The organism is Nocardia sp. NPDC052566 (assembly GCF_044547285.1).
Classification (GTDB): domain Bacteria; phylum Actinomycetota; class Actinomycetes; order Mycobacteriales; family Mycobacteriaceae; genus Nocardia.
The window spans coordinates 170,396-620,884 of sequence record NZ_JBIUAF010000007.1; the positions used below are offsets into that span (position 1 = coordinate 170,396).

432 protein-coding genes, 5 tRNA genes, 2 pseudogenes and 1 riboswitch (1 of these 440 running past the window's edge) are annotated in these 450,489 nt (G+C 68.3%); of the genes and pseudogenes, 270 read left to right on the top strand and 169 right to left on the bottom strand.

Annotated elements, in window-relative coordinates; translation table 11 throughout:
• The 7 genes from ACIG5A_RS35480 to ACIG5A_RS35510 all read right to left on the bottom strand — a co-directional run.
• Positions 1-116 carry the 5' portion of a polysaccharide deacetylase family protein gene (locus ACIG5A_RS35480; RefSeq protein WP_397248343.1) on the bottom strand. 559 nt of this gene lie to the left of the window's left edge, so 116 of the gene's 675 nt are visible here — the first part of the coding sequence; the start codon lies at positions 114-116; its stop codon lies off the left edge, out of view.
• Between the two features lie 149 nt (positions 117-265).
• Complete coding sequence (locus ACIG5A_RS35485) at positions 266-1,084, bottom strand: ABC transporter permease (protein WP_397248345.1); 819 nt, start codon at positions 1,082-1,084, stop codon at positions 266-268.
• Positions 1,081-1,902, bottom strand: coding sequence for an ABC transporter permease (locus ACIG5A_RS35490; RefSeq protein ID WP_397248347.1), 822 nt, complete (start codon positions 1,900-1,902; stop codon positions 1,081-1,083). Before ACIG5A_RS35490 ends, ACIG5A_RS35485 begins: the two co-directional genes overlap by 4 nt.
• A complete protein-coding gene (locus tag ACIG5A_RS35495) occupies positions 1,899-2,882 on the bottom strand; it encodes an ATP-binding cassette domain-containing protein (RefSeq protein WP_397248349.1) in 984 nt (327 codons plus the stop codon). The genes ACIG5A_RS35490 and ACIG5A_RS35495 overlap by 4 nt, the downstream gene beginning before the upstream one ends.
• Positions 2,879-16,015, bottom strand: a complete 13,137-nt coding sequence (locus ACIG5A_RS35500; RefSeq protein WP_397248351.1) for an amino acid adenylation domain-containing protein — start codon at positions 16,013-16,015, stop codon at positions 2,879-2,881. The genes ACIG5A_RS35495 and ACIG5A_RS35500 overlap by 4 nt, the downstream gene beginning before the upstream one ends.
• Before the next feature lie 234 nt (positions 16,016-16,249).
• Entirely contained in the window at positions 16,250-16,705 is a 456-nt protein-coding gene (locus tag ACIG5A_RS35505; RefSeq protein ID WP_397248353.1) for an AMP-binding protein, read from the bottom strand.
• A gap of 213 nt (positions 16,706-16,918) precedes the next feature.
• On the bottom strand, positions 16,919-17,620 hold the full coding sequence (locus ACIG5A_RS35510; protein ID WP_397248355.1) for a glycosyltransferase family 2 protein: 702 nt from the start codon (positions 17,618-17,620) through the stop codon (positions 16,919-16,921).
• A 90-nt stretch (positions 17,621-17,710) separates the two neighbouring features.
• On the opposite strand from ACIG5A_RS35510, the gene ACIG5A_RS35515 reads away from it, so the two are divergent.
• The gene (locus ACIG5A_RS35515) at positions 17,711-18,925 is read left to right on the top strand and encodes a hypothetical protein (protein WP_397248357.1); all 1,215 of its coding nucleotides are present in this window, start codon (positions 17,711-17,713) and stop codon (positions 18,923-18,925) included.
• A gap of 96 nt (positions 18,926-19,021) precedes the next feature.
• Here ACIG5A_RS35515 and ACIG5A_RS35520 read toward each other — a convergent pair whose 3' ends face one another.
• Positions 19,022-20,128, bottom strand: coding sequence for an ABC transporter substrate-binding protein (locus ACIG5A_RS35520; protein WP_397248359.1), 1,107 nt, complete (start codon positions 20,126-20,128; stop codon positions 19,022-19,024).
• A 73-nt stretch (positions 20,129-20,201) separates the two neighbouring features.
• Complete coding sequence (locus ACIG5A_RS35525; RefSeq protein ID WP_397248361.1) at positions 20,202-20,993, bottom strand: VOC family protein; 792 nt, start codon at positions 20,991-20,993, stop codon at positions 20,202-20,204.
• A gap of 255 nt (positions 20,994-21,248) precedes the next feature.
• Between ACIG5A_RS35525 and ctaD the strand changes: the two genes are divergently transcribed.
• From ctaD to ACIG5A_RS35575, 10 genes are all read left to right on the top strand, one after another.
• The gene (gene ctaD, locus ACIG5A_RS35530) at positions 21,249-22,991 is read left to right on the top strand and encodes a cytochrome c oxidase subunit I (RefSeq protein ID WP_397248363.1); all 1,743 of its coding nucleotides are present in this window, start codon (positions 21,249-21,251) and stop codon (positions 22,989-22,991) included.
• Between the two features lie 147 nt (positions 22,992-23,138).
• Positions 23,139-24,362 carry a phosphoserine phosphatase SerB gene (gene serB, locus ACIG5A_RS35535; RefSeq protein ID WP_397249413.1) on the top strand — a complete coding sequence of 408 codons (1,224 nt, stop codon included), beginning with the start codon at positions 23,139-23,141 and terminating at the stop codon, positions 24,360-24,362.
• A gap of 70 nt (positions 24,363-24,432) precedes the next feature.
• Positions 24,433-24,876, top strand: coding sequence for a protease inhibitor I42 family protein (locus ACIG5A_RS35540; protein ID WP_397248365.1), 444 nt, complete (start codon positions 24,433-24,435; stop codon positions 24,874-24,876).
• Complete coding sequence (locus ACIG5A_RS35545; RefSeq protein ID WP_397248367.1) at positions 24,876-25,769, top strand: aminoacyl-tRNA hydrolase; 894 nt, start codon at positions 24,876-24,878, stop codon at positions 25,767-25,769. Before ACIG5A_RS35540 ends, ACIG5A_RS35545 begins: the two co-directional genes overlap by 1 nt.
• Before the next feature lie 202 nt (positions 25,770-25,971).
• Positions 25,972-26,169: a hypothetical protein gene (locus tag ACIG5A_RS35550; RefSeq protein WP_397248369.1), complete on the top strand. Its 198-nt coding sequence runs from the start codon at positions 25,972-25,974 to the stop codon at positions 26,167-26,169.
• Between the two features lie 62 nt (positions 26,170-26,231).
• Positions 26,232-27,062 (top strand): ABC transporter ATP-binding protein, encoded by an 831-nt coding sequence (locus ACIG5A_RS35555; RefSeq protein ID WP_397248371.1) that lies wholly within the window; start codon positions 26,232-26,234, stop codon positions 27,060-27,062.
• A 104-nt stretch (positions 27,063-27,166) separates the two neighbouring features.
• Entirely contained in the window at positions 27,167-27,937 is a 771-nt protein-coding gene (locus ACIG5A_RS35560) for an NUDIX hydrolase (protein ID WP_397249415.1), read from the top strand.
• A 112-nt stretch (positions 27,938-28,049) separates the two neighbouring features.
• Positions 28,050-28,823, top strand: a complete 774-nt coding sequence (locus ACIG5A_RS35565; protein ID WP_397248373.1) for an enoyl-CoA hydratase-related protein — start codon at positions 28,050-28,052, stop codon at positions 28,821-28,823.
• Positions 28,824-28,981: 158 nt separating this feature from the next.
• Positions 28,982-29,959: a methyltransferase domain-containing protein gene (locus ACIG5A_RS35570; RefSeq protein WP_397248375.1), complete on the top strand. Its 978-nt coding sequence runs from the start codon at positions 28,982-28,984 to the stop codon at positions 29,957-29,959.
• Between the two features lie 80 nt (positions 29,960-30,039).
• Positions 30,040-31,311 (top strand): class I SAM-dependent methyltransferase, encoded by a 1,272-nt coding sequence (locus ACIG5A_RS35575; protein WP_397249417.1) that lies wholly within the window; start codon positions 30,040-30,042, stop codon positions 31,309-31,311.
• A 275-nt stretch (positions 31,312-31,586) separates the two neighbouring features.
• On the opposite strand, the gene ACIG5A_RS35580 is transcribed toward ACIG5A_RS35575, so the two are convergent.
• Positions 31,587-32,126: a DUF1697 domain-containing protein gene (locus ACIG5A_RS35580; RefSeq protein ID WP_397248377.1), complete on the bottom strand. Its 540-nt coding sequence runs from the start codon at positions 32,124-32,126 to the stop codon at positions 31,587-31,589.
• A gap of 54 nt (positions 32,127-32,180) precedes the next feature.
• Entirely contained in the window at positions 32,181-32,930 is a 750-nt protein-coding gene (locus ACIG5A_RS35585; protein ID WP_397248379.1) for an acyltransferase, read from the bottom strand.
• A 223-nt stretch (positions 32,931-33,153) separates the two neighbouring features.
• Between ACIG5A_RS35585 and ACIG5A_RS35590 the strand changes: the two genes are divergently transcribed.
• Both ACIG5A_RS35590 and ACIG5A_RS35595 read left to right on the top strand, forming a co-directional pair.
• Positions 33,154-34,485, top strand: coding sequence for a PQQ-binding-like beta-propeller repeat protein (locus tag ACIG5A_RS35590; protein ID WP_397248381.1), 1,332 nt, complete (start codon positions 33,154-33,156; stop codon positions 34,483-34,485).
• A 71-nt stretch (positions 34,486-34,556) separates the two neighbouring features.
• Entirely contained in the window at positions 34,557-36,098 is a 1,542-nt protein-coding gene (locus tag ACIG5A_RS35595) for a protein kinase (protein WP_397248383.1), read from the top strand.
• 154 nt (positions 36,099-36,252) lie between these two features.
• Here ACIG5A_RS35595 and ACIG5A_RS35600 read toward each other — a convergent pair whose 3' ends face one another.
• From ACIG5A_RS35600 to ACIG5A_RS35610, 3 genes are read right to left on the bottom strand one after another with little or no spacing between them, the layout of a single operon-like run.
• A complete protein-coding gene (locus ACIG5A_RS35600) occupies positions 36,253-37,506 on the bottom strand; it encodes a glycosyltransferase family 4 protein (RefSeq protein WP_397248385.1) in 1,254 nt (417 codons plus the stop codon).
• Positions 37,503-39,032: a 1,4-alpha-glucan branching protein domain-containing protein gene (locus ACIG5A_RS35605; RefSeq protein ID WP_397248387.1), complete on the bottom strand. Its 1,530-nt coding sequence runs from the start codon at positions 39,030-39,032 to the stop codon at positions 37,503-37,505. The genes ACIG5A_RS35600 and ACIG5A_RS35605 overlap by 4 nt, the downstream gene beginning before the upstream one ends.
• Entirely contained in the window at positions 39,029-39,814 is a 786-nt protein-coding gene (locus tag ACIG5A_RS35610; RefSeq protein ID WP_397248389.1) for a class I SAM-dependent methyltransferase, read from the bottom strand. The genes ACIG5A_RS35605 and ACIG5A_RS35610 overlap by 4 nt, the downstream gene beginning before the upstream one ends.
• A gap of 195 nt (positions 39,815-40,009) precedes the next feature.
• On the opposite strand from ACIG5A_RS35610, the gene ACIG5A_RS35615 reads away from it, so the two are divergent.
• The 5 genes from ACIG5A_RS35615 to ACIG5A_RS35635 all read left to right on the top strand — a co-directional run bounded on the left by ACIG5A_RS35615 (position 40,010) and on the right by ACIG5A_RS35635 (position 44,317).
• A complete protein-coding gene (locus tag ACIG5A_RS35615; protein ID WP_397248391.1) occupies positions 40,010-40,795 on the top strand; it encodes an electron transfer flavoprotein subunit beta/FixA family protein in 786 nt (261 codons plus the stop codon).
• Between the two features lie 36 nt (positions 40,796-40,831).
• Positions 40,832-41,788: an electron transfer flavoprotein subunit alpha/FixB family protein gene (locus ACIG5A_RS35620; RefSeq protein WP_397248393.1), complete on the top strand. Its 957-nt coding sequence runs from the start codon at positions 40,832-40,834 to the stop codon at positions 41,786-41,788.
• A gap of 74 nt (positions 41,789-41,862) precedes the next feature.
• Complete coding sequence (locus ACIG5A_RS35625; protein ID WP_397248395.1) at positions 41,863-42,477, top strand: PadR family transcriptional regulator; 615 nt, start codon at positions 41,863-41,865, stop codon at positions 42,475-42,477.
• 56 nt (positions 42,478-42,533) lie between these two features.
• On the top strand, positions 42,534-43,559 hold the full coding sequence (locus tag ACIG5A_RS35630) for an ATP-binding cassette domain-containing protein (protein ID WP_397248397.1): 1,026 nt from the start codon (positions 42,534-42,536) through the stop codon (positions 43,557-43,559).
• Positions 43,556-44,317 carry an ABC transporter permease gene (locus ACIG5A_RS35635; RefSeq protein ID WP_397248399.1) on the top strand — a complete coding sequence of 254 codons (762 nt, stop codon included), beginning with the start codon at positions 43,556-43,558 and terminating at the stop codon, positions 44,315-44,317. Before ACIG5A_RS35630 ends, ACIG5A_RS35635 begins: the two co-directional genes overlap by 4 nt.
• 100 nt (positions 44,318-44,417) lie before the next feature.
• On the opposite strand, the gene ACIG5A_RS35640 is transcribed toward ACIG5A_RS35635, so the two are convergent.
• Positions 44,418-45,275, bottom strand: a complete 858-nt coding sequence (locus ACIG5A_RS35640) for a LysR family transcriptional regulator (protein ID WP_397248401.1) — start codon at positions 45,273-45,275, stop codon at positions 44,418-44,420.
• 111 nt (positions 45,276-45,386) lie between these two features.
• Between ACIG5A_RS35640 and ACIG5A_RS35645 the strand changes: the two genes are divergently transcribed.
• From ACIG5A_RS35645 to ACIG5A_RS35655, 3 genes are all read left to right on the top strand, one after another.
• A complete protein-coding gene (locus tag ACIG5A_RS35645; RefSeq protein WP_397248403.1) occupies positions 45,387-46,679 on the top strand; it encodes an NAD(P)/FAD-dependent oxidoreductase in 1,293 nt (430 codons plus the stop codon).
• Between the two features lie 257 nt (positions 46,680-46,936).
• Complete coding sequence (locus ACIG5A_RS35650; protein WP_397249419.1) at positions 46,937-47,791, top strand: GNAT family N-acetyltransferase; 855 nt, start codon at positions 46,937-46,939, stop codon at positions 47,789-47,791.
• Entirely contained in the window at positions 47,788-48,807 is a 1,020-nt protein-coding gene (locus ACIG5A_RS35655) for a lysophospholipid acyltransferase family protein (RefSeq protein WP_397248406.1), read from the top strand. The genes ACIG5A_RS35650 and ACIG5A_RS35655 overlap by 4 nt, the downstream gene beginning before the upstream one ends.
• Positions 48,808-48,819: 12 nt before the next feature.
• Here the strand turns inward: ACIG5A_RS35655 and ACIG5A_RS35660 are convergent, their stop codons facing one another.
• The gene (locus ACIG5A_RS35660) at positions 48,820-50,367 is read right to left on the bottom strand and encodes a GMC oxidoreductase (RefSeq protein WP_397248409.1); all 1,548 of its coding nucleotides are present in this window, start codon (positions 50,365-50,367) and stop codon (positions 48,820-48,822) included.
• Between the two features lie 264 nt (positions 50,368-50,631).
• Here ACIG5A_RS35660 and ACIG5A_RS35665 point away from each other — a divergent pair, with 264 nt between their 5' ends.
• The 9 genes from ACIG5A_RS35665 (at position 50,632) to ACIG5A_RS35705 (ending at position 61,322) form a co-directional block, all read left to right on the top strand.
• Positions 50,632-51,294: a hypothetical protein gene (locus ACIG5A_RS35665; RefSeq protein ID WP_397248411.1), complete on the top strand. Its 663-nt coding sequence runs from the start codon at positions 50,632-50,634 to the stop codon at positions 51,292-51,294.
• Positions 51,291-51,974 carry a response regulator gene (locus ACIG5A_RS35670; protein WP_397248413.1) on the top strand — a complete coding sequence of 228 codons (684 nt, stop codon included), beginning with the start codon at positions 51,291-51,293 and terminating at the stop codon, positions 51,972-51,974. Before ACIG5A_RS35665 ends, ACIG5A_RS35670 begins: the two co-directional genes overlap by 4 nt.
• A complete protein-coding gene (locus ACIG5A_RS35675; RefSeq protein WP_397248415.1) occupies positions 51,971-53,338 on the top strand; it encodes a sensor histidine kinase in 1,368 nt (455 codons plus the stop codon). The genes ACIG5A_RS35670 and ACIG5A_RS35675 overlap by 4 nt, the downstream gene beginning before the upstream one ends.
• A 335-nt stretch (positions 53,339-53,673) precedes the next feature.
• Complete coding sequence (locus tag ACIG5A_RS35680) at positions 53,674-54,903, top strand: cysteine desulfurase family protein (protein WP_397248417.1); 1,230 nt, start codon at positions 53,674-53,676, stop codon at positions 54,901-54,903.
• Positions 54,903-56,024, top strand: a complete 1,122-nt coding sequence (gene mnmA / locus ACIG5A_RS35685; protein WP_397248419.1) for a tRNA 2-thiouridine(34) synthase MnmA — start codon at positions 54,903-54,905, stop codon at positions 56,022-56,024. The genes ACIG5A_RS35680 and mnmA overlap by 1 nt, the downstream gene beginning before the upstream one ends.
• Positions 56,025-56,219: 195 nt before the next feature.
• Entirely contained in the window at positions 56,220-57,236 is a 1,017-nt protein-coding gene (locus tag ACIG5A_RS35690) for a methionine synthase (RefSeq protein WP_397249421.1), read from the top strand.
• An 89-nt stretch (positions 57,237-57,325) separates the two neighbouring features.
• Positions 57,326-59,479, top strand: a complete 2,154-nt coding sequence (gene ligA / locus ACIG5A_RS35695; RefSeq protein WP_397249423.1) for an NAD-dependent DNA ligase LigA — start codon at positions 57,326-57,328, stop codon at positions 59,477-59,479.
• A 107-nt stretch (positions 59,480-59,586) separates the two neighbouring features.
• On the top strand, positions 59,587-60,291 hold the full coding sequence (locus ACIG5A_RS35700) for an SDR family NAD(P)-dependent oxidoreductase (RefSeq protein ID WP_397248421.1): 705 nt from the start codon (positions 59,587-59,589) through the stop codon (positions 60,289-60,291).
• A 2-nt stretch (positions 60,292-60,293) separates the two neighbouring features.
• Positions 60,294-61,322 carry an S-adenosylmethionine:tRNA ribosyltransferase-isomerase gene (locus ACIG5A_RS35705; RefSeq protein WP_397249425.1) on the top strand — a complete coding sequence of 343 codons (1,029 nt, stop codon included), beginning with the start codon at positions 60,294-60,296 and terminating at the stop codon, positions 61,320-61,322.
• 1 nt (position 61,323) lies between these two features.
• Here the strand turns inward: ACIG5A_RS35705 and ACIG5A_RS35710 are convergent, their stop codons facing one another.
• Positions 61,324-61,692, bottom strand: coding sequence for a hypothetical protein (locus ACIG5A_RS35710; protein WP_397248423.1), 369 nt, complete (start codon positions 61,690-61,692; stop codon positions 61,324-61,326).
• Between the two features lie 195 nt (positions 61,693-61,887).
• Here ACIG5A_RS35710 and ACIG5A_RS35715 point away from each other — a divergent pair, with 195 nt between their 5' ends.
• The 3 genes from ACIG5A_RS35715 to ACIG5A_RS35725 are packed head-to-tail and all read left to right on the top strand — an operon-like array spanning position 61,888 to position 64,040.
• On the top strand, positions 61,888-63,132 hold the full coding sequence (locus ACIG5A_RS35715; protein WP_397248425.1) for an ATP/GTP-binding protein: 1,245 nt from the start codon (positions 61,888-61,890) through the stop codon (positions 63,130-63,132).
• A gap of 17 nt (positions 63,133-63,149) precedes the next feature.
• Positions 63,150-63,497, top strand: coding sequence for a hypothetical protein (locus tag ACIG5A_RS35720; RefSeq protein ID WP_397248427.1), 348 nt, complete (start codon positions 63,150-63,152; stop codon positions 63,495-63,497).
• Between the two features lie 36 nt (positions 63,498-63,533).
• A complete protein-coding gene (locus ACIG5A_RS35725; protein WP_397248429.1) occupies positions 63,534-64,040 on the top strand; it encodes a GNAT family N-acetyltransferase in 507 nt (168 codons plus the stop codon).
• Between the two features lie 29 nt (positions 64,041-64,069).
• Here ACIG5A_RS35725 and ACIG5A_RS35730 read toward each other — a convergent pair whose 3' ends face one another.
• Positions 64,070-64,720, bottom strand: a complete 651-nt coding sequence (locus ACIG5A_RS35730) for an amino acid-binding protein (RefSeq protein WP_397248431.1) — start codon at positions 64,718-64,720, stop codon at positions 64,070-64,072.
• Between the two features lie 287 nt (positions 64,721-65,007).
• On the opposite strand from ACIG5A_RS35730, the gene gatC reads away from it, so the two are divergent.
• Positions 65,008-65,307: an Asp-tRNA(Asn)/Glu-tRNA(Gln) amidotransferase subunit GatC gene (gatC, locus tag ACIG5A_RS35735; protein ID WP_397249427.1), complete on the top strand. Its 300-nt coding sequence runs from the start codon at positions 65,008-65,010 to the stop codon at positions 65,305-65,307.
• The gene (gatA, locus tag ACIG5A_RS35740) at positions 65,304-66,776 is read left to right on the top strand and encodes an Asp-tRNA(Asn)/Glu-tRNA(Gln) amidotransferase subunit GatA (protein ID WP_397248433.1); all 1,473 of its coding nucleotides are present in this window, start codon (positions 65,304-65,306) and stop codon (positions 66,774-66,776) included. Before gatC ends, gatA begins: the two co-directional genes overlap by 4 nt.
• Positions 66,777-66,830: 54 nt before the next feature.
• On the opposite strand, the gene ACIG5A_RS35745 is transcribed toward gatA, so the two are convergent.
• From ACIG5A_RS35745 to ACIG5A_RS35760, 4 genes are all read right to left on the bottom strand, one after another.
• Entirely contained in the window at positions 66,831-67,757 is a 927-nt protein-coding gene (locus ACIG5A_RS35745) for an SDR family NAD(P)-dependent oxidoreductase (protein ID WP_397248436.1), read from the bottom strand.
• 149 nt (positions 67,758-67,906) lie between these two features.
• The gene (locus ACIG5A_RS35750; protein WP_397248438.1) at positions 67,907-68,350 is read right to left on the bottom strand and encodes an SRPBCC family protein; all 444 of its coding nucleotides are present in this window, start codon (positions 68,348-68,350) and stop codon (positions 67,907-67,909) included.
• Positions 68,351-68,446: 96 nt separating this feature from the next.
• Positions 68,447-69,787 (bottom strand): alpha/beta-hydrolase family protein, encoded by a 1,341-nt coding sequence (locus tag ACIG5A_RS35755; RefSeq protein WP_397248440.1) that lies wholly within the window; start codon positions 69,785-69,787, stop codon positions 68,447-68,449.
• Positions 69,788-70,131: 344 nt separating this feature from the next.
• Positions 70,132-70,881, bottom strand: coding sequence for a hypothetical protein (locus tag ACIG5A_RS35760; RefSeq protein WP_397248442.1), 750 nt, complete (start codon positions 70,879-70,881; stop codon positions 70,132-70,134).
• A 168-nt stretch (positions 70,882-71,049) separates the two neighbouring features.
• Between ACIG5A_RS35760 and ACIG5A_RS35765 the strand changes: the two genes are divergently transcribed.
• Both ACIG5A_RS35765 and ACIG5A_RS35770 read left to right on the top strand, forming a co-directional pair.
• On the top strand, positions 71,050-72,597 hold the full coding sequence (locus ACIG5A_RS35765) for a histidine kinase (protein WP_397248444.1): 1,548 nt from the start codon (positions 71,050-71,052) through the stop codon (positions 72,595-72,597).
• Positions 72,598-72,679: 82 nt separating this feature from the next.
• On the top strand, positions 72,680-73,345 hold the full coding sequence (locus ACIG5A_RS35770; protein ID WP_397248446.1) for a response regulator: 666 nt from the start codon (positions 72,680-72,682) through the stop codon (positions 73,343-73,345).
• A gap of 15 nt (positions 73,346-73,360) precedes the next feature.
• Here the strand turns inward: ACIG5A_RS35770 and ACIG5A_RS35775 are convergent, their stop codons facing one another.
• A complete protein-coding gene (locus ACIG5A_RS35775; RefSeq protein WP_397248448.1) occupies positions 73,361-74,260 on the bottom strand; it encodes a hypothetical protein in 900 nt (299 codons plus the stop codon).
• Between the two features lie 348 nt (positions 74,261-74,608).
• On the opposite strand from ACIG5A_RS35775, the gene ACIG5A_RS35780 reads away from it, so the two are divergent.
• Positions 74,609-76,459 carry a serine/threonine-protein kinase gene (locus ACIG5A_RS35780; RefSeq protein ID WP_397248450.1) on the top strand — a complete coding sequence of 617 codons (1,851 nt, stop codon included), beginning with the start codon at positions 74,609-74,611 and terminating at the stop codon, positions 76,457-76,459.
• 5 nt (positions 76,460-76,464) lie between these two features.
• Here the strand turns inward: ACIG5A_RS35780 and ACIG5A_RS35785 are convergent, their stop codons facing one another.
• Genes ACIG5A_RS35785 through ACIG5A_RS35795 form a run of 3 tightly spaced genes read right to left on the bottom strand, consistent with a single transcriptional unit; the run spans position 76,465 to position 80,026 of the window.
• Positions 76,465-78,957, bottom strand: a complete 2,493-nt coding sequence (locus ACIG5A_RS35785; RefSeq protein ID WP_397248452.1) for an FtsX-like permease family protein — start codon at positions 78,955-78,957, stop codon at positions 76,465-76,467.
• A complete protein-coding gene (locus tag ACIG5A_RS35790; protein ID WP_397248454.1) occupies positions 78,954-79,679 on the bottom strand; it encodes an ABC transporter ATP-binding protein in 726 nt (241 codons plus the stop codon). Before ACIG5A_RS35790 ends, ACIG5A_RS35785 begins: the two co-directional genes overlap by 4 nt.
• 26 nt (positions 79,680-79,705) lie before the next feature.
• On the bottom strand, positions 79,706-80,026 hold the full coding sequence (locus ACIG5A_RS35795; RefSeq protein WP_397248456.1) for a hypothetical protein: 321 nt from the start codon (positions 80,024-80,026) through the stop codon (positions 79,706-79,708).
• 155 nt (positions 80,027-80,181) lie between these two features.
• Here ACIG5A_RS35795 and ACIG5A_RS35800 point away from each other — a divergent pair, with 155 nt between their 5' ends.
• The 9 genes from ACIG5A_RS35800 (at position 80,182) to gatB (ending at position 92,180) form a co-directional block, all read left to right on the top strand.
• A complete protein-coding gene (locus tag ACIG5A_RS35800; protein ID WP_397248458.1) occupies positions 80,182-81,513 on the top strand; it encodes a sensor histidine kinase in 1,332 nt (443 codons plus the stop codon).
• Positions 81,510-82,202, top strand: a complete 693-nt coding sequence (locus ACIG5A_RS35805) for a response regulator (RefSeq protein WP_397248460.1) — start codon at positions 81,510-81,512, stop codon at positions 82,200-82,202. Before ACIG5A_RS35800 ends, ACIG5A_RS35805 begins: the two co-directional genes overlap by 4 nt.
• Positions 82,203-82,256: 54 nt before the next feature.
• Positions 82,257-84,794 carry a protein kinase gene (locus ACIG5A_RS35810; protein WP_397248462.1) on the top strand — a complete coding sequence of 846 codons (2,538 nt, stop codon included), beginning with the start codon at positions 82,257-82,259 and terminating at the stop codon, positions 84,792-84,794.
• A complete protein-coding gene (locus ACIG5A_RS35815) occupies positions 84,784-85,665 on the top strand; it encodes a hypothetical protein (protein ID WP_397248464.1) in 882 nt (293 codons plus the stop codon). Before ACIG5A_RS35810 ends, ACIG5A_RS35815 begins: the two co-directional genes overlap by 11 nt.
• A 123-nt stretch (positions 85,666-85,788) precedes the next feature.
• A complete protein-coding gene (locus ACIG5A_RS35820) occupies positions 85,789-87,450 on the top strand; it encodes a protein kinase (protein ID WP_397248466.1) in 1,662 nt (553 codons plus the stop codon).
• 79 nt (positions 87,451-87,529) lie between these two features.
• Positions 87,530-88,564: an ATP-dependent 6-phosphofructokinase gene (locus ACIG5A_RS35825; protein ID WP_397248468.1), complete on the top strand. Its 1,035-nt coding sequence runs from the start codon at positions 87,530-87,532 to the stop codon at positions 88,562-88,564.
• Between the two features lie 76 nt (positions 88,565-88,640).
• Positions 88,641-89,084 carry a hypothetical protein gene (locus ACIG5A_RS35830; RefSeq protein WP_397248470.1) on the top strand — a complete coding sequence of 148 codons (444 nt, stop codon included), beginning with the start codon at positions 88,641-88,643 and terminating at the stop codon, positions 89,082-89,084.
• A gap of 88 nt (positions 89,085-89,172) precedes the next feature.
• Complete coding sequence (locus ACIG5A_RS35835; RefSeq protein ID WP_397248472.1) at positions 89,173-90,549, top strand: alpha/beta hydrolase family protein; 1,377 nt, start codon at positions 89,173-89,175, stop codon at positions 90,547-90,549.
• Between the two features lie 125 nt (positions 90,550-90,674).
• Positions 90,675-92,180, top strand: a complete 1,506-nt coding sequence (gatB, locus tag ACIG5A_RS35840) for an Asp-tRNA(Asn)/Glu-tRNA(Gln) amidotransferase subunit GatB (protein WP_397248474.1) — start codon at positions 90,675-90,677, stop codon at positions 92,178-92,180.
• Positions 92,181-92,237: 57 nt separating this feature from the next.
• Here gatB and ACIG5A_RS35845 read toward each other — a convergent pair whose 3' ends face one another.
• Entirely contained in the window at positions 92,238-93,347 is a 1,110-nt protein-coding gene (locus tag ACIG5A_RS35845) for a PQQ-dependent sugar dehydrogenase (protein ID WP_397248476.1), read from the bottom strand.
• 121 nt (positions 93,348-93,468) lie between these two features.
• Here ACIG5A_RS35845 and ACIG5A_RS35850 point away from each other — a divergent pair, with 121 nt between their 5' ends.
• Positions 93,469-94,326: a DoxX family protein gene (locus ACIG5A_RS35850; RefSeq protein WP_397248478.1), complete on the top strand. Its 858-nt coding sequence runs from the start codon at positions 93,469-93,471 to the stop codon at positions 94,324-94,326.
• 321 nt (positions 94,327-94,647) lie between these two features.
• Here ACIG5A_RS35850 and ilvD read toward each other — a convergent pair whose 3' ends face one another.
• Complete coding sequence (gene ilvD, locus ACIG5A_RS35855) at positions 94,648-96,489, bottom strand: dihydroxy-acid dehydratase (protein ID WP_397248480.1); 1,842 nt, start codon at positions 96,487-96,489, stop codon at positions 94,648-94,650.
• 427 nt (positions 96,490-96,916) lie between these two features.
• On the bottom strand, positions 96,917-97,798 hold the full coding sequence (locus ACIG5A_RS35860; RefSeq protein ID WP_397248482.1) for a PH domain-containing protein: 882 nt from the start codon (positions 97,796-97,798) through the stop codon (positions 96,917-96,919).
• Positions 97,799-98,161: 363 nt separating this feature from the next.
• Here ACIG5A_RS35860 and ACIG5A_RS35865 point away from each other — a divergent pair, with 363 nt between their 5' ends.
• The 3 genes from ACIG5A_RS35865 to ilvC all read left to right on the top strand — a co-directional run bounded on the left by ACIG5A_RS35865 (position 98,162) and on the right by ilvC (position 101,662).
• The gene (locus tag ACIG5A_RS35865) at positions 98,162-100,096 is read left to right on the top strand and encodes an acetolactate synthase large subunit (RefSeq protein WP_397248484.1); all 1,935 of its coding nucleotides are present in this window, start codon (positions 98,162-98,164) and stop codon (positions 100,094-100,096) included.
• Complete coding sequence (ilvN, locus tag ACIG5A_RS35870; RefSeq protein ID WP_397248486.1) at positions 100,093-100,596, top strand: acetolactate synthase small subunit; 504 nt, start codon at positions 100,093-100,095, stop codon at positions 100,594-100,596. Before ACIG5A_RS35865 ends, ilvN begins: the two co-directional genes overlap by 4 nt.
• Positions 100,597-100,660: 64 nt before the next feature.
• The gene (ilvC, locus tag ACIG5A_RS35875; protein WP_397249429.1) at positions 100,661-101,662 is read left to right on the top strand and encodes a ketol-acid reductoisomerase; all 1,002 of its coding nucleotides are present in this window, start codon (positions 100,661-100,663) and stop codon (positions 101,660-101,662) included.
• Positions 101,663-101,718: 56 nt separating this feature from the next.
• Here the strand turns inward: ilvC and ACIG5A_RS35880 are convergent, their stop codons facing one another.
• Positions 101,719-102,159, bottom strand: a complete 441-nt coding sequence (locus ACIG5A_RS35880; protein WP_397248488.1) for a hypothetical protein — start codon at positions 102,157-102,159, stop codon at positions 101,719-101,721.
• 478 nt (positions 102,160-102,637) lie between these two features.
• Here ACIG5A_RS35880 and ACIG5A_RS35885 point away from each other — a divergent pair, with 478 nt between their 5' ends.
• Complete coding sequence (locus tag ACIG5A_RS35885; RefSeq protein ID WP_397248490.1) at positions 102,638-102,904, top strand: hypothetical protein; 267 nt, start codon at positions 102,638-102,640, stop codon at positions 102,902-102,904.
• Between the two features lie 8 nt (positions 102,905-102,912).
• Here ACIG5A_RS35885 and ACIG5A_RS35890 read toward each other — a convergent pair whose 3' ends face one another.
• From ACIG5A_RS35890 to ACIG5A_RS35900, 3 genes are all read right to left on the bottom strand, one after another.
• Entirely contained in the window at positions 102,913-103,443 is a 531-nt protein-coding gene (locus tag ACIG5A_RS35890; protein WP_397248492.1) for a hypothetical protein, read from the bottom strand.
• A gap of 778 nt (positions 103,444-104,221) precedes the next feature.
• Complete coding sequence (locus ACIG5A_RS35895) at positions 104,222-104,596, bottom strand: hypothetical protein (protein WP_397248494.1); 375 nt, start codon at positions 104,594-104,596, stop codon at positions 104,222-104,224.
• A 349-nt stretch (positions 104,597-104,945) separates the two neighbouring features.
• Complete coding sequence (locus ACIG5A_RS35900; RefSeq protein ID WP_397248496.1) at positions 104,946-105,707, bottom strand: alpha/beta fold hydrolase; 762 nt, start codon at positions 105,705-105,707, stop codon at positions 104,946-104,948.
• A gap of 60 nt (positions 105,708-105,767) precedes the next feature.
• Here ACIG5A_RS35900 and ACIG5A_RS35905 point away from each other — a divergent pair, with 60 nt between their 5' ends.
• The 3 genes from ACIG5A_RS35905 to ACIG5A_RS35915 are packed head-to-tail and all read left to right on the top strand — an operon-like array spanning position 105,768 to position 106,729.
• Positions 105,768-106,136 carry a MerR family transcriptional regulator gene (locus tag ACIG5A_RS35905; RefSeq protein ID WP_397248498.1) on the top strand — a complete coding sequence of 123 codons (369 nt, stop codon included), beginning with the start codon at positions 105,768-105,770 and terminating at the stop codon, positions 106,134-106,136.
• Positions 106,137-106,147: 11 nt separating this feature from the next.
• Complete coding sequence (locus ACIG5A_RS35910; protein ID WP_397249431.1) at positions 106,148-106,480, top strand: DUF6247 family protein; 333 nt, start codon at positions 106,148-106,150, stop codon at positions 106,478-106,480.
• Positions 106,481-106,729: a hypothetical protein gene (locus ACIG5A_RS35915; RefSeq protein ID WP_397248500.1), complete on the top strand. Its 249-nt coding sequence runs from the start codon at positions 106,481-106,483 to the stop codon at positions 106,727-106,729.
• Positions 106,730-106,772: 43 nt separating this feature from the next.
• Here the strand turns inward: ACIG5A_RS35915 and ACIG5A_RS35920 are convergent, their stop codons facing one another.
• Positions 106,773-107,102, bottom strand: a complete 330-nt coding sequence (locus ACIG5A_RS35920; protein WP_397248502.1) for a hypothetical protein — start codon at positions 107,100-107,102, stop codon at positions 106,773-106,775.
• A 360-nt stretch (positions 107,103-107,462) separates the two neighbouring features.
• On the opposite strand from ACIG5A_RS35920, the gene ACIG5A_RS35925 reads away from it, so the two are divergent.
• Entirely contained in the window at positions 107,463-108,824 is a 1,362-nt protein-coding gene (locus ACIG5A_RS35925; protein WP_397248504.1) for a DUF2252 domain-containing protein, read from the top strand.
• A 19-nt stretch (positions 108,825-108,843) separates the two neighbouring features.
• Positions 108,844-109,227 (top strand): VOC family protein, encoded by a 384-nt coding sequence (locus ACIG5A_RS35930; RefSeq protein WP_397248506.1) that lies wholly within the window; start codon positions 108,844-108,846, stop codon positions 109,225-109,227.
• Between the two features lie 3 nt (positions 109,228-109,230).
• Here ACIG5A_RS35930 and ACIG5A_RS35935 read toward each other — a convergent pair whose 3' ends face one another.
• A complete protein-coding gene (locus ACIG5A_RS35935) occupies positions 109,231-109,650 on the bottom strand; it encodes a PPOX class F420-dependent oxidoreductase (RefSeq protein WP_397248508.1) in 420 nt (139 codons plus the stop codon).
• Positions 109,651-109,711: 61 nt separating this feature from the next.
• On the opposite strand from ACIG5A_RS35935, the gene ACIG5A_RS35940 reads away from it, so the two are divergent.
• The 3 genes from ACIG5A_RS35940 to ACIG5A_RS35950 all read left to right on the top strand — a co-directional run bounded on the left by ACIG5A_RS35940 (position 109,712) and on the right by ACIG5A_RS35950 (position 112,574).
• On the top strand, positions 109,712-110,602 hold the full coding sequence (locus ACIG5A_RS35940) for an AAA family ATPase (protein WP_397248510.1): 891 nt from the start codon (positions 109,712-109,714) through the stop codon (positions 110,600-110,602).
• Between the two features lie 194 nt (positions 110,603-110,796).
• Positions 110,797-111,165 (top strand): hypothetical protein, encoded by a 369-nt coding sequence (locus ACIG5A_RS35945; RefSeq protein WP_397248512.1) that lies wholly within the window; start codon positions 110,797-110,799, stop codon positions 111,163-111,165.
• A gap of 44 nt (positions 111,166-111,209) precedes the next feature.
• The gene (locus tag ACIG5A_RS35950; protein WP_397248514.1) at positions 111,210-112,574 is read left to right on the top strand and encodes a VWA domain-containing protein; all 1,365 of its coding nucleotides are present in this window, start codon (positions 111,210-111,212) and stop codon (positions 112,572-112,574) included.
• 142 nt (positions 112,575-112,716) lie between these two features.
• Here the strand turns inward: ACIG5A_RS35950 and ACIG5A_RS35955 are convergent, their stop codons facing one another.
• The gene (locus ACIG5A_RS35955; protein WP_397248516.1) at positions 112,717-113,610 is read right to left on the bottom strand and encodes an HNH endonuclease; all 894 of its coding nucleotides are present in this window, start codon (positions 113,608-113,610) and stop codon (positions 112,717-112,719) included.
• Between the two features lie 278 nt (positions 113,611-113,888).
• Here ACIG5A_RS35955 and ACIG5A_RS35960 point away from each other — a divergent pair, with 278 nt between their 5' ends.
• Complete coding sequence (locus ACIG5A_RS35960) at positions 113,889-114,944, top strand: Shedu immune nuclease family protein (protein WP_397248518.1); 1,056 nt, start codon at positions 113,889-113,891, stop codon at positions 114,942-114,944.
• On the opposite strand, the gene ACIG5A_RS35965 is transcribed toward ACIG5A_RS35960, so the two are convergent.
• Together ACIG5A_RS35965 and ACIG5A_RS35970 are read right to left on the bottom strand one after the other, a co-directional pair.
• Positions 114,916-115,755, bottom strand: coding sequence for a DUF559 domain-containing protein (locus ACIG5A_RS35965; RefSeq protein ID WP_397248520.1), 840 nt, complete (start codon positions 115,753-115,755; stop codon positions 114,916-114,918). The genes ACIG5A_RS35960 and ACIG5A_RS35965 overlap by 29 nt on opposite strands.
• A 277-nt stretch (positions 115,756-116,032) precedes the next feature.
• The gene (locus ACIG5A_RS35970; RefSeq protein ID WP_397248522.1) at positions 116,033-116,350 is read right to left on the bottom strand and encodes a hypothetical protein; all 318 of its coding nucleotides are present in this window, start codon (positions 116,348-116,350) and stop codon (positions 116,033-116,035) included.
• Between the two features lie 79 nt (positions 116,351-116,429).
• On the opposite strand from ACIG5A_RS35970, the gene ACIG5A_RS35975 reads away from it, so the two are divergent.
• Positions 116,430-116,981 (top strand): hypothetical protein, encoded by a 552-nt coding sequence (locus ACIG5A_RS35975; protein WP_397248524.1) that lies wholly within the window; start codon positions 116,430-116,432, stop codon positions 116,979-116,981.
• 368 nt (positions 116,982-117,349) lie between these two features.
• Here the strand turns inward: ACIG5A_RS35975 and ACIG5A_RS35980 are convergent, their stop codons facing one another.
• From ACIG5A_RS35980 to ACIG5A_RS35990, 3 genes are all read right to left on the bottom strand, one after another.
• Positions 117,350-118,132 carry an endonuclease/exonuclease/phosphatase family protein gene (locus ACIG5A_RS35980; protein WP_397248526.1) on the bottom strand — a complete coding sequence of 261 codons (783 nt, stop codon included), beginning with the start codon at positions 118,130-118,132 and terminating at the stop codon, positions 117,350-117,352.
• 145 nt (positions 118,133-118,277) lie between these two features.
• Positions 118,278-119,297, bottom strand: a complete 1,020-nt coding sequence (locus ACIG5A_RS35985) for a Gfo/Idh/MocA family oxidoreductase (protein WP_397248529.1) — start codon at positions 119,295-119,297, stop codon at positions 118,278-118,280.
• Positions 119,298-119,458: 161 nt separating this feature from the next.
• Positions 119,459-120,463, bottom strand: a complete 1,005-nt coding sequence (locus tag ACIG5A_RS35990) for a LacI family DNA-binding transcriptional regulator (RefSeq protein WP_397248531.1) — start codon at positions 120,461-120,463, stop codon at positions 119,459-119,461.
• Between the two features lie 265 nt (positions 120,464-120,728).
• Between ACIG5A_RS35990 and ACIG5A_RS35995 the strand changes: the two genes are divergently transcribed.
• From ACIG5A_RS35995 to ACIG5A_RS36045, 11 genes are all read left to right on the top strand, one after another.
• Entirely contained in the window at positions 120,729-121,619 is an 891-nt protein-coding gene (locus tag ACIG5A_RS35995) for a TIM barrel protein (RefSeq protein ID WP_397248533.1), read from the top strand.
• Positions 121,620-121,635: 16 nt separating this feature from the next.
• The gene (locus ACIG5A_RS36000; RefSeq protein ID WP_397248535.1) at positions 121,636-122,646 is read left to right on the top strand and encodes a sugar ABC transporter substrate-binding protein; all 1,011 of its coding nucleotides are present in this window, start codon (positions 121,636-121,638) and stop codon (positions 122,644-122,646) included.
• Between the two features lie 9 nt (positions 122,647-122,655).
• Positions 122,656-123,708 carry an ABC transporter permease gene (locus tag ACIG5A_RS36005; RefSeq protein ID WP_397248537.1) on the top strand — a complete coding sequence of 351 codons (1,053 nt, stop codon included), beginning with the start codon at positions 122,656-122,658 and terminating at the stop codon, positions 123,706-123,708.
• Positions 123,705-124,484: an ATP-binding cassette domain-containing protein gene (locus tag ACIG5A_RS36010; protein ID WP_397248539.1), complete on the top strand. Its 780-nt coding sequence runs from the start codon at positions 123,705-123,707 to the stop codon at positions 124,482-124,484. Before ACIG5A_RS36005 ends, ACIG5A_RS36010 begins: the two co-directional genes overlap by 4 nt.
• Positions 124,481-125,413 (top strand): 5-dehydro-2-deoxygluconokinase, encoded by a 933-nt coding sequence (gene iolC / locus ACIG5A_RS36015; protein WP_397248541.1) that lies wholly within the window; start codon positions 124,481-124,483, stop codon positions 125,411-125,413. Before ACIG5A_RS36010 ends, iolC begins: the two co-directional genes overlap by 4 nt.
• A 112-nt stretch (positions 125,414-125,525) precedes the next feature.
• Complete coding sequence (locus ACIG5A_RS36020; protein ID WP_397248543.1) at positions 125,526-126,419, top strand: aldolase; 894 nt, start codon at positions 125,526-125,528, stop codon at positions 126,417-126,419.
• A gap of 49 nt (positions 126,420-126,468) precedes the next feature.
• Complete coding sequence (locus ACIG5A_RS36025) at positions 126,469-126,726, top strand: hypothetical protein (RefSeq protein WP_397248545.1); 258 nt, start codon at positions 126,469-126,471, stop codon at positions 126,724-126,726.
• The gene (iolB, locus tag ACIG5A_RS36030) at positions 126,723-127,610 is read left to right on the top strand and encodes a 5-deoxy-glucuronate isomerase (RefSeq protein ID WP_397248547.1); all 888 of its coding nucleotides are present in this window, start codon (positions 126,723-126,725) and stop codon (positions 127,608-127,610) included. Before ACIG5A_RS36025 ends, iolB begins: the two co-directional genes overlap by 4 nt.
• Positions 127,607-127,771 (top strand): hypothetical protein, encoded by a 165-nt coding sequence (locus ACIG5A_RS36035; protein WP_397248549.1) that lies wholly within the window; start codon positions 127,607-127,609, stop codon positions 127,769-127,771. Before iolB ends, ACIG5A_RS36035 begins: the two co-directional genes overlap by 4 nt.
• Entirely contained in the window at positions 127,768-129,639 is a 1,872-nt protein-coding gene (gene iolD, locus ACIG5A_RS36040) for a 3D-(3,5/4)-trihydroxycyclohexane-1,2-dione acylhydrolase (decyclizing) (RefSeq protein ID WP_397248551.1), read from the top strand. The genes ACIG5A_RS36035 and iolD overlap by 4 nt, the downstream gene beginning before the upstream one ends.
• A gap of 122 nt (positions 129,640-129,761) precedes the next feature.
• Positions 129,762-129,965, top strand: coding sequence for a cold-shock protein (locus ACIG5A_RS36045; protein ID WP_014987157.1), 204 nt, complete (start codon positions 129,762-129,764; stop codon positions 129,963-129,965).
• A 53-nt stretch (positions 129,966-130,018) separates the two neighbouring features.
• On the opposite strand, the gene ACIG5A_RS36050 is transcribed toward ACIG5A_RS36045, so the two are convergent.
• On the bottom strand, positions 130,019-130,663 hold the full coding sequence (locus ACIG5A_RS36050; protein WP_397248553.1) for a dihydrofolate reductase family protein: 645 nt from the start codon (positions 130,661-130,663) through the stop codon (positions 130,019-130,021).
• Positions 130,664-130,782: 119 nt separating this feature from the next.
• Between ACIG5A_RS36050 and ACIG5A_RS36055 the strand changes: the two genes are divergently transcribed.
• Complete coding sequence (locus tag ACIG5A_RS36055; protein ID WP_397248555.1) at positions 130,783-131,274, top strand: winged helix-turn-helix transcriptional regulator; 492 nt, start codon at positions 130,783-130,785, stop codon at positions 131,272-131,274.
• An 8-nt stretch (positions 131,275-131,282) separates the two neighbouring features.
• On the opposite strand, the gene ACIG5A_RS36060 is transcribed toward ACIG5A_RS36055, so the two are convergent.
• Entirely contained in the window at positions 131,283-131,507 is a 225-nt protein-coding gene (locus tag ACIG5A_RS36060) for a hypothetical protein (RefSeq protein WP_397248557.1), read from the bottom strand.
• A complete protein-coding gene (locus ACIG5A_RS36065) occupies positions 131,504-132,484 on the bottom strand; it encodes an MFS transporter (RefSeq protein ID WP_397248559.1) in 981 nt (326 codons plus the stop codon). Before ACIG5A_RS36065 ends, ACIG5A_RS36060 begins: the two co-directional genes overlap by 4 nt.
• 94 nt (positions 132,485-132,578) lie before the next feature.
• Here ACIG5A_RS36065 and ACIG5A_RS36070 point away from each other — a divergent pair, with 94 nt between their 5' ends.
• Entirely contained in the window at positions 132,579-133,481 is a 903-nt protein-coding gene (locus ACIG5A_RS36070) for a LysR family transcriptional regulator (protein ID WP_397248561.1), read from the top strand.
• A 557-nt stretch (positions 133,482-134,038) separates the two neighbouring features.
• On the opposite strand, the gene ACIG5A_RS36075 is transcribed toward ACIG5A_RS36070, so the two are convergent.
• A complete protein-coding gene (locus ACIG5A_RS36075) occupies positions 134,039-135,748 on the bottom strand; it encodes an alpha/beta fold hydrolase (protein ID WP_397248563.1) in 1,710 nt (569 codons plus the stop codon).
• 73 nt (positions 135,749-135,821) lie between these two features.
• Positions 135,822-136,370: a TetR/AcrR family transcriptional regulator gene (locus ACIG5A_RS36080; RefSeq protein WP_397248565.1), complete on the bottom strand. Its 549-nt coding sequence runs from the start codon at positions 136,368-136,370 to the stop codon at positions 135,822-135,824.
• Between the two features lie 176 nt (positions 136,371-136,546).
• Between ACIG5A_RS36080 and serA the strand changes: the two genes are divergently transcribed.
• Entirely contained in the window at positions 136,547-138,145 is a 1,599-nt protein-coding gene (gene serA / locus ACIG5A_RS36085) for a phosphoglycerate dehydrogenase (protein ID WP_397248567.1), read from the top strand.
• A gap of 224 nt (positions 138,146-138,369) precedes the next feature.
• Positions 138,370-139,377, top strand: a complete 1,008-nt coding sequence (locus tag ACIG5A_RS36090; RefSeq protein ID WP_397248569.1) for a 3-isopropylmalate dehydrogenase — start codon at positions 138,370-138,372, stop codon at positions 139,375-139,377.
• Positions 139,378-139,457: 80 nt separating this feature from the next.
• Here ACIG5A_RS36090 and ACIG5A_RS36095 read toward each other — a convergent pair whose 3' ends face one another.
• The 4 genes from ACIG5A_RS36095 to ACIG5A_RS36110 form a co-directional block, all read right to left on the bottom strand.
• The gene (locus ACIG5A_RS36095; RefSeq protein WP_397248571.1) at positions 139,458-139,730 is read right to left on the bottom strand and encodes a hypothetical protein; all 273 of its coding nucleotides are present in this window, start codon (positions 139,728-139,730) and stop codon (positions 139,458-139,460) included.
• A 45-nt stretch (positions 139,731-139,775) separates the two neighbouring features.
• Positions 139,776-140,180 (bottom strand): hypothetical protein, encoded by a 405-nt coding sequence (locus ACIG5A_RS36100; protein ID WP_397248573.1) that lies wholly within the window; start codon positions 140,178-140,180, stop codon positions 139,776-139,778.
• Between the two features lie 61 nt (positions 140,181-140,241).
• Entirely contained in the window at positions 140,242-140,853 is a 612-nt protein-coding gene (locus ACIG5A_RS36105) for a TetR/AcrR family transcriptional regulator (RefSeq protein WP_397248575.1), read from the bottom strand.
• A gap of 112 nt (positions 140,854-140,965) precedes the next feature.
• A complete protein-coding gene (locus ACIG5A_RS36110; protein WP_397248577.1) occupies positions 140,966-142,150 on the bottom strand; it encodes an MFS transporter in 1,185 nt (394 codons plus the stop codon).
• A 203-nt stretch (positions 142,151-142,353) separates the two neighbouring features.
• Here ACIG5A_RS36110 and ACIG5A_RS36115 point away from each other — a divergent pair, with 203 nt between their 5' ends.
• The 4 genes from ACIG5A_RS36115 (at position 142,354) to ACIG5A_RS36130 (ending at position 145,069) form a co-directional block, all read left to right on the top strand.
• Positions 142,354-143,127, top strand: coding sequence for a fumarylacetoacetate hydrolase family protein (locus tag ACIG5A_RS36115; protein ID WP_397248579.1), 774 nt, complete (start codon positions 142,354-142,356; stop codon positions 143,125-143,127).
• Between the two features lie 20 nt (positions 143,128-143,147).
• The gene (gene gltX / locus ACIG5A_RS36120) at positions 143,148-144,620 is read left to right on the top strand and encodes a glutamate--tRNA ligase (protein WP_397248581.1); all 1,473 of its coding nucleotides are present in this window, start codon (positions 143,148-143,150) and stop codon (positions 144,618-144,620) included.
• Positions 144,621-144,739: 119 nt separating this feature from the next.
• Positions 144,740-144,811 (top strand) — tRNA-Gln (locus ACIG5A_RS36125).
• Positions 144,812-144,996: 185 nt separating this feature from the next.
• Positions 144,997-145,069: transfer RNA gene (locus tag ACIG5A_RS36130), tRNA-Glu, on the top strand.
• A 544-nt stretch (positions 145,070-145,613) separates the two neighbouring features.
• Here ACIG5A_RS36130 and ACIG5A_RS36135 read toward each other — a convergent pair.
• The 3 genes from ACIG5A_RS36135 to ACIG5A_RS36145 all read right to left on the bottom strand — a co-directional run bounded on the left by ACIG5A_RS36135 (position 145,614) and on the right by ACIG5A_RS36145 (position 147,231).
• Complete coding sequence (locus tag ACIG5A_RS36135; protein WP_397248583.1) at positions 145,614-145,817, bottom strand: DUF5302 domain-containing protein; 204 nt, start codon at positions 145,815-145,817, stop codon at positions 145,614-145,616.
• 129 nt (positions 145,818-145,946) lie between these two features.
• Entirely contained in the window at positions 145,947-146,483 is a 537-nt protein-coding gene (locus ACIG5A_RS36140) for a pyridoxamine 5'-phosphate oxidase family protein (RefSeq protein ID WP_397248585.1), read from the bottom strand.
• A 46-nt stretch (positions 146,484-146,529) separates the two neighbouring features.
• On the bottom strand, positions 146,530-147,231 hold the full coding sequence (locus tag ACIG5A_RS36145; RefSeq protein WP_397248587.1) for an IclR family transcriptional regulator: 702 nt from the start codon (positions 147,229-147,231) through the stop codon (positions 146,530-146,532).
• A gap of 139 nt (positions 147,232-147,370) precedes the next feature.
• Between ACIG5A_RS36145 and leuC the strand changes: the two genes are divergently transcribed.
• The 3 genes from leuC to ACIG5A_RS36160 all read left to right on the top strand — a co-directional run bounded on the left by leuC (position 147,371) and on the right by ACIG5A_RS36160 (position 150,243).
• Entirely contained in the window at positions 147,371-148,795 is a 1,425-nt protein-coding gene (leuC, locus tag ACIG5A_RS36150) for a 3-isopropylmalate dehydratase large subunit (protein ID WP_397248589.1), read from the top strand.
• Positions 148,796-148,836: 41 nt separating this feature from the next.
• Entirely contained in the window at positions 148,837-149,445 is a 609-nt protein-coding gene (gene leuD, locus ACIG5A_RS36155) for a 3-isopropylmalate dehydratase small subunit (protein WP_397248591.1), read from the top strand.
• Positions 149,446-149,601: 156 nt separating this feature from the next.
• A complete protein-coding gene (locus tag ACIG5A_RS36160) occupies positions 149,602-150,243 on the top strand; it encodes an HU family DNA-binding protein (RefSeq protein ID WP_397248594.1) in 642 nt (213 codons plus the stop codon).
• 129 nt (positions 150,244-150,372) lie between these two features.
• On the opposite strand, the gene ACIG5A_RS36165 is transcribed toward ACIG5A_RS36160, so the two are convergent.
• The 3 genes from ACIG5A_RS36165 to cofC all read right to left on the bottom strand — a co-directional run bounded on the left by ACIG5A_RS36165 (position 150,373) and on the right by cofC (position 154,314).
• Positions 150,373-151,308, bottom strand: a complete 936-nt coding sequence (locus ACIG5A_RS36165; RefSeq protein ID WP_397249433.1) for an NUDIX domain-containing protein — start codon at positions 151,306-151,308, stop codon at positions 150,373-150,375.
• Positions 151,309-151,328: 20 nt separating this feature from the next.
• Positions 151,329-153,488 (bottom strand): RNA degradosome polyphosphate kinase, encoded by a 2,160-nt coding sequence (locus tag ACIG5A_RS36170; RefSeq protein WP_397248596.1) that lies wholly within the window; start codon positions 153,486-153,488, stop codon positions 151,329-151,331.
• A 142-nt stretch (positions 153,489-153,630) separates the two neighbouring features.
• Positions 153,631-154,314, bottom strand: a complete 684-nt coding sequence (gene cofC / locus ACIG5A_RS36175) for a 2-phospho-L-lactate guanylyltransferase (RefSeq protein WP_397248598.1) — start codon at positions 154,312-154,314, stop codon at positions 153,631-153,633.
• Positions 154,315-154,422: 108 nt separating this feature from the next.
• On the opposite strand from cofC, the gene ACIG5A_RS36180 reads away from it, so the two are divergent.
• From ACIG5A_RS36180 to ACIG5A_RS36190, 3 genes are all read left to right on the top strand, one after another.
• A complete protein-coding gene (locus ACIG5A_RS36180; protein WP_397248600.1) occupies positions 154,423-155,418 on the top strand; it encodes an NAD(P)H-dependent glycerol-3-phosphate dehydrogenase in 996 nt (331 codons plus the stop codon).
• Positions 155,419-155,462: 44 nt separating this feature from the next.
• On the top strand, positions 155,463-156,566 hold the full coding sequence (locus ACIG5A_RS36185) for a D-alanine--D-alanine ligase family protein (protein WP_397248602.1): 1,104 nt from the start codon (positions 155,463-155,465) through the stop codon (positions 156,564-156,566).
• 62 nt (positions 156,567-156,628) lie between these two features.
• Positions 156,629-156,955, top strand: a complete 327-nt coding sequence (locus ACIG5A_RS36190; RefSeq protein ID WP_397248604.1) for a DUF6191 domain-containing protein — start codon at positions 156,629-156,631, stop codon at positions 156,953-156,955.
• Here ACIG5A_RS36190 and ACIG5A_RS36195 read toward each other — a convergent pair.
• Positions 156,903-157,532, bottom strand: a complete 630-nt coding sequence (locus ACIG5A_RS36195; RefSeq protein WP_397248605.1) for a DUF3515 domain-containing protein — start codon at positions 157,530-157,532, stop codon at positions 156,903-156,905. The genes ACIG5A_RS36190 and ACIG5A_RS36195 overlap by 53 nt on opposite strands.
• Before the next feature lie 180 nt (positions 157,533-157,712).
• Here ACIG5A_RS36195 and ACIG5A_RS36200 point away from each other — a divergent pair, with 180 nt between their 5' ends.
• The 4 genes from ACIG5A_RS36200 to ACIG5A_RS36215 are packed head-to-tail and all read left to right on the top strand — an operon-like array spanning position 157,713 to position 160,613.
• A complete protein-coding gene (locus tag ACIG5A_RS36200) occupies positions 157,713-158,687 on the top strand; it encodes a thiamine-phosphate kinase (protein ID WP_397248607.1) in 975 nt (324 codons plus the stop codon).
• Positions 158,688-158,698: 11 nt separating this feature from the next.
• On the top strand, positions 158,699-159,382 hold the full coding sequence (locus ACIG5A_RS36205; RefSeq protein WP_397248609.1) for a uracil-DNA glycosylase: 684 nt from the start codon (positions 158,699-158,701) through the stop codon (positions 159,380-159,382).
• A 55-nt stretch (positions 159,383-159,437) separates the two neighbouring features.
• Positions 159,438-159,689, top strand: a complete 252-nt coding sequence (locus tag ACIG5A_RS36210; protein WP_397248611.1) for a hypothetical protein — start codon at positions 159,438-159,440, stop codon at positions 159,687-159,689.
• Positions 159,690-159,737: 48 nt separating this feature from the next.
• Positions 159,738-160,613 carry an alpha/beta fold hydrolase gene (locus ACIG5A_RS36215; RefSeq protein ID WP_397248613.1) on the top strand — a complete coding sequence of 292 codons (876 nt, stop codon included), beginning with the start codon at positions 159,738-159,740 and terminating at the stop codon, positions 160,611-160,613.
• 9 nt (positions 160,614-160,622) lie between these two features.
• On the opposite strand, the gene ACIG5A_RS36220 is transcribed toward ACIG5A_RS36215, so the two are convergent.
• Both ACIG5A_RS36220 and ACIG5A_RS36225 read right to left on the bottom strand, forming a co-directional pair.
• The gene (locus ACIG5A_RS36220) at positions 160,623-161,399 is read right to left on the bottom strand and encodes an enoyl-CoA hydratase-related protein (RefSeq protein WP_397248615.1); all 777 of its coding nucleotides are present in this window, start codon (positions 161,397-161,399) and stop codon (positions 160,623-160,625) included.
• Complete coding sequence (locus ACIG5A_RS36225; RefSeq protein WP_397248617.1) at positions 161,396-162,343, bottom strand: LysR family transcriptional regulator; 948 nt, start codon at positions 162,341-162,343, stop codon at positions 161,396-161,398. The genes ACIG5A_RS36220 and ACIG5A_RS36225 overlap by 4 nt, the downstream gene beginning before the upstream one ends.
• Positions 162,344-162,418: 75 nt before the next feature.
• Here ACIG5A_RS36225 and ACIG5A_RS36230 point away from each other — a divergent pair, with 75 nt between their 5' ends.
• Positions 162,419-163,930, top strand: a complete 1,512-nt coding sequence (locus ACIG5A_RS36230; protein WP_397248619.1) for an MFS transporter — start codon at positions 162,419-162,421, stop codon at positions 163,928-163,930.
• On the opposite strand, the gene ACIG5A_RS36235 is transcribed toward ACIG5A_RS36230, so the two are convergent.
• The 3 genes from ACIG5A_RS36235 to ACIG5A_RS36245 all read right to left on the bottom strand — a co-directional run bounded on the left by ACIG5A_RS36235 (position 163,922) and on the right by ACIG5A_RS36245 (position 165,161).
• Positions 163,922-164,443 carry a GNAT family N-acetyltransferase gene (locus tag ACIG5A_RS36235; protein WP_397248621.1) on the bottom strand — a complete coding sequence of 174 codons (522 nt, stop codon included), beginning with the start codon at positions 164,441-164,443 and terminating at the stop codon, positions 163,922-163,924. The genes ACIG5A_RS36230 and ACIG5A_RS36235 overlap by 9 nt on opposite strands.
• A gap of 198 nt (positions 164,444-164,641) precedes the next feature.
• Positions 164,642-164,833, bottom strand: a complete 192-nt coding sequence (gene rpmB / locus ACIG5A_RS36240; RefSeq protein ID WP_039799620.1) for a 50S ribosomal protein L28 — start codon at positions 164,831-164,833, stop codon at positions 164,642-164,644.
• 151 nt (positions 164,834-164,984) lie between these two features.
• On the bottom strand, positions 164,985-165,161 hold the full coding sequence (locus tag ACIG5A_RS36245; protein WP_397248623.1) for a hypothetical protein: 177 nt from the start codon (positions 165,159-165,161) through the stop codon (positions 164,985-164,987).
• A gap of 65 nt (positions 165,162-165,226) precedes the next feature.
• On the opposite strand from ACIG5A_RS36245, the gene ACIG5A_RS36250 reads away from it, so the two are divergent.
• On the top strand, positions 165,227-166,906 hold the full coding sequence (locus ACIG5A_RS36250) for a DAK2 domain-containing protein (RefSeq protein ID WP_397248625.1): 1,680 nt from the start codon (positions 165,227-165,229) through the stop codon (positions 166,904-166,906).
• Between the two features lie 4 nt (positions 166,907-166,910).
• On the top strand, positions 166,911-169,172 hold the full coding sequence (gene recG / locus ACIG5A_RS36255) for an ATP-dependent DNA helicase RecG (protein ID WP_397248627.1): 2,262 nt from the start codon (positions 166,911-166,913) through the stop codon (positions 169,170-169,172).
• 58 nt (positions 169,173-169,230) lie between these two features.
• Here recG and ACIG5A_RS36260 read toward each other — a convergent pair whose 3' ends face one another.
• On the bottom strand, positions 169,231-170,694 hold the full coding sequence (locus ACIG5A_RS36260; RefSeq protein ID WP_397248629.1) for an MFS transporter: 1,464 nt from the start codon (positions 170,692-170,694) through the stop codon (positions 169,231-169,233).
• Between the two features lie 161 nt (positions 170,695-170,855).
• On the opposite strand from ACIG5A_RS36260, the gene sigJ reads away from it, so the two are divergent.
• On the top strand, positions 170,856-171,779 hold the full coding sequence (gene sigJ, locus ACIG5A_RS36265; RefSeq protein WP_397248631.1) for an RNA polymerase sigma factor SigJ: 924 nt from the start codon (positions 170,856-170,858) through the stop codon (positions 171,777-171,779).
• Here sigJ and ACIG5A_RS36270 read toward each other — a convergent pair whose 3' ends face one another.
• Positions 171,780-173,201 carry a short-chain fatty acyl-CoA regulator family protein gene (locus ACIG5A_RS36270; protein ID WP_397248633.1) on the bottom strand — a complete coding sequence of 474 codons (1,422 nt, stop codon included), beginning with the start codon at positions 173,199-173,201 and terminating at the stop codon, positions 171,780-171,782.
• 153 nt (positions 173,202-173,354) lie between these two features.
• On the opposite strand from ACIG5A_RS36270, the gene prpD reads away from it, so the two are divergent.
• A complete protein-coding gene (gene prpD / locus ACIG5A_RS36275; RefSeq protein WP_397248635.1) occupies positions 173,355-174,878 on the top strand; it encodes a 2-methylcitrate dehydratase PrpD in 1,524 nt (507 codons plus the stop codon).
• A gap of 2 nt (positions 174,879-174,880) precedes the next feature.
• Here prpD and ACIG5A_RS36280 read toward each other — a convergent pair whose 3' ends face one another.
• On the bottom strand, positions 174,881-175,057 hold the full coding sequence (locus tag ACIG5A_RS36280) for a DUF1737 domain-containing protein (RefSeq protein ID WP_397248637.1): 177 nt from the start codon (positions 175,055-175,057) through the stop codon (positions 174,881-174,883).
• A gap of 26 nt (positions 175,058-175,083) precedes the next feature.
• On the opposite strand from ACIG5A_RS36280, the gene prpB reads away from it, so the two are divergent.
• The 3 genes from prpB (at position 175,084) to ACIG5A_RS36295 (ending at position 177,633) form a co-directional block, all read left to right on the top strand.
• A complete protein-coding gene (prpB, locus tag ACIG5A_RS36285) occupies positions 175,084-176,028 on the top strand; it encodes a methylisocitrate lyase (RefSeq protein ID WP_397249435.1) in 945 nt (314 codons plus the stop codon).
• A 3-nt stretch (positions 176,029-176,031) separates the two neighbouring features.
• Positions 176,032-177,159, top strand: coding sequence for a bifunctional 2-methylcitrate synthase/citrate synthase (locus tag ACIG5A_RS36290; protein WP_397248639.1), 1,128 nt, complete (start codon positions 176,032-176,034; stop codon positions 177,157-177,159).
• A gap of 99 nt (positions 177,160-177,258) precedes the next feature.
• A complete protein-coding gene (locus ACIG5A_RS36295) occupies positions 177,259-177,633 on the top strand; it encodes a nuclear transport factor 2 family protein (RefSeq protein WP_397248641.1) in 375 nt (124 codons plus the stop codon).
• A gap of 12 nt (positions 177,634-177,645) precedes the next feature.
• Here ACIG5A_RS36295 and ACIG5A_RS36300 read toward each other — a convergent pair whose 3' ends face one another.
• The 4 genes from ACIG5A_RS36300 to ACIG5A_RS36315 all read right to left on the bottom strand — a co-directional run bounded on the left by ACIG5A_RS36300 (position 177,646) and on the right by ACIG5A_RS36315 (position 181,451).
• Positions 177,646-178,521, bottom strand: a complete 876-nt coding sequence (locus tag ACIG5A_RS36300) for a hypothetical protein (protein WP_397248643.1) — start codon at positions 178,519-178,521, stop codon at positions 177,646-177,648.
• Positions 178,522-179,592: 1,071 nt separating this feature from the next.
• On the bottom strand, positions 179,593-180,318 hold the full coding sequence (locus ACIG5A_RS36305; protein ID WP_397248645.1) for an alpha/beta fold hydrolase: 726 nt from the start codon (positions 180,316-180,318) through the stop codon (positions 179,593-179,595).
• A 33-nt stretch (positions 180,319-180,351) separates the two neighbouring features.
• The gene (locus ACIG5A_RS36310) at positions 180,352-180,885 is read right to left on the bottom strand and encodes a hypothetical protein (protein ID WP_397248647.1); all 534 of its coding nucleotides are present in this window, start codon (positions 180,883-180,885) and stop codon (positions 180,352-180,354) included.
• Complete coding sequence (locus ACIG5A_RS36315; RefSeq protein ID WP_397248649.1) at positions 180,882-181,451, bottom strand: TetR/AcrR family transcriptional regulator; 570 nt, start codon at positions 181,449-181,451, stop codon at positions 180,882-180,884. The genes ACIG5A_RS36310 and ACIG5A_RS36315 overlap by 4 nt, the downstream gene beginning before the upstream one ends.
• A 40-nt stretch (positions 181,452-181,491) precedes the next feature.
• Here ACIG5A_RS36315 and ACIG5A_RS36320 point away from each other — a divergent pair, with 40 nt between their 5' ends.
• Positions 181,492-181,731, top strand: a complete 240-nt coding sequence (locus ACIG5A_RS36320; protein ID WP_397248651.1) for a hypothetical protein — start codon at positions 181,492-181,494, stop codon at positions 181,729-181,731.
• On the opposite strand, the gene metE is transcribed toward ACIG5A_RS36320, so the two are convergent.
• Positions 181,732-184,023 (bottom strand): 5-methyltetrahydropteroyltriglutamate--homocysteine S-methyltransferase, encoded by a 2,292-nt coding sequence (gene metE, locus ACIG5A_RS36325; protein WP_397248653.1) that lies wholly within the window; start codon positions 184,021-184,023, stop codon positions 181,732-181,734.
• A 121-nt stretch (positions 184,024-184,144) separates the two neighbouring features.
• Positions 184,145-184,358, bottom strand: a riboswitch (cobalamin riboswitch).
• Between the two features lie 217 nt (positions 184,359-184,575).
• Here metE and ACIG5A_RS36330 point away from each other — a divergent pair.
• Genes ACIG5A_RS36330 through coaD form a run of 3 tightly spaced genes read left to right on the top strand, consistent with a single transcriptional unit; the run spans position 184,576 to position 189,056 of the window.
• Positions 184,576-187,980 carry a pyruvate carboxylase gene (locus ACIG5A_RS36330; protein ID WP_397248655.1) on the top strand — a complete coding sequence of 1,135 codons (3,405 nt, stop codon included), beginning with the start codon at positions 184,576-184,578 and terminating at the stop codon, positions 187,978-187,980.
• Entirely contained in the window at positions 187,977-188,567 is a 591-nt protein-coding gene (gene rsmD, locus ACIG5A_RS36335; RefSeq protein ID WP_397248657.1) for a 16S rRNA (guanine(966)-N(2))-methyltransferase RsmD, read from the top strand. Before ACIG5A_RS36330 ends, rsmD begins: the two co-directional genes overlap by 4 nt.
• Positions 188,568-188,570: 3 nt before the next feature.
• The gene (coaD, locus tag ACIG5A_RS36340) at positions 188,571-189,056 is read left to right on the top strand and encodes a pantetheine-phosphate adenylyltransferase (protein WP_397248659.1); all 486 of its coding nucleotides are present in this window, start codon (positions 188,571-188,573) and stop codon (positions 189,054-189,056) included.
• 73 nt (positions 189,057-189,129) lie between these two features.
• Here coaD and ACIG5A_RS36345 read toward each other — a convergent pair whose 3' ends face one another.
• On the bottom strand, positions 189,130-189,642 hold the full coding sequence (locus tag ACIG5A_RS36345; RefSeq protein WP_397248661.1) for a GtrA family protein: 513 nt from the start codon (positions 189,640-189,642) through the stop codon (positions 189,130-189,132).
• Between the two features lie 401 nt (positions 189,643-190,043).
• Here ACIG5A_RS36345 and ACIG5A_RS36350 point away from each other — a divergent pair, with 401 nt between their 5' ends.
• The 9 genes from ACIG5A_RS36350 (at position 190,044) to ACIG5A_RS36390 (ending at position 197,901) form a co-directional block, all read left to right on the top strand.
• A complete protein-coding gene (locus ACIG5A_RS36350; protein WP_397249437.1) occupies positions 190,044-190,790 on the top strand; it encodes a DivIVA domain-containing protein in 747 nt (248 codons plus the stop codon).
• 107 nt (positions 190,791-190,897) lie between these two features.
• Positions 190,898-191,551, top strand: coding sequence for a YceD family protein (locus tag ACIG5A_RS36355; RefSeq protein ID WP_397249439.1), 654 nt, complete (start codon positions 190,898-190,900; stop codon positions 191,549-191,551).
• 2 nt (positions 191,552-191,553) lie between these two features.
• Positions 191,554-191,736: a 50S ribosomal protein L32 gene (rpmF, locus tag ACIG5A_RS36360; RefSeq protein ID WP_014987105.1), complete on the top strand. Its 183-nt coding sequence runs from the start codon at positions 191,554-191,556 to the stop codon at positions 191,734-191,736.
• Between the two features lie 22 nt (positions 191,737-191,758).
• Entirely contained in the window at positions 191,759-192,478 is a 720-nt protein-coding gene (rnc, locus tag ACIG5A_RS36365; RefSeq protein WP_397248663.1) for a ribonuclease III, read from the top strand.
• Between the two features lies 1 nt (position 192,479).
• On the top strand, positions 192,480-193,352 hold the full coding sequence (mutM, locus tag ACIG5A_RS36370; RefSeq protein WP_397248665.1) for a bifunctional DNA-formamidopyrimidine glycosylase/DNA-(apurinic or apyrimidinic site) lyase: 873 nt from the start codon (positions 192,480-192,482) through the stop codon (positions 193,350-193,352).
• A gap of 129 nt (positions 193,353-193,481) precedes the next feature.
• On the top strand, positions 193,482-194,063 hold the full coding sequence (locus ACIG5A_RS36375) for a dihydrofolate reductase family protein (RefSeq protein WP_397248667.1): 582 nt from the start codon (positions 193,482-193,484) through the stop codon (positions 194,061-194,063).
• 5 nt (positions 194,064-194,068) lie between these two features.
• Positions 194,069-195,127 carry a PHP domain-containing protein gene (locus tag ACIG5A_RS36380; RefSeq protein ID WP_397248669.1) on the top strand — a complete coding sequence of 353 codons (1,059 nt, stop codon included), beginning with the start codon at positions 194,069-194,071 and terminating at the stop codon, positions 195,125-195,127.
• 87 nt (positions 195,128-195,214) lie between these two features.
• On the top strand, positions 195,215-196,768 hold the full coding sequence (locus tag ACIG5A_RS36385) for a PstS family phosphate ABC transporter substrate-binding protein (RefSeq protein ID WP_397248671.1): 1,554 nt from the start codon (positions 195,215-195,217) through the stop codon (positions 196,766-196,768).
• Positions 196,769-196,812: 44 nt separating this feature from the next.
• Positions 196,813-197,901, top strand: a complete 1,089-nt coding sequence (locus ACIG5A_RS36390) for a winged helix DNA-binding domain-containing protein (RefSeq protein WP_397248673.1) — start codon at positions 196,813-196,815, stop codon at positions 197,899-197,901.
• A gap of 9 nt (positions 197,902-197,910) precedes the next feature.
• On the opposite strand, the gene ACIG5A_RS36395 is transcribed toward ACIG5A_RS36390, so the two are convergent.
• The 7 genes from ACIG5A_RS36395 to ACIG5A_RS36425 form a co-directional block, all read right to left on the bottom strand.
• Positions 197,911-198,231 (bottom strand): helix-turn-helix domain-containing protein, encoded by a 321-nt coding sequence (locus tag ACIG5A_RS36395; protein ID WP_397248675.1) that lies wholly within the window; start codon positions 198,229-198,231, stop codon positions 197,911-197,913.
• Positions 198,228-198,605 carry a type II toxin-antitoxin system RelE/ParE family toxin gene (locus ACIG5A_RS36400; RefSeq protein WP_397248677.1) on the bottom strand — a complete coding sequence of 126 codons (378 nt, stop codon included), beginning with the start codon at positions 198,603-198,605 and terminating at the stop codon, positions 198,228-198,230. Before ACIG5A_RS36400 ends, ACIG5A_RS36395 begins: the two co-directional genes overlap by 4 nt.
• 208 nt (positions 198,606-198,813) lie before the next feature.
• The gene (locus ACIG5A_RS36405; protein ID WP_397248679.1) at positions 198,814-199,731 is read right to left on the bottom strand and encodes a potassium-transporting ATPase subunit C; all 918 of its coding nucleotides are present in this window, start codon (positions 199,729-199,731) and stop codon (positions 198,814-198,816) included.
• Between the two features lies 1 nt (position 199,732).
• Entirely contained in the window at positions 199,733-201,889 is a 2,157-nt protein-coding gene (gene kdpB / locus ACIG5A_RS36410; RefSeq protein WP_397248681.1) for a potassium-transporting ATPase subunit KdpB, read from the bottom strand.
• Position 201,890: 1 nt separating this feature from the next.
• Positions 201,891-203,561 carry a potassium-transporting ATPase subunit KdpA gene (gene kdpA, locus ACIG5A_RS36415; protein ID WP_397248683.1) on the bottom strand — a complete coding sequence of 557 codons (1,671 nt, stop codon included), beginning with the start codon at positions 203,559-203,561 and terminating at the stop codon, positions 201,891-201,893.
• The gene (kdpF, locus tag ACIG5A_RS36420) at positions 203,562-203,648 is read right to left on the bottom strand and encodes a K(+)-transporting ATPase subunit F (protein WP_397249441.1); all 87 of its coding nucleotides are present in this window, start codon (positions 203,646-203,648) and stop codon (positions 203,562-203,564) included. It lies immediately after the preceding gene.
• Positions 203,645-203,746, bottom strand: coding sequence for a potassium-transporting ATPase (locus ACIG5A_RS36425; protein WP_397248685.1), 102 nt, complete (start codon positions 203,744-203,746; stop codon positions 203,645-203,647). Before ACIG5A_RS36425 ends, kdpF begins: the two co-directional genes overlap by 4 nt.
• A gap of 281 nt (positions 203,747-204,027) precedes the next feature.
• Here ACIG5A_RS36425 and ACIG5A_RS36430 point away from each other — a divergent pair, with 281 nt between their 5' ends.
• The 9 genes from ACIG5A_RS36430 (at position 204,028) to ACIG5A_RS36470 (ending at position 211,600) form a co-directional block, all read left to right on the top strand.
• The gene (locus ACIG5A_RS36430) at positions 204,028-204,171 is read left to right on the top strand and encodes a hypothetical protein (RefSeq protein ID WP_397248687.1); all 144 of its coding nucleotides are present in this window, start codon (positions 204,028-204,030) and stop codon (positions 204,169-204,171) included.
• A gap of 78 nt (positions 204,172-204,249) precedes the next feature.
• Complete coding sequence (locus ACIG5A_RS36435; protein ID WP_397248689.1) at positions 204,250-206,748, top strand: ATP-binding protein; 2,499 nt, start codon at positions 204,250-204,252, stop codon at positions 206,746-206,748.
• A 35-nt stretch (positions 206,749-206,783) separates the two neighbouring features.
• Positions 206,784-207,491, top strand: coding sequence for a response regulator (locus tag ACIG5A_RS36440; protein ID WP_397248691.1), 708 nt, complete (start codon positions 206,784-206,786; stop codon positions 207,489-207,491).
• 169 nt (positions 207,492-207,660) lie between these two features.
• On the top strand, positions 207,661-208,125 hold the full coding sequence (locus ACIG5A_RS36445) for an OsmC family protein (protein WP_397248693.1): 465 nt from the start codon (positions 207,661-207,663) through the stop codon (positions 208,123-208,125).
• A 51-nt stretch (positions 208,126-208,176) separates the two neighbouring features.
• Entirely contained in the window at positions 208,177-208,473 is a 297-nt protein-coding gene (locus tag ACIG5A_RS36450) for an acylphosphatase (RefSeq protein ID WP_397248695.1), read from the top strand.
• A gap of 31 nt (positions 208,474-208,504) precedes the next feature.
• Positions 208,505-209,245: a hypothetical protein gene (locus ACIG5A_RS36455; protein ID WP_397248697.1), complete on the top strand. Its 741-nt coding sequence runs from the start codon at positions 208,505-208,507 to the stop codon at positions 209,243-209,245.
• The gene (locus tag ACIG5A_RS36460) at positions 209,245-210,411 is read left to right on the top strand and encodes a glutathionylspermidine synthase family protein (protein ID WP_397248699.1); all 1,167 of its coding nucleotides are present in this window, start codon (positions 209,245-209,247) and stop codon (positions 210,409-210,411) included. Before ACIG5A_RS36455 ends, ACIG5A_RS36460 begins: the two co-directional genes overlap by 1 nt.
• A 40-nt stretch (positions 210,412-210,451) precedes the next feature.
• Entirely contained in the window at positions 210,452-210,901 is a 450-nt protein-coding gene (locus tag ACIG5A_RS36465; protein ID WP_397248701.1) for a DUF350 domain-containing protein, read from the top strand.
• Between the two features lie 270 nt (positions 210,902-211,171).
• Positions 211,172-211,600: a DUF1707 domain-containing protein gene (locus tag ACIG5A_RS36470; RefSeq protein ID WP_397248703.1), complete on the top strand. Its 429-nt coding sequence runs from the start codon at positions 211,172-211,174 to the stop codon at positions 211,598-211,600.
• A 165-nt stretch (positions 211,601-211,765) separates the two neighbouring features.
• Here the strand turns inward: ACIG5A_RS36470 and ACIG5A_RS36475 are convergent, their stop codons facing one another.
• Positions 211,766-212,782, bottom strand: coding sequence for a hypothetical protein (locus ACIG5A_RS36475; protein WP_397248705.1), 1,017 nt, complete (start codon positions 212,780-212,782; stop codon positions 211,766-211,768).
• 311 nt (positions 212,783-213,093) lie between these two features.
• On the opposite strand from ACIG5A_RS36475, the gene smc reads away from it, so the two are divergent.
• The gene (gene smc / locus ACIG5A_RS36480) at positions 213,094-216,705 is read left to right on the top strand and encodes a chromosome segregation protein SMC (RefSeq protein WP_397248707.1); all 3,612 of its coding nucleotides are present in this window, start codon (positions 213,094-213,096) and stop codon (positions 216,703-216,705) included.
• A 16-nt stretch (positions 216,706-216,721) separates the two neighbouring features.
• On the opposite strand, the gene ACIG5A_RS36485 is transcribed toward smc, so the two are convergent.
• Positions 216,722-217,624 (bottom strand): NmrA/HSCARG family protein, encoded by a 903-nt coding sequence (locus ACIG5A_RS36485; RefSeq protein WP_397248709.1) that lies wholly within the window; start codon positions 217,622-217,624, stop codon positions 216,722-216,724.
• Positions 217,625-217,741: 117 nt separating this feature from the next.
• On the opposite strand from ACIG5A_RS36485, the gene ACIG5A_RS36490 reads away from it, so the two are divergent.
• Entirely contained in the window at positions 217,742-218,527 is a 786-nt protein-coding gene (locus tag ACIG5A_RS36490; RefSeq protein ID WP_397248711.1) for a TetR/AcrR family transcriptional regulator, read from the top strand.
• A gap of 4 nt (positions 218,528-218,531) precedes the next feature.
• Here the strand turns inward: ACIG5A_RS36490 and ACIG5A_RS36495 are convergent, their stop codons facing one another.
• Positions 218,532-218,921: a DUF2237 family protein gene (locus ACIG5A_RS36495; protein WP_019048221.1), complete on the bottom strand. Its 390-nt coding sequence runs from the start codon at positions 218,919-218,921 to the stop codon at positions 218,532-218,534.
• A 156-nt stretch (positions 218,922-219,077) separates the two neighbouring features.
• On the opposite strand from ACIG5A_RS36495, the gene ftsY reads away from it, so the two are divergent.
• The 13 genes from ftsY (at position 219,078) to trmD (ending at position 232,334) form a co-directional block, all read left to right on the top strand.
• Positions 219,078-220,535 carry a signal recognition particle-docking protein FtsY gene (ftsY, locus tag ACIG5A_RS36500; protein ID WP_397248713.1) on the top strand — a complete coding sequence of 486 codons (1,458 nt, stop codon included), beginning with the start codon at positions 219,078-219,080 and terminating at the stop codon, positions 220,533-220,535.
• A 341-nt stretch (positions 220,536-220,876) separates the two neighbouring features.
• The gene (locus ACIG5A_RS36505) at positions 220,877-222,280 is read left to right on the top strand and encodes an ammonium transporter (protein ID WP_397248715.1); all 1,404 of its coding nucleotides are present in this window, start codon (positions 220,877-220,879) and stop codon (positions 222,278-222,280) included.
• 5 nt (positions 222,281-222,285) lie between these two features.
• Positions 222,286-222,624 (top strand): P-II family nitrogen regulator, encoded by a 339-nt coding sequence (locus ACIG5A_RS36510; protein WP_397249443.1) that lies wholly within the window; start codon positions 222,286-222,288, stop codon positions 222,622-222,624.
• 66 nt (positions 222,625-222,690) lie between these two features.
• A complete protein-coding gene (locus tag ACIG5A_RS36515; protein ID WP_397248717.1) occupies positions 222,691-225,123 on the top strand; it encodes a [protein-PII] uridylyltransferase in 2,433 nt (810 codons plus the stop codon).
• Positions 225,124-225,224: 101 nt separating this feature from the next.
• A complete protein-coding gene (locus tag ACIG5A_RS36520) occupies positions 225,225-225,539 on the top strand; it encodes a hypothetical protein (protein WP_397248719.1) in 315 nt (104 codons plus the stop codon).
• 90 nt (positions 225,540-225,629) lie between these two features.
• On the top strand, positions 225,630-227,177 hold the full coding sequence (ffh, locus tag ACIG5A_RS36525) for a signal recognition particle protein (RefSeq protein ID WP_397248721.1): 1,548 nt from the start codon (positions 225,630-225,632) through the stop codon (positions 227,175-227,177).
• Positions 227,178-227,288: 111 nt separating this feature from the next.
• The gene (locus ACIG5A_RS36530) at positions 227,289-228,383 is read left to right on the top strand and encodes an amidohydrolase family protein (RefSeq protein WP_397248723.1); all 1,095 of its coding nucleotides are present in this window, start codon (positions 227,289-227,291) and stop codon (positions 228,381-228,383) included.
• A gap of 58 nt (positions 228,384-228,441) precedes the next feature.
• Positions 228,442-229,425 carry an LLM class F420-dependent oxidoreductase gene (locus ACIG5A_RS36535; RefSeq protein WP_397248725.1) on the top strand — a complete coding sequence of 328 codons (984 nt, stop codon included), beginning with the start codon at positions 228,442-228,444 and terminating at the stop codon, positions 229,423-229,425.
• Between the two features lie 56 nt (positions 229,426-229,481).
• Entirely contained in the window at positions 229,482-230,219 is a 738-nt protein-coding gene (locus ACIG5A_RS36540; protein WP_397248727.1) for a class I SAM-dependent methyltransferase, read from the top strand.
• Between the two features lie 203 nt (positions 230,220-230,422).
• A complete protein-coding gene (gene rpsP, locus ACIG5A_RS36545; RefSeq protein WP_397248729.1) occupies positions 230,423-230,866 on the top strand; it encodes a 30S ribosomal protein S16 in 444 nt (147 codons plus the stop codon).
• Positions 230,867-231,109 (top strand): RNA-binding protein, encoded by a 243-nt coding sequence (locus ACIG5A_RS36550; protein ID WP_067782143.1) that lies wholly within the window; start codon positions 230,867-230,869, stop codon positions 231,107-231,109.
• Entirely contained in the window at positions 231,110-231,634 is a 525-nt protein-coding gene (gene rimM, locus ACIG5A_RS36555; protein WP_397248731.1) for a ribosome maturation factor RimM, read from the top strand. It abuts the gene before it with no gap.
• A gap of 7 nt (positions 231,635-231,641) precedes the next feature.
• Positions 231,642-232,334 (top strand): tRNA (guanosine(37)-N1)-methyltransferase TrmD, encoded by a 693-nt coding sequence (gene trmD, locus ACIG5A_RS36560; protein WP_397248733.1) that lies wholly within the window; start codon positions 231,642-231,644, stop codon positions 232,332-232,334.
• A 214-nt stretch (positions 232,335-232,548) separates the two neighbouring features.
• Here the strand turns inward: trmD and ACIG5A_RS36565 are convergent.
• Positions 232,549-233,431: pseudogene (locus ACIG5A_RS36565) on the bottom strand (LuxR C-terminal-related transcriptional regulator).
• Positions 233,432-233,492: 61 nt separating this feature from the next.
• Between ACIG5A_RS36565 and ACIG5A_RS36570 the strand changes: the two are divergent.
• From ACIG5A_RS36570 to ACIG5A_RS36590, 5 genes are all read left to right on the top strand, one after another.
• Positions 233,493-235,124, top strand: a complete 1,632-nt coding sequence (locus tag ACIG5A_RS36570) for an AMP-binding protein (RefSeq protein WP_397248735.1) — start codon at positions 233,493-233,495, stop codon at positions 235,122-235,124.
• A complete protein-coding gene (locus tag ACIG5A_RS36575; RefSeq protein WP_397248737.1) occupies positions 235,124-236,779 on the top strand; it encodes an AMP-binding protein in 1,656 nt (551 codons plus the stop codon). The genes ACIG5A_RS36570 and ACIG5A_RS36575 overlap by 1 nt, the downstream gene beginning before the upstream one ends.
• Before the next feature lie 106 nt (positions 236,780-236,885).
• On the top strand, positions 236,886-239,321 hold the full coding sequence (locus ACIG5A_RS36580; protein WP_397249445.1) for a Tex family protein: 2,436 nt from the start codon (positions 236,886-236,888) through the stop codon (positions 239,319-239,321).
• A gap of 36 nt (positions 239,322-239,357) precedes the next feature.
• Positions 239,358-240,227: a hypothetical protein gene (locus ACIG5A_RS36585; protein WP_397248739.1), complete on the top strand. Its 870-nt coding sequence runs from the start codon at positions 239,358-239,360 to the stop codon at positions 240,225-240,227.
• 345 nt (positions 240,228-240,572) lie between these two features.
• Positions 240,573-241,877 carry an FAD-binding oxidoreductase gene (locus ACIG5A_RS36590; RefSeq protein WP_397248740.1) on the top strand — a complete coding sequence of 435 codons (1,305 nt, stop codon included), beginning with the start codon at positions 240,573-240,575 and terminating at the stop codon, positions 241,875-241,877.
• Positions 241,878-241,969: 92 nt separating this feature from the next.
• Here ACIG5A_RS36590 and ACIG5A_RS36595 read toward each other — a convergent pair whose 3' ends face one another.
• Positions 241,970-242,872, bottom strand: coding sequence for a sigma-70 family RNA polymerase sigma factor (locus tag ACIG5A_RS36595; protein WP_397248742.1), 903 nt, complete (start codon positions 242,870-242,872; stop codon positions 241,970-241,972).
• Positions 242,873-243,044: 172 nt separating this feature from the next.
• Here ACIG5A_RS36595 and ACIG5A_RS36600 point away from each other — a divergent pair, with 172 nt between their 5' ends.
• Both ACIG5A_RS36600 and ACIG5A_RS36605 read left to right on the top strand, forming a co-directional pair.
• Complete coding sequence (locus tag ACIG5A_RS36600) at positions 243,045-243,461, top strand: DoxX family protein (protein ID WP_397248744.1); 417 nt, start codon at positions 243,045-243,047, stop codon at positions 243,459-243,461.
• A 26-nt stretch (positions 243,462-243,487) separates the two neighbouring features.
• Positions 243,488-244,651: a serine hydrolase domain-containing protein gene (locus ACIG5A_RS36605; protein WP_397248746.1), complete on the top strand. Its 1,164-nt coding sequence runs from the start codon at positions 243,488-243,490 to the stop codon at positions 244,649-244,651.
• Here ACIG5A_RS36605 and ACIG5A_RS36610 read toward each other — a convergent pair.
• On the bottom strand, positions 244,639-245,046 hold the full coding sequence (locus ACIG5A_RS36610; RefSeq protein WP_397248748.1) for a hypothetical protein: 408 nt from the start codon (positions 245,044-245,046) through the stop codon (positions 244,639-244,641). The genes ACIG5A_RS36605 and ACIG5A_RS36610 overlap by 13 nt on opposite strands.
• A gap of 74 nt (positions 245,047-245,120) precedes the next feature.
• On the opposite strand from ACIG5A_RS36610, the gene ACIG5A_RS36615 reads away from it, so the two are divergent.
• The 17 genes from ACIG5A_RS36615 (at position 245,121) to ACIG5A_RS36695 (ending at position 258,048) form a co-directional block, all read left to right on the top strand.
• Positions 245,121-245,681, top strand: a complete 561-nt coding sequence (locus ACIG5A_RS36615) for a helix-turn-helix domain-containing protein (protein WP_397248750.1) — start codon at positions 245,121-245,123, stop codon at positions 245,679-245,681.
• Positions 245,682-245,842: 161 nt separating this feature from the next.
• Positions 245,843-246,184 (top strand): 50S ribosomal protein L19, encoded by a 342-nt coding sequence (rplS, locus tag ACIG5A_RS36620; protein ID WP_011210681.1) that lies wholly within the window; start codon positions 245,843-245,845, stop codon positions 246,182-246,184.
• Between the two features lie 99 nt (positions 246,185-246,283).
• Positions 246,284-247,063, top strand: coding sequence for a signal peptidase I (gene lepB, locus ACIG5A_RS36625; RefSeq protein WP_397249447.1), 780 nt, complete (start codon positions 246,284-246,286; stop codon positions 247,061-247,063).
• An 89-nt stretch (positions 247,064-247,152) separates the two neighbouring features.
• Positions 247,153-247,875, top strand: a complete 723-nt coding sequence (locus ACIG5A_RS36630; protein WP_397249449.1) for a ribonuclease HII — start codon at positions 247,153-247,155, stop codon at positions 247,873-247,875.
• Between the two features lie 46 nt (positions 247,876-247,921).
• Positions 247,922-248,227: a DUF2469 domain-containing protein gene (locus ACIG5A_RS36635; RefSeq protein ID WP_011210678.1), complete on the top strand. Its 306-nt coding sequence runs from the start codon at positions 247,922-247,924 to the stop codon at positions 248,225-248,227.
• A 107-nt stretch (positions 248,228-248,334) separates the two neighbouring features.
• Positions 248,335-248,691: a YraN family protein gene (locus ACIG5A_RS36640; protein ID WP_397248752.1), complete on the top strand. Its 357-nt coding sequence runs from the start codon at positions 248,335-248,337 to the stop codon at positions 248,689-248,691.
• 1 nt (position 248,692) lies between these two features.
• Positions 248,693-250,201: a YifB family Mg chelatase-like AAA ATPase gene (locus ACIG5A_RS36645; protein WP_397248754.1), complete on the top strand. Its 1,509-nt coding sequence runs from the start codon at positions 248,693-248,695 to the stop codon at positions 250,199-250,201.
• Positions 250,202-250,260: 59 nt separating this feature from the next.
• Positions 250,261-251,391 carry a DNA-processing protein DprA gene (gene dprA / locus ACIG5A_RS36650; protein WP_397249451.1) on the top strand — a complete coding sequence of 377 codons (1,131 nt, stop codon included), beginning with the start codon at positions 250,261-250,263 and terminating at the stop codon, positions 251,389-251,391.
• A gap of 69 nt (positions 251,392-251,460) precedes the next feature.
• Entirely contained in the window at positions 251,461-251,718 is a 258-nt protein-coding gene (locus tag ACIG5A_RS36655; protein WP_397248756.1) for a ribbon-helix-helix protein, CopG family, read from the top strand.
• Positions 251,715-252,149 carry a type II toxin-antitoxin system VapC family toxin gene (locus ACIG5A_RS36660; RefSeq protein WP_397248758.1) on the top strand — a complete coding sequence of 145 codons (435 nt, stop codon included), beginning with the start codon at positions 251,715-251,717 and terminating at the stop codon, positions 252,147-252,149. Before ACIG5A_RS36655 ends, ACIG5A_RS36660 begins: the two co-directional genes overlap by 4 nt.
• Before the next feature lie 47 nt (positions 252,150-252,196).
• Positions 252,197-253,120 (top strand): tyrosine recombinase XerC, encoded by a 924-nt coding sequence (locus ACIG5A_RS36665; protein ID WP_397248760.1) that lies wholly within the window; start codon positions 252,197-252,199, stop codon positions 253,118-253,120.
• 56 nt (positions 253,121-253,176) lie between these two features.
• Positions 253,177-253,899 carry an acetoacetate decarboxylase family protein gene (locus ACIG5A_RS36670; RefSeq protein ID WP_397248762.1) on the top strand — a complete coding sequence of 241 codons (723 nt, stop codon included), beginning with the start codon at positions 253,177-253,179 and terminating at the stop codon, positions 253,897-253,899.
• Between the two features lie 259 nt (positions 253,900-254,158).
• Positions 254,159-254,512, top strand: a complete 354-nt coding sequence (locus ACIG5A_RS36675) for a YidH family protein (protein ID WP_397248764.1) — start codon at positions 254,159-254,161, stop codon at positions 254,510-254,512.
• Positions 254,509-254,817 (top strand): DUF202 domain-containing protein, encoded by a 309-nt coding sequence (locus ACIG5A_RS36680; RefSeq protein ID WP_397248766.1) that lies wholly within the window; start codon positions 254,509-254,511, stop codon positions 254,815-254,817. Before ACIG5A_RS36675 ends, ACIG5A_RS36680 begins: the two co-directional genes overlap by 4 nt.
• Before the next feature lie 47 nt (positions 254,818-254,864).
• Complete coding sequence (locus tag ACIG5A_RS36685) at positions 254,865-256,766, top strand: alkyl/aryl-sulfatase (RefSeq protein ID WP_397248768.1); 1,902 nt, start codon at positions 254,865-254,867, stop codon at positions 256,764-256,766.
• A 228-nt stretch (positions 256,767-256,994) separates the two neighbouring features.
• Complete coding sequence (locus ACIG5A_RS36690) at positions 256,995-257,363, top strand: hypothetical protein (protein ID WP_397248770.1); 369 nt, start codon at positions 256,995-256,997, stop codon at positions 257,361-257,363.
• Positions 257,364-257,427: 64 nt separating this feature from the next.
• A complete protein-coding gene (locus tag ACIG5A_RS36695; protein WP_397248772.1) occupies positions 257,428-258,048 on the top strand; it encodes a hypothetical protein in 621 nt (206 codons plus the stop codon).
• A 22-nt stretch (positions 258,049-258,070) separates the two neighbouring features.
• On the opposite strand, the gene ACIG5A_RS36700 is transcribed toward ACIG5A_RS36695, so the two are convergent.
• The 3 genes from ACIG5A_RS36700 to ACIG5A_RS36710 form a co-directional block, all read right to left on the bottom strand.
• Complete coding sequence (locus tag ACIG5A_RS36700; protein ID WP_397248774.1) at positions 258,071-258,586, bottom strand: DUF1990 family protein; 516 nt, start codon at positions 258,584-258,586, stop codon at positions 258,071-258,073.
• Between the two features lie 130 nt (positions 258,587-258,716).
• Positions 258,717-259,235: a M23 family metallopeptidase gene (locus tag ACIG5A_RS36705; protein WP_397249453.1), complete on the bottom strand. Its 519-nt coding sequence runs from the start codon at positions 259,233-259,235 to the stop codon at positions 258,717-258,719.
• Between the two features lie 147 nt (positions 259,236-259,382).
• On the bottom strand, positions 259,383-260,267 hold the full coding sequence (locus tag ACIG5A_RS36710) for a hypothetical protein (protein WP_397248776.1): 885 nt from the start codon (positions 260,265-260,267) through the stop codon (positions 259,383-259,385).
• A 404-nt stretch (positions 260,268-260,671) separates the two neighbouring features.
• Here ACIG5A_RS36710 and rpsB point away from each other — a divergent pair, with 404 nt between their 5' ends.
• The 5 genes from rpsB (at position 260,672) to ACIG5A_RS36735 (ending at position 265,045) form a co-directional block, all read left to right on the top strand.
• Positions 260,672-261,490: a 30S ribosomal protein S2 gene (gene rpsB / locus ACIG5A_RS36715; RefSeq protein ID WP_397248778.1), complete on the top strand. Its 819-nt coding sequence runs from the start codon at positions 260,672-260,674 to the stop codon at positions 261,488-261,490.
• Between the two features lie 97 nt (positions 261,491-261,587).
• Positions 261,588-262,412 (top strand): translation elongation factor Ts, encoded by an 825-nt coding sequence (gene tsf / locus ACIG5A_RS36720; protein ID WP_397248780.1) that lies wholly within the window; start codon positions 261,588-261,590, stop codon positions 262,410-262,412.
• Positions 262,413-262,609: 197 nt separating this feature from the next.
• Entirely contained in the window at positions 262,610-263,338 is a 729-nt protein-coding gene (gene pyrH / locus ACIG5A_RS36725) for a UMP kinase (RefSeq protein WP_397248782.1), read from the top strand.
• A gap of 50 nt (positions 263,339-263,388) precedes the next feature.
• Positions 263,389-263,946 carry a ribosome recycling factor gene (gene frr / locus ACIG5A_RS36730; RefSeq protein ID WP_397248784.1) on the top strand — a complete coding sequence of 186 codons (558 nt, stop codon included), beginning with the start codon at positions 263,389-263,391 and terminating at the stop codon, positions 263,944-263,946.
• Between the two features lie 121 nt (positions 263,947-264,067).
• Positions 264,068-265,045, top strand: a complete 978-nt coding sequence (locus tag ACIG5A_RS36735; RefSeq protein ID WP_397248786.1) for a phosphatidate cytidylyltransferase — start codon at positions 264,068-264,070, stop codon at positions 265,043-265,045.
• 46 nt (positions 265,046-265,091) lie between these two features.
• Here ACIG5A_RS36735 and ACIG5A_RS36740 read toward each other — a convergent pair whose 3' ends face one another.
• Entirely contained in the window at positions 265,092-265,793 is a 702-nt protein-coding gene (locus ACIG5A_RS36740; protein WP_397248788.1) for an alpha/beta fold hydrolase, read from the bottom strand.
• 173 nt (positions 265,794-265,966) lie between these two features.
• Between ACIG5A_RS36740 and ACIG5A_RS36745 the strand changes: the two genes are divergently transcribed.
• A complete protein-coding gene (locus ACIG5A_RS36745) occupies positions 265,967-266,869 on the top strand; it encodes a cupin domain-containing protein (protein ID WP_397248790.1) in 903 nt (300 codons plus the stop codon).
• Between the two features lie 9 nt (positions 266,870-266,878).
• Here ACIG5A_RS36745 and ACIG5A_RS36750 read toward each other — a convergent pair whose 3' ends face one another.
• A complete protein-coding gene (locus ACIG5A_RS36750) occupies positions 266,879-267,187 on the bottom strand; it encodes a lipopolysaccharide assembly LapA domain-containing protein (protein ID WP_397248792.1) in 309 nt (102 codons plus the stop codon).
• A gap of 172 nt (positions 267,188-267,359) precedes the next feature.
• Between ACIG5A_RS36750 and ACIG5A_RS36755 the strand changes: the two genes are divergently transcribed.
• Both ACIG5A_RS36755 and rlmN read left to right on the top strand, forming a co-directional pair.
• On the top strand, positions 267,360-268,271 hold the full coding sequence (locus ACIG5A_RS36755) for an FUSC family protein (protein ID WP_397248794.1): 912 nt from the start codon (positions 267,360-267,362) through the stop codon (positions 268,269-268,271).
• Positions 268,272-268,341: 70 nt separating this feature from the next.
• On the top strand, positions 268,342-269,451 hold the full coding sequence (gene rlmN, locus ACIG5A_RS36760) for a 23S rRNA (adenine(2503)-C(2))-methyltransferase RlmN (RefSeq protein WP_397248796.1): 1,110 nt from the start codon (positions 268,342-268,344) through the stop codon (positions 269,449-269,451).
• Between the two features lie 22 nt (positions 269,452-269,473).
• On the opposite strand, the gene ACIG5A_RS36765 is transcribed toward rlmN, so the two are convergent.
• From ACIG5A_RS36765 to ACIG5A_RS36790, 6 genes are all read right to left on the bottom strand, one after another.
• Positions 269,474-269,863 carry a hypothetical protein gene (locus ACIG5A_RS36765; RefSeq protein WP_397248798.1) on the bottom strand — a complete coding sequence of 130 codons (390 nt, stop codon included), beginning with the start codon at positions 269,861-269,863 and terminating at the stop codon, positions 269,474-269,476.
• Between the two features lie 21 nt (positions 269,864-269,884).
• Entirely contained in the window at positions 269,885-271,447 is a 1,563-nt protein-coding gene (locus ACIG5A_RS36770; protein ID WP_397248800.1) for an ATP-binding protein, read from the bottom strand.
• Positions 271,448-271,879: 432 nt separating this feature from the next.
• The gene (locus ACIG5A_RS36775; protein ID WP_397248802.1) at positions 271,880-273,763 is read right to left on the bottom strand and encodes a lytic murein transglycosylase; all 1,884 of its coding nucleotides are present in this window, start codon (positions 273,761-273,763) and stop codon (positions 271,880-271,882) included.
• A 336-nt stretch (positions 273,764-274,099) separates the two neighbouring features.
• Complete coding sequence (locus tag ACIG5A_RS36780; protein ID WP_397248804.1) at positions 274,100-274,429, bottom strand: DHCW motif cupin fold protein; 330 nt, start codon at positions 274,427-274,429, stop codon at positions 274,100-274,102.
• A 68-nt stretch (positions 274,430-274,497) separates the two neighbouring features.
• Entirely contained in the window at positions 274,498-275,427 is a 930-nt protein-coding gene (locus ACIG5A_RS36785; RefSeq protein ID WP_397248806.1) for a DMT family transporter, read from the bottom strand.
• A gap of 155 nt (positions 275,428-275,582) precedes the next feature.
• A complete protein-coding gene (locus ACIG5A_RS36790) occupies positions 275,583-275,975 on the bottom strand; it encodes a hypothetical protein (protein ID WP_397248808.1) in 393 nt (130 codons plus the stop codon).
• 242 nt (positions 275,976-276,217) lie between these two features.
• Here ACIG5A_RS36790 and ACIG5A_RS36795 point away from each other — a divergent pair, with 242 nt between their 5' ends.
• Both ACIG5A_RS36795 and ACIG5A_RS36800 read left to right on the top strand, forming a co-directional pair.
• The gene (locus tag ACIG5A_RS36795; protein WP_397248810.1) at positions 276,218-277,411 is read left to right on the top strand and encodes a helix-turn-helix domain-containing protein; all 1,194 of its coding nucleotides are present in this window, start codon (positions 276,218-276,220) and stop codon (positions 277,409-277,411) included.
• A gap of 33 nt (positions 277,412-277,444) precedes the next feature.
• Positions 277,445-278,635 carry a cytochrome P450 gene (locus tag ACIG5A_RS36800; RefSeq protein WP_397248812.1) on the top strand — a complete coding sequence of 397 codons (1,191 nt, stop codon included), beginning with the start codon at positions 277,445-277,447 and terminating at the stop codon, positions 278,633-278,635.
• A 40-nt stretch (positions 278,636-278,675) separates the two neighbouring features.
• Here the strand turns inward: ACIG5A_RS36800 and ACIG5A_RS36805 are convergent, their stop codons facing one another.
• A complete protein-coding gene (locus ACIG5A_RS36805; protein WP_397248814.1) occupies positions 278,676-280,148 on the bottom strand; it encodes a serine hydrolase domain-containing protein in 1,473 nt (490 codons plus the stop codon).
• Between the two features lie 105 nt (positions 280,149-280,253).
• On the opposite strand from ACIG5A_RS36805, the gene ACIG5A_RS36810 reads away from it, so the two are divergent.
• Together ACIG5A_RS36810 and ACIG5A_RS36815 are read left to right on the top strand one after the other, a co-directional pair.
• The gene (locus ACIG5A_RS36810; protein WP_397248816.1) at positions 280,254-281,237 is read left to right on the top strand and encodes an adenosine deaminase; all 984 of its coding nucleotides are present in this window, start codon (positions 280,254-280,256) and stop codon (positions 281,235-281,237) included.
• 100 nt (positions 281,238-281,337) lie between these two features.
• Positions 281,338-282,129: an SAM-dependent methyltransferase gene (locus tag ACIG5A_RS36815; protein ID WP_397248818.1), complete on the top strand. Its 792-nt coding sequence runs from the start codon at positions 281,338-281,340 to the stop codon at positions 282,127-282,129.
• 11 nt (positions 282,130-282,140) lie between these two features.
• On the opposite strand, the gene ACIG5A_RS36820 is transcribed toward ACIG5A_RS36815, so the two are convergent.
• Complete coding sequence (locus ACIG5A_RS36820) at positions 282,141-283,163, bottom strand: alpha/beta hydrolase (protein ID WP_397248820.1); 1,023 nt, start codon at positions 283,161-283,163, stop codon at positions 282,141-282,143.
• 287 nt (positions 283,164-283,450) lie between these two features.
• Between ACIG5A_RS36820 and ACIG5A_RS36825 the strand changes: the two genes are divergently transcribed.
• The gene (locus ACIG5A_RS36825) at positions 283,451-285,055 is read left to right on the top strand and encodes a serine/threonine-protein kinase (RefSeq protein ID WP_397248822.1); all 1,605 of its coding nucleotides are present in this window, start codon (positions 283,451-283,453) and stop codon (positions 285,053-285,055) included.
• A gap of 12 nt (positions 285,056-285,067) precedes the next feature.
• Here the strand turns inward: ACIG5A_RS36825 and ACIG5A_RS36830 are convergent, their stop codons facing one another.
• Complete coding sequence (locus ACIG5A_RS36830) at positions 285,068-285,481, bottom strand: DUF5997 family protein (protein ID WP_397248824.1); 414 nt, start codon at positions 285,479-285,481, stop codon at positions 285,068-285,070.
• Positions 285,482-285,552: 71 nt separating this feature from the next.
• Here ACIG5A_RS36830 and ACIG5A_RS36835 point away from each other — a divergent pair, with 71 nt between their 5' ends.
• From ACIG5A_RS36835 to ACIG5A_RS36845, 3 genes are all read left to right on the top strand, one after another.
• Positions 285,553-286,497 carry a LysR family transcriptional regulator gene (locus ACIG5A_RS36835; RefSeq protein WP_397248826.1) on the top strand — a complete coding sequence of 315 codons (945 nt, stop codon included), beginning with the start codon at positions 285,553-285,555 and terminating at the stop codon, positions 286,495-286,497.
• Between the two features lie 183 nt (positions 286,498-286,680).
• Positions 286,681-287,220: an RNA polymerase sigma factor gene (locus ACIG5A_RS36840; protein WP_397248828.1), complete on the top strand. Its 540-nt coding sequence runs from the start codon at positions 286,681-286,683 to the stop codon at positions 287,218-287,220.
• Positions 287,220-287,477, top strand: coding sequence for a hypothetical protein (locus tag ACIG5A_RS36845; protein WP_397248830.1), 258 nt, complete (start codon positions 287,220-287,222; stop codon positions 287,475-287,477). Before ACIG5A_RS36840 ends, ACIG5A_RS36845 begins: the two co-directional genes overlap by 1 nt.
• Positions 287,478-287,539: 62 nt before the next feature.
• Here the strand turns inward: ACIG5A_RS36845 and ACIG5A_RS36850 are convergent, their stop codons facing one another.
• Both ACIG5A_RS36850 and ACIG5A_RS36855 read right to left on the bottom strand, forming a co-directional pair.
• Entirely contained in the window at positions 287,540-287,854 is a 315-nt protein-coding gene (locus tag ACIG5A_RS36850; RefSeq protein WP_397248832.1) for a hypothetical protein, read from the bottom strand.
• A gap of 131 nt (positions 287,855-287,985) precedes the next feature.
• The gene (locus tag ACIG5A_RS36855) at positions 287,986-288,255 is read right to left on the bottom strand and encodes a DUF2631 domain-containing protein (RefSeq protein WP_397248834.1); all 270 of its coding nucleotides are present in this window, start codon (positions 288,253-288,255) and stop codon (positions 287,986-287,988) included.
• A 95-nt stretch (positions 288,256-288,350) separates the two neighbouring features.
• On the opposite strand from ACIG5A_RS36855, the gene dxr reads away from it, so the two are divergent.
• The 5 genes from dxr (at position 288,351) to ACIG5A_RS36880 (ending at position 295,078) form a co-directional block, all read left to right on the top strand.
• Complete coding sequence (gene dxr, locus ACIG5A_RS36860) at positions 288,351-289,490, top strand: 1-deoxy-D-xylulose-5-phosphate reductoisomerase (RefSeq protein ID WP_397248836.1); 1,140 nt, start codon at positions 288,351-288,353, stop codon at positions 289,488-289,490.
• 157 nt (positions 289,491-289,647) lie between these two features.
• Complete coding sequence (locus ACIG5A_RS36865) at positions 289,648-290,847, top strand: M50 family metallopeptidase (protein WP_397248838.1); 1,200 nt, start codon at positions 289,648-289,650, stop codon at positions 290,845-290,847.
• Positions 290,848-291,016: 169 nt separating this feature from the next.
• On the top strand, positions 291,017-292,174 hold the full coding sequence (ispG, locus tag ACIG5A_RS36870) for a flavodoxin-dependent (E)-4-hydroxy-3-methylbut-2-enyl-diphosphate synthase (RefSeq protein WP_397248840.1): 1,158 nt from the start codon (positions 291,017-291,019) through the stop codon (positions 292,172-292,174).
• A gap of 188 nt (positions 292,175-292,362) precedes the next feature.
• The gene (locus ACIG5A_RS36875; RefSeq protein ID WP_397248842.1) at positions 292,363-293,226 is read left to right on the top strand and encodes a GNAT family N-acetyltransferase; all 864 of its coding nucleotides are present in this window, start codon (positions 292,363-292,365) and stop codon (positions 293,224-293,226) included.
• 64 nt (positions 293,227-293,290) lie between these two features.
• The gene (locus ACIG5A_RS36880; RefSeq protein WP_397248844.1) at positions 293,291-295,078 is read left to right on the top strand and encodes a penicillin-binding transpeptidase domain-containing protein; all 1,788 of its coding nucleotides are present in this window, start codon (positions 293,291-293,293) and stop codon (positions 295,076-295,078) included.
• A 9-nt stretch (positions 295,079-295,087) separates the two neighbouring features.
• Here ACIG5A_RS36880 and ACIG5A_RS36885 read toward each other — a convergent pair whose 3' ends face one another.
• Positions 295,088-295,489: a hypothetical protein gene (locus ACIG5A_RS36885; protein WP_397248846.1), complete on the bottom strand. Its 402-nt coding sequence runs from the start codon at positions 295,487-295,489 to the stop codon at positions 295,088-295,090.
• A gap of 265 nt (positions 295,490-295,754) precedes the next feature.
• Between ACIG5A_RS36885 and ACIG5A_RS36890 the strand changes: the two genes are divergently transcribed.
• A complete protein-coding gene (locus ACIG5A_RS36890; protein ID WP_397248848.1) occupies positions 295,755-296,870 on the top strand; it encodes a hypothetical protein in 1,116 nt (371 codons plus the stop codon).
• A 3-nt stretch (positions 296,871-296,873) separates the two neighbouring features.
• Here the strand turns inward: ACIG5A_RS36890 and ACIG5A_RS36895 are convergent, their stop codons facing one another.
• Positions 296,874-297,371: a peroxynitrite isomerase gene (locus ACIG5A_RS36895; protein WP_397248850.1), complete on the bottom strand. Its 498-nt coding sequence runs from the start codon at positions 297,369-297,371 to the stop codon at positions 296,874-296,876.
• 118 nt (positions 297,372-297,489) lie between these two features.
• Here ACIG5A_RS36895 and ACIG5A_RS36900 point away from each other — a divergent pair, with 118 nt between their 5' ends.
• Complete coding sequence (locus ACIG5A_RS36900) at positions 297,490-298,821, top strand: TIGR03118 family protein (protein ID WP_397248852.1); 1,332 nt, start codon at positions 297,490-297,492, stop codon at positions 298,819-298,821.
• 83 nt (positions 298,822-298,904) lie between these two features.
• On the opposite strand, the gene ACIG5A_RS36905 is transcribed toward ACIG5A_RS36900, so the two are convergent.
• Entirely contained in the window at positions 298,905-299,234 is a 330-nt protein-coding gene (locus ACIG5A_RS36905) for a winged helix-turn-helix transcriptional regulator (RefSeq protein ID WP_397248854.1), read from the bottom strand.
• Between the two features lie 56 nt (positions 299,235-299,290).
• Between ACIG5A_RS36905 and ACIG5A_RS36910 the strand changes: the two genes are divergently transcribed.
• A complete protein-coding gene (locus ACIG5A_RS36910; protein ID WP_397248856.1) occupies positions 299,291-300,058 on the top strand; it encodes an SDR family oxidoreductase in 768 nt (255 codons plus the stop codon).
• A gap of 4 nt (positions 300,059-300,062) precedes the next feature.
• Here the strand turns inward: ACIG5A_RS36910 and ACIG5A_RS36915 are convergent, their stop codons facing one another.
• Positions 300,063-300,905, bottom strand: a complete 843-nt coding sequence (locus tag ACIG5A_RS36915; RefSeq protein ID WP_397248858.1) for a hypothetical protein — start codon at positions 300,903-300,905, stop codon at positions 300,063-300,065.
• Between the two features lie 219 nt (positions 300,906-301,124).
• Here ACIG5A_RS36915 and ACIG5A_RS36920 point away from each other — a divergent pair, with 219 nt between their 5' ends.
• The gene (locus ACIG5A_RS36920) at positions 301,125-301,562 is read left to right on the top strand and encodes a DUF4254 domain-containing protein (RefSeq protein ID WP_397248860.1); all 438 of its coding nucleotides are present in this window, start codon (positions 301,125-301,127) and stop codon (positions 301,560-301,562) included.
• Between the two features lie 12 nt (positions 301,563-301,574).
• Here ACIG5A_RS36920 and ACIG5A_RS36925 read toward each other — a convergent pair whose 3' ends face one another.
• Entirely contained in the window at positions 301,575-302,072 is a 498-nt protein-coding gene (locus ACIG5A_RS36925) for a hypothetical protein (protein ID WP_397248862.1), read from the bottom strand.
• Between the two features lie 223 nt (positions 302,073-302,295).
• Between ACIG5A_RS36925 and ACIG5A_RS36930 the strand changes: the two genes are divergently transcribed.
• Together ACIG5A_RS36930 and ACIG5A_RS36935 are read left to right on the top strand one after the other, a co-directional pair.
• The gene (locus ACIG5A_RS36930; protein ID WP_397248864.1) at positions 302,296-303,117 is read left to right on the top strand and encodes an ABC transporter permease; all 822 of its coding nucleotides are present in this window, start codon (positions 302,296-302,298) and stop codon (positions 303,115-303,117) included.
• A gap of 14 nt (positions 303,118-303,131) precedes the next feature.
• Positions 303,132-303,944 carry an ABC transporter permease gene (locus tag ACIG5A_RS36935; RefSeq protein WP_397249455.1) on the top strand — a complete coding sequence of 271 codons (813 nt, stop codon included), beginning with the start codon at positions 303,132-303,134 and terminating at the stop codon, positions 303,942-303,944.
• Here the strand turns inward: ACIG5A_RS36935 and ACIG5A_RS36940 are convergent.
• Positions 303,941-304,801: a helix-turn-helix domain-containing protein gene (locus ACIG5A_RS36940; protein ID WP_397248866.1), complete on the bottom strand. Its 861-nt coding sequence runs from the start codon at positions 304,799-304,801 to the stop codon at positions 303,941-303,943. The genes ACIG5A_RS36935 and ACIG5A_RS36940 overlap by 4 nt on opposite strands.
• A gap of 267 nt (positions 304,802-305,068) precedes the next feature.
• On the opposite strand from ACIG5A_RS36940, the gene ACIG5A_RS36945 reads away from it, so the two are divergent.
• Positions 305,069-305,428, top strand: coding sequence for a DUF4254 domain-containing protein (locus ACIG5A_RS36945; RefSeq protein ID WP_397249457.1), 360 nt, complete (start codon positions 305,069-305,071; stop codon positions 305,426-305,428).
• A 246-nt stretch (positions 305,429-305,674) separates the two neighbouring features.
• On the opposite strand, the gene ACIG5A_RS36950 is transcribed toward ACIG5A_RS36945, so the two are convergent.
• The 6 genes from ACIG5A_RS36950 to ACIG5A_RS36975 form a co-directional block, all read right to left on the bottom strand.
• Positions 305,675-306,472, bottom strand: a complete 798-nt coding sequence (locus ACIG5A_RS36950) for an ABC transporter permease (protein ID WP_397248868.1) — start codon at positions 306,470-306,472, stop codon at positions 305,675-305,677.
• A 2-nt stretch (positions 306,473-306,474) separates the two neighbouring features.
• Positions 306,475-307,371, bottom strand: a complete 897-nt coding sequence (locus ACIG5A_RS36955; RefSeq protein WP_397248870.1) for a 2-aminoethylphosphonate ABC transporter permease subunit — start codon at positions 307,369-307,371, stop codon at positions 306,475-306,477.
• A gap of 40 nt (positions 307,372-307,411) precedes the next feature.
• Positions 307,412-308,629: an ABC transporter ATP-binding protein gene (locus tag ACIG5A_RS36960; RefSeq protein WP_397248872.1), complete on the bottom strand. Its 1,218-nt coding sequence runs from the start codon at positions 308,627-308,629 to the stop codon at positions 307,412-307,414.
• Position 308,630: 1 nt separating this feature from the next.
• Positions 308,631-309,698, bottom strand: a complete 1,068-nt coding sequence (locus ACIG5A_RS36965; RefSeq protein WP_397248874.1) for a 2-aminoethylphosphonate ABC transporter substrate-binding protein — start codon at positions 309,696-309,698, stop codon at positions 308,631-308,633.
• Positions 309,699-309,770: 72 nt separating this feature from the next.
• A complete protein-coding gene (locus tag ACIG5A_RS36970) occupies positions 309,771-310,460 on the bottom strand; it encodes a phosphonatase-like hydrolase (RefSeq protein ID WP_397248876.1) in 690 nt (229 codons plus the stop codon).
• 9 nt (positions 310,461-310,469) lie between these two features.
• Entirely contained in the window at positions 310,470-311,597 is a 1,128-nt protein-coding gene (locus tag ACIG5A_RS36975) for a TIGR03364 family FAD-dependent oxidoreductase (protein ID WP_397248878.1), read from the bottom strand.
• Between the two features lie 97 nt (positions 311,598-311,694).
• Between ACIG5A_RS36975 and ACIG5A_RS36980 the strand changes: the two genes are divergently transcribed.
• Entirely contained in the window at positions 311,695-312,411 is a 717-nt protein-coding gene (locus tag ACIG5A_RS36980; protein ID WP_397248880.1) for a GntR family transcriptional regulator, read from the top strand.
• Positions 312,412-312,569: 158 nt separating this feature from the next.
• On the top strand, positions 312,570-313,895 hold the full coding sequence (locus ACIG5A_RS36985) for a serine/threonine-protein kinase (protein ID WP_397249459.1): 1,326 nt from the start codon (positions 312,570-312,572) through the stop codon (positions 313,893-313,895).
• A 172-nt stretch (positions 313,896-314,067) separates the two neighbouring features.
• On the opposite strand, the gene ACIG5A_RS36990 is transcribed toward ACIG5A_RS36985, so the two are convergent.
• Positions 314,068-315,078, bottom strand: a complete 1,011-nt coding sequence (locus ACIG5A_RS36990; protein ID WP_397248882.1) for an LLM class flavin-dependent oxidoreductase — start codon at positions 315,076-315,078, stop codon at positions 314,068-314,070.
• Between the two features lie 424 nt (positions 315,079-315,502).
• Between ACIG5A_RS36990 and ACIG5A_RS36995 the strand changes: the two genes are divergently transcribed.
• From ACIG5A_RS36995 to ACIG5A_RS37010, 4 genes are all read left to right on the top strand, one after another.
• Positions 315,503-316,288: an L-threonylcarbamoyladenylate synthase gene (locus tag ACIG5A_RS36995; RefSeq protein WP_397248884.1), complete on the top strand. Its 786-nt coding sequence runs from the start codon at positions 315,503-315,505 to the stop codon at positions 316,286-316,288.
• A 75-nt stretch (positions 316,289-316,363) separates the two neighbouring features.
• The gene (gene map, locus ACIG5A_RS37000) at positions 316,364-317,227 is read left to right on the top strand and encodes a type I methionyl aminopeptidase (protein WP_397248886.1); all 864 of its coding nucleotides are present in this window, start codon (positions 316,364-316,366) and stop codon (positions 317,225-317,227) included.
• Positions 317,228-317,390: 163 nt separating this feature from the next.
• The gene (locus tag ACIG5A_RS37005; RefSeq protein ID WP_397248888.1) at positions 317,391-319,076 is read left to right on the top strand and encodes a cobyric acid synthase; all 1,686 of its coding nucleotides are present in this window, start codon (positions 317,391-317,393) and stop codon (positions 319,074-319,076) included.
• Positions 319,077-319,391: 315 nt separating this feature from the next.
• On the top strand, positions 319,392-319,955 hold the full coding sequence (locus ACIG5A_RS37010) for an alpha/beta hydrolase (protein WP_397248890.1): 564 nt from the start codon (positions 319,392-319,394) through the stop codon (positions 319,953-319,955).
• Here the strand turns inward: ACIG5A_RS37010 and ACIG5A_RS37015 are convergent.
• On the bottom strand, positions 319,935-321,011 hold the full coding sequence (locus tag ACIG5A_RS37015; protein ID WP_397248892.1) for an alpha/beta hydrolase: 1,077 nt from the start codon (positions 321,009-321,011) through the stop codon (positions 319,935-319,937). The two genes, ACIG5A_RS37010 and ACIG5A_RS37015, sit on opposite strands and share 21 nt — an antisense overlap.
• A gap of 315 nt (positions 321,012-321,326) precedes the next feature.
• Between ACIG5A_RS37015 and mqo the strand changes: the two genes are divergently transcribed.
• The 6 genes from mqo (at position 321,327) to ACIG5A_RS37045 (ending at position 328,935) form a co-directional block, all read left to right on the top strand.
• On the top strand, positions 321,327-322,802 hold the full coding sequence (gene mqo, locus ACIG5A_RS37020; protein ID WP_397248894.1) for a malate dehydrogenase (quinone): 1,476 nt from the start codon (positions 321,327-321,329) through the stop codon (positions 322,800-322,802).
• A gap of 18 nt (positions 322,803-322,820) precedes the next feature.
• Positions 322,821-323,270 carry a GNAT family N-acetyltransferase gene (locus ACIG5A_RS37025; protein WP_397248896.1) on the top strand — a complete coding sequence of 150 codons (450 nt, stop codon included), beginning with the start codon at positions 322,821-322,823 and terminating at the stop codon, positions 323,268-323,270.
• A 198-nt stretch (positions 323,271-323,468) separates the two neighbouring features.
• Positions 323,469-325,535 (top strand): magnesium chelatase subunit D family protein, encoded by a 2,067-nt coding sequence (locus ACIG5A_RS37030; protein ID WP_397248898.1) that lies wholly within the window; start codon positions 323,469-323,471, stop codon positions 325,533-325,535.
• Between the two features lie 47 nt (positions 325,536-325,582).
• Positions 325,583-326,197: a cob(I)yrinic acid a,c-diamide adenosyltransferase gene (gene cobO, locus ACIG5A_RS37035; protein ID WP_397248900.1), complete on the top strand. Its 615-nt coding sequence runs from the start codon at positions 325,583-325,585 to the stop codon at positions 326,195-326,197.
• A 17-nt stretch (positions 326,198-326,214) separates the two neighbouring features.
• Positions 326,215-327,696 carry a cobyrinate a,c-diamide synthase gene (locus ACIG5A_RS37040; protein WP_397248902.1) on the top strand — a complete coding sequence of 494 codons (1,482 nt, stop codon included), beginning with the start codon at positions 326,215-326,217 and terminating at the stop codon, positions 327,694-327,696.
• A 177-nt stretch (positions 327,697-327,873) separates the two neighbouring features.
• On the top strand, positions 327,874-328,935 hold the full coding sequence (locus ACIG5A_RS37045; RefSeq protein WP_397248904.1) for a cobalamin biosynthesis protein: 1,062 nt from the start codon (positions 327,874-327,876) through the stop codon (positions 328,933-328,935).
• Positions 328,936-329,009: 74 nt separating this feature from the next.
• Here the strand turns inward: ACIG5A_RS37045 and ACIG5A_RS37050 are convergent, their stop codons facing one another.
• The 3 genes from ACIG5A_RS37050 to ACIG5A_RS37060 all read right to left on the bottom strand — a co-directional run bounded on the left by ACIG5A_RS37050 (position 329,010) and on the right by ACIG5A_RS37060 (position 332,234).
• A complete protein-coding gene (locus tag ACIG5A_RS37050) occupies positions 329,010-329,852 on the bottom strand; it encodes an ADP-ribosylglycohydrolase family protein (RefSeq protein WP_397248906.1) in 843 nt (280 codons plus the stop codon).
• A gap of 152 nt (positions 329,853-330,004) precedes the next feature.
• Entirely contained in the window at positions 330,005-331,102 is a 1,098-nt protein-coding gene (locus tag ACIG5A_RS37055) for a hypothetical protein (RefSeq protein WP_397248908.1), read from the bottom strand.
• Between the two features lies 1 nt (position 331,103).
• On the bottom strand, positions 331,104-332,234 hold the full coding sequence (locus tag ACIG5A_RS37060) for a phosphotransferase family protein (protein ID WP_397248910.1): 1,131 nt from the start codon (positions 332,232-332,234) through the stop codon (positions 331,104-331,106).
• 290 nt (positions 332,235-332,524) lie between these two features.
• On the opposite strand from ACIG5A_RS37060, the gene ACIG5A_RS37065 reads away from it, so the two are divergent.
• Positions 332,525-333,898 (top strand): DoxX family protein, encoded by a 1,374-nt coding sequence (locus tag ACIG5A_RS37065; RefSeq protein ID WP_397248912.1) that lies wholly within the window; start codon positions 332,525-332,527, stop codon positions 333,896-333,898.
• A gap of 7 nt (positions 333,899-333,905) precedes the next feature.
• Here ACIG5A_RS37065 and ACIG5A_RS37070 read toward each other — a convergent pair whose 3' ends face one another.
• Both ACIG5A_RS37070 and ACIG5A_RS37075 read right to left on the bottom strand, forming a co-directional pair.
• Entirely contained in the window at positions 333,906-334,373 is a 468-nt protein-coding gene (locus ACIG5A_RS37070; protein WP_397248914.1) for a nucleoside deaminase, read from the bottom strand.
• Between the two features lie 78 nt (positions 334,374-334,451).
• The gene (locus tag ACIG5A_RS37075) at positions 334,452-334,736 is read right to left on the bottom strand and encodes an Ig-like domain repeat protein (protein ID WP_397248916.1); all 285 of its coding nucleotides are present in this window, start codon (positions 334,734-334,736) and stop codon (positions 334,452-334,454) included.
• On the opposite strand from ACIG5A_RS37075, the gene ACIG5A_RS37080 reads away from it, so the two are divergent.
• The 3 genes from ACIG5A_RS37080 to ACIG5A_RS37090 all read left to right on the top strand — a co-directional run bounded on the left by ACIG5A_RS37080 (position 334,726) and on the right by ACIG5A_RS37090 (position 337,842).
• A complete protein-coding gene (locus ACIG5A_RS37080) occupies positions 334,726-334,902 on the top strand; it encodes a hypothetical protein (protein WP_397248918.1) in 177 nt (58 codons plus the stop codon). The two genes, ACIG5A_RS37075 and ACIG5A_RS37080, sit on opposite strands and share 11 nt — an antisense overlap.
• Before the next feature lie 156 nt (positions 334,903-335,058).
• Positions 335,059-336,306, top strand: coding sequence for a uroporphyrinogen-III C-methyltransferase (gene cobA, locus ACIG5A_RS37085; RefSeq protein WP_397248920.1), 1,248 nt, complete (start codon positions 335,059-335,061; stop codon positions 336,304-336,306).
• Between the two features lie 51 nt (positions 336,307-336,357).
• Positions 336,358-337,842, top strand: coding sequence for an MFS transporter (locus ACIG5A_RS37090; RefSeq protein ID WP_397248922.1), 1,485 nt, complete (start codon positions 336,358-336,360; stop codon positions 337,840-337,842).
• A gap of 9 nt (positions 337,843-337,851) precedes the next feature.
• On the opposite strand, the gene ACIG5A_RS37095 is transcribed toward ACIG5A_RS37090, so the two are convergent.
• The 5 genes from ACIG5A_RS37095 to ACIG5A_RS37115 form a co-directional block, all read right to left on the bottom strand.
• A complete protein-coding gene (locus ACIG5A_RS37095) occupies positions 337,852-338,181 on the bottom strand; it encodes a hypothetical protein (RefSeq protein ID WP_397248924.1) in 330 nt (109 codons plus the stop codon).
• A gap of 106 nt (positions 338,182-338,287) precedes the next feature.
• A complete protein-coding gene (locus tag ACIG5A_RS37100) occupies positions 338,288-338,695 on the bottom strand; it encodes a hypothetical protein (protein ID WP_397248926.1) in 408 nt (135 codons plus the stop codon).
• 109 nt (positions 338,696-338,804) lie between these two features.
• Complete coding sequence (locus ACIG5A_RS37105; RefSeq protein ID WP_397248928.1) at positions 338,805-339,218, bottom strand: PPOX class F420-dependent oxidoreductase; 414 nt, start codon at positions 339,216-339,218, stop codon at positions 338,805-338,807.
• A gap of 45 nt (positions 339,219-339,263) precedes the next feature.
• Positions 339,264-340,637 (bottom strand): aspartate aminotransferase family protein, encoded by a 1,374-nt coding sequence (locus ACIG5A_RS37110; protein WP_397248930.1) that lies wholly within the window; start codon positions 340,635-340,637, stop codon positions 339,264-339,266.
• Positions 340,638-340,658: 21 nt separating this feature from the next.
• Positions 340,659-342,149: a CoA-acylating methylmalonate-semialdehyde dehydrogenase gene (locus tag ACIG5A_RS37115; protein WP_397248932.1), complete on the bottom strand. Its 1,491-nt coding sequence runs from the start codon at positions 342,147-342,149 to the stop codon at positions 340,659-340,661.
• 144 nt (positions 342,150-342,293) lie between these two features.
• Here ACIG5A_RS37115 and ACIG5A_RS37120 point away from each other — a divergent pair, with 144 nt between their 5' ends.
• On the top strand, positions 342,294-343,940 hold the full coding sequence (locus ACIG5A_RS37120; RefSeq protein ID WP_397249461.1) for a PucR family transcriptional regulator: 1,647 nt from the start codon (positions 342,294-342,296) through the stop codon (positions 343,938-343,940).
• Positions 343,941-344,418: 478 nt separating this feature from the next.
• Here the strand turns inward: ACIG5A_RS37120 and ACIG5A_RS37125 are convergent, their stop codons facing one another.
• The 3 genes from ACIG5A_RS37125 to ACIG5A_RS37135 form a co-directional block, all read right to left on the bottom strand.
• Positions 344,419-345,828 (bottom strand): hypothetical protein, encoded by a 1,410-nt coding sequence (locus tag ACIG5A_RS37125; protein WP_397248934.1) that lies wholly within the window; start codon positions 345,826-345,828, stop codon positions 344,419-344,421.
• The gene (locus ACIG5A_RS37130) at positions 345,768-346,469 is read right to left on the bottom strand and encodes a type II CAAX prenyl endopeptidase Rce1 family protein (RefSeq protein ID WP_397248936.1); all 702 of its coding nucleotides are present in this window, start codon (positions 346,467-346,469) and stop codon (positions 345,768-345,770) included. Before ACIG5A_RS37130 ends, ACIG5A_RS37125 begins: the two co-directional genes overlap by 61 nt.
• 173 nt (positions 346,470-346,642) lie before the next feature.
• Positions 346,643-347,413, bottom strand: coding sequence for a hypothetical protein (locus ACIG5A_RS37135; RefSeq protein WP_397248938.1), 771 nt, complete (start codon positions 347,411-347,413; stop codon positions 346,643-346,645).
• A gap of 758 nt (positions 347,414-348,171) precedes the next feature.
• Between ACIG5A_RS37135 and ACIG5A_RS37140 the strand changes: the two genes are divergently transcribed.
• Positions 348,172-348,792: a metal-dependent phosphohydrolase gene (locus tag ACIG5A_RS37140; RefSeq protein WP_397248940.1), complete on the top strand. Its 621-nt coding sequence runs from the start codon at positions 348,172-348,174 to the stop codon at positions 348,790-348,792.
• Between the two features lie 3 nt (positions 348,793-348,795).
• Here ACIG5A_RS37140 and yaaA read toward each other — a convergent pair whose 3' ends face one another.
• Entirely contained in the window at positions 348,796-349,539 is a 744-nt protein-coding gene (gene yaaA, locus ACIG5A_RS37145; protein WP_397249463.1) for a peroxide stress protein YaaA, read from the bottom strand.
• A 58-nt stretch (positions 349,540-349,597) separates the two neighbouring features.
• On the opposite strand from yaaA, the gene ACIG5A_RS37150 reads away from it, so the two are divergent.
• Positions 349,598-351,346: a proline--tRNA ligase gene (locus ACIG5A_RS37150; protein ID WP_397248942.1), complete on the top strand. Its 1,749-nt coding sequence runs from the start codon at positions 349,598-349,600 to the stop codon at positions 351,344-351,346.
• A gap of 58 nt (positions 351,347-351,404) precedes the next feature.
• Here the strand turns inward: ACIG5A_RS37150 and ACIG5A_RS37155 are convergent, their stop codons facing one another.
• On the bottom strand, positions 351,405-352,703 hold the full coding sequence (locus ACIG5A_RS37155) for an FAD-dependent oxidoreductase (RefSeq protein ID WP_397248944.1): 1,299 nt from the start codon (positions 352,701-352,703) through the stop codon (positions 351,405-351,407).
• Between the two features lie 20 nt (positions 352,704-352,723).
• Positions 352,724-353,209 (bottom strand): MarR family winged helix-turn-helix transcriptional regulator, encoded by a 486-nt coding sequence (locus tag ACIG5A_RS37160; RefSeq protein WP_397248946.1) that lies wholly within the window; start codon positions 353,207-353,209, stop codon positions 352,724-352,726.
• 147 nt (positions 353,210-353,356) lie between these two features.
• Between ACIG5A_RS37160 and ACIG5A_RS37165 the strand changes: the two genes are divergently transcribed.
• The gene (locus ACIG5A_RS37165; protein ID WP_397248948.1) at positions 353,357-355,108 is read left to right on the top strand and encodes an acyl-CoA dehydrogenase family protein; all 1,752 of its coding nucleotides are present in this window, start codon (positions 353,357-353,359) and stop codon (positions 355,106-355,108) included.
• 251 nt (positions 355,109-355,359) lie between these two features.
• Positions 355,360-356,472 (top strand): hypothetical protein, encoded by a 1,113-nt coding sequence (locus tag ACIG5A_RS37170; protein WP_397248950.1) that lies wholly within the window; start codon positions 355,360-355,362, stop codon positions 356,470-356,472.
• A gap of 1 nt (position 356,473) precedes the next feature.
• Here ACIG5A_RS37170 and ACIG5A_RS37175 read toward each other — a convergent pair whose 3' ends face one another.
• Entirely contained in the window at positions 356,474-356,908 is a 435-nt protein-coding gene (locus tag ACIG5A_RS37175) for a ferritin-like domain-containing protein (RefSeq protein WP_397248952.1), read from the bottom strand.
• A gap of 147 nt (positions 356,909-357,055) precedes the next feature.
• Positions 357,056-357,565: a hypothetical protein gene (locus tag ACIG5A_RS37180; protein WP_397249465.1), complete on the bottom strand. Its 510-nt coding sequence runs from the start codon at positions 357,563-357,565 to the stop codon at positions 357,056-357,058.
• A 248-nt stretch (positions 357,566-357,813) separates the two neighbouring features.
• Here ACIG5A_RS37180 and rimP point away from each other — a divergent pair, with 248 nt between their 5' ends.
• The 8 genes from rimP (at position 357,814) to ACIG5A_RS37220 (ending at position 366,726) form a co-directional block, all read left to right on the top strand.
• Positions 357,814-358,500 (top strand): ribosome maturation factor RimP, encoded by a 687-nt coding sequence (gene rimP, locus ACIG5A_RS37185; RefSeq protein WP_397248954.1) that lies wholly within the window; start codon positions 357,814-357,816, stop codon positions 358,498-358,500.
• A complete protein-coding gene (gene nusA, locus ACIG5A_RS37190; RefSeq protein ID WP_397248956.1) occupies positions 358,497-359,525 on the top strand; it encodes a transcription termination factor NusA in 1,029 nt (342 codons plus the stop codon). The genes rimP and nusA overlap by 4 nt, the downstream gene beginning before the upstream one ends.
• Before the next feature lie 116 nt (positions 359,526-359,641).
• The gene (locus ACIG5A_RS37195; RefSeq protein WP_397249467.1) at positions 359,642-359,920 is read left to right on the top strand and encodes a YlxR family protein; all 279 of its coding nucleotides are present in this window, start codon (positions 359,642-359,644) and stop codon (positions 359,918-359,920) included.
• A 110-nt stretch (positions 359,921-360,030) separates the two neighbouring features.
• On the top strand, positions 360,031-363,039 hold the full coding sequence (gene infB / locus ACIG5A_RS37200; protein WP_397248958.1) for a translation initiation factor IF-2: 3,009 nt from the start codon (positions 360,031-360,033) through the stop codon (positions 363,037-363,039).
• Between the two features lie 103 nt (positions 363,040-363,142).
• Entirely contained in the window at positions 363,143-363,433 is a 291-nt protein-coding gene (locus ACIG5A_RS37205; protein WP_397248960.1) for a DUF503 domain-containing protein, read from the top strand.
• A 24-nt stretch (positions 363,434-363,457) separates the two neighbouring features.
• Positions 363,458-363,901 carry a 30S ribosome-binding factor RbfA gene (gene rbfA, locus ACIG5A_RS37210; RefSeq protein ID WP_397248962.1) on the top strand — a complete coding sequence of 148 codons (444 nt, stop codon included), beginning with the start codon at positions 363,458-363,460 and terminating at the stop codon, positions 363,899-363,901.
• A 22-nt stretch (positions 363,902-363,923) separates the two neighbouring features.
• Complete coding sequence (locus ACIG5A_RS37215; protein WP_397248964.1) at positions 363,924-364,910, top strand: bifunctional oligoribonuclease/PAP phosphatase NrnA; 987 nt, start codon at positions 363,924-363,926, stop codon at positions 364,908-364,910.
• 415 nt (positions 364,911-365,325) lie between these two features.
• The gene (locus ACIG5A_RS37220; RefSeq protein WP_397249469.1) at positions 365,326-366,726 is read left to right on the top strand and encodes an MATE family efflux transporter; all 1,401 of its coding nucleotides are present in this window, start codon (positions 365,326-365,328) and stop codon (positions 366,724-366,726) included.
• An 88-nt stretch (positions 366,727-366,814) separates the two neighbouring features.
• Here ACIG5A_RS37220 and grpE read toward each other — a convergent pair whose 3' ends face one another.
• Entirely contained in the window at positions 366,815-367,414 is a 600-nt protein-coding gene (grpE, locus tag ACIG5A_RS37225; protein WP_397248966.1) for a nucleotide exchange factor GrpE, read from the bottom strand.
• Between the two features lie 233 nt (positions 367,415-367,647).
• On the opposite strand from grpE, the gene ACIG5A_RS37230 reads away from it, so the two are divergent.
• From ACIG5A_RS37230 to truB, 5 genes are all read left to right on the top strand, one after another.
• Entirely contained in the window at positions 367,648-369,330 is a 1,683-nt protein-coding gene (locus ACIG5A_RS37230; RefSeq protein ID WP_397248968.1) for an Hsp70 family protein, read from the top strand.
• Positions 369,287-372,130 (top strand): hypothetical protein, encoded by a 2,844-nt coding sequence (locus tag ACIG5A_RS37235; protein WP_397248970.1) that lies wholly within the window; start codon positions 369,287-369,289, stop codon positions 372,128-372,130. The genes ACIG5A_RS37230 and ACIG5A_RS37235 overlap by 44 nt, the downstream gene beginning before the upstream one ends.
• Before the next feature lie 331 nt (positions 372,131-372,461).
• Positions 372,462-373,418: a metallophosphoesterase family protein gene (locus tag ACIG5A_RS37240; RefSeq protein ID WP_397248972.1), complete on the top strand. Its 957-nt coding sequence runs from the start codon at positions 372,462-372,464 to the stop codon at positions 373,416-373,418.
• 172 nt (positions 373,419-373,590) lie between these two features.
• Positions 373,591-374,259, top strand: coding sequence for a 4'-phosphopantetheinyl transferase Npt (gene npt / locus ACIG5A_RS37245; protein WP_397249471.1), 669 nt, complete (start codon positions 373,591-373,593; stop codon positions 374,257-374,259).
• Positions 374,259-375,164 (top strand): tRNA pseudouridine(55) synthase TruB, encoded by a 906-nt coding sequence (gene truB, locus ACIG5A_RS37250; RefSeq protein WP_397248974.1) that lies wholly within the window; start codon positions 374,259-374,261, stop codon positions 375,162-375,164. Before npt ends, truB begins: the two co-directional genes overlap by 1 nt.
• A gap of 140 nt (positions 375,165-375,304) precedes the next feature.
• Here truB and ACIG5A_RS37255 read toward each other — a convergent pair whose 3' ends face one another.
• Positions 375,305-375,916: a TetR/AcrR family transcriptional regulator gene (locus ACIG5A_RS37255; protein WP_397248976.1), complete on the bottom strand. Its 612-nt coding sequence runs from the start codon at positions 375,914-375,916 to the stop codon at positions 375,305-375,307.
• A 112-nt stretch (positions 375,917-376,028) separates the two neighbouring features.
• Between ACIG5A_RS37255 and ACIG5A_RS37260 the strand changes: the two genes are divergently transcribed.
• Complete coding sequence (locus tag ACIG5A_RS37260; RefSeq protein ID WP_397248978.1) at positions 376,029-376,439, top strand: DUF4345 domain-containing protein; 411 nt, start codon at positions 376,029-376,031, stop codon at positions 376,437-376,439.
• 102 nt (positions 376,440-376,541) lie between these two features.
• Here ACIG5A_RS37260 and ACIG5A_RS37265 read toward each other — a convergent pair whose 3' ends face one another.
• Entirely contained in the window at positions 376,542-377,993 is a 1,452-nt protein-coding gene (locus tag ACIG5A_RS37265; RefSeq protein ID WP_397248979.1) for an FAD/NAD(P)-binding protein, read from the bottom strand.
• A 153-nt stretch (positions 377,994-378,146) separates the two neighbouring features.
• Between ACIG5A_RS37265 and ACIG5A_RS37270 the strand changes: the two genes are divergently transcribed.
• The 3 genes from ACIG5A_RS37270 (at position 378,147) to ACIG5A_RS37280 (ending at position 380,971) form a co-directional block, all read left to right on the top strand.
• Entirely contained in the window at positions 378,147-379,265 is a 1,119-nt protein-coding gene (locus ACIG5A_RS37270) for a response regulator transcription factor (RefSeq protein ID WP_397248981.1), read from the top strand.
• Between the two features lie 65 nt (positions 379,266-379,330).
• Entirely contained in the window at positions 379,331-380,128 is a 798-nt protein-coding gene (locus ACIG5A_RS37275) for a hypothetical protein (protein ID WP_397248983.1), read from the top strand.
• An 81-nt stretch (positions 380,129-380,209) separates the two neighbouring features.
• Complete coding sequence (locus ACIG5A_RS37280; RefSeq protein ID WP_397248985.1) at positions 380,210-380,971, top strand: hypothetical protein; 762 nt, start codon at positions 380,210-380,212, stop codon at positions 380,969-380,971.
• 1 nt (position 380,972) lies between these two features.
• Here the strand turns inward: ACIG5A_RS37280 and ACIG5A_RS37285 are convergent, their stop codons facing one another.
• A complete protein-coding gene (locus ACIG5A_RS37285) occupies positions 380,973-381,671 on the bottom strand; it encodes a metal-dependent transcriptional regulator (RefSeq protein ID WP_397249473.1) in 699 nt (232 codons plus the stop codon).
• A gap of 188 nt (positions 381,672-381,859) precedes the next feature.
• Between ACIG5A_RS37285 and ACIG5A_RS37290 the strand changes: the two genes are divergently transcribed.
• The 6 genes from ACIG5A_RS37290 to ACIG5A_RS37315 all read left to right on the top strand — a co-directional run bounded on the left by ACIG5A_RS37290 (position 381,860) and on the right by ACIG5A_RS37315 (position 390,111).
• Positions 381,860-382,819, top strand: coding sequence for a bifunctional riboflavin kinase/FAD synthetase (locus ACIG5A_RS37290; protein WP_397248987.1), 960 nt, complete (start codon positions 381,860-381,862; stop codon positions 382,817-382,819).
• Between the two features lie 199 nt (positions 382,820-383,018).
• Positions 383,019-383,288 carry a 30S ribosomal protein S15 gene (rpsO, locus tag ACIG5A_RS37295; RefSeq protein ID WP_397248989.1) on the top strand — a complete coding sequence of 90 codons (270 nt, stop codon included), beginning with the start codon at positions 383,019-383,021 and terminating at the stop codon, positions 383,286-383,288.
• A gap of 365 nt (positions 383,289-383,653) precedes the next feature.
• The gene (locus ACIG5A_RS37300; protein ID WP_397248991.1) at positions 383,654-385,933 is read left to right on the top strand and encodes a polyribonucleotide nucleotidyltransferase; all 2,280 of its coding nucleotides are present in this window, start codon (positions 383,654-383,656) and stop codon (positions 385,931-385,933) included.
• A gap of 110 nt (positions 385,934-386,043) precedes the next feature.
• Positions 386,044-387,324: a M16 family metallopeptidase gene (locus ACIG5A_RS37305; protein WP_397249475.1), complete on the top strand. Its 1,281-nt coding sequence runs from the start codon at positions 386,044-386,046 to the stop codon at positions 387,322-387,324.
• A 259-nt stretch (positions 387,325-387,583) separates the two neighbouring features.
• Positions 387,584-388,264 (top strand): tetratricopeptide repeat protein, encoded by a 681-nt coding sequence (locus tag ACIG5A_RS37310; RefSeq protein WP_397248993.1) that lies wholly within the window; start codon positions 387,584-387,586, stop codon positions 388,262-388,264.
• Positions 388,265-388,602: 338 nt separating this feature from the next.
• Positions 388,603-390,111, top strand: a complete 1,509-nt coding sequence (locus ACIG5A_RS37315) for a tetratricopeptide repeat protein (RefSeq protein WP_397248995.1) — start codon at positions 388,603-388,605, stop codon at positions 390,109-390,111.
• A gap of 137 nt (positions 390,112-390,248) precedes the next feature.
• Here ACIG5A_RS37315 and ACIG5A_RS37320 read toward each other — a convergent pair whose 3' ends face one another.
• On the bottom strand, positions 390,249-390,581 hold the full coding sequence (locus tag ACIG5A_RS37320; protein WP_397248997.1) for an ArsR/SmtB family transcription factor: 333 nt from the start codon (positions 390,579-390,581) through the stop codon (positions 390,249-390,251).
• Positions 390,582-390,673: 92 nt separating this feature from the next.
• On the opposite strand from ACIG5A_RS37320, the gene ACIG5A_RS37325 reads away from it, so the two are divergent.
• From ACIG5A_RS37325 to ACIG5A_RS37335, 3 genes are all read left to right on the top strand, one after another.
• On the top strand, positions 390,674-391,891 hold the full coding sequence (locus ACIG5A_RS37325; protein WP_397248999.1) for an MFS transporter: 1,218 nt from the start codon (positions 390,674-390,676) through the stop codon (positions 391,889-391,891).
• 158 nt (positions 391,892-392,049) lie between these two features.
• A complete protein-coding gene (locus ACIG5A_RS37330) occupies positions 392,050-392,535 on the top strand; it encodes a GNAT family N-acetyltransferase (RefSeq protein ID WP_397249001.1) in 486 nt (161 codons plus the stop codon).
• Positions 392,536-392,686: 151 nt separating this feature from the next.
• On the top strand, positions 392,687-394,096 hold the full coding sequence (locus ACIG5A_RS37335) for a pentapeptide repeat-containing protein (protein ID WP_397249003.1): 1,410 nt from the start codon (positions 392,687-392,689) through the stop codon (positions 394,094-394,096).
• 42 nt (positions 394,097-394,138) lie between these two features.
• Here ACIG5A_RS37335 and ACIG5A_RS37340 read toward each other — a convergent pair whose 3' ends face one another.
• The gene (locus tag ACIG5A_RS37340) at positions 394,139-394,549 is read right to left on the bottom strand and encodes a VOC family protein (protein WP_397249005.1); all 411 of its coding nucleotides are present in this window, start codon (positions 394,547-394,549) and stop codon (positions 394,139-394,141) included.
• 136 nt (positions 394,550-394,685) lie between these two features.
• Here ACIG5A_RS37340 and ACIG5A_RS37345 point away from each other — a divergent pair, with 136 nt between their 5' ends.
• Genes ACIG5A_RS37345 through ACIG5A_RS37355 form a run of 3 tightly spaced genes read left to right on the top strand, consistent with a single transcriptional unit; the run spans position 394,686 to position 396,614 of the window.
• Positions 394,686-395,792, top strand: coding sequence for an alcohol dehydrogenase catalytic domain-containing protein (locus ACIG5A_RS37345; RefSeq protein WP_397249007.1), 1,107 nt, complete (start codon positions 394,686-394,688; stop codon positions 395,790-395,792).
• Positions 395,793-395,796: 4 nt separating this feature from the next.
• Positions 395,797-396,171 carry a type II toxin-antitoxin system Phd/YefM family antitoxin gene (locus ACIG5A_RS37350; RefSeq protein WP_397249009.1) on the top strand — a complete coding sequence of 125 codons (375 nt, stop codon included), beginning with the start codon at positions 395,797-395,799 and terminating at the stop codon, positions 396,169-396,171.
• Positions 396,168-396,614 (top strand): type II toxin-antitoxin system VapC family toxin, encoded by a 447-nt coding sequence (locus ACIG5A_RS37355; RefSeq protein ID WP_397249011.1) that lies wholly within the window; start codon positions 396,168-396,170, stop codon positions 396,612-396,614. The genes ACIG5A_RS37350 and ACIG5A_RS37355 overlap by 4 nt, the downstream gene beginning before the upstream one ends.
• On the opposite strand, the gene ACIG5A_RS37360 is transcribed toward ACIG5A_RS37355, so the two are convergent.
• Entirely contained in the window at positions 396,615-397,436 is an 822-nt protein-coding gene (locus ACIG5A_RS37360; protein ID WP_397249013.1) for an alpha/beta fold hydrolase, read from the bottom strand. It lies immediately after the preceding gene.
• A 158-nt stretch (positions 397,437-397,594) separates the two neighbouring features.
• On the opposite strand from ACIG5A_RS37360, the gene dapB reads away from it, so the two are divergent.
• The 6 genes from dapB to ACIG5A_RS37390 all read left to right on the top strand — a co-directional run bounded on the left by dapB (position 397,595) and on the right by ACIG5A_RS37390 (position 402,517).
• A complete protein-coding gene (gene dapB / locus ACIG5A_RS37365) occupies positions 397,595-398,347 on the top strand; it encodes a 4-hydroxy-tetrahydrodipicolinate reductase (RefSeq protein ID WP_397249015.1) in 753 nt (250 codons plus the stop codon).
• Positions 398,348-398,349: 2 nt separating this feature from the next.
• Positions 398,350-398,853: a hypothetical protein gene (locus ACIG5A_RS37370; protein ID WP_397249017.1), complete on the top strand. Its 504-nt coding sequence runs from the start codon at positions 398,350-398,352 to the stop codon at positions 398,851-398,853.
• Between the two features lie 4 nt (positions 398,854-398,857).
• Positions 398,858-399,310, top strand: coding sequence for a flavodoxin family protein (locus ACIG5A_RS37375; RefSeq protein ID WP_397249019.1), 453 nt, complete (start codon positions 398,858-398,860; stop codon positions 399,308-399,310).
• Between the two features lie 144 nt (positions 399,311-399,454).
• On the top strand, positions 399,455-400,141 hold the full coding sequence (locus tag ACIG5A_RS37380) for a response regulator (protein WP_397249021.1): 687 nt from the start codon (positions 399,455-399,457) through the stop codon (positions 400,139-400,141).
• A 73-nt stretch (positions 400,142-400,214) separates the two neighbouring features.
• A complete protein-coding gene (locus ACIG5A_RS37385; protein WP_397249023.1) occupies positions 400,215-401,501 on the top strand; it encodes an ATP-binding protein in 1,287 nt (428 codons plus the stop codon).
• A complete protein-coding gene (locus ACIG5A_RS37390) occupies positions 401,501-402,517 on the top strand; it encodes a hypothetical protein (protein ID WP_397249025.1) in 1,017 nt (338 codons plus the stop codon). Before ACIG5A_RS37385 ends, ACIG5A_RS37390 begins: the two co-directional genes overlap by 1 nt.
• Positions 402,518-402,555: 38 nt before the next feature.
• Here ACIG5A_RS37390 and ACIG5A_RS37395 read toward each other — a convergent pair whose 3' ends face one another.
• Positions 402,556-402,759, bottom strand: a complete 204-nt coding sequence (locus ACIG5A_RS37395; protein ID WP_397249027.1) for a hypothetical protein — start codon at positions 402,757-402,759, stop codon at positions 402,556-402,558.
• A gap of 122 nt (positions 402,760-402,881) precedes the next feature.
• On the opposite strand from ACIG5A_RS37395, the gene ACIG5A_RS37400 reads away from it, so the two are divergent.
• Positions 402,882-404,081 (top strand): winged helix-turn-helix domain-containing protein, encoded by a 1,200-nt coding sequence (locus ACIG5A_RS37400; protein WP_397249029.1) that lies wholly within the window; start codon positions 402,882-402,884, stop codon positions 404,079-404,081.
• A 117-nt stretch (positions 404,082-404,198) separates the two neighbouring features.
• Here the strand turns inward: ACIG5A_RS37400 and ACIG5A_RS37405 are convergent, their stop codons facing one another.
• Positions 404,199-404,711 (bottom strand): hypothetical protein, encoded by a 513-nt coding sequence (locus ACIG5A_RS37405; protein WP_397249031.1) that lies wholly within the window; start codon positions 404,709-404,711, stop codon positions 404,199-404,201.
• A gap of 147 nt (positions 404,712-404,858) precedes the next feature.
• Between ACIG5A_RS37405 and dapA the strand changes: the two genes are divergently transcribed.
• Positions 404,859-405,767 carry a 4-hydroxy-tetrahydrodipicolinate synthase gene (gene dapA / locus ACIG5A_RS37410; protein ID WP_397249033.1) on the top strand — a complete coding sequence of 303 codons (909 nt, stop codon included), beginning with the start codon at positions 404,859-404,861 and terminating at the stop codon, positions 405,765-405,767.
• Positions 405,764-407,833: a ribonuclease J gene (locus ACIG5A_RS37415; protein WP_397249035.1), complete on the top strand. Its 2,070-nt coding sequence runs from the start codon at positions 405,764-405,766 to the stop codon at positions 407,831-407,833. Before dapA ends, ACIG5A_RS37415 begins: the two co-directional genes overlap by 4 nt.
• Before the next feature lie 72 nt (positions 407,834-407,905).
• Here the strand turns inward: ACIG5A_RS37415 and ACIG5A_RS37420 are convergent, their stop codons facing one another.
• Complete coding sequence (locus ACIG5A_RS37420; RefSeq protein ID WP_397249037.1) at positions 407,906-408,469, bottom strand: hypothetical protein; 564 nt, start codon at positions 408,467-408,469, stop codon at positions 407,906-407,908.
• A 45-nt stretch (positions 408,470-408,514) separates the two neighbouring features.
• Entirely contained in the window at positions 408,515-408,892 is a 378-nt protein-coding gene (locus ACIG5A_RS37425; RefSeq protein ID WP_397249039.1) for a DUF4189 domain-containing protein, read from the bottom strand.
• 409 nt (positions 408,893-409,301) lie between these two features.
• Between ACIG5A_RS37425 and ACIG5A_RS37430 the strand changes: the two genes are divergently transcribed.
• From ACIG5A_RS37430 to ACIG5A_RS37440, 3 genes are all read left to right on the top strand, one after another.
• Entirely contained in the window at positions 409,302-409,925 is a 624-nt protein-coding gene (locus ACIG5A_RS37430; RefSeq protein ID WP_397249041.1) for a TIGR03085 family metal-binding protein, read from the top strand.
• 170 nt (positions 409,926-410,095) lie between these two features.
• Positions 410,096-412,672 (top strand): DNA translocase FtsK, encoded by a 2,577-nt coding sequence (locus ACIG5A_RS37435; protein ID WP_397249043.1) that lies wholly within the window; start codon positions 410,096-410,098, stop codon positions 412,670-412,672.
• A 273-nt stretch (positions 412,673-412,945) separates the two neighbouring features.
• Complete coding sequence (locus tag ACIG5A_RS37440; protein WP_397249045.1) at positions 412,946-414,541, top strand: ABC-F family ATP-binding cassette domain-containing protein; 1,596 nt, start codon at positions 412,946-412,948, stop codon at positions 414,539-414,541.
• Between the two features lie 58 nt (positions 414,542-414,599).
• On the opposite strand, the gene ACIG5A_RS37445 is transcribed toward ACIG5A_RS37440, so the two are convergent.
• Entirely contained in the window at positions 414,600-415,643 is a 1,044-nt protein-coding gene (locus ACIG5A_RS37445) for an alpha/beta fold hydrolase (protein WP_397249047.1), read from the bottom strand.
• 116 nt (positions 415,644-415,759) lie between these two features.
• Positions 415,760-418,510 (bottom strand): ATP-binding protein, encoded by a 2,751-nt coding sequence (locus tag ACIG5A_RS37450; protein ID WP_397249049.1) that lies wholly within the window; start codon positions 418,508-418,510, stop codon positions 415,760-415,762.
• Between the two features lie 97 nt (positions 418,511-418,607).
• Here ACIG5A_RS37450 and ACIG5A_RS37455 point away from each other — a divergent pair, with 97 nt between their 5' ends.
• The 3 genes from ACIG5A_RS37455 to ACIG5A_RS37465 are packed head-to-tail and all read left to right on the top strand — an operon-like array spanning position 418,608 to position 420,057.
• Positions 418,608-419,036 carry a hypothetical protein gene (locus ACIG5A_RS37455; protein WP_397249051.1) on the top strand — a complete coding sequence of 143 codons (429 nt, stop codon included), beginning with the start codon at positions 418,608-418,610 and terminating at the stop codon, positions 419,034-419,036.
• Positions 419,036-419,917 carry an alpha/beta fold hydrolase gene (locus ACIG5A_RS37460; protein ID WP_397249053.1) on the top strand — a complete coding sequence of 294 codons (882 nt, stop codon included), beginning with the start codon at positions 419,036-419,038 and terminating at the stop codon, positions 419,915-419,917. Before ACIG5A_RS37455 ends, ACIG5A_RS37460 begins: the two co-directional genes overlap by 1 nt.
• 5 nt (positions 419,918-419,922) lie before the next feature.
• A complete protein-coding gene (locus ACIG5A_RS37465; RefSeq protein ID WP_397249055.1) occupies positions 419,923-420,057 on the top strand; it encodes a hypothetical protein in 135 nt (44 codons plus the stop codon).
• A 64-nt stretch (positions 420,058-420,121) separates the two neighbouring features.
• Here the strand turns inward: ACIG5A_RS37465 and ACIG5A_RS37470 are convergent, their stop codons facing one another.
• From ACIG5A_RS37470 to ACIG5A_RS37480, 3 genes are read right to left on the bottom strand one after another with little or no spacing between them, the layout of a single operon-like run.
• On the bottom strand, positions 420,122-421,573 hold the full coding sequence (locus ACIG5A_RS37470) for a dihydrolipoyl dehydrogenase family protein (RefSeq protein WP_397249057.1): 1,452 nt from the start codon (positions 421,571-421,573) through the stop codon (positions 420,122-420,124).
• Between the two features lie 25 nt (positions 421,574-421,598).
• Positions 421,599-422,045, bottom strand: a complete 447-nt coding sequence (locus ACIG5A_RS37475) for a VOC family protein (RefSeq protein ID WP_397249059.1) — start codon at positions 422,043-422,045, stop codon at positions 421,599-421,601.
• Between the two features lie 34 nt (positions 422,046-422,079).
• Positions 422,080-422,334 carry a hypothetical protein gene (locus ACIG5A_RS37480; RefSeq protein ID WP_397249061.1) on the bottom strand — a complete coding sequence of 85 codons (255 nt, stop codon included), beginning with the start codon at positions 422,332-422,334 and terminating at the stop codon, positions 422,080-422,082.
• Positions 422,335-422,506: 172 nt separating this feature from the next.
• Here ACIG5A_RS37480 and ACIG5A_RS37485 point away from each other — a divergent pair, with 172 nt between their 5' ends.
• Positions 422,507-423,085, top strand: coding sequence for a DUF308 domain-containing protein (locus ACIG5A_RS37485; RefSeq protein WP_397249063.1), 579 nt, complete (start codon positions 422,507-422,509; stop codon positions 423,083-423,085).
• Here ACIG5A_RS37485 and ACIG5A_RS37490 read toward each other — a convergent pair.
• Together ACIG5A_RS37490 and ACIG5A_RS37495 are read right to left on the bottom strand one after the other, a co-directional pair.
• Positions 423,004-423,381: a hypothetical protein gene (locus ACIG5A_RS37490; protein WP_397249065.1), complete on the bottom strand. Its 378-nt coding sequence runs from the start codon at positions 423,379-423,381 to the stop codon at positions 423,004-423,006. The genes ACIG5A_RS37485 and ACIG5A_RS37490 overlap by 82 nt on opposite strands.
• On the bottom strand, positions 423,378-424,553 hold the full coding sequence (locus ACIG5A_RS37495; protein WP_397249067.1) for a hypothetical protein: 1,176 nt from the start codon (positions 424,551-424,553) through the stop codon (positions 423,378-423,380). The genes ACIG5A_RS37490 and ACIG5A_RS37495 overlap by 4 nt, the downstream gene beginning before the upstream one ends.
• Positions 424,554-424,706: 153 nt before the next feature.
• Here ACIG5A_RS37495 and ACIG5A_RS37500 point away from each other — a divergent pair, with 153 nt between their 5' ends.
• The 3 genes and pseudogenes from ACIG5A_RS37500 to ACIG5A_RS37510 all read left to right on the top strand — a co-directional run.
• Positions 424,707-424,991, top strand: a complete 285-nt coding sequence (locus ACIG5A_RS37500) for a hypothetical protein (protein ID WP_397249069.1) — start codon at positions 424,707-424,709, stop codon at positions 424,989-424,991.
• 149 nt (positions 424,992-425,140) lie between these two features.
• Positions 425,141-425,644: an SDR family NAD(P)-dependent oxidoreductase gene (locus tag ACIG5A_RS37505; protein WP_397249071.1), complete on the top strand. Its 504-nt coding sequence runs from the start codon at positions 425,141-425,143 to the stop codon at positions 425,642-425,644.
• A gap of 15 nt (positions 425,645-425,659) precedes the next feature.
• Positions 425,660-425,839 (top strand): annotated as a pseudogene (locus tag ACIG5A_RS37510) (SDR family NAD(P)-dependent oxidoreductase); the annotation flags it as partial.
• Between the two features lie 108 nt (positions 425,840-425,947).
• On the opposite strand, the gene ACIG5A_RS37515 reads toward ACIG5A_RS37510, so the two are convergent.
• Complete coding sequence (locus ACIG5A_RS37515; protein WP_397249073.1) at positions 425,948-426,553, bottom strand: helix-turn-helix domain-containing protein; 606 nt, start codon at positions 426,551-426,553, stop codon at positions 425,948-425,950.
• Positions 426,554-426,669: 116 nt separating this feature from the next.
• Between ACIG5A_RS37515 and ACIG5A_RS37520 the strand changes: the two genes are divergently transcribed.
• Positions 426,670-427,488 (top strand): MBL fold metallo-hydrolase, encoded by an 819-nt coding sequence (locus ACIG5A_RS37520; RefSeq protein WP_397249075.1) that lies wholly within the window; start codon positions 426,670-426,672, stop codon positions 427,486-427,488.
• A gap of 512 nt (positions 427,489-428,000) precedes the next feature.
• On the opposite strand, the gene ACIG5A_RS37525 is transcribed toward ACIG5A_RS37520, so the two are convergent.
• Entirely contained in the window at positions 428,001-428,204 is a 204-nt protein-coding gene (locus ACIG5A_RS37525; protein ID WP_397249077.1) for a hypothetical protein, read from the bottom strand.
• A gap of 19 nt (positions 428,205-428,223) precedes the next feature.
• On the bottom strand, positions 428,224-428,712 hold the full coding sequence (locus tag ACIG5A_RS37530; protein WP_397249079.1) for an ester cyclase: 489 nt from the start codon (positions 428,710-428,712) through the stop codon (positions 428,224-428,226).
• A 57-nt stretch (positions 428,713-428,769) separates the two neighbouring features.
• Between ACIG5A_RS37530 and ACIG5A_RS37535 the strand changes: the two genes are divergently transcribed.
• Positions 428,770-429,138 carry a winged helix-turn-helix transcriptional regulator gene (locus ACIG5A_RS37535; RefSeq protein WP_397249081.1) on the top strand — a complete coding sequence of 123 codons (369 nt, stop codon included), beginning with the start codon at positions 428,770-428,772 and terminating at the stop codon, positions 429,136-429,138.
• 41 nt (positions 429,139-429,179) lie between these two features.
• Here ACIG5A_RS37535 and ACIG5A_RS37540 read toward each other — a convergent pair whose 3' ends face one another.
• The 5 genes from ACIG5A_RS37540 to ACIG5A_RS37560 all read right to left on the bottom strand — a co-directional run bounded on the left by ACIG5A_RS37540 (position 429,180) and on the right by ACIG5A_RS37560 (position 432,133).
• On the bottom strand, positions 429,180-430,265 hold the full coding sequence (locus ACIG5A_RS37540) for a hypothetical protein (RefSeq protein ID WP_397249083.1): 1,086 nt from the start codon (positions 430,263-430,265) through the stop codon (positions 429,180-429,182).
• A gap of 403 nt (positions 430,266-430,668) precedes the next feature.
• Positions 430,669-430,741, bottom strand: a tRNA-Arg gene (locus ACIG5A_RS37545).
• 14 nt (positions 430,742-430,755) lie between these two features.
• Positions 430,756-430,832, bottom strand: a tRNA-Leu gene (locus ACIG5A_RS37550).
• 110 nt (positions 430,833-430,942) lie between these two features.
• Positions 430,943-431,018, bottom strand: a tRNA-Trp gene (locus tag ACIG5A_RS37555).
• A 290-nt stretch (positions 431,019-431,308) separates the two neighbouring features.
• Positions 431,309-432,133: a class I SAM-dependent methyltransferase gene (locus ACIG5A_RS37560; RefSeq protein WP_397249085.1), complete on the bottom strand. Its 825-nt coding sequence runs from the start codon at positions 432,131-432,133 to the stop codon at positions 431,309-431,311.
• Positions 432,134-432,266: 133 nt separating this feature from the next.
• On the opposite strand from ACIG5A_RS37560, the gene ACIG5A_RS37565 reads away from it, so the two are divergent.
• A complete protein-coding gene (locus tag ACIG5A_RS37565; protein WP_397249087.1) occupies positions 432,267-433,262 on the top strand; it encodes a TerC family protein in 996 nt (331 codons plus the stop codon).
• 19 nt (positions 433,263-433,281) lie between these two features.
• Here the strand turns inward: ACIG5A_RS37565 and ACIG5A_RS37570 are convergent, their stop codons facing one another.
• From ACIG5A_RS37570 to ACIG5A_RS37580, 3 genes are all read right to left on the bottom strand, one after another.
• Complete coding sequence (locus ACIG5A_RS37570) at positions 433,282-433,821, bottom strand: hypothetical protein (RefSeq protein ID WP_397249089.1); 540 nt, start codon at positions 433,819-433,821, stop codon at positions 433,282-433,284.
• 171 nt (positions 433,822-433,992) lie between these two features.
• Positions 433,993-434,277 carry a YciI family protein gene (locus ACIG5A_RS37575; RefSeq protein WP_397249091.1) on the bottom strand — a complete coding sequence of 95 codons (285 nt, stop codon included), beginning with the start codon at positions 434,275-434,277 and terminating at the stop codon, positions 433,993-433,995.
• Between the two features lie 21 nt (positions 434,278-434,298).
• A complete protein-coding gene (locus ACIG5A_RS37580) occupies positions 434,299-434,868 on the bottom strand; it encodes an amino-acid N-acetyltransferase (RefSeq protein ID WP_397249093.1) in 570 nt (189 codons plus the stop codon).
• Positions 434,869-434,993: 125 nt separating this feature from the next.
• On the opposite strand from ACIG5A_RS37580, the gene pgsA reads away from it, so the two are divergent.
• The 5 genes from pgsA (at position 434,994) to ACIG5A_RS37605 (ending at position 438,689) form a co-directional block, all read left to right on the top strand.
• The gene (gene pgsA / locus ACIG5A_RS37585) at positions 434,994-435,644 is read left to right on the top strand and encodes a CDP-diacylglycerol--glycerol-3-phosphate 3-phosphatidyltransferase (protein ID WP_397249095.1); all 651 of its coding nucleotides are present in this window, start codon (positions 434,994-434,996) and stop codon (positions 435,642-435,644) included.
• On the top strand, positions 435,641-436,135 hold the full coding sequence (locus ACIG5A_RS37590; protein ID WP_397249097.1) for a CinA family protein: 495 nt from the start codon (positions 435,641-435,643) through the stop codon (positions 436,133-436,135). Before pgsA ends, ACIG5A_RS37590 begins: the two co-directional genes overlap by 4 nt.
• Positions 436,136-436,255: 120 nt before the next feature.
• Positions 436,256-436,714: a helix-turn-helix domain-containing protein gene (locus tag ACIG5A_RS37595; protein ID WP_397249099.1), complete on the top strand. Its 459-nt coding sequence runs from the start codon at positions 436,256-436,258 to the stop codon at positions 436,712-436,714.
• Between the two features lie 198 nt (positions 436,715-436,912).
• Positions 436,913-437,746, top strand: a complete 834-nt coding sequence (pspA, locus tag ACIG5A_RS37600; RefSeq protein WP_397249101.1) for a phage shock protein PspA — start codon at positions 436,913-436,915, stop codon at positions 437,744-437,746.
• Positions 437,747-437,798: 52 nt separating this feature from the next.
• Complete coding sequence (locus ACIG5A_RS37605) at positions 437,799-438,689, top strand: hypothetical protein (RefSeq protein ID WP_397249103.1); 891 nt, start codon at positions 437,799-437,801, stop codon at positions 438,687-438,689.
• A gap of 1 nt (position 438,690) precedes the next feature.
• Here the strand turns inward: ACIG5A_RS37605 and ACIG5A_RS37610 are convergent, their stop codons facing one another.
• From ACIG5A_RS37610 to ACIG5A_RS37620, 3 genes are read right to left on the bottom strand one after another with little or no spacing between them, the layout of a single operon-like run.
• Positions 438,691-439,125: a YdeI/OmpD-associated family protein gene (locus tag ACIG5A_RS37610; protein ID WP_397249105.1), complete on the bottom strand. Its 435-nt coding sequence runs from the start codon at positions 439,123-439,125 to the stop codon at positions 438,691-438,693.
• 46 nt (positions 439,126-439,171) lie between these two features.
• Entirely contained in the window at positions 439,172-439,585 is a 414-nt protein-coding gene (locus ACIG5A_RS37615; protein WP_397249107.1) for a VOC family protein, read from the bottom strand.
• 46 nt (positions 439,586-439,631) lie between these two features.
• Positions 439,632-439,985: a VOC family protein gene (locus tag ACIG5A_RS37620; RefSeq protein WP_397249109.1), complete on the bottom strand. Its 354-nt coding sequence runs from the start codon at positions 439,983-439,985 to the stop codon at positions 439,632-439,634.
• Between the two features lie 159 nt (positions 439,986-440,144).
• Between ACIG5A_RS37620 and ACIG5A_RS37625 the strand changes: the two genes are divergently transcribed.
• A complete protein-coding gene (locus tag ACIG5A_RS37625) occupies positions 440,145-442,958 on the top strand; it encodes an ATP-binding protein (protein ID WP_397249111.1) in 2,814 nt (937 codons plus the stop codon).
• Positions 442,959-442,968: 10 nt separating this feature from the next.
• On the opposite strand, the gene ACIG5A_RS37630 is transcribed toward ACIG5A_RS37625, so the two are convergent.
• Together ACIG5A_RS37630 and ACIG5A_RS37635 are read right to left on the bottom strand one after the other, a co-directional pair.
• Positions 442,969-443,598 (bottom strand): glyoxalase, encoded by a 630-nt coding sequence (locus ACIG5A_RS37630; RefSeq protein ID WP_397249113.1) that lies wholly within the window; start codon positions 443,596-443,598, stop codon positions 442,969-442,971.
• Positions 443,599-443,701: 103 nt separating this feature from the next.
• Complete coding sequence (locus ACIG5A_RS37635; RefSeq protein ID WP_397249115.1) at positions 443,702-444,595, bottom strand: NADP-dependent oxidoreductase; 894 nt, start codon at positions 444,593-444,595, stop codon at positions 443,702-443,704.
• Between the two features lie 131 nt (positions 444,596-444,726).
• Here ACIG5A_RS37635 and ACIG5A_RS37640 point away from each other — a divergent pair, with 131 nt between their 5' ends.
• Positions 444,727-445,305, top strand: coding sequence for a TetR/AcrR family transcriptional regulator (locus ACIG5A_RS37640; protein WP_397249117.1), 579 nt, complete (start codon positions 444,727-444,729; stop codon positions 445,303-445,305).
• 116 nt (positions 445,306-445,421) lie between these two features.
• Here ACIG5A_RS37640 and ACIG5A_RS37645 read toward each other — a convergent pair whose 3' ends face one another.
• The 3 genes from ACIG5A_RS37645 to ACIG5A_RS37655 form a co-directional block, all read right to left on the bottom strand.
• Positions 445,422-446,075, bottom strand: a complete 654-nt coding sequence (locus tag ACIG5A_RS37645; protein ID WP_397249120.1) for an HAD-IA family hydrolase — start codon at positions 446,073-446,075, stop codon at positions 445,422-445,424.
• Between the two features lie 4 nt (positions 446,076-446,079).
• Positions 446,080-446,733 (bottom strand): DedA family protein, encoded by a 654-nt coding sequence (locus tag ACIG5A_RS37650; RefSeq protein WP_397249122.1) that lies wholly within the window; start codon positions 446,731-446,733, stop codon positions 446,080-446,082.
• 451 nt (positions 446,734-447,184) lie between these two features.
• Entirely contained in the window at positions 447,185-447,904 is a 720-nt protein-coding gene (locus ACIG5A_RS37655; RefSeq protein WP_397249124.1) for a class I SAM-dependent methyltransferase, read from the bottom strand.
• 133 nt (positions 447,905-448,037) lie between these two features.
• Between ACIG5A_RS37655 and ACIG5A_RS37660 the strand changes: the two genes are divergently transcribed.
• The 3 genes from ACIG5A_RS37660 to ACIG5A_RS37670 all read left to right on the top strand — a co-directional run bounded on the left by ACIG5A_RS37660 (position 448,038) and on the right by ACIG5A_RS37670 (position 450,419).
• Positions 448,038-449,159, top strand: coding sequence for a sensor histidine kinase (locus ACIG5A_RS37660; protein WP_397249126.1), 1,122 nt, complete (start codon positions 448,038-448,040; stop codon positions 449,157-449,159).
• Positions 449,160-449,167: 8 nt separating this feature from the next.
• Positions 449,168-449,836 carry a response regulator gene (locus tag ACIG5A_RS37665; protein ID WP_397249128.1) on the top strand — a complete coding sequence of 223 codons (669 nt, stop codon included), beginning with the start codon at positions 449,168-449,170 and terminating at the stop codon, positions 449,834-449,836.
• A gap of 82 nt (positions 449,837-449,918) precedes the next feature.
• Entirely contained in the window at positions 449,919-450,419 is a 501-nt protein-coding gene (locus ACIG5A_RS37670; RefSeq protein WP_397249130.1) for an NUDIX domain-containing protein, read from the top strand.
• The last annotated feature ends 70 nt before the right edge of the window (positions 450,420-450,489 follow it).

Sequence of the window (450,489 nt, forward strand, 5' to 3'; positions counted from 1 at the left end):
TTTACGACGCGGACGGGGGTCGGCCAGTCCGCTGCCTGCGCGGGCGTGGTAAGCCCGATGAGCAGCAGTGGTACCACGACGGCGAACACGGCTCGGAGTGCACGAACTATGGACATAACCGATCATTGGTCCGCGGCAACGGTGGAATCAACTGGCGGCGAGATGAATTCGACTGGGGAAGCCGGTTTCAACCGGCAAGACTATTTGGTGGCGCCGACGTAGGCGGGCGGGGGCCGTGGACCGGGGGCTGGGATTGTGGGACTGCCTACCTGCGGCTGGCGCGGCGGTAGCCGAGGGTGGCGGGGATGGCGAAGAGGGCGATGGTCGCGACGGACCAGATGAGGGTCAGCGTGAGCGGGCGGGCGATGGGGCCGTCCAAGGCGAGACCGCGCATGGCGTCGACGGCGACCGACAGGGGTTGGTTGCGGACTACCGGTTGGATCCAGGTGGGGTAGGCGATGAGGGGGACGAAGCCGGTACTGAAGAACATCATCAGGGAGGTGAGGATGGTGATGGCTTCTATGAGGGTGGCTTTGGCGGTGTAGACGGCTATGGCGGTGACCATGGTGGCGAAGGCCAGGCCGAAAAGTATTGGGACGAACAGGAATGCGAGGGTGGCCAGGGGGTTCTGGTGGAAGCGGAAGCCGAGGAGGTGACCTACGGCTACCACGGCGAGGGTGCCCGCGACGATGCGGCAGCCTTCGGCGAGGATGCGGGCGATGAGGCCGGAGGCGCGGTGGACGGGCAGGACCCAGAAGCGGGCGAGCAGGCCCGCGTCGCGTTCGCGGCCGAGCAGGACGCCGCCGGCGATGGCGCCGGTGAGCGCGCCGACGATAGTGACCATGGGGACCGAGCCGTAGAGGGCGCTGCCGCCGGTGAACTTCCGGATCTGGCCGCCGACAACGGTTTCCAGCATGATCAGCAGCAGGCACGGGATGATCAGGGTCTCCAGCAGGGTGACCGGATTGCGGGTCCAGCGGATCAGCAGCCGCTGGGTTTGGATCAGGGTGTGACGGGCCAGCGACAGGGGCGAGCTCTCGGAGACGGCGTACGGGTGCGCCGAGCGTTCGGCCAGCAGGGTCATGACGCCCTCCTCGTGGCGAGCCGGATGGACAGTGGAATGCACAGGGCGAGAATGGCGATGGCCCAGGCCAGTGGCGGGCCCATCAGCGACAGGGTGACCTGGCCCGCGTTGCCGACGGTGTCACCGGCCAGCGCGCGCAGGGCGATCGCGAACTGGGAGACCGGCTGATTGCGGACGAACGGCTGCACCCAGCCCGGAAACTGGTGTGCCGGAGCCAATCCCGTGGACAGCATGCCGAAGATCAAGGGCGGCAGCACCAATGCCTGCGTCGTCGTTTCCGGATTGCGTGACACGGTGCCGATCACGTCGGCGCCGATGGTCAGCGCGATCCCGATGAGCAAGGCGAACAGCAGGAAACCGAGGGTGTGCCAGGCGTCGAGGCGGAAGCGGAAACCGATCACGTGCCCGCACACCAGCGCGGTGGCCAGCGCGATCAGCATCCGGAAGATGTTGCCGGACATGCGCGCCGCCATCGGCACCAGCGGGCCGACGGGCATGGAGCCGAAGCGCCGGTTGAGCCCGGCGACGGAGTCGGTGGCGGCGCGGAAGGCGGCGCCGATGGCGGTGAACGCGGCGGCCTGCAGGATCACGATCGGCATCATGAACTGCGCGTAGCTGCTGAATCCGGTGCCCGCGAACGTCATCACCGTTTTCAGCGGAATGTAGAAGCTCGCGGTGAAGGCGACGGGGGCGAGGATCGAGGTGAGCACCTCGCCGGTCTTGACGGACGGCACGATCAGCCGGGTGGTGAGCACCCACCACTGCTGGGCGCGGACCGGGGTGGCGCGCGCCTCGGTGAACCAGGTCGCCGTGGTCACGAGATCGCCTCCGCGCCGGTGCTTTCTGCGGAGGCCAGGTGACCGGTCAGCTGCAGGAATACGTCGTCGAGCGAGGGCCTGCGCAGGGCGATGTCGACCAGTTCGATGCCGGCGCCGTCGAGGCGGCGCAGCGCCTCGGCGAGTGTTTTGGCGCCGTCGGGCGCGGGAATCGCGATCCGGTCCGACTCCGCGGTCAGCGCTGCCCGATTCCCTTGCGGCAGCAGGGTGCCGAGTGCGGTGGCGATGGCGGGCAGGTCCTTGAGATCGAGGGGCACCACCTCGCAGTAGCTGCCGCCGGTGCGCGATTTCAGCTCGTCGGCGGTGCCATGCGCGATGACGAGCCCGTGATCGATCACGATGATCCGATCGCTGAGCGCGTCGGCCTCCTCCAGGTACTGCGTGGTGAGCAGCGTGGTGATATCGGCCTTCTTGAAGCTGGCCACCAGATCCCAGACACCCTGCCTACTGCGGGGATCGAGGCCGGTGGTCGGTTCGTCGAGGAACACCACGTCGGGACGGACGACGAGTCCGCAGGCGATATCGATGCGCCGCCGCATACCGCCGGAGTAGGTGCCGACGCGGCGTCCTGCCGCGGCGTCGAGGTCGAATTCGCCGATCAGTTCGTCCGCGCGTGCCTTGGCGGCGCGTTTGCGCAAGCCCATCAGCCTGCCGAACATGACGAGATTCTCGTAGCCGCTGAGCATGTCGTCGAGCGCGGCGTATTGCCCGGTCAGCATGATCCTGCGGCGCACGGCGGCCGGATCGCCGACGACGTCGTGCCCGGCGACCAGTGCTCGCCCGCTGTCCGGGGCGATGAGGGTGGACAGGATGTTCACCATGGTCGTCTTACCGGCGCCGTTGGGGCCGAGTATGCCGAGCACCTCGCCCGGTTCGGCGACGAAATCGACACCGCGCAACGCCTTCACGGCGCCGAACGATTTCGCTATTCCCTCGACGACGACTCCGTGTTCGGAATTCATCCTCGGCCTCCCAAATGTTCGTCGAGCACGCGCGCGACGATCGGCAGTGCGTGTGGTGCGGTCAGGTCGTCGTGGCGGACCTCGATGTCGTGGTTGACGATCTCCCCGGTGACATACGGTCGCCAGCCCGCAGGGCCGAAGATGTCGGAGGTGTCGACGGTCGCGCTGAAATACAGCACCGGACCCCCGTAGACCGGGCGCTGGTAGCCCGTTCTCGTGTGCGCGGATGCGTTGTAGGACTGCGCCATTCGTTCGATCGTCGCGGCGTCGACCAGTGCGACGCCCAGCCGTCGCCTGATCAGCTCGGCCGCCTCGGTCGCGGTGGCTTCGGCGGGCACGTCGTCGATGCCGAAGACCGACCCGAAGGTGTTGACGAAGGCGCCCGCGGTGAGTCGTTCGACGCTGTCGCCGTCGATATCGGCGGTGTCGGCATCGAGCAGTGCGACGACGCCCACCTCGTCGCCCGCCGCTTCGAGCTGGGCCGCCATCGCATGGGCGATCAGTCCGCCGAACGACCAGCCGAGCAGGTGATACGGCCCGGACGGCTGTACGGCGCGGATCTCCCGCACATATCGCTCGGCGAATTCCTCGATCGACGCCACGGAGGATCCGCCGCTGAGATCCGGCGCCTGCAACCCGTAGATCGGTCGGCCCGGCCGCAGGGATTCGGCGAACCCCAAGTAGGTCCACGCCATTCCGGACGATGGGTGAATACAGAACAGCGCGGGTTCGGCGCCGCCGAGCCGGATCGGCAGCAGGACGTCGAGTCCGAGCCCGCCGGGCAGGGCAGCGGTGGGCGCGTGCAGCGCGGACTGAGCGGCGGCTTCGGCATCCGCTGCGTGGCGCGCCGCCGGTGTCTCGGCGAATGCGGCTGCTGCGCGGAGCATTTCGACCCACAGATCCGCGAGCTCCGCCACCTCGTGCTGACCGAGCAGCAGCGCGGGGAACCCGAAGCTGGCGCGCAGCCGGTCACCGATCACCACGGCGTTCACGTCGATCGCCGATTGCAGTGGCACCTCGCGGTTTTCGACGGCGTGCAGATCACCGAGCTCATCGGTCGGCAGCCAGCCGAGGCCTTCGAGCCCGGCCGGGATCTCCCCGGTCGAATAGCGGCCGAGGTAGTTGAAGCCGATCTGGCCGGGCAGTGCGCGCGGAAGCTGTTGTGCCGTCTCCGGATTGAGGTAGCGCACCAGGCCGAAGCCGATGCCTTTGTCCGGCACCGCGAGCAGCTGATGCTTCACCGTGCGCAGTGCGGCGCCCATCGCGGGGCCGCCCGCGACGGCGTCGTCGACATCGATACCGGTGAGGTCGAGTCGCACCGGGTAGAGGCTGGTGAACCAGCCGACGGTGCGCGTCAGATCCGCGCCGGGCACGATGTCCTCCTGCCGCCCATGGCCTTCCAGCCGCAGCAGTGCCGTCGGCTCGGCCACGTCGCGACGCGCGCGCCAGCGCACCAGGGCCAGGGCCAAGGTGGTGAGCAGTGCGTCGTCCACGCCGCCGTGGAGGAGCGCGGGCAGTGTGGTGAGCACCGCGGTGGTCACCTCGGCGGACAGCTCGCGGTCGATCATTCGCAGCGTGTGCGCCTGGTCGACGGTCGGATCGAGCGCGCGCGCACCGATCAGCGGATCGGGTCCGGCGATTACGCCCTGCCAGTAGGCGAGCTCGGAAACCCGGCGCCGCGTGCGGGATTCGTCGGTCAGCGCATGCGACCACCGCCGCATCGAGGTGCCCGTCTCGGCAAGCACCGGGGTGGCGCCTGCGCAGACCTGCGCCCACGCGGCGATCAGATCCGGCACCAGGATGCGCCAGGACACGCCGTCGATCACCAGGTGGTGCGCCACCACGATCAATCGTCCTGCCCTGGTACGGGTTCCGGCGTCACCGATCGGATCGAGCCAGATGAATTGCAGCACTGTGCCGTTGGCCGGATCGAGCCGGTTCGTCGCGGCATCCAGCTCGGTGACCGCGTATTCGCGCAGATCGACGGAATCGGCGGCGGCGTCGAATGCGATGCGATGCACCAGCGCGTCCACCTCGACGGAACCGGGCGCACCGACCAGCAGCCGGTGCGCGCCGTCCTCGCCCGTGACGAGTCGGGCGCGCAGCATGTCGTGCCGGTCGACGGCGGCCGTGAGGGTGGCGACGATCCCGTCCCTGCCGATGCCGACCGGCAGTTCCAGCACCGCCGTCTGCGCGAAACGACCGAAGTCGCCGCCGCGTTCGAGCATGTAGTGCACGATCGGCGGCAGCGGCATGGCGCCGACACCGCCACCGGGCAGCTCGTCCAGTGTCACCACGGCGCCCGCGGCATCGGCGGCCGCGGCCAGCGCGGTCACGGTGCGGTGTTCGAAGACTTGCAGCGGTGTGCAGTTGATGCCGCGCTGTTTGGCGAGGGAGACGAGCTGGATGGCCAGGATGCTGTCACCGCCGAGCGCGAAGAAGGAGTCGTCGGCGCCCACCTTGTCCAGCCCGAGCAGCTCGGCGACGATTCCGGCGAGCGTCTCCTCGGTCTGGGTGGCCGGTGCACGGTATTCGGCCTGGTCGGCGCTGAATTCCGGGGCGGGGAGCGCCTTTCGGTCCAATTTGCCGACCGCGGTGAGCGGGATCGCGTCGAGGACGACGAACGCCGACGGCACCATGTAGCCGGGCAGCGTATCGGCGGCGACGGCACGCACCCGCGCGATGTCGAGCTCGGTGCCCGGCGTGCGCACCAGATACGCCGCCAGCGCCGTCGCGCCGGTGGGGCCGGGCACACCGAGGGTGACCGCGAAATCGACGCCGTCGATACGGCCGAGGACGGCATCGATCTCACCGAGTTCGATGCGCTGACCGCGCACCTTGACCTGGAAGTCGGTGCGGCCGAGGTACTCCAGCTCGAGTCCGGTGCTCGCGCGGGTCCAGCGCACCAGATCCCCGGTGCGGTACAGGCGCTCGCGCGGTGCGCCGAACGGGTCGGCGACGAAGCGGGCCGCGCTCAGACCGGGCCGCGCGTGATAGCCGCGCGCCAGCGCGGGTCCGGCGAGGTACAGCTCACCGGCGACGCCGACCGGCACCGGCCGCAACCGATCGTCGAGCACGAGCGTGGCCGCGCCGCGCACCGGCGTGCCGATGGTGACCGGGCCCCCTACCGCGAGCGGCGCGGAACTTGTTGCCCAGATGGTGAATTCGGTCGGGCCGTACAGGTTGATCATGGTGCGGTCCGCGGCCCACTTCTCGACGAGTTCCGCGCCGACGGCCTCACCGGCCACCGCGAGCACCCGCACGCTCGACACCTCGGCCGGATCGATGGTCGCCAGCGCCGACGGCGTGATCACCATGTGGCTGACCTGTTCGGCGGCGATCAGCTCCGCGAGCGCGCTACCGCCGAACACCTCCGGCGGCGCGACCACCGAAGCGCCGCCGGCGCCGAAGGCCATCAGCGCTTCGAACACCGACGCGTCGAAACTCGGCGACGCCACCTGCAATACCCGGGCGTGCTCATCGAGGCCGAGCGATTCCCGCTGTGCCGCAACGAGGTCGGCGATGCCGCGATGCGAGACGGAGACGCCCTTCGGCGTTCCGGTCGACCCGGAGGTGTAGATCAGCCAGGCCGGATTGTCGGGCCGGATCGGGCCGGGCAGCTCGCGCGGGCGCAGCGCGGTACGGCGGGCACCGCACCAGCGTTCGACGAAGGCGAGATCGTCGAGCACCAGCCAGTCGGTGCTGTCCGGCAGCGCGGGCCGGTACGCGGCGAGCGTGAGGCCGACGCGCGCACCGGAATCGGTGAGCATGTGATCGATCCGTTCCACCGGATGTTTCGGATCGACGGGCAGGAATGCCGCGCCGACCTTGGCCGCGGCCCAGATGCCGATGAGCAGTTCGGCGGAGCGCGGAAGGCCGAGCGCCACCACGGTTTCCGGGCCCGCGCCCGCCGCGATGAGCAGCCGCGCGAGCTGGTTGGCGTGCGCGTCGAGCTCCCAGTAGGTGGTGGTATTTCCGTCGACCACCAGCGCGGGGCGGCGCGAGTGGGCCGCCGCCGTCGCGGCGAGCAGCTCAGGAAGCGTAGTGCCGCCTGTGGTTTCCGGCCCGCGCACCGGGACCAGCTCGGCGCGCTCGGTGTCGTCCATCAGGTCGATATCGGCGAGCCGGATGGCCGGATCGGCGAGTACCGCGCCGAGTACCCGCCGCCAGCGCGTGGCGAACGAGGCGACGGTGGCGCTGTCGAACAGATCCGTCGCATAGGTCAGCACGCCGTCCAGCCCGGCCGGTCCGTCCTCGGCGAAGCGCTCGCGCAGGTCGAGCGTCAGGTCGAACTGCGCGGTCCCGCGCTCGAAATCCTGGACCTCGAACCGCAATCCGGGCAGCTCCAGCACCGGCTCGACGAAGTTCTGCAGCGTCAGCGACACCTGGAACAGCGGATGGTGCGCGGTGGACCTGCTCGGGTTCAGCACCTGCACAAGGCGTTCGAACGGCACGTCGGCATTGCCGAAGGCGTCCAGATCCACCGACCGTACCGCGGTGAGGAATTCGGCGAAGCAGACCGCCGGATCGACCGGAGTGCGCAGCGCCAGCGTATTGACGAACATGCCGACGAGCTCGTCGAGCGCCTGTTCGCCGCGACCGGCGATCGGGGTGCCGATCACCACGTCGTCGGTGCCGCCGAGTCGCGCGAGCACGACGGCGAGTGCGGCGTGCACCACCATGAACAGGCTGACCTGCTGTGCGGCCGCGAATTCCACGAGCGCGCGGTGTGTTTCGGCATCGATGCGGAAATCCAGATCGGCGCTGCGCATCGACTGCACCGCGGGGCGCGGCCGGTCGGCGGGCAGCTCGATGACGTCCGGCGCGCCCGCGAGGCGATCGGTCCAGTACCCGATCTGGCGGGCGGCCAGCGATACCGGATCGGTTTCCGCGCCGAGCACTTCGCGATGCCAGAGCGCGAAATCGGCGTACTGCACCGGCAGCGGGACACGGGTGGTGTCGGCGCCCGCCGCCCGCTCGGAATACGCGGCGACGAGATCGGCCGCCAGCGGCGCCATCGACGCGCCGTCGGCACTGATGTGGTGCACGATGAGCACGACGACGTGCACCCGCGGCTCGAGACGGAACAACCCGACCCGCAGCGGCGGCTCCTTGGCGATATCGAATCCGGTACCGGCCAGCGCGGTGATCCGATCGCGCAGCGCCGCACCGTCTTCGGTATCGAGGACGCGCACCGCCGGCACGGCGGCCTCCGCGCCGATCACCACCTGTCGTGGCCCCTCCGCATCGGACGGGTAGATGGTGCGCAGACTTTCGTGCCTGGCGACGACGTCGGCCAGCGCCTGCGCCATGGCGGCGACATCGAGGTCGCCGGTGAGCCGCAGGGCGACCGCGATGTTGTAGGCGGGTGAGGCGGGATCCAGCCGGTTGAGCACCCACATGCGCTGCTGCGCGGGGGAGAGCGGGACGCGATCGGGCCGGATCCGTGGGGCGAGTGCGAAGCGGCCCGGCGCGCCGCCGGTGGCCGGGACGACGCGTGCCGACAGCTGTGCGACGGTGGGCGCGTCGAACAGATCGCGCAGCGCGATGGTCGACCCGAGCGCCGAATTGACCCGTGCGACTACCTTGGTCGCGCTGAGCGAGTTGCCGCCCAGTTCGAAGAACGACACGTCGACGCTCACCCGCTCGCTGCCGAGCACCTCGCCGAATACCTCGGCGACGGCCTGCTCGACCGGCGTGCGTGGCGCGAGATAGGGCCGCTTGGTATCCGAGAAGTCCAGCACGGGAAGGGCGGTGCGGTCCAGCTTGCCGACCGGGGTGAGCGGGATGGTGTCGAGCACGACGAGATATCCCGGCACCATATATCCGGGCAGTTCGGCGGCGACCCGTACCCGCAACAGCTCGGTATCCAGCGAAATGCCCGCGGCGGGCAGGACATAGGAGACGAGCACGGTCGCACCTGCCGGTCCCGACCGCCCGATCGTGACCGCGTATTCGACCTGCTCGTCGCGCGAGAGCACGGCGTCGATCTCGCCGAGCTCGATCCGCAGGCCGCGGATCTTGACCTGGAAATCGCTGCGGCCCAGGTACTCCAGCTCGAGATCGCCCTCGTGGCCGAGTACCCAGCGCACCATGTCACCGGTCCGGTACATCCGCTCGCCCGGCGCGCCGAACGGGTCGGCGACGAAACGGGCCGCGGTCAGCTCGAATCGGTTGAAGTAGCCGCGCGCGAGCGCGGGACCGGCCAGGTACAGCTCGCCGGCCACTCCGATCGGCACCGGCCGCAACCAGGTGTCGAGCACCATGTTCGCCGCACCGCGGATCGGCCCGCCGAGGGTGATCGGCTCTCCGGCGAGCAGCTCACCCGGTCCGGTCGCCCAGATGCTGAATTCGGTGGGCCCGTACAGGTTCACCATGCGCCGTCCGGTCGACCACCGCTCGATCAGCTCGGGCGTTGCCGCCTCACCGGCCACCGAGAGCACCCGCAGCTCGTCCAGCCCGGCGGGCTCCATGGTGGCCAGCGCCGACGGGGTGATCACCGCGTGGGTGATCCGTTCGGCGCGCAGCAGCCGCTCCAATTCGGTGCCGCCGAAGACATCCGGCGGCGATACCACCAGCCGCCCGCCCGCGCTGTGCGCCATCAGCAGCTCGAAGACCGAGGCGTCGAAGCTGGGCGAGGCGACCTGCAGCGCGCTGGCGGTTTCGTCGAGCGCCAGCGTTTCCCGTTGCGCCGTGGTCAGATTCGCGATGCCGCGATGGCTGAGCAGTACGGCCTTCGGTTTACCGGTGGAGCCCGAGGTGTAGATCAGGTAGGCGGTCTGATCGATATCGATCGGGCCGCCGCGCTCCGCATCGGTGATCGGCGCGTCGGAGACGGTCATGGCGCGGCGGATGGTGTTGAGATCATCGAGCAGCAGCCAGTCGACCGTGCCGGGCATCGTATCGCCGAACGCGGTGACGGTCACCCCGATCGGCGCCTTGGAATCGGTGAGCATGTGCTCGATCCGCTCCACCGGATAGTTGGGATCCAGTGGTGCGAAGGCCGCGCCGGTCTTGGCGAGCGCCCATACGGCGACGACCGATTCCAGGGATCGGGTGAGCGCGAGCACGACGAACACTTCGCGGCCGACGCCTCGGCGCAGCAGCACCCGCGCGAAGCGGTTGGACCAGGCGTCGAGTTCGCCGTAGGACATGGTGAGCTCGCTCGCCACCACCGCGATGGCGTCCGGATCGATACGCGCACCGGCACTGAGGATTTCGGGCAGTGTCCGCATCGGCACCGACTCCGGCCCGCGCACCGGCAGGAGCAGCGCGCGTTCGGTGTCATCGCAGTACTGCAGGTGCGAGACGAGCGCGCGCGGGTTGTCCGCGAGCTGGGTGAGCAGCCGGATGAAACGGCCGAGCAGCGGTTTCGCCGCGGCGGGATCGAGCTGATCGGCCATGAATTTCACGGTGACGCGCAGCGTGTCGTGCCCGTCCGGACCGTGCAGCGGAATGACCATGAGGTTCAACGGATATGGCGTCGCGTCGGTGCCCTCGACGTCGAGCACCCGCATCCCCGCGATGTCCAGCGCCTGCGACAGCGCCTCGCGATCGATCGGATACGACTCGAAAACGGTGAGCGTGTCGAACAATTCGGCGAGGCCGACGGCCTGATGGATGGCCGCGAGCCCGACGTGCTGATAGTCCATCAGCCGCGCCTGCTCCTGCTGGAGGCGGGCGACGAGATCGACCACCTTCTCCGCGGGATCGAGCCGCACCCGCACCGGCAGGGTATTGATGAACAGCCCGACCATCTCCTCGACGCCGGGCAGCTCCGGCGGCCTGCCGGAGACGGTGCCGCCGAACACCACATCGGTGCGGCCGGTGAGCATCGCGAGCAGCATTGCCCAGCCCGCCTGCACCAGCGTGTTCACCGTGGCGCCCGATTCGCGCGCGGTGGTGTCGAGCCGGGCGACCAGCTCGGCGGGCAGATCCGCCGAGATCATGCCGGTCTCGGTCGATTCGATGCCTGCCAGCGTCGGCACCGCCCTGGTCGGTGTGTCGATACCCGCGAGCGATTGCGCCCAGGCGCCGGTCGCGGCGGCGTCGTCCTGTTCGCCGAGCCAGGCCAGGAACTCCCGATACGAATGGGCGGGCGGCAGCGCGGTGGCGTCGCCGGAGGTCACGTAGAGCGTCAGCAGTTCGCGCACCAGCAGCGGCGTCGACCAGCCATCGAGCACCAGATGGTGATTGGTCATGATGAGCCGGTAGGTGTCCGGCCCGAGCCGGACCAGGGTGAAACGGAGCAGCGGCGGACGGGCCAGTTCGAAGCGGGTTCGCGCGTCGAGTGCGACCACCCGATCCAGTTCGCGCCCGCGCTCGTCCTCGGGGACCCACGTCAGATCGACATCCAGCCAGCGGATCTCGGCGTCGGCGAGGACGAGCTGACGCGGACCGTCCTCGGTCTCGACGAAGGCGACCCGCAGGTTCTCGTGCCTGCGCACCAAAGCCTGTGCGGCGGTGCGCAATCGGGCGCCGTCGACGGTGCCCGCCAGGGTGAGCAGCGATTGCACGGTGTAGCCGTCGGCGGTGTCGGAATCGTAGAGCGCGTGGAAGAGCAGGCCGTACTGCAGCGGCGAGAGCGGCCACACATCGGTGAGATTCGGGTAATCGCGTTCCCAGGAGTCGATGTCCGGCTGGGTCACCCGCACCAGGTCGAAGTCGGACGGGGTGCGCCCGCCCGCACCGGAGCGGGTGGCATGCGCGGCGAGTGCCCGCAGCGCGTCGGCCCACAGCTCGGCGAGTTCGCGGACCTGGTCGTCGTCGAGCAGCCGCCCGGCGTACGCCCAGGTCACCTCCAGCCCGGAATCGGTGAGCACCGCGTTGATATCGACGACGGCCGCGAGCGGCGCGCCGTCGTCCTGCGTGGCAGCGAAGCGCCGTGGCAGCCACGGCCCCGCCTCGCCGCCGGTGGTCGCGCGGCCGAGGTAGTTGAAGCTGATCTGCGGAACCGGTGCGTCCGTGAGTGATTGGGCGGTGAGATAGCGCAGCATGCCGTAGCCGATGCCCTTGTCCGGCAGCGCGCGCAGCTGTTCCTTCGTGTTCTTGATCGCGGCGCCCGCCGCGGCGCCACCGGTGAACGCGTCGTCGAGATCGATGTCGGCCAGATCGATAGCCGCCGGGTACACGCTGGTGAACCAGCCGACGGTGCGGGCGATATCGGCGCCGGGCAGCACGGTCTCCGCGCGCCCGTGTCCTTCGAGGGTGAACAGCGCGCGGCCGCGGTGACGCCACTTCGCCACCGCCATCGTCAGCGCTGTCAGCAGGACATCGTCGGCGCCGCAGTGGAATCGGTCGGGTGCGATGGTGAGCACCGGATCGGCGATCTCGGCCGGGATGACGGTCCGGCACTGCGCCATGGTCGCGACGATGTCGACGGCCGGGTCGAAGGCGGCCGAACCGATCGCCGGATCGGGTGTTGTCGAGATGTGCTGCCAGACAGTCACTTCGGCGGTGCGTGTAGCCGCGTGCTCGCGCTGGCCGCGCGCCCACCGGCGGAACGAGGTGCCGACGGGGGCCAGGGTGCCGCCCAGTGCGGCGGTGGCCAGATCGGGCAGCAGGATGCGCCACGAGACACCGTCGGTCACCAGATGATGCAGCACCAGCCACAGCAGGGGAGTGGCGCCGTCGCGCTCGATCAGGACGAAGCGCGCGACGACACCGGCGCCCGGATCGAGGAGATCGGCGGCGCGCTGGAGCTCGCGCTCCGTGGTCTCCGCGCGGTCGTCGCCCGTGACGACGTCGATGAGATCCTTCGCGAGCACCGAACCACGCTCGCCGACAGTCCATTCCCAGCCGTCGGCGCCATGGCGCAGCGTGGAGCGCAACAGATCGTGGTGGTCGAGCAGCGCCTGCACCGCGGCGCCGAGCCCCTCGCGGTCGATACCGGCGGGCAGATCGATCAGTACGGCCTGGCCGAATCGCCGCCACGCAGCACCGTGCTCCAGCATCGCGTGCACGATCGGCGTCAACTCGATCTCACCGACACCGCCGCCCGGCAATTCGTGCACCACCTGTGTCTCGACCGTAGCGGCGACCGCGGCCAGCGCGGCAACGGTCTTGCGCTCGAACACATCCCGCGCACTGAACCCGATTCCGGCGGCCTTCGCCCGCGACACCAGCTGAATCGACACGATGCTGTCGCCGCCGAGCGCGAAGAAGCTGTCGTCGACACCGACCGAATCCAGCCCGAGCACCTCGGCGAACAACCCGGCGAGCACCGCCTCACGCGGGGTGGACGGTGCGCGTCCCGAAACCGGGCGCGCACCGAAATCCGGTGCGGGCAGCGCTTTGCGGTCCACCTTGCCGAGCGGGGTCAGCGGGATCCGGTCCAGCACTGTTACCACCGCGGGCACCATATAGGCCGGAAGCGTTTCGCCCGCAGCGGCTTTGAGCGCCTCGGGATGGATGTCGGCACCCGGCTTCAGCAGCACGTAGGAAACCAGCGCGGTAGCACCGGAGTTCGTCTCGGCGCCGAGGGTGAGCGCGAAATCGACCTCGGGATGGCGCTGCAGCGCGGCGTCGATCTCGCCGAGCTCGATGCGGAATCCGCGCACCTTGACCTGGAAGTCGCTGCGGCCCTGGTATTCCAGCTTCAACCGGCCACCGTGCATGCGCCAGCGGACCAGATCGCCGGTGCGGTACATGCGCTCGCCGGTCGCGTACGGGTTCGCCACGAACCGGCCCGCCGTCAGTCCGTTGCGCCGGTGGTAACCCCTGGCCAGCCGGGCGCCCGCGAGATACAGCTCACCCGTGGTGCCGACCGGTACCGGGCGCAGCCATGGATCGAGCACGACCGCCGAGACGCCGCACACCAGCCCGCCGATGCTGATCGGCCGGTCCGGCGTCAACGGGCCGGACAGCGTGACGGTGACGGTGGTTTCGGTGGGGCCGTAGCCGTTCAGCAGCGTGCGGCCGGACCACTTCGCGACCAGCTCTGGCGGGCACGCGTCGCCGCCGACCACGACGGTGCGCAGGCCGGGCAGCGTGACCGGATCGAGCGAACCGACCACGGCCGGTGTGACATTGAGATGGGTGACCCGGTGCGCGCGCAGAATCTCCGCCAGCTCCTCGCCCGCATACGCCGAGGGCGGTATGACGACGAGCGTCGCGCCCGCCGCGAGGGTCACCAGGATCTCCTCGACGGAGATGTCGAAACTCGGCGACACGGCATGCGCCACCACCGAATCGGCGCCGACCCCGAACCCGGCGCCCGAGCTCGCCACCAGATCGGCCAGGCCACGATGCGTGACGAGCACGCCCTTGGGCAGCCCGGTCGAGCCGGAGGTGTAGATGACGTACGCGATCTGGTCGAGGCGCACCGGCTCGCGCCGGTCGGTGTCGGTGATCGCCGCCGGTGACTGCGCGCGCACCGCCGCGGTGGTGGACTCGTCGTCGAGGACGAGCCAATCCACCCGGTCCGGCAACGACTTTCGCGCCGCCGCGATGGTCACTCCGGCCACCACACCGCTGTCGCCTGCCATGTGCTCGATCCGGTCGGCGGGGTAGGTCGGATCGATCGGCACGAACGCCGCACCGGTCTTGGCGACCGCGAGCATCGCCAGCACCGAATCGACCGAGCGCGGGATCGACATCGCCACGGCGCGTTCGGGTCCGGCGCCTGCCGCGATCAACACCCTGGCCAGCCGGTTGGTGTGCTCGTCGAGCTCGCGGTAGGTCATGGCGGTCTCGCCGCCGCGCAGCGCTACCGCCGACGGGGCGAGTGCGGTCGCGGCCGTGAGGATTTCGGGCAGCGTGCGCGGCGGCACACCGTCATCGCCGCGCACCGGCGCCAGTGCGTCGCACTCGTCGTCGGACAGCACCCGCACCGTGGACAGCGCGGCATCGGGCCCCGCCGCCAGGAAGCTGTGCAGGAACAGCAGGAAACGGCTGTGCTGGGCGGCCAATTCGATATCGCCGTAGAGATTCGCGTTGGCCTGGAAGTCGATATGGGTGCTCTCGCCGCCGACGCCGGGATACAGGTTGACGAACAGGTCGTCGATCAGCCCCGAGGTGAGCACGTGCAGTGTCCCGGTGACCGGGCCGAGCTGAATCCTGGTGTCCACCATCATCAGATTCACCGATGGTCCGAACGAGGCCGTCTCGTCCATCGTCCAGCCGAGATCGCGGAAGATGTCCTCCTGGCGATAGCGCTGCCGCCGCAGCGCACCGGTGAGCTCGCCCTGCGCGGCCCGGATCACCGCGCCGACCGTGGTGGTCGGATCGAGGGTGAGTCGCAGCGGCACGACATTGGCGATCATGCCGCCGGAGCGGCGCAGCGTCGCCGTGGTGCGCGCCGAAACCGGCAGGCTCAGTACTACTTCCGGCGTGCCGGTCATGGCGGCCAGATAGGCGCCGAACGCCGCGACCACGGTCGGCGCGACACCGGAACCGGCCGCCTCGGCGACCTGCTCGAGCAACCGCGCGGTCTTCGGCGGCAGCGCGCCCGCCACCCGGCTCGGATGCGCGTCGACCTCGGCGACCCGGCCCGCCAGGCTGACCGGATCGGCCATACCGCTCAGATGGGTGCGCCAGTACTCGCGGTCGGCGTCGAAGCGGTCCGAACTGCGGTAGGCCAGATCGGCATCGACGATCTTGCGCAGATCCTCGGCCTTGGCGGCGGGCGGTTCGCGGCCATCGATCGCCGCGTTGTAGAGCTCGCCGGTGCGCTGCACCATGGTCAGCGCGCCCATGCCGTCGAGCACGATGTGGTGGATGCGCGAGTACCAGAACCAGTGCTCGTCGGCGACCCGCAGCATGGCGACGTAGACCAGCCGGTCGCGGGTGAGCTCCAGCGGCGCCGAGTATTCCGCGTGCATCCACGCGTGCGCGGCGGCCTCGGGATCCGGTTCGCCGCGCAGATCGACGATCCGCAGCTGGTCGTCGAGGGTGGTGTCGACGAATTGGTAAGGGTGGCCGTCGAACTCGAGTAGGCGCAGGTATCCGGTGCCGAATTCGCGGCCCGCCCGGCGCGCGGCGTCGGCGAGCGCGTCCACGTCGAGTGGTCCGGCGAGTTCGACGTATTGCGCGATCGAGATGGGGGTGTCGCCGGCGATGTGCTGGGCGAACCAGATTCCGCGTTGAGCCGCCGAAAGGGCGAAGGCGCCTTCGGGTACGGATGGCTGAGGCATGAGGAGTCCTACGTTCCGACCGCAGTACTTGCCGCCGCACAGCACACGGCAAGTTCATTCTGAACCGGCGCGATGCGCACCGACGCGGTATTGCCGACACTGCGCCGCTGGCGTCAGGCCCGGAGGCGGCAGCTTGCGTAACCACGGAGGGCCCGCCAGCGGCGCCAAATCAGGCACTGCGCTCCCTATTCGGGGGGTGGGGCGGCGCAGTGCCGGCGCGGGTGGGATGTCTTGTCAGGCTGCGGCGATGGCCATGTCGTCGGCCGTCAGCGGTGCGTCGGAGCCGGCGAGGTAGCGCTGCAGGGTGGAGCGTTCGTCCAGGACGAGCCAGTCGATCGCGTCGTTCAGCTCGGCGCGCCGCGCCTTGGTGGTGACGCCGACGAAGGTGCCGAGTGCCGAGGATTCACCGGCGCCGACCGGCATCGCGATGGCGCCGATCTTGACGATGGCCCGCTCGGTCACCACGGCCTCGACCTGCGTGTCGATCGCCAGCGCGACGCGGGTGTTGCGGCCGACGCCGCGGCTGAGCAGCAGCCGGGCCAGGCGGTTGGACCAGCGGTCCAGCTCGCCGTAGGTGAGTTCGCAATCGGCGGTGGACACCACGACGGCGTTCGGATCGACGTCGGCGACCGGCTTCGGGAGGGGGAGCAGCCGGATGGTGGCCTCGAGCGATTCGTTCAGCGTGTGCATGTGCTGTCCTCTCGAAAGATTCGGTAGGAAGAGGGGTTTCTTACGCACCTCTTAATCTCCCGTTCGCGAGGGGAATCCAACAGCTACCCCAATGGTGGTGCCCCGACTCTCAGGGTGGGCAATACCGCACCCAAGGTGGGTAGGAAGATCAGCGTTCGGACGGTAGGGCGAACCAGCCAGGCCCGGCTCGAAGCGCGGCCACCCGCTGCTGAATCAGCGAAATCTGATCCCCCCCCCCTCGAAGAACGAGGTTTGGGTGGAGCGCTGCTGACGGTGCCTGCGGTAACGCAGGGTGACGGTGCCGACAAGCGCGCAGGGGCTCAGCGCCGCGGCGGACATCAAAAGGGCGGTGTCCTCCATGCCGTGCATCGCCGACCAGCCGCCCAGAGCGACCAGGAGATCCCGGCGCCACATGACGCCCGCGGGGTGGACGGGCAAGCGGCGATCGGCATCGCGGTCCCATGCGTCGAAGAGCACGCCGCGCGGCAGCAACCCGGCTGCGAACGGCAGCGGAAAGTCAACCAGCTCACCGGAACTCATCAAATCCCGGGCGGGCCCGACGGCGAAACCCGCGGTCGGATGGTGATCGAGTGCGTCGGCGAGTACGGCGAGCGCGGTGGGTTCGAGTTCGTCGTCCGCGTCGAGATTCTGAATGAGTGGCGCGGTCGCCCGGCCGAGCGCGACATTGCGGGCGATCGCCGGCCCCTCCCGGGTTCCGTTGACCGCCAACCGCGTTCGCGGATCGTCGGTGGCGCCGCAGGAGGTGAGCGCGGCGAGCACCGCGCTCGATCTCGGCCCGTCGACCTGGACCAGCCAGGTCCAGTCGGTGTGCGTCTGGTCGCGCAGCGAATGCCATGCGGCGGGCAGGTGGTGGGCATACGGTGCGTGCACCGCTGTGATCACCTCTACTCGCACGGTGTGAGTCTGCCACCGTGACGTGGGCCGTCCACCTGTGATAGGTAGTGATCTCGATCATTCGATGCGGGGCGGCAGGCAGGGGCAGGCATGGATCACACGCTGATCGAAGAGACGCTCGCGGCGTTGGTCGCGTCGAATTCGCGTGAGCTGGAACGGGATTGCGATCGGCTGGCGCAGCGCTACGTGGAAAGCCGGGTGGAGCCCCAGTTCGCGGTCCGCTCAGCGGATTTCGCCACCGATCCCTATCTCATTTGTGCGGACCGGTATTGGAACCTGCGCTTCACCGCGGAGCCGACCTTGCAGACCGCGGTCGAGTGTGCGGGCTGGCTGCGCGAGCATGTCGCGGCCGGTGCCCGTGCCGAGGTGCGCGAAAAGTGGGCGCTCGGTTATGCGTTCATCACCAGGGATTCGGTCGAATCGCTGGGCGAGATCGCCGATGCCACCGGTGATGTGGTGGCCAACGACGACAGTGAGTGCAGCCGAGCGTATTTCGCGACGCTCTACCACGCGGGGAAGTTGCGGGCGAACCGGCATTTCGACGAGCTGAACAGTTTTCTCGAGTCCTCGCCGCTGTCGAACGCCGCGGGGACGGCGCATCGCCGAGAGCCGCTGTTCGTCGCGATGCAGGCGTTCGCGGCGTTCGGGAGCAGGCGGATCACCCTGGAGCACGCCAAGAGCCTGTTCGACCGTGCGTGGCACTCGCCGCAGCGCACCCGCGAGACCGTCGACATCGCGCTGAACGCGATCGCGGTGAGCGTGCCGTTCGACGGCCAGGGGGAGATGTTGAAAGAGCGCGCGGTAGAGGCGATTTCGCGGTACCCGGACCGGACGCTGTTCCACTACCGGCTGGCCACCGGTCTGCACATGTGCGGAGAATACGACGCCGCGCTGGAAAGTATCGATGACGCGCTGCGGCTGCTGCCCGCCACCGGCTGGCGGGTGAGCCATGAGCTGCTGCAGGCGCAATACCTGACCAAGCAGGAAGCAATACTGCACGGGCGCATCGCGGCGCTGCAGGCGACGGCACAGCAGGAGCACGCGCAACGTCAGGAACGCGAACTCGCCACGCTCGCGGACACCATGCAGCGAACCGCGATCCGCGCGATCGAACTGGTATCGGTGTTCGCGGCAGTCATCGCGTTCGCGGTCGGCTCGCTGAACGTCTCGCTGAACGGGAATCTCCGTCTGGCCGAACGCTTGTGGATCGTCGCGCTGCTCGGTGGCGGACTCGTCGTTTTCGCGTTGCTCGTCGTCGGCGGCACCTGGCTGATCGTGCGACGGCCGACCGGGCGCGGCGACTGACGCCGCGTCCAGGTCAGCGAGGTTCGTCGAGCGCAGTCATATGGCCCCTGATTGCGGCGTGTCGCAGGGCCATTCGACTGCGCTCGGCGAATGAGGTCAGTCGGTGACGAATCCGTTGAGGGTGTCGCGGACGTCGGTGAGTACCGCGCGGGCGGCGGTGAGGCCGTTGCCGCGCCAGATGGTGTCCTCGACGACGAAGGTCCTGCGGTCGGTGGCCGCGCCGAGCTCCTTCCAGGTGTCGCCGCGCATCACCTTCTCGCCGTACTGCTTTCCGGGTTCGCCCGCGAACATGATGTAGATCAGGTCGCCCTCGACCTTGCTCGGCATGGCCGCGGTGGTGACGTCGAAGGTGGGGCCGCGCTGGGCGGTCGGGCGCTGCACACCCATATCGGCGAGCACCTGGCCCGCGAAGCTGTCGCCGCCCTGGACCTGGATGCCGTCGCCGGTGAAGCGGATGACCGAGGCCTGAGTCTGCCCGGCCAGCACCGCGTTTCCGATATCGCGCGCGTCGGTGCGGTAGCGCTCCAGCGCCTCGGACGCGGCGGTGCGCCTGCCGAGCGCGGCGCCGATGGCGCTGAATTCGTTCTGCCAGTTGCCCGGCCTGCCGACGAAGACGGTCGGCGCGATGGCCCGCAGCGCGTCGAAACCGGCGGTGGCGGTGGGCACATCGCCGATGATCACATCCGGGCGCAGTTCGGCGATCTTGGCGAGGTCTGGCTGCGCCGCCGGGCCGACGCTGGGAATGACCGCGATGCCGTAGCCGAGGTAGGACGGCTGCGGGCTCGGCCCGGTGAGCGTCGTCGCGCCGACCACCCGCTCCCACAGGCCGAGCGAGCACGCCGCGTCCAGTGCCGCGGTGGTGAGCACCACGATGCGCTGCGGATCCGCGGGCACGTCCGAGGAGCCCGCGACATGGTGCACGGTGCGGGTGGCGCCGTTGGACGGATCGGGCGCGGTCGGCAGCGCGCAGGCCTTGGCGGTGTCGCGCTCGAGCCCGATCACCCCGGCGCCCGCGATATTGGTGGTGGTGCGCACGATCGAACTGGCGTGATCCTTTTGACTGCACCCCGCGACGAGCACCAGCGCGGACAGCGCGACGACGAGGGCGCCCCTGCGCCGTGTCGCGCTGGTCCGTCGGGGGACCGCGCTGGTCCGGGCGGGGCTGGTGCGGAAACGGGTGCGAACGAGGGCGCTCACCGGCATGCGGGTGAGGGTACCTTGGGCCGCACGCCGCACCGGGTCGCCCCACCCGAACCGCGACGAGTGACGGTGCGCGTCAGATCTTGTTGCCGCCGATGCTGAACCGGGCGCCGGTCGGGTCGGCCACACCGGAAACCCGGCCGTACGGAGTGTCCATCGGCGGCATCAGCACGGCGCCGCCCAGCGCGGCGACCTGCTCGGTCGCCTTGTCGACATCCTCGGCGCCGAAGTACACGGTCCAGCTCGCGGGCGTGCCAGGCATGAGCACCGAGGTGTCCATCACGCCGCCGAGCATCGGGGTCTCGGCATGGATTGTGGTGTAACGGAATCCGCTGCCGTCGTCGAGGGCGAACGGGTCCTGCCAGCCGAACACCCCTCGGTAGAAGTCGAGCGCGGCGTCGTAGGCGCCGGTGTGCAGTTCGAACCAGGTCGGGATGCCTGCGTGCTCGCTCCAGTGCCCGCCGGAGGCGATGCCGATGGCCTCGAAACCCGCGGAAGTGCCTGCCTGCCATACACCGATGCCCGCGCCGCCGTTGTCGGCGAGTATCGCCATCGTGCCGACCTCACCCACCGCCATCGCGGGCACCACCACGGTGCCGCCGTGCGCCGCGGCGGCGTCGGCGGTGGCCGCGGCGTCGGCGGAGGCGAGGTAGATGGTCCACTGATCGGGGCCGTCGTCACCGTCCATCCTGCCCATCCCGCCCGCGACGGCCTTGCCGTCCTTACGGAAGGTGATGTAGCCGCCGAACTCCTCGCCGGCGCGTTCGGCGGTCCAGCCGAAAAGCTCGCCGTAGAAGGCGATGGCGCGATCGGGATCGGCGGAGTAGAGATCTACCCAGGTCGGATCGCCGGGCTTCGGTGTGGTCATGAGTGGCTCCTCGTGTGGTGGTAGGACCTGACACCCATAGAGACGGTGCGCGCGCGACGAATTCATCGCCGCGGCGGTAGCCTGGTCGGCATTCGATCAACGAAATACGACACAGAGTAGGACCCGTGCGGATTGCTGCGGCAGCACGGTTTACGATCTCAGAAGCGCAAGCGAACTGTCGTCTGTCTCGGTAACGGGACGGATTGCGAGCAGCGGAGCCTGCGGAGCGACCTAAAGGCACCTTCAGGAGGATCAGTGACTGCGGTAGAGCCCCAGCCAGTCCAGCAGTTGGAAGCGACTCGGCCCTATCCCGCGCGGACCGGGCCGAAGGGTTCTTATCTCTACAAGATGGTCACCACCACCGACCCCAAGGTGCTGGGCACCATGTACCTGGTGACCGCGATGAGCTTCTTCCTCGTCGGTGGTCTGATGGCGCTGCTGATGCGTGCCGAGCTGGCGCGTCCCGGCCTGCAGTTCCTCTCGCCCGAACAGTTCAACCAGCTGTTCACCATGCACGGCACCATCATGCTGCTGTTCTACGCGACCGCGATCGTGTTCGGCTTCGCCAACATCGTGCTGCCGCTGCAGATCGGCGCGCCCGACGTCGCCTTCCCGCGACTGAACGCGTTCAGCTACTGGCTGTACCTGTTCGGCGGCACCATGGCGACCGCGGGCTTCATCACCCCCGGCGGCGCGGCGGACTTCGGCTGGACGGCATACGTGCCGCTGACCGACATCCTGCACTCGCCCGGTGTCGGCGCCGACCTGTGGATCCTCGGTCTCGCCGTCTCCGGTCTCGGCACCATCCTCGGTGGCGTCAACATGCTCACCACCGTCGTCTGCCTGCGCGCGCCCGGTATGACCATGTTCCGCATGCCGATCTTCACCTGGAACATCGCCGTCACCAGTGTGCTTGTGCTGCTTGCCTTCCCGCTGCTCACCGCGGCGCTGTTCGGTCTGGCCTACGACCGGCACCTCGGTGGCCACATCTACGATCCGGCCACCGGCGGCATCCTGCTCTACCAGCACCTGTTCTGGTTCTTCGGCCACCCCGAGGTGTACATCATCGCGCTGCCGTTCTTCGGCATCGTGTCCGAGATCTTCCCGGTCTTCTCGCGTAAGCCGATCTTCGGTTACACCACCCTGGTCTACGCGACGCTCGGTATCGCGGCGCTGTCCATCGCGGTGTGGGCGCACCACATGTACGCCACCGGCGCCGTGCTGCTGCCGTACTTCTCGTTCATGACCTTCCTCATCGCGGTCCCGACCGGTGTGAAGTTCTTCAACTGGATCGGCACCATGTGGCGCGGCCAGCTCACCTTCGAAACACCGATGCTGTGGTCGATCGGCTTCCTGGTGACCTTCCTCTTCGGCGGTCTGTCGGGCGTCATCCTGGCCTCGCCGCCGCTGGACTTCCACGTCACCGACTCGTACTTCGTCGTCGCGCACTTCCACTACGTGCTCTTCGGCACCATCGTGTTCGCCACCTTCGCCGGCATCTACTTCTGGTTCCCGAAGATCACCGGCCGGATGATGGACGAGCGCCTCGGCAAGTGGCACTTCTGGGCCACCTTCGTCGGCTTCCACACCACCTTCCTCGTCCAGCACTGGCTCGGCGCCGAGGGCATGCCGCGCCGCTACGCCGATTACCTGCCGTCCGACGGCTTCTCGACGCTGAACACCATCTCGACGATCGGCGCGTTCATCCTCGGTGCGTCGATGCTGCCGTTCATCTGGAACGTCTTCAAGAGCTACCGCTACGGCGAAGTGGTCACGGTGGATGATCCGTGGGGCTACGGCAATTCGCTGGAGTGGGCGACCACCTGCCCGCCGCCGCGGCACAACTTCTACGAGCTGCCGCGCATCCGGTCCGAGCGTCCGGCATTCGAGCTGCACTACCCGCACATGGTCGAGCGGATGCGCGCCGAGGCGCACGTCGGCTGGGGTTCGGGCAAGCACGCCACCGACGTGCACGAGGGTGCCGCGGTCGCCAAGTAGCATCTGGCAACGAACTAGCATTCAGGATTGACGAGTGTGCACCTGCTGGTGACCAGCGGGTGCACACTCGTTTGTGGAGACAGACAGCACGGCCCAGTCAGCGACAACGGCGTCCAGCACAGGAACGGCTAACCCGATTTGGAGCACATCATCGTGGCCGACACCACCGTTCTCGTCACCGTCACCGGGCCCGACCGGCCCGGTGTGACGTCCGTGCTACTCGCGGCCATGTCGCGTCATCACGTGAGCCTGCTCGATGTCGAGCAGGTGGTCATCCGCGGCAGGCTGACCCTCGGCGTGCTCGTCAGCTGCCCGAACGATCCCGAGGCGCTGCAGGACGAGCTCGAAGAGGCGATGAACACCGTCGGCATGCACGTCGATGTCGAGGTGGACGCGGAGATCGGCAGGCAGCCGATGTCGACGCACGCCGTGGTGATCCTCGGCAGCCCGGTCACCGCGCGCGCGTTCAGCTCGGTCTCCCGGCAGCTCGCCGCGCTCGGCGCGAATATCGACACCATCCGCGGCATCGCCGACTATCCGGTCACCGGCATGGAACTGCTGGTCACCGCGACCGATACCGGCGCGGACACCGACTCGCGGCTGCGCACGGCGCTGGCCGAGGTCGCGGTCGCCGAACAGGTCGACGTCGCGGTGGAGCGGGCCGGGCTGGCCCGGCGGGCCAAGCGGCTCATCGTGTTCGACGTCGACTCGACGCTGATCCAGGGCGAGGTCATCGAGATGCTCGCCGCGCACGCCGGGGTGGAGGAGCAGGTCCGCCAGGTCACCGAGGCCGCGATGCGCGGCGAGATCGACTTCGCCGAATCGTTGCGCCAGCGGGTGGCCACGCTGGCGGGGCTGGACGCGTCGGTGATCGATCAGGTCGCCGAGCGGATCGAGCTGACGCCCGGCGCGCGCACCACCATTCGCACGTTGCGCCGGATCGGTTTCCGGTGCGGTGTGGTCTCGGGCGGTTTCCGTCAGGTCATCGAACCGCTGGCACACGAACTGGAACTCGACTTCGTCAAGGCCAACACCCTGGAGATCAGGGACGGCAAGCTCACCGGCCGGGTGGTCGGCGAGATCGTCGACCGCGCGTTCAAGGCCACCGCGCTGCGCACCTTCGCCGCGGAGGCGGGTGTGCCGATGGAGCAGACCGTCGCGGTCGGTGACGGCGCCAACGACATCGACATGCTCAATGCCGCCGGGCTCGGCGTCGCCTTCAACGCCAAGCCCGCCCTGCGCGAGGTGGCCGACGCGGCGCTGTCGCACCCCTACCTGGACGCGGTGCTGTTCATCCTCGGCGTCACCCGCGACGAGGTGGAGGCGGCCGACGCCCGCGACGGCGGCGTGCGGCGCGTGCCGCTCGGCTGAGCGGGATGGCGCGGTCGTCTCGGTACGCTCGCTGAAGTTGATCATGGTCATTTCAGCGATCGGAGGATGTATGCGTAGGTCCCTGGTTGTGCTGCTACTCGGATTGACTCTCGCCGCATGCGGTAAGGACGACGGCGGCTCCGGCGCGGCGGCGTCGAACGCGTCCCCGTCCAACGCGGGCCAGACGTCGGTGACGGTGACCGACGCCGACAACGGCCAGGAACGCCAGCTGCTCGCGGGACAGAAGCTGATGGTGACACTGCCGTCGAATCCGTCGACCGGCTACTCGTGGACGGTGCTCGATCTCGACCCGACCGTGCTGAAGCAGGAGGGTGACCCCGAATTCCGCGCCGATCCGAAGGTACCGGTCGCCCCGGGCTCCGGTGGCTTCTCCACGTGGACGTTCGTCGGCAATGCGGCCGGAATCACCCGGCTGAACCTCGACTACGCACGGCCGTGGGAGCAGGGTATGGAACCGGCACAGAAGTTTTCGCTGACGATCAAGGTGGAGTGATGTCGAGTATCCCGGAATGCGGCTGCCTCCGACTCCGCTGGCGCTCCGCTCCGGCCCGGCGCGAAGCGACCTCCGGCCGCTGCGATGCCGGGCTCCGGGACGAGCAGGCCGACAACCGATCGGATATCCAGGGATTCCGCGTCCGGCACGCGGAGCTTGCGCGCGGTTACGGCGGTGTTGTTTCGAGCGACCCGCAAGCGATCGCTAGCGGCGCGGGCGATCCCGACGATCCGGCCATGGTGCAGGCCATGCAGATGGTGCTGCACCTGCCCAAGGCGGATCCGCCGCGGCGCAGCGCACTGCTGGCCGCGTCGGCGGCCGCGTCGGTGGCGGTATGCCTCGACGAGCGCGTCGGCCCGGACGGCGAGTGGGCGCCGCGGTATCTGGCCTGGAAGCGTTCCCGAATTCGCAAGGTGGCCAGGCGGGCACGCAACGCGCAGTGGCTGGCCGCGAACGAGGTGGACGGCGTCACCGTCGAGATCGATGGCGCGCAGGCGCGAGCGCTGGTGCCGGGCCCGGTCGGCGCTATCGATCCGCGCATCAGGCGGCTGCAGATCGGCGGCACCGACCTCGAACACGACGACCCGGGCCCGGCCGATCCGGACCTGCCGGTGCTGTGGGTGAATTCGAGCCTGGAGATGACCCTCGGCAAGTCGGCGGCCCAGGTCGGGCACGCGAGCATGCTGCTCGCCGCCGCGCTGCCGGTCGAGCGGGCTTGGCACTGGGCACAGCGTGGATTCGGCTGTTCGGTGCGTGAAGCCGATGCCGGACAGTGGAATTCGCTGACCGGGCTGGTCGGGCGCGGCGGTGCGGCCGCCGTGCGCGACGCCGGTTTCACCGAGGTCGCGCCCGGTTCGATGACCGTCATCGCGGTACCCGCCGAGTCTTGGTGAACAGGGGTGGCCGCGGGGGCGATAACGGGTGTGGTGACCGCAATGTCCGCCATTGTCCGGGATAGATCTGCGCAACCATGCGTCCGGCGCTTGTAATTGGGTATGACTTTGGGCAACTCCACCGAAGTCGCTGGGATCTGGGCCGACGCATCGGCTCGGCTCGTCGCCACGGTGGAATCGTTCGATGGGAAGGACCACGGTCATGACGACAGTGCTGGTGATCCTCGCCGTATGGGCGGTGGCTTCAGTTCCGATCGCTTTGATCGTGGCGCGGCTGTTCCGCTCGTCGGGCCCCGATGACCCAGAACGTCCGGATCCACCGCGCCACAAGCCCGCTCGGCCGGATTCCCTGCAGCACGACGACGAATACCTGGCGGGTCCTGGGCCGCGCATCCATTGAGGGGCCCGACACGCTCGCCGTACCCCGCCCGCGTTGGCGGCACCCCACCGGGGTGGGCCAAGATGGAGCGCGTGTCGCAACCCGATCCCGATCTGCTCATCGATTTCTCCGACGTCACCATCCGGCGTTCGGGCCACACCCTCGTCGGTCCGGTCAGTTGGCAGGTCGAGTTGGACGAACGCTGGGTCGTGCTCGGCCCCAACGGCGCGGGGAAGACCTCGCTGCTCCGCATCGCCGCCGCCGAAGTGCATCCGACCTCCGGTATCGCCCATCTGCTCGGTGAGGTGCTCGGCAAGGTCGACATCAGCGAGCTACGCCCGCGCATCGGATTGTCCTCGGCGGCCGTGGCCAGCCGGGTACCGCGCGACGAGAAGGTCAGCGATCTGGTGGTGTCGGCGGGCTATGCCGTACTCGGCCGCTGGCGCGAGCGTTACGACGATATGGATACCGACCGCGCCATCGACATGCTGGAAAGCCTGGGCGCCGAACATCTTTCCGACCGCACCTACGGCACCCTCTCCGAGGGGGAGCGCAAGCGGGTGCTCATCGCCCGTGCGCTGATGACCGACCCGGAATTGCTGCTGCTCGACGAACCGGCCGCCGGACTCGATCTCGGTGGCCGCGAGGAACTGGTGGAGCGCCTCGGCGATCTGGCCTCCGATCCGGACGCGCCCGCGATGGTGCTCGTCACCCATCACGTCGAGGAGATCCCGCCCGGCTTCACCCACGGCATGCTGCTCAACGAGGGCGAGGTGGTCGCGCAGGGGCTGCTCACCGACGTGCTCACCTCGGAGAACCTGAGCAGCGCCTTCCGCCAGTCGATCACGCTGGACAAGGTCGACGGGCGCTACTTCGCCCGCCGCTCCGCCAAGGCGGGGCGCCACCGCGGTTGAGTTCGTCGTCCGGACCCCGGGCTTGACGGCGTATAGCGGCCGAGGGCAAGGTGCAGAGTGTGAGTGAGACAACTGTGCCGTCGCCCAAGGACGCGTCGACGGTGATGCTCGTGCGCGACGGCGCCGCGGGTCCCGAGGTGTTCCTGCAGCGCAGGGTCGGTGCGATGGCGTTCGCCGCCGGCATGACGGTATTCCCCGGCGGCGGTGTCGATCCGTCGGACGGCACCGCGGAGATCGAGTGGGCCGGACCCGAACCCGCGTGGTGGGCCGAACGTTTCGCGACCACCGAACCGCGCGCCAAGGCGCTGGTGTGCGCCGCCGTGCGGGAGACGTTCGAGGAATGCGGCGTGCTGCTGGCCGGTCCGACCCCGGGCACCGTCGTCTCCGACACCGCCGGATATCACGACGCGCGCGGCCGCCTGGAGCGCCGCGAGGTGTCGCTGGCCGCCTTCCTCGCCGAGGCGAATCTGGTGTTGCGCGCGGATCTGCTTCGGCCGTGGGCGAATTGGATCACCCCCGAGCTGGAGCCGCGCCGCTACGACACCCGGTTCTTCGTCGCGGTGCTGCCCGAGGGGCAGCTGGCCGACGGCGCGACCTCCGAGGCGGCCGAGGTGCAGTGGCGCACACCGGCCGACGCGCTGGATCGGTGGCGCGCGGGCACCGACATCCTGCTGCCGCCGACCTGGTCGCAGCTGGACGTGCTCGATCGATTCGGCTCCACCGCCGACATTTTCGCCGCCGAGGTGGCGATCGACCCGATCATGCCCGAGCTCACCGAGGTGGACGGCGGATACGTGCTCGCCTTCCCCGACAGCGCGCGCTACTTCGCCGACCTGCCGAGCGACAGCCGCCTCAAGGGCTCCGCACGCAACTGAGTTCCCGCACACCCGTTGATTTCCCGCACACGTCATCGCAGGCGATTCGGTGCGCGGGAGTCGAGGGGTGTGCGTTTGTGGCGGGTGCGCCGGTGCGCGGTAGCGTGCGTCCATGGCCGAATTCGTGACCCTAGAGATGCCACAGGGCGATGCGCGCGGCGTCGCCGTGCTCCGGATCGACCGCCCGCCGCTGAATCTGCTGAATCAGCAGGTGGTGAGGGAGGTGGCGGAGGCGGCCGCCGAGGTTGCCGGGAGCAGCACCGTGGCCGCACTGGTCGTCTACGGCGACGAGCGGGTCTTCTGCGCGGGTGACGATCTCGCCGAACTGGCCGGGCTCGGCCAGGAGCAGGCTACTGCGATGGCGGCCGATCTCCAGGCGGCCCTGGGCTGCCTGGCCAAGGTGCCGCAGCCGACGGTCGCGGCGATCAGCGGCTACTGCCTCGGCGGCGGACTCGATCTCGCGCTCTCGGCGGATCGGCGCATCATCGGCGACAACGTCAAACTCGGTCTGCCGCAGATCAAGGCGGGGCTGATCCCGCTCGCGGCCATCCGCCGGCTCGCGCTGCTGATCGGGCCTGGTCCCGCGAAGGATCTCGTCTACACCGGTCGTTTCGTCGAACCGGACGAGGCGAAGGCGCTCGGCCTGGTCGACGAGGTGGTCGCCCCCGACGACGTCTACACCGCCGCCATGGCGTGGGCGCGTCAGTTCGCCGACGGACCGGCGCGGGCACTCGCCGCGGCCAAGGCGGTTTTCGAGGCGGGCCCGCACGGCCACGAGCGTGCCAAGTCCGAATGGGCCGAGCTGTTCGCCACCGAGGACCGCGCCATCGGCCTGCGCTCCTACCTGGCCGACGGCCCCGGTTCCGCCGCTTTCACGGGCCGCTGATTCCCGGCGATCGGCACACCGACCGAATGGTCTGATTCGCCGCCGGGCGTAGATCGCCTGATCGGAACGTGTTCACAGTTGGTCAACGGTCCGGAAAGATCGCCAATGACCGGGCCGATTGCTGGCCTCATCTGGGGATTTATGTAGGCTTGCCGACCATGACGGTACGTCCCGATGACCCCGCGCCGAACCCGCACGCCACCGAGGCCGAGGTCGAAGCAGCGCTCAAGGATACGAAGCTCGCCCAGGTGCTCTATCACGACTGGGAGGCCGAGACCTACGACGACAAATGGTCCATCTCCTACGACGAGCGCTGTATCGATTACGCCCGCGGCCGGTTCGACGCCGCGGTCGGCCCGGCGGCGCTGCCGTATGAGCGCGCGCTCGAATTGGGTTGTGGCACCGGCTTCTTCCTGCTGAACCTGATGCAGGGCGGCGTCGCGAAGTCGGGTTCGGTCACCGACCTCTCGCCGGGCATGGTGAAGGTCGCGCTGCGCAACGCGCAGAACCTCGGGCTCGACGTGGACGGCCGGGTCGCCGACGCCGAAACCATTCCGTACGAGGACGACACCTTCGATCTGGTCTGCGGGCACGCGGTGCTGCACCACATCCCGGATGTCGAACTGGCGCTGAAGGAATGCCTGCGGGTGCTCAAGCCGGGCGGGCGCTTCGTCTTCGCGGGCGAGCCGACCACGGTGGGCAACTTCTACGCCCGCTGGCTCGGCCGGATCACCTGGAAGGCCACCACCACCGTCACCAAGCTGCCGACGCTGGCGGGCTGGCGGCGGCCGCAGGAGGAACTGGACGAGTCCTCGCGTGCCGCGGCGCTCGAGGCGGTCGTCGACCTGCACACCTTCGATCCGGCGGACCTGGAGTCGATGGCGCGCTCGGCAGGCGCCGTCGACGTGAAGGCGACCACCGAGGAATTCGCCGCCGCCCTGTGGGGCTGGCCGGTGCGCACCTTCGAGGCCGCCGTGCCCGCGGACAAGCTGACCATGGGCTACCGGATGGCGATGTACCGCGCGTGGCTCGGGCTGAGCTGGGTGGACGAGAACGTCATGCGCCGCGTCGTGCCGCGCCAGTTCTTCTACAACGCCATGATCACCGGTGTGAAGCCCGGCGGTTCCGCGAAGTAGTGGGCTACGGCTTCAGCCGCGAGGACGTCACCTATCTCGCGAGTGCGGCGGGCGCCGCCGCACTCGCCGAGGTGGATCGGCTGGAGCTGACTCCGGCGACGCACCTGCGCGATCTGGCACGGGTGCGTCGCGAGGCCGGCGACTCGGCGGCGGCGCTCATCGAGACGGTCCAACTGCGCCGCAAGGCGGGCGCCAAACTTCTCGACGCGTCGGCCTGGCTGTTCACCGACGACGCACTGCAGCAAGCGACCCCGACCCTGGTCGCCCGTGCGCGCGCCGCCCGGTTGGCCGGGCGAGCGGTGCACGACGTCACCTGCTCGATCGGCGCCGAACTCGCCGAGCTGGCCAGGGTCTGCCCAGCGGTAGTCGGCAGCGACCTGGACGAGGTGCGGTTGTCGATGGCCGCCCATAACCTGGCACCGCACTGGGTGCCGCTACCCGGTCCGGATTCGACTGGGCACCTTGCTGATTCGGTATCGGACGCACAACCTGGGGCCGCGTTCGCCCGGGGTGACTCCGGCTCCAGCGCGAATGCGGGCGCGGCCGATCCGGCGCAGCCGACGATCGTGCGGGCTTTCGGCGGTCATCGGTCCGCGGCAGGAAATGTGGTGCTGGCCAAGGCTGATGCGCTGGTGCCGGTGAGTGCCGGCGCGGTGGTCATCGCTGATCCGGCGCGGCGGGCGGATGGTCGGCGCACGCACGATCCGGCGAAGTTGCAACCGCCGCTGCCGGATCTGATTGCCGCGTATCCCGGGCGCGATCTCGTCGTGAAGTGTGCTCCCGGTTTGGATTTCGACCGCCTGGACTGGTCCGGTGAGATCGAGGTGGTGTCGCTCGACGGCGCGGTGCGCGAGGCGTGCCTGTGGTCGGCCGGACTCGCCGATTCGTCGGTCACCCGCCGTGCGTCGGTTCTCACCTCCGCGGGTGCATCGTTCACCCTCACCGACGCCGATCCCGACGACATCCCGGAACAAGCGCCGGGGGAGTGGATCGTCGACCCCGACGGTGCGGTGGTCCGCGCCGGTCTCGTCCGCCAGTACGCCGCGAAACACGGCCTGTGGCAACTGGATCCGCACATCGCCTACCTCACCGGCGACCGCGTCCCCGACGGCATGCGCGGCTTCCGCATCATCGACCGCCTCGAACTCCGTGAGAAAACCCTGCGCCAGGAACTGGCCCGCCGCGACTGCGGCGCCCTCGAAATCCTGGTCCGCGGCGTGGACATCGATCCCGACGCGCTCCGTAAACGCCTGAAGCTCCGCGGCGTCAACCCCTACACGCTGGTCATCACCCGAATCGGCCGCAACGCCGCGGTGTTCCTCTGCACCCCGCACCGCACCTCCGCCACATGATCCACGGCCCCGCGCACCGATCTCACCGCCGCGCACGATTTCTTGCCACAACCGCTGCGCGGCGCTGAACTCCGTGCGCCGGACTGGGATCAGTGCGCAGCATCCGGGACTACAGCGTCGCGGCGGTCGCGCCCGACTCGAGCACGCTTTGCCCGCGGCAAGCGTGGGCGACCCTCGTGCCGCGCACCGATCTCATCGCCGCGCACCAATTTCTGTCGCAATCAATGCGCGGCGTCGAGGTTGACGCGCCGCGGCAGCAGAGCCTTCGATGGTAATCAGGCTTCCATCTTCTTGACGATCTTCTGGACCGTGAGCCAGGTGCGGGTGGTGATGTCCTTGCCGTACTGCTTCTCCAGCCAGACCATCCAGTCGGGCGTTTTGGGGTCGCTGTTGTCGATGACGGCGAGGAAGGCGCGGGCGGGTTTGTCGTAGCCGATGATCCGGGTGGTCGGGTCGTCGGTTTCCGACGGCAGGGCCTTGGGTGCTTTGTGCTTGAAAAACGTTGCGATGAGATACGTTTCGCGGCAGTGGGTCAGGCCGTCGAACGGGTCGGTGTCCAAGAGGGTGCGCAGTTCGTCGTAACCGCGCACGATGGTGCCGCCGGGAATGCCCAGCTCGCGGTTGAGCGCCTGCTGAATCGTGTCCTCCAGCGCGGCGATATCGGTCTCGGTACTGCGGAACACGACATTGCCGCTGGCGAGCACCGACGCGACGCCTTCGAAGCCGAGGCCCTCGAACACCCCGCGCAGCTTGGCACCGGTCATATTCGGGTTGCTCGGCATGATCCCGCGCAACAGCGCCGCGTACCTGTTCATAGGGGTGACCGTACCGAGTGCGGCCGACATCCCGGCGCACCCGGTGCGTCCCTGCTAAGCCTTGGTCGCGGCACCATTCTTCTTACGCTGGATATCCTCCAGCGCGGCAAGGTATTTCGCCCGATCCTCGGCGCCCGCCTCCCAGGCGGCCTTGCGGTTCTTGACCACCTTGGCGGGCGCGCCGACGGCAATGCTGTAATCCGGGATCTCCCCCTTGACCACCGCGTGCGCGCCGAGCACACAGCCACGGCCTACGCGGGTCTCACGCAGCACGGTCACCTTGGCGGCGATCCAGGTGTCAGGACCGATGCGGACCGGGCTCTTCACGATGCCCTGATCCTTGATCGGCATGGTGATGTCGTCCATCTTGTGGTCGAAGTCGCAGATGTAGCACCAGTCCGCGACCAGCGTCGACTCACCGATCTCGATGTCGAGGTAGGTGTTGACGACGTTGTCCTTGCCGAACACCACCTTGTCGCCGATGCGCAGCGAACCCTCGTGGCAGCGGATGGCGTTGCCGTCACCGATGTGCACCCACCGGCCGATCTCCATCCGGCCCAGCTCGGGGGTCGCGTGGATCTCCACATTGCGGCCGAGGAAGACCATGCCGCGCAACACGATATGCGGATTGGCCGCCTTGAACTTGAACAGCCGGTAGTAGCGCACCAGATACCAGGGCGTGTACGCGCGGTTCGCGAGCACCCAGCGCAGCGACGACGGCGTCAGAAATCGCGCCTGCTGCGGATCCCTGCGGCGCGATCCGCGCCACCGCGAGCGCAGCGGTGCGCCCCACATGCTCGTCACGGACGGTCTCCTGTCGTGGTCTTTCGGGTCGCCGCCCACCTCGGCCGCGACGGATAAGAGCGTAACCGCCGCGGCGACACCGGCGGGACTCGCACACCCATGCCACGGCCCCTCCCGTACAGTGACTCCTGCGTCGGCGACGGCGCCTCGAACCCGCCACGCGGACACCCGAGCAAACAGGGGGCCGACCGAAGCGTGGCCGACGACGGAGGAGAGCAGCAGGGTGCGAAGCGGCGGCGTGCTGGGTGGTTCCGTTCGGCGACCCGCCCGGCGGCGGGCAACCGTAGCGCTGGCCGCGATCGGGCTGCTCGTGCTATCCGGTTGCGGCACCGATGTCGACGACATCACCGTCGGGCCTGGCAAGGGCTGGCCCGCCTCGCACCATGACGGCCGCAACAGCGGAACGACCGCGGTCGCCGGTGCGCGCAAGACCACGCTGAGCTGGTCGCGACCGCTCGGCGGGCAGATCTCCGAGGCGGTGACGATCGGCGCCGACGGGCAGATGTTCATCTCCACCCGCGCGCCGAGGTGCGCCATCGCCTCGTTCCAGATGCGCACGGGCCGTAAGCGATTCTGCAACGATCTCGGACCGAGCACCTATGCCGCGCCGACCGTGGTCGACGGCGCGACCAATGTGTATGTCGGCGACGACGGCGCGGTGAACTCCTTCAACTACCTCGGGCAACCGCGCTGGCGCACGCCGGTCGCCGGTGTGCCGGTGTCGGTGCAGTTCACCGGCGACGGAAACCTGTTGACCATCACCCAGACCGGCCAGGTCGACGTGCTGTCGCGGCAGACCGGCGAGCGCGTCGTCCCCACCACGCAGCTGCTCGGTGAGCCCGACTTCCTCGCCTACCCCGAACTGACCCGCCCGGCCTCCGGCGTCGGTCTCGACGACTGCGCGACCGGCGGGCCGCTGTGCCCGGTCGCGAATATCGCCGCGGTCGACCCGGATTCGGGCAGTTTCTACCTCACCGTGTGGAAGCCGGGTAAGCAGGCCGCCTCGCTGATCGCGATGCGCTATCGCGGCACCAAGCTCGAACAGCAGTGGAGCGCGGACATGCTGACCGGCGGCAGTGCGACCAGCCCCGCCCTGTCCGCCGACGGCAAGACCCTCTACCTCGGTGACAACAGCAAACGACTGATCGCGGTGAACACCGCCGACGGCAGCACCAAATGGACGCAGCCGCTGGAATGGGCCCCGCGCGGCGGGATTTCGGTCTCGTCCGACGGCCTGATCATCCCGGCCGGCGACGACGGCTATCTGCTCGCGCTGCGCGACAAGGGCGACAGCGTCGAAACCGCGTGGGAGCGTAAGGATCTCGCCCTGCGCGGCACCCCGGTACAGACCGCGGGCGGTATCGGCTACACCACGGCGGCCATCGGCGACGGCCTCAACCTCATCACCTTCGACACCAAGACCGGCACCACCGACGACTCGGACGTGCTGCCGGGCGCCAAGGGCAGCACCACCGGCACGTCGATCGGCGCCAACGGCGAGGTGATCGTCGCAACCCGCATCGGCGAACTGTTCGTCTTCAAACCCGAGAACTGAGCCGGGCTCGCCGAATCGCGCTCGCGTTATGCTGCGTGGGTTTGGTGGGTGTTCGACGGGGAGGGGTTAGGGTGGTCGAGCTTCGTCAGGGTGATGAGTTCGCCGGGTATGTGATCGACGGTGTGCTCGGTGCGGGCGGGATGGGGACCGTCTATGTGGCTCGGCATCCGCGGTTGCCGCGGCTGGTCGCGGTGAAGCTGATCAATCGCGACGCCTCCGCCGATCCCGAGGTGCGACGCCGGTTCGAGCGCGAGGCCGATGTCGTCGCGCGGCTGAATCATCCTGGCATAGTCGGCATCTACGACCGCGGCACCGACGGCGGCCATCTGTGGTTCTCGATGCCGTATATCCGTGGGACCGACGCGTCGACACTGGACGCGCGCGCGACGACGGTCGAGCGTGCGGTACGCATCGTCGGCGAGACCGCGGCGGCACTGGACTACGCGCACAGTCGCGGTGTGCTGCACCGGGATGTGAAACCGGCCAACATCATGCTGGCCGCGCCGGAGGGCAGTCTCGGCGAGCGTGCGCTGCTCACGGATTTCGGCATCGCGCGGTGGGCCGACGCGGACACGCAGTTGACCGCGACCGGAACATTCTCCGCGACGGTCGCCTTCGCCTCACCCGAACAGCTGACCGGCGCCACGCTCGATCACGGCACCGACCAGTACTCGCTGGCGTGCACGTTCTTCGCGCTGCTCGCCGGGCAGCCGCCGTTCCCCGGCTCCGAGGTCGGCCGGGTGGTGGCCGGTCATCTCGGGCAGCCCGCGCCGCGACTCACCGCGGTGCGCCCTGATATGCCGCCCGCGATCGATGCGGTGCTCGCGCGCGCCATGGCCAAGAAGCCCGACCGGCGATTCCCCAGCTGCGGCGCGTTCGCCGCCGCCCTCGCGGCGAGCATCGGTGCGAATGCTGTGCCAGCCGTGCCGTCTACGTACCCGGTGCCGCCCGCCGATGCCGTGCCAGTTGCGCAGTCCGCATACTCCGTGCCGCCCGTGCCGCCGGCTCGCCTGGCGCCGACGCAGGTGAATCGCGGTGCCGCGCAGCCGTTTCCGGTCGCGCCACGGCGGACGGGGAGGATCGTGGCTGGTGTCGCGGTATCGGCGCTGGTGCTGGCCGCGGCGGTCACCGCAGGTGTCGTCGCCGTCAACTCCGGCAAGGCCGATTCGGTCGTGCAGGCCAGCGATGACAAGGTCCTGGAGCCGACGCCCGGCGCGGTCGCGGCGCCGCGCAGCCCGCTCGATTGCCCGTCGCTGATCGAGGGCGGCCGGGTCGTCGGCAACGGTCCGGGCGATACGACCAGCGGGCCGTCGGCGATCCTGGCGATGGAGTACGCGTATTACGTCTCGCGCAGCGGCGAGCAGGTACGCGAGGTCGCGGACCCGGACGGTCAGGTTCCGGCGGCGGCCGGGGTGCAATCAGGCATCGACCAGGTGCCGGTCGGCACGGTGCACTGTGTGGTCATCGCCCGGATCGACGCGAACAGGTACTCGGTGGCGATCTCCGAGCAGCACCCCGACGGTCGCCGGGCCAACTACAGCCAGATCTTCACGACCGTCGTCCGCAACGGCCGGACACTGGTCAGCGCGGTAATCGCGCCCGCACCGCGCTGACTCGGACCGGCTGGTGCGGATCCCATTCGGGCAGCGAACGTTTCACGATGCTCGGCGGCCACCATCTGCTGCGCGCCGGTCCTGTCACGCGCACCGAATTCAACGCCGCGCAGCGGTGGGATCCGTGCGCGGCAGTGGGTGCCCGCGCTAGCGCCTACTTCGGATCGCGTTCGGGCAGTGGGCGTTCGATGATGGAGGGGCGGCCGAGGGGGTTGCGGACGCGACGCTTGGCGGAGGTGTAGACGAGAGCGGTTTCGGCGGCCACCACATCCCACGCGAAATCGGCGGTGAGGCGTTCGCGGGCCGCGTAGGCGCGGTCCTGGGCGGCGGCCGGATCGTCGAGGGTGGCGCGGACCGCCTCGACCAGGCCGTCGACATCGGCCGGTTCGAACGAGGCGCCGGTGACGCCGTCGATGACCGCCTCGCCGAGACCGCCCGCGGTGGAGGTGATCAGCGGTGCGCCCGCGGCGGCCGCCTCCAGCGCGACGATGCCGAACGGCTCGTAGCGGCTCGGCAGCACGACGGCGTCGGCGCCGTGCAGCCAGCCGAGTAGCTCCTCGTGCCCGAGCTGGCCCGCGAAGGTGACCGCGCGCGCGACCCGGTGCACCCTGGCCCGTTCACGCAGCCATTCGAACTGGGTACCGACACCTGCGATGGTCAGTGTGGTGCCGGGGTGGGCGCGGCGGATGCGCGGCAGCGCCGCGATCGCGTCCTGGACGCCCTTCTCGTATTCGAGCCTGCCGATGTAGAGCAGCCGCGGCGGGCCGGTGCGCGGTGCGCGCGGGCGGAAGGCCCAGGCGCCGACGTCGATGCCGTTGCGGATCACCGTCATCGGGATGCGCTCGGCGCCGTAGAGCCGCTCCACCTCGTCCTGCATGGACGACGAGCAGGTGATCAGCGCGTCGGATTCGTTGGCCAGCCACCATTCGACCGAGTGCACCTGCCGGTTGACCCGGCCGGACACCCAGCCGCTGTGCCTGCCCGCCTCGGTGGCGTGGATGGTCGAGACCAGCGGCACGTCGTAGTACTCGGCCAGCGCGATGGCCGGATGCGCGACGAGCCAGTCGTGCGCGTGCACCACATCGGGGGTCCAGCCGTCACCGATGCCCGGTTTGCCGAGCGCGACACCGGCACGCACCATCGCGTGCCCCATGGCCAGGGTCCAGGCGAGCATGTCCTCGCCGAAGTCGAAGCAGGGCGGATCCTCCGCGACCGCGACCACCAGCACGCCCTCGGCGATATAGGAGTGGGTGGGATGGGTCGAGGAGTCGGTGCCGGAGGGCCGCCTGGACAGCACGACCACCTCGTTGCCCGCCGCGGCCAGCTCGGTCGCCAGGTGATGGACGTGCCTGCCGAGCCCACCGACCACGACCGGTGGGTACTCCCACGACACCATCAAGATTTTCATGCATGTCCTTTGTTGCCGAGCCGGCGTGCGTCCAAACCAGGAAAGAGTCCGTCGGCCGCACCCCATCCTGCCGCCAATTGGTCCGCCTTCGCGACCTGCCCCGCGCCGACGGCGGTCGCGAGCTCCCGCACGGCATGCGCGTGCTGGTGCGCGCGGTCGCGTGCGTATCCGGCGGCCGAGTCCTTGCTGACCATGAACGCCCAGTCGCTGGACACGGTGAGGATCGCCTCGCGCAGCAACTGATCGGCGACCCGGTCGCGCAGCGCGGGCGATCCGGTACGCGCGGCGCGCATCTTGTCGACCGTATCGAGGGCCAGGCGCACGATGTCGTCGTTCAGCTCGACCAGATCCTGGACCTGATCGCCTGCCCACACCCGCCAGTCCTTGCCGGAGCCCCAGGACGAATCGGTCAATTGCACTGGCGCACCGACGAATCCGCGGTCGCGCGCGTCGGCGAGGGTGCCGACGGTGACACCGGCCTCCGGCAGTTGGCGCAACACCTGGGCCAGCCACTGCGGGCCCTCGTGCCACCAGTGCCCGAACAATTCGGTATCGAATGCCGCCACGACGAGCGCCGGTTTCCCGATGCGCTCGGATTCGCTGATGAGGCGCTCGCGCACGGTCTGCACGAAGTCGTCGACATCGCGCGCCACCGCGGCGGCCGCGAGTTCGGGATCGTAGGGCGCCTTGTCCGGACCGGCCACCGTTTTACCGGTGACGCGGGCGGGTTTGAGGCCGGTCGCGTGATCGTAGTGATGGAAATCACGATAGGCGCCGTGGCCCGGGTAGCCGGATTTGGGTGACCACACCCGGTAGCTCACGTGCAGATCCCGGCCGAAGGCGACCACGTCGGAGTCGCGCACCGGCCGTCCCGCGGTGGTGTCGCCGCGCAGCGCGGGACCGTCGACCATGAAATGGGTCACACCCGCTGCGGCGTAGCCGGTTTCCATCCCCGGTGTATATCCGCACTCGGGCGCCCAGATGCCGGTCGGGGTGTGGCCCCAGCGCTGGTGCGCGTCGGCGAGGCCCTCGGTCAGCTGGAATTCGCGCAGCCGCGGATCGAGCAGCGGCTGGAACGGGTGCGCCAGCGGGCCGCCGAGCAGTTCGATCGCCTCGGCGTCGATGAGCCGGCGCCACACCCGCGCGGCGCCGTGCCGCCAGTTGACCTCGAAATCCGCCAAAGCCGCTGTGGCCAAACGATGTTCGTGCCTGCCGAGGGCGATATTGCCGGCCATGGCCGCCTCGTCGGCGCGCAGCTGCCAGTTGCCGAGCCAGTGGTGCATGCCCGCCAGGCAGTGCGGATCGTCGAGCTGTGCCGCGAGCACCGGGGTGATGCCGAGGCTCAGCAGATGCGAACGGCCTTCGGCGGCAAGGGTGCTCAATACCTCGGCGACGGGCAGGTAGGACGCCGCCCATGATTGGTATAGCCATTCCTCGCCGACCGGCCAGCGGCCGTGGTGGGCCAGCCAGGGCAGGTGTGAATGCAGGACCAGCGTGAACTGACCCGGCACGGATTGTCTGCTCAAGGCTTCACCGCGATGGCGACGAGATCGAGGCTCGCGTCGATGTCCTCGGTGGTCATGGCGAAATCGTCGATGGTGACGGCGGCGACGTCGGCGGTCAGCGCGGCGGGCCACGGCTCACCGGCCAGCGCGCGTTCGATCTGGGCGTCGATGAACGAGCCACCGTGCTTGGCGTCCAACGCTTTCAGGCCGGGGCCGTGGTGCACGCCGGTCATCAGCGTGACCTCGAAACCCGCCTCGATCAGCAGTTCGGTCAGCTCGGCGGCGTTGAGCTCGCGGGTGTGGAACGGGTTGAGCGGGGTATCGCGTCCAGGAGAGAAGGTGATGCGGTTCGGCGTGCTGATCAGCAGCTCGCCGCCGGGCCGCAGCACACGCAGGCATTCGCGGAGGAACTGGCCCTGATCCCAAAGATGTTCGATCACCTGGAAATTCACCACGACGTCGACCGAGGCGTCGGGCAGCGGCAGGTCGGCGAGGTTGCCCTGGATCATCTCGACGCGCGGATAGCGTGCGCGCACGTGCTCGACCGCGCTCGCGTCGTAGTCGAGTCCGGTGACCTCGGCGGCCACGTCCGCGATCATGTCGGCGCCGTATCCTTCGCCGGATCCGGCCTCCAGCACCACTTTTCCGGCGCAGCGCTCGAGCAGGCGCGCATAGGCGATCTCGTGCCGACGGAACCAGTAATTCTCCTCGGCTATGCCGGGAACGGTCCTCTCGCCGGTCAGCGGCAGCGGTTCGAGGGCGCCGGGGTTCGGGTCCGCGGCAGGGATCACAGCCTCGCTCATCCGTCCGACGTTACTTGGCCCTGTTTGCGCGCACGATATCGCCCAGTGCATCGTTCTGAGAGAGAAGCGAGTAAGTTACCCACGGGTAACTTAACGTAGGGTAGTGTCACGCCCTGAGCTACTCACAAGGACGTACGGCCCAGCTCGTACGACCACCACGCACGTGTACCTAGAACAGGAGGTCGACGAAGACCGATGCCGAACATCGTCGTACTCATCAAGCAGGTTCCCGACACCTGGTCCGAGCGCAAGCTGACCGATGGTGACTACACCCTCGATCGCGAAGCCGCCGACGCCGTCCTCGACGAGATCAACGAGCGCGCCGTCGAAGAGGCGCTGCTGATCAAGGAGGCCCAGGGCGGCGAGGTCACCGTGCTGGCGGCCGGTCCGGACCGGGCCACCGAGGCCATCCGCAAGGCGCTGTCCATGGGCGCCGACAAGGCCATCCACATCAACGATCCGGCCATCCACGGCTCCGACGCGGTGCAGACCGCGTGGGTGCTCGCCGGTGCGCTCGGCCAGGTCGAGGGCGTCGAGCTGGTCATCGCCGGTAACGAGGCGACCGACGGCCGCGCCGGTGCGGTGCCCGCGATCATCGCCGAGTACCTCGGCATCCCGCAGCTGACGCACCTGCGCAAGCTGACCGTCGACGGCGACCGGATCACCGGTGAGCGCGAGACCGACGAGGGCGTCTTCAAGCTGGAGGCCACCTTGCCCGCCATCGTCTCGGTGACCGAGAAGATCAACGAGCCGCGCTTCCCGTCCTTCAAGGGCATCATGGCCGCGAAGAAGAAGGAAGTGCAGACCTTCACGCTGGCCGACCTCGGCATCGACCCGTCGACCGTCGGCGTCGCGAACTCGGGCACCACCGTCACCGCGGCCACCCCGAAGCCCGCGCGCACCGCGGGCGAGAAGATCGCGGACGAGGGCGACGGCGGCTCCAAGATCGCCGCGTACCTCATCGGTCAGAAGATCATCTGATTCGCCTCGGCTGAGACTTCGTAGGAGAGAAGAACAATGGCAGAAGTACTTGTGCTCGTCGAGCACGCCGACGGTGCGATCAAGAAGGTCAGCACCGAACTGCTCACCGCCGCCCGTGCCCTCGGCACCCCGGCCGCCGTCGTGCTCGGTACCGCGGGCACCGGTGAGAAGCTGGCCGACGCGCTCGCTGCGGCCGGCGCCGAGAAGATCTACGTCGCCGAGTCCGACGATGTGGAGAACTACCTGGTGACCCCGAAGGTCGACGTGCTGGCCGGCCTGGTCGAGGCCGTCGCGCCCGCCGCCGTCATCGTCGCCGCCACCGCCGAGGGCAAGGAGGTGTCGGGCCGCCTCGCCGCGCGCATCGGCTCCGGCCTGCTCGTCGACGTCATCGACGTCAAGGCGGACGGCTCGGTCGTGCACTCGATCTTCGGTGGCGCGTTCACCGTCGACGCCAAGGCCACCGGCGACGTGCCGGTGATCTCGGTGCGCCCCGGCGCCGTCGAGGCCGCCCCGCAGGCCGGTGCGGGCGAGAAGGTCGCCGTCGAGGTGCCCGCGCAGGAAGAGGGCGTCGTCAAGGTCGTCTCCCGCGAGCCGGTCGTCGCCGGTGACCGTCCGGAGCTCACCGAGGCGGCGATCGTCGTCTCCGGTGGTCGCGGTGTCGGTTCCGCCGACAACTTCGCGGTCGTCGAGGCGCTGGCCGATTCGCTCGGCGCGGCCGTCGGCGCCTCGCGTGCCGCGGTCGACTCGGGCTACTACCCGGGCCAGTTCCAGGTCGGCCAGACCGGTAAGACGGTCTCGCCGCAGCTGTACATCGCGCTCGGCATTTCCGGTGCGATCCAGCACCGCGCCGGTATGCAGACCTCGAAGACCATCGTCGCGGTCAACAAGGACGAAGAAGCCCCGATCTTCGAGATCGCGGACTACGGCATCGTCGGCGACCTGTTCAACGTCGCACCGCAGCTGACCGAAGCGGTCAAGGCGCACAAGGGTTAATTCCCTTCCGCTTCATCACGATCGGCCCTGGGCAGCTGCCCAGGGCCGATCGTGTTTTCGGATAACCTGCGGATATGGCTGTTCCTACGACTCGGATGCTGGTGCTCGCGGTGGTGCGGCTGCTGCAACCGGTGCATGGTTACGACGTTCGGCGCGAACTGCTTTCGTGGCATGCGGACGATTGGGCCAATGTGAAACCCGGTTCGATCTACGGCGCGCTGAACACCATGCAGCGCGACGGGCTGGTCGCGGTGGAGGGTGTGACGCAGGAGGGGGCGCGGCCGGAGCGGACCACCTATCGGCTGACGAAGGAGGGGGAGAAGGTCTTCGGCGACATGCTGCGCGAGGCGATCTGGTGGACCGAGCAGCCGAAGAACCCCTACTCGGCGGCGATCGCACTGCTGCCGCATCTGCCGCGCGAAGAAGTGATCGCGGCGTTGCGGGGGCGGATTCTGAAGTTCGAGGCCGAACTCGTCTTCTATGACCGTGAGCAGGAGCGCATTCTCGCGGGCAGTGGTGACCCGGCGGAGTCCGAACCGCACCATGTCGCCGACGCGATCCGGTTGACCGCCGATCACGTCAGGGCCGATCTCACCTGGACGCGAAAGACGTTGGAGCGCATCGAAAAGGGCGAACTGGATGTGTGGACCGACTGGCAGCGCCTCGACGGCGGCTCGATGACGATCTGATCAATCCTGAATAGTAAAGCTTGACTATTAAGGTCGACGTTTCTACCGTAAGCGGTGTGGAAACGATCGACTCCGTTCGCGACCGCGCAGGCGCCCCGATGATCGAAGTGCGTGGGCTGGCGCGAACATTCACTACCAAGACCGGTCCCGTCGCGGCGGTCACCGGTGTCGACTTCGACGTGCACGACGGCGAGATCCTCGGCCTGCTCGGCCCCAACGGCGCGGGCAAGACCACGACGTTGCGGATGTTGAGCACCCTGATCGCGCCGACCTCGGGCGAGGCGACCATCGCGGGCGCCGACCTGCGTGCCGAACCGCGCATCGTGCGCGCGCGGATCGGCTATGTCGCGCAGGGCGGTACGACCAATGAGAACGAACTGGTGCTCGACGAATTGGTGCTACAGGCAAGGCTTTTCGGCTTGTCCAAGGCGCAGGCCAGAGCCAATGCCGAGGAACTGCTCGTCGCGCTCGACCTGGCCGGACTCGGCGGACGCAAATGCGGTCAGCTCTCCGGCGGCCAGCGCCGGCGGGTCGACATCGCGCTCGGCCTGGTGCACGGGCCGCGACTGATCTACCTGGACGAGCCGACCACCGGGCTCGACCCGCAGAGCAGGGCCAACCTGTGGGAGCACATCCGGCGGCTGCGCGAACGCGGCACCACCGTGGTGCTCACCACCCACTATCTGGAAGAGGCCGACGCGCTGTGTGACCGGCTGCTGGTCATGGATCACGGCGGCATCGTCGCCGACGGCTCGCCGGACGAACTCAAGCGGCGCATCTCCGGCGATGTCGTCAGCCTCGAAATCGACGACGCCAGTGCCGATCTCGCGATCGAGGTGGCCCGCGAGGTGCTCGAGGTGCGTTCGCTGGTCTCCGCCGACGGTGTCGACGACACGCACACCGGGATGACCCTGGTGCACCTCACCGTCGAGCGCGGTGACGCAGCGGTGGTTCCGCTGCTGCGCGCGCTGGACGAGCGCGGCCTCGCGCCGGGCGCGCTCACCGTCAAACGACCGAGCCTCGACGATGTCTTCCTGACCATCACGGGGCGCTCGCTGCGGGAAGGAGCGCGGGCATCATGAGGTTCTTCCGCGATACCGGCCTGATCTTCTGGTCGCAGCTGCGGTCCAACGTGCGCAACCCGGTGTGGGTGATCATCGGTCTGTCCCAGCCGATCCTGTATCTGGTGCTGTTCGGTCCGCTGGTGAAGGGCGTCGCGTCGGCGTTCGGGCCCGGCGCCGATCCGTGGAAGGTGCTCACTCCCGCGCTGGTCATCCAGACCGGGCTGTTCGGCGCGCTGTACTCGGGCTTCTCCATCGTGTCCGAACTGCGTTTCGGCGTGGTCGAACGGCAGCGGGTCACCCCGGCAAGCCGGGGCGCGCTCCTGCTCGGCCGGGTGCTCAAGGACATGGTCGTGCTCGTCGCACAGGCGCTCGTGCTGGTCGGTGTCGCCGCGCTCGCCTTCGGATTGCGGCCCGACGCACTGGGTTTGGTGGCCTCGGTGCTGCTGATCGCGGTGATGTCGGCAGGGCTGGCCGCGGCGTCCTACGCACTCGGGCTGTGGGCGCGCGCCGAGGACGTGCTCGCCTCGGTGCTCAACAGCGCCGCGCTACCGCTGATGCTGCTGTCCGGCATCCTGCTGCCGATGACGGTCGGGCCGAGCTGGTTGCAGAACATCGCGAAGGCGAATCCGTTCTCGCACACCGTCGATGCGGCCCGCGCGATGTTCCGCGGCGAGTTCGCGACCTCGGACGTCTACCTCGGCACCACGCTCACCGTGCTGGTCGCGCTGGCGCTGATGTACCTCGGCGCGCGCAGCTTTGCCCGCGAAAACGCCTGAGTGGCAACGGCATACCCGTGCCAGGATGCCAGAACAGCTGAGCCCCGACCGCTGTGCCGCTCAGGCGCGAGAACGGCTGAGCGGCAATGGCATGCGCTGCTCAGCCGCGATGCAGGCTGGCGAGCAGCGTGGCGAGGATCGGGGAGCGGCGGACATCGCTGCGCAGCACCGCGGACACCGGGATGCGCAGCGGGTGTTCGGCCAGCTTCAGCACGACGAGGCCCTCGGTGGAGCTGTCGGCGTACAGGACGGTCCACGCGTCGGGGCGGTTGATCAGCTCCATGCTCGCGGTGTGGTCCGGCGGGATCGGCGGACCGTAGGTCGGCCCCATCGGCTTCTCGGCGAACGCCGATCGAATGATGGTGTGCAGCAACACCTGCTCCTGCTCCGGCGGCAGCAGCAGCGGGTACTTGCTGAGATCGGTGAGCGTCACCACGTCACGGGTGGCCAGCGGATGCCCGGCCGAGGTGGCGATGACGAGGTCCTCCACCCAGAGTTTCTCGACGGTCAGGCCGGGCTGGTCGACGCTGCCGCGGATCAGCGCGAGATCGCAGTCGCCGTCGGCCACCGCGGCGATGCGCTGGCGGAACGGTTTGATGACGAACTCGATCTCCGCGCCCTGATGCGCCGCGCGGGTACTCGCGATCGCGGACAGCGAGCGGGTCGCGAAGGACATGTTCGCGGTCAGGCGCACGCGCGGCCCCGTGATCCGCACCGCCGCGCGGATCGCGGACTCCAGGCTGAGCATCTGTTTCGCAAGGGGAAGTAGCCGTGTGGTCGCGTCGGTCGGCACGACCGAGCGCGTCGAACGCTCGAAGAGCTGCACGCCGAGGTCGCGCTCCAACCTGGAGATCTGGTGGCTGATCGCCGACTGCGAGATGAAACAGCGGGCTGCCGCGCCGCTGAAGCTCAGCTCCTCGCAGACCGCGACGAAGTAGGTGAGCTGCCGAAGTTCCACAGCGCCTCGCATTCATGACGGATCGAGATAAGAGTCTTCTGAATTATGCGCCCTGGCTCGTGAAATATCTGCCCTTCGAATTACGGTTCGTAATGAGAGAAGGAGGCTGTCATGCAGTACGCAGATGCGGGGATCGAAACCGCGGAAGTTGTCATCGTTGGATCGGGGTTCGGTGGGCTCGCTGCCGCGAAGCAGCTCGCCAAGTCGGGGATCAACTACGTGCTGATCTCCAGCACGCCGGAACATCTTTTCCAGCCGCTGTTGTACCAGGTTGCGACCGGTGTGCTGGAATCGGGGGAGATCGCGCCGCCGATCGCGTCGGTGCTGCGCAGGCACAAGGAAGCCGATGTCCGCCTCGGCAAGGTGGTCGGCGTGGACGCCGACAAGGCGGTCCTGACCTACGAGACCGAGGACGGCCCGCGCCGGATCCGCTACGGCTCGCTCATCGCCGCCACCGGCGCAAGCCAGTCCTACTTCGGCCGTGACGATTTCGCCGAGAAGACCTACTCGCTCAAGACCATCGACGACGCCAAAGTGCTTCGGGCGCAGATCGAACGGGTCTTCGCCGAGGCTGCCGAGGCGGACGCCGAGACCGCGCGCAAGCTGCTCAGCTTCGTGGTGGTCGGCGCGGGCGCGACCGGCGTCGAGGTCGCGGGCCAGCTGAAGGAACTCGCGAAAAGGCACTTCCACCAGGAGGTTTCGGTCACCCTCGTGGAGGGCGCCGGTGAGGTGCTTCCGCCGTTCGGCGGTGGGCTCTCGGAATACGCGAAGAAGTCGTTGACCCGCAGCGGCGTCGAGGTGCTGCTCGGCACCTTCGTGACCGACATCGAAACCGGTGTGGTCACCGTCAAGGACAAAGACGGTGTGCAGCAGCAGATTCCGGCCGAGACCGTGGTCTGGTCGGCGGGTGTCGCCGCGGGCGGATTCGCCGAGATCCTGGCCGAGGCCACCGGAGTCGAGACCGATCGCGCCGGGCGCCTGCTCATCAACCCGGACCTGACCGTCGGCGGGCACGCCGATATCTACGCCATCGGCGATATGACCTCGCTCAACGGCTACCCCGGCCAGTCGCCGGTCGCCATGCAGGAGGGCAGGCACGCCGCCGACATCATCCGCCGCAAGAAGCAGCCCGGCACCCCGTTCAAGTACTGGGACAAGGGCAGCATGGCGGTGATCAGCCGGTTCAGCGCGGTGGTGAAGCTGACCGACCGCATCACCTTCCGCGGCGTGATCGCCTGGGCCATGTGGCTCGCGGTGCACCTGCTGTACCTGGTCGGCTTCCGCAACCGCTTCGCGGCGGTCGCCTCCTGGCTCGTCGCCTTCATCGGCACCGGCCGTCCCGGATTCGACGAGGTCGAGGCCGCGCCGACGCTGACCGCCGTATCCGAACGCAAGGCCGCTTGATCGCTGCCGCATATCAAGGCCTCGCGCAGGTTCGCTGCGCGGGGCCATGACGTGTCTTCGGCCGGAAAATGCCTTGTCAGCAGGCAAAAGGCGCGATGCGGCTGCGCTGGCGCGAACGGGGTGCGACCGATCGGTGAACGGTCGGTGTGATCGTCGTCTCGTTCACTTAAGCGGCATCGGGGCGACACTTCGAGGTCGCTCCGGCGCAGTGTCGGGCTGGGTTCATTACAGGTATGACAGCATCGCTCAGCGATTCCATGAGGGGCGGTGGTCGGGCGACGGGTGGGCCGATCACGTCCGTGTTGACCTCGCCGGCTCGACCGACGGACTCCGGGGTGGAGCGGTCTCGCTATTCGCTCGTTGTCTCGTCCGATGCCGACCATCGCACCGCGGCACAGCGGCTGCGCTACGGCGTCTTCGCCAACGAGCCCGGCTTCCACATTCCCGACAACGGCACCGGCCTCGACGCCGACCACTTCGACGAGCACTGCGACCACCTGCTCGTCCGCGACGATCTGACCGAGGACTTCGTCGGCTGCTACCGAATGCTGCCGCCGGACAAGGTGAATGCCGCGGGCGGCTACTACACCGCCACGGAATTCGATCTGGCGCAACTGGATCCGGAAGGCCACCGGATCGTCGAGATGGGCCGCGCGTGCGTGGTGCCCGATCATCGCAACGGCTCGGTGCTGACGCTGATGTGGGCGGGCATCCTGCACTACATTCAGCTCACCGGCTACGAATGGGTGATGGGCTGCGTGTCGGTGCCCATGCGGGACAGCCCTACCGACCCGGCCGGTGTGAACGTGCGCGGCGTGCGGGACATGCTGCTCGGCAGGCACGGCTGTGATCCGGAACGCCGTGTGCACCCGTACAACCCGGTGATCGTCGACGGCAAGACGCTCGACGAGATGACACCGCCGCCGCGGCCCAAGCTGCCGCCCCTGTTGCGCGGGTACCTGCGACTGGGCGCGGAGATCTGCGGTGAGCCCGCGCACGATCCCGATTTCGCGGTCGCCGATTTCGTCGCACTGCTCGGCCTCGACACCATCAACACCCGCTACCTGAACCGATTACAGGACGCTGCCGCGTCGTTCGACGGAGGACGGTGAGGTCAGTGGTGTTCGACGCGCCGCCCGCCCAGGCCACGCACGCATGGATGCCGTCGAGCCCCTGTGGGCCCGGCTGTATCGAAGGGATCGATGAGGTCGGGACCGGCCGGGTGCTCGCCCGGGTCGCCGGCGTGGTCGGACTGCTCATCAGCTTTCCGGTGGTCAACGTGGTCACGCCGCCCGGCGCGCGCGAGCGCCTGCGGCGGGGCTATGCGCGAACGCTGTTGAACTGCCTCGGCATTCGGCTGCGCATCGTGGACAATCGGACGCCCGCGGCCGTCGATACCGCCGACGTGCGCTACGGCGAGCCCGGACAGGGCGTCATGGTGGTCACCGGTCATATCGGCTGGACCGATATCGTCGCCCTCGCCGCCGTGCAGCCGCTCGGCTTCGTCGCGCGGGCGGACATGCTGGACTGGCCGCTGCTCGGCGGGCTGGCGAAGCTGATGCGGGTCATCCCCATCGACCGCGAGCGCTTGCGCGAATTGCCCACCGTGGTAGCGCAACTCGGCGCGCGCCTGGCGGCGGGGGATCGGATCGCGGTATTCCCCGAGGGCACCACCTGGTGCGGCCGCGCCTACGGCACGATGCGCCCCGCCCTGTTCCAGGCCGCCGTGGACACGGCGACCCCGGTGCAGCCGGTCCGCCTGCGCTACCTCGACCGGCACGAAACCCAGTGCACGGTCCCCGGTTTCGTCGGTATCGATACTTTCGCGAGTTCCGCTGGGCGCGTGTTGCGCTCGCGCGGCATGGTCGCCGAGATCGTCCTCGAACCACTGGAACAGCCGGGCGACGACCGCCGCGAGCTGGCCCGCCGCTGCGAGCGCGCCGTCCGAGGCACCGAATTGTCGCGCCACGGCCTGTGGATCGAAGCGGGCACCACCCGAGTTCAAGACCCAGAGGCGGCTGTCACCGACGCGCCGGAAGTCGTTCGCCCGCAACGGAGAAGGCTGCGCCCGACGTTCCGTGGCCGGGACAACCGCCACGAGGTCACCCGAGGCGAAGTGGTGACCTAGGAACGGGTCCGGCTACCTCAGATCGTCGGCAACTATTCGCTCGATATTGCGTTCGGCGAGCGCGGTGATGGTGACGAACGGATTCACCGTGGTGCTGCCGGGAATCAGCGACCCATCGATGACGTACAGGCCCTTGTAGGCGGTGAGCCGCCCGAAGTTGTCGGTCGACTGATCGAGTACGCAACCGCCGAGCGGGTGGTAGGCGAAGTCGTCGCCCCAGGTCTTGTAGAGCCCGAACAGGTCGGTGCGGTAAATGGTGCCCTCCTTGCGGTTGATCTTGTCGAAGACCCGCTTGGCCGCATCGATACTCGGCTGGTTCCATGCGGTCTGCCAGTTCAGGTCCACGGCGCCGGTGCCGGAGTTGAAGCTGAACTTGCCGCGATTGGGATTCTTGGTGATGGCCAGGTACAGGCTGATGAAGGTCTCCAGCCCGGCCGGAATGGGCGAGACCTCCGCGAAGACCGGACCGGCGGTGTCGGCCCAATTGTCGATGCCGAGGCACGGAATACAGGACTGCAGGCTGCCGGTGTCGTCCCACACGTGATTGGCGCGGGCGACCATGACATTGCCGTTGTTGCCCCAGTTGGCGCCGACGGTGTCCGGCAGGTCGGGCAGTTTGCCCTGCGCCTTCATGGCCACCAGTAGCTTGCTGGTGCCCACGCTCCCCGCGGCGAAGAAGACACGTTGCGCCACAACGGCTTTGGTCGCCACGATCTTGCCGCCGGTGTCGAGCTGGTTCATCTCCACCCGGTAGCCGTCCGCGGCGGGCGCCACCGCGGTGACCTTGTGCATGGCTGTGATGCCGACTCTGCCGGTGGCGACGGCCTCGGCCAGGTAGGTCTTGTCCACCGACCTCTTGCCGTAGTTGTTGCCGTAGATGACCTCCGAGGCCAGCGCCGAGCGGGTGGCCTGGTTGGCCTGTTCCTTCTTCATGTACTCGAAGTCGTAGACGTTGGGCACGAAAGCCCAAGCGAATCCGGAACGTTCGGCGTGCTTGCGCCCGACTCGGGCGTACTTGTAGCACTCGGCTCCGTCGAACCAGCTCTGATCGAGCTGGTTGACGCCGAGCGCGGCAGTGGCCCGAGGGTAGTAGGTGGCATACATTTCGCCCGCGTCGACCGTCGGCAGGATGCTCGCGAAGTTCTCCGGCTTGGGCGTCACCGCCATCCCGCCGTTGACCAGCGAACCGCCGCCGACACCGCGGCCCTGGTAAATCTTGATGCCGCTGAACTGTTCGGAATCCAGTACGCCGGTGTACTTCTGGATGTCTTTGTTGTAGTCGCCGCCGGCGAAATGATTGATGGGCTGATCGGTGCGGGTGCGCAGCCAATAGGACCGGCCGTCCGGTTTCAACATGGTGCAGAAGATCTTCCCGTCCGATCCGGGCGTGGACCAGGACATACCCATTTCGACGACGGCCACGTCGATACCGGCCTGCGCCAGTCGCAGCGCCGCCACCGCACCGCCGTAGCCGCTGCCGATGACCAGGGCGGGGACCTTGTCGCCATCGGCGAGTTGTTTGATCGGCACGGCCTGAGCCGGTAGGTGGCGCGAGAGCATTGCGCCCCCGATAATGACACCTGTTGCAGCTAGTAGTCGGCGCCGGGGGATTGCGCCACAATATTGGCTTCTTCCAGCATTTTCATAAGCGAATCCACGCATTGTGTGGCTCCTCACCGAGACTCCGATGAGAACCTGTTATATATCGTTTGAAGTGCTGGTGTGTCAGTTTTGGGAAACCTTCCGATGCCCTGCGACAGAACTGGTGATCATCCGGGACGAAGGTGTGACGACCGTGCGAGTTCGCGCGGCGACAGTGGCGGTATGACTACTCGTCCCTTGGCCCGCTTCATGTGCGGGATGGTGCTCTTGCTGCTTGCCGTCGCGACCTACCACGCTGGTGTGTCCACCTATCGAGGCCAGTTGATCGACGACGGCTCGATGCGGCTGGTGTCGTCCTGGTTCGGCAACGATGTGCCGAACCGGGGAATCCTCGCGGAGATTCAAACTCCCGTGCTCGCGGTGGCCAGTGCGATGCTGGTGCTCGTGCTCTGGTGGCGTCGTTCGCTTCGCCACGCCGGGTACGCCGGGCTCGTGGTGATCGGCACGATCGCCTCCGCCGTGCTGCTGAAGAGCGCACTTGTTCGGCCCTCGCTGGGGGTCGGCGCCGGGATCAACTCGTTTCCGTCGAACACTGCCGCCGCGTTCGCTGCGATAGGCTGCGCATTCGTGGTGGCCGTGCCGCGGGCGGCACGCTGGTGGACCGGTGTCGCGGCGATGTTCGGCGTCGGTTGCGTATCCGTCGCGGTGGTCGCCCTGCAGTGGCATCGGCCGAGCGATGTGCTCGGTGCGCTGCTGCTCGCGGGGGCGATATCGATGATCGGCGCGGCGCTGGTTTTCGGCGATGTTCGAGCCCGATCGCTGTCCGCGGCGACGGAATATCGCCGCCGCGACGCGCGGAAGACACGGGAGATGATGCTGACGTGAACCTGCTGCTGGTGGAGGACGATCCGCAGATCGTCGAGGCGCTGAGTATGTCGCTGGCGCGTCTCGGGTACCGCGTCGACCACATGCCGCAGGCCTCGGCCGATCTGCCGGAACGGGTGGCGGACGCGGATGCCGTCATCCTGGACGTCGGCCTCCCCGGCGATGATGGATTCGCCGTGTGCCGCACCATTCGCAGGCACAGCTCGATACCGATCATCATGCTCACCGCCCGATCCGACGATATCGATACCGTTGCCGGACTCGAAGCCGGAGCCGACGACTATGTGGTCAAACCGGTCAGCCCGCGGGTGCTCGATGCCAGGATCAAGGCGGTGCTGCGCAGGCAAGCGCCAGCTCCGGTCGTCGTGCCCGATCCACTCGCGACAATCGGCAGCGGACTCCGGGTCGACCGCCGCGCCGCGGAGGTGACGCGCGACGGCGTCGCGCTGAACCTGAGCCCGACGGAGAAGCGCCTGCTTTTCGCGCTGTCCGACCATTCCGGCCAGGTGCTGAGCCGCGAGCAGCTACTCGAATTAGCCTGGAACCAGGACTTTCTGGGCGATTCCCGGCTCGTCGACAATGCCGTTCAGCGGCTGCGCGGCAAGATCGACGGCGACGGCGCCGACAGTCATATCGAGACGGTGCGCGGCTTCGGTTACCGCTTCCGGGCGATTCCGTGACCTGGTCGCCCCGAATCCTGCTGGCCAGCCTGCGCGGCCGGATTCTCGCCGCGACGATCTCGGTCGCCTGCGTGACGGCCATCGCGACCGGCGGTGCGCTCGCCGTGAAGGCGCGCAGCTGGGCGTACGAAAGCGCGCAGGAGGCGGTATTCGCCGAATTCCATCGCAACATTCGGGACCTGTTCGAGAGCGGGCATGCCACCGATCTCGCCGAGCTGCCCGCGGAGTACACCGTCACGGTGGACGGCCTCGTCGTCCGGCAGGGTGATGCGCGCATCGATGACATCTCGCCCGGACTGCGCGGCAAGCTCGATCACTCGTCCGGGCTCTACCTTTTCGAACGCCTGCCGGGGCAGCGAGTGGCCGTCGGCTACGCCGCGCCCGGCCGCCAGGCAGCGCCCGGCGGCCACATCACGGTCTATGCCGTGCGAAATCTGGCCGGGGTACCGGAGAAGCAGCGGCAACTCGCCTGGATCATCGCGCTGTCGGTTCTCGGTTCGGCCGCGCTCGGCGGGGTGCTCGGCTTCGCGCTGACCGCATCGCTCGTTCGGCCGATCCGCCGCATCGCCGCCGCCGCCCGCCGCGTCCCGGACGGCGACGTCCTGCTGCCGAGCACCGATATCGCCGAACTTCGCGATGTCACAACGACATTCAACGATATGGTGCGGCGCCAGCGGGAAACCATCCGCGGCCTGGTCGAACAGGACGAACGCGCCAGACGCTTCGTCAGCGATGTCGCGCACGAGCTGCGCAGTCCGCTGGCGGCCCTGGTACCCGCCGCCGAGGTACTCGCCGAGGAGCTCGCGGACCGCGACGGTGATGCCGGGACGGCGGCGCGCCTCATCGGCGCCGGGATCGATGATCTGGCCCGGTTGGTGGAGGACCTGCTGGAGATGTCGCAGCGCGACAGCGGCCGTGCGGTGCTGTTGTCCGAGACCGTCGACCTGGTCGAGCTGATCGACCGCACGCTGCGGCTGCGCGGCTGGTCCGATCAGGTGACCGTCGTCGTCGAGCCGGGCGCGCGGCGATTCGTCGGCAGCGATCCGCGCCGCATCGAGGCCATCGTGTCGAACCTGGTCGGCAACGCGCTGCGCCATGGCAGGCCGCCCGTCTCCGTCGCGGTCCGGCGTGCCGATGCCGCGGCGCGGATCGAGGTCGGCGATGCCGGCGACGGCATCCCGGCCGAACATGTCGACCGGGTCTTCGAGCGGATGTACAAGGTCTCCGAATCACGAACGCGCACCGGGGGAGCCGGGCTCGGCCTGGCCATCGCCAAGGAGAACGCTCAGCTGCTCGGCGGTGATCTGACCTATCGGCGCGACGCAGGACGCACGGTGTTCTCCGTCGACCTGCCGATGCGCTGAACCGGCCGAATCACGGCGGCGCTGCGACAGAACCGGGACATTTCCACGAAACAGACTGCGCGGCCTGGGAATATGACCAACGGCAGGATTTCAGCTGGCCGGAGCCGAGGAACGCGACAGCGGTTCCGGCGATGGCTCGATGCGGTAGCTGTCGGGGATCGAGGCAGGGCTCGGCTGGATCGTCGGCGGCTTCGGAGCGGTCCTCGGGATCGCGCCTCGGGGTGCGGGAATATCGGAAGGGGGTCGGCGGGTTGGGAGTCGTAAGCAGAATCGTGGAAACCAGGGGGGAGACCCCAAAGATGCGCAGGTCAGCGGTGGGATAGGCTTTGGCGGTCATGAAGTCGGCTTTTTCGGGTGCGGTCAGCGGTGCGGTGCCCCAGACGGTCTACCTCGATCATGCGGCGACCACACCGATGTTGCCCGCTGCCATCGAGGCGATGACGGCTGCCCTGTGGCAGGCGGGGAACGCGTCCTCGCTGCACGGATCGGGGCGGGTCGCGCGCAGGACGCTGGAGGAGGCGCGCGAATCGATCGCCGCCGATCTGGGCGCGAGGCCATCGGAGGTCATCTTCACCTCCGGCGGGACCGAGAGCGACAATCTGGCGGTCAAGGGGATCTACTGGGCGCGCCGCGACGCCGAGCCGCGCCGGACCAGGATCATCGCCAGTTCGATCGAACATCACGCGGTCATCGACGCGGTGGAGTGGCTGGAGCAGCACGAGGGCGCACAGGTGACCTGGCTGCCGGTCGACGCCGAGGGCGTCGTCTCGCCGCGGGTGCTGCGTGCCGCGCTGGCCGACCATGTCGACGAGGTCGCGCTTGTCACCATCATGTGGGCCAACAACGAGGTCGGCACCATCCAGCCGATCAACGAACTTGCCGCCGTGGCAAGGGAATTCGATGTGCCGATGCACAGCGACGCGATCCAGGCCGCCGCGCAGCTGCCGATCGATTTCGCCGCCAGCGGGCTGTCCGCCGCGAGTTTCGCCGGGCACAAGGTCGGCGGGCCGCACGGCATCGGCGTGTTGCTGCTCGGCAGGCAGGTGCCGTGCGTACCGCTGCTGCACGGCGGCGGGCACGAGCGCGATCTGCGTTCCGGCACCTCCGATACCGCGGCCGCGCTCGGGCTGGCCACCGCGCTGCATCAGACTGCGGTCGAAATGTCCACGCGCACCGTGGAATTGGCCCGGCTGCGGGATGAACTGATCGACGGTGTACGCGATTCGGTGCCGGATGCGGTGCTCAACGGCCCGGCCGGCGACCGGCGGCTGGCCGGCAACGTCCACTTCACTTTCCCTGGCTGCGAAGGCGATTCGCTGTTGATGCTGCTCGACGCGGCCGGGATCGAATGCTCGACCGGGTCGGCCTGCAATGCCGGGGTGGCCTCGCCGAGCCATGTGCTGATCGCCATGGGCGTCGAGCCGTGGCAGGCGCGCGGATCACTGCGATTCTCATTGGGGCACACGTCGACCCGCGCCGACGTCGCCGCGCTGCTCGGTGTGCTGCCCCAGGTGGTGGAGCGGGCCAGGGCCGCGGGTATGGCCGGTGCTAAGGGAGGTGTCTGATGCGAGTTCTCGCCGCGATGAGCGGTGGTGTCGATTCGGCGGTGGCGGCGGCGCGTGCCGTCGACGCGGGGCATGAGGTGGTCGGCGTGCATCTGGCACTGTCGGCGTCGCCCGGCACCCTGCGGACCGGATCGCGCGGCTGCTGCTCCAAGGAGGACGCGGGCGATGCCAGGCGCGCCGCGGATGTGCTCGGCATCCCGTTCTACGTCTGGGACTTCGCCGACCGCTTCAAGGAAGACGTGATCGACGACTTCGTCGCGGCCTACGCGGCGGGCGAGACGCCCAATCCGTGTCTGCGCTGCAACGAGAAGATCAAGTTCTCGGCGCTGGCCGATCGCGCGGTGGCGCTCGGCTTCGACGCCGTGGTCACCGGGCATTACGCGCGACTGGCGGACGGCGTGCTGCGCCGCGCGGTCGACGCGGACAAGGATCAGTCCTACGTGCTCGCGGTGCTCACCGCGGACCAGTTGTCGCGGGCCATGTTCCCGGTCGGTGACACCCCGAAGCCGCGGATCCGCGAGGAGGCCGCCGAGCGCGGGCTCGCCGTGGCGAACAAGCCGGACAGCCACGACATCTGCTTCATCCCGTCCGGCGACACCAGGGCATTCCTCGGCGCCAAGATCGGTATCCGGCCGGGCGCCGTCGTCGATGCCGACGGCCAGGAACTGGCGAAGCACGACGGTGTGCACGGGTTCACCATCGGTCAGCGCAAGGGTCTCGGCCTGCCGGGTCCGGCCGCCGACGGCAAGCCGCGCTACGTCACCGATATCGATCCCGATTCCGGGACCGTGCGGGTCGGCTCGGCCGAGGATCTGCATGTGTGGATGGTCGAGGCCGAGCGCGCCGTCTGGACCTCGGGCAGCGCGCCGGAGGGACCGGTCGAATGCGTGGCGCAGGTGCGTGCGCACGGCGGCACCGCGCCCGCGATCGCCGAGGCGGTCGACGGCGGGCTCGTCGTCCGGCTGCGCGAACCGCTCACCGGTGTCGCGCGCGGGCAGGCCGTGGTGGTCTACCGGCCCGACGCCACGGGCGACGAGGTCATCGGCAGTGGCACCATCACCGGTACCGGGCGCGAGAACAGCGCGCTCGGCAGCGAGACCGACGCGAGCGCGGTGCGGTAGTTCGCACTGCCGAACCGGGCAGCGCTTGTCGGCGGCTACGGATCGCCGACGCCCGTCGCGTACGGTGCGAACCCGGCGCGCGCATGAACCGTCCGCGATCAGCGGTACGGCGGACGACATCGGCATGAGTAGGACGTGGTGAGCGAAACCGGAACCGGCGCAGGAGATGCCGTCGAGGAACGCCGTCCGGCGGGGCTGCGCGGTGGCATCGCGACGGGGGTCGGCTCGTGGCCCGGTGCCGACCCGCGGGAGTCGGCGGCGACCATCGTCGGTGAACTCGGTGACCTGCCGCACCTGGTGGAGCTACCGGGTCGCGGAGCAGGGGCCGATATGGTCGGTCGTGTGTCGGCGTTGCTGGTCGACATGCGTTTCGACACCACCACTCGCGGATACCGGCTCGCCCCTCGGCCGGGCGCGGTGTCGCGGCGGGCTCGTGATCTGCTGCGCACCGATCTCGACGCGCTCGAAGAGGCATGGGAGACAGCCGGTTACGCGGAATCGGGCCGCACGGTCAAGGTGCAGGCAGCGGGCCCGCTGACACTGGCCGCCCAGGTGGAGCTGCCCGGCGGGCACCGCGTCCTCACCGATCCCGGTGCGGTACGCGATCTTTCGGAGTCGCTGGCCGAGGGTCTCGCCCAGCACGTGGCCGAGGTGCGCAAGCGCCTCGGCGCGGAAGTCGTTCTGCAACTGGACGAGCCGTCGCTCACCGCGGTACTCGACGGCTCGCTGCGCGGCGTCAGCGTCCTGAACACCGTGCGCGCCATGCCCGAACCCGAGGCGCTTGCCGTCCTGGACGCCGTGATCACCGCCCAATCCGTTCCGGTCCTGGTCCACAGCTGCGCCGAACCCCCCGCACTGCGCTTTCTGCGCACCAGCGCCGCCGCCGCACTCGGCTTCGACGTGGCGACCATCGGCACCCGCGACCTCGACGCCATCGGCGAATCCCTGGACGCCGGAAAACACCTGGCACTCGGCCTGATTCCCACGACAGCCCCATCCACCCCCACGACCTGGCGCGACATCGCCGAACCCGGCGTCCGCCTCATCGATCGCCTCGGTTTCCCCCGAAAGACCTTGCGCTCCCACATCATCGTGACCCCTGCCTGCGGCCTCGCCACCGCCTCGGCGAAATGGTCCCGCCGCGCCTTGGAACTCGCCGTGGAAACCGCACGAGCCTTCGCCGAAGAACCCGAATCCCTCACCTTCGACTGACCGGCTTCGAGCTGGCTACCCCAACGGGGCATGCCATCCGACGGTGACGCCGGATGCGAGTTCGCGACGTGCGCGAACGTGCCGTCGGGATGTCGGTGGGCTGGGCTAATGTGCGTTTTGTGAGTGACAGCGTGGAAGACCGATCGGCTCCCTCCGAAGCGACGGCGGAGCAGCGGGTGCAGTGGCAGCAGTTGGCGGACGAGGTGCGCGAGCATCAGTTCCGCTACTACGTGCGCGACGCGCCGATCGTGTCCGATGGTGAGTTCGACGCGCTGCTGCGCCGGTTGCAGGCGATGGAGGAGGCGCATCCGGATCTGCGGACGCCGGATTCGCCGACCCAGCTGGTCGGCGGCGGGTTCGCGACCGACTTCACCGCGGTCGACCATCTCGAGCGGATGCTGTCGCTGGACAATGTCTTCGACTACGACGAGCTGCGCACCTGGGCGAGCCGGGTGGAGGCCGAGGCCGGGTCGAACCTGCACTACCTGTGCGAGGTGAAGATCGACGGCGTCGCGCTGAACCTCGTCTACGAGAAGGGCAAGCTGGTGCGCGGCGCCACCCGCGGCGACGGGCGCACCGGTGAGGACGTCACGCTCAACGCGCGCACCATTGATGACATCCCCGGCGAACTCACCCCGAGCGCCGAATTTCCCATTCCGGATGTGCTGGAAGTGCGCGGCGAGGTGTACTTCCGGCTCGAGGATTTCGAGACGCTCAACGCCGCCATCGTCGCGGAAGGTAAACCGCCGTACGCGAATCCGCGCAATACCGCGGCCGGATCGCTGCGGCAGAAGGATCCCTCGGTCACCGCGCGGCGCAGGCTGCGGATGATCTGTCACGGCTTCGGCCGCATCGAGGGCTACACGTCGGCGTCGATGCACGAGGCCTACCGCGCGCTCGCGGCGTGGGGACTGCCGGTGTCCGAGCACACCAGGCGGGTACACGGCATCGACGCGGTGATCGAGCGCGTCGCCTACTGGGGCGAGCACCGCCACGACATTGAGCACGAGATCGACGGCCAGGTGATCAAGGTCGACGAGATGTCGCTGCAGCGCAGGCTCGGATCCACCTCGCGCGCGCCGCGCTGGGCGATCGCCTACAAGTACCCGCCGGAGGAGGCGACGACCAAGCTGCTCGGCATCGAGGTGAACGTCGGGCGCACCGGCCGCGTCACGCCGTTCGCGGTGATGGAGCCGGTCTCCATCGCGGGGTCGACGGTCGCGCGGGCCACCCTGCACAATGCCTCCGAGGTGCAGCGCAAGGGCGTGCTGATCGGCGACACCGTCACCATCCGCAAGGCGGGTGACGTGATTCCCGAGGTACTCGGTCCCGTGGTGGACGCGCGCACCGGCGCCGAACGCGAATTCGTGATGCCGACCGAATGCCCCGAGTGCGGCACCACGCTCGCGCCGCAGAAGGAGGACGACGCCGACATCCGCTGCCCGAATCAGCGGTTCTGCCCGGCGCAGCTGCGCGAGCGGGTCTTCCACATCGCGGGGCGCGGCGCCTTCGATATCGAGGCGCTCGGCTACGAGGGCGCGATGGATCTGTTCAAATCGGGCGCGATCACCGATGAGGGCGATCTGTTCGACCTGGACGAGGCGCGGCTGCTCACCACCTCGCTGTACGCCAACATGGACGGCAGCCTGTCCGCGAACGGCGAACGGCTGCTGAAGAATCTGCAGACCGCCAAGGATCGGCCGCTGTGGCGGGTGCTGGTCGGCCTGTCCATCCGGCACGTCGGGCCCACCGCGGCCAGGGCGGTCGCCGCCGAATTCGGCAGTATGGACCGGATCGAGGCCGCGTCGGCCGAGGAGCTCGGCGCGGCGGACGGTGTCGGGCCGACCATCGCGGCCGCGCTCGCGGAATGGTTCACCGTCGACTGGCATCGGGCGATCGTCGACAAGTGGCGCGCGGCGGGCGTGCGGATGGAGGACGAGCGCGACGAATCCATCGAGCGCAATCTCCAGGGCCTGTCGATCGTGGTGACCGGCTCGCTGCAGACCTTCACCCGCGACGGCGCCAAGGAGGCGATCCTGGTGCGCGGCGGTAAGGCGGCGAGCTCGGTCTCGAAGAAGACGGCGTTCGTGGTGATCGGCGAGGCGCCTGGATCCAAGGCGGCGAAGGCGGAGGAGCTCGGCGTGCCGATCCTCGACGAGGACGGCTTCCGGTTGCTGCTCGAGGGTGGACCGGAGGCGGTCACCCCCGAGGCGGCCGCCGGGGACGCCGCGGCCGAGGAGTAGCGGAACGGTTGTGCGGCACGGAGTGTCCGCCGACGGCGAACGGTCCTTGACCCGAACAGCGCTTCAGGTATGACGATCGACTGGTAGCGATTACCAGGAGGTTTGTCATGACTGACCGTTCGACGGCCCTGATCACCGGTGCTTCCGCAGGGCTCGGCCTCGCGCTCACCCGCACCCTGATCGGTCGTGGCTGGCGGGTGATCGGCACCGCCCGCCGTGCCGACCGACTCGACCTGGTGCACGAGGAGCTCGGCGAGCGATTCCGCGCGCTGCCCGGCGACATCACCGATCCGGGGCATCGCGAGGAACTGGCCGAGATCGTCTCCGGTGCAACGGGACTCGGCTTGGTGGTGAACAACGCGAGCAGGCTCGGACCGAGTCCGCTACCCAAGCTCGCCGACTATCCGCTCGGTGAGCTCGAGCAGGTCTACCGGACGAATGTGGTCGCCCCGCTCGCGGTGCTGCAGTTCACGCTGCCGCTGCTGCGGGCCGGTCACGGAGTGGCGGTGAACGTCAGCTCCGACGCCGCGGTCGAGCCGTATCCCGAATGGGGCGGCTACGGTTCGTCCAAGGCGGCACTCGATCAGCTCACCGCGATACTGGCCGCCGAGCATCCTGATGTGCCGATCTACGCGTTCGATCCGGGCGATATGCGCACCGAAATGCATCAGGCGGCCTTCCCCGGCGACGACATCTCCGATCGTCCCGAGCCGGAAACCGTTGTGCCCGCGCTGCTTCGGCTGGTCGAGTCGCGACCGAAGCCGGGCCGCTACACCGCGGCCGACTTCGCGACGGGGGCGGTGCGCCGGTGACGATGCTGATTCCGCGGCGCGCCTTCGAGCTGCCCGCGCGACTGAACGCCACCGCACCGCCCGAGGCGCGTGGGCTGGCCCGTGACGGGGTGCGCCTGCTCGTCGCGGGAGATCGCCTGACACACGCGGTATTCCGGGAACTGCCCGACCAGCTGCGCGCCGGTGATCTCGTGGTGGTGAACAATTCGGCGACCTTACCCGCGGCCGTCGATGCGCTACTCGACGATCGCGCGGTGGGTCTGCACTTCTCGACCTGGCTCGACGGCGGCCGCTGGATCGTCGAGGTCCGCTCCGTCGATCGCGTGCCGTTCGCCGATCGGGAACTGTTGGGAGGCACCACGATCCAGCTTCCTGACGGTGGGACGGCGACACTGCGCGAGCCCTGGCTGCCACCCGCTCGCCGGCTCTGGATCGCGGACATCGCCACCGATCCGCGCGCGCTGCTCGCCGTGCACGGTCGTCCGATCACCTATTCCTATGTGCCGCAACGCTGGTCGGCGGACTACTACACGACTGTCTTCGGCCGCATCCCCGGCAGTGCGGAAATGCCTAGCGCGGCAAGGCCGTTCACCCAGCGGCTGGTGCTGGACCTGGTGACCTCGGGCGTGACGATCGCACCGATCACCCTGCATACGGGCGTTTCCTCACCGGAGACGGGTGAGCCACCGAGCCCGGAGCGCTACGCCGTCCCCGCGTCGACCGCGCGACTGGTGAACGACACCAGGGCCGCGGGCGGCCGGGTGATCGCGGTGGGCACCACGGTGACCAGGGCGCTCGAATCCGCCGCCGACCCGACCGGCCGAGTGCACTCGGCCGTGGGCTGGACCGAACTCGTGCTCGGCGCGGACCGTCCGGCCCGCGTGGCCGACGGCCTGATCACCGGCTGGCACGCACCGGGCGCCTCACACCTCGACCTGCTCGTCGCGGTGGCGGGTGCGGAAACCGTCGATGCCGCGTACCGCGCGGCGCTGGACACCGGCTACCTGTGGCACGAATTCGGTGACAGCGCCCTGTTACTCAGGCCACGGTGATTCAGGCCGGTTTGACGGTGACCGTGCTCGACTTCTGGTCGAACCGATCGAACCGCGCGCAGTGACCGGTGGAGAGCTCGGTGACGACAGGTTCGCGTTCTCGCGTCCCCAGCGGCGCCAACTGCACGGTGACGGTGACATCGACGTCGCCGACCGAGCACACCTTCGAGATGAAGTTGCTGTGGCTCGTGGTGCCGGTGACGCAGCTGTTGGTGCTGTTACCGAAGAAGATCCGCGCGGTCCCATCGGGGCAAGCGCCGCCGCTTTCGCCGTCGGCCATCGCCTGGGGGCTGACACAGACCACCGCCCCCACGGCGAGAGCGGCGACGACGGAGCTTCGGACCACGAGACGACGAACCGGCAGTTCCATCGTTTTCACCCAATCGTTCTAGAGATTTCGGACAACAGCGGCTCAACACAAGCCGCAGCGCCAGCATGGTAGCGCGCCACGCGAACACTTGTCCGGTTGTTGTGGAACGCCTCTGGCTCATGCGAAACGGCTATCACTGAACCGCTCGGGCGCCTCGGTGTCGCGTAATGGCCGGTGACCCGACAGGATGGCGGGATGTTGCGGAGTTTTCAGGTGACCAACCACAGATCGCTCGCGGAGCGACAGGAATTGCGGTCGAGCAAGGGAAACGGGCCGGTGGCGGTGCCGGTGACCGCGATTCACGGTGCGACGGCGGCGGGCAAGACGAACCTGATCGATGCGCTCGGGCAGATGCGGGACGCGGTACTGCATTCGGTCACCGGGTGGGATCCGTATGCCGGGCCGGTGCGCGCCCCGCACCTCGGATTCCCGGACCGCCCTTCGGAATTCGTCGCGGAGTTCGTCGCCGAGGGCTGCCCGTTCACCTATGGTTTCCGCCTGGGCAACGCCGATGTGGCGGCCGAATGGCTCTACACCCATCCGCATTCGCGCAAGCGAATCATCTTCGAGCGCACCGGGGACCAGCTCAAGGTCGGGCCGATGTTCGAACCCGCCAGGTACGGGATCACCGCGCTGATCCCGCTGGTGCGCCCGAATGCGTTGCTGCTCAGCCTCGCCGGGCAGATGTACGCCGAGGCACTGGTGCCCGCCTACCGCTGGTTCGAGTCGATGCTCGAGGTGCAGCACGGCCCGACGGGCGCGGACGCGGTCGCGCGGCGCGTCGGCGGTCATATCTCCCGCTCACCGGAGAACGCCGTACGGCTGTTGACGCTGCTGCGCACCGCCGAACTCGGGATCACGGATCTGCTGATCCCGGAACACGATCCGCTCTACGCCGACTATCTGCGCGAACTGGACGGCGATATCGCCGAGACCGCGAAACAGGCCGAGCTGTGCACGTCCTCGCCGAGCCATGCGGACAAGCTGTTGCGCGAGAACGGGATCACCGAGGTGATGCTCGTGCGCGATCTGACCAACCTGCGGGCCGCGCGCGACGCGCTCTACACGAGGATGGTCGCGCGGCGCGGTGTCGGCCTCGGCCTGGTGCACGACGGCATCGATGCCGCCTTCGATATCGCCGACGAATCCACCGCGACGCTGTCGGTGCTGCGTCTGCTGCCCACCATGCTGGACGCGCTCGACGGGGGCCGGGTGCTCGCCGTCGACGATATCGGCGCGCACCTGCCCGCCGAGGCGACCGACCGGCTGATCCAGCTGTTCCAGAACCCGGAAACCAATTCCCGTGGCGCGCAGCTGATCTTCACCACCGGCAATCGGGGGCTCATCGATCGGGGCAACGGCCGCTCGCAGCGGACCCGCACCGCGGTATGGCAGATCCGGCGCACCGAGCACGGCGCGAGCGAGCTGGCCTCGCTCTGAGCAATACCATGGGCGGCATGCTGGAATTCGGAATGCTCGTGATCATGGTTACCGCGCTGGTCGCGATGATCGTGCTCTATCGCCGCGGCCGCGGTGGCGGCGCGCCGCCGCGGCAGCCGGAGACCGGCTCGCTGTACCTCACCGGGGTCAGCCCGCGCCCGGACGCGCTCGGCGAGCAGTACGTCACCATCACCGGGAATCTGACCGGCCCCGGTGTGCCCGGTCAGATCGTGTACGGCCGGTTCGTCTGGGATGTGAACGCGTGGCCGTCCATCGGCGACTACCTCACGGTGGTGTACCCGGCGGGCAATCCGGATCGCTGGCAGATCGCCGCGCCGGGCGCGCGTCCCGGCCTAGGGTCCTGACCTGCGCACTCGGCCAAGGATGGCAGGATGCCCGGTATGGGTGTCCAGGATGCTGAGCTGATCATCCGCGTCGCGCGGCCGGACGAGTACGACGCGGTCGGTGAGCTGACGGTCGAGGTGTACGTCGGTGAGGGCTACGTCCAGCGCGACAGTATGTACGTCGCTGAACTCGCCGATACCGTTCATCGCGGGGCGGCGGCGGAGGTCCTGGTCGCGGTGCACGGTGACCGCATCGTCGGCTCGCTGACGGTCGCCGCGGCGGGCAATCCCTACGCGGAGATCGCACGGCCCGGCGAATTGGAGTTCCGTATGCTCGCGGTGTCGAAGGAGGCCAGGGGCCTCGGTGCGGGAACGGCGTTGGTGCGCACCGTGATCGATCAGGCGATCGCCGAATCCTGTGCCGCGGTGGTGCTTACCACCATGCCCGCCATGGCCGATGCCAGGCGCATCTACGACCGCTTCGGTTTCGCCCCTGTGCCGGAGCGGGATTGGCAGACCGGCGCCGGTGAATGGCTGACGGTGCTGCGCTTGGCGCTTTCCTAGCCCAGATCTCCGTCAGCACAGATTCTTCGTCAGCCCAGCACCGTGGCGACGATCCCGGCCAGATAGCCGAGGCGCGCGACCTCCGACGGACGGAAATCGGGGCCGCCCGGCCGCCCGAGCAGCAGCACCTTGCCGGTGTTGCCGAGCGGGGCCGCGGCCAGCTTGGTGTCCATATCGCGCCAGATCTGCGGGACCCACTCGGCCTCGGGATCGAGCACGGTCGGCTTCTCCAGCGGCATCCACGGCGCCGAACCCGCTTGTGTCTCAGGCGCGCTCGGGCTCCCGACGACGCGGTAGGCGCCCTGCGGACCCATATCGATGATGGTGCTCCAGCCCACCCGCAGCACCCGGGGCGCGCCGTCGACCAGCACTTGCAGCCGGTCGTCGCGTGCGGTCGCGACCTGGTCGATGAGTTCGAGTTCCCGATGGGTGTCGAGCACGCCCGAGTAGGGGCGGATCGAGTCGACGTGCACGTCACCGAGCGATTCGGCAGCGGTGATCAGCGTGTCCGGCAGTGCGTTCGGCGGTACCTCGACAACAAGGTCGTCGACGGCGAAACCGGCGCCGCGTTCGACGACATCCAGCGAGAGGATGTCGGCGCCGACCGAGCCGAGCGCCAGCGCGAGTGCGCCGAGGCTTCCCGGTCGATCCGGAAGTTGCACGCGGAGCAGGAATGACACGTGCGTTCCTTTCCTTGACGTCCGAGCCTGGCGAACGAATACCCGGGTCTGGCAATACTTACACCCCGCGACGCCGGTTATCGACTCGAAGGTCGGCCAGTGATCTACGCCACTCGGCACTTTCGTGCCAACGTGGCGTGTCGCGCTGGTGACGAAACAGTGTCGCGGAGTTGGCCACTGAGTATCGTACTGCTGTCCCGACAGCGGTGACAGGGGCTCGGTGGCCAGTCGGTAGGGTGTTCACTGGCCGATTCACCATGCTCAACCACGCCGAAAGGGGTTCCGCGGTGCCCGCCATCTCCCGCGACGAGGTTGCACACCTCGCCCGGCTGTCCAGGCTCGACCTGTCCGAGTCCGAACTCGATCAGTTCGCCGGTCAGCTGGATTCGATCCTGAGCCACGTGCGGACCATCTCCGAGGTCGCCGCCGCGGACGTCCCGCCGACCTCCTCGCCCAATCCGGCGACCAATGTGACCAGGCCCGATGTGGTCGTGCCGTGCCTGACTCCCGACGAGGCGCTTTCCGGCGCACCGGCGGTCGAGGAGCAGCGGTTCATGGTTCCGCAGATCCTGGGAGAAGCCGAATGAATGAGCTGACTCAGCTTTCGGCCGCCGAACTGGCGGGCAAGATCCACGGGCGTGAGGTGTCCGCTGTCGAGGTGACGCGGGCGCACCTGGATCGGATCGCCGCCGTCGATGGTGACTACCACGCGTTCCTGCACGTCGCGGGCGATCAGGCGCTGTCGGCGGCCGCCGCCGTCGACGCGGAGCTGACCGCGGGCGCCGCACCGGCCTCGCCGCTTGCGGGAGTTCCGCTGGCGCTCAAGGACGTCTTCACCACCACGGATATGCCGACCACCTGCGCGTCGAAGATCCTCGAGGGCTGGATGTCGCCCTACGACGCGACGCTGACCACGCGGCTGCGCGCGGCGGGCATCCCGATCCTCGGCAAGACCAATATGGACGAGTTCGCCATGGGCTCGTCCACCGAGAACTCCGCCTACGGTCCGACCCGTAATCCGTGGGATACCACCAGGATTCCGGGTGGTTCGGGCGGCGGTTCGGCCGCCGCGCTCGCCTCTCACCAGGCGCCGCTGGCCATCGGCACCGATACCGGCGGCTCCATCCGCCAGCCCGCCGCGGTGACCGCGACGGTCGGCACCAAGCCGACCTACGGCACGGTGTCGCGGTACGGCCTGATCGCGTGCGCGTCCTCGCTGGACCAGGGCGGCCCGTGCGGGCGCACGGTGCTCGACACCGCGCTGCTGCACGAGGTGATCGCCGGCTACGACCCGCGCGATTCCACTTCGCGCAACGTGCCGGTGCCGCCGGTGGTCGCCGCGGCCATCGAGGGCGCCAAGGGTGATCTGCGCGGCGTGAAAGTCGGTGTGGTGAAGGAACTTCACTCCGACAGCTACCAGCCGGGCGTCATCTCCTCGTTCGACGACGCGGTCGAGGTGCTGACCAAGCTCGGCGCCGAGGTGGTCGAAGTGTCCTGTCCGAACTTCGAATACGCGCTCGCCTCGTACTACCTGGTGATGCCCAGTGAGGTGTCGTCGAACCTGGCGCGCTTCGACGCGATGCGCTACGGCCTTCGGGTCGGCGACGACGGTCGGCACAGCGCCGAACAGGTGATGGCGGCCACCCGCGCGGCCGGATTCGGTCCCGAGGTCAAGCGCCGCATCATGATCGGCACCTACGCGCTGTCGGCGGGTTACTACGACGCCTACTACGGTCAGGCGCTGAAGGTGCGCACGCTCATCGCGCGCGACTTCGACAAGGCCTACGAGCAGGTCGACGTGCTCGTCTCGCCGACGAGCCCGTTCACCCCGTGGAAGCTCGGCGAGAAGGTCGACGACCCGCTGGCCATGTACCTGTCCGATCTGTGCACCCTGCCGAGCAACCTGGCGGGTCACCCCGGCATGTCGGTGCCGTCGGGGCTGAGCAAGGACGACGGTATGCCCGTCGGCTTCCAGATCATGGCGCCCGCGCTGGCCGACGATCGCCTGTACCGCGTCGCCGCCGCCTACGAAACCGCGCGCGGCCCGATCGCCTGATACACCGAATGGCCGCACTGCCGTCGGGCGGTGCGGCCATTCGCGTTCCCGCGTTTACGCGGGCCAGGCGAACCCGGGGTCCGTCAGGTAGTCCTGGCGGCGCTGATCCAGTGCCATCGCGACCATCTGGTGTGCACCGGGTCCGATCACCTTGCGCAGCGGGGGATTCGGCATGTTCACCAGCTCGATCAGTGCCGCCGCGCCGACCTCGGGAGCGGCCTCACGCCATTCCGGCTCCGCCGCATCGGTTTCGGCCCCTGCTGCGTTGGCTTCGGTCCCTGCCGTGTCTGATTCGGCCGTGTCGGCATCGGGTCCGGACTGTTCGGCCGCCGCGGCGAGCATGGCGGCGTCCGGGTAGTCCGGCATGCCGAGGATGCCCGTGCGCACCTCCGAGTAGGCGGGATCGGCGGTCGCGAACTTCATGCTCGACTTCGCCCAGTCGGTGTCGAAGCCACCCATCTGTGCCAGGGTGACCGCGATGCCGAAGGGGCGCAGCTCATCCGCGAGCGAGGCGCTGAATCCCTCCAGTGCCCACTTGCTCGCGTTGTACATGCTGAACAGCGGCAGGCTGCCGACCGCGCCGACGGTCGAGATCTGCACGATGTGCCCGGAGCCCTGCTTGCGCAGATGCGGCACGGCGGCCTGCGATACCCACAGTGCGCCATAGAAGTTCGTGTCCATCTGGTCGCGGATCTGTGCCTCGGTCAGCTCTTCGAGCGCCCCGACCAGACCGTACCCGGCATTGTTGACGATCACGTCGATCGAGCCGGCCACCTCGAATGCCTGGTTCACGGTGGCGATCACGCGATCGCGGTCGCGAACATCCAAGGGCAGCACGGTGAGTCGATCGCCGTCGAGATCGGCCATGGACCGGGGGTTGCGAGCGGTCGCGACGACGCGGTCGCCCTGGGCGAGCGCGGCCTCCGTGAAGGCCCGGCCGAGTCCGCGGTTGGCGCCGGTGATGAACCATGTTCTGGTCATTGCTTGCTCCTCTCGTCGCGAGACGATCCGTCTCGTTGAGGGAAACTATGCCCAAGCGCGCATCGTGAGTCAAGACGAGACGGTCCGTCTCGTAGGTGTCGCTGCTCACACCGCTTCCACCTGCGCCGCGCGGCGGGGGTGGTGCTCGGTCAGGGGGTGTGGAGGCGGGTGGCTTGCTGTTCGATGCCCGTGGTCATGGCGGCGAAGCCGCGGCGCAGGGTGGTGCCGAGCAGGCCGGTGACCACCGGCTGGAGCCAGCCCGCGATTTCGAAGTGGGATTCGTAGCGGGTGCGGTTCGGGCCGAGCGGGGTGACTCGGTGCCGGCGCAGGCTGCGCAGGGCGCCGAGTGGCACCGGCTTCATCGCGTAGCTGAACTCCTGGCCCGGGGTATGCGTGCGGATCCACTCGCGCTGGCGGCGCGGTGACGACCCGAGATGTACCAGCATGTCGATCGGCTCACCCGGCACCAGCGTGCTGCGGCATTCGCTGCAAAAGGTGTTCCACTCGCCGTATCGGGGGAGGTCGGTGATCACCTGCCACACCACCTCGGCGGGCACGTCGATCTCGAAACTGGCGTCGATGACAAAGGTCATGGCGGCAAAGTTAGAACAAGTTCTAAGGCGGGGCAACATGCCGCGACGATATCGGCGGAGGCCCATAGCGCTCATCCGAGCTATGCCGCTCACCTGTCAGCAGGTGCCGAGGGCGGTGCCCTGGTCCGTGCCGTAGCGGTGACCGTGGCCGGGCGGGGCGTCGAGGGCGGCGAGGAGATCGGCGGTGGCTTGGACGAAGCTGACGACCGGGAGCCAGCGGGGGATCGGCGCGTCGGTGCGGGTGTGGCTGAGATCCGGTGCGCGCCAGAGTAAAGCGGGGGACCAGTGGACGACCGGGTCGGAGCTGTTGGACAGCACGGTCGCGCCCGCGCGGTGGACGTCGCCCGCGGGCGGTCCGGCCCAGAGGACGGCGCAGGTGCGGCGGGCCTGGTCGGCGTCGTCGGCGAAGATGGCGCTGCCGCCGAGCGCGCCGAGGCTCTGGCCGTAGACATAGAGCTTCGGTTTGCGCTCCATCGTGCGAATCCGGTTCTCCAGCGCGGTGAACAGCGCGCGCGCCGAGGCGACGGCATCGTCGCGGCCGAACAGGAAGGTTGCCCAGCTGGGTGCGTAGGAGTATTGCAACCCGACCAGTGCCGCGTCGCCACCGAAACGTTCGGAGAACCCGGCCACCGCATTGGCATCGATCCAGCCCGACCCGGTGGGCACCGCGACAACGATATTCGACCGGTCGAACCCACCGGAGCGTTCCAGCTCCCGAAGCGCAAGGGCGACACGGGAATCCAGATCCGGTGCGGACTCCAGCCCGACGTAGACCCGGATCGGTCCGGCGGGCGATCCGGTGACGAATCGCCGCCCCTCGGACCCCAGCGACACCCAGCTGACCGCCGATTCGCTACTGCCCGAGCGGGTGTACGAAACGGGTTGCACCAGAGCGGGATCCATCGTGGCGTTGGCCGCCGCATACGCTTCGCGCCGCCAGTCCACGACCGTCGGCACGCCGACGAGATACACAACGGCGGCCGCGACAAGCCCGACCGCCGCACCGCGCATCCACCCCAACTTGCGCAGCCCCCACCGGATTCCGCGCACCGCCCCGGTGAGCACCCCGAGGATCACCACGGCACCGAACCCGCATCGCAGCCAATAGTCGGCCCCGATCGGCGCCGTCCCCATCGCCGCCCGCAGCCCGTTCTGCCAGTAACTCGCCCGCACCGCAGCCCCGGCAATCAGCACCGCCATCACCACGAGCACCGGCACCCGCCACCGAGCCGTCACCCGATCCACATCAATCCCGAACCGCCGCACCAGATACCGCACGACCCCCGCGACACCCAACGTGATCGCCGCAAGCAACCCGGTAACCACCGCCTGCGCTCCGGGCGTCCGAGGCAACAGCCCGGGCGCCAACGACATCAACACCCCGACCCCGATTCCCGCGGATGTCCCGACCCGCGGCCGCACCACCGCTGACAACATACGCGCCACTTTCTCGGTCGACGTCGCTGTCTTGGCGCCACCCATCGACATGCGCGCCGATTGGCCCGCCGGGATCCTGGGTTGCGAGCCGTCCGCCGTCGAATCAATAGTTGTGCCTTGCGCGGCTGCGCGAGTCTCGACCAATTGTGGTGTCGCGCCGACCGCCGCCGATGGCTCTGCTCTCGGGCCCGTTGGGTCACCGACGGGTGCGTGGCTGCGGCGATCGGAGTTGGCGCCTGCTGCCGTTCGATGGTTTTCCCGATGGCGGCCGGTGGCTGTCGGGCGCTGTAGCTCGTGGTCGCCGGTGATCGGCCTGGTCGGGCGAGCGGTGTGTGTCGGCCGGGTCACGGCTGAACCTCCAGTGCTGCTGCGGAATTCGTCGAGGTGCGGGGGCGGGCTCGGCGGAGGGTGGCGATGATCATCGCGAAGCCGAGGAGGCCGGTGGCCAGGATGGCGAGTAGGGGACCGTTCGGGGTGGAGCCGGAAACCTTCGCTCCGAAAAGGGTTTCGACCACCGGGGCGCCGTAGTGCTGGCGGCGGGAGTTCAGGTCGACGGCGGTGTTGGCGATGGTGGCCATGGCGTCGCAGCCCGCGCGGGCGAACGGTTCGTCATAGGCGCCGCAGGCCTCGTGCATGCGGGTGGCCAGGGTGGTGTCCAGTGCCTGGCGGGCCCACGGGCCGAGTGGCTCGCCGCGCTGGTCGGCATAGCGGAGCAGGTCGTAGCCGAGATCGTGGGCCTTGCACGCGGTATTGAAGACGGCGGGCAGCGGCACCGGCGAGGAGCAGTCGCCCTGCGGGTTGGCCAGCAGACCGTCGACGAGGGTCGGCCGGTAGCCGAACGTGCTGGTGAAGTCGTCGGGGATATCGGTGGCGAGGCCGGGACCGCCCGCGGTGAGCTCGGTGACCGCGGCGCTGGCCCGCAGGTTCTGCATCGGTGCGGTCACCGCCGCGGCCGAGGACTGCGGTGCGAGCACGACGGTCGCCGCCATGGTCGTCAGCGCCACCGCGGTCGCCGCCGCGCAGCGGCGCAGCGCGGTGGACGCGGACCGGGGGCTGACGGCGGTTTCTGTGCGCGGCGCGGTCGGTGTGCTCATGGTTAGTGACGCTATGAATCAGCAGCACCGGCCGACCTCACGCCGGAGAACGGTTTCGGCCGCCGTGCCGCCGGGTGAGCGAGGGGAGGGTGTGCCACCGGGGTACTGGGCGGGAATTCACCCGTGGGTATGAGGACGATGCGACTGTGCGGTTTCTACTGTCGAAGCATGAAGCTGATCAGGCGTGCCCGAAACCAGGGAGACGAGCAGGACAGGCATGCCTCCACCGAGGTGGGAGTTCGGCCCGCGGACATCGAGCAGGCCGAACAGGCGCTGAGCACGGCGAAACCACTGCGCGGGCGGGCCAAGCGCAAGGCGCACAAGCAGCAGGAACAGGCGCGCAAAGCGCTCGATAAGCGGCTGAAGCAGGCGCGGTCGGCGTCGGGCAGGCAGATGAAGCAGGCCAGGGCCGCCGCCGCGAAGTCGGTCGAGCAGGTGCGACAGGCCGCGAGCGCGCCGGGATCGGCGGGCGAGGAGACTGGGCGGGTGACCGAACAGCAGCGCAGGCCCTGGCTTCTGAAGCGGCTCGACCCGCGCCTCACGGTCGATGTGCTCACCGTGCTGCTCGCGATCGTGTTCTTCGCCGTCGCCTGGCCGACGCTGCATCTCACCCACGCGGTGCCCGCGGCGGTGCAGCCGCTGTTCGCCGCGCTCGCCGCCTTCCCGGTGCTGCTGCTGCGGATCAATCCGGCACTGGGCTGGGCCATTTCGGCGGGTTCGGCGCTGCTCATCGCGCTCGCGATCCCGCATCAGCCGGGCAACGACATGCCCTTCCAGGTCGTGCAGGTCGTCTGCCTGAACTTCCTGCTGTTCGGGGTGGCCATGCGCGCGACACCGCAGATCGTCGGGCTCGTCTGGGCCGCGACCTCGCTGCTGTTCGCGACGACGATGGCGGGCGGCGATCTCGCGGGCTCGTCGTGGACGTGGCCGATCTCGCTGGCGGCGGTCGTGCTGCTCGCGCTGCTTGTGCGCTGGCTGGTGCAGTCGCGCCAGCAGTTGCTGCGCAAGGAGGAGGAGAACGAGGTCGAGCGCGCCCGCCGCGCCATCCTGGAAGAGAAGGCGCGCATCGCCCGTGACCTGCACGATGTGGTGGCGCACCACATGTCGCTCGTCGTGGTGCAGGCACAGACGGCGCCGTACCGCGTCGAGGGCGTAACCCCGGAGGCCCGAGCGGAATTCGAGTCGATCGGCGCGACCGCCCGCGAGGCGTTGAACGAAATCCGCGGCATGCTCGGCGTTTTGCGCAGCGACGGCCAAATGCCGGAAACCACACCGCAACCCAAGGCCGCCGACGTGCTGAGCCTGTTCGACGGCGCCCGCCGCGCCGGTGTCGACATCACCTGGACGGTGGACGGCGAGCTGGCCGTCGTACCGGATACCACCGGTCTTGCCCTGTTCCGCATCGTCCAGGAGTCGCTGTCCAACGCGTCCCGCCATGCGCCGGGCGCGCCCGTCCAGGTGCGCATCGTCATCGGACTGGAGGTACACCTGACGGTCGCCAACGGCCCCGGCGCCACCGCGGCCCGCCCGGTCGGCAACGGCGGTCACGGCATCGCGGGCATGCGTGCCAGGGCGCTCGCGGTCGGCGGTCAGATCACCGCGGACCCGCGCCAGGACGGCGGATTCCAGGTTGTCGCCCGGCTGCCGCTGAGCTCGGTCACCGGCGAGACCTTCGCCACCGACGCCGCGCCGGGGCCCGCCGTCGCGTCGTCGTGAGCGGGCGCGGCGAGCGAACCATCGACTCGGCGTCGACACGGTCACCCTGACTTGCTTGCGCGCCAACATCTAAGCTCACACGGTGGCTATAACGGTGTTGATCGCCGATGATCAGGCGATGGTGCGGCAGGGGTTCGGTGCCCTGCTCGCCGCGCAGTCCGATATCAGCGTGGTCGGCGACGCACCCGACGGGAAGATCGCGGTGGCCGAGGCCAAGCGGTTGCGGCCCGATGTGGTGCTGATGGATGTGCGCATGCCGGAGATGAACGGGCTCGACGCGGCGCGGGCGATCCTGGCGGCCGGTTTCGATCCGCCGGTGCGGGTATTGATGCTCACCACCTTCGACATCGACGACTACGTGTACGAGGCGCTCAGCATCGGCGCGAGCGGATTCCTGCTCAAGGACGCGCCCGCGGAGGAATTGGTGCGCGCGGTGCGTGTGGTCGCCGACGGACAGGCGCTGCTCGCGCCGACGGTCACCCGCAGGCTCATCGCCGATGTCACCAGCCGCCGCAGCGCCGCCAGGGTCAAGCCGGCCCCGGCGCTGGCGTCGCTGACCCCGCGTGAGCGCGAGGTGCTCGAGCTGATCGCCAAGGGCATGTCCAACACCGAGATCGCGGAGACGCTGTTCGTCGCCGAGCAGACCGTGAAAACCCATGTGTCCAAGGTGTTCTCGAAGCTGAACCTGCGCGACCGGGCACAGGCGGTGGTGCTCGCCTACGAATCCGGGTTGGTCACGCCCGGCTGATCGATAGGGCGCCGATCAGTGCGGGCAGCCGCCGCCGCGCAGCTCGGGCAGGTGCATCGACAGCAGCGCGCCGAGCCGGGTGAGGATGGCGGTGGCGTCCTCGTACTCGCCCGAATCCGCCACGGCGGCAAGGGCTACCGCGACCTGGCCGGACGGGGTCGGCACCAGGCCGAACTGACGCACGGTGTAGATGCCGGTCTCGTCGTCGGGACCCCAGCCGCCCTTGAAGGCGGACCCGCTGATCACCCCGAGGCCCCAGGCCTGGGTCGGCGTGATCTCGCCCATCAGTTGCGTCACCCGCTCCGACTGCGGCAGGCACGGCAGCCGCGAGGCGAAGCGGACCTGGTTGGCCAGCGTCCATTCGGTCTCGCCGAACGCGGTGTAGTCCAGGTGGGTGCGCGGACCGGCGAGCCCGATGGTGGCATCGCCCGCCTCGTCGAGCACGTCCTGCACGGCGCGCGCCGCCTCCAGCCCGTCGCCGAGCGACTCCCAGAGCGCCTCGGCCGCATCGTTATCCGAGACGGTGATCGCGGCCTCGGCCTCCTCGGCGACGGATTCGCCGGGATCGTGGCGCAGCGCGGCCATGGCGAGTGGCACCTTGATGGTCGACCAGGCGATGCCGCTGGTCCAGTCGCCGAAGATGGTCATCCGGCCGCCGCCGACCGGCATGATCGCCATCCCGACCTGTCCGCGCAGTGTCGGCTGCAGCTGGATGAAATCGGCGGCGAGCGAATCGGGCAGCGCCACCGACAGGCCGGGGCGCCAGTGCGCCGACGAGTCGATCGTCGGTGGCGGCGGTGCGGTCGGTTTCGGGCTTCCGGGTAACAAGCTGCACGAGGTCAGCGCGACGAGGGCGGCGAGCACGGCGCCACGCCGCAGCGAGCGCCCCGCAGAACCTGTTTCCGTAGAACCCACCACCGCGTCCTCCCCACCACCACTGCGGCTACCCGCAGTTCGTCGGCGGTGCAAAACTAACCCATGGCGCCGCCGGATCGGTGATCCGGCGTCGGGACATCGTCGCCGCGTTGCCGCGACAGCAACGCCTGCGATGATGACTTGTACACAGTTTCGCCGATTTTCGCGGAGAATTCGAAACAGCGTGGCCAGCAGGTCACCTGGCCGGGCGCGGGAGCGGTGAACGGACCGTGTTGGATAGGCTCCAGAAGCCGTAGCGACTGCTCGCAGGTCGCTCGACATGGTCAGCTAGTGCGCGTCGAGGCGGTCACGGGTCGGACCGCCGCAGGTCACCGGAAGGGGGGCGTTGTGCTGAACAGTGGTGATGTTTTCGCCGGATTCGCCATCGAGCGCATGCTCGGGCAGGGCGGGATGGGGTCGGTTTACCTGGCCAGGCATCCGCGGCTGCCGCGGCAGACCGCGCTCAAGCTGTTGAACCGTGAGCTGTTCGCCGATGCCGAGGTGCGGGCCAGATTCGAGCGCGAGGCCGATCTGGCGGCACAGCTGGACCACCCGAACATCGTCGCGGTGTACGACCGTGGCACCGAGGACGAGCAGCTGTGGATCAGCATGCAGTACGTCGACGGTATCGACGCGGCGACGGTGAATCCGCAGAACCTGCCGCCGGAGCGGGCGGTGCAGATCATCGAAGGCGTTGCCGCTGCGCTGGATTACGCGCACGGCATGGGCGTGCTGCACCGGGACGTCAAGCCGGCCAACATCATGCTCGCGCGCTCGGGCGGCGGCAAGAGCGAGCGGGTCTTCCTCACCGATTTCGGCATCGCGCGGCTGCGTGAGGATTCCACGCACCTGACGCAGACCGGCATGTTCACCGCGACGCTGGCCTACGCGTCGCCGGAGCAGATGACCGGCGCGCACGTCGACCACGGTTCGGACCAGTACTCGCTGGCGTGCTCGCTGTATTGGCTGCTCACCGGCTCCGGCCCGTTCGACGCGCCCAATCCTGCCGACATCATCCGCGGGCATCTGCAGCTGGCGCCGCCGCCGGTGGGCAGCAAGCGGCACGGGCTGAATCCGGCGCTGGACCTGGTGCTCGCCAGGGCGATGGCCAAGCGGCCCGTCGATCGGTTCGCGTCCTGTTCCGAATTCGCCGCCGCGGCGCGGCAGGCACTCACCGCGACCGTCGTCGCGAATCCCGCTATGCCGCAACCGGTCGCCTATTCCGCCGCCGTGTCCGCCCAGCCCGCGCCGCCGGTCCCGACGCCGGGACCCGTTCCGGTGCAGGGCTATTCGGCGCCGCAGTTCGGCCCGCAGGATGCGGTGCCCGGGTATGCGGCGCCCGCGCCCGCGTACGGCGCCGTGGATCAAGCAGCGGGGCAAGGATATTCGCCACCGCCGCCCGCCTATGCGCAACCCGCCGCGCCGTTCGCTCCGCAACCCGCCGCCGGTCAGCAGTTCCCGCCGCCGCCGAACTTCCCGACGGCCACGCCGTACGGCACACCGCCGCCGCGCAGGCAGGGCTCGAATACCGGTCTGATCGTGGGGATCTGCGCGGCGGTGCTGGTGGTGATCGTTGTCGCGGTGGTCATCATCGCGAACGTGAGCGGTTCGGAATCCCCGGCGACGACCGCGTCGAGCACGTCCTCGGGCAAGTCGTCGGGCGCGCCCGCCGCCGCGGGCTCGCCCACCGAACCGCAGGCGCTCGGCAAGGCGTTCCCGCAGGTGGTGCCGCAGGTGGAGATCAAGTACAACTCCGGCTACGGCGACGGCTACCACAACAAGAAGTGCTTCTTCAGCACCAACAAGGGTGGCGACAAACTGTCCGGCAGTAGCGATGTGCCCGACTTCAAGAACTGGGCAAGCGGCTGGAACTGCTGGGGTACGCCGACCAGCGAGCCCGACTTTCTCGCGATCGCCTTCAAGTCACCCGCCGACGCGCAGGCCGCGGTGCGCTCGTTGCCCGCGAACACCAAGACCACCGAGACCAAGGGCGGCAAGTCGGTGAGCGCCTACCGCTGGCAGGACACGTCGAACGCCACCTTCCCGGAGGCGTTCTACGTGGTCAGCTTCGAGAACGATCCGGCGAAGTCGAGCTTCCTGTTCTTCGCGCACGTCACGCTCACCGACAAGCTGACCACCTCGACCCTCGGCTTGTCGTCGGCGCAGTGGCGTACCTGGTGCGCCGACGTGCCGCTGTAGCGGTCTCAGTCGACCGCGAGCGCCTCCACGATCGGCATCCGCGCCGCCCGCAGCGCGGGTGGAATGGATCCGAGCAGCGCGAGGCCGAGCGCGATGACGGCGTAGGCGAGTATCAGCGGGCTGGGCTGGTAGACGATGTCGATGGTCATGGCGTGCCCGATGGCGACGGTAGCCAGGTACTGCACGCCGATACCGACCACGAGACCGATGGCGCCGCCGAGCAATCCGATGCCCGCCGCCTCGGCGAGCACCGAGCGCAGCAGGAATTTGCGGCTGGTGCCCATGGCCCGCAGCACACCCAGTTCCCTGCGGCGTTCCAGCACCGACAGCATCAGCGTGTTGAGCAGCGCGACGGTGGAGACCAGCACCACGATCCAGAGGATGCCCGCGCTGAGCGCCGCGCCCTGCCGCACACCGGAGGAGACCGCGACGACGGCGTCACTGCCGGTGGTCACGTACATCTCCTTCGGCACCGTCTGCCGTACCGCGGCGAGCACCGCGGCACGGTCCGCGCCCGGTGTCACGTTGACATTGACGATCGTCTCGCCCGGCCGGTCGTACCACTGCCGCATCAGGTTCAGATCCATGATCACCACGCCCGCGACGACCGAGAAGTACGGAATCACCTGCAGCACTTCGGCACGGTGCTCGCCGGTCGGCGTCGGCAGCGTGACCTGGTCGCCCGCGACGACGTTCAGCGATCGCGCGACATCGCGGGAGATGACGACGCCCTCACCCGCGGAGAGCCTGTTCAGGATCGGTTTGGCGACCGCGGCGGTGAAGCTGCCGGTGGTCCGCGGCGAGAACCCTTGCAGCATCACCCTTCCCGTGCCGAGGGTGGCGAAGGCCATCTGCGCGGGCACCACCTCGCCCACTCCGGGCACCGCCTTGATCTGGTCGACCAATCCGGTCGGCAGCAGCGGGCCGGTGGGGAAGGTTTCCATCGGGGTCGGGCTGACGTAGATATCGGTCTTGGCCAGATCGGTGAATGTCGCGGTGGCCGAATCGACCATATTGCGCGACGCGCCGCCCATGGCGACGGTGGCGGCGACGCCGATCATCACGGTCATCGCGGTCGCCCAGACGCGGCGCGGCGCGCGTTCCAGCGTGGTCGCGCCGAGTGCCCCTGGGGCGCTGAACAATCGGGCCACCGCCGCGGTGCCGCGGACGATCGGTCCGGTGGCGGCGAAGCAGAGCACGATGCCCGCGGTGATCGACAGCGAGATGGCGGCCAGCGAGAGGCGGCCGAGGTCGACCTTCGCGATGACGATCGCGGCGCCGATCATGCCGATGCCGAGAACGACCGAGCCCCAGCGCAACAGCGGGCTCACCGTATCCGAGGTGCCGACGCCGACCGGGACGAGCGCCTCGATCGGCTCGACCTTGTACACCTGCCTGGCGGCGATGGCCGCCGCGCCGACACTGGCCACCACGCAGGCCGCGATCGCGAGTGGGATCGCGTAGCCGGGCACCGAATACTCGGTGCGCGCCTCGACCGATTGCACGATCGCGGCGGGCAGCGTGCCGATCGTGATGCGGCCCATGAAGATTCCGGCCACCGCGCCGACCGCGCCGCCGAGCACGCCGAGCAGCGCGGCCTCGATCAGCAGATCGCGCACCATGGGGCCGCGCTTGCCGCCGATGGCGCGCAGGAGCGACAGCGTCGGCCTGCGTTGTGCCACGGCCATACTCATCGCGTTGTAGATCAGGAAGCCCGACACGATCAATGCCGCGAACGACGACATCAGCGTGGAATACCGGATGAGCTGAATCGCGCCGCTCGCCTGCGCGGTGCGCAGACCGGGATCGGCGACCACCGCGCGCCCGTCGACCACCCTGGTCAGCTCCGCGCGCAGTGTCTCGATATCCGTTCCCGCCGTGGGGATGATCTGCAGCGAATCCAATCGGCCCGCGCGATTCGTCAGCGCCTGCGCCCGCCCGAGCGTGGTCGCGACGATATGCCCGCCGTTGAGCTGCTTGGAGGTCGCGCCGTCCAGTACGCCGATGACGGTGACGGTGTGGTTGCCGAGCTGGAATTGCTCACCCTCGGCCCTCCCCATCGCCGCGCCGACGAGGACGCTGTCTGGTGTGGTGAACAGCTTCAGGCCGAATGTGCCCATCGGCCCGGTCAATTCGCTGCCGAGCGCGGCGATGCTCTGATCCGCGCCGATCAGCAGCGCCCGGTCCGCGCCGCCGCCGAGCGAGGCGCGCAGCATCGGCACCGCCTTGTCCACCCCGGGGGTGGCCGCGATCCGTTGCTGCAGTTGCTGATCGAAGCCGGCGTCGGTCACGCCGGTGATCTCCAGCGCCGCGTTGCCGCCGAGGCTCTGGGTCAGCTTGTCCACCGATCCGGTGACCGAGCCGGAGATGCTCAGCACCGCGACGAGCAAGCCCGCGGAAACCCCCATCACGACGAGCGAGAGCAGGGTCCGGCCGCGGTGGGCGAGTAGTTCGCCGATGTTGAACAGCCGCAGGCGATCCCAGCCTGCCTGGATCATGCGCTGACCGTCCGCTCGGCGCCGATGGTCCGCTCGACCTTGTCGTTGGCGCCGATTCGCCCGTCACGCAGCGTGACCACCCGGTCGCAGTATTCGATCGCGCCCATGTCGTGGGTCACCATCACCACCGAATTGCCGTTGCCCGCGATCTCACCCAGCAGTTCCAGGATGGCGGCGCCGGTCTTGGAGTCCAGGTTGCCGGTCGGTTCGTCGGCCAGGATCAGCGGTGGATCCATGATCAGCGCGCGCGCCACGGCCACCCGCTGCATCTGCCCGCCGGACAGCTCCGAGGGCCGGTGCTCGGCGCGATCGCCGAGCCCGACCAGGTCGAGCAGTTCCAGCGCACGCGGCTTGGCCTTGCGTAATCCGGTGCCGTCGAGCAACTTCGGAATCGCTACGTTCTCCCACGCGGACAGCGTGGGCAGCAGGTTGAAGAACTGGAACACGAAACCGACGTGGTGGCGGCGGAATTCGGACTGCCGCTCCTCGTCGAGTGCGCCGATCTCCTCGCCCCTGAACCTGATCGAACCGGAATCCGGGCTGTCGAGCGCGCCGAGCAGATGCAGCAGCGTGCTCTTGCCGGAGCCGGAAGGTCCGATGATCGAGGTGAATTCGCCCGATTCGATGCGCAGGTCGATGGTGTCCAGTGCGCGTACGGTCTGCCCCCCGACGCGATATTCCTTGACGATCTCCGAAAGTTCCAGCATGGCCGGTTCCAACATGGCGTTCTCCCTTGTCGCCCAGTGCCTCAGCGTGCCATCGCCTCGGACTGGGATTGTCGGCGACGATACTGGGCGTCGAGTACGGCGCGCAGCACAGGCTGTTCGGCGGCGAGTTCGAGATACGCCTCCATCGCCGTCTGGCCCTGCTGCTGTGCCTGGTCCATTTTCGCGTCGAAGTGGTTGTTCCACCGGTAGCGCAATGCGAGCAGTACACCGTCGGCGCCACCGAACAGCCGTTCCAGTTCCGGGATATCCGAGAACAGGTCGGGACGGTCCGGATCGGCCGCCGCGCGGGTGAGCACGGTGTGCACGATGCGGGTTCTTGTGTGTTGATCTTCCCAGGACATGGCCTTCGCCTTCCGTTGATTCGGTGACGACGCTACGGACGCCGTACGGCGGTGTCTTCGTGCCGTGGACTCGAATCGGCCTCCTACCGTGGTAGGAGGCGGCGCCCTTTTCCGGCACGATGCGCGCGCCGGGACAGGCCGGATAACCTGGGACGATGGATGTGATCCACACCACGGGATCGTCGGTGGGCGCTCGCCCGGCGGCTGTGCCTTTTCGCGAGATCGGGAGCATCCGGGACCGGTTGCGGGTGTTGCTGCGCCATCCGGTACGGGTCTATCGCCGCATCCTGGAAGAACTGCCGTACGACTATCCGCCCGCCATCATCGTCATCGCCGATGTCGCCAACCTGATCATCGGACTGGCCGCCATCGGGCAGCGGCACAGCTACTTCCCGAGCGCGCTGCCACTGTTGGCGCTCGTGCTGCTGTACCCGTCGGTGCCGCTGTTCTGCTTCGCCCGGGTGGTGCCGCATCCGCTGATGCTCGGTGTCGGCGGTCTGGCCGCGGTCGCGGTGTTCCTGCTGCAGCCCGCCTCCTCGGATTTCGCGCCGTACCTGCTGGTCGTCGCGGCGGGTGAGGTCGCGGCCATTGCCAGGAAGCGGGTGAGCGCGGCCTACGCCGCGGTCGCGATCCTGGAGCTGCTCGCCTTCGATCTGAACGGTCACCTGCTGTGGAATTCCCCCGGCACGCGCTTCCAGGGCTTGCCGATATACGTCGTCTGCGTGACGCTCGGCTGGATGGTCGGAGTGATGTTGCAATATCAGCGCAAATATCTGTATCAGGAGCGTGAGTATCAGGAGGTGCGCGCCGCGCATGCCGCCGACGAGGAGCGCCGCCGCATCGCCCGCGAGGTGCACGACGTCATCGCGCATTCGCTGAGCGTCACGCTGCTGCACCTCACCGCGGCCAGGCACGCATTGCAGACCGACCGCGACGTCGACGAGGCGGTGGACGCGCTGACCGATGCCGAGCGACTCGGCCGCCAGGCGATGGCCGATATCCGGCGCACGGTCGGGCTGCTCGACGCACGCCCGTCGAGCAGCGCACCGGAGCCGGGGCTCGGCGACTTCGACGATCTGGTCGGTGATTTCGTACGCGCGGGCCTGTGTGTGCGCTACGAATGCACGGGCGAGATCAGCACGGTGACCGCCGCGGTCGGGCTCGCGCTGTATCGGATCGGACAGGAGTCGCTGGCCAATGTGGTCAAACACGCGCCGGGTGCGACGGTGACCGTACGGCTCGCGGTGAACGCCGCCGCGGTGGGGCTCGTCGTCGACAACACACTCCCCGCCGGATTGCCGGTGGAATCCGTTGGCGGGATGGGCTTGTCGGGCATGCGCCAGCGTGCCGAGCTGCTCGGCGGCCGGATGTCGGCGGGGCCGTTCGACGACGGCTGGTCGGTGCGTGCGCAGTTCCCGCTCACCCCGTCGCGTGGCGGCCTGGCGTGCCCGGTCTTCCCCGGCCTGCTGCACGGGACCGGCGCATGACCGCCGCGCCGCAGGCGAACGAGGACGCGGTCGCCGTGCTCGTGGTCGACGATCAGGAACTGGTCCGCGGCGGCCTGCGCCGGATCCTGCGGCGGCGTGACGGTTTCGTGGTCACCGAATGCGCCGACGGCGACGAGGTGCCCGCCGCGGTCGCGGCCGACCGCCCCGATGTGGTGCTGATGGATCTGCGGATGAAACGGGTCGGCGGCATCGACGCCACCAAGCGGCTGCGCGGATCGAGCGGCGCGCCACCGGTGCTCGTGCTCACCACCTTCGACGACGACCAGCTGCTCTCCGGTGCGCTGCGCGCAGGCGCGGCCGGGTTCATCCTCAAGGATTCGCCCGCCGAGGACCTCATCCGCGCGGTGCGCACGGTGGCCACCGGCGGCGCCTGGCTCGACCCGTCGGTCACCGGGCGGGTGCTGTCCGCCTATCGCACCGTGCGCCCGGTGCCGCCGCGCCGCGACGCGCGTCTCGGTGAGCTGACCGCGCGCGAATACGAGGTGCTCGAACTGATCGGGCGCGGCCGGGTGAACGCGGAAATCGCGCGGGAATTAGGCATCTCGGAAGTCACCGTGAAAAGCCATGTCGGACACATATTCGGCAAGCTCGACCTGCGAGATCGGGCCGCCGCGATCGTGTTTGCGTTTGACCACGGGGTGGTCACACCCGGAGAATCCACTCTTTGACGGGCAGGCTCCGATCGCGAACCATGAGATCCAAGGGTGCGTTCGCCGCCCGGGATGTGGAGGAACGACGGGGTGGTGGCACCTGGGCCGAGAACCGGTACACGGTTCGGGCCGTACGAATTGCGGTCGTTGCTGGGCAGAGGGGGAATGGGGGAGGTCTACGAGGCCTACGACACGGTCAAAGACCGGGTCGTCGCGGTCAAGTTGCTCTCCGAGGAACTTGCCAAAGACCCGGTGTACCAGGTGCGTTTCCGCCGCGAGTCGCAGGCGGCGGCCCGGCTCGCCGAACCGCACGTCATCCCGATCCACGACTGGGGCGTGATCGACGGTGTGCTGTTCATCGACATGCGGCTGGTGCCGGGCGTCGATCTACGCACGCTGCTGCGGACTCAGGGGCCGATGACCCCTGGCCGCGCCGTCGGCATCATCGAGCAGATCGCCGCCGCGCTGGACGCCGCGCACGCGGGCGGGCTGGTGCACCGCGATATCAAACCGGCCAACATCCTGGTCACCGACAACGATTTCGCCTACCTGGCCGATTTCGGCATCGCGCACACCGAGGGCGACGCCGCGGTGACCATCGTCGGGATGGCCGTCGGATCCTACATCTACATGGCCCCCGAGCGCTTCGACTCCGGCCAGGTGACCGGGCGCGCCGATATCTACTCACTGGCCTGCGTGCTGCACGAATGCCTCACCGGCGCGGCGCCGTTCCCGGCGGCGAGTATGAATGTGCTGATCAGGTCCCATCTTTCCGATCCGCCGCCGCGACCGAGCGTGCAGCGGCCCGGCGTTCCCGCCGCGCTGGACGAGGTGATTTCGCGCGGGATGGCCAAGGATCCCGCCGACCGGTATCCGACGGCCAGTGGGCTCGCGCAGGCCGCGCGCGCCGTGCTGGCGGGCACCGCTCCGGTGAAGACCGGGCCGACGCTAGTGGTGCGGCCGCCGGATCCGTCGCGGATGCCGGGTGCGGAGCCGACCGTCGCGGCGAGCCTGCTGCCGCCGGAGCACACCGGGGAGATCTCCGCGGTGATCCATCCGAGCGGGCCGACGGTGGTGCGGCCCACCGAAGTTCAGTTCACGCCGCTGCCGCCGGCCACGCGCCCGCAGCCCGCCGCCGCCCCCTTCGGACCGCCCGCGCAGTACGAGCCGACGCCGCCGGTGCGGCCGTTCCCGGACGCGCATCTGTACGAGGAGAGCCCGCCCGACCAAGCGCCGCAGCAGTATCCGCAGCAGCAGTACTACGATCATCAGCCGCCGTCGCAGCAGTTTCCGATCCAGCAGTACTACGACCGGCAGCCCGAGCAGCAGCGAGCCGCTGAGACACAGCAGTATTCGGGTCAGCCGTATGCGGAAGAGCCGTATGCGGAAGAGCCACTCGCGCCGCAGCACCGGCACGCGGAGACGCAGCAGTCGTTCGCGGAGCAGTCGTTCGCGGAGGAGCCATTTGCGCAACGGCACGCGGAGACACAGCAGTACCCGCAGCAGTCGTTCGCGGAAGATCCGTTCGCGCAGCAGCAGCGCCATGCCGAGACGCAGCGGTACTCGGAACAGCCGTATGCGGAACCGGCGGATGACCCGTTCGCGCAGCAGCAGCGCCATGCCGAGACTCGGCAGTACGCGGAGCAGCAGTTTCCCGAGGAGCGGTACGGGGAACCGCAATACCCCGAACAGCGATACGCCGACGAGCCGTATGACCCGTTCGCAGATGATCAGTACGCGCAACGGCGGCACGCGGAGACCCAGCAGTATCAGCCGGGGCAGTCGCCCGAGGAGCAGTACCCCCGGCAGCCGTATCCCGAACAGCCGTACCAGGAACAGCACTACGCGGATCCGCAGTACGACGAGACGCGGCACTACCCGGAACCGCGAGGCTACGACGAGCCCCAGGGCCAGCAGGAGAGTTATCAACCGCCGCAGGCCTATTCGGACCCGGCGTCGGGCACCTGGCAGGCGCCCGCGTACCAGGAGCCGCCGCAGTACGGTCACCCGCAGGCCGCGGGATACCAGGACGCGCGCCCGGCACCCGGCTACGACGACTACGACGATGACGCGGACTACGCCGACGATCCGTACCCGCCGTCCTCCGGTCGCCGATCGATCGTGCTGCCCATCGTGATCGGTGTGCTCGCGGTCGTCGTGCTCGCCGTCGGTGGCGTGGTCGGCTGGCAGGCACTCGGCTCGAAGAACTCCGAGAACACCGCCGCCGAAACCCATCCGGGCAGTGCGTCGAATCCGCCCGTGCAGACCGCGCCGACACCCGGCCGCGCGACGACCCCGCCCCCGACGTCCGGGTCGGCGACCCCGGTCGCCTTGCCGCCGGGCGCCAAGCGCTGCTCCCAAGGCCAGCCGGGCGCGGGCCGATTGACCCAGGCCGCGGCAGGCACCCCCGTGACGAGCTGTGAGTTCGCCGAGGAAGTCCGCCGCGTCTACGCCGAATCAAGTACGGCCACCAATGTCGCGGGCCAGGGCCCGCGTTCGGTGGTCGCGACAAGTCCGGTCACCGGCCGGACCTACACGATGAATTGCACCGCCGACGGCCAACTGGTCACCTGCAGCGGCGGTGAGAACGCGGTGGTTTATGTCTACTGACAGACGTTTCCGTTCGGTGCTGCGCGGCGTCGCGCTGGCCGTGCTGCTCGTATCGACCTCGTGTGCGACCAATACCGCGCGCACCCCGTCCGCCGAGAACGCCATCACCGAGGCCGCGGCCAAGACCGAGCAGCAGGGCCTGTCGATCACCATCCCCGGCACGCTGGCCGCCGGATTCGCCGAACTACAGGCCGGGGTGAAAGGCAAGATCGGCTTGGCGATCATGCCGCTCGGCGGGCAGCAGCCGCTGACCTTCGGCAACTGGAGCACCGGGCCCGCCTGGTCGACGATGAAGATCCCGCTGACCGTCGCCGCGCTGCGCCGCAATCCCGGCACCTCGACCTACGCCGCCTCGGCGGCGATCACCCAGTCCGACAACACCGCCGCCGACACCCTGTGGCAGTCGCTCGGCTCGAGCCAGGAGGCGGCGCAGGCGGTGGAGGCGGTGCTGCGCGAGGGCGGCGACAGCAAGACCACCGTGCCCGCGACCAAGACCAGGCAGGACGCCTCGGCGTTCGGCCAGGCGGACTGGGCGCTCACCGATCAGGTCCGGTTCGCCTCCCGACTACCGTGCCTGCCGCAGACCTCCGCGGTGACCACACTGATGGAACAGGTCGTTCCCGCGCAGCGCTGGGGTCTCGGCGCGTTCGCCGGCGCCGAGTTCAAAGGCGGCTGGGGACCCGATCTCTCGGGCGCGTACCTGGTCAGGCAGTTCGGTGTGATGCCGACCCAGGGCGGCCGGATCGCGGTCGCCTTTGCCGCGCAACCCGATTCGGGAGTATTCGGCGACGGTATGACGTTGCTGGACAGGATGGCCACGCTGATCTCCCAGCACCTGACCGAGATCCCCGGCGGTAACTGCACGGCCTGACCATCGAAACGACTTGACCAGGTAACGGTGACACCCGACAATCCCGATTTATCGGGTGAGTGAGGTTGGCGGGAACGCACGACCGCGTGTTCCCGGCCGCATCCGCACTGTGGAGGTAACGGGGTGGAATCCAGGATCGGGACGCGGTTCGGTCCCTACGAATTACGCTCGCTGCTCGGTAAAGGCGGCATGGGCGAGGTCTACGAGGCCTACGACACGGTCAAGGACCGGGTGGTCGCGGTGAAGCTGCTGCCGCTCGATCTCGCGAAAGACCCGCAGTATCAACAGCGGTTCCGGCGGGAATCGCAGGCGGCGGCGCGGCTGGCCGAGCCGCACGTCATCCCGATCCACGATTGGGGCCAGATCGACGGCGTGCTCTACATCGACATGCGGTTGGTCCGCGGCCACGATCTGAAGTCGGTGCTGCGCAGGCAGGGGCCGATGCCTGCGGCGCGCGCGATCGGCATCGTCGAGCAGATCGCCGCCGCGCTCGATGCCGCCCACGCCGAGGGGCTGGTGCATCGCGACGTGAAACCGGCCAACATCCTCGTCACCGCCTCGGATTTCGCGTACCTGGCCGATTTCGGCATCGCCCGCTCCGAGGGCGATCCGAGCGTGACCGCGACCGGCGCGGCGATCGGCTCCTACAGCTACATCGCGCCGGAGCGGTTCGACACCGCACCGGTCACCGGCACCGCCGACGTGTATTCGCTGGCGTGTGTGCTCTACGAATGTCTCACCGGTACAGAGCCGTTCCCGTCCGACGGGATGAGCATGCTGATCCGGTCGCATCTTTCGACGCCGCCCCCGCGCCCGAGCGTGAAAATGGCCGGGCTGCCAGGCACCTTGGACGAGGTCGTCTCGCGTGGCATGGCCAAGGAGCCGCAGGATCGCTATCCGACGGCGGGCGGGCTCGCCGCCGCGGCCAGGGCGTCGCTGTCCATCCGGTCGTCGGAATCGCCCACCGAACAGCTCACCGCGCGCAGGAAGGCGCCGCCGACGGTGGTATTCCACGCCGTCGATCCGCAACCGTCCGGCCAGAACATGCGTCCGCCGATGCGTCCGCCGCAGGGCCGTCCGGATTCGGCACGGGTGGAACGCCATCGGCCAGCCAGTGACCCGGTACGCCCCGGTGCGGGCAGGCCTGAACCACACAAGCCGATGCCGGTGCGACAGGAAACCGTTGTGCCCGTGGTCAATCGGCAGGCGCCGGTGCGCCTGGAGCACGGACGGCCCATGCCGGTGCACCAGGAGACCAAACGCTCCGAACAGATCTGGGTCGACCCCGGCCGGGTCGATGCCGCGTCGGAGGAGCCGACCCGGCGGATCACCGGGCTCGCTTCGCTCCCGCCGCCATCGCAGCGGACAGCCGAGCAGGCACCCGCGCGCCGCGGACGGTCGAAGCGCCCGGTGGTGCTCGCGGGGATCCTCATCGCGCTGGCGCTGATCGCGCTCGTCGGCTGGCAGGTGCGTGATCAGTTCACCGGTCAGGCGCCGACCACCCCCACCCCGGTCCAGTTGCCCGCGGGCGCGAAGCCGTGCCCGCAGGTGTATCCGGTGCTCGGCAAGTTCAGTTCGTCTGCCGTCGGCACCACCGCGACGACCTGCCCGTTCGCGGAGGAAGTGCGCAAGGCCTACGCGGAGGGGCCCGCGGACGCGCCGCCGAACCGGACGCTGACGGCACACAGCCCCATCAGCAACGACGACTACAAGATGGAATGCACGGCCCACGAGCGGTTCGTCAGCTGCAACGGCGGCCAGAATGCGCTCGTCTATGTCTACTGAGCAGGGATTTCGCGCGCGCTATCCGAAGTTGACGGGGGTGGGCCAGCGAGGTGACGCCGTTGCGGGCAAGATAGCGGCCATGCGCATCGGAGTCTTGACCGGAGGCGGAGATTGTCCAGGGCTGAACGCGGTGATCCGTGCCGTCGTTCGCACGGCGAACGGCCGCTACGGCGATGCCGTCATCGGCTTCCAGGACGGCTGGCGCGGCCTACTCGAGGATCGAAAGATCAACATCCTCAACGATGACCGCACCGACCGGCTGCTCACCAAGGGCGGCACCATGCTCGGCACCGCGCGCACCAATCCCGATGTGCTGCGCGCCGGACTCGGCCAGATCAAGCAGACGCTCGACGACAACGGCATCGAGGCGCTGATCCCGATCGGCGGCGAGGGCACGCTGACCGCGGCGAGCTGGCTGTCCGACGAGGGGGTGCCGGTGGTCGGCGTCCCCAAGACCATCGACAACGACATCGACTGCACCGACGTCACTTTCGGCCACGACACCGCGCTCAGCATCGCCACCGAGGCCATCGACCGGCTGCACACCACCGCCGAATCCCATCAGCGCGTGATGCTCATCGAGGTGATGGGGCGCCACGCGGGCTGGATCGCCGTGCACTCCGGCATGGCGGCGGGCGCGCACCTGACCCTGGTGCCCGAGGTGCCGTTCGACGTCGACGACGTGTGCGCCATGATCAAGCGCCGCTTCCAGCGCGGTGACAAGCACTTCATCTGCGTGGTCGCCGAGGGTGCGCATCCGGCGGCCGACACCGGATTCTCCTTGCGCCAGGGCGGAATCGACGAATTCGGCCACGAGCGCTTCACCGGCGTGGCCCAGCAGCTCGGCGCGGAGATCGAGCGCCGCATCGGCAAAGAGGTCCGCACCACCGTGCTCGGGCACGTCCAGCGCGGCGGCAGCCCAACGCCTTACGACCGCGTCCTGGCCACCCGCTTCGGCCTGCACGCCGCGGAAGCCGTGCACGCCAGGCAATTCGGGCAGATGGTCGCCCTGCGCGGCACCACCATCGACCTGGTGCCGCTCTCGGAAGCGACCAAACAGCTCAAGCGGGTACCGGAGGATCGCTACCGCGAGGCGGAAGCCTTCTTCGGCTGATTCGAATTGCCCAGGTGCGCAACCGATCTGGTTGCGCACCCCGGCATACCGACGGCGTCGCGGCTACGCTGGCGCCATGGCCGAATCGCAGCTGCACGACCTGCCCGACACCGATCTCGCGGTACTGCGCCGCCGCGCGGACGCCGCGGGCCGCGCGCTCGACGAGCAGATACGGCACGAACTGATCGCGCTGTCGCGCCGCAGGGTTCCCGTCGATGCTGTCGTCGAATTCCTGATGGGCCAAGGCCGCGACTTGGATCCCGACCTCGACATCGACGGTGTCGCCCTGGTGCAGCTGTCCGACCTGCCCGCCGACGCGGTCCTGGTGCTCTGCCGACGCGCTCGCGCCGAGGGCGTCCCGCTCGCCGGATACGTGCGCGCGCAACTGCGCGCGCTGGTGCGCCGCCGGACCCTCGAGGACGACATGCTCGAATTCCGCGCGGCGGCCGACGAGGACCCGACCCTGGAACTCGACATGCGCGCGATCGCCGAGGCCATCCGCTACGCGCGCGGCGCATAACCCTTAGACCGCAAGGCTGACGCCGCGTCGGCCACGATCATCCGCGTGGATGATCCCGGTCGAATACCGGCGCCGGTACCGTGAATCCATGCGTACCGGCCGTTTCCTCGCGTTGGTTCTCCTGGTTGTCGCGGCGTTGGCCGTCGGGTGCTCGAAGGGGGAGTCGCCGACTCGGCCCTCGGGCGTGCTCGGCGACTGGCACGGGAAGATCGAGATTCCCGGGCAGCCGCTCGACATCGGCGTCACCCTCGCCGACGCGGGCAAGAGCACCATCGACATCCCGACGCAGGGTTTGCGCGGCGCTGCGCTGAAAGACGTTCAGGTACAACCGGATCGGGTGGAGTTCGCGCTGGCCGACATTCCCGGCGATCCGGTGTTCCGCGGCAAGCTCGACGGCGAGCGGATCACCGGCACCTTCACCCAGTCCGGGCAGAGCTTCCCGCTGAACATGGGGCGCGGCAAGGTCGCGGCGCCGCCGCGCCCGCAGGAACCGAAGGCGCCGTTCCCGTATCGCGTTCAGGACGTCACCTATCGCAGCGGCGAGATCACCATCGCGGGCACGCTCACCCAGCCCGAGGGCAAGGGCCCGTTCCCCGCGGTACTGCTCATCACCGGTAGCGGCGCGCAGAACCGCGACGAAGAACTGCTCGGGCACAAGCTTTTTCTGCTGTTCGCCGACACACTGACCCGCGCGGGCTACGCCGTGCTGCGCGTCGACGACCGCGGCGTCGGCGGCACCACCGGCAAACTCGACGACGCGACCTACGCCGACCTCACCGACGACGCGGCCGCGGGCGTCGGCTTCCTGCGCGCCAGGCCCGATATCGACCCGGCCCGGGTCGGCCTGCTCGGCCACAGCGAGGGCGGCTACATCGCGCCGATGGTCGCCGCCAGGCCGGACAGCGGGGTGGCCTTCGTGATCATGATGGCCGGGCCCGCGGTACCCGGCTACGACGTGATCATCGAGCAGATCAAGCTGATCGGTACCGCCGAGGGACAGCCCGCGGCCGAGGTGGAAACGAGCGTGCGCGAGAGCAACCAGGTCTTCGAGCTGCTGCGCAAGGGCGATCTGGCGGGTGCGAAGGAATTGGCCAAGCGGATCAACCAGTCACGCCCGGCCGACAAGCGCGCACCGGAGGGACAGGACGACGAGCTCACGCCGTACTTCGTCGCCCTCGTCACCCAGGATCCGGCGCCCGCGCTGTCCGCGCTGCGCATGCCGGTGTTCGCCTTCTACGGCGGGAAGGACCTGCAGGTTCCGGCCGCGCAGAGCGAACCCGCCGCGCGTGCGCTGCTCGCCGCCGACCCGGACGCCACCGTCACCGTCTTCCCCGACCTCAATCACCTGATGCAGCCGACCAAGACCGGACGCCCTTCCGAATACGCGGGCATCGAGACGACCATCGCCCCCGAGGTGCTCACGGCCGTCACCACCTGGCTGACCCAGCGTTTTCCGACGAAGTAGGTCGTCGCGATCGCGGTTTGGCGTTTACATAGACTGGGGGTCATGAGCGAGCGCAGCGAGCGAAAAATCGGCAGAGCCGCCTTGGGTGCGGTCATGACGGAGCCGAGCGTCAGCGAGGCGCAGGCATGAGCGCACCCACCGTCGAGCTGATGGACTACTCGGAGGTCATCTCCCGCTACGAGCCGGTGCTCGGCTTGGAGGTCCACGTCGAGCTGTCCACCGCGACCAAGATGTTCTGCGGTTGCCCCACCGAGTTCGGCGCCGACCCCAATACCCAGGTCTGCCCGGTGTGCCTCGGTCTGCCCGGTTCGCTGCCGGTGGTGAACGAGAAGGCGGTGGAGTCGGCGATCCGCATCGGGCTTGCGCTGAACTGCTCGATCACCCCGTGGGGACGGTTCGCGCGGAAGAACTACTTCTACCCGGATCAGCCGAAGAACTACCAGATCAGCCAGTACGACGAGCCGATCGCCGGCGAGGGGTACCTCGATGTGGTGCTCGACGACGGCAGCGTCTTCCGCGTCGAGATCGAGCGCGCGCACATGGAGGAGGACACCGGCAAGTCGACGCATATCGGCGGCGAGACCGGTCGCATCCACGGTGCGAGCCACTCGCTGCTCGACTTCAACCGCGCGGGCGTGCCGCTGATCGAGATCGTCACCAAGCCGATCACCGGTGCGGGCGAGCGCGCCCCCGAGGTGGCCCGCGCCTACGTGACCGCGCTGCGTGAGGTGCTGCGTTCGCTCGGCGTCTCCGACGTGAAGATGGAGCAGGGTTCGCTGCGCTGCGATGCCAACGTCTCGCTGATGCCCATCGGCGCAAAGGAATTCGGCACCCGCACGGAGACCAAGAACGTCAACTCGCTCAAGAGCGTCGAGGTCGCGGTGCGCTTCGAGATGCGCCGCCAGGCCGCGCTGCTCGCCGACGGCGTCAGCATCATCCAGGAGACCAGGCACTTCCACGAGGCCGACGGCACCACCTCGCCGGGCAGGCGCAAGGAAACCGCCGAGGACTACCGGTATTTTCCGGAGCCCGACCTGGAACCCGTCGCGCCCGACGCCGAGTGGGTCGAGCAGCTGCGCGCCACCATCCCGGAGTACCCGTGGCTGCGCCGCGCTCGGCTGCAGGGTGATTGGGGCTGGTCGGACGAGGTCATGCGCGATGTGGTGAACGCCGGCGTGCTCGAGCTGATCATCGCCACCGTCGACGCGGGCGCACCGGCCAACGAGGCGCGCTCCTGGTGGGTCGCCTACCTCACCGAAAAGGCAAAGGAGCGTGAGGTTTCCATCGAGGAGCTGCCGATCACGCCCAAGCAGCTCGCCGAGGTGATCGGGCTGGCCCAGGCCAAGACCATCAACAGCAAGGTCGCCAAGCAGGTCGTCGACTTCGTCCTCGCGGGCGAGGGCGAGCCCGCGCAGATCGTCGAGGCCAAGGGGCTCGGCATGGTCAGCGACGACAGCGCGCTGCAGGCCGAGGTCGAGAAGGCGCTCGCCGCGAACCCGGCGATCGCCGAGAAGATCCGCTCCGGCAAGGTCGAGGCCGCGGGCAAGATCATCGGCGATGTCATGAAGGCGACGCGCGGCCAGGCCGACGCCGCCCGCGTGCGTGAGCTCGTGCTGGCCGCCTGCCGCTGAGATTGTCAACGAACAACGCCCCCTTCGGGATTCGAAGGGGGCGTTGTTCGTGCACCGCTAGTCCGGTGCGTTGCCGCCGGACTGTGGCGGTGGGATGCGCACGACGCGGTCGTCGAATTCGCCGCCGGGACCGTCGGTCTTGTTGACCGTGGTGACCCAGATGGCGCCGTCGGGGCCGACGGTCGCGCCGAAGAGTGCACCGTACTTGTCCTGTGCGACCAGGGTCGGCGAGGTGGTCACGGCGTGCGTGTCCTTGTCCGCGGCGACGATGGCCAGCGCCTTGCCGTTGGTCAGCGCGACGGCGACGCCGTCGACACCGGCCGCGCAGCCCGCGACGCCGGGACGGTCCGGCCAGGTCCACGCGGTGGTGACCTGGCCGTCGCCGGACAGCCGCTGCAGCCTGTCCTCCGCGGCCGTGCGGTCGGTGATCCAGACGCTGTCCTTGCCGTCGTGGCAGACATCGCCCGCGACACCGATACCGGATACCGCGATCTCCGGCGCCGCGCTGCCCGGCGCAGGCGAGTTCAGCTTCAGCAGCTTGCCCGACAGCGACGAAGCGGACAGCGCCGCGGCGGGATTGCCCGCATCGCCGGTCAGCACCAGCATCTGGTTCGGGTTGGCGAACTCGATGGAGCCGTGATTCCCGGTGGGGCCCTTCGGGATTCCGGTCAGGATGTCCTTCGGCGCGCCGCCGGTCGCGGAGAAGCGGACCACCCGGTTGTCGTACGGGGTGGTGATGTAGGCATAGAGCAGCCCGTCCTCGCGGTAGCTCGGGGAGAGCACCAGATCGTTGAGGCCGCCGTCGCCGGATCCGTCCACATCGAGCTTGGCGATCTCGACCACCGGATCGTCGGGACCGGTCACCTTGAGGATGCGCCCGGTCCTGCGCTCGGCGACCAGTGCGCCGTCGCCGATCCCGATCAGGCCGCCGAGAGTGTCCAGGCAGGTGGCCACCACGTTCGGGTCCGGGTCGAGGCACGGGCCGGTGGGGCGCTGCTTGGTGCTGGTCGGCGCGCCCGGTTTGTTCGGCTCGAGTTGGGCGGGGCGCAGCGTCGGTTCGGTAGTGAACGGACTCGACGCCGAATCATCGAATCGGCCGCAGCCGACCAGCAATGCGGCCCCGAGCGCCAGACCGACCGCGGTGCGGCCAACGACAACCAAACTCATGGTTCAGACGTTACGGAAATACCGTCGCATGTGCCGCTTCCGGGTGGGGTTAGCGGCGATATGGACACGCCGTCCGCGCGAGTCGCCCCGCGTCCGGGCGCGGCGGCATAGGGTATTGGCCGTGACCGAGAAGCCCAATGACACACCCGCAGCTAGGCCGAGTCCGGCGGGCCCGACGCCCGCTATGGGCGAGCAGACGGCGGTGTCGACCACCGGTCGTGGGGTGACGAGCCCGTTCGATTCGCCGACCGAAACGATCCCGCTGACCAAGGATGTGCCGCGCACCGACGAAGAGCTCGGCCTCGATCCGCTGATCCCGACGGTCGGTGAGAGCAAGGCGGCCGACACCGCAACCATCCCCACCTATGCCTACGCCAGCATTCCGCCCGCGGCCAACCAGCCGGGCGATACCGCCCGCCTGCGCCGCCGCAACGCCGAGAACCGCAGGGGCACCTTGGATCTCGGCCTGTTCCTGCTGCGCCTGATCGTCGGCGGCACCTTCATCTACCACGGACTGCAGAAGCTCACCGGCTGGTTCCACGGCCCGGGCCTGGACGGCACCAGGGACATGATGGACAACGGCGGCTGGGACCACTCGACCCTGGCCACCATCATGGTCACCGTCGGCGAACTCGGTGGCGGCACACTCATCGTCCTCGGCCTGGCCACCCCCCTCGCCGCGGGCGCCGTCCTCGCCGTCATCCTCGACGCCTGGGCCTGGAAACAGGGCATGACCCCCGGTTTCCAATACAAAGCAGGCGTCCCCACCGGCGTAGAACTCGAATCCATCCTCGCGGGCACCGCCGCCGTCCTCATCCTCACCGGCCCCGGCCGCTGGTCCTTCGACCGCAACCGAGGCTGGTCCACCCGCCCCTTCATCGGCTCCTTCACCGCCCTCGTCCTCGCCATAGCCGCCGCCGTAGTCACCTGGTGGCTCCTCCACGGCGGCAACCCCTTGACAGGTATCGGCCCCTTCTAACCCGCCTCTCCGCGTATTCAGGCCAGACTCGAGTGCGCGACAGTTGGATCGGCGGCCGGCGGATCGGTTGGTGGCTGGGTTGGCTGGTACCCGACGAGTTACCCATGTACGTGCGAAATCAGTTGTCGCGCTGGCGCGACGGAGAGACAAACGGCGCCCCTCGTGCCCATGAGGGGCGCCGTGGCAATTTCAGCGGCTCAGGCTGCCGTACTTCGGCCCCGCGTCGCCGATCGCGGAGTGGTCAGGTCTTGTTGAACGACAACGGCTTCCCCTGTGCGAGGGGAAGCCGTTGGGGGTGTTCAGTTTTGAAGGGCGGGCCGGTTACGGCACGTGGCGGACGGCGCCCTTGTCGGCTGAGGTGGCGAGGGCGGCGTAGGCGCGGAGTGCGGTGGTGACGGGGCGGATGCGGTCGGCCGGTTGCCAAGGGTGTTCGGAGGCTTCCATTTTGGCGCGGCGTTCGGCGAGGACGGCGTCGTCGACCAGGACCTCGAGTGCGCGGGTTGCGACGTCGATGCGGATCTGGTCGCCGTTTTCGATCAGGCCGATGGTGCCGCCGCTGGCGGCCTCGGGGGACATGTGGCCGATGGACAAGCCCGAGGTCCCGCCGGAGAAGCGGCCGTCGGTGATCAGCGCGCACACCTTGCCGAGACCCGCGCCCTTCAGGAATGCGGTGGGGTGCAACATTTCCTGCATACCGGGACCGCCCTTGGGACCCTCGTAGCGGACCACGATCACATCGCCCGGCGTGATCTTCTTGCCGAGGATCGCCGACACGGCCTCCTCCTGGGATTCGACCACGAAGGCGGGTCCCTGGAAGGAGAACAGTTCCTCGTCGATGCCCGCGGTCTTGAGGATCGCGCCGTCGAGAGCGATGTTGCCGCGCAACACGACCAGTCCGCCCTCGACCGTGTAGGCGTGCTCCTTGTCGCGGATGCAGCCACCCGCGGCGTCGGTGTCCAGCGAGGACCAGCGGTTGTTCGTGGAGAACGGCTCGGTGGTGCGCACGCCGCCCGGCGCGGCGTGGAACAGCTCCAGCGCCTCCTCGGATGCCTTGCCGGAGCGGATATCCCAGGTGTCGAGCCACTCGTCGAAGCTCGCGGTGTGCACGGTGGTCACGTCGGTGTCGAGCAGTCCGGCGCGGCGCAGCTCGCCGAGGATGGCCGGGATGCCACCGGCGCGGTGCACGTCCTCCATGTGGTAATCGGAGTTCGGCGAAACCTTCGACAGGCACGGCACTGTGCGGCTGATCTCGTCGATGGTGGTGAGATCGAAGTCGATCTCACCCTCCTGCGCGGCGGCCAGCGTGTGCAGCACGGTGTTGGTGGAACCGCCCATCGCCACGTCGAGCGCCATCGCATTGCGGAACGCCTTGGCGTTGGCCACGTTTCGCGGCAGCACCGAGGCATCGTCCTCGCGGTACCAGCGGTTGGCGATATCGACGATCACCGAACCGGCCCGCTCGAACAGCGCGTGGCGCGCGGCATGGGTCGCGAGCGTCGAGCCGTTGCCGGGCAGCGCGAGGCCGAGCGCCTCGGTGAGGCAGTTCATCGAGTTGGCGGTGAACATGCCAGAGCAGGAGCCGCAGGTCGGGCACGCGCTGCGCTCGACCTCGCTCAAACCTTCTTCGGACACGGCCTGATTCGCGCTGGCCGCGATGGCGGTGATGAGGTCGGTCGGCGCCTGCGCGACACCGCCGACGACAACGGCCTTACCCGCCTCCATCGGCCCGCCGGACACGAAGACCACCGGAATGTTCAGCCGCATAGCGGCATTGAGCATGCCCGGGGTGATCTTGTCGCAGTTGGAGATGCACACCAGCGCGTCGGCGGTGTGCGCGTTCGCCATGTATTCGACGGAGTCGGCGATGATTTCGCGGCTCGGCAGCGAGTAGAGCATGCCGCCGTGGCCCATCGCGATGCCGTCGTCGACGGCGATGGTGTGGAATTCGCGCGGCACGCCACCCGCGGCGCGCACGGCGTCGGCGACGATCTCGCCGACGTTCTTCAGATGCACGTGGCCCGGCACGAACTGGGTGTAGGAGTTCGCGATGGCGACGATCGGCTTGCCGAAGTCGGAGTCGGTCATGCCGGTGGCGCGCCAGAGTGCGCGTGCGCCTGCGGCATTGCGGCCGATGGTGGTGGTGCGTGAACGAAGCGGTGGCATTAACGGTCCTCGGTCATGGTCGCGGGGGCTGAGGTGCGACTGCGCTGAGAGTGTGCTCGGCGGCCCGTCCACGGTACTCCCGGGGGAGGGGCGGGCCGCTCGCGCATCGGCTGGTTCGGGTGTCGCCGCGAGGGTGTCGTCGACGCTGACGGTGTCATCGGTTGTGTCGGTTCCGGCACCGTCGGCGCGATCCGGTGAACGGGGGATCGGTTCTCCCGCCGTGTCCCACCGGACCGTGCATCCGAAATCATCCTACCTGTGGGGTTTCTGTGCCCGCGAGGTGACTATCCGCATCGTCGCGCGGGGAATACCGAGCAGCTACAAGATCATCAGGAACTCAGGTAACTGCCCTCTCGCACAGTGGTTACATCAGTTCCTGATGATCGGCCGTCCAGGTCCGTATCGGCGTGTCCGATGCGGCGTGGCACTAGTTGTCGGCGGCTGGCTCTTCCCGGGGTGCGTCGCCCTTTGTCTCGGCCGCCGCCTTCTCCGCTTGTCGAGCCGCTTCCTGTGCCGCTGCGGCGGCCGCGAACAGGTCCGGGATGCGCCCCTTCGATGCGTCGATCAGCTCGCGTAGCCGGTCGTAGCTCACCGCGGGCAGCTTCACCTCGGACTCGTCGGTGAGGTGTGCGCGGACGAATCCGCGCTTGGGGATGCGCACTCCGGCCACCCGCGCCCAGTCCAGATGCTTCGACCCGAAGACGGTGCGCAGGTCGAGCCCGGTGTCGGTGACGACGGTCCTGGTCCTGGTCACCCACGCGGTGAGCGCCGCGGGAATCAGCAGCAGCCACCACAGCCCGATCGGCCAGCCGACGAAGAAGAAGAACACGCAGAACAGCAGCACGATCACGCCGAGGTAGGCCAGCTGTGTGATGCGAATGGCGCGCACACCGGGGTCGGCGATCCGCCCCCGGGACGCGAGCACCAGTCGCTCCAGATCATCGGGGCCCACCGCGGGCATGGGCGCCTCGCCGCCGTCGTTCAGCACCACGCGGGCGTACCCGTGCTCGGGTAGCCGAATGCCCGCGACCTGCGACCACGGCACCTCCCTGGTGCGCAGCAGCGAGCGGAGCACCAGTCCGTCGGCGGTCAGCGCGGTCCGCACCCGCAGCACCCAGGACAGCAGTGCGAGCGGAATCACCAGGAACCACACGCCGAACAGCGGGCGCAGCGCCACCGGCACGGCCAAGGCCACTGCCAGCACGAATACCGCGATCAGCCAGACGCGGTTGACCTGGAAGATGTAGCTCGGCGCGGCACCCGTATCGTCCGCCGCGGCGGACGTATGGGACGATTCAACTGGTGGCACGGACTGATGCGGTGATGACACACCCCCATCCTCGCATCCTGGTGAACGGACACAAGCAACCGCACTGTCCCACATAATGGGACGTCAAGGGTCATCTGTTTGACTCTTCCAGTCACGCCCGCTTAACGTCGTGCGCGTGAATCGAATCGAGCTTCTCGTAATCGGCCGGCGCGTCCAGCGTTGAGCCTGACTATCTAGTCGAACTACGTCAGCTCGCGTTAGACGCGCCACCCTCGATCAGCCATGCGCTGACGGGGGCTTTTTTGTGTTCGGACGGTGTGTGAGACGGACCCTCGTCCGTGCGAGCACAGGAAAGCACAGTTTGTCCGGGATCAGAACGACAAGCAGTTAGGAACGAAGACGGTGAGTGCACCTACCGCACGGCCCGGGCCCTCGGCCCGCAGGCCTGCGCCTTCGGCGAATCAGCAGGGCTCGCCCGCTGGCACCCCGACGACCGCGGCGAACCGCCGCCAGGTCCCGCCCGAGCGGGTCACCGGCGCGCAGTCCGTCGTCCGCTCGCTCGAGGAGCTCGGCGTCGACACCGTATTCGGCATTCCCGGCGGCGCGATTCTCCCGGTGTACGACCCGCTCTTCGATTCCGTCAAGGTCCGTCACGTCCTCGTCCGGCACGAGCAGGGCGCGGGTCACGCCGCCACCGGCTACGCGCAGGCGACCGGCAAGGTCGGCGTCTGCATGGCCACCTCCGGTCCCGGCGCGACCAACCTGGTCACCCCGATCGCGGACGCGCAGATGGACTCGGTGCCGATCGTCGCCATCACCGGCCAGGTCGGCCGCGGCCTGATCGGTACGGACGCCTTCCAAGAGGCCGACATCTCCGGCATCACCATGCCGATCACCAAGCACAACTTCCTCATCACCGAGGGCATCGACATCCCGCGCATCATGGCCGAGGCGTTCTACCTCGCCGCGAGCGGCCGTCCCGGCGCCGTGCTCGTCGATATCCCGAAGGACGTGCTGCAGGCGCAGACCACCTTCACCTGGCCGCCGGAGATGCGGCTGCCCGGCTACCGTCCGGTGACCAAGCCGCACGGCAAGCAGGTGCGCGAGGCCGCCCGGATGATCATGGAGGCCAAGCGGCCCGTGCTCTACGTCGGCGGCGGCGTGATCAAGGCCGATGCCTCGGCGGAGCTGCTCGAGCTGGCCGAGCTGACGGGCATCCCGGTGGTCACCACGCTGATGGCCCGTGGCGCGTTCCCGGACAGCCACCAGCTGAACATGGGCATGCCGGGCATGCACGGCACGGTGGGCGCGGTCGCCGCGCTGCAGCGGTCCGATCTGCTGATCACCCTCGGCGCGCGCTTCGACGATCGGGTGACCGGTCAGCTCGATTCCTTCGCGCCCGATGCCAGGGTGATCCACGCCGATATCGACCCGGCCGAGATCGGCAAGAACCGGCACGCGGACGTGCCGATCGTCGGTGACTGCCGCGAGGTGATCGCCGAGCTGATCGAGACGCTGAAGGCCGATCCGGCCGTCGGCGCCGCGCCGCTGCTCGAGCTCGGCGAATGGTGGGAGTACCTCGGCGGCATCCGCAAGAGCTACCCGCTCGGCTGGAACCAGCCGAGCGACGGTTCGCTGTCGCCGGAGTTCGTCATCGAGGCGCTCGGCCGCCTGGCCGGACCGGAGGCGATCTACTGCGCGGGCGTCGGCCAGCATCAGATGTGGGCCGCCCAGTTCATCAAGTACGAGAAGCCGCGCACCTGGCTGAACTCCGGTGGCCTCGGCACCATGGGCTACGCCGTGCCCGCGGCCATGGGCGCCAAGATGGGCGCGCCGGACAAGGAAGTGTGGGCGGTCGACGGTGACGGCTGCTTCCAGATGACCAACCAGGAGCTGGCCACCTGTGCCGTCGAGGGCGTGCCGATCAAGGTCGCGCTGATCAACAACGGCAACCTCGGCATGGTCCGCCAGTGGCAGACCCTGTTCTACGAGGAGCGCTACTCCAACACCGATCTCGGCACGCACACCCTGCGCATCCCCGACTTCGTGAAGCTCGCGGAAGCCCTTGGCTGCCACGGCATCCGGGTCGAGCGCGAGGAGGACGTGGAGGCCGCGATCCGCGAGGCGCAGTCCATCAACGACCGCCCCGTGGTGATCGACTTCATCGTCGGCAAGGACGCCCAGGTGTGGCCGATGGTCGCCGCCGGCACCAGCAACGACGAGATCATGGCCGCCCGTGGCATCCGCCCGTTGTTCGACGAGGACGAATCGGCCGCCGAGCCCGCCGTCATCCACGAGGCGATGTCACACGAGAAGAACAAGGGGACCGAACAGTGAGTACGACTCACACCCTCAGCGTCCTGGTCGAGGACAAGCCGGGCGTGCTGGCGCGCGTCGCGGCGCTGTTCTCCCGCCGCGGCTTCAATATCGAGTCGCTGGCCGTCGGCGGCACCGAGATCCCGGAGATCTCGCGCATGACCATCGTCGTCACCGTCGACGATCTGCCGCTCGAGCAGGTCACCAAGCAGCTCAACAAGCTGGTGAACGTCATCAAGATCGTGGAGCAGGACGCGGACGCGTCGGTGGCCCGCGAACTGATCCTGGTCAAGGTGCGCGCGGATGCCAGCGTGCGAACCCAGGTGATCGAGGCGGTTACGCTCTTCCGGGCGAAGGTGATCGATGTCTCGCCGGACGCGCTGACCGTCGAGGCGACCGGAACCCGGTCCAAACTCGACGCATTGTTGCGGATGCTCGAGCCGTACGGCATCCGGGAGATCGTGCAGTCCGGTGTTGTCGCCGTGGGCCGTGGCCCCAAGTCGATCACCGCGACCCGTTAAGTAACTCAATAACTTTCAAGACCTAGCAGAAGAACCAGAAGGGAACCAACCAGTGGCAGTCGAGATGTTCTACGACGACGACGCAGACCTGTCGATCATCCAGGGCCGCAAGGTCGCGGTGATCGGTTACGGCAGCCAGGGCCACGCGCACTCGCTGAGCCTGCGCGACTCCGGCGTCGAGGTCCGCGTCGGCCTTGCTGAGGGTTCGAAGTCGCGGCCGAAGGCCGAAGAGGCCGGTCTGACCGTCGGCACCCCCGCCGAGGTTTCGGCGTGGGCCGACGTGATCATGGTGCTGGCCCCCGACACCGCGCAGGCGTCGATCTTCACCAACGACATCGAGCCGAACCTGAAGGACGGCGACGCGCTGTTCTTCGGCCACGGCCTCAACATCCACTTCGGCCTGATCAAGGCGCCGGAGTTCATCACCGTCGCGATGGTCGCCCCGAAGGGCCCCGGCCACCTGGTGCGCCGTCAGTTCGTCGACGGCAAGGGCGTTCCGGCCCTGATCGCGGTCGATCAGGACCCGAAGGGCGAGGGCCAGGCGCTGGCGCTGTCCTACGCGAAGGCGATCGGTGGCGCGCGCGCCGGCGTCATCAAGACCACCTTCAAGGAAGAGACCGAGACCGACCTGTTCGGTGAGCAGGCCGTGCTCTGCGGTGGCACCGAGGAACTGGTCAAGACCGGTTTCGAGGTCATGGTCGAGGCCGGTTACGCGCCGGAGATGGCCTACTTCGAGGTGCTGCACGAGCTCAAGCTGATCGTCGACCTGATGTACGAGGGCGGCATCGCCCGCATGAACTACTCGGTCTCCGACACCGCCGAGTTCGGTGGCTACCTGTCGGGCCCGCGGGTCATCGACGCCGACACCAAGAAGCGCATGCAGGACATCCTCAAGGACATCCAGGACGGCACCTTCGTCAAGCGCCTCGTCGCCAACGTCGAGGGCGGCAACAAGGAGCTCGAGGCGCTGCGCAAGGCCAACGCCGAGCACCCGATCGAGGTCACCGGCGCCAAGCTGCGCGGCCTGATGAGCTGGGTCGACCGGCCGATCACCGAAACCGCGTAAGGTCATTCGGATGTGAAGGGCCCGTTCGCCATTCGGCGAACGGGCCCTTCGCCGTATCAGCCCTGATATGGCTCGACGGTGAATTCGACCTGGCCGGAATCGCCCAGATGCGCGGCGTCGACGGTGACCGTGCCGACGAAATGGCCGAAGCCCGGCGTGAAAAGGGAGGACTTGGGGTCGCTGCTCCAGTAGCCGGGGCCCTTCGCGTGCGCGGTGCGCTCGCCGGATTCGCCGGTGTCGACATTGCGCCAGTGCAGCGTGACATCCAGACCACACGAGCCGACGCCGAACATGGTGGTACTCACGGTGAATGACGCCGAATTCGGATAGCCGGGGCCGTGCACCGAGGAATCGACCTCGGCGAGACACGCACCGCTGGTGAGTGAATAGATGGTCTGGAACTTGCCGCCCGACTCGGCGGACGCGGGTGCCGCGGTGGTGAGCAGCGCCGCCGCGGCAACGACACTGGTCGCGGGTAGGGCGAACACTGATTTCATCTGCACCCCTGTCGAGTCGTGATGATCACGTCCGGGTAATGGGGGGTCGACCATACTCGTCGTGCTGGCATTCCGGACCCGGGTGACGAAATCGGTTGGCGCGGTTGCGGATCAGCGCCCGATTCGGTTACTGGTCGTAGCGCGCCCGGTCGTAGGTCCCGAGCCGTGGCGGGTCGGCCGGGCAGATTATCGAAATCGCCCTGAGTTCGGCGAATCGCAGTCGCCTGGGTTTCGGGCGATAGGACAAAGGCTCGGCACCTGGGTGCCGCGCCGCCGGTTCGGGGGGTTGCCGAGGTTGCGTAGCGCTCGAATCCAGTACCCGCCCCGAGGGCTTGCGGCGCTATCAGCTCCACCTCGTTCGCCCGAGCGCAGTCGAATGGCCCTGCGACACGCCGTAATTGCGGGCCATTTGACTGCGCTCGACGGATCTCGATCATCCCGGCAGCTTCTGGCAGCGGTACTCGGTTCGGCGCAAACCATGCTGCTCATGGTGTGTGACTGTCCGACGCTGACGCTGACGCTGACGCTGACGCTGACGCTGACGCTGACGCCGGTGCCGGTGCCGGTGCCGGTGCCGGTGCAGGTGCAGGGACAGGGACAGGCACTGGTGCGGGGGCGGGTGTTGGTGGATCGCCGACCGAGTCGGGCGAACACGGCCGCGGCCCGGTACCTGGGGTGCCGGTCCGCCTCAGGTTCGGGTGGTTTGCCGGGTGCGCGTTGGTCAAATCTGGTTTGCGGCAACTGAACTGCTGCTCAAGATGTGCGAGCGCCAGGTGCCGGTGCCGGTGCCGGGATAGGTGCTGGTGCAGGGGCAGGGGCAGGTGCTGGCGTTGGTGCGGGTGCAGGGGGCGGAGTAGGCGCAGGGTCCCCGGTTGGTATCGGTTTGTTCGTTGGGTGAGGCGTGATCGTCGGCGGCAGGGGCGGTGGGGTGAACCGATTGCCCGGGTAGTTGGGGTTGGCCGGATTGTTCGGGTTGAGCGGGCTCATCGGATTCGCCGGATTGTTGAGGTCATTGGCCCAATCCAGGTCCCGCTGTTGTTGTTGGCGCTGTTTGATCGCCCACCGCACCCGCGCGCACGCGTCCTGGATCTCGCGGTCGTCGCGCCATTCGGGCTGGTCGCATTCGATCAGCAGGCCCTCCCGGATGTGCGAGAGCACCGTTTCGCGGTCCACCGGCTCGGCCGATGCCGGAACCCGCAAGGCGACCAGGGGAATAGCGGCGATCGCTCCGGCGAGAACCACCTCGGCCAGCTTCGTTCGTCGGCGCGTCGTCGAGAACACCATTGATCTTTCCTCTCTGCGATGAGCGCCATGCCCATCCCTCGCGCGGAGCCGCGTGCCTGTTGCTGCGGCAATCGGGATCGGTTGTGCTGCTACCGATTACGGCTCCACGATCGATACCTGGGATGTATCGGCGCCGCGCCGTAACCGTTACCGGCAATCACGAAAACAGAAGCGCGCGATGCGATTTTCATCCTGAGGTATTAGGGGAGGTAGCCAAAGGGACTAGCTCGCCTCCGAATTCGGCCAACGGCCCGGCCCTCTACTCGCTGCCGGGCCGTCGTTGTCGTCGATCGGCCGCACCGCAATTCAGGTCCGGCTCGTTCGCCGAGCGCAGTCGAATGGCCTTGCGACACGCCGCAATCGGGGGCCGTTCGACTGCGCTCGACGGATCTCGACTACCTCAGAGCTGGTTGTCGCTCGCTCCGGACTCGGTGAACGGCCCGGCCCGGTCCTCGCCGCCGAGCCGCTGGTATCGCCGATCGGCCCGCGCCGCACGCTGCCCCTTGTGGCGGCCACGGGTGGGCTTGGCGCCGAAGACGGCCCGGCACGGTCGATCGGCTGCCCCCGAAGGTTCCGGCGGCAGGTTGGCTGCGAGGCCGCGGCGGTGGGGCGTGCCGGTGTCGAAGAACGGGCCGACGTGGTGGGTGGTGTCGGGCCGATGTCGATCAGTTGCCGCTGAACGTGCCCGGTGACAGCGGCGCTGCCATACCTGCGGGCGTGAGTGCTATTGGCGCCGAATACGGTCCCGCACTGTGAATGGGGTGCCGGGCCGTGTCGATCAGCTGCTGCCGAAGGTTCCCGGTGGCAGGGTCCGCTGCCAGGGCTGTGGCTGCGGATACGGGTGGTGCCGGTGTCGGTGGTGCGGGCTGGCCGGGTTGTTCGGGTTGAGCCAGCTGTTCGGGTTCATCGGATTGTTCGGGTTCAGCATGCTGTTCGGGTTCATCGGGTCGTTGAAGTCGTGCCCGAAGCGGCGGGCGCTGTCGAACCCATCCCCATTGTCGGACACGTCCTGTGCCTGTTCGAGGGCGATACCTTCCGACGGCGCCGGTGCGGCCGATGCCGTAATCACCGAGGCGGACACGGGAACTGCGGCGATCACGCCCGCGACGGCCGCCCTGGCCAGTATGCGGCGCGGACTCGAGGTCGAGAACACGGGGATCCTTTCGAGCGGTGGTGAGCGTGCTCACCGGCCGGACTGCCCTGATGATGCGAAATCTCGCAGCAGGGGCAGGGCGGGAGTTCGGTGTGCCGCCGCGCGGCGCTCGCGTTCGCCGGCGAATTCCCGGCGGCACTCCTACACTCTTACGCACCCGGTCCGAAAGATCATCCCTGAAACCGTGATTCCGGCAAAGATCAGACTTTCGGACCGATCCCCTCAGCCTCCGGGACTACGGAATGTCCCCGAATTCTGTTGCGTCGGTGGATCGCTGAACGGTCTGAGCCGGACCGACCGCGCAGCAACCTGGCCAGCTCGCAGTTCCATCGGCCGAGGCGGTCGTCCGCTACAGCTGTTTCGCGGCAAGGAATCCACTCACCGCCGCCGCCCATTCCTCGGGTCGTTCCGCCATCAGCACATGCCCGGCATCGATCTCGACGTACTCCGCGCCGGGAATGTTCGCGGCAAGCTCGCGCGAATTCGCCGGATCCACCAGTAGATCCGCGGTGGCATTGACGACGAGCGTCGGCACCGTGATGCCGCCGAGCTCAGCGAAGGTGTCGACCCGTTGTGCGAGGCGAACCTGTGCGACCGCGCCACCGGGGACGTTCTCGGTCAGGAAGGCGACGAACTGATCGACCTCGGCGCGCGACAGGCTGTTCAGGAACCGGGTGCTGTAACCGACGGTCATGACGAAGTTCGCGAACAGGTCGTACTCGCCGCGCTCGATCGTGCCCGCCCAGATGTTCCCATTGAGCTGGAGGCGGTTGTCGCCGTGGGCGAATCCGGCGGCGAGCACCAGGCCGCGCACCCGCTCGGGGTGCCGGGTCGCCGCGCGCACCGCGACCGCGGTGCCGAGCGAATAGGCGACGATGGTGAAGGTTTCGACGCCGTTGTCGACCGCCGCGGCGACCATCGCGTCCGCGAGGGCGTCGAGTTCGAGGTGGGTGTCGTCCGCCGGGTAGTCCGGTGCGACCACCGTGTGGTCGGCGGCGAGTACCGGGATGAGCGCGCCGAAGTTGTCGGCGATGCTGCCGCCCGCGCCGTGCGCGAGCAGAATGCCGGGACCGGAGCCGTCGACCTTGGTGTTGAGCGCGATGTTCGTCATAGTCGGCAACAATGGGCCATCACATGGATGTGACAGTCCAGCCTTTGTGTTGCACGACATATGCGAATCGGTGATTTGGAGCGACGAACCGGCGTCCACCGCAGACTCCTGCGCTACTACGAGGAGCAGCGCCTGCTGCACCCGCAACGCGACCCCAGCGGCTACCGCAACTACACCGAAGCCGACGTCGAGAAGGTCGAACGCATCCGCGCCCTACTCGCCGCGGGCCTGAACACCGAAACCATCCAAGACCTCCTCCCGTGCGCCCTCGACAAACAGCCCGGCATGATCCCCTGCCCGCAATCCCTCGACCCCCTCCACGCCCGCCTCACCGCGATGGACGCCCAGCTGGCGGCCCTTTCCCGCCAACGGGACTTGCTAGCGGAACTCCGGGAAGCCACGGAATCGCGGCTAGGATCGAGAACGTGACCTCGTCCGCAGTGCGGCCCGAGCCTTCTCGTGTACCCGACGCAGATCCGTCGGCGATTCGAGCATGCTTGCCGTCGGCGGTTGCGGTCGAGTTCGACCGCAACTGGCGGGCTGTGATGGACCGAGCGAAGGATGAGCAGGATCTCACGCTCGTCCACGACTTCCTAGCCCGCTGGCGGATCATGGCGCACGCGGAAATGACCGACCCAGGGAGCTACTTCCGTCTCATGGAGAAGGTCGACCGAGCGACAGAGGATTCACGTCTCAGCCCCCCATCGGGCGGTGCCCGGGTCACCGGTGCCGATATCAAGGCGATGATCAAGTCTCGCCTCGGCGCGCCGTAGGTGTACGAACTCGACACGTCGGGCGAGGCCGCCACTCAAATCGCTGGTCTGCCAGATGAAGCGCTGTTGGCGTTCGCCGAGGCGGCCGTCGTTCTCGAGCTTGCTCTGTGGAACGGGCAGACGATCAACGACGAGAACCCGCAAGGTCCGGTACGGCAGTTGGTTTTCGGCGGCTTCGGACTGATTACCTACTTGATCCTCGAGCGAGAGCGGCAGGTCAGCGTGATCGAGGTCCAGTGGGCGGGTTAGTTCGTAGGCAACGGCCCTGAGGCGCCGGGCCGTTGCCTCGTAGTTAGCTGCTGCCGAAGGAGCCGCGGGGGAAGAATTGCTGCCAGGGCTGCTGCTGGTGGTGGCGGTGGTGGGGGCGGTCGCAGTTGCCCCACATGTCGCGGCGGCAGTCGTTCCACTGGTTGTCCCACCACTGCTGGGGAGCGCAGCGGTTGTCCCACCAGTTGCGGTCGCAGTAGTCGTTCCACCGGCCGACCTCGGTGACCGAGGGTTCGATGGCAAGCGGTTCGGCGGAGGCGGGAATCGCCAACGCGGTCAACGGGAAAGCGGCGATCGCACCGGCGACGGCCACTCGGGCCAGTGCACGGCGCGACTTGATTGTCGAGAACACCATGGGTCCTTCCTATCTACGGTGAACATCGTCCACCATTCCCTCGCGTGGGAGGCTGCCCATCGTGTGGCCGATCGTGGTCGCCCGGGGTGCGCACCGGTGGGCAGGTCGGGATCGTTTGTGCCGCTGTATGTCCCAGCGGCCGCACGTCTACACTCTTGCGCACACCACGCGAAAGGTCACGGGGCCGAAGCGGATTCAGGACTATTTCACTCCCCGGGATGAGGCCGGTGTCCGCCGTAGGTAGTACTCGAGCATCCGGGTGTGCCCGGAGGTTCCTCGGCTGCCGCCATCGGCTCGACTGTTATCAATTCGATTGCTGGAAGGTTGCAGGCGCTGCGTTCTTCGCGTAAGAGTGGAGCGATGACGAACCCGATCGTCGCGACACCACAGGATTCCACCGAACTCGGCCGAGCCGCCCGGCAGCGGATCTCGCGATCCGCCCTCGGTGAATGGTCGGCTCCGCCGAATCGCACCGATCCGATCGCGGTGCTGGAGCGGCAGGCCGCCACTCGCGTACCCGAACTCGTTCCCATCCGTTATGCCCGGATGGCCGCGGCCCCGTTTCCCTTCCTGCGCGGCGCGCCCGCCATCATGGCCGCCGATCTCGCCGCCGCCACCGACACCGGACTCACGGTGCAGCTCTGCGGTGACGCCCACCTGTCCAATTTCGGGCTGTACGCCTCACCGGAACGCGCGCTGGTCTTCGATCTCAACGACTTCGACGAAACACTGCCCGGCCCGTTCGAATGGGATGTGAAACGGCTGGCGGCGAGTGTCGCGGTGTCCGCGCGCGCCAACGGTTTCGACGACGCCGACGCCAGGCGCAGCGTCGAGGCCGCCGCCCGTGGCTATCGCGAAACCATGAACCGGCTGGCCGAACAGGACGGCATGACGGTCTGGTACGAGCGGGTGGACGCCGATCAGGTCGCGGCGCTGATTCAAAAGTCCAAGCGGCGCAAGGGAGTCGAGAAGGCCATCACCTCAGCGCGCGGGCGCACCAGCCTGCAGGCGCTGAACAAGCTGACCGAGCCCGGCCCCGACGGGACGCCGCGCATTCGGCACAGTCCGCCGCTGCTCGTGCCGGTCGAGCTCGGGGAGGGCGAACATGTCGAGGCTGTGTTCGCGGCGTATCGCCGTTCGCTGCCCGAAGAACTGCGTGTGCTGCTCGACCGGCACCGCCTGGTCGATGCCGCCAGGAAGGTGGTCGGCGTCGGCAGCGTCGGTACGCGCTGTTTCATCGCGCTGATGGCGGATGTGACCACCGGAAGTCCGCTGTTCCTCCAGGTGAAGGAGGCCGAGCAGTCGGTGCTGTCGCCGCATCTGAAGCCGAGCAAATTCCGTCACCAGGGCCATCGGGTCGTGCATGGGCAGCGGCTGGCCCAGACCGCCAGCGACATCTTCCTCGGATGGGCAACCGGCCCCGACGAACGCTTCTACTACTGGCGCCAGTTCCGCGACATGAAGGGCTCGGCCGTCATCGAGGACCTGAATCGCGCCGACCTGCGCGACTACGCCGGCCTCTGCGGCCACACCCTGGCCCGCGCGCACGCCCGCTCCGGCGATCGCGTCGCCATCGCCGCCTATCTGGGCAATGGCGATGTATTCGACCGCGCCATGGGCGATTTCGCGCTCGCCTACGCCGATCAGACCCTCGTCGATCACCGGGCCCTGCTCGATGCCATCGACTCGGGTCGCATCGAATCCGCCGCTTCGGCCTATTGAACGTGCGTAGCCTCGAAGCATGGCCTCACTGACCAAGGCGGACGTGGTCGCGTTCGTTTCGTCGACGGATCTGGAGCGCTCGCGCCGATTCTTCGACGAGGTTCTCGGTCTCTCGATCGTCGAGATGACGCCGTTCGCGTGCGTGGCACGCGGCGGCAACGCCACCATCCGCATCACCGCGGTGGAACGGTTTGTCCCGCAACCATTTACGGTGCTCGGCTGGACGGTCGACGATATCGCCGACACCATCGCCGAACTCACCGGGCTCGGCGTGCGGTTCCTGCGCTACGACGGCATGGATCAGAGCATCGACGGGGTGTGGACCAGCCCGAGCGGCGCCAAGATCGCCTGGTTTCCCGATCCCGACGGCAACGTCCTTTCGCTGACCGAGTTCGTCCGCTGAGCTTCAGCCGACGGTGCGGGCGCCGCCGTTCGGGTCGGCCGGGTCGATGTGCCAGCTGGACACGCGGCGCGGGTGGATCCGGATGATCTCCTTGGCGAACCACTCCGGGTTGACCGGCGGGACCTCGACGGTCAACAGCTCCACGACGCCGCGGATCTCGACGCCGCGGCCCATGCCCGGTTTGATCGCGCCCGGCTTGTCCGGAGTCATGTCGTCGACGACGAAGCTGACCTGAGGATTGGCCTGCACATTGCGATAGCGTTGGGTCGCGGTCATATTCGGCCCGCCGATATCGATGGTGTCGTCGGCGTTGAGGCGGAATCCCAGCGGCCGGACCTGTGGCGCACCGGTGGTCGCGACGGTGGCCAGCCGGCCGATCCGCTGTCCGGCGAGGTAGGCGCGCTCGGCGTCGGTGAAAGTCATGCCACGAACCTAGGACCTGAACAGCGATTCAGGTCAAAAGCGATCTTCTAGACTATTACCGATGAGTAAGTTCTTTGGTTCGGTCGATGAGGTGACGCGGCGGCTCACCGGCGCGGGATACCTCCCGTCCACCGATATCGCCACCGCCGTGTTCCTCGCCGGTCACCTCGGCAAACCGCTGCTGATCGAAGGACCCGCCGGCGTCGGCAAGACCGAGCTTGCCAAGGCCGTCGCCGCGGCGACCAGCGCCGAACTGGTGCGTCTGCAGTGCTACGAGGGCATCGACGAGGCGCGGGCACTCTACGAGTGGAACCACGCCAAACAGCTGCTGCGGATCACCGCGACCGAGAACGAGGGCTGGGATCGCACCCGCGACCACGTCTTCACCGAGGAATTCCTGCTCGCCAGGCCGTTGCTGGCCGCGATCCGCAATACCGGGCCGACGGTGCTGCTCATCGACGAACTCGACAAGGCCGATATCGAACTGGAGGGCCTGCTGCTGGAGGTACTCGGCGACTTCCAGGTGAGCATCCCGGAACTCGGCACCATCACCGCCATCCGCAAGCCGTTCGTCATCGTCACCTCCAACGCCAACCGCGACCTGTCGGAGGCGCTGAAGCGACGCTGCCTGTACCTGCATATCGACTATCCGACAGCGGAGTTGGAGAAGGCGATCGTGCGGCTGAAAGTGCCCGAACTCGACGCCGAGTTGGCAGAACCGATGGTGCAGGTGGTCTCCGCGCTACGTCAACTGCCGCTGCGCAAGTCACCGTCCATCGCCGAAACCGTGGACTGGGCAAAGACTTTGGTCGCTCTGCGGGCGCGGAAGCTGACCAGCACCGTGGTGCGTTCGACGTTGGGCGTGCTGCTCAAGCATCAATCCGACCATCGCATCGCCACCGAGGGGCTGGCGCTGCTGGACACCGATCCCGCAGAGGATCGGGCGAAGTGACCGGTCTGCGCGCACGATGCGGCGGACCATCGACGAACCATGCCACCGGGATGCTGCTCGGGCGTCACACCCGGACGACAGTCGATGCCGCCGCGCGGAGTGCATCGGGTGCTCCCATACCCGCAGCACTGTCCGAGGTTCGAGCGGTGACGGCGGCCTCGTGTCGCGGTGCCGACGGGCGATCGGGCGAAACGATGACCGACCGCCTCGTCGACTTCGTCGGACGGCCGCGTGGGTACGGAATCAACGCCGGTTCAAGCGAAACCATCGATGTGGCCGGGGTGGTCATCGCTCTCGGCTTGTCGGATCGGAATCGGCCGCGAACGGGTCCGGCCGCCATGTCGGTGCGCCGCAAGGGTCGACGGGCTGCCTTCGATCAGCTCTTCGATCTCCACTTCCTCGGTGCCGAAAGATATCTGGCTGGTATGCCGGTGGAATCCGGTGTGGCACTGCAAGATCAGCTCGTCGACGTGGCAACCCGAGGTGTGGGCGGGTTCGGCTCGCGTGCGGGGGCGATGGGGCAGCGTGAGATCATTGATGCCGCAGCGGCGGTCGTGCGATGACGGGCGAATCGCGATCGGTGGTGTCGCGCCGGTCCGCGGAAACGATGACCGACCGGCTTGTCGACTTCGTCGGACTGCTGCGTGAGTACGGAATCAACGCCGGTCCAAGCGAAACCATCGATGCGGCCGAGGCGATCATCGCTCTCGGCTTGTCCGATCGCAATCGGCTGCGCTCCGGTCTGGCCGCCACACTGCTGCGTCGCAACGGTCAGCGCGCCGTCTTCGACCAGCTCTTCGATCTCTATTTCCTCGGTGCCGAGCGGACCGAGGTCGATGTGTCGACGAAATCCGTTGCGGCCCTGCAAGACCAGCTGGTCGATGCGCTCGTCGGAGGCGACAGCGAGGCCATGGCCGAACTGGCGCGTCAGATGCTGACCGCGCTCGGCGCCTACGGTGGCGCGGGCACCGGTCGGCCGACCACTCCGGTGACTACCGCCTCCGGCGCGGGCTGGTCCTCCTATCTGACCATGAAAGCCCTTCGCCCAGAAGAACTCCTGGACCGCATCGTTGCGGGCATGGGCTCCGGCGACCAGTTCGACACCAGCGTCCACACCATCGAAGCCACCCGCCGCCTCACCGAATTCCGGACCGCGGTGCAAACCGAGGCCCGCCTGCGCTCGGCCCAGCTCCGCGGCACCGACTACATCGCCCGCCGCGGTGTCGAATCCGCCACCGACCAGGTCGACTTCCTCGGCGCCCGCGAACAGGACCTCGCCGAAATGCGCCGCCTCGTCCACCCTTTGGCCCGCAAACTCGCCACCCGCCTGGCTGCCCGCCGCCGCAAGGCCGTCCGCGGCCAAATCGATATGCGCCGCACCCTGCGCCGCTCCATGGCCACCGGCGGCGTCCCGGTCGACCCCGTCCTACGCGCCCGCAAACACGGCCGCCCCGATCTCGTTGTCCTGGCCGACCTTTCAGGGTCGGTCACCGGCTTCGCCGAATTCACCCTGCAACTCGTCCAAGCACTCCAAGACCAATTCAGCAAGGTCCGCAGCTTCGGCTTCATCGACACCTGCGACGAAATCACCGGGTTGTTCACGCCAGGAGAGCCACCTACCGCAGGCTTGGTCACCCGCATAGTCCGCGAATCCGCCGTAGCCCGCTTCGGCAGCAGCAACTACGGCGAAGCCCTCCAAGGCTTCGTAGACAACTACCTCGACGCCCTAGGCCCCCGCACCTCCCTACTCATCCTCGGCGACGCCCGCACCAACCGCACCGCCCCCAACCTAGAAGCCCTCGCCACGATGCAAGACCGAGCCAAACACGCCTACTGGCTCAACCCCGAACCGTCCCGCTCCTGGCCCACCGGCGACTCCGCCGCCCACCTCTACGCCCAACACATCACCATGCACGAATGCCGAAACGTCAAACAGCTGAGCGAGGTGGTAGCCCGCCTGCTCCCGGCGTAGAAGGCGGGGCCGCTGGACTTCCCCCCGGGGTTCGGACATTCCGCTGGAGCAGGGCTTGCCTGAGGGCGATTGGAAAACCGAACCGCTGCTGAGCCCTCGACACGGCGACTATCGAGGTGGACGCTATGTCCGTGTGGTTCGGCTAGGCGCCGGTGGCGGCCTGGAATTCACCGAACCGTCGCTCGAGCCGGTCCTCAGCTGGGTAGTCCGCGCGTAAGCGCGGCAGCGTGATTCGCTTGCCATCGAGGTCTTGTAACCCATGCCGGAGCATCGGGCTGTCGGTCGGATCATGCATCAAGTTCGGGCCGATGTGAATCACATGGTCGGGAGAGATACCGAGTAGATTCGCATCGTAGGCAGCGTGGTGAATCTTGCAGAGGCTCAGTCCGTTATCCACGTCGGCCGAACCGTCATCATCGCTGTCAGCAATGATGTGAGCCCCGTCCAACAGCGACGGGTAGGCCAGTCCGCATGCGGCACATCGGTAGCCGTAGGCCAGCAGCACGCGGCCGCGGAACTCCGGCTGGTGCAGACGCTGTTTGGTCACGCGTTGCGCGTACGACCGCTCGATGGGCTTCAGATGCAGCGGATCTGCAACTTCTCGCAGGCTCTCATCGAGCGCGAGAATGAAACGCTTGCGCTCGAAGTCATCCCTGATCACGTACACCGGAGCAACGGGGATATACACGCCGTCTTTGATCCAGCGAAGCAAAATTATCGGTAGCTGCAATTCGAGGGCACGGCGCAGTTTGACGTTGTCGCCGCGCGGGTTTCCGTCACGGTAGTCGTAGGCGAGCAGCGAGTCGCCGACTTGTTCATCTGTATACGGGCTATCGGGTTTGGACATGATCGACAAGGTCGCCAACAGGTCCTTGGGGTTCCAGATCCCCTTGTTGCGGTCGATGAGCTTGTGTGAATCAGCGCCGACCTTGAAAGCTGTCAGCTCATCGCGAGTCAGTGCCCCTTTTTTCGCGACCTGTTCAGCCAACTGCTCGATGATCTGCTGCCGCAGTACATACTCCGCCCCGGTGTCCACAAGTGGAGTGTGCCATGTTCAGTCGTTCAGAGTTGATCTTTCGGTCACGGCGCGCCACCAAGTCGCTGCTGATACCTGTGGATGATCGTGGTCGGCTCGCAGATCTATGAGACTGCTTGATGCGCAGGAGAATTCGCTGACAGCTCGGCGTCGGCCCCTGGTCGCTACGATTGACTGTTGAGCGTCCGTCCAGAACAATCGTCCGGTAGAGTGCCTGGCTCGCGTCGTTCCGAGACGGTGAGCCCATCGGTTGATGGTTGTAGGGAGTTCTTGGGGCAATGGCTCGTATTCTCAAGCTCGAACCAAGCACGCAACGAATCTCTGCGCACGAGGTCGACAAGGGCGTCGAGTGTGAATTTGCGGTTATTCCGGAGCCGAATGGCCCGCTCGTACATCTGTCGACCTTCGGCTCGAAGAGCCGGGAGTCCAAGCGCAAGAGTAGCCAATCGTTGCAGTTCGACGAGAACGTCGCGCGGCAGCTCATTCTTATCTTGCGAGAGGTATTCGGGGACGCGGTAGTCAGCGGCACCGACGTCGAGGAAGCGCAGTTGGTCGCTGCCTATAGAAGCGACCCGGAGCGGGTTCGGCGACTCATCACCGACGACGAAGCTGCGCGTGATGTGGTGGCAATGGCTCATCGCAGAAACCAGGTCGAAAAGTTTCGTCGGCTGATGATCGACGACGACTACTTCGCGGAGGAGGTCGACAAAGCGCCAGGTCGAGGACCCGAATCGGTCTGGCAGAGCTTCTTCGGTGACAATCCCTGGATCTTCGGTGTTTCGCTTGCGGGGCAGTTGTTGACCTCGTGGAGTGGAGACAAGCTGGAGCAGGTTGTCGCCGGCGCATCGATTGCCGGCGTCGGTAAGCGCGTAGATGCGTTGCTTCGGACCTCTGGGCGCATCAAGTCGCTGGTGTTCGCGGAAATCAAGACACACCAGACGGATCTCTTGGGGAAGGAGTATCGGTCGGGATGCTGGGCACCCTCGTCGGAGTTGTCCGGCGGTGTGGTTCAGGCACAGGGGACGGTCCACCGGGCAGCGAGCGAGATCGGTGAACGTCTGCAGGACAAAGCATCTGACGGTAGTGATATCCCCGGTGAATACACCTACCTGCTACGCCCTCGCTCCTACCTCGTCATCGGGAATCTGGATAGCCTGCTCGGCGAGGGGGGAGGTCACCATGCGGAGAAAATCCGATCCTTCGAACTCTTCCGTCGCCAACTCGTCGAGCCTGAGGTGCTGACGTTCGACGAGCTGCTCGCTCGTGCCGAGTGGTTGGTGGCATCTGCCGATGAGCCGAACGTGGTCAGGTCTTCCTTCGGCGCTGGCGTATGACTGTCTGGACTTCGCTCACGCAGGCGTCGAGTGCGTTGTAGACGTCGTAGGCTGCGTACCTGAGGACGAGCCAGTCGTTGCGTAGCAGCCAGTTCTGGCGGCGGCGATCGTGGCGGAATGTCTCTGGGGCGCTGTGGAATTCGCGGCCGTCGATCTCGACGATGGTTCGGGATTGCTCGTGTACGAAGTCGCAGATGTAAGGGCCGACCCAATGGTTGGCGAGCATGGACAGATTTCGTCGTGCCAAGGCGCGGGCGAACAGGCGCTCCGGTTCCGAAGCCGAATGCAATGCTGCCTCCCGAAGTTGCCGGCGCAGTGCGGGTGAACCGTTCTTGCCGGAGCGGCAGAGATCGAGCACGTCATCCGCGGCGACGGTGCGGCCGAGGTGTTCATCGACCAACCGGTCGGCAGCGTCTTGCGGCATCACGGCAACGCAATCCAAGAGAGTGTATGCCGGTGACAACGTTGGTAGGCCCCACGCTTCGTCGATCGCGGTTGCGGGGAGGTCGCGTCGGTACAGGGTGAGCCATTTCGGGGTGTCGCGATGGATGGACTTCGGCACCGTTGCCTCGAATATGTCCGGTTCGGGCAGCATGTTCCTGAGCCACGCTGCGGTCCGATGGCTGAGCACCGCTGCCGGAATCCACGCAACGATTGCGGCACAGCGAGCGAGTCCATTGGGTGCCCCCAGGCAGTATGTGCGAGGCAACAATCGGCTGTAGCGGCCTTGGCGGCATCGCCGGTCGATCGTGGTTGCCGAGATCCCCTGTGACAACAGCTGATCGCGGGTATGGACGCCATGGATGGTCACGTGTCGAGCTTGCGGGCTGATGGCGGAGCAGCTGTGTTGGCTTCCTGGGGGAATGGTTGGACGGTGGATAAGTTGTTGGTTGGGGATAGCGGGTCTAGATGGACACAAATCGGGCTGCGACGACAAAAATTGCCACGAACAGGGGGAGAGTGTCGGCGTAGACCCGCATCTCCCGCCGAACAGTGTGGGCGTGGTGCGGCGCGGCTGCCGCGGCTGCTCGACCTGCACGCCCTGCCAGCTGCCGTGCCACGTAGTCGCCGGGTGTGGTGTCGGACAATTAGTTCGGGGCGGATGCGCGGTAGGCACGTCCCGCCAGTTGGCGTGCCACGTGGTCGCCCAGTGGGACGTCGGGTGACTTGCGAAAGACCTTGGGGCGTCGGCTTTTGAGTTCTTGTTCGGTGTGATCGGCTCGGTCGGGGTCGAACGGTCCGATCGACTGCGACAGGATCTGGGCTGCGTGGTGGCGGTTGGCGCGGTGAACGCGGGCGCGCTTGCGGGGGAGGTTCTTTCGGCTGGCCTTGTCGTTTTCGCCGTAGTCGTTGCGGCGGTCCTTGCAATAGCTCAGTTGCTTCTTTTCCTGTGGGGTTCTCCGCATTCATCGAGGCTAGCCGCGGAGGTAGTGTCGAAGCATCTGGTTATCGGCGGGGTCGGGGCGAGCCGCGGGGGTGGTCGGCGTGGGATCGATTGTCGTGCAGTTGCTGCCGTTGGTTGGGGTGGTACTCGGGGCGGGCGCGACGTTCTCGGCGACGGCGTTGAATCAGCGAGCCAAGTGGCGACGGGGTCATGATGCGCGGTGGGATGAGAAGCGGTTGGTGGCCTACAGCGAGTTCGCCAATGCGTTGAAGAGATCGGCGACGTCGTCCAATCGGGTTGCCGCAACGCTGGGTTATCCGGTCGCAGTACAGCCGATCGATGTGGACGAGGGTCTGCGAGCAATGGCTGAGGCAGAGGCCGATAAGACGACCAAGTGGGAGGTCGTACTTCTGCTCGGGTCACCCGCTGCTGTTGCGGCGGCCCGGAGTTGGAACAGGGCCGCGTGGGAGTTGAGTTGGGTCGCGAGAGGGCGGGTTATGGAGCACACGGCCTACATCGAACTGTTTGCTGAGATGGGGCGGAGGCGGAATGCGTTCTATGAATGCGCGCGTGCGGATCTCGGGGTCTGCACCGGTGCGCTACCGCCCGGAGATCAGCCATGGCTGCCACCATGCGATGACTCCGAACGGTGAGGGTGCTGGCTGGTCCGATGTGTCGGGCATACATGTGGCTCTACTGAACGGGCAAATTTAGCCCTTCGCGGCCGGAGTCGGCTCAGTTGGGCGGTTGCCGGGATGCATTCGTCGAGCAGTTCAGCGGGGGTGCGGATGCCGTCGAGCATGCGGACACGCTGCGCTTCGGGTGTTGGCCGCATGCTGAGCCGTGCTGGGGAAACAGCTGGGTTGTGGATCGTGGCTCGGCTATGGACAGCTTTGCTGAGCAGACACTTTTCGCCGGGAAGGGGATCGGGAACCGCCTGGGAGTTGCCAAAGGCGTCCGTTCAGCTGAGTAGGCCGATCTATGACAGGCGTTGATGCGGTGCCAGTCGTCGCGAGAGGCATCAGGTGATCAGCGTTGCTCGGACGAGGTTGTGGTCTGAGAGGCCGTTGGCGGGGTGGACGGCCAGATTGATGGCTCTGGTGTTGCGAGTGACGATGTGGTCGATGAATTGGGACTTCGGGCCCGAGGTGCGTGGGCGGGTCGGGAGTGTGCCCGGAGGGAGGTCGGCGACTGTGCAGGTGTCGCCCAGGGCTGCGCCGACGGTGTCGCGGTCGGTGTTGAAGTCGCCGACGATCACCAGCGGGGAGTCGGGGTGCGCGTCGACGAGTTCCTTTAGGCGGGTTAATTGTTCGACTCGGCGCTCGTCGCCGGTGATGTGGGTGGTGACGACGATCAGGGAGTCGAGTTCGACGGCCAAGAACCCGTTGCCCGGATCGTTGGGGAAGGACTCGGCGGCGAGTTCTTCGGTGGGGCGGTCGACCAGGAGGACGAGATGTTCGGTGGGGTCGTGCAGCGCGGGGGCGCCGCGGCGCAGCCGCGGGATGCGGGGGTAGCGAAGAGCGTGAATGGTTTTGTGGGGGAAGGTGGTTCGAAGGGAAGCCAGTTGGTCGCCGCTTACTTCCTGTAAAGCGATGACGGTTTCGGGGCGGGCCGACAACTGAGCGGATATCGCGGCGATCCGGATCGGCTCGTCCGGCCATGAGACGCCGTCGTCGTGCCAATTTTCGGCGTGGACGCGGTGGAGGACGTTCCAGGTGGCAACCGTGATCACAATTCGTGATGCTAGTGGCCGATCAAGGCACGCCGGCGTCGTAAGTAGGTACGCGTTACGCCGGTCGCCCATGCCCTCGCGATGACGTGAGTAGCCACGGCGTGATAGTCCGCTCCGAGGCAGCTCCGATGCCTGCCATAGCGATGCGGTTCGCATGCGATGTCGAGCGAAGTGCGGGTAGATCCTTGGTCGTTCGGATCTACCCGCACAGTGGAGGTCAGCGGCGGACTTCGGCGACCGGGACGGGGCGGCGTTCGGCGCGGGAGAGTTCGCAGGCTTCGGCGATGTAGAAGGCTTCGAGGGCGTCGAGTGGGCTGCAGGGGTTTTCGAGGCGGCCGGTGGCGACGTCGAGGAAGGCGACCAGTTCGGCGGTGTAGGCGTTGCGGAAGCGGTCCATGAAGCCGGGGTAGGCGGGGAAAGGGGAAGGGGGGTAGTTGGGTTCGACGGAGTGGAGGGGGGCTCGGTCGTCCAGGCCGACTATGGCGTTGGATTTCGAGCCGAGGGCCTCGAGGCGGACGTCGTAGCCTGCGCCGTTGTAGCGGGTGAGCGAGACGGTGGCCAGGGTGTTGTCGTCCAGGGTGAGGGAGACCAGCGCGGTGTCGACATCGTTTGCGGCGGTGAAGAAGTCGTCGCCGCGGTTGGCGCCGAGGGCGTAGACCTCGGTGACCTCGCGGCCGGTGACCCAGCGGATGATGTCGAAATCGTGGACGCCGCAATCGCGGAAGATGCCGCCGGAGCGGGGGATGTAGTCGGCGGGCGGTGGTTCGGGGTCCAGGGTGGTGGCGCGGACGGTGTGCAGCCAGCCGAGTTCGCCCGTGGCGATGGCGGATCGGGCGGCGCGGTAGCCTGCGTCGAAGCGGCGTTGGAAGCCGATCTGGACGGGGACGGTGGAGCTCGCGATGTGATCGATGACGGCGAGGGTGCCGGTGATGTCGGCGGCGACGGGCTTCTCGCAGAAGACCGGGATGCCGAGATCGACTGCCCTGGTGATCAATTCGGGGTGCGAGTCGGTGGCGGTCGCGATGACGAGCCCGGTGAGATCTGCGGCGAGGAGTTCGTCGATGTCCTGCGCGAAATCCACGCCGAGTTTGGTGGCGGTGGCCCGTGCGCGCTCCGGATCGGCGTCGGCCACGAGTACGGAGTCGACGCCGGTGAGGTTCTTCAAGGTCTCGGCGTGCGCTGCGCCGATCCGGCCGGTGCCGGCGAGGCCGAGGCGAATGGTGTTGGCAGACTTCATCGTTTCTCCCTACGGGTAGAGATGGCAGCGTGCGGTACGAAGGACTTGCTGTTGCCGATCGAGTTGTGCGGTGCGCCGGGCGATCGAGGTGCTGGTCGGGCCTTCTCGGGCGAGATAGCAGCGTTCCTCGTTTCTCCCTGCGGTGGGATGGCGGTGCGGGTTCAGGTGCGGGGTGGGGCGGTTGTCGCACGGACGACCAGCGAGGGCTGTAATCGGCGGCGTACCGGATCGGTGCGCCCGTCGCGTAAGCGTTCGGCGAGTGCCTCGATGGCCAAGCGGCCCATTTGGATACGGGGCTGATCGATGGTGGTCAGCGAGATGTGCCGCAGTGCGGCGAGTGAGGTGTTGTCGTAGCCGACGACCGAAACATCGTCCGGCACACGCAATCCGGCCTCTTCGAGCGCCGACATCGCGCCGACGGCGTTGAAGTCGTTGCCGCAGAGCAGTGCGGTGGGAAAGTTGTCGCGGGAGAACAGGTTCAGCAGCTTCTGGACGGCGGCCATGCCCGCGGAGTCGGTGTGCTCGCTCGGGACGATCATCGGCTCGAGACCGTGGTGTTCCATCGCCGTGCGATAGCCGCGGCGTCGCGCCGCGGAGGTGAAGGCGCCGCCGCCGTCGAGGTGCACGATGCGCCGATGACCGAGCGAGACAAGGTGATCGACGGCCAGCGCGGCGCCGACTTCGCCGTCGTCGTTGACCGTGTCGACATCGGGGATGGTGGAGCTACGCGACACCAGCACGACCGGACCCTGTTGTGCCGCTTCGCGTATGGCGGCGACGGGCAGGACGGGGGAGAGCAGGATGATGCCGCCGGGCCGGAAGGACAGCAGGCTTTTCAGCGCGGTGCGTTCGCGGGCGGCGCCGCGCCGCCCGGTGTTGAGGATCAGTTCGAGCCCGGCCTCCTGGGCGGCCTCGTCCATCCCCTCCACTACATCGGCGAAGAAGGCGTTGCGCAGGTCGGAGACCATGACGCCGACGATGTTGGAGGTACGGCTGGCCAGCGACCGGGCCATGATGTGCGGCTGGTAGCCGAGGTCCTTCGCGGCGGCGAGCACGGCGCGGCGGCGGTGCTCGCTGACCTTGGGGGAATCGCGCATCACCAGTGAGACCAGCGCGCGGGAAACGCCGGCGCGGGCGGCGACATCTTCCATCGTCGGTCGCGCCATCTCGCCTCCGTTCCGCGCCTAGAGCAGTCGTGCCGTGACGGACGTTACAACGTTGGAGCGCTCTAATCAATAGAGCGCTCTAATCCGAAATCTTCCACGCGTGGCATGAGCCCCATTTCGCCTGGAAGTCAGTATTATTCGAGGTAGCGGCGATTTATCGGCCGAGAAGACGGCTCTTGACACCCTGTGGCCCACGTTACATAGTTGGAGCGCTCCAACACTGTTGGACGGCAACCGGATCACACCGAAGGTCGGAGAAATCCCGATGACCGAACCTGTCTACCCGCTGCGAATCGCGGCCGCGCCGATCTCCTGGGGAGTCTGCGAAGTTCCCGGCTGGGGTCACGTGCTCGACGCGCGCACCGTACTGGCCGAGATGGCCGGACTCGGGATCTCCGCGACCGAACTCGGACCACCGGGCTATCTACCGCGCGACCCCGCGGAGCTACGCACCCTGCTCGGCGAATTCGGCATGACGGTGCTCGGCGGATTCCTGGCGCTGGCGCTGCACCGCGATCCGGAACGGGCGATCGCCGAGGCCGAGGACACCGCGGCCCTGTTCGCCGCGACCGGCGCGGAAGTGCTCGTGCTCGCCGCGGCCACCGGACTCGACGGTTACGACGCGCGCCCGCAGCTCAGCGACACGGAGTGGCGCACGCTGATCGACACCGCCGCGGCGATCCGCGATATCGCGGCCGGGCACGGCCTGCGCACGGTACTGCACCCGCACGTCGGCACCCATGTGGAGAGCGAGGCCGAAGTCGAACGGTTCCTGGCCGACTCCGATCTCGACATCTGTTTGGACACAGGACATCTGCTGATCGGCGGCACCGACCCGGTGCGGCTCGCGCAGCGGCACGCGCCGCGCATCGGGCACATCCACCTCAAGGATGTGCGCGGCGAGATCGCCGACGAAGTGCGAAGCGGCAGAGTCGAATACAGCGATGCCGTCGGCCGGGGACTGTATGTCCCGCTCGGTGACGGCGATGTCGACATCGACGCGCTCGTCCAGGCCCTCCACGCGGCGGGCTACCAGGGGTGGTATGTCATCGAACAGGACACCGCCTTGCAGCCCACCGACTCGGCGCAGTTGCCGAGCCGGGACGCCGAACGCAGTCTGCAGTACCTCGCGGGCATCGGCTCCGCGCGAATCTAGTTGGGAAGTGATGACAATGATGTCCATTCGATCGCACCGCGCCACCGGCTGGCGACGGTCGCGCGCGCTGCTGCCGTGTATGGCGGCGGTCGCCGTGCTCGCGGCGTGTAGCGGCCCCGGTTCCGACAGCAGCGGCCCTTCGGCGTCGCAGGCGCCGGTGTCCGAGGGCAAGTTGGGCTCGGTCGCGGTGGTTACGCACGGTAGCGCCGGCGACGCGTTCTGGAGTGTCGTCAAGAACGGCGCGCAGGCGGCGGGCAAGGACCTCGGCGTCCGCGTCGACTACAACTCCTCCGGTGATCCGGGACAGCAGGCGAAGCTGATCGATAACGCGGTGGCGCAGAAGGTCGATGGGATCGTCGTCTCGATGGCGAATCCGGACGCGCTGAAGCCGTCGATCGAAAAGGCGGTCGCCGCGGGCATTCCGGTGGTGACCATCAATTCCGGTGAGAACGAGAGCGCGAAGTTCGGTGCGATCGGCCATGTCGGACAGAGCGAGACGCTCGCAGGCCAGCTCGCGGGCAAGCGGCTCGCCGAGGCCAAGAAGACGAAGATGCTGTGTGTCATCCACGAGGCGGGCAATATCGGTGCCAACCAGCGCTGCGACGGCGCCTCGAAGGGCTTCGGCAACGCGACAACGCTGCAGGTGGACATCAACAACCCGACCGAGGCGCAGTCCAGGATCAAGAGCGCGCTGGAGGCGGACAAGTCGATCGACGCCGTCCTGACGCTGAACTCGCAGGTGGCCGCGCGCGCGGTGGATGCGGTGAAGGAATCCGCCTCGGCGGCAACGGTTGCCACCTTCGATCTGAATACCGATGTGGTGGAGGCGATTCGCGCGGGCAAGCTGCTGTTCGCGATCGACCAGCAGCAGTACGAGCAGGGCTACCTGCCCGTGGTGATGCTGAAGTTGTACCGCTCCAACATGAACAGCGTCGGCGGTGGTGCGCCGGTGCAGACCGGTCCCGCCTTCGTCGACAAGAGCAATGTGGAAGCCGTCGCCGCACTGGTGGCGAAGGGAACACGGTGAGTAGGTGACATGACGGTTGCCACGAAAACATCCGAAACCCCACCGGCGCAGCAGCCGGACACGCCGGCGCTGTGGCATCGGCTGATCGTCCGGCCGGAGCTCGGCGCACTGCTGGGCGCGCTGCTGGTGTTCGTCTTCTTCTCGGTCATCACCGACGGATTCCTCACTCCCGGTGGGGTTTCCAACTGGCTGGACGATTCGTCGACGCTCGGCATCATGGCGGTGGCCGTGGCCATGCTGATGATCGGCGGCGAGTTCGACCTGTCCGCGGGCGTGATGACCGCGTCCACCGGGGTGGTGACCGCGCTGCTCGCGGTGCACGCCGGCTGGAATCTGTGGCTCGCGCTGCTGGTCTCGCTCCTCTTCGCCCTCGCGGTAGGCGCGTTCAACGGGTGGATGGTGATGCGCACCGGCCTGCCGAGTTTCATCGTCACCCTCGGCACGTTCCTCGCGCTGCAGGGGCTGAACCTCGGTGTGACACGGCTGGTGACGAATGGCGTTCAAGTGTCGGGTGTTCGTGGCGCCGCGGGCTACGAATCGGCGGGCTCGGTGTTCGCGTCGACGATGCGGATCGGTGGCGCGACCATCCAGGCCTCGGTGCTCTGGTGGATCGTGGTGACCGCGCTCGCCGCGCTCATCCTGGCGCGCACCAGGTTCGGCAACTGGATCTTCGCGGTCGGCGGTGCGCTGCCCAGCGCACGCGCGGTCGGCGTCCCCGCCGTACGCACGAAGATCCTGCTGTTCATGGGTACCGCGTTCGCGGGCTGGATCGTCGGCTCCTGCAATGTACTTCGGCTCGGCAGCGTCCAGGCCAGCCAGGGCATCGGGCTCGAACTGCACTACATCATCGCCGCCGTGGTGGGTGGTTGCCTGCTGACCGGCGGCTTCGGTTCGGCGATCGGCGCGGCCATCGGTGCGCTGATCTTCGGCATGGCCAGTAAGGGCATCGTTTTCGCCGGGTGGAACAGCGACTGGTTCATGTTGTTCCTCGGCACGCTGCTGCTGGCGGCGGTGCTGGTGAACAACGGTTTCCAGAAGCGAGCCGAAAGGATACGACGATGACGGCGCTGATCGAGACCACCGATATCGGCAAGAGCTACGGCGGTGTCGTCGCGCTGCGCGATGTCTCGACCGTGGTCAACGCGGGCGAGGTGACCTGTGTGCTCGGCGACAACGGCGCGGGCAAGTCGACGCTGATCAAGATCCTGGCCGGTGTGCACCAGCACGATCGTGGCACGCTGCGGATCGAGGGCGAGGAAGTCCGATTGTCCTCGCCGCGTGAGGCTTTGGATCGCGGGATCGCCACCGTGTACCAGGATCTGGCCGTGGTGCCGCTGATGAGCGTGTGGCGCAACTTCGTGCTCGGTTCGGAGCCGACCAAGGGGATCGGGCCGTTCCGTCTGCTCGATCGCGCCAAGGGTCATGAGATCGCCCGAAAAGGGTTGACCGATATGGGCATCGACATCCGCAATATGGAGCAGCCGGTCGGCACCCTGTCCGGCGGGCAGCGGCAGTGCGTCGCCATCGCCCGTGCCGTGCACTACGGCGCGAAGGTGCTGATCCTCGACGAGCCGACCGCGGCGCTCGGCGTCAAACAGGCCGGTGTGGTCCTGAAATATGTTGTGCAGGCGCGGGATCGAGGGCTCGGTGTCATCCTGATCACGCACAATCCGCATCATGCCTATCCGGTCGGCGACCGGTTCCTCCTGCTCAAGCGCGGTGCCATGCTGGGCGCCTACGAGAAGTCGGAGATCGACGTCGCCGAGCTGACCAAGCAGATGGCGGGTGGCGCGGAACTCGATGCGCTGCAGCACGAGCTGGAACGAGTGACGCAGTGATCGAGGCGCTGACGATCGGCCGGGTCGGGGTGGATCTCTACCCCGAGCAGAGCGGCGTCGGGCTCGCCGAGGTCGAGACCTTCGCGAAGTTCCTCGGCGGCACCGCGACCAATGTCGCGGTGGCCGCCGCCCGGCTCGGGCACCGCAGCGCCGTGCTCACCAAGGTGGGCCCGGACGGGTTCGGTGCTTACGTGCGGTCCGCGCTCGAAGGATTCGGTGTCAGCGCCGAATACGTCGGCACCGCGCCGAATCTGCTGACTCCCGTGGTGTTCTGCGAGTTGAACCCGCCCGCCGATCCGCCGCTGCTGTTCTACCGCGCGCCGATCGCACCGGATCTCACCCTGACCGAGGACGAGGTGCCGTGGGACGCGGTGGATTCGGTTCCGCTGCTGTGGGTTACCGGTACCGGCGTGAGCGCCGAACCGGGACGTAGCACCCAGCGGGCCATTCTGAAACGCCGTGCCCGGCGCGGACATACCGTGCTCGACCTCGACTACCGGCCGATGTTCTGGCCGGACGAGGCTACCGCGCACACCGAGATCGGCTGGATGCTCGACCACGTGAACGTGGTGGTCGGCAACCGCACCGAGGTGCGGGTGGCGGTCGGCACCGACGATCCGGACGAGGCGGCCGATCGGCTGCTCGCGCGCGGTGTGCGGCTCGCGATCGTCAAGAAGGGCGCCGAGGGCGTGCTGATCGCGAACGAGCAGGGCCGGTGGACCGTGCCGCCGCACCCGGTCGAGGTGGTGTGCGGACTCGGGGCGGGTGACGGTTTCGGTGGCGCCGTCGTCCACGGCCTGCTGTCGGACTGGGATCCGCAGCGGATCGCGAGGTATGCGAATGTCGCGGGGGCACTGGTCGCTTCGCGGCTGGCGTGCGCCGACGCGATGCCGACCGATGCCGAGATAGAGGAGCTGCTGTGCAGGTGAGCCGGATGAGGCCGCACGATACGGCGACGGCTGTGCCGTATGCGCTGGCTACCGCCGTCGACCGGCCGCGTGTCGTTGCTGTGCGCGCGAATGTGGAAGTGGAGGAGGAGTTGTGTATCTGACCGACGAACGCTGGCGCGAGCTGTTGCGCATCCGGGCGACCGACCCGGCGGCGGTGGAGCGGGCCTACACCAAACGCGTCCGTCGCCCGAATCTGTTGGGCAACAAGGACACCCTGTTCCTGGTCGCCGCCGATCATCCGGCCCGCGGCGCACTCGGCGTCGGGTCCGACCGCACGGCGATGGCCGACCGGCGAACCCTGTTGGAGCGCTTGCTGATCGCCCTGGCTCATCCCGCAGTCGACGGTGTACTCGGCTCTCCGGATGTGGTGGAGGAGTTGCTGCTGCTCGACGCGCTGGACGACAAGGTGGTGATCGGCTCGATGAACCGCGGCGGCCTGGCGGGCGCCGAATGGGAGATCGACGACCGGTTCACCGGATACGACGCCGACGCCCTGGTTCGTTTCCGCCTCGACGGCGGCAAAATGCTGCTGCGCCTGGATGATGCCGATCCCGGCACGATCCCGACGCTGCACGCCTGCGCCCAGGCGGTCTCCGAATTGGCGGCGCACGGCCTGATGGCGATGGTCGAACCACTGCCGTACCACCGCGACGAATCCGGCGCGCTGGTGATGGCCAGGGATGCCCCCGCCCTGTCCCGCGCGATCACCGTCGCCTCCGGCCTCGGTGTCACCTCCGCGTACACCTGGCTGAAGATCCCGGCGCCGCAGGATACTTCGGTACTCGACGCGACCACGCTCCCAGTACTGGTGTTGGGTGGCGCGCCCTCGGGAGATCCCGCCGCCGACCTTGCCTCCTGGGGCGGCGCGCTCCGCCACGACGTGGTGCGTGGTCTGGTGGTCGGCCGCACCCTGCTCTACCCGCCGGATGGCGATGTCGCCGCCGCCGTCGATGCCGCCGCCCGGTTGTTGCAGGCGGCACGATGAACCGGTATGGCCGAATCGTGTTGCCGGTCAACCCGAACGAGGTGCTGTCATGAGTGCCGACTGCCGCATGCTCACCCCGCTGAACGTGCCCGCGCGCAGGTCGCGCAGGCGGCGGCCGTCGGCTGCGCGACGACCGACCACCCGCCGCGTCCCGTGGTGGCTGGACCCGCGTGGGCGGGCCCGTACCCCGGGCAAGCGACTGCCGATCGTGCGGAGCGCGGTGACGCGCCGTGTGCGCAAGACATCCGCTACCGGATCGCGAAATCGAGTGGCGGCGAGCACCTATCGCCCATGGGAGGCGCGATGAAGCTACACAGACCGGCGGGCACGCAGACCGACGGCAATGATCCGATCCTGCTCACCCCCGAGGACGCGGGCTGGACCTACACCGGCCTCCGCGTGCTCGCACTCGCGGCGGGGGAGTCGCGCACGGTGCACACCGGCGAATTCGAGGCGTTCGTGCTGCCGCTGTCCGGTTCGTGCACGGTCAGGGTCGACGGCCGGATCTTCCAATTGACCGGCCGTGAGTCGGTTTTCACCCGGGTGACCGATTTCGCCTACATCCCGCGCGACGCCGAGGTCGAGCTGTCGACCTCGGCCGGGCTCGAGGTCGCGCTGCCGATGGCACGCTGCACCCGGCGGCTCGAGCCGAAATACGGGCCGGCCGAGCAGGTTCCGGTGGAGGTGCGTGGTGCGGGCCAGGCCACCAGGCAGGTTACCAACTTCGGCACCCCCGGAATCTGGGAGCACGCCGACAAACTCAACGCCTGCGAGCTGATCACGCCCGACGGCAACTGGTCGTCCTATCCGCCGCACAAGCACGACGAGGCGAGCGAGTGCGAGGTGGTCAACGAGGAGATCTACTACTTCCGCATCGCGGGCCGCGACGGCATCACTCCGTCGCGTGAGGGTTTCGGCATGCACCGCACGTACACCGCGGACGGCGGAAGGGACGCGAATGTCGCGGTGCGCGACGGCGATGTCTTCCTGGTGCCTTACGGCTACCACGGACCGTGCATCGCCGCACCTGGCTATTCGATGTACTACCTCAATGTGCTGGCGGGTCCCGCACCGGAACGGTCGATGGCCTTCTGTGACGACCCGGCACACAGTTGGATCAGGGACAGCTGGGCAGGGCAGCCGCTCGATCCGCGCTGCCCGGTCACCGGTCCCGAAGGGCGGCACCCATGACGGCGTCGCGTGCCGCCGAACGCCGGTCGCCGGTGATCACTCGATGGTTCCCGGCGTTCGCCGGGCTGACGGGCGCGCTGACGGCCGGGATGATCGAGGCGCTGCAGGCCGGTCTGCCCGCGGCGCTGCCGAATACGAGCGATGAAGGGCGGTTCAGGTGAAGTCGACCACCGCGCAAGCGCTGGTGGCCTGGTTGGTCGCCCAGCGCTCGGAAACTTTCGACGGCCGCGAAGTCCCGCTGTTTCCAGCGGTTTTCGCGATCTTCGGGCACGGCAACGTCCTCGGCCTCGGCACGGCGCTGCACGAGCGCAGAGACGAGATCCCGGTGTGGCGTGGGCACACCGAGGAGGGCATGGCGCTGGCCGCGGTGGGCTACGCGAAGGCGACCCACCGCCGTCAGGTCGGCATCGCGACCTCGTCGATCGGTCCCGGCGCGCTGAACATGGTGACCGCCGCGGGCGTCGCGCACGCGAATCGTCTTCCGCTGCTGCTACTTCCGGGCGACACCTTCACGGGGCGGGCGCCGGATCCGGTGCTGCAGCAGGTGGAGCACTTCGGCGACGCGACCGGCACGGTGAACGACGCGTTCCGCGCGGTGAGCCGGTACTTCGATCGAATCACCCGGCCGGAGCAACTGATCGCCACGCTGCCCCAGGTGGCGCGGGTCCTGACCGATCCGGCGGAGACCGGACCGGTAACCCTGGCGCTGCCGCAGGACGTCCAGGCCGAGACCTACGATTTCCCGGATGCCTTGTTCGAACCGGTCCTGCATCGAATCCTGCGCCCCCGCCCGGATTCTCGCGATCTGGCCGATGCGGCCACCGCGCTCCGGTCGGCACGCCGTCCACTGCTCGTGCTCGGCGGCGGCGTCCGCTATTCGGGTGCGGGCCGAGTCGCGCTGGAATTCGCTGAGCGGCACGGTATCCCGGTAACCGAGACCACCGCGGGGCGCACCCTGGTGCGGCACGACCACCCGCTGTACTCCGGTCCGCTGGGTGTCACCGGCTCGGAATCGGCGAATCTGCTGGCGGCCGAGGCGGATCTGGTGCTCGCCGTCGGAACCCGCCTGCAGGACTTCACCACCGCGTCATGGACGGTGTTCGCGCCCGATGTCCGGTTGGTGACCGTCAACGCCGCCCGCTTCGACGCGGTCAAGCACGGCGCGCTCGCCGTAGTGGGCGACGCGGGCGCGTCTATCACCGAACTGACCGCGCACGTACAGGATTGGCGTGTGGACGCCGCATGGAGCGATCGCGCCGGAACTCTGCGGACGACTTGGGACGCGCACATCGACACACTGCGCGCCCCCACCACGGGCACTCCGAGCTACGCCCAGGTGGTCGGCGTCGTCAACGAACTCAGCACGGCGTCCGACTATGTGATGACCGCCTCCGGCGGCCTGCCCGGCGAACTCATCGGCGGCTGGCGCGCCACCGGCGGTGCGCCCACCATGGATGTGGAGTACGGCTTCTCCTGCATGGGTTACGAATTGGCCGGGGCCTGGGGTGCGGCGATGGCGCATCCGGACGGCGTGGTCACCACGATGCTCGGCGACGGCTCGTATTTGATGTTGAACTCCGAACTGTTCTCCGCGGCTTTCGCGGGTCATCCACTGGTCGCCGTTGTCTGCGACAACGACGGTTACGCGGTGATCGCCCGCCTGCAACAGGGGCAGGGCGGCGCGGCGTTCAACAATTTCTATGCCGACTGCCGCACGAATCACGCCGACCCGCCGCGCGTGGATTTCGCGGCGCATGCCCGCGCGCTCGGCTGCGACGTGTTCACCGCCGAGGGGCTCGACGATTTTCGCACCGCCTACGACCGGGCCAGAACGACCGCTCGCGATCGATCCCGGCCCGCGGTCGTCGTGGTCCGCACACAGCCGTCGTCGTGGACGGAAGCGGGCGCGTGGTGGGAGGTCGGAGTGCCGGCGCACTTGGCTGGACGGGCCGACCACGAGGCCGCGAAGCCGCGTCAGTTGCGCTACCTGCAACCAGGAAGTCGAGGTGTGGACCACAGCCCGCGTTGAGGGTCAGATAGCTCACACAAACAGGGGCCGAATGTGGCCGAATTCGTCGGATCATTGTACCGTTGATCAACGAGACCAGGGCTACTGAAGTGATTACCTGGCTCGTCTACAGAAAGTTTGAAATGGCTCAAGGCATTGTGAAGTGGTTCAACAGCGAGAAGGGCTTCGGCTTCATTGCTCAGGACGGCGGCGGCCCCGACGTCTTCGTGCATTACTCCGCTGTGAGCGGCTCCGGCTTCCGGTCCCTCGATGAGGGCCAGCGCGTGGAGTTCGAGATCGGCCAGGGTCAGAAGGGCCCGCAGGCTCAGGACGTTCGCGTTCTCTGATCTCTGAGACTTAGACGGCTCCCACACCAGCGGTGTGGGGGCCGTTTTGTCGTTCAGGGGGTTTTGACGAAGGTGACGTGGGTGACCGCGGGGGAGCGGACCACCGAGCCGATCCGGTATCCGGGCAGGGTGCCGAGGTCGTCGTAGAGGCGCTCGCCCGCGCCGAGCAGGATCGGCACCACCGCCAGGTGCAACTCGTCGACCAGCCCGGCGCGCAGGAATTGGCGCACGGTCGACGCGCCGCCGCCCAGTCGCACATCGTCGCCGCCGGCGGCCTCGAACGCCCGTCGCAGCACCTGGTCCGGGGTGTCGTCGACGAAGTGGAACACGGTCCCGCCGTCCATCGGCAGCGACGGCCGCGGGTGGTGGGTCATGACGAAGGTGTCGTGGTGGTAGGGCGGGTTGTCGCCCCACCAGCCCTGCCATTCGAGGTCGGGCCATTCACCGCGAATGGGCCCGAACATGTTGCGCCCCATGATGGTTGCGCCGATGCCGCGATCGCCCGCGGCGAGGAGATCGTCGTCGATGCCGGTCTCGCCGCCCTCCTTGCCGAACATCGCGTTGGTGTAGCGGGTGGCGAAGGCCCACTCGTGCAGGCTCTCGCCGCCTTCGCCGAGCGGGTTGTCCGTGCTCTGGTTCGGTCCGGCTACGTAGCCGTCCAGGGAGATCGACAGGTTGTGTACGCGCAGTTTCGGCATCGGTTCACTCTTCCCTCGGGTGCTTGCATTTTGCAATCGCTTGGGATCAGACTACGAGCAACTGGTTGTATATTGCAAGCAGTAGTTCGGATCGATTCTTTCGCGAGAGGGAGCACGACATGCGCGACCAAGGACGCTCGGGCTGCCCGATCAACGCGACGATCGAGGTGATCGGGGATCGGTGGACGCTACTCGTGCTGCGTGACGTGATGTTCGGCAATCGGCGCCACTTCCGCGAGCTGCTCGCCGGCTCGGAGGAGGGTATCGCGACCAACATCCTGTCCGATCGGCTCAAGCGCCTGGTCGCGGCCGGTCTGCTGAGCCGGGAGGACAGCAGGCCCGGTCAGAAAGCGGAGTACCGACTGACCGAGCCCGCTATTCAGCTGGTGCCGGTGATGGCCCAGCTCGGTGCGTGGGGGCTGCGGCACCGGCCGACCACCGAGCGTCTGCGGGTGCGCGCCGAGCTGCTCGAGGAGGGCGGCCAGGAGCTGTGGGACGACTTCATGGACGAGCTTCGCGAGTCGCACCTCGGGGTGCCGCGACCGGATCCCCACCGCCCCACCGCAACTCAGCGCCTGGCCGACGCCTACGCCGCGGTCACCGCACGCTGAGCCCGCTATCAACGTGCACTGGCGGGTGCGCTACCGAATGCCGCCGTGAGCAGCGCGGCGATGGCGAGCCCGCCGCCGAGCCACAGTGCGGCGGTGGTGCCGAAACCGTCGGCTGCCAGCCCACCGGCCAACGCGCCCAGCGCTATCGCGCCGTTGAAGACGCCGACCAGCAGCGAGGAGGCGCCGTCGCGATCGTCGGGGCAGGACAGCAGCGCCCAGGTCTGCGTGCTCACCGAGACGCTGCCGTAGGCGACGCCCCAGATGGCGAGGAAGAGCCCCGCGGTGACGATCGTGCCGCCCAGTCCGGCAGCAGCAGTACGCCGGCCGCGAGCACCGCGCTCACCGTGATCAGCGTCGTGCGCGGGCTGCGGACCGATGGTGTGCCCGCGAGGAAAGTGCCTGCCACACCGGCGATTCCGTAGACGAGCAGCAGTGAACCGATCTGCGCCGCGCTCGCGCTCGCGACCTGCTCGAGCACCGGGCGCACATAGGTGTAGGCCGCGAAGTGCCCGGTCACCAGAAATGCCACGATCAGCAGCCCGGTGCGCATCCGCGCATTGCGGACCAGCCGCAGCACGCCGCTCAATGCGACGCCGCCCGTCGGCGGCAGCGCGGGCAGCGCGACCGCGATGGCAAGCAGCACAAGCATTCCCAGGCCCGCCGCGGCGAAAAAGGCGGCGCGCCAACCGGCCAGCGCGCCGATATAGGTCCCCGCGGGGACGCCGAGCACCGAGGCCACCCCGATCCCGCTGAATACGACCGACATCGCGGTGCCCGCCGACTTGGTGGGCACCAGCCGCACCGCGAGTCCGGCGGCCAGTGACCACACCCCGCCCATACCGAGGCCGACGAGGACGCGTCCGGCGGTCATGACGGCGAAATTCGGCGCGAGCGCCGCGGCGAGGTTGCCGAGTGTCAGCACCGCCATCAGCCCGCAGAGCACCCAGCGTCGATCGAACCGGCCGAGCAGCACGGTCAGCGGCGCCGCCGAGATCGCGGCGACCAATCCGGTGACGGTCAGCGCCGAACCGGCCGTGCCCTCGCTGATCCGCAGGTCGTCGCGCATCGGGGTGAGCAGGCCGACCGGCAGCATCTCGGAGGTCACCACCGTGAAGGTGCCCGCCGTCACGATCCCGATGCCCAGCCAGCCGCGCCGGGCCGAATGCGGTTGTGCCGCCGATGAGCTGGTGGTTTCCAGTAGCTCTGTCATAACCCCAGCCAAGAGATCGGCGGCGGTGGAAACAACGGCGAACAGCGCATCGTTCTATGAGCTGAGCTAATCGACGAGTGGAGAGGGACGCCGGATGGGCCTGGAAGTGCGTGAACTGGAGGCGTTTCTGGTGCTCGCCGAGGAACTGCACTTCGGCAGGGCGGGCGAGCGGTTGTATGTATCACAGGGGCGGGTGAGTCAGCTGCTGCGGACGCTGGAGCGGCGGGTCGGCGGAAAGCTGGTGGAGCGCACCAGCCGCAAGGTGAAGCTCACTCCGCTCGGCGACGAATTCGTGACCGCGCTGCGCCCGGCGTACGCGGCCCTGTACGCGACGGTGGACAAAGCGTGCAGTTCGGCGCGTGGTGTGCACGGCGTGCTGCGCGTCGGATTTCAGGGCAGCTACGACGAGAACCTGATGCGGGCCATCGACCTGTTCCAGCAGCGGTACACGGACTGCGCGATCGAGTTGACCGAGATCCCGTTCGCCGACCCGTTCGGCCCGCTGTACCGCAACGAGGTCGACGTGGCGCTCGCGCTCACCCCGTCCAACGAGCCCGAACTGGTGCTCGGCTTCGCCTTCGCGAAACAGGTGCAGCAGCTGGCGGTTTCGGTCCGCCATCCACTGGCGGGCCGGACCTCGATCGGCGCCGAGGAACTCGTCGGCAGTCCGCTGATCAGTGCGCGTGGGCCTGCGCCGGAGTACTGGCGGCTCGCGCACGCGCCCCGGATCACCCCTGGCGGCAGCGAGATTCCGGCCGGGCCGACGGTGCGCACGCTCGAGGAGGGATTGGCGCTGGTGGCCGCCGAGCGCGGGACCATGTTGCTGTGCAAGCTCACCAGCGAGCACCGGGCGCGACCCTCGGTCGTCTTCGTACCGGTCGATGGCCTTGGCGATTCGGTGCTCGGCCTGTTCTGGCACGGCAATCGGGAAACGGCGCGGGTCCGCGCATTCGCGGCGGTGGTCGGTGAAGTGGCGAATAAAGGCGATCTGCGCTGAGCGGTTTCCGGTGAAATTGCCTGGTTGTCCACGCTGTATGACTGGAATGTCCGAATAGCGATGTCGTGGCGGTCTCAGACGGTTATGTCCATCTTCTCAAAGACCTCTTAAGTTCGGCAGTCAATGCCTCCTGGCGGACATGGTTAGGCAGGCGAACTACAAGCCGAGACGATCGTCGTTGATCCGTCTCGGGCCGAGCTTTCCCAGCTAGAAGCGAGATGGACGCTTGACCAGGCGTTCTTCGTGATGTGACTGTTACCTGCATCACTAAATCGCGGAATTTCGTAACCGGCTTTGTCCGGCCGCCGATGTGCCATGTGTCAGCCAGTTCGACTGGGTTGTCTTTCAACGAAGAGGTATTCAAATGATCCCCGTTATTATCGACACCGGTAGCGCTGCTCTGGGTGGTTTCCTCGACACCTTCGGTGCCGCTCTGCACGGTATCGTCAACACCCTGTGGACGGGCTCGTTCGGCGGTCGCTGAATTTGACGTAACGACCGAACTATTTCGGTTTCGGCCGGTCTCACGCTGCGCGGCATGAGACCGGCCTTTGCCGTCAGTGGGGGTGGATGTCCGACCGCACTCCGGCGATCACCGCGGCTACTTCTTCGGGACGGGTGAGCTGCGGGTAGTGGCCGGTCCCGCGGATCACCGTGGTGTCGTGCGAAGCCCGTTCGAGCAGTGGGTCTTCCGCGCCGACCACGATCCGCACCGGCACCCCGACCCGATCCAGCGCTGCGCGCAACGCGTTTCGCCGCTCGGACGTGCTCGCGGCGCGTAGCGCCGCGATGGTCCGCCCGGCTACTCCGGGCCTGCCGAGGTCGGCCACCGCGCTGGCCAGTGCGGGACCGTCGGGCAGTCCGAGCCGAGTCGCCAAGGCCGCCGCCGTGGTTCGCCGCAGCGCGAGTGCCGCCAGCGGGGAGCGCACCAGGCGGCTCGCGGGCGCCTGGAGAAATGCGGGCGAAATCAACACGACACCGCCGACGCGGTCGGGATGGGCGAGGGCGTAATCGAGCACCGGCCCGCAGCCGAGCGAATGCCCAACCAGCACAGGGCGACTGCGCACCGTTCGCATCAACCGCGGCAAGGCCTCGTCGAGCGCGCCCGGCGCGGAGCGGCCCAATCCGGGCAGGTCGATCGCCAGGGCCGGTCCGTCGAGCTCGCCTCGCAGGGCGGCCCACGAGTCGCTGTTCAGCGGGAGTCCGTGCAGCAGTATGTAATCCGGCTCTTCACGATCGCCGGAAACCCAGGTGCCGTCGGCGAATCCAGCGGACGGATCGGCCTCGACGGTGCCGAAACGGCTTGCGACGAGATGATCGGCCCAGGCGCGCAGTGTGGGTTCGGTTGGCGGCATGGCGATTCCGGCCGCTCGTGCGAGTTCGTCCGCGGCCGAGGTGTCGTAACGGTCCTCGGACAGGAAAGTGAGTGTCTCGGGGTCCGCCCGGGTCAGTGCCTGCGGCAACTTCGCGATGACGCTCACCGGAATCGAGAACCGCGGCGCGGGCACGCCCATATGCCCGGCGAGCAACCGGATCAGCTCCGGCAGCACGGGAGTCTCTGCGTCCAGCACCGTGTACGACTGTCCGGCCGCGTCGGCCCGTTCGGGCAGGCTGGTCAGGAACGCGGCGAAGTAGTCCAGATCGACTATCGGAACGAAGGTTTCGCGCCCGCCCGGAATCGCGGCGAGCTTGCCGCGCCACAGATCCTCGAGCACCGGGCTGAGCCCGATGTACTGGCCCGGACCGATGACCGCGCTCGGGTTCGCGATCGTCAGCGGTATGCCGTGCTGTGCCGCGCGCTCGCGCAGCTTTGGGTCCGATTCGAACTTGGTGGCGCCGTAAGCGCCGTTCTCGTAGCTGCCTTCGGTCGAATCCGGTGCAGTGATGCGGTATCCGGTGATGTGCACGACGCGCCGCAATTCCGGTAGTGCGGCTGCCCAGTCCAGGACATGCAGTGCGCCGGTGACATTCACCGCGTACGCGTCGTCGGGGTCCAGTCCGAAGGCGTACCGCGCCGCGCAGTTGTAGACGTCGCGCACGCCGCTCGTATCGAGTTCATCGGGCAGGCCGAGGTCGGATGCGGTGATATCGCAGGCCACGACGTCGAGTGCGCGCTGGTCGACGCCGCGCTCGCGCAACCAGGTGGTGAGGCGATGTTCGCTGCCGGGACGCACCCCGGCGATCACCGACCCGCCCCGGGCGAGCAGGCGGGCCACCGTGGCGCGGCCGATGAACCCGGCGGCGCCGAGCACGATGCTGTCTGACATGAGCAATTCCTAACTGGACTGGTCTACATATTTTATAGACCTGCGAAAACGGCTGATAGCGAACCGAATTGGTTCAGATCATGGCGCGGATGGTGCGCGCGACGCGTTCGAGCGGTTCGCGGCTGCGCTTGGCGCGGGCGAGCAGCAGCGCGCCCTCGACCATGGCCAGCAGCGAGGCGGCCAGGTCGTCGGCATCGGGCCTGCCCGCGAGCCGGATGCGCAGCGCCTGTTCCCATGCCGTGTACGCGGCGGCGCATTCGGTCTGGATCGAGTCGTTCACCGCGGCGACGTCGAGCGCGACGGTGGCGACCGGGCAGCCACTGCGCCAGCCGGAGGCCTCCAGCCGGTCACCGAACGCATTGAGCAGTGCGGTCGCCGAGTCGGCGGTGTCATCGGTTGCCACCGAGTCGATCAGCGCCGCGATGTCCCTGCCGGACTGCCTGATCGCCTCGGCGACGAGTTCGTCCTTGCCGCCGGGGAAGTGGAAGTAGACGGATCCGCGTGGCGCACCGCTGGTTTCGATGATCCGATTCAGCCCGGCGCCGAAGTATCCCTGTTCTTCGACGAGGGTCCTGGTGGCTTCGATCAGCTTGCCCCTGGTCTCGTCTCCCTTAGCGCCCATGTTCGAAACTATAGACCGGTCATCATATTTTTGCGAGCCGAGCCGCGAATTCACGGCAAACATGGGATGATCCGTACTGATGACGGCTGCCCGCCAGGGCGGAGACGCTGGCGAAACGGCGCCCATTAAGCTGAGCGGCGGTAATTGCCGGCCCCATTCCCCAGGAGTACCCCACAGTGAGCCAAGCAGGCCGTCCTGTTGTTCTGATCGCCGACAAGCTCGCCCAGTCGACCGTCGACGCGCTCGGTGACGGTGTCGAGGTGCGGTGGGTCGACGGCCCCGACCGCCCGGCGCTGCTCGCGGCCGTGCCCGAGGCCGACGCCCTATTGGTGCGCTCCGCGACCACGGTGGACGCCGAGGTGCTGGCGGCAGGCAAGAACCTGAAGATCGTCGCCCGTGCCGGTGTCGGCCTCGACAATGTCGACGTGCCCGCGGCCACCGAGCGTGGCGTCATGGTCGTCAACGCACCCACCTCGAACATCCACACCGCCGCCGAGCACGCCGTCACCCTGCTGCTCGCCGCCGCCCGCCAGATCCCGGCCGCCGACGCCACCCTGCGCGAGCACACCTGGCAGCGCAGCAAGTTCAACGGTGTCGAGATCTTCGGCAAGACCGTCGGCGTCATCGGCCTCGGTCGCATCGGCCAGCTCTTCGCGCAGCGCCTGGCGTCCTTCGAGACCAAGGTCATCGCGTACGACCCCTACACCTCGCCCGCCCGCGCCGCCCAGCTGGGCATCGAGCTGCTGAGCTTGGACGAGGTGCTCGAGCGCGCCGACTTCCTGTCCATCCACCTGCCCAAGACGCCCGAGACCAAGGGCATGCTCAACGCCGAGACGATCGCCAAGACCAAGAAGGGCGTCATCATCGTCAACGCCGCCCGCGGTGGCCTGATCGACGAGCAGGCGCTGGCCGATGCCATCACGTCGGGGCACGTGCGCGCGGCCGGTATCGACGTGTTCGAGACCGAACCGTCCACCGACAGCCCGCTGTTCGAGCTGCCGCAGGTCGTGGTGACCCCGCACCTCGGCGCGTCCACCGCGGAGGCGCAGGACCGGGCGGGCACCGATGTCGCCAAGTCCGTCAAGCTCGCCCTCGCCGGTGAATTCGTGCCCGGCGCGGTCAACGTGACCGGTGGCGCGGTCAACGACGAGGTTGCCCCGTGGCTGGAGATCGTGCGCAAGCAGGGCGCGCTGGTCGGCGCGCTCGCCAACGAGCTGCCGGTCAGCCTCGAGGTTCAGGTGCGCGGTGAGCTTTCGGCGCAAGACGTTGCGGTGCTGGAGCTTTCGGCGCTGCGCGGGGTGTTCTCCGCCCTCGTCGAGGACGCGGTGACCTTCGTGAACGCGCCCGCGCTCGCCAAGGACCGCGGCATCGAGGCCGCCGTCACCACGCATTCGGAGAGCCCGACCCACCGCAGCCTGGTCGACCTGCGCGCGGTGTTCGGCGACGGCCGCACCCTGAACGTGGCGGGCACGCTGACCGAGCCGCACCAGGTGCAGAAGATCGTCAACATCAACGGCCGCAACTACGACATGCGCGCCGAGGGCCTCAACCTGGCCGTGCTGAACTACGAGGACAAGCCGGGCGCGCTCGGCAAGATCGGCACCAAGCTCGGCGAGGCCGGGATCGACATCCTGGCCGCACAGCTGAGTCAGGATGTGGACAAGGAAGGCGCAACAGTGGTTCTACGTGTGAACCGCGATGTCCCCGCCGAGGTCCAGACCGCGATCGCCGAATCCGTCGGCGCCGCGAAGATCGTCCTGGTCGACCTGTTCTGATAGCGACCACGCCGCGCGCCGCTACCTTCCAGGTGGCGGCGTGCGGCGTATCTGCCCGGTGACGGCCCGCGACCAGGCACCTAGTAGCGTGACGGTGCTGCTGATCGCCCGGCTCTATCCGGTGGAACTTTGAACACTGCGGCGTGAGCTCAGGCCCGGAGGCGGGCGGCTTGCGTCACCACGTAGGGCCCGCGAACGCCGCTAATCGAACGGAGCGTTGTTTTATGAAGCTGGCTGTCATCCCCGGTGACGGAATCGGCCCCGAGGTCATCGCCGAGGCGCTGAAGGTGCTCGACGTTGTCGTGCCCGGCGTCGAGAAGACCGAGTACGACCTGGGTGCCAAGCGCTACCACCGGACCGGCGAGATCCTGCCCGACTCGGTGCTGCCCGAGCTGAAGCAGCACGACGCCATCCTGCTCGGCGCGATCGGCGACCCGTCGGTGCCGAGCGGCATCCTGGAGCGCGGCCTGCTGCTGCGCACGCGGTTCGCGCTCGACCATCACGTGAACCTGCGCCCGTCCAAGCTGTTTCCCGGTGTGACCAGCCCGCTCGCCGGTGATCCCGATATCGATTTCGTCGTCGTCCGCGAGGGCACCGAGGGCCCGTACACCGGCACCGGCGGCGCGATTCGCGTCGAGACCCCGCACGAGGTCGCCACCGAGGTCAGCACCAACACCCGCTTCGGCATCGAGCGCGTGGTGCGCTACGCCTTCGCCAAGGCGCAGGCCCGCCGCAAGCACCTCACCCTGGTGCACAAGACCAACGTGCTCGCCTTCGCGGGCTCTCTGTGGCAGCGCACCGTCGACGAGGTCGCGGCCGAATTCCCGGATGTGACAACGGCTTACCAGCACATCGATGCGGCGACCATCCACATGGTCAACGATCCGGGCCGGTTCGACGTGATCGTCACCGACAATCTGTTCGGCGATATCATCACCGATCTCGCGGCCGCGGTCAGCGGCGGCATCGGCCTGGCGGCCAGCGGCAATATCGATGCCTCCGGCGTGAATCCGAGCATGTTCGAGCCGGTGCACGGCAGCGCCCCCGATATCGCGGGCCAGTCCAAGGCCGATCCGACCGCCGCGATCCTCTCGGTGTCGTTGCTGCTCAACCATCTCGGCAATACCGAGGCGGCGGCCCGCATCGAATCCGCGGTCGCCAAGGATCTGGCGTCGCGTTCGGGTGCGGCGTCGACCGTGGCGGTCGGCGACCGGATCGCCGCCATCGTCTGATCCATCAGTCGCTCGAAAAGAGCCCTGCGCCATATCGATCGGCGCGGGGCTCTTTTCTGTAGGTGAGAGTGTTTCGTACGTCACCACTTTCGTGGCTGACCCTCGATCGCTCGGCCGACCATTTTGGTCAGGTCGCGGATGATGTCGTAGACGGCGTCGGAGATGGTGTCGTGCACGATCTCGACGGGCTCGCCGATCGGGCCGACGGCGTCGAACACCTCACCCGCGACGGCGCGGTGCTGACGCTGGACATAGGACGCGGAGCGGGTTATGTAGGTGACGATATCGGCGGCGCGGGCACGCAATTCGGCGATCTGCTCGCTGACCGGCAGGTCGGCGGGTGCTTGGAACATGGCTATCTCCTTGTGCGGTAGGGCAATTCGGTATGGATCGGTCGGCTACCAGCCGGGCGGCTTCGGCATATCCGGCATCGGGGGCAGGGACATGCCTGGCAGCGGCGGGATCGGCGGCAGCGGTGGCAGATCCGGTAGCGGCGGGAACGGTCCGGTCGGTGGCATCGGGCCGCTGAAGCGCTGGAACGCGGCCTGCCTGGTGGTGCCGAGCAGGTCGCCGATCTCGGCCCAGGTGTGGCCCTCCTCGCGTGCCTGCCTGGCCAGGGTGTGCAGGATGTCCTCGACCAGGCGGCCGAGGCTCCTGGTCGCGGTCAATGCGGTGAGGACGGGGGCCGCGGGCCGTCCCGATTCCGGGCTGAGCGCACCGACGACCAGTTCCACGTTGGCGGACAACAACTTTCCGAGCATCGCCCGCTCATCCTGCGGGTCGGTGCGCTGTTCTTCGGTCATGTGTAAAGCGTGACTTGACGTCTCGGCCGTGTCAAGGCTGGGTTTACATGACGTGTGCGGGCTATCTCTTGGCCGTGCGCGGCGCGGCGCGATGCTGCGCGAGTCCCGCCGCGCGACCGACGAAAGCGACTGTGGCCGGGATGATCTCGTTGGCCGAGCGGCCCGCGTCGAGCAGATCCATGGCGCGGGCGAGCGCGCCGTCGATGAGGGTGGCGGTGAGATCCGGATCCGGATTGCCGTGGTCGGCGAGCGCGGCGCGCAAGGGGGCGGTCACCTCGTGCTGGGCGCGGGTCAATTGTTCGCGGGAGCCTTCGTCGCGCGGCAGGCTGCCGCCGAGTACGGCGATGCGGTGGGTGCCGGATGCGGCCAGCGCCAAGGTCGTTCGCACGTAGGCGTCGATGCGGCCCGCCGGGGTTTCGGCGCGTTCGACGGTGTCGCGCAGTTGCGCGCCCCACTCGGCGAACGCATCCGAGACGATGCGGGTGAGTATCTCCTCGCCGGAGTGGAAGTACTTGTAGACGCTGCTGCGCGCGAGCCCGGTCGCGGCGCCGACCGCGGAGGGTGTAACCGCTTGCGGCCCACCGGAGAGCAGTAGGTCACGGGCGGCATCGAGCAGCGCGCGTTCCTGGTTCGCGCGGTGCTCGATGATGGTCGGTGCATCGATCTTCGGCATGAGCCTCCCCGCGTTGATGGCAACGGGCTGTCGCCATCTTAGCATCTCGGCGTCAGCGAAACGCGTCCGCCCCATGCGGTGGGGCGGACGCGAATCCTGCTGTGGGTGATAGCTATTCGGTGCGACGGTCGGCCGGAACCAGCGGGATCGCCGCGGCCGCCATGGCGGCGGCGACCACATAAGCGGCGGGGAAGCCGCTGGCGGTGATCAGCGCGCCCAGCGCCGGGGGCACCGCGGCGACGGCCAGGTTCTGGCCGGTGTTCTGGATACCGAGCCCGCGCCCGCTCCAGTAGGGCCCCGCGATCTCCGCGACCGCGGTGAACGCCAGGCCGTTATCCGCCACGGTGATCACAGAGGCGGCGATCAACAGCGGGATGGCGGCGAACCACCAGTGCGTCCACGCGGTGAAACCCAGTGCGGCCATACAGATCACGGCCGCGACGGCGACGGTGCGCAGCGGTCCCATCCTGCTGCCGACGCGGTCGGACCAGGCGCCCGCGCCGATTCTGCCCAAGGCGCCCAGTATTTGGGTCATCGTGACCAAAGCGCCCGCCGCGGCCAGCGACCAGCCGATGTCGCGGTGCAGCCACAGCAGCGCGAAGGTCCACACGGTGGCCTGCGGGACGACAAGCAGCACCGAGACCGCATGGATGCGCCACAGGGTGGCATCGCCGCGATAGGGGTTGGCGCGCAGTCCCTTATCCGCGGCGCCCGCCGTGCGTGGCGGATCGACGATGCCGATCACGCAGCCGATCGCGGCCACTCCGGCCATCAGCGCGGGAACCAGAATCGCCGCGGGCACACCGTAGTTCGCCGCAACGGCGGGAATCGTCAGTGCGCCGATGCCGACGCCGAGCGGCTGCGCGGTCTGCCGAATACCCATCGCCAGCCCGCGCCGGTCCGGCGGGAACCAGCCGACGATGACCCGGCCGCTCGCGCCGTTGGTGCTCGCCGCGCCGACGCCGCCGGCGAACAACAGTGCGCCAAGCGCGATGTCGTTGGACGCGCACGCGGCCGCGATACCGGCGACGAACATCACCAGCGGCCCGCCGATCAGCACCTTGCGCTCGCCGATGCGGTCGACCACATAACCCCACGCGATCAGTGTGCAGACCAGTCCGACGGTCGGCATCGCGACAAGCAGGCCCGCGGTGGCCAGCGCCATGCCGTCATCGGTCAGCGCGGGAAGCAGGAAGGGGACGCCGTGGATGAAGACCGAGCTTGCCGCCTGGGCGAAGACGCCGAGTCCCAGCATGGACCAGCGCCTGACCTCGTGAATCGGGGCAGTGGTAGCCATCGGCCTCACCTCAAAATCTCAATATCTGGGATTAAATTCCCACTGAATGAACATCGAGGCTCACGCTACACCCTGCGCGCAAGCCGATTTCGCACCGCGGCTGTCTATCTGGTCACAGCGGCGGCGGGTCGTCCCGACGCGCCGCGCGGACGTCCCGTACCGGGTGGTCGGCCGTGTAAGAGCAGGTCGATAGACTGCGAGCCATGCGTCTAGGTCGAGTTGCCAGTCCCGATGGGGTCGCGTTCGTCAGCATCGAAGGGGAGGGAAGCGACACTGTTGCGAAGGAGATCGCGGAACACCCGTTCGGTACGCCCACATTCACCGGACGGAGCTGGCCGCTGGCCGATGTGCGCCTGCTCGCGCCGATCCTGGCGAGCAAGGTGATCTGCATCGGCAAGAACTACGCCGCGCACGCGGCGGAAATGGGCGGGCCCGCACCGGCCGACCCGGTCATCTTCATGAAGCCGAGCACGTCGATCGTCGGGCCGAATGCCCCGATCATCTTGCCGCCCAGCTCCTCTCAGGTCGACTACGAGGGCGAGCTCGCCATCGTCATCGGCCGCCCGTGCAAGGACGTGCCCGCCGCCCGCGCGCTGGACGTGGTGCTCGGCTACACCGTTGCCAACGATGTGACCGCGCGCGATCAGCAGCGCCACGACGGCCAATGGACACGGGGCAAGGGCTACGACACCTTCTGCCCGCTCGGCCCGTGGATCGAAACCTCCTTGGACCCTTCGGATCTGGAGATCCGCACCGAACTCGACGGTGAGGTCCGCCAGCGCAGCCGCACATCGCTGCTGCTGCACGACATTCCGAAGCTCATCGAGTGGATCACCACCGTCATGACGCTGCTGCCCGGCGATGTCATCCTGACCGGTACCCCGGAGGGCGTCGGCCCGATGCAGCCGGGACAGCAGGTCTCGGTGACCATCGAGGGCATCGGAACCCTCACCAATCCCGTTGCCGCCAAGCGCTGAGTCGAAGTCGAAAGAGAGCCATGACTGAAGTACGGGTCCGTTTCTGCCCGTCGCCCACCGGGACGCCGCACGTCGGCCTGATCCGGACGGCGCTGTTCAACTGGGCGTACGCGCGCCACCACGGTGGCAAGTTCGTCTTCCGCATCGAAGACACCGATGCCGCACGCGATTCCGAAGAGTCCTACCAGGCGCTGCTCGGCGCGCTGCGCTGGCTCGGACTCACCTGGGACGAGGGTCCGGAGGTCGGCGGGCCCTACGAGCCGTACCGGCAGTCGCTGCGCCGTGATCTTCATCTCGATGTGGTCGCGCGTTTGCTGGAAGCCGGCGAAGCCTACGAATCCTTCTCCACGCCAGAGGAAGTCGAGCAGCGCCACCTGGCCGCGGGCCGCGACCCGAAGCTCGGTTACGACAACTATGACCGAGATCTCACCCCGGAACAGATCCAGGCGTTCCGAGATGCCGGGCGCCCCGCGGTGATTCGGCTCCGGATGCCCGCCGAGGACCTCACCTGGCACGACTTGGTCCGCGGCGAAACCACTTTCAAGGCGGGCAGCGTGCCGGACTTCGCGCTCACCCGCGGCACCGGCGATCCGCTGTACACACTGGTCAACCCCGTCGACGACGCACTGATGAAGATCACCCACGTGCTGCGCGGCGAGGACCTGCTCTCCTCGACCCCGCGCCAGCTCGCGCTGTACGCCGCGCTTCGCCGTATCGGGGTGGCGGAGTTCACTCCGGAGTTCGGACATCTTCCGTTCGTCATGGGCCAGGGCAACAAGAAGTTGTCCAAGCGCGATCCGGAGTCGAATCTGTTCGTACATCGCGATCGCGGATTCATCCCTGAAGGTTTGCTGAATTACCTGGCTCTACTCGGGTGGAGTATCGCGGATGATCACGATGTGTTCTCTATGGCGGAGATGGTGGCCGCCTTCGACATATCGAAAGTGAATTCGAATCCGGCCCGATTCGATCAGAAGAAGGCCGACGCACTCAACGCCGAGCACATCCGGTTGCTGGAACCGGGTGATTTCACTCACCGACTCCGGGAGTACCTCACCGAACACGGCCACATCGGCGCCGAAATCGACGAGAAGCTGTTCGCGAGTGCGGCCGAACTCGTGCAGACGCGAATCGTGGTCCTCACAGATGCATGGGATCTTTTGCGATTCCTGTTCGCGCCCGCGGAACAGTTCGCGATCGACCCCGCGGCGGGTGCGAAGAATCTCGGCCCCGATGCCGAACCCGTTTTGCGCGCCGCCATCGCCGCGCTGGAGCCGCTGGCGGAGTGGACCACCGCGGCGATCGAGGACGCGCTCAAAACCGCGCTGATCGATGAACTGGCACTCAAGCCGCGCAAGGCCTTCGCGCCCGTGCGCGTCGCGGTGACCGGATCGCACATCAGTCCGCCGCTGTACGAGTCGCTCGAACTGCTCGGCCGCGAGACCACCCTGGCCCGGCTGCGGTCGGCACAGGGCTTCGCAGCCGCAAACTGAGCCCAAACAGGCCTTTGACCAGGCGATTTGTAGTTCACCCATGGCCTTGGGGTAATCTTCTTCTCGGCCCGGAACACGGTCTCGAGTCAGCCAGACACGAGGTCGGAATCCCTGGTCAATGGGGTATGGTGTAATTGGCAACACAGCTGATTCTGGTTCAGCCATTCTAGGTTCGAGTCCTGGTACCCCAGCGGAGATCGTTGAAGAGAGTTCGGTTCGCGGCCGAAATCCCTACAGCATCTGGCGATTTGGACGCCGAGCTTCGGTCCGCTAAGCTAACCGAGCTTCCAAAAAGCGCCTGACCGGGTGAAAGCCTGGGAGCGCAACCGATCGAAAGATCACCGGATGGTCACCACGAAAGTGGGAGATCAGTCCTGGCCCCGTCGTCTAGCGGCCTAGGACGCCGCCCTCTCAAGGCGGTAGCGCGGGTTCGAATCCCGTCGGGGCTACGCAAATGGACGGCCCATGCTCATAGAGAGCATGGGCCGTTTTTGCTTCGCAATGTCTTGTGGGGGCCGCGCCCCCACACCCCCAGCCCGGAGGGGCTTCGCCCCCCCGGACCCCCCTTGGGCGGGGCTGGGATTGGCTCGGGGTCTGCGATGTGTGCCCTTCGTGTCGGGCGGGGGGACCTCCTGGTTGTTGTCGGGGACTTTCTGGTTGTCGGGCTGCGGTGCCTGGTGTCGTGGCTCTGGGATCTTTCCGCTGGCTGGGATCGGTGGGGTCTACTGCTGTGGTTGCCACCTGGTGTGGCGAGGGCTGGGGGCTCCTGGGGCTTTTCGTGGGGCGGGGGAGCTGCTGGTCGTCGGTTGGCTGGAGTTGGTCGGTGTTGCTGAGTGCGGGGGTCTGGCTTGGGGTTGGTGGCTGTTGCGGTAATTGCCTGGTGGTGGTGAGTGTTGCTGGCTGCTGGGGCGTTTCGCTGCTTGGCTGCTGGTCGGGGTACACGTAAGGCCCTCCAGTCCGGGACTGGAGGGCCTTTTCGGTGCTGCCAAGGGGTTAGCCGCTCTTGCGGCGGAATTCCCGTTTGTGGCTGGCGTTTCCGTGGGTGGATGCGGCCTTGGAGCGGCCGTCCAGGTGGTCGGCCGCGCGGGCGCTTTGCTGCTTCTTGCGCTCCAGGGCCTCGCGGAACTTGCGTTTCACGTCCTCGGCGCTGGCTTCGGTTTCGCCAGAGCCGTTGGAACTACTACCCGATTCCGCCATCGCCTGCTCCTCGTCGTTGAGCCGCGCGTCGCACCCTCGCGGGCGGCGGCGCCCGGCCGATTCATGTCGAACCAGACGACGCTAACGTGTGGACGGCCTGGTTGTCAGGTCGATTTGGTCGTGGCGCGGTCAGTCGCGCGGCTCGGCGGTGGTGCCGCCGAGGGGGAGTGCGGGCAGGCCGAGCTTGCGGTGATCCCAGCTGCGGATGCGCTCGGGCACGACGCGGATCGCGATGCGCTTGTTCAGCATGGACTCCACGAAGGGGCGCGCCTCCTCGGAGTAGGGGCCGGTGTAGCGCTCCCACACGCTGACACCGACCGCGAACAGCCGTTCAGGGTCTTCGACGATCTCGGCGGTGCCCTCGAGGGAGACGCCGCGCAGCTGGTCGTAGGTGTCGCCGGCTTCGAGCATGCAGGTGATGCGGGGGTCGCGGCGCAGGTTGACGGCCTTCTGCGATTTCGCCTTGGTCTCGAACCACAGCTCGGGGAGCTTGCGGACCGAGCCATCCGCCGCAAGCTCGCCGTCGAGCAGTGCGTACCACATGGCGATCAGGTGGGGCCTGCCGTCGGCGCCGACGGTGGCCATGGTGGCGATGCGGCTGCGCTCGAGGAAATCGGTGATCTCGCTGTCGGTCATCACGATCTGCGACCGTTGGTTAACTCCCATGGGGTCACTGTAGTGAGGGCATGTGTCGTCGGTTACACCCGTCGGGTCACAGCCGCTTGTGCAGCGCCTCGGCCGCCGCGACGAGATCGGCGGCCCAGCGCGCGCCGGGCCTGCGGCCCATCCGGTCGATCGGGCCGGACACCGACACCGCGGCGACCACCATGCCCGCGGCATCGCGCACCGGTGCGGACACGCTGGCCACGCCCGCGGCGCGTTCGGCGGCGCTCTGTGCCCAGCCGCGCCTGCGCACCTCGGCCAGCGCGCGCTCACCGAACACGGCGTCGGCCAGGACGGTGCGCTGCAGTTCGGGATCGGACCAGGCGAGCAGCACCTTCGCGGCCGAGCCCGCGGTCAGCGGTAGCCGGGCGCCGATCGGGACCGTATCGCGCAGGCCGACGGGCGGTTCCAGCGCCGCGATGCAGATCCTGGCGTGGCCGTCGCGGACGTAGATCTGCACGCTCTCGCCGGTGATCTCGCGCAACCTCGGCAGGATGGCGCCCGCGGCCTCGGTGAGCGGGTCGGTCGCGCCGGCGGCGAGCTCGGCGAGCGCCGGGCCCGGCCGCCATTGACCGCTGCTGTCGCGGGCGAGCAGCCGGTGCACCTCGAGGCCGACGGCCAGGCGATGCGCGGTCGCGCGCGGCAGGCCGGTGCGCTCGCACAGCTCGTTGAGACCGCACGGATGCTCGGCGACGGCATACAACACTGCCACTGCTTTGTCGAGGACGCCGATGCCGCTATGCTGTCTCATAGAACGATATTAGCGTCTCGCATGTTGAGATTCTACGCGGATGTTGAGATTCCACGCTCAGCCCGCGACCCGCCGAATCGGCCGCACCATCAGCCCATACCCGGTGCGGACCTGCTGCTAGTCGAAAGGTGATCGAGTTATGGCCGAACGCCCACGCACGCTGGCCGAGAAGGTCTGGGAGCAACACGTCGTCGCCCGCGGTGCGGGGGAGGGCGTGGCACGCGAACCCGACCTGATCTACATCGATCTGCATCTCGTGCACGAGGTGACCAGCCCGCAGGCCTTCGATGGGCTCCGCGCGGCGGGCAGGCCGGTGCGCAGGCCCGATCTCACCATCGCGACCGAGGACCACAACGTCCCGACCGTCGATATCGACAAGCCGATCGCGGATCCCGTTTCCCGCACCCAGGTGGAGACGCTGCGGCACAACTGCGCGGAATTCGGCGTGCGGCTGCATCCGATGGGCGATCTGGATCAGGGCATCGTGCACGTCGTCGGGCCGCAACTCGGCCTGACCCAGCCGGGCATGACGGTGGTCTGCGGCGACAGCCACACCTCGACCCACGGCGCGTTCGGCGCGCTGGCGATGGGCATCGGCACCAGCGAGGTGGAGCATGTCCTGGCCACTCAGACGCTGTCGCTGCGCCCGTTCAAGACGATGGCGATCACGGTGGACGGCACCCTGCCCGAAGGCGTCACGAGCAAGGACCTGATCCTGGCCGTCATCGCCGAGATCGGGACCGGCGGCGGTCAGGGCTACGTTCTGGAATACCGCGGCGAGGCGATCAGGGCCATGTCGATGGAAGCCAGGATGACCGTCTGCAACATGTCCATCGAAGCGGGCGCACGGGCCGGCATGATCGCTCCGGACGAAACGACCTATGAATTCCTCCAGGGACGCCCGCACGCGCCTCAGGGAGCCGACTGGACGGCAGCAGTGGCCGCCTGGGACGCACTGCGAACCGACGAGGGCGCGGTGTTCGACGCCGAGGTGCGCATCGACGCGAATGCGTTGACACCGTTCGTGACCTGGGGCACGAACCCGGGACAGGGTGCGCCGCTGGGGGAATCGGTGCCAGACCCCGCCCAGATCGCCGATGTGACGGCACGCGAGTCGGCCGAGAAGGCGCTGCGGTATATGGATTTGGAGCCGGGTACTCCACTTCGCGACGTGACCGTGGACACCGTATTCGTCGGATCGTGCACCAACGGCCGCATCGAGGATTTGCGCGCGGTGGCCGGGATTTTGAAGGGACGCCACGTCGCCGACGGCGTGCGAATGCTGGTTGTACCGGGCTCGATGCGGGTTCGGGCGCAGGCGGAAAAAGAAGGACTGGGCGAGATTTTCACGGCCGCGGGCGCCGAATGGCGGCAGGCGGGTTGCTCGATGTGCCTGGGAATGAATCCCGATCAGCTCGCGCCCGGTCAGCGCTGTGCTTCGACGTCGAACCGCAACTTCGAGGGCAGGCAGGGCAAAGGTGGCCGCACACACCTGGTTTCCCCGCTCGTAGCGGCCGCGACGGCGGTACGCGGAACCCTGTCCTCGCCTGCGGATCTGGACTGATCCGCCGCGATACCCCCACCGACTCAGGAGAAATCACCATCATGGAAGCTTTCACCGTGCATAAGGGGATCGGCGTCCCGTTCCGTCGATCCAATGTCGACACCGACCAGATCATCCCGGCGGTGTACCTGAAGCGCGTGACGCGCACCGGATTCGAGGACGGTCTGTTCGCGGCTTGGCGCACGGATCCGGACTTCATTCTGAACACCGAGCCCTACAACAGGGGCAGTGTGCTGGTGGCCGGTCCGGATTTCGGCACCGGTTCCTCACGTGAGCATGCGGTATGGGCGCTGTCGGACTACGGCTTTCGGGTCGTCATCTCGTCGCGGTTCGCCGACATCTTCCGGGGCAATGCCGGTAAGGGCGGCCTGTTGGCCGCTCAGATGTCACAGAACGATGTCGAAATGCTCTGGAAGTTGCTCGAGGAACAGCCTGGGATGGAATTGGTTGTGGACCTGGAGAGTCGGACGGTGACGGCCGGAACCGTCGTGTTGCCGTTCGATATTGACGACTACACCCGGTGGCGTCTGCTCGAAGGATTGGACGACATCGGGCTCACGCTGCGGCGCAGCGACGTCATCGGCGAGTTCGAAAAGGCAAGGCCGACTTGGAAACCCACCACCCTCCCGGCACATATTTCGCAAGCGTAATCACCTCCGGGTGTTAGCTGGGCGACTAGGTGGCCGGTAGCTGGACGTGTGCTAAACCACATGAATTTTGGCGTGGCACATAGACTCTTGCCCATTGTGGGTTTACCGTGGTACCTAGTCGGTCCGACGACGGGCCATTAGTCTGCGGAGGATTCAATGAACAAGGCGGAACTGATCGACGTTCTGACCGAAAAGTTGGGTACGGACAGGCGCACGGCTACTGCGGCAGTTGAGAGTGTTGTCGACACCATCGTGCGCGCGGTTCACAAGGGCCAGAGCGTCACGATCACCGGATTCGGTGTGTTCGAACAGCGCAAGCGCGCCGCGCGCGTCGCTCGCAACCCGCGTACCGGCGAAACCGTCAAGGTGAAGCCCACTTCGGTGCCTGCGTTCCGTCCGGGCGCTCAGTTCAAGGCCGTCATCGCGGGGAAGCAGAAGCTCACCGCCAGCGGCCCCGCGGTCAAGCGCGGTGCGAATGCGCCAGTGGCAGCGAAGAAAGCGGCTGCCAAGAAGACCGCCGCCAAGAAGACGGCCGCCAAGAAGGCGACCGCGACCAAGGCGCCCGCGAAGACCACGGCCAAGAAGGCCGCGAAGAAGGCTCCCGCCAAGAAGACGGCCGCCAAGAAGACCGTCGCCAAGAAGACGGTGGCGAAGAAGACCGCCACCAAGGCCACCGCCAAGAAGGCGCCCGCCAAGAAGGTGGTCGCCAAGAAGACGGTCGCCAAGAAGACGGCTGCCAAGAAGGCTCCGGCTCGCAAGACGGCCGCCAAGAAGGCGCCCGCTCGTCGCGCCCGGTAACCACTGCGGCAGCGGAGTTTTCCCGCTGGATGATCGGCCTACGGCCGAATCATCAGCTCCACGTGTACGAAACGGCCCCAGGGAGACCTCCCTGGGGCCGTTTCTTGTGTCCTGTTCGGGGTTTGACGCTCAGGCCTCGATGACCACACCGAGCGCGCGGTCCATGTGGTCGGCGGCCACCAGCCGGTCGCCGACGAACGACAGCGCCCACACACTGCCCTTGCGGTTGCGCGCGGGCGGCAGTGTCACGCCGTCCTTGTCGGCCCACCATCGCAGCAGATCGGGAATCACCTTGCCCTGACTGCACACAACGCGCACCGCGCTCGATGTCACCAGCGACGCCATCCGCTGCCGCGCCTCGTCCTGCGCTGCGGCATAACCGGTTTCGGATAGCAGCGGCTCCAGCACGATCTCGGCGCCGAGCTTGTCGGCCAGCGGTGAGACGGTCTGCACGCAGCGCACCGGATCGGCCGAATGAACCTCGGATGCCCCGAACGCCAACAGATTCGGTACCAGCGCCTCGGCCTGGGCCAGCCCCGCCTTCTCCAGCGGACGCTCGAAGTCCTGGCCCGCGAAGCGATCTCGGCGTCCGGCCTTACCGTGGCGCACAAGCAGCAGCGTGCTGGTGTCGGGCGGGAGCCGGGTGAACGTCCGAACCACTTGGCGGTCCATCGGATACGACAGCTGATCCTGCACCCGGTCGAGCGGGTACCAGCCGAGCTCGTCGACCTCCGAGTTGGCCGCGAAGGCGCCACCGGCCACCTCGGCCGCCCAGTAGTCGACCCGCTTCAGCTTGCGGTGTCCCGGAATCGGGTACGTCACATGCCCGAGATAGCGGCCGAGCACGCAATCCAGACCGGTTTCCTCGGCCACCTCGCGCACGGCGGCGAGTACCGGGGTCTCACCGGGGTCGAGCTTGCCCTTGGGCAGCGACCAGTCCTGATACTTCGGGCGATGGACGACGGCGATCTCGATGCCGCCGTCGGCCGCCCGCCGCCACACCACCGCGCCCGCGGCGTGAATGTTGGCTTTGACACGGGGATCCCAGAAGGATCCCCCTTCCATCTCGTATCCCGCCGTGCCAGTCACTGTTGATCCGGTCTCCGCAGCCGCATGAGGAACTCTTGGTGGTCACGCACTTGTACGCCGTCGGTGCCCGCCTCGGGCCAGGCCTGCCAACTGCCGTCGGTCTGGAGTACCCAGCAGCGGGTCGCCGGATGCAGTGCGGAGTCGAATACCTGCGCGAGCTGCTCGCAGGAGCGCGGATCCTTCACCTGCGCCATGACTTCCACGCGCCGGTCCAGATTGCGGTGCATCATGTCGGCGCTGCCGATCCAGTACTGGTCCTGCGCCTGGAAGTGCATGATCCGCGAATGCTCGAGGAAGCGGCCGAGAATCGAACGCACCTCGATATTCTCGCTCATGCCGGGCACGCCGGGACGCAGTCCGCAGATGCCGCGCACCACGATCTGCACCGGTACACCGGCCTGTGAGGCGCGGTACAGCGCGTCGATGACCTGTTCATCGACGATCGCGTTGGCCTTCATACGGATTCGGGCCGGCTTGCCCTGCAGGGCAAGCTCGGTCTCGCGCTGGATCCGCTCGACGATCCCGGCCCGCACGCCCTGCGGCGCGACGAGCAGGTTGCGGTAGTTGGCCTTTCGCGAGTAACCGGTCAGCGAATTGAACAGGTCGGTCAGATCGGCGCCGATTTCCGGTGCGGCGGTGAGCAATCCGACATCTTCGTAGAGCCGGGCGGTCTTCGGGTTGTAGTTGCCGGTGCCGATATGGCAGTAGCGGCGGATGGTCGCGCCCTCGCGGCGCACCACCAGGCAGGTCTTGCAGTGCGTCTTGAGGCCGATGAGGCCGTAGACCACGTGCACGCCCGCCTGTTCCAGCGCCCGCGCCCATTTGATGTTGGCCTGCTCGTCGAAGCGCGCCTTGATCTCGACGAGGGCGACCACCTGCTTGCCCGCCTCGGCGGCGTCGATGAGCGCGTTGACGATCGGGGAGTCACCGGAGGTGCGGTACAGGGTCTGCTTGATGGCGAGCACCTGCGGATCGGCGGCGGCCTGTTCGATGAACCGCTGCACGCTGGTGGAGAAGGAATCGTACGGGTGGTGCACCAGCACGTCGCCCTCGCGCAGCGCCTGGAAGACATTGCGCGGCGTCTCGCGCTCGCCGAAGGCGGGCGGGGTGGCCGGAACATACGGCGCGTCTTTGAGATTCGGCCGGTCGACGCCGTAGACCTGCCACAGGCAGGACAGGTCCAGCAGGCCGGGCACCTGGATCACATCGCCGGGATCGACGTCGAGTTCGCGCAGCAGCAGATCGAGCATGTGCTCGGTCATATCGTCGGAGACCTCTAGTCGCACCGGAGTGCCGAAGCGGCGGCGGGCCAGCTCGCGCTCCAGTGCCTGCAGCAGATCCTCGTCGCGATCCTCGTCGACCTCGAAATCGGCGTTGCGGGTGATACGGAACGAGTGGTGCTCCACCACCTCCATGCCGGGGAACAGCAGATCGAGGTGGGCCGCGATGAGCGCCTCCATCGGCAGGAAGGCCGCGATGGGGGAGCCGGAGTCGGTGCGCCGCACACGGACGAACCGGTCGACATTGTCGGGCACCTTGACGCGGGCGAAGTGCTCGCCGCCGGTGGCCGAATCCTTCACCGTCACGGCGAGATTCAGGCTCAGACCGCTGATGTAGGGGAACGGGTGCGCCGGATCGACCGCGAGCGGAGTGAGGACAGGGAAGACCTGATCCTGGAAATGCCCCGAAAGGCGCTGGCGCTCATCGTCGTCCAGATCGGACCAGTCGATGATGGCGATGCCCTCCGCGGTCAGCGCGGGCAGCACCGAGTCGAGGAATACCCGCGCGTGCCGCACCGCGATCTCCTGGGTGCGTGCCGCGATCAGCGCCAATTGCTCAGTGGGCGAGCGTCCGTCGGCGGAACGCACCGAAAGTCCGGTTTCCGCGCGACGTTTCAGCCCCGCGACGCGCACCATGTAGAACTCGTCGAGGTTGGAGGCGAAGATCGCGAGGAACTTCGCCCGCTCCAGCAACGGCAGCGACGCGTCCTCGGCGAGGGCGAGCACCCTCGCGTTGAAATCGAGCCAGCTGAGTTCTCGGTTCAGGTAGCGATCAGCGGGCAACCGTTGCGCCGCCGAGAGGGCAGAGGGCGGCGTCGCCGCGGGTGGCGGCGTCGGCAGCAAAGCCTGCTGCTTGACGGTCTCTGTGTTACTCATGCCTGCACCTCGCTGGTCGGCATGCGCTGACTCGGTGTTCGCTCGCTTCGCTCACTCACGCACCCGATCATCCCTTACTTATCGGTAGCCGTGCAGCCCGACACCGTGAATGCCGCGAGTATCACCCGGTCCTGGCGATCGGCTAGCACACGCGCCGTACTGGCTCGTGAACGCGGCTCGGCCAGCCGATGTCGCACAGCACAGCGTCCGTCGAATCGCCCGTGCCCAGCTCGATCGCGAGATCCAGATCCGCGGCGGTGTCCACGTCCAGCCGCAGTCCCGGCCAGTCCCCGGTCAGGTCGATCGCGCCCGCGCCGATATGCCTGCGCGCCGAATCGGGCCCGAAGCGCGGTTCCAGCGCGGCGATCGGGTGGCGGACCAGCAGCGCGGCGGTGCCGGTGCCCGCGTGGTCGACGACCAGCGAGCGCGCGCCGTCCGGTGCGGTCGCGAGCATCTCGGCGAGCTCGCCGGCACGCAACGCGGGCAGATCGGCCTGCAGCGCCAGCAGATCGACGGGCCCGTGCCGGTGCCGCAGCGCGTTCGCGGCGTCGGCCAGTGCGGCATTGAGACTGTCGGGGTCGGCGATGGGCGGCTCGGGATGGACCTGCGCGCCGAGGGCGAGCGCCAGCTCGGTGACTACAGGATCCGGGGTGACCACGGTGACCGACCCGATCCTCGGCACCGCCGCCGCGGCCGTCACGGTGTCCGCGAGCATGGCGAGTACCAGCCGCGCCCGGTGCTCCGGGCGCAGCCGGTCGGCTAGGCGGCTCTTGGCGCGATCGAGGCTCTTGACCGCGATCACGGCGTGCACGGCGTGCGGGCGCATGCGTCCAATCCTTCCACGCGGCGCGAACTCAGGGCCCGGAGGAGGTAGCGCAGCGTAACCACGCAGGGCACAGAGAGCGCCGCCGAATCAACATGGCATATTGAGCGAATGACGAGGGCGGCAGTACTGGGCGCGGGATCATGGGGCACCGCGTTCGCGAAGGTCTTGGCGGACGCGGGAACCGAGGTGACGATCTGGGCGCGGCGGCCCGAGGTGGCCGAGGCACTGTCGAGCGAACATCGCAATCCCTTCTACCTGCCCGATATTCAGCTGCCGCCGATCGCGGCCACCCACGATCCTGCCGTCGCGCTGGACGGCGCGCACATAGTGGTGCTTGCGGTGCCGTCCCAATCCTTGCGCGTGAATCTCGCGGAGTGGAAGGGCCTGATCGAGCCGGATTCGTCGCTGCTGAGTCTGGCCAAGGGCATCGAGACCGGCACGCTGCTGCGGATGAGTCAGGTCATCGGGGAGGTGACCGGCGCCGACCAGAGCCGGATCGCGGTGCTGTCCGGGCCGAATCTGGCCAAGGAGATCGCGGTCGGGCAGCCCGCCGCGACCGTCATCGCGTGCGCCGACGCCGATCGGGCCGTCGCGTTGCAGCATGCCAGCGCCACCGGATACTTCCGGCCCTACACCAATACCGACGTGGTCGGCTGCGAGATCGGCGGCGCGTGTAAGAACGTGATCGCGCTCGCCTGCGGGATCGCCGCGGGAATGGGACTGGGGGACAACACGATCGCCAGCATCATCACCCGTGGCCTCGCCGAGATCATCCGGCTCGGCGTCGCGCTGGGCGCGGAGCCCGCGACGCTGGCCGGACTGGCCGGGGTCGGCGATCTGGTGGCGACCTGCACCTCGCCACTGTCGCGCAACCGGTCCTTCGGTCATGTGCTCGGCGCGGGCGGATCGATGGACGCCGCGCAGGAGGCCACCCACGGACAGGTCGCGGAGGGTGTGAAGTCCTGCACATCGATCCGGGCGCTCGCCGCGAAACACCATGTGGAGATGCCGCTCACCACCGCGGTGCACCAGGTCTGCCACGAAGGTATGGCGGTGCCGGAGGCGGTCGGCAATCTGCTGGGCCGCCGGATCAAGCCGGAGTAGACCGGCACCGGCTGCGCCCGCCGTAACGGGTACGGTTTCCGGTCATGACGAACAACCGGATCAGAGTGGCTGTGGTGTTCGGCGGGCGGAGCAACGAGCACGCCGTGTCGTGCGTGTCGGCCGGCAGCGTGCTACGAAACCTCGATCCGGAGAAGTACGAGGTCGTTCCCGTCGGCATCACTCCGGCCGGTGACTGGGTGCTCGGCGACAACTCGCAGGTCGCCGCCCTCGCCTTCCATGATCATGCGCTGCCTTCGGTGGACGCGACCGGTACCGCGCTGACGCTGGCCGCGGGCCCGAGCCACTCCGGTGCGCTTGTCGCGCTCGATGATCCGGGCGCGGCGCTCGGTTCGGTCGACGTGGTGTTCCCGATCCTGCACGGCCCGTTCGGTGAGGACGGCACGCTGCAGGGCATGCTCGAGCTGTCGGGTGTCCCGTATGTCGGGCCCGGTGTGCTGGCCAGCGCGGCGGGCATGGACAAGGAGTTCACCAAGAAGCTGCTCGCCGCGGAGGGCCTGCCGATCGGCACCCAGGTGGTGCTGCGGCGTGGCGACGACACGCTGAGCGAGGAGGATCGGGCGCGGCTCGGGCTTCCGGTGTTCGTCAAACCGGCGCGCGGCGGCTCATCGATCGGCATCACCAAGGTCACCGACTGGGCCGATCTCGGCAAGGCGATCGTGGCCGCGCGGCAGCACGATCCGAAGGTGATCATCGAGGCGGGCATCGTCGGACGCGAAGTCGAGTGCGGCGTACTGGAATTCCCGGACGGGCGGGTGCAGGCCAGCGTCGTCGCCGAGATCAGGATGCCGGACGAGGCGGCCGAGAGCCCCGAGTTCTACGACTTCGACACCAAATACCTCGATGACGTCTGCGAATTCGATGTGCCGGCCAAGCTGGACGACGACGTGTCCGACAGCGTCAGGGAACTCGCGGTGCGCGCCTTCCGCGCGCTGGACTGTCAGGGGCTGGCGCGCGTCGACTTCTTCCTCACCGCGGACGGGCCGGTGATCAACGAGATCAACACCATGCCGGGCTTCACCGCGATCTCGATGTACCCGCGCATGTGGGAAGCCACCGGGGTCGACTACCGCACGCTGGTATCGACGCTGATCGAGACCGCGATCGCCCGGGGCACCGGCCTGCGCTGAATGCGCCGTGGTTCGGTGCGCGGCGGCCGGGTTGTCCGTAGTCTCGAACCATGCTCGTGGCAATGACGATTCCCGGTTTGGCCCTGTTGATCATGGCTCTTGCCTTCGTCGAGGTGGCGTGGCGCAAGACGACCGGGAAGAATCTGGTGCCGTGGATGCGTGGCGGCGACGGACGGCCGGTCTCCGCAGTCGGATTCGAGCAATTCGACGCGGTGTTCGCCGCGGGCAAGCAGCACGAGTTCGAACAGGTGCAGTCGACGTTGATGTATCGGGAGAATCCGGGTGACGGCGCGCCCGGTGGACTCGACGTCGATCTGGCGTCCGGCAGGGTGACGCTCAGTTCGGCAGCGGACCCGGATCGATCGCGCGGGCGGCGAGCTTTTCCTTGATGGTGTCCGAAACCTCTTGCAGCGGTGTCGGACCCGAGCCGTGCGGCACGGTCAGCGCGATGTAGGTCTCGCGGTCGACGGCGAACCAGGTGCTCGCCTTGGCGGCCGGATCGCTGATCTCGAACCACTCGACGCCGTCGACGACCTGCAGCGGTGAGGCGCGGTTGAACTCCAGCGGGCGGTCGAGGCCGCAGCGCAGCACGATGGCGTCGCCGCCCTCCTTGCGCTGCCAGGCGCGGGTGGCCGGCGGTGCGGGCTCGACCAGTGTGGATTTGGTGAACTCGCCGAGCTCGACGGGGAGCGCGGGCAGCAGGGTGGTGCACGCGGGGCCGTTCGCGGCCGGCGCGGGCACCGGGCCGAGCACCAGCGGTTCCCGCTCGACCGGAGCGCGTTTGGCGATCACCGCGGCGACCAGTACGCCGACCACCAGCACGACGGGAAGGGCGACCAGGGTGGCGATCACCGCGGGCGGATAACCCCGGGGTCCGGTGTTCTCGGTGGGCGCCGTGTTCTCGGGGGGCGCAGTGTCCGCCAACGGCTCGGCCTTGCCCGCTTCGCGACCCGATTCCGCCGCCATCTGCACCGATCCTTCCTGTTCGCGCTGATCCGGGCGGTCGAACGCCGGAGCGTGCGCGGCGTGCGGTGGACCAGCCCAGTGATGCTCATTTGCCTCGGCAAGGGTACCGTCGGGGCGATTCCAGCCAGCGCGCGCGGTGAAAGGGACCGGGTCATCAGCAACAGCACGGGGCCGAGGACGGTGCGTGAACTGGGTGAGTTCGCGCTGATCGAGCGCATCAACGCCGGACGAGTCCAGACGAAGGGCGTCCTGCTCGGGCCCGGCGACGACGCCGCGCTGATCGCCGCGCCCGACGGCAGATTCGTGGTGAGCACCGACATGCTGGTGCAGGGACGCCACTTCCGGCTCGACTGGTCGAGTCCGCGCGATATCGGCGGCAAGGCGATCGCGCAGAACGCGGCCGACGTGGTCGCGATGGGCGCGGTGCCGAGCGCGTTCGTGGTCGCGCTCGGCTGCCCGGCCGACACCCCGCTCGACTTCGTGGACGGGCTCGCCGACGGCATGTGGGCCGAGGCGGCCAGGGCGGGCGCCTCCATCGCGGGCGGAGATCTGGTGCGCAGCACCGAGATCGTGCTCTCGGTCACCGCGTTCGGTGATCTGCACGGACGCCCGGCGATCACCAGATCCGGTGCGCGCGTGGGGGATACGGTCGCCGTCGCGGGCCGGCTCGGCTGGTCGGCGGCGGGTCTCGACGTACTGTCCCGCGGCATCGAGCCGACCGATGACCTCGCGGATGCGCTTGCGGCCCACCGTGTTCCGCGGCCGCCGTACGGCGCGGTGCTCGACGCGCTCGCCGATACGGCGCCGCACGCGCTCACCGACGTCTCCGACGGGCTGCTCGCCGATTTGGGGCATATGTCCGAGGCCTCCGGTGTCGCGATCGACCTCGACTCCGCCGCGCTGGCCGATACGGCGCTGGCCGCGCTCGCCGCGACGCTGGATGCCGATGCGGCGCAATGGATTCTGACCGGCGGCGAGGATCACGCCTTCGCCGCGGCCTGGCCGCCCGGCCGCGCGCTGCCCGCGGGCTGGGTGCCGATCGGGCGCGTGTGCGCCGGTCACGGGGTCACCGTGGACGGTATCGTGCGGCCGGGCACCGGCGGCTGGGAATCGTTCAGTGGGGCAGACTCGGCACCCGCGCCCGGACCGCGATAGGTTGTCCGGTCATGGGCGCGAAACCACTGTCGGAAATCATGGATCCGGGCTGGGCGAAGGCACTGGAACCGGTGACGGACCGGATCGGCGAGATGGGCGAGTTCCTGCGGGCGGAGAACGCCGCGGGCCACGGGTATCTACCGGCCGGTGAGAATGTGCTGCGCGCCTTCCAGCGTCCGTTCGACGCCGTGCGCGTGCTCATCGTCGGCCAGGATCCGTATCCGACCCCCGGCCACGCGATGGGGCTGAGTTTCTCTGTCGCCCCTGATGTTTCGCCGGTGCCGCGCAGCCTGGCCAATATCTTCGCCGAGTACACCAAGGATCTCGGCCACCCGACGCCGTCCAACGGCGACCTGAGCCCGTGGTCGGATCAGGGTGTGCTGCTGCTGAACAGGGTGCTGACGGTCCGTCCAGGCACGCCGGCCTCGCATCGCGGCAAGGGCTGGGAAGCGGTGACCGAGCAGGCGATTCGCGCGCTGGTCGGCCGCGACGAGCCGCTGGTCGCGATCCTGTGGGGCCGCGACGCCTCGACGCTGAAGCCGACGCTGGCCGAAGCGGAAGTGCCCTACATCGAATCCGCGCATCCCTCACCGCTGTCCGCCTCGCGCGGCTTCTTCGGCTCCCGGCCCTTCTCCCGCGTCAACGAACTGCTCGACGAGCTCGGCGCCGAACCGGTCGACTGGCGGCTGCCCTGAGAACCTTCTCGAATCCCTACCGCTAGTGAAGATGAATTACGACAGGAGCACCTCAATGCACACCAGAACCGTCCGCGGCGCTACCGCCACGTTCGCCGTCGTCGCCGCACTCGCGGGTGGCTCGGCGACCGCGTCCGCGGCTGGCCTGCCGCTGGAGCCCGCCACCGACACCGCGAGCAGCACCGCGTCGGCGCCCGTGGCCGAGGAGTTCACCTCCTCCGGTTCCTCCACCATCTCCTCTTCGGTGAACGCGAAGGTCGCCTGTTTCTTCCAGCGCACCTTCAGCGCGATGCGCCTGGACTGCTGACCGGGAGCTGACAGCGCACCGTAGACGTCGCTATGCGATCCTCGGATCGTGAGTGATGCGAACAACCTTCTCGAGCCCGTCCGGCTGCGGCTGCGCGGTTCGGGCGGGATCGAACTGGTCGCCGACCATTTCGGCCCGGCGGACGGCCCGCTCGTCGTGTTCCTGCACGGCGGCGGGCAAACCAGGCACTCGTGGAAGCAGACCGGCGCCAAGCTGGCCGCGGACGGTATGCGGGTGGTCACGCTGGACGCGCGCGGGCACGGCGACAGCGCGTGGGCCGACGACGGCGACTACACGCGCGACACCATGGTGCGCGACCTGCTCTGTGTGCTCGAACAACTGGGCGCGACACCACAAAACGGCGCGGTGGTGGTCGGCGCGAGCATGGGCGGCATCACCGGGCTGCTCACCACCGATACCGAGGGTGGCGAGTCGATCAGCGCACTGGTGCTCGTCGATATCGTGACCCGCCCCGAACCCGCGGGCATCGCCAGGGTGCTCGATTTCCTCGGTAAACATCGCGCCGGATTCGACAGCCTCGACCAGGCCGCCGACGCGGTCGCCGAATATATGCCGCACCGGCCGCGGCCCAAGAGCACCGACGGACTGCTGCGCAACCTGCGCGAGCGCGACGGCCGCTGGTACTGGCATTGGGATCCGGACCTGCTCAGCGGCAGGGGCGAGGAGCGGTCGGCGATGCTCGAGCATGTCGAGATCGCCGCGCGCGCACTGACCGTGCCGGTGCTGCTGGTGCGCGGTATGGAGTCCGACGTGGTCAGCGCCGAGGGCGCGGCGGCGTTCCAGGAACTGGTGCCGCACGCGCAACTCGTCGAGATCGGCGGCGCGGCACACACCGCGGCCGGTGACGACAACGACGCGTTCACCGAGGCCGTCGCGAAATTCGTGCTCGGCACCCGGGATTGAGTCAGCGGGTCACCAGTTGGGCTTGCGCTTCTCCGCGAACGCGTCGACGCCTTCGCGGCCGGCCGGGCTGCTCGCCGCCGCCGCGATGGCGTCGCGCTCGCGGTCGAGCTGGTCGCCCAGCGTCGACGAGTCACTGTGCGCCAGTAGGGTTTTGATGCTCGCGTAGGTGGATCGTGGTCCGGCGGACAAGGTCTCGGCCACGGTCCGCGCCTCGGTGCGCACCTCGTCATCGGCGACCAGGCGGCTGAGGATGCCGAGGCGCACCGCCTCGTCGGCGTCGAGAACCGCGTCGGTGAGCAGGATTTCCCGCGCGCGGCCCGCGCCGACGATACGCGGCAGCGTCCAGGACATGCCGCCGTCGGGGCTGAGGCCGATACCGGGATAGGCCGGGCGCAGCTTGGTCGACGGACCGCCGATGGCGATATCGGCCAGGCACGCCAGGCTCATGCCCGCACCCGCCGCCCAGCCGTGCACGCCTGCCACGACCGGGACGGTGATCGCGTCGAGCGCGCGTACGAATTCGTGCAATTCCGTTGCCAGAGCGTGGATATGGGCCGAGCGGTCCGCCGCGGCGGCGAAGCCGCGCACGTTGCCGCCCGCGCAGAAGTTGGCGCCCGTGCCGGTCAGCAGCACCGCACCCACCTCGGCGCCCGCACCGCGCAGCGCGTCGGCGCCCGCGGTGATGCCGTCGAAATCCATGGAGGTGCCGTTGGCGGCCGTCGCGATGGTGATCTGCAGTACGCCGTCGGCGATGCTGACGTACTCGGTCTGCTCAGCGGAACTCATACCGAGGACAGTAGTGCGTCGGCCATCGGCCCCGGTCCGTCGCCCGGCTCGCCGAGTGCGTCGCGAATGGTGTCGCGCAGCCAGCGCTGTGCCGGGTCGGCGTCGAGCCTGGCATGCCAGAGCAGGCGCACCTCGATCTCGGGCAGCGGCGCGGCGATCGGAAACCAGCGCAGGCCGAGCGTCACGCCGTACTGTTCGGCCAGGCGCGCGGGGACGAGCCCGACGTAGCTGCTCGACGAGACGAGCAGTGCGGCGACCGCGAAGGTCGGCACCACGGCGGCGACGTGCCGCCGCAGGCCCGCGGCATCGAGCGCGTCGTCGAGCGGGCCGCGGGTGCGGCCGCGCCGGGAGGCCGAGACGTGGGGATACCGGCACAGCTGCGGCAAGGTCGGGCGGCGGTGCACACCGAGCGGGCTGTCGGCCCGCACCAGGCCGACCATGTGCTCCCGGTACAGCACGGCAGTCCGGATGTCGGGTGCGCTGACCTCGCCCGCGCCGATATCGAGATCGACGGAGCCGTCGCGCAGCGCCTCCATGCTCTCGCTGCCCTCGGAGACGAAGCGCAGCGTCACCCCGGGTGCGTGCGCGGCCGTGGCCTCGACGACCGCCGTCACCAGGGTCGCGGCGACGCCGTCGTTGATGCGAATCGTGAAGGTGCGCTTCAGTTCCGCGAGGGTGACCGCCCGGTCGGTGCTGATCAGCGCCGCCGCCTCGTCGAGCAGTGACCGCACCCGCGGCGCCGCGCGCAGCGCGAACGGCGTCGGGGCCATGGCGCGTCCCGCGCGCACCAGGATCGGGTCGTTCATCGCGCGCCGCAGCCTGCTCAACGCCCGGCTGGTCGCCGGGATGGACAGATGCAGGCGCTCCGAGGCCGCGGTGACGCTGCCTTCCTGGAGCAGCGCGTCGAATACGCGGAGGAGGTTCAGGTCGAGCTGGTCGGACATAGTTGCATCGTACGCAAGTGTCAGTTGTCAAAGTTGCGTCGCGCGCATGCCGCCCACGTCCCTAGCGTCGTCACCATGTCACTCAACGAACTGATACGCGACGACGCCGTGCCGCGAAGTCGCGCGTACTCCCAGCGCGGCCTGCTCGTGGTCATCTGCTCCTGTGTCGTCCTCGTCGTCGGGATGGTCGCCGCGACCAACCTCGCCGTCCCGATGCTCGCCGCGAGTGCGCTGCGTCCGTCCGCGTCGGCGCTCGTGTGGATCGTCGACACCTATGTGATCTTCTTTGCCTGCCTGGTGATTCCCGGCGGTGCGGCGGGAGATCGCTTCGGCCGCAAGGGCGTTCTGCTCGCGGGGCTCGGGTTGTTCGCGGCGGGCGCGCTGCTGTCGGCGGCCGCGCCGAACGTGGCCCTGCTGCTCGCCGGCCGGGCGATCACCGGTGTCGGTGCCGCGGCCGTACTGCCCAACACCCTGGCCGTGCTACTGCACGCCGTCCCCGTCGAGCGCAAGGCCGCGACGATCGCCACCTGGGCGTCGATGACCGGAATCGGCGGCGTCATCGGCAATGTCGGCGGCGGGGCCATCCTGTCGGGCGGATCGTGGCGCTGGTTGTTCGCCGCCGCTGTGCCGATCTCGCTGGTGCTCGGCGCGCTCGTGGCCCGCGTCGCGCCGGTGTCGCCGCGGCACGAGCGCCGCCTCGATCCGCTCGGTGCGCTGCTGCTCGTCGGTGCATCGGTCGCGCTGCTCGTCGGCATCGTCGAGGGGCCGGAGGCGGGCTGGAGCAGTATGCCCGTGATCGCCGGGTTCGTGTGTGCCGCTGTACTTTTCCTCACCTGGACCGTGGTCGAGCTGAAAGTCGAACATCCGCTGCTCGATCCGCGGCTGTTCCGCCTGCCCGGCCTGCGCAGCGCGTGCCTCGGCATGACCGCCATCTTCTTCGGCATGTTCGCGCTGTTCTACGTCAACGCGTCGTTCCTGCAGTACGGCAAGGGATTCAGTGTGCTGCTGACCGGGCTCGGGATCATCCCGCTGACCGTGCCGATCATCCTCGGCGCACGACACGTCGGTCGACTTGTACAGCGCATCGGCCTCGACGCCACCGTCGCGCTCGCCTTCGTCTTCGTCGGCGGCGGACTGCTCGGGTTGTCCACGAGCGGCGCGCAGACACCGTATGCCGCATACGCCGCGTGGCTGGTGATCACCGGAATCGGTGTGACGCTTGCGCTTCCGACGCTGTCCGGCGCCATCGCCGGTTCGCTGCCGCCCGCACAGGCCGGTGTCGGCGCCGGATTGCAGGCCACCACACGGGAATTCGGTAGCGCGCTCGGCGTCGCCGTCATCGGCACGATACTCACGGCACGGTTCGTCGCCGCGCTGCCGCCGGATATCCGCGCGGGCGGCAATCCGCACACCGTGGCCCAGGCGCGCACCGTGACCGCACCGGAGCGCGCGGGTGACGTTGTCGCGGCGTTCATCTCGGGCGCGGACGCCGGGCTGCGGGTGGTCGGCATCGCCGTGCTCGGGCTCGGTGCGCTCGTCGTGCTGCCCTCGCTGCTGTCGCGCGGAACCGGGCGCGCGTCAGCGTGACGGTGCATCGGTCGCACCGCGCACCATCCTGACCTCGATGGCCGGGGTGAAGTGCTCGGTGCGGCGCGTGCCGTCGAGTGCGAAGCCGCATTTGCGGTAGAAGGCCTGCGCGCGTGGGTTCTCCTCGAAGACCCACAGCGAGCACGGCGTGGTGGGGTCGACGGCGGCGCGGAAGAGGTCGTCGGCGACGCCGGTGCCGTACCACTGCGCGCGGACATACAGCGCGTTCAGTTCGAGCGGGGTGGGCGCGGATTCGTCCTGCGCCGCCCCGGCGCTGGCGAACCCGACCACCGTGCCGTTCACCACGGCCACGTGGGTCCGGTCCGGATACTGGATCCGCAGGCGTTCCCACTGCTCGGCCCGCCGCTCGACGTCGAAGGCGTCGAGGACGTGATCGGGCACAAGTCCGCGATAGGCCTCGCGCCAGCAGGCGATATGGCATTCGGCCAGGCTGCGTGTGTGCTCTGCGCCGAGCGGGAGAATCCGCCAACGCGAGTCGGTATCGGTCAGCAATCCCGCCTCCCCGCGTATTCAGGCCAGACCTGAGTGCCGCGCCGGTACGTCGGCGGCAGGCGGTTCCCGGCGTGGTCGGGTCAGCCCGTACCCGGCGAGTTACCCATGTCCTAGCGAAATCAGTAGGCACGCTCAAAAGCGTGCGCCCCCGGTACCTAGAGGGTACCGGGGGCGCACAGTCGTGCTGGTGGGCTGAGATCAGCCGCGGGCGACCTTACCGGCCTTCAGGCAGGAGGTGCACACATTCATGCGACGGGTGTTACCCGGCGCGACCTGCGCACGAACGGTCTGGATGTTCGGGTTCCAGCGACGGTTGGTGCGCCGGTGCGAGTGCGAGACCGACTTCCCGAAGCCGGGGCCCTTGGCGCAAACGTCGCAGACGGCAGCCATAGTCGCGAGCTCCTTCATGTCTTGAGGGGACCGCCGCATTCGCGGTGCGGCATGTCCGGAAACAGTGTCTGATGTGCCCGGTCGACTGACGCCGACCAGCGCGAACCGACTGACGGCCACGCGAGGCAACCCTGCAAGAGTAGCCGGAGGGTCACCGATCCGCCAAACCGGTACCGCCGACGATACCGATCCGGCCCCGCTCACACCCGGTACGCGGCGTCCGATACGCGGCGCTCACCGCGACCGATGGTGTCCCGCCGCCGCTGTCGGCACAGCCCGCTAACCTGGCGAGCGGTGGTGCCGTGACCGGCGCGACGGCGGTGTTCATGAGCCGTCCGCGGCGGGAGCGCGACCAGCCGAGGACGCGGGTGGCGGACGGAAGAGAGGTGACGGGTGCCCGGAGTACGGGACGTGATCGACGGCACGGCGCTGTTGTGCTGGGGCGAAGCCTGCCTCGACGGCCTGGCGCACCGGCGTGCGGAGATCAACGCCCTCAATGTGTTCCCCGTCCCCGACGCCGATACCGGCACCAACCTGCTCGCGACCATGCGGGCCGCGATGGCGGCAACGGCCGATCTCGGCGCCGCGGCGTCCACCCACGACGTGGCCGCGGCGCTGGCGCGCGGCGCGACGCTCGGAGCGCGTGGCAATTCCGGCATCATCGTCTCGCAGGTACTGCGCGGCCTCGCGGAGGCGGTACACGACGGCCCGCTGACCGGCGCCACCCTGCGTGACGCGCTCAGCAGGGCGGCGGCGCTCGTGCGCGCGGCGTTGAGCGTGCCGATCGAGGGCACCATCCTCACCGTGCTCGAATGCGCCGCGGCCAGCGCGGCGAGCTGCCGGGAGACGGCGCTGGCCGATGTCGCGGTGGCCGCCGCCGACGGCGCGGCGAAGGCGCTCGGCGATACGCCGTCCCAGCTCGGTGTGCTGCGCGCGGCGGGCGTGGTCGACGCGGGCGCGCGGGGACTGGTCGTGCTGCTGGACAGCCTGGTCGAGGTGATACTCGGCGAGGGGCCCGCTCGCCCGGCCTATGCGCGCGCCGAACCGGCCCCGGTCGCCGAAGATATCGAATTACCCTCCAGCGCACCGCATTTCGAGGTGATGTATCTGCTCGGCGACACCGATGACGGCCGGATCGCCGCGCTGCGTGCTCGCCTCGCCGAACTGGGCGACTCGGTGGTGGTCGTCGGCGACGGCAGTACCTCCTGGTCCGCGCACGTGCACTGCGCCGACGCGGGCGCGGCCATCGAGGCGGGTATCGCCGCGGGCAGCGTGCGCGCGATTCGCGTCGAGAGCTTCGCGATCACCGTGCCCGCCGATGCTCTTCATATCGACCACGCTCTTCATGCCGACGGCCTTCATACTCACGATGCTCTTCATATCCGTGACGGCCTTCATGCCCACGACCCACAGGTCCGCGATCGCGGCGTCCTCGCCATCGCCGACGGTCGCGGCTCGGCCGAGTTGTTCGAGGCGGCGGGCGCGGTGGTGCTCGGCACCGACGGCCCGGTGACCACGGACGCGTTGCTCGCCGCGATCCGCCGGATGCCGCACCGCGAGGTCCTCGTGCTGCCCAACGGTGTGCTGCCCGCGCAGGAGCTGGTCGCCGTCGGTGTCGCCGCGCGTGACGCGCGACGTGACGTGCTGTTGCTGCCGAGCGGATCGATGGTGCAGGGCTTGGCCGCGCTCGCCGTGCACGATCGCGACCGGATCGCGGTCGACGACGCCTTCGCCATGTCGGAGGCGGCCGCGGGCACCCGGTGGGGTTCGCTGCGCGCCGCCGACGAGCGCGCGCTCACCATGGTCGGCATGTGCGAAACCGGCGACGGGCTCGGGCTGGTCGGCCACGACGTGGTGGTGATCGACCGCGACGTGCGCGCCGCGGGACAGACGCTGCTCGACCGGATGCTCGGTCTCGGTGGTGAACTGGTGACCCTGCTGATGGGCGCGACCGCGCCCGCCGGGCTCGCCGACGAACTGGTCGCGCATATCGGGCGCGGCTTCCCCGGTGTCGAGGTCACCGTGTATTGCGGTGGGCAGCACGGGGATCTGGTGCAGATAGGGGTTGAGTAAAGGCATGGCGACACTGGGCGATCGGCTCGATCATGTGCTCGGCGTGAAGGCGGCCGAGCCGCTGGCCGATGCCTTCGACATGCACACGGTCGAGGATCTGCTGCGGCACTACCCCTTGCGCTATGCCACCCAGGGCCAGCCGTTGACCCAGGAGGAGCCCGAGGAGGGCGCGCATATCACCGTCATCGGCCGGGTGACGAAAACCGAACTGCGGCCGATGAAGAACCGCAGGGGCAAACTGCTCAAGGTCGCGCTCGATACCGGATCGGACCGCCCGATCGAGATCACCTTCTTCAACGGCGACAAGGTGAGTTACCTGGTGCGCGAAGGGGTTCGGGCGATGATGTCGGGCACCGTGCACTGGTGGCGGCCGGACCGGTGGAACCTGTCGCATCCGGACTACCTGATCCTGCCCGAGGCGGGCGACACGGTGGAGAACCTGACCACCGTGCGCGGCGGCGGTGCGCTGCGCGGGCTGGCGCAGAGCGCGAAAGGTGCCGAGGGCGTTGATGTCTCGTTCTTCGAGCGGGAATTCATCCCGGTGTATCCGGCGACCGCGAAGGTGCAGAGCTGGAATCTGCTCGCCTGCGTGCGGCAGGTGCTCGACCAGCTCGACCCGATCGACGATCCGCTGCCGGACGCACTGCGCGATGAGCGCGCGCTATTGAAGGTGTCCGACGCGCTGCGCCTCATCCATCTGCCCGAGCGTAAGTCGGATATCGAACAGGCAAGGGAGCGTTTGCGTTTCGACGAGGCACTGGCGCTGCAACTGGTGCTCGCCGATCGGCGCCACGATGCGGAGGGCCGGGTCGCCAAGCCGTGCCCGCCGCGTACCGGCGGTATCGCCGCGGCGTTCGACGAGCGGCTGCCCTTCGAGCTGACCGCCGGGCAGAAAGGTGTGATCGGCGAGATCTCCGACGATCTGTCGCGCAGCCATCCGATGCACCGGCTGCTCCAGGGTGAGGTCGGCTCGGGCAAGACCATCGTCGCGCTGCACGCGATGCTGCAGGTGGTCGACGCGGGGCAGCAGTGCGCGCTGCTCGCGCCGACGGAAGTTCTCGCCGCACAGCACTATCGCTCGCTGCGCGGGATGCTCGGCGATCTGGGCACCGCTGGGGAGCTCGGCGCGGCCGAGAACGCGACCAAGGTGGTGCTGGTGACCGGTTCGATGTCGGCGGGGGCGAAGAAGGCGGCGCTGCTCGATGCCGTCACCGGTGCGGCGGGCATCGTCATCGGCACCCACGCGCTGATCCAGGACGCGGTGGAGTTCTTCGACCTCGGCATGGTCGTGGTCGACGAACAGCACCGGTTCGGTGTCGAGCAGCGGGACGCGTTGCGCGCCAAGGCGAAAGCGGGCACGAGCCCGCACCTGCTCGTGATGACCGCGACCCCGATTCCGCGCACCATCGCGATGACGACCCTCGGCGACCTGGAGACCTCCACGCTCACCGAATTGCCGAGGGGCCGTTCACCGATCACCTCGAAGGTGGTGCCGCGCAAGCTACATCCGAACTGGGTGGACCGCGCGTGGGAGCGCATCGTCGAAGAGGTCGGCGCGGGGCGGCAGGCGTATGTCGTGTGCTCGCGCATCGGCGAGGATGAAGAGGCCAAGGGGCGCAACGGAAAAGCGAAGCAGGAGGAGAAGGAGGGGCCGACCACGGCGGCCGCCCTCGATGTCTTCGACGCGCTGCGCACCGGGCCGCTGTCGACGGTCCGGGTCGGGCTGTTGCACGGCAGGCTGCCCTCGGACGAAAAAGACACGGTCATGCGCGCTTTCAACGACGGTGAGATCGACGTGCTCGTCTGCACCACCGTCGTCGAGGTCGGCGTCGATGTGCCCAATGCGACGGTGATGGTGATCGTCGACGCCGACCGCTTCGGCGTCAGCCAGCTGCATCAGCTGCGCGGCCGGATCGGCCGCGGCAAGCACGCCGGATTGTGCCTGCTCGTCACCGATGTCTCGCCGGGCGGCACGGCGATGGCGCGGCTGGAGGCGGTGTCCGGCACCACCGACGGCTTCGAACTCGCCGTGCTCGATCTGCGCCAGCGCCGCGAGGGCGACGTGCTCGGCGCCGCCCAGTCCGGCACCGCGCGGTCGCTGCGCCTGCTCTCGCTGCTCGACGATCTCGAAGTCATCACCGCCGCACAGGAACTCGCGCGCCAAGTGGTCGAATCGGATCCGGGGTTGAAGCAGCATCCCGGCCTGGCGAGCATGATGCACGCGGCCGTGGATGCCGAGCGGCTGGAGTATCTGGCCAAGTCGTAACCGGACGAGCCAGAGTGTTCCCTCCGACACCCCGGCTCGTCGTTCGGATTCGAATGCGTTACGCGGCAACAGGTTCAGCGACCTCGGCGGTGGCCGCCGCCTCGCCGCGAGTGTTGGCCGTGCACAGGCCGATCCCGGCCGCGACAACCGCGAACACGCCACCGATGAGCAGCGTCAGCCGGAACCCGGAGGTCGTCGCGTCCAGCGGCGGATGCCCCTGTGCCAGTTGCGCGGTGGTGTGCGAGGTGGCCACCGCGGTGAGCACGGCGATACCGAGTGCACCGCCGATCTGCTGGGCGGTGCTGAGCAGCGAGGCCGCCAGCCCGGCGCGTTCGGCCTCGACGCCGGCATTGGCCGCGGCCGTGTTGGCCACGAACACCCCGCCCGCACCGATCGACATGACGAACATGCCTGGCAGCAGATTTCCCAGATAGGAACCGTCCGTGGGGATTCGCGACAACCACAGTAGGCCGACCCCACAGAGCAATGCGCCGCCCACGATGACCGGCCGAGTCCCGATGCGCGGGAACAACTTCGTGGCCAGGCCCGCCGCGACGCCGATGGTCAGGCTCACCGGCAGATACGCGCTGCCCGCCTGGAATTCGCCGAAGCCGAGCACCGACTGCATGTACAGCGAGACGAAGAAGAACATCGGCAGCATGCCCGCCGCGAGCATGAGGTGGGTCAGGTCGGCGGCGGCCAGCCCTTTGATCCGGAAGATCGACAGTGGGACAAGCGGATTCGTGGTGAACCGTTCGTTGATCACGAACGCGATCAGCAGCGCGGCCGCCACTGCGAGCTCGGTGATCGTCATCGCGTCGCCCCAGCCCCGGTCCGGCGCCTGGACCAGACCGTAGACCAGCAGCATCAGCCCACCGGTGGCCAGCGACGTGCCGAAAACATCGAAGCCATCCCGGATCTCGTTGCGCCGGTCGTTCGGGATCAGCGCCGGAACGGCGGCGAGCACGATCAGGGTCACCGGTGTGTTGACATAGAACACCCAGCGCCAGCCGGGGCCCTGCGTGAGCACGCCGCCGAGGAAAACCCCCGCGGCGGAGGCGAGCCCGGCCGCACCGCCCCACGCGCCGAGTGCGGCATTGCGGTCAGGACCCTCGCGGAAGCTGGTGGTCAGGATCGACAGCGCCGCGGGCAGCATCAGTGCGGCACCGAACCCCTGCGCGATCCTGGCGCCGATCAGCAGCCCGCTGGTCTCGGCGAGACCGCCCAGCGCCGAGGAGATGCCGACGATCGCGGTGCCCGTGATCAGGACGCGGCGGCGCCCGAGCAGATCGGCCAGCCTGCCGCCGAGCAGCAGCAGGCCGCCGTAGGCGAGCATGTAGCCGCTGCTGATCCACTGCAGCGTCGATACCGGCAGGTGTAGTTCGCGTTCGATGGTCGGCAGTGCGACGTTGACGATCGAGCCGTCGACGAAGTCCAGGAAGGCGACGACGCACAGCAGCGCGAGCAGCGCCTTGCCGCGGCGCGTCGCCAGGAACGACGGGGTTTCGGTAGGTGAACTCACTCGACTGTCCTTTGCTCGAGTTCCCGGACGGGATTCATCCGTTGCGAACCGAGAGCGCGACCGCGCGGCCCGGCGTGACATCGCGAGAGGTGAATCACACCGCGTCACGTTTTCGGGGGTTGTTTCGCTCGAAGGGGGTGACACTCATCGAGGAGGTACGGATGATCCAGCACACCGACGAACATGCGACCCAGGTGTTCGCCGACCATCGGGAGCTGCTGTTCTCGATCGTCTACAACATGCTCGGCAGTGTCGCCGACACCGAGGATGTGCTGCAGGAGACGTGGCTGTCCTGGGTGCCGCGGCGGCGCGGCACCGAGATCGAGCATCCGCGCGCGTATCTGGTTCGCATCGCGGTCAATCACGCGCTCGCCCGGCGCGCGGCCGTCACCCGCAGGCGCGAAACCTACGTCGGCCCTTGGCTGCCCGAGCCGCTGGTCACCGCCGCGCCGCAGGCCGAGGACACCGCCGATGCCGCGCTGCGCGCCGAATCGGTGTCCATGGCCATGCTGGTGGTGCTGGAGACGCTGACGCCGCTGGAGCGCGCGGTGTTCGTGCTGCACGAGGTGTTCGGCTATCCGCACGCCGAGGTCGGGGAGATGCTCGGCCGCACGACCACCGCGGTCAGGCAGGTCGCCCACCGGGCGCGCGAGCATGTGCAGGCCAGGCGGCCGCGTACGCAGGCCGACCCGCGGGTGCAGCGGCGGGTGACCGAGCAGTTCTTGGCCGCGCAGCTCGGCGGCGATATAGAGGAGATGCTCGCGCTGCTCGCGCCGGACGTGACCTTCTGGTCCGACGGTGGGGGCAAGCAGCGCGCCGCGCTGCGGCCGGTGCACGGCAAGGACAAGGTCGGCCGCTTGATCGCCAGCGATATCGTGCGTGGTCATGTCCCGGACGTCGGCGTCGACTACCGCTGGGTCAACGGCGATCCCTCCGCGCTGATCTTCTCCGGCGGCGCGCCGTACGCGGTGGTGGTGTTCGATATCGACCCGGTGAGCGAGCGGATCCGCGGGATCTACGCGGTGTCCAACCCGGACAAGCTGACTCGGCTCGAGAGCGAGCGAGCCGACGACACAGCGGGGTGATCAGCGCCCGATCCGCGGATACGGCAGATCGGTACTGGTGTCCTCGGAGACCGCGAGTGGGCTGCCGATCTGCGGGAAGGCGCGCTGCGGGCACGCGGGCCGCTCGCACACCTTGCAGCCGGCGCCGATCGGCACCGTCGCGGCCGGATTGTCCAGCTGCAGCCCGGTCGAATACACCAGCCGCTCGGCGTATTCCAGATCGCAGCCGAGCCCGATCGCGAAATTCTTTGTCGCCGTGCCGAATCCGTGCGGGGCGGTGAGCGCGGTGCGGGCGATCCACAGGTAGCGCCGCCCGTCCGGCATCTCGGCGATCTGGGTGAGGATACGGCCCGGATTCGCGAACGCCTCGTGCACCACCCACAGCGGGCAGCTGCCGCCGACCCTGGAGAAGTGGAATGCGGTGGCGGACTGGCGTTTCGAGATATTGCCCGCCCGGTCGGTGCGGACGAAGAAGAACGGGACGCCGCGCTGCCCCTGCCGCTGCATGGTGCTCAGCCGGTGGCAGATGGTCTCGAAGCCGACCTCGAATCGCAGGCCGAGCAGGTCGATGTCGTAACGCAACTCCTCGGCCGAGCGCAGGAATCTGCCGTAGGGCAGTACCAGCGCGCCGGCGAAGTAGTTGGCCAGCCCGATCCGGGCCAGTGCGCGGGATTCCCCGGTGAGGGAAGGGGTTTCGTCCAGGACGGCGTCGATGTCCCGGTCGTAGAGCAGCAGCGCCAGTGTGGTGGCGATCTGGAAGGCGCGCTGGCCGGGGCGCAGCCGCCTGGCCAGGGTGAGTGTCCGGCTGTCCGCGTCGTAGTGCCGCTTCGGGATGGCCGGATCCGCGCCGTCGCCGCGCACGAGCACTGTCACCCCGGCGCGTTCCTCGGCGACCCTGGCCAGCTGCCGATCGAGCGAGCCGACCGTCAGCCCGGACTCCTCGAAGAGCTGCTCGGCCGCGAGATCCAGTCGCGGGATGTGATTGTGGTGGTCGTAGAAGAAGTCGCGGACATCCTCGTACGGCATCGGCACACCCGCGGCGCCGCTCGGCGCGACGACCTTGGCGGAGAGCAGATCCAATTGATCGGTGGCCGCGCGCAGCCTGCGATGCATCGCGACGATCATCCTGGCCACCTCGGGTAGTCGCGTCGCCAGCTCCTCCACCTCGGTGAACGGCGCGGTGTCACCGCCCGCGGCATCGACGAGCACCTCGTGCAGATCCGACACCAGCCGCGCGTCCGAATCGGCGGCGAAGAACTGGACATCGAGATCGAAGGTGGAGTTGAGCTTCAACAGCACCGGGATGGTCAGCGGCCGCTGGTCGCGTTCCAGCTGATTGAGGTAGCTGGGCGAGAGGTCGAGAGATTTGGCCAGCGCCGCCTGCGTCATCCTGCGTTCCTCGCGCAACCGCCGAAGGCGGGCGCCCGCGTACATCTTGCGCACCTGCAAGATCGTAGTCCGAAGGCTTCGCAAACATTGCAGAATCCGCACTTCTTGGCCGCAGAAATATGCCGTTGCAAGGGATTTAACCGGAGGGCTTTCCTGCGTAGCGTGCGAAGTAAGCAATGGTCACTCAGTAGTTCAGCCGGAGGATGAATGAAGAATCACGTCGTACGCGCCCGCGCCGCCGCCGAGGATTTCCCGCGGTCCGAACACCTCGCGACGAAGATTGCCGAGGTCGCGGCGGATCCGGTCGAGGTGAGCGCCGAGGTGCGCGAGATGATCGTCAACCGGATCATCGACAACGCGGCCGTCGCCGCCGCCTCGGTGGTGCGCCGCCCGGTGACCAGCGCGCGGGCGCAGGCGCTGGCCCAGCCGTACAGCCCCCGTGCGGGCCGTGCGGGTTCGACCGTCTTCGGTCTGCCGGCGCCGCAGCGGGTTTCGCCGGAGTGGGCGGCGTGGGCCAACGGTGTCGCGGTGCGCGAGTTGGACTTTCACGACACCTTCCTGGCCGCCGAATACTCCCACCCCGGCGACAACATCCCGCCGATCCTCGCGGTGGCACAGCACACCGGGCGCGGCGGCGCCGAGCTGATCCGCGGCCTGGCAACGGGTTACGAGATCCAGATCGATCTGGTGCGCGGAATCTGCCTGCACGAGCACAAGATCGACCATGTCGCGCACCTAGGCCCCTCGGCCGCGGCGGGTATCGGCACGCTGCTCGGTCTCGACACCGAGACCATCTACCAGGCGATCGGGCAGGCACTGCACACCACGACCGCGACCCGCCAATCGCGCAAGGGTGAGATCTCCAGCTGGAAGGCCTATGCGCCCGCCTTCGCCGGGAAGATGGCGGTGGAGGCGGTGGACCGGGCGATGCGCGGCGAGGGTGCGCCCGCGCCGATCTGGGAGGGCGCCGACGGCGTCATAGCCTGGCTGCTCGGCGGCACGAAGGCGGAATACCAGGTGCCGCTGCCCGGTCCGGGGGAGGCCAAGCGGGCGATCCTGGACAGCTACACCAAGGAGCACTCGGCCGAATACCAGAGCCAGGCGCCGATCGACCTGGCCCGCCGGATGCGTGCGCGGATCGGCGATCTCGACCAGATCGCCTCGATCATCCTGCACACCAGCCATCACACGCATGTGGTGATCGGCACCGGCTCCGGTGACCCGCAGAAGTTCGACCCGCACGCCAGCCGGGAAACCCTCGACCACTCGGTGCCCTACATCTTCGCGGTCGCGCTGCAGGACGGTACGTGGCATCACGAACGCTCCTACGCGCCGCAGCGCGCGCAGCGGCCGGACACGGTCGCACTGTGGCAGAAGATCTCCACCACCGAGGATCCGGAGTGGACGCGGCGCTATCACGCCACCGATCCGAACGAAAAGGCCTTCGGCGCACGGGCGGTGGTGACGCTGAAGAGCGGCGAGACCATCGTCGACGAACTCGCCGTCGCCGACGCGCATCCGCTCGGCGCGCGGCCGTTCGCCAGGGAGCAGTACATCGCGAAGTTCCGCACCCTCGCCGAGGGCGTCGTCGCCGCGGCCGAACAGGACCGGTTCCTCGACGCGGCGCAGCGCACCGCGGAACTGGCGCCGGGCGAGCTGGATCAGCTGACGTTCACCGTCTCCGATGCCGTACTCGGTGCGGCGCCGGTGATCTCGGAAGGGATCTTCTGATGCTATTCGGGACCCCACACCAGGGCTTGTGCCGCGATCACATTCGTGCCGTTGAAGGTCACCGCGGGCGAGCCGTGCAGGCGATAACCCTGGTCCAGCATGGCACTGATCCGCTCGCAGAAGGCGGCGTCGTCGATGCCGGTGATCAGCCGATAGCGCAGGGGGCGTGGCTCGTTCATGCGACCAGCGTAGTGAGGTGGTCGCGGTGACGGGCCTGCTGGCCGCCGCGACGAGCGCGGCCGACAAGCGCGCGGCCTTCCGCGCCGGGCTGGCGTCCGGGCGCATCCAGCGTTTTCCGGGCGCGTTCAATCCGCTAGTGGCCAAGCTGATTCAGGAGATCGGCTTCGACGGTGTGTACGTGTCCGGCGCGGTGGTTTCGGCCGAACTCGCGCTGCCCGATATCGGGCTCACCACGCTGACCGAGGTGACCGCGCGTGGACAGCAGATCGCCAGGGTCACCGATCTGCCGGTGCTGATCGATGCCGACACCGGTTTCGGCGAGCCGATGAACGCGGCGCGCACGGTGACGCTGCTCGAGGACGCCGGTCTGGCGGGCTGCCATATCGAGGACCAGGTCAACCCGAAGCGCTGCGGACATCTCGACGGTAAGGCCGTGGTGCCCGCCGCGGAGATGGTGCGGCGATTGCGTGCCGCCGTGACGGCGCGGCGCGATCCGAATTTCATCGTCTGCGCGCGTACCGACGCGCGCGGCACCGAGGGGCTGGACGCGGCCATCGACCGGGCCAAGGCCTACGCCGACGCGGGGGCCGACCTGATCTTCACCGAGGCGCTGGCCGATGCCGGCGAGTTCGCGAAGTTCCGTGCGGCGGTGGATGTTCCGCTGCTGGCCAATATGACCGAGTTCGGCAAGTCGGAGCTGCTCTCGGCCGGGCTGCTGGAAGAGCTCGGCTACAACGCCGTCATCTACCCGGTGACCACGTTGCGGCTGGCGATGTTCGCGGTGGAGCGGGGTCTTCGCGAAATCGCCACGACCGGAACGCAATCCGCGCTCGTCGAGACCATGCAGCATCGGTCGCGACTCTACGAACTGCTGCAGTACCAGCAGTACAACGACTTCGATTCCGGAATATTCAATTTCACTGTGAGTGAGCGCAGCGAGCGAACCAAAGGCGCAGACGGGAGTGAGTGAGCCATGACCGATATCAAGAAGGGCCTTGCCGGGGTGGTGGTCGACACCACCAGCATTTCGAAGGTGGTGCCCGAGACCAACTCGCTGACCTACCGCGGCTACGCCGTGCAGGACCTCGCCCGGCACTGCTCCTTCGAAGAGGTCGCGTATCTGCTGTGGTACGGCGAACTTCCGAACGCGGCGCAGCTCGAACTGCTGTGCCAGCGCGAGCGCGCCCAGCGGCGGATCGACCGCTCGGTGCTTTCGCTGGTGACGAAGATGCCGGAATCGTGCCATCCGATGGATGTGGTGCGCACGGTGGTCAGCTACCTGGGGGCCGAGGATCCGGAGCTGGAACTGGAGGATTCGCCGTCGTCGAAAGCGCTGCTGGCCAAGGCATTACGGCTGACCGCCGTGCTGCCGACGGTGATCGCCGCCGATATGCGCCGCCGTCGCGGCCTGGAGCCGATCGCACCGCATGCGCAACTCGGTTTCGCGGCGAACTTCCTGAACATGTGCTTCGGCGCGGTGCCGGACCCGGAGATCGTGCGCGCCTTCGAGATTTCGCTGATCCTGTACGCGGAGCACAGTTTCAACGCGTCCACCTTCGCCGCGCGGGTGGTCACCTCCACCCGCTCGGATCTGTACAGCGCGGTCACCGCCGCCATCGGCGCGCTCAAGGGCCCGCTGCACGGCGGTGCGAACGAGGCCGTCATGCACACCATGCTGGAGATCGGTGAGCCGGAACTGGCGGCCGAATGGTTGCGCGCCAAGTTGGCGGGCAAGCAGAAGGTGATGGGGTTCGGGCATCGCGTCTACAAGCACGGTGACTCCAGGGTGCCGACCATGAAGGACGCGCTCACCCGGGTGGCGGCGGCGACCGGCGGGCAGCGGTGGCTGCGCATGTACGACGAACTCGAGCGGACGATGGCCGAAAGCACCGGCATCGCACCCAATCTCGATTTCCCCGCGGGTCCGGCCTACTACCTGATGGGTTTCGACATCGCGATGTTCACGCCCATCTTCGTGATGAGCCGCATCACCGGATGGACCGCGCACATCATCGAACAATCCGCCGCCAACGCCCTGATCCGGCCGCTGTCGGAGTACGTCGGTGTGCCGCAGCGGGAGCTGTCGGCCAGCCGGGGCTGAACGCGCTGGGGCCGAATCGGATTCGCTCATTCCCTTCCGGAGCAAGCATCTGCTTGGTTGAATCGAGGGGTTGTGTCACCCGAGGAAATGAGCGAACCGATGTCCACCCCCGACGACCTCGTCCGCGCCATGTGCGAAAGCTGGTCGACCCCCGACCCGGACCGCATCGCCGCCTACTTCGCCGAAGACGCCGTCTACCACAACATTCCGATGGAACCCATCCACGGCCGCACCGCCATCCGCGACTTCATCGCCGGCTTCCTCACCACCTTCGACTCCATCGACTTCGCCATCCACCACCAGGTCACCAACGGCCCCATCGTCATGAACGAACGCACCGACACCCTCAACGGCAAAGACGGCCGCGCCACCCCTCTCCCCGTAGTAGGCATCTTCGAAGTAGCCAACGGCGCCATCACCGCCTGGCGCGACTACTTCGACATGTCCGCCATCAACCGCGCCTTCGGCCTCTGAGGCGCGGCAACATCAATCGAACAGATTCGCCACGGCTTCGATAACGACAGCTCGCCGATGCCAGGCTTCGAGTTGCTCGATGTCGGTGCACCCGGTGATCTGGTCGCGCGTGTCTTCACTGATGGCGAGGCCCCGGGCTTCGAGCACGTTGAGGACGGCCCGCGCTGCCTCGACGACCCGGCCTTCCGCTCGGCCTTGCGCGACGTACTTGCGTGCGAAGTCGCTCTGGTATTCGTACTTGAAGGTGGACGCCATCAGTTCCTCCAGGCGATGCCGGGCCGCCGCCGACAATGAGGCGGCAACAAGGTCATAGTACAGTTTCGCCCGCTCGTCATCGGTGCTCGACAGGCCTGCGAGTAGGGCGCCGAAAACATCGTCGGCCTGCGGTCCTTCGCCATGGGCAAGCGACGAGAGCACCGCGCGCTCCGGTTCCGCCCGCGCCACGGCGGGATCGGTGACGATGGGAATCGCGTCGGGTCCGAGGACCAACGGGTTGAGCACCAGGCCGGGGTGACCGAGTTCGATCGGGGAGCGGCACCACGCGGCGATACCGGAATCCGGGCAGACGACGACGAGATAGGCGGGGCACTCCAGTCTGGCCCGCAACGTGCTCACGTATACCGGCCACTTCCAATGCCTGCTCGGATCGCGGCACAGCTGGATCTCGACGACGATGCCGAGTACCACCGTTCCGGTCTCGTCGGCGAACACCAGCGCGGTGTCGCCACGGAACTCCTTCGGGCCGACATCGGTGAAATCGCAGGACGATGCGTGCGCTTGTTGGTAGGCGGGCACGGCGATGCCGAAAGCCTCGGTCAGTAGTCCCGCGGCCAGCGTGGGATGGTCGCGGAACATCTCCGTGAGGACCTCGTGCAGCTGGCTCGGCATAGCTCGGAAGTTACTCGGGCGCACCGACATATCCCGCTGGCCGAAATTGTTTCGAATTTGTGGGAACCGCCGGGGAGCTTCGCGCGTCAGATCATGACAACGGGGATTAAAGGGTGCTCTCGACTGCGGAGGAGAGGCACATGGATCGGTGTCCTGGATGTCATACCGCCTGGCGGAGGGGGATGAGCGCGCGGTCGCAGGCGCGGCCGGTGTTGCGGAGCGGGGAGCCGTGTGAGCGGTACACCTCGCGTCGGCGGCAGCGGCCCCGACCGGAGCCTGAAGCGGAGTGAGAGCGGGTCGGGTTGTGGTCGCGGGGTATTCGCACGTGCGCTGACGCCGATGTAGAGCTGTGCGCCGGGCGCACCCGGGGCCGGATGGGCCTGCGCGCCGAGCAAGCTCGTCGTCGCCCCGAGCCGGATGGGCGTGTACGCCAGTTGAGCTCGCCGAGCGCAGTCGAATGGCGGTGCGGCACGCCGTATGGGCGACCAGCTGACTACGCTCGGCGAAGCGCACCAATGGGGGCGGCCACCCCCTCGGGCGGTGTGGTGTTGTCTGCCGGGCACATGCGCTGGATGTGCTTGCGCGGCGGCCGAGTTCGCCGAGCGCAGTCGAATAGTGGTGCGACACGCCGTATGGGCGACCAGCTGACTACGCTCGACGGGCACACGGGTATGGGGGAGCCGCCCGAGAGCGCCGTGGGGTTGCGTGCCGTACGTTCGCGCCGCCGTCGCTACGAGTTGGACAGGCCCGCGATGGCGGACCATCCGTCGAACGCAGTCGAATGGCCGTGTGACACGCCGTACTGCAGGGCCATTTGACTGCGCTCGACGGGCAGCGAGCTTTGCGGCGGGCCAGTTGGGTGGCTGCGGCGTCGAGGTGTTCGGAGCCGGATATTTTCGCCGTGGCGCTCGCCGCCTCGGGGTTGGTTGGCCTGTGCGCTGGGAACATTCGCCGAGCGCAGTCGAATGGCCGTGCGACAGGCCGTATGGGGAGGCCATCTGACTGCGCTCGACGGGCGGGGCACCGGGGAGAGGGTGGTTTGGCTCGGGTTGACTGCGCTTGGGAGGTGGGTCAGTTCGGGAGGAGGAAGGTGCGGATTGCGGTGACGGTGGCTTCGGGGTTTTCGAGGAGAGCGGCGTGGCCGGTGTCGATTTCGGTGAAGGTGCTGGTGGGGATGGCCTGGTGGACCGATCGGGCGTGTTCGAGGGGGACGAGGGAGTCCTTTGTCAGGCCGATGACCAGGGTGGGGGCGGTGACGGCGGAGAGCGTTTCGGTCAGGTCGATGCGGAGGCCGAGGTCGATGCGGCGGTCCAGGCCCGCGGGTGGGTTGCTCGACAGCATGGCGTCCAGCTGTTGCTGTTCCAGGGCGGCCAGGAAGGTGGGGCTGAACGCGTGGGATAGGCCGAAGCGCTGACCCAGTTCGGGATCGAGGGTTTGCAGGCCGAGCCAGGTCTCGAACATCAAGCGGTGCCGCGGATTTCGGCTGTCCGACCACGGTGCGATGAGGACGAGCCGGTGCACGAGCTCCGGATGGGTGGCCGCGGTGGCGGCGGCGACCACGGCGCCGAGCGAATGCCCGACCAGATCGGTGGGCTCCTCACCGCCGGAGCGCAATGCCTCGGCGATCTCGGCCACCAGCAGCTCCAGCGACAGCGGACCGTCGGCGACGGTGGACCGACCGGCGCCGCCGTAATCCGGTGTCAGCACCTTCCACTGGTCGGTGAACCGATCGATGACGTGGCCGAAGGCGGACGGGCCATCGGAATTGGTGCCGTGCAGCAGCGCTAACGCGGTCATGTCGAGACTCCTCCCTCTGTAACGCTTGCCACGCTACCGTGTCGCCTCCTCCGGAAGTAGGTGTGCGAGCAGCAGTTTGAGAAGCAACACCGGTGCGAACCAGGCCACCGCATGCGGCAGCTCTTGCACGCTGGTAACCACGACCATGCTGAAAGCGGTGGCGCAGAACGCGATCGGCCGTTGCAGCAGCGATGGTGCGAACGTCACGAACACCGCCCCGCCGAGTATCAGCGCGTAAATGATGGCTGCCGCCGCCCAGCCGAAACCGGGCACCACCAAGGCGAGGATGAACGGATGCAGGTGGATCGCCACGAATCCGAGGTGATGCGGCCAGTGTCGTCCCGGCCGGTGATACCAGCATTTCGCCGCGCTGGTCGCGTTGACCACCGCGCCGCCGAACAGATCGAAGGCGACCACCGTGACGACGACGATCCGCCACAGGTCGAGATCGGCGTGCCAGGCCAGCAGGAACGCCGCCGCGGCGCCGGCGAACGCGGCGGAGAATCCGAGCGTCACCTCACCGTCGGTGGCGTTCGGTGCGATCATCCGGTCGGTCACCTTGCTCATTTCCGGATTCCTTCCACGCAGAGCCGCACCAGCGGCGTGGCCAAATCGCGCAGCGACACTTCGGGATCCACCAGCGTCTGCACCAGGCAGCCCTCGATCGCGCCGACGATCACCGCCGCGTGCCGCTCGTCGATGCCCGCACGCAGCTCCCCGTCGGCAGCCGCCTGCGTCAGCAGCTTCCCGATCGCCGCGCGGTACTCGTGATACAGCGCCGCCAGATCGAGCGGCGGTTTCGATGCCCACACATCGAGCAGCACCCGCGCGTAGTCGGGCTGCGCGGCGAGCATGTCGACGGTCCCGCGCACCAGTCGCTCCAGCCGCTGCAGACCGGTGCCGTCCCCGAGGTCGTGCAGCACATGTTCCGTGCGACGGGCATAGAGCTCGAACGCGCCGGTGAGCAGCGCATCCCGGCTGTCGAAGTACAGATACACACTGCCCTTGGCGATGCCCGCCTCCGCGGCGACATCCTCGATGCGGGTGGCGGCGAACCCCTTCCGGGCGAACACTCGCACCGCCGCGTCGAGGATGTCCCCTTGGCGTGCTACGCGGTCCACTTTCCGCGGCATGCACCCGATTATGAATGACTGGTCAGTCATAAACAAGCTTTTGCCAACCGCGTCAGCGCACCGCCGCGAACTCGGATGTCCCCCGGTCGCTTTCGGCTGTGGCAGGGCGGCGCGCGGTGGACGTGATGCCGTTGGCGATCCCTGCTCGTGCGCGGCAGTTCCGGGCGGCCGCGCCGACCCGGACGCCAGATATCCGCGGCTGCTCGACACGGTCCTGGCCGCGGCACTCGCCGACGAGGCCGCCGACAAACGCGGCGGCCTCGCGGCGAGGGCGAAGTGACTAGCGCACGGCTTGGACGGCGGTCACCATATTGCGCAGCGAGGCCTCGACCTCGACCGGGCCGCGGGTCTTCAGGCCGCAGTCCGGGTTGACCCAGAGCCGTTCCGCCGGAACGGCTTTCAGTGCGGCGCGCAGCGAGGCGGTGATCTCCTCCACGCTGGGCACGCGCGGCGAGTGGATGTCGTAGACACCCGGCCCGACGCCGAGATCGAACCCGGCGGCATTGAGGTCGTCGAGCACCTCCATATGCGAGCGGGCCGCCTCGATCGAGGTCACGTCGGCATCGAGGCCGGCGATCGCGTCGATCACCTCACCGAACTCCGAATAGCAGAGATGGGTGTGGATCTGGGTGGCATCCGAGACGCCCGAGGTCGCGAGCCGGAACGACTGGACCGACCAGTCGAGGTAGGCCTGCTGGTCGGCCGCACGCAGCGGCAGCAGCTCGCGTAGCGCGGGCTCGTCCACCTGGATGATCCGGATGCCCGCCGCCTGCAGATCCACCGTCTCGTCCCGGATGGCGAGTGCGACCTGCCGCGCCGACTCGCCGAGCGGCTGATCGTCGCGCACGAACGACCAGGCCAGGATGGTGACCGGACCGGTGAGCATGCCCTTGACCGGCTTGTCGGTCAGCGACTGCGCGTAGGTGATCCAGTCGATGGTCATCGGCGTGCGCCGCGCCACGTCGCCGAACAGGATCGGCGGCCGCACGCAGCGGGTGCCGTAGGACTGCACCCAGCCCTCCTCGGTGGCGGCGAAGCCGTCGAGCTGTTCGGCGAAGTACTGCACCATATCGTTGCGCTCCGGTTCGCCGTGCACGAGCACGTCGAGGCCGAGCTTCTCCTGCAGCGCAATGACATCCGCGACCTCCGACCGCATCAGGCGCACGTATTCGGCCTGATCGATCTCGCCCTTGCGCAGCTGCGCCCTGGCGACCCGGATCGCGGAGGTCTGCGGGTAGGAGCCGATCGTGGTGGTCGGCAGCGACGGCAGTCGCAACCGCTCGGCCTGCAGTTCCCTGCGCCGTTCGGCCGGTGCGCGACGGATCGCGTCCGGGCCGAGCGCGGTGAGCCTGGCACGCACCTGCGCGTCGTCCAGCCGCGGATCGGTCTTGCGGGTCGCCAAAGCCGCACGGACAATGGCCAATTGGTCGGCGATCGCGTTCTGCCCGGTGCCGAGGCCGGTGGCGAGCAGCCGCACCTCGCTCACCTTCTCCGCGCCGAATGCCAGCCAGCTGCGCAGTTTTTCGTCGAGCTGGGTTTCCGCGGCGAGGGTGTAGGGCACGTGCAGCAGTGAGCACGAGGTCGAAACCGCCACCGACGCAGCGACACCGAGCAGTGTGCCGAGCGTCGCCAGCGCCCGGTCGAGGTCGGCCCGCCACACGTTGCGCCCGTCGACCACGCCCGCCACCAGCAGCTTGCTCGCCAGTGCCGGTACCGCCGCCACATCCGAAACGTCGGCGCCGGAGGTGAAGTCGAGCGCGACGCCCTCGACGGCGGTGCTCGCCAGCGCGCCGAGCGCCGCGCCCGGCTGGCCGAAGTAGGTGGCCACCAGGATCGCGGGCCGCTCGGTGGCCGCCGACAGTTCGGCGTAAGTGCTTTGCACCAGCTCGATTTCGGCCTCGGTGAGGTCGGTGACCAGCACCGGCTCATCGATCTGCACCCAGCTCGCGCCGGTGCGTGCCAGCTGCGCGAGCAGGTCGAGGTAGAGCGGCACCAGCTCGCCGAGGCGGTCCAGCGCCGCGGTGCCCTTGGCCAGCTTCAGGAAGGTGATCGGGCCGATCACCACCGGCCGTGCGGGCGCACCGACGGCGAGCGCTTCGCGCAGTTCCTCCAGCAGTTTCTCCGGATGCAGCGAAAAGACGGTGTCCGGACCGATTTCGGGCACCAGGTAGTGATAGTTGGTGTCGAACCACTTGGTCATCTCCAGCGGTTCGACGGTGTCGGTACCGCGCGCCGCGGCGAAGTACCGGTCGAGCGGATCGGCGATCCCGGCGACCCGCTCGGGCAGCGCGCCGAGCAGTACGGCGGTGTCGAGCATCTGGTCGTAGTAGGAGAAGGTGCCGACCGGCACCGAATCGAGCCCGGCGGAAAGCAATTCGGCCAGTTGGGTCTGGCGCAGGTCGCGGGCGACGGCGTGCAGTTGCGCGGCGTCGATGCGGCCTGCCCAATAGGACTCGGTGGCGCGCTTGAGTTCGCGCCGCGGACCGACTCGTGGGAGGCCCAGAACCGTTGCGGTGAACGGGGATTGCGTAACAGTCACGTTTGTAGCTCCAGTGCTGAGGACGTAGACCATCGCCCTATGAGCTGAAGCGGAGACCAGCGAGACGCCGAAAAGAGCCCGGCACCGGGACGAGTCCGGCGAACAACACTGGGGTCCGCGCGCCCAATCCACGAGGCGGTGGCCGCCGGAAACGGTCGTCTCCGGCACGGCTGGCAGGTCTTCGGACTCGCGGGCACCGGCCGGTCGGCCGACCCCGGCAAGGCCGGGGCTTGTCCTACTGGCCGTCGCTTCCCAGGCTCACGCCCAGTGCATGGTTGACGGCTGTCGTTCCTGCATACCGCTGCGGGACAGTCCCGGATTCCCACCGGGTTCCCTCTCACTCGCGCACCCTCGCGGGTGTGCGGGTTCGACTCCGATCACGCGACGTAGGGGCTCCATCTCGTCGGCACCGGTGAACCAGCTGCGTCGTCCAGCATAGGGCCGCGGGCCGCGGGGCGCGAACGGCCGCCGGTGATGACGCGCCGGTAAACACAACTTCGCAACGCTGCCAAGCTTTGTTGTGAAGATTCCTGCGAAGGGGGCTTCCGTGTTCGTGAGGCCTTCGGCGGGCGGTACCTTAGGCAAATGTTCTCGAAAGTCTTGGTCGCCAACCGCGGCGAGATCGCCATTCGCGCGTTTCGCGCGGCCTATGAGCTCGGCATCGGGACCGTCGCGGTCTTTCCCTACGAGGACCGCAATTCGGTCCACCGGTTGAAGGCCGCCGAGTCGTATCAGATCGGCGAGCAGGGCCACCCGGTCCGGGCGTATCTGTCGATCGAGGCGATCGTCGCGGCGGCGAAGTCGGCGGGCGCCGACGCCATCTACCCGGGCTATGGCTTCCTGTCCGAGAACCCCGACCTGGCGGCCGCCTGCGCCCGCGAGGGCATCACCTTCATCGGCCCGTCCGCCGAGGTGCTCGAGCTGGCCGGTAACAAGGCGCGCGCCATCGCGGCGGCCAAGGCGGCCGGGCTGCCGGTGCTGCGGTCGAGCGCGCCGTCGGCGGATGTGGACGAACTGCTCGCGGCGTCGCGGGAACTGAACTACCCGATCTTCGTGAAGGCGGTCGCCGGCGGCGGCGGTCGCGGTATGCGCCGGGTCGCCGAGCCCGAGCAGCTGCGCGAATCGATCGAGGCCGCCTCGCGCGAGGCGGAATCGGCGTTCGGTGACCCGACGGTGTTCCTCGAGCAGGCGGTGGTGAACCCGCGCCACATCGAGGTGCAGATCCTGGCCGATCAGCACGGCAATGTCATGCACCTGTTCGAGCGTGACTGTTCGCTGCAGCGCCGCCATCAGAAGGTGCTCGAGCTCGCGCCCGCGCCGAACCTGGATCCCGAACTGCGCGACCGCATTTGCGCCGACGCCGTGGCCTTCGCCCGGCAGATCGGCTACAGCTGCGCTGGCACGGTCGAGTTCCTGCTCGACGAGCGCGGCAACCACGTCTTCATCGAGATGAACCCGCGCATCCAGGTCGAGCACACGGTGACCGAGGAGATCACCGATGTCGACCTGGTGCAGTCGCAGCTGCGCATCGCGGCGGGGGAGACCCTCGAACAGCTCGGCCTGAGCCAGGAGACGGTCACCATTCGCGGCGCCGCGCTGCAGTGCCGCATCACCACCGAGGATCCGGCCAACGGTTTCCGCCCCGACACCGGCCGCATCACCGCCTACCGCACGCCGGGCGGCGCGGGCATCCGGCTCGACGGCGGCGCCAACCTCGGCGCGGAGATCGGCGCCTACTTCGACTCGATGCTGGTGAAGCTGACCTGCCGCGGCCGCGACTTCGCCACCGCGGCGGCGCGGGCCAGGCGCGCGCTCGCCGAGTTCCGCATCCGCGGTGTCGCCACCAACATCCCGTTCCTGCTCGCGGTGCTCGACGATCCCGACTTCAAGGCGGGCCGGGTCACCACCTCGTTCATCGACGAGCGCCCGCAGCTGCTGACCCTGCGCGGCTCGGCCGACCGCGGCACCAAGATCCTCAACTACCTGGCCGACATCACCGTGAACAAGCCGCACGGCGAGCGGCCGACCACGCTCTACCCGCACGACAAACTGCCCGCCATCGACCTGACGGTGCCGCCGCCGTCGGGATCGCGGCAGCGCCTGTTGCGTTTGGGCCCTGAGGGTTTCGCGGCGGCGCTGCGCGAGCAGAAGGCGGTCGGCGTCACCGACACCACCTTCCGCGACGCGCACCAGTCGCTGCTCGCCACCCGTGTACGCACCAACGGCCTGCTCGACGTCGCGGGGCATGTCGCCAGGATGACCCCCGAGCTGCTGTCCATCGAGGCCTGGGGCGGCGCGACTTACGATGTGGCGCTTCGCTTCCTGCACGAGGACCCGTGGGAGCGGCTTGCGGCGCTGCGCGAGGCGGTGCCGAACATCTGTCTGCAGATGCTGCTGCGCGGCCGCAACACCGTCGGCTATACGCCCTACCCGGAACAGGTGACGCGGTCCTTCGTCGCCGAGGCGACCAGCACCGGTATCGATATCTTCCGCATCTTCGACGCGCTCAACAACGTCGACCAGATGCGCCCGGCGATCGACGCGGTGCGCGAAACCGGCACGGCCATAGCGGAAGTCGCGATGAGCTACACCGGTGACCTGGCCGACCCGAACGAGACGCTCTACACCCTCGACTACTACCTCAAGCTGGCGGAACAGATCGTCGACGCGGGCGCGCACGTGCTCGCCATCAAGGACATGGCGGGCCTGCTGCGCGCGCCGGCCGCCGCGAAGCTGGTCACCGCGCTGCGCAGCAACTTCGACCTGCCGGTGCACGTGCACACCCACGACACCCCGGGCGGTCAGCTGGCCACCTATCTGGCCGCCTGGCAGGCGGGGGCGGACGCCGTCGACGGCGCCAGCGCCGCGATGGCCGGAACCACAAGTCAGCCCGCACTTTCCGCGATCGTCGCGGCGGCGGCCAACAGCGAATACGACACCGGCATCAGCCTGGAGCACGTCTGCGACCTGGAGCCGTACTGGGAGGCGCTGCGAAAGGTGTACGCGCCCTTCGAATCCGGTCTGCCCGCACCGACCGGCCGGGTGTACACCCACGAGATTCCCGGCGGCCAGTTGTCGAACCTGCGCCAGCAGGCGATCGCGCTCGGGCTCGGTGACCGCTTCGAGGAGGTGGAGGCGAAATACGCTGCGGCGGACCGGCTCCTCGGCCGCCTGGTGAAGGTGACCCCGTCCTCGAAGGTGGTCGGCGACCTGGCGCTCGCGCTGGTCGGCACCGGCGTGCCCATCGACGATTTCGCCGCCGATCCGGGCCGCTACGACATCCCGGATTCGGTGATCGGTTTCCTGCGTGGCGAACTCGGTACCCCCGCGGGTGGCTGGCCCGAGCCGTTCCGCACCCGCGCGCTGGCCGGGCGCGGCGCCGCCAAGCCCGAGACGCCGCTGACCGCCGAGGACGAGGCCGGACTGGCGGGCACCTCGGCCGAACGCCGAGCGACGTTGAACCGCTTGCTGTTTCCCGGCCCCACCGCCGAATTCCTTGCCCACCAGGAGAAGTACGGCGACACCTCGGGGCTGTCGGCCAACCAGTTCTTCTACGGCCTGCGCCACGGCGAGGAACACCGGGTGCAGTTGGAGAAGGGCGTCACCCTGCTCATCGGGCTCGAGGCCATCTCAGAGCCCGACGAGCGCGGTATGCGCACGGTGATGTGCATCCTCAACGGCCAGCTGCGTCCGGTCGCGGTGCGCGACCGCTCCATCGCCAGCGAGATTCCGGCGGCGGAGAAGGCGGACAAGGCCAACCCGGGCCAGATCGCCGCGCCGTTCGCCGGCGTGGTGACACTTGCGGTGTCCGAAGGCGATTCGATCGCGGCGGGTGACACCATCGGCACCATCGAGGCGATGAAGATGGAGGCCGCGATCACCGCGCCGCGCGCCGGTGTGGTCGGCCGGGTCGCCATCGGCCGGGTGCAGCAGGTCGAGGGCGGAGATCTGCTGATCGAGATGACGGTGCGCGAGGCCGCCGCAGAATGACGCGCATCGTCGCCGGTAGCGCGGGCGGGCGGCGCCTGCGGGTACCGCCCGCCGGCACCCGCCCGACCTCCGATCGGGTGCGCGAGGCGCTGTTCAGCGCCATCGATGCGCGCCTCGACCTGGACGGCGCCAGGGTGCTCGATCTGTACGCCGGGTCGGGCGCACTCGGCCTGGAGGCGCTCTCGCGCGGCGCCGCGCACGCGCTGCTCGTCGAGGCGGATCGCAAGGCCGCCGGCATCGTTCGCGGCAATATCGCCGACCTCGGCCTGCCCGGCGCCGAGCTGCGGCTCGGCGCGGTGGCGACCGTGCTCGGGCTCGGTGGCGCCGGGGAGTTCGACGTGGTGTTCTCCGATCCGCCCTACGACGTGACCACCGACGCGGTGATCACCGATCTGACGCTGCTCGCCGCGCACGGCTGGCTGGCACCCGACGCGCTGGTGGTGGTCGAGCGGTCGATCCGCTCGGCCGAGATCGTCTGGCCCGCCGGCTATCTCGCCGCGAAACCGCGCAAATACGGCGAGACCCGCATCGAACTCGCCGAGTTTCGCCGGGATGACGCGGCGATTCGGCCCCCTGATACCGTCTGAGCCATGGCTGGAGCGCTGTGCCCCGGGTCGTTCGATCCGGTGACTAATGGACACGTCGACGTATTCAATCGGGCCGCGGCCCAGTTCGACGAGGTCGTGGTGACCGTCTCGATCAACAAGAACAAGCAGGGCATGTTCACCATCGAGGAACGCATGGAGATGCTCCGCGACGCCACCGCGCATCTGCCGAACGTGCGGGTGGAGTCCTGGTACGGCCTGACGGTCGATTTCGCCAAGGAGCAGGGCATCACCGCGATCGTCAAGGGTCTGCGCGATGCCAGCGATTTCGGCTACGAGCTGCAGATGGCGCAGATGAACAAGAAGCTCACCGGTGTCGACACCTTCTTCATCGCCACCAACCCGTCGTTCAGCTTCCTGTCCAGCTCGCTGGTCAAAGAGGTGGCGTTCTTCGGCGGCGATGTCACCGACATGCTCCCGCCCTCGGTGCACAAGCGCCTGATGGCCCGCCTGGCCGAACGCAAAGCCTGAGGCCCCCGAACACGAATTCGCCCCGGTTCCGTTGGAGCCGGGGCGAATTCGTTGTGGGCTGAGATAGAAAGTTTCAGAACAGGCCGCGCAGGGCCAGGAAGCGCATCCCGCCGACCGCCGCGGTCAGGGCCAGGATCGCGCTCGCCTGCATGGCGCCGCCCAGTCCGGGTGCCCAGATTTCGAGTCCGGCCAGCGCCGCGGTGCTGATGCCGAGGCCGACCAGCGCGAGGCCGCCGCCCTCCCACTGCGCGGTGAACCAGCCGACCCGGCCGGTCGCGTGGAAGGTGAGCTGGCGGTGTAGCTCGTTGGCGATCACCGTGCTGACGATCGAGCCCGCGATATTGGCGACCAGCGGGCCGATGCCGTGGAAGGCGAAGAACAGCAGCACGTAGGCGACATTGCTCGAGCCGCCGACCAGTGCGAAGCGGACGAGCTGGGCGAACGCACGATCGCCGCGCAGGTACTGCATCAGCTGCCCGAACCGAGCCGACGACCCTGCCGACAACACCGGGACCGGTCCAGCCCAAGGCACGAACGGGCTGGTGGCCGACAGGGCCGCCGATCGTGGCATATCCAGGACAGTCATCGTTCTTCCGATCAACACGAGCTTCCGGTACGAACAACAGCGATGGCTGTCGCTTTGCTTCCCGCAGGCTCTTCGAGTTCCTCAAGTACTGCGTGTTCAGTATCTACTGAACAATCGAAACTTGTCAATCGCTGCGGTAGTTGTTCGATCCGTCGGCTTCCCTCACCTCACACGGGCCCCGGTGGGGGCTCGCGAGCACTCCGTGAAGATCCTGTTTCGATCTTCATGAATGAATTTAACACGAAGCGGAGACAGATCCTCCACTTGATTTGTGTGGTGTGCGAGACACTGGCACGACACACCGGACGATGACTCGGCACCAGCCGTGACGAGGGGCACACTGGGCGACGACGGCGGAGAGTTTTCGCCCGGAATCTGCACCGAGAGTGGGGTAAGTGAGCATGTATCGCGTATTCGAAGCACTCGACGAGCTGGTCGCCATCGTCGAGGAGGCGCGTGGCATCCCGCCGACTCGCAGCTGCATCGTGCCGCGTGGCGATGTGCTCGAACTGCTCGACGACGTGCGCGATGCGCTGCCCGGTGAGCTCGACGACGCCCAGGACGTGCTCGATCACCGCGACAAGATCGTCTCCGACGCCCGCTCGGCCGCCGAGTCGACGGTCACCGGTGCCAACGAACAGGCCGCACAGACCATCGGCTCGGCCCGCGACGAGGCCGACCGGATCCTCGCCGACGCCAAGGCGCACGCCGACCGGATGGTCGCCGAGGCCAGCGCGCACGCCGACCACCTCGTCAACACCGCGCAGGCCGAGGCCGACCGCGTGGTCGCCGACGGCAATGCCGAATTCGAGGAGGTCACCGGCCGGGCCAGGGTCGAGGCCGATCGAATGATCGAGGCGGGCAAAACCTCCTACGATCGCTCCGTCGCCGAAGGTCAGGCCGAACAGGCCAGGCTGGTCGCGCAGACCGAGGTGGTGCGCGCCGCGCACGCCGAATCGGCGCGGCTCATCGACGGCGCCCACGCCGAGTCGGACCGGATGCGCGAGGAATGTGACGACTACGTCGACGCCAAGCTCGCCGACTTCGAGGAGACGCTCAGCAATACCCTGCGCACCGTCGGCCGCGGCCGTCACCAGCTGCGCACCGGTGCGGGCGCGCCCGATTACGCCGCCGACTACCGCCGCTGACGCGACCGCTCGTCGTTCGGTTCCGAGGGGTTGGTTTGAGGCCGTGACCCGCCGTCGCGTACTGTTGAGTGGTTGCCCATTCCCCTCGAAACGTGAGTGAGTTCGTCATGTCCGCCGGTTCCGGTTCCGACTCGCGCTCCCGTGCGGCGTCGCGCCGCAATCCGGACGCGGCCTTCGTGCTCGACGTGCGCAGTCTCGGCCGCAGGCCGGGCACCATGCGTGAACTGCGGCGTAGTTTCGCGGTGAACGAGCGGATGGGGCTGGAGCTCATCGCGATTCCCGCAGGCGCCGAGATCGATCTCGATCTGCAGTTGCAGGCGGTGTCCGAGGGTGTGCTGGTGACCGGGACGGTGTCCGCACCGACCGAGGGGGAGTGCTCGCGCTGCCTCGAACCGTTCACCGGTTCCGTCGAGCTGTATCTCACCGAACTGTTCGCCTATCCGGACAGTACGACCGAGCAGACCACCGAGGACGACGAGGTCTACCGCATGGTGGACGACACGATCGACCTCGAACCGGTGATCATCGACGCGATCGGCATCGAGTTGCCGTTGCAGCCGCTGTGCACCCCGGACTGCCCGGGACTGTGCCCCGAATGCGGGGTGCGGATGGCGATTGCGGGTTCTGCGCACTCGCATGAGATACTTGACCCTCGCTGGGCCGGGTTGGCGAAGTTCGCCACCGAGTCGCCCGGCAGTGGCAGCCCCGCTACGGCGGCAGCCGACCGAGACCAATTCGCAAGCAAGACAGAGGAGAAGTAGTCGTGGCCGTTCCCAAGCGCCGGATGTCCCGTTCCAACACCAGGTCGCGGCGCAGCCAGTGGAAGGCCACCGCGCCTACCCTGATCACCTGCCCGAACCGGGCGTGTGGCGAGAAGACCCTGCCGCACATCGCCTGCCCGTCCTGCGGCACCTACAAGGGCCGCCAGGTCACCGCAGCTGTCTGACGTTCGACCTGTCGTAAACGACGTGACCGCAGGGAACGAATCCGACTCGTCCGGTGCACATGCGAGCCTGCTCGACGCGCTCGGCGTCGAGCTACGCCCGGATCTGCTGCGGCTCGCGCTGACGCACCGGTCGTACGCATACGAGAACGGCGGCCTGCCGACCAACGAGCGCCTGGAATTCCTGGGCGACTCGGTGCTCGGCCTCAGCATCACCGAGCGGCTGTACCACGAGCACCCGGACAAGTCCGAGGGCGAACTGGCCAAGCTGCGGGCGAGCGTGGTGAATATGCACGCGCTCGCCGAGGTGGCGCGTGGGCTCGGCGAAGGCGGCCTCGGTGTGCATCTGCTGCTCGGTAAGGGCGAAGAGCTCACCGGTGGCCGCGACAAGCCGAGCATCCTCGCCGACGGCATGGAGTCGCTACTCGGCGCCGTGCATCTGCAGCACGGCATCGATGTCGCGCGCGAGGTGGTGCTGCGGCTGTTCGCCGATCTGCTCGAACGTGGCCCCAGGATGGGCGCCGGGCTCGACTGGAAGACCAGCCTGCAGGAACTCACCGCCGAGCGTGGCCTCGGTGTGCCCAGCTACGAGATCACCTCGACGGGCCCGGACCACGACAAGGAATTCACCGCGACGACGGTGATCGGTGGCCGTGGCTACGGTCAGGGCGTCGGGCGCTCCAAGAAGGAAGCCGAGCAGAAGGCCGCGGGCGCCGCCTATCAGGCGCTGACCGCCGAAAACTGACGTGCCGGAACTTCCCGAGGTCGAGGTCGTCCGGCGTGGACTCGCCGAGCATGTGGTCGGTCGCGTCATCGAATCGGTCGTGGTGACCCATCCCCGGTCGGTGCGGCGTCACCTCGAGGGCGCCGCCGATCTGGCCGCCCGGCTGACCGGCCTGCGGGTCGCGTCCGCCGAGCGGCGCGGCAAATACCTTTGGCTCACCTTCGACGATCCGGAGACCTCGCTGGTCGTTCATCTCGGGATGAGCGGTCAGATGCTGGTCCAGCCCGTCGACGCGCCCGCGGAAAAGCATGCGCACATCCGGGCCGGGCTCGACGATGATACCGAGCTGCGCTTCGTCGATCAGCGCACCTTCGGCGGCTGGCAGCTCGCCCCGTTGCTCGAGGTGGACGGCACCATGGTGCCGGAGCCGGTCGCGCATATCGCGCGTGATCCCCTGGATCCACTGTTCGATGCCGACGTCGCGGTGAAGGCGTTGCGCGCCAAGCAGACCGAGATCAAACGGGTACTGCTCGATCAATCCGTCCTTTCCGGCGTCGGCAATATCTACGCCGACGAATCGCTGTGGCGGGCCGGGCTGCACGGCGGGCGGCTCGCCTCCGGGCTCAGCAGGACCGCGATGCACGGGCTGCTCACCGAGGTCGGCGCCGTCATGGGGGAGGCGCTCGCCGCGGGCGGCACCTCGTTCGACGCGCTGTACGTCAATGTCAACGGCCAGTCCGGCTACTTCGAGCGGTCGCTCGCGGTGTACGGACGCGAGGACGAACCCTGCCGGCGCTGCGGTGCGGCGATCCGGCGGGAGAAGTTCATGAATCGTTCGTCCTACTCCTGCCCGCGCTGCCAGCCGAAGCCCGCGGCGCGAGCGACGCGCCCGTAGGCGGCAGCGGAGCGTGACCACGGAGGGTGCCGGGAGCGTCGCCGTCAAACACTGCATGAGGTAGTTCGCGCACGCTACCGTTTCTTCTAGGCGGTCCGGGATGTCACGCCGGCCGTGGAGGAAGGACATATGCGCAAGCTCACCTACTACGTCGCATCGACCATCGATGGGTTCATCGCCACCGAGGAGGGCTCGGTCGATTTCTTCCCGGTAGGGGGTGATCACGGTCCGGCCATCACCGCGCTGTACCCGGAAACCCTGCCGACGAAGGTGCGCGAGGCACTCGGCATCGATAAACGCAACGCCAACTTCGACACCGTGCTGATGGGGCGCAAGACCCACGATTTCGGTGTGCGCACCGGCACGTCGAGCCCGTATGCGCATCTGCGGCAGTTCGTGGTGTCGACCACACTGCCCGAGTCGCCCGACCCGGCGGTGGAATTGATCACCGGGGATCCGCTGTCGACGGTGCGAGAACTCAAGCGCGAGAAGGGCCTCGGGATCTGGTTGTGCGGCGGTGGTGAACTGGCACAGGTGCTGCTGCCGGAGATCGATCAGATCTTCCTGAAGCTGTATCCGATCGTGCTCGGCCGCGGTCGTTCACTGTTCGGTGCCGGGCCGCGGCTGCCGGAGGCGGCCCGATTCCGGGTGATCACCAGCCGGATCTTCGAGGACGGCGTGGCCTTCGTGAAGTACAGCAGGATTCGATAACCACCGTGGCAGGCCACGATTCGACCACACCGGACCCCGCCGCAGTGCCGGGGCCGGTGGAGGCGCTGCGCGAGATCGGCTTCTGGCTGGAACGGTCACGGGCGCAGACGCATCGGGTCAAGGCCTACCGGCGCGCCGCCGACATCGTGGCGGCGCTGCCCGCGGATGAGCGTGCGGCGCATCGCGAGTCGCACAGCTGGCGCGAGATCGCGGGCATCGGGCCGAAGACGGCGGCGGTGATCGAGCAGGCGTATTCCGGTGCGGTGCCGGAGTATCTGGTCGAACTGCGCAAGGCCGCGCAACCCATCGGTGTGCCGGGCAAGCCGTTGCGCTCGCTGCTGCGCGGTGATCTGCACACCCACTCCGACTGGTCCGACGGCGGCAGCCCGATTACCGAAATGATGGGCGTCGCAGCGGCATTGGGGCACGAATACTGCGCGCTCACCGACCACTCGCCGAGATTGACCGTCGCCAACGGGCTTTCGGCCGACCGGTTGCGCCGCCAGCTCGACGTGGTCGCGAAGCTGAACGAGCAGTTGGCGCCGTTCCGGATTCTGACCGGCATCGAGGTGGACATCCTCGACACCGGAAAGCTGGACCAGCGGGCCGATCTGCTCGCCGAACTCGACATCGTGGTGGCCAGCGTGCACTCGCATCTGCGCGACGACAGCGAGACGATGACGCGGCGGATGGTGTACGCGGTGGCCAACCCGAACGTGGATGTGCTGGGACACTGCACCGGTCGCCTCGTGGAAGGGGAGCGCGGCACGCGGCCGGAGTCCAGCTTCGACGCCGAGGTGGTCTTCGAGGCCTGCCGCACCTACGGCACCGCCGTCGAGATCAACAGCAGGCCCGAGCGCCGCGACCCGCCCTCGCGATTACTGCGGCTCGCGGTCGAGATGGGCTGTGAATTCGCCGTCGACACCGACGCGCACGCGCCGGGCCAGCTGGATTGGCAGGGCTACGGGTGCGAGCGCGCCGTGGCGAATGGTGTTGTGCCGGAACGGATCATCAATACCCTGCCGCTCGATGAGCTGCTCGCCTGGACGAAATCGCATTCCTGAGCACAGGTGGCCGTGCGGTTAACTGTTGTCCAACACTGACGCCGCCGGCGTGTGGGCGGCGGTTCGCGCCGCAGAATGGTGCCAGCAGTGGCGAATTGGGGAGTGGATCAACTGGTGGGTGGGTTTCCGGTCGAAATCATGCTGGCGCTCATCGGTATCGCGGTGCCGATCATCGCCTTCCTGTGGGAGTTCGTCTTCGTCGGTCGCAGGCGGATCGGCTACCGCGTGCAGATGGACACTCCGGTCACCGGTGAGATCGAGTCGGTGTTTCCCGGTGTGCTGCCGCAGTTGCGTCCCGATATCGATGGTTCGAGCCCGGCGCTGACCGACCTGTCGGTCGTGCTGGTCCGGATCGAGAACAGCGGTTCGACCCCGATCGATACGCACGATTACAGCGCACCCGATACGGGCCGGGTCGGTCTGCATCTGCACTTTCCGGGCCGCAGGGTGATCGGCATGGCGGTGACCGAACTGAGCGACTCCGGCTTGGCCGACAGCCTGGACCGGCATGCGGGAATCGCGGTGCGGGAGGACACTTCCGGGCATATCGGCGTGATCGATCTGCCCAAGGTGCCGCTGAACCGGCGCGATCACTACAAGATCCTGGCCATCCTGCAGCGCTCCGACGGCACCGAGGATTATCCGGCGCCGGTGCTGCGCGGCGGGATCAAGGGCGGGCGGGTCACCGAAACGCAGAGCCGCACCGGTGTTTCGCGAGTGATGGTGGCGCTCACGGCATTTCTGGTTTCGGTGATCGTCGTCCAGTACGCCGTCGCCGCGCTCGCACCGTCGCCGACTCCGCTGGACTGCGCCACCGGGAAGCTGACGGTGGTGGGATCGTCGGCCTTCTCCTCGGTGGTCACCGAGGCCGCCGAGCAGTACCGGAAGCGCTGCACCGGAGCGGAATTCGCGTTCGGCTTCGAGGGCACCGAGCGCGGGCTGGACCGGCTGGCCGAGGAGGGCAAGGACAATCCGGGTCTGCTCACGATCAGCGACGGTTCGAAGGGCACCGGATATCCGGCGCTGGTGTACCGGCCGCTGGCGCTGTCGCTGTTCACGATGATCGTCAACAAGAGCGTCGGCGTGCGGAGTCTTACCGTGCGCCAGATCCAGGACCTCTACCAGGGGCGGGTGACGAACTGGCGCGAGGTCGGCGGCCCCGATCAGCCGGTGGTGCTGGTCAATCGGATTCCGGGATCCGGCACCAGGCGGACGTTCGAGCGCAGGCTGCTCGACGGCGCGCAACCGGATCGCCCGCACGTGAGCTGCACCGCCATCAAAGACACCCCACGGACGGAGGCCGCGCACTGCGACGCGCAGGTGACCAAGGATATGCAGAAGGCGGTCGGCGATATCTCCGGCGCCATCGGCTATTCCGAATTCTCCGAGGCGGTGCAGGCGGACCTGCCGACCGTCGCCATCGACGGCGTCACCGCCGGTCGCGACGCGGCGATCAACCGCACCTATCCCTTCTGGGGTGTGGAGTATGCCTACAGCAACGGCGAGCTGCCCGGCGACTCGCTCGCCGCCGGCTTCCTGCACTTCCTGACCAATCAGACCGGCAAGGATGTGCTGCGCGCGCACGGCAACGCGCCGTGTGGCGAGCTGCCCGATCCGGCGCGCTGCCTGCCCGAGCCGTAGGGGCGTGCCGGAAACCTGTCGGTGGTCTACACCAGGATGGAGCAATGACGGTTCTGTCCCTGCATCAGCTCAATCGCACCTTACTGCTACGCCAGAAGTTGGTGGAGCGGGTCGAGATGACCCCGTTCGAGCTGGTGCGGCACCTGGTCGCCGTGCAGGGGCAGGAGCCGAACTGGCCCTATGTCGGGCTGTGGGCGCGCTTGGCGCATTTCCGGCGCGACGACCTCGCTGCGCTGCTGCGTGACCGGAAAGTGGTGCGCTCCACCATGATCCGGCGCACCGTGCACCTGGCCGACGCCGACGACTTCCGCTGGCTGCGCCCCACCGTGCGCCCTGCCGTGCATGCCGCGCTCCAGGCGGCGTATTACCGCGACGAGATCGAGGGGATCGACCTGGACGCGCTCGCGGTGAAGGGTCGCGAGCTGCTGAGTGGGCGGTTGCTGACGCGTGCTCAACTCGGCCGTGAGCTGGCCGAGCACTTTCCGGACCGGCACGTCCGCCGCCTCGCCGAATCGGTGGAGGTCATGGTGCCGATGGCGCACGGGCCGGACAGTGGTGCGTGGGGCGCGTGGCGCAACCGCGCGGTCACCATCGCGATCGCCGAGGAATGGACCGGCCTGCCGATGGACACCGCACCGGATCCGGAGGCCCTGATCCTGCGCTATCTCGCGGCCTTCGGACCGGCGACCGTCGCCGACGTCCAGGCGTGGGCCGGTGTCACCAAGCTGGCCGAGGTCGTCGCGCGGTTGCGCCCTCGGCTGCGGGTGTTCCGCAACGAGGCGGGCAAGGAGCTCTTCGACCTGCCCGACGCCCCCATCGCGGACCCGGATCTCCCTGTCCCCGTGCGCTTCCTGCCCGCCTTCGACAACGCCCTGCTCGGCCACAAGGACCGCGCCAGGGTGATCAGCGACGAGGACCGAGCCCGCATAAACAAGATCGCCTCAGCAGGCGTGCCGATGTACCTGGTCGACGGCTTCGTCCACGGCCGTTGGGATCTTGACGGCACGACCATCCGCATCACCCCGTGGCACCTACTGTCTTCCGCCGACGAGACTGCCGTTCTGGCCGAGGCTCAGCGCCTGTTGTCCTTTATCGCACCGGGTGAAACGGGCACGATCGTAATCAACCCCTGAGCTGTGCGTTCAGCCCACCTGCAACTGCTCATCGCCGAAATCGGCAACGAGCTTGAGCTCGCCACCCAGGGCCGCCACGTACCGTTTGAGTACCTCACGGGTCGATACCTCACCCTGTTCGATCTGGGAGACACGGGCGATCGAGACCCCCATCATGCTGGCCACCTGGCCCTGGGTGAGGCTGCGATGCTTTCGCAATTCCGCCAGTCGCCAGCCCTGGGCTTGGTCATTGAGGCGACCGACCTCCTCTTCGAAGCGTTCGGGACCGCCAGCGGTCTCGATGGCACGGTGGAGGTGTTTGGTGTCGCGCCAGCGACGATGAGCGCTCATGGTTGCGACTCCTGTTCTCGCTCTAGTAGATACGCTTGATACAGCTGCTCGGCGTGTGGTATCGCCTCGGAATACCACTGTTGCCACCTGCCCGCTTTGTCTCCGGCCACCAGCAGGATTGCCGATCGCCATGGGTCGAAGGCGAACAGGATCCGGATCTCGCTGTTGCCTGCGGATCCCGGCCGCAGTTCCTTCAGATTCGCGATCTGCGATCCGACGATGCTGTCGACGAGTGGGCGACCTAAGCATGGCCCGTTTTGTTCCAGCATGAGGATCGCCTGGTTTACCAGTTTGTGTGTGTAGCGATCGGTCTCGTATATCCCATCAAGGAATTGCTCTACCTCGTCGGTGATCAGGATCTCCCACTCGTTCATTGACGGTACCTCCCCCACGTCTCGAATTCAAGGATATTCTTTAATGTGGATGATCTATTGACTGAGCTCAGAGCCTAGAGGGAGCTATTGACAACAAACGAAGGCAAGCGCTATCTGTCGTACGACGCAGGTTGCCGGGGAGGCGGGAAACGCGGAAGGCTGCCTTCATCGGTGGGATGAAGGCAGCCTCCGGCTTACTGGATCGGGGTCAGCCGCGGAACGGGTAGCGGCGGTCCAGGTCGAGGTTGAGTTCCAGGACATTCACCCGGGGCTCGCCGAGGAAGCCCAGGGTGCGGCCGCTGGTGTGGGCTTCGACCAACGCGCGGACCTGGTCCTCGGAGATGGTGCGGGTCTTGGCGATTCGGGCCACCTGGAGGTCGGCGTACCTCGGGGAGATGTTCGGATCGAGGCCGCTGCCGCTCGCGGTGACGGCGTCGGTGGGCACCGGGGTGTCGACGGGGGCGTCGCCGATGATCGGGACGATGCGGCCCACCGAGTAGTCCTCGCCCTCCTTCGCGCACTCGACCTGCACACCCTTGTAGGTGCCGAGGAACGGCTGCGCGGGGCACAGCTGGTTGACGCTGACCACCTTGACCGGATGCGCCACCTCACCGTCGGCCTCGCGCGGCCCGATCACCGAGAGCACCGCGCCGACACCGTCTTTCGTGCAGAACGGGCGGGCGCCGTCGACCCCTTCGCGGTCGCCGACCTCCTTGCTCCGGGTGCACACGGTGGTGAGCAGGCTCGCCTTGGTCACCAGCTTGTTGTCCTCGTCCCTGCTGAACGAGTCGACGATGCTCTCCGGGCCGAGGTTGGACGCAGAGGTGGTCAGCGGGTTGTAGCCGTTGCCGGCGCCCTCGCTGAGCTCACCCGCCGCCGACGGGCGGCTCTGGAAGTACTGCACCAGCACCTTGCCCTCGGTGTCGGTGAACGGCTGGCCGATCAGGCTGCTGCCCACCACCTTTCCGTCGACGGTGAGCAGCGAGCCGTCGGCCTTGTCCTTCAGGCCGGGGATCTGCCCGATCGCGAAAACCGCCACCGGATAGACGATTCCGGTGATCACGGTGAGCACGAGCAGCGCACGCAGCGCGGCAAGGTGCTGCCGGATCCAAGTTGACATACGCATATCAGGACATCCCGGGGAGGAGTTGGACGACGAGGTCGATGAGCTTGATGCCGATGAACGGCGCGACGATGCCGCCGAGGCCGTAGATCGTCAGGTTGCGGCTCAACAACTTCGACGCGTTGGAGGGCCGATAATTGACACCGCGCAGCGCCAGCGGGATCAGCGCCACGATGATGATCGCGTTGAAGATGACCGCCGACAGGATCGCCGACTGCGGGCTGGCCAGCCGCATGATGTTCAGCGCGTCCAGGCCGGGGAACAGCGCGACGAACAGCGCCGGAATGATGGCGAAGTACTTGGCGATGTCGTTGGCGATGGAGAAGGTGGTCAGCGCGCCGCGGGTGATGAGCAGCTGTTTGCCGATCTCGACGATCTCGATCAGCTTGGTCGGATCCGAATCCAGATCGACCATATTGCCCGCTTCTTTGGCCGCCGAGGTGCCGGTGTTCATCGCGACGCCGACGTCGGCCTGGGCGAGCGCGGGGGCGTCGTTGGTGCCGTCACCGGTCATCGCGACGAGGCGGCCGCCGTCCTGCTCCTTCTTGATCAGCGCGAGCTTGTCCTCCGGAGTGGCCTCGGCGAGGAAGTCGTCCACGCCCGCCTCGTCGGCGATCGCCTTGGCGGTCAACGGATTGTCGCCGGTGATCATGACGGTGCGGATGCCCATCCTGCGCATCTCGTCGAAACGCTCACGCATGCCCTGCTTCACGACGTCCTTGAGGTGAATGACGCCGAGCACCTTGGCTTTTCCGTCCACCACCTCGCCGACGACCAGTGGCGTGCCACCGGCGGCGGAGATGCCGTCGACGGCGGCGCCCAGTTCGGCGGGCACCGTACCGCCCTGTGCCCGAATCCATTCGGTAACGGCGCTGGCCGCACCCTTGCGCAGCTGCCGCCCGTCCACGTCGACACCGGACATCCGGGTCTGCGCGGTGAACTCCACCCAGTGCGCGTGCGTCAGCTCACCGGGCGTGCGCTCGCGCAGCCCGTAGGCCTGCTTGGCGTACACCACGATGGAGCGACCCTCCGGCGTCTCGTCCGCGAGGCTGGAAAGCTGTGCGGCGTCGGCCAATTCGTCCTTGGATACACCGGGTACCGGTACGAATTCCGAGGCCTGCCGGTTGCCGAGGGTGATGGTGCCGGTCTTGTCGAGCAGCAGCGTGTTCACATCGCCGGCGGCCTCGACCGCGCGCCCGGACATGGCGAGCACATTGCGCTGCACCAGGCGGTCCATGCCCGCGATGCCGATGGCCGAGAGCAGCGCGCCGATGGTGGTCGGGATAAGGCAGACCAGCAGCGAGACCATCACGATGCCGGTGATGCCGTTGACGTCGAGCGCCGAACTGTCCGGCACGCCGGGGTTGTTCGACTTCGAGAAGATCGCCAGCGGCTGCAGTGTGGTCACCGCGAAGACGAAGATGATGGTCAGTGCCGCGAGCAGGATGTTGAGTGCGATCTCGTTGGGCGTCTTCTGCCTGCTCGCGCCCTCGACGAGCGCGATCATCTTGTCGATGAAGCTCTGGCCGGGCTCCTGGGTGATCTTGACGACGATGCGGTCGGACAGCACCGTGGTGCCGCCGGTGACCGCCGAGCGGTCGCCGCCGGATTCCCGGATCACCGGCGCGGATTCACCGGTGATGGCCGATTCGTCCACCGAGGCAATGCCTTCCACGACATCGCCGTCGCCGGGGATGACCTGTCCGGCCTCGACGACGACGTGATCGCCGCGGCGCAGATCCGGTGCGCCGACCTTCTCCTCGACCACCCGCGCACCGGGCGACCATTCGACGAGCCGCCGGGCGACGGTGTCGGTCTTGGCCTTGCGCAGGGTGTCCGCCTGCGCCTTGCCCCGGCCCTCGGCCACCGCTTCCGCGAGATTGGCGAAAATCACGGTGAGCCACAGCCATACGACGATGGCCCAGGCGAAGAAGGTCGGCTCGGTCAGCGCGAGCACGGTCGACCAGATCGCGCCGATCTCCACGATGAGCATCACCGGGTTGCGCCACATGGTGCGCGGATCGAGTTTGCGCACCGCGTCGGGCAGCGAGGTCAGCAGCATCTTGGGGTCGAGCGCGCCCTTGCGTACGCCCTTGCCCCGATGTTCGGGCTTGTGGCCGGGCCCGACCGGATTGGTCTTTTCGATAGTGGGACTGGTCATTTCAGTGGATTCCTTCAGCGAGCGGCCCGAGCGCGAGTGCGGGCAGGAAGGTGAGCGCGACCAGGATCACCGTCACACCGACGACCATGCCGACGAACTGCGGCTTGTGCGTCGGCAGCGTGCCGATCGACTCGGGAGTGGTGCCCTGGCCCGCCAGCGAACCGGCGAGTGCGAGCACGAAGATGATCGGCAGGAACCGGCCGAAGACCATGGCGAGGCCGAGCGCGGTGTTGTACCACTCGGTATTGCCGGACAGGCCCGCGAACGCGGAGCCGTTGTTGTTCGCGGCAGAGGTGAAGGCGTACAGCACTTCCGAGAGCCCGTGCGGGCCCGTATTCGCCATCGCGGCGCGCTGGCCGGGCGTCGCCATCGCGATTGCCGTGCCTACCAGCACGATCAGCGGGCTCACCAGGAAATACGAAGCGGCCAGCTTGATTTCGCGCGGAGTGATCTTCTTGCCGAGGTATTCCGGTGTGCGCCCGACCATCAGGCCCGCGACGAAGACGGTGATCACCGCGAGGATCAGCATGCCGTAGAGGCCGGATCCGGTGCCGCCCGGCGCCACCTCGCCCAGCTGCATGTTGAACATCGTCATCATGCCGCCGAGGCTGGTGTAGGAGTCGTGGAACGAGTCGACGGCGCCGGTCGAGGTGAGCGTGGTCGCGGAGGCGAAGGTCGCGGAATCGGCCACGCCGAACCGGGTTTCGACGCCCTCCATCGCCGCGCCGATCGCGGTCGGTGCGGTGCCGTGGTGTGCGAGCTGGAAGATGTTCTGCAGCACCGTGCTGATCAGCGCGATGATGCCCATCACCGCGACGATGGCGTAGCCCTGCTTCTTGCTGCCGACCATGCGCCCGAAGGTGCGCGGCAGCGAGAAGCTGATCACCAGGATCAGGAAGATCTCCACCCAGTTGGTCCAGGTGGCGGGGTTCTCGAACGGGTGCGCGGAGTTGGCGTTGTAGAAGCCGCCGCCGTTGGTGCCGAGTTCCTTGATGACCTCCTGGCTGGCCACCGGGCCGCCGGTGATGGTCTGCTCGGCGCCGCCGAGGGTCTGCGCGACCTGGTCGTGCAGGTGGAAGTTCTGGATCGCGCCGCCGGCGATCAGCACGATCGCGAAGACGAAGGCGATCGGCAGCAGGATGCGGAGGGTGCCGCGCACCAGGTCGACCCAGAAGTTGCCGAGATCGCCGGTGTGCCTGCGCGCGAAGCCGCGGACCAGCGCGACCGCCACCGCGATGCCGACCGCCGCGGAGACGAAGTTCTGCACCGCGAGCCCGGCCATCTGCACCAGGTGGCCCTGGGTCGACTCGCCGGCGTAGTTCTGCCAGTTCGTATTCGTGACGAAGCTGATCGCGGTGTTCCAGGCCAGCGCCGGGGTCATCTCGGTGGCCGGATCGTTCAGGTGCAGCGGCAGCTTGCCCTGGACCAGCTGGAAGAAGAACAGGAACAGCACGCTGACCGCCGAGAAAGCCAGCACACTGCGGGCATACACGGCCCAGGTCTGCTCGACCTCGGGCTGCACGCCGATGGCCTTGTAGATCACGCGTTCGGCGCGGGAGTGCTTGGTGCCGTTGTAGACCCGGTACATGTAGTCGCCGAGCGGCACGTGCACCAGGGCGAGCGCGATGACCAGGGATGCGATGAACGCGATCCCCGCTGTTGTCGTGTTCACCTAGAACCTCTCGGGGAAGAGCAGCGCGACGACCATGTAGATCGCGACGGCGACGGCGAGAACCAGACCGATCAGGTTCGCGATCACAGCTTCTCCACCCCTCGCTGGATCAGGCCCAGCAGCGCGAACACCGCGACTGTGAGCAGAGCGAACACCAGAACAGACATGACTGAAACAACCTCCATTCGCGCTCCATCCGTGGAGCGCGCCAACGGCGAGTCAATCGCTCGATTCGGGCACAGCGGGGCTTCCTTACGACTCCTTAGCGGCGTCGACCTCCGCCTTTGCGGTTCGTTTACAGCGGGTCGTGGGATAACTGAAAGGATGCCGTCAATGTGCGCCCGCAACCCGTAAACACTCCGTAAAGACGCGGGCGATCCGCGAATGCGGCGGTAGTAGTTGAGAGCCGGCCAGGTGGACGACTCCAGCGCAACCGGTGACCTATCGGTTGTCAGGAAGGATCGCCATGTCGGCTGTCACCGTCGCCTTGCTCGTCGGGTTCGTAGCCTGTGCGCTGCTGATTCGCGCGCGCGGCGCCCAGAGCGCCGAGCGGCGGTCGCCGGAGGCGGATGCCGATCGGGTCCGGATGTGGCGTGCGGCGGATGTCTGACCTACCGACCACGCCCGCCGCACCGGCCCGGTGCGGCGGATGCTCCGGACAGGAATCGCGACGCGCGATGATGGAGCAGTGAAACGCGGGCAACTACGGATCTACCTCGGCGCGGCCCCGGGTGTCGGCAAGACGTTCGCCATGCTCGGTGAGGCCCATCGCAGGCTGGAACGCGGCCGCGATGTGATGGCGGCGGTCGTCGAGACGCACGGCAGGCCCAAGACCGCCGAACTGCTGGAGGGGATCGACCGTATCCCGCCGAAGATGGTCGAATACCGCGGCACCGCGTTTCCGGAGCTCGATGTCGACGAGGTGTTGCGCCGTCACCCGACGGTGGTGCTGGTGGATGAGCTGGCGCACACCAACACTCCGGGCAGCAAGCACGAAAAGCGCTGGCAGGATATCGAAGAGCTGCTCGACGCGGGCATCGATGTGATCTCCACGGTCAATGTGCAGCACCTGGAGAGCCTCAACGATGTGGTCGAGCAGATCACCGGGATCCAGCAGCGCGAGACCGTGCCGGACGCGGTGGTGCGCAGCGCCGATCAGGTGGAGCTGGTGGACATCACGCCGGAAGCGCTGCGGCGCAGGCTGTCCCACGGCAACGTCTACGCCGCCGACAAGGTCGACGCGGCGCTGCGCAACTACTTCCGGCCCGGAAACCTCACCGCGCTGCGGGAATTGGCGCTGCTGTGGCTGGCCGACCAGGTCGACTCGGCGCTGGCCAAGTATCGCGCCGACCACAAGATCACCGATCTGTGGGAGGCGCGCGAGCGGGTGGTCGTCGCGGTGACCGGTGGTCCGGAATCGGAGACCATCGTGCGCAGGGCCAGCCGGATCGCGACCAAGTCGAGCGCGGATCTCGTTGTGGTGCACGTGGTTCGAGGCGACGGCCTGGCCGGTGTCTCGACCGAGCGGATGGCACGGCTGCGCGATCTCGCGGCCAGCCTCGACGCCTCACTGCATACGGTCACCGGTGACGATGTGCCGACCGCGCTGCTGGAGTTCGCCCGCGAGGTCAACGCAACGCAGCTGGTGCTCGGTACGTCGCGGCGCTCGCGCTGGGCGCGCATGTTCGACGAGGGCATCGGCTCCACCGTGGTGCAGCGGTCCGGCAAGATCGACGTGCACATGGTGACCCACGAGGAGTCCAACCGCGGCACCAGGCGCGGCTCGCGCCTGCCGCGCAAACCGGCCGTCTGGCTCGGCGCGGTGCTGATGCCCATCGCGGTGTCCGCGATCAGCGCCGCGTTCCTGGACGGATTCCTCGATCTGGTCGGCATCAGCGCGGTGTTCTTCATCGGAGTGGTCGCGGTGGCGCTGGCGGGTGGCGTCGTGCCCGCGGCGCTGACGGCGCTGCTGTCCGGCTTCCTGCTGAACTGGTTCTTCGCCGAGCCGCGCTACAGCCTCACCATCGCCGAACCGAACAGCTTCATCACCGCGGTCGTGCTGCTCATCGTCGCGGTCGCGGTCGCGGCGCTGGTGGATGAGGCGACCAAGCGAACAAGGCAGGCGCGCAAAGCTTCCCGGCAGGCCGAACTGCTGACCATGTTCGCGGGCGCGGTGCTGCACGGCGCCGATCTGAACAATCTGCTCGAGCAGGTCAGGGAGACCTACGGTCAGCGCGCGGTCAGCCTGCTGTGCGGCGACCGGGTACTCGCGGAGGTCGGGCTCAATCCGCCGCAGCGCCCGGCCGACGCGGAAACCGTGGTCGAGGCGGGCGACGCCAACAACTGGCTGCTGCTCACCGGCCGTCCGCTCACCGCGGCCGATCGCCCGGTGCTCACCGCGGTCACCAATCAGGCCGTCGGGCTGGTCCGCCAGGCCAGGCTCGCCGAGGAGGCCAGCACCGCGGCCGCGCTGCTCGAGGCCGATCGGCTGCGCCGGGCGCTGCTGTCCGCGGTGAGCCACGATCTGCGCACCCCGCTGGCGGGCGCCAAGGCCGCGGTGTCGAGCCTGCGCAGCGACGATATCGAATTCTCCGTCGAGGACACCGCCGAGCTGCTCGAGACGATCGAGGAATCGGTGGATCAGCTGACCGCGCTGGTCGGCAACCTGCTCGATTCCTCGCGCCTCGCCGTCGGGGTGGTGAAACCACAGCTGCGCACCGTGTACATGGACGAGGTGGTGCACCGCGCGCTGGTGAGTGTCGGCATGGGGGCGCGCGGGCTGCGTCGCGCCGCGATGGACCGGGTGAAGGTGGAGGTCGGCGAGGTCTCGGTGCGCGGTGATGCCGGGCTGCTCGAGCGCGTCGTGGCCAACCTGATCGATAACGCGCTACGGCACGCGCCCCGCGACACGCCGGTGCGGGTCACCGCGGAACGGGAGGGTGACCGCGTGTCGATCGCGGTGATCGACACCGGTCCCGGTGTGCCGCCCGGGGCCGAGGAGCAGTTGTTCGAGCCGTTCCAGCGGCTCGGCGACCGGGACAACACCACCGGAGTCGGCCTCGGACTGTCCGTGGTGCGCGGATTCGTCGAGGCGATGGGCGGCTCCGTCCATGCCGAACCGACACCGGGTGGAGGATTGACCATGTTGGTCGACCTGCCCGCCGATGACAACGAAACGGAACAATGATGGATACGAAGGTGGGCCCGACACAGGAAGCCACGATGACCGACAAGAAGCAGGAAGCCACCGCGATCAGGGTGCTCGTCGTCGACGACGAGCCGCAGATCGTGCGCGCGCTGCGGATCAACCTGTCCGTGCGCGGTTACGAGGTGATCACCGCGGCCACCGGCGCCGCGGCGCTGCGCGCTGCCGCCGACAAGCATCCCGACGTGGTGATCCTCGACCTCGGCCTGCCGGATATCGACGGCATCGAAGTGCTGGCCGGACTGCGCGGCTGGTCGACCGCGCCGGTGATCGTGCTGTCCGCGCGTACCGATTCGGCGGACAAGGTCGAGGCGCTCGACGCGGGCGCGGACGATTACGTGACCAAACCGTTCGGCATGGATGAGCTGCTCGCCCGGCTGCGCGCCGCGGTGCGCCGCGGCGCCACCGATGCCGATACCGCCGATCCGGTCGTGGTGACCGCCTCGTTCACCGTCGACCTGGCGGCCAAGAAGGTCACCAAGAACGGCGAGACCGTCCATCTGACGCCGACCGAGTGGGGCATGCTCGAGATGCTCGTCCGCAACAAGGGCAAGCTGGTCGGCCGCCGGGAGCTGCTGCGCGAGGTGTGGGGCCCGTCGTACGCGACCGAAACACATTATCTGCGCGTATATCTCGCGCAGCTGCGGCGCAAGCTCGAGGACGATCCCTCGCATCCCAAGCACCTGCTCACCGAGGCGGGCATGGGGTATCGCTTCCAGGAGTAAGCGGTTCACAGCGGTTGCGCAACGCGACAACGGATTTCGTAAGTACATGGGTAACTCGCCGGGGACCGGCTAACTTGCCCACGACGCTACCGCCGGTCGCCAACGTCAATGTTGTGGCACCTAGGTCTGGCCTGAAGTCGCGGGGAGGCGGGATGGCAGGATCGAGATCATGGCTGACCAGACCGCACCCGTTACTACCACCGCCGCACCGGCCACTGCCGAGCCGACCACCCTGTGGGTGGAACGCACCGGCACCCGTGAGTACACCGGCCGCAGTTCGCGCGGCGGGGAGGTGCTGATCGGCTCCCAGGGCGTGCCCGGCCGGTTCACCCCCGGTGAGCTGCTGAAGATCGCGCTGGCGGGCTGCTCCGGGCTCAGCGCCGACTTCACCCTCGCCCGCAAGCTCGGCGACGACTTCGACGCCACCATCCGGGTCTCCGGCGACGCCGACCGGGAGAACGAGATGTACCCGCAGCTGGACGAGGTGTTCGAGCTCGACTTCAGCGAGCTGGACGAGGAGGCGCGCGAGCGGCTGCTCGTCGCGGCGCAGCGGGCGATCGACAAGGTGTGCACCGTGGGGCGGACGCTGAAGGCGGGCACCAAGGTGACGCTGTCGTTCGAGGTCGATGGCTGATCGGTTCGACGCGCGCGGCGCCGCGGACGGCGTCCGCTATGGTGCCGTCTGATGGGTGAATCACACGAAACCGCAGGACCGGTCCGGCTGAGCGCATGGGTGCACGGCCTCGTCCAAGGGGTCGGGTTCCGCTGGTGGACCCGATCCCGCGCGCTTGAGCTCGGCTTGCTCGGACATGCCACCAATGCGCGCGACGGGCGAGTGCATGTGGTGGCCGAAGGACCACGTCGAGCCTGTGAGCGCTTGCTCGACCTGCTACGTTCCGGTGAAACGCCTGGCCGGGTGACCCTCGTTGTGGAAAGCTGGGAGCCCGCGCGGGGCGAAATGTCCGGATTCGAGGAGCGCTGATGGTCTTTCGGGTGACGAGGGGGACTGGACGGTGAGTACGCGGCAACCCGGCGCCGGGGACGAGCGAGACCGGAATCGGCCCGACGGCGCCGCCGAGCCCGCGAAACCGGCAGAGCGCGAATCGGGTTCGCCGGAATCTGTACCCCCGCAGCCGGATCCGGCCTTCGGTGGTGTGCTCAGCGAAGTGGAGTACCCGGCGGAGGTCGCGCCCGTGCCGCCGCGCACGTTCGCGACACCGCCACGGCCGGGCAGCATTCAGCGCCAGCAGCCCGGTGTCACCCAGCCGCGCCCGCCGACGGTGGCCGAGGCCAGGGCTCGGGACAAGGCGCGCAAGCAGGCCGAGGAGCAGCAGCGCGCGGCGGCCGCGGCCGAACAGGCCAAGCGGCGTACCCGCAAGCGGGTGATGATCGGCGGCGTCGCGATCGTCGGTGTCGCGGCGCTCGTCGGCGGCGGATACCTCACCTATCGCGCGCTGACCGCGCCGGACAAGGTCACCGCGTACTGCGTGAAAACCGTTGACGGCCAAGAGGTCGTGGTCGACGACAGCAACTGCGGCGAGGGGCGTCCCGGCTTCATCGGCGGGCCCGGCGTGATCTTCCTCGGTGGCGGGCCGCAGTACCGGTACTACTACGGCGGCACCAACACCGTCGGCAAACCGCCCATCGGCGGCACCACCGTGCAACCCAAGGGCGCGGAGATAAAGACCAAGAGCGGCACCACGATTCAGCGCGGTGGGCTCGGCAGCAAGAGCACCGGCAGCGGAGGATCGTAGTGCGGCGAGTGCGCGGGACACCGCGGCCGGGATGGCAGCAGACGATCGAGAACCAGGGGCTGGTCTACGGCGCGCCCGGTCGCGACGCGAGCGGTCTGCCCAGGCCCTACTGGGACGAATCGGTGCACTACGAGTTCGAGATGGACGAGATCCTCGCGCTCGAAGCCGATGTCGAACTGCTGCACTCGATGTGCCTGAACGCGGTCGATCAGATCGTGCTCACCGAGCGATTCAAGGATTTCGGTCTGCCCGAATGGAGTTGGGGGCCGATCGCCGAATCGTGGCGGCGCGCCGACCCGCTCGTGTACGGGCGCTTCGATCTGCGCTACGACGCGCGGCGACCCGCGAAACTGCTGGAGTACAACGCGGATACGCCGACCTCGCTGCTGGAAGCCGCGATCGTGCAGTGGCATTGGCTCACCGACGTGTTTCCCGGTGGCGACCAATGGAATTCGCTGCACGAGAAGCTGGTGGAGCGCTGGGCCGCGCTGCGCGACGTCTTGCCGACCGCGCAACTGCATTTCAGCTGGTCCGGCGCGGACGCGACCGGTGAGGACAACGTCACCACCGCCTATATGCAGGAGACCGCGGCCGAGGCCGGATTCGACACCATCGCGCTGCCGATCGAGGAGATCGGATTCGATTCGGAGCTGGGACGTTTCGTCGACCTGGCGGAGGCGCCGATCGAGGCGATCTTCAAGCTCTACCCGTGGGAGTGGGTGCTCGACGACGATTTCGGCAAGCGGGTGGTGGCGAGCCTGCCGCAGACCATGTGGATCGAACCGCTGTGGAAGACGCTGCTGAGCAACAAGGCGATCCTCGCGGTGCTGTGGGAGATGTATCCGGGCCATCCGAATCTGTTGCCCGCCTACCTCGATCAGCCCAACGAGCTCACCGAGTACATCCGCAAACCCAAGCTCGGGCGCGAGGGCGCCAATATGACGATCGTCGGCGCGGGGATGGAAACCGCGACCGGCGGTGTGTACGGCGAAGAGGGTTTCGTCTACCAATTGCTCGACCCACTGCCCGAATTCGACGATATGCGCCCGGTGCTCGGCGCCTGGATCGTCGGTGATGCCGCTGCGGGCATGGGAATTCGGGAAACCGCCGGCCTGATCACCGACGACGGCTCCGCGTTCGTCCCGCATCGCATCAGCACGCCATGATCCGGATCGACCCCACCTCAACCACGTCGGAAGGACAACGATGACCGCCTTCGCCCTCGAATCGGGGTACTGGAATTCGCTCGGCACGGGCGTGGGGGCGATCATCCTCTACGCGCTGGTCGGCCTGGCCCTGATGCTCGTCGGCTTCTACGCCATCGACTTCACCACCCCGGGCAACCTGCGCAAGATGGTCTCCGACGGCAAACCCAACGCCATCATCGTCACCGCCGCGGGCATGATCAGCATGGCGTTCATCGTCGTCCTGGCCGTCTACGCCTCGGCGGGCAAGCTCTCCGAAGGTCTCATCGCCGCGCTGGTCTTCGGCCTGGTCGGCATCATCGCCCAGGTCGTCTCGGTCCGCGTGATCGAGAAGGCGCTCGGCATCGACATCGGCGCCGCCCTGCACTCCGACACGCGAACCACCGAAGTTCTCGTGGTGGCGGCAGCCCATTTCGCCCTCGGCCTGGTAGTCGCCGTAGCCATCCTCTGACCGGTAATTCGCCGAGCGCAGTCGAATGGCCCTGCGACACGCCGTAACCGGCGGCCGTTCGACTGCGCTCGATGGCGAGGCGAGCGCAGCTGGTGCGTGTCGGCGGCGCTGACCAGGCCATGTCCAGTTCACGGGCGAGCGGCGCTGAAGAACCGACGCCGGGGGTCTGGTCGCCCTGGCAATGTGTGCGGGTGTTGACATTCCATATTGGAGGGTGCATTCTTAGGTCACGTTCCACTGTGGAGGGTTGGAGCGAAGTAAGGAGCGGACATGGACATCTCGACCGGAACCAGGGCGTCGAACGCGGAGCGCGACGAGGTCGTGCGGCAGCTCGGGCGGCATATGGAGGACGGACGGATCGACCTGGCGGAGTACGACCAGCGGGTCGCGCAGGTGTACGCGACGCCGATGCGTGAGGACTTGGCCGCCGTGCTCGCCGATCTGCCGAAAGAGCGTGTCTCGCTGGTGAAGTCGCGGCCGCGGGTGCCGATCTGGCAGCAGATCGAGGGCAGCGCGTGGCTCGGTGTCAGCGTGCTTGTACTGGCGATCTGGGCCGCGATCTCGATCGGCGCCGGGGCGTTCACCTACTTCTGGCCGGTGTGGGTGATCGGGCCGTGGGGTGCGGTACTGGTGTTCCGCATGCTGGCCGGATTCGAAAACGGCCGCTTCAACGGCCGTTTCTTCGCCAAGCACAGCTGAGAACCGAGCGGAATCGCTCACCGCCTGAACCTCACCGATCTCCCACCATGCGCACCGATTTCAGCGCCGCGCAGTGAATGTGGCGAGAATTCGTGCGCGGCGCGTGGAATTCGTGTGCGGGACGATGCTGAGGCAAGCGCGGCGAGGTGGTGGGCTCGGGGAGTGCTACCTGTTGCGGGGGCGCCGACGGTGGCTGCTCGATGGGGCGTAGTCGTCCCGGTCGTAGTAGTCGTCTCGAGGTAGGTCGCGGCGGGCGTGGGTTGTTGATCGACGGCGTTGGGGGGCTGAGGATTCGGGCCATTTCGGCTGGTCTTGATAGGTGGGGCGGCGGGGTGCGGCGGCTGGGCCGCGGGGTTGTGCCGTCGGCTGGGGTAGTGGGTGGGCGAACTGGTCGGGGTTGATGACGGGGAGGGGTTCGGTGACCTGGGTGGGGCTTACGCCGCGTTCGCGGAAGGTGGCGGGGATGCCGTGCCGGTGCAGCCAGGCGCCGGGGTCCTGACGGCTCAGCCGATCCAGGTGGGGGACGATATCTTCGAGGAGATCGAGCAGGTCTTCGTCGTCGCCGCCGAGTGCGGCGCGGATGGCGGGGAAGGTGGTGTGGTGAAAGGTCCACGCCCACTCGTACTCCGGATACGTGCCGCCGAGATCCCGCCCGCGGAAGACGAGATCACCGGACCGCACCACCCTGGCGCGCACCGACCAGCCATCGGATTGGATCCGGAACTCCTGGGCCCGTTCCCGATCGCCGTCGGGTAGGCCTGCCCGCATCCCGGCATGATCGTCGGCATCACCATGATCGATCCCGAGCGCACCCCGCCCGACGGCCGATGACCGATCATGCGCCCGCCCGCGGTTGTCGGCTGCCCGGTGTCTGTCCGGCGCATGCCGGTCCGATTCGGCGTAGATCTGGGCATCGTCGTACGGATCGAGGTCGTCATCGGTCGCCGAGCGGTTGCTGCGGATGGGGTGGATGTGGGGCGGGAGATTTTTGTGGTGGGCGATTTCGAACCAGGCGGCGGCGAAGGCCACCAATGCCAGCGTGCCCGCGACGGCGACCTCGATCCAGAGAATGGTCCCCTTGGCGGTTTCGCAGGCGTAGAGAAAGACCAGGCAGCCGACCAGTAGTGCCGTGATTCGGGCGAGACGGAACACGGTACCGGTCCCGGCGGCGGGCGCTGGCATACTCTGTGCTCCCCAAACAAACTTTGCAGCAAGCGGAATCAGACTGGATCGTATGCATACGACCGCCCTGCTCGCAGCGGTCACGTGCCGACCGAACAGTTCCTTGACGGGGGAGTGCCGAGGCCGTCCTGTTCTCGGCAAACTCGGAGCACACCGAAATACCCGATATCGCCGGGCGACTCGATAACCTACGTGTGTCTCCCCGACACGTGGCCGGTCCCGAGTTCGGGGTAATCCGTCACCGACGGATACCATGACGGGTCGCCCCGTATGAGTGCTGAGCAGGCGGAACCACGGAAAGGTCGTCGAATTTGCACCTGAAGAGCCTGACGTTGAAGGGCTTCAAATCCTTCGCGTCCGCGACGACACTGCGGTTCGAGCCGGGGATCACCTGCGTGGTCGGCCCCAACGGCTCGGGCAAATCCAACGTGGTCGACGCGCTCACCTGGGTGATGGGTGAGCAGGGCGCCAAGGCGCTGCGCGGCGGCAAAATGCAGGACGTCATCTTCGCGGGCACGTCGGGCCGCGCGCCGCTCGGCCGCGCCGAGGTGACGCTGACCATCGACAACTCCGACGGCGCACTGCCCATCGACTACGCCGAGGTGTCCATCACCCGGCGCATGTTCCGCGACGGGGCGGGCGAATACGAGATCAACGGCAGCTCGTGCCGGCTGATGGATGTGCAGGAACTGCTCAGCGACTCCGGTATCGGCCGGGAAATGCACGTCATCGTCGGCCAGGGCCAGCTGTCGGCCATCCTGGAATCGCGTCCGGAGGATCGCCGTGCGTTCGTCGAAGAGGCCGCCGGCGTGCTCAAACACCGTAAGCGCAAGGAAAAAGCGGTACGCAAGCTGGAGGCCATGCAGGCCAATCTGGCGCGCCTGACCGATCTCACCACCGAACTGCGCCGCCAGCTCAAACCGCTCGGCAGGCAGGCCGAGGTGGCGCGCCGCGCCCAGACCGTTCAGGCCGACCTACGTGACGCGCGACTGCGCCTGGCCGCCGACGACCTGGTCACCAGGCGCGGCGAGCTGGAGGGCCAGCAGAGCAAGGAAGCGTACGCACGCGAGCAGCAGATCACCGTGCAGACCGAGCTCGATGCCGCCAATGCCGCGCTGGCCCAACAGGAATTCCAGCTCAGCAGGCTGACCCCGAGCGCGGAGGCCGCCGCGCAGACCTGGTTCCAGCTGTCCGCGCTGGCCGAACGCGTCAACGCCACCATTCGCATCGCCAGCGATCGCGCCAGGCATCTCGATACCGAAGTCCCCACCGGCACCGGCCGCGATCCCGAGCAGCTGGAGGCGGAGGCCGAGCGCGTCGAGCTCGAGGAGGCCGAGCTGCTCGAGGCCGTCGAGATGGCGACCGAGACGCTCGAGGCCGCCAGGGACGCGCTGGCCGAACGCGAACAGGCCGCCAAGGCCGCCGAGCAGGCGCATCTGGCCGCGGTACGCGCCATCGCCGACCGCCGCGAAGGGCTGGCCAGACTTTCCGGTCAGGTCGACACCCTGCGCACCAGGGCGCAGTCGGTGGACGGCGAGATCACCCGGCTGTCCACCGCGATCGTCGAGGCCCGCCGCCGCGGCGAGGAGGCGCAGGCCGAATTCGACAGCGTCCAGGCCGAACTCGGTGAGCTCGACGCGGGCGAAGCGGGCCTGGACACCCAGCACGAGCACGCCGTCGAGGCATTGGAGCTGGCCGACAAGCGCGTCACCGAACTGCGCGAGCAGGACCGCGACGCGGGTAAGCGGGTCGCGTCGCTGACCGCGCGCATCGAGGCGCTCGGCATGGGCCTCGCGCGCAGGGACGGCGCGGCGTGGCTGCTGGAGAACCGTGCGCAGGGACTGCTCGGCCCGCTGTCCGGACTGCTGCGCGTGCACGGCGGCTTCGAGGCCGCGGTCGCCGCCGCGCTCGGCCCGCTCGCCGACGCGGTCACCGCCGACACCGGCCATTCCGCGCACGCCGCGGTGCGCGCGCTGAAGGAGGCCGACGGCGGGCGCGTCGCGGTGGTGTACGCCGCGAACCACACGCCCCGCCCGCAGAGCGATCCGCTGCCGGGCTCGGCCCGCTGGCTCGCCGACGTGGTGGACTGCCCCGACCACATGCGCGCCGCCGTCACCGCGCTGACCGCCGGTATCGCGGTCGTCGACACGCTCACGGCGGCAACCGAACTCGTCGCCATGCGCCCGCAGCTGCGTGCCGTGACCAGGGAGGGCGATCTCACCGGCACCGGCTGGGTGCTCGGCGGCTCCGATCGTGCGCCGAGTCAGCTGGAGATCCAGGCCGATATCGATGCGGCCAAGGCCGAGCTGATCGCCGCGCACCGCCGTGCCGAGGAACTGGAGGCCGCGCTATCCGGTGCGCTCGCCGAACAGTCCGATCGCAAGGAAGCCGTCGACCAGGCACTGCTCGCACTGCACGAATCCGACCAGTCGATGGTCGCCATCTACGACCGGCTCGGCAGGCTCGGCCAGGCCGCACGCACCGCGCAGGCCGACAGCGATCGCCTCATCGCCCAGCGGATGGACGCCGAGACCGGCCGCGAGGAGGATCTCACCGCGCTCGCCGAGCTGGAGGACCGGCTGCGCAACGCCGAGCTGGAACATTCCGAGGCCGATACCGAGGGCGCCGCCGCGGGCACCGAGTTCGCCGGCCGCGAACGCGAAGAGGCGGCCGCCGCGCTCGCCGAGGCCAGGTCCATGGAGGTCGAGGCCCGCCTCGCGGTGCGCACCGCCGAGGAACGCGCGGAATCGGTACGCGGCAAGGCGGATTCGCTGCGCCGCGCGGCCCGCGCCGAACGGGAGAGCCGGGCGCGCGCCGAACGCGCGCAGGCCGCGCGCCGCAAGGCCGCCGAGGTCGCCGCCGCCGTCGCCGCATCTGGCGCGAAGGTAGCCGCCGAATTGGAATCCGTTGTCGCCGAGGCATCCGCGCGCCGCGACGATCTGGTCCGCCGCCGCACCGAGGTCGCCGCGCAGGTCGATCAGGTCAAGGAGCGCGTGCGCGCGCTGACCGCCCAGCTGACCCAGCTCACCGACGCCGTGCACCGCGACGAGGTGGCGAAAGCACAGGCCGCCTTGCGAATCGAACAGCTGGAGGCGAATATCGCCGAGCAGTTCGGCCTCGCGCTGTCCGATCTGATCGCCGAGTACGGCCCCGACGTGCCGATGCCGCCCTCGGAGCTGGAGTGGCAGGAGTACGAGCAGGCCAAGGAGCGCGGCGAACAGGTCAACCCGCCCGCGCCGCTGCCCTACGACCGCCAGACCCAGGAGCGTCGCGCCAAGCGCGCCGAGAAGGATCTGAACACCCTCGGCAAGGTGAATCCCCTTGCGCTGGAGGAGTTCGCGGCGCTCGAGGAGCGCTACAACTTCCTGGCCACCCAGCTGGAGGACGTCAAGAACGCCCGCAAGGACCTGATGGAGGTGGTCGCCGAGGTCGACGCCAGGATCCTGCAGGTGTTCACCGAGGCATACGAGGATGTGGAACGCGAATTCGTCGGCGTCTTCGCGAAGCTGTTCCCCGGCGGCGAGGGCAGGCTGGTGCTCACCGACCCGTCCGACATGCTGACCACCGGCATCGAGGTGGAGGCCCGCCCGCCGGGCAAGAAGGTCAAGCGGCTGTCGCTGCTGTCCGGCGGCGAGAAGTCGCTGACCGCGGTCGCGCTGCTGGTGGCCATCTTCCGCGCCCGCCCCTCGCCGTTCTACGTGATGGACGAGGTCGAGGCCGCGCTGGACGATACCAATCTGCGCAGGCTGATCGGCCTGTTCGAGCAGCTGCGCGAGAAGAGCCAGCTGATCGTCATCACGCACCAGAAGCCGACCATGGAGATCGCCGACGCGCTCTACGGCGTCAGCATGCGCGGCGACGGCATCACCCAGGTGATCTCGCAGCGGATGCGCGGCGAGAACCTGGTCGGCGCCGCCAGCTGACCCCACTGTCCGATATTCAGTGCGCTGCGGTCAGCAGGGGACTGAGCTGGGCGGACCCGGTTGTGGTCAGCCAGGATTCGAGGGTTTGCATGGCCGGGTGAATAGCCCGCAGGGCCGGGAGGTCGGCGTGCCAGCCGCCGGTCTCGCGGACCAGCCGCCAGATGCTGGCGATCTCCGCGCCGAGCGCTGTCGCCTCGGCTTCGGTCATCTCCTGGTAGCGGACCTGATGGCCGGTGGTCCGGCTGATCAACGCCGCGGCGTCGACCGGAGTGATCGCGTCACCGGCCAATTCGATGATCTGCCCGTGGAAGCGGGCGGGGTCGGCGAAGGCCAGCGCCGCGAATTCGGCGATATCCGCGAGCGCGATCATCTGCAGCGGCCGGTCGGCGGGGAACAGATGCCGGTGCACGCCGTCGGCGATGCCGTCGACCATGGCGTCGCGCATCAAGTAGTTCTCCATGAAGCGCACCGGGCGAAGGATGGTGTAGTGGGCGCCGGAGGCGATGACCGCGGCCTCGGTTCGCTTCTTGCCGACCGCGCCCCACCGTGCGTCATCGCTCAAGGAGGCGATGCTGGTGAACACGATGTGGTCGACACCGACGTGCCGGGCCGCGTCGACCACCGCGATACCGCCCGCGGCTTCTTGCTCGACATCCCAGCCCTGTGGGCCGTAAGAGGCCGCGGTGACCAGGAATACCGCGCGCACGCCGGTGAGCGCGGCGGGCAGTGTCTCGGGCGCGGTGAAATCACCGGTTACCAATTCGGCGCCCGCCTCGGCCAGCGCGCGGGCCGCCGGCGCCTGCGGATCGCGCACCAGCGCGCGCACCGGGAGGCCGTCGGCGAGCAGCTTGCGCGCGGTCGCGCCGCCCTGCTTGCCGGTGGCGCCGGTGACCAGGATGGGGTTCTGCTGAGGGGACATATCCGCCTTCTCTGCTTGGAGCTACATTCTCGGTAGAATCGGGTTGTTCGACCCGCTTCTGCAAGATACGGGTGTCGAAACCCTGTCGACCAGGCCGAAACGAAAGGGCCGTAACGAATGTTGGCCAATCCCACCGGGCCCGGCCTCGCCGCGCGTGCGGACGCCCGCCGTAACCGCGCCTTGGTGCTGGCCGCGGCGCAGGACGCCTTCGCCGAGCGCGGCCTCTCGGTATCGCTGGTCGAGGTCGCGCGCAGGGCGGGCGTAGGTGCGGGGACTGTGCATCGCCATTTTCCGACGAAAGCCCATCTGCTGGAAGCGGTTATGCAGCAGCGCGTCGACCGGCTCGCCGCCCTGGCGTCAGGGTTCCTCGCGGCGGACGACGCGGGCACGGCGTTCTTCATGGTCTGCGTCGAGGTGGTTCGCTCCGCCTCGGCCAACCAGGCGCTTTGCGGTGTCGTCATGTCCGACGACGGATGGCCGCGCGCCGTATTGGACGGTGCGGGAGCACGATTCAATCAGGCGCTCGGCGCGCTGCTGCACAAGGCGCAGCGGCAAGGCGCGGTCCGCGCCGACATCACCCTGCCCGACCTGGTCGCCTTGTTCACCGGATGCGTTGCCATCCAACGTCTCCCGGGCAACACCGGCCGACTTGCCCGCCCCGCCGCGCTGGTGCTCGATTCGCTGCGTGGGCCGACCGCTCCCGCGACCGTTACGAAACTCCTGCACGATCCCCAGCGCCATAACGAAATTCGGCGCCGTAACGAAACCGGCGGCCCGCACTGCCCGATCTGCGACACCCCGATCCGCCCCACCCGCACCGGCCGTCCCGCGCGCTACTGCTCTGCGGCGTGCAGGCAGAAGGCGCACCGCGAGAGGTCCGCGGCGCGCAGCACATCGGTGTAGCGCCCTAGAGCAGGTCGCTCACGTCGTCGGGTACGTCGACGGCGTATTTGCGCAAGATGTCCATGGAGATCACTTCCAGGGCGTTCTCGTGGGTGGCGGCCAGCACAACGGGCGCGGCGACACCGTCCTCGTGCGCGTGCAGCCAGCGCACGGCTACCACGCACCACCGGTCCCCCGGTTGCAGGCCGGGGAAGTTGTTCTCCGGGCGCGGTGTGCTCAAGTCGTTGCCGATGGAGGCCTGGTGCTCCAGAAACTCTGCCGTGACGACGGTGCACACGGTGTGGCTGCCCAAGTCCTCCGGTCCGGTGCTGCAGCAGCCGTCCCGGTAGAAGCCGGTGAGTGGATCGGTGCCGCACTCTTCCAGCGGCCCCCCAAGCACGTTTCGATCGGTCACAGCGCCGATCCTATTGTTCATTCGCGAGAAGTTCCGCAGGACAAGAAATCTCGGGGGTTGTGTCCGGTGTCCGACCGGGGACATCCTGGTCGGCCCGCGGCGTGCCAGGCGACTCGACGGCCAGGTAGGGCGAGTGGTTCTGCAAGGATGGACCGCGTGAGTTCCGAAGCGTGGATCCTGATCGCCGCGATTGCCGCCGTGCTGCTGGTCGCCCTGGTAGCGGGTTTTGTCCTGTACAAACGCCGCCGCGTCTCATTGACGCCACCGGTCGACGAGCGGGAGCTGACCGACCGGTCGGGCGGATACGCGGCATCCGGCGGATTCAGCTTCAGCACGGGCGGCGCCGACACCACACCGCGCCCGGACCCCGTGCCGATCGAGCGGACCGATACCGAAGGTCAGCCGCATATCGGCGACGACGCGGCCATTCCGCGCGACGCGCCGAAGCGGGGCATCACCAATGTCGCGCTGCCCGAGGCCGACGTCGAGGACGTGACATCGGACACAGCGACAGCCGAATCGGCTACCGCCACCACGGAATCGGACACTTCGGTCACTGAACCCGACACCGTCACCGACGAATCGGCTGCCTCGGCAACCGAATCCGCGGCGACCGAGGACACCGCCGAGGAGGCTGTGTCCGCCCCGCCGACCGCGGAGGGCGCCGAATCCGCGCCGCCGCTGGAGGAGATCGACCCCACCGCGGGCCGCCTGGTCCGCCTGCGCGGCCGCCTCGCCCGCTCGCAGAACGCGGTGGGTAAATCCCTGCTCGGCCTGCTCGGCGGCGGCGATCTGGACGACGACTCCTGGGAAGAGGTCGAGGACACCCTGGTCCTCGCGGACCTCGGCACCGCGAGCACCGCGGCCGTCGTCGCGCGGTTGCGTGAGGAGATGGCCTCGCGCAGCGTGCGCACCACCGATCAGGCCCGCGCTGTGCTGCGCGAGGTGCTGATCGAGGCGCTGCGCCCGGAACTCGACCGCTCGGTGCGCGCGCTGCCGCACGACGATCATCCGTCTATCCTGCTCGTCGTCGGAGTCAACGGCACCGGAAAGACCACGACCACCGGCAAACTCGCCCGTGTGCTCGTCGCCGACGGCCGCAGGGTGCTGCTCGGTGCCGCCGATACCTTCCGCGCCGCGGCCGCCGATCAGCTGCAGACCTGGGGTGAGCGCGTCGGCGCGGATACCGTGCGCGGTCGCGAGGGCGCCGATCCGGCCGCGGTCGCCTTCGACGCGGTGAGCGCGGGCATCGACCGCGGCGTCGATGTGGTGCTCATCGATACCGCGGGCAGGCTGCACACCAAGACCGGCCTGATGGACGAGCTCGGCAAGGTCAAGCGGGTGGTGGAGAAGAAGGCCGCCGTCGACGAGGTGCTGCTCGTCCTGGACTCCACCGTCGGCCAGAACGGGCTCATGCAGGCCAGGGTGTTCGCCGAGGTGGTCGACATCAGCGGCGTGGTGCTCACCAAGCTGGATGGAACGGCCAAGGGCGGCATCGTCTTCCAGGTCCAGCACGAGCTCGGGGTTCCGGTGAAACTGGTCGGCCTCGGTGAGGGCGCGGACGATCTCGCACCGTTCGAGCCCGCCGCCTTCGTCGACGCGCTGCTCGGCTAGCGCACGACCTACCGGCGCCCGGCCGCACTCCTGTGCGCGGCCGGGCGTCCGCGTTTCGGGCGTCCTGCCAGCGACCGTGAATATGCCGGCACTCGGCGCGGCACGCCGAATATTTGCCCGTTCTACTTGCCGGTAATGCCGACCCGCTCCGGTGCGACACGAACCTCACCACAGCGGGGAAACATCCGGCGCACTTCACGAAACGTGGTAGCAACACAACTGCGTCATGCGTTCACGTCGGTGAAACACGGCGGCGTCACGGATGAAACACCTAATGAGGAACCTTCTGTGCAGGTCCATTTGCCGGTATCGGCTGGGCCCGAGATGAGGAGGAAAACAAGGTGGCATTTCCGCTTACCGGTGCACCGGATACCGGTGACACCGCTTGGATGCTGGCGAGTTCAGCACTGGTGCTGCTGATGACGCCGGGCCTGGCGTTCTTCTACGGCGGCATGGTCCGGTCCAAGAACGTGCTGAACATGATCATGATGAGTATCAGCGCCATGGGCCTGGTCGGCGTGTTGTGGTCGCTGTACGGTTTCTCGGCGGCGTTCGGCGACAACAAGTTCGGCATTGTCGGTGATCCCGCGCAGTTCTTCGGGCTCAAGGGTCTGATCAGCGGCAACTCCGTGGCCGAGGTCAAGGACGCGGCGGGCGCGATCACCACCGAAGCGGTGAATATTCCGCTCATGGGCACGATTCCGATGACCGTGTTCGTCGCGTTCCAATTGATGTTCGCGATCATCACGGTTGCCCTCATCTCGGGTGCGGTTGCCGATCGGCTCAAGTTCGGCGCCTGGCTTTTGTTCGCGGGTATCTGGGCGACGGTCGTCTATTTCCCGGTCGCGCACTGGGTGTTCGATTTCGACGTGACCGACCCGGCGACCAAGGAAATCGTGCACACCGGCGGCTGGATCGCCAACCAGCTGAAGGCGATCGACTTCGCCGGCGGTACCGCGGTGCATATCAACGCCGGTGCGGCGGGCCTGGCCCTGGTGCTGGTGCTCGGTAAGCGCAAGGGCTGGCCGCACACCCCGTTCCGTCCGCACAACCTGCCCTTCGTGATGCTCGGCGCCGGTCTGCTGTGGTTCGGCTGGTTCGGCTTCAACGCCGGTTCCGCGCTGGCCGCCGGTGGCGCCGCCGGTTCCACCTTCATCACCACCACGCTCGCGACCTGTGCCGCCATGCTGGCCTGGCTGCTGGTGGAGAAGCTGCGCGACGGCAAGGCCACCTCGCTCGGCGCCGCTTCGGGCATCGTGGCCGGCCTGGTCGCGATCACCCCGTCCTGCTCCTCGGTGAACGTGCTCGGCGCGCTCGCGATCGGCGCGGTCGCCGGTGCGCTCTGCGCCCTGGCCGTCGGCCTGAAGTTCAAGTTCGGCTTCGACGACTCGCTCGACGTGGTCGGTGTGCACCTCGTCGGCGGTATCGTCGGCACGCTGATGGTCGGCCTGTTCCTGGCGCCCGAGTCGCCCGCCGCGCTGTCGGGCCTCTACGCGAACACCGCGGGCCTGTTCTACGGCGGCGGTATCGACCAGCTGTGGCGCCAGGCCGCGGGCGCCGGTGCGGTTCTCGCCTTCTCGTTTATCGCAACGCTGATCATTGCCTATATCGTGAAATTCACGATCGGGCTGCGCGCCAGCGAGGAAGCCGAATTCGCGGGGATGGACGAGTCCGAGCACGCGGAAACGGCATACGATTTTGCTGCTGTGGGTGGCACGGCACGTACGGCCGTCAAGGAGGCATGACCGCAATGAAACTGATCACCGCAATCGTCAAACCGTTCACACTCGAGGACGTGAAGACAGGTCTGGAGCAGGCGGGCGTGCTGGGCATGACCGTCAGCGAGGTCCAGGGGTACGGCCGCCAGAAGGGCCACACCGAGGTGTATCGCGGCGCCGAATACTCGGTCGATTTCGTCCCCAAGGTCCGGGTCGAGGTCGTCGTCGACGACGCTTCGGTGGACAAGGTCGTCGAGGTCATCGTCGAGGCCTCGCGGACCGGCAAGATCGGTGACGGCAAGGTCTGGGTTACCCCGGTCGAGGCGATCATCCGGGTGCGGACCGGCGAACGCGGTACTGACGCGCTGTAACGAACACAGAGTACGAGCGGCGGCCCCGCTCCCGCCGGAGCACCGGCCGGGGCGGGGCCGCCAGCATTGGATGGGTGGTGGGTCGTGGGTAGTAGTCAGAACAACGCAGCGTCCGATCTGGTCCGGGCACGGACCCAACTGCTCGACGGAGGGCAACCACGCAACCCTCGGCTCGACGCCGAATCGCTGCGGCAGGCGCTGGTCGATCTCTACGAATTGTGGCTCACCAGTAAGGGACATGAGCTCGGTATCACCGCGGACAGCGGTCTGGCGGTGATCGCCGTCGGCGGCCTCGGCCGCAGGGAGATGCTGCCGTATTCGGATCTGGATCTGGTGCTGCTGCACGACGACGTCGACCCGGCGAGGGTGGCCGAGGTCGCCGATCAGCTCTGGTATCCGCTGTGGGACGCGCACATCAAGCTCGACCACAGCGTGCGCACGGTCGCGCAGGCGGTGCGGGTCGCCTCGGAGGACATGATCGCCGCGCTGGGCATGCTGGAGGCCAGGCATATCGTCGGCGATTACGAGCTGAGCAATCTGCTGATCGGCGGGGTGCGCCGGGAATGGCGCACCGGAATCCGTTCCCGCTTCGACGATCTGATCGCCCAGGCGGAGGCCCGCTGGCAGCGCAGCGGTGAGATCGCCCATCGCGCCGAGCCCGACCTGAAGAACGGCCGTGGCGGACTGCGCGATATCCAGCTGCTCGACGCGCTGGCTATCGCTCAACTGACCGACGCGATGCCCGGACTCGGCCCTGACGTGCCAGGGGGCGGTCTGAAGCAAGCACATCGACGGTTGCTGGACGTTCGCACCGAGCTGCATCGAGTGGCCGGACGAGCCCGTGACCAGCTCCGCGCGCAGGATGCCGACGAGATCGGCGGCGCGCTGCGCATCGGCGATCGCTTCGACCTCGCCCGCACGCTCAGCGATTCCGCGCGCACGGTCAGCTACTCCGTCGATGTCGGATTGCGCACGGCCGCCAACGCGCTGCCGCGCCGCGGCCTGGCCAGGCTGCGCCGGATGCCGGTGCGCCGCCCGCTCGACGAGGGCGTCGTCGAACACGGCGGCGAGGTGGTGCTGGCCAGGGACGCGCGGCCGCAGCGCGATCCCGGCCTGATACTGCGGGTCGCCGCGGCCTCCGCGCAGACCGGGCTGCCGATGTCGGCGACCACGCTCAACCGCCTGTCCGAGGATGCGCCGGAACTGCGCGAACCGTGGCCGAAGGACGCGCTCAACGATCTGCTCGTGCTGCTCGGCGCGGGCCGCGGCACCATCGACGCGATCGAGGCGCTGGACCGGACCGGTCTGTGGGGCAGGCTACTTCCGGAATGGGGTGCGGTGCGCGACCTGCCACCGCGCGACGCCATGCACACCTGGACCGTCGACCGTCACCTGATGGAAACCGTCGCCTACGCGAGCGCGCTGAGCACCCGCGTCGCCCGCCCCGACCTGCTCGCGCTCGGTGCGCTGCTGCACGACATCGGCAAGGGCCGCGCGGGGGATCACAGCGTGGTCGGCGCGGAGCTGGCCACACATATCGGCCGCAGGCTCGGCCTGTGGCCCTCGGATGTGCGCACGCTCAGTGCCATTGTGCGCCACCATCTTCTGCTGCCCGAAACGGCGACCCGCCGCGACCTGGCCGATCCGGACACCGTGCAATTCGTCGTCGACATGCTGGGCGGCGATCCGCAGCTGCTCGAACTGCTACACACGCTGGCCGAGGCCGATTCGCTCGCCACCGGCCCCGGCGTCTGGGGTGACTGGAAGGCCTCGCTCATTCGCGACCTGGTCCGGCGCTGCCGTGTGGTGATGGCGGGCGATCAACTGCCGACCCCGGCGCCGATCGAGCCGGATCTGGTGGCGAAGGCCAAGGCGGGCGGCGTGCACGTCGACCTGCGCCCCGGCGAGGGCAAGCACACGCATACCGTCACCGTGATCGCACCCGATACGCCGGGCCTGCTCTCCGATGCCGCCGGCGTGCTCGCGCTGCACTCGTTGCGCGTGCTCTCGGCGGCACTGGGCAGCGAAGGTGAATCGGCGATCAACACCTTCGTCGTCTCGCCCAAGTTCGGTGATCCGCCGGATCCGGGCCTGCTGCGCCAGGAGCTGATCCGGGCCATCGCGGGCGATCTCGACCTGCCCGCCCTGCTGGCCAAGCGGGAACGCGACGCCATCGGCGCCGGACCGAGCCCCTACGCACAGGCGCAGCCGCGGGTGATCTGGTCCGCGACGGCGACACCGGGACAGGCGATTCTCGAACTGCGCGCGGAGGATCGCATCGGTTTGCTGAGCAGGCTCGCCGCGGCGCTCGAGGAATGCGGAGTCGATGTGCGGTGGGCGAAAGTCGTCACGATGGGTTCGGCCGTCGTCGATGCTTTCTGCCTCGAACTCGGCGCCGATGACGGCCCCGAACGGCGCGAAGCGGTCGAAAAGGCGATTCTGGACGTGGTTCCGCGACCCGCTCCGAAGAAACCCGACGATGCGTCGTTGAGTAATTGACGACTCTGTTGCACGCAATTTGCTGGAAGGCATTTCCAGGAGGACCCGCGCACCCTAATATCAGAGCGTCTGGCTATCGCGAGCATGAGGGGAGCAGGTCGGTGGCAATTGAAGTTGTTTCGGCGTCGATGATGACGAGCGACGAGACCACGCATATGGCGCGGTGTGTCGGCGGTGACCGCTGGGTCGTCTCCTGGCTACCGGGCCGGACCCTCAGCGGAGCGCAGGCGGTGACCGCGATGACCATCGCCACCACCGTCGCCACCCAGCCGACCCCGAGCGGCGCCGAATGGGTGCTGCTCGACAGTCTCGCCCTGGAGCTAGGTCTGACCGCCCGCGAGGCGGTCTTCATGGTTGCCCAGGAAAACCACGACTATCGAAAGACCTCGAAACCGCGCCGCCGCTCCCTCGAGTAACCGACGCTTCCGATACCGCTTCGGCTCGAACGGCGTACTCCCATTACCCTGGGAGGCAATTGACGTCCCCCGAGATCAGGAGCGCGATCGGTGTTCGAATCCCTGTCCGACCGGCTTACCGGTGCCCTCAAGGATCTGCGTGGTAAGGGGCGTCTGTCACCGGCCGACATCGACGCCACCTGTCGTGAGATCCGTCTTGCCCTGCTCGAGGCCGACGTCGCGCTGCCCGTCGTGCGCGGGTTCATCGCCAAGATCAAGGAGCGCGCCAAGGGCGCCGAGGTCTCGGCCGCGCTGAATCCGGCCCAGCAGGTCGTGAAGATCGTCAACGAGGAACTCGTCAACATCCTCGGCGGCGAAACCCGCAGGCTGAACCTCGCCAAGAACCCGCCGACCGTGATCATGCTCGCCGGTCTGCAGGGTGCGGGTAAGACCACCCTCGCGGGCAAGCTCGCGAAATGGCTCAAGGGGCAGGGGCATCAGCCGCTGCTGGTGGCCTGCGATCTGCAGCGCCCCGGCGCCGTCACCCAGCTGCAGGTCGTCGGTGAGCGCGCGGGCGTGCCCGTCTTCGCCCCGCACGCGGGCACCTCCATCGGTGGCGGTGACAACCCGCTCGGCATCTCCGCGGCCGACCCGGTCGAGGTGGCGCGCGGCGGTGTCGCCGAGGCGCGCACCAAGCAGTACGACGTGGTCATCGTCGACACCGCGGGCCGCCTCGGTATCGACGCCGAGCTGATGCGCCAGGCCGCTGGCATCCGCGATGCCGTGCAGCCCGACGAGACGCTGTTCGTCCTCGACGCGATGATCGGCCAGGACGCGGTGAACACCGCGGAGGCCTTCCGCGACGGCGTCGGCTTCACCGGCGTCGTGCTCACCAAGCTCGACGGCGACGCCCGCGGTGGTGCGGCCCTTTCGGTGCGCAACGTGACCGGCGCGCCGATCATGTTCGCCTCCACCGGTGAAAAGCTGGAGGACTTCGACGTCTTCCACCCCGACCGGATGGCCTCGCGCATCCTCGGCATGGGCGATGTGCTCACCCTGATCGAGCAGGCCGAACAGGTCTACGACGCGCAGCAGGCCGAGGAGGCCGCGCGCAAGATCGGCAGCGGTGAGCTCACCCTCGAGGACTTCCTCGATCAGATGCTCGCCATCCGCAAGATGGGCCCGATCGGCAACCTGCTCGGCATGCTGCCTGGCGCGGGCCAGATGAAAGACGTTCTCGCACAGGTCGACGACAAGCAGCTGGACCGGGTACAGGCGATCATTCGCGGTATGACCCCGGCGGAGCGGGACAACCCGAAGATCATCAACGCGTCCCGGCGCCTGCGCATCGCCAACGGCTCCGGCGTGCAGGTCTCCGAGGTGAATCAGCTCGTCGACCGGTTCTTCGACGCCAAGAAGATGATGGCGATGATGGGCCGCCAGATGGGCCTGCCCGGCGCGAACCGCCGCAACGCGAAGAAGGGCGGCAAGAAGGGCAAGAAGGGCGGGCGCGGCCCGACCCCGCCGAAGGTGCGCGGCGGCTTCCCCGGCATGCCCGCCGGTATGCCCGACCTGTCGAATATGCCCCCCGGCCTCGATCAGCTGCCGCCGGGACTCGAGGGCTTCGACCTGTCGAAGCTGAAGTTCCCGAACAACTAGCGCGATCTCGCGGCGCCCCGCACCGGGACCACCGGTGCGGGGCGCTGTCTCGTTCCTGGGCGGACCGCGCGCGGTAGGTTGGGGGCAGCCGATGACGTCCAGGAGGTCGCTGTGCATCTGCGAGGTGTGGTTCTCCCCGGTGACGAGGTGCGCGACCTATGGGTGCGCGACGGGCTGGTCTCCTTCGAACCGCAGCGCGACGCCGAAACCCTGTGTGCCGCAGGCTGGATCGTGCCTGGACTGGTCGACGCGCACTGCCACGTCGGCATCAGGTACGGCGGCGGTGACGAGGATCGCGACGGCGCGATCGCGCAGGCCGAAACCGAGCGCGACGCGGGTGCGCTGCTGCTGCGGGATGCCGGATCGCCCATCGACACCCGGTTCATCGACGAGCACGCGGAACTGCCGCGAATCATCAGGGCGGGCAGGCATATCGCGCGTCCACGCCGCTACATCCGCGAGCTCGGCATCGAGCTCGACGATGAGCGCGAGCTGCCCGACATCGTCGCCGAGCAGGCGCGTTTCGGCGACGGCTGGGTGAAGATCGTCGGCGACTGGATCGATCGCGCGGTCGGCGATCTGCGTCCGCTGTGGAGCGACGCCGTCCTCAAAGAGGCCATCGATGCCGCGCATGCCAACGGGGCCAGGGTGACCGCGCACGTCTTCGGCGAGGACGCGCTGCCCGGCCTGATCAACGCGGGCATCGACTGCCTCGAGCACGGCACCGGCCTCACCGACGACACCATCGAGCTGATGGTCGAACACGGCACCGCGCTGGTGCCGACCCTGATCAATATCGACACCTTTCCCGAAATCGCCGACGGCGCAGGTAAATTCCCCACCTACGCCGCGCACATGCGCGATCTGCACCGCCGTGTCCGAGGCACCGTCGGCAACGCGCACGACGCGGGCGTGCCGATCTTCGCCGGCACCGACGCGGGCGGTTCGATCCGCCACGGCCGCATCGCCGACGAGATCACCGCGCTCGCGGGCGCGGGCCTGTCCGCCCACGACGCGCTCGGCGCCGCCTCCTGGAACGCGCGGACCTGGCTCGATCGCCCAGGCATCGCGCACGGCGCTCCCGCCGATTTCGTCGTCTACCGCGAAGACCCCCGCGCACACCCGGCCATGCTCACCGATCCGGAGTGGATCGTCCTGCGGGGCCGGGTGGTCAAAGCGGGCGGCCCGGTGACCGGCCACCGCTGACCGCGGCGAATCGTCCGGGTCCCTGCGCCGCGGGTGCGGCGGGAGTAGCGTCGATCGGGTGACAATTCGCCTGGGCTACCAGATGCCCAACTTCAGCTATGGCCAGCCGGTACGTGAGCTTTTTCCCACGGTGGTCGCGCAGGCCAGGGAGGCCGAGAGCGCGGGCTTCGACACCGTGTTCGTGATGGACCACTTCTATCAGCTGCCGGGTCTCGGCACCCCGGACGCGCCGATGCTCGAGGCGTACACCGCACTGTCCGGTATCGCCGCCTCGACCGAGCGCATCCAGTTGTCGGCGCTGGTCACCGGCAACACCTATCGCAACCCCGCGCTCACCGCCAAGACCGTGACCACACTGGACGTGGTGAGCGGCGGGCGCGCGGTGCTCGGCATCGGCGCGGGCTGGTTCGAGCTCGAGCACACCTCGTACGGCTTCGAATTCGGTACCTTCACCGATCGCTTCGAGCGGCTCGACGAGGCATTGCAGATCATCCAGCCGATGCTGCGCGGTGCGCACTCCACGTTCGACGGCAAGTGGTATCACACCGAAGACGCCATGAACGAGCCGCGCATTCGTGACGACCTGCCGATCCTGCTCGGCGGTGGCGGGGAGAAGAAGACGTTCGGCCTGGCCGCCCGCTTCGCCGACCATCTCAACATCGTCTGCAACGCCTCCGAACTGCCGCGCAAGATCGAGGCGCTGCATCGGCGGTGCGCCGAAATCGGCCGTGACCCACAGACTCTCGAAGTCAGCTATCTGTCCTTCGTGATGATCGACGAGGACGGCGACCGGGTGCGCAAGCAGCAGCAGGACATGCTGAGCGGCCTCGGCATCGACCTCGCCGGGCTGTCGGCCGAGGAACGCGCGCAGACACCGGCCGACCGTCAATTCGTCGGCACGCCGGACGAGGTGGCCGAACAGTTGCAGGCCAGGGTGCTCGCCCACGGTGTCCAGGGCCTGATCATCAACATGGTCACCAACGGGCACGAACCCGGCGCCGTCGATCTCGCGGGCCGGACACTCGCGCCGCTGGTGCGCTGATCACTCAGCGATTCGGACAGCGCCCCGATTGCCTTGGTGCTGGCTAGAATTGGGCCATGACGACCGTTCAGCCGCGTAGCTCGTACGGTATCGACGCGCCGCCGGTGGTCGTCGGGCTCGCGCTCGGCATCGTCGTCAATCTGCTCAGTGCGCTGCTCGTCGGGATCTTCTTGAATACGGTGGCGGGCTGGGTGGTCGCGCTGTTCGCGCTGCCGACGATCGCCCAGCTCGCGCTGTATCTGCACAGCACCCGGCGTGGCAAGTTCCTGGTGTGGGCGGAACTGCTCGGCAACCTCGGGCTGCGCGGCGACGAACGCCTGCTCGACCTGGGCTGCGGCCGTGGCGCCGTCCTGATCGCCGCCGCCCGCCGCCTGCCGGCCGGGCGCGCCGTCGGCGTCGACCTCTGGCGCTCGGTCGACCAGTCCGGGAACAGCGAAGAGACCACCATGCGCAACGCGGCCGCCGAGGGCGTCGCGGACCGCGTCGAACTGCGCACCGGCGATATGACCGCACTTCCGTTCCCGGACAACGACTTCGACGTCGTGGTCTCCAGCCTCGCCATCCACAACATCAAATCCGCCGACGGTCGCATCGCCGCCGTCCGCGAGGCCGTGCGCGTGCTCCGCCCCGGCGGGCACCTGGTGATCGCCGATATCGGCCGCACCCACGAATACGAGACCACCCTCGCCACCCTGGGCGCCCTCAGCCTCGCCCGCCACCGCCTCGACTACCGCATGTGGTGGGGCGGCCCCTGGCTGTCCACCTACGCCGTCACCGCCATCGCCCCCGACTGATCCGCCGGCGCCGATCGAGGGCGATTTCGGGGGTGGTGGGGCGGTCTGGCAGAATGGAGCATCGTCCTTCCTGGACAAGTGTCAGCCCGTCTCCGGTTCCGTACCGCGCGGCGGTCACACACTCCAAGCGCAAAACCGGGCCCGCAGACCATGCGAGTCGCTGAATTGCGCCGTGACCAACCAATGAAAGGCAGAGTCAGCACATGGCTGTCCGCATCAAGCTCACCCGTCTCGGCAAGATCCGCAACCCGCAGTACCGCGTGGTCATCGCCGACGCCCGCACCCGTCGTGACGGCCGTGCGATCGAGTCGGTCGGCAAGTACCACCCGAAGGAAGAGCCGTCGCTGATCGAGATCAACTCGGAGCGCGTGCAGTACTGGCTGGGTGTCGGCGCGCAGCCGACCGAGGCCGTCCAGCGTCTGCTGGAGATCACCGGTGACTGGCAGAAGTTCAAGGGCCTGCCGGGCGCCGAGGGCACCCTCAAGGTGAAGGCCGCGAAGCCGTCCAAGCTCGACCTGTTCAACGCCGCGCTCGCCGCCGCCGACAACGAGCCGGTCGCCGAGGCCGTCACCCCCAAGAAGAAGGCCGCCAAGAAGGACGAGGCCGAGGCTGCCGCCGAGGCCACCGAGACCGAAGCCGCCGAGTAAATGAGTGCCGTCGTGGCTGATGCCGTCGAACATCTGGTTCGCGGCATCGTCGCCAATCCCGACGACGTCCGTGTCGAGCTGATCACCGGCCGTCGCGGGCGCACCGTCGAGGTGCACGTTCATCCTGAAGACCTGGGCAAGGTGATCGGCCGCGGTGGGCGTACCGCGACCGCGCTGCGCACCCTCGTCGCCGGTATCGGCGGCCGGGGCATCCGGGTCGACGTGGTCGACACCGACCAGTAGATGGAACTTGTCGTAGGACGGGTCGCCAAGTCGCACGGTGTGCGCGGCGAACTTGTCGTCGAGGTCCGCACCGACGAGCCGCAGGCGCGTTTCGCGCCGGGCTCGACGCTGCGTGGCAAGCTGGCGCGCTCGAAAGAGGTCCGCGACTTCACCGTGGAGTCGGCCCGGGAACACTCGGGCCGGCTTCTGGTGTTTCTCGCCGGGGTCGCCGACCGCACCGCGGCCGACGCGCTGCGCGGCACACTGTTCGTGATCGATACCGCGGATCTGCCGCCGTCGCAGGATCCGGACGAGTACTACGACCACGAACTGGAGGGGCTGACCGTTCAGCTCACCGACGGCACCGTGGTCGGCACCGTCACCGAGGTGCTGCATTCCGCTGCCGGAGAACTACTTTCCGTGCGAGCCGTGGAAGACAAGCGGGAGATCCTGATCCCGTTCGTCACCGCCATCGTGCCCACCGTGTCACTGGCGGACCGGCTCGTCGTCATCGATCCGCCCGAGGGACTTCTCGATCCGGAATGAGGTCGGCGTGAAACTCGATGTCGTCACGATCTTCCCGGAGTATCTGGAGCCGCTGCGAACGGCATTGCTGGGCAAGGCGATCGATAAGGGCCTGATCTCCCTGGACGTGCACGATCTGCGCCGCTGGACGCACGACGTGCACAAGTCGGTCGACGATGCGCCGTACGGCGGCGGGCCGGGCATGGTCATGAAGCCGACCATCTGGGGTGACGCGCTCGACGAGGTATGCCCCGACGACGCACTGCTGGTCGTCCCGACCCCCGCCGGCGTTCCCTTCACCCAGGCCACCGCACAGCGCTGGGCGGGGGAGAAGCATCTCGTCTTCGCTTGCGGCCGTTACGAAGGCATCGATCAGCGGGTCTTCGACGACGCCGCCCGCCGCGTCCGCGTCGAAGAGGTCAGCATCGGCGATTACGTCCTCATCGGCGGCGAGGCCGCGGTACTCGTGATGACCGAGGCGGTGGTCCGCCTGCTGCCCGGTGTGCTCGGTAATCAGCAATCCCACCAAGAGGATTCGTTCTCCGACGGACTCCTCGAAGGGCCGAGTTATACCCGCCCGGTGTCCTGGCGCGGGTTGGATGTGCCGCCGATCCTGCTCTCCGGCGATCATGCCAAGGTGGCGGCCTGGCGGCACGAGCAGTCACTCGAGCGCACCCGCGAGCGCCGCCCCGATCTGCTCCCGGCCCCGACTGAAAGCTGATCGATTATTCGGCGGCGCAGGGGGAAGGCGACTTCACCTCGACCTGTACGTCTTTCGATCCGACTGTGTCGCGCAGGAGGATTACCCGGTATCCGCGAGAATTCTCATACGATCGCTCCACGGGATCTTCCTCCCGCCCAAGGATTTTGACCTCTGGACTTCGGGTGAAGCCATGCGCGGCAAGTGAATCCACTCCGCTCACGAGGTCGAGGAATCAGGGGAGCAGGCCGTATCTGCGGGCGATGGAGACGGCCTCGTGGCGAGAGCGGGCGTCGAGTTTGGTCATGGCGTTGCGGAGATAGCTCTTGATCGTTTCCGAGCCGAGGGAAAGGCGCTGGGCCACTTCGTGGTTGGTACAGCCGAGGGCGATCTGAGACAGGACGTCGAGTTCGCGGCGGGACAGCCGGGGCGCGTCGCCCTCCGGCTCGCCGATGAGCACCTTGGACAGTCGTTCGCTGAGGGAATGCAAACGGCCGCGTAGGTTCTCGTCCAGCGATCCGAGGGCCATGCCGCGCAAGTTCCGAATTGATGTCGCGCAGTTCCTCCGCGACGGCCGGTGCGGTGGCGGGGGACGGGGTCGTCGATTCCAGCAGCCGCAGGCGGCGGTCCACCTCGTCGCGGATGGCGATCTCGGCGGCCAGGCGGCGCCCGGCGTACAGGACGAGTTCGGTGGTGCGGTCGCCGAGCGGCGCCTCACCGCGGGTCGCGGCGTAGAGGACGGCGCGCGACTGGTTCGCGACGACCACCGGCACGGCGACGATGGAACGCAGGCCCTCCCCGGAGACCGGCCCGTCGTAGTGGTGGGTGATGGTGGTCGCGTTGTAGTAGTCCGAGACCGAGGCGGGCCTGCGGGTGTCGATCACCCGGCCGCCGAGCCCGGAGGAGCGCAGCACGGTCAGCCCGCGCAGCCCGTTGGTCGTGGTGCCGAAGAGTTCCGAAAGCAGCAGGGCGTCATCGTGCACCTCGCCGCCGAACACCACCGGCACCCCGGTTTTCCCCGCCACCCAGCGGAGTTCGGCACGAAGCGCATCGCCGTCACGAGGGCGCAGCATGGTGGTCAAGAGACTCACCCCTTTTCGGGGGTAGTGGCGGAACATGTGTGACCCACATCCTATTAGAGACTGGGGTGGCCTGGATCACTGATTGCGAGAGGGTGCGATGAGCTCAGATTTGAATGAGCGGGTGCGCGAGTTGCTGGCCTTGTACGACGGCCCCGAAGCGTGCGCGGCGGCGTTGCTGTGCGATCGGCACCCGGCCGAGGCGGTCGCGTTCACCATCGTCGAGTCCGACCTGTCTTCGACCGACCTCACCTACGGTGAACTGCGGGAGCGCTCGGCGCGATTCGCGGCGGCACTGGCCGGTCTCGGTGTCGAACCGGGTGCGCGGGTGGCCACGCTGATGTCGAAGTCGGCGGATCTGGTGGTGGCGCTTCTCGGTATCTGGCGCAATGGTGCGGTGCACGTGCCGCTGTTCACCGCGTTCGCGCCGCCCGCCATCGCGTTCCGGTTGGAGGCGAGCCGCGCGGCGGTCGTCATCGCCGATGCCGATCAGGCGAGCAAGCTGGCGCCGGGCGACGATATCCCCGCCGATCCGGTGTGGAAGCTGGTCATCGCCGGTGACGCGCCCGCGGGCGCGCTGAGCATGACCGAACTGCTGGCCGATCATTCGCCCGACGACCCGCGCGCCATCGCGGTGCCGGTGGGCGGCGACGGAATCCTGGTGCAGCTGTTCACCAGTGGCACCACCGGTACGCCCAAGGGCGTGCCGATTCCGGTGCGCGCGCTCGCGTCCTTCGTCGCGTATCAGGAGTTCTCCCTCGATGTCCGCCCGGACGACGTGTACTGGAACGCCGCCGATCCCGGCTGGGCCTACGGGCTGTACTGGGCCATCCTCAGCCCGCTCGCGACCGGTATCCGCAGCCTGCTGCTGCACGCGCCGTTCTCGCCCGCGCTGACCTGGCAGGTGCTGCAGCGGTTCGGTGTCACCAACTTCACCGCCGCGCCCACCGTGTATCGCGCGCTGCGTGCCGATACCGCAACGGCTCCAACGGGTTTCACGCTGCGCCGGGCGTCGTCGGCGGGTGAGCCGCTGACGCCGGACGTCGTCTCGTGGTCGATCGAGACGCTCGGGCTCGCGGTCCGTGACCACTACGGCCAGACCGAGCACGGCATGCTGATCTGCAATTCCTGGCATCCCGCGCTGGATGTGGACGCGCCCGCCGGTTCCATGGGCCGGACGATGCCGGGCTGGACGTGCGGCGTGCTGGCCGACGACGCCGATACCGAGGTGGCGCCAGGGGAACTGGGCCGGGTCGCCGTCGACACCGAGAACAGCCCGCTGATCTGGTTCCTCGGCTATCTCGAGGCGCCCGAACGCACCGCGCAGCGGTTCACCGCGGACGGCCGCTGGTATCTGACCGGCGACGCCGGATCGCGCGACGCCGACGGGTTCTTCCACTTCTCCTCCCGCGACGACGACGTGATCATCATGGCGGGCTACCGGATCGGCCCGTTCGAGATCGAGAGCGTGCTGGTGCTGCACGATCAGGTCGCCGAGGCGGCGGTGGTCGGTATGCCCGATTCGCTGCGCGGCGAGGTTGTCGAGGCATTCGTGGTGCTGCGCAACGGTTTCGAGCCGAGTCCGGAGCTGGCGACGGATCTGCAGAATTTGGTGAAGAAGAAGTTCGCCGCGCACGCCTATCCGCGCACGGTGCACTTCGTCGCCGCGCTGCCGAAGACGCCGAGCGGCAAGGTGCAGCGGTACATCCTGCGCCAGCAGGGAGTTCGGTGATGCGGGCATCGAACGGCGCGCACGCGCCGCTGCCGAGCTACGCGTCGGGCACCTCGGACACCCCACTGCTCGGGGACACCATCGGCGCCAACTTCGATCGCACCGTGGCCGCCTTCCCCGATCGGGAAGCGCTGGTGGACAGGCCATCCGGGCGGCGCTGGACCTACCGTGAGCTCGCCGCCGCCATCGACGCCGTGGCCACCGGACTCGCGGAGCTCGGCATCGGCAAGGGCGACCGGGTCGGCATCTGGGCGCCCAACTGCGCCGAATGGTTCCTCGTGCAGTACGCGACGGCCAAACTCGGCGCGATCCTGGTCAATATCAATCCGGCGTACCGCACCAGCGAATTGGCGTACGTGCTCGACCAGGCCGGTGTGCGGATGCTGATCGCCGCGCGCGAGTTCAAGTCGTCGAACTACGTCGCGATGATCGACGAGGTCCGCCCGCAGTGCCACGGGCTCGAACAGGTGCTGATCCTCGGCTCGCTGGAGTGGGCGGCGGTGACGCGCACCGCGATCGATGCCGAGCGGCTCGGCGCGGTCGCGGCGACGCTGTCCATGGACGACCCGATCAACATCCAGTACACCTCCGGCACAACGGGTTTCCCGAAGGGCGCCACGCTCAGCCATCACAACATCCTGAACAACGGCTACTTCGTCGGTGAGCTGTGCGGCTACACCGAACTGGACCGGATCTGCGTTCCGGTGCCGTTCTATCACTGCTTCGGCATGGTGATGGCCAATCTGGCCAGCACGAGTCACGGTGCGGCGGTGATCATTCCGGCGCCGTCGTTCGAACCGGTGACCACGCTGGAGGCCGCCGCCGCGGAGCATTGCACCTCGCTGTACGGCGTGCCGACCATGTTCATCGCGATGCTCGCCGAGCTCGACGGCGGTCCGGCCGTCGACCTTTCGGCCCTGCGCACCGGCATCATGGCGGGTTCACCGTGCCCGGTCGAGGTGATGAAGCGGGTCATCGATCGGCTCGGCATGGACGAGGTGTGCATCTGCTACGGCATGACCGAGACCTCGCCGGTGTCCACTCAGACCCGCCGCGACGACAGCATCGACCGGCGCACCGCGACCGTCGGCCGGGTCGGTCCGCACCTCGAGGTCAAAATCGTCGATCCCGCAACGGGTTTGACGGTGCCGCGCGGTGAGCCGGGCGAGCTGTGCACCCGCGGCTACTCGGTGATGCTCGGCTACTGGGGCGAACCGGGGAAGACGGCCGAATCGATCGACGCGGCCCGCTGGATGCACACCGGCGATATCGGGGTGATGGACGACGACGGCTATCTCGCGATCACCGGCCGGATCAAGGACATGGTGATCCGCGGCGGGGAGAACATCTATCCGCGCGAGATCGAGGAATTCCTCTACACCCACCCGGACATTCTGGACGCCCAGGTGATCGGAGTGCCCGATCCGAAATACGGTGAGGAGCTGATGGCCTGGCTCCGGCTGCGCGAGGGTGCCGCGCCGCTGGACGCGGCCACGCTGCGCGAATACTGCACCGGTCAGCTGGCGCACTTCAAGATTCCGCGCTATGTCCACATCGTCGACGAGTTCCCGATGACGGTGACCGGCAAGATCCGCAAGGCCGAAATGCGTGATATGGCCCAGACGATCCTGGTGCTGTCCGAGCAACACACGTGACGCACGGTGAGAGGCTCGCTGAGGCGGGGCAGCGCGCGGCGGTAGTGTTTCCTCCGTGACGACAGCGCCCGAGACTGCCAGTTCCGAAACCGTCCGTGCAGGGACGATCGGCTCCGCCACCGCGAGCAACGCCAGCGTCAACCGTCGCATCGCCGACGAGCTAGCGGTGCGCGAGACCCAGGTGAGCGCCGCCGTCGAGCTGCTCGACGCGGGCTCGACGGTGCCGTTCATCGCGCGGTACCGCAAGGAGGTCACCGGCGGCCTCGACGACGCCCAGCTGCGCCAGCTCGACGAGCGCCTGCACTACCTGCGCGAACTCGACGAGCGCCGGGCCTCGATCATCGAATCCATCCGTGGCCAGGGCAAATTGGATGACGCGCTGCATCAGCAGCTGATGCTCGCCGAGACCAAGGCCAGGCTGGAGGACATCTACCTGCCGTACAAGCCGAAGCGGCGCACCAAGGCGCAGATCGCGCGCGAGGCGGGCCACGAGCCGGTGGCCGATGCGCTGATCGGCGATCCGGCCACCGATCCGGCGCAGTACACCGCCGAGCAGCTCGACGGCGCACGCGCCATCCTGGTCGAGCGATTCGCCGAGGACGCCGACCTGGTCGGCGAGCTGCGCGAGCTGATGTGGAACCGCGGGCAGGTGAGCTCGACGGTGCGCGCGGGCAAGGAGGAGGCGGGCGCGAAATTCGCCGACTACTTCGAATTCAGCGAGCCGTTCAACAAGCTGCCCTCGCACCGGATCCTGGCGCTGCTGCGCGGTGAGAAGGAAGAGGTGCTCACCCTGCACCTCGAGCCGGACACCGAAGCTGCATCCGATGGGCGCTCCGCAGGCTCCGCGCCTGCCGGAGCGGGGGAGCGCACGATCTACGAGGGCCGCATCGCCGTCGCCTTCGATATCGCGGATCGCGGCCGTGCCGCCGACAGCTGGCTGCTGGACACCGTGCGCTGGGCCTGGCGCACGAAACTGCAAGTGAGCCTTGGTATCGACACGCGGATGCGGTTGCGTCAGCAGGCCGAGAAGGATGCGGTCGACGTGTTCGCCGCGAACCTGCGCGACCTGTTGCTCGCCGCGCCCGCGGGCACCAGGACCACCATGGGCCTGGACCCGGGCTACCGCACCGGCGTGAAGGTGGCCGTCGTCGACGCCACCGGCAAGGTGGTCGCCACCGAGGTGATCTACCCGCACAAGCCGCAGGGGCAGACCGAGAAGTCGCTCGCGGTGCTCGGCGCCCTGGTTGCCCGGTTCGGTGTCGAACTCATCGCCATCGGCAACGGCACCGCCTCGCGCGAGACCGATGCCCTTGCCGCGGAACTGATTTCGCGCATCCCGGAGAACAAGCCGACCAAGATCGTGGTGTCCGAGGCCGGTGCGTCGGTGTACTCCGCCTCGGCCTACGCCTCGGCGGAACTGCCCGATATGGACGTCTCGCTGCGCGGTGCGGTGTCGATCGCGCGCCGGCTGCAGGATCCGCTGGCCGAGCTGGTGAAGATCGATCCGAAATCCATCGGTGTCGGTCAGTACCAGCACGACGTCTCCGAAACCCTGCTCGCCCGCTCGCTGGGTGCGGTGGTCGAGGACGCGGTGAACGCGGTCGGCGTCGACGTCAACACCGCATCGGTGCCGCTGCTCTCCCGGGTATCGGGTATCGCCAATTCGATCGCGGAAAGCATTGTGGCGCACCGTGATCAGCACGGCCCGTTCCGCAGCAGGACCGCGCTGCTCAGTGTGCCCCGGCTCGGTCCGAAGGCCTTCGAACAGTGCGCGGGCTTCCTGCGCATCCGCGGCGGTGACGACCCGCTCGACACCTCCGCGGTGCACCCCGAGGCCTACCCGGTGGTGCGGCGCATTCTGGAGTCCACCGGCCGCGGCGTCGCCGACATCATCGGCAACAGCACGGTGCTGCGCGCGCTGAAGCCGGTCGAATTCACCGACGACAAATTCGGTGTGCCGACGGTCAGCGACATCATCTCCGAGCTGGAGAAGCCCGGCCGCGACCCACGTCCGGAATTCAAGACCGCCGAATTCGCCGCGGGCGTGGAGAAGGTCGCCGATCTGAAGCCGGGCATGGTGCTCGAGGGCGTGGTCACCAATGTGGCCGCGTTCGGCGCGTTCGTCGATGTCGGCGTGCACCAGGACGGGCTCGTGCACGTCTCGGCGCTGTCGCACAATTTCGTCAAGGATCCGCGCGAGGTGGTCAAGTCCGGCGACGTGGTCAAGGTCAAGGTGCTCGAGGTCGATGTGGCACGCCAGCGCATCGGGCTTTCGCTGCGGCTCGACGACGAACCGGGTGCGGGCGGCAAGGGTGAGCCGCGCGGCCGTGGCCAGGGTGAGCGTGGCCGCGGCGGCAACGACGGCGGCGGTCAGCGCGGTGGTCAGGGCAGGCAGCAGGGCCAGGGCCGCAATCAGGGTCAGGGCCAGGGCAAGCAGAGCCAGAACCGGAACCAGTCGCAAGGACGCAACGACCGCCGCAACGCGCCCGCGCCGAGCGGTTCGATGGCGGATGCGTTGCGCAGGGCCGGATTCGGGCAGTAGGTGGCGCACACCACGGACGGAGGAATGTAGGAGCCCATGCGACGGTGGCTCGACGAGATGAGCGCGCAGGGCCGGTTGCCGCTGCTGTGCTTTCTTTTCGGGTTCATCGTCGGCTTCCTGCTCATCCGGCTCAGCGTCCGGCTGATCCGCAAGCAAGTGCGCTGGTGGCCAGGCAACCTGCGCTCCGGTGGTGTGCACATCCATCACATGGTGTTCGGGGTGATCCTGATGCTGCTGTCCGGCATCGGCATGGTCACCCTGTACCAGAGCGCCGACACCATGACGGCCGGCCTGCTCGCGGCGGCCTTCGGTGTCGGCGCCGCCCTGACCCTCGACGAGTTCGCGCTGATCTTCTATCTGCGCGACGTGTACTGGGAGGAGCAGGGGCGCACCTCGGTCGACGCGGTATTCGTCGCGCTCGCGGTGACCGGGCTGCTGCTGCTGGGCTTCCACCCGCTGTGGCTGTTGGATATCAACGACTTCCGCAGCGGCGGCAATATCGAGGTGCGGATCTTCGTCGTCGCGTTCGCGGTGGTGAACCTCGGCCTCGCCGCCGTCGTGATCGCCAAGGGCAAGATCTGGACCGGCCTGTTCGGCATGTTCTTCCTGCCACTGCTCGTGGTCGGCGCGTTGCGGTTGAGCAGGCCGGGCGCACCGTGGGCGCGCTGGCGCTACGCCGACCGGCGCAGGCTGATGTACCGCTCGATCGTGCGTGAGCGGCGCTATCGGCGTCCGGTGATCCGGGCCAAGATCTTCGTCCAGGACCTGATCGCCGGCAAGCCCGATGTCGAGCACGTGCGCATGGCCGCCGAGGCGGAGCTGACCCGGACCGTGGTGCCCGCGCCGCCCGCGCCACCGCCGCGGTATCACCTGCCGTGGTCCTCGGAGCACGGACCCGATCACTGAATCGCCGCGCTCCGAGTCGGCAAGGCGTGCCTGTATCGATGCCTTGGCCTCGGTGCGCGCTGGTTGCCGACTCCGCGGTCCGAATCGGTAAGGCATGATGCAGCGTGGTCGCCACGGCTGTCACAGAGTGCGCACCTGATCGATGGATGCTGCCTTCGAACGGGAGCCGATTCGCACGGTGCCCTGCGTCGCGGCGATGGTATTCGAAGCGTTGACCGGTGTCGGCTTCGATGTGCCGATTATTTGCGAGTGATGCGGGCAGTCGTGGCATGTGCCAGTCTGGCATGAGGTGTCAACGATTTCCGCGTGTGTTCATCCGGCGCGTGGAGTGGAGAGGAAGCACACGTGAGTTTCGACGGTTTGCGCGAGGCGGTGCGTGGCCAGGTGCTGCTGGCCGGGGACGAGGGTTTCGCGCAGGCGAGCACGCCGTGGAATGTGACGGTGGCGCAGCCCGTCGCGGCGGTGGTCACGGCAGCCGACGCGGATGATGTCGCCGCGCTGATCGCTTACGCGCGGCGGGCCGGTCTGAGCGTGGCCGCACAATCGACCGGGCACGGTGCCTCCGGAGACGTCGACGGCGTCATCCTGCTGCGCACCGGCCTGTTGAATCAGGTGGAAGTCGATGTCGATCGCCGCGTGGCGCGGATGGGAGCCGGCGCCAAGGCGGGACAGGTGCAGGCGGCGGCCGCGGCACACGGGCTGACCGCACTCCCGGGGAGCAGCCCCGTGGTCGGCGTGGCCGGATATCTGCTCGGTGGCGGGCTGAGCTGGTTCAGCCGCAAACACGGCTGGGCCTCGGATGCCGTGCGCGCCTTCGAGATCGTCGATGCCGACGGCCGCCAGGCGCGGGTCACCGCCGAATCGGATCCGGAGCTGTTCTGGGGATTGCGCGGCGGCGGTGGCGATGTCGCGGTGGTGACCGCGATCGAATGCGAATTGTTCCCCGCGGCAGGGCTGTACGGCGGCCGGGTGCTGTGGCCGGGCGAGCGGACCCGCGAGGTCTTCGCCGCCTTCCAGGAGCTCACCGCGAGCGCTCCCGCGGAACTGTCGGTGTGGCTGCACCGGATCCAACCTCCCGGCGGTGCACCGCTGGTCGGTCTGGATGCCGCCTACCTCGGTGACCCGGAGGCTGGCAAAGCGCTACTGGCCGTGTTGGATTCGCTCGGCGGCACGATCGCCGACACGCGCGGGGTGGTGCCGCTCGCCGATTTCGGCGGCATCTGCGCCGAGCCGACCGATCCCACCCCGGCGCTGACCCGCGGCGCGCTGCTCACCGACCTGGGCGACGCGGTCGCGGAGCTGCTGATCGACGGACCGATCGCGCCGCTGGTCTCCCTTCAGATCCGCCACCTCGGCGGCGCGCTCACCGAACCGGTGGCCACGCCGGGCGCGCGCGGCCCGGTCGCCGAGCCCTTCTTGGTGAACCTGCTCGGCATCGGCCTGCCGCACCTCGCCGACGCGGTACTCGCCCGTCAGCGCGAGCTACTCGACGCGCTGTCCGGCCACACCGGCCCCACCCCCTACACCTTCCTCGCCGCGGGCGACCGGGCCGCGTCCGCCTTCGACGACCCGACCGTGGCCCGCCTGCGCGCCCTCAAACAGGCCCGCGACCCACACGGCACGTTCCGCGCTAGCTTCCCCCTGCACTGACCACAGCCGCACACCCTGTGCTTCCCGCACACCGATTCGCCTGCGATCCGGTGTGCGGGAAGTCGATCGGCGCGCGGCCGCGCCTGTGCGGTTCAGACGGTCGGCAGCTCGGCGAACTCGTCGAGCGGCAGGCGCGCGAGGCGTTCGGCGTCCGAGAGCAGATCGATCGCCGCGATGACGCCGTCGCGGACGGTGAACGAGATCACCGAAACCGTCCGCGTGCCATCGGTATTGAGCAGCCCAGCCACGCCGTTGATCAGAACTGGCTGCGACGCATAGGCATTCGAGAAGCGGCGGAACTCCGACAGCTGACCGGCCACCGCCGCGGCGCCGCGCAGCACGAGCATGCCGCCGCCGAATGCCGCGCCGCCGTCGGCGCGCAGCACCACATCGGGATCGAGAATCGCCAGCAGCGCGTCGAAATCGCCACCCCGCGCGGCACGCAGGAAGGCGTCGACCACCCTGCGCTGGCGCGGCAGATCCCGGTCCGGCCGCGGCGCCTGGTCTTTGACCCGGCGGCGGGCCCTGCTGGCCAGCATCTTCGCCGCCGCGGCCGACTTGCCGACCACCGGCGCGATCTGATCGAACGGCACGGCGAACATATCGTGCAGCACGAAGGTGACCCGCTCGGCGGGATTGAGCGAGTCGAGCACGACGAGCAGCGCCATACCCACCGAATCGGCAAGTACCGCTTCCTGTTCCGGCTGGGTGCCGTCGTCCGGACTGAGGATCGGATCGGGCAGGTGCTCGGCGAACGCGTCCTCGTGGCGAATCTTGCGTGAGCGCAACATATCCAGGCACACCCGGCTGACCGCGGTGGTGAGCCAGCCCGCCAGGTTGTCGATCTCGCTCGCGTCGCTGCGGGCCAGCCGCAGCCACGCCTCCTGCACCGCGTCGTCGGCCTCGCCCAGCGAGCCGAGCATTCGATAGGCCACCGTAGTCAGATGCGGGCGATGCTCCTGGAACCGTCCGGCCAGCACATCGTGTTCATGCACAGTCTTCTCCCTCGGCGTCGTCTACCGAGATGACGGCACAGCTCGCGCGATCGTGACAAGCGCGTGCGCATCCGTGGTGTGGATCACGTCGGCGGCGTTACCTTCGCGGTTCGTCATCCGTCAGATCGGCAGTACGTCGGCCCAGCGCCGACGTCCCCGAGCGAAGGAGCGAATGATGAAATCCCGCACCAAGAATGGCTTGTTGAAGGCCGCCTACCTCGGTGCCACCGGCATCGTGCTGACCGAATCGGTGGTCGGCTCGTACTGGGATGTGGCCCGAGTCCCCTACGTCAAAGACGTTTTCGACGAGCTCGGCTACCCGATGTATTTCGCCAGCATCATGGGCGTCGCCAAGGCCGCCGCGGTCGCGGCCATCGTGGCGCCCGGCTTCGCGCGCTCCGAGGAGTGGGCCTACGCCGGGCTGACCTTCGTCTACGGCGGCGCCGCGTTGTCGCACCTGTCGATCGGCCACAAGAAGGACAGGTGGGTCGGCCCCCTCGTCTTCGCCGGACTGTCCGCCGCGTCCTATGCACTGCGTCCCGCGATCGGCTACCGGGGCACCCCGTTGTCCGCGTTGCGGCGCGCCTGATTCCGACCACTTCCGAAGGAGCAATCGTGAACCACACCATCGACGTACAGGGCAGTGTCGCACCGGGATTCGAGGCAGTGGCCGACGAGTTCGCCGCCGTGATCGCCGAGGAGAACGGCGAATCCGGCGCCCAGCTCGCGGCTTTCGTGCACGGACAGCAGGTCATCGATCTCTGGGCGGGCGAGCACGTCACCGGCGACACCCTCACCGGTGTGCTGTCGTCGACCAAGGGCGCGGCCACGCTGGTCGTCGCGCTGCTCGTCCAGGAAGGGGCGCTCGACATCGACCGCCCGGTGGCCGCGTACTGGCCCGAGTTCTCGGTCTCCGACAAGGCGGACATCACGCTGCGCCAGGTGCTGACCCACCAATCCGGTCTGATGGGCGCCGATGGCGGTTTCACCTTCACCGAGCTGGCCGACGATCGGCTGATCGCGCGCCGAATGGCGTGGCAGCGGCCGTATTTCCGGCCGGGCGCGGCGCAGGCCTACGGCAGCTTCGTGCCGTTCGCGATCGTCAACGAGGCGGTGCGGCGCAGCACCGGCAGCTCGATCCAGGAACTGTATGAGGACCGTATCCGCGCGCCCTACGCGCTCGACTTCTACCTCGGGCTGCCCGCCACCGAGGAGCAGCGCTACCTGCCGGTGCTGCCGTGGCTGGCGACACCCGAACTGCAGGCCGTGTTCGAGGCGAATTCCCCCAATCCGCACGGACTGGCCGGAATCTCCTACAACCTCAACGCGCTCGCCGGTTTCGCGCCGAGCGACGTCTTCGAGCTGCCCAACGATCCCGCGGTCCGTTCGCTCGGCCCCGCCTCGATGGGCGGCGTGAGCAGTGCGCGCGGGCTGGCCGGTCTGTACGCGGCCGCCATCTCCGAGATCGACGGGCGCGCGGCCCTTTTGAAGCCGGATACGCTCGGCGCGTTCGCCACCGTTCAGCGGGCCGGTGACGATCTGGTGCGCGGGAATCGGATGCCCTACGCGATCGGTTTCGAGGCCAAGGGGCTGGAGTATCCGTTCCTGAGCGCGAACGCCTTCGGTCACGCGGGCGCCGCGGGATCGGACGCGTTCGCCGATCCGCGCATCGGCCTCACCTACGGCTACACCCGCCGCCGCGCCGCCTTCGGGTTCGCGGGCCCGGAGAACGCCAGGCTGGCCGCGGCCGTGCATCGTGCGGCAATTCAGCTGGGCTGAGCGGCAATTCGCGGTTCGAGTGCGATGTGCAGACAGGCGGCGATCAACGCCGTCTCGGCCACGCCGCAGGCGAGCGCGAGCAGGAACTCCGCGCCGGGCGCGGCGGTCACCAGGTCGAACCACAGGTCGATCGCGGCGGCGCCTGCCACCGCCGCCGCCACCGTCTTGGCCCGGGAATCGTTGCGGCGCAACAGCATTGTCGTGAGCGCGCAGCCACCGGCCAGTAGCAGGTCGAGGCCGACCCACGCCGTCGACCAGTTCCGCACCTGCGTGGTGTTCGGCAGCGTGGTGGCGAGTACCGCCGCCCACGGCAGCAGGGCCACCGGGGTCGCGGCGAGTAGCCAGGGCGCTCGATCGCGGACCTGGCGGCGGGGAAGGAGTGCGGTCATAGCCATGCCGCCCACCGTACGATCGCAAAGAGATTTTTGCAAAGGATTGTTTGCAAAGACTTCTTTGCTATCCTCGGCCCATGCGTAAGGCCGAAGAGATGAGCAGCGCCGAGCGAACCGCGCTCTATCGCACGCTCGCCCATCCATTGCGCGGGCAGATCCTCGCGTACCTGGGCAAACACGGTGAGGCGAATTCGGCCGCCCTGGCCGGGGTGCTGCACGAGAGCACTGGCACCACCAGCTACCACCTGCGCAAGCTGGCCGAACTCGGGCTCATCGAGGAGATCGCGGAGAAGTCGGCGGGGCGCGAACGCTGGTGGAAATCGGTGCCGTTCCAGCACGTCACACCGGACCCCGCCGCGATGGCGCCGGAGGAGCTGGCCGCCGCCGAGCATCTGGCCAGGCTCAGGGCGAGTCGCGATACGGACCTGTACCACCGCGCCGTGCGGGAGTGGACGGGCCCGGACGGCTGGGCGCAACTCTGGCGGGCGGGCTCCTACCTGACCAAGGATCAGGTGGCGGCGTTCGCGGCCGAATTCCAGGAGTTGCTGCGCCGCTACCAGGTCATGCGGGCGGACGCGCCCGACGACGCCCGTCAGATGAACATCCGCCTGTTCGCGGTGCCCGACGAGCAGGCCTGATCCGGGGGGCGATTTTTCGCGCGACGCGCCGATCTGGCACAATGCTCAGGTTGCCCTGGGTGGTTGTCGACCCGGCGCACCCCATTATCCGGAGCATGAACCGGCCGAGCACCCACGGTGCCGCCAGGGTCCTCTGTTCTTGCGAACCCATAAGGATGGAAATGAACACCCTTGACTTCGTCGACGAGAAGTCGCTGCGCAGCGATGTCCCCGACTTCCGGCCGGGTGACACGCTCAACGTGCACGTGAAGGTCATCGAAGGCTCGAAGGAGCGTATCCAGGTCTTCAAGGGCGTCGTCATCCGGCGCCAGGGCGGCGGCATCCGCGAGACCTTCACGGTCCGCAAGGTGTCCTTCGGTGTCGGTGTCGAGCGCACCTTCCCCGTGCACAGCCCCAACATCGACCACATCGATGTGGTGACCCGCGGCGATGTCCGCCGGGCCAAGCTGTACTACCTGCGCGATCTGCGCGGCAAGGCCGCCAAGATCAAGGAAAAGCGCTGAAGTAGCCTTTTCCCGGCGCGAAAGACCTTCTGATAGCCCGGCATCGGACCAATGTCCCGGTGCCGGGCTAATCTGTTCGGCGTGGCAGACGAAAGTGGGTTGACGGTGTCCGAGTCGAACGACGACGGCGCGAGTCGACGCCGCGGCAAGCGGCAGGGGGACAAGAAGGAGAAGAAGCAGCGGCCGTTCTGGCAGGAGCTGCCCATCCTCATCGGCATCGCGGCGATCATCGCCGCGCTGATGGTCACCTTCGTCGGCAGGCCGTACGTGATCCCGTCGCAGTCGATGGAGAACACGCTCAAGATCGGCGATCGGATCTACGTCCAGAAACTCAGCTACTACTGGGGCGATCCGCAGCCCGGTGATGTCGTGGTCTTTGTCGGCCCGTCCTCCTCGTGGAATGCCAGCCACCGCTCCATTCGCTCGGACAACACGGTGGTCCGCGGCGTGCAGAACTTCTTCTCCTTCTTCGGCCTGGTACCGCCCGACGAGAACGATCTCGTCAAGCGGGTCATCGCGGTCGGCGGCCAGACCGTCCAGTGCTGCGATGCGCAGGGCCGGGTGATGGTCGACGGTAAACCGCTGGACGAGCCGTACGCCCGCTACGACGTGCCCTACGTGCCGGGCAGGCAGGCCGGTCCGGACGCGCGCAAGGGCCAGAGTTCGGCAGGCCGGGAATTCGGGCCGGTGAAGGTCGCCGAGGGCCGGGTCTGGGTGATGGGCGACAACCGCAACCAGTCCGCCGATTCCCGGTATCACATGGACGACGAATACGGTGGCCAGGTTCCGGTATCCGATATCCGCGGCAAGGCGGTGTTCCGCATCTGGCCGATCAACCGGATCGGGCCGATCCACGCGGTGGATCCCCAGACGAATTGATCCAACGGCCGCAGGATAATTGAACCGTGGGGCAGGAACCGGTGACACAGGTTGGTCGAGTGAGCGGCGGTTGGCCGCCGCGTGTCGTCATGCGCCGTGCGAGCGGACTGCGCACCCTGGAGGCCGCGCTGATCCGCAGTGGCCTAGGCCCGGTCGCCGGGGTCGACGAGGCGGGGCGCGGCCCGTGTGCCGGGCCGCTCGTCGTCGCGGCATGCCTGCTCGCGCCGAAGGCGTACGACAAGCTGGCCGGTCTCGACGACTCCAAGAAGCTCACCGAATCCGTGCGCGAGGAGCTGTATCCGGTCATCACCCGGCTGTCGCTGGCCTGGAATGTCGTGGTGATCCCGGCCTGGGAGATCGACTCCATCGGCATCCACGTGGCCAATATCGAAGGGATGCGCCGCGCGGTGGCCGGACTCGGGCGCCGGCCCGGATATGTGCTCACCGATGGTTTCCGGGTGCCGGGTATTCCGGTGCCCTCGCTGCCGGTGATCGGCGGTGACGCGGCCGCCGCCTGTATCGCCGCGGCCAGCATCCTGGCGAAGGTCACCCGCGACCGGATGATGGTCGAACTGGACGAGCGATTCCCCGGCTATGGTTTCGCGACGCACAAGGGATACAACACGCCCGAGCACCTCGCGGCGCTGAACCAGCTCGGACCGAGCGCCGAGCATCGGCGCTCGTGGCGCAACGTGCGCGAGATGGGCGGTCCGCGGGCCGCTCGCGGTGCCGCCGACCACGCCGGCGCCGTGCTCACCGAAGACGCCGATGCCGATGGCCGAGTGGCTACCGACACGGCCCATGCGCGATGATGTCTGCACAGGACACAATGCGGCGAGAAGGAGGACGTCCCACCCGATGAGTGCCGAGGACCTGGAGAAATACGAAACCGAGATGGAGCTCTCGCTGTATCGCGAGTACAAGGACATCGTCGGTCAGTTCTCGTACGTGGTGGAGACCGAGCGCCGCTTCTACCTGGCCAACTCCGTGGAGCTGCGCCCGCAGAACGCCGACGGCGAGGTGTACTTCGAGGTACGGATGAGCGATGCGTGGGTCTGGGATATGTACCGGCCCGCCCGCTTCGTCAAACACGTCCGGGTGATCACCTTCAAGGACGTCAACATCGAGGAGCTGGAGAAACCGGACCTGCGGCTACCCGAGTGATCGGGTAATACCGCCCGGTTGTCCACAGGTGGGCGGTTATCAACAGGTTTTCTGTTTGCCCAGGTCGACGCGGTGGACCGGTCGTGCGGGCCGGGCACGCTGTCCGGGTGGCAGACACAAAGGCGCTCGGCGCACACGGAGAAGAGCTGGCGGCCCGCTACCTGCGGGCCGAGGGCATGGAGATCATCGCGCGCAACTGGCGATGCAAATACGGCGAGCTGGACCTGATCGCGCAGGACGCGAAGGTCACCGCGTTCGTCGAGGTGAAGACCCGCAGCGGGCTCGGGTACGGCATCCCCGCCGAATCGGTCACCTTCACCAAACGGCAGCGGATCCGCAGGCTCGCGCTGCTGTGGCTGAACGAGCAGGAAGGGCCGTGGCGCCGGGTCCGCTTCGATGTCATCTCGGTACTGCTGACCCGTGGGCACCGCCCGGTGATCGACCACCTCCAAGGGGTGTTCTGAGATGGCCCTCGGCCGGGCCCATTCGGTCGCGGTCACCGGGGTGGACGGTCAGCTCGTCGAGATCGAGGCCGACGTCGGGCAGGGGCTGCCCTCCGTCCATCTGGTGGGGCTGCCCGATACCGCGCTCCAGGAATCCCGTGACCGGGTCCGCTCGGCGGTGGCGAACTCGGGGGAGAAGTGGCCCGACGGCCGGGTGGTCCTCGCCCTCTCGCCCGCGACGCTGCCGAAGGTCGGCAGCGTATACGACCTCGCCTTGGCCACAGCGGTATTGGACGCGGCGGGCGCGATTCCATCGGAGCGGCTGGCCAAGACCGTCCTGCTCGGCGAACTCGCCCTGGACGGGCGGGTCCGCCGGGTCCGCGGCATCCTGCCCGCGGTGATCGCGGCGCGCAACGCCGGATGGGCCACCGTTGTCGTGCCCGAATCGGCGATGGCCGAGGCCGGACTCGTCGACGGGATCGAAGTGTTCGGTGCGCTCAGCCTGCGCACCGTCGTCGCCTGGTTGCGTGGTGAGGGCACGCTGGCCGAACCGGACGGGCGGCTGCCCGACACCGTGCGCTCCGGCGGCGATCTCAGCGAGGTGGTCGGTCAGGAGGAGGCCAGGTGGGCGCTGGAGGTGGCCGCGGCGGGCGGCCATCACCTGCTGCTGACCGGGCCGCCCGGTATCGGGAAAACCATGCTGGCACAACGCCTTCCCGGACTGCTGCCGCCGCTCACCGAAACCGAGGCGCTGCAGGTGACGGCCATCCACTCGATGGCGGGCGCGCTGTCGGGCGACCAGCCGTTGATCACCGTGCCGCCCTTCGTCGCGCCGCACCACTCGACCTCGGTGGCCGCCATGGTCGGCGGTGGCTCGGGTGCGGCGCGGCCGGGGGCGGTCAGCCTGGCTCACCGTGGCGTGCTGTTCCTCGACGAATGCGCCGAGATCGGCGGAAAGGTGCTGGAGGCGATGCGAACACCGTTGGAGGAGGGCGAGATCCGGATCGCCCGCCGCGACGGCGTCGCCAGATACCCCGCTCGGTTCCAGCTGATCCTGGCGGCGAACCCATGTCCGTGCGCGCCGGCACGCGATGTCGACTGCATCTGTGCGCCGCTCGCGCGGCGGCGCTACCTGGGCAAGTTGTCCGGTCCGCTGATGGATCGCATCGATATCTGGGTGCAGATGCACGGCCAGTCCGGCGCCGCGTTCGCGGGTGAGATCGCCGAGAGCAGCGCGGTGGTGCGGGCCAGGGTCGCGGTGGCCAGACAGGCCGCGGTGGACCGCTGGCGGGAGTACGGGTGGACCACCAATGCCGAAGTGCCGGGACATGTACTGCGCCAGCGCTTCCGGTTGCCGCGCGAGGCGGTCGCCCCGCTGGAGACGTCGCTGCGGCTCGGCCGGATGTCGGCGCGCGGTGCCGACCGGGCGATCCGGGTCGCGTGGACCATCTGCGACCTGCGCGGCGGCGAACTGCCGACGGCGCAGGATGTGCTGTCGGCGTTGAACTTCCGGCAGCGGGGCGCGCAGTGAGCGGCGCGCCGGTCGATCTGGACGGGATCGGGGCGGGTGGCACGGCGGATGAACGGCGGCTGGCCTGGGTGTATCTGTCGCGGGTCGTGCACGGCCCGTGCGCGGCGCTGTCCGCGCTGATCGAATCGGTCGGCGTGCTGGAGGCGGCGCGTGCGGTGCGGGAGAGCGCACTGCCCGAATCGCTGCGCGAACCCACCGAGCGGCGGCGCGGAATCGACACGGCCGCGCGCGATCTGGAGCTGATCGAACGACTGGGCGGCCGGGTGGTGACGCCCGACGACCCGGAATGGCCCGCCTGGCGGCTGCTCGGGCTGACCCAGCTGGACGCGGGCCGCGACCGCGACGGCGCGATCCCGCTGGTGCTGTGGGTGCGCGGCCCGCGCTCACTGCTCGAATCGAGCGAGCGCGCGGTGGCCGTGGTCGGTGCGCGATGCAGTACCGCCTACGGCAATCAGGTGACCGGCGAGATCGTGAGCGAGCTCGCCGCACAGGGGTGGACGATCGTGTCGGGTGCGGCTTTCGGCATCGATGGCATGGCACACCGTGCGGCGCTCGCGGTGGACGGCCCGACGATCGCGGTGCTCGCCTGCGGCGTCGATCGGCCGTATCCGGCCCAGCACGAGCGGCTCATCGACGAAATCGCCGATACCGGACTGGTGGTCAGCGAATATCCGCCGGGCGCCGCCGCGCGCAAACATCAGTTCCTGGCGCGCAACCGTTTGATCGCCGCACTGGCCGACGGTGTCCTCGTCGTCGAGGCGGGCCTGCGCAGCGGTGCTCGTAACACCGTGAAATGGTCACGCCGCCTCGGTCGTCCGGCCCTCGCGATCCCCGGTTCGGTGAACTCGGCCGCGTCCGTCGGCTGCCACCGCATGATCCGCGACGGCGAGGCGCTACTGGTCACCCGCGCCGAAGAGGTCATCGACGAGGCGGGCCCGCTGCGCCTGTCACTGCCGGACGGCGCGCGGGCCGACAACCCCGCCGACGCGCTGAGCGGTGACGAAGCCCTGATCTTCGAGGCGCTCCCGGTAATCGGTTCCCGCAGGCCGAGCGAACTGGCCGACCAGTCCGGCCTCCCGTTGTCCGCGGTGCGCGCCGTACTGCCCGCCCTGGAACTGGCCGGGTTGATCGGCGCAGGCGAAAACGGTTGGCACCGAACGGCATCGCCCCGCTCGACCACTCCGCGATAGGTGATCCCATGCAAACAACCCCCGAAAAGAAAGGCGCCCAACATGTATGGTGCTGGTACCATAACCACCATGCTAAAGAAGACGACCGTCATGGTCGACGAAGAGGATCTGGCTCTCATCAAGGAGGCGGCCATGCGCGAAGGGCGACCCGAATCGGAGATCTTCCGCGAGGCATTCCACATTGCCGCGCTGCGCACCAAACGCTGGAGCGAAGGCTGGGACATCCCCCGGCTGGACTCCGGACGCCCGGTGACGGCCGACGACATGCGCCAGACCGTGTCGGACGCGGTCGTCGGCAAATATCGGAAGCGGACCGAAGGCCGGTGATCCTCATCGGTGACACCTCGGGGCTGGTCGCCGCGCTCGAGGTTCGCCATCCCGATCACGAGGCGGCGCGCACCGTACTGGCCGAGGCGGCGCTGACCGTGGTGTCGCCCCTGGTCTTCCTGGAGATCGAGCACATCGTCCGGCGCGACTTCGATTCCGGCGTGGCCGGTTCGGTCAACGACTGGCTGCTGACCCAGGAAGTCTCAGGGCGGATCTCGGTCCCGGCGTTGTCGAGTGCGCATCTGATCAAGGCCCGCAGGGTGCAGGACCGCTATGCCGATCTCCAGCTCGACCTGACCGATGCGGTCAGCGTGGTGCTTGCCGCCGAATACGAAACGGAGGACGTGCTGACGCTCGACCACAAGGACTTTCGGGCGGTGACCCCGCTCACCGGCGCCCCGGCGTTCCGGCTGCTGCCCGCCGATCGCTGACGGCGCGGTGGCTTGCGTGCCGGGGCCACGACCGCGACGGTGGAGAGATGGACGAACTGCCCGAGGATCTGGACGCACTGCTGGCCGAGTACGGGCGATACCTGGAGCTCGGCCGGAACCGGTCGGCGCATACGGTCCGGGCCTACGTGGGGGATGCGCGGTCTTTGCTGGCGCATCTGGTCGCGCGGTCGGCGGATTCGGCGGTGCGGGAACTGGACCTGGCGTTGCTGCGCTCATGGTTGGCGGCGCAGTCGACGAACGGCGCCGCGCGGACCACGATGGCCAGGCGCGCCTCAGCGGCGCGCACCTTCACGGCGTGGCTCACCCGGACCGGCAGGCTCCCCGTCGATCCCGGGTTGCGGCTCGGCTCGCCGAAGGCGCATCGCGTGCTGCCCGCCGTACTCGGCAGGCAGCAGGCGGCCGAGGCGATGGACGCGGCGGAATCCGGTGCGGCCCAGCATGATCCGATGGCGCTGCGGGACCGGCTGATCGTGGAACTGCTGTACGCCACCGGGATTCGGGTCAGCGAGCTGTGCGGGCTCGATATCGATGACGTCGACCGGGAGCGGCGGGTGGTGCGGGTACTCGGCAAGGGCAACAAGGAGCGGTCGGCGCCGTTCGGCGGACCTGCGGACGAGGCCATCCAGCAGTGGCTGCATGTCGGGCGGCCCGCGTTCGCCGCCGCCGACTCCGGGCGTGCGCTGCTGCTGGGCCGTCGCGGCAGGCGGTTGGATCAGCGTCAAGCCAGAACCGTTGTGCACGAAGTTGTTTCGGCGATTCCGGGGGCGCCCGATCTCGGTCCGCACGGCCTGCGGCACAGCGCCGCGACCCATCTGCTCGAGGGTGGCGCCGACCTGCGGGTGGTGCAGGAACTGCTCGGTCACGCCAGCATGGCGACCACCCAGCTGTACACCCATGTATCGATCGAACGGCTGAAGAAGGTGCACGACCAGGCGCATCCGCGCGCATAGTCCCGATATAGAACTGAAACGTGTTATAGTTCGGCCGCACGAGGAAGGCGGCCAGGATGAGCACGCACACCGTTCTCGGTCGGGAGGTCCGGATGCCCGTGCGGATCCGGCTGGCACGCGCCTTCATGGCGACCTACCTGGTCCCGGCCGACCAGGCGCAGCGACTCATCGACTACTCCGGCTTGCGCGTCCTGCGGCTGCCACGCGGCCGTGCGCTGTGCACCCTGGTTTTCGTCGACTACCTCGACGGAGATCTCGGCCCCTACAACGAATTCGGCGTCTCCTTCACGGTCGGCCAGCACACCGCCGCCGGCCGCGGCGGCCTGCGCGCGCTGGCCACCGGCCGGGCCGGCGTCTTCATCCACCGGCTGCCCGTCGACGGCGAATTCACCCTCGCCGCGGGCCGCGGCATCTGGGGCTTTCCCAAGGAGCTGGCCGAATTCACCGCCACCCATGAGGGTCCGGTCCGCCGCGGCGTGCTGCGGCAAGACGGCAAGCTCGTGGTCGACCTTGCCGTCCGGACCGGGACCGCGATGCCGTCCCGACGCAACGCCTCCTCATCTTTCGACGCCTACTCCCATATCGATGGCGTCACCCGCCGCACCCAGTGGCGCATGGAGCCGACCGGCATGCGTGCCCGGATCGGCGGCGCCGAGCTGACCCTCGGCGACCATCCGTGCGCACTGGAACTCGCCTCCCTCGGCCTGCCGAAGCGCGCGCTGATGGCGTCGGCGGTCGATCGGCTGGCGATGACCTTCCAGGACGCCACCCCGCTCTGACTACCCATGACTGCACGTCGAAGGCGCGGGCGTAGTGCGTGCCGGTGGCCCCGGCCGCGGCGGGCGGCGCGACGACCCGCCGGGACGTTATCCGACACTCGTGGCGACGCGTCGCGGGTTCACGGTTCGTGGATTACCCTCTGGGGTCCGGATAGTCTGGCGTAGCGGTTCGTTTGCCTACGACATGAAAACCGGCCAGAGATGGAGTGGTGCCCGTGCGCCTCGCCGAGCAGCAGCGCAGCCCCGCGGCGGTGATGGCGTGACCCATCCCGACGGCGAGCCGCTCGAGGCCGAACTCGACTACCGATTCACCCTCGCCAACGAACGCACCTTCCTGGCCTGGATGCGCACCTCACTCGGCCTGCTCGCCGGTGGCGTCGCGGTGCACACACTGGTGCAGCCGTTCCGGGCGGCCGGATTCCGGCGCGCGCTCGCGCTGAGCTGCATCGTGCTCGCGGTGATCGTCGCGATCGGCGCGTACGGGCATTGGCGGCGGGTGGGTGTCGCGATGCGCCAGGGCAAACCGCTGCCGAACACCATCATGGTGCCGATCCTGTCGGCGGGTATCGCGGTCGTCTCGGTGCTCGCGGCGGTGGCGGTGTTGCTGCGATGACCGCCGCGGGACTGGCCGCCGAACGCACGGCGCTGGCGTGGCGGCGCACCGCGGTGGCCGCGATGATCGTCGGTGCGCTGTTCCTCAACTATGCGGTGACCAGCGGCTGGCGCGGGGCGGCGATCGCACCCGTCGCCGCGGCGGTCACCATGGCCGCCATCGGTGGCCTGTGCTACCTGCGCAACCGCGGCCTGCATCGCGGGCACTACGAACACGGCGCCCGGCTCGTCGCCGCCACCACCGTCGCGGTGGTGGCCGTCGCCGGTGTCGCCACCCTGATCGCCTGCACCGCACCACATCCCTGACCACCGTCGGCCACCGCGATTTCGGCGCACACCACAGGAGGATGAGCATGAGCACAGCGACCGAGCCGAGCGATTTCGTCGCCGCCGAACATCAGCGCGCGCTGGCCGCCCTGCCGCTGGCCGACACCGCCGATCTCGCGGACGCCGACCGCGGTTTCATCGCCGCCCTCGAGCCCGGCGTGGTCACCACCGCCGACGGAACCGTGGTGTGGGACAACGACTCCTACGACTTCCTGCGATCGCCGTGCCCGGCCTCGGTGCATCCGAGCCTGTGGCGGCAGTCGGGGCTGGTGTGCAAACAGGGCCTTTACGAGGTGTGCGACGGGATCTACCAGATCCGCGGGCTCGACCTGTCCAATATGACACTGGTGGAAGGCGATACCGGCGTCCTCGTCATCGACCCGCTGATCTCCGCGGAGACCGCCGCGGCGGGGCTGGCGCTGTATCGCGCCCATCGCGGCGACCGTCCGGTGACCGGGCTCGTCTACACCCATTCGCATGTCGACCATTTCGGCGGCAGCTATGGCGTGATCACACCGGAAGACGTTGCCGCGGGCCGCTGTCCGGTGCTGGCGCCTGCCGGATTCCTGGAGCACGCGGTGGCCGAGAACGTCTACGCGGGCACCGCGATGGCGCGCCGGGCCGGCTACATGTACGGCGCGGTGCTGCCGCGCGGGCCGCTAGGTCAGGTCGGGGCGGGGCTCGGACAGACCACCTCTGTCGGCACGGTCACCCTCATCCCGCCGACCCGCGATATCACCACCACCGGCCAGCAGGAGACCGTCGACGGGGTGCGGATCGTCTTCCAGATCACCCCGGGCACCGAGGCGCCCGCCGAGATGAACTTCTACTTCCCTGATCGCCGCGCGCTCTGCATGGCCGAAAACGCCACGCACACACTGCACAATCTGCTCACGCTGCGCGGAGCGCTGGTGCGCGACCCGCATGTGTGGGCGAAGTACCTCACCGAGGCGATCAATCTGTTCGGCTATGACTCCGACGTGGTGTTCGCCTCGCACCACTGGCCGACCTGGGGGACCGATCGATTGGTGGAATACCTTGCGCTGCAACGTGATCTATACGGATACCTGAACGACCAGACCTTACGGCTGCTGAATCAGGGCTATGTCGGCGCCGAGATCGCCGAGCTGCTCACGGTGCCACCGGCGGTCGAAAACGCTTGGCACACACGCGGTTACTACGGTTCGGTCAGCCACAACGTGAAGGCGATCTACCAGCGCTACCTCGGATGGTTCGACGGTAATCCGGCGCATCTGTGGGAACACCCGCCGGTGGAATCGGCGATGCGGCACGTCGAGTTCATGGGCGGCGCCGACGAGGTGCTGCGCAAGGCGCGGGCCTGCTACGACGCGGGCGACTACCGATGGGTGGCACAGGTGGTGAACTACGTCCTCTTCGCCGATCCCGGAAACGAGGCCGCGAAGGCGTTGCAGGCCAGTACTTTCGAGCAGCTCGGCTATGGCGCGGAGAATGCCACCTGGCGCAATTTCTATCTCAGCGGCGCCTACGAACTGCGCTACGGGCCGTTCGGGACGCCGACCAAACCGTCTTCCCCGACCGTGCTCGCCGCGCTCACCGTCGACCAGATCTTCGACGCCATGGCTTTGCGCGTGGACGGACCGAAGGCGTGGAATCAGCGGGTGCGCGCCGACTGGCACTTCAGCGACGAGAAACGCACGCATCGGCTGGAACTGCGCAACGGCAGGCTCACCCACTACGACCTGCCCGACGGCGCGCGCCTGCCCGAACCCGACGCCATCTTCACCCTGACCAAACCGACGCTGATCCGGGTGCTGCTGACCGGCGACGATTTCGGCGTCGCGGTGGCCGCGGGCGATATCGCCGTCGAGGGCGACATCACCAAGCTGGCCGAATTGATCGGCGTCTTCGATTCCCCCGACCCGGATTTCGCCATCGTCACCCCCTGACGCACGCGTAGCCCGCTCGCCATCGCAAGTTGTCGGTGCCATCGCATAGTCCGGGGCGGCCCGGTCGGACAGACTGCTTCGGCGTACGCGGCCAGGGCGTCCCTCGAGCGCTGGACCCCGATCATTTCGGGGGCGGACAAATTCGTCTGCCGGCACCCTCCGCGCATGGTGGCCGCGCCGTCGAGGAATGACTCGACCGTGGCAAACCTTGCGCGTACGGTCGCGTCCATGTCGATGCCTACCGTGGACAAGTCCATGCCGCTGCGGGAGCGGCTGCGTGCCGCGCTTCCCGTCGCGATCAAGGCGCGCGATCGGGACGCGGTCAAGGCGCTGCGTTCTGCACTGGGTGCCATCGACAATGCCGAGGCGATCGATACCGGCGACGCCGTGCGCGCCGGTGCCATCGAGGCCAGTGCGGCCGGGCTCGGCGCGCAGGAGGCTCGCCGTCGCGACCTCACCGAATCCGATATCGAGGCGATCGTCGCCGCCGAGATCGCCGACCGCAACCTCGCAGCGGCCGACTACGAAGGCCGCGGCCGTTCCGAGTACGCGGCGGCACTGCGTGCCGAGGCGGAAGTGCTGGCCGGGCTGCTCTAGAACGCTGCACCGTCGCTTGGTGAAAGCGCCACTGCCGCTGGGTATTTCCCATTAACTTCGTCATATGGTTTTGCGTTTCGATACCTCGGGGTGGGAGCAGTTGGCGCCGGGCGCTTTTCGAAACGCCGACGGCGATATCGCCGAGGTGCACGGGTTCGGGATTCCGCCCGATCTGCCCGCCGCGCTGGAGGACCTCGACCGCCTGCGGCGGGTGACCGCGGCAAGCACCGCGGCCTCCGGCGGCGGGCTGATCGAGCTCGACGTGGTGGCGATCGACGGGTTGCCCGCGATCGCGCAGATCGTGAAGCTACCCCAGCCGCACAAGGATCACGGCGTGGTCTACCTGTCCGCGTTCACCGTTCCGCGTGCGGATCGCAGCCTGGTGCTGAAGTTCATCTGCGCGGAAACCGGCGTGACGGGCATCAGGGACACCATGGTGTTCGACGTCTTCCTGCGCGATTACGGTCAGGGCCGCCCGATCGAGGAGGTCGTGCGGATGTGGGCGCGGCACCCGTACGCACCGCAGGTCTCCGGTGGCCTGCCGCGCAACTGGTCCGACGACCCCAGTTGGGACGACCAGTTTCCCGACCATCCGCTGTCCCGGGCCCGCCGCCTGCTCACCACGGTGGGCCCCACCGTCGAACTGCATCCGAACTTCAAATCCGCGCCGCCCTGGCGCGGCTGAGCGGGCGGTCCGCGCACCGCGGCTATGCGCGCACGGAGGTCGGAAGTGCGGCGATATAGCGGGCCGCGAAGAGACGCTGAAGGATGTGGACGACGGGCCCGCCGAGGCGGGCGTACCAGCTCGCATTGCGGGAGAACGCGATGATGAGCCCGTACACGGCATCATCGGCCGGATCGTATTCGACGGCGAACAGTTCCTCGCCGGACTCGGGATGACCGGGCAGAGTCCCATAAGCGAATCCCCGCCGGTCGGCTTCCTCTAGCACGTACACCACCCGGCAGGGAGCGGTGATCGCCAACGGCCCGACACCCAGTCGCACCGACAGCCGAGTGCCCGGCTCGGCGGTCGGCGTCTCGGCGTGGTGAAAGATGCCGGTGCCCTTCTGCATTCGATACGCGAGAATCTCCGCTCCCGCATGCTCGAACAGCGCGCGGCCCTGCCCGATGCGACGCCGCAGGCTGAACTGGTGATACCCGGCAGGCAGTTCGCCTCTGGTCGCACCGACCTCGGCATAGGTGAACGGCGGCTCGTTCTGCATACCCCGATCCTCCCTCATACGCCGCTCATGCGATTCGTCTGTGCGCGTGACTTGTCGTCTTCGCGGACCTCATCCTGAGCGCGGAGACGGTGGCGCATGGGTGGGCACCGATGCGGCCATGGATGGGGCTTCAGGTCGGTGGGCGCACCGGTTTCAGGCGCAGTGGTGTCGGATGGAGCAGGCCGAGTGGGTCGAGGTACTCCCGCGCTTGTCGCCCACCGCCTTCGCGACGCAGGCCCCAGTGCAGGCAGGCTGCCGCGGCACAGCCCTCGTGTCCGGCGTCCAGGGTGCCGATCGTCGTCCCACGGGTGACGCGTGTGCCGACCACGAGTTCCGAGCGAACCGGTTCATAGGTGGTGCGCAATCCGCCGGGATGGTCGATGGAGACCACCGGCTTATCCGCCACGGTCCCCACGAATACCACGATCCCGTCTCCCGCCGCGAGCACCGACTGTCCCGGCGTACCGGCCAGATCGACGCCGCGATGCCCCGGCAGCCAGTCGTGCACCGGCCGGTCGAACCGCCGGACCACGGGTGGCCGCGGTTGCAGCGGCCACCCGTACCGGCTACCCGGACTCGCGTCGGCGCTGGGATCGGCCCCGTTGGCCAGCAGTACCGCCAGCCCGAGAACCGTTAACGCCCAACGCATTCGACTCACGTCCATACCTCGCCGACGCTCGGCCGCGGCATGCGCCGTGCGCGCTGGCGCCCGATTCGCACGCTGCGCTCACTCACGTCTGCGCCGCGCTGACGCCCAGCCCCGACCCGCGTCGTGCTCGCCGCGCAGGCGGGCATCTCAGCCCACCCGCAACGGCGTCTGATGCAGCAGCCAGGTCAGAAACGGAAGGGCGCACCCCGAACCCGTGCACGCCCCGATCACGGCTTCCAGCGTTCGCACCACCGACCGCCCACTCCCGGAGCGCCCCATCGGCGCACCCCGGATCTCCGACGGATCCTCCGGTGGTTGATCGAGCGTCGGCCGCGCAGACCTCGCCCGGTCCGTCGTATCCGGTTGTGGCGCTGCGCTGTACTGCGGCAGCATGTCTTGCCGCGGCGCCACTTCTCGCCCCGGCGCCGAGTCCAGCGGCGGAGCTATTTCTTGCCGCGGCATCACCGGCAGCGTCCACGGCCCCGTCGCGAGGACCGGCGGTGCCGTGTCCTGTGGCGGTGCGCTGCCTTGTCGTGATGCCGCATCCTGTGGCGGTGCCGAGTTCTGCCACGGCGCAGCGTTGTTCTGCCACGGCGCCGCGTTCTGTGACGGCGCGAATTCTTGCCGAGGCGGTATCGGCAGCGGCAGCGGTCCAGTCGTCCACGGCCCCATGGCGGGCACCGGCGGCGTCGTGTCCCGCGTAGGCGCGGCGTCTGGCTGTGATGGTGCATCTTGTGGCGGCGCTGCTCCCGGCCGAGGCGGTACGAGCAGTGGCCACGGTCCGGTAGGGGGCACCGGCGGCGCGGTGTTCTCGAAGCGGATCCGCGGCAGCTGCCAGCCGTCCAGCGGCAGCCACGGCTCGTCACCGTCTTCCGGTGCACCCCTCGGTATCGGGAGGGTCAGCGGTCCCCAGTCCTGCGGGGTGAGGGCAAGCGGGTCGGCGGGTGCGGCACCCGCTGACCCCGTCGCGGCCGCACACAGCGCGACCACGAGCGATACGAGCAATTCCAGTGCGGTGTTGGTGCGATTCATGCCTCCAGCTCACCCGGATCGCAGCCCGCCCGGAACCCCATCACCCCCGAATGTGCACAACTTTCGCCACTGTGGACATCCTCCGTTTTACCCATTTGACCAGCCTGGATGCGCCGACCGCCGAGGGCGATTTAGGTCGTAGCGTCCGCAACCCGTAAACTGGTCGAGCGGTCTGTGCCTGGCATGGACCGACTTCGCGCGCCACCCGTGCTTGTTCGCATCGGCGCTGTTCGAATCGAGCTCCTCTTCGAGAATGTGCTCGTTCGATAGTGCCCGCGAAACAGGGAATCGTCGGCTGGTCCTGAATCCTCTCGGTGAGGTCGGGTCCGACGGTTTCGGCGGCGCCAGGGCAGCGGATCGCCGATCTGCTGCGTCAACCGGCAACGAAAGAGGATACGAGGGCTATGGCTGTCGTAACTATGAAGCAGCTGCTCGACAGCGGCGCACACTTCGGACACCAGACCCGGCGCTGGAACCCGAAGATGAAGCGGTTCATCTTCACCGACCGCAACGGCATCTACATCATCGACCTGCAGCAGACGCTGACCTACATCGACAAGGCCTACGAGTTCGTCAAGGAGACCGTTGCCCACGGCGGCACCGTCCTCTTCGTCGGCACCAAGAAGCAGGCCCAGGAGTCGATCGCGGCCGAGGCGACGCGCGTCGGGATGCCCTACGTCAACCAGCGCTGGCTGGGTGGCATGCTCACCAACTTCTCCACCGTGCACAAGCGTCTGCAGCGCCTCAAGGAGCTCGAGGCGATGGAGCAGACCGGTGGCTTCGAGGGGCGCACCAAGAAGGAAATCCTCATGCTGACGCGTGAGATGAACAAGCTCGAGCGCACCCTCGGCGGTATCCGCGATATGGCCAAGGTGCCCTCGGCCATCTGGGTCGTCGACACCAACAAGGAGCACATCGCCGTCGGCGAGGCGCGCAAGCTGAACATCCCGGTCATCGCGATCCTGGACACCAACTGCGACCCCGACCTGGTCGACTACCCGATCCCGGGTAACGACGACGCGATCCGTTCCGCCGCGCTGCTGACCAAGGTCGTCGCGGCCGCCGTCGCCGAGGGCGTGCAGGCGCGTGCCGGCCTGAACTCCAGCGACGACAAGCCGGAAGCCGGCGCGGGCGAGCCCCTCGCCGAGTGGGAGCAGGAACTGCTGGCCGGCGCCACCGCCGAGACCGCGCAGGGCGGCGAGGCTCCGGCCGCCGAGGCCTGAGACTCGTAACCCGCTGTTCCAGCGGTGATCACGCTGAACTGACATCGTGATCACCGCTGCCCAGTACCTACCTCTCTCCGAAGGAGGCTCGCCACCGATGGCGAACTACACCGCTGCCGATGTGAAGCGGCTCCGGGAGCTGACCGGCTCCGGAATGATGGACTGCAAGAACGCGCTGGCCGAGACCGACGGTGATTTCGACAAGGCCGTCGAGATCCTGCGGATCAAGGGCGCGAAGGACGTGGGCAAGCGCGCCGAGCGCACCACGGCCGAGGGCCTGGTCGCCGCCAAGGGCGGCGTCATGGTCGAGATCAACTCCGAGACCGACTTCGTCGCCAAGAACGCGGAGTTCCAGGCGCTGGCCGACCGCATCGTGACCGCCGCGGCGGACGCGAAGCCGGCCGATCTGGACGCGCTCAAGGCGCTCGACCTGGGCGGCGAGACCGTCGACCAGGCCGTGCAGGCGCTCGCCGCGAAGATCGGCGAGAAGCTCGAGCTGCGTCGCGTCGTCTCGCTGGACGGCCCGGTCGCGACCTACCTGCACAAGCGTGCCTCGGATCTGCCGCCTGCCGTCGGCGTGCTGATCGAGTTCACCGGCGAGGGTGACGCGGCGGCCGAGGCCGCGCGTGCCGCCGCCATGCAGGTCGCCGCGCTCAAGGCCAAGTACCTGACCCGCGACGAGGTTCCGGCCGACATCGTGGAGAACGAGCGTCGCATCGCCGAGCAGACCGCTCGCGAAGAGGGCAAGCCCGAGGCCGCCCTCCCGAAGATCACCGAAGGCCGGGTCAACGGCTTCTTCAAGGACGTCGTGCTGCTCGAGCAGTCGTCGGTCACCGATTCGAAGAAGACCGTGAAGGCTCTGCTGGACGAGGCCGGTGTCACCCTGACCCGCTTCGCCCGCTTCGAGGTCGGCGCCAGCTGATCGGCCGACGCCGCCGAAACGGATAGCGCGTGCAAGGCCCCCCGTCCACCGGAAATGCCGGTTGACGGGGGGCCTTTGTATGCCGACCGATCCCGTAGGGCAGGATGGGAGCGCTCCATGTTCATCGAGCGCCTCCGCGTTGCCCTCATTGATCTGCCCTTGCCGAGAAAAGACACCGCCGAAGGAGAACAACACCCATGACGGACCCGGGGATCGACCGCCCAGGATATCGCCGGGTGCTTCTCAAGCTAGGCGGCGAAATGTTCGGCGGCGGTAAGGTCGGGCTCGATCCCGATGTCGTGCAGACCGTCGCCGAGCAGATCGCCGAGGTCGTCGCGACCGGCGTGCAGGTGGCCGTGGTGATCGGCGGCGGCAACTTCTTCCGCGGCGCCGAGCTCGAGGAGCGCGGTATGGAACGCGCACGCTCGGACTACATGGGCATGCTCGGCACCGTGATGAACAGCCTTGCGCTGCAAGACTTCCTGCAGAAGCAGGGTATCGAGACCCGCGTGCAGACCGCCATCACCATGGGTCAGGTCGCCGAACCGTACCTGCCGCTGCGCGCCAAGCGGCACCTGGAGAAGGGCCGCGTGGTCATCTTCGGTGCGGGCATGGGCATGCCGTACTTCTCCACCGACACCACCGCCGCGCAGCGCGCGCTGGAGATCGGTGCCGAGGTGGTGCTGATGGCGAAGGCGGTCGACGGCGTGTTCAACGCCGACCCGCGGATCGACGAGAGCGCGACCATGTACACCGAAATCACCCATAAAGAGGTGATCGAACGCGGACTGAAGGTCGCGGACGCGACGGCTTTCAGCCTGTGTATGGACAACCAGATGCCGATGCTGGTGTTCAATTTGTTGACGAAGGGCAATATCGCCCGGGCGGTCGCCGGTGAGAAGATCGGCACATTGGTTCGGTCCTGACACCGCGACCCGCGGATCATGACGATGACGACGCTGTGGAGGAAACGGTCGTGATTGAAGAAGCGCTCTTCGATGCCGAGGAGAAGATGGAAAAGGCCGTCTCGGTAGCGAAGGATGAACTCGCGAGCATCCGTACCGGCCGGGCGAATCCGGGCATGTTCTCCCGGATCGTCATCGAGTACTACGGTTCGCCGACACCGATCACTCAGCTGTCGAGCATCACGGTGCCCGAGCCGAGGATGGTCGTCATCAAGCCGTACGAGCAGGCGCAGATCGGCCCGATCGAGACCGCGATCCGCAATTCCGATCTCGGGGTCAACCCCACCAACAACGGTGACATCATTCGGATTTCGGTGCCGCAGCTCACCGAGGAACGCCGTAGGGAACTGGTCAAGCAGGCCAAGTCCAAGGGCGAGGACGCGAAGATCGCGATCCGCAATGTGCGCCGCAAGGTGAACGAGGAACTGGCCCGCATCCAGAAGGACGGCGAGGCAGGGGAGGACGAGGTCGGGCGCGCCGAGAAGGAGCTCGACAAGACCACCTCGCGGTATGTCGGCCAGATCGACGACCTGGTCAAGCACAAGGAATCCGAACTGCTCGAGGTGTGACCACGCGTCGTGAACGACGTGCCCGGAGGCGGCAGCTTGCGTCACCACGAAGGGCACCGTGAACGACGCCGTCAGACAGAGCCGAGGCCCCCCGCCCGCGGGGACGAACGGAACGACAAAGTTGAGCGACGGGACAATCGTGGCCGAGAACGCCGCCGCGACCGGGGCGGCAGGAGAGCCGTTGCCGGCAGGCACAGCTGAAGCGACGGGCGGGGCTGCCGACGCCGCGGTGAGAACCGACGCTGCCGCGCCGGAGCCCGCGCCCGCGCCCGCGCCGTCCGGATCGCGGGCGGGCCGCAACCTGCCCGCCGCGCTTGCCGTCGGATTCGGCCTCGGCCTCTCGCTCATCGCGATCCTGCTGTTCGTGCCGAAGGTGTTCATCGGTGTCGTCGCGGCGGCGGTCGCGGTGGCGACCTGGGAGGTCGCCAAGCGGCTGCGCGAGGCCGATGTGCTCGTGCCGCGCATCCCGTTGATCCTCGGCGGCCAGGCGATCTTCTGGCTGGGCTGGCCGTACGGTGCGAGCGGTGTGGCAGGCGCCTTCGCGGCCACCGCGCTCACCTGCATGGTGTGGCGCCTTTTCGATCACGGTCTGCAGGCGGCGCCGCGGAACTTCCTGCGCGACACCGCCATCACCATCTTCACCCTGGCCTGGATCCCGCTGCTCGCGTCCTTCGCGACGCTGCTGCTGCTGGAGCCGGACGGCAATCTGCGGGTGCTGACCTTCATGATCCTGGTGGTCTGCTCCGATGTCGGCGGCTACGTCGCAGGCGTGCTGTTCGGCAAGCATCCGATGGTTCCGTCGATCAGCCCGAAGAAATCCTGGGAGGGTTTCGGCGGCTCCCTGGTGTTCTCGGTCATCGGCGGTCTGCTGACGGTAACCCTGCTGCTGCAGGCCAATTCGATGATCGGTGTGGTGCTCGGCGTCGGCCTCGTGCTGGTGGCCACCGCGGGCGACCTCATCGAATCCCAGGTCAAACGCGATCTCGGCATCAAGGACATGGGCACGCTGCTGCCAGGCCACGGCGGCATCATGGACCGTCTCGACTCGATGCTGCCTTCTGCCTTCGTCGCCTGGCTGGTGCTGAGCACCCTGCTCTGAGCCCGGCAGGCCGGAGCGACCGATCCAGTCTGCCGGGGTCACGAGATCAGTTGCCGGAGACGGCTTCCGCGGCTTCGGCGATCAGGTCGGTCACCGGACCGGGCCGGGAGGCCATCGAGGCGTGGCTCGCGTCGAGTTCGATGATCTTGCGCGGGGTGATGCGCTCGGCCATCCGGCGCTGGTTGTCCGGGGCGATCATGCGATCGTCCGTCGACACCTGGTACCAGCTCGGCTTCGTCCGCCACGCGGGCTCGCCGGTCAGCGGGTCGCCGAAGGTCGAGGCCACCGGCGGCTTCTGGGTGACGGCCATGACCAGCGCTTCGTCCGCGGGCAGGTCATGGGCGAAGCTCTCGTGGAACTTGTCCTGACGGATCCACAGGTAGCCGTCGGAGTCGGGCGCGATATTCGCGCCACCGGCGGCGGGGAAGTCCTGGCTCAACGTGGCGAGGCTGTCGCCGGTATCGGGTGCGAACGCGGCGATGTACACCAGGCCTGCGACATTGGGTGCGGTGCCGGCGGCGCTGATCACGGCGCCGCCGTAGGAGTGTCCGACCAGCAGGACCGGTCCGTCGATCTGATCGATCAGCTGCCTGGTGCGCGCCACGTCATCGGCGAGCGAGGTGAGCGGGTTCTCCACCGCGCGCAGCGCGTCGTAGCCGCGCTTGTTCAACTCGACGATCACCTTCGCCCAGTGAGCGGCATCGCCCCAGAAGCCGTGGACCAGAACGATGGTGGGGTGTGCGGACATGCGAATGTGTTCCTTTCGGAGTGGGGGATCATTCGTCGTTCCACGGAACGCCCGCCGTGATCGCTGTGGAGGCGCCTCGTGATCACCTGCGGGTGATGACCACGGTATGCGGGCGATGGAGCAATAGCTATGCTCCAGAGTCTGAACTTCTTTGCCGATCATCCAGGATGCGCATGTTTCACTACGCCGATGATCTCGACGCGCTGTCGGAGATCTTGGATCACGTTCGATTGCACGGCGATTCCGTGGCACGCTGCGCACCCGCCGAGCCGTTCCGCGTCGAGGTGCCGGACGGGACCAGGCTGCTGCACCTGGTGGAGCGCGGCCCGCTCCGGCTGCGGGTCGGCGACGAGCCCGAAATCGTTCTCGGCACAGGCGATCTGGTACTGCTCGCGACCGGCGCGGCCCATGCGATCTACACCGATGCGCAGGTGCCCGCGCGTCCGCTCGAACCGGCCGACTACTTCCGCGTGGACGCCGAACGGCCCGATCCCACGCCACGCTGGGTGACCGGGACATTCGCGGTTCATCACGAGGTCGCGGGTCCGCTGCTGTCGGTGCTGCCGTCCGCGATCCACCTGACCGCGGCCCCGGACCGGGAATGGCTGGCGTTCAGCCTGATCCAGCTGCTCGGTGAGATCGTCGCCTGCAATCCCGGTGCGGCCGTGATGAACTCGCGGATTCTCGATCTACTGCTGATCCACACCCTGCGCTGGTGGTTCGCGGTCAACGAGGCGCCGCCGAGCTGGTTGACCGCGGCCATGGATCCGGCGCTCGGGCCGGTGCTCGCCGCGATCCACCGCGACCCCGCCGCCGCGTGGACGGTGACCGACCTCGCCGCCGTCGCGCGCATGTCGCGCTCCGCGTTCGCCGAGCGATTCACCCGCCAGCTCGGTAAGGCGCCGGTCGCCTACGCCACCGAGCGCCGTCTCGACCATGCCGCGCACCTGCTGCGCGCCACCGCGGATCCGGTGTCGCGGATCGCGCACCGCGTCGGCTATGCCTCCGACGCCGCGTTCAGCCGGGCCTTCCAGCGTCAGTTCGGCGCGCCGCCACTGCGCTGGCGGCGCGGATAGTTCCGCCGGTCAGACCTTCTTCGCCGCCCTGCGCAGCTGCAGGATGCGGAAGCCGCCGACCAGGGCCATGACCAGCGCGCCCGCGATCGCGGACAGCAGCACCAGGATGCCGATCGGCAGGGAGAAGTCCCAGGCGAACAGGCTGACCTCGGACTGCTCCAGGTTCTGCAGGATGAAGATCAGCACGACGATGCCGAGCACTGCCGCGAAGATGAGCGCACCCCAGAGAAAACCGGCCCGCGTCCGCAGCGCGCGCTTCTCCACCTGCTGCGCGGCAGACGGCTCGACGCCAGGGGTCGATACCGCGTCTGTAGTCATACCCCAATCATTGCCGATTGCTATCACCGATGCATAGATTTCCCTATCGATCGCCGACATGCCGCACTTCGGTGCGAATTCGTGCGACCCGCGCCCCGTGGCGGCGTGATTCGGGTCACTATGAAAGGGAGGGCCCTGCCGGTGGCACCGGTGTACGTCAATGGGGGAAGGTATGTCGAATTCTGGCGCGTTGTCGTTCTGGAGGGGGAGCAGTCGCATCGGCAGCGTGGTACTGCTGTGCGCTCTCGTCTTCGCGATCATTCAATGGTTTCGCGATGCCGAGAATTGGTGGCTGGCCGGACTCGTCGCGGTGTTCGTCGCCGTGCTGCTCTGGTTCGTCGGGCGCAGGTACAAGCGCGCCCACATCGTGGCACTGCGCGAGATGGGCGCGCTCGACCCGGTGCGGGATGTCGAGTTCCATGAGCGCGCGTTCGACACAGCGAGTGCCGCCTTCGGCGCGGGTGATACGCGCACGCTGGTCGCGAAGCTGGGGCTGGTGCGCGCGTATTGGGTTGACGGCCACCGAGAATCCGCGCTGCGGTCGTGCGAGGAACTGTTCCTCGAATGCGTCGAGCACCTCGGATTCGATCATCCGCTGACACGAACGGTCACCGCCCGGCTGGATATGTGCCAGACCGGGGTTCGGCGCCGGGTCACGGTCCAGCCCAGGCCGCGGACCATGTACCTGATGCTGGCGTCGGGGCGTTCGACGCCGTCCTGGCGAGAGCCGGAAGAACTGAAGTCCGCGTTGACGCGGCTGCTGACGGCGGCGCGACTGCAAACGGAGGCATACGAGGCGATGAACGCCCTGCTCGGTCGCATCTCCGAGTCCGGTGTGGACGTCGCGGCGGCGCCGGAGCTCGCCCCGTTCTGGCGCAGGCTCGCCGACCGGCAGCGGCAGACCACCCTCCTCGACGAACGAATTCGCCGGATTCACGACGACGGCATTCGGCAGGGGGCGGCCCAGCGTGTGCTGGAAGCGGTGCGGGAGGTCGATCGGCTCACCGGCGAGATCCTGGCGGACTGTCGAGCGCTGGAGGAGCGGATCGGCTCCGGCGGTTCGGGCTCTCCGGTCGACAGTTGACCGTGTCTCCGGTCACGAACGGCGTCCCGGCGCGGTCATTGTTGGTTGGAGATGGCAAAATGGTCGGGTTATGTCTACCCCTCTGCCGCTCGTTTTCGATGCCCCGCGCCGCGGTATGCCGCCGCGCCATCTCGCCGACCTTGACGCGGACGGGCGGAAGGTGGCGGTCGAGGAGCTCGGACTGCCGAAGTTCCGCGCCGATCAGATCGCGCGGCAGTACTACGGGCGGCTGCAGGCCGATCCGGAGCAGATGACGGATCTACCCGAGTCGGTGCGCGCGAAGATCGGCGAGGCGCTGTTCCCGCCGCTGATGTCGGTGGTCAAGCACGTCGCGTGCGACGGTGGCGAAACGCGAAAGACCCTGTGGCGCGCCGGAGATGGCACGCTGCTCGAGAGCGTGCTCATGCGCTACCCCGACCGTGCCACCCTGTGCATCTCCAGCCAGGCGGGATGCGGCATGGCGTGCCCGTTCTGCGCGACCGGTCAGGGCGGACTGAACCGCAACCTGTCCACCGCCGAGATCGTCGACCAGGTGCGGGCCGCCGCTGCGGCCATGCGCGACGGCGAGGTCGCCGGTGGACCCGGCCGCCTGTCCAACATCGTGTTCATGGGTATGGGTGAGCCGCTGGCCAACTACAAGCGGGTGGTCGCCGCGGTCCGCCGCATCACCTCGCCCGCGCCCGACGGCTTCGGTATCTCCCAGCGCAACGTGGTCGTCTCCACCGTCGGCCTGGCCCCGGCCATCCGCAAACTGGCCGACGAGGACCTTTCGGTCACTCTCGCGGTCTCTCTGCATACTCCCGACGACGAACTCCGCGACACCCTTGTCCCGGTGAACAACCGCTGGCCGGTCGCCGAGGTCCTCGACGCCGCCCGCTACTACGCCGACAAATCCGGCCGTCGCGTCTCGATCGAATACGCTCTCATCCGCGATATCAACGACCAGCCGTGGCGCGCCGACATGCTCGGCCAGAAACTGCACAAAGCCCTCGGCTCCCGCGTCCACGTCAACGTCATCCCGCTGAACCCCACCCCTGGCAGCAAATGGGACGCCAGCCCGAAACCCGTCGAGGCCGAATTCGTCCGCCGCGTCAACGCCCAAGGCGTGCCCTGCACGGTGCGTGACACCCGCGGCCAGGAAATCGCCGCCGCCTGCGGCCAGCTCGCCGCCGAGGGATGAGCTTCTTCGCGGGCCTGACGATCTAACCGCCAGTTGCTTCCCTGACCCGCTTCGCGCCGTCGAAAAGCTCCCGACTGGTCGAGCCCAGCTCTCGGGACAGGTTCGGGATATCCAGCCCGCAGTCCTGACCGAGCAGGTCGTGCCGACTCGCGATCACCCAGGTGATGATCGCCGACTGTGTCGGAATGTCCTTCTCCCGAGCCACCTCTGGCGCCTTGCATACCAGCAGCACCGCCAACGCGTAGCCCTCGTCGGCATAGTCGGTCCCGAGTGTGTCGCCGGTCAGCTTCCACGAGTGGCGCGCCAGCACATCGAGCAGATTCGCGGTGTCTTCGTCCAGACTGGTCGGGTCGGGTCGCGGTGCACCGCCGAGGCCAGGCAGCGTGAGAAAGAGATCCCCCCACATCCTCATCCCGATTCGCCGAGGGAACTCCTAAGCAGGTTGGTCGCGAGGTTGCCATGCCTCGAGTAGATCTGCCGGGGTGAATACGGCGTCGAGGTGTTCGGTTGTCACTCCGGACCGGGTGACAGCGATCAGGGGGATCGGTTTGTCGGTGACGCGATGGCGGTGGCGCTGGAGCGCGGTCAGGTCGTGATTGTCGAAGGGGGAATTTTCCAGCCATTTGATGGATCCGAGGAATGCCAGCTCGTGTGCGATGGGTTCACGGTCGGCGCCGACTATGTCGATTTCCACGTCGTTGCTGCGGGTCCAGTAGCCGCCGATCGCGGAGACCGCCGGGATTCCATGCATGGGCAGTACGCGGGCTAATGCTTCCCGGACGAGCGGTTCCACGGCGCGGCCACGCCAGCTGGTCCACCCACGGTCGATTCGCTCCAGGGTGAGGTCGGGCCGCATGCGGTCCAATTCCGCGAGATATGGGCCGAGAAAGGTCAGCCAGAAGCGGAGATACGGGTCGGTGATCCGGTACCGGCGTTCTTTGGAGGGTGTGAGGCTGATCGGCAGTTCGGCGGCGACGATGCCTTTGTCGGTCAGTAGTTCCGTAGCGCGTGACAGTGTCGAGTGGGCGATGCCTCCGGCCGCCCGGGCAATATTGGTGAACGTGCGTTCGCCGCTGCCGATCGCCGCCAAGACCTGACGGGCTTGGGTTTGGTCTGGGAACTCGGCGGCCAGGGACAGCTGTGCTGAAACAACCAAGGGGCTCACCGGGTCTGCCAGTTCTCGGGTAAGGAATGCCCGAACATCCTCGCCCGCGCGCCAACGCGCGGTGATGACGGGCAGTCCTCCGGTGATCAGCGTGGCGTCGAAGGCGGCTGCTGGCTCCAGGCCGGTCATGGTGGCTACGTCGGCTGGGTTCAGTGGTCCGAGCCGCATTTCGGTGCCGCGTTGGTGGAATGGCCGCCCGTACGAGGTGAGCGCGTGCATCATGGCGAGGTCGGAACCGATGAGGATCAACAGCACCGGTTTACGTGACAGCTCCCGATCCCAGGCTCGCTGCAAAACACTCTCGAACGCACCAGCAGGGTCCATAAGGTACGGCAACTCGTCGAGCACCACCACACTCGGCTGAGCCTCCGGCAGGATGCCGGCGAGCTGTCGGAACGCTGCGGTCCAGTTGCCGGGTATGGCCTCGGCGAAGATGTCGGCATCGGGCAGCGATGAACTACGCACGGCGTCCGTGAACTCGGTGAGCGGATCGGCGCCGAAGCCGATCTCGCTGGTATGAAAGACGTTCGGCACCCGGTTCCGGTCCACGAACTCCTCCACCAGTGCGGACTTACCGATCCTGCGTCGCCCGCGGAGGATGAGGCAACGTCCCGGCCTGGCTGTTCCGATCTCGGCCTGTACTCCGGCCAAGGCGGCCGCAAGGGTACTCAGCTCGCGTTGACGTCCGATGAAGTCGACCAAGCTGTGCCTCCCGAGTCGAGTAGTCGAAGATACTTCCACTGGAGATACTATCGTGCGCGATAGTATCCAATCCGATAGTTTTCCGTCGGCCTGGTCCATCCGCGCATTGGCCGACGAGAAGTTGGCCAAGCGTGGTGGGCACCGTCAAGTCGCCGACGCTCGACCAAGCCGATGGGTTCGGACGCGTTGCTTGTTATCGAGGTGGTGTCCGAATACGGTGACGGCGGACCTGGTGGAGAAGCGTGCCGAGCATGCGCAGCTGGGATTCCGTACTACTGGATCGTGCGTATGGTGCAGGACGATGGTCCGGCGACATCGATAGAGATGCCCAGGCTCGCTGCTGACGGCGCCTATGTTCGGGAGAATATGTCACTGCGGGCTCGGGGTGACGCGGTAGCGGTCGCCGCTGTTGACCCGCTCGATGTGGGCTCGGACCGATTGGGTCGTCGCGCCGCCCGGGGCGTTTGCATCGCGATCTGCCACCGTCCTGGTAATCGCGACGGTTGACGGCTGAGACCGATAGCATCGCCTCGCGACGTCGGAGCTGGTGGCAGGTTGTTTTCAGCGGGCGGGGGATTCCGCTGTCGGAGCCCCGATATTGTCGGCTGACCAGAGTGGGGGTGGGTTGGTTGGAGCTGGTGGGGTGGGGTCCTGGTTGATCGGCTGTTGGGGTGTGGGGCGATCCGGCGTCGTCGGCTGGGGAGATGGGGTCGGCTGGGCCGGGGTGGGTTCTGGTGCCGCGGTGGGGGTTCGGGGTGGCGGTGGTGCGGTCGCCGGAGTTGGTGGAGCTGGAGTCGCCGGTTGCTGGTTGTCGGGTTGCTTCGGCGCGGGCTGATCGGGTGACGGCGGCTCTGGGCGCGAGGTCGGCTGTAGTCGGGCCGATTCTGTTGTTGCGGTGGGTGTTTGGGGAGGCTCGGGTGCGGGCGCTCGGGTGGTCGGAGCAGGGACGATCGGTTCCTGGGTGCTCGGCCGTTGTTGCGTTGGCCGGTCGGGTGGCGGGGGGTTCGGTTGGATCGGGTTGGGTTCTGTTGTCGTGGTGGGGTTTCGGGGTGATGTCGGGGGTGGTGGAGTCGAGGTGGTTGTTTCCTGATCGACTGTAGATTCCGGCAGGGTCCTGCCGGTCGGCGGCGGCGTCGTCGGGCGGGTAGATGTAGTCGGTGTCGGGCTGGGGGTTGTTGTCGTGGTGGGTGTTTGGGTTGTTGTGGGAGTTCGGGTTGTTGTGGGGGTCGGCGAGGTGGGTGGTGGGGTGGTCGACAGTGTTGTTGTCGGTGTTCGTGTGCCGGTCGGATCGGGAGTCACGGTTGGCGGCGCAGTTGGGGTGGTCGGTCGCGGCGGTGTGGGCTGGCCGGGTACGGGGCGGTTCGATCCGGGCAGAGATCCGGGGCAGAAGATGCCGCACGGGATGGGCGCGCGTCCGGGGATGATGATCACCACCTCGATCCGCACGGTGAACGAGTCCGATGGCTCGGCGGGCGTTGCCGGATTCGGCAGCGCGGGTGGTGTTGTCGGGTCCGTAGGTATGGAAGGCGTTGTGGGGGAGGAGGATTGGTCTGTGCCCGGGGCGGGTGGTGGATCGGTGGGGGTGGGCACAATGGTTGTGTCGACCTGGATTTCGCGCGGTGTCGTCCGTGATGGCTTGGTGTTGCCGGGTCCGCCGGGGGTGATGGGGTCGCGGGAACCGGTTACCGGGGTGGGTCGGCCGCCGGTCTTGTAGGCATTGGACAGGCTCAGTACCTGTTTCGCGTAGTCGAGGGAATTGTTGTAGCGCAGTACGGCGCGTAGTTCCTGTTGCTGATCGTGTAGATCCAGGCCGCCGGAGCACAGGTATTTGCCCGCGGCCAGGGCGGCGTCGAAGACGTTGCTCGGGTCGGCGGTACCGTCGACGTTGCCGTCGGAGGCGTACTGGGACCAGGTGGTCGGCAGGAACTGCATCGGTCCGACGGCGCGGACGTAGCTGCCGTCGGAGGCGGCGATGATCTCGTTGCCCGGCAGCGTGCCATCCAGCGCCGGACCGTAGATGACGCCGACGGTGGTGCCGTTGGCGTCGGTGCGCCCGTTGCTCGCGTGATCGGATTCGACCTTGCCGATGCCGGCGAGCAGATGCCAGGTCAGCCCGCAGGTCGGCGTCGAGGACTGTAACGTCAGTTCGGCATTGCGGTAGGCGGCGAGCACGAGCTCCGGAATGCCGAGAGTGCCGCCGCCGGGCAACGAGATATCGTGCAGCGCGACGCTGTCGGCGGTCGGCGCCAGTGCGCTCAACGTCCGTGGTTGTTCGGTGGCGACCGGCAGCAGCCCGATCGTTTGCGTCGCCTTCGGATCGGGCGGATAGTCCAGCGCGATCGCGGCGGGCGACAATTCCTCGGCCGCTCGCATCCGTGTCGTGCCGTCGACATCCGAACCCGACATCATCACGCCGACTGCTATCAACGCTGATGCGGCTGCCATTCCTGAAATTCGCATCGGCATACCAATCCCTCGTCGCCGTAGACCAGCACGCTCCCTCATCGGCGTGCGCGCGGCGGAGCCGAAAACGTTGCGCGGGTGAATAATTCATCCGAAGTCGCGCGATGTGCCGCCGATGTCCGCGTGGACGACTGAATCATGGCACCGATCAGCCGCCCCTAGGCTCCCCACTTCGACTGGGGAGTTCCGCGCGCCAACCTCGGACGGCTCGATTCACGGCCGGTTGTCGGCTCAGGTATCGCCTGTGTTCATGGAGCCAATCATCGCCGTCGCAACGTCCGGATCCAGGTGGAGGCCCACTCAGTGGGCAACGAGGGGTCAGTCCACGATCAAGAGCTTCGCACCGCGCGGTGCGCTCGAGCGGTGCGCTTCGGCGTCGTCGGACACCTGATAGCTGTTGCCCGCGTGAGTGATCACGGTGCGCCCGTCGTCGAGGGTGGTGACGAGTTCGCCTTCGAGGACGAACAGGATGTGGCCTTTGCGGCACCAGTGGTCGGCTTCGTAGCCGACGCTGTAGTCGACCCGGCGAACTCGGATGTCACCGAATGTCAGTGTCCGCCACAGTGCTTCGCCGACGTCGCCGGGGTGGGCCTCCGCCGGGATCGAGGACCAGTCGGTTTCGGTGAACGCGAACCCGTTCATCTTCATGGAAGTCCTCGATTCGTTCTGCCACTGCTCGTGCGAGCCCAGTGTATCGATGACGGCACAGGGACTGATCATTCGATGGGCGAGAGTTGGGCGGCGGGCTTCTTTCGTCGGCCTGCGCGCGTATCTTCCGCTGGTGCGCGCTTGTTCGCCGCGTTGAGCCCGAACGCGCAACCGACGATCACCACCCCGCCGACGATTCCGCTCACCGTCGGTACCTGATGGAAGAACAGGAGCCCGAAGAGCAGGCCCCAAACACATTCCAGGGTCAGCAGATTGCCGCCGTGCACCGGATCCACGTGTTCGAAGCCGTAATTGATCAGGAAGACGTTCAGCACACTCAGTGCCCCGGCGATACCGACCGTGCCCCACAACATCTCCGGCGCCAGGTGTGTCGCGACCCGCGGGATGCCCTGGCCCTGGCACACGGAGATCGCGGCAACGCCCACTGCGCCGGAACCGAGGGTCAGCGCGGTGATCTCGTAGTTGTTCAGTATCCCGCTGTGCCATTCACGGCCGATGTAGCTCAGCGCCATCGCCGTCATGGCGACCAGTGCGAGTAGATCGCCGTGGTTCCACGCGAGCAGGGCGCCACCCGGGTCGGTGCCGAATCCCGACAGGATGGTGACGCCGACGACGGACCCGGACACGTAGGTGACTCGTGCGAGCGTGACGCGCACCCGGCGCAGCAGCAGGCCGAGAACGGCGGCCAACGGTAAGGCGGCGATGAACGACACGTCGGCCACCGTTGTCAGCGTCACGGCCTTCGCGAACAGAGTGGTGCCGATCAGGTAGAGCAGGGTCGTGCGGACGGCGATGACGCCCCACTCCCGCGCTCCGGCGCGCAGCACGACGCGCCAGCGGATCCGGCGGCTGAATACGAGCACGGCGATCAGGAATGCCGCGGCCGAGCGCAGGTAGACCTGTTGGGCGACAGTGAAACCGCTGTCGAGATAGCGCGTGATCACCGTGAGCATGGCGAACGCCACTGTCAGGAGCACCAGCGCCGCGACACCCCGCAGGTCGGTGATCTTGCTACCTCGTACGATTATCGTGCCGTTTTTACCGCCAGCTATACATCCAGCCTACCTACCGGACGGCGACGGCTCGACGAATCCGACCGGTTGGCCACGGCCGGTTGGCAATTCGCGGTCTGTTACGTGAGGTACCTCCGCCATAGACGCTCGAGCAATCCTTCGCTGCCGACCTGCGTCTCCGGCTCATCCTGATTCAGGAGAATCGGGTGATGCCTGGCGCGCCGATCGCGGGCCAGCCAGCCGGCCAGCACGCATGCCGCCGCCAATACCGACACGGTCGTGATGTTCATCGTCGCGGCGCAGGCGATGAAGGCGGCCAGCGCCGTGATGACGGTGGCGACGGTCGACATCACCTGCACCATGTGCACGGCGAACGGCGCGTGGCCGGGTCCGCCCTGGTGATGCACCGGCGGCCTGAGGTCATGTGCCGGATTCGTGAAGTGACGCACCGGGTTCGAGAAGTGATGCACCGGGTTCGCCGGGGCTCTGATGATGATTCCGATTTTCTTCATGTCCACAGCGTGCGACCGGTCCGGCCGTCACGGCCAGGGCGAGCCGTCGGCTTGCACGTACCGCGCGCAGAACTGGTCATATTGCGATCGCAACCGAGCGATCCGGGACTATTGTTGAAACTCGAACATAGCTCATAGCTTCGGAACTCGGATCTGGACATGTGGTGAACAGCCAGCACAGCATCGCATGCGCACGTCGCGTCGGGCGCGAAGTGGAGGCCGCCGGGGGAGCGAAATGGGAGATGGTTCAAACGATTCGGGCGCACTGCGGTGTCTCGCTGCTGCGCGCTCATCGGGTCGCCCACGGATACACCCTCGTCGAGGTCGCGCAACGACTGCGGCAGTTGCTGCCCGCGGGTGAGACCTCCAATCGTGGACTGTCCCATCAGAGTGTGTCCCGCTGGGAGACCGGCCTGGACATGCCGTCGTATCAGTCACTCGACGCGCTGTGCCGGCTGTATCGCACCAGGCCGGATCGACTCGGCTTCGGAAACGACTACACCCCGGACGAATCCGCCTTCCCGGATGACTCGCCACTGGTCGCCGCCACGCCACCTGGCGGCCGCGGCGGCTGGAAAACCGTGCACGCCTTGGAAGAAGGCCTCGAACTCAGCGGCTATCTCGTCTACGTCCTGCCACCCTCGGAATACATTCCGGCGCGCATGCGCGATCTGGCCGCGATCCAGCAGTTGACGCTGGCCGACCAGTCCGCCGAGTTGCGCAGGCGGCTGATGCGGCTCGAGGCCATCCTGGCCGGGCTGATCGCGTTCCGGCTCAACGATGTCGCCGGGATGCAGGACACGTTCATGTGGTTCTACAAGGCGCGTCGAGCGGCACGCCAAGCAGGGGATACCGCTTTGGAAGCGTGGCTGGGCGGACATATGGCGCACGGCCACGAGTGCTACCGCCACGCGCTCGACCAGGGGCTGGCCGCCGCGCGGTCGGCACAGGCGGCCAGTGGCCGTGCCCCGACGTCGGGGTGTGTCTTCGGGCTGCTGGCCGAGGCGGACATCCACGCCAGGATCGGGCATCGCCGCGAGGCCATCGATGCGATCACCGGCGCCGAGCGGATGTTCGCGGCCCTGCCGTCCACCGCGACGACCGACGACAACCTCGGCACCTCGGAATACATCCTGCGCTGGCATCAATCACACGCGCTGACCGCCATCGGCGATCGGCGTTCCGGTGAGGAGATCCGTCAGCGCGTGCTCGAACTGCCCATGGCCGCAAAGGATCACGTCGGCCGCTCGCTCCTCGATCTCGACTTGGCCGCTCTGCTGGAACGCCAGGGCGAACTCGACCAGGCCTGTGAACTGATCCGCCGCGTCTGGCACACCCTCCCCGCCGAACTCCGCGCCGGTCAGGTTCAGCGCTATGTCTCCCAACTCGTCACCGCCCTGCCACCGCACATGCGAGACACCATCTTTCAGCGCTGACCTCCGGTGCGCGGGGTTACGGTGGAGAGCAGCGTGCCGATCGGGGAGGCCACCATGGAATCGCAGTACAGCCCGTACGATTTCGCCGTCCATCAGGATCCGTATCCGTTCTATGCGCGCTTGCGCGACAAGGCGCCGGTATTCCGCAACGAGACCGACGATTTCTGGGCATTGTCGCGCTATGCGGATGTGCGTGCGGCGCTGCGGGATTCGGTGCGATTCTCCAGCGCGAACGGATTCCGGATGGAACCCGCGTTCTGGGGCCCGCAGGCCGAGCGATTCTTCTCCTTCGTGGCCATGGATCCGCCCAAGCACACCAGGTTGCGCGGATTGGTCGCGAAAGCCTTCACCGCGCACCGGGTACAGGACATGGAACCGCGATTGCGGGCGATCGCGCGGAGGATGATCGAACCGCTGATCGAGGCCGGAAGTTTCGACCTGATGGTCGATTTCGCCGGGGCGTATCCGATGGAGGTGATCGCGGAGCTGGTCGGCGTGCCGACGGCCGACCGCGACATGATTCGCGGGCTCGGCCGCGACATCATGTACGTCGACGAGGAATCCACCGATCTGCGGCCGGAGGCGGTGCAGGCGATCGGTGCGCTGATCGGCTACTACACCGAATTGACCATCGAGCGAAGCAAGCAGCGGCGCGACGATCTGCTGTCGGCGCTGCTCGATGCGGCGGAGGCGGACGACCGGCTCACCACGGAAGAGATCGTCGGCGTGCTCATCGTGCTGGTCGGCGCGGGCGTCGAGGCGCCGATGCTGACCCTGGGCAATATCTGGCACGCGGGCTGGCAGCACCGTGCACAGCGACCTGTGGAGCGCCTCGACGACTGGATCGCCGAGACCATGCGCTGGGAACCCTCGACGCAGACGCTACTGCGTTCCACCACCGCGGATCTCGAACTGCACGGCGTGAAAATCCCGGCGGGAGAACGCATCCTGCTCCTTACCGGCTCCGCCAACCGTGACCCCGACATCTTCCCCGCCCCCGACACCTTCGACCTCGACCGCGACACCAGCCAGTCCCTGATCTTCGGCACCGGCCGCCACCACTGCCTGGGCGCCACCCTCGGTCACCTCGAACTACGTATCGCCCTCACCGAACTCCTCGCCCCCCTCGCCACCTACGACATCGACCCCAACGGAACCCGCCGAATCCACTCCTCCAACAACCGAGGCTTCGCCACCCTCCCCACCCACGTGAGAACCCGCTGAGCGCCAGACGGCTGTCGCTCGTCCTGCGTGGGGTTGTAGGTCAGCGGTGCAGGCGCGCGAGCCGGATGCCGCGGGTCGCCAGCACGGTCGTACCGGAGAGCGCGGCGACCAACAGCCAGATGACCAGGGCGGGCCACACATACGTGACCTGGGTGAAGGTGCCCGATCGGCCCGCGAAGACGAGTCCGGCCAGGTGTGGCAGCAGCACGAGGATCGGTATCGGTGCCAGATAAGGTAATTGGCGTAGCGCGATGAGCCGGTAGCGCCTGCCGTATCGACGATCGGCCCATCGGCGTGAGCGCACCAGCGCGAGCACGCCGACTCCGAGCGTGCCGAGGGTGGCCACCGCCAGCGCCCAATCGGCGTAAACACCTATCGGGTACCGGATCTGGGGTGTCGCGCCCTCGCTCAAGGCGACCAGCCCGCGGCCGATGACCGCCGGATCGTCCTCGAGGGCGAGCCCGGTATTCGCGATCACCGCTATGCCATATCCGGACTCGGGCAGCAGTGTCTGTTCGGCGGTGTAGGTGAACCAGTCGCCCTTGTGCGAGATCCGCACCGGACCGCCGCCGGTTTGTTCACGGCGCCAGCCCATTCCGTAGTCATCGGGCTCGGCGGGAGTGTGCATCAGGGCGACCGCCTCGGCGGAGACGATCCGCCGGCCTTCCGGTGTCGCACCGCCGTTGTTCTGTACGACAAGCCATTTGGCCAGATCCGCGGCCGTGCTCAGGACGCCGTGACTGCCGCCGACGAACCACTCCGGCTCATCGGCGGGAATCGCGATGCCATACGCCCGGATGTAGCCGTGCGCCACGTCCTTCGCATCGCGCGCCGCGTCGACGGTCGTGCTGTCGTTCATGCCGAGCGGCGAAAAGACGTGTTCGCGGAGGTAATCGGCGTACGCCGCACCGCTGACCACCTCGATGAGGCGGGCCGCGACCTGATAGTTCGGGTTGTGATAGTGGAATTCCGTGCCTGGTTCGTCGGCCAGCTCGGCCGAACGCAGCCGTTGCACGGCCTCGGTCAGCGAATGCGCTTGCGGCCGCCGCAGGTCGGGGAATGCGGTGTCGGACATTCCGGAGGTCTGATTCAGCAACTGGCGGACGGTGATTCGCTCGCCGCGCGGATCGGCCGTCGAGAAGTCCGTCAGGTATCGGCGCACCGGCGCGTCCAGGTCCACCCGGCCCGCGTCGACGAGTTGGAGCACGGCCAGCGCCGTCATGGATTTGCTGAGTGAGGCGATGGGCATCCTGGTCGTCGCGGTGACCGCCGCCCCGGTGGAGTCGTGACCGTACCCGGCGATATGGATCACCTCGGTCCCGCGGGTGATCGCGACCGCGGCGCCGGGCAGCCCGGTCCGCGATAGATAGTCGGCCATGAAACGGTCCACCGCCGCCGGATCGATGCCCCGCGGGTCAGGCGCGGCGCCCGCGGGCACCGCGACGGCGAGCAACGCGACTGCCAGCGCGCTGAGCAGGGCCGCCGCCGTGCTCCGTCGTCGAGGGGTGATCATCGAGCTCCTCGCATTCCACGCTCGTATAGGAGACCGACGGTAATCGCCCGCCCGCCGCCGAGACCGCCTCGGGGTCCGTCGCCGGCGCACCGATAGGATCCCCGGGTGCCCGTACCGAAAGCCGAACTGCATATCCACATCGAAGGAACGCTGGAACCGGAGCTGGCATTCGCGCTGGCCGCGCGCAATGGCGCGGAACTGCCGTTCGATTCGGTCGCGCAGTTACGCGACGCCTACCGCTTCGAGGATCTGCAATCCTTCCTCGACCTGTACTACCGGCTCACGGATGTGCTGCGGACCGAGCAGGATTTCGCCGAACTGGCCGAGGCGTATCTGGCCCGGGCCGGCGCCGAAGGGGTCAGGCATGCCGAGATCTTCTTCGATCCGCAGGCGCACACCGGGCGCGGCGTGCCGTTCTCGACGGTGATCGAAGGCCTGTCCAAAGGGTTGCACGACAGTGCGCAGCGCTACGGCATCTCGACCGGGCTGATCCTGTGCTTCCTGCGTGATCAGTCCGCCGAATCCGCGATGGAGACCTTGCGGGCGGCCGAACCGTATCTGGACCGGATCATCGCGGTCGGACTCGATTCGGCGGAGGTCGGACATCCGCCCGCCAAATTCGCGGCGGTCTACCAGCGGGCACGCGAGCTGGGTTTACGCGCGGTGGCGCACGCGGGCGAGGAGGGCCCGCCGCACTACGTGGCCGAGGCGCTCGACGTGCTCCGCGTCGAGCGCATCGATCACGGTATCCGGGTGCTGGAGGATCCGGCGCTGGTCGAGCGCCTGGTGCGGGAACGGATCCCGCTGACCGTGTGCCCGTTCTCCAATGTCCGTCTGCGCGTGGTCGATCAGTTGGCGGACCACCCGCTGCGCCGCATGCTCGAGCTCGGCCTGGTCGCGACGGTGAACTCCGATGACCCGGCCTACTTCGGCGGCTACGTCCACGAGAACTTCGACGGCGTCCGCGACGCACTCGGCCTGAGCGCCGATCAGCTGCGCACCCTGGCCCGCAACTCCTTCGAGGCCGCCTTCCTCGACGCACCCACCCGCACTCGATATCTCGAAGAGCTCGCCGCCTACCAGTTCTGAGCACGGCCTGTCGGCGAGAATCCGCGGACAGGGGTGGTGGGTTCGGGCAAGAATGGGCTCGCGCCCCGGCCAGGGGCGAAGGGTCGGCGGAGGAGGCGGGGTGTCGGACCGTAGGCGCGCGCCGCTCGGGGTTGATCCCTATAAGCCGAATTCGGCCCGGGTGTACAACTACATGCTGGGGGGCAAGGACAACTACGAAGCGGATCAGTTGCTGGCGCAGCGGATGCTGTCGGTCGCGCCGGACACCAGGGAGTTGGCTCTGATGAGTCGGCGATTCCTGATACGGGCGGTGCGGATGGTCGCCGAAGCCGGTGTGTGCCAGTTCGTCGATATCGGTGCGGGCATACCGACCGCGCCGTCGGTGCACGAGGCAGCCCAGCAGGTGGATGCGTCGGCACGGGTGGTCTATCTCGACTACGACTCGGTTGTCTACTTGCACAGCACCGCACTGTTATCGGGGGTGGCCGGTGTGACGCCGATGCTCGCCGACGTTCGCTGCCCCGAGGACGTCATCGGCCGACTGCGTGCCGACGCCCTGATCGATTTCACTCGGCCGGTCGCCATACTGCTGGTCGGGGTCATGCATTTCGTGCTGGATGACGAGCATCCGGACGAGATAATCGCCCGGTACCGCGAGGAGATGGCGCCGGGCAGCTATCTGGTTCTCACCCACGCATCCGACAAGTCCGACCGCAATTTCATCAAGCAGACCCAATCGGCTGCCGAGGGTACCCCGGTCCAGTCCGTTTACCGCTCCGCGGACGAAATAGCAAGATACTCAGCGGGATTCGAATCCCTGGCACCGGGTCTCGCGCCGATTCAGCAATGGCTCGACGACGGTTCGCCCGCCACCAGGGTGGAGATTCTCGGCTGCGTGCTCCGCAAGTCCTGAACCGCCGTTCCCTATCCGCTGATGGACTTCATCCAGTCGATGACGGCCCGCTGATAGTCGGCCGTGTTGCGGGCGAGATTGAGCGAATGTCCGCTGTCGGGAAGAACATACGTGCGCAACCGGGCGGCCGGACTGAAGAAGGGCGCCTCGGCGGCCTGCAGTGTGGCGGTATCGCGGCAGATCGCGTAGGCGATGCCGCAGGACAGACGGTCCAGACTGCCGTTGGTCACCATGACGGGGACGTCGACGCGGCTGGACATTCCGGGGAGGGTGTAGGCGAGGCCGTCGGGATACTCGGTGAGCGAGAAGGTTTCCTTGGTCTCCTCGTCGATCGTGAGTACCTGCGGGTCGACGTTGTCGGGCACGAAGAAGTGGTGCAGGCGGGTGCCGGGCCGGGACACGACGTAGCCCGGATCCAAACCCCGCCCGGCGAACAGGGGATCCTCGATCGCCGGGTAGTAGGTGCTGATCACACCGAGCGCCTCGGCCGCGTTCACCGCGTGTGAGTAGCCGGTGAGCAGGATCCCGTCGACATCGCGGTACCAGATCCCCTCCATGAGGGAGGTGCCCGAGCTCAGGGAGTGACCACCGGTGACGATCTTGGCGAACGGTTGTGCGCCCGGGATACCGTGGCGCAGTGTCTGCACGATGTCGTGGAGGGCATTCGCGGTGGTGCCCGCGGTGAGCGACAGGCTCGGTGGCCTACTGCTCGCGCCGTTGCCGAGCCGATCGGCGACCAGCGTCGCGTAGCCTGCGGCGTTCATCGCCCGCCGGAAGTTGTAAGTCTCTGGGGCATAAGGGAAGTCCCAGTAGGTGTGGTTGTAGTTGGAGCCCGCCATCAGCACCATGACGGTGTCGGTCGATCCGCCGGGCGGCAGGCACAGCGTCCCGGCCACGGTTCCCGCCGCTACCGGGAAGGTGACCTCCTGGCAGCGATCCGGCGACGATGCCGGATCGGCATGGACGACACCCGGGGTGAGGCAGACCAGCGCCACCGCGGCGGATACAGCAATGGATCGTATTGAGGTTCGCACGCGACGCGCTTCCTTTGCTGATGGGCGAGGATCGCCTATGGGACATCCGCTTTCAGCTATCAGTGACGCAGGCTATAGCCCGAGGTGGGCGAATGCAAGGGACGTCGCCGAATCCAATTGAGCGGCAATGCGATACCACGTCGGACCTCGGCTTCCGAATTGCTGGCATTTAAAATTGCGTATGGTTTCGGCCGCTTTCGGACGTGCGCAACACAACCCCGGCGACCGGCCGGTACTGCGGTAGGCTCGCCGCCGAACGAGCGGGATGTTGTGGGGGAGGAGAATTCATGCTCGAAGCAGGGGACATCTTCGCGGACTACGTCATCGAGCGGCTGCTCGGGCAGGGTGCGATGGGGGCGGTGTATCTGGCCCGCCATCCTCGGCTACCCAGGCTCATCGCGCTGAAGCTGTTGAATCAGGATCTGTTCGCCGACAAGGAGATTCGCGCCAGGTTCGAACGAGAGGCCGATCTGGTCGCCCAGCTCGATCATCCGAATATCGTCACCGTCTACGACCGGGGGATCGAGCACGAGCAACTGTGGATCTCCATGCAGTTCATCGACGGCATCGACGCGGCGTCGGTGGACCCGAAGACCCTGCCGCCGCAGCGGGCGGTGCAGATCGTCGCGGAGACGGCGGCGGCCCTGGACTACGCGCACACCATGGGGGTGCTGCATCGTGATGTGAAGCCTGCCAACATCCTGCTCGCCCGCTCGACCGGGCTGGAGCGGGTGCTGCTCACCGATTTCGGCATCGCGCGCCCCCGCGAGGACACCACCCATCTGACCTTGACCGGAAACTTCACCGCCACACTGGCTTACGCGGCGCCCGAGCAGCTCACCGGTGCGCACCTCGACCCGCGGACCGATCAATACGCGCTGGCATGCAGCCTGTTCTGGTTGCTCTGCGGCAGTGCGCCGTTCGAGGCGCCGCAGTCGGTCGTGGTGGTCGAGGGGCACCTACGCAGGCCGCCACCGCCGGTGAGCGTCAAGCGGGCCGGTCTGCCGTCCGCCGTCGACGCGGTGCTGACCCGCGCGCTGGCGAAGCGTCCGCAGGATCGGTTCGAGACGTGCGTGGCGTTCGCGGCCGCCGCGCAGCGCGCGCTCACCGAGCGGCCCACCCCGCCACCACCGCCCGCGCCGCCACCGCGACCCGCGCCGGCATATCCGAGCCCGCTGCACCAATTCCCCGGTCCCGCACCGATTCCCGGTCCTTACCGTCCCGTTCCCCCGCCGCCCGATCCGCGTGTGCGGCACCGCGGCCATCCGCCGGGACCGCCCCCGCGCCGTCGGCGATCCAATACGGCGATCGTGCTCACCACGGTGTTCGGGGTGATACTCACGCTGCTGCTCGCCGGCGGCATCTGGGTGTGGCAGGACGATTCCACTTTCATCGCCGAGGCATTCGGCAGGACCAAGGGACAGAAGGATCTCGACGCCATGAGCGCGGCCTTCCCGAAGATGCTGCCGGGCGGCCGCGACGACGGGCCGGGGCACGGCGGCACCAGATGTAGCGGCAAGTACCGCTTCTTCGACACCAAGTTCGAAGAGCAGGCGTTCAAACCGTGGCGCGCGCAATGGCAGTGCCTGGGAGGCACCGTCGCCGCCTACCGGATCTCGTCGTTCGAATCCTCGTCCGCCGCGCGCAAGGTGGTCGATTCACTGAAGGCGACCGACAGACTGCTGAGCTCCGAGCACATCGGTACCCGCACCGACTACCGCTTCTCGCTGTCGGACAAGGATTCGGCCAGCCTCGGCGAGATCACCGCGATCGTGTCGATCTTCGAAGGCGACCGGGGCCGCTTCGTCATGCTGGTCGAGGGCATGACCCGCCGCCCGCCGATCGAGAAGCTCCAGGACTGGATGCGCACGGCCCCGATCGAAACCCGCTAGGTCCGCCCGCCGCTATCCTCGATGCTTGGCAGGCCGGTTGGTCGCCGCCCTGCGGTCGGCCTCTTTGGTCTTGATCCGCTCGTTCTCCCGCAGCACCGCCGCGTAGTTCTCGCGCTCGCGGATCAGCCACTGCGGCGGATCGGCAAGCAGCGCGGCGATCTCGTCGGCGGTGAGCGCATCGGACACCTCGGCCCGCGCCAGCCCCGTATTGGACACCCCGAGCTTGCGCGCCACGATGTCGCGGGGGAACGGGCCGGTGCGGCGCAGCTCGGTCAGCCAGGCCGGCGGATCGGTCCGCAGCTTGTCCAGCTCGGTGCGCGAGATCGGCGTGTTCCGGAACTCCTCGGGGGCAGCGGGAAGGTAGATGCCGAGCTTGTTCGCTGCGGTCAACGGCTTCATCATCTGCGGTTTCTGGTCCGGGCTCACCCGCATAGCTTAATGGGCGCCGAGCGCCTGGCCGACCAAGGGCGAGCCTGCCGTGCAATACGCTTGCTGGAATGAGCCGGTTCGAGTCGATCGATGTCACGCGCCTTCGCTGGTTTGTCGCTGTGGCCGAGGAGTTGCACTTCGCGCGCGCGGCCAAATCGCTCGGCGTCTCGCGGCAGAAGCTCAGCCACACGGTCATCGACCTGGAGACCGAACTCGGCACGAAGCTCTTCGTGCCCGGCGCGCAGCCGACCGAACTGACCGAGGACGGGCGGGAGCTGCTCGCCGAGGCGGCGGGCATCATCGCAGGCGCCGAGGCGGTATCGGCGGAGCCGGAGCCGTCCGCGGCGGCGCTGCGGGTCGGTTTCGTGCCCGGCGTCACCGTGTCCAAGTGGACCAGGATCTGGGCCGAGCGGTTTCCCGATATCCCGTTGGCGGCGATCCCGACCCCGATGGCCGATCAGCTCGCCGCGCTGCGCGAGGGCCGCGTCGACATGTGTTTCGTGCGCCTGCCCATCGACAGGGACGGCCTGAGCGCGATTCCGCTCTATCGCGAACTCCCCGTCGTCGTGGTGTCCAAGGACCATCCGATCTCGGTGTTCACCGAGGTGACCATGGCGGATCTGGCCGAGGAGCGCCAGCAGGACGCCGCCGATATCGATGCCGTCGCAGGCGCCATCGAACTGGTCGCCGCGGGCGTCGGTGTGGCCATCGTGCCGCATTCGATCGCGCGACTGCACGCGCGCCGCGATGTCGTCTACCGGACCGTCACCGATATCGCGGACACCGAGATCGCCCTGGCCTGGCCGAGCGCCGCCACCACCGACCTGGTCGAGGAATTCGTCGGCGTCGTCCGAGGCCGGTCCGAACGCAGTTCGCGCACGCCGACCAGCGAGCAGCGCAAGAACGAGCAACGCAAGAAGCCCGAGCCGCGCAAGCAGACCGAGCCGCGCAAGAAGCCCGCCAAGGGCCGTCCGGCCACCGCGAAGAAGCCCGCGAAGCGCCGCGGCCGCTGATCATGTCCGGCGAATTCCGGAGCGGATGAATCCTTTTGCGGGGTGCGTGCCTCTCATAGTCGTGCCGGCACTACGGTCGGCACGGATCGGGAGGTTCGAACGTGATCATTGCCGGAATCGTTGTCGTCGCACTGCTGATTTGCGCGTGCAGTGTGACGCTGCTGCGCAAGCGGAAGCGTTCCCGTGGCTGACCTGCGCTGGCCCGACGAGGCGCTGGTCGGCGCGGCACAAGCGGGCGATCTCGCCTCGCTCACCGCGCTGGTGTCCGGCTCGCACCCGCATGTGCGCCGGTTCGCCTACTCGCTGTGCGCCACACCGGAAGACGCCGAGGACGCCGCACAGGAGGCGCTGATCATCCTGTACCGCAAGATCGGCACGCTGCGCGCGTCGAGTGCGTTGGCGTCGTGGATGTTTCGCATCGTCCGCAACGAATGCCTGCGGCAGTTGCGGGCGATGCGCGCCGAGCCGATCGCCGACGCGGCGGTGGTCTCGGCCGAGGAGCAGGCCATTCGGCGGCTCGAGGCCGAGCGGGTCGCCGCGGCGATCGCGGCACTGCCCGACGGCTATCGCCAGGTACTGATCATGCGGGATGTGCAGGGCTACAGCGGCCGGATGGTCGCCGACCTGCTCGGCATCAGTACCGCGGCGATGAAGTCACGGCTGTCCCGTGCCAGGGCGGCCGTGCACGAGACATTGCACATTCCGGACCTAGGACATCAGTGATGAGTGAGACCACCTTCGCCAGCAGCTCGGTGCCGCGCCATATGGCCCGCGGCGCACTGGGATTCGGCGCGCTCGCCGCCGCGTTCGCCTTACTGCCCGTATTCGGAGCGGTCAGCCTGCTGCTCGCTCCGATCGGGCTGGTCGCCTTGCGCGGCTGCCCGATGTGCTGGGCGATCGGACTGCTGGAGACGATCTCGCGGGGCCGCTTGCAGCGCACCTGCACCGACGGGGTCTGTGAGTTGTCGCGCGCCGCGTGACCCGAAAACGACGAAGGGCTCTGCCACCGGAGTGGGAGAGCCCTTCGTCGTTCAGTGGCTACTCAGCGCGCGCAGACGTTGTTGAACGCGTCGATCGCCGGCTCCAGGTCGGTGACGGCGTCGTCGACGATGGCCTGGACGAACGCGTTGATCGCGTCCTTGTCCCCGCCGCTGGCGTTGATCGCGAGCAGCTTGGTGGCCAGTGCCTTCTGTGCGTCGCCGTCGAGCTCGCGGTTCGGCGCGGCGTCGAGCGCGCTGTTGATCACGTCGACGGCCGCGCTGCACGCGGCGGACTGCGCATGGGCCGGGCTCGCCGGCAGCATCAGCAGCGAGCCGGCGACGGCGGCCAGCAGCGTCGCGGACAGGGTCTTGGTCATGGTGTGCCCCTCATCAGGTGTTGCGAGATCGGCGCGACGGCGCCGGATTCACGAACGCAGCGGCCGACCGATGGTCGACCGCTGCGTTGGCGAAAATTGTTCGGCCGGGCCCGTTTCCGGGTGGCCGAATACTAGCGCGGCTTGCGGCGCAGGATGGAGTCGCGGATCAGGATGCCCGCGAGCAGTACGGCGAAGCCGATCAGGTAGATGTCCTCCACCTTGCCCTTGTGGTTGCCGATGACCATCGCGACCAGGATCAGCGCGACGATCCAGCCCGCGATGCGGAAGGTCTTGCGGGACTCGCCGCTCCAGCCCCATGCGGCGGAAGGAACCTCGGCGGTATCCACGTGCGAGACGACCGCGCGCTCTTTGTCGGCGGGTTCGATTTCCGTGGCGGCCACGATCGCTCCTTAGCTTGTGGTGGGGTACCTCTCGCTATCGTGGCATACGACCGCCCGTCGTAGCCAGCAGGGCCACCCTCAGCGACAATGGGCGCGTGTCCGACATCGTGAGAGTCCTGCTGCTCGGCAGCACCGGATCCATTGGTACCCAAGCGCTCGAGGTGATCGCCGCCAACCCCGACCGGTTCGAGGTGGTCGGGCTCGCCGCGCGTGGCGGCAACACCGACCTGCTCGCCGCGCAGATGGCGGCGACGGGCACCCGCAACGTCGCGGTCGCCGATCCCGTTGCGGCACAACGGCTCGACCTGACGCTCGGCGGGCCGGGCGCGGTCACCGAGCTGGTGCGCCGCACCGAGGCCGACGTGGTGCTGAACGCGCTGGTCGGCTCGCTCGGGCTGGAGCCGACCCTGGCGACCCTGCAGTCGGGCACCCGGCTCGCGCTCGCCAACAAGGAATCGCTGGTCGCGGGCGGCTCACTGGTGACGCGGGCGGCCGCGCCCGGCCAGATCGTCCCGGTCGATTCGGAGCATTCCGCGCTGGCCCAGTGCCTGCGCGGCGGCCGTGCCGATGAGGTGTCGCGGCTGGTGCTCACCGCATCGGGCGGCCCGTTCCGCGGCTGGACGACGGAGATGCTGGAATCGGTGAATCCGTCCGAGGCCAAAACCCATCCGACCTGGTCGATGGGCCCGATGAACACGCTGAACTCGGCGTCGCTGGTGAACAAGGGCCTCGAGCTGATCGAGACGCATCTGCTGTTCGGCGTGCCGTACGACCGCATCGATGTCACCGTGCATCCGCAGTCGATCGTGCACTCCATGGTGACCTTCACCGATGGCTCGACGCTGGCCCAGGCCAGCCCGCCGGATATGAAGCTGCCGATCGCGCTCGCCCTCGGCTGGCCGGACCGGGTGGCGGGCGCCGCCGCGGCCTGCGATTTCGGGACGGCCGCCACCTGGGAGTTCGAACCGGTCGACAACGAGGTCTTCCCGGCCGTCGAACTGGCCAGGCAGGCGGGCGAGGCGGGCGGCAGCGTCACCGCGGTCTACAACGCGGCCAACGAGATCGCCGTCCAGGCCTTCCTGGACGGCGCCATTCGATTCCCCGATATCGTGCGCACCGTGGCGAGCGCGGTCGAGGCAGCGGACCAGTGGCGGGCCGAGCCGTCAACCCTGGCGGACGTGCTCGCCGCGGACTCGTGGGCGCGTGAATTCGCCAGGGTGCGCGTCTCGGGGTGATCGATTCGATACGACGCGCTGGGCGACGGTCGACTGGCAGACTGAAGGCACAGGGTTTGTGGTTGTCCGGTTACTGTGGTCGAGGTGCTCGCGGCCGGATCGGACGCGTGCGTGCGGGTAGACACGAGCTGCACAACGCAGGAGGGCTGTAGAGCTAATGGTGTTCGCATTGGGTTTTGTGCTGTTCGCCCTCGGTATCACGGTATCGATCGCGCTGCACGAATGCGGGCACATGTGGACCGCCCAAGCCACCGGCATGAAGGTCAGGCGCTACTTCATCGGCTTCGGCCCGAAGATCTTCTCCTTCCGCCGCGGTGAGACCGAATACGGCCTCAAGGCGCTGCCGCTCGGCGGCTTCTGCGATATCGCGGGCATGACCGCGCTCGACGAGCTCGAGCCCGAGGATCTCGACCGCGCGATGTACCGGCAGGCGACCTGGAAGCGGATCGTCGTGATGTCCGGCGGTATCGCGATGAACTTCGTGCTCGGCTTCCTGCTGATCGTGGTGCTCGCGGTCGGGTGGGGGCTGCCCCGGCTCGATCAGCCGCCGGCCACCGCACTCGGCAACATGAACTGCACCGCGTCGCAGAACCCCGACGGGACGTTGCAGCCGTGCACCGGCGCGGGCCCCGCTCAGTCGGCGGGCTTGCGGCGCGGCGACGTGGTCACCGCGGTGAACGGCGTCAAGGTGTCCACCTGGAAGGAATTCCAGAGCGAGACCCAGAAGCAAACCGGACCGTTCACCTACACCTTCGAACGCGACGGCAAGACCATGACCGCGCCGGTGACACCGCAGCGCGTCATCCGCTACGCCGAGGACGGCACCAGCAAAGAGGTCGGCGCGGTCGGCGTCGGCGCCGATGTCTACGGACCGGTGAAGTACAACGTGCTCGCCGCGATCCCGGCGGCGGGCGCGTTCACCGGCGACGTGCTCGTGAAGACGGTGCAGTCGCTTGCCGAACTGCCGCAAAAGGTTTCGGCGCTGTGGACGGCGGTGACCGGCGGCGAGCGCGATCCGGAGACCCCGGTGAGCGTCTACGGCGCGAGCAGGATCGGCGGCGAGACCGCGGAGCGCGGCCTGTGGGGGATGTTCATCCTGGTGCTCGCGTTGCTGAACTTCTTCCTCGGCGCGTTCAACATCCTGCCGCTGCTGCCGCTGGACGGCGGGCATATCGCGGTGGTGCTCTACGAGAAGGCGCGCAACGTCATCCGCGGCTGGCGCGGGCTCGACGCCGCCGGTCCGGTCGACTATCTGAAGTTGTTGCCCGTGACGTATGTCGCGGTGGTGATCGGCGGCGCGTACATGGTGCTCACGCTGGTCGCCGACATCGTCAACCCGATCAAGCTGTTCCCTTAAGCGCCTCTTCGGCGTTTGTTGGTGTGTTTTCCCGCGCGCGGTACCCTGTCTCGCGGGGGCGGGGGAACGCTCTATGTCATGGTCGTCACAAGGTGTGGCCGGTTGCCGCGCGACTAAGCTCGGTAGGCGAACGGCCCCGCAGGAAACGTAGGAAAGTAGGCAGCCGAAGGTGACCAGCACAATCGGATTGGGGATGCCGACCGCACCGGCGGCCGTTCTCGCTCCACGGCGCAAGACCCGCCAGTTGCAGGTCGGCAATGTCGGGGTCGGTAGCGATCACCCGATCTCCGTGCAGTCGATGACCACCACCAAGACCCACGACATCAACGCGACCCTGCAGCAGATCGCGGAGCTCACCGCCTCCGGCTGTGACATCGTGCGCGTCGCCTGCCCACGGCAGGAGGACGCGGACGCGCTGGCCACCATCGCGCGCAAATCGCAGATCCCGGTGATCGCCGATATCCATTTCCAGCCGCGCTACATCTTCGCCGCGATCGACGCGGGCTGTGCCGCCGTGCGCGTAAACCCCGGCAACATCAAGGAATTCGACGGCCGGGTCGGCGAGGTCGCCAAGGCGGCGGCCGCCGCGGGCATCCCGATTCGCATCGGCGTCAACGCCGGTTCGCTGGACAAGCGGATGTTGGAGAAGTATGGCAAGGCCACCCCGGAGGCGCTGGTCGAATCGGCGCTGTGGGAGGCGAGCCTGTTCGAGGACCACGGGTTCGGCGATATCAAGATCTCGGTCAAGCACAACGACCCGGTGATCATGGTCGAGGCCTACCGGCAGCTGGCCGCGCAGTCCGATTACCCGCTGCATCTCGGCGTCACCGAGGCGGGCCCGGCGTTCCAGGGCACCATCAAGTCCGCGGTCGCGTTCGGCGCGCTGCTCTCGGAGGGTATCGGCGACACCATCCGGGTCTCGCTGTCCGCGCCGCCCGCCGAGGAGGTCAAGGTCGGCGGGCAGATCCTGCAGTCGCTGAACCTGCGCCCGCGCAAGCTGGAGATCGTCTCCTGCCCGTCCTGCGGCCGCGCCCAGGTCGACGTCTACACGCTGGCCAACGAGGTCTCCGCGGGCCTGGAGGGCATGGAGGTGCCGCTGCGCGTCGCCGTCATGGGCTGCGTCGTGAACGGGCCCGGCGAGGCGCGCGAGGCCGACCTCGGCGTCGCCTCCGGCAACGGCAAGGGCCAGATCTTCGTCAAGGGCGAGGTCATCAAGACCGTCCCCGAAGCTATGATCGTCGAAACTCTCATCGAGGAAGCCATGCGCTTGGCCGAGGGAATGGGCGATGACGTTGGCACCGGTGAGCCTGTCGTCACCATCGGCTGACGAAGGCGACGCCTGATGTCGTAAGAACATGGGTAACTCGCCGGGGACCGGCTGAGTCGGCCAACGACGTTACCGCCGGCCGCCAATGCTGCTGTTGTGGCACTCGAGTCTGGCTTGAAGACGCGGAGAGGCGGACAAGCTCAAGCTACCCGTACCACATCTGGCCGATTTCGTGGCAGGCTGTCAAGGTGCGCAGTCTGCTGGAGCCGACGCGACGGGCGAGGTACGCCCCCGCGCGTCAGCTGGCGAACCGGGATCTGGCGCAGGTCCTCCGGGTCCTGGACACCGATCCGGTGGCGTCGTGCATGGTCGCGGCGCGGTTGCAGGAATTCGGGCTCGGCACCGCGAACGGGCACGGGGAGCTATGGAGCCGCGGCGGGCCCGCGGAATCACTGTGCTTCTCCGGCGCGAACCTGGTCCCGCTGCGTGGCGACCGGGACGCGCTACGCGCCTTCGCCGACCGGGCGGCCCGCTGGCCACGGATGTGCTCCTCGGTGGTCGGGCGGCGCGAACTCGCGCTGCCGCTGTGGGATCTGCTCGCCGAGCGCTGGGGTCCCGAACGCGAAGTGCGCGGTGAACAGCCGCTGCTCGCGCTCGCGCAGCCGCCGCTCGCGACGCCCGATCCGCTGGTGCGTCGCGTGCGTCCCGACGAACTGGACCGTTATCTCGCCGCCGCCATCGCGATGTTCATCGAGGAGGTCGGCGTCGATCCGCGCGCGGGCGACGGCGGGCGCGGCTACCGCCGCAGGATCACCGGGCTGATCGAATCCGGAAGGGCCTGGGCGCGTTTCGAGGACGGCGAGGTGGTGTTCAAGGCCGAGGTCGGTTCGCTGTCCCGGCGTACCGGCCAGATCCAGGGCGTGTGGGTGCATCCGGAACGCCGCGGCTCCGGGCTCGGCACCACGGGCACCGCGGCCGTGGCCAATGCTGTCGTGGCCTCCGGGCGAACTGCCAGCTTGTATGTCAACGACTACAACAAGATCGCCCGAAGGGCCTACGGGCGAGTGGGGTTTCGGCAGATAGCGACGTTCGCGACGGTCCTGCTGGACTGATAGGAAGCGAACGCTCGGTGCGTCGAAATCGTTTGCTGACAGTTGGCTATTAGCATCGGCGTCGATGTCGACACGGATACTCACCTCGCTGACCGTCGCGGCGCTCGCGGTGGCCGCGGCCGGCTGCGCGAGCGGCCCCCAGGGACCCGTCCCCGCCGCCGACGCGTTCGTCACCGCCTTCGCGGGCCACGACGCGGATGCCGCCGCCGAGCTCACCAACCAACCCGACAAGGCAAGCGCCGCACTGAATTCGGTGTGGCACAACCTGCAGGCCGAACAGCTGACCGCGCGCACCGGCGCGGTCAGGGTCACCGGTGACACCGCCACCGTCGACTACACCTACGAGTGGCGACTACCCAAGAACCGCGTCTGGCGCTACGACGGCCAGCTGCAGATGGGCCGCAGCGACGGCCGCTGGACCGTGCGCTGGACCTCGTCGAACATCCACCCGAAACTCGGCGACACCCAGACCATGGCGCTGCGCGCCAACCCCGCGCCGCGGGCCAGGGTGAACGAGCAGTCCGGCAGCGATGTGATGGTGCCGGGCAAGGTATCCCGGGTGGCGTTCACCGCGGCCGAGGCCACCGATCCCGGTGCGGTCGCCGCCCAGCTGGCGGCGGTGCTGCACCCCATCGATGACGAGCTGACCCCCGAAGCCATCCTGACCGGCGCCAGGGCCGCCAGGGGCGCCTACACCGTCGCGATGCTGAACGAGGCCGAATACAACGACGTGGGCACCGACCTGATCGGCCTGCCCGGTGTCCGGCTGACTCAGCAGTGGGATCTGGTCGCCACCGACCGCGGCTTCGCGCCCGATCTGCTGGCCCAGGTGCGCAAGACCGTCATCGCGGAGGTGGACGGCAGGGCGGGCTGGAGCGTGGTCACCATGAACGCCAACGGCGCCGACACCGATGTGCTCACCGAGGCGCCTTCGCAGCCCGCGCCGTCCTTCTCGCTCAGCATCGACCGCAATGTGCAGAACGCCGCGCAGCGCGCCGTCGACGCCCCCGCCGACCAGACCATGATGGTGGCGCTGCGCCCGTCCACCGGCGCGATACTGGCCATCGCGCAGAACAAGGCCGCCGACCGGGACGGCCCGGTGGCCGTGATCGGGCAGTATCCGCCCGGTTCGGTGTTCAAGACTGTCACCGCGGCCGCGGCGATGAGCACCGGGCAGGCCACACCGGACACCGTGGTGCCGTGCCCGAGCCGAATCATCATCGGCGAGCGCACGATTCCCAACTACAACCTCTTCACCGTCGGTGACGTGCCGATGGTGACGGCGTACGAGCGCTCGTGCAATACCGCGTTCGCCAAGATCGCCAGCGAACTGCCCGGTGACGCGCTGAACAGCGCCGCGGCGGAGCTCGGTGTGGTGCAGACGTATACGATCGCCGGCCTGCCCGCCACCTCGGGGTCGGTACCGCCCGCCGAGGAACTGATCCAGCGCACCGAGGACGGCATCGGCCAGGGCAAGGTGGTGGTGAGCCCGTTCGGCATGGCGATGATGGCGGCGACCATCGCGCACGGCGCCGCGCCGGTGCCGTATCTGATCGCCGGGCGCGAGACCAAGGTCGACGGTGCGCGCCCCGAGATCTCCGCGAAGGTGGTCGACGGGCTGCGCACGATGATGCGCCGGGTGGTCACCGGCGGCACCGCGGAGCGCATCGCCGATCAGGGCGTGGTCTACGGCAAGACGGGGGAGGCCGAGGTGGACGGCGGCTCACACTCCTGGTTCGTCGGCTACCGGGGCGATATCGCGTTCGCGACGCTGCTGGTGAAGGGCGGCAGTTCCGACAACGCGGTCGCGGTCACCAGGGATATGCTCGCGGCGCTGCCGCCCGGCTACTGAGCCGGTGCGTCAGCTCCAGTGCTGCGCGATCAGGAACGGATAGCCCGCGTTCGCCGGGCTACCTGGATACGCCGCGTACACGCTGACGTAGCCGCCGGGGTGGGTGGCCGCCTCCGCGGCGACATCGCCTGTGCCCGCGAGTAATTGGCCGCCGATCACCGGCAGCTTCGAGCCGGGATGCAGCGCGATGCCCTCGGCGGAGGCCGGTACCGCCGAATCGAAGAGTCTAGGTAGCGGACTGTTCGCCAATGCGGCGGTCTCGCCGGTCGAGAGGACGAGTCCGACGCGGGCGTTGCCGGGGTCGACGATCGGGGCCGCCGCGCCCGCATCACCGCCGTTCAGGATTTGAATGGCGGCCGCACCGGCCAGGATCATGCCGGTGGTGGCGAGAACAAGGGTGTAGCTCTTCATGGTCCGCTCCCTCGCTGAATGTCGACAGCGCCGCGACGAGGTGCGTCACGAAAGTTGTCTAGAAGTTTGCTGGCCGTCGAACCCTAAGCTGATTCGGAATCGCCGAACAAGTCAATGTGCCCGACCGCACACGGGTGGTCGCTGAGTGATTGCCGTCACAGTGTGCCGCGGCAGCTGCGCCGACAGCGAAACCGTCAGGCGCGCTGGAGGATTCGTGATGATAATGACCCGAGCGGCCTTCGCTGACGCTTGGAGTGTGAACCTGATGGACGATGTACTGCTGACCCCGCCGGATGCGGCCGAGGTGACTCTGCTCGCGCGCGGGGTGACCACCGCGGCGAGCGCGGGCTGTGCCTTGAGCCCACTGCAGCAGTTGCTGATTCCCGCGCTGTTTCTGTCGATGACCGGCCATCGCGTCGAACTCGACACCCTCGAACCCATCGAGCCCGCGGCCTTCGCGGTCGGCCTGGCCAGGCGCAACCAGATCTTCCGTACCCGGATCGTGCAGACGATGCTGCTCGCCGCGCTGGTGGTGCGCCCACTGCCGCTGACCGTCGCGACCAAGCTGCGCGAGTTCGCCGACGCGCTGAAGGTCGACGACGACATGATCGAGGTCGCGCAGCGCTACGCGGAGGGTGCGGTCGACCTGGCCGCGATCGACTTCGCTCGCAACGGTTACCTGGGCGGGCTGGACGCGAGCAGGCTCACCGCGCTGCACGCCGACAGCCTCGACGAGTCGTGGGGGTCGGTCGGCGACGACGCGGCGCTGGCCGAGCGTTGGCGCTCGCTGCACGATCTGCCGGTCGGCACGCTGGGGCGCGGCGTCGCCGATTTCTATCGCGACCGTGGCTTCATCACGCCGGGCCTGCCCGGCTCGGCCCCGCCGCTGCTGGCCCAGCACGACTGGGTGCACGTGCTGGCCGGGTACGGCACCACCCTGGAGAACGAGATCGAAGTGTTCGCGTTCATGGCGCGCGCCAACGACGATCCGCGCGCCTTCAGCCTGCTCGCCATGGTGATCTCGCTGTTCGAGACCGGCTACCTGCAATCCGGCGCCGGGCTGTTCCAGGCCAACGAGGGGCATCTGCGCACGGCGGGGATGGCGACGCGGCTCGGTGACGCCATGCGCCGCGGCGCGCTGACCAGCGGCAGCCACGACTTCCTCGATCTGGACTGGTTCGAGCTGGCCGACCGTCCGATCACCGTGGTGCGCAACGAGATCGGGCTGGTCGACAGGGCGTTCGACGCGATCACGGCCGGTTGCGCCGGGCCGTGGGAAAGCGGCGGCATCACCGAGGTCCAGATGGGCTGGGCCGAGTCGGCGGCGCAGAGCGAGGGCAGGGACTACGTGCCGTGGCAGCCCGATCCGACGCGCTGCTGACGGTCAGGCGCGACGCAGGCTGGCCGCGAGGTGATGCTGTAGCGGCTCACCGACCGCGGCCATCCGCAGCGTGTAGTCGATGGTGTCGCCGGTCTGCCTGATCGAGCGGCCGAGGGCGGTCACCAGTTTCGCGGTGCCGCTGCGCCCGATACTGGTCGATTCGAACTCCATGCGCAGCTCGTCGTCGGCGAGGGTCAGTGCGCCCTCGCAGATTTCGGTGATGCCGGTCGGGTGGGCGAGGATCAGCTCCACCCGGTCCGGGCGTGGGCAGCGCAGGTAGCCGGTTTCGGCGTGCATCGGCCGTCCGTTGTCGGCGGCGCGGGTGCGCTGCCGGTAGGTGAGGAACGGCCGCCCGAGGTGGCCGAATCGAATTTCCTCCAGATATCCGAACGGCTGAATCGTCGGATATTCCCCCTGGCCGTTGCCGCGCCACGTGCCGAGCAGCGGTGCGAGAGGGGCGATATCGGGATGGGGGGCGACAGGGGGTTGGGGTTCGACCACGGCCGACAGCCTAAACCCGTGCTTTGCGGGGTGTTCCCTTACTGCCCAATTTGGGTCACGCTAAGGTTAGCGTCGCCTAATCACCAATCGTGGTGTGTGGGTGGAAAGGAACACGAAGTTGAATGAGTCTCGGATACGTAATGGTCTGGTGCGCGCCTCGGTACTCGGCGTCGCGCTGATTGTCGCCGCGGCGTGCTCGGATTCGAAATCATCCGACGATAATGTGCCCGCACTCGACGGCAACCGGTACGCGCAGACGAATCTGGCGGCCAACAAGGACGAATACAAGGCGCAGTTCCTTTTCCCGGACATGGTCAATGCCTGGGGCCTTGCCGATCGCCCCAAGGGTGCGGGCGGGCACTTCTGGGTCGGCGCGGGCGGCAAGTCCTTCCAGTTCGTCGGCGATGTCACCGCGTCGGCGGATCCGAAGGTGCAGAAGCTGTTCCAGGATCCGCTGAAGATCGTCACCGTCCCCGGCGCCGACGCCGACACCTCGGACAAGAGCATCGGCAAGACCACCGGTGTGGTGTTCAACCCCGCGCCGATCACCTCCGATATCTTCGCCGTGCGTGATCAGCCGGTCACCGTCAACGGTGCGCCGCAGCTGCTCGCCGGCTCGTCGCGATTCATCTTCGCCACCGATTCGGGCAAGATCTCCGCCTGGACCGAGCTGGGCGCCGACGGTCAGATCGTGCGCCAGGACGGTCCCGCCAACCTGGTGTTCGACGGCCAGCCGCAGGGGATGCAGTTCTTCGGCATCGCGCTCAACCCGGCGGGGGACAAACTGCTCGCCGCCGACTTCGGGCAGAACCCGCAGGTCCGCACGTTCGACAAGAACTGGCAGCTGATTCCGACCACCGGATTCGTCAACCCGTTCGCCACCGGCGACGCGATCGATGCCGCCGCACCGGAGAAGGGTAAGAAGGTCAAGCCTGGCGATGCCGCGCCGTTCAATGTGAGCACCGTCGGCAACCGGGTGTTCGTGTCCTATGCGACCACCAAGCCGGACGAGAAGGACGCGACCAAGGTCGACGCGGGCGAAGAGGATTCGCTCGACAAGGACCAGGAGAAGGACGCGGGCAACAAGCCGGGCAAGGGCAAGGTCGCCGAATTCGACGCCAACGGCAAGCTGGTGCGCATCCTCGACGACGGCAACCGGCTCAACGCGCCATGGGCGGTCACCGTCGCACCTGCCGGTTTCGGCCCGCTCGCGGGCAAGCTGCTCGTCGGTAATTTCGGCGGCGCGGGTCACATCCTCGCCTATGACGACGCGACCGGTAAGTTTGTCGACTACCTGCGCGACGACGATGCGAAACCCGTTGCCATCGAAGGCCTTTGGGCGCTGATGTTCGGCAATGGCGAAAGCCTCGGCGATGCCGACGCGCTGTACTTCACGGCGGGTCCGGACGACGAGAAGGACGGGCTCTTCGGCGCCTTGCGCAAGAAGTAATCCGAGCGACATCGAAGGCGGCTCCCGATTTCGGGGGCCGCCTTTTGTTGTATTCCGTTGCTCACCAACCGAATTCGATGGAGCTATGCTTCCGTTTCGGTGCCGATCGAATCCGACCAGCGCTGCGACCATGCCCAGACCGGGCGCAGTGCGGTATCGAGTTCCGTTCCCGCGGTGGTCAATTCATAGGACTTATCGGATTTCTTCACGATCAATCCGGCCGCCTGTAGCTGCTGTAGCCGGGTCGAGAGCATGCTCGACGAGCAGTTGCCCATCCGGCGGCGCAATTCCAGGAAGCCGAGCGGCCCCGGTTCGAGCTCCCAGAGCGCGCGCAGCATCCAGCGCTGACCGATGAGGTCCATGGCCGCCAGGATCGGCGCGGCGGTGGCACCGCGCCCGCTTGCACTTCTCATTTCGAACTACCATAGTGATTCTGAATTAGAAGCGTTCGTGCGGGGTGAAGGAGACGGTGACGGTGGAATCGGAGAACGCGGCCGGGCGGCGGATCGTGCTGGTGACCGGTGCGTCGCGCGGCATCGGCGCGGAAACGGCGCGCCTGTTCGGCGCGGGCGGCGACCACGTGATCGTCAACTACCGGGAGAAGATCAAGCGGGCGCAGGCCGTCGCCGACGCGATACTCGCGGACGGCGGCAGCGCCTCGGTCGCGGGCGCCGATATCGCCGATCCCGATTCGGTGCGGACGCTCGTCGCGGGCATCGTCGAGCGATTCGGCCGCCTGGATGTGCTGGTGCTCAACGCATCCGGCGGACTCGAGCTCGGCGCGGCGCCCGGCTACGCGATGGCGCTCAACCGGGATGCGCAGGTGCGCCTGGTGCGGATGTTCCTGCCGCTCATGGCTTCCGGTTCGCGCATCGTCTTCGTGACCAGTCACCAGGCGCATTTTCACGGGCGCAAGCCGGTGCCCGCCGATTACGAGCCCATCGCCGCGAGCAAGCGCGCGGGTGAGAACTCGCTGCGCGCAATGATTCCCGAGCTGGCCGAGCTCGGTGTCACGCTCACCGTGGTGTCCGGCGACATGATCGACGGCACCATCATCGTCCGGCTGGCAGAGCGCAGGGATCCGGATGCGGTGGCCGCGCGGCGCGACAACGGCAGGCTGCCGACGATCGCGGAGTTCGCCGCCGCCGTGGTCGGATCCACCGAGGGCGCAACGGAATCCGGCCATACGATCTATGTCGGTGGTCAGGACTATCTGGCCGAGGCGGGCGCGGTGTGAGCCGTCAGCGCAGTGTCTGCATGCAGAGGGTGTAGCCGGTGGGGATCGGCGAGTAGGCGTTGGTCCACTTCATCGTGTAGTAGAGGTCGGCTTCCGGGAAACGGTCGCAGAACAGGCCGCTCTCGCCGGGGATGACATTGCCGACGCGATGGATCACCTTGGCCTCCGCCGCCGGATCGGTGCACGCCACCACGGTGAGCGTCGGGTGCTTGTCGTCGGCCAGCGGAATGTTCTTCTGGTTCCGGACACAGTCGCCGACCGAGGCCTCTTTGACGGAGTTGATCGGCGCCGCGGGGACGGGGGGTACCGCGGCGGGCGGTGTCGGCGCCATCGAATACGAGCCGGGCCGGGGGCACGAGACCGAGGTGCAATCGCTGGATCTGGACCTGGATGTGCCGGTGTCGTTGTTCGCGGCGGCGATCAGGCCGCCGATCACTAGCACCGGAATGAGTAGCCCGAGCAGGCCCGGCCGCAGGTAGAGCGGTTTACCGGGATCCATCGGCTGATAGTGGCTGCCTGGCAACGGCGCCGCCAGCCTGCCGATCTGGGCCCGCGCCGCGAGGTTGATCAGCATGGTGATCGGGTTGATCACGAACGAGGCGAAACCCCACCAGCCGATCCACGCGCTCTCGATGGTCATCCGCCGATAGGTAGCGATGCCGCAGTCGCGGCAGAACGGGCCGGGCTGCTTCAGGAACTGCATCATGATCAGGAACCCGCGATGCCCGCGAATGTCGACCCGCGCCGCGGGCGTCGCCCCGCAGTAGGCGCAGTACACCCCGTTCGCGGTCGAATAGTCGACCGGCGTTTCGTACTCCTGCGGCGCCGACACGGCAATCCCCCACATCGTGAAAACCCCTGACCCCGAACGCATCAGGCGCCACGGATGCTAGCCGCCGCCCGACACGGGAGCAACTCGGCGCCGAAGTGACACACCCTTGTCACGCCGTTGGTACCCGGCATGCGGTGGCATTGGCTGTTTCGAGGGCCAGCGGGAGTGGCATACTGCGGCAGAGAGAGGCGCGCTCGGGTCGAGGATGAAAAACCTTCAGGCGGGGGAGCGGTGATGACGATCTACTCCGACAGCGGCCGGATGATTCCGGGCAAGGACCTCATAATCGCGGCCTGCCGCGGCCTGCCGCACGATGATCATCCGATGCTGGAGGCCGCGGGGGAGTTGGCGCAGCTGCACGAGATCCGCGAGCGCACGCCGGTCTGCGAAATGGACAAATTGGACCGGCGCCGGACGCAGCTGATCCGGGCGATCGACCGGTGGGTCACCCTGGCGACCCCGGTGCCGCGAGGCGGGGCCGGGACGCACACCGAAACGGTCGGACAGCTGATCGATCGGCTGGCGCGGTTGACCGCGCAGGCCTTCGTGCCGCTGTCGCAGGCGCCGGAGCCGGTGTTCTACGACGCCTGGGTGCGGCTCAACGAGCTGGCCGACACCTATCAGGACCTGGTCGACGACCTACGCACCGGCACCAAGCGACTACCCGATTAGGCCAGGCGCGGATCACCGCCGCCGGAACAGCCGGAACGAGCGGGTCCGTCGCCGCGGCAGCGTCGCGTACACCATGGTCATATCCGCGAACACCTCGGCGTCACGCTCGTTCGCCTCGCCGAAATCGTTGCGGCCGAGCACATGCCGGATGGAATGCGGGGAGATCGACGGCAGCAGCGCGGCCAGCGTCGGCGCCAGCGGTGCCGCCGGTTCCGCGTCGTCCTTACCGTGGCCGAGCAGCATATGCCCCACCTCGTGCAGCACGATGTGATCGATATTTCGGTCGGTCGCCGCGGCGTCGTAGACGATGATGTCGTCGTGCTTGCGGGCGACCCACAGGCCGCTGCCGCGGCAGCCCGTCTCGGCGAGCATCGCGGCGGGCACGGGCCGGAGCGTGATCGAGCGACCTCGATGCGCGGCCACATCGGCGAGGTAGGCGCTCAGGTTCCACGGGCTGGGGAGTGGCACAGTTCGGGCGGCGTCACGGAACCGGGCTTCCATGCTGGTCATCGGCGCTCACCTTACCGATCGCGGCCTCGGTCGTCACGCGGGTGCGCACACGGTCCGGATTCGGTGGCCCGGCAGCGGATTTCGGGTGGTCGCCGGACCGGGTGAACCGCGCGGCCGCACCGTACGTAGCACAGGCAGATGCCGAGGGCCGACGGCGCGACATGCGGGCGACGGCGGGTTCACGATCACTCGCGCCGGTGTCGCGCAGGATGGGAACGTGCAGATGAGCGAGCTTTTCCTCGCCGCGGAGCCGCGTGGGCACACACCCGCGGTGACGCAGTGGTGGGTGCTGACCCGTCGGCTGATCCGGCCGTCGTGGCGCAACGGCGAATTGGTGACCGCCGTGCTCGCGCCGACGGTGTTCACCCTCGGGTTCTATGTGCCGCTGAACATGGTGATGTCGGTGTACGGGCACGGGTTGAGCAGTTACGCGCAGTTCCTGATGCCGATGATCGTGATGCAGGCGGTGGCCTTCTGCGCGATCTCGACCTCGTTCCGCGCGGCCAGCGATGCCAGGGACGGGCTCACCGTGCGCTTCGGTGCGCTGCCGATGGCCGCCGCGGTGCCGATGGCCGCGCGGATCACCGCCTCGCTGTACCGCGCCGCCGTCGCGTTGGCGGCGGCGCTGGTGTGCGGCCACGTGATCGGGTTCCGCTTCTATGGAAGCTGGTGGCATACGGCGGGATTCGTGGCCTTCGCGGTGCTGGTCGCGCTGGCGCTGTGCCTGGGCGCGGACCTGCTCGGCGGCCTGATGAAGAGCCCGGAGGCGACCACGCAGGCGCTGGTGCTGCCGCAGTTGATCCTCGGCATGGTGTCGACCGGGTTCGCGCCCGCCGGTCAGTTCCCGGCGTGGATCCAGGTCTTCGCGCGCAACCAGCCGGTCTCGCAATTCATTTCGGCGATGCGCGCGCTGGCGGGCGACCCGTCGGGGCATGCGGGCACGGTCGGCTGGCCGCTGCTCGGACCCGCGCTGGCGTGGACGCTCGGCCTGCTGCTGGTGTTCGGCGCGGCGGACCTCGGCGTGGCGGCACGGAGGTCGGGGTGACCGAATCGGCCAAGATGGCGACGGTGCGTTCCTTACCTACCGTGTCGGGACGCACCGAGACGATGCGACTGCTCGTGCCGCAGACCATGATTCAGGCCCGTCGGCTGCTGATGCGGTGGTGGCGTGACCCGTTGACGGTGGTGCAGTCGCTGATGTTTCCCGCGATGTTGCTGATCGTGCTGAATACCGTTCTCGGCCGCCAGATTTCGGCCTTCTCCGGCGCCAGCGCACTCTACGGGTCGGTGCCGATGGTCGCGCTGGTCGGCGTGATGTCGGGCTCGCTGGCCGGTGCGATCACCCTCGGGCGCGAGCGCGACGCGGGCCTGCTCGCCCGCTTCTGGGTGCTCCCGGTGCATCGCGGGTCGGGTCTCGCCGCCAGGATCGTGGCCGAGGGTGTGCGAATTCTGCTGTGCACCCTGGTGTTGTTCGCGGTCGGGGTGGCGCTCGGGTTCCGCTTCCGGCAGGGCGCGCTGGCCGGTATCGCGCTGTTCGGCGTGCCCGTGCTGTACGGCCTCGGCTTCGCGACGCTTGTCACCGCCGTCGCCGTCTACAGCGCGAAAGCCGCGCTGGTGGAGGCCGTTTCGCTCGGCTCGTCGCTGATGATGTTCTTCAGCTCCGGATTCGTGCCGCCCGCGGCGTATCCGGGGTGGGCACGCCCGATCGTCGAACACCAGCCGATGACCTACGCCATCGACGCGATGCGCGGCCTGTCCTACGGAGGTGCGGTGCGCACGCCGTTGTTGGCGACGATCGCCTGGTCGGTCGGGGCCATCGTGGTGTTCGCCGTCCCCGCCGCGGTCGGATACCGGCGGGCCAGCCGGAATTAGCTCAACCGCTGGGCGGCCGACGCGATCAGGGTCGCCGAATCGCGCGGGCTCAGCGCCATGGCGCGCAGCTGGTCGAAAATCACGCCGTAGCGGCGGATTTCGCTGTGTCCCTCGATGAGTTCGTCGCCCGCGATGCCCTCCACGTACACCAGCTCCGGGTCCGCCGGATCCGGGAAGTCGAGCAGCGTGAACGAGCCGGCCATGCCGGGATGCGCGCCCGCGTCGAAAGGCAGGATCTGCAGAATCACGTTCTTGCGCTTGGTTTCCTGCAGCAGCCGATCCAGCTGGCCCCGCATGATGGCCGGCCCGCCGACCACCCGGCGGATGGCCGCCTCGTCCATCACCACCCACAGCTCGAGCGGTTCGTCCTTGGACAGCACCGCGGCCCGGTCCATCCTGGCCCGCGCGCGATGCTCCATGACCGATGCCTCGACCTTGGGCATGGAGGTGTCGATCACCGCGATGGCGTACTGCTCGGTCTGCAGAAGGCCGGGGATATAAGAGGTTTGGTAGTGCCGCGCCGAGAGCGCCTCGGATTCGAAGTTGATATACGCCGCGTACACCTCGGACAGGCTGCCCTCGTAGGGACGTGACATTCCTGGCTTGAGCGCATCGGTCAGCAACTGAATAGCATCCGTGCGTTGCTGCTCGGTAACTCCATAAAGATCCAGCATCGCCATCAGCGTGCGCCGCTGCGGCCGCGCTTGTGCGGTTTCGATCCGATACAGCGTGGTCACGTTGATTCCGGTCTTGGAACTCACCTCCTCCTTGCTGAGTTCCGCATGTTCGCGCAGGTCGAACAGCAGCGCCGCCAATCGGCGCAGCCGGACCGTGAGAACGGTGCGCTTGCCTGCCATGACATCCCTTTCGGTCTGCGCACTACTTAGAACGCACTATTGCGTTCTTGCATGTGTAAGAGCATGATCCAGCTAGCCTAGTTGTGAAGAACCGATCCGATGACCGGGATAACCGAATCGAGAGCCAATTATGTTGGTACAAAGCGCGATGGTGTCGGGTGAACTCGGGGAGTGGTGGCGATCATGAGTGCCCCAACGGTAGGCGTACTTCCTACTGCCCCACAGTTGTTGTGTGCCTTCCAAGGGCGACGCTTCTTGGACCGTGAACTGCTGCGGTCCGCGCACGCGCTCGCCGAACTGCACGAACGAAGGGCTCAGGTACGCGACGCCGCCCTGATCGTCGAAATAGACTGCCGTCGAAGTGAGCTCGTCGACGATATCAACGATTGGATCGCACAGGAGATCCCGCAGCATCGAAACGGCGCTTCACTGCACACCGAAAGCTTAGGAGCAGTGGTCGATCGCATGGCGCGTAGCTGGGTTGACGCGAATCAAGCGATCGATGCCGACGGTGCGCGCAGCGACAATACCCATAAACACTGGTACCACTTGGCCGAGTTGGTTGACGGGTACACTGATCTGGTAACCGACGTGGCCGGTGGCCGTCGTCGTTTGCCGGAGCAGTGAGTTCGTCGCACTGCATAAATGGCGGCGTCCTCGGTGCCGAGTCATCCGACCAGTGACTCCATCGGGAAGCACACGTCGCCGGCACAATGACGGCGGGCGCAACGGGGCGCCCCGCCCGGCGTGCCGCGTGGTCGACTGGCGCGGCACGCCCGCCCGGAAATCCAATTCGGCTGGCATTCAGCGAATTACAAGATCATTTGTATCGAATTGATATCTTTATGCGTGATTCGAATTGCGCATTCGGGGTCAGCGTATCGCGGCACGGCCTTTGATTCTGCCGAGCAACACCAGGGCGATCAGTGTCACGAGGACCAGTAGCGTGGTGCCCGCCGCTGCGGTGAACACCTCACCGCGATCGGTCTCACCGAAAATGGTGACGGGCAGCGTGCGCCAGGTGGCCGGGTAGACCATGATCGTCGCGCCGAGTTCACCCATCGACAGCGCGACCGACAGACCGGCGGCCGCACCGAGCGCGGGCAGCAGCAAGGGTAGCGTCACTTGGCAGAGCACCCGAACCGGGCCCGCGCCAAGGGATTCCGCTGCCTGCCGGTAGCCGGGGTCGAGCCGGTCGAGTGCGGCGGAGACGGCACTGAACGCGTAGGCGAGCACCAGGACCGAATGTGCGAGCACGACGATCCATTTGGTGCCGCCGAGCAGTAGCGGGCGTTCGTTGAAGGCGATCAGCACACCGAGGCCGATCGCCACCGACGGCACCGCGACCGGCAGATGGAACACCGCGTCGGTGAGACGGCGGCACCAGCCGGGCGCCTCGCGCGCGGCGAGCGCCGCCCACGTGCCGAGCAGTAGCGCGAAAGCGCCTGCGAGCAAGGCGGTTTGCAGGCTCACCGAGAGGCTGGCCGCGTCGTCGCCGGCCAGCGCCTGGCGGAAGTTGGCCAGGCCCAGGTCCGACGGCAGCGGTCCGGTCCAGCGCCCGGCCAGCGCCGCCGCGACGACGGTGGCGATCGGTGCGACGAAGACGAGGGTCACCACGAGCCCGAACACCGTGAGTACCACGGCTTTTCCGGTGCGAGTCCACACCAGCATGGTCAACGTCCTCTCGGGGCAGTGCAGCGGGCGAAGAGCATGCGGTAGCCCGCGTAGAACAGCAGCGACAGCGCGACCTGCACCGAGGCGAGCACCGCCGCGCCGGGTAGGTCGAAGGTGACGATGCCGCGGGTGTAGATCAGCGCGGGCAGGGTGATCACGCCCTTCGCTCCGGTGAACAGCACGATGCCGAATTCGTTGAGCGTCAACAGCAGTACCAGGCTGCCGCCCGCGGCCAGCGCGGGCCACGCCTCCGGCAGCACCACTTGGCGCAGGACCCGCCACGGTGAGGCGCCGAGGCTCGCGGCGACATCGAGCTGTTCGCGCGGCAGCTGAGTGAACGCGGCAAGCAGTGGACGCACCACGAACGGAGTGAAGAACGTTGTCTCGGCGGCGATCACGCCCCACGGTGTGGTGAGGAAGTCGAGCAGCGGTGTCGCGCGGCCGGTGATCTCGGTGATCAGCGCGTTGATCGCGCCCGCCGTGCCGTAGAGAAAGGTGAAGGCCAGCGTTACCAGGAACGAGGGCAGCGTGAGCACGGTGTCGATCAGCCTGCCGACCACGGCCGAACCGGGAAACGGCACGAACGCGAGCACGACGGCGAGGAAGGTACCGAGCATCAGGCAGCCCGCGGTCGAGGCGACCGCGATGGAGATGGTGCGCCACAGGGCATTACGGAACGATTCGGAACTCAGCACGCTCGACCAGACCGAGGTGCCGCGTCCGGTCGGGGTGGCCGTCGATTCGATGAGCACCCGGGAGATCGGATAGACCGCGATGGCGAGCACGACGAGCACCGGCGGCAGTGCCCAGAGCACCGGACGCCAAGTACGTTGTGCGGCAGGAGGCGATGGCGGTGTGTGGTCGAGCGGTCGATCCAGCACGGTCGGCGCGTTCATGAGAGCACCTCGCCGGACCCGCTCAGGACCGCGGGCCCCCTCACGCCCGCGCTCCCGTCTGGCCTGAGCCGGAATTCGGCGCGGCAGGCAGTGATTCGGCGCCGACGGTGGCCGGGATGAGAACCCCCGCCGGATCGGGGAAGAGCACGCCGATCACGGCGCCGACCTCGGCGGCCGGATGGCCGGGCACGTCGACCGCCAGTTCCTCGGGCAGCCCGTCGACGCTGATCCGCAGCCTGGTCGAGGCGCCGCGCCACACGCTCGACAGCACGGTGCCGCGCAACGCATCCCGCTCACCGACCGCGCCGATCCGCACGGTATGCGGCCGCACGCACAGCAGCGCGGTCGCGTCCGGCGCCCAGTCCTGCTGCCCGACACCGGGCTTGGGCGCTTGGGTGCGCAGCGTATGCGAGCCGACGGTGACCAGTCCCGCGCCGCCGGACACCCGATTCACGGTGCACGGCAGCAGGTTTGCGCCGCCGAGGAAGGCGGCGGTGAACCCGGTCGGCGGGCGCTGCCACAGGTTTTCGGCGGTATCGATATCGACCAGCCTGGCATCGCGCATCACCGCGATCCGGTCGGCCAGCGCCAGCGCCTCGGACTGATCGTGGGTGACATACAGCATCGCGGTGTCCGGCAGCGCCTTTCGCAGCTGCTGGAGTTCGCCGAGCATCGACTGCCGCAATTGTGCGTCCAGCGCGGCCAACGGCTCGTCCAGCAGCAGCACTTTCGGCCGGATGGCCAGCGCACGGGCGATGGCCACCCGCTGCTGCTGGCCGCCGGACAGTTCGCGCGGCAGGCGTTTCGCGTACTCGGCCATGCCGACCATGCCGAGCGCTTCCCGCACCCGGCCCTCGATATCGCGGCGCGGCACCCGGTGGGATTTGAGCCCGAACGCGACATTGCCGTGCACGGTCATATGCGGAAACAGGGCGTAGGACTGCACGACGACACCGATCCCGCGCTTGGCGGGCGAGAGATCGGTGACGTCGCGCCCGGCCAGCCGGACCGCGCCCGAGGTCGGCCGGACGAAGCCGGCCAGCGCCTTGAGCGCGGTCGACTTGCCCGAGCCGCTCGGGCCGAGCAGCGCGACCGTTTCGCCCGCGGCGACACGCAGCGTGAAATCGGCCAGGGCGACGGTGGTTTTGCGGCCACCGCCATACCGGACCCCGACCCGGTCGAAGACGATGGCGGGTTCGGTGGTGGTGTCGGCCGCCGTGGCCGCGGTCGATTCGGTGAGCGTGTCGCCGGGTTTCATCTCAGCCTCCGATGGCCTTCTCGTAGGCCGCCACATCGGCGCTCAGGTCGGTGAGCACCTTGTTCCAGTCGGGGCGCACGATCTCGACGCCCTTGATCAGCGACGCCGGGCTCGCGCCGGTTCCGGTGGCGCCCTGGTCCTTCAGATCGGTGCGGGTCGAGACGGCGAACGCGTCGGGGCCGAGCGTCTGCTGGGCGTCCTTGCCGAGCAGGAACTCCATCAGCTTCTTGGCGGCGGCGGAATGCGGTGCGCCCTTGGCCAATCCCATGACATAGGGGACCGCGACGGTGGTCTGCTTGCCCGCGGCGTCGGCGGGGAAGAAGATGCTGAACTTCGAACCCTTGCTGGTGATCGACTCCAGGTTCATCTGCACATCGCCGTTGGCGATCAGCAGCTCGCCCTTGTCCACCTTCGGCTGCAACTTGCCGGTCGACGCCGAGGGGCCGACGTTGTTGGCCTGCAACTGCTTCAGATAGTCCAGCGCGCCCTGCTTACCGCGCAGCTGCTGCAGCAGGATCAGCACCGCGGTGCCGTCACCGGCCTGGCCGGGGGTCGAATACTGCAGCTTGCCTTTGTATTCCGGCTTCAGCAGGTCGTCCCAGGTGAGCTTGCCCGACTCGACCGAGGTGTTGGCGATGAAGTTCAGGTAGTTGTCGGCGAGGGTGACGTAGTTGCCCTTCGGATCCTTGGCGGTGTCGGGGAACGCCGCGGTGTCCACGCCGCTGGGCTGCAACAGCCCTGCGGCATCGGCCTTCTGGATGAACGGCGGCAGCGTCACCACGACGTCGGCCTGCGGGTTGGACTGCTCCTTCTCCACCCGGTTGACCACCTCGCCGGAGCCCGCGGCCACCACGTTGACCGCGATACCGGTCTTGGCCTTGAACTTCTCGAACTGGCTCTTGTACCAGCCGTCGAGACCGTCGGCGGAGTACACGGTCACGGTCTGATCGCCGGAGCCGGTGCTGCCGGTGCCGCCGCACGCCGCGGTGACCGAGACGGCGGTCGCGGCGGCGAGCAGCAGCGCGGTGCGAGACAGGGTGCTGGACAGGCGCGTTGGGGAAGTGCGCACGTTACTGCAACTTTCGTTAGGTGAGGGATGCATCGAAGGGACAGGGGATTCCGTCGTCCTGGTCGGACGGGGTCAGCAGCGCTCGGTCAGGATCAGCTCGGCGAATTCGGTGACCGAGGCGACGACATGGGTCGCGCCCGCGCCGCGCAGTTGCGCCTCGTCGTGCGCGCCGGTGAGCGTGCCTGCCACGATCCGGGCGCCCGCGGCGAGGCCGGTGGCGATATCGCTGGTCGTATCGCCCAGTACCGCAACGCGATCGACGGCGTCGGCGTGCAGCCGCAGCAGCGCGGTCAGCACCAGATCCGGATAGGGGCGGCCGCGTCCGGCATCGGAGGGCGCCAGGGTGAGATCGGCGATCTCCTGCCAGCCGAGCGCTTTCAACAGCCTGTCCTGCGTTCCGCGGCTGAAGCCGGTGGTCAGCGCGACCTTCACGCCCGCTGCGCGCAGTGCGGTGATCGCCTCGGCGGCACCGGGGATGGGGGCGATATCGGCCTCGTCGATCAGCGCGTCGTAGGCGGATTCGAAGGCGCTGTTGGCTTGCTGGGCCTTGTCCTCGTCGCCGAACAGCTCACGGAAGCAGACGATCTTGGAGCGGCCCATGGTCGCCTGCGCGTAGTCGCGGAAGCGATCGCGCTGCGGGCCTTCGGCTTCGATGCCCATAGCGGTCGCCGCGGCGTCGAAGGCACGCAGCACCAGGCCGCCGTCCGCGACGGTGGTGCCCGCCATATCCAGGACGGCGAGGTCGATGTTCTTGTCGGACATAGTCTTTCCTCACAGATTCAGCAGGTCGGCGGTTTGCTCGCCGAGGGCGGGGCCGAGGGTCATGCCGCGGCCGCCGGGACCGGTGATCACCCAGACGTGCTCGGCGGCCTCGGCGCGGGTGACGATCGCGTTCGGATCGATGCTCTGGCTGTAGACGCCGGCCCAGCGCCGGACCACCTGGGGGAGTTTGCGTCCGAGCAATTCCTCGGTCACCGCGGTGAGGTGCTCGTAGGGCGCCTCGTCGACATCGAAGGCGAACGGCTCGGTGTACTCGTGGGTGTCGCCGATCGTCAGCCCGCCGTGCAGCCGCTGCACGCACAGCAGCTGCATCTTGTGTTCCGCGGCCGTAGCCGACTGGGACTGTTCACGATTGAGCGCGTCCACCTCGGCGCCCGCGAAACCGGGGTAGTAGCGGAAGCTGTCGCCGTCGGCGATGGCGGTGGTGAGCGGCTCGCCGAGCGGCGCGGTCTGCATCATCTGCAACCGGACCCGGCGCACCGGGATGGCGCCGACGAGTTCCCTGGTGAGGCCGGTGTGCGCGGCGCCGGGGCAGTCGAGCACCAGATCGGCCTCGTGGCGGCGGCCCTGATCGTCGACGACCACCGCGCCCGCGCCGGTGTCGGTGACCGAGCGCGCCTCGGTGCTCGCGTGGAAGGTGTAGCGCCCGGAGGCCGACAGGTAGGCGCGCAGCGCGGGCAGCGCCTGCCGCGACTCGACCGCCGCGTCGGTCGAACAATGCAGTCCCGCAAGGAATTTGCCACGCAGCGCCGGATTGATCGCACGCACCCGATCCGGGTCGAGCAGTGCGAAGCCGCGGGCGGCGGCGGTCTCGTGCGCGGCGGCGGCCTCGGCGACGGCGAGTTCGGCGGGCGTGCGCACCAGCGTGATCGATCCGGCGGGCCGGAAGCCGACACCGGAAACCCGGCCGCCGATCTCCTCCCACAGTTGGCGCGAGCGCAGCGTCAGCTCGAGTTCGGCGGCGGAGCGCCCGGAGACCCACACCAGGCCGAAGTTGCGCACCGTGGCGCCGCGCGCCTCCGGCTCCCGCTCCAGCTGCACGACCTCGTGCCCGCGGCCGATCGCGGCCAGGGCGTGTGCGGTGCCGAGGATTCCACCTCCGATGATGACCAATCGCATGCCACCCATGGTGACCAATGGTCTAGACCAACGGGTGTGCCGGCTGTAAACGGCGAGTGAACAATTGGTATAGACCATTAACCGGTACGCTGAGCGCATGGTGGAAGTGGCAGGGGCGGGCAGGCTGCCGAAGTCGTATGTCGTGCGGACCGAGCTCGAACAGATCCTGGACGAGCTCGCCGAGGGCGATCCCGTTCCGTCCGAACGGGATCTGGCGGTGCGCTTCGAGGTGGCGCGCGAAACCGTGCGCCAGGCACTGCGAGATCTCCTGGTGGAGGGCCGGATTCGGCGGCAGGGCCGGGGCACCGTGGTGTCGATGCCGAAGATGGTGCAGCCGCTGTCGCTGCGCTCCTACACCGAGGGCGCGCTCAGCTACGGCCGGGTACCCGGCCGCATCCTGGTCGGCTGGGACGACGTGCCCGCGGATGCCGATACCGCACGCGCACTGGACATTCCGGCCGGTGATCCGGTCATGCACCTGGAGCGCATTCTACTCGCCGACGGCGAACGCATCGGCCTGGAGAGCACTTTCCTTCCCCTGCACCGTTTTTCGTCGCTGCGCAACACCTACGATCCGACCACCTCGCTCTACGCGGCGGTCCGCGAACTCGGCGTGGTGTTCGGCAGCGCCACCGAACGCATCGAAACCGTCCTCGCCTCCCCGCGCGAGGCCGCGCTCCTCGAATGCACCACGTCCCTGCCGCTTTTGCTGCTGCACCGCCGCAGTATCGACGAAAAGGGCGACCCCATCGAACGAGTCCGCTCCCTCTACCGCGGCGACCGCATCGCTTTCGAAACTCAGCTCATCAAATAGTTCGCGCCGTGCTTCCACCGCCCGCCCGTGATGATCTTGGGTTTCGGGGTATCGTTTGGCTGATCGGCCTTGGCGTCAGGGAGGATTCGGGGGTGCGATTCCAACCGGGTTCGGTGTTTGCCGGATACACGATCGAACGGTTACTCGGTACCGGCGGAATGGGTGCGGTCTATCTGGCTCACCATCCTCGGCTCGAGCGTCGAGTCGCTCTGAAAGTCCTTGCCGAGACGTTCAGTCACAACCCGAAGGTCCGTGCTGGGTTCGACCGCGAAGCGCGCCTCACATCGCGGCTCGAGCATCCTCATATCGTTCCCATCTACGACCGCAGCACACCGGGTGACGAAGAGCTGTGGATCTCGATGAAGTATGTCGAGGGCGGAGATGTCAGCGGACTGCTGTCCACGGATGGCCCATTGTCGGCGGACCGTGCGACGCGGCTGATCGCCGACGCCGCGGATGCTCTCGACTATGCCCATCAGCAGGGGGTATTGCACCGCGACATCAAACCGGCGAACCTGCTCATCGAGCGTGGCCACAGTGGCCGCGAGCGCGCCCTGGTCGCGGACTTCGGCATCGCTCGTTCGCTCGATGACACTGTCACCTTTTCCGGTATGGCAGCCACTTTCGCCTATGCCGCCCCGGAAAGGTTCCTCGGCGACCAGGTCGACCACCGCGCCGATATTTACGCCCTCGGCTGCACCTTCTACGAACTCCTCACCGGCGCAACGCCATTCCCTAGAAGCGAGCAAGCCGCCGTAGTCGGGGCACACCTCCACGCCCCGCCGCCTCGCCCCACCGCGGCCCGCCCAGGCCTACCGCCAGGTCTGGACGAGGTCATCGCGACCGCAATGGCCAAGAAGCCCGATGACCGATACCCGACCTGCGCTGCCTTGCTCTCTGCGGCGGAAAACGCGGTCCACGCCCCGCGAACTACGGTCGTCCCGTCCAGTCAGGGCTGGGCGCACGCTGCCCCGCCTCGAATTCCCGGACCGCCATGGGCCGATGGCGCCGTTGTACCAAAGCCGGACAAGCCAGCTGGTACCGGCCGAATGCGGATCCTGTTGTCACTCATCGCTGTTCTCGCCGTCGGCATCGCGATGTCGGTCGGATACAGCCGAATACGTAGCGGCTACTACGTTGGTGCGGACGGTGGCAGGGTCGTCATTCTGCGCGGATCTCCGTGGTCGATCCTCGGGTTGTCGATCAACGAGGTCTATAGCAAGACGTGCGTGAGCCTCGCCGATGAAGTCGTTCCGGTCAAAGTGGAGAATCCGCTCCCGAGTAGGTGCAAAGAGCTGATGGTGACCGATCTCAAACCGGCTACGCGCGATCCGGTTACGCGGGGACTAGCGGTCGGTTCGTTCCACAGCGCCGAGGGATCGGTGCGGGGCCTGTCCTACTCACTGCTGCCTACTTGCCTCTCGCGTGAGCCGACGGCAGGCCCCCCGATCCCCGGGGAGAACTGCCGAACATCAACGTATTGAGGCCTGGTTCGACCTCCATCGAATCCGGCTCTGCCTCAACCACCTTCGCCGGATACCCCGCCAGCCGATCCGGCGCCGTCGCGCCGTCGATCTGTGCACGAGAGCCGAGTCGACGCCGTGCACCAGATCTCTGACGTCGGCGAGTTCGACCTGGTCCGCTGACGTTCGGTTCTCAGCGGACCTGGGGTGCGACCTTTTCGCCGAGGAGTTCGATGTTGCGCAGCACCTTCTCGTGGGGGAGGGTGCCGACGCTGGTGTGCAGCATGAAGCGGTCGAGGCCGAGGGTGTCGCGGATGTCGGCGATCTTCTCGGCGACGTAGTCGGGGGTGCCGACGAAGAGTGAACCGCTTTGGGAGCGTAGGGCGTCGAAGGCCGGTCGGGTCATCGGGCCCCAGCCGCGTTCGCGGCCGATGGTGCTCATGGCCAGGGAGTAGGGGGCGTAGAAATCGGCGACGGCTTCCGCGTCGGTGTCGGCGATATAGCCGTGGGCGTGCACGGCGACCGGCTGTTTGTCGTGGCCTCCCTCTTCCAGTGCGCGGTGGTAGAGGTCGACCAGTGGCTTGAAGCGGGCGGGTTCGCCACCGATGATCGCGATGGCCAGCGGCAGGCCGAGCAGGCCGGCGCGGACGACCGATTCCGGGCTGCCGCCCACGGCGATCCAGACCGGGAGTGGGCGATTGTCGGTGCGCGGGTAGACGATCGCGTCGCGCAGGGGTGCGCGGAACTTGCCTTCGAAGGTGACCGGATCTTCGTCGCGCAGGTGCAGCAGCAGCGCCAGCTTCTCCTCGAAGAGTTCGTCGTAGTCGGCGAGGTTGTAGCCGAACAGCGGGAACGATTCGGTGAACGAGCCGCGGCCCGCCATCAGCTCGGCACGGCCGTTCGACAGGCCGTCCAGCGTCGCGAATTCCTGATAGACCCGCACCGGGTCGGCCGAGCTGAGCACGGTGACCGCGCTGGTCAGCTGGATGCGTTCGGTGCGTCCGGCGATCGCGCCGAGCACAACGGCGGGCGCGGACGCCGCGAAATCCTTGCGATGGTGTTCGCCGACGCCGTAGACATCGAGCCCGGCTCGCTCCACGGCGACGGCCTCGTCGACCACCTCGCGAAGTCGCTGGGCCGCGGTCGGTGCCGGTCGATCACCGGCCGGGTACAACTCGGCGAAGGTGGTGAGTCCCAGTTCCACAGCGCTTCCTATCTCTCCTGAGAAGTTTCTACGTCAACTACCAGCTAAACGGACTGGGGTCCGGAGATATTCCGCGCCCGGCTTCGTGGGCGGCCGAGATTGTCGCCGCGTGCTGCGCTGTCCGGTGGCCGCGTCGGCCGGGGCGCGATGGCCGTGAACGCGCGGCCGTGACAATCTTCACCGCGCTGCTTAAGGTCGGCGAAAGAGCGAGTCGACCCGCTGTGGCGAATGGTTCTGTGCGGTAAGTGAATTCGACACTATCGCCGACTGTTGATGCCGCCCGCCCGGTCGGGGCGCGGTGTGACCGCGCGTGCCTGTATCTCAGTATATGGGATTGATATTTCAGTATGTGGATTGCGGTGTTAGCTTCGGAAGCGCTGGGCCCGCAGGCGAGTATCCGAATCCGAATCGATCGAGGTGAACCATGATCAGCACGACACGAACAGTTCCGTGGGAGGGCCAGGCCGTCGATCAGGCGGTCGACATCCTCGATGCCGCCGGTGGTCTGGTGGTCGCGCCGACCAAGGTCGGCTATGTCCTGATCGCCACCGATGGCGCGGGGCTGGAGCGGAAATTCAGCGCCAAACAACGCAAACGCAATAAGCCAGGCGTGGTGCTGTGCTCGTCGATGGCGCAGCTGGAGGAGCTGGCGGTACTCAACGACGAGATCAGGGCGTTCTATCAGAAGCACTGGGACGACGACATCCTGCTGGGCTGCATCCTGCCGTGGCGTACGGAAGCGCTGGCGTTGCTGCCCGACGAAACCGCTCGCGAACTGGCCAGGGACGGCAGAGGCACCAGCTGCTTCGTCATCCGGTTCGGCACCCCCGCCGAACAGATCGTCGGCGAGTTGTGGCGCAGCCGAAGCAAGCTCAGCTTCGCGAGCTCGGCGAATCCGTCCGGCGTGGGGAACAGGGGGCGCGTCTCGGGTATCGGCCCCCGCATCGAAGCGGAAGCCGACCTGATCGTCGCCGCCGACGACTACGTGCACTCCATCCAGCCCGATCGTGATGACGACAGTCGCCACGAGCAGGGGGTCATGGTCTCCATGGTCGACGGCGTCGGTGACTTGGTCCCCGAGCAACACGGTGAACGGCGGATCACTCCGGCCCCGACGGTAATCCGCCGCGGTCTGGATATCGACCGCATCATGGACACCTTGGCCGACACCTTCCCCTCCTGGGACTATCGCCACGGCGACTACTACTGACCGACGGCGTCCCGCACCGCTGCGGTGCGGGACGCTGCCGGGTGGCGGTCGAGCCGGACCGATAGTCTTGATCACATGTCTGTTCGCACGCGCAAGCCACTCGTTCCCGGCACGCTCTCGCCGACCCGCGACGTGCCGCGCGCCATCGAGCGCCCGGAATACGCGTGGAAGAAGACTGTCAACGAGGGGCGCGAGCCCTGGGTGCAGACGGCGGAGACCATCGAGAAGATGCGGATCGCGGGCAAGATCGCGGCGCAGGCACTCGAAGAGGCGGGCAAAGCGGTCGCTCCCGGCGTCACCACCGACGAGCTGGACCGGATCGCGCACGAGTACATGTGCGATCACGGCGCGTACCCGTCGACGCTGGGCTACAAGGGATTTCCGAAGTCATGCTGCACCTCGCTGAATGAGGTGATCTGCCACGGTATCCCGGATTCGACGGTGATCGAGGACGGCGACATCGTCAATATCGACGTCACCGCCTACATCAACGGCGTGCACGGCGACACCAACAAGACCTTCCTCGCGGGCGATGTCGACGAAGAGGTGCGGCTGCTGGTCGAGCGCACCGAGGAAGCCACCGCACGGGCCATCAAGGCGGTACGGCCGGGGCGAGCGCTCAATGTCATCGGCCGGGTGATCGAGTCCTACGCCAACCGGTTCGGCTACGGCGTGGTGCGCGACTTCACCGGCCACGGCGTCGGCCCGACCTTCCACAGCGGCCTGGTGATCCTGCACTACGACCAGCCCGCGGTCGACTCGGTGATCGAGCCGGGCATGACCTTCACCATCGAGCCGATGATCAACCTCGGCGGCATCGACTACGAGATCTGGAACGACGGCTGGACCGTGGTCACCAAGGACCGCAAGTGGACCGCCCAGTTCGAACACACCCTGGTGGTCACCGAAACCGGCGCCGAGATCCTCACCCTGCCGTGAGCGGTGGACCGCCCAGTTCGAGTGGCCGACCCGTTCGGCTCGATGCCGGGTGCGGTCGTCCCGTGATCCGGTTCGATTGTCCGGGCGTGCGCCGGGATCCGACCGCGGGCCGCCTGGCGATTTCCGGCCTCGGCCGGGCCGATGGGGGAGCGCTGGCAGCGCTGTGAAGGGTGCGCTGCTTGTCGCGGGTACAACGTCCGACGCCGGGAAAAGCGTTGTGGTGGCCGGTATCTGCCGGATGCTGGCGCGGCGCGGGGTGCGGGTGGCGCCGTTCAAGGCGCAGAACATGTCGAACAACTCGGTGGTGACGCTCGACGGCGGCGAGATCGGGCGGGCGCAGGCATTGCAGGCGCAGGCATGTGGGCTGGCGCCGAGCGTGCGATTCAATCCGGTGCTGCTCAAGCCGGGTAGCGACCGCAGGTCGCAACTCGTCGTGCGGGGCAAGGCGATCGGCACGGTCGGCGCGCGGGACTACTTCCGGCATCGGCAGGACTTGCGCAAGGTGGTGGCCGACGAACTCGCCTCGCTGCGCGCCGAATACGACGTGGTGATCTGCGAGGGCGCTGGCTCGCCCGCCGAAATCAACCTGCGGGCAACCGATCTGGCGAATATGGGGCTGGCCGAGGCGGCGGGACTTCCGGTGGTCGTCGTCGGTGATATCGACCGCGGCGGCGTGCTCGCCCACCTGTTCGGCACCGTCGCCATCCTGGAACCCGAAGACCAGCAACGCATCTCGGGCTTCATCATCAACAAGTTCCGTGGTGACGTCGAGCTGCTGCGCCCGGGGCTCGACCGCCTCACCGAGCTGACCGGCCGTCCCATCCTCGGCGTGATCCCGTACGCCGAGGATCTGTGGATCGATGCCGAGGACTCGCTCGGCACCGTCGCGGACGCGCCCGTCGGCCGTCCACGCCCGCCGATCGGCAGCGAGTGGTTGACGGTCGCCGCCATCCGGCTGCCGCGGATCTCCAATTCCACCGATGTCGAGGCATTGGCCTGCGAGCCGGGTGTCGCGGTGCGCTGGGTCAGTGAGCCCTCCCGTCTCGCGGACGTCGATCTGGTCGTCGTGCCGGGCAGCAAGGCCACCGTCGCCGACCTGGAATGGTTGCGCCGCACCGGAATCGCCGACGCACTCACCGCCCGCGCCGCAGCGGGAAGACCGATCCTCGGCATCTGCGGCGGCTACCAGATGCTCGCCAGCCGCATCATCGACCCCGTCGAGTCCGGCGCGGGCGAGGTGGCCGGTCTCGGTCTCCTCGACCTGGATATTGAATTCGGCGACCCGAAAGTGTTGCGCCACAGTGCCGGACACGGAGCGGATGCGAACTCGTTCGGCCGGTCGACGGCCGGGTCGATCGCCATTGGGGCGAGTGGCGCCGGGGTGAGTGGCGCCGGTCCGACGGACGCCGGGGCGAGCGGCGCAGGTGTGAGTCGACTTGCGGTCGTGCTGTCCACCGAGCGTGCCGTGCGATGGCCGACAGCGGGAATCCCGGTGCACGGCTACGAGATTCACCACGGCAGGGTGACCCGCACCGCGGACCACCCCTGGCTGGTCGTCGACGGTGCCCCGGAAGGCAGTGTCCGAGAAGTGATCTGGGGCACCCACCTGCACGGCCTGCTGGAATCCGACGAGTTCCGCCGCGCATGGCTACGTCAGGTCGCAATGCGCGCGGGCCGCACCGGATTCGCCGTCGCCGACGACGTATCGGTCGCCGATATCCGCACCGCCCAACTCGACCTACTCGCCGACCTGGTCGAACAAAACCTCGACATCCCCCAGCTCGAACGCCTGCTCACCGACGGCCCCCCACCTACCCTCCCCATCCTCCACACGACCACGCAGACCTGACCACCGCGCACTCATCGTGCGGCCGCGCAGTCGTTACACCGCCGCGCACGAATTCAGCCAGAAGTTCGCGCGCGGCAGCCAGAAAGGTGCGCGGCACCGCAATGAGTGCGTGCTCGCCGCCGCGCACTCATCGCAGCGCCGCGCAGCGATTTCGGCAGGAGTTCGTGCGCGGCGGTGCGGAAGGGTGCGCGGCGTATGGGGCGGACCGGCCGTTTGGGATGTGGCGGGCAGTTCCCGGCGTGGGGGCGCGTGTCGGGCGCGGAAGAGCCGGGAATGGACGGATCAGTTCAACCGGGGCGTGTACCGTAATTCGGCATGAATTCTCGGCGGATCGTGGTCGGTGACCGAACGTGGACTGTGCGGGTGGACGGGCCCGAGTCCAGGCACACCGTGCTGCTGTTGCCCGACGTGGGCGACCCGTCGGACGTCTACGACCAGGTGTGTGCGCGATTGCACAATTCGGATCTGCGCACCATCACGGTGGAGTCGATCGATGGCCTCGACCAGGCCGGTGTGCACGCGATTCTGGACGAGCTGAAGGTGCCGTGGGTGAACATCGCCGGGCGCGGCGCCGGCGCCTCGCTGGCCTGGCAGGCGGCCGCGGGCGGCATGGGCAGGTTCGTCAGCCTGGTGGTGGCCGATCGCGGCCATCCCGCGGTACCCGGTGCGGACGGCGGCGTACTCGATCCGAACTGCCGCCCGGTCGAGCTGCCGACCACGGTGCTGGTCACCAAGCGGCTGCCGCGCGCGGTCGCGGACGCCTCCGGCCGCTACGTGTACGGCGAATTCCGTGCCGTGCCCATCGATGTCGACAATGTGGCGACCGAGGCCGACCACGAGCTGGCCACCGAGATCGTGTTACGCACCAGCCTCTGGTGAGGCCCCGGCCTCGGCGGCCTTGCGCTGGTAGATCTCCAGCCAGTCGAGCCAGTTGTCCAGCTCCGAGAAGGCCTGGGCGAGTGGCTGCGCCGAGGACAGGAACACGTCGTGGCGGGCTCCGTCGATCGGCACGATATTGGTGCGATCGCCCAGGCAGCCCGACCAGCGCTGGATCTGCTTGACGTCGAGCACCGCGTCGGCGACGTCGACGGCGGGACCGTACGTGCGCTGGAACCGGGTGATCCGCGAGCGCAGGATCAGCGACGGCACACCGACATCGAGGCCTTGGTGCAGCCTGGCGTGGCCGTTGCGGATGGCGCGCAGCCAGCCGAAGCGAACGGGGAAGCCCTCCAAGGGTTTCCAGTCCAGGTTGTAATCCCATTCGCCCGCGACGCTCTGGTGCAGGCTGTCGCCGTAGCTGCTGATCTTCGCGCCGGGCAGTTCGAACATCGACCGGAAACGGCCGAGCGCCTTGATGATCGGCGTGCCGACGGTGCGGTAGTAGGCCGGGCCCTGCAGATCGAACCAGGGGCTGTTGAGCACCAGGCCGGTGACGCCGGCGGCCACCGTGCCGCGCGCGGCGTTGAGCCGATCCAGCCACAGCGAAACCACCAGGCCGCCGGTCGAATGCGCGACGACCAGGACCTCGCCCTCGGTTTCCGCGCGGATGATGCGCAGCGATTCGTTCAGTTCGTTGTCGTAGAGCGCCAGATCGGTGACGAAGTGCGCTGTCTGCCCCTCGCGCAGCGACCGGCCGCATTTGCGCAGATCGAGCGCGTAGAAGCGGTGGCCGCGCGCGGCGAAGTGCTCGGCGAGGTGCTGCTGGAAGAAGTAGTCGGTGAAGCCGTGCACGTACAGCACCGCAGGCGCCTGCGTGGCCCCCGCCGACTTCGGGACGTAGCGGACCAGGGTGGCCACCGCCTCGCCCTCACCGTCGGGATCGGGGCCCAGCGGGAGGGTGCGCTGCTGGTAGTCCGCGCCGAGGACATCCGCCCGCCACGGGTCGGTGGAACGGGCCGTGATTTCCGACACGCCGGGCGAGGTTTCGTTCGTCACGAGAACCAATCTAGGCGACGGATGCCGCGGATTGAAGGTGAGGCCAGGCACCATTACCCGGAGGTATCTAGGTCACATTCGGCAGGTTCGCTGCCGGTCTTCGAAGCGGTGAGGTGCACAATTGGCCGTAGGTGAACGGCGGGTAACCTACATCCGCCGCGTCACGCTCGACGAAGCAACAACCGCATAGCGCCCGTGCCCAGCACGCCCACCACGCCCGGTGGATGTGCGAAGAAGGACAAGGAAGTCGATCTACCCGTGCCGAACGCTGCCAAGATTGAAAAGACCGATGTAGTACTCATCGGCGCAGGCATCATGAGTGCCACTCTCGGCGCGCTGCTTCGCCAGCTGCAGCCGGAGTGGTCGATCTCCCTGTTCGAGCGGCTCGACGCCGCGGCCGCGGAGAGCAGCGACCCGTGGAACAACGCGGGCACCGGCCATTCCGCGCTGTGTGAGCTGAACTACAGCCCGCAGAATCCGGACGGTTCGGTCGATGTCAGCAAGGCGATCGACATCAACGAGCGCTTCCAGGTGTCGCGGCAGTTCTGGGCGTACGCGGTCGAGCACGGCGTGCTCGGCGACCCGTCGCGGTTCATCAACCCCATTCCACACGTCAGCTTCGTGCACGGCGCCGACAACGTGGACTACCTGCGCAAGCGCTACGAGGCGCTGTCGCGGCACCCGCTGTTCGAGGGCATGGAGTACATCGACGGCCAGGACGAGTTCGCGCGGCGACTACCGCTGATGGCCAAGGGCCGCGACTTCTCCGATCCGGTCGCGCTGAACTGGACCGACGCGGGCACCGATATCGACTTCGGTTCGCTGACCAAGGAACTGCTCGCCTACCTCGGCGGCTCCGGTGCGGATCTGGCGTTCGGGCACGAGGTGCGCAACCTGACCAGGCAGTCCGACGGGACCTGGCTGGTCAAGGTGCGTAACCTGCGTACCCGCCAAAGCCGCACGCTCATCAGCAAATTCGTCTTCGTCGGCGCGGGCGGCGGCGCGCTGCCGCTGCTGCAGAAGGCGGATATCAAGGAGGCCAAGGGATTCGGCGGCTTCCCGGTGAGCGGTCAGTTCCTGCGCTGCACCAACCCCGACCTGATCGGCCAGCACGAGGCCAAGGTGTACGGCAAGGCTGCCGTCGGCGCGCCGCCGATGTCGGTGCCGCACTTGGACACTCGCGTCATCAACGGCAAGCCGGGACTGCTGTTCGGTCCCTACGCGGGCTGGACGCCGAAGTTCCTCAAGGACGGTAAGAACACCGATCTGTTCAAGTCGGTGAAGCCGAACAACCTGTTCTCGCTGCTCGGCGTCGGCGTCACCGAACTCGGCCTGACCAAGTACCTGGTCTCGGAGCTGCTCAAGTCCGAGGCGGGCAAGGTCTACACGATGGAGGAGTTCATCCCGCGCGCCGACGGCCGTGACTGGGAGCTCATCACCGCGGGCCAGCGCGTGCAGGTGATCCGGCGCAAGGGTGCGGGCGGTGTGCTCGAATTCGGCACCGCGGTCATCGCCGCCGAGGACGGCAGCATCGCGGGCCTGCTCGGCGCCTCGCCCGGCGCGTCCACCTGCGTCACCGCGATGCTGGACGTACTGCAGCGCTGCTTCCCGCGCGAGTACGCCGAATGGACCCCGAAGCTCAAGGATATGGTGCCCTCGCTCGGGGTGAAGCTCTCGGAGAACCAGCCGCTGTTCCACGAGGTGTGGGACTGGACCTCCAAGGCGTTGCGCCTGGACGCCGCTGTGTCGGGCAACACGCCACGCCATGCAGGGGTCGCGCAGACGTCGTAGGTGTGATAGCAAGGCGCGATGATGTCAACGGTTGCTCTCAAAAGGTCATGGGCGCTCGATCTCGACACCGCCACCCTCTATCAGCTGTTGAAACTGCGCGTCGAGGTCTTCGTCGTCGAGCAGAAGTGCGCGTACCCGGAGCTGGACGGCCTCGATCTGGCCGCCGAGACCCGGCACTTCTGGCTCGATGACGAGGGTGAGGTCGTGGCTACGCTGCGACTGCTCGAGGAGCACGACAACGGGGTGAAGAGCTTCCGTATCGGGCGTTTGTGCACCTCCGTGCCGTGGCGCGGGCACGGGTACACCACCCGGCTGATGCATGCCGCGCTCGCCGAAGCCGGTTCTGCCACAGTGCGTTTGAACGCACAGAGCCACCTGTCGCAGATGTACACCAAGTACGGGTTCGTGATCGATGGGCCCGAATTCGACGACGACGGCATCATGCACGTGCCGATGCGCAAGGGCTAAGCGAACAGCAACCCGCAAAGCATCGATCACCCCGTACGGAGCGAGTCTTACGAGCGACCGTGAGCGGCCGTCTCGCATCCGAGCCCTCGAAGCGCATGCGCCGAAGGCACGAGTCTCGAGGGCTCGGATGCGAGACATAAGGGGCCGCGAACCCGCCGCGCCGAAGGCGCGGCCAACGATGCAGCCTAGAGTTGGGGCGTGTCTGTTTCCCGTACCGAACTCACCTCGCGCGCCGGGTCGAATCGCCGATCGGACGCCGACGCCGGATTCCCGTTCTCGGCCGTGGTCGGCCAGGAGCGATTGCAGCTCGCGCTGATCCTCTGCGCGGTGCACCCCGGAATCGGTGGCGTGCTGGTGCGCGGGGAGAAGGGCACCGCGAAATCGACTGTGGTGCGCGCGCTCGCGCAGTTGCTGCCGCCGGTCGTCGACGAGACGGGCGCGCGGCCGGCGCGGCTGGTCGAACTGCCGGTGGGGGCCACCGAGGACCGGGTGGTCGGCTCGCTGGATCTGGAGCGGGTGCTGCGCGACGGCGAACAGGCGTTCCGGCCGGGGCTGCTCGCCGCCGCCCATCACGGCGTGCTCTACGTCGACGAGGTCAACCTGCTGCACGACCATCTGGTCGACGTGCTGCTCGACGCCGCCGCCATGGGGCGGGTGCATATCGAGCGCGACGGTGTCTCGCATTCGCATCCGGCGCGGTTCGTGCTCGTCGGCACCATGAATCCGGAGGAGGGCGAGCTGCGCCCGCAGCTGCTCGACCGGTTCGGGTTGACCGTCGATGTCATCGCCTCCCGCGAGGTGGACGTGCGGATGGCGGTCGTGCGCCGCAGGCTCGACTACGAGGCCGATCCGGCGGGGTTCGCCGCGAGCTACGCCGATGCCGATCGTGCTGTGGCCGAACGGATTCTGACCGCGCGCGACCGGATCGAGCAGGTCGTGCTCGACGATGTCGAGCTGCGCAGGATCGCGGCGCTGTGCGCGGCGTTCGACGTGGACGGAATGCGCGCCGATCTGGTGGTGGCGCGCACCGCGACGGCGCATGCCGCCTGGCGTGGTGGTGACCGGGTCACCGAGGACGATGTGCGGGTCGCCGCGGAACTCGCGCTGCCGCACCGGCGTCGGCGTGATCCGTTCGACGAGCCGGGGATCAGCGAGGAACAGCTCGACGACGCGATGCGGGATGCGGCGGAGGAGGCGGAGCGCGGGCGCGCCGACGCATCCGAAAACCCCAGCGGCGATGCGGGATCCGAGCCCGAGCGCGGTTCGGCCGACGACTTGTCCTGCGGTCCGGAGGGATCCGGTCCCGAGGCGCGCGATGACGATCGTCCCGAGGGTGACCCGGACGGTGGCCCCGATGACGACGGACCGGATTCGCCGCCCGACGGACCCGGTGGCGGGCGCGGCGCCGCGCGGGAAAGTCTTTCCGGCACACCGTCATCCGCCATGGCCAAACCGCCACGCTGGGAGGTCGCGGGCGTCGGCGAAGGCGCGCCGGGCCGTCGCTCTCGCGCGCAGACTCGGCAGGGACGCGTCGTGCGATCCAGTGACGACACCGCCGGTGGGCTGCATCTGCTCGGCACCGTCTTCGCCGCCGCTCCGCATCAGCATGCGCGCGGGCGCGGCGACGGCCCGCTGAAGCTGGCGGCCGAAGACCTGCGCGGGGCGTATCGCGAAGGGCGCGAAGGGAATCTGGTCGTCTTCGTGGTCGATGCCTCGGGCTCGATGGCGGCGCGCGACCGGCTCTCCGCCGTCACCGGCGCGGTGGTCACGCTGCTGCGCGACGCCTATCAGCGGCGGGACAAGGTCGCGGTGATCACCGTGCGCGGCCACGACGCCGAACTCGTGCTGCCGCCGACCTCCTCGGTCGATATCGCGGTGCGTCGCCTGTCGGGTATGCGCACGGGCGGCAAGACGCCGCTCGCCGCCGGACTGCTGAAGGCACGCGAGATCGTGCACCGCGAGCGGGTCCGCGACCCGCGCCGCCGCCCGATGATGGTGCTGCTCACCGACGGTCGCGCCACCGGAGGCGTCGATGCGGTGCCGCGCGCCCGCGCCGCCGCCGGGCTCCTGGCCCGCGACGCGGTGACCTCGATCGTGGTCGACTGCGAGCGCGGCATGATCCGTCTCGGCCTCGCCGCAGACCTGGCGCGCGACCTGCGCGCCGACTACCTGCGCCTGGCCGAACTGACCGGCGACGCGGTCGCCGACGTGGTGCGTTCCGGATCTGGTTGGCGGACAACCCAACTGGCCGCTCGCGCCGCGTGATCGGTCCGGCCGACAGCCCGAGATACAGGCACTAGCAAGGAGATTCGATGCCCAAGGGTGTTCCGGAGACCGTTCCCGAGGACGGGCTCACGACCAAGCAGCGGCGCAACCAGCCGGTGCTCGCGGTGCACACGGGCCCCGGAAAGGGTAAGTCCACCGCGGCATTCGGTATGGCGCTGCGCGCCTGGAATCAGGGCTTCGACGTCGCGGTGTTCCAGTTCGTGAAGAGCGCCAAATGGAAGGTGGGCGAGGAAGCCGCCTTCCGCACGCTCGGCTCGCTGCACGAGCAGACCGGTGTGGGCGGCCCCGTCGAATGGCACAAGATGGGCGAAGGCTGGTCCTGGACCCGCAAACAGGGCACCGACGAGGACCACGCCGCCGCGGCACTGGCCGGATGGCACGAGATCGCCCGCAGGCTCGCCGCCGAACAGCACCGCTTCTACGTCCTCGACGAATTCACCTACCCGCTCAAATGGGGCTGGGTCGATGTCGACGAGGTCGTCGAGACGCTGCGCAACCGACCGGGTAACCAGCACGTGGTCATCACCGGCCGTGACGCGCCCCAAGCCCTCATGGACGCCGCCGACCTGGTCACCGAGATGACCAAGCTCAAGCACCCCATGGACGCGGGCCGCAAAGGCCAGCGGGGCATCGAGTGGTAGCCGATGGCGGTGCCGCCATGACGGTTCCGGCCGTTGTGGTGGCGGCGCCCGCGTCGGGGAGTGGGAAGACCACTCTCGCAACGGGGTTGATCGGTGCGCTGCGGCGGGCGGGGCATCGGGTCGCGCCGTTCAAGGTGGGGCCGGACTATATCGATCCCGGGTATCACGGGCTTGCGGCCGGGCGGCCCGGGCGCAATCTCGATCCGGTGCTGGTCGGGGCGGAGCGTGTGGTGCCGCTGTATCGGCACGGGGTGCAGGGGTGTGACCTCGCGGTGGTCGAGGGCGTGATGGGGCTGTTCGACGGTCGCATCGACGAGAACCAGGTGGGGCCGGTCGCCGAGGGATCGACCGCGCAGGTAGCCGGATTGCTCGGCGCGCCAGTGGTTTTGGTGGTCGACGCACGTGGCCACAGCCAGAGCCTCGCTGCGCTGCTGCACGGATTCGCGACCTTCGACACCTCGGTCCGCCTCGGCGGCGTGATCCTCAACCGCGTCGGCAGCGAACGGCACGAGCAGGTGCTGCGCGCGGCCTGCGACCGGGTCGGCCTCCCGGTACTCGGCGCGCTGCCCCGCATGGCCGAATTAGAGGTCCCGTCAAGGCATCTCGGACTGATCCCGGCCGTGGAGCACGGTGCGGCCGCGACCGCCGCCGTCGACGCGATGACGGATCTGGTCGCCGCCCACGTCGACCTGCGCGCGCTCGCCGCCCTCGCCGCGTCGACGACGACCGGCCCCGCATGGGATCCCGTGCTCGCTACCGCCGCGCTCCTGTCGACGGACACCCTCGACCTCGCGGTCGACCGCGCACCTTCTGACTCCCCGCACGCCGATTCGCAGGCGATCGCGGATGCGGGAAGTCGAACGGTGTCCGAGAACGCGCCGGTGATCGCGATGGCGGGCGGGCCCGCGTTCACGTTCGGATACGCGGAGCACCGGGAGCTGCTGGTGGCGGCCGGAGCGCAGGTGGCGGTGTTCGACCCGCTGCACGACGAACTGCCCACCGGCACAGCCGGTCTCGTCCTGCCCGGCGGCTTTCCCGAGGAGTACGCGGCCGAGTTGGCCGCGAATACGGCGCTGCTGACCGCCGTGGCCGACCATGCCCGCCGCGGCATGCCGATCCACGCCGAATGCGCGGGCCTGCTCTACCTGACCCGCTCACTCGACGGCCACCCGATGGCCGGAGTTATCGACGCCACCGCCGAATTCGGCCCCCGCCTCACCCTCGGCTACCGAGATGCCGTCGCCCTCACCGACTCGCCCCTCTGGCGGTCGGGCGAACGAGTCCGCGGCCACGAATTCCACCGCACCCGTGTGGTTTCCGCCGCCGTCGACACTCCGGCCTGGGGCTGGCACAGCAATGGCGAACGAGTTCGCGAAGGCGCCGTCACTCACCAGGTCCACGCCTCCTACCTCCACACCCACCCCGCCGGAAACCCCGAAGCCGCCGCCCGTTTCATGACCGCGGCCCGCGCACACGCAAAATCCCGCGCCGATGCCTGAGCTACCGAAAGCGTCGATCGAACCGGTGCCCAGGCGGGCGATCAGCCGCCATCCGCAGCGGGGTACGCGAGCCGTTGATCGAACGCGGATTGTCGGTATCTGCCGTTGTCGTCGAGTTCCGGCCGTGCGACGAGAGCCTGTGCGGCGTGACGGCCGTTGCCGGATCGGTGGTCTGCGGTGACCGCGTTGGCGGTGGGGGTCGGGTTGCGGCCGGGGACGGCGGCCGAGCGGATCGTGGCGGCGGTGCGAGACGTGGTGGGGGAGAAGGTGATCGGCTGCCTGGCTACGCTCGACAGCCGGGCGGGGGAGCCGGAACTGCGGGCGGCCGCGACCATGCTCGAGGTGCCGATCCGTGCCTATTCGGCAGCCGAGTTGGCGGGCGTGGCGGTGCCGAATCCGTCGGTGGGCGTGGCGGATGCGGTGGGCACCGGCAGCGTTGCCGAGGCGGCGGCACTGCTCTCGGGGACCGGTCCGCTGCTGATCACCAAGCGCACCGTCGACGAGATGGTGTTCGCCGCGACCGCCTTTCGGCGAGTGCCGGTACGCGCGGTGCTGTTCGATCTGGACGGCACGCTGGTGGACTATTACGCGGCCGCCGATGTGGCCGTGAATGCCAAACTCGCGCAAATGATTCCGGATCTACCCGCCGACGCTCGACGCCGGGCCGCGATTCGATGGCATGAGCTGACCGAGTTGCTGATGGACCGCTTCCTGGCGGGCGAGCTCACTTTCGCGGAGCAGCGTCGGATGCGGGTCCACGGGCTGGTCGAGCATCTCGGCCTGCCGCGGTGGGATCCGCAGCGAGTCGACGACTGGATGGCCGACTATCGGTCGCGGTGCGAAGCGGGCTGGCAGGCATTTCCCGATGTGCTCCCCACCCTCGACGAACTCCGCCGCCGCGAGCTGCGCGTGGCCGTGCTGACCAACAACGACGGCAACCAGCAGCGGATGAAGCTCCGCAAAGTCGGTCTCGCGACCCACCTCCCCGGCATATTCGCCTCCGACGACTTGGGCGTCGCGAAACCGGACCCCCGCATCTTCCACATCGCCTGCACCGACCTGGCCCTATCGCCGGAATCGGTCGCCTACGTAGGCGACCGACGCGACATCGATGCCGTAGCCGCGACAACCGCGGGCCTACAGGGAATCTGGCTCAACCGAGGCCCCGCCGCCCCGGAATCCCGCCTCCCCACCATCTCCACCCTCACCGACCTACCTCGATACCTCGACCACGCCTGACCTCTCGGCAAGGGCGTCGCCGAGACTTCGACGACGACGCGAAGTCTCGGAGCCGGTCGGCATCCTCGCGCGCTCTACACGAGCCCGGCGAGCAGCCGAGAGTCCAGATCCCGCAGGTAGTCTCGCCCGAACGGCCCGTTCTCCAGACCGGCGAGCAAGGTGTCGGGCAGGTCCTGGACGACCTCCTGCGAGCGTGCCGCGGCGGCCAGCGCGATGGTGGCGACGGTGTCCATGTCACCGGTGAATGCCACACAGGTGCGCAGGATTTCGGTGAGGGAGCGGCCGGTGGACAGGGCGGTGAGTGCGGCGCGAGCGCTCATCCATCCCTTCGAGCCGACCTTGCCATGCCAGGGACGTGCCCAGCCCGGGGTGAGCCGATCGCCCATCCACGACGAGATGTCGGTCAGCGGGCCGAGCCGGTGCTGGCAGTAGTGCACGGCCAGCGCCGCCGCCTGGGCGGCCTCGATGCCCGCGGGCGTGTCGTGGGTGATGCGCGCCTGTATCTCGGTGTAGGACAACACCTGGTCGATATCCGGGAGCAGGCCGATCGGCCCGGCGCGCATGGCCGCGCCGCTCTTGTCGCTGTCCGGGACGATGCGGCGCAGGAATTCGGCGCCCGTGTGCACCGTGCCGAGAAAGTCGCGGAAGCGTCCCGCGTAGCCGTCGCGTGGGTCGCGGCGGAAGGCCTCGACGAAATGGTCGGCCAGGCGCGCCGGCGTCCATGGATCGCCGGAGACGAGCAATTCCGTGATGGCCAAGGTCATTTGGGTGTCGTCGGTGTACATGCCGGGACGGATCGTCAGGTGCGTCGGGTGTTGGACATAGCGCCGCAGCGTGTTGTGCGCCGCGACGAATCCCGGCTTCGCATACTCGAATCCCGCGCCGTACGCGTCGCCCACCGCCAACTCGATCAGCATGTAACCCCCACCTTCATCGGTGAATCAGTGCTCGGTGACTGGATTGCGAGCACTGAGGGAGCTTAGCAGTGAATTGGTCTACTTGACTACAACCCGGGAAGGTGTGACGACCGGAGTTGGGCGGTGGCCGGAAAGGGCCACCGCCCAAAGGGTCAGGGGGCTACCGAGCCCCAGTCGGCGAAGCCGGTGGGGTCGTGGCGGCCCAGGGAGGCATGTTCGAAGAGGCCCCAGCCCTCGGCGGAGCCGCAGCGGGCGTGGGCTATGTGGTCGATGACGCCGTAGGGCGTGCGGGCGACGATGGCCGGGTCGGTGAGGTCGTAGCGGCTGGACAGGGACCAGTCGCGGCCCTTCCACTGGCCGTGCAGCCAGTCCGGATCGCCGCCGTAGCCGCAGCCGACGTGGAGGGGGATGCCGGCGCCCGCGGTGATCTCGAGTTCGAGTGGTTTGCCGTCGGGGGTGGTGAGGTCGAGGCGGGCGCCGGTGGGCAGCCTTGTGCCGGAACGGTAGTCGATGTGCACCCGGGGCCAGCCGAGCTGCTCGACGCGGCCGTCCGGCCAGATGCGGGTGGCGTCGTTGAGTGTGCGCCTGCCGTCCGGCTCCTCCTGCACGATCACGATGATCGAGAAGTCGTCGAAGCGCAGCGGTACGTACAGCCACCAGAATCCGCCGGAGGGTTCGGCGGCGGCGCGGCCGGGCGGCTCGGATTCGCCGACCGGGCGGATGCCCCAGGAGCGGTCACGGGTGCCGGTCCACACCTGCGGATCGACGGTGATGTCCGCGCCGTCGACGGTCAATGTGCCTGCCCAGGAACCGACTTGGGCGAACCGGGTGGCGTCGATGATCGGCCGGTTGCCGTTGAGGATCAGGTGCGGCTGCTCCTGCACGGCGGGGAAGGCGCCCTCCCAGGTGAGATCGAAGCTCAGGTCGTCATGCTCACAGATCACCCGGATCCGTTGCAGCGCTTCGATCACCTCGATGCGATAGCCGCCGACCCTGGTCTGCATCTCCCGATCGCCGAGCGCATCGGAGAACCGGACCGAACGCAGCGTGTCGCCGCGCCGCACGCTGGCATAGGCATCGATCACGCCGAGGTTCGGATAGACGCCGCCGCCGGTGATCAGCAGGGTGCCGCCGTCGCGATCGTGGCCGTTGAAGTAGCTGCGGTCGTAGAAGTTCCGATCGCTGCTGCCGACCCTGGCCATGGAGAGCGGCGTCTGATGGATGGGGTATTCGTCCAAAGGCGAAGGCATGTCAGTCCCATTCGTAGGTTCCGTCGAGCAGAGCCTCCAGGCTCGCCCGGTGCATCACGTAGTCGTCGCGATCGTCGGTGTCGGTGGCCTCGCCGAAGCGGATCATCCGCCGCCGGACCCTGGCCATCACGATGCCGTGCCGCAATGCGGCGTAGACGATGTAGAAGTCGAGATCGCGCACCGTATGCCCGCTGACCGCTTCGTATTTCGCGACCACATCCGCGGGCCGGAGGAAGTCGGGCAGGCCGGGCTGGTCGAAGCGGGTGGCGATGTCCTGGAAGAACCGGTGGATGAAGACGACCCAGGCGATATCGAGCTCGCGCGGGCCCAATGCGGCCATCTCCCAGTCCAGTACCGCGGCCGGGGTGAACTCGTCGTAGATGATGTTGCCCGGCCTGGCATCACCCCAGGTGAGCACGTCGGGCCCGGGATCGGCGGGCCAGTGCTCGTCGAGCCAGTCGAAGGCGCGCTCCAGCAGTGGGATCCGGTAGCCGTCGTCGGCCAGAGCCCAGCGATACCAGGCCTTCTGGGCCTCGACGTGCCTGCGCAGCGACTGGCCGGGCCCGGCGAGCATCGGGAAGCGCGCGGCCGGATCCGGGACGGCGTGCACCTTCGCGATGACCTCGACCGTCGCCGCGGTGAGTTCGGCGCGCTGTGCGGCGGTAGCGTCGAACAGCCAGCCGACGAACACGTACGGCGGATTGTCCGTCGGTACCCGCCCTTCCACCCGGCGCATCACGAAAAACGGTGCGCCGAGCGCCGTTTCGTCGGTCTCCAGCCAGCACAGGCCGGGCACGGGCACCGAGGTCGCCTCGGCGACGCCCGCCATCACCTTGTATTGCGTTGCCAGGTCATAGGTTTCGAAGACCGGGAAGGAGTCCGCCTCCGGCGCCATCCTGGCGACGAACGATCCGCTCTCCTGGCGGCCGTCCACGCTCCATTCGGCGTCGAACAGGATCGAGGTGCTCGACATGCCGCCCGACTGCGGTCTGGTCAGATTGGCGACCTTGGGCGGATGGTCGGCGGCCACCTTCGAGTCCAGCCAGCGCGCCAGATCCTCGGCGAGCGTGTCGAGATCGCGCTCGCTCACGGTGAGCTGTTGCCGCTGTGCGGGATCGGGGTCTTCGGCCATTGCTTGTCCTCCTGGCGCCATGGAACGTTCCCGCGTGAATGTAACGCGTTCTAGCGGGCGTGGACGCGGTAAATCGGAAGAAATCGCAGCAGGTCCAGTGGGTGACATTGAGGGTTGACACAGACGGGCGTACCACTTCCGGCTAGGTGCCGGTACCTCCGGAGGAGGAGATGGATACGGTCGACAGCCCGACGCCGTAGCGTGCTCGCTCCGATAGCTTCGGCACATATGAGGATGCCGGGATTGCCGAAGGCGCGCGCAGCGAAGCCGAGTGCGCAGGAGGTGCGGTCATGACCGCGGTGACCAAGGAGATCGATCTTTCGGATGCGGAGCCGGCGGGTTCCGCGGATCCGGAGCCGCCACGACCGTGGAACCCGCTGACCCGCATTGCCTTTCGGTTCAGCTTCGTCTACTTCGGGCTGTTCTGCCTGCTGTTCGCGCAGATCCTGTGGGTGTTCGCCGGATACTTCACCAAGTCGCTGCCGGAGGAGGCGATCCTGTGGCAGATGCGGCTGGTGATGGGCATCCCGCACTGGGTCGGCCTGCACCTGTTCGGCGTGGATGCCGTGTTCCACGAGAACTCCGGCAGTGGCGATCAGGCCGTCATCTGGCTGCTGATCTTCTGTGAGGCGGTGGTCGCGGTGGTGGTCACCGTGGTGTGGACCGTCCTGGATCGCCGTCGCGTCGAGTACGCCCGGCTCGGCAGCTGGTTCCTCACCTTCATCAGGCTGTGCCTGGCCGGGCAGATGCTGTTCTACGGGATGGCGAAGCTCATCCCGACGCAGATGCCGCCGCCGTCGCTGACCACGCTGCTCCTGCCGTTCGGCGGCCTGCATCCCTTCGAGGTGCTGTGGAATCAGGTCGGCGTCTCACCGCAGTACGAGAGCCTGCTCGGGCTCGCCGAGGTGCTCGGCGGGCTGCTGCTGTTCTGGCCGCGAACCGCGACGGTGGGCGCCATGCTGAGCCTGGTGAGCTTGGCGCAGGTGTTCGTGCTCAACATGACCTTCGATGTGCCGGTGAAGATCCTGGCCTTCCACCTGATGGTGCTCAGCATGGTGCTGTTGGCGCCCCAGGCCAGGCGGCTGGCGAATTTCCTTGTGCTGGAACGCCATTCGGAACCTGCTCGGCAACCGGCATTGTTCCGGACCCAGCGGGCGAACCGGATCGCGGCCGTCGTGCAGGTGGTGCTCGGTCTCTGGATTCTCAGCGGCACGGTGCAGCTCGGCGTCACCGGGTACACGGAATTCGGTGCGGGTGCGCCGAAGCCGGAGCTCTACGGAATTTGGAACGTGACCGACTTCAGTGTGGACGGTCACCAGCTGCCACCGCTGACCACCGACGAGACACGCTGGCGGCGACTGGTTTTCGATATCGGCGGCACCACCGTCTATCAGCGCATGAACGATGACCTGGTACCCGTCGCCGCCACCCTGGACGCACAGGCGCGCACGATCGCCATGTCCGAGCCGCCGACGGCACCGGATGCGGCGCCGAAACAGTTCGCCGCCTTCAGTTTCGATCGCACGGCGCCCGACCGGTTGACACTGACCGGCGAACTGAACGGCCGCCCCGTGACGGTCGCGCTCCAGCAGGTGGACCTCGACAGCTTCCCGGTGCGCGGCAGCCGATTCCACTGGGTCCAGGACAATCCCCAGCTGCGCTGAACCCGGCTCACGCCGTCCCGTCGGGCACACCGATGTCTTCGTGCCACAGGGCGGGACTCTCGGCGATGAACCGCGTCATCAGGTCGACGCAGCGCTTGTCGTCGAGCACGGTGATCCGCACACCGTGCTCGGCGAGCCACTCGTGGCCGCCGTGGAAGGTGCGCGCCTCGCCGACGATCACCGTGCCGATCCCGAACTGGCGCACCAGCCCGCTGCAGTACCAGCAGGGTGACAGTGTGGTCACCATGATCGTCGAGCCGTAGTCGCGCCGCCGCCCCGCCGCGCGGAAGGCGTCGGTTTCGGCGTGCGTGCTCGGATCGCCGGACTGCACCCGGCGATTGTGGCCGCGCCCGAGCAGCGTGCCGTCGCCGTCGAACAGCGCGGCGCCGATCGGGATGCCGCCCTCGGCGAGCCCGCGCAGTGCCTCGTCGTATGCCACCTCTAGTAGTCGAGTTGCCGGTATCGCCTGCGTCATGGCCTCCACCTTAGGTTCAGCCGATATCGCTGATCTGGTTACTCCAGTTGGGGGACCGCGACGTGACGCTCCAGCGCATCACAGACAGACGCCGCCGAGATCGACGCCGATACCGGGCGACACCGTCACCACCGTGCCCGCGGCCACCGGCAGATAGTCCGGCAGGCCGTCGAAATAGCCTGCGCTGAGCACGGTTCGGCCCCCCGCGGACGGCGTCCACTTGACGCTGGCCTGTCCGTTCGACACCGGCGCGGCGCCCAGGAAGGCATCGCCGTTGCCGAGCCCGCTGAGGAAGAAGTCGACCGTGCCTGACGGTACCGGCGTGCCGTCACGCAGGGTCATGGTGGCGGTAATGGTCGTCACGCAGCGGGCGGTGACGGTGTCGGCCGATCCGACCGATCCCCTGGCCACCTTCAGCGCGATCGTCGGCGACTCGGCCGCGGCCAGCGCCGACGCGATCGGCCCTGCCGAGGCGGGCGCGGCCGCCGCGCAGCTCGCCGCGATCGCGAGCGCGATACCGACACGATGAGTTCTCGAAACGCCGAACACCGTTCTCCCTCCGTCGAAACCGATGGCGGCCGGACGCGCGGCCGCACCCATCCTGACGGGTCGGGCGCGCGTCGGCCGTCATTCGAGACCGCCCGGGTTTCGGGTGTCGCGGACCGAGCCCGTAGGCTCGAAACTTGTGCCGAACACGTCAGACAACACCGACGACCAGCCGACCGGGGAGCCGAACTACCTGGTCGGGCTCGATTTGACCGGGCGCCGCGTCGTCGTGGTCGGCGGCGGCACGGTCGCCCAGCGCAGGCTCGGGCTGCTCATCGCCTCCGGCGCCGACGTGCACGTGATCAGCCGCGAGGCCACGCCCGCGGTCGAGGGCATGGCCACGTCCGGCCAGTTGACACTCACGTTGCGCGCCTACGCCGACGGTGATCTGGACGGCGCCTGGTACGTCATCGCCTGCACCGATGAACCCGAGACCAATGCGGCCGTGGTCGAGGAGGCCACGCGCCGCCGCATCTTCTGCGTGCGCGCCGATGTCGCCCGGCTCGGTACGGCGGTCACGCCCGCCACCGCCCGCTACGACGGGCTGACCCTCGGCGTGCTCGCCGGTGGCCAGCATCGCCGCTCGGCGGCCGTGCGCAACGCGCTGCTCGAGGCGCTGCAATCCGGTGTGGTGACCGACGATTCGACGCCGATCACCCCCGGCGTCGCACTGGTCGGCGGCGGGCCCGGCGATCCCGACCTGATCACCGTGCGCGGCCGCCGCCTGCTCGCCCGCGCCGACCTCGTGGTCGCCGACCGCCTCGCACCGCCGGAACTGCTCGCCGAACTCGGCCCGCACGTCGAGGTGATCGATGCGGCCAAGATTCCGTACGGCCGCGCGATGGCGCAGGAGGCGATCAACACCGCGCTGATCGATGGCGCCAAGGCGGGCAAGTTCGTGGTCCGGCTCAAGGGCGGCGATCCGTACGTCTTCGGTCGCGGCTTCGAAGAGGTCGAGGCATGCGTCGCGGCCGGTGTGCCGGTGACCGTTGTCCCCGGCATCACCAGCCCCATCTCCGTGCCCGCCGCCGCGGGCATCCCGGTGACCCATCGCGGCGTCACCCACGAATTCGTGGTGGTGAGTGGCCATGTCGCACCGGACCATCCGGATTCGCTCGTCGACTGGCCCGCGCTGGCCAAGCTGCGCGGCACGCTGGTGCTGATGATGGCGGTGGAGCGGATCGAACAGTTCGCGACGGCGCTGCTCGACGGCGGACGGCCGAAGGACACCCCGGCGACGGTCATCCAGGAGGGCACGCTGCGCACCCAGCGCGTGCTGCGCGCCGACCTCGCCACCGTCGCGGCCCGGGTCCGCGACGAGGGCATCCGCCCGCCCGCGATCGTGGTGATCGGCCCGACCGCCGGGTTCTCCGCTCCCGCCGAGTGACTCTGCGCCGGGGCAGCGAGTAATGCGCGCCATCAATTACAGTGGCTCCCTGTGCTCCAGAATCCCGCTGCGACGACGCAGTATCCCGTGACGCAGCGGGCCTTCGGGCTCGCCATTCTGGTCTTGAGCGGGCTGCAGCTGATGGTGGTGCTCGACGGCACCGTCGTCATCCTGGCCGTGCCGCGACTACAGGACGAACTCGGTCTGTCCAGCTCGGGCGCGGCGTGGACGGTGACCGCCTACGCGCTGCCCTTCGCAGGCTTGATGCTGCTCGGCGGCCGGATCGGCGATTCCTTCGGCCGCAAGCGGATGTTCGTCATCGGCGCCTCGATGTTCACGCTGGCCTCGCTGGCCTGCGGTGCGGCGTTCAACGAGGCCACGCTGATCATCGCCCGTGCGATCCAGGGCACCGGCGCGGCACTCGCGGCGCCCGCCGCGCTGGCACTGGTGGTCAGCACGTTCGCGCCGGGACCGGCGCGCAATCAGGCGATCGCGATCTTCGGCTCGATGATGGCCGTCGGTTCGGTGGGCGGGCTGGTGATCGGTGGTGCGCTGACGCAGGTCAACTGGCGGGTGATCTTCCTGATCAATGTGCCGATCGGCATCCTGATCGTGCTCGGCGCGATCTACAAACTGCGCGACACCAGCCATCACCGGGTGAGCCTCGATGTCCGCGGCGCGGTACTCGGCACGCTGGCCTGCGCCCTGGTCGTCTTCGGCGCGACCGAGGGCCCCGAGATGGGCTGGGGCAGCCCGGTCATCATCGGCTCGCTGATCGCGGGCGTGGTGCTGTTGATCGTGTTCGTCTTCGCCGAGCGCTGGGTGGAGAATCCGCTGCTGCCGTGGTCGCTGTTCGACAACCGGGACCGCGTCGTCACCTTCGTCGCGATCGTCCTGGCGAGCGGTGTGCTCGGTGCGACAACCTATTTCGCGCCGCTGTTCGTGCAGAACGTACTCGGCTACAGCCCGCTGAGCGCAGGCGTCTCGTTCATCCCGTTCACCCTCGGCGCCGGCATCGGCACGGCCGTCGCCTCGAAGCTGGCGGACCTGGTCGCGCCGCGCTGGCTGCTGAGCGGTGCGGCGGTGGTGCTGGTGATCGGCCTGCTCTTCGGTTCGACGATCGATCGTTCGGTGGCGTACCTGCCGACCCTGCTGACGCTGTTCGTGGTGATCGGTTTCGGTATCGGCATGGCGATCGTGCTCGTTCCGCTGTGCCTGCTGGTCGGTGTCCCGCCGAACAATATCGGCCCGCTCACCGCGATCGGCCAGATGCTCATGGCGATCGGCACCCCGCTCGCCATCGGTCTGCTGACGCCGGTGGCCATTTCGCGCACTTTGGTGCTCGGCGGGCGCACCGGCAAGCCGAGCGGGATGAACACCGCCGAACTGGATGCCCTCGGCAACGGGTACACGCTGGTGCTGTTCGTCGCCGCGATCGGCGCGCTGATCATCGGACTGCTCGCGCTGACGCTGCGCTACACACCGCAGCAGCTCGCCCAGGCCCATCATGCGCAGGAGGAAGCGCAAAAGGCCTGAGCCGCAGCGTTACCGGGCCACACCGGCACCGTCGCGGCCGAGGTGCTCGCCCTGCGCCAGTGTGCGCCACGTCGTCAGCATGTCGGCGACCTCCTCGTCGCTGAGCTTGCAGGCCTTACAGATCGCGGCGACTTGCGCGTGGTTGCGTGGCAGCGCGGTGTTCCGTTCGCTCAGCAGCCAGTAGAAGGTCGAGCGCGGCATCGACGCGTGGAGATCCTTCGCGTATTCCTTGGCGTGCCGCAGCAGGGTGCCGCGCGTGCGTCCGGACGCGGCGGCGAAGCCGCGCAGTAGCTCCAGGAATTCCTTGGCGTCAGTGGCGCGCAGGGTCGGCGCCGTCATGGGGTGCTGGCAAACGGGGGCGCGGGCTCCGAATTCTGTCCAACGCGAACTGGGCAGTCTCATATGATGATTCGTCAACTGGGCATGGCGTCGCAACCGGTCGGTATCAGGCGTGCCGTGGCCGATGCCGGAGGGCGATGGCGAGCACCGTGGTGATCGCCGAGACGGCCGAGCCGACAACCAGCAACAGGGCGGCGCCGCCGCCGATATTCGCGCCGCGTGACCCATCGTCGATCGCCCAGCCGATGATCGCCGCGGCCACGACGGCAATGGCCGCCCAGATCAGCGATAACCGCGTCAGCGCTCGGACGGTGATGCCGGGGCGCACGCTGAACAGCACGACGTGAAAGAGCAGGCCGACGGCGCCGCCGACGGCGCCGAAACTACCGATCCCCACCAGCGGCAGGTTCGGGAAAGCCAGCCCGATCGCGCCGAGGCACCCGCCGACGGCCAGCAGGATCAAGTGCGCGACCAAGACGGTGTCGTTCAGTTTGCGGGTGTGCCCCGTGGTCATGTCGTCCCCCAATTCGATACCGGTGCACCGGCTTACGCGGTACCGGCCCAGTATCGAATGGGGGAGCGGGGTGGCGGCAGAGTGGGAATACTCGAGTGGCCGTTGGTGATTACAGGCGGCCCGCGATCTTGCGCGGGGTGACGCGAATGATGATCCGGTCGCTGTCGTTGATCGAGGCGGGGTTGAAATCCAGGTAGGCCTGGCCGGTGTAGCGGCGGGACAGCTCGTTCGGCAATGCCCGCTCCGGGTCCGCGGTCACCGTCGCGATGCCGCGGATCTCCGCGTACACGTAGGGGTTTTCGGGCGGATTGATCATCACCGTGACCCGTGGGTCGCGCGCGATGTTCTTCGCCTGCTGGCGGGTCACGGTGCTGGAGAACAGCAGATCGTCGCCGTCGCGTTTGAGCCAGATGACCGTCAGGTGCGGTTGCCCGTTCGGGCCGACCGTGGCGACGGTCGCGAATACCTTGGATTCGTCCAGGTACTTCTTCAGGTCATCGGAGAGCGCAGCGGTACCGGTCATGCTCAGGGCGAACGCGCGGGCCGCCCTGAGCATTCCCGTGCGCGGTCAGGCGGCGGTCGTGTGCCGGTCGGCGAGGGTCAGCGCCTGATCGAGGATGGCGAGTCCCTCCTTGGCCTCGGCCTCGCCGATGACGCACGGCGGTACCACGTGCAGCCGGTTGAAGTTGACGAACAGCAGCAGCCCGGCCGCGCGGCAGGCGGCGACCACCTCGTTCATCGCCGGGCTCGTCCCGCCGTATGGCGCGAGCGGTTCGCGAGTCGCCCTGTCGCGCACCAGTTCCAGCGCCCAGAACACGCCGGTGCCGCGCACCTCGCCGATGCTGGGATGGCGCTCGGCGAGTTCGCGCAGTCCGGGGCCGAGCACGCGCGCACCGATATCGGCGGCGTTCTCGACCATCCGCTCGTCGCGCATCGCGGTGATGGTGGCGACCGCGGCGGCGGTGGCCAGCGGATGCCCGGAATAGGTGAGCCCGCCGGGATAGGGGCGGTCGTCGAAGGTCGCGGCGATGGCGGGACTGATCGCAACACCGCCGAGCGGCACGTACCCGGAGTTCACGCCCTTGGCGAAGGTCAGCAGATCCGGCACCACACCGCCGGAATGCTCGATGGCGAACCACTTTCCGGTGCGGCCGAAGCCCGCCATCACCTCGTCGGCGATGAAGACGATGCCGTGCCGGTCGCACAGTTCGCGGACGCCCGCCAGGTATCCCGGTGGCGGAACCATGATTCCGGCGGTGCCGGGAATCGGCTCGAGCACGAGCGCGGCGATGGTGCTCGGGCCCTCGAACGCGATGGTCTGCTCGAGGTGGGCCAAAGCCCTTTCGGTTTCCTCGGTTTCGGTGTTCGCGTAGAACTGCGAGCGGTACAGGAACGGCCCGAAGAAGTGCACCACGCCGCTGTTGCCGTGATCGTTGGGCCAGCGCCGCGGATCACCGGTCAGGTTGATGGCGGTCTCGGTGCCGCCGTGATACGAGCGGTAGCGGGTGAGCACCTTGTAGCGGCCGGTGTGCAGCCGGGCCATCCGCACCGCGTGCTCGACGGCGTCCGCGCCGCCGTTGGTGAAGAAGATCCGGTCCAGCTCGCCCGGCGTGCGCTCGGCGATCAGCCGCGCCGCCTCCGAGCGCGCGTCGTTGACGTGCTGTGGTGCGACGGTGCACAGGCGCGCCGCCTGCTCCTGCACCGCCGCAACGACTTTCGGATGCTGGTGGCCGATGTTGGTGTTCACCAGCTGGGAGGAGAAGTCGAGCAATCGGTTGCCATCGCCGTCCCACACGTAGCAGCCCTGTGCCGCGGTGATGGTCATCGGCGTGAGCCGGCGTTGGGCAGACCAGGAGTGGAAGACGTGGCGGCGGTCCAGCTCGTAGGCGCGGGCCGCCGACTCCGCGGCCTGTTCCGTGGTCATTCCGTTGGGCAGCGTCATGCGCGAAATCTCCTTCCTCGGTTACTTGTTCTCGGGGAAGCCGAGATTCAGCCCGCCGTGGCTCGGATCGAGCCAGCGGGTGGTGACGGCCTTGGCGCGGGTGAAGAAGTGCACGCCCTCGGTGCCGTGCGCGTGGGTATCGCCGAACAGTGAATTCTTCCAGCCGCCGAAGCTGTAGTAGGCCATGGGCACCGGGATCGGCACGTTGATGCCGACCATGCCGACCTCGACCTCGTTGTGGAAACGCCTGGCCGCGCCGCCGTCGTTGGTGAAGAGGGCGGTGCCGTTGCCGTAGGGGTTCGCGTTGATCATGGCCAGCGCGTCCTCGTAGCTGTCGACCCGCACCACCGACAGCACCGGGCCGAAGATCTCGTCGGTGTAGACGCTCATCCCGGTGCCGACGTTGTCGAGAATCGTCGGGCCGAGCCAGAATCCGTCCGCCGCACCGTCGGCCTGAATGCCGCGGCCGTCCAAAACCACAGTGGCGCCTTCGGATTCGCCCGCCGCGATATATCCGGCGACCTTGTCGCGATGTGCGCGGGTGACCAGCGGCCCCATATCGGTGCCCCTGGTGCCGTCACCGGTCTTGATGGTCACGGCCCGGTCCTTGATCTTGCCGACCAGTTCGTCGGCCACCTCGCCGACCGCGACAACCACGCTGATCGCCATGCATCGCTCACCCGCGGAACCGAATCCGGCGTTCACCGCGGCGTCGGCGGCCAGGTCCAGATCCGCGTCGGGCAGGACGACCATGTGGTTCTTGGCGCCGCCGAGCGCCTGCACCCGCTTGCCGTGCGCGGTGCCGCGCTCGTAGACGTAGCGGGCGATCGGGGTGGAGCCGACGAACGAGACGGCCTTGATGCCCGGGTTCTCCAGCAGTTCGTCCACCGCGACCTTGTCGCCCTGCACCACGTTGAAAACACCTGCGGGCAAACCGGCTTCGTGCCACAGCTCGGCCAGCCACAGCGACGAGGACGGATCCTTCTCGCTCGGCTTGAGCACCACGGTGTTCCCCGCGGCGATGGCGATCGGGAAGAACCACATCGGCACCATGGCCGGGAAGTTGAACGGCGAGATCACCGCCACCGGGCCGAGCGGCTGGCGGATGTTGAAGATGTCGACCTTGGTCGAGGCGTTCTCGGTGTAGCCGCCCTTGAGCAGATGCGGGATGCCACAGGCGAATTCGACCACCTCCAGGCCGCGGCTCACCTCGCCGAGCGCGTCGGCGAGTACCTTGCCGTGTTCGGCGGTGATCAGCGCGGCCAGTTCCTCTTTGCGCGCGTTGAGCAGTTCGCGGAAGCGGAACAGGATCTGGCTGCGCCGCGCCAGCGAGGTGTCGCGCCAGTCGGGGAACGCGGCCGCGGCCGAGGCGATCGCGGCGCGTACGTCCTCGACACCGGCCAGCACCAGCTGTCCGGTCACCACACCAGTCGCCGGATTGGTCACCGGCAGCGTCGCCTCGCTCGTTCCGGCGAAGGACTTGCCGTCGAGCCAGTGCGCGATTGTCTGCATATCTCCTCGATTCGATCCAGGTGCGAGTGACCGGGTGTCGTCCTCACTCTCCCGTATCAATCCTGGCCGGGACGCCGACAATCTGTACGCGATTTCGAATTTCGTATTACGATTCGTCGGGTGTTGCTCTCCGATGTGCTTGCCATGCCGGTGGTGCGCGCGGGGGAGCCCGAGGTCGTCGGCGGTGGCCCGCTCGACCGGCCGGTCCGCTGGGTGCACGTCATCGACCTGCCCGAGGTGGCCGAACTGCTGGTCGGCGGTGAACTGGTGCTCACCACCGGGCAGGCGCTCGCACATGGCGACAAGGCGGCCGTCGAATACCTGAACGCCCTTGCCGCCGCTGGTGTTTCGGGGCTGGTGGTGGAACTGGGGGATTTCGTCGGCGAATTGCCGCCCAGCGTCGCGAAAACCGCTGACGCGCTCGGCCTTCCGGTGATCGCCCTGCACCGGGTGACCAGATTCGTCGAGATCACCGAGGCGGTGCACCGGATGATCGTGGCCGACCAGTACGCCGAACTGGAGTTCGCGCGCACCGTGCACGAGACCTTCACCGAGCTCAGCGTGCGCCGTGCGTCGCTGGCCGAGATCGTCAAGACCGCCGCGGGCATGCTCGACGCCTCGGTCGTGCTCGAAGACCTGGCACACCGGGTGCTCGCGCTCACCGCGCGCCATGCCACCGCGTCGGCGATCCTGGAGAACTGGGAGACCACCTCGCGGCTGCTGCCCGACGGCGCGGATGTGGTCGCCGTCGGGCCGCACACCCAGCCGTGGGGCAGGCTCATCCTGCGCTCGCCGCGTGGACCCGCCCCGCGCGCCAGGATGGTGCTCGAGCGCGCGGCGCAGACGCTGACGCTGCACCGGATGATCGACAAGGACCGCTTCGGCCTGCACCGTCAGGCGCAGACCGGGCTGATCGACGACATGGTCAACGGCAGGGTGCTCGACGAACGCGACGCGCAGGCCAGGGCCGCCGCGCTGGGGCTGCTCAGGCGCGCCGCCTATGTTCCGCTCGCCGTCGATGTCGCGGCGCTCGACGAGACCGATCCGGTGGCCAGGCAGCGGCGCAGCGCCGGAATACTCGACGCGGTCACCCACGGCCTCGGCCTGGCCAAGGCGACCGCGCTGGCCGCCGCCGATCACGGCGACCGGGTCAGCCTGATCCTCGCCGTCGCACGCACGACCGATCTCGACGAGGGCCTGCGCGCCGCCTGCACCGCGATGACCGGTGAGGTGCGGCGGGTGGACGGGGTGCAGCGGGTGGTGATCGGCGTCGGCGCCGAATCGGATTCGCTGCTCGACACCGCGAGGGAACTGGCGCACGCCGCGCATGTCGCCGAAGTGGCGTTGTCCATGACCGCGCGCGCGACGGGCACGGACGAGGCAGGGCCACGGGAGCGCCGCAGGTCGGAAACGGCGGTGGTGGGCAGGCCCTTCTATCGCAGCGGTGATGTGCGGTTGCGCGGGCTGCTGTCGCTGATCCGCAATGAGCCGGGCGTGCAGCGCTTCGCCGAAACCGAGCTGAGCGCGTTGCTGCGCTACGACATTCGCCACACCGCCGACCTGACCCGTACCCTGCGCCAATTCCTCGACCTGGCGGGCAACAAGACCGAGCTCGCCCGCAGGCTCAACATCAGCCGCCCGACCCTCTACGACCGTCTGGCCCGCATCGAGCGCATCCTCGACATCGACCTGGACGACGGCGAATCCCGCACCTCCCTCCACGCCGCCCTCCTCATCCGCGACCTCACCACCAGTCGTGGCACGAACGAAGGGGCCAGCGGCGCACCATGATCGGGAGAGCCTGCGGAGTGCCGCGTGTGGCACATGGCGGATGACCGCCCGGCAGCGCCACGTGACCGCGAAGAGCGCCAGGCGAGCACTACCGCCAGTCGTGGCACGAACGAAGGGTCAAGCGGCGCAACGTAATTGTGAATGTCCCGAGTTCGCAGCACATCGTGCTCGGTGTGGAACAGGGTCCGGTGGCGCTCATGACCGGTGCATTGAACATCGGACGTAGGGCGCGACCGGGCTTGGCCGCGAGCCTATTTCCGGGCGAGCTATTCGCTGGTGCCTGGCCGTGCGGGGCCATCGATGCGCCGAACAGCATTCGAGATCCGTCGAGCGCAGTCGAAAGGTCCTGGACTACGGTGTGTCGCACGGCCATTCGACTGCGCTCGGCGAACGGTTGGCCGGGATGGTGCCGAGAGGCCGTCTGGTGCACCGCGATTGCGGAGAGGCCACGGGGGCGTCGCGGAGCGAGGGGCTGTTGTCAGAGGGGTACGCCCGCGGCTGTGTCCGGAGGTCCTGGCGGGCCCGGGGCGAGGACGGTGCGGGTGCGGCGGGATTCTATGGGGCGCAGGCGATATAGGGCGGCGACGGCTAGTACGCAGCCCAGGGTGATGGCGAGTGCGGTCAGGCCAGCGGTGGCGGCGGGGACCGGGGCGTTGACGTGGATGCCCTCCGGCACCAGGTCAGGGCGGTTGGTGTGCAGTGTGCCGACGATCGAGGGCAGGAACAGCGTGGACATGGCGAGCACCGCGCTGGGTGTGCGGCGCGGGCGGGCGCTGGTGCAGCAGTATCCGGCCGCCAAAGCCAGTGCGGCACTGCCGAGCCCGGTGACGAGCGGATCGCGGCCGGTGTACTCGGTGGCGGTGAGTGCGGCGTATCCGGCGACACCGGCCACCGCGGCGAAGGCCGCGCGCACCGACGGGCGCCACACACCGGCCAGCAGGCCTGCGCCGGTGAGTGCGACCAGCAGCGGAATGCTCCAGCCCGGCCGCGAGATCGGGCCGAGCGCGGCATTGGCGGCGATCAGGCAGGCCGCGAGCAGGACCCCGACGCCGTCGCGACCGGGCAGCATGAGCGCGGCGCAGAGTGCGGCGAGCACGGTGACGAGCGCGGCCAGGAGGATCTGGCCCGGGTGCGGATGGTGGCCGGCAAGCCAATTGGCGGCGCCGACCAGGGCGAGGCCGAGCACCAGCGCCGCGAGAACCGGCGGCAGCGACAGCTCGCGCGGCGTCCGGCGCGACACCACGGCGGAACGATTCAGCAACGCGCTCGACGCGACCAGCGGCACCGTTACCGCGACCAGCCACAGCGGCGGAGTCTCCAGCACCGACCAGATCGGCAGGTTGCCCGCGTCGCCGGGGCGATAGCCGATGAGGTGGAACGCCTGGGACAGGTCGCCGATGACGAGGAGACTCGCACCGCCGAGCGCGAATCCGAGCGCGGTGGCCCTGCGGTGCAACACCACCGCGCCGAGGCCGCCCAAGGTGACGCCGCCGCATACCGCGTCGACATAGTTGAGTGTCGTCAGCGCGCCCGCCGCGCCGACATCGTGTCCGGCGATGTGGTTGGCCAGGATGCCGATGAGGCCGAGCGCGGCCGTAACCCAGCCCGCCACACTCCAATTCGCCGCGGTGACCAGTGCGGCGACCGCCGACGCGACGATGACGCCCGCCGCCGCGCCGTGTGGCACGCTCAGCGTCAGCCGCTCGATCTCGAACGACTGCGCATTGATCGCCCACGGAAAGGTGGTGGGCAGCAGGATCGTCGCGCCCGCGACCACGGTCGCGAGGAAGGCGGCCACCGCGTCGAGTACATCGGTGCGGCGCATGCTCAGCCCACTGCCGATCGGCTCGCCACCGATTCCGTTGCGGTGCGCTGTCGTTCGCGCCACAGCGTGGCGAAGGCGACCGCACCGGCGATCAGCATCACCAGTGTGATGAGCGCGCGGATCGGGCCGAGCGGGACCACCGATACGTTCAGGTCGTAGAGCACATGTGCGGCCATGAAGGGCCAGATGAGGCGAATTCGGCTGTACGCGAAGCGCGCGAGCGCGCACCACACCAGCGCGAGCGCGATCGCCGCGGGCCCGTAGTAGAGGTGGAACGGCAGGCGCAACGCCGTCAACACCGCGAGCTGAACCCACCAGGGGCAGCGCAGCCGCGTCATGATCGCCATCGGCAACGCGAGCAGCACCGTCTCCTCGACCACACCCGCGCGCACGGACCACACCACCGCCTCCGCTGTGCTGTCGTGACCGGGCGTCTGGCCCGGGGCGGTCCACTCCGGGAACAGCATCATCGCCATCAAGCCCAGCCACAGCACCAGATATCCGATGCCGGTCGCGCCGAGGAATCCGGTCCAGGTCGTCCTGGGGTTGCGCAGCCCGAGTTCCGCGGCGCTGAGCCCGAGGCCGCGGTGGGCGACCCACAGGGCGAGCGCGGCGAAGACGAAGGCCGTCCACCCGGACCAGCGGTACAGGTCCGTCGCCCAATCGGGCCAGTCCGGAGCCTTCCTGGTGATCAGAATGGTCACCGCGACGATCGTCGGGAGACCGAAGGTAGAAATAAATGCGACGAGCTGCAATATCCACGCTCTTGCGGTCCAGCTATTGCTCCGCAACATCGTCATGTGTGCACCTTAATCGCGCCGCGGCCGGTCGTACCGCAATCGGGCCACGAGAGCGGCGACCGGCTCGGCGACGGTGCTCACCGCGGGAGCAGCGGGTAAATCGCCTGGTATGCGGCCTGCACCGGCGGTCGCACAACCTGCTCGACCGGCGGCGGGAGCTGGCGGAGGAACTGCTCGATCGGTTCGGGCAGCGGCGGGGCGGGGGCGGGCGCCGGACGGCGGTTGCCTTGACGGTCGATGCCCTCGCGGTTGAAGCCGCTGCGGTCATAACCGTCGCGGTCGTATCCGGCGCGGTTGAAGCCTTGGCGGTTGATGCCCTGGCGGTCGTAGCCCCACTTGTCGTAGCCGGCCCGGTTGTAGCCGTCCTTGCCGAAGCCGTTCTTGTCGTTGCCGAAACGATCGAATCCCTTGCGGTCGAACCCGTCCCGATTGATTCCGGAGCGGTTGAACCCGTCCCGGTCGTATCCGGCGCGGTCGAAGCCGTTGCGGTCGAACCCGTCGCGATCGAACCCATTGCGGTTGAACCCGTCACGGTTGGCACCGGAGCGGTTGAATCCGTTGCGGTCGAATCCGTTGCGGTCGTATCCGGCGCGGTCGAAGCCATTGCGGTCGAAACCCTGGCGGTTGAACCCGTCGCGGTTGTAGCCCCAGCGGTCGTATCCCTGGGAGTTGTAACCGTCCTTGTCGAACTCGCTGCGCGGTTCGTCGGTGGTCGGCGTCGCGCTCGTCGTCGGGATGGCCTGGGCGGGCGCGGCCGTCGCCACGACGGCCGCGGGACCGACGATGGTCGCGGTGGCGAGCGCCGCCGCGGTGATCCTGATTCTCGATTTACTGACAGCCTTACGCATGATCGTCGTTTTCCTTCGCGATGTGATGAACGCGGCATCGGTGCCGCGCCGCAGACAGGTAATCAACGGACCCTGAGAAGACCTTGAGCCGTTTGGGTAGGTAATGAATTTATCGAGCATTCGTAAATAGTTGAATACTTTGGCAATTCACCACGATCAGGCGAATGATCTTCGATGGCAACGTATTTCATGGAGGGCATTACATAGCCGATTGGCTATATGTGAGCTATGCCATGAAATTGCGACATAACGCCCGAATATAGCCGCCGTAACGATCTTGCAACCTCGCCGAGGGCGAACCGTCTCGTGCTCGCGCCACCGTCGTATGGGCGCGGGGAGGTCACGGTATCGGCGATGAACACGCGGCCTACCCGGATCTGGGTTACCGTAAACCTTTGGACCACAAGAACTGTCGTCCGTGTTCGTGGGAGTTCGGATGATGAGAATGAGCATGCGCCGCCCGAGGTGGATGAGGATCTCCGCGAGTGTGGCGCCGCGCCCCCGCCCCGTACCCGCGTCCGGTTCGGCTCCCGGTCCCACCCTCTCGGTGATCTGGTTGCGCTGCTGACGCGCGGCTGCGGGAACAACTGGCGTCATGCCGCCGGTTGTTCCACCCCTTCTGGGAATCCGCTCCGGTTTCCGTGGACGCCGAGGACGTCGGCAAGGCACTCGCCGCCGCCGCTCGCTGACACCCGCTGTGCCGAAAACCGCGGGCGCCGAGCATTGTCCGCGGCGAGGCCGGCGGCAAGACTAGGGCCATGAGTACACAGGCACGGCTGCTCGACAGCTGGGTGGCACTGGCGGGCGATACGGCGCGGGAGGTCGGCGCCGAGCTGATCGATCGGTATCGGGAACCGCACCGGCGGTATCACACGGTCGATCACCTGGCCACCATGCTGCACGTCATCGATGAGCTCGCCGCGGACGCCGACGATGTCGACGCTGTTCGCTACGCGGCGTTCTTTCACGACGCGGTTTACGCGATCGATCGTCCCGACAACGAGGAACGCAGCGCCGAACTGGCCGAGTCCGTCCTCGAATCACTGGGCGCGCCTGCCGAACTCGTGGACGAGGTGGTCCGCTTGGTCCGGCTCACCGCGACCCATCACGCCGCACCCGGCGACCGCAACGGCAGCGTCCTGTGCGATGCCGACCTGGCCATTCTCGCGGCCGCGGAACCCGAGTACGTGGCATATACCGAGGCGATCCGGCAGGAGTACCACCAGGTGCCGGACGAGGCGTTCCGGCTCGGCCGCGCCGCGGTGCTACGTTCCCTCGCCGACCAGCCCAACCTGTTCCGCACCGGCATCGCCCGCACCCGTTTCGAGGCGCCCGCCCGCGCGAACCTCGCCGCGGAGCTCGCGAAGCTGACGTCCTGAAGATCAGGTGATGATGAGCAGCTCTGCGGGGGAGGCGATTTCGGTACGCAGCCCGGCCTTGGCGGCCACCCGGGCGACACCCCGGATATCGGTGGGTTCGGCGCGGGTCAGGACGAGTGCGCGGGCCAGCAGCCCCTTGTGATGCTTGTTGAAGTGGCTCACCACGGTCCGGCTGCCGTCGGCGTGTTCGGTGAGCACGTTGGCGGTGAGCGCGCCGGGGACCCGGCCGAGCTGCTGGTAGGTGCCCGAGCGCAGGTCGACGACGAGATCGCCCGCCGCCTCGGCGTGCAGCGCGTCGGCGAGCGAATCGCGCCAGAGGGCCGAAAGGGTCGGCAGGCCGGGCAGTTTCGAGCCGCCGGACAGGCGGTAGGCGGGAATCGCGTCACCCGCGCGCACCGCGCCGAACAGGGCCGAGCCGATGGCCAGGCGCGCGAACGCCTTCTCGCGCTGCGCCTTGGTGAACGACTTCGCGTCGAGCGCGTCGTAGAGGACGCCGGTGTAGCGCTGCAGCGCCGGGCGGGTGGGGGACGTGCGCAAGGTCGCATTGCGCGCTATCTCGCTATCAGCCCCCTTGCCCAGGCCCAGCGCCGTGCGCGAGGCGTCCGGGTCGGCGGCCAGCTTGACCAGCGCATCGATCAGCCCGTCACGCACCGCCGTGAGCTGCGGCATTGTGAGCGCGTCGAGCTCGAGCGGTGCGTCGGCACCACCGTCGGACTTGGTTTCGGAGGGAGGTAGCAGCACCAGCACGACTGGATACGGTAATGCGCTGCGGACATCGCAGAGCCAGCGACTACCCTCTTGATCCGTGATCACCCGCCTCTCCCGCCTGTTCCTGCGTACCCTGCGCGACGACCCCGCCGACGCAGAGGTGCCCAGCCACAAACTCCTCGTCCGCGCCGGATACGTGCGCCGCATCGCCCCGGGTGTGTACTCGTGGCTGCCGCTCGGCCTGCGCGTGCTGCGCCGCATCGAGGACGTCGTCCGGGAAGAGATGAACGAGATCGGCGCCCAGGAGATCTCGCTGCCCGCGCTGCTGCCGCGCGATCCGTACGAGACCACCAACCGCTGGACCGAATACGGTGACGGCCTGTTCCGCCTGCAGGACCGCAAGGGCGCCGACTATCTGCTCGGCCCCACCCACGAGGAGCTGTTCGCGCTCACCGTGAAGGGCGAGTACAGCTCCTACAAGGACCTGCCGGTCACGCTGTACCAGATCCAGACCAAGTACCGCGACGAGGAGCGGCCGCGCGCGGGCATCCTGCGCGGCCGCGAATTCGTCATGAAGGACTCCTATTCCTTCGACCTCGACGACGACGGGCTGAAGGCCAGCTACGACGCGCACCGCCAGGCCTATCAGCGCATCTTCGACCGGCTGGGTGTCGAGTACGTCATCGTCGCGGCCACCTCCGGCGCGATGGGCGGCAGCGCCTCCGAGGAGTTCCTCGCCGACAGCCCCGTCGGCGAGGACACCTACGTGGTGTGCCGGGAATCCGGGTACGCGGCGAACGTGGAGGCCGTCGTCACGCCCGCGCCCGCGCCGCTGCCCGTCGACGGCCTGCCCGCCGCCGTCGTGCACGACACCCCGAACACCCCGACCATCGCCACCCTGGTGGACTGGGCGAACGCCGCCGGTGTGTACGACCGCCCGGTCACCGCGGCCGACACGCTGAAGAACGTCATGGTGAAGCTGCGCCACCCGGACGGCAAGACCGAGATCCTCGGCATCGGTGTGCCCGGCGACCGCGAGGTCGACGACAAGCGCCTCGGCGCCTCCGTCGAACCGGCCGAGGTGGAACTGCTCGACGAGGCCGATTTCGCCGCCAACCCGTTCCTGGTGAAGGGCTACATCGGCCCGAAGGCGCTGCAGGACAACGGCGTTCGCTACCTGGTCGACCCGCGCGTCGGCACCGGCACCGCCTGGATCACCGGCGCGGACGTGCAGGGCAAGCATGTCGTCGGCCTGGTCGCGGGCCGCGACTTCACCCCGGACGGCACCATCGAGGCCGCCGAGGTCCGCGACGGCGATCCCTCGCCCGACGGCCGCGGCGTGCTCGTGGCCGCGCGCGGCATCGAGATCGGCCACATCTTCCAGCTCGGCAAGAAGTACACCGACGCGTTCGACGTGGACGTGCTCGGCGAGAACGGCAAGCCGGTCCGGCTCACCATGGGCTCCTACGGTGTCGGCGTCTCGCGCATGGTCGCGGTGATCGCCGAGCAGCAGCACGACGACAAGGGCCTGCGCTGGCCGAGCGAGGTGGCGCCGTACGACGTGCACGTGGTCATCGCCAACAAGGACGACGCCGCCCGCGCCGGCGCCGAGGAAGTGGTGGCGGGCCTGAACGCGCAGGGCCTCGATGTCCTGTTCGACGACCGCACCGCGTCCCCCGGCGTGAAGTTCAAGGACGCCGAACTCCTCGGCATGCCTTGGGTTCTCGTCATCGGCCGCGGCTGGGCCGAGGGCAAGGTCGAACTGCGCGACCGCTTCTCCGGCGAGAGCACCGAGATCCCGGCCGAATCCGCGATCGACGCGGTGGTCGCCAAGATCCGCGGCTAGCTTTCGAGGACAACGGCCCCGGCGTCGAGCATTCGGCGCCGGGGCCGTTGCCGGTCGCTCACGCCCCCAGTCCGGCGAACATCTTGCGCCGCAGGGGTGGTACCGCGTTGACCGTGCGGAACACCAGCCTGCCCGCGGTGCGTGCCAGCCGGTTGTCCGATACGGACTGGTTGGCGGCCCGCAGCGAGGTGCGCACCGCGGCGAAGCCGTAGTCGATCATCTGCGCCTCGTACTCGTGGATGGCGGGCAGCAGCGGCTGCTCGCCGCGATCGACGGCGGTCAGCTTGCGGCACAACAGCTGTGCGTCGCGCAGCGCGGTATTGGCGCCGACACCGCCGAACGGGGTCATGCTGTGGATCGCGTCGCCGAGCAGCGTCACACTGGTCGTCTCCCACGCGTCGAGCGGGACCGAGGTCTTGATCGGCAGCAGGGTGACCGTGTCGGTGTCGGTGTCGGCAACCAGCCTGCGCAGTGCGGGCGCCCAGCCCTCGGTCATCCGGACGGCGAGATCGTGCAGCTGCCCGGTGTCCAGTGCTTCGAGATCGGCGCCGAAATGCGCACGCTTGGCGCCGAACCCCCAGAGCACATAGGACTGGGAGTTGTCGAACAGCGCGCCGGTCACCGGTGGCGCCGTCGCACCAAGGAGTGCGTCATCGGTGGGTTCGTCGAATTCGTGTGGGGCGACGAACAATCCGCACCCGGTCGGCGGGATGACGCTCACCGGGTGGCGCAGCAGGACCGGGTCGAGCCGGTCGCGCGTTTCGGGCGTCAGCGGGTATTTGCCCGCGATGGTGACGATTCCGGTGTCGATGCGCTGCGCGTGCGGCAGATACTGCGCGCGCACCCGCGAGGTGCCGCCGTCCGCGCCGACCAGTACATCGCCGATTTCGGTGGTGCCGTTGGCGAAGTGGGCGACGACGCGGCCGTCCTGGCGGCGCTCGTAGCGCTCGTACATGCTGCCGAAGCGCACCGTATCGCCGAGCTCGGCGAGCAGGATCTGGCGCAGGGTGATCCTGCTGACGCCGTAGCGGTCGCCGCCGGCCGGATTGTTGGTCGGCTCGACGGGATCGAATTCCAGTAACTGCTTCATCTGCTCGGTGATGAAGCCGAACGAGATGTCGCCCTTGCCGGTTCGGGATATGAACGTGGAAAACATCTGGGGTGACAGCAATTCGGCGAGCGCCTGGCTGCCCTTGGGGCTGATGTGGATGCGGAAACCCTGCAGCCGGTCGGTGCGCTCGATCTCGCGCTCGTGCACCGAGACGCCGACCCCGGCGCGGCGAAGTCCATTGGCGAGCGCCAGCCCGCCGATGCCGCCACCGGCGATGATCACCCGCAGGGATGCGTTGTTGCTCATGACATTTCTCTCCTGTGCTACTAGATCCGGCTCCAGCCGAATCGGGTTCCGCGGCGCTTGACCGCGCGTTGCTGCTGTGCCTGACCTGTCTCGGCCCAGGCCTCGAGCAGGCGGGTGAGCAGGCGGTCGAGGGTGGCGACGTCCTCGGCGGACCAGTCGGCGATCACCGCGGCGAACACCTGATCGCCGAGCTCCATGAACTGGTTCAGCTCCGTGCGGCCCGCCTCGGTGACCTCGACCAGCACGGCGCGCCGGTCGGCCGGATCGGGTGCGGTGGTGACCAGCCCGGATTCGGCCAGTGCCTGCACATGCCGGGTGATCGAGGAGGGAAGCGCGTCGAGACGCTCTGCCAGCTCGCCCGCGCGCAGCGGGCCCGACTCGGCCGCGTGCTGCAGCACACCGACGCGCACCGGGTCGTACACCCGGGACGTGCCCTGGCGGGTGGCCTCGGTGAACCGGATGACGGTGCGGGCGAGCTGCGACATCTGGTCTTTGTTTGCTTCCATGAAACAAATATAACGTTTGCTTCGATGAAACAAAAGAGCTCGGCGCCAGAACTTCGCCGCGACCTACGGATCCGTAGGCGGGATTTGCCGACGCGTCAAAGGCAGACCGGCCTCGAGGTGCTGTTACTCGCTGGTAAGTTAACCGGCATGACGAGCACCGACGCGTTGTTGTTCAACCCCGCCACCTACGACCCCCAGCAGTTCGACGCCGAGACGCGGCGCCTGTTGAAGGCGACCATCGAATGGTTCGAGTCGCGTGGCAAGGTGCGGCTGCTCGCCGACGACGCGGACGCGGTGTGGACCGCGGACTTCCTCGACTTCGTCAAGAAGGAGAAGCTGTTCGCCACCTTCCTGACCCCGGCCGCCTACGCCGACGGCGACGAGAACCGGCGCTGGGACGCGGCGCGCAACGCGGCGCTGTCGGAGATCTTCGGCTTCTACGGCCTGGCGTACTGGTACGCCGAGCAGGTCACCATCCTCGGCCTCGGCCCGATCTGGCAGAGCGCGAACGAGGCGGCCAAGAAGAAGGCCTCGGCGGATCTGGCCGCGGGCGAGGTGATGGCGTTCGGCCTGTCCGAGCAGACCCACGGCGCCGACATCTACAACACCGACCTGGTGCTCACCCCGACCGAGCCGGGCAGCGCCGACCACGAGGCCGGAATCCTGTTCCGCGCCAACGGCGAGAAGTACTACATCGGCAACGGCAACGTGGCGAGCATGGTGTCGGTGTTCTCCCGCCGTGCCGATATCGAGGGCGCGGACGGCTACGTCTGGTTCGCCGCCGACAGCCGCCACGAGAACTACCGGCTGCTCGGAAACGTTGTGCACCAGCAGATGTACGTGAGCACCTTCCGGCTCGACAACTACCCGGTGCGCGCCGAGGACATCCTGCACACCGGCCCCGAGGCGTTCTCCGCGGCGCTGAACACCGTCAACGTCGGCAAGTTCAACCTGTGCCACGGCGGCATCGGCATGGTCGAGCACTCGTTCTACGAGGCGATCACCCACGCGCACAACCGGATTCTGTACAGCAAGCGGGTCACCGACTTCGCGCACGTGCGCACCAACTTCGTCGACGCCTACTCGCGCATCGTCGCGATGAAGCTGTTCAGCGACCGCGCGGTCGACTACTTCCGCAGCGCCTCGCTCGAGGATCGCCGCTACCTGCTGTTCAACCCGATGACCAAGTCGAAGGTCACCTCCGAGGGTGAGACGGTCATGACGCTGCTGCTGGATGTGCTCGCGGCCAAGGGATTCGAGAAGAACACCTACTTCGCCGAGGTGGCGCGCCTGATCAACACGCTGCCCCGCCTCGAGGGCACGGTGCACGTCAACGTCGGGCAGATCCTGAAGTTCATGCCGAACTACCTGTTCAACCCGAAGGAGTACCCGGAGGTCGGCACCCGTCGGGACGCGGCCGACGACGAGTTCTTCTTCCAGCAGGGCCCGGCCCGCGGCGCGGGCAAGGTGCAGTTCGCCGACTGGACCCCGGTCTACGAAAAGCATGCCGACATCCCGAATGTCGGGCGGTTCTACGAGCAGGCCAAGGCGCTGCGCGAGCTGCTCACCACCGCGGCCCCCGATGCCGATCAGCAGCAGGACCTCGACTTCATGCTGACCATCGGCCACCTGTTCTCCCTGGTGGTCTACGGCCAGCTGGTGCTCGAGCAGGCCGCGATCACCGGCCTCGATCGCGATCTGATCGACCAGATCTTCGATTTCCAGGTGCGCGACTTCAACGGCTACGCCACCACGCTGTACGGCAAGCCGTCGGCAACCGCGGCGCAGCAGGGCTGGGCCGCGTCGGCGCTGCGCCCGCCGGTGGCCGATCGTCCGCGCTTCGATCGGGTGTGGGCCGAGGTCGAGTCCTACGACGGTGCGTACGAGATGCGCCCGTAGTCGATCGCCGCATTACCGCATCGCCGCATTGCCGCCGCCCGGCTCGAGTCCGCTCGAGCCGGGCGGTTTCGTCTGGCCGGGGTCGTGGTGGTGGCGCTATCCTCGTAGCCATGATCGTTCGCACGCGATTTATCCACCCCCGGCCGTCGCACGGCCGCGGGGTCCGGCGCGTGCGTTGTCGCGCGTAGCTCCTGTGGTGGTCGTCGGCCGGGGGATTCCCCTGTACCCACCGGCACACCGAGGAGATTCCAATGCTCACTTATCTGACCCCGCACGACCTTTCGCAGGCGCTGAGCGTCACCGATCTGAGTGATCCCGCGCACGGCCCGCACGCCATCCAGACGCTGCTCGACGGCATCGTCTCCGCGCTGAGCGCGGCGTGGACATCGACAACCGTTCGGCGCGTGCGTAATTCGCCGATCGTCGCGGTCGCCGACAACTACGACAAGCTCGGCTACGATCCGGCCGACGTCACCCGCGACGCCCGCTACACCCGATATCTCAGTCCCACCGCGATGCTGCGCAGCCACACCACCGCGGATATCCCCGCTGTATTGCGCGGCTACGCCGCGGGCGATGTCGACGAACTCATCGCGGTCTCCGGCCTGGTCTACCGCCGCGATGTCGTCGACCGGACCCACGTCGGCGAACCGCATCAGGCCGACCTGTGGCGACTGCGTTCGCGACCGGGCACCGAGAGCGCGGATCTGCGCGAAATGATCGCCGCCGTAGTGGAATCCGTGCTGCCGGGCGCGCGCTGGCGCACCACGCCCGCCGACCATCCCTACACCGCGTCCGGCTGCCAGGTCGACGTCAGGCACGGCGACACCTGGCTGGAGCTGGCCGAATGCGGACTCATCGCCGACCACGTGCTGGCCGGCGCCGGACTCGATCCGGCCGTGTGGTCGGGCCTGGCGCTCGGTCTCGGCTTGGACCGAGCGTTGATGCTGCGCAAGGGCATTCCCGATATCCGCTACCTGCGCGCGGGCGATCCGCGCATCGCGGCGCAGATGCGAGATCTATCACCGTGGCGCCCGGTCTCGACGCTGCCGCCGATCCGCCGCGACCTGTCGGTGGTGATCGCGGGCGATACCGACGACGAGACCATCGGCGACACCGTGCGCGCGGTATTGCACCGGCGCGCGGACGATATCGAGTCGGTGCACGTGCGCGCCAGAACGGCGTACGCCGATCTGCCGGAGCCGACCAGGCAGCGCCTCGGCATCGTGCCGGGACAGGTGAACGCCGTTGTGCGCCTTGTGCTGCGGCCGCTGGCGCGCACGCTCACCGATGCCGAGGCCAACGCGCTGCGCAACGAGGTCTACCGCGCGATCCACCGCGGACCGCGGCTGGAGCTCGCGTGAATCAGGCCTTGCCGGGGAAGGCGGTGGTCGGCGGGGTGGTGCCCAGGATCTGCTGCCAAGTGGCAAGGCGCACAGCGCATTCGGTGAGCGCGTCGACACCCGTCCTGCGCAGGTCGATGGTGTCGGCGCGCTCCACGAGTGCCCGCCAGGCGACCGCGGTATCGGATTCCACGGTGACGGCGAACCTGGCGGCCGGGATCGGGTCGTCGACCGGCGACGGTGCGGTGTAGGCGGCGTCGGGCGGCGGCACCTTGACCCCCGCCGCCGCCAGCGCGTCGATGGTGGTGTCGCGCCGGGCGCGGTGCGCCGCGGTGTATTCCGCGATGAGCCTGGTGCGTTCGGCCGAGGCGAACGCGGCGATCACGCCGTAGGCGTACACCGCCGCGTACTCGGCGTCCAGTGCGTCGAGCAAGGCGCGGCGTTCGGTGTCATTCACTGCGCGACCTCTTCCGTGCGCGATTGCCTGTGCGTCGAGGCGTGCGGTGGCCGGGCGGGTTCGCCGTGCTTGTTCATGCTGTGTCCTTTCGGGCATGAACGGGACCCTCCGTGGTCACGCTCCGCTGCCGCCTCCGGGCCTGACCGTTCATGCCAGCAGCACCCCCGCCTGGGCGGCGCAGGCCGCGCTGATCGAGGCGAGCAGTCCGGCGCGGTAGCCCGACAGTGCCCGGGCCAGTTCGGCGGCGGACTGGCGCGACTTGGTCAGCTGGTCACGCAGTGCGTCGACGGTCGGCGGCGGGGTAGGTGGTACGGGCGTACCGGAGCTGTTCGTGGCGGCCGCGCCGACCTGTGCCGGGTCGAGCGCGCGGGTGCGGTGCACCGGGGTGGTGCCGTCACCGTAAACGCCGACGAGGCGGTTGATTTCGGTGCGCAGTGCATCGGCGTGCGCGGTGCGTTCGGCCGCGATGGCGGTCAGCGCGGCGTGCCGCTGCGGCGCGAGCGCGATCGCGGCGGTCGCGGCCGCGGCGTCGGCGCGGGCCAGAAGTTCTTGCGCGGCAAGCGGATCCGGTTCGTGAATCGGATCGTCCTGCGCGCAGCCCGCCAGCGCGCCCAGTGTGAGAACCCCCACGCTCGCCCCGCCCGTCAGCCGTAGCATGCTGCGCCGATCGAGTCCGTCGTGGCGAATGCCGGAAGTACACCCGGCATGTGGCTGGGCTGGAAGGCGGATGGGCACGGCACCATCGTGCCAGATTCGCCGGAGGGCTCCGGACGGGCCCGGATCGGTGAAGTCGTGGCGCGCGCAACGGTCGCCCGCTGGTCCTTTACACTCTCGTGGCGCGTTACGCTAGACCTTCGTTAGAGAATTTTCCCGCCGCGTCACAACTGAACCAGGAGCCGCCCCGCATGCCGATGCCGACCGAGGAAAGGGTGAGCCAGCTAGTAGCTGGACTCGTCGAGCGCCGAGGATTCGACCTCGAGGGCGTCGAGATCTCGACGACCGGCAAGCGCGACGCGGATGCGCAGGGGCAGGAGCGGAGCCTGCGGAGTGACCAGCAGATCCGCGTGAAGGTCACCGTCGACAGCGACGGATCGGCTGATCTGGACGCGATCGCCGTACTCAGCACCGAATTGTCCGAATCGCTCGACGAAGCGGGCGATTTCGGCGAGACCCCCTATCTGCTCGAGGTGTCCACCCCCGGCATCGATCGCCCGCTCACCGTGGACCGGCACTGGCGCCGCGCCCAGGGCCGCAAGGTGCGCATCAAGATGCGCCATGGCGCGACCGCGCCCGAGGGGTCGGACAAGTTCGAGGCCAGGGTCGGCACACTCGATGGTGACACCATCGCCCTCGTCCTCGGCGGCAAGCACAAACCGCATCGGGTGACGATCCCGCTCACCGATATCGCCGAGGCCGTCGTCCAAGTCGAGTTCAATCCGCCGGGCGCGCGCGAACTCGAACTCGCGGGCGGTGTCGCACCGGGCAGGCCGAAACCCGGAGACGAACCAGCGGACCTCGCAGGAACAACCGATGCACTACTACCCGAATCAGTAACAGCGTCCGATTCGCCGACCGAAGGGATCGTGGAATGAACATCGAAATCGAAGCCCTGCGCGCGATTGTCGCCGACAAGGGGATCTCGATCGAGACCGTGATCTCCGCGATCGAGTCGGCGCTGCTGACCGCGTATCGGCACACCGAGGGCCATCAGCCCAACGCGCGCATCGATATCAACCAGAAGACCGGCGTGGTGCGGGTGATGGCCCGCGAGCTCGACGCCGACGGCAACCTCATCTCCGAATGGGACGACACCCCGGAGGGATTCGGCCGGATCGCGGCGACCACCGCGCGCCAGGTGGTGCTGCAGCGGCTGCGCGATGCCGAGAACGAGAAGTCCTTCGGTGAGTTCTCCACCCACGAGGGCGATATCGTCGGCGGCGTCGTCCAGCGCGACGCGCGCGCCAACGCCCGCGGCACCGTGGTGGTGCGCATCGGCAGCGAGCTGCACGGCACCGAGGGATTGATCCCGCCCGCCGAGCAGGTGCCGGGTGAGACCTACGAGCACGGCGACCGGATCAAGTGCTACGTCGTCGGCGTCTCGCGCGGTCCGCGCGGCCCGCAGATCACCCTCTCGCGCACCCACCCGAACCTGGTGCGCAGATTGTTCGCCCTCGAGGTGCCGGAGATCGCCGACGGCTCGGTGGAGATCGTCGCGGTGGCGCGCGAGGCGGGCCACCGCTCCAAGATCGCGGTGCGCTCCACCGTGTCCGGCGTCAACGCCAAGGGCGCGTGCATCGGCCCGATGGGGCAGCGCGTGCGCAACGTGATGAGCGAGCTGGCCGGCGAGAAGATCGACATCATCGATTACGCCGAGGACCCGGCGACCTTCGTCGGCAACGCGCTCTCGCCGTCGAAGGTGGTCTCGGTGACCGTCGTCGACGCCGACGCGCGCGCGGCGCGTGTCGTCGTGCCCGATTTCCAGCTTTCGCTCGCGATCGGCAAGGAGGGGCAGAACGCCCGGCTGGCCGCGCGACTCACCGGCTGGCGCATCGACATTCGCAGCGACGCCGCCCCTGACATGGGCGGCAACGTCCGGACGGAGGCGCAGCGGAGTTGATCGAGACCCGAGAAGATGTACCTCGGGATGACAGGTTGGTAACTCTCCCGGGGGACGGGTTCGTCGTTCCGACCGGGGCAGCGGTAGAGTGGACACAGGTTCAGCACGCGACTCCGATTCGGACCTGTATCGGATGCCGGAAGCGCGAGTTGGCCGCCGATCTGTTGCGGATCGTGGCGCAGGAACGGGAAACCGATGAAGGTGCCCCGATCGTCGCGATTGTTCCCGATCCGCGGCGCAGACTTCCCGGACGGGGTGCCTGGTTGCACCCCGTCGTGGCTTGTCTGAGCACGGCAGAGCGGCGCCGAGCGATCGGCAGAGCACTACGAGTGTCCGGACATCTGGATATCTCAGCCCTGGAGCGTTACCTCGAGAACAGGCACGAGCACTCATGAGCACACCGTGAAGTACCAACGATGAACGTCCGTCGGAGATAACCCGAGGTCGTGCGGGCCGCCGTCCCCAAGAAACGGTGGCGCTGCTCGACCTCTCAGTGAGGAGAGCAGTGGCAGGCAAGGCCCGCGTGCACGAGTTGGCCAAAGAACTCGGTGTCACGAGCAAAGAACTACTCGCAACGCTCAAGGAGCAGGGCGAGTTCGTGAAGTCGGCGTCCTCGACGGTGGAAGCACCCGTCGCGCGTCGGCTGCGCGAGTCGGTAGCGGGTAAGTCCGCACCGGCCAACGGCACCAAGTCCGGTGCCCGTACCGAACAACCTCAGCAGGCCCGTCCGGCCGCGAAGCCCGCCGCGGGTGGTCCGCGTCCCGGGCCGCGCCCGACGCCGGCTCCGGCTGCTCCGGCTCCGGCCGCCGCCACTCCGGCTGCGCCGGCCGTACGGGAGACCGCCGCGCCCGCACCGCGTCCGGCCGAGGCCGTGCGCCCCGGCCCGGCCGTGAAGCCGGGTCCCGCGGCCAAGCCCGCGGCACCGGCTCCGGCCGCGCCTGCGGCCCCCGCCGCGAAGGCCGCGCCCGCACCCGCTCAGGGCGGTCCGCGCCCGACGCCGCAGGGTGGTCCGCGTCCCGGCCAGCAGCAGCGTCCGCAGCAGGGCCAGGGTGGTCCGCGTCCCGGTGGTGCCCCCGGTGGCCCGAAGCCGGGCCCGAAGACCCCCCGGGTCGGCAACAACCCCTTCTCTTCCGCGCCCGATCGTGAACGGGAACGGCCCGCGCCGCGTCCCGCGCCCGGCCAGGGTGGTCCGCGTCCGGGTCCCGCGCAGGGTGGCGCTCCGCGTCCCGGCGCCGGTCAGGGCGGTCCCCGCCCGGCCGCCGCGCAGGGTGGCGCGCCTCGTCCGGGTGGCCCGCGGCCGAGCCCCGGCTCGATGCCGCCGCGCCCGAATCCCGGTGCCATGCCGCAGCGTTCGGCTCGTCCGGGTGGTCCGGCCGGTGCCGGTCGCCCGGGTCGTCCCGGTGGCGGTCCCGGCGGTGGCGCGGGTCGTCCCGGTGGCGGCGGTGGCGGTGGCTACCGCGGCGGCGGTGGCGGTGCGCCCGGTGGTGGCGCCGGTGCGGGTGCTGGTGCACCCGGTGCCGGTGGTGCGGCCGGTGGTTTCCGCGGTCGTCCCGGTGGCGGCGGCGGTCGCCCCGGCGGCCCCGGTGGCCGTGGTGGCGCGGCCGGTGCGTTCGGTCGTCCCGGTGGCGCTCCGCGTCGTGGCCGTAAGTCGAAGCGGGCGAAGCGCGCCGAGTACGAGAGCATGCAAGCTCCCGCCATCGGCGGCGTGCGGCTGCCCCGCGGCAACGGCGAGATCATCCGTCTCGCCCGCGGCGCCTCGCTGTCGGACTTCGCGGAGAAGATCGACGCGAACCCGGCCGCCCTGGTGCAGGCCCTGTTCAACCTCGGTGAGATGGTCACCGCGACCCAGTCGGTGAACGACGAGACCCTCGAGCTGCTCGGCAGCGAGATGAACTACGTCGTGCACGTGGTCAGCCCCGAGGACGAGGACCGCGAGCTGCTGGAATCGTTCGACCTGACCTACGGCGAGGACGAGGGCGGCGAAGAGGATCTCGAGCAGCGTCCGCCGGTCGTGACCGTCATGGGTCACGTCGACCACGGTAAGACCCGACTGCTGGACACGATCCGCAAGGCCAACGTCCGTGAGGGCGAGGCCGGTGGCATCACCCAGCACATCGGCGCCTACCAGGTGCTCACCCACCTCGGCGACAGCGACCGTCTCATCACCTTCATCGACACCCCGGGTCACGAGGCGTTCACCGCCATGCGTGCCCGCGGTGCGAAGGCCACCGATATCGCGATCCTGGTGGTCGCCGCCGACGACGGCGTCATGCCGCAGACGGTGGAGGCGATCAACCACGCGCAGGCGGCCGACGTGCCGATCGTGGTGGCGGTCAACAAGATCGACAAGGAAGGCGCGAACCCGGACAAGATCCGGCAGCAGCTGACCGAATACAACCTGGTTGCCGAGGAATACGGTGGCGACACCATGTTCGTCGACATCTCCGCCAAGCAGGGCACCAACATCGAGCAGCTGCTCGAGGCGGTGCTGCTCACCGCGGACGCGGCGCTCGACCTGCGGGCCAACCCGGACATGGACGCGCAGGGTGTCGCCATCGAGGCGCACCTCGACCGCGGCCGCGGCCCGGTGGCCACGGTGCTGGTGCAGCGCGGCACGCTGCGCGTCGGCGACTCGATCGTCGCGGGCGATGCCTACGGCCGCGTGCGCCGCATGGTCGACGAGCACGGCGAGGATGTGCACGCGGCGCTGCCGTCGCGTCCGGTCCAGGTCATCGGCTTCACGTCGGTGCCGGGTGCCGGTGACAACCTCATCGTCGTCGAAGAGGACCGGATCGCTCGCCAGATCGCCGACCGCCGCAATGCGCGCAAGCGCAACGCGCTGGCCGCGCGCAGCCGCAAGCGGATCAGCCTGGAAGATCTGGATGCCGCGCTGAAGGAGACTTCGGAGCTCAACCTGATCCTCAAGGGCGACAACTCCGGTACCGTCGAGGCGCTCGAAGAGGCGCTGCTCGGGATCGAGATCGACGACGAGGTGCGCCTGCGGGTCATCGACCGCGGTGTCGGTGGCGTCACCGAGACCAACGTCAACCTGGCGTCGGCGTCGAACGCGATCATCATCGGGTTCAACGTCCGTGCCGAGGGCAAGGCGACCGAGCTGGCCAACCGCGAAGGCGTGGACATCCGGTACTACTCGGTGATCTACCAGGCCATCGACGAGATCGAGAAGGCCCTCAAGGGCATGCTCAAGCCGATCTACGAAGAGGTCGAGCTCGGCCGGGCGGAGATCCGCGCGATCTTCCGTTCGTCGAAGGTCGGCAACATCGCCGGCTGTATGGTCACCTCGGGTTCGGTCAAGCGCAACGCCAAGGCGCGCTTGCTCCGCGACAACGTGGTGGTCGCCGAGACCGTCACCATCTCCTCCTTGAAGCGGGAAAAGGACGACGCCACCGAGGTCCGCGAGGGCTACGAATGCGGTATGACGTTGACCTACAACGACATCAAGGAAGGCGACGTCATCGAGGCGTACGAGCTGCGCGAGAAGCCGCGCGACTGATCGCTCGGGGGTGGTTCGGCACAGCCGGTGCTGTGCCGAACTGCCCTGCGGCAGTAGCTGATCGGCAGTAGTTGATGCAGTGGTGGGGATTTCAGGAGGCTGCGTGTACCTTGGTGCGCTCGAGTTCGACATCCTGCTCGGCGACGTCCATTCGCTGAAACAGAAGCGTTCGGTGATCCGGCCCGTGCTGGCCGAGCTGCAGCGTTTCGGCGTGAGCGCGGCCGAGGGCGGGGAACACGATCTACATCGCCGCTCGTTGCTCGGTGTAGCCATGGTCAGTCCAGGAATGGACCATCTGACCGAGGTGCTGGACCGTTGTGAACGGCACGTGGCGGCACGTCCGGAGTTACAGTTGCTGGCAGTGCGCCGCCGGATCTTCGGACCCGAAGACTAAATATTCAGTGAGGAGGAAACCGCCATGGTGGATCAAGCCAGGGCACGCCGACTCGCCAAGCGGATCTCCTCGATCGTGGCAACCGCGATCGAGTACGAGATCAAGGATCCGCGGCTGGGTTTCGTGACCATTACCGACGCCAAGGTCACCGGCGATCTGCGCGAGGCGACCGTGTACTACACGGTGATGGGCGAGACGCTGGACGCCGAACCCGACTATCAGGGCGCCGCCGCCGGTCTGGAGAAGGCCAAGGGTGTGCTGCGGTCCAAGGTCGGCGCGGGCACCGGGGTGAAGTTCACGCCGACCCTCGCGTTCGTGCTGGACAAGGTGCCCGACGCCGCGCGTGAGATGGAAGAACTGCTGGCCAGGGCCAGGGCCGCCGACGACGCGGTGGCGAAGGTCGCGGCCAACGCCACGCACGCGGGCGATGCCGACCCGTACAAGGCCGAACGCGACGACGACGAGTGATCGCGGGTGGACGGTGACGACCATGCGTGATGCGGTCGACCTCGACGCAGCCGTCGCGGCGCTCGCCGCCGCGCGCTCGGTCACCATCGTCTGCCATGTGCAGCCCGATGCCGACACCATCGGCAGCGGGCTGGCATTGGCCCTGGTCCTGCATCGGCGCGGGGTTCCGGTCTGGGTGTCGTTCGCCGAACCCGCGGAATTGCCGGTCTCGATGCGGTCCTTGCCTGGGGTCCACCACCTGGTGCCACCCGCGCAGGTGCCCGCCACCGTCGACCTGCTCGTCGCCGTCGACTGCGGCGGCGTGAACCGGCTCGGCGCGCTCGCCGATCGATTGCCCGGCGCCGCAACGACTCTGGTGCTCGACCATCATCGGTCCAACACCAGATTCGGCACCGTCAACGTGATCGATCCGGACGCGGAATCGACCACCAGCCTGCTGGCGCGGGTACTCGACGCGTGGGGCGAGCCCATCGATGTCGAAGTGGCGCACTGCCTCTACGCCGGGCTCGTCACCGACACCGGCTCGTTCCGCTGGGTCCGCCCCGGCACCCATCGGCTGGCCGAACGACTCCTCGCCACCGGCATCGACGGCGGCGAAATCGCCCGCACCCTGCTCGACACCCACCCCTTCGACTGGCTGCCGATGCTGTCGCGAGTCCTCGGCTCGGCCCGGCTCGCGCCCACCGCCCACGGTGGGCTGGTGTACGCCTTCGTGCGCCGCGATGACGTGGATGGTGTCGGCCCGGAAGAGGTGGAGAGCGTCATCGATATCGTGCGCACCACCGCCGAAGCGGGCATCGCCGCCGTCTTCAAGGAATCCCGCACCGTCCCCGGGCGCTGGACCGTCTCGTTGCGCTCCCGCGACACCGGCCCCGGCACCCAGGACGGTGTCGACGTCGCCGAGGTCGCGACCGCCCTCGGCGGCGGCGGCCACCGCTTCGCCGCCGGCTACACCGCCTTCGGCGAGCCCGACGACCTGGTCGCGGCACTGCTCGCCGCACTGGGCTGACGCTCGAAGCCGCTGCGCCGGATCGCTGCTGTGCCAGCGGCGCGGCGGTACAGCCTTGTCGACCGCGGCGATGCTCTGAGACGCGGCGACCGGACCACGGGCGGCGAGGTTGCGGTAGTACCTGTCGCGTGGGATCGCGCGGTCGATGTGTCGGGTTGTCGTATGCCGTGGTGGTACTGCGGAAGGTGCTGGCGGTGGTGTCGGTTGTGGGCGATGCCCACTCTCGGTCGCGGCACTGCTGTCCGCGTTGGGGTGACGCGTGGCTGACGCCGCGTGGCGCGATGGCGACCTCGGGGCGGAATTTCCCGATGTTGTCGGTCCTCGGGGATAGGGTGCCGTCATGGGCGGATTGCCGGGGTGTGGTGTGGTAGCGAGGTTTTCGTGATGGCGGGGGATGTGCGGTTGGTGGGGAGGGATTGTGGGTGAGGGGGCGCCCGGTGCGGGTGACGATGTGGAGGGCGTGGGTGTGGTGACGGCGGCTCGGGTCGATGTGGGCGCGGTGGGGCCGGGGCGGATTCTGGCGTTGGCGTTGCCGACGTTGGGGGTGCTGATCGCCGAGCCGATTTATCTGCTGTTCGATCTGGCGGTGGTGGGGCGGCTCGGGGCGCTGGCCTTGGCCGGGCTCGCGGTGGGCGGATTGGTTCTCGCGCAGGCGAGTACGCAGTTGACGTTCCTGTCGTACGGGACGACGGCGCGGGCGGCGCGCAGGCACGGGGCGGGGGACGAGCGTGGCGCGGTGGCCGAAGGGGTGCAGGCGACCTGGCTCGCGGTGGTGGTCGGTGCGCTGATTCTGCTGGTGGTTCAGGTGTTCGCGGTGCCGTTGACGAGCGCCATCGCGGGCGGCGGGGAGATCGCGGACGAGGCGCTGGTCTGGGTGCGGATCGCGCTGTTCGGGGTGCCGTTGATCCTGATCTCCATGGCGGGCAACGGGTGGCTGCGCGGTGTGCAGGAGACGCGGCGGCCACTGCTGTATGTCGTTGCCGGGCTTGCTGTTTCGGGGGTGCTGTGCCCGGTGCTCGTGCACGGGCTGCTCGGCGCGCCGCGGATGGAGCTCCCCGGTTCGGCCGTCGCGAATCTGGCCGGTCAGGTGGTGACCGCCGCACTGTTCCTCAATGCCCTGGTGCGCCGGCGGGTTTCGCTGGCGCCGCACTGGGCGGTGATGCGCGCGCAACTCGTGCTCGGCCGGGATCTGATCGTGCGCAGTCTGGCCTTCCAGGCATGTTTCGTATCCGCGGCGGCGGTGGCGTCCCGGTTCGGTGCCGCCTCCGTCGCCGCGCACCAACTGGTCCTGCAGCTGTGGACCTTCCTTGCGCTGGCACTGGATTCGCTCGCCATCGCGGCCCAGACCCTGGTCGGCGCCGCGCTCGGCGCGGGAGACGCCCGCGGCGCCCGCGGCCTGGCCCGCCGCGTCACCCAGTGGTCGGAGATGTTCGCGCTGGTCCTGGCGGTCTGTTTCGCGGCGGGCGGCTCGGTCATCCCGCAGCTGTTCACCGACGACCCGGCCGTACTCGACCGCACCCACGTCGCGTGGTGGTTCTTCGTCTGCCTGATCCCGGTGGCAGGCATCGTCTTCGCCCTCGACGGCGTCCTGCTCGGCGCGGGCGACGCCGCCTACCTGCGCAACACCACCATGGGCGCGGCACTGATCGGCTTTCTCCCCGCCATCTGGCTTTCCCTGGCCTTCGACTGGGGCATCGCCGGAATCTGGTCCGGCCTGGTCGGATTCATGGCCCTGCGCCTGGTGGCCGTGGTAGCGCGCGCCCTCTCAGGCCGCTGGGCCCGAGTAGGCGCCGAGATCCCCCGCACCCTCACCTGACCGCACACCAGCGGGGGACTCCGTGTGGCGTAGCGCTGCGCCGGAATTCCTTGACCAGGGCCGTGTCGGCGTGTCCGATGCGACGTGTCTAGCTGGGGCGGTGGCGGCGGACAACGACGCGGGCAGGGCGGACCGAGCGGCCCGCGACGGTGAGGCCCGGTTGGAGGGTTTCGGCGATGGTGCGGTCGGCGGCGGGGTCGGGGGTGGAGGTCACCTCGGCGGCTTCCATGGTGAGCGAGTCGAAGGGGGTGTTCGGGGACGGGGTGACGATGGTGCCGCCGCGGCCGGTGATGAGGCGCTCGACCCTGGCGGTGACGGCGGTGAAGGCTTCGCGTTCGCGCGCCGATTCCGCCGTTTTCGCGCACGCGACGGTATCGCTGTACAGGGCGAACAGCTCGACGACCAGCGGCAGGTCGGCACCCGCCTTTGCTTGCCGCGCAGTCGCTTTGGCCTCGTCGGCCAAGCGCTCGATGGTGGCGGCCTGCCTGGCGATCACCCGGGTCAGATCCTCGACCCGCTCGGCCAACTGCTCGATCCCGCGCCCGGCATCCCCCGCGCCCGTCGCCGATCCGCCGCCGTTCCCCACCGACGCCTCACCCGGTCCCGCCATCGAGTCGCCCGGCCTCCCCGCCGATTCGCCTGGCCCCACCACGCGCGGCCCTTGGTTCACTCGCTGCCCCTCGCTCACCCCCGCACCATAACCCGGCACCGCCACCCAGCGGGCCCCGTCGCCCACGGCGGTAGGGGGATCGACGCTGTGCGGCGTGGTGTGCGGCGTGGCGGGATGTGCTGGTTCGGGTGATGGGTGGAGGTGCGGTGGCGTGGGTGGTGTCGGTGGGTAGATGTGCTGGTGGGGAGGGGTGTCGGTGGGTGGATTCAGCGGCTGCGCGGTGGTGTGATCCGCTGCTATGATCGCGAATTGTGGGGGTTTACGGCATCGACTTGGGCACAACGAATTCGGCGATCGCGCGGATCGACGCGGACGGTAGGCCGGAGATATTGATCGGGTTGAACGGTGAGCCGACGGTGCCCTCGGTGGTGCTGTTCGCCTCCGCCTACGACCATCTGGTCGGCGAGGGTGCGCGGCGGCAGTCGCGGCTCGATCCGGAACATGTATGCGCCCTGGTCAAACGCCGGATGGGCGACAACGAGTGGCGCTTCGCCGCGCACGGGCAGACCTGGTCGGCGCCCGCGGTCTCCGCGCTGATCCTGAAAAGCCTTGCCGCCGATGCCGAATTCGGTGGCGGTGAGCCGGTGCGGCGGGTGGTGATCACGGTGCCCGCCTACTTCGGTGACGAGGAGCGCCGCGCGACCATCCAGGCGGGCCACTACGCGGGCTTCGATGTCGCGGGCGTGCTGTCCGAACCGATCGCGGCGGCGCTGTCCTACGGATTCGGCAGGCTCGACGGCAGTGTCGACATCGGCAAATCCGGTGCGCGGGAAACGGTGCTGGTCTACGACCTCGGCGGCGGCACCTTCGACGCCACCGTCATCGAACTCGCCGACCGTCAGATCTCGGTGCTCGCCGTCGAGGGCGATCACCAACTCGGCGGCGCGGACTGGGACGAGCGGATCGCGCTCTACCTGTCCCAGCAGTTCTGCGCGGCCAACCCGGAAGCCGAAGACCCGCTGGACGATTCGGCCGGATCGCAGATGCTGGTGCTGGCCGCCGAACAGGCCAAACGCGAACTCACCGACGCCGAGCGCACCGAGGTGGTCGTCGCGCACGACGGTGCGCGCGCGGTCATCCCGCTCACCCGCGACCAGGTCGAATCGCTGACCGCGTCGCTGATGCGCCGCACCGTCGACCTCACCCGCGCCTGCCTCGCGGCGGCCGGGCAGCGCGGTGTCGGCTCGGTCGATCGGCTGCTGCTCGTCGGCGGGTCGTCGCGAATGCCGATGGTGGAGCGCGAACTACGCAGGGAACTCGGGCTGGCCGGTGAGCTGCGCGATCCCGACCTCTCGGTGGCGCGCGGCGCGGCACTGTACGGCGAGAAGCTCGACATGGAGCGGCTGGTCGTCGCCGATCTGGTCACCCGCGGCCGATTGCGGGACGGCGCCTCGGTGCTCGACGCCGCGCCCAGGGATCTGGAGCAGGCGGTCGCGCGGGTGGCCGCGTCGTTCGGGCAGCCGGTGGGGCTGGTGCGCCGGATGCTGGAGATCCAGGTGGACACCGTGGTGTCGCGCGGATTCGGTGTGCTGGCACTGGATTACCAGTACGGACTCGCCGCGACCTGGCTGGTGCATCGCAACCAGACGCTGCCGATCCGGGTGCGGCGTTCGTTCGGCACCGTCCGGGAGAACCAGGATCAGATCGAGATCACCATCGTCGAACAGCAGGGCCAGGCCGCGTCGACTCGGCCCGAGGACACCAAAGTCCTTGTCGAAGGCCGGATTCGCGGTATCCCGCCGGGGTATCCGGAGGGCAGCGAGGTGCGGGTCACCTTCGAGATGGGCTTCGACGGCGTCCTGCATGTGACCTGCCATCACGTCGACGCCGATATGCCGTTGACGCTGTCGGCGCAGACCGGGGCCACGCTGTCCCAAGCGGATGTCGCGCGTGAGCTGGATCAGGTCCAGCGGACGCGGCGGCGCGACAGCTGAGCGCGCCGTGCACGCCTTCGATCCGAACGACTATCGCAAGCGGGTGCTCGCCCAGGTGGAGCGGCGCGGCGGCATCGAGCACTCGGATCCGTTCGAGCTCTACGACATTCCGCTCGACGAGGCCGAGACGCTGACCGATGCCGAGGTGGCCGCGCGGATCGCCGATGTCTGGGGATTCTGGCAGCGCCAGCGCGATCATCCGAAATACCGGGTGCTGGTCGGGTTGCTGGTGGATGAGCACGACGAGCTGTCCAGGCCGCTACAACACGCGGGATCGCGCGCCGCCGAGGCGGCCAGGATCAGGACGGTCCGCGAGCGGCGCGACGCCGAGCGGTACGAGATGCTGGACGCCGCGATCTCGCGGCTGGTGCAGCGGTACGGCGGCATTCCCGCCGGGAAGGTCTCCGGGCTGGAGGAGATCGGGGCGATGGGTGGGCTGAGCGCCGCCGAGGTCGCGACCCGGCTGCGCAGGCATCGGGTCATCGCCGACACACCCGTGCAGGCACCGCCGCCGGGTGTGCTCAGCGAGCAACGCAGGCAACAGATCCGCCAGCTGCTGACCGAATGGGAACGGCTGCTCGAAGGTCCGCCGACACCCACCCTGTTCGCCCTGCTCGGGATGGATCCGACCCAGGCGACGCACACCGGCGAAATCCGTTTGCGCGCCGAGGCGTTGCGCGGGCGGTCCAGGGAGCTGCCGCCGGGGCGGGTGCGAGTGGTGCTGGACGAGTTGCTGATTCACGTGCACGATCTGCTGGAGGCGGGCGGGCCCGCGGTGCGGGAGTATCTGCGCGCCATCGCCGCGGATGTGGCCGACGACCTGCGCCCGAAGGTGCGTGCCGCGGTGCTGGTGGAAGACGAGCTGGTCGGCGACGATTTCGCGTACCTCGTCGACGAGGCGGTCGAAGCGGGGCTGGATCGGGCGGAGGCCACCAGGGTGGTCACCGAGCTGGCGACCGAGTTGGGGGCGCGGGTCGACGGTGGGGTGCAGAGGTCAACGGGTACAACGGGATCGAGTGGTGGGGCGACGGGCGGGTACGGGTCGGGACACGGTGCCGCGGGTACCCGGGGATCGACCGGCTCGCCATCGACCGGTGGGCGCGCGACCGGCCCGTCGAATGCCGGTGGGCGGACGGCTGATTCGCATTCGTCCGGCGCGCAGACGACCGGTGGGCGGGCGACCGGCTCGCCATCGTCGCAGACGGCGGGTGGGCGTTCGTCCGGTGCGACGGGCGCGCCGACACACGACGCCGCGGCGGCCCGGCGCTGGGAGGCGCCGTTGAAGGCGGCGCGCGCCGCGCTGCGGGCGGGTCATCCGCGCGAGGCCGAACGGCACGTCGCCGAGGCACGGCGGTTGGCGACCGGCGGTGACGGCTTGACCTCCATCCGCTCGGTCGCCGACGAGGTCGATCGGGTGCTGGCCGAGGCCGCGGTGCGCTGGCGCGGCGCGACCGGCGCCTACGAGGCGAAACGGTATGTCGAGGTGCTCGACCACGTCGCCTATCTCGAGCGCACCGCCTCCGATGTGCCGAACCCGAACGGCCGCGGCCCCGGCCTCGAGCAGATGCGGACGGAAGCGACCCGCGCGAGCGCCGAGGCGGACCGATTGGTCGCCACCGCACCCGCCGCGCCGGTCGAAGCGCGGCTGAAGGCGCTCCTCGCCGCACTCGCCGTCTGCGCCGACCACACTACCGCCACAACCGAACTCGCCGCCGTACCCGTCGGCGCACCCGCCAGAGTCGATGCCACGCGCATGGCGAACGGTTCGATCCGCGTCACCTGGTCACCCTCCGCCACTGCCTCCGTCGACTACCGCGTCACCCGCCTCCAACCCGACGGCACCTGGCGAGTGGTCGGCCGCACCAAGTCCACCGAGCTGGAAGACGGCGGCGCCCCGCCCACCGGCCAACCGGTCTACGCGGTGGTAGCGGGCATCGCGGGCCGCTACTCCGAACCAACCCGCTCCGACACCACACCTGCGACCCCCGCGCCGGGCGCCGGATCGAGCACGACTGCCCAGGGAACCGGCGCGTCCGCGGGGACCAGATCCCGAAAAGGACGCACCTCCCTGCGCGGGCCGGACCACGGGCCGACGCCGGCATCCGCCCGGCCTGACCATGGAGCGGCTCCCGCGCAGTCGAGTGCCGCGCATGGAGCGATCCCGCCGCAGTCCAGTCCTTCGCATGGAACTGCCTCGGCACAGTCCGGCGCTGTGTTCGGGGCGTCGGCTTCGGCGCAGTCCATTCCTGCGCATGGAGCGGTTCCGACGCAGTCGGGCTCTGTGCATGGGACGGCTTCGGCGTCGTCGGGTCCCGTGCATGGGACGTCTTCGGCACAGCCGGGTTCTGTATACGGCGCGGCTTCGTCGCAGTCCGGCCCCGTGCGGGGAGCGGCCTCGGCGCAGTCGCACGCGGGGGATGGCGCGGCTGCGGCACAGGCCCGATCTGAGCAGGGGGCGGGACCGGCGCTGGGCCGGGATGAACCGCTGCCCAACGGGATTCCGGTGATCAGCGGTCTGGCCCAGCGCGGCGACAAGCTGGTGTTCGACTGGCCTTCCGGGCTCACCGAGGTGATGGTCGTCGCTCGGGTCGACGCGCCGCCCACCGTCCCGGCCGACCCGCGGGCTCGCGCTTGGAAACTCACCAACACCCGCTACCAGATCGACGGTGGTCTGCGCCTGCCCGCGGACCTATCACGCCCCTGCCACGTCGCCATCGCTTCCTGTCGCCGCGAGCCCAACGGAACCCTCACCGTCGCAACGGCCTTCGCCCCCACCTCGCGTATCCACATCAGCCGCTAGCGGCCGTGGGTAGGTGGCCACGGCGGCTCGGCGGTCGCCGTAGCGTCCTCGGGCCACTGCTGCGCGTCAGCGGAACTCCAACCGGCACAACGGTTGTCATCTGAAATGCCGGGACTCGACGTGTCCCTCGCAGTTGCCGTGGGCTGGCGTTGCTTGCCGAGGAAGTGGAGCCGGGTGTTCGCGGCGAACCCGTCGAGAGGAGTTCCGCGCGGGGGTGCGGCCGAGTGAGCGCATCGGATTCGGTCTGCTCGTCGGCGGGTCGAAGCGGCGAAACCCCGGGTCCAGAGGGGTGTTCGGCGGGGGTGGGGGTAGGTGTGCCAAGGTAGATCTGGTGATACCCAAGTTGATGGCGGTGAGCGACATTCATGTCGGGCACCAGGGGAATCGGCCGATCGTCGAGCAGATTCGGCCGGATTCGCCGGAGGACTGGCTGATCGTTGCCGGGGACGTGGGGGAGAAGACCGAGGAGGTCCGGTGGGCGCTGGAATTGCTGCGCGGCCGGTTCGCCACGGTGATCTGGGTTCCGGGCAATCACGAGCTGTGGACGACGCCGAAGGATCCGGTGCAGATCCACGGCGCGGCGCGCTACGACTATCTCGTCTCGATCTGCCGTGATCTGGATGTGCTGACCCCTGAGGACCCCTTCCCGCAGTGGACCGGGTCCGGAGCCCAGGAATACGGCGGTGCGGTGACGCTGGCGCCGATGTTCCTGCTCTACGACTACTCGTGGCTGCCGGAGGGCGCCGCCACCAAGGCGCAGGGCCTGGCCATCGCCCGCGAACGCAACGTGGTGGCGACCGACGAGTACATGCTCTCGCCCGACCCCTATCTGACCCGCGACGCCTGGTGTCACGCCCGAGTCCAGTACACCAAGCGCAAGCTGGACGCGCTGGCTCCGGACACCCCGCTGGTGCTGATCAACCACTTCCCGCTGGTCCGCCAGCCCACCGACGTGCTGTGGTATCCGGAGTTCGCGCTGTGGTGCGGCACCGACCTCACCGCCGACTGGCACACCAGCTACAACGTGGTGTGCTCGGTGTACGGCCACCTGCACATCCCGCGCACCTCCTACTACGACGGTGTCCGCTTCGAGGAGGTCTCCCTCGGCTACCCGCGCGAGTGGCAGCGCCGCGGCCTGCCCGATCAGCTGCTGCGTCAGATCCTGCCGACCCCGACCTACCCGCCGGGCTCACTGAACCAGTTCGGCGGCCACTTCAAGGTGACGCCCGAAATGGAGCGGGCCGCCGCCGAGATGCGCGCCAAGGCACAGCGCCGCCGCGGTGTCTGAGGCTGCACCAGCCGCCTTCGTGGCAATTTGATTCCCAACGCAACTACTGATTTGGTGAGTACATGGGTAACTCGTCGGGTACGGGCACACTCGCCCACCCTCATACCGCCGGACGCCGACGTCGCTCGCGCGGCACACGAGTCTGGCCTGAAGTCGCGGGGAGGCGGACGAGCTGATCGAGAACATTTTGCCGAGTGGCGTCGCGACCGCCGAGCTGTTGCAGTACCCGGAGGATCTGAAGCCGCATCCGGCGGAGGAGCATCTCATCGCGAAGGCGGTGGAGAAGCGCAGGCGCGATTTCATCGGTGCGCGCCATTGCGCGCGGCTGGCGCTGGAGCAGCTGGGCGAGCCGCCGGTGGCGATCGGCAAGGGAGAGCGCGGCGCACCGGTGTGGCCGCGCGGCATCGTCGGCAGCATGACCCACTGCGAGGGATACAAGGGGGCGGCGCTCGCGCACAAGATGCGGTTCCGGTCCATCGGGATCGACGCCGAACCGCACGAGGCGCTGCCCGAGGGCGTGCTCGATTCGGTGAGCCTGGAGTCGGAGCGGAAATGGTTGCGCGGCAACGATTCCGAGCTGCATCTCGATCGGCTGCTGTTCTGTGCGAAGGAGGCCACCTTCAAGGCGTGGTGGCCGTTGACGGTGCGCTGGCTCGGTTTCGAGGACGCGGACATCTCCTTCACGGTGCAGGAGCGTCCCGACGGCACCAGCGGCGGCACCTTCCGCAGCCAGATCCTGGTGCCGGGGCAGGTCAACGACGGTGGCCCGGCGCTGACCTCGTTCGATGGCCGTTGGCTGATCGCCGACGGGCTCATCCTGACCGCGATCGCGCACGCCTGATGGACGCACTCGGCGGATTGCTGATCGTCGACAAGGACGGCGGGTGGACCAGTCACGACGTGGTCGCCAAGTGCCGAAGGTTGTTGCGCACCAAGAAGGTCGGGCACGCGGGCACGCTCGATCCGATGGCGACGGGCGTGCTGGTGCTCGGGGTGGAGCGGGCGACCAAACTGCTCGGCCTGCTCACGCTGACCACCAAGGAATACACCGCGACCATCCGGCTGGGGCAGTCGACCACCACCGATGACGCCGAGGGCGAGGTGCTGGCGACCACCTCGGCGCTGCTGCTCACCGATGACGAGATCGCCGCGCACGTAGCGAAACTCACCGGCGATATCGAGCAGGTGCCCGCCACGGTGAGCGCGATCAAGGTGAACGGCGAACGCGCCTATGCCAGGCATCGCGCCGGTGAAGACGTGCGGCTGGCCGCGCGGCCGGTCACCGTCTCGCGCTTCGATATCCTTGCGCGGCGCGATATTCCGGACGGCGGCTTCGTCGATCTCGACGTGGTCGTCGCCTGCTCCTCCGGCACCTATATTCGCGCGCTGGCCCGTGATCTGGGCGCCGCGCTCGAGGTCGGTGGTCACCTGACGGCGTTGCGCCGCACCAGGGTCGGCCCGTTCACCCTCGAACACGCCCGCACCCTGGACGAATTGGCGGCCGCCGCTGAGGCCGAGGCTCCGCTGTTGAGCCTCGGCATGGACGACGCCGTGAAGACCGCGTTCGCACACCGCGAGATCGATGCCTCCCAAGCCGACGACCTGCGCAATGGGCGCTGGCTCGATCCGATCGGGCTGCCGGGCGTCTACGCCGCGATCGATCCCGAAGGGCACGCCATCGCCTTGGTGCAGGAGAGCGGCAAGCGCGCCGCCTCGGTCATGGTGGTCCGTCCCGCCAATCTTTGACCGGCCTCGACGCCGGTGCTCGGCACGCTTCCACGGTGATCGCGAGGTGTCGAGCGCAGTCATATGGCCCTTGATGGCGGTGTGTCGCTGGGCCATTCGACTGCGCTCGACGAACGAGCTGGGCGGGGTAGCGCCGTGACTTATGGGGACGGGGGTCTGCCGGTTGGTGGGAGATCCGGTCCGAGTACGGGCTCCAGCGCCCCGAGTAGCGAGCCGACGGAGACGTCGAGCAGTTCCCTGCGGGTGAAGGCGCGGTGTTCCAGCCAGTCGACGGACAGGACTCGGACGAAGGTCAGCCAGCTCGTCAGGATCGACGAGACCTGTTCGCGGATATGGTCTTTCACGCCCATGATGTCGAGCAGTCGCAGGCGCAGTTCCCCGAGTTCACCGGAGATGATCGCCTGCACCGTCGGATCGCCCGCCAGCACCTTGTTGGCGGTCACCACGGTGTTGGCGTTCGCCTCGAAGTAGTCGAAATGCGCGTCGAGGCCCGCGGCGAGCTGTTCGGCCAGCGGTGTTTCGGTGTCGAGCTCGGTGGCGACGAGCAACTGGTGCGCCGCCTCCTGGTAAACACCCGCGAAAAGCTCACTCTTACTGGGGAAGTGACGGTAGAGCAGCGCTCGGGAGACACCGGCCGCCGTGGCGACGTCCTCCATCAGCACCGCGTCGTAGGCGCGTTCGGCGAAGAGGCGCGCGCCTGCGTCGAGGAGCAGGCGGCGGCGTTCGTCGGGGGCGAGGCGGCGTCTTGTCACACGAAACAGCTTAGTTGACGTTTGTCTACTAGCGGTCTTATGGTCACTCTAAGTAGACAAACGTCAACTAGCTCGCGGGCCACGCACCCCTCGGGCATTCGGAGGGATCTTCATGAGCGCGGTACTGAAGTGGCTGACCATGGTGATGGGCGTCGCGTGTGTGGCCATCGGGATCTTGCACCTGGCGCTCGGCAAGAACAGCGTCCCCGATATGGACTGGTCCGGCGTGACCGCCGACAGCCAGAGCCGGTTCTACGGCGCGATATTCCTCGGCTACGGGCTCGCGTGGCTCTGGGCGGCCCGGCAGACGCCGATCCCGGCGGTCGTGATCCGCTGGCTCGCAGGCATTTTCCTGCTCGGTGCGGTCGGGCGCGGGATCTCGCTCGCGGTGTACGGCTGGCCGCACTGGTTCCAGATCGTGCTGACCGGCATCGAGGTCGTGCTGCCGCCGATCTGGTTCTGGCTGGCCGCCGCCGACGAAAAGCGTGTCGCCGCACTGCCCTCGGCCGCCGCGATCCGCTGAGCGACGCCATGATCCGTACAGTGTGCAGTGGTCGCCTGTGCGGATCGGCGGCCGGGAGGCCCGCCGAGTTCCGCACCCTGCTCGACTTCCTGTCCCGCTGACTCAGCCCGCCAGCTGCCGGGTCAGCAGCGCCGCTTCGGCGGCCAGGCCGGGCGGGTTGGCGGCGATGAACATGGCGTCCGCGGCGAGGTTGCCGAGCACATGCCAGGTGGGGTGTGGACGCCCATCCACCAGCAGTCTGCGGGTGCCCGCCTCGGCGAGCAGGCCGCCGTCCGGCCCGAATTCGGCTGCCGCGCCCGCGAGTAGCGCACCGATCAGGGGTTCGGTTTCCTGCGGCGTGGTGTAGGCGGGTGGATTGACGGCGTTGAGCACGACATCGGCGGTGCAGCCCGACTCGGCTCGATCCGTATCGATCACGAAGCCACCCCCGCGCGCCTCGACCTCGGTGACGCCGCGACGCAGCCGCAGCTGACCGGAATCCAGCAGGCGCAGCACGATATTCGCGTTGTAGGGCACCATCGGCGAGCTCAGGCTGCTGATCGTGCGGAAATGCCGGTCGCGCAGCACCTTTCTGTCGGCCTCGGCGAGCCGGGGCCAGACGATCGGGCCGATGGTCCGAATCGCCATGGTGAGCAGGCGACGGCCCATATGCGTGGCATCGACGTCGGCGAGCTGACGGCGCAGCCTGGCTGCGGGTTCCTCGGACTCGGTCGAACCGATTTCCGCGGCGAGGGTGCCGAAATCCTGTCCGAGCCCGGCGAGTTCGGCGCGCATCAAGTCGGCGAGCTCGGTGAAGGCGATCTCGCCGCGCTCGGCCAGCCGCAGCGCGTTCACCGGGGTGAGGTGAACGGGCGCGAGCGGCGCCGGACGCTGCTGCACGTAGGGCAGGACACCCGAGCGGGAGAGCAGGCTGATCGGGCCGGTGTGCCCGTTGGCGGCCAAGCCCGCGGCGATGTCGACGGCGGTGAGCCCGCTGCCGATCACCGCGACGTGCGCGGTGGCCGCGATCCCGGAGAGCGTGCGCGCGAGCGGATACGGTTCGCCGACGTAGCCCGGCGCACCGGTCAGCCCGTAATGGTCACGGGGACGGCCGCTTCCGACGCAGAGCACGGCGCGGTCGACGGGATGCGCGCCGCCGTCCTCGGTGCGCAGCACCGTGCCGTCGGCCGCGGTGACGCGGGCGTTCACCACGCTCACCCGCCAGCCGCGGCCGCGCAGCGCGTCGATCGCCCGGCGCGCGGTCTGCTCGAGATAGTCGCCGTACACCGCGCGCGGAACGATCGGCTGACCGAGGCCCTCGTCGAAATACCCTGTCGTGTCACCACGTTCGGCGACCCACTGCGCGTAGTGCCCGCGATCGCCCGCGCGCACCGACATGAGCGCGGGCGGTGCATTGACCCGTACCGCCGCGACATCGTGCTGATACGGCCTGCCCCGCCACATCGCCTGCGAACCGTCGAAAACGGTGATGGCCCCCGGGGCGGTGGCTTCCGCCGCGAGCGCGTCCAGCAGGGCGACCGCCGCGACGCCCGCGCCGATGATGCCGATATGCATGAGGTTCCTTTCGATCATCGTGTGCCGCCAAGCATCGATCCGGGGCGGTGGGTTCGCCCATCCCGCAAATGAGGGAATTTCGCCGCGGCGCACGGCCTTGCCCCCGCATATGAGGGATGGCTGACGGCGCGGCGGTGCGACAGGATGCGAGATATGACCACCGCTACCGCGCATGCCGTCGAGGCGCTGTTCACCGGCATCACGGCGGCGCCGGACGCGCACGCGCTGTTCGCGCGGACTTCGGCCCGCCTGCGCGCGATCGCGCCGTTCGACGCGGCGGTGTGGGTGGCCACCGATCCGATCAACGGACTGACCACCGCGCCGGTGCGGGTGGAGAACCTGCACGAGGGCGGCTGCGGAACCTACTGGGAGTCGGAGCTTTTCGCCGAGCACGTCAACCTGTTCCGCGATCTGGCCAGGGCGCCGGTGCCGGTCGCGGGCCTGCGCGACGCGACCGGCGATCGCCCCTCGCTGAGCCCGCTGTACCGGAATTTCATGTGCCCCAGGGGTTTCGAGGACGAACTGCGTGCGGTGCTGCGGGTCGACGGGCAGCCATGGGGACAGCTCAGCCTGTTCCGCGAACGCGGCCGCGCACCGTTCCGCGCCGATGAATTCGCCCTGGTGCGTTCCCTTTCCGCGCCGATGGCACGGCGGCTGCGCAGTTTCGCGCAGCCGCAGGCTCAGCCGCCCGCCGCGCAGGCGAGCACGCCGGGCATGCTGGTCTTCGACCCGGCGGGCGCCTTGATCTCGCTCAACGACGAGGCGCGCGACCTGCTTGCCCAGATGCCGCCCGGCCCGAGCGCGCCAACCGGGTCCGGTATCGAATTACCGCTGCCGGTATGGATTCTCACCACGGCCGCCCGGGCCAGGGTGACCGGCGAGAACACCCGCATCCGGATCAGGACCGACACCGGGCACTGGCTGGTCTGCCACGCCTCCTGCCTGCGCGACACGCTGGGCAACCCCGGCATGACCGCGCTGGTGCTCGAGCACGCCACCCCCTCGGAGGTCGCCGCGCTTGTCGTCGCCGCCTACGAGCTGACCCGCCGGGAACTGGAGGTCACCGAGCTGGTCGCGCGTGGCCTGTCCACCGGTGAGATCGCGGCCGAACTGTTCTTGTCCGCGCATACCGTGCGCGATCACATCAAGGCCGTTTTCGACAAGACCGGCGTGAACAGCCGGGGCGAGCTGGTCGCGAAACTCTTTACCCAGCACTACGAACCGCTCGCCGCCCGCGACACCAGGCATGTGTTCGACGGTGTCGCGAGTTGACACGGTAACCGCGGGCCCGCGGTGACCGATAAGAAGGCAACAATGAACTCGACCGGGAGGCGAGCATGACTGTGCGGGGGATCGTCGGGAAGGTATGCGCCGTCCTGGCGCTGGCGGCGGTAGCGGCGGGATGCGGTGGGGGCGTTACGGATTCGGGGCCGCAGGCAAGCCGCACGACATCCCCGGCCACGCAGACGACGCCAGGTGCCGCGCCGGGTAGCAGCCCCGGTTCACCGCCGGACAAGGCGCCCGGCGCCCCGTCCGCCAACGCACCGCAGGCGTCGGGCACAGCGGTGATCCGGACGGCGACGCTGTCGGGGAAGCCGGTGCCGAATGTGCGGGTCAACCTCAGCCTGCAGCAGCCGTGCGATCCAGCCGGGCACGACATCCCGCCGGGTGAGACCAACGAGGCGCGGCGGTGGAACGGTGTCACGGATGGCAATGGCACCGCCACCTTCTCGGTCCCGGTCGGCTGCTACTTCTTCGGCTTGGACAAGCCGGCTCCGCCCGGTACGAAACCGGTGCCCGAGGGGTATCACACCCTGTACGTGACGGCCCCGGGGCAGAAGGTCGACGGGCTGCTGCGCTTCGAGGATCCGGCGCCGACGGGCAACTGTGCCCCGGGCGTCATCGCGGCCGATCTCACCGACATCGGCGCACTGAAGAACGCCACCGCCACGGTGCGCGAATGCGACGGCCAGTGGGCGGTCATCGTCTGGGATGTCCACGGCGACAGCCAGCGCATCGTCCGGCGCAAGGCGGACCGCTGGTCCACCTACGTCGTCTTCCCGCACGACACCTGCTGGGCCCGTGCGGCCGCCGATGGTGTCCCGATCCGCCTGAAGCCGTATTTCACCTGCTGACTCGCCGACAACCGCGGTCGAAGCGCCGGTGGGTCGGCGAATTCCGCGTACCGTTGAATCGCTTGCAGGAGGCCGGCGGCAATGGGGATACGCGGGATCAGCCAGGTGGCAGCGGGTTTGGCTGCCGTGGCGATGGTGACGGCCTGTGCGGCCGGCGGATCGTCGGGCACGGACAAGGCGGTGGCGGCCGCCGCGGGGGTCAGCGTCGGCCCGACCACGCCGACGTTCACCGCGCCGCCGGCGCCGCCGCCGGGCATGGGGATCGGGTCGGTGACCATCCGTACCCGCACCCTCGCCGGGCTCGCGGTGCCGGACGTTCCGGTGTTCCTCGATCTGGTGCAGCCGTGTGACCCTGCGCGGCAACGGATTCCGGCCGACGAGCTGATCGAGACGCTGCGCCAGGACGGTGTCACCGACGCGACCGGCATGGCCACCTTCGTCGTGCCGGAGGGCTGCTACCGCATCGGTATGGCGCCGCCACCCGGACTGGTGCCGCTGCCGGACAATCCGGACAGCCTGTTCCTGACCGGATTCGGCCGCCGCGAAGTGGGGGTGCTGCGCTTCCACGACGTCGCGACGCCGCCGCTGTGCACCGCTTCGGCCATTGCCGCCGACCTGAACATCATCGGCGAGTTCGACGCCGCATGGGCCACCATCTCCGAATGCGACGGACACTGGGCGGTCATCGCCTGGGACCTGCCCGGCGATACCCAGCGCGTCATCCGCCGCACGCCCACCGACGGCTGGACCACCTACACCTTCACCCCGCACACCACCTGCTGGGACCGCGCCATCGCCGACGGCGCGCCCCAGCGCCTGCACCCGTACTTCTATCCGTGCTGATTCAGGCGGTGAGCCAGATGGCCTCGGCGGCGGGGCGGCCGAGGTCGATCGGGGCCGCGGCGTCGTCGATGCGGACGGCGATGGTGCCCGCGAAGTCGCGGCGCTCGACCACGGCGATCGAGGTGTCCAGTGCGATGCCGACCGAATCGAAGTAGCGCAGCATGTCCGGGTCGGAGTCGGAAATCCTTGCCACCCTGCCGGATTGCCCCGCGGTGAAATCGCTCAGCTGGCGCGCGGGCGGTGTCGGCACCGCGCCGTCGACCGACGGGATGGGGTCGCCGTGCGGATCACGGTCGGGGTAGCCGAGTTTGGCGTCGATGCGGGCCATCAGTAGTTCCGACACCGCGTGCTCGAGCACCTCGGCCTCGTCGTGCACCTCGTCCCAGCCGTAGCCGAGCTCGTTGACCAGGAAGGTTTCGATCAGCCGGTGCCTGCGCACCATCGCGATCGCGGCGCGGCGGCCGTGCTCGGTGAGGGTGATCGAACCGTAGCGGGCATGTTCGACCAGGCCCTGATCGGCGAGCTTGCGCACGGCCTCGGAGACGGTGGATGCGGAGACGCCGATCCGTTCGGCGAGCAGTTTGGTCGACACCTTCTCCTGCGACCATTCCTGGGCGGTCCAGATGACCTTCAGATAGTCCTGAGCGACCGAGGAGAGCTCAGGGGCTATCGTCGCGGTGCTGCCCTGCGTGGTCTCCAGTTCGCGTCGGGTGGCGATGTCTCGTTTACCGGGCACATACCCGAGCTTATGCACATCAGCACTGATTCACACATCCCGGCACGCATCTCTAACGCGGGATTCATCGGGGGTATACGGCAGGCGAAGCGTTGTGTGACATCCGCATGCCCGAATACTGTTCGCCACCTCATTTGCGTAGGCTGCGGACTGTGCAGAGATGGCGAGGTCTGGACGAGGTGCCCGCGGACTGGGGGCGTTGTGTGCTCACGATCGGCGTATTCGACGGCATCCACCGCGGTCACGCGCAGCTGATCAGCCGGGCCGTGAAGTCCGCTGCGGCACGGGGTGTTCCGGCGGTGCTGATGACCTTCGACCCGCATCCGATGGAAGTGGTGCGCCCCGGTGCGCACCCGGCGCAGCTGACCACGCTGACCCGCCGCGCGGAACTGGCCGAGGAACTCGGTGTCGACGTGTTCTGCGTCATGCCGTTCACCCAGGACTTCATGAAGCTGACCCCGCAGCGCTACGTGCACGACCTGCTCGTCGAGCGCTTGCACGTGGCCGAGGTGGTGGTCGGCGACAACTTCACCTTCGGCAAGAAGGCCGCGGGCACCGTGGACACCATGCGTGAGCTCGGCTCCCGCTTCGGGTTCGAGGTCGACGGCGTGAAGCTGGTCGGCGAGCACGCGGTGACCTTCTCCTCCACCTACATCCGCGCCTGCGTCGACGCGGGCGATATGGCCGCCGCGGCGGACGCGCTCGGCCGCCCGCATCGCGTCGAGGGCGTGGTGGTGCACGGCGACGGGCGCGGGCGCCAGCTCGGTTTCCCCACCGCGAACGTCGCGCCGCCGATGCACGCCGCGATCCCGGCCGACGGTGTGTACGCGGGCTGGTTCACCGTGCTCGGGCCAGGCCCGACCATCGGCACCGTCACCCCTGGTGAGCGCGCCATGGCCGCCATCTCCGTCGGCACCAACCCGACCTTCTCCGGCCGCGCCCGCACCGTCGAGGCCTACGTCCTCGACGGCGAGGCCGATCTGTACGGCCAGCATGTCGCGGTGGACTTCGTCGAACACGTCCGCGGCATGACCAAATTCGACTCGCTCGACGAGCTCATCGAGGCCATGGGCCGCGACGTCGAAACCGCGCGCAAGATGCTCAGTGTTTGATTTGCCGCGCCTGCGGCGCGAACGGCGCTCGTAAGACTCGCGCTGTTGTGGTTGCGTGCTGAGTAGGCGTAGGGCGATTCGGTTTGACGGTGCGGGTCCGGTAAGGTGGATCCTCGGGTTTGCTGCGGTCCGCGGCGGCACCCACACCCGGGTAACCGGAAATTCGAGCGCGGCACTGAAAAATGGGAGTGGATGCCTCATGGCGCTGACCACCGAGCAGAAGTCGGCCATCCTCAAGGAATACGGCCTGCACGAGAAGGACACCGGCTCGCCGGAGGCGCAGATCGCGCTGCTGTCCAAGCGTATCTCGGACCTGACCGAGCACCTGAAGGTGCACAAGCACGACCACCACACCCGCCACGGTCTCCTGGCGCTGATCGGTCGTCGTCGTCGGCTCTCGAAGTACCTGCAGGCCAACGACATCGAGCGTTACCGTTCGCTCATCGAGCGTCTCGGCCTGCGCCGCTGACAGCTCGACACACCGGTTACCCGAGGTAGCCGGAGAACCGGCCAACGGGGAGAAGTACAATCTCCCCGTTGGCTATTTGTGTATGAGGGGTGGAGCCATGGTCGGCCGCCTTTTCACACGACAACAATGCACAGCCGTACGCACCCGTCCGCGTGGCGTCGGTCTTCGGTAGTGGCCCCTCGGCAATCCGACGGGCTTCGATCGATGACCGCCTCCGCGTCGCCGTTTCCAAGGGGAAATCGGCCGGGTGTGCGTGCCGCAGCCAGGAGGGTTGCCGCGCGTCCGTACCCGGGACGGCTGACAAATAGCCGGATCGCGCTCCCAGTGCGCTGGATCCGGCGAAGACGAGAGGTTGAGAGAAGAGAATGACCGAAACAACTGAACGCAAGTCCTCGGCCGTCGAGGTCGAGCCCGGCGTGTTCGAATCCGTCGCGCTGATCGACAACGGCAGCTACGGCACCCGCACCGTCCGCTTCGAGACCGGCCGTCTGGCCCGTCAGGCCGCCGGCTCCGTCGTGGCCTACCTGGACGACGAGACCATGCTGCTGTCGGCCACCACCGCGGGCAAGCAGCCCAAGGACCAGTTCGACTTCTTCCCGCTGACGGTCGACGTCGAGGAGCGGATGTACGCCGCGGGCCGCATCCCCGGCTCGTTCTTCCGCCGCGAAGGCCGTCCGTCCACCGACGCGATCCTGACCTGCCGCTTGATCGACCGTCCGCTGCGCCCGTCGTTCGTCGACGGCCTGCGCAACGAGATCCAGGTTGTGGTCACCGTGCTGTCGCTGGATCCGAAGGACCTGTACGACGTGGTGGCGATCAACGCCGCGTCCGCGTCCACCCAGATCGCGGGCCTGCCGTTCTCCGGCCCGGTCGGCGGCGTGCGCGTCGCGCTGATCGAGGGCCAGTGGGTCGCGTTCCCGACCGTCGAGCAGCTCGAGGACGCCGTGTTCGACATGGTCGTCGCTGGCCGCGTCGTCGAGTCCGGTGACGTCGCGATCATGATGGTCGAGGCCGAGGCCACCGACAAGGTCATCGCGCTGATCGAGGGCGGCGCGCAGGCGCCGACCGAGGCCGTCGTCGCCGAGGGCCTCGAGGCCGCCAAGCCGTTCATCGCCCGCCTGTGCAAGGCGCAGCAGGATCTCGCCGAGCTGGCCGCCAAGCCGACCGGTGAATTCCCGCTGTTCCCGCCGTACGAGGCCGATGTCTACGAGGCCGTCGAGGGCACCGCCAAGCGTGAGCTCGGCGAGGCGCTGAGCATCGCGGACAAGCAGGAGCGCGAGTCGAAGATCGACGAGATCAAGGTCGACGTGCTCGCCCGCCTCGGCGACGACTTCGCCGGCCGCGAGAAGGAGCTCGGCGCCGCGTTCCGCTCGGTGACCAAGAAGCTGGTGCGCCAGCGCATCCTGACCGACGGCTTCCGCATCGACGGCCGTGGCCTCGCCGACATCCGCGCGCTGTCCGCCGAGGTCGCCGTGGTGCCGCGCGCCCACGGTTCGGCGCTGTTCGAGCGTGGCGAGACCCAGATCATGGGCGTCACCACGCTGGACATGGTGAAGATGGCGCAGCAGGTCGACTCGCTCGGCCCGGAAACCTCCAAGCGCTACATGCACCACTACAACTTCCCGCCGTACTCCACCGGTGAGACCGGCCGCGTCGGCTCGCCGAAGCGCCGCGAGATCGGCCACGGCGCGCTGGCCGAGCGTGCGCTCATGCCGGTGCTGCCGAGCCAGGAAGAGTTCCCGTACGCCATCCGTCAGGTCTCGGAAGCGCTGGGCTCCAACGGTTCCACCTCGATGGGCTCGGTCTGCGCCTCGACCCTGTCGCTGCTGAACGCCGGTGTGCCGCTGAAGGCCCCGGTCGCCGGTATCGCCATGGGCCTGGTGTCGGACACCATCAAGAACGACAAGGGCGAGGACGAGGTCCGCTACGTCGCGCTGACCGATATCCTCGGCGCCGAGGATGCCTTCGGCGACATGGACTTCAAGGTCGCGGGCACCCGTGAGTTCGTCACCGCGCTGCAGCTCGACACCAAGCTCGACGGCATCCCCTCGCAGGTGCTCGCCGGCGCGCTGTCGCAGGCGCACGACGCGCGCACCACCATCCTGGATGTGATGGCCGAGGCCATCGCCACCCCGGACGAGATGAGCCAGTACGCGCCGCGCGTCACCGCGATCAAGATCCCGGTCGACAAGATCGGCGAGGTCATCGGGCCCAAGGGCAAGGTGATCAACCAGATCACCGAGGAGACCGGCGCCAACATCTCGATCGAAGATGACGGCACCGTCTACGTCGGTGCGACCAACGGCCCCGCGGCGCAGGCGGCGATCGATCAGATCAACGCCATCGCGAACCCGCAGCTGCCGAAGGTCGGCGAGCGCTTCCTGGGCACGGTCGTCAAGACCACTGCCTTCGGCGCGTTCGTCTCGCTGCTGCCGGGCCGCGACGGCCTGGTGCACATCTCCAAGCTGGGCAACGGCAAGCGCGTCGCCAAGGTCGAGGACGTGGTGAACGTCGGCGACAAGCTGCGCGTGGAGATCGCCGATATCGACAACCGCGGCAAGATCTCGCTGGTTCCGGTCGAGGAGAACGCCGAAGAGCCGGCCGAAGCCGACACCGTTGATGCGGCCGCGGCGGGGACCGAGTAGTACTTGTCTCTGTGACGAAGAAGAAGACGGCAACCCCTCTGCTCCGCGACGGGCAGGGGGGTTCGTCACTCACCCTCCGGACCGAACACTCGCGCACCACCGACGCCGGAGTGCGGCGCACGGTGCTACCCGGCGGATTGCGGGTGGTCACCGAGCATGTGCCCGGGGTGCGCTCGGCCTCGATCGGCGTCTGGGTCGGGGTCGGCTCGCGCGATGAGGGACCCTCCGTCGCGGGTGCGGCACACTTCCTGGAGCACTTGCTGTTCAAGGCGACGCCGACCAGGTCGGCGCTGGACATCGCGCAGGCGATGGACGCCGTCGGTGGTGAACTCAACGCGTTCACCGCGAAGGAACAGACCTGCTACTACGCGCACGTCCTCGACGAGGATCTGCCGCTCGCCGTCGACATGGTCTCCGATGTGGTGCTCAACGGGCTGTGCCGGGCCGCCGACGTGGCGGTGGAGCGTCAGGTGGTGCTCGAGGAAATCGCCATGCGCGACGACGATCCCGAGGATCTCGTCGGCGACGCCTTCCTCACCGCGCTGTTCGGCGATCATCCGATCGGGCGGCCGGTGATCGGCTCCATCGAATCCATTGAGGCGATGCAGGCCGCGCAGCTGCGCGGCTTCCACACCCGCCGCTACCGGCCGGACCGGATGGTCGTCGCGGTCGCGGGCAATGTCGAACACGAGCACACCGTGGAACTGGTGCATCGCGCGTTCGCCGACCGGCTCGATCCGGCCGCCGCACCCGCGCCGCGGCGCGAGGGCCGGTTCCGGCCGCAGGGCGTACCGGAACTGCATTGGAGCCACCGCGACAGCGAACAGGCGCATCTGGCCTTCGGCGTGCGCGCCTTCGGGCGGCACGAGGGGGAGCGGCGCTGGCCGCTGTCGGTGCTCAACACCGTCGTCGGTGGCGGGCTGAGTTCGCGGCTGTTCCAACGCATTCGGGAGGAACGCGGGCTGGCGTACTCGGTGTACTCCAGCGTGGACACCTTCGCCGATACCGGTGCGTTCTCCGTCTATATCGGCTGTCAGCCGGAGAACCTCGGCAAGGTGGCGTCCTTGGCGAAGGGCGTGCTGGAAGAGGTGGCCGCCAACGGCATCACCGACGCCGAATGCGCGCGCGCCAAGGGCTCGCTGCGCGGCGGACTCGTACTCGGCCTGGAGGATTCGGCCTCCAGGATGAACCGGATCGGCCGCAGCGAACTGTCCTACGGCAACCATCGCAGCGTCTCCGAAACCCTCACCCGCATCGACTCGGTCACCACCGACGAGGTCACCGCGATCGCCCGCCAACTCCTCTCCCGCCCCTTCGCCGCCTCGGTCACCGGCCCCTACCGCCGCACCCGAGAACTCCCCACCGCGGTCCGCCGCCTCGTCAACGAATAACCCCTCCGCCGAGCAGCCCCGATAGCACGAACTCGTCGAGCGCAGTCGAATGGCCCTGCGACACAACGCAATGGACGGCCATTTGACTGCGCTCGATGATCGGCTGGCGAAGGGAGTTGCGCGCCATTCGACTGTGCTCGGGCGCGGGAGGTGGCATGTGGTGACGGTGCGGACGGTATTCGGTCCGGGTCGGTGGCGTGTCCGGATATCATCGGCGCACTCGCTCGGCCGGGGTCGGGTGTGTTGAGTAGGGGGCGAGATGGGCGTGGTCGAGTTCGCGATCGAGCGGGTGCGGATCGCGGAGGAGTCGGGGCGGCTCGATGAGGCGCGGCAGGTGCTGATGGAGGCGCTGGTCGCGGCGCCGGGGGAGGCGGTGCTGCTGGAGAAGCTCGGGGATATCGCTTATCGGCTCGGTGACGGGGACGAGGCGCTGCGGTTCGCGGGGGCGGCCATCGCCGCGGCGCCGCATCGAGGGGATCCGCACCTCACGGCGGCACTCGTCTACTGCGCGTGGGGATTACACGAGGACGCGCTGCGGCATGCCCGCCACGGTGCGGCACTGGATCCCTACGACATCAGCGGGACGCTCACGCTGGCCAAGGTGATCGCCGAGGGGCCGGTGACGAAGGCGCTGCGTGGCGAGGCACGGGCCGCGCTCGAACACGCCGTCGGCCTGGCCCCGGCGAATGCGGCAGCCCACGCGCGCGCGGCCGAAATCTATTGGCGGCTCGACGAACCCAAGCGGGCCCGCGGGCACGTCGAGGCGGGTTTGGCGATCGATCCGGCGAACCAGGATCTGCTGCGGTTGCGCGTGCTGTGGGAATTCCACGGCGGCAAGGTGGGCAACCGGACGGGCGTCATCGACATCCTGCGCGGACTGCTCGGCTCCCGGCCTGGCCACGGCGACGGCCGCCGCCGGTGGCCGCCGCGCGAGCGATAACCATCGCGTGCCGCGTCGCCGCGACGTGCGCCGACGAGCTCCAGCGGCTGTGATGTGACTCACTATGCGCCGACCGGTGGGTAGTGAAACGGTCGACCGGCCTGTTGAGATAACTGGAATGTAGCTGTTCATTCGACGGGAGGACCTTCTGTAATGAATCCGAACGACATTCTGCTCGGTATCGTCGCTGTTCCCTTCGTGCTGGCTGTCGCCGCCGTCATCGGCCTGGGCAGCATCTTCCTCGGCTGGCATTAGCCGCACATTTCCCCTGACCGCCGTCCGGATATCATCGGCGCATTCGCTCGTTCGGCGAGATGTTCTTGCGTAATGGTTTGGGGGTGGCTGTGCCGAGTATCGAGGTCGAGGCCGCGCTCGAGCGGGCGGAAGTCGCCGAGAGGCTGGGGCGGCTGGGAGAGGCCCGGCGGATTCTCGGGGAGCAGTTGCTCGCGGCGCCGGAGGATGCGCGATTGCTCGAGCGGATCGGGGATATCGCGCTGCAGCTGGAGGATCTCGACGAGGCGATGCGGTTCGCGGGGGCGGCCATCGCGGCGTCGCCGGATCGGGCCGACGCGCACCTGACCGTCGCGCTGGTCTACGACGCGCGTGGGCAGTACGAGGATGCGATAAGGCATGCGCGGCTTGCTGTTTCGCTGGAGCCGAGCGGGGTTCGGGAGCCGTTGATCCTGGCCAGGATCATCGCCGAATCGCCGAAGACCGATGCGCGCCCGGAGGCGCGGGCGGCATTGGAGCGCGCGGCGACGCTCGCACCCGAGAGCGCGGGGATGCACGCGCATGCGGCCGAAACCTATTGGCGGATGCATGATCGCGAGGGGGCGGAGCGCCATGTCGCGGCCGGGCTCGCGGTGGATCCGGCGCACGAGGACTTGCTGCAGACACGGGCGCGGCTGGATTTCGAACTCGCGTCGGCCGATTCGCGGATCAGGGCGGTCGACACGCTGCGCGGATTGCTCAGCGCCAGGCCGGGGCATCGTAAGGCACGCAGGCTGCTCGCCGAGATCATGTGGCGGGCGCTGTTGCGGCTCGCGGCGTGGGTGTGGTTCTTCGCCGCGACCGTCGCGGTGGTGTCGATGTGGCTCGGGCCCGGTGTGCTGCGGGTGGTGACGCCCGTGCTGTTCTGGATCATTCCGGTGGCCTGGTTCCGTGTGTTCCGCAGGTTGCGCCCGCAGCTGCCGCCCGGATATCTGCGGGCGCGGGTGCTGCGGCGGCCCGCGGCGCTGCTCGGGATGATCGTCCTGGTGCTCGCCAGCGTGCTGGTCGACCTCGGGGCGGTGACGTTGCGTTCGGAGCTGGCCTCGCTGGTGCGCGGCGGTTACCTGCTGCTGTTCGTCGCCGCGATCGGCGCAGGGCTGGCGCATCTGCTGTTGTTGCTGGCCTGGGTACGGCGCGGCGACGAGGAGGTCGACCGGTCCGCGGCCGAGGATTTCGCGCTGCTGAGCGCGGTCCTGATCGTTATCGGTGGCCTGATCCTCGCGGGCATCCTCGCGGCGCTGCGGCATTGGGCGCGGCAGCCGATCGGGTTCGCGGCATTCGTGGCGATCGTCGGCGTCGTCGTGGTCACCCTCGCGCTGGAGGTGATGATCATCGGCGTGCTGAAGCGGGACCTCATGTGGACGGTATTCCTGCTCCCCGTGGTCGCGCTGGTATCCGTCGCGATCTGGTGGGGCGCAGAGCATCTGGTGACGGATCAGGTGCGAGGCACCACCCTGACCGTGCCCGCGCCGCCCACCTTCCGCCCGCTCCCCACGGCGCCGAGCCTCCACCTCCCGCCGCCCGCACTCCACCCACCCGCCCCGCCGTCGGCCACCCCTGTCTCGCCCGGTCGTTGAGCATCGGTCGACCACCGTGCGGGCGGGTGCCCTTTCGCCCGATCCCCGCCGAGCTGCCATTTCCGCCACGCCGCCGGGCCGTTGGCTGTCTGTCGAGCGCAGTCCCGCCGTCGCCGCGCGCCAGGTTGCCGCGCGTGTCAGGGATGGTAGGAGCGATTGGCGGCCTCGATGATGGCGGGGAGAACGCCGGGCAGGGCGGTGTCCATGGCGTCGGCGCGCAGGCGCAGGTGAATCAGCCCGTCGATGGTGAGGCGTTCGATCACCCCGGCTTCGCGCAGGATCTTGAAGTGGTGGGTGGCGGTGGACTTGTTGATCACCTCGTAGAGAGCGCTGCAGCGCATGGCGGTGCCGGAGTTGCTGAGCCTGCGCACCATTTCCAGGCGAATCGGGTCCTGCAACGCGCCGAGCACCACCGGCAGCGGCGCCACCGGGTTCGACGTCTCTACCACCGCTTCTTTAGTTTCGGTCATGATCTACCTCACTCGGGGGTTTGATGATCATCGTACCGCCTGTAGGGTCGACAAGGTTCGATCAACATCAAACTTACCTGATGGGAGCGGCGATGACGGCGGCAACAGCGGTGGTCACCGAGGAACGGACAGTACAACCGTGGGCCTACGCGCTGGTGCTTGCCGCGAGCGGTGTGGCACTCGGCGTCTCCGGTGCGCCCGCCCCGCTGTACGGGATGTATCAAAAGGTCTGGCATTTCTCGCCACTCACGACGACCTTCGTCTTCGCGGTGTACGCCTTCGCGGCACTGGCCGCGGTGCTGGTGTCCGGGCGGATCTCGGATGTGGTGGGGCGCAAGCCCGTGCTGCTCGGCGCGATCGTCACGATGATCGCGGGTCTTGTGGTGTTCCTGTTCGCCGAGAATGTCGTGATGCTGCTGATCGCCCGCGCCCTGCACGGCTTGGCGGTCGGCTCGATGGTGGTCGCCGGTGCGGCGGCACTGCTCGATATGCGACCCAAACACGGCGCGCGCTCCGGCCAGCTCAGCGGCGTGGCCTTCAATGTCGGTATGGCCGTGGCGATTCTGGGTTCGGCGCTGCTCGCGCAGTACGCGCCGCATCCGCTGCGCACGCCGTATGTGGTGATCACCGTGGCGTGCCTGCTGATCGGGGTGGGCGTCGTCGCGCTGCGTGAACCGCACACCGCGCGGGTCTCCGGACGCATCCGGATCGCGAAACCGTCGGTGCCGCAAGAGATTCGTGGTGACTTCTGGTTCTCGGCGCTCGGCGTGATGGCGGCGTGGTCGGTGCTCGGTGTGCTGCTTTCGCTGTACCCGTCGCTGGCCTCGCAGCAGACCGGCATCCACAACCTCGTCTTCGGTGGTGCGGTAGTGGCCTCCGTCGCGACGTCCGGCGCCATCGTGCAGTTCTTCGCCACCGGTGTCCCGGCCAGGCGTGCGGCGATCATCGGCGACACCGGTATGGCGATCGCCCTGGTGCTGACGGTGCCCGCGTTGGCGACCCACAACTGGGTGGCCGTGCTTGCGGCGGGTGTGCTGCTCGGCGGTACCTTCGGGCTCGGCTTCGGCGGATCGCTGCGCCACCTGTCCGAGGTTGTGCCGCAACACAAGCGGGGCGAGACCATGTCGGCGTACTACCTGCTGGCCTATTCGGCCATGGCGCTGCCCACCATCGTCGCGGGCTGGGCGGCCACCACCTGGGGCCTGACCACGGTCTTCCCCTGGTTCGTCGCCGTCGTCGCTCTCGCCTGCCTGCTCGCCGCCGGTCTGGGTGTGCGGCGCAACCAGGAGGCGGCGCGTCAGCAGGCGTGATTCCGGTTGAGCGGTACATGGCCGGCGGTAGACGTCTGCCGCGCCATGGACCGTTCGCCGCCGTCGTGATCCGAACGGCGGTGAGCGCTCGCGCCGATATCTCGCTGCGCGTGCGTTAATCCTTTGCGCGGCTACAGATCTTGGTCGAGCATGGGCTGATGATCACTGTGCGGCGGCTGGTGCCCGACGATTGGGAAGTATTTCGCGATCTGCTGCTGGAGTGTTTGCTAGCGGCGCCCTACGCGGCGGTCCTCACCTACGAGGAGGCGGTGCAGCGAACCGAGGCGCAGTGGCGGAACAAGTTCGAGGATCGGGTGCTGTTCGTGGCGCTGCTCGACGGCGTCCCGGTGGGGACGGCGGGCGGGATGTTCTTCGACGAGGATCCGACACTGCCTGAGCTGATCTCGATGTGGGTGTCGCCGGAGGCGCGGGGGACGGGCGCGAGCGATCGGCTCGTCGAGCAGGTGCTCGCCTGGGCCACCGGCGAGGGGCACCCGCGGATGGGCCTGTGGGTGCTGGACGGGAACGTCCCCGCCGAGAAGCTCTATCTGCGCCACGGTTTCGCAAGGACCGGACGGCGCAAGGCGATGCCGCGCGACGAGTCGCTGATCGAGGTCGAGATGCTGATCTCGCTCGACGCATAACAGGCGCAGCCGGATGAAGTCCGCCCATGGACCGCGCACGGCCGGAGCGCGGGCGGCGGTACGCGTAGCGGACATCTGAAAACGTAAGGGGCGCAGACATAGCCGATCTTGTCCGGTAGTGGGCGAGCGACAATCCGGCTACCATGCGCTCATGCGATGGGGGAGGTTGGGCGACCGGCTGCACCGCGCGGCACTGCTGCTCGCGGTGCTCACCGCGGTGCTCGGCGGGCTGGCGATCGCGGGACTCACCTGGTGGCTGCTGTGGTGGGCGTTCGGCGCGAAGGCGGAAACGCCGAATCAGGTCGATCTCACCAAGATCGCGCTCGCGGTGGCCGCGGTCGTCGGTGGCGCGGTCGTCCTGGTGGTCGCCTACCGGCGGCAGTGGGATCTGGAACGCGGGCGGTTCGCCGACCTGTTCGGTGCGGCGTCGAGACAACTCGGCGATACCGACGTGGCCGTGCGCATCGCCGGTGTCTACGCGCTGGCCGGTGTCGCCGACGAATTCTCCGCGCCGAGCCGCAGGCAGCAGTGCATCGACGTGCTCTGCGGATATCTGCGCCTGCCCTATGAGCCCGGCGACGGCGCCAATCACCTTGTCTCCCGGTCGGAGTCGATCGAGGAGGGCGGCGCGAAGGTCGAACGGGTCTACCGACTGCGGCAGGACGACGGCGAGGTGCGCCGCACCATCGTCCGCGTCCTCGGCGCGCGTGTGCGGCGCGGCGCGGACGCGTCGTGGTCGGGCTATGTGTTCAACCTCGAGGGCGCGGTACTGGAGCAGGCCGATTTCCGGCACGCGGTGTTCGCCGGTCCGTCCACCTCGTTCACCCGCGCGACGTTCCTCGGGCCCACCTGGTTCGACAACGCGGCGTTCCTCGGACCGCACATCACCTTCCGTGCGGCGACGTTCCGCGACGGCACCACCTCCTTCGAACGGGCCGAATTCGGTACGACCCGGCCGGACAAAGCGGCGCCGTGGGATTCGGGCATCATGTTCGACGATGTCCGCTTCGAGAGCTCCGTCTCGTTCGAGCAGGCGACCTTCCGCGGCCCGCGCACCAGCTTCACCGGCACCAAGTTCCTCGGCCCGCGAACCTCGTTCGTGGAGACCAAGTTCCGCGCCGACCGTACTTCGTTCGAGAAGGCCACGCTCGACGGCGAGCACATCACCTTCAACACCGCCGAGGTCTCCGGTACCCACCTCAGCTTCGCGGGCGCCCAGTTCTACGCGACGACGACCACCTTCGACGAGGCCAAACTCGGCACGCCGGTTCGCCTGCGCGGCAAGGGCACTCGCGAAATAGATTTCCGCCGTGCCGAATTCCACGGCGCGCTGACCTTCGCCCGCACCACGCTCGCCGGGCGCATGACCGAATTCTCCGAGGCCGACTTCTTCGGCGATATCTCCTTCGCGCACGCACGTTTCAACGCCAACGAGGTGCGTTTCGACAGCCCGAAGGCCTGGGTGGGCACGCGTTTCGACTGGGACGACAACCCGGTGCGCAAACCGACCAACGTCAAACCCAACCCGTGGCCGCCGACGCCCACCGATGGGAAACGATGAGCGGGAGGAGGCGGCGCCCCGAGGGACACCGCCTCCGTTCTATCAGCTCGGCCAGCCGCCGTAGGGCACGGTGATCAATTCCAGATAGTGGCCGTTGGGATCTTCGAAGTAGATCCCGCGCCCGCCGTCGTTGTGATTGATCTCGTTGACCCCCTGCTTGCGGGGGTCGGCCCAGTAATCCAGTTTGTAGCGCCGGATTTTGGCGTAGGCCGCGTCGAACTCCTCCTCGGAAACGAGGAAGGCGTAATGCTGGGGCTGGATCTCGGTGATGAACGACGGCACGTTCGCGAAATCGAAGGTGACTCCGTTACCGGTGTTGAGCGGGATGAAATGTCCCCATTCGGCGCCGAGCGCCGATCCCAGAATGTCCGACCAGAATTCGGCGGTTACTCGATGGTCCTTGCAACCGACGATTGTGTGATTGAACTGTACTGACAGTGGATTTCTCCTCATATCGTGACGGCCCCGACCCCGGACCGGTACAAGTCGGCCAACGGGAGCACCGCCACTCCGAACCGAGATTAGCGAGCGATCGCCGGGTCTGCCAGCCCCAGTGATGGGGGCCATACTTCGGGTACCGTCTCCGAATATGAGGATTCGTGGGGCGGTCCTGGAACGGATCGCGGCGCCCGTGCCATTTGCCGAATCGGCGCCGATCACCGTGTGCGAGCTGGAGTTGGGCGCGCCGGGGCCGGGTGAGCTGCTGGTGCGCATCGAGGCGGCGGGGCTGTGCCATTCGGATCTGTCGGTGGTGGACGGCAATCGAGTGCGGCCGGTGCCGATGCTGCTCGGCCACGAGGCGGCGGGCCGGATCGAGGCGATCGGGCCGGGCGATTCCGATCTCGCGGTGGGGCAGCGGGTGGTGATGACATTCCTGCCGCGTTGCGGTGAATGCGCGGGCTGCGCCAGCGACGGCCGGACGCCGTGCACCCCGGGCAGTATCGCCAACAACGCGGGCGAACTGCTGAACGGCGGGCGGCGTCTGCATCGGGACGGCGCGGAGGTGCACCACCATCTCGGCGTGTCCGCGTTCGCCACGCACGCGGTGGTCGATCGCCGCTCGGTGGTGCCGGTCGAGGACGACGTGCCGCCGGAGGTGGCCGCCGTCCTCGGCTGTGCGGTGCTGACCGGCGGTGGGGCACTGCTGAATTCGGCGAAACCGGGACCGGAGGACCGGGTCATGGTGGTCGGGCTCGGCGGTGTCGGCATGGCGGCGCTGCTCGTCGCGGTCTCGCTGGGCGGCAAAGCGGTGATCGCCGTGGACACCGTGCCGGAAAAGCTCACCCTGGCAAGGGAACTCGGCGCCACCGCCGCCTACACCCCGGCCGAGGTCGCGGAGTACGGCGTGCAGGCCGAGGTGGTCGTCGAGGCGGCGGGCAATATCCGCGCTTTCGAAACCGCCGTCGCCGCGACGGCCGCGGGCGGCACCACGGTGACCGTCGGCCTGCCCGCACCCGATGCGCGGGCCAGTATTTCACCGCTCGCGCTGGTGGCGCAGGGCCGATCGATCGTCGGCAGCTACCTCGGTTCGGCGGTGCCGTCCCGCGATATTCCGGAGTACGTGCGGATGTGGCGTGACGGGCGGCTGCCGGTCGAGCGGCTGGTCTCCGCGCATATCGGACTCGACGAAATCAACCACGCGATGGATGAATTGGCGGCCGGGCACGCACTGCGCCAGGTGATCGTCTTCGACTGATCAGGTGGCCGAAAACCTGGTGGGCGCGTGGCCCCGGGGCTATCCTGAACTGACCAGAATGGTCAAAATAGTTGGAGCGGCGGCGATGGCACGGAAGCGAACCGAGCGTGACCGGGTGCAGTTCGATATCGCGTGGCCGCTCGCCGATGCCAAGGCCAGACTGTCCGAACTGATCGACAAGGTGGAACGGGAGGGGCCGCAGGTGATCAGTAAGCATGGCCGCGAGGTCGCCATCGTCGTGCCGATCGAGGAGTGGCGGCGGCGGAACGAGCGCAAGGGCAGTCTCGCCGAATTTCTCGCCGAGTCGCCGCTGCGGGATTCGGGTGTGGTGGTGGAGCACGAGCGGCGGGATTCCGCGCATCGTGACGTGATCCTGTGACCACGCCCGCGCCGTGGCAATCGGGTTATCTGCTGGACACCACCACGATCTCGGAATGGACCACCCCGCGGCCGAATCTCGGATTGATGGAGTGGCTGCACACGGCGGATGAGGAGCAGCTGTTCTTGAGCGTGATCACGATCGGGGAGATGCGCCGCGGTGTCGAGCGGTTGCCGGATGGCCGGCGCAAGACCCGATTGACCGAATGGCTTGCCGACCAGGTGGTCGACCGGTTCGGGGATCGGCTCCTCGAGGTGGACCTCGACATAGTCCAGGCATGGGGGCGGGTACGTGACCGGGCCGATGCGCTCGGGCAGCCCGTCGACCCGGTGGACGGCCTGATCGCCGCCACCGCCGATGCGCACGGGCTCGCCGTGGTTACCCGCGATCCAGGGGGTTTCGTCGCGACGGGCGTGCCGACTATCTGTCCGTGGAGTGAATGACTATGTCCTGCTGAGGAATTCCGTCACCGCGGCGATGTAGTCGGCGGGGCGGCTCAGCAGCAGGGAATGGCCACCGTCGGGGAAGGAGCGGAACTCGGCCGCAGGGTGGGCGGTGCGCAGGCGATCGGTGTGGGTGGTAGTGATCAGTGGATCGTCTTCGGCCTTGACCAGCAGCGTCGGGCCGGGCCACGCCGGTTCCGACAGGAGTTCTTCGACGCCGCGGGCGATTTCGAGCAGCAGTCGATAGGAGTTCGCCGAACCCTCGCGGCCACCGGCGGCGGTGGCCGCCTCCACCTGCTCGATCCAGAATTCCGCGTCCTCGGAGTGCTGCCACGCGGCGCGCAGGGCGGTGCGCACGGCTTCCCGTGTCTGCTCCCACGGCGTGGCCAGGGTGGTGTCGACGCGCATGCGCAACCGGTCGACGTCCGCCGGGCCGTACAGGCCGGTGCTGGTCAACGTCAGCGACCGGATGCGTTCCGGCACACGGCGACTCAGCAACTCGGCGTACATACCACCCGCCGACTGGCCGACCACGTGCGCGCGCTCCACCCCTTCCGCGTCGAGCATCGCGACGAGCCCGTCGACGAGTTCGGCGGTCCTCGCCACGGTCGCCGGATAGTCGGGCGCGAGGACGCGATGGTGGGGCAGCAGCGCCGGTGTCAGATCGAGCCAGCTGATCCCGATACCGGCCCCGCCGCTGAGCAGCAGCACCGGATCGCCTTCGCCGCCCCGGAAATAGCGCCAATGATGCTGCCCCGCAACGAGTTCTCTGCTGGCACAATCGTCGAGGAAGGCCGTCGCCCGCACGCGAATCGAAGTCACCAGGCGAGGGTAGCCTTACTCTTGCTGCTACGTAAATATGCGCATTCAGCGATGTGTCCTGGATCATGCGCGATGCCGCGCCCCCTGCCGCAGGTCCACGGTGTGCGCGAGCGCAGTAGGCTCGGCGCAGTTGTCTGTCGACGGTAAGGAGAACCAAGGTGACCGGACCGATCCGGGTGGGCGTACTCGGTGCGAAGGGCAAGGTCGGCCAGGCCATCTGTGCCGCGGTCGACGCGGCGGATGATCTGGCACTGGTCGCCACCGTCGACAAGGACGACCCGCTGGAGACCTTCACCGCGAACAACGTCGAGGTCGTCGTCGACTTCACCCACCCCGATGTGGTGATGGGCAACCTGAAGTTCCTGGTGGAGAACGGTATTCACGCCGTCGTCGGCACCACCGGCTTCGATGCGGCCCGCCTCGACGAGGTGCGCGGCTGGCTCGCGGACCGGCCGGGGACCGGCGTGCTGATCGCGCCCAACTTCGCCATCGGCGCGGTGCTGTCCATGCGGTTCGCCGAGCAGGCCGCCCGATTCTTCGACTCGGTCGAGGTTATCGAGCTGCATCACCCGAACAAGGCCGATGCGCCCTCGGGTACCGCCTACCGCACTGCCGGGCTGATCGCGGCGGCGCGGGAGCGGGCAGGCGTCGGCCGCAGCCCCGACGCCACCACCACCGAACTCGAGGGCGCCCGCGGCGCCGACGTCGACGGGGTGCGCGTGCACTCGGTGCGCGTCGCCGGACTGGTCGCGCATCAGGAGGTGCTGTTCGGCACCCTGGGCGAAACCCTCACCATCCGCCACGATTCCATCGATCGCACCTCGTTCACCCCCGGCGTGCTGCTCGGTGTGCGCGAGATCGCCGCCCGCCCCGGCCTGACCGTCGGGCTCGACCCGTTCCTGGATCTGTGATCGTGTCGGAGCCGGTCGGCGACGCGTCGGATCCGCAGCGCCGCAAGGACAGTCGCCGGATCGTGGTATTCATCGCGATCCTGGTGATCGCGCTGGTCGTCTATTTCGCCCGGCTCGGCGAGCGGGCGATATTCCTGATCGGCTCCGGTGAGACCTCGTGGGTCATCGCGGGTTTCGGTGTGCTGATCCTGCCGTTCGTCGGCGCCTGGATCGTGTGGGTCACCGTCCGCGCGGCGCTCGCGCATCAGCATCTGGCCCGGCGCATGCACGAGGAGGGCGGAGAGCTCGATATCTCGCAGCTGCCCAAGCGGCCGTCCGGCCGCCTCGAACGCGCCGCGGCCGACGAGCTGTTCCTCCAGGTCCAGAAGGAATGGGAGGCGGATCCGGATAACTGGCGGGTCTCCTACCGGCTGGCCCGCGCCTACGACTACGCGGGCGATCGGACCAGGGCGCGCGAGGTCATGCGCCGCGCCGTGGCGCTGGAGCGACTCGAACGCGAGGAGTGAACCCGTGGCCAGGCTGCTGATCATCCACCACACGCCGTCCCCGCATATGCAGGCGATGTTCGAGGCGCTCGTCTCCGGCGCGACGGATCCGGAAATCGAAGGCGTCGAGGTGATCCGGCGCGCGGCGCTCGAGGTGACCGCGCCGGATGTGCTGGCCGCCGACGGCTACCTGCTGGGCTCACCGGCCAACCTCGGCTATATCTCCGGTGCGCTCAAGCACGCCTTCGACACGATCTACTACCCGTGCCTGGATTCCACCCGCGCCCGTCCGTTCGGCTACTACCTGCACGGCAACGAGGGGACCGAGGGCGCCGAGCGGGCGGTGGCGAGCATCACTACCGGACTCGGCTGGGAGCAGGCGGCCGCACCGGTCATCGTCTCGGGGCCACCGAGTAAGTCGGATCTGGAAAAGTGCTGGGAGCTGGGCGCGACCGTCGCGGCGCGGCTGATGGCGTGAACCCGATCGCGGGAATGCCCGTATCTCTTGGGGCTACACAAAAACGGGCGGCCCCGAATTCTGGTGTCTGAACATGCATAGCGTCCGCCCGGCATACTGACATGACCGTTGTTCCGGTGGGGATGTGAGGGATTGGAGAATCAGGTGACGTGGGCTGAAGGGGGCGAGACCGCACCGCGCCGGATCGGATTGGTCGAAGACCATGAATCCGTCGCGATCGGACTGGCCGCGATGCTTGCGCCGGAAGCCGATCTCGACCTGGTGCTGACCGCGGGCACCGTGCCCGAACTGCTGGCCGCGGCGGATAACGAGCCGCAACTGGATCTGGTCGTGCTCGACCTGCGCCTGGCCGACGGATCGGCGCCGGACGACAATGTGCGCGCGCTGCGCGACCGCGGTATCGAGGTGCTGGTCTTCACCGGTGCGGACAACGCGTTCATGGTGCGCGCGGCGGCCAAGGCCGGCGTGCTCGGCGTGGTGCGCAAGTCCGAGGACATGCCGACGGTGGTCGCGGCGGTGCGCCGCGCGGCCTCTGGCGAACAGGTGGTAACCACCGACTGGGCCGCCGCCATCGACGGCGATCCGCAACTGTCCGATGTGGGATTGAGCCCGCGCCAGGAGGAGGTGCTCACCCTCTATGCCTCGGGGGAGAAGGCCTCCCGGGTGGCACGGCTCACCGGTCTGTCGGAACAGACGGTCAACGATTACCTCGGGCGGATCCGGCAGAAGTACGCCGACGCGGGCCGCCCCGCTCCGACCAAGACCGACCTCTACAAGCGTGCGGTGGAGGACGGATGGCTACCGGTTCCCGAGCGGCATCCGCGCGCGTGAGCGAGCGGAGCGAGCGAGTGATAGACACAGCCTCTCGAGAGCATGCCGGAGCCGAGCGCAGCGAGGCGCAGGCATGATCTCGTCCAGCATGCTGGACACCCCACAGACCGCGCGCTCCGCGCTACGCACCCGGTTCCGCGTACTCCGGGATCGTGACGTGGCCGCGCTGTCCCGTGAGACCGTGTCCGAGGCCGCCTCCGATCGCATCATGCGGCGGATGGGCCTGGCCATCGGCATCGCCGGTGTCCTCGTCGCGATCGGGGAGCTGCCGGAGATCGCCGATCAGAGCAGGCTCGTGCCCGGCCGGTGGACGCTGCTGGCGATCGCGCTGGCGTTCGGGCTGTTCCCGGTGCTCGCGGTGGTGTCGATCGGAATGACCAGGCGCACCATTCAATGGGTGGCGGGCGCCGCGGCGCTGAGTTTCATCAGCGCGTCCCTGGTGGTGCCGCTGGCCTATCCGGAACCCGCGCACGACGCCACCTCCGTGTGGCTGTATCGCGTGCTGCCGCTGGGTGTTCTGGTCGCGGCGATGGCGTGGCGGCCGCCGCTGGCGATCGCCTACATGCTGATCGGCGCCGGTCTGGTCACCTTCGCGAACATGTTCGCGGTACCGGATGTGACGCCGTGGGAGCTGATCGGCGATTTCGGCAGGGCCGCAGGTCTTTCCACGCTGTTCCTGTGGGGTGCGATCTACGCGCGCGCCGCGGCCGAGCGGGTGGACCGGGAATCGGCGATCGAGAGCAGGCGCGCGGCGGCCGTGGCCGGTGCCGCGGCCAGGGATCGCGAGCGCGCCCGTTTCGCGGCGCTGATCCACGACGCGGTGCTGTCCACCCTGCTCGACGCCTCGCGCGCGGGCACCGAATCGCCGGTGCTGCGCAGGCAGGCCGAGCGCACCCTCGAACAGCTCGACGAATGCCGGGTCGGCGAGACCGAACCCGACCGGCTCGACGCGCAATCGGCCATCGGCTTCCTGCGCTCGGCCGTGCACGAGGTGAACGCGGGCATCCGGTTCGACGCGCGGCGCTGGCCCGGTTTCGACGATCTGCGGCTGCCGGTGGACGCCGCGGGCTCGATCGCGGCGGCGCTGGCCGAGGCGGTGCGCAACAGTCTGCGCCATGCCACGGTGGCCGGGCGCGCGGTGCAGCGCACCGTGACGGTCACCATCAGCGCGGGCGGCATCCGCGTCGTATTCCGTGACGACGGAGCCGGTTTCGACCTGAGCGGGGTGCCTGCCGACCGGCTCGGCATCTCGGTCAGCATCCTCGGACGGATGCGGCAGCTGGCGGGCGGCGCGGGATTCGTGGAATCCGCGCCGGGCGAGGGGACGACGGTGACGCTGGTGTGGGGCGGGGACGGCTGATGGCGGATACGGATACCGACTTCGGGCTGCGCGATCTGCTCGGCCTGCGTGACGGGACGGCGTGGCTGTTCCTGCTGGTGCTCGAGGCGACCATCGTGCTGTACATGGCGCGCAACTTCGCCGAATCGCCGATGATTCCGACGGCGGCCGCGCTGGCGCTGCTCGCCGTGGCCGGTGTGCTGGTCATGGTGATTCCCGTCGATCCGCTGCCGTGGCCCGCCACGGTGTTCGTCGCCGCGTCGGGACCGGTGGCGACATTGCTCACCACCGATATCGACCACGGCTGGTCGCGTCAGGTGTGGACCGCGTTCGCGTCGTCCTACGTGCTCGCCGTGCTGGTGTTGCGCGGCAGGCTGGGCGCGGCATGGGCCGGTGTCGGCGGTATCGCGGCGGTGATCGCGGTCGTCGGCGCGGTGGCCGGGCTGAAGGCGGGCGTGATCGTCGGCTCGATCGTGCCGGTCTCCACCGTCACCGGCATCTCGCTGTTCGCCGCGATCATGCGCCCGACGCAGCGTTCGCTGCGGCTGCTGCGCGAGGAGGCCACCATGCGCGCGGCCGCCGAGGCGACCATGGCGGCGGAGAACAGCGAACGCGACAGGCAGCTGGCCCGGCTGGACAAGGTGGCCAGGCCGATCCTGGAGCGCATCGCCGACGGCGTCGAGCTCACCCCGGGCGAGCGTGAACAGTGCAGGCTGCTGGAAGCCGAACTGCGCGACGGACTTCGGGCGCCGCAGCTGGTCACCGACGAGCTGAGCAGCGCCGCGCGCGGCGCGCGCTCGCGCGGGGTGGAGGTGGTGCTGCTCGACGACGGCGGCTTCGCCGGTGTGCCGCGCTGGGTGCGCCAACAGGTGATCGATGCCGCGACAAGGGAATTGGACGCCGCCAACGCGGGTTCGGTGACCGTCCGGGTGCTCCCGGTTGGCCGCCGCATCCTGGCGACGGTACTGGCGAACGGTCCGGACGAGGACCGCCGCACCGAGATCGACGCCGCGGGCGCGGTCTCGGTGTCGACCTGACCAACCCGGCCCCGGCGCACCGCGGCCGGAGGTCGGGGTTATCGGTAGGCCGGGGGGACGCGTAAACCCGCGCGCTTCATCCGCTCGGCCAGTTCGTGCAACCGCGACGCCCGGAAATCCTGGGCTGCGATGATCTTCCTGGCGAGTTTCGAGTCGCCCCTGTCGTTGGCGCGCTCCAGTTCGCGCTCTTGGAGCAGGAATTCTTTACTGAGGGAGTCGAACTCCGCTTGCAAGCCGTGCACTGAACTTGGCCTCCCTCGAACACCTCATTCGAGTGTAGGACTCCGCGCTCATTCCGAGCCACGAGCAGCGGCGATTGCCGCTCGGCGGGAAGTTGTCGGACCCCGATGGCATTGTTCTGGGGATGCGGAGGATGAGTGCGGCGGCGGCGCGGCGGACGGCGCTGGCGGCGCAGGGGTTCGGCAGGCGCAAGCCGACGACGGTGACCAGGCGGACCGTGCTGGATGTGCTGGGCAGAACTCAACTGCTGCAACTGGATTCGGTGTCCGCGGTGGTGCGCGCGCACTACGCGCCGGTGTTCAGCCGGATCGGGGCCTACGACCGCGGGCTGCTGGACGAGGCGGCGTGGAGCCACAACGGCCGGCGGCCGCGGCGGCTTGTCGAATACTGGGCGCACGAGGCGGCGCTGATTCCGGTCGAGGATTGGCCGCTGATGCGGTGGCGGATGGCGCGCTATGAGCGCGGCCGCTGGGAGGGGGTGCGCCGGGTCGTCGAGCGCAATCCCACGCTGGGCAAGGACATTCTGGACGTGATCACCGACATCGGCGCCGCGACCGCCGGTGAGGTGGAGAAGCATCTGGAGCTGGACAAGCCCCGGCCCAAGGGCTCCTGGTGGAACCTGTCCGATACCAAGATGATCTGCGAGGCGCTGTTCGCCTCGGGCGAGCTGTCGGCGGACAAGCGCGTCGCGTTCGCCAGGCACTACGACCTGTCCGAGCGGGTGCTCCCGCCCGACGTGCACGGGCGCAGCGTCACCGAGGTCGACGCGGTGCGTGAGCTGGTGCTGCGCGCGGCCACCGCGCACGGTGTCGGCACCGAACCGGATCTGCGCGACTACTACCGGCTGCACCGCAGCCAGACCGAACCGGCCATCGCCGAGCTGGTCGACGCGGGCGAGCTGATCCCGGTGCAGGTCGAGGGCTGGGACAAGCCGGGCTATCTCCGCGCGGGCGCGGCGACCCCGCGCCGGGTCGAGGGCGCGGCGCTGCTGTGCCCGTTCGATCCGCTGATCTTCTTCCGCCCGCGCACCGAGCGCCTCTTCGACTTCCACTACCGCATCGAGATCTACACCCCGGAACCCAAACGGGTGCACGGATATTACGTGTTCCCGTTCCTGCTCGACGGCGAGCTCGTCGGTCGCGTCGACCTGCGCGCCGAGCGGGCGTCGGGACGGCTGTCGGTGCCGGGGGCGTTCGCCGAGCCCGGCCGCGATACCCCTGAAGTCGCCGCGGCACTAAGGAATTCGCTGCGCGAGATGGCTGACTGGCTCGAACTCGACGAGGTCGTCATCGGTGACAGGGGCAATCTCGCGCCGCTGATCTGACGCGGCGCCGCGCGAAACCGGGCCGCACGCAGTCGAAGTGCGGTTGCCGGGCCGAGGATGTGGCGCTCGTCGACCGCGTCCGGTGCGAGGACGTGGCGCCTCGTGCCCACGGTGCGGTCAGATGTCGTCGTTCTTCGGCTGATCGCGCTTGGGTTCGTCACGTTTGGGTTCGTCACGCTTGGACGACCCGTAGTAGCCGCCGTAGCCGCGCATCTGGTCGCGCAGCGCGCCGGTCACCGCGTTGGACAGCCAGGAATTGAGTGATTGCCCACTCTGCGCGGCCGCGTCCTCGGCGCGCGACTTGATCTGTTCGACCAGGCGCAGCGTCACCCGGCTGATATCGCCGGTCATCTCCTCGAAGGTCGGCTGGTGCTCGTCGGCGCCCGCCTGGTTCTTGCGGACGTCGACGACGGCGTCGGTGCCGTCCACCGAGACGTGCACCGTGCGGTCACCCAGTTCCTTGCTCACCTCCGCGGCCAGGTCGGACAGTGCGGCGAGCAGTACGAGCCGGGTCGAGCTCTCGGCCACCGCGGCCAGCGCCGCCGCGGTGGCCTGGGTCTTCTCGTCGCCGAGGGCGGCGGCGGTGATCAGGTCGTCGCGCAGGCGGGAGGTGTACTTGTTCAGATCCATGACACCAGTGTGACGGCATTCGTGACGTCATTCAAGGACGAATTTGATGTCATGATGACATCATCCGGGCGGGGCGGCGCGCACGGGCGGCGCGATCGGCGACGACCGTGTCGAGGCCGATTCCTGGACCGGGTAGCCTTTCTGACCATGACGAACGGTGAATCGACGCCAAGGGAGTTGCGTGCGTCCGGCACGGTCGGTGTCGCGATGGTGTCCCCGTATACCGCCGAGGGCAAGCTCGATGTGGACCGTGGCGTCGCCCTCGCGGCGCGCCTTGTCGAGCGCGGTGTCGATCTGCTCGCGATCTCCGGCACCACCGGCGAATCGCCGACCACCACCGATTCGGAGAAGTTCGACCTGCTGCACGCGGTCGTCGACGCGGTCGGCGACCGTGCCACCGTGATCGCGGGCGCGGGCACCTACGACACCGCGCATTCGATCGAGCTGGCCCGCAACGCCCAGCGCGCGGGCGCGCACGGCCTGCTCGTGGTGACCCCGTACTACTCGCGTCCCTCACAGGACGGCCTGCTCGCGCACTTCACCGCCGTCGCCGACGCCACCGACCTGCCGGTCACCCTCTACGACATTCCGCCGCGCTCGGTGGTGCCCATCGCCACCGAGACCATCCGCCGCCTGGCCGAGCACCCGCGCATCGTCGCGGTGAAGGACGCCAAGGGCGATCTTTGCGCGGGCGCCGACCTGATCGCCAATACCGACCTGGCCTTCTATTCCGGCGACGACGTGCTGAACCTGCCGTGGCTCTCGCTCGGCGCGGCCGGATTTATCAGTGTCATCGGACATCTCGTGCCCGAACGGCTGCGTGCGCTGGTCGACGCCTACACCGCGGGCGACGTGGTGCGCGCCCGTGAGATCAACGCGAGCATGTTGCCGCTCAACGCCGCGATGGCCCGCCTCGGCGGCGTCGCGATGAGTAAAGGAGGCCTGCGCTTGCTCGGCTTGGATGTCGGCGAACCACGTTTGCCCCAATTGATGCCCACCACAGCGCAACTCGACGCGCTCGCCGCCGATCTGCGGGTTGCGGGGGTGCTCGCATGAGCGACGACCTAGTGACACGCCGTCCGCGCCGGACCGCCTCTCGCGCCGCGGGCGCACCCGCACCGGCCCCGGCACAGCCCAAGAAGACCGCCGCGCCGCCGAAGAAGGTCGCCGCACCGGCCGAGGCGACGATGCACGCCGAGCAGTCGACGCCGACGAAAAAGGCGGCACAGCCGAAGAAGTCGGCCGAGTCCAAGAAGACCGACACCAAGAAGGCGGGCAAGGCCAAGGCTGCCGAGCCCAAGATGGTGGCGCAGGCGCACGACAACGCACCCGCCCAGCAGAACGGGCAGCAGGCGCGCAAGGGACGCGGCCGCCAGCAGTCCGGCCGTGGCCGTGCCGAACAGTCCGCGCCGCAGCAGGATTCGCGCGCCAACCATGCCGCACCCCAGGACCGCCTCGGTGCGCCGCCCAAGCTGCCGAAGAACGGCCTGCGTGTCTTCGCGCTCGGCGGTATCGGCGAAATCGGCCGCAACATGACCGTTTTCGAGTACGGCGGCAAGCTGCTCATCGTCGATTGCGGTGTGCTGTTCCCGGAGGATCAGCAGCCCGGTGTCGACCTGATCCTGCCCGACTTCCGGCCCATCGAGGACCGGATGGACGACGTCGTCGCGATCGTGCTCACCCACGGCCACGAGGATCACATCGGCGCCGTGCCGTTCCTGCTGCGCATGCGCCAGGACATCCCGGTGATCGGCGCCAAGTTCACCCTCGCGCTGCTCGCCGCGAAATGCCGTGAGCACCGGCTGCATCCGAAGCTGGTCGAGGTGATCGAGGGGCAGAAGACCACGCACGGCCCGTTCGAATGCGAGTACTTCGCCGTCAACCACTCCATCCCGGACGCCATCGCCGTCGCCATCCGCACGCCCGCGGGCGTCGCGCTGCACACCGGCGATATCAAGCTCGATCAGCTGCCACTGGACGGCAGGCTCACCGACCTCGCCGGGTTCTCCCGCCTGGGTGACGAGGGCGTCGACCTGTTCCTGGTCGACTCCACCAATGCCGAGGTGCCCGGCTTCGTCACGCCGGAGCGCGAAATCGGCGGTGTGCTCGACACCGTGATCGGCAAGGCGCGCAACCGGGTGATCGTCGCCTCGTTCGCCAGCCACGTGCACCGCATCCAGCAGGTGGTCGACGTGGCCCAGAAGTACGGGCGCCGCGTGTGTTTCGTCGGCCGCTCGATGGTGCGCAACATGCAGATCGCCCAGGATCTCGGCTACCTGACGGTGCCCGACAGCGTGGTGGTCGATCTGGATGTCGCCGCGACCCTGCCGGGCGACAAGCTGGTGCTGATCTCCACCGGCTCGCAGGGTGAGCCGCTGTCGGCGCTGTCGCGGATGGCGCGCGGCGATCACCGGCAGATCACCATCCATGCCGACGATCTGGTGGTGCTGGCCTCCTCGCTGATCCCCGGCAACGAGAATTCGGTGTTCGCGGTGGTGAACGGCCTGGCCAGGCTCGGCGCCACGGTGATCACCCAGCAGAACGCGAAGGTGCACGTCTCCGGGCACGCGTCCGCGGGTGAGCTGCTCTACCTGTACAACGCGGTACGCCCGACCAATGCCATGCCGGTGCACGGCGAATGGCGCCACCTGCGGGCCAATGCCGCGCTCGCGGTGGCGACCGGCGTGCCCGAGGAGCGGGTAGTGCTCGCCGAGGACGGCGTCGTGGTCGACCTGGTCGACGGGATCGCCTCGATCGTCGGGCGGGTGCCGGTCGGGCACGTGTACGTCGACGGCCTCTCGGTCGGCGACGTCGGCGAATCGACCCTGTCGGACCGGCTCGTGCTCGGCGAGGGCGGTTTCATCGCGATCACCGTCGCGATCGACGAGACCACCGGCAAGGCGGTCAGCACCCCCGAGGTCAGCGGTCGCGGCTTCTCCGACGATCCCAGCGCGCTCACCGACGCCGCGGCGCTGGTCGAGGCGGAGCTGCTGCGCCTGGCCGGTGAGGGCGTCACCGATACGCACCGGATCGCGCAGAGCGTGCGGCGCGTGGTCGGGCGCTGGGTGGCCGATGTCTACCGCCGCAGGCCGATGATCGTGCCGACCGTCATCGGGGTCTAGCTCCGAACACACGAAATCCGCCGGACGGTGTTGCTGTCCGGCGGATTTCGTTGATGTAGAGCAGTGACGAGCTCAGCTCTGGCAGGCGGCGGAGTCCAGCTTGGCGGACTTCACGATGCTGCACGCGAACTGGTTCGCGACCTTCCACTGGTCGCCCTCGGCGACGAAGTCGATGGTGGCGTTGTCGACCGGCGAGCCATCGATGGTGACCTTGGCGTCGGCCTTCAGCTTGCCGTCCTTGGGATCACCGACCTTGGTGACCTCGACCTTGACCTTGTTCTTCTTGGCCGCGTCGACCAGCTTCTCGACCAGCAGCGGATCGCGCTCGGCGTTCTCGATCCAGCTGATCTTCTCCTTGCCGTCGATGGACGGGTCGAAGGCCTTGGTCAGCTTGTCGTTGAGCTGCTGCACGGTCGGCTTCGGCAGATCGGGCGCCGGCGTCTTGGACGGCGCCTCACCCTCGGCCTTGCCGTCCTTGTTGCCGTCCTCGAAGGTGTCGGCGGCCTTGGCGGCGGCCGAGGTGGTGGTCGACGCCTTGGCGTCGGACTTGCTGTCGGAGGTGCTGCACGCGCCGAGCGCGAGTGCGGCCGCGGCGATCATCACTGCGGCGACGGTGCGGAACGAACGTTGTTTCACGATTTTCCCCTGAATGGAATGCCCTGCGGCGGTGTCGGTGTCGGCCTACAGCGTGTAGCCGGTGGTGCAGTTCCAGTGCTCGATCACGGCCGAGTACGGATTGGCGGCGAGCGCCTTGGACCGTGCGGCGGGCAGTGTCGACGCGGCGCCCGCGCTCCAGTACTTCGACGAGTAGGCAAGCGCGCCACAGCCGTTGCGCCAGGACACCAGCACCTTGCAGTCGCCAGCACCGCAGCCCGACAGGGCGCGGCCCTCGGCGGCGGCGTAGCTGGGGTAGTCGTAGGAGTAGCCGTAGCGGCCGGTCGACGAGGACACGGCGATGGCGCCGTAGTAGTTGGATGCGGCGTGTGCCGGCGGAGCGGAAACCAGCACGGAACCAACGGCGGCCACCAGAACGGCGGCACCGGTGACAAATTTTTTCACAGGTGAGTACCCCTTCATTTCTCAATTGATCCACGACCCGATGGACCGAGAGACAAGGTACAGAGCAACTCTCGCCGACGCCAGCCGACAGTTTCCGGGGTGACCCCGTGGTCCGGTTCCCGTTGTCCGATGCTGTCCATGATTTTCGGGCAGGCGAGGGCGGGGCGCAACTCGGCGGTCTCGCGATCCGGTACGCATACTTACAGCGAATCTTCATCCGCGACAGGGGTATTGCATGATTCGGCCGAACATGCTCGCCGAGCCCTTCGGCGGGCCGGTCCGCTGCCCGCCGCGTCCGTGCCGAATTCGGTAACCCTGCTCGACACCGGTGCCGCACCACCGAGCGCCTGATCGGTATGTTCAGCGGTGTGGTCCCGCGCAGCGCCGCGGGCACGACGGGAGGTGTGTCGTGAGTTTCGCGCAACGGGAGCGCCAGGCCATGGTGGCGTCGATGACGGCGGCCGGGCCGGACGCGCCGACCCTCTGCGGGGTGTGGACGGTGCGAGACCTGGCCGCGCACTTGGTGGTTCGCGAGCGTCGCCCCGATGCCGCGCCCGGCATCATGCTGAAACCGTTCGCGGGCTATCTCGACCGTGTACAGGCCGAGACCGCCCGCAAGCCGTTCCCTGAGCTGCTCGAGCTCGTGCGTACCGGCCCGCCGTGGTGGTCACCGCTCAAACCGGTGGACGCGGTGGCCAATCTGAGCGAGATGTTCGTCCACCACGAGGACGTGCGCCGGGCCGCGAGCATCTGGGAGCCGCGCGAGCTGTCCGCCGCGGACGAGGACCGGCTGTGGGCGGTGCTGCGCAAGATGGCGGGCATGGCCTACCGCAAGTCACCGGTCACGCTGGCGCTGGAGACACCGGAGGGCAAGCGAGCGGTGGTGACGTCGCGGCCGGGCGGCATCGTCACGCTGACCGGCCTGCCCTCCGAGCTGCTGCTGCACGCTTTCGGCCGCGATCAGGCGCGCATCAGCACCGCGGGTGATCCCGACCAGGTTCAGCAGGTCTTGGCACTCGATCGCTCCGTTTAGCGGGTTCGGGGCGTCCGACACGCGTGGCGACAGGGGAAATACCAGGATGCCGCACGGGTACCTGGTAAACCGGGAGACCAGGGGGTTCTGGACAGAGATCGCCCGCTGAGACCTGCGATACGGGTGTTGCGCATGGTCCAGCTGGGGCGTTTGCGGCTAGCCTTAGGGCCATGGCAGGTAAGTCCCGCAGCACCACGACCTCTCGTGCGCGGGCGGGATCGGCGCGGGGGCGGACCACTGCGGCACGGACCCGTTCGAACACACCGCGCTCGGCGGCGGCATCGCGCGGGCGCACCGCCCCGGTGCGCCGCCCGGTCCGGCGCAAGTCCGACACCGCCCCGCTCGCGGTCATCGGCCGCGGCATCGGCGGCGGCTGGAACATGCTGGCGCGCGGGCTCGGCGCCACCACGCGCACGCTCAGCCGCGCGGGCGATATCGAACACGGGCACCGCCGCGACGGGATCGCCCTCGGCCTGATCGCGCTGAGCGTGGTGATCGCGGCCGCGGTGTGGCTGTCGGCGGGCGGTCCCGTCGGGCACTGGGTGGAGGAGGCCATCCGGGCGGTCTCGGGTTCGGCCTCGGCCGGGCTGCCGTTCGTCGCCACCGTCATCGCCATCATCCTGATGCGCACCCAGGCCCATCCGGAGATCCGGCCGCGGCTGGTGCTCGGCGGTCTGCTGATCGGCCTGCCGATCCTCGGCCTGTGGCATATCGCGGCCGGTGCGCCGACCGACGCCCACGGGCGTTCGCGCGCGGCCGGTTTCGTCGGTTTCGTCTTCGGCGGGCCGCTGACCAACGGGCTCACCGCCTGGCTCTCGGTGCCGATCCTGTTGCTGGCCATCGTCTTCGGTGTGCTGCTCGTCACCGGCACCACGGTGCGCGAGGTGCCGGAGCGGCTGCGCGAATACTTCGGCACCGGAAGCGGCGGCGACGAATACGGCGACTACGACGGCGAACCGGGCGATTACGATCCGGCCAACTACGACGCCGACGGCTTCCCACGCCATGCCACCCGGGCCAAACGGCGCGGGCGCACCCCGGCCGAGAACTACCCGGCCGACGAATTCGGCGATCCCGACGCGGTCACCGAGGTGCTCGGCGAGCCGCCGCTGCGCGAGGCGAAAACCATTGCGCAGGAGACGCCGCCGTCCCAGCCCAAGCCGAAGAAGCGCGCGCCCAAGCCCGTCGAGGTCGTCGATCAGACCCCGCCGCCGGCCAAGCAGCTCGAATTCGTCACCGACCGGGTGGTCGAGGGCGACTACACGCTGCCGCCGCTGTCGCTGCTCACCGATGGTGAACCGCCCAAGAAGCGCAGTGCCGCCAACGAATCGATGATCGAGGCGATCACCGAGGTGCTGGTGCAGTTCAAGATCGACGCGGCGGTCACCGGCTTCGTGCGCGGCCCGACGGTCACCCGCTACGAGGTGGAGCTCGGTCCGGGCGTGAAGGTGGAGAAGATCACCGCGCTGGCCCGCAATATCGCCTATGCCGTTGCGACGGAGAATGTCCGGCTGCTCGCGCCGATTCCCGGCAAGTCGGCCGTCGGCATCGAGGTGCCCAACGCCGATCGCGAGCTGGTGCGCCTGGCCGACGTGCTCAAGGCGCCCTCGACCCGAAACGACCACCACCCGTTGGTGATCGGGCTCGGCAAGAACATCGAGGGCGATTACCTCTCGGCGAATCTGGCCAAGATGCCGCACCTGCTCGTCGCGGGCTCCACCGGATCCGGTAAGTCGAGTTTCGTGAACTCGATGCTGGTTTCGCTGCTGCACCGGGCCACCCCGGAGGAGGTCAGGATGATCCTGATCGACCCCAAGATGGTGGAACTTACACCGTACGAAGGCATTCCGCACCTGATCACGCCCATCATCACCCAGCCGAAGAAGGCCGCCGCCGCGCTGGCCTGGCTGGTGGAGGAGATGGAGCAGCGCTATCAGGACATGCAGGCCAACAAGGTTCGCCATATCGACGACTTCAACAAGAAGGTCAAGTCGGGGGCGATCACCGCACCGCTGGGCAGCGAGCGGGTCTACCGGCCCTACCCGTACATCCTCGCCATCGTCGACGAGCTGGCCGATTTGATGATGACCGCGCCGCGCGACGTCGAGGACGCGATCGTGCGGATCACCCAGAAGGCGCGCGCCGCCGGCATCCACCTGGTGCTCGCCACCCAGCGGCCGTCGGTGGACGTGGTGACGGGCCTGATCAAGACCAACGTGCCGTCCCGATTGGCGTTCGCCACCTCGTCGTTGACGGATTCGCGGGTCATCCTGGACCAGCCGGGCGCGGAGAAGCTGATCGGTATGGGCGACGGTCTGTTCCTGCCGATGGGCGCCAACAAGCCCACCCGCCTGCAGGGCGCGTTCATCTCCGATGAGGAGATCCACGCCGTCGTCGATTTCGCCAAGAACCAGGCCGAGCCCGAATATCAGGAGGGCGTCACCGCGGCAAAGGCCGGGGAGAAGAAGGACGTCGACCCCGATATCGGCGACGACCTCGATGTCTTCCTCCAGGCCGTGGAGCTGGTGGTCACCTCGCAATTCGGCTCCACCTCGATGCTGCAGCGCAAACTCCGCGTCGGCTTCGCCAAGGCGGGCCGCCTGATGGACCTGATGGAAACCCGCGGCGTGGTCGGCCCGAGCGAAGGCTCCAAGGCCCGCGACGTCCTCATCAAACCCGATGAGCTGGAAGGGCTGCTGTGGTCCATCCGCGGCGGTGGCGACGAGGGGCTGAGCGAGGACGAGTAGTCGCGGTTGGTACTGTGTGCGTGTGCTTACGGAAGAAGTCGACAGAATCTAGCCGCCCAGTCGAAGGCGGCGCTTCCGATCGCACACCTCTTCGTGTGAATCAGCTGTAGTACCACCGTGTTCGGCGTTTCTGCCCGCGGTCGGTCAGCTCGCGCCTCCCTTGCCTTCGTCTGTCTCCGCAAAGTTCCGAAATCACCGCGCGCCCGTGGTCACTGCGATCCGGCGTGCTACTTGCGGCCGCTCGCGCACGAGCGGGAAAAGAGTCGACGAACCATGTCCACCTCCATGCACTCCGCGATCACCATGCGGAACCTGTCCTTCGAATGGCCCGACGGCACCGTCGCGCTGTCCCGGCTCAACGGCACACTGACCACCGGGCGGACCGGTCTGGTCGGCCGCAACGGCGCCGGGAAATCGACGCTGTTGCGACTGATCGCCGGAATACTCACCCCGACCTCCGGGCAGATCGAAACCACCGGCCAGGTGGGCTATCTGCCACAGACGCTCACCCTCGGGCGCGCGGACACCATCGCCCGATTGCTCGGTATCGCAGGCACACTCGCGGCGCTGCGCGCTATCGAATCCGGTGCGACCGAGGAGCGGCACTTCGAGACGGTCGGCGACGACTGGGATATCGAATCCCGCGCCGACCAGGCCCTGCGCGAGATCGGTTTCAGCGCGGCCGATCTCGACCGCAAGGTAGGGGAGATCTCGGGTGGCGAGGCCGTCCTGGTGGCGATCACCGGGCTGCGGATCCGGCGCGCGCCGATCACCCTGCTCGACGAGCCGACCAACAACCTCGATCGCGAAACCCGCACCAAGCTCACCGAATTCGTGGACGCGTGGCCCGGCACCCTGGTGGTGGTGAGCCACGACCTCGACCTGCTCGAGCATATGGACGCCACCGCGGAACTGCACGGCACGACCCTGACGGTGTTCGGCGGCCCGTACAGCGCCTGGCGGCAGCACGCCGAGCAGGAACAGGCGGCGGCCGAACAGGCGGCGCGCACCGCCGAGCAGGCGCTGAAAGTCGAGAAGCGCCAACGCGTCGAGGCCGAGACCAAGCTCGCCCGCCGCGAGCGCACGGGTAAGGCCACCCAGCGCGACGGCGGCATCCCGCGCATCATGGCGGGCAATCGCGCCAGCGGGGCGCAGGCCTCGGCGGGTGCCATGCGCACCACACTCGACGCGAAAGTCCGTGCGGCCCAGGAGGTCGTGGACAGCGCGGCGGCGCGGGTGCGCCGGGAGGAGCACATCCATCTCGTATTGCCCGATCCCGACGTGCCGCGCAGCCGCCGCATCGCGGAACTGAGCGACGGTGACCGCCGTGTCGTCATCCAAGGGCCGGAACGTGTTGCCCTGATCGGGCGGAACGGCGCGGGGAAGTCGACATTGATCGAGAACCTGATCCACGGTCGCGACCCGGAACGCGCCACGCTGTGCACCGATCGGGTGGGATATCTCCCGCAACGCCTGGACGGTTTGGACGAGCAGGCCAGCGCCGTGGAGAACGTTCACGCGGTGGCGGCGGCCACCCCGCCCGCCACGATCCGCAATCAGCTGGCCAGGCTGCTGCTGCGCGGCACCGGCGCCGAGCGGCCGGTCTCGACGCTGTCCGGCGGCGAGCGCTTCCGAGTGTCCTTGGCGCGCTTGCTGCTTGCCGATCCGCCCGCGCAGCTGCTGATCCTCGACGAGCCGACCAACAACCTCGATCTCGCCAGCGTCGAACAGCTCGTCGAGGCACTGGCCGGCTATCGCGGGGCGATCCTCGTCGTCAGCCACGACCACCGATTCCTGCGCGGGATCGGTATCGACACGGTCGTCGAACTCGATGCGCGCGGCGGGCTCCGGCAACGAGGCGCCCTGTGACGCGGTTCGCCGCGGCGTGACGTCCGCCGGGCCGGTCGATGCCACCGGCCCGGCGGGGTCAGAAGCGGTCGACGTCGATGATGGCCTGGGCGAACGGGCGTGGCGCCTCCTGCGGGACGTTGTGCCCGATGCCGTCAAGGACGCGGTGCTCGTATCTGCCGGTGTACTTGCCGCGGTAGGGCTTTCCGTCTTCGGCCGGGCCGTCGAAATCGCTCGCGAGGGTGATGGCGGGCACCGTGATGGCCGGTCCGGTCGCGAGAAGCTGTTCGTAGGCGTCGTATTGCGGCTCGCCCGGCGCCAGGCTCAGCCGCCACCGGTAGTTCGAGATGACGATGTCGACGTGGTCCGGATTGTCGAAGGCGGTGGCGCTGCGGTCGTAGGTGGCGTCGTCGAAGTTCCACGTCGGGGAGGCGCGCCGCCAGATCAGCTTGTTGAAGTCGTGCCGATTCTTGGTGTAGCCCAGACGCCCGCGCTCGGTGGCGAAGTAGTACTGGTACCACCAGCCGAGTTCGGCCTCCGGCGACAGCGGTTGCTGCTGCGCGGCCTGCACCGTGACGATGTACCCGCTCACCGCGACGATCGCCTTGCAGCGCTGCGGCCACAGCGCGGCAATGATGTCGACGGTCCTTGCGCCCCAGTCGAATCCGCCGAGGATGGCCTTGTCGATGTGCAGCGCGTCCATGAAATCGACGATGTCGCGCGCGATCGCCGACTGCTGACCGTTGCGGACGGTCTGCGCGGACAGGAAGGTGGTCGAGCCGTAGCCGCGCAGGAACGGGATGAGGACCCGGTATCCGGCGGTCGCCAGCAGCGGCGCGACATCGGCGTAGCTGTACGGATCGTAGGGCCAGCCGTGCAGCAGGATTACGGGTTGTCCTGTGCTGGACCCGAATTCGGCGTAGCCCACGTCGAGGACACCGGCGTCGATCTGCTTGATGGTGCCCAGCGTGGTGTTGGCGCCCGAACCCGCCCGCAGATCCGGGCCACCGGGTGCGGCGGGCGCGGGCGCGGAATCGGTGGTGCACGCGCTCAGTGACGCCGCGGCGAGGGTCGCGGCGCCCGCGGCGAGCGCGCCACCGAAAAATCGTCTGCTGATATCCATGTGCACTCCTGCGAAGCTGTCGGCCAAGGGCTGGTGTGCACTCGACGCTAGGCAGCGCGCGGCTACGGCCGCGAGCGTCGGATGACGTACTCGCTGTCGCTGGAGTGACGCCGCGGCTACCGCGGTGTATCGCCGTCGGCGGGTAGCAGCGCCGCCAGGTCGCTGCGCGAGCTGATGCCGAGCTTGGGGAAAATGCGGTGCAGGTGGGTGCTGACTGTCCGGTGCGACAGGTACAGCCGCTGCCCGATCTCCCGATTGGTGAGGCCGGTGGCCGCCAGCTGGGCGATGCTCAGCTCGTGCGGCGTGAGCTGTTCGCGGGCGTCCGGGCTGCGGTTCGGGCTCGATTCGCCCGCGCTGCGCAGTTCCAGGCGGGCCCGTTCGCTCCACGCGGTGAAGCCGAGCGCGTCGAAAGTTTCTCGGGCCGTGCGCAAATGGGTGCGGGATTCGACGACGCGGCGCTGCCGCCGCAGCCACTCGCCGTAGGCCAGGTGCAGGCGGCCGCGTTCGGCGGGCCAGCCGGTGAGATCGGCCGCCAGCGCGTCGGTGAACAGCTCCGCGGCCGAATCACCGGCGAGAACCGCTCGGGCATAACGCATTCCGATGTGCAAGGCGGGCGAGGGCGTTGCCGCGGCCACCGGCTCCAGCCCGCGCAGCAGCTCAGCCATGGCATCGGTCTGCCCTGCGCGGACCGCGGCCTCGGCGAGTTCGGTGAGGAAACAGCCGCCGAGCGCCAGCGAGTAGGACGGGTCGCGCGGATCGTGCACGCGAACCAGATCGGTGAAGGCGTCGTCGAATCGGCCCTGGCCGAGCGCGATGAGCCCGCGGGTGAGCTGCACGGTGGCCAGCACCGGGCGCGCGCCCGCGGCGAGGCCGATCCGTTCGGCGTCGGCCACGAGTGTGACGGCCTGCGGGTAATCCCCGCGCAGTGCCGCGATTTCGGCCTGTACCGCGATCACCACCGCATGCATGAACGGCGACCCGGTCTCCTGGGCGAAGGCCGCGGCTTCGGCCGCGATGGGCGCCGCGGCGGCCAGGTCGCCGAGCCTGGCCAGGCTCCATGCTTGGATCGCGAGCGCCCGGCACAGCAGTCCGAGCCGCCCGGCGGAACGGAATCCGGGTGCGGCGGCGCCGGCGAAGTGGGCCGCGAGGTCGAAGGCGCCGACCTGGTAGGCCGCGCTGCTGAGGAAGTGATCGACCTCAGGATCGCGCCCCGCGGTCGCGGCGTGCGCGCGCAGGTGGCCGAGGACCTGTTCGCCGCGCTCGAACGGGGCAATGATCGAGTCGATCGCCAGCTTGCGCGGATCACCGTCGGGAATGCCGAAGGTGTCGGCGAGGGCGAGCACCGTGCGCCGGGTGTCGGGCCCGGGTTCGGACCAGAAGCAGCGCATGGCCGCACCCCACAGGATCCGCATCGCGGCATCCGGATAGCCGTCGGCGGCGACCGAGGCGGCCAGCGCGGCCAGTTCACCGATGCGCGAAGGACTTTCGCGTATACCGTCCTCGAATCCGCTGAGCAGCCAGTTCGCGGTGGCATCCTGACCGGCCGTGAGCGGAAGCGTGCGCGCGGCGTCGACCAGCCGGTCGGCCGTGTCGCGGTGACCGGAGTCGACGGCCAGTTCGGCCGCGCGCAGCAGCCGATCCGCGCGCCGGCCGGGCGTGGCGCTGAGCGCCGCGGCGCGTTCCAGCGCCGCGATCGCACCGCCGCGGTGCCTGGACCGCTCGGCGGCCGCTTCGAGTTCGGCGGCCACCTGTTCGTCGGGGCCGACGGTCCCGGCCGCGTGGTGCCACACCTGCCGATCGGGTTCCGCGTCGAGCATCCCGGCGAGCGCGAGGTGGGCGCGGCGGCGTTCGTCGTCCGCCGCGCTTGCGGCGAGCGCCGACCGGATCAGCGGATGCCGGAAGCTGATCATGCCGGAATCGATGGCGATCAGCCGGGCCGTCACGGCGGGCTCGAGTATCTCCGGCTCGACGGCGGAGCCGAGCAGAACGCCGGTGGCGGTGAGTGTTTCGGCGACCGCCGCGCAGTCGTTGAGCGCCGCGACAAGCACCGCGGTCCGGCTGTCGGCCGGAAGAGTGCCGCCACGGGCGGCGAAGGTGTCCTCGAGCCGCTCGGTCAACGGCAGCGCCGCGACGGGGTCGGTGAGATCGCGCACCGCCGCGGGCAATTCGGTCAGGGCGAGGGGGTTGCCGCCCGCTTCGGCGAGTACCCGCGCACGGATGGCCGCGGGCAGCTCCGGTGCGGTGTGGTCGAGCAGCGCCCGCGCGTCGTCGCCGGACAGCGGCCCGAGCCGCATCATGGTCAATCCCGTTTCACAGAGCGAAAGCCGGTAGCCGTCGCGCGCGGTGGCGATCATGGCGATGGGTTCGGTGTCGATGCGCCGGGTGAGGAAGGTGAGCACCTCGTTGCTGGCGGGATCGAGCCAGTGCACGTCCTCGACGACGATCAGCAGTGGCTGCTCGGCGGCCGTATCGGCAAGCAGGGTCAGCGCGGCCAGGCCGACCAGGTAGGGGCTCGGCTCGGCGTCGGCGTCGGACATGCCCAAAGCGGCTGACAGCGCCTCGAATTGGCGGGCGGGCAGTGCCTCGAGCCCGCGGCGCAGCGGGAACAGCAGGCGCTGTAATCCGGCGAAGGCGAGGTTCTGCTCGGCCTCGGCCCCCGCGGTCCTGAGCACCCGCAACCGCGCGGCGACCGCCGTCGTGATCGCCTCGGCGACCAGCGTCGACTTTCCGATCCCCGGCTCACCCTGGATCAGGATTCCGCTGTGCTCGCCTGGGCTTTCCACCAGTGCGGCCAGGTCTTTCAGCTCGGTGTCTCGTCCGAACATCGGCATCGTGCGGTATCCCTTCTCCGGGTCCTCCCTCGACATCCGGACCCGCCGTGACCCTACCGGAACTGCCAATACGTCACGGTCAGCGTCATCTGACTGATTCGCCGCCATGGCCTGCGCGGCGAAGGTGAATTCCATGGCTACCGTTCGATTCCATCTCCTGTCCACCCTGACCCCCGCCGAGGTCGTGCAAGTGCTCACCGACTTCGGCCCGGCCCGCGCCGAGCTGTGGCCGACCATCGATGCCGACCATTTCGTCGTGCACGACCGCGGCGAGACCTGGGCCGAGGTCACCGAAGGTACCGCCGCCGCCTGGGAACGCGCACGCTACGACTGGAAACCGGCCGGTGACACCGTCACCGTCACGACGCTGGACTCCAAACTGTTCGGCGCGGGCGGCGGCTGGGTCTTCCGCACCACGCCCGAAACGTCCGGCACCCGGGTCGATGTCGAGCTGACCCGCACCCCGCGCACGGTCAAGGGCAAGCTGCTCGCGCTGCTGCTGCCGCTGATCGGCCCGTCGACGCTGCGCAAGTCGTTCACCGGTCCACTGAAGGCGGCGTGATGGACTCGCTCGCACCCGGCGTGCACACCGTCGACTCCGACGGCATCGCGCAGCGCTATCACGTCTACGGCCACGGCCCTGTCTGCATCGCCCATCCCGGCGGGCCCGGGATCTTCTGGGAGTACCTGCGGATGCCCGCGCTCGAGGAACACCTCACCATGGTGTACGTCGAGGCGCTCGGCACCGGCGAATCCGGCCGCCTGCCGACCCATCCGCACGGCTACACCCGTGAGCGCTACAGCCTTGCGTTGCAACGGCTGATCGATCACCTCGGCGTGCCCGAGGTGTATCTGCTCGGCCATTCGCACGGCGCGTTCGTCGCCGCCTATCACGCGCTGCACCGCCCGGCCGGGCTCGCGGGCGTCATCCTGTACGAGGGCGCGCCGGTCACCGGTCCCGAGCACGGGGCCGAAGCCGCGCGCCGGATCCAGGAATTCGCCGCCGCGCACGCCGACCGGCCCGAACTGGACGAGGTGCTCGCGGTATTCGCCGCGATGCAGAACATCACCAGCGACGAGCAGACCGTCGCGGTGGCGCGCGGCATCCTGCCGTCGTATTTCGCCGACTACTGGGGCGACGAACAGCGGTGGGCGCCGTTTCGGGAATCGATTCGGGCGAGCTATATTTCGGGACTCGACGCGGATCTGTCGCCCGATCTCATCGACGACCGTGCCGATCTGCCGGGCTTGAAGGTTCCCGCGCTGGTTGTCGTCGGCCTGTTCGATGTCATCTGCGGACCGCGCTGGGGACGGGAACTGCATGAGCTGATTCCGAATTCGCGGCTGCTGCTGCTGGAACACAGCGGGCATATGGGGCATCTCGAGGAACCGCGGCGCTTCGCCGAAGCGGTCCTGGAATTCGTCGCCGCGCGGGAAAGGTGAACGGTATGTCCGCGTTTCGCGCGTTCCGGTGGGACCGGTCCGGTGCCGCAACGGTTTTCGTGGGTCCGGTGTCCCTGTGGAACTGGGCGGAGGCCGCGGTGCTGCACGGCCGCGGGCCCACGGTATGGGAACTCTGCTGATGGTTCGATGAAAATGCCCACCTGCCACGGGGTTCCGTGGCAGGTGGGCATTTTTCGTGATCGCCTACGACCGTTGATCCCGATAGGTTTCCAGCAGCCGCAGCCAGACCTCGCTGATCGTCGGGAACGAGGGCACCGCATGCCAGAGCCGATCGAGGGGGATCTCGCCGGTGATGGCGATGGTGGCCGAATGCAGGAGTTCGGCGACGCCCGCCCCGGCGAAGGTGGCACCGACGATCACCCGGCGCTGTGGATCGATGAGCAGGCGCGCCCGGCCGCGATACTCCGGATCGTGCTGGATCGCGCCCGCGACATGGCCGATGTCGTAGTCGACGATATCGACGATACGGCCGAGGCGGTCCGCGTCCGCGCTGCTGAGGCCGACCGCGGCGATCTCCGGATCGGTGAACACCACCTGTGGGACGGCGGCGAGATCGGCCGTCCCGGCGTGCCGCCCCCATGGCGCGGTATCGAGATCCCGGCCGTGCGCCCGGTCGGCGATGACCGCGCCCGCGATCCGCGCCTGGTATTTGCCCTGGTGCGTGAGCAGCGCCCGACGGTTCACATCGCCGACGCCGTAGAGCCATTCACCGTCGACCGCGGTCACGGTGAAGGTGTCGTCCGTGGCGAGCCAGTCGCCCGGTGTCAGGCCGACGGTTTCGAGGCCGATGTCGTCGGTGCGTGGCGCGCGTCCGGTCGCGAACAGCAGTTCGTCGGCGAGGATCAGCGCACCGTCGTCGAGGACGAGGTGCACGCGGTCGTCGGGTTCGCCCGCGCGCTCGGCGGACACGATGGTCCTGCCGAAGCGCAGATCGACACCCGCCGCCCGCAGCCGGTCGGCGACCAGGTCCGCGGCGAAGGCTTCGACGCGGCCGAGCAGCCGCGATTCGCGGGCGACGAGGACCACCTCGGCGCCGAGAGCCCGCCAGGCCGTGGCCATTTCGACGGCGACCACCCCGGCGCCCACCACGGCGAGGCGCTGCGGCACGGCCCTGGCGCTGGTGGCCTCCCGGCTGGTCCACGCCCGCAGCGTGTCCAGGCCGGGCAGCGGCGGCAGTGCCGCGCGGGTGCCGGTACAGACCGCGACCGCGTGCCTGGCGCGCAAGCGGACGGTCGCGCCCTCGGGGGTCAGGACCGACACCTGCCTGACCCCGTCGAGGCGGCCGTGGCCGCGGATCAGCGTGATACCCGCGGCATCGAGCCAGTCGACCTGGCCTTTGTCGTTCCAGTCGGCCGACATGCGGTCGCGATGTTTCAGGACCGCGCGGGCATCGAGCCGTCCGGTGAGCGCGGTGTCGATGCCGGGGAAGCGCGCGGCCTCCGCGTAGAGCAGGGCCGGACGCAGCAGCGCCTTGCTGGGTTCGCAAGCCCAGTAGGAGCATTCACCGCCGACCAGTTCCCCCTCCACGATCAGGGTGCTGAGCCCGGCGGCGACGGTGCGGTCGGCGACGTTCTCGCCGACCGGCCCGGCCCCGAGGACGATGACGTCGTAGGTCTGGATGTTCTCTTCGGACATGAGGGTGCTTTCGGGCCGTGTGGGATCAGCGTCCGGGCGCGCGCTGGGTGATTTCCTGGAGGAACCAGCCGTTGCCGTCGGGATCGTGGAAGGCGGCGAAGGAGCCGTAGCTGCGGCGCTCCGGATGCGCGCCCGCGACGCGGCCGGTGGTCCCCGCGTGATGGAAGACGCCGGTCGCGTCGCGGAACGGGCCGTCCACCGCGATGCCGTGCTCGGTCAGTGCGGCGACGGCCTTCTCGATATCGGTGACGATGAGGTGCAGTCCGTCGACCGTGCCCGGCGCCGTGGCGGTGACGCCCGTGCCGAAGATGATCGAGCAGCCGGAGCCGGGCGGGGTCACCTGGACGACGCGGTAGCCGTCGTCGACCGGGAAGTCGGCGTCGAGGCGGAAGCCGAGCCGCTCGGTGTAGAAGGCCTTCGCGCGGTCGACGTCGGCGACGGGCAGGACGATGACTTCCAATTTCAGGTCCACGGTCGTGTTCTCCTGTGGTGGTGGGGTTTTCGGGTCAGTAGATGGTGGCGGCGGCCTGTTCGGCCGCGCAGTCCGCGCGCAACTTCTCGATCACGTCGGGCCAGCTGATGTCGTCGGCGCCGTTGTCGGTGACGAGGGACTGCCTGCGGGCGTCGGCGGTGGGACCGGCGAGGGTGATCGTGCTCGCGGTGCACGCGAGGGTGAGGCCGACGCCGGCGATACCGGCGGCGAGTACCGTGATGGTCCGGGATGCGTGCCGCCGCAGGCGGTTCCGTCGGTGGTCGACCATGGGTTGGTGCTCCTGACTGGTGGGAAAGTGTGCGATCCCACTGTCATCCGCCCGGCGCGGGCAGCACATCCGTCAGCTGACGCTGGGTACGACGTAGTCCCTGGTCGGCTACGTCGCGATCGGCGTCAGGTGACGGATGTGCCGCGCCGCCGCCGCGAGTGAGAGTTGCGGCATGAACTCCACTGCGACACTGCCTGTTTCGAACACTGAGCGTTCTCCGCTGATCCGCCTGTACTTCGGCCGCGGCATTCTCGCGATCGGCTGGGCCCTCGCGTTCGCCGCGGGCCACGACCCGCTGACCGCCGTAGCGCTGATCCTGCTGGTCGTCTATCCACTCATCGACGTGGTGTCGTCCGCCATCGACCATCGCACGATGTCACCGGGTTTCGAGCGCCGGGTGACCGCGCTCAACGGCGCGGTGAGCACGCTGGCCGCCCTTGCCCTCGGGGTCGCCGGACCGGTCGGCGGTGCGCCCGCGGTGCTCGGCGTCTTCGGCGTCTGGGCCGTGATATCCGGTGCGGCCCAATTGATCGTCGGCGTGCACCGGCGCGGGCCGGTCTTCGGCAAGCAATGGCCGACGCTGATCTCCGGTGGCCTGTCCTTCCTGGTCGGCGCCTTCTATTTCGCCCAGGCCATCGGCCCGGAACCTTCGTTGGACGTGCTGTCGACCTATGCCACCGGCGGTGGTGTGTTCTTCGTCGTGCAGGCGGTGCTGCTGGCCTGGAAGTCGCGGTCCGCCGCACGGGGATAGTCCGATTCGGCGTTGCTGGGCGGGGCCGGTGCATCGGCCCCGCCCAGCAGGCGCGTAGTCACCTGCACCACAAGGCGATAGGCGAGCACGGCGGGCACGAGGACGAGCAACCCCACGCGCAGCGCCGAAACCGCGGCCGCGACCGCGAGGTAGGCGAGGCCGGTGCCGTCGGGCGAACCGAACCCCTGCCGCTCCGACAACGCTGCCAACACCAGGCGCAGCACGAGATACAGCACGACCAGGATCAGCGGTAGGCGCAGGAACCGCCACCCGGCGCGCAGCCATGACAGTCTCATCGCGCCAGCTCCGGTCCGGAGGTGAGGAAGGCGAGCAGCAACGCGTTACCGATCACCCCGCCGTTGGCGAAGCGCAGGCGGTTCCCGCTCCGCAGCGGCAGACCGGCGAGGTCGGCGGTGCGGTACATGCGGGTGAACACGTCGCGATGACCGAGCGAGCGGGCCGGGGCGAGCGCGAAACCCGTTGCCGAGACCGATATTCCGAGTATCACCGGGCCGCTGTCGATATCCCCGGCACCGTCGTAGCCGTTGCCGTATTCGTGGATCGCGCCGAAGCCGAGAATGCTGCGCTCCTGGCCGAACAATCCGTCCGCCAACTCCGCGGCGAGCCCCCGATCCGCGAAACCGGTGAAATAGGCGGCCAATCCGGTGCCCGAGGCGCGCGGCGCGTCATGCGTGCGCCCATCACTCCCCATCCGCTGCCACACCAGCCCGGTGTCTCGATCGATCTGCACCGCGCGCACCTGCTTCGCCCAGTGCGTGAGCACCGCCGTGTGATCGGTGCCGGTGGCACGGCCGTGCACCGCGATCGCGGCGGCGACGGCCGCCACATCGGTGGGGTAGGCCTCGCCGGGGAAGGTGTCGAGCAGGGCTGTCGGCGAGGCGAGTAGCCGCCGCTCGTAAGCAGCGATCAAGGAATCATGTTGTGCCGCAAGGCCGGGTGGAAACGCCGGATCGACCAGGCGTGCCATGCCGAGCGCGAGGGCGGGATAGGAAAGGTACGCATGGCCGTTCGGACTGTCCTGGGCCGCCAGCCCGTCCTCGCCGTGCCAGGTATCGGTGAAGAGCTGGCGCATCTCGGGCCGCAGGCTCTCGGCGGCGGCGCGAGTCACGATGGGGGCGTAGCGTTCCCGCCACTCGGGATGGGCCAGCACCACCTGCGCCAACCCCAGCGCCGTCATCTGATGCGCGAGCAGCCCCCACATCCCGACGAGCTCATCGGTAGAGCCCGATGCACGCCGTTGGTCGTTATCGACCTCGAACGCCACCAACTCGTCTGCCAGCCCGCGAACCCGCCCCGGATCTCCGTCGAACCACGCGTCGGCATCCCGGCCGCACCACCAACTCGGCGCCAGGCCCGCGACCGTCAGCGCCACCACCAGACCGGCCACGATCGCGATCGGACGACGAAATTTCCCTGATCGGTGCACCGCACCGGTCGAACTCCCCATGTCCTGAACGTACCTGCATCCGGACGGCCGGAGTGATGCGGGAATGTCGAGCATCCATGTCCCGTGTCACATTCGGATTGGGAGTTCGGTCAAGTCGATGGGTGATCCCGCCGAAGGGGATCGACCTGCCCGAGAGAGATCAGGAACTCAATGATGCGTGCACGTACAGCGATCGTCGGCGTCGGGATCGCGATTCTGGCGCTCGCGGGGGCCACCGCTCCGGCCTACGCGATCGATACTCCGGATACGCCGGGGCAAACCCAATTGGGTCCCCAAGGCAGACCGGGGTACGACCTCATCGCCAGGTACTGGAATGAACGTGCTTGTCGCGACGCCGGTTACCAGTTCAAACGGGAACACGTCCTCGTCGACTTCTACTGCGACACCGATCCCATCACCCCGCCCTACAGGCTCTGGGGTAAACCGTGGCCCAAGTGATCGGCTGGCACAGCATACGGTCGGACCAGCACGGCCCAACCGCATGCCTGCGCCGAGCGCAGTCGGAGGTGGGCGGCGGATGACCTACGTAGCGCTCAGCGTCAGCTGACGGATGTGCACCGTCCCCGTCAGGTACGACGGTGGTAACCATGACAGGACAGCTCACCGGTAAGACCGCACTGATCACCGGTTCCACCAGCAATATCGGGCGGGCGATCGCCCTCGCGTACGCGGCGGCGGGCGCGCACGTGATCGTCTCGGGGCGCGACGAGATCCGCGGCGCCGCAGTGATCGAGGAGATTCGCGGGGCGGGCGGGCGCGCCGATTTCGTCGCCGCCGATCTCGACGGCACCGCGGCCACCGCACGCGCACTCGCCGACGCGGCGACCGACCGATTGGGCGGCCGCATCGACATCCTCGTCAACAACGCGGGCATCTACCCACCGTCCACCACCGCGACCGTCGACGAGGAAATGTTCGATCGCGTCTACGCGGTGAACGTCAAAGCGCCGTTCTTCCTCACCCAAGCCGTCGCACCGACGATGCGTGACGGCGTCATCATCAACCTCGCCTCCGACGCCGCCGCCTTCGTCCACGGCACCGTCCTCGACGTCGACGGCGGCCGCACCGGCGTCGCCGTCGTCGCGCTCTGAAAGGCATTGCGCACCATGGGAACACTCGACGGCAAGGTCGCCGTCGTCTCCGGCGCGGGCCGCGGCATCGGCCGTGCGATCGCGATGAAACTCGCTTCCGAAGGCACGTCCGTCGTGGTCAACGATCTCGACGCCGGCCCCGCCGGGGAAACCGTCGCCGCGATCGAGGCCGCGGGCGGTCAGGGTCGTGAATGTTTCCTCGATAGTCGGCGAGCCGAGATCCGTTCTCGGAGAGGCGGTTTTAACAGAACCGCGATAGCTGAACGGTGTTCCCCGCGCGTGGCGCGTGTCCGGCGGTAATGATCAGGGTCTGCGCGAGATGACCATGATGTATTCGCAGGGGGCGTTCGTTCGGTTGGCGAAGCCGTGGTCCGCGTCGGCCTGGAAGAACAGGGAGTCGCCGGTGTTCAGGGTCTCGCTGATCCCGCCGATCGCCACGGTGAGGGTGCCTTCGAGGACTACGAGCTGTTTCTCCGTACCCGGCGGATAGGCGGGCAGCAGCCCGGTAGAGACCTGTGCGGGGAGGTAGTGGACGACCATCTCGCCTCCTCCCACGCCCGGGGCCGCTGACACCATATGCCGCTCGAAGCCGGTTTCCGGGTCGCGGAAGACGGGGCGGTCGTCCTTGCGCATGACAACGGCCACGCCGGACGCGGTAGCCGCCGGCCCGCCGATCAGCTCCGAGAGCGACGTGTCGAGCGCGTGGGCGATCCTGGACGCGACCCCGATCGTCGGGCTCTTCTCACCGCGTTCGACCTTGGACAGCATCGCCCGGCTGACCGACGACTGCGTGGACAGCTGCTCCAGCGTCAGGCCCGCCTCCTCGCGGCGTCGCCGCACGTTACCGCCGAACGCGCCGGCCAGATCGTCACCGTGCTGTGGTTCGGTCGCGTCTTCTTGCTCGACCACCGTGCTCCTCGATCGATGGGTACCTATCGTGCCGCCCACAGTGTATGTTTCTCCTATAGAAGATAGTCTCTTCTATAGGAGATGAGCGATACGCGCTCGACATGCCGGAGGGTTCCATGCGTTTGATCTCGAGTGGCCAGCACCATGCCATCTTCGAATTCGGTGATCTGCGGGTGATCTCGTTGCGAGACGGATACATCGACATGCCGCCGACGCGGCTCCGCGACGAGGATGGGTGCACGCTCGACGAACTGCCGCCCGCCGTACCGCTGGTCGGCGACAACTTGCGGCTGTCGGTCAACGCCTTCTACGTCACGGACGGCACACGGTCGGTTCTCATCGACACCGGCGCGTCCGACAACTGGCACGACCCCACCATGGGGCTGATCTACGACGCGCTCGACGAAGCGGGCATCGACCGCGCGCAGATCACCGACGTGGCGATCACCCACAATCACGAAGACCACGTGAGCGGTCTGATCGCGCCGGGCGGTGCGGAGGCGTTCCCGAAACTCGAGCGCGTGTGGATCGGCACGGGCGACACCTCGGTGTTCACGGGGCGCCTCGAGCCGATCCGCGACCGAGTCGTACCGGTGCCGGAGCGGGTCGCGATCAACGACTGGACCACCGCCGTCCCGACACCGGGGCACACACCCGGCCACACCGTCTACGACATCGCCAGCGGCACCGGCCATTTACTCGTCTGGGGCGACACCGTTCATGTTCCCACCCTCCAATTCGAACAGCCGCACGTGTCCTGGGAATTCGACGGCGACCAGTCCCAGGCCCGCGCGGCGCGAGCGACCCTCCTCGACCAACTGACCCGCCCACACCACTTCGTAGCCGGCGCCCACCTCGACTCACCCGGCATCGCCCGCATCACCCCCTCCGGCAACGGCTATGCGCTGCAATACCTCGCACCGCCCATCGGCTGATCGAGCCTGCCGCTCCGCCGGAATCCGAGATCCGTTCTCGGAGAGGCGGTTTTCGCGAGTCCGCGGGGGCACAATGAATGCGTCGCACCGACGCAGAGCAAGTGGGGGCAGATGCCGAACTCGGACGTTGCATATTCCGACGAACATACGCAGTTCCTTGTCGGCATTCTGCTATGCCCGCTGTGTGAGAAGCGAACATTCGGGGCTGTGCTTACGGCCAATCGTGTGCAGGTGCTCGGATATCCGGTTTCGCTCAACGACTGGCGTTCGCGCGGCCCCTACGATGCCATCGTGCGCTGTGGAAGATGTAGGGGCGCATGGCCGATGTTCCGTAGCGGCGCATCGTCGGCGCAGATCATCGAGACCGGGCGCTGGCCGCAAAGCTATGAGATCCACGCCGAGCGTGCGCATGTCGAGCGAGCGGGAGCGGAAATGGGCTCGGAGCAGCTCGGAAAGGTGAGCCGATCGGGCGGTCCATCTCCGTGGAAGCCGGTCGAGCACTCGGCCGCGAGCTACCCCGCCCGAGACGGACCCACTACGGATGCGGCCCGATACGGCGGTTGATGGTCACTCCACCGAGGGGCCGACATCGCGGCGGCATTGTCCTGCCACAACTCCAGGAACCGCTCCGCCTCCTGCGGCGGCATGCTGAAGGCGTTGATGATCGTGACCGGTTCGTTCACCGGCGCTTCGGGTATCGCGATGTTCTCACTCATCGTTTCTCGTTTCCGGAAGTCATGGCTGCGCGATGGCGCCCAGTTGCTGTAGCACTTCCAATGCGTTGAATTGATTCCAGTGCTCGCGGACCTTGCCGTCCCGGAATCGGAAGTAGTGATAGTCGGCCAGATCGACCGGCCTTCCCGTCGGCGGCACGCCGAGGAGCTCTCCGCCGTGCACACCTTTGGCGAGAACGCGCGCCGCGACGAGATCGCCCTCGGCCACCACGAGGTCCAATTCCGCGGTGAGATCGTGCACTCCGGCGCGAGCCAGCATGGTCATCTTCTTGAAACCTTCGCGGCCGGAGTCAGCGCCGAAGAACAGCGCGTGCTGCAGCGAATGGTCGACGAAATCCTCGGCGAGCAACTCGTCGACGAGCTCCAACTTTCCCTGCTCGAACACCTCGTGAACAATTCTGCGGACAACTTCCTTATGTGCTTCGACCACGCCACTCTCCTGCTCATCATTTCGTTCCCATCCGACGCTAGAGACCATCGGCCATGGCATCAACGCACCGAAAGGTGCGTAGCCGCAGCCGCATTCGGGAACGGGTAGCGTGAATCCATGGAATTCGTTGCTCATGCCGACGCGTCGGCATGCCCGGTCGATCTGGCCATCCGAACCATCGGCGGGAGGTGGCGGATGCTGGTGCTGCGCTCGCTTCTCATGGAGGGTGAGCAGCGGTACAACAGCCTGCTGAACACGATTGCGGGCATCAGCGCCAAGGAGCTCACCCGGAACCTGCGGAGCCTGGAGGAGGCGGGACTGATCACCCGCGAGGTGCGTCGGCTCGGCGCGACCCTCGTCGACGTCTACGCCGTGACCGAGCTCGGCACCGACCTGTTGCCCGCGTTCCGTATCCTCGGTTCCTTCGGACTCCGCCTGGCCGCAACCCATTCCGACCCCGCCACCTCAGGTGCCGCCACAAGATAGTCGCGGTGGCACCGTACCCGCCGAAATCCAGAACGGCTGGGTCAGCCGGAATCGCCGCGCAGTGCTCGGCCGAGGTCGGCAGTGATCGGTTCTTTGGCGGTGAATGTATCTGTCACCATGCCGAAGTGGCACTCGGGGTCCGTGGCGTCGCTACACCTGTCTCGATACGAGTAGAGGAAAAGCGGTCCCGTGTATGGGAGGCTTCGCCACATGTTCACCCCCTGCACCAGGTAGTTTCGGATTATTTCCCGGCTTGGGATGCTGGATAGGCCCTCGGTCGGATAGCCGAATTCGGTTGCCCAAATCTTCTTGCCACTGTCGCCTCGCTCGACCATCACCGAGTGCACGAGCGCCAGTTCACCGCAGACGGGGCTCTCGGCGGCCGGGCCGAACATGTTCCACCATCGGTTGACGCACTCAGGATCGGCCGGACCCTTGCCCGAACTCCAGGCGGGGTATGGGTGATGGGCCACCGCATCGAAGTCGAGTTTGTATCCGTGGGTGTACGCCCAGTCGAGCCACACGGCGGATTCATTGGGGTTTCCCCCGGATTCCGGAGTTCCTCCTCCCGACGCACCGGCGAGCACGACACACGTCGAGCATCGCGCCTTCACTCGTTGTTTGGCAATCCGCACCAGCTGCCAATATCTGGTCTTTCGGTCGCTGCCGTAGTTGCCGAAAGAGACGAAGTTGGGTTCGTTCCAGACCTCGTAGGCATGGACTTTGTTACCGAAATGCGCGACTGTGCGGTCGACGATGGAACTCCAGTCCCGATCCCGGACAGGGAACCACTTGTCGTTGCTGTGTCCGCCGTTGGCCCATGGCGGCGCATAGGCCAGGACCAGAAGCACTTTCATCCCCCGAGCGGCTGCCGCGTCGACTGCGGGGTCCACCCGATCCCAACGCAGCGCCGCTCCCTGTTGATCCTCGACGTACCACCAATCGAGGTCGAGCCGGAGGAGAGGCTGCTGTGATCCCATCACCTGCTGCATCCCCGTCAGCCGCTGCTCGAGGTCGGCGCCCGAGGGGGATGATCCCTCCGCGAATCCGACGTCCGCGGATCCGAACGGTGCCGCATCCGCGCTGGGGGCCTGGACAACGCTCAACAGCGTCGTCGCCGCGAGCATCGCGGTCGCTGCTCTGAACCGCGCCCGCACCTTTGCGTGCCTGAATTCCATAGTGCCCCCGCCCTTCTGTCGTAACTCTGCTTGTGTACAGGCCAGAACCTCGGGTTGTCCACGGACGCCCGTAGTCAGGAAGGGAACCAGGCTCCCGGTCATGGCAGGGCCGAGCCGAGCCGGCCGATACGGCTGGCGATAGCCCAGCAGGCACAGCGACGCCCGGCGCTGGCGCAGGCCAGCGGCGGTGTTCCTGTCCGCCGCAGCCTATTTCCGGCCTTGCCCGAGCTGATTGGCACGGCGGCTGGTTCCGCAGCATTCGGATGCGCGGATGAGCCGGGGCGGACCCGGGCAAGCCCAGTGTCGCGGAGAGGGGCGTCGCCGTCTCCCGCCGCCGCACTGGTGTAGTCGGCACGCCCGGGAGGAGTCGAACCTCCAACCGTCTGGTTCGTAACCAGGCGCTCTGTCCGTTGAGCTACGGGCGCTTGCCCTGATGGGCTGGTTCCCTCGGCGAGATTCGAACTCGCACTTACCACCTCCTGAGGGTGGTGCCTCTTCCAGTTGGGCTACGAGGGAATGTGTTTCGGCGCGGGTGCGGCGAAACGTTGTGGCAGTGGGAGGAATTGAACGATCGGTGGTTGCGATGCGCGCAACGGGCCCGCTGCCGGGAATTCGCTGTGTAGTTGTGGCGCGGAGGGAGGGATTCGAACCCCCAGCCGACGACTTTGGAGATCGTTGCTCTGCCAGTTGAGCTACATCCGCATACGAAAAAGGGGTCACTCCTTGGCTTATCGCCGTGGAGTGACCCCTTCTCGCAGGTCAGCGAGACCGTCAGGGGCCGCTCCTGGCACGCATCGACCGCTGGACTAGCAGCTTGGCCGAGGTCGTGACATAGGCGCGCGCAAACCAGGCACCGTTTAGCAAGCGAAGTCGCTGCTGGGGCTGCCCGGTCATTGCTGTGCCTTTCGGAGTCATTCGGAATCGGTGTACTGACGTTAACACCCAAATGCTTCGGAGGAAACCGCTTTACGGTGTTGTCCGTGTCGCGTCCTTCAGTGTTTGCTCGCTTGCAGGGTATAGCTGAGCGGCATCCGCTCCGGATGCTCGGTGAGCCGCCATTCACCGTGCTCGTCGCGAGTCATCAGCCCGGGCAACGCCTCCCATGGCACGCTGTCGTGCTCGACCAGTCCGGTGATCGTCAGCCCCGCCTCGAGCAGCGCGGTGACCACCTCGCCGAGCCCGTGGTTCCACTCGTGCGTGGTGATCTGGGTGAACTCGGCGTCGTTGTCGACGTAGGTCGAGCCGTCGGTGAAGACCAACGGCTCGGTTTGCTCGAAGTACGGATAGCCGAGAGTCGGCCGGTCGGTGAAGTTCTCGTCCATCGCCCACAGGATCGGGTGGCCTTCGCGCAGGAACAGCCGCCCGCCCGGCCGCAGCAGTGCGGCGACGGTCCGCGCCCACCGGGCAATGCTCGGCAGCCAGCACAGCGCGCCGATGCCGGTGAAGACCAGGTCGAACCGCGCGCCGCCGAGCGCAGGCACCGCGTCGTAGACGTCGGCTTCGACGAAATCGATCGCGGCTCCGGTCTTTTCGGCCAGCAGCCGGGCCTGTGCCAGCGAGGCGGGGGAGAAATCGAGCCCGGTCATGGTCGCGCCGAGCCTGGCCAGCGAGAGCGTGTCGGTGCCGATATGGCATTGCAGGTGCGCGCCGCGCAGCCCGCTGATATCGCCGAGCAGCGGCAGATCGAAGCGCACGACCTCGCTGAGGAAATCGGGTTCGGCGAGGAAGCGGGGCACCGCGTAGTCGCGCGAAGCCGCGTGGACGGGTGCCCGCTCGTCCCAGTTCGCTTTGTTGAGGATCAGGTAGTCGTCGGTCACTCGAGGCACTGTGGCACGCGCGTGCGGGTCCGTGCATGTGAAATTATCGTCAGCAATCATCCCGCTAGCAGACAGAAACGGACAAATCGGGCATGCTTGCTGACATGACACCCCGCGCCGACAAGGCGACCGCATGCACGTAACCGCACTCGAATGGGGCATCACCATCGCGGTGATCCTCGGACTGTTCGTCTTCGACTTCTTCGCCCACGTGCGCACCCCGCACGAGCCGACCTTCCGTGAATCCGGATTCTGGTCGGCGGTGTACATCGGCATCGCCCTGCTCTTCGGCGGATTCGTGGCCTGGAAATGGGGCTCGACATTCGCCGGGGAGTACTACGCGGGCTTCGTCACCGAGAAGGCGCTTTCGGTCGACAACCTGTTCATCTTCCTCATCATCATGTCGAGCTTCGCGGTGCCGCGGATCTACCAGCAGAAGGTGCTGCTGATCGGCATCGTGCTCGCGCTGGTGATGCGCGGTGCGTTCATCGCTGTCGGCGCGGCCGCGATCAGCGCGTTCAGCTGGGTGTTCTATCTGTTCGGCGCGTTCCTGATCTACACCGCCGTGAACCTGCTGCGGGAGAGCGGCCACGAAACCGAGGCCGAAGAGCGACGCGACAGTCGCATCGTCGCGCTGGCCAAGCGCGTGCTGCCGACCACCGACCAGTACGACGGCGACAAGCTCGTCACCCGGATCGCCGGGCGCAAGGTGGTCACCCCGCTGCTGCTCGCGCTGCTGGCGATCGGCTTCGCGGATCTGCTGTTCGCGCTCGACTCGATCCCGGCCATCTACGGCCTGACCAACGAGCCCTACCTGGTGTTCACCGCGAACGCGTTCGCGCTCATGGGTTTGCGGCAGCTGTACTTCCTCATCGGCGGCCTGCTCGACCGCCTCGTCTACCTGTCCTACGGACTGGCGGCCATCCTCGCGTTCATCGGCGTCAAGCTGGTGCTGCACGCGCTGCACGAGAACACGCTGCCGTTCATCAACGGCGGTGAGCATGTCGCCGTGCCGGAGATCTCCACGACGATCTCGCTCGGCGTCATCCTCGGGATATTGGTCATCGCGACGGTCGCGAGCCTGATCAAGACCCGCGGCGCCGTCGAAAGTCGTTCCGGCTCCGAGTAACTCGGCACACTCGAAGAACTCAGAACACCCGGTTGCTGCCGGGCGCGATCTCGAAGCCGCTCCCGTTGGCATCGTTGCGGCACACGATGCCGACGGGCTGGGCCTGGCAGGTGAACCCGTGCACGCTCAGGCTGGATCCGGCGGGCAGCACCGGGCCACCTGCCTTGGGCGCCTTGGCATTCGCGTCCGGACGGACGAACATGCCCTCGTTCACGCACAGGTATCCGGCATTCTCGCCGACAGCGAGCGCGGCGGACTCCGGATCGGTACTCCAGCAGGCCTGCATCTCCGGCGGGGCGGGCACGGTGGTGCCCTGGCAGCCGGTGAAGCGGCGCGGCTGGCCGACCGCCTCGTCGAGGATGCCGCAGGTGATGGAGCGGTCCGCGGATTGGAAGTAGTAGCCACCGTCGGAGCGGTAGACCTCGGGGTCGACGGGACCCGGTCGGGGGCGACCGGCGGTGGTGGCATTGCGGGCGGAGTCGTCCGCCGCATGGTCGCAGCCGGCCAGGAGCAGCGCGGCGGCGACGGTAGACGCGAAAATCACCAGGGATCTACGCACGAGATCAGAGTCTGCCTCGCGCGGCCTGTGTTCGTCAGCAAATTCGCGCGGCAAGTCACCAGAAGTTTGCTAACTCCCCTTGCCGCGCCGCTGGCAAACCCGTTTTCCCTCGGCAACGCGCGAGCACCCCTGCGGGATGGTCGGCAGGGGTGCTCGCGCGTAGCAGGCGGGTCAGGCGGTGAACGGGCCCATCACCGGCAGCCATTCCACCGCGCGGACCTCGGCGATGAGGTTCTCGCGGGCGAACGGATCCTCGGCGAGCAGTGCCTTCATCGCGGCCTCGTCGTCGGCCTGGAACATCAGCAGCGCGCCGCTGCCGTCGGTGTACGGGCCGCTCATCAGCAGGGTGCCCGCCTCGAGCAGGCCGGCCAACCAGGCCCGATGGGCCGGACGGTGGGTGTCGCGGCCCGCGACGGTCGCCTCGGAATAGGTGTAGTCGACGGCGAAGATCGGCACCGGCGGATCCTTTCTAGCGGTCTAGCGGAGGTTCAGCAGCATTCGAGTATTGCCGAGGGTGTTCGGCTTCACGTAGCTCAGGTCGAGGAATTCGGCGACGCCGGTGTCGTAGGAGCGGCACATCTCCGCGTAGACCTCGGCGGTCACCGGGGTGCCCTCGATCTCCACGAACCCGTGCCGCCCGAAGAAGTCCACCTCGAAGGTCAGCACGAACAGCCGCTGCAGTTCCAGTTCACGAGCCACCTCGACGAGCCGCTGCACGACGAGCCTGCCGACACCGCTGCCCTTGACATCCGGATGCACCGCGACCGTGCGCACCTCGCCGAGATCGGCCCACAGCACATGCAGTGCGCCACAGCCGACCACCCGGCCGTCCAGTTCGGCGACCCAGAACTCCTGCACCGCTTCGTACAGGGTGACCAGGTTCTTCTCCAGCAGGATCCGGCCGGCGTAGACATCGACGAGGCGTTTGATCTCGGGCACATCGGAGGTTCGCGCGCGTCGGACAACCGGAATGGAGCCATGCGCGGCAGATGCCGCGACCGGATGCGCGTCGCTGGTCGAACCACCTAGTGGTCCCCGAGAGGTCATGGGGTGCACAGTAGTCGGCCCGGTTACCGATAGTCTGAACGTGTGCCCTACATCCAATCGCCGCGCTCACCGCACCCTGCCGGTCGGCGTGTTGGGCATGAATCGCGCGTGATCGAGGCGGGGGCATGAGCGTGCAGCCCGACGATCGCCCCTGGGTCGAACCCGCGCCGGTGCGCGCGGGTTTCGTGCCGACGCAGACCGAGCCGTCGGTGCCGTTGATGAATATCGCGAACATCCTGACCATGCTGCGGATCGCGCTGGTCCCGCTGTTCGTGCTCGCCCTGTTCGCCGACGGCGGGCACGACGCGGGCTGGCGGATCGCGGCGGCCGCGCTGTTCGGCATCGCCGCCATCACCGATCGCTTCGACGGGCAACTGGCACGCAAATACGGTCTGGTCACCGATTTCGGCAAGCTCGCCGATCCGATCGCGGACAAGGCGCTGATCGGCGCCGCGGTGATCGGGCTCTCCCTTCTCGGCGATCTGCCGTGGTGGATCACCCTGGTCATCTGCGGCCGGGAAATCGGCGTCACCCTGCTTCGCCTCGCCGTCGTCCGCCGCGGTGTCATCCCGGCCGGCCGCGGCGGGAAGGTGAAGACCCTGATGCAGTCGCTGGCCATCGCGGTGCTGCTGCTGCCGCTGAGCGGTGGATTCGCCACTGCCGGAATGATTCTGATGTACGTGGCGGTGGTGCTGACCGTCGTCACCGGCCTCGACTATGTCGGTCAGGCCGCCAGGGTCTGGCTGGCGGGCGGTCCGGGCCGGGCCCGGGGATGACCGATCCGCTGACCGCCGAGTCGTCCGCGGCCGACCTGGTGCGCGCACTCGGTGTGGCGGGCCAGACCGTCGCGACCGCCGAATCGCTGACCGCCGGATTGCTCAGCGCCACCATCGCCGGGGTGCCCGGCGCGAGCGTCGTGCTGCGCGGCGGGCTGGTGGTGTACGCCACAGATCTCAAACACAGCCTCGGTGGCGTCAGTGACGAAGTACTTCTGACAGAGGGCCCGGTCGCGGCGAGCACCGCCGAACAGCTGGCCGTCGGCGCGCGCACCAGCTGCGGCGCGGATTGGGGCATCGCGCTCACCGGCGTCGCCGGACCGGACGAACAGGACGGACATCCCGTCGGCACGGTCTTCCTCGGCGTAGCGGGGCCACGGCATACCGAGGTGATGCGGTTGAAACTGGCCGGGGACCGGTGGACGATCAGGCTCGGTGCGGCGCACACCGCGCTGCGGGAATTGCTACGGTGCGTTCGAGACTTGGGATAACCGAGTCGGCTGTACCGGGAACCACCCGATGCCGCCCGACGTTGTGCCAGAAAGAACGGCGTACGCGGTGTGGGCCACACATCGCGTCGGCCCGGTGAGTGGGAGCGAAGGAGAACCGAGATGACGCTGCTGCGAGAGGCGATCGGGGACAGTCTGCGGCGTGCGCGTCTCGCCCAGAATCGGACCCTGCGCGAGGTCTCGACCTCGGCGCGCGTGAGCCTGGGCTACCTGTCGGAGGTCGAACGCGGCCGCAAGGAGGCATCCAGCGAGCTGCTGGCCGCCATCTGCGCCGCACTCGACGTGCCGCTGTCGCGGGTGCTCTGGGATGTGAGCACGATCATGGCAGGCGCCGACGGCGTGCCCGTGCACGAGGACCGCGCGGCCGCCGTGCCCGCGGCCGAACGGGTCCCCGCGGCCGAACCCGCCGAATCCGATACCGCGCCGGAGGCCGCGCAGGCACCGGCGACCGCGACGATGTCGGTGGCAGGCGCCCGTCCGCTGCCTCGCATCGCCGAGGACACCAGGATCGTCATTCCGGCCCCGAAGGCCGACATGCTGGTCTTGGTGCGCAACAACTGACAGGGGACGCACGGTGGCGGCCCCCGGCCAACGCTGCGGACCGCCACCGGAAACGGATAGATTCTCCCTAGGCGTCGGTTGGGCCGGGTTCGCCCGGACCGGGTGCCGCATGGTGGAGGATAGGCACATATCGGGTGCGTGACGGTCGCGCACCGGAGCCGCGGACAGCGGTACAGCAGATGGAGGCGGGATCAATCGATGGCTAATCCGTTCGTCAAGGCCTGGAAGTACCTGATGGCCCTCTTCGATTCGAAGATCGAGGAGCACGCGGATCCGAAGGTCCAGATTCAGCAGGCTATCGAGGAAGCTCAGCGCCAGCATCAGGCCCTTTCGCAGCAGGCCGCGTCGGTCATCGGCAACCAGCGTCAGCTGGAGATGCGGCTCAACCGTCAGCTCGACGATGTCGAGAAGCTCAATGCCAATGCGCGCCAGGCGGTCATGCTCGCCGACCAGGCCGCCGCCGCGGGCGATACCGAGAAGGCGATCCAGTACACCAACGCGGCCGAGGCGTTCGCCGCGCAGCTGGTCACCGCCGAGCAGTCCGTCGAGGACCTCAAGGTGCTGCACGACCAGTCGCTGCAGGCGGCCGCGCAGGCCAAGAAGGCCGTCGAGCAGAACGCGATGATGTTGCAGCAGAAGGTCAGTGAGCGCACCAAGCTGCTGAGCCAGCTGGAGCAGGCCAAGATGCAGGAGCAGGTCTCCGCGTCGCTGCAGCAGATGGACTCGACGCTGTCCGCGCCCGGCACCACGCCCAGCCTGGACGCGGTCCGCGACAAGATCGAGCGCCGCTACGCCAACGCGCTCGGCGCCGCGGAACTCGCGCAGAACTCGGTGCAGGGCCGCATGCTGGAGGTGCAGCAGGCCAGCATCCAGATGGCCGGGCACAGCAAGCTCGAGCAGATCCGCGCGTCGATGCGTGGTGACGCGCTGCCCGCCGGTGGCGGTCAGCCCGCGATCAATCCGGCTCAGGCGCAGGCCAATCCGGCCCAGCCGCAGCCGCAGCTGAACAAGGATCAGGCCGCGCAGCAATAGCGGTCGCATCACTGGCCGATCGAGCGTATGTTCGATCGGTGGGAGAAATCGCATGACTGGCAAGCAGTCCGAAGGATCGCGGCGGGGCACCCGCCGCACCGCCGCGATCATTCGCGCGCAGGCCGCACTGGCGCCGCAGCCGGGGAGCCTGCCCGACACCCTGCGTGAAGCGGGGGAGACCGCACTGGTCGCGGTGCGCCGCTGGGCCGATCCGCGTGAGCGTGAACTGCGCAAGCGCCGCCGGGCCCGCAGGCGCAGTTTCCAGCTCGGCACCGTCGGCGGTCTCACCACCGCGGGAACCGTTGGGCTCATGATCATTTCGGCCCCCGCCTGGGCCGTCGTCGTGGTGGGTGGCGGCGCGGTCGCGCTGGTCACCGGCACCGCCTTGAGCGCCCGCCGCTATCTGCAACTGCGCAGTTCGCCACTGCCACAGGCCGCCTTCGTGCCACGCAAGCAACCACCGCTGTGGTCTAGCGCACGCGGCCCGATCGGCAGGCTGGTCCGCGCCGAGCGGGCACTGCACGGGCTCGGTACGCAGATCGCCCGCTCGCACCGCCTCCCCGAAGACGAACTCGTCGATATGCTCGAGACCGCCCAGTCCGGCGCCGCCGCACTGCACGCCCTGGCCACCGACGTGATCGCGATGGAACAGGCGCTCGGCGCGCTCGGCCGCGCCGATTCCCCTGCCGCCGTTGCCCTCTCCGAGAACACTCGCCTGGCCCTGACCCGCCTTGACGCGGGCGTCGCCGAATACGAACAGGTCGTGACCGCCGCGGGCAGCGTGCTCGCCGTCCCCGAGAACATCGTCCTGCGCCACAATTTCGATGTCATCGTCGCCGATCTCCGCCACGCCGCCGACCGCCTCGATGGCTGGGCCCAAGCACTCACCGAGGTAGCCGACCGCTCGGTCCCCGCCTCCCTCCCGCCCTACGACGGCAGGTAATTCAGCCCCGCAGGGTGGCGATGGCCTTCTCGATGCGCCGTTGACGTGTCTCGGGCTTCTTCGCGCTCTCGATGGCGTGCACGTGCTCACGCTTGCGGCTATAGGCGAGTTTGTCGTAGGCGGCGCGGGCGACGGGATCGTCGTCCAGGGCCTTGGCGAAATCCGGTGGCTCGACGATGACGCGCGGCTGGGTGTCGAGCTCCACCTCCACCTCGACCTCCTCGCCGATCTCGACACCCGCGGCCTGCCGGTTGGCGTTGCTGAGGCCGAGCAGGTAGCGGCCGCGCATGAGGGCGACCCGGCTCCGCCAGGAATGCCCGTTGAGCCTGATCGTCACCGGCGGCCGCGCGCCCTCGCCGAGCGCCGCGACCACCTCGGGCGGAACCTCCAGGCCGCGCATCGGCTCGGGTGGCTCGACGTGGGTCCGAAACTTCATGATCTTTCTCCTGTCGTTCTGCCCGTAGGTGATCGCTGCTACTCGGTTATTCGGCGTAGGGCTGGTCGGTTCCCTGGGCGCTGTAGCCGATGCTCCAGACGTAGCCGTCGGGGTCGGCGAAGGTGCCGCCGTATCCGCCCCAGGGCAGTGCGCCCGCGGGGTTGAGAATGGTGGCGCCCGCCTTTTCGGCTTCGGTCATGATCTCGTCGACTCGCGTCTCGCTGCGGACGACGTAGGTCAGTACCAGTCCGCTGAAGCCGCTGCCTTCCGGATCGGTGCCGACCTGTCCGGCCAGGCCCTCGCGGCCGTAGAAGCCGACCGGAGAGGCGCCGTCGGAGGCGAAGAACACCGAGATGCCGAAGTCGTTCTGGATCTTCCAGCCGAGTCCCTCGGTGTAGAACTGCTTGGCGCGCTCCATGTCTCGTACACCGAGCAGGATCGAGCTGACGTGCGCTTTCATGACTTTGACTCCTTGCGTTGTGGATGTATGCGTACCAGAGAGGGATTCAGCGATCTTGCAGCAGACCGAGGATGTTGCCGTCGAGGTCGATAACCTCGGCGACCCGGCGCCCCTGGCCGACATCGCGCAGCGGCTGCTTCACCGTCGCGCCCGCGGCGATCAGTTCGGCCAGCTTGGCCTCGATATCGGGCACCTCCCAGTAGTTGACCGGAGTGGTGATGGCCTGCGGGCCGCCGTCGGGCACCAGGCCGATGTGGTGGCCGTCGACCTCGAAACCGACGTAATAGGTGCCTTCGATCTGCGGCGGTACACCGAACAGGGCGGTGTACATGGCAGTGGCCGTTGCCAGGTCGGAGACGGGGTGCAGCACGGTCTTGATGCCCTTGGCTGCGGTGGTCATGGATGCTCCTGAAGTCTCTGTGTTCGCGCTGTTCGGTACGGGTAATACGTTATTTCCGGCGCGCCGCCGCGACATCCGTGCTGACCACGGAACGTGCCACTGAGAGACGTACGCAGGTGTTCCCGCGCAAGCGAAACGGCCGTGCGTGAGAATGTTGGCGTGTCGAAGTCGAAGCTGGCCGCCGGGATCTCGGATCGTGAGGCCGAGGTGCTCGCCCTGGTGGGGCAATATCGCAGCAATGCCGAAATCGCCGCGCAGCTGTTCATCTCCGTGCGCACCGTGGAGACCCATGTGTCTTCCCTGCTGCGCAAGGTCGGGGTGACGGATCGGCGGGCGCTGGCCGAACGGGCCGCCGAGTTCGACCGGGGCGAGGAGGGGGCCGCGCCGGCCACCGTGCTGCCCTCGCCGCTGACCTCGTTCGTCGGCCGGGTGCGCGAACGCACCGCCTTGCGCGAGGCCGTGCGCACGCAGCGGCACGTGACCGCGCTGGGGCCCGGCGGAGTCGGCAAGACGCGGCTGGCATTGGCTGTGGCCGCGGACCTTTCCAGTGAATTCACCGGCGGCGCATGGTTCGTGGACCTGGTACCGGTGACCGATCCGGCGATGGTCGGCGCCGCGGTCGCGCGGGCGCTCGGGCTCGGTGAGCAGCAGGGGCGCAGCCTCGACGATTCGGTGTCGGCCACGCTGGGCGAGCGCAGGGTGCTGCTGGTGCTCGACAACTGCGAGCATCTGCGCGACGGGGTGGCGCCGTTCATCGAACACCTGCTCGCGCACTGTCTGAACGTGACCGTGCTCGCCACCAGCCGTGCGCGGCTCATGGTGCCGTTCGAGCAGGTCTTCACGGTGCCGCCGCTGTCGCTCGGCGACGACGCCGAAGACGCCGTCGCATTGTTCCTGGATCGGGCCGCCGCGCTGGGCTGGCCGGTGGATGCCGAGCAGCTGGATCGGGTGCACGAGATCTGCGGCCGGCTCGACGGGCTGGCGCTGGCCATCGAACTCGCGGCCGCCCGGCTGCCCACCCTCGGCCTCGACGGGCTCGGCGCGAGCCTGGCGGATCCGTTGCGACTGCTGGTCGGTGGCCGTCGTGCCGACGAACGGCATCAGTCCGTGCGGGCCATGCTGGATTGGAGCCAGGCGCTGCTGACCGCCGAGGACCGGTGCGTGCTGCGGCGGGTCTCGGTATTCGCCGCGCCGTTCACCGCCGCCGACGCCATGGCGGTGGCGGGCTCGGCGGGATTGGATCCGATCGCGGTCGCCGACGGGCTGGCCCGGCTCACCGAGCAAAGCCTGCTGACCGTGGTGCCCTCCGCGCGCGGCACTCGATACCGGGCATTGGCGACCATCCGCCAATACGAACGCGAAGAGCTGGCCACCGCGGGGGAACTCGACGAAGTCCGTGCGCGCCATCTGAATTGGTGTGCGACCACCGCCGCTGCACTGATCGCCGATCCCACGTCGGCCTCCCGCGCCTGGCATTCCGCGTTCGATGCCGCCGCCGACGATATGCGCGCCGCGCTGGCCTGGGTTTCGGCGTTGCCCGAACATCGGGACGACGCGCATGCTCTGGCGATATCCATGGCGCAGTTGGCTTTTCGACGAAATCTGATCGGTGAATCCCAGCGTCGCTACGAACAGGCTGCGGCGCTGACCGGTGACCCGGTCGCGGCCGCGGGGGCGTTGCGGCGTGCCGCCGAGGTGGCCGGGTGCCGGATGCGCGGCGAGGACATGTACCGCCTGTACCGCGCCGCCGCCGAAACCGCCCTCGGTGCAGGCGATTCCGCGGCGGCGGCGCAGGATCTGGCCACCGCGGCGATCACCGTCTACCGGATGTCCGACACCTTCGCGCAGCCGGTCGCGGCGGGCGAGGCGGCGGCGCTGCTGTCGCGGGCGCGCGAGCTCGCCGGTGCGGACCCGGCCGCACTGGCCGCCGTTGCCCTGGCCGAATGTGGCGTGCTTGCCGATTCCGGCGCCGCGGGCGATGGGTCGGAAAAGATAGAGGCCGGGTCGACCACCGCCGCCGATGCCGATCCGACCGAATCGGAAATGCTTGTCTCTGAGGCGATCTCACGCGCGCGACGTGCCGTGGAGCTGGCCGATCGCACCGGCGACCCGCTCGCGCGCAGCGCGGCACTCGACGCACTCGCCGCGGCGCAATGCTGGGCCGGGGATATCTTCGCCACCGCCGAGACCACCCATCGGCGAGTCGCCTTGCTGACCGCCATGCCACGCACGCCCGCCAGCGCCCTCGAACACGTCAACGCGCTATCCGAGGCGGCCGAGATCGGTATCGGAGTCGGCGACCTTCGGGGTTCCCGGCGCTCGGCCGAACAGCTGCGCGACCTGCCGCTGCTTGCCGAGCGTGGTGATTTCGCGACCTCCGCGCTCCTGGTCGCGGACGCTCTGGCGGGCAACCTCGAGGAAGTACTCACCGGCAGTGGACGATTCATCGACGCGTGGGAACGCTCCGGCCGACCCCACGCCCCCGGTCTCGCCCCGGCCGCCGCGGCCGTCGCGATGGCGCACGGTCTGCGTGGCGACGACGCCGCGCGCGCCGAGTGGCTGGCCATCGTGGACACCCTCGGGGGCGCGCCGGACCATCAGTCCGCTTTCCGCGCCGTCTTCGCCGCTATCGTGCTGCTCGATCGTGGCCGACCCGAACTGGCGCTGGCCGAACTGGCCACCGAGCCGGACGCATTGGACGAGCGTGCCCTCTGGATCTGGCGGCACTGGTATGTCGCCCTGCGCGCCGAAGCCGCCGTCCTGGCCGGCCATTCGGATGCGCGCGGCTTCGTTGCCGCGGCTCGGACCACAGTGTCCGGCAACCTCATAGCCGGTCCGATCGTCGAGCGGGCCGCCGCTCTGCTCGACGACGACCCTGATCGACTGCCCGCCCTCGCGGCGGAATTCGAACGCGCCCACTGCCCCTACCAATCCACCCGGAGCCGCACCCTCGCCGCCGACGGCCACGCCTGATCACCCCGGCTCAGGCAGTTGCTTCCCACACGAATCCGTCCGGGTCGGTGAACGAACCGATGCCGCTGCCCATCACGATGCGATGCGATCCGCTGCCCTCCGGGGACATTCCGGCGTCCTTCGCTGCGGCCTTGCGCGGATACATGGCCAGACTGACCGGCGAGCCCTGGTTCGCGAACTCGGCGTACTTGCCGCCGAAGCTCTTCGCCACCGTCAATCCGCGCTCGACGTAGAACTGCTTGCTGGCCTTCACATCCGCCACGCCGAGCAGCAACACCAGGTCGTCGATTTCGCGGGTGAACGGTCCGACATCCTTCTTCTTCGAGGTGTCGACCTTCCAGACCGTTCCGTCCGGCGCCTGCAGCACCGCGCCGTAGCCCCACAGACTCTTCTTCGCGGGCTGCACGACGGTGAATCCGGCATCGACCGCGGTGCCGACGAGGCTGTCGACGGTGGAGGGCTGCGAAACCACCAGCGACAGCAGGAATCCGCGGAATCCGGTGCTGGGTGCCTGCGCGGCGCGGAACCCGATCCGGTCACCGAGCCCGAAGGCGGCCTCGTAGATCGCGGCGGCGGCCTCGGGATCGGCCACCTCGAGCTGAATGGTGATATCGGTGCTGGTGAGCGTGTTGATTTCCATGCCCATAACGCTAGGCACGCCCAGCACCGGTCACATCCGTGCCGACCACGGAACACACCACGGAGACCCACTCGGTGACTCGCCCGTGGGCGGTCGGATCGGCTCAGACGAGTAGGACCCGGCGCCCGCGGGTGTGCCCGGTCTGGCTGTCGGCGTGCGCCGACGCGGCCTCGGCGAGCGGATACGACCGGTCGACCGGGATGTGGAGTTTCCCGCGCGCGATGAGGTCGACGGCCGTGGCGAGCGCTTCGGGCATGCTGCCGCCGATACCGGCGAATCGGATCCCGAGCATCGGCGCCTCGAGGTCGGCGATGGTGATCACCTTGTCCGGGTCCCCGGTCAGGTCGAGGAGTCCGCGGAGGACGCCCGCGCCGTTGAGGTCGAGGGCGGCGTCGACGCGGCCGAGCCGGCGAACTCGTTCCACCCAGCCCGCGTCGTAGGTGGTGGCGAGGGCGCCCAGGCCTCGCACATAGTCCTGGTTCGCCGCCCCCGCGGTGCCGATCACCGTGATTCCCCGCTCGCGGGCGATCTGCAACACCGCTGACCCGACTCCGCCGGCCGCGCCGCTGACCAGCAGCGTCTGCCCGGGCTGAACGCCGACCAGGTGGATGACCCGAATCGCGGTCTCGACCACGGACGGGTATCCAGCCGCCTCCGCGAAGCTCAACCCGTCGGGTTTGCGTGCCCAGGAGGTGAGGACGGCGAACTCGGCGTAGGTGTTCGAACCGCGGCCGAATACGGGATCGCCGACCTCGATGCCGGTGACGCCGTCGCCGACCTCGTCCACCACGCCCGACGCGTCCTGTCCGACGCCGGCCGGGAGCTGGATCGGGCGGATTCGCCGGAACTGACCCGCACGGAGCCGCCAATCATGGGGATTCACGCCCGCCGCCCGCACGGCGATGCGTATCCGACCGGGGCCGGCGTGGGGCTCGGCCACCTCTGCCGGTGTCAGGACTTCAGGGCCGCCGTACTCGGCGAAGCGCATTGCTTTCATGCCTGCACGTTAGGGCTAACGGTTAGTGTTTTGCAACGGTTGTTATTTCACGACTCGCGGCGCTATATTGCGCGAGCGCAACCGTTAGGACTTCGCAACCAGTGCGTTTATGCAGCCGATAGCATCGGGGGATGACCGTGCCGACCGGACGTCGTGAGCGCAAGAAGGCCGCGACCCGCCAGAAGATCGCCGACACCGCACTGGCGATGTTTCTGGAACGCGGATACGAATCGGTGGGCATCCGCGACGTAGCCGCCGAGGCCGACGTCGCCGTCACCACGGTCTTTTCCCACTTCGCCTCGAAAGAAGCCCTGGTCTTCGAGCAGGACGAGAATTTCGAGCAGCGCCTCACCCAGGCGGTCACCGGCAGGTCGGCGGGCGATCCGTTGATCCCAGCGCTGCGACACGAGATTCACGCCATGGTGCGGCACTGCGCGGCCGAGGGCGCCGCACCGATCTGGCGCCTGATCGACCGGACCCCCGCCCTGCGCGAATACGAGGAGTCGATGCGGCTGCGCCACGCGGAGTCGCTGGCGGCGGCGATCGCGGCGGCCCTCGACCAGCCGCCCACCAGCACGGCATGCCGGGCGATCGCCCGGTTCGTGATCGACGCCTACTCACTGGCCCGCGAGGCGGCCGACCCGCGGGCGGCGGTGGACGACATCTTCCGGATGATCGAGGCAGCCTGGGAGACAACCTCACTGACCTGAGGAGCCGCGACGCCGTCTTCCCGTTGCCGCACTGACGATGTGCCGAGCGCAGTCGAATGGCGGTTGGACACGCCGATTCCAGCCGCCCTCTGACTGCGCTCGACGGTGCGCCGGTGTCAGGAGGGGCGCAGGACCGAGGTTGCGGGGAAGTGGATGCCGGTGGGGGTGGGGGATGCGCCGGTCAGGTCGCGGATGACCACGGGAGCGTCGGTGGTGAGGGCGTGGGCGCCTACTCCGATGACGCGGTGGGGTGCGGCGGCCAGGCCGGCCGCGATGCCGGTGGTGCTGTCTTCCAGGACGACGCAGTCCGTGATGGGGGTGCTCAACTTGTGGGCGGCGAGGAGGTAGCCGTCGGGGGCGGGTTTGCCCGCGGTGACGTCGGCGGCGGTGATGGTGACCGGCGGCAGCGGCAGGCCCGCGGCGGTGAGGCGGGCGGTGAGCAGGGCGGGGGACGCCGAGGTGACGATGGCCCAGTTGTCCGCCAGCCGGTTCAGGAGTTCGAGCGCGCCGGGGATCGGGCTGGTGCCGACGGCCCCGGCGATCTCGATCGTTTCGATTCTGGCCAGGCCCTCGGCGTGTGCCTCTTCGGGGAGGAAAAGGCGGACCGTGTCCGCGGATCGGCGTCCGTGAATGCCGACGAGCACCTGTTCGGGGTCGAGACCGTACTCGGTCGCCCATTGCCGCCAGGCCTGCTCACCGCTGTCCGTCGAATCGACGACCACGCCGTCGCAGTCGAAAAGCAGCGCTGCGCACCGTACCTCGATATCCATGAACTCACTCCTCGTCGATTGCCGCAACGGGCCGCGCCATCCACAGTTGCACGGACGTGCCGGTGCGACGGCGCAGGCGCGCCACGAGATAGGCGATGAGCCCCGCCACACCGACGGCGGCGGCGAGCGCCGGGCCCGCGAAGGGGATCAGCTCTCGCGCGGTAGCGGTAGCGGCGTATCCGGCCCCGGCCTCCGCCGTCGCCCACACCACCGCCGCGCCCGCGCTGTACGGCGCGATCCGCCGATACGGCAGACCCGACGCACCCGCGACATGCGGTGTGAGCGTGCGGATCACCGGCAGGAACCGCCCGAGGGCCACCGCCTGCGCCCCGCGCCGCACCATCACCTCCTCGGTCCGCCGCCATGCCGCCTCGGGTATCCGCCGCCCCAGCCGATGCGACCGCAACCGCCCACCGAGCACCCGCCCGGTTCGATGCCCGAGCGCATCCCCGGCCACCACCGACACCACCGCGATCCCGACCACCCCGAACAGCTCCAACTGCCCCGCCCGCGCCAACGCCCCCGCCGTCAACATCAGCGTGAGCGTAGGAACGAAAGCCCCGACCAACAGCACGGATTCGGCCAGCACCACAGCGGCCACCACCCCATAACCCGCCCCTGCGGGCACCCGGCCCACGAGCTCGACGATCGTGTTCATGCTGCGCACCACCAGGTTTCGGCAACCGCCACCTCGGTCGTCCCGAGCAGGCCTGCCATGGGCCCGCCGGCCGACGAGCAGCCATGTCGGCGACAGAGATTCGGATAGCGATGCGATCCGCCTGATGGATATCCCGACATCGCGTTGTGCGCCTTCGAGGACGGAGTGCGGATTCGGTCCGCGCCCACGCACCGCTGGGGAAAGTCGAGTTCAGGCGCGACCGGCCCGCCCGTCTCGGCAGCGGGGAGACGCCCGACCCGGTAACGGTGATCAGGGGTGCGATGTGATCCGCGTATCCGATGGCCCGGGAAGGTGTTGCGTACCTGGGTGTTTCGTCGATGGTCCGGGCCGACTCGCGGACGGGCGCATGAGCGTGCGGCGGTGGACAAGCGCCCGTGGTGGTGGGGAGCTCGATCGCGGTGCGCGCGGATGCGTGTGTGTTCGCGCTGGGTCATGGTGTGTGCCCTGATGTTTCGCTGAAGGCGCCGGTCGATCGGTGGACCGGGGCAGGGGTGCGGAGGGTCCACACGTCGGCCGGGGGAAGGTTGGTCCAGACCGTGGTGCGGGCGGATTCGTGCAGGGTGCGGTGGGTGGTGAGGATCTGTTCGACGGCGCGGTGGCGGGCGGATTCGGCGCGGCGGGCGAACGCGGCGCGGGCGAAACGGCTGCCGCGGTAGGCGAAGTAGGTCAGGGTGCCGCCGGGGTGGAGCAGGTCGATATAACGGTGCAGGATCGAATCCACGTGGGCAGGTTCGAAATTGGTGAAGGGAAGCCCGGAGACGATCACGTCGTAGCGATGGTTGGTGTGGAATCGCTCGATCGTGGTGCTGTGGACTCGGATCAGCGGCGGCAGGCTTGCCAGGTCGAGGTCGGCCTGCACCATGCGGTATAGGCGGCGGGCGAAGCGGTGATTCGATTCGACGATGTCCAGGCGGCTGCCCGAGCCGATGAGTGGCAGGAGAGCGCGGGTGACCGGACCGGTCCCCGCGCCCACCTCCAGCACCGACAGCGGTCGCGAGGTCTGCGCCCGCACCGGTTCGGCGAGTGCGGCGGCAAGGCGGCGGCCGCTGGGTGCGATGGCGCCGGTGGTGCGCAGGTCGCGGATGGCCTCGCGCAGGAAGAGCCAGCCGCCTCGGTCCTGGAAGTCGGGGGAAATCGTTTGTCGCTGCATGGTTTTCGACGCTAGGCAGCGATCGAGCGAGCGAAATCCGCCGTTGTGCGACGCGATTCTTCGACGAAAGTAGGGGGTTGCGATATCCGATCGGTGGAGGTGTCCGCCGCGGCCCTCGCTCTAGCTTGGGGACGTGGACACAGAAACTCCGATTCGCTGGCCGTGGTGGGCCGAGGTCGCGCTGACCGCCTGGGTGACCGCGCTGTCGGTGCAGGATGCCTATGTCTCCGTCGACCGTCAGCTGTTCGCGCTGCCCGTCCTGGTGGCGCTGGTCGCCGGGCTGGCCACGGCGGGCAGGTACCGGTGGCCGCTGCTGGTCGCGGTGCTCGCCGTCGCGGCCGCGGGCGGCTGGGGACTCGTGCTCCCATTGCTGGTCAGCGCCTTTCAGCTCGCGGTGCGGGGCAGGCTGCGCCTCGCCGCCGGCGCGGTCGGCGGCGCGGTGCTGGTGAACGCGCTGGTGCGCCCCACCCTCGACCTGTGGCAGCCGCGCGGTTTCGGCATGGCGATGCTGGTCGGTCTCGCGTTCGCGCTGGGACTGTGGGTGCGAAGTCGGCGCAGGCTGATCGACGCGCTCGCCGTCCAGGTCGATCATCTGCGCACCGAGCGCACGCTGCGCGAGGAGGCGGCCAGGCTGGCGGAGCGTTCGGCGATCGCCGCCGAGATGCACGATGTGCTCGCGCACCGGCTCAGCTTGCTCGCCCTGCACTCCGGCGTGCTCGCCACCCGCACCGACACGCTGCCCGCACCCGTTGTCGAACGTCTCGGCCTGCTGCGCACCACCGCCACGGCGGCACTGGACGAACTGCGCGACGTGCTCGGCGCGCTGCGCGATCACGACGACGCCGCGGCGCTCGGGCCCGCGCTGCCCGATCTCGACGAGCTTGTCACCCAGGCCAGGCAGGCGGGCCAGCACATCGAGCTGACCACCGAAGGCGTCGAGGAGACGGCGCAGGCGGCGCACCGGCTCGCGGTCTATCGCATCGTCCGCGAGGGGCTGACCAATGCGCGCAAGCACGCGGGTGACGCCGCCGTCACCGTGCTGGTCCGCTACGGCTCCGCCGCGACGCGGGTCGAGGTGGCCAATACCGCCGGTACGCCGGTACATTCGGCGGTTCCGTCGGGATTCGGCCTGATCGGCCTGCGCGAGCGCGTCGACGCGCTCGGCGGGCAGCTGCGGGCGGGTCCGGCGGGCGCGGGCGCCTGGCGCCTCACCGCACGACTGCCGACACAGATACGGGAGGGCGCCGCCCGATGATCCGCGCCATGATCGTCGACGACGACGCCCTGGTCCGCCTCGGACTGGCCGACCTGCTGGATACCGACCCCGGGATCGAGGTCGTCGCGCAGGCCGCGGACGGCGTGCAGGCCGTCGAACTCGCCACCGCCCACCGCATCGACGTGGCCCTGATGGACGTGCGCATGCCGCGCATGGATGGCATCACCGCGATCGGCACGCTGCGCACCGTCGCGCACCCGCCGCGGATCATCACCCTGACCACCTTCGATCTGGACGAGTACGTCTACGACGCGCTCGCCGCCGGCGCGGACGGATTCCTGCTCAAGGACACCGATCCGGCCGATATCCTGCGCGCGATCCACCTGGTTGCCGCGGGTTCGGCCATGCTGCATCCGGCCGCCGCCCGCAGGCTGATCGACCGCTACCACCACACCGCGCGCGCGGCGACCTCGGCGGCGCAGCAGCGCATCGACCGGCTGACCCCGCGCGAACGCGATGTGCTCGCGCTGCTCGCCGAGGGCGGCACCAACGCCGATATCGCGGCGGCGCTCGGCATGCGGGAGAGCACGGTGAAGGCGCACGTCAGCCGGATTCTCACGGCGCTGGACGTGACCAATCGCGTGCAGGCGGCGCTGCTGGCCCGCGACGCGGGGGCGGTACCCGGCGCCGACCCGTATCCGCCGGGTGCTGCCTGACCTCCGCAGGCGCGCAACGGAATTCGTTGTGTCTTCGGCCGAGGCGGCGCGCCGCGCCGGATCGGCGCATAGCGTGTGCCGTATGCGGATGGAGAGCGCCGACTACATTTCCGGGTTGCCGCGCAAGCGGATGGCGGCGGGTGTGTTGTTCGTCGACGACCTGGATCGGGTACTGCTGGTCGAGCCGACGTACAAGGACCGGTGGGAACTGCCGGGCGGTGTCGTCGAGCACGAGGAATCGCCGTTCGCCGCGGCGGTCCGCGAGGTGCGCGAAGAGCTGGGCCTGACGATCGCGCCGGGTCGGCTGCTGGTGCTGGATTGGGTTCCGCCGGACCCGTTTCCGAGCGACGGGGTGATGTTCGTCTTCGACGGTGGTGTGCTCAGCGCCGATCAACTGGCGGCGATAGCCCTTCCGGCCGAGGAACTTCGGGGTTGGGCCTGGTGCGACGACGACGCGCTGGCCGAGCGCTTGCGCGACGGCCTGGCCCGGCGGATCGTGGCGGCTCGCCGGGCGCGCGCGGACGGCGTCACCGTCTATCTCGAGGACGGCTACGCCGTCGCCGGAGAGCACCTCGAGGACTAGACCGGGCCCTCCTGTTGTTGCCCCAAGTAGGGGTGAACCCTGAACTTCACCCGGATATCGGTGCTGACCT

What these genes read in the sequence shown, in the direction of transcription:
- ACIG5A_RS35485 (WP_397248345.1), bottom strand. Translation starts at nt 1,084, where the DNA reads ATGACCCTGCTGGCCGAACGCTCGGCGCACCCGTACGCCGTCTCCGAG.
- ACIG5A_RS35495 (WP_397248349.1), bottom strand. Translation starts at nt 2,882, where the DNA reads ATGAATTCCGAACACGGAGTCGTCGTCGAGGGAATAGCGAAATCGTTC.
- ACIG5A_RS35500 (WP_397248351.1), bottom strand. Translation starts at nt 16,015, where the DNA reads ATGCCTCAGCCATCCGTACCCGAAGGCGCCTTCGCCCTTTCGGCGGCT.
- ACIG5A_RS35505 (WP_397248353.1), bottom strand. Translation starts at nt 16,705, where the DNA reads ATGCACACGCTGAACGAATCGCTCGAGGCCACCATCCGGCTGCTCCCC.
- ACIG5A_RS35515 (WP_397248357.1), top strand. Translation starts at nt 17,711, where the DNA reads ATGGATCACACGCTGATCGAAGAGACGCTCGCGGCGTTGGTCGCGTCG.
- ACIG5A_RS35520 (WP_397248359.1), bottom strand. Translation starts at nt 20,128, where the DNA reads ATGCCGGTGAGCGCCCTCGTTCGCACCCGTTTCCGCACCAGCCCCGCC.
- ACIG5A_RS35525 (WP_397248361.1), bottom strand. Translation starts at nt 20,993, where the DNA reads ATGACCACACCGAAGCCCGGCGATCCGACCTGGGTAGATCTCTACTCC.
- ACIG5A_RS35540 (WP_397248365.1), top strand. Translation starts at nt 24,433, where the DNA reads ATGCGTAGGTCCCTGGTTGTGCTGCTACTCGGATTGACTCTCGCCGCA.
- ACIG5A_RS35545 (WP_397248367.1), top strand. Translation starts at nt 24,876, where the DNA reads ATGTCGAGTATCCCGGAATGCGGCTGCCTCCGACTCCGCTGGCGCTCC.
- ACIG5A_RS35550 (WP_397248369.1), top strand. Translation starts at nt 25,972, where the DNA reads ATGACGACAGTGCTGGTGATCCTCGCCGTATGGGCGGTGGCTTCAGTT.
- ACIG5A_RS35555 (WP_397248371.1), top strand. Translation starts at nt 26,232, where the DNA reads ATGGAGCGCGTGTCGCAACCCGATCCCGATCTGCTCATCGATTTCTCC.
- ACIG5A_RS35560 (WP_397249415.1), top strand. Translation starts at nt 27,167, where the DNA reads ATGCTCGTGCGCGACGGCGCCGCGGGTCCCGAGGTGTTCCTGCAGCGC.
- ACIG5A_RS35565 (WP_397248373.1), top strand. Translation starts at nt 28,050, where the DNA reads ATGGCCGAATTCGTGACCCTAGAGATGCCACAGGGCGATGCGCGCGGC.
- ACIG5A_RS35570 (WP_397248375.1), top strand. Translation starts at nt 28,982, where the DNA reads ATGACGGTACGTCCCGATGACCCCGCGCCGAACCCGCACGCCACCGAG.
- ACIG5A_RS35580 (WP_397248377.1), bottom strand. Translation starts at nt 32,126, where the DNA reads ATGAACAGGTACGCGGCGCTGTTGCGCGGGATCATGCCGAGCAACCCG.
- ACIG5A_RS35600 (WP_397248385.1), bottom strand. Translation starts at nt 37,506, where the DNA reads ATGAAAATCTTGATGGTGTCGTGGGAGTACCCACCGGTCGTGGTCGGT.
- ACIG5A_RS35610 (WP_397248389.1), bottom strand. Translation starts at nt 39,814, where the DNA reads ATGAGCGAGGCTGTGATCCCTGCCGCGGACCCGAACCCCGGCGCCCTC.
- ACIG5A_RS35615 (WP_397248391.1), top strand. Translation starts at nt 40,010, where the DNA reads ATGCCGAACATCGTCGTACTCATCAAGCAGGTTCCCGACACCTGGTCC.
- ACIG5A_RS35620 (WP_397248393.1), top strand. Translation starts at nt 40,832, where the DNA reads ATGGCAGAAGTACTTGTGCTCGTCGAGCACGCCGACGGTGCGATCAAG.
- ACIG5A_RS35625 (WP_397248395.1), top strand. Translation starts at nt 41,863, where the DNA reads ATGGCTGTTCCTACGACTCGGATGCTGGTGCTCGCGGTGGTGCGGCTG.
- ACIG5A_RS35635 (WP_397248399.1), top strand. Translation starts at nt 43,556, where the DNA reads ATGAGGTTCTTCCGCGATACCGGCCTGATCTTCTGGTCGCAGCTGCGG.
- ACIG5A_RS35645 (WP_397248403.1), top strand. Translation starts at nt 45,387, where the DNA reads ATGCAGTACGCAGATGCGGGGATCGAAACCGCGGAAGTTGTCATCGTT.
- ACIG5A_RS35650 (WP_397249419.1), top strand. Translation starts at nt 46,937, where the DNA reads ATGAGGGGCGGTGGTCGGGCGACGGGTGGGCCGATCACGTCCGTGTTG.
- ACIG5A_RS35660 (WP_397248409.1), bottom strand. Translation starts at nt 50,367, where the DNA reads ATGCTCTCGCGCCACCTACCGGCTCAGGCCGTGCCGATCAAACAACTC.
- ACIG5A_RS35665 (WP_397248411.1), top strand. Translation starts at nt 50,632, where the DNA reads ATGACTACTCGTCCCTTGGCCCGCTTCATGTGCGGGATGGTGCTCTTG.
- ACIG5A_RS35680 (WP_397248417.1), top strand. Translation starts at nt 53,674, where the DNA reads ATGAAGTCGGCTTTTTCGGGTGCGGTCAGCGGTGCGGTGCCCCAGACG.
- mnmA (WP_397248419.1), top strand. Translation starts at nt 54,903, where the DNA reads ATGCGAGTTCTCGCCGCGATGAGCGGTGGTGTCGATTCGGCGGTGGCG.
- ligA (WP_397249423.1), top strand. Translation starts at nt 57,326, where the DNA reads ATGTCGGTGGGCTGGGCTAATGTGCGTTTTGTGAGTGACAGCGTGGAA.
- ACIG5A_RS35700 (WP_397248421.1), top strand. Translation starts at nt 59,587, where the DNA reads ATGACTGACCGTTCGACGGCCCTGATCACCGGTGCTTCCGCAGGGCTC.
- ACIG5A_RS35705 (WP_397249425.1), top strand. Translation starts at nt 60,294, where the DNA reads ATGCTGATTCCGCGGCGCGCCTTCGAGCTGCCCGCGCGACTGAACGCC.
- ACIG5A_RS35710 (WP_397248423.1), bottom strand. Translation starts at nt 61,692, where the DNA reads ATGGAACTGCCGGTTCGTCGTCTCGTGGTCCGAAGCTCCGTCGTCGCC.
- ACIG5A_RS35715 (WP_397248425.1), top strand. Translation starts at nt 61,888, where the DNA reads ATGTTGCGGAGTTTTCAGGTGACCAACCACAGATCGCTCGCGGAGCGA.
- ACIG5A_RS35720 (WP_397248427.1), top strand. Translation starts at nt 63,150, where the DNA reads ATGCTGGAATTCGGAATGCTCGTGATCATGGTTACCGCGCTGGTCGCG.
- ACIG5A_RS35725 (WP_397248429.1), top strand. Translation starts at nt 63,534, where the DNA reads ATGGGTGTCCAGGATGCTGAGCTGATCATCCGCGTCGCGCGGCCGGAC.
- gatA (WP_397248433.1), top strand. Translation starts at nt 65,304, where the DNA reads ATGAATGAGCTGACTCAGCTTTCGGCCGCCGAACTGGCGGGCAAGATC.
- ACIG5A_RS35745 (WP_397248436.1), bottom strand. Translation starts at nt 67,757, where the DNA reads ATGACCAGAACATGGTTCATCACCGGCGCCAACCGCGGACTCGGCCGG.
- ACIG5A_RS35750 (WP_397248438.1), bottom strand. Translation starts at nt 68,350, where the DNA reads ATGACCTTTGTCATCGACGCCAGTTTCGAGATCGACGTGCCCGCCGAG.
- ACIG5A_RS35755 (WP_397248440.1), bottom strand. Translation starts at nt 69,787, where the DNA reads ATGTTGTCAGCGGTGGTGCGGCCGCGGGTCGGGACATCCGCGGGAATC.
- ACIG5A_RS35760 (WP_397248442.1), bottom strand. Translation starts at nt 70,881, where the DNA reads ATGAGCACACCGACCGCGCCGCGCACAGAAACCGCCGTCAGCCCCCGG.
- ACIG5A_RS35765 (WP_397248444.1), top strand. Translation starts at nt 71,050, where the DNA reads ATGAAGCTGATCAGGCGTGCCCGAAACCAGGGAGACGAGCAGGACAGG.
- ACIG5A_RS35785 (WP_397248452.1), bottom strand. Translation starts at nt 78,957, where the DNA reads ATGATCCAGGCAGGCTGGGATCGCCTGCGGCTGTTCAACATCGGCGAA.
- ACIG5A_RS35790 (WP_397248454.1), bottom strand. Translation starts at nt 79,679, where the DNA reads ATGTTGGAACCGGCCATGCTGGAACTTTCGGAGATCGTCAAGGAATAT.
- ACIG5A_RS35795 (WP_397248456.1), bottom strand. Translation starts at nt 80,026, where the DNA reads ATGTCCTGGGAAGATCAACACACAAGAACCCGCATCGTGCACACCGTG.
- ACIG5A_RS35800 (WP_397248458.1), top strand. Translation starts at nt 80,182, where the DNA reads ATGGATGTGATCCACACCACGGGATCGTCGGTGGGCGCTCGCCCGGCG.
- ACIG5A_RS35805 (WP_397248460.1), top strand. Translation starts at nt 81,510, where the DNA reads ATGACCGCCGCGCCGCAGGCGAACGAGGACGCGGTCGCCGTGCTCGTG.
- ACIG5A_RS35810 (WP_397248462.1), top strand. Translation starts at nt 82,257, where the DNA reads ATGTGGAGGAACGACGGGGTGGTGGCACCTGGGCCGAGAACCGGTACA.
- ACIG5A_RS35815 (WP_397248464.1), top strand. Translation starts at nt 84,784, where the DNA reads ATGTCTACTGACAGACGTTTCCGTTCGGTGCTGCGCGGCGTCGCGCTG.
- ACIG5A_RS35825 (WP_397248468.1), top strand. Translation starts at nt 87,530, where the DNA reads ATGCGCATCGGAGTCTTGACCGGAGGCGGAGATTGTCCAGGGCTGAAC.
- ACIG5A_RS35830 (WP_397248470.1), top strand. Translation starts at nt 88,641, where the DNA reads ATGGCCGAATCGCAGCTGCACGACCTGCCCGACACCGATCTCGCGGTA.
- ACIG5A_RS35835 (WP_397248472.1), top strand. Translation starts at nt 89,173, where the DNA reads ATGCGTACCGGCCGTTTCCTCGCGTTGGTTCTCCTGGTTGTCGCGGCG.
- gatB (WP_397248474.1), top strand. Translation starts at nt 90,675, where the DNA reads ATGAGCGCACCCACCGTCGAGCTGATGGACTACTCGGAGGTCATCTCC.
- ACIG5A_RS35845 (WP_397248476.1), bottom strand. Translation starts at nt 93,347, where the DNA reads ATGAGTTTGGTTGTCGTTGGCCGCACCGCGGTCGGTCTGGCGCTCGGG.
- ilvD (WP_397248480.1), bottom strand. Translation starts at nt 96,489, where the DNA reads ATGCCACCGCTTCGTTCACGCACCACCACCATCGGCCGCAATGCCGCA.
- ilvC (WP_397249429.1), top strand. Translation starts at nt 100,661, where the DNA reads ATGTTCTACGACGACGACGCAGACCTGTCGATCATCCAGGGCCGCAAG.
- ACIG5A_RS35880 (WP_397248488.1), bottom strand. Translation starts at nt 102,159, where the DNA reads ATGAAATCAGTGTTCGCCCTACCCGCGACCAGTGTCGTTGCCGCGGCG.
- ACIG5A_RS35885 (WP_397248490.1), top strand. Translation starts at nt 102,638, where the DNA reads ATGCTGCTCATGGTGTGTGACTGTCCGACGCTGACGCTGACGCTGACG.
- ACIG5A_RS35890 (WP_397248492.1), bottom strand. Translation starts at nt 103,443, where the DNA reads ATGGTGTTCTCGACGACGCGCCGACGAACGAAGCTGGCCGAGGTGGTT.
- ACIG5A_RS35900 (WP_397248496.1), bottom strand. Translation starts at nt 105,707, where the DNA reads ATGACGAACATCGCGCTCAACACCAAGGTCGACGGCTCCGGTCCCGGC.
- ACIG5A_RS35905 (WP_397248498.1), top strand. Translation starts at nt 105,768, where the DNA reads ATGCGAATCGGTGATTTGGAGCGACGAACCGGCGTCCACCGCAGACTC.
- ACIG5A_RS35920 (WP_397248502.1), bottom strand. Translation starts at nt 107,102, where the DNA reads ATGGTGTTCTCGACAATCAAGTCGCGCCGTGCACTGGCCCGAGTGGCC.
- ACIG5A_RS35925 (WP_397248504.1), top strand. Translation starts at nt 107,463, where the DNA reads ATGACGAACCCGATCGTCGCGACACCACAGGATTCCACCGAACTCGGC.
- ACIG5A_RS35930 (WP_397248506.1), top strand. Translation starts at nt 108,844, where the DNA reads ATGGCCTCACTGACCAAGGCGGACGTGGTCGCGTTCGTTTCGTCGACG.
- ACIG5A_RS35935 (WP_397248508.1), bottom strand. Translation starts at nt 109,650, where the DNA reads ATGACTTTCACCGACGCCGAGCGCGCCTACCTCGCCGGACAGCGGATC.
- ACIG5A_RS35940 (WP_397248510.1), top strand. Translation starts at nt 109,712, where the DNA reads ATGAGTAAGTTCTTTGGTTCGGTCGATGAGGTGACGCGGCGGCTCACC.
- ACIG5A_RS35945 (WP_397248512.1), top strand. Translation starts at nt 110,797, where the DNA reads ATGACCGACCGCCTCGTCGACTTCGTCGGACGGCCGCGTGGGTACGGA.
- ACIG5A_RS35950 (WP_397248514.1), top strand. Translation starts at nt 111,210, where the DNA reads ATGACCGACCGGCTTGTCGACTTCGTCGGACTGCTGCGTGAGTACGGA.
- ACIG5A_RS35960 (WP_397248518.1), top strand. Translation starts at nt 113,889, where the DNA reads ATGGCTCGTATTCTCAAGCTCGAACCAAGCACGCAACGAATCTCTGCG.
- ACIG5A_RS35970 (WP_397248522.1), bottom strand. Translation starts at nt 116,350, where the DNA reads ATGCGGAGAACCCCACAGGAAAAGAAGCAACTGAGCTATTGCAAGGAC.
- ACIG5A_RS35980 (WP_397248526.1), bottom strand. Translation starts at nt 118,132, where the DNA reads ATGGGCGACCGGCGTAACGCGTACCTACTTACGACGCCGGCGTGCCTT.
- ACIG5A_RS35985 (WP_397248529.1), bottom strand. Translation starts at nt 119,297, where the DNA reads ATGAAGTCTGCCAACACCATTCGCCTCGGCCTCGCCGGCACCGGCCGG.
- ACIG5A_RS35990 (WP_397248531.1), bottom strand. Translation starts at nt 120,463, where the DNA reads ATGGCGCGACCGACGATGGAAGATGTCGCCGCCCGCGCCGGCGTTTCC.
- ACIG5A_RS35995 (WP_397248533.1), top strand. Translation starts at nt 120,729, where the DNA reads ATGACCGAACCTGTCTACCCGCTGCGAATCGCGGCCGCGCCGATCTCC.
- ACIG5A_RS36000 (WP_397248535.1), top strand. Translation starts at nt 121,636, where the DNA reads ATGATGTCCATTCGATCGCACCGCGCCACCGGCTGGCGACGGTCGCGC.
- ACIG5A_RS36005 (WP_397248537.1), top strand. Translation starts at nt 122,656, where the DNA reads ATGACGGTTGCCACGAAAACATCCGAAACCCCACCGGCGCAGCAGCCG.
- ACIG5A_RS36010 (WP_397248539.1), top strand. Translation starts at nt 123,705, where the DNA reads ATGACGGCGCTGATCGAGACCACCGATATCGGCAAGAGCTACGGCGGT.
- ACIG5A_RS36025 (WP_397248545.1), top strand. Translation starts at nt 126,469, where the DNA reads ATGAGTGCCGACTGCCGCATGCTCACCCCGCTGAACGTGCCCGCGCGC.
- iolB (WP_397248547.1), top strand. Translation starts at nt 126,723, where the DNA reads ATGAAGCTACACAGACCGGCGGGCACGCAGACCGACGGCAATGATCCG.
- ACIG5A_RS36035 (WP_397248549.1), top strand. Translation starts at nt 127,607, where the DNA reads ATGACGGCGTCGCGTGCCGCCGAACGCCGGTCGCCGGTGATCACTCGA.
- ACIG5A_RS36045 (WP_014987157.1), top strand. Translation starts at nt 129,762, where the DNA reads ATGGCTCAAGGCATTGTGAAGTGGTTCAACAGCGAGAAGGGCTTCGGC.
- ACIG5A_RS36050 (WP_397248553.1), bottom strand. Translation starts at nt 130,663, where the DNA reads ATGCCGAAACTGCGCGTACACAACCTGTCGATCTCCCTGGACGGCTAC.
- ACIG5A_RS36055 (WP_397248555.1), top strand. Translation starts at nt 130,783, where the DNA reads ATGCGCGACCAAGGACGCTCGGGCTGCCCGATCAACGCGACGATCGAG.
- ACIG5A_RS36065 (WP_397248559.1), bottom strand. Translation starts at nt 132,484, where the DNA reads ATGACAGAGCTACTGGAAACCACCAGCTCATCGGCGGCACAACCGCAT.
- ACIG5A_RS36070 (WP_397248561.1), top strand. Translation starts at nt 132,579, where the DNA reads ATGGGCCTGGAAGTGCGTGAACTGGAGGCGTTTCTGGTGCTCGCCGAG.
- ACIG5A_RS36075 (WP_397248563.1), bottom strand. Translation starts at nt 135,748, where the DNA reads ATGTCAGACAGCATCGTGCTCGGCGCCGCCGGGTTCATCGGCCGCGCC.
- ACIG5A_RS36080 (WP_397248565.1), bottom strand. Translation starts at nt 136,370, where the DNA reads ATGGGCGCTAAGGGAGACGAGACCAGGGGCAAGCTGATCGAAGCCACC.
- ACIG5A_RS36090 (WP_397248569.1), top strand. Translation starts at nt 138,370, where the DNA reads ATGAAGCTGGCTGTCATCCCCGGTGACGGAATCGGCCCCGAGGTCATC.
- ACIG5A_RS36095 (WP_397248571.1), bottom strand. Translation starts at nt 139,730, where the DNA reads ATGTTCCAAGCACCCGCCGACCTGCCGGTCAGCGAGCAGATCGCCGAA.
- ACIG5A_RS36100 (WP_397248573.1), bottom strand. Translation starts at nt 140,180, where the DNA reads ATGACCGAAGAACAGCGCACCGACCCGCAGGATGAGCGGGCGATGCTC.
- ACIG5A_RS36105 (WP_397248575.1), bottom strand. Translation starts at nt 140,853, where the DNA reads ATGCCGAAGATCGATGCACCGACCATCATCGAGCACCGCGCGAACCAG.
- ACIG5A_RS36110 (WP_397248577.1), bottom strand. Translation starts at nt 142,150, where the DNA reads ATGGCTACCACTGCCCCGATTCACGAGGTCAGGCGCTGGTCCATGCTG.
- ACIG5A_RS36115 (WP_397248579.1), top strand. Translation starts at nt 142,354, where the DNA reads ATGCGTCTAGGTCGAGTTGCCAGTCCCGATGGGGTCGCGTTCGTCAGC.
- gltX (WP_397248581.1), top strand. Translation starts at nt 143,148, where the DNA reads ATGACTGAAGTACGGGTCCGTTTCTGCCCGTCGCCCACCGGGACGCCG.
- ACIG5A_RS36135 (WP_397248583.1), bottom strand. Translation starts at nt 145,817, where the DNA reads ATGGCGGAATCGGGTAGTAGTTCCAACGGCTCTGGCGAAACCGAAGCC.
- ACIG5A_RS36140 (WP_397248585.1), bottom strand. Translation starts at nt 146,483, where the DNA reads ATGGGAGTTAACCAACGGTCGCAGATCGTGATGACCGACAGCGAGATC.
- ACIG5A_RS36145 (WP_397248587.1), bottom strand. Translation starts at nt 147,231, where the DNA reads ATGAGACAGCATAGCGGCATCGGCGTCCTCGACAAAGCAGTGGCAGTG.
- leuC (WP_397248589.1), top strand. Translation starts at nt 147,371, where the DNA reads ATGGCCGAACGCCCACGCACGCTGGCCGAGAAGGTCTGGGAGCAACAC.
- leuD (WP_397248591.1), top strand. Translation starts at nt 148,837, where the DNA reads ATGGAAGCTTTCACCGTGCATAAGGGGATCGGCGTCCCGTTCCGTCGA.
- ACIG5A_RS36160 (WP_397248594.1), top strand. Translation starts at nt 149,602, where the DNA reads ATGAACAAGGCGGAACTGATCGACGTTCTGACCGAAAAGTTGGGTACG.
- ACIG5A_RS36165 (WP_397249433.1), bottom strand. Translation starts at nt 151,308, where the DNA reads ATGGAAGGGGGATCCTTCTGGGATCCCCGTGTCAAAGCCAACATTCAC.
- ACIG5A_RS36170 (WP_397248596.1), bottom strand. Translation starts at nt 153,488, where the DNA reads ATGAGTAACACAGAGACCGTCAAGCAGCAGGCTTTGCTGCCGACGCCG.
- cofC (WP_397248598.1), bottom strand. Translation starts at nt 154,314, where the DNA reads ATGCGCCCGCACGCCGTGCACGCCGTGATCGCGGTCAAGAGCCTCGAT.
- ACIG5A_RS36180 (WP_397248600.1), top strand. Translation starts at nt 154,423, where the DNA reads ATGACGAGGGCGGCAGTACTGGGCGCGGGATCATGGGGCACCGCGTTC.
- ACIG5A_RS36185 (WP_397248602.1), top strand. Translation starts at nt 155,463, where the DNA reads ATGACGAACAACCGGATCAGAGTGGCTGTGGTGTTCGGCGGGCGGAGC.
- ACIG5A_RS36190 (WP_397248604.1), top strand. Translation starts at nt 156,629, where the DNA reads ATGACGATTCCCGGTTTGGCCCTGTTGATCATGGCTCTTGCCTTCGTC.
- ACIG5A_RS36195 (WP_397248605.1), bottom strand. Translation starts at nt 157,532, where the DNA reads ATGGCGGCGGAATCGGGTCGCGAAGCGGGCAAGGCCGAGCCGTTGGCG.
- ACIG5A_RS36205 (WP_397248609.1), top strand. Translation starts at nt 158,699, where the DNA reads ATGGGCGCGAAACCACTGTCGGAAATCATGGATCCGGGCTGGGCGAAG.
- ACIG5A_RS36210 (WP_397248611.1), top strand. Translation starts at nt 159,438, where the DNA reads ATGCACACCAGAACCGTCCGCGGCGCTACCGCCACGTTCGCCGTCGTC.
- ACIG5A_RS36220 (WP_397248615.1), bottom strand. Translation starts at nt 161,399, where the DNA reads ATGAGTTCCGCTGAGCAGACCGAGTACGTCAGCATCGCCGACGGCGTA.
- ACIG5A_RS36225 (WP_397248617.1), bottom strand. Translation starts at nt 162,343, where the DNA reads ATGTCCGACCAGCTCGACCTGAACCTCCTCCGCGTATTCGACGCGCTG.
- ACIG5A_RS36230 (WP_397248619.1), top strand. Translation starts at nt 162,419, where the DNA reads ATGTCACTCAACGAACTGATACGCGACGACGCCGTGCCGCGAAGTCGC.
- rpmB (WP_039799620.1), bottom strand. Translation starts at nt 164,833, where the DNA reads ATGGCTGCCGTCTGCGACGTTTGCGCCAAGGGCCCCGGCTTCGGGAAG.
- ACIG5A_RS36245 (WP_397248623.1), bottom strand. Translation starts at nt 165,161, where the DNA reads ATGAACACCGCCGTCGCGCCGGTCACGGCACCACCGCTCGCCAGGTTA.
- recG (WP_397248627.1), top strand. Translation starts at nt 166,911, where the DNA reads ATGGCGACACTGGGCGATCGGCTCGATCATGTGCTCGGCGTGAAGGCG.
- sigJ (WP_397248631.1), top strand. Translation starts at nt 170,856, where the DNA reads ATGATCCAGCACACCGACGAACATGCGACCCAGGTGTTCGCCGACCAT.
- prpD (WP_397248635.1), top strand. Translation starts at nt 173,355, where the DNA reads ATGAAGAATCACGTCGTACGCGCCCGCGCCGCCGCCGAGGATTTCCCG.
- ACIG5A_RS36280 (WP_397248637.1), bottom strand. Translation starts at nt 175,057, where the DNA reads ATGAACGAGCCACGCCCCCTGCGCTATCGGCTGATCACCGGCATCGAC.
- ACIG5A_RS36290 (WP_397248639.1), top strand. Translation starts at nt 176,032, where the DNA reads ATGACCGATATCAAGAAGGGCCTTGCCGGGGTGGTGGTCGACACCACC.
- ACIG5A_RS36295 (WP_397248641.1), top strand. Translation starts at nt 177,259, where the DNA reads ATGTCCACCCCCGACGACCTCGTCCGCGCCATGTGCGAAAGCTGGTCG.
- ACIG5A_RS36300 (WP_397248643.1), bottom strand. Translation starts at nt 178,521, where the DNA reads ATGCCGAGCCAGCTGCACGAGGTCCTCACGGAGATGTTCCGCGACCAT.
- ACIG5A_RS36305 (WP_397248645.1), bottom strand. Translation starts at nt 180,318, where the DNA reads ATGACCGCGTTAGCGCTGCTGCACGGCACCAATTCCGATGGCCCGTCC.
- ACIG5A_RS36310 (WP_397248647.1), bottom strand. Translation starts at nt 180,885, where the DNA reads ATGAGCAAGGTGACCGACCGGATGATCGCACCGAACGCCACCGACGGT.
- ACIG5A_RS36315 (WP_397248649.1), bottom strand. Translation starts at nt 181,451, where the DNA reads ATGCCGCGGAAAGTGGACCGCGTAGCACGCCAAGGGGACATCCTCGAC.
- metE (WP_397248653.1), bottom strand. Translation starts at nt 184,023, where the DNA reads ATGGTCTACGTCCTCAGCACTGGAGCTACAAACGTGACTGTTACGCAA.
- ACIG5A_RS36330 (WP_397248655.1), top strand. Translation starts at nt 184,576, where the DNA reads ATGTTCTCGAAAGTCTTGGTCGCCAACCGCGGCGAGATCGCCATTCGC.
- rsmD (WP_397248657.1), top strand. Translation starts at nt 187,977, where the DNA reads ATGACGCGCATCGTCGCCGGTAGCGCGGGCGGGCGGCGCCTGCGGGTA.
- coaD (WP_397248659.1), top strand. Translation starts at nt 188,571, where the DNA reads ATGGCTGGAGCGCTGTGCCCCGGGTCGTTCGATCCGGTGACTAATGGA.
- ACIG5A_RS36345 (WP_397248661.1), bottom strand. Translation starts at nt 189,642, where the DNA reads ATGACTGTCCTGGATATGCCACGATCGGCGGCCCTGTCGGCCACCAGC.
- ACIG5A_RS36350 (WP_397249437.1), top strand. Translation starts at nt 190,044, where the DNA reads ATGTATCGCGTATTCGAAGCACTCGACGAGCTGGTCGCCATCGTCGAG.
- ACIG5A_RS36355 (WP_397249439.1), top strand. Translation starts at nt 190,898, where the DNA reads ATGTCCGCCGGTTCCGGTTCCGACTCGCGCTCCCGTGCGGCGTCGCGC.
- ACIG5A_RS36375 (WP_397248667.1), top strand. Translation starts at nt 193,482, where the DNA reads ATGCGCAAGCTCACCTACTACGTCGCATCGACCATCGATGGGTTCATC.
- ACIG5A_RS36390 (WP_397248673.1), top strand. Translation starts at nt 196,813, where the DNA reads ATGACGGTTCTGTCCCTGCATCAGCTCAATCGCACCTTACTGCTACGC.
- ACIG5A_RS36395 (WP_397248675.1), bottom strand. Translation starts at nt 198,231, where the DNA reads ATGAGCGCTCATCGTCGCTGGCGCGACACCAAACACCTCCACCGTGCC.
- ACIG5A_RS36400 (WP_397248677.1), bottom strand. Translation starts at nt 198,605, where the DNA reads ATGAACGAGTGGGAGATCCTGATCACCGACGAGGTAGAGCAATTCCTT.
- ACIG5A_RS36405 (WP_397248679.1), bottom strand. Translation starts at nt 199,731, where the DNA reads ATGCGTATGTCAACTTGGATCCGGCAGCACCTTGCCGCGCTGCGTGCG.
- kdpB (WP_397248681.1), bottom strand. Translation starts at nt 201,889, where the DNA reads ATGACCAGTCCCACTATCGAAAAGACCAATCCGGTCGGGCCCGGCCAC.
- ACIG5A_RS36425 (WP_397248685.1), bottom strand. Translation starts at nt 203,746, where the DNA reads ATGGAGGTTGTTTCAGTCATGTCTGTTCTGGTGTTCGCTCTGCTCACA.
- ACIG5A_RS36430 (WP_397248687.1), top strand. Translation starts at nt 204,028, where the DNA reads ATGTCGGCTGTCACCGTCGCCTTGCTCGTCGGGTTCGTAGCCTGTGCG.
- ACIG5A_RS36440 (WP_397248691.1), top strand. Translation starts at nt 206,784, where the DNA reads ATGACCGACAAGAAGCAGGAAGCCACCGCGATCAGGGTGCTCGTCGTC.
- ACIG5A_RS36445 (WP_397248693.1), top strand. Translation starts at nt 207,661, where the DNA reads ATGGCTGACCAGACCGCACCCGTTACTACCACCGCCGCACCGGCCACT.
- ACIG5A_RS36450 (WP_397248695.1), top strand. Translation starts at nt 208,177, where the DNA reads ATGGGTGAATCACACGAAACCGCAGGACCGGTCCGGCTGAGCGCATGG.
- ACIG5A_RS36465 (WP_397248701.1), top strand. Translation starts at nt 210,452, where the DNA reads ATGACCGCCTTCGCCCTCGAATCGGGGTACTGGAATTCGCTCGGCACG.
- ACIG5A_RS36470 (WP_397248703.1), top strand. Translation starts at nt 211,172, where the DNA reads ATGGACATCTCGACCGGAACCAGGGCGTCGAACGCGGAGCGCGACGAG.
- ACIG5A_RS36475 (WP_397248705.1), bottom strand. Translation starts at nt 212,782, where the DNA reads ATGCCAGCGCCCGCCGCCGGGACCGGTACCGTGTTCCGTCTCGCCCGA.
- ACIG5A_RS36485 (WP_397248709.1), bottom strand. Translation starts at nt 217,624, where the DNA reads ATGTCCCCTCAGCAGAACCCCATCCTGGTCACCGGCGCCACCGGCAAG.
- ACIG5A_RS36490 (WP_397248711.1), top strand. Translation starts at nt 217,742, where the DNA reads ATGTTGGCCAATCCCACCGGGCCCGGCCTCGCCGCGCGTGCGGACGCC.
- ACIG5A_RS36510 (WP_397249443.1), top strand. Translation starts at nt 222,286, where the DNA reads ATGAAACTGATCACCGCAATCGTCAAACCGTTCACACTCGAGGACGTG.
- ACIG5A_RS36540 (WP_397248727.1), top strand. Translation starts at nt 229,482, where the DNA reads ATGACGACCGTTCAGCCGCGTAGCTCGTACGGTATCGACGCGCCGCCG.
- rpsP (WP_397248729.1), top strand. Translation starts at nt 230,423, where the DNA reads ATGGCTGTCCGCATCAAGCTCACCCGTCTCGGCAAGATCCGCAACCCG.
- ACIG5A_RS36550 (WP_067782143.1), top strand. Translation starts at nt 230,867, where the DNA reads ATGAGTGCCGTCGTGGCTGATGCCGTCGAACATCTGGTTCGCGGCATC.
- rimM (WP_397248731.1), top strand. Translation starts at nt 231,110, where the DNA reads ATGGAACTTGTCGTAGGACGGGTCGCCAAGTCGCACGGTGTGCGCGGC.
- ACIG5A_RS36570 (WP_397248735.1), top strand. Translation starts at nt 233,493, where the DNA reads ATGAGCTCAGATTTGAATGAGCGGGTGCGCGAGTTGCTGGCCTTGTAC.
- ACIG5A_RS36575 (WP_397248737.1), top strand. Translation starts at nt 235,124, where the DNA reads ATGCGGGCATCGAACGGCGCGCACGCGCCGCTGCCGAGCTACGCGTCG.
- ACIG5A_RS36585 (WP_397248739.1), top strand. Translation starts at nt 239,358, where the DNA reads ATGCGACGGTGGCTCGACGAGATGAGCGCGCAGGGCCGGTTGCCGCTG.
- ACIG5A_RS36600 (WP_397248744.1), top strand. Translation starts at nt 243,045, where the DNA reads ATGATGAAATCCCGCACCAAGAATGGCTTGTTGAAGGCCGCCTACCTC.
- ACIG5A_RS36610 (WP_397248748.1), bottom strand. Translation starts at nt 245,046, where the DNA reads ATGGCTATGACCGCACTCCTTCCCCGCCGCCAGGTCCGCGATCGAGCG.
- ACIG5A_RS36615 (WP_397248750.1), top strand. Translation starts at nt 245,121, where the DNA reads ATGCGTAAGGCCGAAGAGATGAGCAGCGCCGAGCGAACCGCGCTCTAT.
- rplS (WP_011210681.1), top strand. Translation starts at nt 245,843, where the DNA reads ATGAACACCCTTGACTTCGTCGACGAGAAGTCGCTGCGCAGCGATGTC.
- ACIG5A_RS36630 (WP_397249449.1), top strand. Translation starts at nt 247,153, where the DNA reads ATGCGCCGTGCGAGCGGACTGCGCACCCTGGAGGCCGCGCTGATCCGC.
- ACIG5A_RS36635 (WP_011210678.1), top strand. Translation starts at nt 247,922, where the DNA reads ATGAGTGCCGAGGACCTGGAGAAATACGAAACCGAGATGGAGCTCTCG.
- ACIG5A_RS36645 (WP_397248754.1), top strand. Translation starts at nt 248,693, where the DNA reads ATGGCCCTCGGCCGGGCCCATTCGGTCGCGGTCACCGGGGTGGACGGT.
- ACIG5A_RS36655 (WP_397248756.1), top strand. Translation starts at nt 251,461, where the DNA reads ATGCTAAAGAAGACGACCGTCATGGTCGACGAAGAGGATCTGGCTCTC.
- ACIG5A_RS36665 (WP_397248760.1), top strand. Translation starts at nt 252,197, where the DNA reads ATGGACGAACTGCCCGAGGATCTGGACGCACTGCTGGCCGAGTACGGG.
- ACIG5A_RS36670 (WP_397248762.1), top strand. Translation starts at nt 253,177, where the DNA reads ATGAGCACGCACACCGTTCTCGGTCGGGAGGTCCGGATGCCCGTGCGG.
- ACIG5A_RS36680 (WP_397248766.1), top strand. Translation starts at nt 254,509, where the DNA reads ATGACCGCCGCGGGACTGGCCGCCGAACGCACGGCGCTGGCGTGGCGG.
- ACIG5A_RS36685 (WP_397248768.1), top strand. Translation starts at nt 254,865, where the DNA reads ATGAGCACAGCGACCGAGCCGAGCGATTTCGTCGCCGCCGAACATCAG.
- ACIG5A_RS36690 (WP_397248770.1), top strand. Translation starts at nt 256,995, where the DNA reads ATGTCGATGCCTACCGTGGACAAGTCCATGCCGCTGCGGGAGCGGCTG.
- ACIG5A_RS36695 (WP_397248772.1), top strand. Translation starts at nt 257,428, where the DNA reads ATGGTTTTGCGTTTCGATACCTCGGGGTGGGAGCAGTTGGCGCCGGGC.
- ACIG5A_RS36700 (WP_397248774.1), bottom strand. Translation starts at nt 258,586, where the DNA reads ATGCAGAACGAGCCGCCGTTCACCTATGCCGAGGTCGGTGCGACCAGA.
- ACIG5A_RS36705 (WP_397249453.1), bottom strand. Translation starts at nt 259,235, where the DNA reads ATGCGTTGGGCGTTAACGGTTCTCGGGCTGGCGGTACTGCTGGCCAAC.
- ACIG5A_RS36710 (WP_397248776.1), bottom strand. Translation starts at nt 260,267, where the DNA reads ATGAATCGCACCAACACCGCACTGGAATTGCTCGTATCGCTCGTGGTC.
- rpsB (WP_397248778.1), top strand. Translation starts at nt 260,672, where the DNA reads ATGGCTGTCGTAACTATGAAGCAGCTGCTCGACAGCGGCGCACACTTC.
- tsf (WP_397248780.1), top strand. Translation starts at nt 261,588, where the DNA reads ATGGCGAACTACACCGCTGCCGATGTGAAGCGGCTCCGGGAGCTGACC.
- pyrH (WP_397248782.1), top strand. Translation starts at nt 262,610, where the DNA reads ATGACGGACCCGGGGATCGACCGCCCAGGATATCGCCGGGTGCTTCTC.
- ACIG5A_RS36740 (WP_397248788.1), bottom strand. Translation starts at nt 265,793, where the DNA reads ATGTCCGCACACCCCACCATCGTTCTGGTCCACGGCTTCTGGGGCGAT.
- ACIG5A_RS36745 (WP_397248790.1), top strand. Translation starts at nt 265,967, where the DNA reads ATGTTTCACTACGCCGATGATCTCGACGCGCTGTCGGAGATCTTGGAT.
- ACIG5A_RS36750 (WP_397248792.1), bottom strand. Translation starts at nt 267,187, where the DNA reads ATGACTACAGACGCGGTATCGACCCCTGGCGTCGAGCCGTCTGCCGCG.
- ACIG5A_RS36755 (WP_397248794.1), top strand. Translation starts at nt 267,360, where the DNA reads ATGTCGAATTCTGGCGCGTTGTCGTTCTGGAGGGGGAGCAGTCGCATC.
- rlmN (WP_397248796.1), top strand. Translation starts at nt 268,342, where the DNA reads ATGTCTACCCCTCTGCCGCTCGTTTTCGATGCCCCGCGCCGCGGTATG.
- ACIG5A_RS36765 (WP_397248798.1), bottom strand. Translation starts at nt 269,863, where the DNA reads ATGAGGATGTGGGGGGATCTCTTTCTCACGCTGCCTGGCCTCGGCGGT.
- ACIG5A_RS36775 (WP_397248802.1), bottom strand. Translation starts at nt 273,763, where the DNA reads ATGGCAGCCGCATCAGCGTTGATAGCAGTCGGCGTGATGATGTCGGGT.
- ACIG5A_RS36780 (WP_397248804.1), bottom strand. Translation starts at nt 274,429, where the DNA reads ATGAAGATGAACGGGTTCGCGTTCACCGAAACCGACTGGTCCTCGATC.
- ACIG5A_RS36790 (WP_397248808.1), bottom strand. Translation starts at nt 275,975, where the DNA reads ATGAAGAAAATCGGAATCATCATCAGAGCCCCGGCGAACCCGGTGCAT.
- ACIG5A_RS36795 (WP_397248810.1), top strand. Translation starts at nt 276,218, where the DNA reads ATGGTTCAAACGATTCGGGCGCACTGCGGTGTCTCGCTGCTGCGCGCT.
- ACIG5A_RS36805 (WP_397248814.1), bottom strand. Translation starts at nt 280,148, where the DNA reads ATGATCACCCCTCGACGACGGAGCACGGCGGCGGCCCTGCTCAGCGCG.
- ACIG5A_RS36825 (WP_397248822.1), top strand. Translation starts at nt 283,451, where the DNA reads ATGCTCGAAGCAGGGGACATCTTCGCGGACTACGTCATCGAGCGGCTG.
- ACIG5A_RS36835 (WP_397248826.1), top strand. Translation starts at nt 285,553, where the DNA reads ATGAGCCGGTTCGAGTCGATCGATGTCACGCGCCTTCGCTGGTTTGTC.
- ACIG5A_RS36845 (WP_397248830.1), top strand. Translation starts at nt 287,220, where the DNA reads ATGAGTGAGACCACCTTCGCCAGCAGCTCGGTGCCGCGCCATATGGCC.
- ACIG5A_RS36850 (WP_397248832.1), bottom strand. Translation starts at nt 287,854, where the DNA reads ATGACCAAGACCCTGTCCGCGACGCTGCTGGCCGCCGTCGCCGGCTCG.
- ACIG5A_RS36865 (WP_397248838.1), top strand. Translation starts at nt 289,648, where the DNA reads ATGGTGTTCGCATTGGGTTTTGTGCTGTTCGCCCTCGGTATCACGGTA.
- ACIG5A_RS36880 (WP_397248844.1), top strand. Translation starts at nt 293,291, where the DNA reads ATGTCGACACGGATACTCACCTCGCTGACCGTCGCGGCGCTCGCGGTG.
- ACIG5A_RS36885 (WP_397248846.1), bottom strand. Translation starts at nt 295,489, where the DNA reads ATGAAGAGCTACACCCTTGTTCTCGCCACCACCGGCATGATCCTGGCC.
- ACIG5A_RS36890 (WP_397248848.1), top strand. Translation starts at nt 295,755, where the DNA reads ATGGACGATGTACTGCTGACCCCGCCGGATGCGGCCGAGGTGACTCTG.
- ACIG5A_RS36905 (WP_397248854.1), bottom strand. Translation starts at nt 299,234, where the DNA reads ATGAGAAGTGCAAGCGGGCGCGGTGCCACCGCCGCGCCGATCCTGGCG.
- ACIG5A_RS36915 (WP_397248858.1), bottom strand. Translation starts at nt 300,905, where the DNA reads ATGTGGGGGATTGCCGTGTCGGCGCCGCAGGAGTACGAAACGCCGGTC.
- ACIG5A_RS36920 (WP_397248860.1), top strand. Translation starts at nt 301,125, where the DNA reads ATGACGATCTACTCCGACAGCGGCCGGATGATTCCGGGCAAGGACCTC.
- ACIG5A_RS36925 (WP_397248862.1), bottom strand. Translation starts at nt 302,072, where the DNA reads ATGACCAGCATGGAAGCCCGGTTCCGTGACGCCGCCCGAACTGTGCCA.
- ACIG5A_RS36930 (WP_397248864.1), top strand. Translation starts at nt 302,296, where the DNA reads ATGAGCGAGCTTTTCCTCGCCGCGGAGCCGCGTGGGCACACACCCGCG.
- ACIG5A_RS36935 (WP_397249455.1), top strand. Translation starts at nt 303,132, where the DNA reads ATGGCGACGGTGCGTTCCTTACCTACCGTGTCGGGACGCACCGAGACG.
- ACIG5A_RS36940 (WP_397248866.1), bottom strand. Translation starts at nt 304,801, where the DNA reads ATGGCAGGCAAGCGCACCGTTCTCACGGTCCGGCTGCGCCGATTGGCG.
- ACIG5A_RS36950 (WP_397248868.1), bottom strand. Translation starts at nt 306,472, where the DNA reads ATGCTGGTGTGGACTCGCACCGGAAAAGCCGTGGTACTCACGGTGTTC.
- ACIG5A_RS36955 (WP_397248870.1), bottom strand. Translation starts at nt 307,371, where the DNA reads ATGAACGCGCCGACCGTGCTGGATCGACCGCTCGACCACACACCGCCA.
- ACIG5A_RS36960 (WP_397248872.1), bottom strand. Translation starts at nt 308,629, where the DNA reads ATGAAACCCGGCGACACGCTCACCGAATCGACCGCGGCCACGGCGGCC.
- ACIG5A_RS36970 (WP_397248876.1), bottom strand. Translation starts at nt 310,460, where the DNA reads ATGTCCGACAAGAACATCGACCTCGCCGTCCTGGATATGGCGGGCACC.
- ACIG5A_RS36975 (WP_397248878.1), bottom strand. Translation starts at nt 311,597, where the DNA reads ATGCGATTGGTCATCATCGGAGGTGGAATCCTCGGCACCGCACACGCC.
- ACIG5A_RS36980 (WP_397248880.1), top strand. Translation starts at nt 311,695, where the DNA reads ATGGTGGAAGTGGCAGGGGCGGGCAGGCTGCCGAAGTCGTATGTCGTG.
- ACIG5A_RS36985 (WP_397249459.1), top strand. Translation starts at nt 312,570, where the DNA reads ATGGGTGCGGTCTATCTGGCTCACCATCCTCGGCTCGAGCGTCGAGTC.
- ACIG5A_RS36995 (WP_397248884.1), top strand. Translation starts at nt 315,503, where the DNA reads ATGATCAGCACGACACGAACAGTTCCGTGGGAGGGCCAGGCCGTCGAT.
- map (WP_397248886.1), top strand. Translation starts at nt 316,364, where the DNA reads ATGTCTGTTCGCACGCGCAAGCCACTCGTTCCCGGCACGCTCTCGCCG.
- ACIG5A_RS37010 (WP_397248890.1), top strand. Translation starts at nt 319,392, where the DNA reads ATGAATTCTCGGCGGATCGTGGTCGGTGACCGAACGTGGACTGTGCGG.
- mqo (WP_397248894.1), top strand. Translation starts at nt 321,327, where the DNA reads ATGAGTGCCACTCTCGGCGCGCTGCTTCGCCAGCTGCAGCCGGAGTGG.
- ACIG5A_RS37025 (WP_397248896.1), top strand. Translation starts at nt 322,821, where the DNA reads ATGATGTCAACGGTTGCTCTCAAAAGGTCATGGGCGCTCGATCTCGAC.
- cobO (WP_397248900.1), top strand. Translation starts at nt 325,583, where the DNA reads ATGCCCAAGGGTGTTCCGGAGACCGTTCCCGAGGACGGGCTCACGACC.
- ACIG5A_RS37040 (WP_397248902.1), top strand. Translation starts at nt 326,215, where the DNA reads ATGACGGTTCCGGCCGTTGTGGTGGCGGCGCCCGCGTCGGGGAGTGGG.
- ACIG5A_RS37050 (WP_397248906.1), bottom strand. Translation starts at nt 329,852, where the DNA reads ATGCTGATCGAGTTGGCGGTGGGCGACGCGTACGGCGCGGGATTCGAG.
- ACIG5A_RS37055 (WP_397248908.1), bottom strand. Translation starts at nt 331,102, where the DNA reads ATGCCTTCGCCTTTGGACGAATACCCCATCCATCAGACGCCGCTCTCC.
- ACIG5A_RS37060 (WP_397248910.1), bottom strand. Translation starts at nt 332,234, where the DNA reads ATGGCCGAAGACCCCGATCCCGCACAGCGGCAACAGCTCACCGTGAGC.
- ACIG5A_RS37065 (WP_397248912.1), top strand. Translation starts at nt 332,525, where the DNA reads ATGACCGCGGTGACCAAGGAGATCGATCTTTCGGATGCGGAGCCGGCG.
- ACIG5A_RS37070 (WP_397248914.1), bottom strand. Translation starts at nt 334,373, where the DNA reads ATGACGCAGGCGATACCGGCAACTCGACTACTAGAGGTGGCATACGAC.
- ACIG5A_RS37080 (WP_397248918.1), top strand. Translation starts at nt 334,726, where the DNA reads ATGGTCGTCACGCAGCGGGCGGTGACGGTGTCGGCCGATCCGACCGAT.
- ACIG5A_RS37095 (WP_397248924.1), bottom strand. Translation starts at nt 338,181, where the DNA reads ATGACGGCGCCGACCCTGCGCGCCACTGACGCCAAGGAATTCCTGGAG.
- ACIG5A_RS37100 (WP_397248926.1), bottom strand. Translation starts at nt 338,695, where the DNA reads ATGACCACGGGGCACACCCGCAAACTGAACGACACCGTCTTGGTCGCG.
- ACIG5A_RS37105 (WP_397248928.1), bottom strand. Translation starts at nt 339,218, where the DNA reads ATGACCGGTACCGCTGCGCTCTCCGATGACCTGAAGAAGTACCTGGAC.
- ACIG5A_RS37110 (WP_397248930.1), bottom strand. Translation starts at nt 340,637, where the DNA reads ATGACGCTGCCCAACGGAATGACCACGGAACAGGCCGCGGAGTCGGCG.
- ACIG5A_RS37115 (WP_397248932.1), bottom strand. Translation starts at nt 342,149, where the DNA reads ATGCAGACAATCGCGCACTGGCTCGACGGCAAGTCCTTCGCCGGAACG.
- ACIG5A_RS37120 (WP_397249461.1), top strand. Translation starts at nt 342,294, where the DNA reads ATGCCGGTGGTGCGCGCGGGGGAGCCCGAGGTCGTCGGCGGTGGCCCG.
- ACIG5A_RS37135 (WP_397248938.1), bottom strand. Translation starts at nt 347,413, where the DNA reads ATGCGTAAGGCTGTCAGTAAATCGAGAATCAGGATCACCGCGGCGGCG.
- ACIG5A_RS37140 (WP_397248940.1), top strand. Translation starts at nt 348,172, where the DNA reads ATGAGTACACAGGCACGGCTGCTCGACAGCTGGGTGGCACTGGCGGGC.
- ACIG5A_RS37155 (WP_397248944.1), bottom strand. Translation starts at nt 352,703, where the DNA reads ATGAGCAACAACGCATCCCTGCGGGTGATCATCGCCGGTGGCGGCATC.
- ACIG5A_RS37160 (WP_397248946.1), bottom strand. Translation starts at nt 353,209, where the DNA reads ATGGAAGCAAACAAAGACCAGATGTCGCAGCTCGCCCGCACCGTCATC.
- ACIG5A_RS37165 (WP_397248948.1), top strand. Translation starts at nt 353,357, where the DNA reads ATGACGAGCACCGACGCGTTGTTGTTCAACCCCGCCACCTACGACCCC.
- ACIG5A_RS37170 (WP_397248950.1), top strand. Translation starts at nt 355,360, where the DNA reads ATGCTCACTTATCTGACCCCGCACGACCTTTCGCAGGCGCTGAGCGTC.
- ACIG5A_RS37180 (WP_397249465.1), bottom strand. Translation starts at nt 357,565, where the DNA reads ATGCTACGGCTGACGGGCGGGGCGAGCGTGGGGGTTCTCACACTGGGC.
- rimP (WP_397248954.1), top strand. Translation starts at nt 357,814, where the DNA reads ATGCCGATGCCGACCGAGGAAAGGGTGAGCCAGCTAGTAGCTGGACTC.
- nusA (WP_397248956.1), top strand. Translation starts at nt 358,497, where the DNA reads ATGAACATCGAAATCGAAGCCCTGCGCGCGATTGTCGCCGACAAGGGG.
- rbfA (WP_397248962.1), top strand. Translation starts at nt 363,458, where the DNA reads ATGGTGGATCAAGCCAGGGCACGCCGACTCGCCAAGCGGATCTCCTCG.
- ACIG5A_RS37215 (WP_397248964.1), top strand. Translation starts at nt 363,924, where the DNA reads ATGCGTGATGCGGTCGACCTCGACGCAGCCGTCGCGGCGCTCGCCGCC.
- truB (WP_397248974.1), top strand. Translation starts at nt 374,259, where the DNA reads ATGGACGCACTCGGCGGATTGCTGATCGTCGACAAGGACGGCGGGTGG.
- ACIG5A_RS37260 (WP_397248978.1), top strand. Translation starts at nt 376,029, where the DNA reads ATGAGCGCGGTACTGAAGTGGCTGACCATGGTGATGGGCGTCGCGTGT.
- ACIG5A_RS37265 (WP_397248979.1), bottom strand. Translation starts at nt 377,993, where the DNA reads ATGCATATCGGCATCATCGGCGCGGGCGTCGCGGCGGTCGCCCTGCTG.
- ACIG5A_RS37270 (WP_397248981.1), top strand. Translation starts at nt 378,147, where the DNA reads ATGACCACCGCTACCGCGCATGCCGTCGAGGCGCTGTTCACCGGCATC.
- ACIG5A_RS37275 (WP_397248983.1), top strand. Translation starts at nt 379,331, where the DNA reads ATGACTGTGCGGGGGATCGTCGGGAAGGTATGCGCCGTCCTGGCGCTG.
- ACIG5A_RS37280 (WP_397248985.1), top strand. Translation starts at nt 380,210, where the DNA reads ATGGGGATACGCGGGATCAGCCAGGTGGCAGCGGGTTTGGCTGCCGTG.
- rpsO (WP_397248989.1), top strand. Translation starts at nt 383,019, where the DNA reads ATGGCGCTGACCACCGAGCAGAAGTCGGCCATCCTCAAGGAATACGGC.
- ACIG5A_RS37300 (WP_397248991.1), top strand. Translation starts at nt 383,654, where the DNA reads ATGACCGAAACAACTGAACGCAAGTCCTCGGCCGTCGAGGTCGAGCCC.
- ACIG5A_RS37310 (WP_397248993.1), top strand. Translation starts at nt 387,584, where the DNA reads ATGGGCGTGGTCGAGTTCGCGATCGAGCGGGTGCGGATCGCGGAGGAG.
- ACIG5A_RS37320 (WP_397248997.1), bottom strand. Translation starts at nt 390,581, where the DNA reads ATGACCGAAACTAAAGAAGCGGTGGTAGAGACGTCGAACCCGGTGGCG.
- ACIG5A_RS37325 (WP_397248999.1), top strand. Translation starts at nt 390,674, where the DNA reads ATGACGGCGGCAACAGCGGTGGTCACCGAGGAACGGACAGTACAACCG.
- ACIG5A_RS37330 (WP_397249001.1), top strand. Translation starts at nt 392,050, where the DNA reads ATGATCACTGTGCGGCGGCTGGTGCCCGACGATTGGGAAGTATTTCGC.
- ACIG5A_RS37335 (WP_397249003.1), top strand. Translation starts at nt 392,687, where the DNA reads ATGCGATGGGGGAGGTTGGGCGACCGGCTGCACCGCGCGGCACTGCTG.
- ACIG5A_RS37340 (WP_397249005.1), bottom strand. Translation starts at nt 394,549, where the DNA reads ATGAGGAGAAATCCACTGTCAGTACAGTTCAATCACACAATCGTCGGT.
- ACIG5A_RS37345 (WP_397249007.1), top strand. Translation starts at nt 394,686, where the DNA reads ATGAGGATTCGTGGGGCGGTCCTGGAACGGATCGCGGCGCCCGTGCCA.
- ACIG5A_RS37385 (WP_397249023.1), top strand. Translation starts at nt 400,215, where the DNA reads ATGATCTCGTCCAGCATGCTGGACACCCCACAGACCGCGCGCTCCGCG.
- ACIG5A_RS37390 (WP_397249025.1), top strand. Translation starts at nt 401,501, where the DNA reads ATGGCGGATACGGATACCGACTTCGGGCTGCGCGATCTGCTCGGCCTG.
- ACIG5A_RS37400 (WP_397249029.1), top strand. Translation starts at nt 402,882, where the DNA reads ATGCGGAGGATGAGTGCGGCGGCGGCGCGGCGGACGGCGCTGGCGGCG.
- ACIG5A_RS37405 (WP_397249031.1), bottom strand. Translation starts at nt 404,711, where the DNA reads ATGGATCTGAACAAGTACACCTCCCGCCTGCGCGACGACCTGATCACC.
- dapA (WP_397249033.1), top strand. Translation starts at nt 404,859, where the DNA reads ATGACGAACGGTGAATCGACGCCAAGGGAGTTGCGTGCGTCCGGCACG.
- ACIG5A_RS37415 (WP_397249035.1), top strand. Translation starts at nt 405,764, where the DNA reads ATGAGCGACGACCTAGTGACACGCCGTCCGCGCCGGACCGCCTCTCGC.
- ACIG5A_RS37435 (WP_397249043.1), top strand. Translation starts at nt 410,096, where the DNA reads ATGGCAGGTAAGTCCCGCAGCACCACGACCTCTCGTGCGCGGGCGGGA.
- ACIG5A_RS37440 (WP_397249045.1), top strand. Translation starts at nt 412,946, where the DNA reads ATGTCCACCTCCATGCACTCCGCGATCACCATGCGGAACCTGTCCTTC.
- ACIG5A_RS37445 (WP_397249047.1), bottom strand. Translation starts at nt 415,643, where the DNA reads ATGGATATCAGCAGACGATTTTTCGGTGGCGCGCTCGCCGCGGGCGCC.
- ACIG5A_RS37450 (WP_397249049.1), bottom strand. Translation starts at nt 418,510, where the DNA reads ATGTCGAGGGAGGACCCGGAGAAGGGATACCGCACGATGCCGATGTTC.
- ACIG5A_RS37455 (WP_397249051.1), top strand. Translation starts at nt 418,608, where the DNA reads ATGGCTACCGTTCGATTCCATCTCCTGTCCACCCTGACCCCCGCCGAG.
- ACIG5A_RS37460 (WP_397249053.1), top strand. Translation starts at nt 419,036, where the DNA reads ATGGACTCGCTCGCACCCGGCGTGCACACCGTCGACTCCGACGGCATC.
- ACIG5A_RS37465 (WP_397249055.1), top strand. Translation starts at nt 419,923, where the DNA reads ATGTCCGCGTTTCGCGCGTTCCGGTGGGACCGGTCCGGTGCCGCAACG.
- ACIG5A_RS37470 (WP_397249057.1), bottom strand. Translation starts at nt 421,573, where the DNA reads ATGTCCGAAGAGAACATCCAGACCTACGACGTCATCGTCCTCGGGGCC.
- ACIG5A_RS37480 (WP_397249061.1), bottom strand. Translation starts at nt 422,334, where the DNA reads ATGGTCGACCACCGACGGAACCGCCTGCGGCGGCACGCATCCCGGACC.
- ACIG5A_RS37485 (WP_397249063.1), top strand. Translation starts at nt 422,507, where the DNA reads ATGAACTCCACTGCGACACTGCCTGTTTCGAACACTGAGCGTTCTCCG.
- ACIG5A_RS37490 (WP_397249065.1), bottom strand. Translation starts at nt 423,381, where the DNA reads ATGAGACTGTCATGGCTGCGCGCCGGGTGGCGGTTCCTGCGCCTACCG.
- ACIG5A_RS37495 (WP_397249067.1), bottom strand. Translation starts at nt 424,553, where the DNA reads ATGGGGAGTTCGACCGGTGCGGTGCACCGATCAGGGAAATTTCGTCGT.
- ACIG5A_RS37500 (WP_397249069.1), top strand. Translation starts at nt 424,707, where the DNA reads ATGCGTGCACGTACAGCGATCGTCGGCGTCGGGATCGCGATTCTGGCG.
- ACIG5A_RS37505 (WP_397249071.1), top strand. Translation starts at nt 425,141, where the DNA reads ATGACAGGACAGCTCACCGGTAAGACCGCACTGATCACCGGTTCCACC.
- ACIG5A_RS37520 (WP_397249075.1), top strand. Translation starts at nt 426,670, where the DNA reads ATGCGTTTGATCTCGAGTGGCCAGCACCATGCCATCTTCGAATTCGGT.
- ACIG5A_RS37525 (WP_397249077.1), bottom strand. Translation starts at nt 428,204, where the DNA reads ATGAGTGAGAACATCGCGATACCCGAAGCGCCGGTGAACGAACCGGTC.
- ACIG5A_RS37530 (WP_397249079.1), bottom strand. Translation starts at nt 428,712, where the DNA reads ATGCCATGGCCGATGGTCTCTAGCGTCGGATGGGAACGAAATGATGAG.
- ACIG5A_RS37535 (WP_397249081.1), top strand. Translation starts at nt 428,770, where the DNA reads ATGGAATTCGTTGCTCATGCCGACGCGTCGGCATGCCCGGTCGATCTG.
- ACIG5A_RS37540 (WP_397249083.1), bottom strand. Translation starts at nt 430,265, where the DNA reads ATGCTCGCGGCGACGACGCTGTTGAGCGTTGTCCAGGCCCCCAGCGCG.
- ACIG5A_RS37565 (WP_397249087.1), top strand. Translation starts at nt 432,267, where the DNA reads ATGCACGTAACCGCACTCGAATGGGGCATCACCATCGCGGTGATCCTC.
- ACIG5A_RS37580 (WP_397249093.1), bottom strand. Translation starts at nt 434,868, where the DNA reads ATGACCTCTCGGGGACCACTAGGTGGTTCGACCAGCGACGCGCATCCG.
- pgsA (WP_397249095.1), top strand. Translation starts at nt 434,994, where the DNA reads ATGAGCGTGCAGCCCGACGATCGCCCCTGGGTCGAACCCGCGCCGGTG.
- ACIG5A_RS37590 (WP_397249097.1), top strand. Translation starts at nt 435,641, where the DNA reads ATGACCGATCCGCTGACCGCCGAGTCGTCCGCGGCCGACCTGGTGCGC.
- ACIG5A_RS37595 (WP_397249099.1), top strand. Translation starts at nt 436,256, where the DNA reads ATGACGCTGCTGCGAGAGGCGATCGGGGACAGTCTGCGGCGTGCGCGT.
- pspA (WP_397249101.1), top strand. Translation starts at nt 436,913, where the DNA reads ATGGCTAATCCGTTCGTCAAGGCCTGGAAGTACCTGATGGCCCTCTTC.
- ACIG5A_RS37605 (WP_397249103.1), top strand. Translation starts at nt 437,799, where the DNA reads ATGACTGGCAAGCAGTCCGAAGGATCGCGGCGGGGCACCCGCCGCACC.
- ACIG5A_RS37610 (WP_397249105.1), bottom strand. Translation starts at nt 439,125, where the DNA reads ATGAAGTTTCGGACCCACGTCGAGCCACCCGAGCCGATGCGCGGCCTG.
- ACIG5A_RS37615 (WP_397249107.1), bottom strand. Translation starts at nt 439,585, where the DNA reads ATGAAAGCGCACGTCAGCTCGATCCTGCTCGGTGTACGAGACATGGAG.
- ACIG5A_RS37620 (WP_397249109.1), bottom strand. Translation starts at nt 439,985, where the DNA reads ATGACCACCGCAGCCAAGGGCATCAAGACCGTGCTGCACCCCGTCTCC.
- ACIG5A_RS37630 (WP_397249113.1), bottom strand. Translation starts at nt 443,598, where the DNA reads ATGGAAATCAACACGCTCACCAGCACCGATATCACCATTCAGCTCGAG.
- ACIG5A_RS37635 (WP_397249115.1), bottom strand. Translation starts at nt 444,595, where the DNA reads ATGAAAGCAATGCGCTTCGCCGAGTACGGCGGCCCTGAAGTCCTGACA.
- ACIG5A_RS37640 (WP_397249117.1), top strand. Translation starts at nt 444,727, where the DNA reads ATGACCGTGCCGACCGGACGTCGTGAGCGCAAGAAGGCCGCGACCCGC.
- ACIG5A_RS37645 (WP_397249120.1), bottom strand. Translation starts at nt 446,075, where the DNA reads ATGGATATCGAGGTACGGTGCGCAGCGCTGCTTTTCGACTGCGACGGC.
- ACIG5A_RS37650 (WP_397249122.1), bottom strand. Translation starts at nt 446,733, where the DNA reads ATGAACACGATCGTCGAGCTCGTGGGCCGGGTGCCCGCAGGGGCGGGT.
- ACIG5A_RS37655 (WP_397249124.1), bottom strand. Translation starts at nt 447,904, where the DNA reads ATGCAGCGACAAACGATTTCCCCCGACTTCCAGGACCGAGGCGGCTGG.
- ACIG5A_RS37665 (WP_397249128.1), top strand. Translation starts at nt 449,168, where the DNA reads ATGATCGTCGACGACGACGCCCTGGTCCGCCTCGGACTGGCCGACCTG.
- ACIG5A_RS37670 (WP_397249130.1), top strand. Translation starts at nt 449,919, where the DNA reads ATGCGGATGGAGAGCGCCGACTACATTTCCGGGTTGCCGCGCAAGCGG.